General features: G+C 61.4%; 415 protein-coding genes, 13 tRNA genes, 1 other RNA gene and 2 pseudogenes (1 of these 431 only partly in view). 175 read left to right on the forward strand and 256 right to left on the reverse strand.

Annotated features, from left to right (window positions below):
• Nucleotides 1-198: 198 nt before the first annotated feature.
• From PQQ52_RS00005 to PQQ52_RS00020, 4 genes are all read right to left on the reverse strand, one after another.
• A complete protein-coding gene (locus PQQ52_RS00005) occupies nt 199-1,518 on the reverse strand; it encodes a dicarboxylate/amino acid:cation symporter (protein ID WP_408205700.1) in 1,320 nt (439 codons plus the stop codon).
• A gap of 102 nt (nt 1,519-1,620) precedes the next feature.
• Nucleotides 1,621-2,235: a 3-isopropylmalate dehydratase small subunit gene (leuD, locus tag PQQ52_RS00010; RefSeq protein ID WP_408206743.1), complete on the reverse strand. Its 615-nt coding sequence runs from the start codon at nt 2,233-2,235 to the stop codon at nt 1,621-1,623.
• The gene (gene leuC / locus PQQ52_RS00015) at nt 2,232-3,650 is read right to left on the reverse strand and encodes a 3-isopropylmalate dehydratase large subunit (protein ID WP_408205702.1); all 1,419 of its coding nucleotides are present in this window, start codon (nt 3,648-3,650) and stop codon (nt 2,232-2,234) included. The genes leuD and leuC overlap by 4 nt, the downstream gene beginning before the upstream one ends.
• Before the next feature lie 17 nt (nt 3,651-3,667).
• Complete coding sequence (locus PQQ52_RS00020) at nt 3,668-4,546, reverse strand: alpha/beta fold hydrolase (RefSeq protein ID WP_408205704.1); 879 nt, start codon at nt 4,544-4,546, stop codon at nt 3,668-3,670.
• Nucleotides 4,547-4,640: 94 nt separating this feature from the next.
• On the opposite strand from PQQ52_RS00020, the gene PQQ52_RS00025 reads away from it, so the two are divergent.
• Entirely contained in the window at nt 4,641-5,543 is a 903-nt protein-coding gene (locus tag PQQ52_RS00025) for a LysR family transcriptional regulator (protein WP_408205706.1), read from the forward strand.
• 67 nt (nt 5,544-5,610) lie between these two features.
• Here the strand turns inward: PQQ52_RS00025 and PQQ52_RS00030 are convergent, their stop codons facing one another.
• Together PQQ52_RS00030 and PQQ52_RS00035 are read right to left on the reverse strand one after the other, a co-directional pair.
• Nucleotides 5,611-5,799, reverse strand: a complete 189-nt coding sequence (locus tag PQQ52_RS00030) for a hypothetical protein (protein WP_408205708.1) — start codon at nt 5,797-5,799, stop codon at nt 5,611-5,613.
• Nucleotides 5,800-5,991: 192 nt separating this feature from the next.
• On the reverse strand, nt 5,992-6,900 hold the full coding sequence (locus PQQ52_RS00035) for a LysR family transcriptional regulator (protein WP_408205709.1): 909 nt from the start codon (nt 6,898-6,900) through the stop codon (nt 5,992-5,994).
• Between the two features lie 151 nt (nt 6,901-7,051).
• Here PQQ52_RS00035 and PQQ52_RS00040 point away from each other — a divergent pair, with 151 nt between their 5' ends.
• The 4 genes from PQQ52_RS00040 (at nt 7,052) to PQQ52_RS00055 (ending at nt 13,340) form a co-directional block, all read left to right on the forward strand.
• Nucleotides 7,052-9,172, forward strand: a complete 2,121-nt coding sequence (locus PQQ52_RS00040) for a 3-hydroxyacyl-CoA dehydrogenase NAD-binding domain-containing protein (protein ID WP_408205710.1) — start codon at nt 7,052-7,054, stop codon at nt 9,170-9,172.
• A 98-nt stretch (nt 9,173-9,270) separates the two neighbouring features.
• A complete protein-coding gene (locus PQQ52_RS00045) occupies nt 9,271-10,479 on the forward strand; it encodes an acyl-CoA dehydrogenase family protein (RefSeq protein WP_408205711.1) in 1,209 nt (402 codons plus the stop codon).
• Nucleotides 10,480-10,491: 12 nt separating this feature from the next.
• Nucleotides 10,492-11,622, forward strand: coding sequence for an acyl-CoA dehydrogenase family protein (locus tag PQQ52_RS00050; protein ID WP_408205713.1), 1,131 nt, complete (start codon nt 10,492-10,494; stop codon nt 11,620-11,622).
• Nucleotides 11,623-11,759: 137 nt separating this feature from the next.
• The gene (locus tag PQQ52_RS00055) at nt 11,760-13,340 is read left to right on the forward strand and encodes an aspartate:alanine exchanger family transporter (RefSeq protein ID WP_408205715.1); all 1,581 of its coding nucleotides are present in this window, start codon (nt 11,760-11,762) and stop codon (nt 13,338-13,340) included.
• Between the two features lie 102 nt (nt 13,341-13,442).
• Here the strand turns inward: PQQ52_RS00055 and PQQ52_RS00060 are convergent.
• The 15 genes from PQQ52_RS00060 to PQQ52_RS00130 all read right to left on the reverse strand — a co-directional run bounded on the left by PQQ52_RS00060 (nt 13,443) and on the right by PQQ52_RS00130 (nt 27,391).
• Nucleotides 13,443-13,519 (reverse strand) — tRNA-Pro (locus PQQ52_RS00060).
• A gap of 63 nt (nt 13,520-13,582) precedes the next feature.
• Nucleotides 13,583-13,990: a MerR family transcriptional regulator gene (locus PQQ52_RS00065; RefSeq protein WP_408205717.1), complete on the reverse strand. Its 408-nt coding sequence runs from the start codon at nt 13,988-13,990 to the stop codon at nt 13,583-13,585.
• Between the two features lie 46 nt (nt 13,991-14,036).
• Nucleotides 14,037-14,447, reverse strand: coding sequence for an integration host factor subunit alpha (locus tag PQQ52_RS00070; RefSeq protein ID WP_325044244.1), 411 nt, complete (start codon nt 14,445-14,447; stop codon nt 14,037-14,039).
• A gap of 69 nt (nt 14,448-14,516) precedes the next feature.
• Nucleotides 14,517-16,952: a phenylalanine--tRNA ligase subunit beta gene (gene pheT / locus PQQ52_RS00075; RefSeq protein ID WP_408205719.1), complete on the reverse strand. Its 2,436-nt coding sequence runs from the start codon at nt 16,950-16,952 to the stop codon at nt 14,517-14,519.
• A 142-nt stretch (nt 16,953-17,094) separates the two neighbouring features.
• Entirely contained in the window at nt 17,095-18,108 is a 1,014-nt protein-coding gene (gene pheS, locus PQQ52_RS00080; protein ID WP_074282769.1) for a phenylalanine--tRNA ligase subunit alpha, read from the reverse strand.
• Nucleotides 18,109-18,265: 157 nt separating this feature from the next.
• Nucleotides 18,266-18,625 carry a 50S ribosomal protein L20 gene (gene rplT, locus PQQ52_RS00085; RefSeq protein WP_006052502.1) on the reverse strand — a complete coding sequence of 120 codons (360 nt, stop codon included), beginning with the start codon at nt 18,623-18,625 and terminating at the stop codon, nt 18,266-18,268.
• Nucleotides 18,626-18,654: 29 nt separating this feature from the next.
• Nucleotides 18,655-18,852: a 50S ribosomal protein L35 gene (gene rpmI / locus PQQ52_RS00090; RefSeq protein WP_408205721.1), complete on the reverse strand. Its 198-nt coding sequence runs from the start codon at nt 18,850-18,852 to the stop codon at nt 18,655-18,657.
• A 248-nt stretch (nt 18,853-19,100) separates the two neighbouring features.
• A complete protein-coding gene (gene infC, locus PQQ52_RS00095) occupies nt 19,101-19,625 on the reverse strand; it encodes a translation initiation factor IF-3 (protein WP_325044246.1) in 525 nt (174 codons plus the stop codon).
• 49 nt (nt 19,626-19,674) lie between these two features.
• Nucleotides 19,675-21,582 (reverse strand): threonine--tRNA ligase, encoded by a 1,908-nt coding sequence (gene thrS / locus PQQ52_RS00100; RefSeq protein WP_408205723.1) that lies wholly within the window; start codon nt 21,580-21,582, stop codon nt 19,675-19,677.
• A gap of 251 nt (nt 21,583-21,833) precedes the next feature.
• Nucleotides 21,834-21,910: transfer RNA gene (locus PQQ52_RS00105), tRNA-Val, on the reverse strand.
• Nucleotides 21,911-22,040: 130 nt separating this feature from the next.
• Nucleotides 22,041-24,284: a RelA/SpoT family protein gene (locus PQQ52_RS00110; protein WP_408205725.1), complete on the reverse strand. Its 2,244-nt coding sequence runs from the start codon at nt 24,282-24,284 to the stop codon at nt 22,041-22,043.
• A 63-nt stretch (nt 24,285-24,347) separates the two neighbouring features.
• Entirely contained in the window at nt 24,348-24,701 is a 354-nt protein-coding gene (locus PQQ52_RS00115) for a RidA family protein (protein WP_325044240.1), read from the reverse strand.
• Nucleotides 24,702-24,795: 94 nt separating this feature from the next.
• Complete coding sequence (locus tag PQQ52_RS00120; RefSeq protein WP_408205727.1) at nt 24,796-25,707, reverse strand: alpha/beta fold hydrolase; 912 nt, start codon at nt 25,705-25,707, stop codon at nt 24,796-24,798.
• Between the two features lie 335 nt (nt 25,708-26,042).
• Nucleotides 26,043-26,684, reverse strand: coding sequence for a CoA transferase subunit B (locus PQQ52_RS00125; RefSeq protein ID WP_074282763.1), 642 nt, complete (start codon nt 26,682-26,684; stop codon nt 26,043-26,045).
• A gap of 2 nt (nt 26,685-26,686) precedes the next feature.
• The gene (locus tag PQQ52_RS00130) at nt 26,687-27,391 is read right to left on the reverse strand and encodes a CoA transferase subunit A (RefSeq protein WP_408205729.1); all 705 of its coding nucleotides are present in this window, start codon (nt 27,389-27,391) and stop codon (nt 26,687-26,689) included.
• Nucleotides 27,392-27,633: 242 nt separating this feature from the next.
• On the opposite strand from PQQ52_RS00130, the gene PQQ52_RS00135 reads away from it, so the two are divergent.
• Complete coding sequence (locus PQQ52_RS00135; protein ID WP_408205731.1) at nt 27,634-28,179, forward strand: LuxR C-terminal-related transcriptional regulator; 546 nt, start codon at nt 27,634-27,636, stop codon at nt 28,177-28,179.
• A gap of 128 nt (nt 28,180-28,307) precedes the next feature.
• Here PQQ52_RS00135 and PQQ52_RS00140 read toward each other — a convergent pair whose 3' ends face one another.
• Entirely contained in the window at nt 28,308-28,739 is a 432-nt protein-coding gene (locus tag PQQ52_RS00140; RefSeq protein WP_408205733.1) for an acyl-CoA thioesterase, read from the reverse strand.
• 240 nt (nt 28,740-28,979) lie between these two features.
• On the reverse strand, nt 28,980-29,756 hold the full coding sequence (locus PQQ52_RS00145) for an SDR family oxidoreductase (RefSeq protein ID WP_128591951.1): 777 nt from the start codon (nt 29,754-29,756) through the stop codon (nt 28,980-28,982).
• 188 nt (nt 29,757-29,944) lie between these two features.
• On the opposite strand from PQQ52_RS00145, the gene PQQ52_RS00150 reads away from it, so the two are divergent.
• Nucleotides 29,945-31,618, forward strand: coding sequence for an electron transfer flavoprotein-ubiquinone oxidoreductase (locus PQQ52_RS00150; RefSeq protein ID WP_408205734.1), 1,674 nt, complete (start codon nt 29,945-29,947; stop codon nt 31,616-31,618).
• 136 nt (nt 31,619-31,754) lie between these two features.
• Here PQQ52_RS00150 and PQQ52_RS00155 read toward each other — a convergent pair whose 3' ends face one another.
• The 4 genes from PQQ52_RS00155 to PQQ52_RS00170 form a co-directional block, all read right to left on the reverse strand.
• Nucleotides 31,755-33,230 carry a tetratricopeptide repeat protein gene (locus tag PQQ52_RS00155; protein ID WP_408205736.1) on the reverse strand — a complete coding sequence of 492 codons (1,476 nt, stop codon included), beginning with the start codon at nt 33,228-33,230 and terminating at the stop codon, nt 31,755-31,757.
• 47 nt (nt 33,231-33,277) lie between these two features.
• Nucleotides 33,278-34,378, reverse strand: a complete 1,101-nt coding sequence (gene aroC, locus PQQ52_RS00160; protein ID WP_408205738.1) for a chorismate synthase — start codon at nt 34,376-34,378, stop codon at nt 33,278-33,280.
• Nucleotides 34,379-34,599: 221 nt separating this feature from the next.
• A complete protein-coding gene (locus PQQ52_RS00165) occupies nt 34,600-36,537 on the reverse strand; it encodes an MFS transporter (protein ID WP_408205740.1) in 1,938 nt (645 codons plus the stop codon).
• A 141-nt stretch (nt 36,538-36,678) separates the two neighbouring features.
• Nucleotides 36,679-37,143: a CBS domain-containing protein gene (locus PQQ52_RS00170; protein WP_408205742.1), complete on the reverse strand. Its 465-nt coding sequence runs from the start codon at nt 37,141-37,143 to the stop codon at nt 36,679-36,681.
• Nucleotides 37,144-37,393: 250 nt separating this feature from the next.
• Here PQQ52_RS00170 and PQQ52_RS00175 point away from each other — a divergent pair, with 250 nt between their 5' ends.
• The 3 genes from PQQ52_RS00175 to PQQ52_RS00185 all read left to right on the forward strand — a co-directional run bounded on the left by PQQ52_RS00175 (nt 37,394) and on the right by PQQ52_RS00185 (nt 40,221).
• Entirely contained in the window at nt 37,394-38,860 is a 1,467-nt protein-coding gene (locus PQQ52_RS00175; RefSeq protein WP_408205744.1) for an O-acetylhomoserine aminocarboxypropyltransferase, read from the forward strand.
• Nucleotides 38,857-39,702 carry an alpha/beta fold hydrolase gene (locus PQQ52_RS00180; protein WP_408205746.1) on the forward strand — a complete coding sequence of 282 codons (846 nt, stop codon included), beginning with the start codon at nt 38,857-38,859 and terminating at the stop codon, nt 39,700-39,702. Before PQQ52_RS00175 ends, PQQ52_RS00180 begins: the two co-directional genes overlap by 4 nt.
• Nucleotides 39,703-39,900: 198 nt before the next feature.
• A complete protein-coding gene (locus tag PQQ52_RS00185) occupies nt 39,901-40,221 on the forward strand; it encodes an Mpo1-like protein (protein ID WP_408205748.1) in 321 nt (106 codons plus the stop codon).
• Nucleotides 40,222-40,383: 162 nt separating this feature from the next.
• Here PQQ52_RS00185 and PQQ52_RS00190 read toward each other — a convergent pair whose 3' ends face one another.
• Nucleotides 40,384-41,697 carry a YihY family inner membrane protein gene (locus tag PQQ52_RS00190; protein WP_408205750.1) on the reverse strand — a complete coding sequence of 438 codons (1,314 nt, stop codon included), beginning with the start codon at nt 41,695-41,697 and terminating at the stop codon, nt 40,384-40,386.
• A gap of 120 nt (nt 41,698-41,817) precedes the next feature.
• Here PQQ52_RS00190 and wrbA point away from each other — a divergent pair, with 120 nt between their 5' ends.
• From wrbA to PQQ52_RS00215, 5 genes are all read left to right on the forward strand, one after another.
• Nucleotides 41,818-42,420, forward strand: coding sequence for an NAD(P)H:quinone oxidoreductase (gene wrbA, locus PQQ52_RS00195; protein ID WP_408205752.1), 603 nt, complete (start codon nt 41,818-41,820; stop codon nt 42,418-42,420).
• Nucleotides 42,421-42,557: 137 nt separating this feature from the next.
• A complete protein-coding gene (locus tag PQQ52_RS00200; RefSeq protein ID WP_408206745.1) occupies nt 42,558-42,971 on the forward strand; it encodes a DUF2069 domain-containing protein in 414 nt (137 codons plus the stop codon).
• Nucleotides 42,972-43,022: 51 nt separating this feature from the next.
• Entirely contained in the window at nt 43,023-44,441 is a 1,419-nt protein-coding gene (locus PQQ52_RS00205) for an FAD-binding oxidoreductase (protein WP_408205754.1), read from the forward strand.
• A gap of 53 nt (nt 44,442-44,494) precedes the next feature.
• Nucleotides 44,495-45,301, forward strand: a complete 807-nt coding sequence (locus PQQ52_RS00210) for a metallophosphoesterase (protein ID WP_408205756.1) — start codon at nt 44,495-44,497, stop codon at nt 45,299-45,301.
• Nucleotides 45,302-45,511: 210 nt separating this feature from the next.
• On the forward strand, nt 45,512-46,231 hold the full coding sequence (locus PQQ52_RS00215) for an SOS response-associated peptidase (protein ID WP_408205758.1): 720 nt from the start codon (nt 45,512-45,514) through the stop codon (nt 46,229-46,231).
• Nucleotides 46,232-46,380: 149 nt separating this feature from the next.
• Here PQQ52_RS00215 and PQQ52_RS00220 read toward each other — a convergent pair whose 3' ends face one another.
• Together PQQ52_RS00220 and PQQ52_RS00225 are read right to left on the reverse strand one after the other, a co-directional pair.
• Nucleotides 46,381-46,539, reverse strand: a complete 159-nt coding sequence (locus tag PQQ52_RS00220) for a hypothetical protein (RefSeq protein WP_325043846.1) — start codon at nt 46,537-46,539, stop codon at nt 46,381-46,383.
• Between the two features lie 232 nt (nt 46,540-46,771).
• Nucleotides 46,772-47,710 (reverse strand): LysR family transcriptional regulator, encoded by a 939-nt coding sequence (locus tag PQQ52_RS00225; RefSeq protein ID WP_408205760.1) that lies wholly within the window; start codon nt 47,708-47,710, stop codon nt 46,772-46,774.
• Between the two features lie 155 nt (nt 47,711-47,865).
• Here PQQ52_RS00225 and PQQ52_RS00230 point away from each other — a divergent pair, with 155 nt between their 5' ends.
• From PQQ52_RS00230 to PQQ52_RS00245, 4 genes are read left to right on the forward strand one after another with little or no spacing between them, the layout of a single operon-like run.
• Nucleotides 47,866-49,506: an efflux transporter outer membrane subunit gene (locus tag PQQ52_RS00230; protein ID WP_408205762.1), complete on the forward strand. Its 1,641-nt coding sequence runs from the start codon at nt 47,866-47,868 to the stop codon at nt 49,504-49,506.
• Nucleotides 49,507-49,517: 11 nt separating this feature from the next.
• Entirely contained in the window at nt 49,518-51,728 is a 2,211-nt protein-coding gene (locus PQQ52_RS00235) for an FUSC family protein (protein ID WP_408205764.1), read from the forward strand.
• Nucleotides 51,718-51,918 carry a DUF1656 domain-containing protein gene (locus tag PQQ52_RS00240; protein WP_063496755.1) on the forward strand — a complete coding sequence of 67 codons (201 nt, stop codon included), beginning with the start codon at nt 51,718-51,720 and terminating at the stop codon, nt 51,916-51,918. Before PQQ52_RS00235 ends, PQQ52_RS00240 begins: the two co-directional genes overlap by 11 nt.
• 13 nt (nt 51,919-51,931) lie before the next feature.
• A complete protein-coding gene (locus tag PQQ52_RS00245) occupies nt 51,932-52,792 on the forward strand; it encodes an efflux RND transporter periplasmic adaptor subunit (RefSeq protein WP_408205766.1) in 861 nt (286 codons plus the stop codon).
• A 423-nt stretch (nt 52,793-53,215) separates the two neighbouring features.
• On the opposite strand, the gene PQQ52_RS00250 is transcribed toward PQQ52_RS00245, so the two are convergent.
• Nucleotides 53,216-54,895, reverse strand: coding sequence for a methyl-accepting chemotaxis protein (locus PQQ52_RS00250; RefSeq protein ID WP_408205768.1), 1,680 nt, complete (start codon nt 54,893-54,895; stop codon nt 53,216-53,218).
• A 517-nt stretch (nt 54,896-55,412) separates the two neighbouring features.
• Here PQQ52_RS00250 and PQQ52_RS00255 point away from each other — a divergent pair.
• Nucleotides 55,413-56,681, forward strand: a complete 1,269-nt coding sequence (locus tag PQQ52_RS00255) for an MFS transporter (protein ID WP_408205770.1) — start codon at nt 55,413-55,415, stop codon at nt 56,679-56,681.
• Nucleotides 56,682-57,036: 355 nt separating this feature from the next.
• On the forward strand, nt 57,037-58,941 hold the full coding sequence (locus PQQ52_RS00260) for a propionate--CoA ligase (RefSeq protein ID WP_408205772.1): 1,905 nt from the start codon (nt 57,037-57,039) through the stop codon (nt 58,939-58,941).
• Nucleotides 58,942-59,049: 108 nt separating this feature from the next.
• On the opposite strand, the gene PQQ52_RS00265 is transcribed toward PQQ52_RS00260, so the two are convergent.
• Together PQQ52_RS00265 and PQQ52_RS00270 are read right to left on the reverse strand one after the other, a co-directional pair.
• Nucleotides 59,050-59,955 carry a 5'-methylthioadenosine/adenosylhomocysteine nucleosidase gene (locus PQQ52_RS00265; RefSeq protein WP_408205774.1) on the reverse strand — a complete coding sequence of 302 codons (906 nt, stop codon included), beginning with the start codon at nt 59,953-59,955 and terminating at the stop codon, nt 59,050-59,052.
• Complete coding sequence (locus PQQ52_RS00270) at nt 59,952-62,303, reverse strand: UvrD-helicase domain-containing protein (protein ID WP_408206747.1); 2,352 nt, start codon at nt 62,301-62,303, stop codon at nt 59,952-59,954. Before PQQ52_RS00270 ends, PQQ52_RS00265 begins: the two co-directional genes overlap by 4 nt.
• Before the next feature lie 557 nt (nt 62,304-62,860).
• Here PQQ52_RS00270 and PQQ52_RS00275 point away from each other — a divergent pair.
• Both PQQ52_RS00275 and galU read left to right on the forward strand, forming a co-directional pair.
• Nucleotides 62,861-65,740, forward strand: a complete 2,880-nt coding sequence (locus tag PQQ52_RS00275) for a valine--tRNA ligase (RefSeq protein ID WP_408205776.1) — start codon at nt 62,861-62,863, stop codon at nt 65,738-65,740.
• A gap of 73 nt (nt 65,741-65,813) precedes the next feature.
• The gene (gene galU / locus PQQ52_RS00280; RefSeq protein WP_408205778.1) at nt 65,814-66,695 is read left to right on the forward strand and encodes a UTP--glucose-1-phosphate uridylyltransferase GalU; all 882 of its coding nucleotides are present in this window, start codon (nt 65,814-65,816) and stop codon (nt 66,693-66,695) included.
• Between the two features lie 274 nt (nt 66,696-66,969).
• On the opposite strand, the gene PQQ52_RS00285 is transcribed toward galU, so the two are convergent.
• From PQQ52_RS00285 to PQQ52_RS00300, 4 genes are all read right to left on the reverse strand, one after another.
• Nucleotides 66,970-67,197 carry a sulfurtransferase TusA family protein gene (locus tag PQQ52_RS00285; protein ID WP_025600552.1) on the reverse strand — a complete coding sequence of 76 codons (228 nt, stop codon included), beginning with the start codon at nt 67,195-67,197 and terminating at the stop codon, nt 66,970-66,972.
• A gap of 136 nt (nt 67,198-67,333) precedes the next feature.
• Entirely contained in the window at nt 67,334-68,374 is a 1,041-nt protein-coding gene (locus PQQ52_RS00290) for a Gfo/Idh/MocA family oxidoreductase (protein ID WP_408206749.1), read from the reverse strand.
• Complete coding sequence (gene iolG, locus PQQ52_RS00295) at nt 68,374-69,390, reverse strand: inositol 2-dehydrogenase (RefSeq protein ID WP_408205780.1); 1,017 nt, start codon at nt 69,388-69,390, stop codon at nt 68,374-68,376. Before iolG ends, PQQ52_RS00290 begins: the two co-directional genes overlap by 1 nt.
• Complete coding sequence (locus PQQ52_RS00300) at nt 69,383-70,264, reverse strand: MurR/RpiR family transcriptional regulator (RefSeq protein WP_408205782.1); 882 nt, start codon at nt 70,262-70,264, stop codon at nt 69,383-69,385. Before PQQ52_RS00300 ends, iolG begins: the two co-directional genes overlap by 8 nt.
• Before the next feature lie 277 nt (nt 70,265-70,541).
• Here PQQ52_RS00300 and PQQ52_RS00305 point away from each other — a divergent pair, with 277 nt between their 5' ends.
• From PQQ52_RS00305 to iolB, 7 genes are all read left to right on the forward strand, one after another.
• Nucleotides 70,542-71,588 carry a sugar ABC transporter substrate-binding protein gene (locus PQQ52_RS00305; protein ID WP_408205784.1) on the forward strand — a complete coding sequence of 349 codons (1,047 nt, stop codon included), beginning with the start codon at nt 70,542-70,544 and terminating at the stop codon, nt 71,586-71,588.
• 191 nt (nt 71,589-71,779) lie between these two features.
• A complete protein-coding gene (locus tag PQQ52_RS00310; protein ID WP_408205786.1) occupies nt 71,780-72,961 on the forward strand; it encodes an ABC transporter permease in 1,182 nt (393 codons plus the stop codon).
• Nucleotides 72,962-72,974: 13 nt separating this feature from the next.
• A complete protein-coding gene (locus tag PQQ52_RS00315) occupies nt 72,975-73,799 on the forward strand; it encodes an ATP-binding cassette domain-containing protein (RefSeq protein WP_408205788.1) in 825 nt (274 codons plus the stop codon).
• Between the two features lie 65 nt (nt 73,800-73,864).
• On the forward strand, nt 73,865-75,931 hold the full coding sequence (locus tag PQQ52_RS00320) for a bifunctional 5-dehydro-2-deoxygluconokinase/5-dehydro-2-deoxyphosphogluconate aldolase (RefSeq protein ID WP_408205790.1): 2,067 nt from the start codon (nt 73,865-73,867) through the stop codon (nt 75,929-75,931).
• On the forward strand, nt 75,928-77,901 hold the full coding sequence (gene iolD, locus PQQ52_RS00325; RefSeq protein WP_408205792.1) for a 3D-(3,5/4)-trihydroxycyclohexane-1,2-dione acylhydrolase (decyclizing): 1,974 nt from the start codon (nt 75,928-75,930) through the stop codon (nt 77,899-77,901). Before PQQ52_RS00320 ends, iolD begins: the two co-directional genes overlap by 4 nt.
• 10 nt (nt 77,902-77,911) lie before the next feature.
• A complete protein-coding gene (gene iolE / locus PQQ52_RS00330) occupies nt 77,912-78,841 on the forward strand; it encodes a myo-inosose-2 dehydratase (protein WP_408205794.1) in 930 nt (309 codons plus the stop codon).
• Nucleotides 78,838-79,638, forward strand: coding sequence for a 5-deoxy-glucuronate isomerase (gene iolB / locus PQQ52_RS00335; RefSeq protein WP_408205796.1), 801 nt, complete (start codon nt 78,838-78,840; stop codon nt 79,636-79,638). The genes iolE and iolB overlap by 4 nt, the downstream gene beginning before the upstream one ends.
• 922 nt (nt 79,639-80,560) lie before the next feature.
• Here the strand turns inward: iolB and PQQ52_RS00340 are convergent.
• The 9 genes from PQQ52_RS00340 to PQQ52_RS00380 all read right to left on the reverse strand — a co-directional run bounded on the left by PQQ52_RS00340 (nt 80,561) and on the right by PQQ52_RS00380 (nt 90,922).
• Nucleotides 80,561-82,870 (reverse strand): hypothetical protein, encoded by a 2,310-nt coding sequence (locus PQQ52_RS00340; protein WP_408206751.1) that lies wholly within the window; start codon nt 82,868-82,870, stop codon nt 80,561-80,563.
• Nucleotides 82,871-83,500: 630 nt separating this feature from the next.
• Entirely contained in the window at nt 83,501-84,220 is a 720-nt protein-coding gene (locus PQQ52_RS00345; RefSeq protein WP_408205798.1) for an ABC transporter ATP-binding protein, read from the reverse strand.
• Nucleotides 84,217-84,969, reverse strand: coding sequence for an ABC transporter ATP-binding protein (locus PQQ52_RS00350; protein ID WP_408205800.1), 753 nt, complete (start codon nt 84,967-84,969; stop codon nt 84,217-84,219). The genes PQQ52_RS00345 and PQQ52_RS00350 overlap by 4 nt, the downstream gene beginning before the upstream one ends.
• The gene (locus PQQ52_RS00355; protein ID WP_408205802.1) at nt 84,966-86,255 is read right to left on the reverse strand and encodes a branched-chain amino acid ABC transporter permease; all 1,290 of its coding nucleotides are present in this window, start codon (nt 86,253-86,255) and stop codon (nt 84,966-84,968) included. The genes PQQ52_RS00350 and PQQ52_RS00355 overlap by 4 nt, the downstream gene beginning before the upstream one ends.
• Nucleotides 86,248-87,186: a branched-chain amino acid ABC transporter permease gene (locus PQQ52_RS00360; RefSeq protein ID WP_408205804.1), complete on the reverse strand. Its 939-nt coding sequence runs from the start codon at nt 87,184-87,186 to the stop codon at nt 86,248-86,250. The genes PQQ52_RS00355 and PQQ52_RS00360 overlap by 8 nt, the downstream gene beginning before the upstream one ends.
• A 4-nt stretch (nt 87,187-87,190) precedes the next feature.
• Nucleotides 87,191-87,640 carry an acyl-CoA thioesterase gene (locus PQQ52_RS00365; protein ID WP_408205806.1) on the reverse strand — a complete coding sequence of 150 codons (450 nt, stop codon included), beginning with the start codon at nt 87,638-87,640 and terminating at the stop codon, nt 87,191-87,193.
• A 90-nt stretch (nt 87,641-87,730) separates the two neighbouring features.
• Complete coding sequence (locus PQQ52_RS00370) at nt 87,731-88,261, reverse strand: NUDIX domain-containing protein (protein ID WP_408205808.1); 531 nt, start codon at nt 88,259-88,261, stop codon at nt 87,731-87,733.
• Nucleotides 88,262-88,434: 173 nt separating this feature from the next.
• On the reverse strand, nt 88,435-89,466 hold the full coding sequence (locus PQQ52_RS00375; RefSeq protein ID WP_408205810.1) for a threonine aldolase family protein: 1,032 nt from the start codon (nt 89,464-89,466) through the stop codon (nt 88,435-88,437).
• A 160-nt stretch (nt 89,467-89,626) separates the two neighbouring features.
• Nucleotides 89,627-90,922 carry a YbfB/YjiJ family MFS transporter gene (locus PQQ52_RS00380; protein WP_408205812.1) on the reverse strand — a complete coding sequence of 432 codons (1,296 nt, stop codon included), beginning with the start codon at nt 90,920-90,922 and terminating at the stop codon, nt 89,627-89,629.
• Nucleotides 90,923-91,040: 118 nt separating this feature from the next.
• On the opposite strand from PQQ52_RS00380, the gene PQQ52_RS00385 reads away from it, so the two are divergent.
• Nucleotides 91,041-91,952 (forward strand): LysR family transcriptional regulator, encoded by a 912-nt coding sequence (locus PQQ52_RS00385; protein ID WP_408205814.1) that lies wholly within the window; start codon nt 91,041-91,043, stop codon nt 91,950-91,952.
• Between the two features lie 237 nt (nt 91,953-92,189).
• Here PQQ52_RS00385 and alaS read toward each other — a convergent pair whose 3' ends face one another.
• Nucleotides 92,190-94,814, reverse strand: a complete 2,625-nt coding sequence (gene alaS / locus PQQ52_RS00390) for an alanine--tRNA ligase (protein ID WP_408205816.1) — start codon at nt 94,812-94,814, stop codon at nt 92,190-92,192.
• A 316-nt stretch (nt 94,815-95,130) separates the two neighbouring features.
• Between alaS and PQQ52_RS00395 the strand changes: the two genes are divergently transcribed.
• Nucleotides 95,131-96,351 (forward strand): CaiB/BaiF CoA transferase family protein, encoded by a 1,221-nt coding sequence (locus PQQ52_RS00395; protein ID WP_408205818.1) that lies wholly within the window; start codon nt 95,131-95,133, stop codon nt 96,349-96,351.
• Nucleotides 96,352-96,432: 81 nt separating this feature from the next.
• Here the strand turns inward: PQQ52_RS00395 and PQQ52_RS00400 are convergent, their stop codons facing one another.
• Entirely contained in the window at nt 96,433-96,993 is a 561-nt protein-coding gene (locus tag PQQ52_RS00400; RefSeq protein ID WP_408205820.1) for an RBBP9/YdeN family alpha/beta hydrolase, read from the reverse strand.
• Nucleotides 96,994-97,130: 137 nt separating this feature from the next.
• The gene (ggt, locus tag PQQ52_RS00405) at nt 97,131-98,885 is read right to left on the reverse strand and encodes a gamma-glutamyltransferase (RefSeq protein ID WP_408205822.1); all 1,755 of its coding nucleotides are present in this window, start codon (nt 98,883-98,885) and stop codon (nt 97,131-97,133) included.
• Nucleotides 98,886-99,283: 398 nt separating this feature from the next.
• Between ggt and PQQ52_RS00410 the strand changes: the two genes are divergently transcribed.
• Together PQQ52_RS00410 and PQQ52_RS00415 are read left to right on the forward strand one after the other, a co-directional pair.
• Nucleotides 99,284-100,993, forward strand: a complete 1,710-nt coding sequence (locus tag PQQ52_RS00410) for a glutamine--tRNA ligase/YqeY domain fusion protein (RefSeq protein ID WP_408205824.1) — start codon at nt 99,284-99,286, stop codon at nt 100,991-100,993.
• A gap of 144 nt (nt 100,994-101,137) precedes the next feature.
• Complete coding sequence (locus PQQ52_RS00415) at nt 101,138-102,148, forward strand: transporter substrate-binding domain-containing protein (protein WP_408205826.1); 1,011 nt, start codon at nt 101,138-101,140, stop codon at nt 102,146-102,148.
• A 74-nt stretch (nt 102,149-102,222) separates the two neighbouring features.
• On the opposite strand, the gene PQQ52_RS00420 is transcribed toward PQQ52_RS00415, so the two are convergent.
• On the reverse strand, nt 102,223-102,672 hold the full coding sequence (locus PQQ52_RS00420; protein ID WP_408205828.1) for an NUDIX hydrolase: 450 nt from the start codon (nt 102,670-102,672) through the stop codon (nt 102,223-102,225).
• 82 nt (nt 102,673-102,754) lie between these two features.
• Nucleotides 102,755-103,144: an RT0821/Lpp0805 family surface protein gene (locus tag PQQ52_RS00425; RefSeq protein WP_408205830.1), complete on the reverse strand. Its 390-nt coding sequence runs from the start codon at nt 103,142-103,144 to the stop codon at nt 102,755-102,757.
• A 281-nt stretch (nt 103,145-103,425) separates the two neighbouring features.
• Here PQQ52_RS00425 and PQQ52_RS00430 point away from each other — a divergent pair, with 281 nt between their 5' ends.
• Entirely contained in the window at nt 103,426-103,665 is a 240-nt protein-coding gene (locus tag PQQ52_RS00430; RefSeq protein ID WP_408205832.1) for a hypothetical protein, read from the forward strand.
• 55 nt (nt 103,666-103,720) lie between these two features.
• Here the strand turns inward: PQQ52_RS00430 and PQQ52_RS00435 are convergent, their stop codons facing one another.
• The gene (locus PQQ52_RS00435) at nt 103,721-105,214 is read right to left on the reverse strand and encodes a cytochrome c peroxidase (protein WP_408205834.1); all 1,494 of its coding nucleotides are present in this window, start codon (nt 105,212-105,214) and stop codon (nt 103,721-103,723) included.
• 215 nt (nt 105,215-105,429) lie between these two features.
• Between PQQ52_RS00435 and PQQ52_RS00440 the strand changes: the two genes are divergently transcribed.
• Entirely contained in the window at nt 105,430-107,010 is a 1,581-nt protein-coding gene (locus PQQ52_RS00440) for an acid phosphatase (protein WP_408205836.1), read from the forward strand.
• A 343-nt stretch (nt 107,011-107,353) separates the two neighbouring features.
• Nucleotides 107,354-107,737 (forward strand): DUF427 domain-containing protein, encoded by a 384-nt coding sequence (locus tag PQQ52_RS00445; RefSeq protein WP_408205838.1) that lies wholly within the window; start codon nt 107,354-107,356, stop codon nt 107,735-107,737.
• 484 nt (nt 107,738-108,221) lie between these two features.
• Here PQQ52_RS00445 and PQQ52_RS00450 read toward each other — a convergent pair whose 3' ends face one another.
• From PQQ52_RS00450 to PQQ52_RS00460, 3 genes are all read right to left on the reverse strand, one after another.
• Entirely contained in the window at nt 108,222-108,689 is a 468-nt protein-coding gene (locus PQQ52_RS00450; protein ID WP_408205840.1) for a hypothetical protein, read from the reverse strand.
• A 1-nt stretch (nt 108,690) separates the two neighbouring features.
• Complete coding sequence (locus PQQ52_RS00455) at nt 108,691-109,284, reverse strand: recombinase family protein (protein WP_408205842.1); 594 nt, start codon at nt 109,282-109,284, stop codon at nt 108,691-108,693.
• A gap of 452 nt (nt 109,285-109,736) precedes the next feature.
• Entirely contained in the window at nt 109,737-110,684 is a 948-nt protein-coding gene (locus PQQ52_RS00460) for a LysR family transcriptional regulator (protein WP_408205844.1), read from the reverse strand.
• A 149-nt stretch (nt 110,685-110,833) separates the two neighbouring features.
• Here PQQ52_RS00460 and PQQ52_RS00465 point away from each other — a divergent pair, with 149 nt between their 5' ends.
• From PQQ52_RS00465 to PQQ52_RS00480, 4 genes are all read left to right on the forward strand, one after another.
• Nucleotides 110,834-111,628, forward strand: coding sequence for a gamma-glutamyl-gamma-aminobutyrate hydrolase family protein (locus PQQ52_RS00465; protein ID WP_408205846.1), 795 nt, complete (start codon nt 110,834-110,836; stop codon nt 111,626-111,628).
• Nucleotides 111,625-112,776 (forward strand): M14 family metallopeptidase, encoded by a 1,152-nt coding sequence (locus PQQ52_RS00470; RefSeq protein WP_408205848.1) that lies wholly within the window; start codon nt 111,625-111,627, stop codon nt 112,774-112,776. The genes PQQ52_RS00465 and PQQ52_RS00470 overlap by 4 nt, the downstream gene beginning before the upstream one ends.
• A 42-nt stretch (nt 112,777-112,818) precedes the next feature.
• Nucleotides 112,819-114,156, forward strand: a complete 1,338-nt coding sequence (locus tag PQQ52_RS00475) for an MFS transporter (RefSeq protein WP_408205850.1) — start codon at nt 112,819-112,821, stop codon at nt 114,154-114,156.
• Between the two features lie 122 nt (nt 114,157-114,278).
• Nucleotides 114,279-115,358: a porin gene (locus PQQ52_RS00480; protein WP_408205852.1), complete on the forward strand. Its 1,080-nt coding sequence runs from the start codon at nt 114,279-114,281 to the stop codon at nt 115,356-115,358.
• A gap of 454 nt (nt 115,359-115,812) precedes the next feature.
• On the opposite strand, the gene PQQ52_RS00485 is transcribed toward PQQ52_RS00480, so the two are convergent.
• On the reverse strand, nt 115,813-116,688 hold the full coding sequence (locus PQQ52_RS00485; protein ID WP_408205854.1) for a cupin domain-containing protein: 876 nt from the start codon (nt 116,686-116,688) through the stop codon (nt 115,813-115,815).
• A gap of 148 nt (nt 116,689-116,836) precedes the next feature.
• Here PQQ52_RS00485 and PQQ52_RS00490 point away from each other — a divergent pair, with 148 nt between their 5' ends.
• Nucleotides 116,837-117,322, forward strand: coding sequence for a MarR family winged helix-turn-helix transcriptional regulator (locus PQQ52_RS00490; protein ID WP_408205856.1), 486 nt, complete (start codon nt 116,837-116,839; stop codon nt 117,320-117,322).
• 27 nt (nt 117,323-117,349) lie between these two features.
• Here the strand turns inward: PQQ52_RS00490 and PQQ52_RS00495 are convergent, their stop codons facing one another.
• Nucleotides 117,350-118,138, reverse strand: a complete 789-nt coding sequence (locus tag PQQ52_RS00495; protein WP_408205858.1) for an SDR family NAD(P)-dependent oxidoreductase — start codon at nt 118,136-118,138, stop codon at nt 117,350-117,352.
• A gap of 151 nt (nt 118,139-118,289) precedes the next feature.
• Here PQQ52_RS00495 and PQQ52_RS00500 point away from each other — a divergent pair, with 151 nt between their 5' ends.
• Together PQQ52_RS00500 and PQQ52_RS00505 are read left to right on the forward strand one after the other, a co-directional pair.
• Nucleotides 118,290-119,633 carry an MFS transporter gene (locus PQQ52_RS00500; protein WP_408205860.1) on the forward strand — a complete coding sequence of 448 codons (1,344 nt, stop codon included), beginning with the start codon at nt 118,290-118,292 and terminating at the stop codon, nt 119,631-119,633.
• Complete coding sequence (locus PQQ52_RS00505; protein ID WP_408205862.1) at nt 119,630-120,427, forward strand: SDR family NAD(P)-dependent oxidoreductase; 798 nt, start codon at nt 119,630-119,632, stop codon at nt 120,425-120,427. The genes PQQ52_RS00500 and PQQ52_RS00505 overlap by 4 nt, the downstream gene beginning before the upstream one ends.
• A 202-nt stretch (nt 120,428-120,629) precedes the next feature.
• Here the strand turns inward: PQQ52_RS00505 and PQQ52_RS00510 are convergent, their stop codons facing one another.
• Complete coding sequence (locus PQQ52_RS00510; protein ID WP_408205864.1) at nt 120,630-121,412, reverse strand: hypothetical protein; 783 nt, start codon at nt 121,410-121,412, stop codon at nt 120,630-120,632.
• A 155-nt stretch (nt 121,413-121,567) separates the two neighbouring features.
• Here PQQ52_RS00510 and PQQ52_RS00515 point away from each other — a divergent pair, with 155 nt between their 5' ends.
• The gene (locus PQQ52_RS00515; protein WP_408205866.1) at nt 121,568-121,936 is read left to right on the forward strand and encodes a hypothetical protein; all 369 of its coding nucleotides are present in this window, start codon (nt 121,568-121,570) and stop codon (nt 121,934-121,936) included.
• Between the two features lie 66 nt (nt 121,937-122,002).
• Here PQQ52_RS00515 and PQQ52_RS00520 read toward each other — a convergent pair whose 3' ends face one another.
• The 3 genes from PQQ52_RS00520 to PQQ52_RS00530 are packed head-to-tail and all read right to left on the reverse strand — an operon-like array spanning nt 122,003 to nt 122,772.
• Complete coding sequence (locus tag PQQ52_RS00520; protein WP_408205868.1) at nt 122,003-122,269, reverse strand: hypothetical protein; 267 nt, start codon at nt 122,267-122,269, stop codon at nt 122,003-122,005.
• A gap of 42 nt (nt 122,270-122,311) precedes the next feature.
• Nucleotides 122,312-122,653, reverse strand: a complete 342-nt coding sequence (locus PQQ52_RS00525) for a hypothetical protein (RefSeq protein ID WP_408205870.1) — start codon at nt 122,651-122,653, stop codon at nt 122,312-122,314.
• Entirely contained in the window at nt 122,650-122,772 is a 123-nt protein-coding gene (locus PQQ52_RS00530; RefSeq protein ID WP_408206753.1) for a helix-turn-helix transcriptional regulator, read from the reverse strand. Before PQQ52_RS00530 ends, PQQ52_RS00525 begins: the two co-directional genes overlap by 4 nt.
• Between PQQ52_RS00530 and PQQ52_RS00535 the strand changes: the two genes are divergently transcribed.
• The gene (locus PQQ52_RS00535; RefSeq protein WP_408205872.1) at nt 122,720-123,268 is read left to right on the forward strand and encodes a hypothetical protein; all 549 of its coding nucleotides are present in this window, start codon (nt 122,720-122,722) and stop codon (nt 123,266-123,268) included. The two genes, PQQ52_RS00530 and PQQ52_RS00535, sit on opposite strands and share 53 nt — an antisense overlap.
• A gap of 44 nt (nt 123,269-123,312) precedes the next feature.
• Here PQQ52_RS00535 and PQQ52_RS00540 read toward each other — a convergent pair whose 3' ends face one another.
• Nucleotides 123,313-123,726, reverse strand: a complete 414-nt coding sequence (locus PQQ52_RS00540) for a GFA family protein (protein ID WP_408205874.1) — start codon at nt 123,724-123,726, stop codon at nt 123,313-123,315.
• 205 nt (nt 123,727-123,931) lie between these two features.
• Here PQQ52_RS00540 and PQQ52_RS00545 point away from each other — a divergent pair, with 205 nt between their 5' ends.
• The 3 genes from PQQ52_RS00545 (at nt 123,932) to PQQ52_RS00555 (ending at nt 124,916) form a co-directional block, all read left to right on the forward strand.
• Nucleotides 123,932-124,099 carry a hypothetical protein gene (locus PQQ52_RS00545; RefSeq protein WP_408205876.1) on the forward strand — a complete coding sequence of 56 codons (168 nt, stop codon included), beginning with the start codon at nt 123,932-123,934 and terminating at the stop codon, nt 124,097-124,099.
• Nucleotides 124,100-124,304: 205 nt separating this feature from the next.
• Entirely contained in the window at nt 124,305-124,511 is a 207-nt protein-coding gene (locus PQQ52_RS00550) for an SPOR domain-containing protein (protein ID WP_408205878.1), read from the forward strand.
• A gap of 30 nt (nt 124,512-124,541) precedes the next feature.
• Nucleotides 124,542-124,916, forward strand: a complete 375-nt coding sequence (locus tag PQQ52_RS00555; protein WP_408205880.1) for a hypothetical protein — start codon at nt 124,542-124,544, stop codon at nt 124,914-124,916.
• Nucleotides 124,917-125,069: 153 nt separating this feature from the next.
• Here PQQ52_RS00555 and PQQ52_RS00560 read toward each other — a convergent pair whose 3' ends face one another.
• The 4 genes from PQQ52_RS00560 to PQQ52_RS00575 form a co-directional block, all read right to left on the reverse strand.
• Entirely contained in the window at nt 125,070-125,249 is a 180-nt protein-coding gene (locus tag PQQ52_RS00560; protein ID WP_408206755.1) for a DUF29 family protein, read from the reverse strand.
• Nucleotides 125,250-125,303: 54 nt separating this feature from the next.
• On the reverse strand, nt 125,304-126,470 hold the full coding sequence (locus tag PQQ52_RS00565; protein ID WP_494478221.1) for a diguanylate cyclase: 1,167 nt from the start codon (nt 126,468-126,470) through the stop codon (nt 125,304-125,306).
• A 62-nt stretch (nt 126,471-126,532) separates the two neighbouring features.
• Nucleotides 126,533-126,609, reverse strand: a tRNA-Arg gene (locus PQQ52_RS00570).
• Nucleotides 126,610-126,917: 308 nt separating this feature from the next.
• Nucleotides 126,918-127,748, reverse strand: a complete 831-nt coding sequence (locus tag PQQ52_RS00575; RefSeq protein WP_408205884.1) for an undecaprenyl-diphosphate phosphatase — start codon at nt 127,746-127,748, stop codon at nt 126,918-126,920.
• A 678-nt stretch (nt 127,749-128,426) separates the two neighbouring features.
• Here PQQ52_RS00575 and PQQ52_RS00580 point away from each other — a divergent pair.
• The 3 genes from PQQ52_RS00580 to PQQ52_RS00590 all read left to right on the forward strand — a co-directional run bounded on the left by PQQ52_RS00580 (nt 128,427) and on the right by PQQ52_RS00590 (nt 130,743).
• On the forward strand, nt 128,427-129,335 hold the full coding sequence (locus PQQ52_RS00580; RefSeq protein WP_408205886.1) for an aldose epimerase family protein: 909 nt from the start codon (nt 128,427-128,429) through the stop codon (nt 129,333-129,335).
• Nucleotides 129,336-129,528: 193 nt separating this feature from the next.
• The gene (locus PQQ52_RS00585; protein ID WP_408205888.1) at nt 129,529-130,248 is read left to right on the forward strand and encodes a peptidoglycan DD-metalloendopeptidase family protein; all 720 of its coding nucleotides are present in this window, start codon (nt 129,529-129,531) and stop codon (nt 130,246-130,248) included.
• A gap of 168 nt (nt 130,249-130,416) precedes the next feature.
• Nucleotides 130,417-130,743, forward strand: a complete 327-nt coding sequence (locus PQQ52_RS00590; RefSeq protein WP_408205890.1) for a hypothetical protein — start codon at nt 130,417-130,419, stop codon at nt 130,741-130,743.
• 37 nt (nt 130,744-130,780) lie between these two features.
• On the opposite strand, the gene PQQ52_RS00595 is transcribed toward PQQ52_RS00590, so the two are convergent.
• On the reverse strand, nt 130,781-130,918 hold the full coding sequence (locus PQQ52_RS00595; RefSeq protein WP_408205892.1) for a hypothetical protein: 138 nt from the start codon (nt 130,916-130,918) through the stop codon (nt 130,781-130,783).
• Nucleotides 130,919-131,591: 673 nt separating this feature from the next.
• Complete coding sequence (locus tag PQQ52_RS00600) at nt 131,592-132,356, reverse strand: pentapeptide repeat-containing protein (RefSeq protein WP_408205894.1); 765 nt, start codon at nt 132,354-132,356, stop codon at nt 131,592-131,594.
• A gap of 108 nt (nt 132,357-132,464) precedes the next feature.
• Here PQQ52_RS00600 and PQQ52_RS00605 point away from each other — a divergent pair, with 108 nt between their 5' ends.
• A complete protein-coding gene (locus PQQ52_RS00605) occupies nt 132,465-132,773 on the forward strand; it encodes a DUF2288 domain-containing protein (protein WP_408205896.1) in 309 nt (102 codons plus the stop codon).
• Complete coding sequence (locus PQQ52_RS00610) at nt 132,746-134,158, forward strand: MATE family efflux transporter (protein ID WP_408205898.1); 1,413 nt, start codon at nt 132,746-132,748, stop codon at nt 134,156-134,158. Before PQQ52_RS00605 ends, PQQ52_RS00610 begins: the two co-directional genes overlap by 28 nt.
• 263 nt (nt 134,159-134,421) lie before the next feature.
• Here the strand turns inward: PQQ52_RS00610 and PQQ52_RS00615 are convergent, their stop codons facing one another.
• Nucleotides 134,422-134,583 (reverse strand): hypothetical protein, encoded by a 162-nt coding sequence (locus PQQ52_RS00615; protein WP_325045249.1) that lies wholly within the window; start codon nt 134,581-134,583, stop codon nt 134,422-134,424.
• A gap of 156 nt (nt 134,584-134,739) precedes the next feature.
• On the opposite strand from PQQ52_RS00615, the gene PQQ52_RS00620 reads away from it, so the two are divergent.
• From PQQ52_RS00620 to PQQ52_RS00635, 4 genes are all read left to right on the forward strand, one after another.
• Nucleotides 134,740-134,913: a hypothetical protein gene (locus PQQ52_RS00620; RefSeq protein ID WP_175051169.1), complete on the forward strand. Its 174-nt coding sequence runs from the start codon at nt 134,740-134,742 to the stop codon at nt 134,911-134,913.
• Nucleotides 134,914-135,072: 159 nt separating this feature from the next.
• Nucleotides 135,073-135,149: transfer RNA gene (locus tag PQQ52_RS00625), tRNA-Pro, on the forward strand.
• Between the two features lie 370 nt (nt 135,150-135,519).
• Nucleotides 135,520-135,978: a SixA phosphatase family protein gene (locus PQQ52_RS00630; RefSeq protein ID WP_408205900.1), complete on the forward strand. Its 459-nt coding sequence runs from the start codon at nt 135,520-135,522 to the stop codon at nt 135,976-135,978.
• 226 nt (nt 135,979-136,204) lie between these two features.
• Entirely contained in the window at nt 136,205-137,017 is an 813-nt protein-coding gene (locus PQQ52_RS00635) for a GNAT family N-acetyltransferase (protein WP_408205902.1), read from the forward strand.
• Between the two features lie 109 nt (nt 137,018-137,126).
• Here the strand turns inward: PQQ52_RS00635 and PQQ52_RS00640 are convergent, their stop codons facing one another.
• Nucleotides 137,127-138,752, reverse strand: a complete 1,626-nt coding sequence (locus PQQ52_RS00640) for a Ppx/GppA phosphatase family protein (RefSeq protein ID WP_408205904.1) — start codon at nt 138,750-138,752, stop codon at nt 137,127-137,129.
• Between the two features lie 202 nt (nt 138,753-138,954).
• On the opposite strand from PQQ52_RS00640, the gene ppk1 reads away from it, so the two are divergent.
• A complete protein-coding gene (gene ppk1 / locus PQQ52_RS00645) occupies nt 138,955-141,018 on the forward strand; it encodes a polyphosphate kinase 1 (protein ID WP_408205906.1) in 2,064 nt (687 codons plus the stop codon).
• 101 nt (nt 141,019-141,119) lie between these two features.
• Here ppk1 and phoR read toward each other — a convergent pair whose 3' ends face one another.
• The 11 genes from phoR to PQQ52_RS00700 all read right to left on the reverse strand — a co-directional run bounded on the left by phoR (nt 141,120) and on the right by PQQ52_RS00700 (nt 153,443).
• Nucleotides 141,120-142,433 carry a phosphate regulon sensor histidine kinase PhoR gene (phoR, locus tag PQQ52_RS00650; protein ID WP_408205908.1) on the reverse strand — a complete coding sequence of 438 codons (1,314 nt, stop codon included), beginning with the start codon at nt 142,431-142,433 and terminating at the stop codon, nt 141,120-141,122.
• 45 nt (nt 142,434-142,478) lie between these two features.
• Nucleotides 142,479-143,180: a phosphate regulon transcriptional regulator PhoB gene (gene phoB / locus PQQ52_RS00655; protein WP_028199153.1), complete on the reverse strand. Its 702-nt coding sequence runs from the start codon at nt 143,178-143,180 to the stop codon at nt 142,479-142,481.
• A gap of 26 nt (nt 143,181-143,206) precedes the next feature.
• Entirely contained in the window at nt 143,207-143,911 is a 705-nt protein-coding gene (gene phoU, locus PQQ52_RS00660) for a phosphate signaling complex protein PhoU (protein ID WP_408205910.1), read from the reverse strand.
• A gap of 28 nt (nt 143,912-143,939) precedes the next feature.
• Nucleotides 143,940-144,788, reverse strand: coding sequence for a phosphate ABC transporter ATP-binding protein PstB (pstB, locus tag PQQ52_RS00665; RefSeq protein WP_408205912.1), 849 nt, complete (start codon nt 144,786-144,788; stop codon nt 143,940-143,942).
• 17 nt (nt 144,789-144,805) lie between these two features.
• Nucleotides 144,806-145,702, reverse strand: a complete 897-nt coding sequence (pstA, locus tag PQQ52_RS00670) for a phosphate ABC transporter permease PstA (RefSeq protein ID WP_408205914.1) — start codon at nt 145,700-145,702, stop codon at nt 144,806-144,808.
• Nucleotides 145,699-146,700: a phosphate ABC transporter permease PstC gene (gene pstC / locus PQQ52_RS00675; RefSeq protein WP_408205916.1), complete on the reverse strand. Its 1,002-nt coding sequence runs from the start codon at nt 146,698-146,700 to the stop codon at nt 145,699-145,701. Before pstC ends, pstA begins: the two co-directional genes overlap by 4 nt.
• 141 nt (nt 146,701-146,841) lie before the next feature.
• A complete protein-coding gene (pstS, locus tag PQQ52_RS00680; RefSeq protein ID WP_408205918.1) occupies nt 146,842-147,873 on the reverse strand; it encodes a phosphate ABC transporter substrate-binding protein PstS in 1,032 nt (343 codons plus the stop codon).
• Between the two features lie 458 nt (nt 147,874-148,331).
• Complete coding sequence (gene glmM, locus PQQ52_RS00685) at nt 148,332-149,690, reverse strand: phosphoglucosamine mutase (RefSeq protein WP_408205920.1); 1,359 nt, start codon at nt 149,688-149,690, stop codon at nt 148,332-148,334.
• Between the two features lie 28 nt (nt 149,691-149,718).
• Nucleotides 149,719-150,618 carry a dihydropteroate synthase gene (gene folP, locus PQQ52_RS00690; RefSeq protein WP_459252550.1) on the reverse strand — a complete coding sequence of 300 codons (900 nt, stop codon included), beginning with the start codon at nt 150,616-150,618 and terminating at the stop codon, nt 149,719-149,721.
• Nucleotides 150,619-150,701: 83 nt separating this feature from the next.
• Complete coding sequence (gene ftsH, locus PQQ52_RS00695) at nt 150,702-152,591, reverse strand: ATP-dependent zinc metalloprotease FtsH (RefSeq protein ID WP_054036261.1); 1,890 nt, start codon at nt 152,589-152,591, stop codon at nt 150,702-150,704.
• A gap of 189 nt (nt 152,592-152,780) precedes the next feature.
• The gene (locus PQQ52_RS00700) at nt 152,781-153,443 is read right to left on the reverse strand and encodes an RlmE family RNA methyltransferase (protein ID WP_408205922.1); all 663 of its coding nucleotides are present in this window, start codon (nt 153,441-153,443) and stop codon (nt 152,781-152,783) included.
• A 183-nt stretch (nt 153,444-153,626) separates the two neighbouring features.
• Here PQQ52_RS00700 and PQQ52_RS00705 point away from each other — a divergent pair, with 183 nt between their 5' ends.
• The gene (locus PQQ52_RS00705; RefSeq protein WP_408205924.1) at nt 153,627-154,157 is read left to right on the forward strand and encodes a YhbY family RNA-binding protein; all 531 of its coding nucleotides are present in this window, start codon (nt 153,627-153,629) and stop codon (nt 154,155-154,157) included.
• A 136-nt stretch (nt 154,158-154,293) separates the two neighbouring features.
• Here PQQ52_RS00705 and PQQ52_RS00710 read toward each other — a convergent pair whose 3' ends face one another.
• From PQQ52_RS00710 to gloB, 7 genes are all read right to left on the reverse strand, one after another.
• The gene (locus tag PQQ52_RS00710; RefSeq protein ID WP_408205926.1) at nt 154,294-154,803 is read right to left on the reverse strand and encodes a DUF4149 domain-containing protein; all 510 of its coding nucleotides are present in this window, start codon (nt 154,801-154,803) and stop codon (nt 154,294-154,296) included.
• Between the two features lie 20 nt (nt 154,804-154,823).
• Nucleotides 154,824-155,300: a transcription elongation factor GreA gene (gene greA, locus PQQ52_RS00715; protein ID WP_097389983.1), complete on the reverse strand. Its 477-nt coding sequence runs from the start codon at nt 155,298-155,300 to the stop codon at nt 154,824-154,826.
• 151 nt (nt 155,301-155,451) lie between these two features.
• Nucleotides 155,452-158,706: a carbamoyl-phosphate synthase large subunit gene (gene carB, locus PQQ52_RS00720; protein WP_408205928.1), complete on the reverse strand. Its 3,255-nt coding sequence runs from the start codon at nt 158,704-158,706 to the stop codon at nt 155,452-155,454.
• Between the two features lie 155 nt (nt 158,707-158,861).
• Complete coding sequence (carA, locus tag PQQ52_RS00725) at nt 158,862-160,016, reverse strand: glutamine-hydrolyzing carbamoyl-phosphate synthase small subunit (RefSeq protein WP_408205930.1); 1,155 nt, start codon at nt 160,014-160,016, stop codon at nt 158,862-158,864.
• Nucleotides 160,017-160,440: 424 nt separating this feature from the next.
• Entirely contained in the window at nt 160,441-161,682 is a 1,242-nt protein-coding gene (locus PQQ52_RS00730; protein WP_408205932.1) for an MFS transporter, read from the reverse strand.
• Between the two features lie 200 nt (nt 161,683-161,882).
• Nucleotides 161,883-163,577 carry a transglycosylase SLT domain-containing protein gene (locus PQQ52_RS00735; RefSeq protein ID WP_408205934.1) on the reverse strand — a complete coding sequence of 565 codons (1,695 nt, stop codon included), beginning with the start codon at nt 163,575-163,577 and terminating at the stop codon, nt 161,883-161,885.
• 157 nt (nt 163,578-163,734) lie between these two features.
• A complete protein-coding gene (gloB, locus tag PQQ52_RS00740; protein WP_408205936.1) occupies nt 163,735-164,526 on the reverse strand; it encodes a hydroxyacylglutathione hydrolase in 792 nt (263 codons plus the stop codon).
• Nucleotides 164,527-164,545: 19 nt separating this feature from the next.
• On the opposite strand from gloB, the gene PQQ52_RS00745 reads away from it, so the two are divergent.
• The 5 genes from PQQ52_RS00745 (at nt 164,546) to PQQ52_RS00765 (ending at nt 169,164) form a co-directional block, all read left to right on the forward strand.
• The gene (locus PQQ52_RS00745; RefSeq protein WP_408205938.1) at nt 164,546-165,397 is read left to right on the forward strand and encodes a class I SAM-dependent methyltransferase; all 852 of its coding nucleotides are present in this window, start codon (nt 164,546-164,548) and stop codon (nt 165,395-165,397) included.
• On the forward strand, nt 165,394-165,840 hold the full coding sequence (rnhA, locus tag PQQ52_RS00750; protein WP_408205940.1) for a ribonuclease HI: 447 nt from the start codon (nt 165,394-165,396) through the stop codon (nt 165,838-165,840). Before PQQ52_RS00745 ends, rnhA begins: the two co-directional genes overlap by 4 nt.
• 80 nt (nt 165,841-165,920) lie before the next feature.
• Complete coding sequence (gene dnaQ, locus PQQ52_RS00755; RefSeq protein ID WP_408205942.1) at nt 165,921-166,655, forward strand: DNA polymerase III subunit epsilon; 735 nt, start codon at nt 165,921-165,923, stop codon at nt 166,653-166,655.
• Nucleotides 166,656-166,703: 48 nt separating this feature from the next.
• Nucleotides 166,704-166,778, forward strand: a tRNA-Val gene (locus PQQ52_RS00760).
• Between the two features lie 508 nt (nt 166,779-167,286).
• Entirely contained in the window at nt 167,287-169,164 is a 1,878-nt protein-coding gene (locus PQQ52_RS00765) for an ABC transporter ATP-binding protein (protein WP_408205944.1), read from the forward strand.
• Between the two features lie 194 nt (nt 169,165-169,358).
• Here the strand turns inward: PQQ52_RS00765 and PQQ52_RS00770 are convergent, their stop codons facing one another.
• The 3 genes from PQQ52_RS00770 to PQQ52_RS00780 all read right to left on the reverse strand — a co-directional run bounded on the left by PQQ52_RS00770 (nt 169,359) and on the right by PQQ52_RS00780 (nt 172,203).
• Nucleotides 169,359-169,823, reverse strand: a complete 465-nt coding sequence (locus PQQ52_RS00770; RefSeq protein ID WP_408205946.1) for a DUF2214 family protein — start codon at nt 169,821-169,823, stop codon at nt 169,359-169,361.
• Between the two features lie 172 nt (nt 169,824-169,995).
• A complete protein-coding gene (locus tag PQQ52_RS00775) occupies nt 169,996-170,850 on the reverse strand; it encodes a hypothetical protein (protein ID WP_408205948.1) in 855 nt (284 codons plus the stop codon).
• Between the two features lie 288 nt (nt 170,851-171,138).
• Nucleotides 171,139-172,203: a glycosyltransferase family 4 protein gene (locus PQQ52_RS00780; protein WP_408205950.1), complete on the reverse strand. Its 1,065-nt coding sequence runs from the start codon at nt 172,201-172,203 to the stop codon at nt 171,139-171,141.
• Nucleotides 172,204-172,895: 692 nt separating this feature from the next.
• On the opposite strand from PQQ52_RS00780, the gene PQQ52_RS00785 reads away from it, so the two are divergent.
• Nucleotides 172,896-174,731 carry an ABC transporter ATP-binding protein gene (locus PQQ52_RS00785; protein WP_408205952.1) on the forward strand — a complete coding sequence of 612 codons (1,836 nt, stop codon included), beginning with the start codon at nt 172,896-172,898 and terminating at the stop codon, nt 174,729-174,731.
• A 95-nt stretch (nt 174,732-174,826) separates the two neighbouring features.
• On the opposite strand, the gene otsA is transcribed toward PQQ52_RS00785, so the two are convergent.
• Together otsA and otsB are read right to left on the reverse strand one after the other, a co-directional pair.
• On the reverse strand, nt 174,827-176,287 hold the full coding sequence (gene otsA, locus PQQ52_RS00790) for an alpha,alpha-trehalose-phosphate synthase (UDP-forming) (protein ID WP_408205954.1): 1,461 nt from the start codon (nt 176,285-176,287) through the stop codon (nt 174,827-174,829).
• Between the two features lie 55 nt (nt 176,288-176,342).
• Nucleotides 176,343-177,092 (reverse strand): trehalose-phosphatase, encoded by a 750-nt coding sequence (otsB, locus tag PQQ52_RS00795; protein WP_408205956.1) that lies wholly within the window; start codon nt 177,090-177,092, stop codon nt 176,343-176,345.
• Between the two features lie 462 nt (nt 177,093-177,554).
• Here otsB and PQQ52_RS00800 point away from each other — a divergent pair, with 462 nt between their 5' ends.
• Genes PQQ52_RS00800 through PQQ52_RS00810 form a run of 3 tightly spaced genes read left to right on the forward strand, consistent with a single transcriptional unit; the run spans nt 177,555 to nt 179,516 of the window.
• Nucleotides 177,555-178,142, forward strand: a complete 588-nt coding sequence (locus tag PQQ52_RS00800; protein ID WP_408206758.1) for an SCO family protein — start codon at nt 177,555-177,557, stop codon at nt 178,140-178,142.
• Between the two features lie 18 nt (nt 178,143-178,160).
• Nucleotides 178,161-178,622 (forward strand): copper chaperone PCu(A)C, encoded by a 462-nt coding sequence (locus tag PQQ52_RS00805; protein WP_408205958.1) that lies wholly within the window; start codon nt 178,161-178,163, stop codon nt 178,620-178,622.
• Between the two features lie 9 nt (nt 178,623-178,631).
• Nucleotides 178,632-179,516, forward strand: a complete 885-nt coding sequence (locus PQQ52_RS00810) for a cytochrome c oxidase assembly protein (protein ID WP_408205960.1) — start codon at nt 178,632-178,634, stop codon at nt 179,514-179,516.
• 75 nt (nt 179,517-179,591) lie between these two features.
• Here PQQ52_RS00810 and PQQ52_RS00815 read toward each other — a convergent pair whose 3' ends face one another.
• From PQQ52_RS00815 to uvrC, 8 genes are all read right to left on the reverse strand, one after another.
• On the reverse strand, nt 179,592-180,098 hold the full coding sequence (locus tag PQQ52_RS00815; RefSeq protein WP_408205962.1) for a GNAT family N-acetyltransferase: 507 nt from the start codon (nt 180,096-180,098) through the stop codon (nt 179,592-179,594).
• A 74-nt stretch (nt 180,099-180,172) separates the two neighbouring features.
• Nucleotides 180,173-180,931, reverse strand: coding sequence for a TraB/GumN family protein (locus PQQ52_RS00820; RefSeq protein WP_408205964.1), 759 nt, complete (start codon nt 180,929-180,931; stop codon nt 180,173-180,175).
• Nucleotides 180,932-180,977: 46 nt separating this feature from the next.
• A complete protein-coding gene (locus tag PQQ52_RS00825; protein ID WP_408205966.1) occupies nt 180,978-181,382 on the reverse strand; it encodes a hypothetical protein in 405 nt (134 codons plus the stop codon).
• A 176-nt stretch (nt 181,383-181,558) separates the two neighbouring features.
• A tRNA-Cys gene (locus PQQ52_RS00830) sits at nt 181,559-181,632 on the reverse strand.
• A 104-nt stretch (nt 181,633-181,736) separates the two neighbouring features.
• Nucleotides 181,737-181,812, reverse strand: a tRNA-Gly gene (locus PQQ52_RS00835).
• Between the two features lie 62 nt (nt 181,813-181,874).
• Nucleotides 181,875-181,950, reverse strand: a tRNA-Gly gene (locus PQQ52_RS00840).
• A gap of 225 nt (nt 181,951-182,175) precedes the next feature.
• Nucleotides 182,176-182,769, reverse strand: coding sequence for a CDP-diacylglycerol--glycerol-3-phosphate 3-phosphatidyltransferase (gene pgsA / locus PQQ52_RS00845; protein ID WP_325046140.1), 594 nt, complete (start codon nt 182,767-182,769; stop codon nt 182,176-182,178).
• 186 nt (nt 182,770-182,955) lie between these two features.
• Nucleotides 182,956-185,178, reverse strand: a complete 2,223-nt coding sequence (gene uvrC, locus PQQ52_RS00850) for an excinuclease ABC subunit UvrC (RefSeq protein ID WP_408205968.1) — start codon at nt 185,176-185,178, stop codon at nt 182,956-182,958.
• A 258-nt stretch (nt 185,179-185,436) separates the two neighbouring features.
• On the opposite strand from uvrC, the gene earP reads away from it, so the two are divergent.
• The 4 genes from earP (at nt 185,437) to PQQ52_RS00870 (ending at nt 189,685) form a co-directional block, all read left to right on the forward strand.
• The gene (gene earP, locus PQQ52_RS00855; protein WP_408205970.1) at nt 185,437-186,630 is read left to right on the forward strand and encodes an elongation factor P maturation arginine rhamnosyltransferase EarP; all 1,194 of its coding nucleotides are present in this window, start codon (nt 185,437-185,439) and stop codon (nt 186,628-186,630) included.
• Between the two features lie 344 nt (nt 186,631-186,974).
• Complete coding sequence (efp, locus tag PQQ52_RS00860; protein WP_035547317.1) at nt 186,975-187,532, forward strand: elongation factor P; 558 nt, start codon at nt 186,975-186,977, stop codon at nt 187,530-187,532.
• A 284-nt stretch (nt 187,533-187,816) separates the two neighbouring features.
• The gene (locus tag PQQ52_RS00865) at nt 187,817-188,023 is read left to right on the forward strand and encodes a CsbD family protein (protein WP_408205972.1); all 207 of its coding nucleotides are present in this window, start codon (nt 187,817-187,819) and stop codon (nt 188,021-188,023) included.
• A gap of 279 nt (nt 188,024-188,302) precedes the next feature.
• Nucleotides 188,303-189,685, forward strand: a complete 1,383-nt coding sequence (locus PQQ52_RS00870) for a sigma-54-dependent transcriptional regulator (RefSeq protein ID WP_408205974.1) — start codon at nt 188,303-188,305, stop codon at nt 189,683-189,685.
• Between the two features lie 189 nt (nt 189,686-189,874).
• Here the strand turns inward: PQQ52_RS00870 and nagZ are convergent, their stop codons facing one another.
• The 22 genes from nagZ to PQQ52_RS00980 all read right to left on the reverse strand — a co-directional run bounded on the left by nagZ (nt 189,875) and on the right by PQQ52_RS00980 (nt 210,214).
• On the reverse strand, nt 189,875-190,903 hold the full coding sequence (nagZ, locus tag PQQ52_RS00875; RefSeq protein ID WP_408205976.1) for a beta-N-acetylhexosaminidase: 1,029 nt from the start codon (nt 190,901-190,903) through the stop codon (nt 189,875-189,877).
• Between the two features lie 70 nt (nt 190,904-190,973).
• Complete coding sequence (gene acpS / locus PQQ52_RS00880) at nt 190,974-191,417, reverse strand: holo-ACP synthase (RefSeq protein WP_408205978.1); 444 nt, start codon at nt 191,415-191,417, stop codon at nt 190,974-190,976.
• Nucleotides 191,418-191,433: 16 nt separating this feature from the next.
• Nucleotides 191,434-192,198: a pyridoxine 5'-phosphate synthase gene (pdxJ, locus tag PQQ52_RS00885; RefSeq protein ID WP_153134886.1), complete on the reverse strand. Its 765-nt coding sequence runs from the start codon at nt 192,196-192,198 to the stop codon at nt 191,434-191,436.
• Nucleotides 192,195-193,115 (reverse strand): DNA repair protein RecO, encoded by a 921-nt coding sequence (gene recO / locus PQQ52_RS00890; RefSeq protein ID WP_408205980.1) that lies wholly within the window; start codon nt 193,113-193,115, stop codon nt 192,195-192,197. The genes pdxJ and recO overlap by 4 nt, the downstream gene beginning before the upstream one ends.
• Nucleotides 193,102-194,001: a GTPase Era gene (gene era / locus PQQ52_RS00895; protein WP_408205982.1), complete on the reverse strand. Its 900-nt coding sequence runs from the start codon at nt 193,999-194,001 to the stop codon at nt 193,102-193,104. The genes recO and era overlap by 14 nt, the downstream gene beginning before the upstream one ends.
• A 55-nt stretch (nt 194,002-194,056) precedes the next feature.
• A complete protein-coding gene (gene rnc / locus PQQ52_RS00900; RefSeq protein ID WP_408205984.1) occupies nt 194,057-195,307 on the reverse strand; it encodes a ribonuclease III in 1,251 nt (416 codons plus the stop codon).
• A 175-nt stretch (nt 195,308-195,482) separates the two neighbouring features.
• Nucleotides 195,483-196,376, reverse strand: coding sequence for a signal peptidase I (lepB, locus tag PQQ52_RS00905; protein ID WP_408205986.1), 894 nt, complete (start codon nt 196,374-196,376; stop codon nt 195,483-195,485).
• A gap of 18 nt (nt 196,377-196,394) precedes the next feature.
• Complete coding sequence (gene lepA / locus PQQ52_RS00910) at nt 196,395-198,188, reverse strand: translation elongation factor 4 (protein WP_408205988.1); 1,794 nt, start codon at nt 198,186-198,188, stop codon at nt 196,395-196,397.
• Between the two features lie 192 nt (nt 198,189-198,380).
• Entirely contained in the window at nt 198,381-198,671 is a 291-nt protein-coding gene (locus PQQ52_RS00915; protein WP_408205990.1) for a glutaredoxin family protein, read from the reverse strand.
• A complete protein-coding gene (locus tag PQQ52_RS00920; RefSeq protein WP_408205992.1) occupies nt 198,668-200,191 on the reverse strand; it encodes a DegQ family serine endoprotease in 1,524 nt (507 codons plus the stop codon). Before PQQ52_RS00920 ends, PQQ52_RS00915 begins: the two co-directional genes overlap by 4 nt.
• A gap of 37 nt (nt 200,192-200,228) precedes the next feature.
• Nucleotides 200,229-201,272 carry a MucB/RseB C-terminal domain-containing protein gene (locus tag PQQ52_RS00925; RefSeq protein WP_408205994.1) on the reverse strand — a complete coding sequence of 348 codons (1,044 nt, stop codon included), beginning with the start codon at nt 201,270-201,272 and terminating at the stop codon, nt 200,229-200,231.
• A gap of 4 nt (nt 201,273-201,276) precedes the next feature.
• Nucleotides 201,277-201,903: a sigma-E factor negative regulatory protein gene (locus tag PQQ52_RS00930; RefSeq protein ID WP_408205996.1), complete on the reverse strand. Its 627-nt coding sequence runs from the start codon at nt 201,901-201,903 to the stop codon at nt 201,277-201,279.
• 82 nt (nt 201,904-201,985) lie between these two features.
• Entirely contained in the window at nt 201,986-202,585 is a 600-nt protein-coding gene (rpoE, locus tag PQQ52_RS00935) for an RNA polymerase sigma factor RpoE (RefSeq protein ID WP_408205998.1), read from the reverse strand.
• A 101-nt stretch (nt 202,586-202,686) separates the two neighbouring features.
• A complete protein-coding gene (locus PQQ52_RS00940) occupies nt 202,687-203,187 on the reverse strand; it encodes a hypothetical protein (RefSeq protein WP_408206000.1) in 501 nt (166 codons plus the stop codon).
• Complete coding sequence (gene fabF / locus PQQ52_RS00945; RefSeq protein ID WP_408206002.1) at nt 203,188-204,426, reverse strand: beta-ketoacyl-ACP synthase II; 1,239 nt, start codon at nt 204,424-204,426, stop codon at nt 203,188-203,190. It lies immediately after the preceding gene.
• A 326-nt stretch (nt 204,427-204,752) separates the two neighbouring features.
• Nucleotides 204,753-204,992, reverse strand: coding sequence for an acyl carrier protein (acpP, locus tag PQQ52_RS00950; RefSeq protein WP_004197638.1), 240 nt, complete (start codon nt 204,990-204,992; stop codon nt 204,753-204,755).
• A 151-nt stretch (nt 204,993-205,143) separates the two neighbouring features.
• The gene (gene fabG / locus PQQ52_RS00955) at nt 205,144-205,893 is read right to left on the reverse strand and encodes a 3-oxoacyl-ACP reductase FabG (protein WP_408206004.1); all 750 of its coding nucleotides are present in this window, start codon (nt 205,891-205,893) and stop codon (nt 205,144-205,146) included.
• 72 nt (nt 205,894-205,965) lie between these two features.
• Nucleotides 205,966-206,901 (reverse strand): ACP S-malonyltransferase, encoded by a 936-nt coding sequence (gene fabD / locus PQQ52_RS00960; protein ID WP_408206006.1) that lies wholly within the window; start codon nt 206,899-206,901, stop codon nt 205,966-205,968.
• A gap of 111 nt (nt 206,902-207,012) precedes the next feature.
• Nucleotides 207,013-208,002 carry a beta-ketoacyl-ACP synthase III gene (locus PQQ52_RS00965; RefSeq protein WP_408206008.1) on the reverse strand — a complete coding sequence of 330 codons (990 nt, stop codon included), beginning with the start codon at nt 208,000-208,002 and terminating at the stop codon, nt 207,013-207,015.
• Nucleotides 208,002-209,108, reverse strand: a complete 1,107-nt coding sequence (gene plsX / locus PQQ52_RS00970; RefSeq protein WP_408206010.1) for a phosphate acyltransferase PlsX — start codon at nt 209,106-209,108, stop codon at nt 208,002-208,004. The genes PQQ52_RS00965 and plsX overlap by 1 nt, the downstream gene beginning before the upstream one ends.
• Nucleotides 209,109-209,280: 172 nt before the next feature.
• Complete coding sequence (rpmF, locus tag PQQ52_RS00975) at nt 209,281-209,460, reverse strand: 50S ribosomal protein L32 (RefSeq protein ID WP_006051932.1); 180 nt, start codon at nt 209,458-209,460, stop codon at nt 209,281-209,283.
• Between the two features lie 109 nt (nt 209,461-209,569).
• On the reverse strand, nt 209,570-210,214 hold the full coding sequence (locus PQQ52_RS00980) for a YceD family protein (protein ID WP_408206012.1): 645 nt from the start codon (nt 210,212-210,214) through the stop codon (nt 209,570-209,572).
• A gap of 213 nt (nt 210,215-210,427) precedes the next feature.
• Between PQQ52_RS00980 and PQQ52_RS00985 the strand changes: the two genes are divergently transcribed.
• Entirely contained in the window at nt 210,428-211,045 is a 618-nt protein-coding gene (locus PQQ52_RS00985; protein WP_408206014.1) for a Maf-like protein, read from the forward strand.
• The gene (locus tag PQQ52_RS00990) at nt 211,042-211,761 is read left to right on the forward strand and encodes an SAM-dependent methyltransferase (RefSeq protein WP_408206016.1); all 720 of its coding nucleotides are present in this window, start codon (nt 211,042-211,044) and stop codon (nt 211,759-211,761) included. Before PQQ52_RS00985 ends, PQQ52_RS00990 begins: the two co-directional genes overlap by 4 nt.
• A 111-nt stretch (nt 211,762-211,872) precedes the next feature.
• Here the strand turns inward: PQQ52_RS00990 and PQQ52_RS00995 are convergent, their stop codons facing one another.
• Genes PQQ52_RS00995 through PQQ52_RS01010 form a run of 4 tightly spaced genes read right to left on the reverse strand, consistent with a single transcriptional unit; the run spans nt 211,873 to nt 214,999 of the window.
• On the reverse strand, nt 211,873-212,877 hold the full coding sequence (locus tag PQQ52_RS00995) for a S49 family peptidase (protein ID WP_408206018.1): 1,005 nt from the start codon (nt 212,875-212,877) through the stop codon (nt 211,873-211,875).
• Nucleotides 212,878-212,911: 34 nt separating this feature from the next.
• Nucleotides 212,912-213,316, reverse strand: a complete 405-nt coding sequence (locus PQQ52_RS01000) for a Rieske (2Fe-2S) protein (protein WP_408206019.1) — start codon at nt 213,314-213,316, stop codon at nt 212,912-212,914.
• On the reverse strand, nt 213,313-213,972 hold the full coding sequence (locus PQQ52_RS01005) for an HAD-IIIA family hydrolase (protein ID WP_408206021.1): 660 nt from the start codon (nt 213,970-213,972) through the stop codon (nt 213,313-213,315). The genes PQQ52_RS01000 and PQQ52_RS01005 overlap by 4 nt, the downstream gene beginning before the upstream one ends.
• Nucleotides 213,965-214,999, reverse strand: coding sequence for an RluA family pseudouridine synthase (locus PQQ52_RS01010; RefSeq protein WP_408206760.1), 1,035 nt, complete (start codon nt 214,997-214,999; stop codon nt 213,965-213,967). Before PQQ52_RS01010 ends, PQQ52_RS01005 begins: the two co-directional genes overlap by 8 nt.
• A gap of 732 nt (nt 215,000-215,731) precedes the next feature.
• Here PQQ52_RS01010 and PQQ52_RS01015 point away from each other — a divergent pair.
• From PQQ52_RS01015 to PQQ52_RS01040, 6 genes are all read left to right on the forward strand, one after another.
• On the forward strand, nt 215,732-219,013 hold the full coding sequence (locus PQQ52_RS01015; protein WP_408206023.1) for an Rne/Rng family ribonuclease: 3,282 nt from the start codon (nt 215,732-215,734) through the stop codon (nt 219,011-219,013).
• 232 nt (nt 219,014-219,245) lie between these two features.
• Nucleotides 219,246-220,355, forward strand: a complete 1,110-nt coding sequence (gene moaA, locus PQQ52_RS01020) for a GTP 3',8-cyclase MoaA (RefSeq protein WP_408206025.1) — start codon at nt 219,246-219,248, stop codon at nt 220,353-220,355.
• 12 nt (nt 220,356-220,367) lie between these two features.
• Nucleotides 220,368-220,982: a molybdenum cofactor guanylyltransferase MobA gene (gene mobA, locus PQQ52_RS01025; RefSeq protein WP_408206027.1), complete on the forward strand. Its 615-nt coding sequence runs from the start codon at nt 220,368-220,370 to the stop codon at nt 220,980-220,982.
• A 74-nt stretch (nt 220,983-221,056) separates the two neighbouring features.
• Nucleotides 221,057-222,358 (forward strand): molybdopterin molybdotransferase MoeA, encoded by a 1,302-nt coding sequence (gene moeA / locus PQQ52_RS01030; RefSeq protein ID WP_408206762.1) that lies wholly within the window; start codon nt 221,057-221,059, stop codon nt 222,356-222,358.
• A 65-nt stretch (nt 222,359-222,423) separates the two neighbouring features.
• Entirely contained in the window at nt 222,424-222,699 is a 276-nt protein-coding gene (locus tag PQQ52_RS01035) for a hypothetical protein (protein ID WP_064268466.1), read from the forward strand.
• Nucleotides 222,699-223,187: a GNAT family N-acetyltransferase gene (locus PQQ52_RS01040; RefSeq protein WP_408206029.1), complete on the forward strand. Its 489-nt coding sequence runs from the start codon at nt 222,699-222,701 to the stop codon at nt 223,185-223,187. The genes PQQ52_RS01035 and PQQ52_RS01040 overlap by 1 nt, the downstream gene beginning before the upstream one ends.
• A 25-nt stretch (nt 223,188-223,212) precedes the next feature.
• On the opposite strand, the gene PQQ52_RS01045 is transcribed toward PQQ52_RS01040, so the two are convergent.
• The 5 genes from PQQ52_RS01045 to pncB all read right to left on the reverse strand — a co-directional run bounded on the left by PQQ52_RS01045 (nt 223,213) and on the right by pncB (nt 229,237).
• Entirely contained in the window at nt 223,213-224,661 is a 1,449-nt protein-coding gene (locus PQQ52_RS01045) for a DNA recombination protein RmuC (protein ID WP_408206031.1), read from the reverse strand.
• Nucleotides 224,658-225,647, reverse strand: a complete 990-nt coding sequence (locus PQQ52_RS01050; protein ID WP_408206033.1) for a 2-hydroxyacid dehydrogenase — start codon at nt 225,645-225,647, stop codon at nt 224,658-224,660. The genes PQQ52_RS01045 and PQQ52_RS01050 overlap by 4 nt, the downstream gene beginning before the upstream one ends.
• Nucleotides 225,648-225,712: 65 nt before the next feature.
• Nucleotides 225,713-227,140 (reverse strand): sodium:proton antiporter, encoded by a 1,428-nt coding sequence (locus PQQ52_RS01055; RefSeq protein WP_408206034.1) that lies wholly within the window; start codon nt 227,138-227,140, stop codon nt 225,713-225,715.
• A gap of 67 nt (nt 227,141-227,207) precedes the next feature.
• A complete protein-coding gene (locus PQQ52_RS01060; RefSeq protein ID WP_408206036.1) occupies nt 227,208-227,870 on the reverse strand; it encodes a LutC/YkgG family protein in 663 nt (220 codons plus the stop codon).
• Between the two features lie 170 nt (nt 227,871-228,040).
• Entirely contained in the window at nt 228,041-229,237 is a 1,197-nt protein-coding gene (gene pncB / locus PQQ52_RS01065) for a nicotinate phosphoribosyltransferase (protein WP_408206038.1), read from the reverse strand.
• 281 nt (nt 229,238-229,518) lie between these two features.
• Between pncB and fdxA the strand changes: the two genes are divergently transcribed.
• The 8 genes from fdxA (at nt 229,519) to PQQ52_RS01105 (ending at nt 234,262) form a co-directional block, all read left to right on the forward strand.
• Nucleotides 229,519-229,842, forward strand: coding sequence for a ferredoxin FdxA (gene fdxA, locus PQQ52_RS01070; protein WP_325047648.1), 324 nt, complete (start codon nt 229,519-229,521; stop codon nt 229,840-229,842).
• 117 nt (nt 229,843-229,959) lie between these two features.
• Nucleotides 229,960-230,035: transfer RNA gene (locus tag PQQ52_RS01075), tRNA-Asn, on the forward strand.
• 62 nt (nt 230,036-230,097) lie between these two features.
• Nucleotides 230,098-230,173, forward strand: a tRNA-Asn gene (locus PQQ52_RS01080).
• Between the two features lie 256 nt (nt 230,174-230,429).
• Nucleotides 230,430-230,906 carry a CreA family protein gene (locus tag PQQ52_RS01085; protein WP_408206041.1) on the forward strand — a complete coding sequence of 159 codons (477 nt, stop codon included), beginning with the start codon at nt 230,430-230,432 and terminating at the stop codon, nt 230,904-230,906.
• 135 nt (nt 230,907-231,041) lie between these two features.
• Nucleotides 231,042-231,869: a helix-turn-helix transcriptional regulator gene (locus PQQ52_RS01090; RefSeq protein ID WP_408206043.1), complete on the forward strand. Its 828-nt coding sequence runs from the start codon at nt 231,042-231,044 to the stop codon at nt 231,867-231,869.
• A 167-nt stretch (nt 231,870-232,036) separates the two neighbouring features.
• Nucleotides 232,037-232,795 (forward strand): AzlC family ABC transporter permease, encoded by a 759-nt coding sequence (locus PQQ52_RS01095; RefSeq protein WP_408206764.1) that lies wholly within the window; start codon nt 232,037-232,039, stop codon nt 232,793-232,795.
• Nucleotides 232,792-233,115: an AzlD domain-containing protein gene (locus tag PQQ52_RS01100; protein ID WP_408206045.1), complete on the forward strand. Its 324-nt coding sequence runs from the start codon at nt 232,792-232,794 to the stop codon at nt 233,113-233,115. Before PQQ52_RS01095 ends, PQQ52_RS01100 begins: the two co-directional genes overlap by 4 nt.
• Nucleotides 233,116-233,479: 364 nt before the next feature.
• Nucleotides 233,480-234,262 carry a DUF4088 family protein gene (locus PQQ52_RS01105; RefSeq protein WP_408206047.1) on the forward strand — a complete coding sequence of 261 codons (783 nt, stop codon included), beginning with the start codon at nt 233,480-233,482 and terminating at the stop codon, nt 234,260-234,262.
• A gap of 10 nt (nt 234,263-234,272) precedes the next feature.
• On the opposite strand, the gene PQQ52_RS01110 is transcribed toward PQQ52_RS01105, so the two are convergent.
• The 3 genes from PQQ52_RS01110 to PQQ52_RS01120 all read right to left on the reverse strand — a co-directional run bounded on the left by PQQ52_RS01110 (nt 234,273) and on the right by PQQ52_RS01120 (nt 237,660).
• Nucleotides 234,273-236,480 carry an ATP-dependent helicase gene (locus PQQ52_RS01110; protein ID WP_408206049.1) on the reverse strand — a complete coding sequence of 736 codons (2,208 nt, stop codon included), beginning with the start codon at nt 236,478-236,480 and terminating at the stop codon, nt 234,273-234,275.
• A gap of 264 nt (nt 236,481-236,744) precedes the next feature.
• Nucleotides 236,745-237,008, reverse strand: a complete 264-nt coding sequence (locus PQQ52_RS01115; RefSeq protein WP_408206051.1) for a hypothetical protein — start codon at nt 237,006-237,008, stop codon at nt 236,745-236,747.
• 196 nt (nt 237,009-237,204) lie between these two features.
• Nucleotides 237,205-237,660 (reverse strand): hypothetical protein, encoded by a 456-nt coding sequence (locus PQQ52_RS01120; protein WP_408206053.1) that lies wholly within the window; start codon nt 237,658-237,660, stop codon nt 237,205-237,207.
• A gap of 296 nt (nt 237,661-237,956) precedes the next feature.
• On the opposite strand from PQQ52_RS01120, the gene PQQ52_RS01125 reads away from it, so the two are divergent.
• The 5 genes from PQQ52_RS01125 to fumC all read left to right on the forward strand — a co-directional run bounded on the left by PQQ52_RS01125 (nt 237,957) and on the right by fumC (nt 244,681).
• Nucleotides 237,957-238,175, forward strand: coding sequence for an RNA-binding S4 domain-containing protein (locus PQQ52_RS01125; RefSeq protein WP_408206055.1), 219 nt, complete (start codon nt 237,957-237,959; stop codon nt 238,173-238,175).
• A 238-nt stretch (nt 238,176-238,413) separates the two neighbouring features.
• Nucleotides 238,414-239,826: an MATE family efflux transporter gene (locus PQQ52_RS01130; protein ID WP_408206057.1), complete on the forward strand. Its 1,413-nt coding sequence runs from the start codon at nt 238,414-238,416 to the stop codon at nt 239,824-239,826.
• Between the two features lie 434 nt (nt 239,827-240,260).
• Nucleotides 240,261-241,220 (forward strand): ketopantoate/pantoate/pantothenate transporter PanS, encoded by a 960-nt coding sequence (gene panS / locus PQQ52_RS01135; RefSeq protein WP_408206059.1) that lies wholly within the window; start codon nt 240,261-240,263, stop codon nt 241,218-241,220.
• Between the two features lie 436 nt (nt 241,221-241,656).
• Nucleotides 241,657-243,264: a phospholipase D family protein gene (locus PQQ52_RS01140; protein ID WP_408206061.1), complete on the forward strand. Its 1,608-nt coding sequence runs from the start codon at nt 241,657-241,659 to the stop codon at nt 243,262-243,264.
• A gap of 16 nt (nt 243,265-243,280) precedes the next feature.
• Nucleotides 243,281-244,681: a class II fumarate hydratase gene (fumC, locus tag PQQ52_RS01145; RefSeq protein WP_408206063.1), complete on the forward strand. Its 1,401-nt coding sequence runs from the start codon at nt 243,281-243,283 to the stop codon at nt 244,679-244,681.
• A gap of 162 nt (nt 244,682-244,843) precedes the next feature.
• On the opposite strand, the gene PQQ52_RS01150 is transcribed toward fumC, so the two are convergent.
• From PQQ52_RS01150 to PQQ52_RS01165, 4 genes are all read right to left on the reverse strand, one after another.
• Nucleotides 244,844-245,350 carry an acyl-CoA thioesterase gene (locus tag PQQ52_RS01150; RefSeq protein WP_408206065.1) on the reverse strand — a complete coding sequence of 169 codons (507 nt, stop codon included), beginning with the start codon at nt 245,348-245,350 and terminating at the stop codon, nt 244,844-244,846.
• Nucleotides 245,351-245,487: 137 nt separating this feature from the next.
• Complete coding sequence (locus tag PQQ52_RS01155; protein ID WP_408206067.1) at nt 245,488-246,696, reverse strand: GlxA family transcriptional regulator; 1,209 nt, start codon at nt 246,694-246,696, stop codon at nt 245,488-245,490.
• Nucleotides 246,696-248,000: an MFS transporter gene (locus PQQ52_RS01160; RefSeq protein ID WP_408206068.1), complete on the reverse strand. Its 1,305-nt coding sequence runs from the start codon at nt 247,998-248,000 to the stop codon at nt 246,696-246,698. Before PQQ52_RS01160 ends, PQQ52_RS01155 begins: the two co-directional genes overlap by 1 nt.
• 134 nt (nt 248,001-248,134) lie before the next feature.
• The gene (locus tag PQQ52_RS01165; RefSeq protein ID WP_408206070.1) at nt 248,135-248,278 is read right to left on the reverse strand and encodes a putative periplasmic lipoprotein; all 144 of its coding nucleotides are present in this window, start codon (nt 248,276-248,278) and stop codon (nt 248,135-248,137) included.
• 247 nt (nt 248,279-248,525) lie between these two features.
• On the opposite strand from PQQ52_RS01165, the gene PQQ52_RS01170 reads away from it, so the two are divergent.
• Nucleotides 248,526-249,239, forward strand: a complete 714-nt coding sequence (locus PQQ52_RS01170) for an ArsR/SmtB family transcription factor (protein WP_408206072.1) — start codon at nt 248,526-248,528, stop codon at nt 249,237-249,239.
• 183 nt (nt 249,240-249,422) lie between these two features.
• Entirely contained in the window at nt 249,423-251,834 is a 2,412-nt protein-coding gene (locus PQQ52_RS01175) for a DUF6600 domain-containing protein (protein WP_408206074.1), read from the forward strand.
• A 125-nt stretch (nt 251,835-251,959) separates the two neighbouring features.
• On the opposite strand, the pseudogene PQQ52_RS01180 reads toward PQQ52_RS01175, so the two are convergent.
• Nucleotides 251,960-252,175, reverse strand: a pseudogene (locus PQQ52_RS01180) (thymidylate synthase); the annotation flags it as partial.
• A 388-nt stretch (nt 252,176-252,563) separates the two neighbouring features.
• On the opposite strand from PQQ52_RS01180, the gene PQQ52_RS01185 reads away from it, so the two are divergent.
• The 9 genes from PQQ52_RS01185 to PQQ52_RS01225 all read left to right on the forward strand — a co-directional run bounded on the left by PQQ52_RS01185 (nt 252,564) and on the right by PQQ52_RS01225 (nt 262,656).
• On the forward strand, nt 252,564-253,727 hold the full coding sequence (locus tag PQQ52_RS01185; RefSeq protein WP_408206076.1) for a tyrosine-type recombinase/integrase: 1,164 nt from the start codon (nt 252,564-252,566) through the stop codon (nt 253,725-253,727).
• Nucleotides 253,720-255,831, forward strand: coding sequence for a site-specific integrase (locus PQQ52_RS01190; RefSeq protein ID WP_408206077.1), 2,112 nt, complete (start codon nt 253,720-253,722; stop codon nt 255,829-255,831). The genes PQQ52_RS01185 and PQQ52_RS01190 overlap by 8 nt, the downstream gene beginning before the upstream one ends.
• A gap of 2 nt (nt 255,832-255,833) precedes the next feature.
• Nucleotides 255,834-257,723 carry a tyrosine-type recombinase/integrase gene (locus PQQ52_RS01195; RefSeq protein WP_408206079.1) on the forward strand — a complete coding sequence of 630 codons (1,890 nt, stop codon included), beginning with the start codon at nt 255,834-255,836 and terminating at the stop codon, nt 257,721-257,723.
• On the forward strand, nt 257,716-258,168 hold the full coding sequence (locus PQQ52_RS01200) for a hypothetical protein (RefSeq protein WP_408206080.1): 453 nt from the start codon (nt 257,716-257,718) through the stop codon (nt 258,166-258,168). Before PQQ52_RS01195 ends, PQQ52_RS01200 begins: the two co-directional genes overlap by 8 nt.
• A gap of 12 nt (nt 258,169-258,180) precedes the next feature.
• On the forward strand, nt 258,181-259,014 hold the full coding sequence (locus tag PQQ52_RS01205) for a thymidylate synthase (protein ID WP_408206082.1): 834 nt from the start codon (nt 258,181-258,183) through the stop codon (nt 259,012-259,014).
• 329 nt (nt 259,015-259,343) lie between these two features.
• A complete protein-coding gene (locus PQQ52_RS01210) occupies nt 259,344-260,030 on the forward strand; it encodes an ImmA/IrrE family metallo-endopeptidase (RefSeq protein WP_408206084.1) in 687 nt (228 codons plus the stop codon).
• A 112-nt stretch (nt 260,031-260,142) separates the two neighbouring features.
• On the forward strand, nt 260,143-261,138 hold the full coding sequence (locus PQQ52_RS01215) for a toll/interleukin-1 receptor domain-containing protein (protein WP_408206086.1): 996 nt from the start codon (nt 260,143-260,145) through the stop codon (nt 261,136-261,138).
• A 163-nt stretch (nt 261,139-261,301) separates the two neighbouring features.
• Nucleotides 261,302-262,150 (forward strand): hypothetical protein, encoded by an 849-nt coding sequence (locus tag PQQ52_RS01220; protein ID WP_408206088.1) that lies wholly within the window; start codon nt 261,302-261,304, stop codon nt 262,148-262,150.
• A 137-nt stretch (nt 262,151-262,287) separates the two neighbouring features.
• Entirely contained in the window at nt 262,288-262,656 is a 369-nt protein-coding gene (locus PQQ52_RS01225) for a helix-turn-helix domain-containing protein (RefSeq protein WP_408206090.1), read from the forward strand.
• A gap of 65 nt (nt 262,657-262,721) precedes the next feature.
• Here the strand turns inward: PQQ52_RS01225 and PQQ52_RS01230 are convergent, their stop codons facing one another.
• From PQQ52_RS01230 to PQQ52_RS01260, 7 genes are all read right to left on the reverse strand, one after another.
• Entirely contained in the window at nt 262,722-263,030 is a 309-nt protein-coding gene (locus PQQ52_RS01230; RefSeq protein WP_408206092.1) for a hypothetical protein, read from the reverse strand.
• Between the two features lie 324 nt (nt 263,031-263,354).
• The gene (locus tag PQQ52_RS01235) at nt 263,355-264,101 is read right to left on the reverse strand and encodes an HNH endonuclease (RefSeq protein ID WP_408206094.1); all 747 of its coding nucleotides are present in this window, start codon (nt 264,099-264,101) and stop codon (nt 263,355-263,357) included.
• A gap of 81 nt (nt 264,102-264,182) precedes the next feature.
• On the reverse strand, nt 264,183-264,752 hold the full coding sequence (locus PQQ52_RS01240) for a hypothetical protein (protein ID WP_408206096.1): 570 nt from the start codon (nt 264,750-264,752) through the stop codon (nt 264,183-264,185).
• A gap of 380 nt (nt 264,753-265,132) precedes the next feature.
• Nucleotides 265,133-266,575 (reverse strand): hypothetical protein, encoded by a 1,443-nt coding sequence (locus PQQ52_RS01245; protein WP_408206098.1) that lies wholly within the window; start codon nt 266,573-266,575, stop codon nt 265,133-265,135.
• A 167-nt stretch (nt 266,576-266,742) separates the two neighbouring features.
• Nucleotides 266,743-267,684: a hypothetical protein gene (locus PQQ52_RS01250; protein ID WP_408206100.1), complete on the reverse strand. Its 942-nt coding sequence runs from the start codon at nt 267,682-267,684 to the stop codon at nt 266,743-266,745.
• Nucleotides 267,685-267,693: 9 nt separating this feature from the next.
• The gene (locus tag PQQ52_RS01255) at nt 267,694-269,142 is read right to left on the reverse strand and encodes a hypothetical protein (protein WP_408206102.1); all 1,449 of its coding nucleotides are present in this window, start codon (nt 269,140-269,142) and stop codon (nt 267,694-267,696) included.
• Nucleotides 269,139-273,542 (reverse strand): ATP-binding protein, encoded by a 4,404-nt coding sequence (locus PQQ52_RS01260; protein WP_408206104.1) that lies wholly within the window; start codon nt 273,540-273,542, stop codon nt 269,139-269,141. Before PQQ52_RS01260 ends, PQQ52_RS01255 begins: the two co-directional genes overlap by 4 nt.
• Nucleotides 273,543-273,803: 261 nt before the next feature.
• On the opposite strand from PQQ52_RS01260, the gene PQQ52_RS01265 reads away from it, so the two are divergent.
• On the forward strand, nt 273,804-274,571 hold the full coding sequence (locus tag PQQ52_RS01265; RefSeq protein ID WP_408206106.1) for a hypothetical protein: 768 nt from the start codon (nt 273,804-273,806) through the stop codon (nt 274,569-274,571).
• Nucleotides 274,572-274,644: 73 nt separating this feature from the next.
• Here the strand turns inward: PQQ52_RS01265 and PQQ52_RS01270 are convergent, their stop codons facing one another.
• Genes PQQ52_RS01270 through imuA form a run of 4 tightly spaced genes read right to left on the reverse strand, consistent with a single transcriptional unit; the run spans nt 274,645 to nt 280,918 of the window.
• Nucleotides 274,645-275,607, reverse strand: a complete 963-nt coding sequence (locus tag PQQ52_RS01270) for an SOS response-associated peptidase family protein (protein WP_408206107.1) — start codon at nt 275,605-275,607, stop codon at nt 274,645-274,647.
• A gap of 48 nt (nt 275,608-275,655) precedes the next feature.
• A complete protein-coding gene (locus tag PQQ52_RS01275) occupies nt 275,656-278,805 on the reverse strand; it encodes an error-prone DNA polymerase (RefSeq protein WP_408206109.1) in 3,150 nt (1,049 codons plus the stop codon).
• 6 nt (nt 278,806-278,811) lie between these two features.
• Nucleotides 278,812-280,281 carry a Y-family DNA polymerase gene (locus PQQ52_RS01280; RefSeq protein WP_408206111.1) on the reverse strand — a complete coding sequence of 490 codons (1,470 nt, stop codon included), beginning with the start codon at nt 280,279-280,281 and terminating at the stop codon, nt 278,812-278,814.
• Entirely contained in the window at nt 280,211-280,918 is a 708-nt protein-coding gene (gene imuA, locus PQQ52_RS01285; protein WP_408206113.1) for a translesion DNA synthesis-associated protein ImuA, read from the reverse strand. The genes PQQ52_RS01280 and imuA overlap by 71 nt, the downstream gene beginning before the upstream one ends.
• Nucleotides 280,919-281,066: 148 nt before the next feature.
• Here imuA and PQQ52_RS01290 point away from each other — a divergent pair, with 148 nt between their 5' ends.
• The gene (locus tag PQQ52_RS01290; protein WP_408206115.1) at nt 281,067-281,276 is read left to right on the forward strand and encodes a hypothetical protein; all 210 of its coding nucleotides are present in this window, start codon (nt 281,067-281,069) and stop codon (nt 281,274-281,276) included.
• A 225-nt stretch (nt 281,277-281,501) separates the two neighbouring features.
• Here the strand turns inward: PQQ52_RS01290 and PQQ52_RS01295 are convergent, their stop codons facing one another.
• The 5 genes from PQQ52_RS01295 to PQQ52_RS01315 form a co-directional block, all read right to left on the reverse strand.
• Complete coding sequence (locus PQQ52_RS01295; RefSeq protein ID WP_408206117.1) at nt 281,502-282,842, reverse strand: MFS transporter; 1,341 nt, start codon at nt 282,840-282,842, stop codon at nt 281,502-281,504.
• A gap of 80 nt (nt 282,843-282,922) precedes the next feature.
• On the reverse strand, nt 282,923-284,437 hold the full coding sequence (locus PQQ52_RS01300) for an aldehyde dehydrogenase family protein (protein WP_408206119.1): 1,515 nt from the start codon (nt 284,435-284,437) through the stop codon (nt 282,923-282,925).
• Nucleotides 284,418-285,479, reverse strand: a complete 1,062-nt coding sequence (locus tag PQQ52_RS01305; protein WP_408206121.1) for an alcohol dehydrogenase — start codon at nt 285,477-285,479, stop codon at nt 284,418-284,420. Before PQQ52_RS01305 ends, PQQ52_RS01300 begins: the two co-directional genes overlap by 20 nt.
• A gap of 9 nt (nt 285,480-285,488) precedes the next feature.
• Complete coding sequence (locus PQQ52_RS01310; protein WP_408206123.1) at nt 285,489-286,541, reverse strand: Rieske 2Fe-2S domain-containing protein; 1,053 nt, start codon at nt 286,539-286,541, stop codon at nt 285,489-285,491.
• A gap of 141 nt (nt 286,542-286,682) precedes the next feature.
• A complete protein-coding gene (locus PQQ52_RS01315; protein WP_408206125.1) occupies nt 286,683-287,489 on the reverse strand; it encodes a helix-turn-helix transcriptional regulator in 807 nt (268 codons plus the stop codon).
• Between the two features lie 246 nt (nt 287,490-287,735).
• Between PQQ52_RS01315 and PQQ52_RS01320 the strand changes: the two genes are divergently transcribed.
• On the forward strand, nt 287,736-288,968 hold the full coding sequence (locus PQQ52_RS01320; protein WP_408206127.1) for a porin: 1,233 nt from the start codon (nt 287,736-287,738) through the stop codon (nt 288,966-288,968).
• A 23-nt stretch (nt 288,969-288,991) separates the two neighbouring features.
• Here the strand turns inward: PQQ52_RS01320 and PQQ52_RS01325 are convergent, their stop codons facing one another.
• The 6 genes from PQQ52_RS01325 to PQQ52_RS01350 form a co-directional block, all read right to left on the reverse strand.
• Complete coding sequence (locus PQQ52_RS01325) at nt 288,992-289,771, reverse strand: FadR/GntR family transcriptional regulator (RefSeq protein ID WP_408206129.1); 780 nt, start codon at nt 289,769-289,771, stop codon at nt 288,992-288,994.
• Nucleotides 289,772-289,843: 72 nt separating this feature from the next.
• On the reverse strand, nt 289,844-290,287 hold the full coding sequence (locus PQQ52_RS01330) for a Zn-ribbon domain-containing OB-fold protein (RefSeq protein WP_408206131.1): 444 nt from the start codon (nt 290,285-290,287) through the stop codon (nt 289,844-289,846).
• Complete coding sequence (locus tag PQQ52_RS01335; protein ID WP_408206133.1) at nt 290,284-291,468, reverse strand: thiolase C-terminal domain-containing protein; 1,185 nt, start codon at nt 291,466-291,468, stop codon at nt 290,284-290,286. The genes PQQ52_RS01330 and PQQ52_RS01335 overlap by 4 nt, the downstream gene beginning before the upstream one ends.
• Complete coding sequence (locus PQQ52_RS01340) at nt 291,465-292,775, reverse strand: CaiB/BaiF CoA transferase family protein (protein WP_408206135.1); 1,311 nt, start codon at nt 292,773-292,775, stop codon at nt 291,465-291,467. The genes PQQ52_RS01335 and PQQ52_RS01340 overlap by 4 nt, the downstream gene beginning before the upstream one ends.
• 59 nt (nt 292,776-292,834) lie before the next feature.
• On the reverse strand, nt 292,835-293,797 hold the full coding sequence (locus PQQ52_RS01345) for a PDR/VanB family oxidoreductase (protein WP_408206136.1): 963 nt from the start codon (nt 293,795-293,797) through the stop codon (nt 292,835-292,837).
• A 27-nt stretch (nt 293,798-293,824) separates the two neighbouring features.
• Entirely contained in the window at nt 293,825-295,147 is a 1,323-nt protein-coding gene (locus tag PQQ52_RS01350; protein ID WP_408206138.1) for a Rieske 2Fe-2S domain-containing protein, read from the reverse strand.
• Nucleotides 295,148-295,428: 281 nt separating this feature from the next.
• Here PQQ52_RS01350 and PQQ52_RS01355 point away from each other — a divergent pair, with 281 nt between their 5' ends.
• The 3 genes from PQQ52_RS01355 (at nt 295,429) to PQQ52_RS01365 (ending at nt 298,832) form a co-directional block, all read left to right on the forward strand.
• Entirely contained in the window at nt 295,429-296,784 is a 1,356-nt protein-coding gene (locus tag PQQ52_RS01355) for an MFS transporter (RefSeq protein ID WP_408206140.1), read from the forward strand.
• Nucleotides 296,781-297,863, forward strand: a complete 1,083-nt coding sequence (locus PQQ52_RS01360) for a CaiB/BaiF CoA transferase family protein (RefSeq protein ID WP_408206142.1) — start codon at nt 296,781-296,783, stop codon at nt 297,861-297,863. Before PQQ52_RS01355 ends, PQQ52_RS01360 begins: the two co-directional genes overlap by 4 nt.
• Before the next feature lie 594 nt (nt 297,864-298,457).
• Nucleotides 298,458-298,832 carry a hypothetical protein gene (locus PQQ52_RS01365; protein WP_408206144.1) on the forward strand — a complete coding sequence of 125 codons (375 nt, stop codon included), beginning with the start codon at nt 298,458-298,460 and terminating at the stop codon, nt 298,830-298,832.
• A 125-nt stretch (nt 298,833-298,957) separates the two neighbouring features.
• Here the strand turns inward: PQQ52_RS01365 and arsN2 are convergent, their stop codons facing one another.
• Genes arsN2 through PQQ52_RS01380 form a run of 3 tightly spaced genes read right to left on the reverse strand, consistent with a single transcriptional unit; the run spans nt 298,958 to nt 301,408 of the window.
• Nucleotides 298,958-299,407 carry an arsenic resistance N-acetyltransferase ArsN2 gene (gene arsN2 / locus PQQ52_RS01370; RefSeq protein ID WP_408206146.1) on the reverse strand — a complete coding sequence of 150 codons (450 nt, stop codon included), beginning with the start codon at nt 299,405-299,407 and terminating at the stop codon, nt 298,958-298,960.
• A 34-nt stretch (nt 299,408-299,441) separates the two neighbouring features.
• The gene (locus PQQ52_RS01375; protein WP_408206766.1) at nt 299,442-300,692 is read right to left on the reverse strand and encodes an MFS transporter; all 1,251 of its coding nucleotides are present in this window, start codon (nt 300,690-300,692) and stop codon (nt 299,442-299,444) included.
• Nucleotides 300,693-300,706: 14 nt separating this feature from the next.
• A complete protein-coding gene (locus PQQ52_RS01380) occupies nt 300,707-301,408 on the reverse strand; it encodes a hypothetical protein (protein WP_408206148.1) in 702 nt (233 codons plus the stop codon).
• A 246-nt stretch (nt 301,409-301,654) separates the two neighbouring features.
• Here PQQ52_RS01380 and arsH point away from each other — a divergent pair, with 246 nt between their 5' ends.
• The 3 genes from arsH to PQQ52_RS01395 are packed head-to-tail and all read left to right on the forward strand — an operon-like array spanning nt 301,655 to nt 303,163.
• Nucleotides 301,655-302,341 (forward strand): arsenical resistance protein ArsH, encoded by a 687-nt coding sequence (gene arsH, locus PQQ52_RS01385; RefSeq protein ID WP_408206768.1) that lies wholly within the window; start codon nt 301,655-301,657, stop codon nt 302,339-302,341.
• Between the two features lie 9 nt (nt 302,342-302,350).
• On the forward strand, nt 302,351-302,689 hold the full coding sequence (locus PQQ52_RS01390; protein ID WP_408206150.1) for an ArsR/SmtB family transcription factor: 339 nt from the start codon (nt 302,351-302,353) through the stop codon (nt 302,687-302,689).
• Nucleotides 302,690-303,163 carry an ArsI/CadI family heavy metal resistance metalloenzyme gene (locus PQQ52_RS01395; protein WP_408206152.1) on the forward strand — a complete coding sequence of 158 codons (474 nt, stop codon included), beginning with the start codon at nt 302,690-302,692 and terminating at the stop codon, nt 303,161-303,163.
• Between the two features lie 112 nt (nt 303,164-303,275).
• Here the strand turns inward: PQQ52_RS01395 and PQQ52_RS01400 are convergent, their stop codons facing one another.
• Nucleotides 303,276-303,617, reverse strand: coding sequence for an ArsR/SmtB family transcription factor (locus PQQ52_RS01400; RefSeq protein WP_408206154.1), 342 nt, complete (start codon nt 303,615-303,617; stop codon nt 303,276-303,278).
• A gap of 198 nt (nt 303,618-303,815) precedes the next feature.
• Between PQQ52_RS01400 and PQQ52_RS01405 the strand changes: the two genes are divergently transcribed.
• Nucleotides 303,816-304,331 carry an arsenate reductase ArsC gene (locus PQQ52_RS01405; RefSeq protein WP_408206156.1) on the forward strand — a complete coding sequence of 172 codons (516 nt, stop codon included), beginning with the start codon at nt 303,816-303,818 and terminating at the stop codon, nt 304,329-304,331.
• 2 nt (nt 304,332-304,333) lie between these two features.
• Nucleotides 304,334-305,407 (forward strand): ACR3 family arsenite efflux transporter, encoded by a 1,074-nt coding sequence (gene arsB / locus PQQ52_RS01410; RefSeq protein WP_408206158.1) that lies wholly within the window; start codon nt 304,334-304,336, stop codon nt 305,405-305,407.
• A gap of 84 nt (nt 305,408-305,491) precedes the next feature.
• Here the strand turns inward: arsB and PQQ52_RS01415 are convergent, their stop codons facing one another.
• A complete protein-coding gene (locus PQQ52_RS01415; RefSeq protein WP_408206160.1) occupies nt 305,492-305,800 on the reverse strand; it encodes an acylphosphatase in 309 nt (102 codons plus the stop codon).
• 277 nt (nt 305,801-306,077) lie between these two features.
• Nucleotides 306,078-307,838, reverse strand: a complete 1,761-nt coding sequence (locus tag PQQ52_RS01420; protein ID WP_408206162.1) for a hybrid sensor histidine kinase/response regulator — start codon at nt 307,836-307,838, stop codon at nt 306,078-306,080.
• Nucleotides 307,839-308,009: 171 nt separating this feature from the next.
• Between PQQ52_RS01420 and PQQ52_RS01425 the strand changes: the two genes are divergently transcribed.
• Entirely contained in the window at nt 308,010-308,411 is a 402-nt protein-coding gene (locus tag PQQ52_RS01425; RefSeq protein WP_408206164.1) for a response regulator, read from the forward strand.
• A gap of 222 nt (nt 308,412-308,633) precedes the next feature.
• Here PQQ52_RS01425 and PQQ52_RS01430 read toward each other — a convergent pair whose 3' ends face one another.
• Nucleotides 308,634-309,668: a flavodoxin family protein gene (locus tag PQQ52_RS01430; RefSeq protein ID WP_408206770.1), complete on the reverse strand. Its 1,035-nt coding sequence runs from the start codon at nt 309,666-309,668 to the stop codon at nt 308,634-308,636.
• A 252-nt stretch (nt 309,669-309,920) separates the two neighbouring features.
• On the opposite strand from PQQ52_RS01430, the gene PQQ52_RS01435 reads away from it, so the two are divergent.
• Nucleotides 309,921-311,057, forward strand: coding sequence for a glutathione-independent formaldehyde dehydrogenase (locus PQQ52_RS01435; protein ID WP_408206166.1), 1,137 nt, complete (start codon nt 309,921-309,923; stop codon nt 311,055-311,057).
• 133 nt (nt 311,058-311,190) lie between these two features.
• Here the strand turns inward: PQQ52_RS01435 and ligD are convergent, their stop codons facing one another.
• The 10 genes from ligD to PQQ52_RS01485 all read right to left on the reverse strand — a co-directional run bounded on the left by ligD (nt 311,191) and on the right by PQQ52_RS01485 (nt 319,036).
• Nucleotides 311,191-313,698, reverse strand: coding sequence for a DNA ligase D (gene ligD / locus PQQ52_RS01440; protein ID WP_408206168.1), 2,508 nt, complete (start codon nt 313,696-313,698; stop codon nt 311,191-311,193).
• Nucleotides 313,699-313,855: 157 nt separating this feature from the next.
• Nucleotides 313,856-314,077, reverse strand: coding sequence for a hypothetical protein (locus tag PQQ52_RS01445; RefSeq protein WP_408206170.1), 222 nt, complete (start codon nt 314,075-314,077; stop codon nt 313,856-313,858).
• Nucleotides 314,041-314,898, reverse strand: coding sequence for a LysR substrate-binding domain-containing protein (locus PQQ52_RS01450; RefSeq protein WP_408206172.1), 858 nt, complete (start codon nt 314,896-314,898; stop codon nt 314,041-314,043). Before PQQ52_RS01450 ends, PQQ52_RS01445 begins: the two co-directional genes overlap by 37 nt.
• Before the next feature lies 1 nt (nt 314,899).
• A complete protein-coding gene (locus PQQ52_RS01455) occupies nt 314,900-315,043 on the reverse strand; it encodes a hypothetical protein (protein ID WP_408206174.1) in 144 nt (47 codons plus the stop codon).
• 358 nt (nt 315,044-315,401) lie between these two features.
• Complete coding sequence (locus tag PQQ52_RS01460) at nt 315,402-316,226, reverse strand: SIR2 family NAD-dependent protein deacylase (RefSeq protein ID WP_408206176.1); 825 nt, start codon at nt 316,224-316,226, stop codon at nt 315,402-315,404.
• A 99-nt stretch (nt 316,227-316,325) separates the two neighbouring features.
• A complete protein-coding gene (locus tag PQQ52_RS01465; RefSeq protein WP_408206178.1) occupies nt 316,326-316,670 on the reverse strand; it encodes a putative phosphothreonine lyase domain-containing protein in 345 nt (114 codons plus the stop codon).
• Nucleotides 316,671-316,802: 132 nt separating this feature from the next.
• Nucleotides 316,803-317,429: an RNA 2'-phosphotransferase gene (locus PQQ52_RS01470; protein ID WP_408206180.1), complete on the reverse strand. Its 627-nt coding sequence runs from the start codon at nt 317,427-317,429 to the stop codon at nt 316,803-316,805.
• A gap of 55 nt (nt 317,430-317,484) precedes the next feature.
• Nucleotides 317,485-317,862, reverse strand: coding sequence for a hypothetical protein (locus PQQ52_RS01475; RefSeq protein ID WP_408206182.1), 378 nt, complete (start codon nt 317,860-317,862; stop codon nt 317,485-317,487).
• Between the two features lie 33 nt (nt 317,863-317,895).
• A complete protein-coding gene (locus PQQ52_RS01480) occupies nt 317,896-318,582 on the reverse strand; it encodes a hypothetical protein (RefSeq protein ID WP_408206184.1) in 687 nt (228 codons plus the stop codon).
• Nucleotides 318,583-318,658: 76 nt separating this feature from the next.
• Nucleotides 318,659-319,036 (reverse strand): hypothetical protein, encoded by a 378-nt coding sequence (locus PQQ52_RS01485; RefSeq protein WP_408206186.1) that lies wholly within the window; start codon nt 319,034-319,036, stop codon nt 318,659-318,661.
• Nucleotides 319,037-319,499: 463 nt separating this feature from the next.
• Here PQQ52_RS01485 and PQQ52_RS01490 point away from each other — a divergent pair, with 463 nt between their 5' ends.
• Complete coding sequence (locus PQQ52_RS01490; RefSeq protein ID WP_408206188.1) at nt 319,500-319,739, forward strand: helix-turn-helix domain-containing protein; 240 nt, start codon at nt 319,500-319,502, stop codon at nt 319,737-319,739.
• Between the two features lie 390 nt (nt 319,740-320,129).
• Here the strand turns inward: PQQ52_RS01490 and PQQ52_RS01495 are convergent.
• Both PQQ52_RS01495 and PQQ52_RS01500 read right to left on the reverse strand, forming a co-directional pair.
• Nucleotides 320,130-320,900, reverse strand: a pseudogene (locus tag PQQ52_RS01495) (thymidylate synthase); the annotation flags it as partial.
• 139 nt (nt 320,901-321,039) lie between these two features.
• Nucleotides 321,040-322,434, reverse strand: coding sequence for a sigma-54 dependent transcriptional regulator (locus PQQ52_RS01500; protein ID WP_408206190.1), 1,395 nt, complete (start codon nt 322,432-322,434; stop codon nt 321,040-321,042).
• A 536-nt stretch (nt 322,435-322,970) separates the two neighbouring features.
• Between PQQ52_RS01500 and PQQ52_RS01505 the strand changes: the two genes are divergently transcribed.
• The 9 genes from PQQ52_RS01505 to PQQ52_RS01545 all read left to right on the forward strand — a co-directional run bounded on the left by PQQ52_RS01505 (nt 322,971) and on the right by PQQ52_RS01545 (nt 331,658).
• Nucleotides 322,971-323,456 carry a hypothetical protein gene (locus PQQ52_RS01505; RefSeq protein ID WP_408206192.1) on the forward strand — a complete coding sequence of 162 codons (486 nt, stop codon included), beginning with the start codon at nt 322,971-322,973 and terminating at the stop codon, nt 323,454-323,456.
• 84 nt (nt 323,457-323,540) lie between these two features.
• Nucleotides 323,541-324,068, forward strand: a complete 528-nt coding sequence (locus PQQ52_RS01510; RefSeq protein ID WP_408206194.1) for a FapA family amyloid fibril periplasmic chaperone — start codon at nt 323,541-323,543, stop codon at nt 324,066-324,068.
• A 44-nt stretch (nt 324,069-324,112) separates the two neighbouring features.
• On the forward strand, nt 324,113-324,691 hold the full coding sequence (locus PQQ52_RS01515) for a FapB/FapC family functional amyloid domain-containing protein (RefSeq protein WP_408206772.1): 579 nt from the start codon (nt 324,113-324,115) through the stop codon (nt 324,689-324,691).
• A gap of 26 nt (nt 324,692-324,717) precedes the next feature.
• Nucleotides 324,718-326,109, forward strand: a complete 1,392-nt coding sequence (locus tag PQQ52_RS01520) for a FapB/FapC family functional amyloid domain-containing protein (RefSeq protein ID WP_408206195.1) — start codon at nt 324,718-324,720, stop codon at nt 326,107-326,109.
• Nucleotides 326,110-326,199: 90 nt separating this feature from the next.
• Entirely contained in the window at nt 326,200-326,910 is a 711-nt protein-coding gene (locus PQQ52_RS01525; protein ID WP_408206196.1) for a C39 family peptidase, read from the forward strand.
• A 7-nt stretch (nt 326,911-326,917) separates the two neighbouring features.
• Entirely contained in the window at nt 326,918-327,718 is an 801-nt protein-coding gene (locus tag PQQ52_RS01530) for a peptidase C39 (RefSeq protein ID WP_408206198.1), read from the forward strand.
• Between the two features lie 104 nt (nt 327,719-327,822).
• Nucleotides 327,823-329,259 (forward strand): hypothetical protein, encoded by a 1,437-nt coding sequence (locus PQQ52_RS01535; RefSeq protein WP_408206200.1) that lies wholly within the window; start codon nt 327,823-327,825, stop codon nt 329,257-329,259.
• Nucleotides 329,260-329,283: 24 nt separating this feature from the next.
• On the forward strand, nt 329,284-330,852 hold the full coding sequence (locus PQQ52_RS01540; RefSeq protein WP_408206202.1) for a sigma-54 dependent transcriptional regulator: 1,569 nt from the start codon (nt 329,284-329,286) through the stop codon (nt 330,850-330,852).
• A gap of 305 nt (nt 330,853-331,157) precedes the next feature.
• The gene (locus PQQ52_RS01545; RefSeq protein WP_408206204.1) at nt 331,158-331,658 is read left to right on the forward strand and encodes a dihydrofolate reductase; all 501 of its coding nucleotides are present in this window, start codon (nt 331,158-331,160) and stop codon (nt 331,656-331,658) included.
• 164 nt (nt 331,659-331,822) lie between these two features.
• Here PQQ52_RS01545 and pmbA read toward each other — a convergent pair whose 3' ends face one another.
• Nucleotides 331,823-333,193: a metalloprotease PmbA gene (pmbA, locus tag PQQ52_RS01550; protein ID WP_408206206.1), complete on the reverse strand. Its 1,371-nt coding sequence runs from the start codon at nt 333,191-333,193 to the stop codon at nt 331,823-331,825.
• Between the two features lie 319 nt (nt 333,194-333,512).
• Between pmbA and yjgA the strand changes: the two genes are divergently transcribed.
• Together yjgA and mog are read left to right on the forward strand one after the other, a co-directional pair.
• Nucleotides 333,513-334,124 (forward strand): ribosome biogenesis factor YjgA, encoded by a 612-nt coding sequence (gene yjgA, locus PQQ52_RS01555; RefSeq protein WP_408206774.1) that lies wholly within the window; start codon nt 333,513-333,515, stop codon nt 334,122-334,124.
• Nucleotides 334,105-334,749 carry a molybdopterin adenylyltransferase gene (gene mog / locus PQQ52_RS01560; RefSeq protein WP_408206208.1) on the forward strand — a complete coding sequence of 215 codons (645 nt, stop codon included), beginning with the start codon at nt 334,105-334,107 and terminating at the stop codon, nt 334,747-334,749. Before yjgA ends, mog begins: the two co-directional genes overlap by 20 nt.
• A gap of 56 nt (nt 334,750-334,805) precedes the next feature.
• Here the strand turns inward: mog and orn are convergent, their stop codons facing one another.
• A complete protein-coding gene (orn, locus tag PQQ52_RS01565; protein WP_408206210.1) occupies nt 334,806-335,414 on the reverse strand; it encodes an oligoribonuclease in 609 nt (202 codons plus the stop codon).
• A 168-nt stretch (nt 335,415-335,582) separates the two neighbouring features.
• On the opposite strand from orn, the gene PQQ52_RS01570 reads away from it, so the two are divergent.
• Genes PQQ52_RS01570 through PQQ52_RS01580 form a run of 3 tightly spaced genes read left to right on the forward strand, consistent with a single transcriptional unit; the run spans nt 335,583 to nt 338,140 of the window.
• Entirely contained in the window at nt 335,583-336,842 is a 1,260-nt protein-coding gene (locus PQQ52_RS01570; RefSeq protein ID WP_408206211.1) for a M48 family metallopeptidase, read from the forward strand.
• On the forward strand, nt 336,839-337,789 hold the full coding sequence (gene rsgA, locus PQQ52_RS01575; protein ID WP_408206213.1) for a ribosome small subunit-dependent GTPase A: 951 nt from the start codon (nt 336,839-336,841) through the stop codon (nt 337,787-337,789). The genes PQQ52_RS01570 and rsgA overlap by 4 nt, the downstream gene beginning before the upstream one ends.
• A 30-nt stretch (nt 337,790-337,819) precedes the next feature.
• On the forward strand, nt 337,820-338,140 hold the full coding sequence (locus PQQ52_RS01580) for a putative signal transducing protein (protein WP_408206215.1): 321 nt from the start codon (nt 337,820-337,822) through the stop codon (nt 338,138-338,140).
• 149 nt (nt 338,141-338,289) lie between these two features.
• Here the strand turns inward: PQQ52_RS01580 and PQQ52_RS01585 are convergent, their stop codons facing one another.
• The 6 genes from PQQ52_RS01585 to rpsP form a co-directional block, all read right to left on the reverse strand.
• Complete coding sequence (locus tag PQQ52_RS01585; RefSeq protein WP_408206217.1) at nt 338,290-339,228, reverse strand: CobD/CbiB family protein; 939 nt, start codon at nt 339,226-339,228, stop codon at nt 338,290-338,292.
• Between the two features lie 115 nt (nt 339,229-339,343).
• A complete protein-coding gene (locus PQQ52_RS01590) occupies nt 339,344-340,060 on the reverse strand; it encodes a CoA pyrophosphatase (RefSeq protein WP_408206219.1) in 717 nt (238 codons plus the stop codon).
• A gap of 93 nt (nt 340,061-340,153) precedes the next feature.
• Nucleotides 340,154-340,543 (reverse strand): 50S ribosomal protein L19, encoded by a 390-nt coding sequence (gene rplS / locus PQQ52_RS01595; RefSeq protein WP_012433948.1) that lies wholly within the window; start codon nt 340,541-340,543, stop codon nt 340,154-340,156.
• Between the two features lie 155 nt (nt 340,544-340,698).
• Nucleotides 340,699-341,466, reverse strand: a complete 768-nt coding sequence (gene trmD, locus PQQ52_RS01600) for a tRNA (guanosine(37)-N1)-methyltransferase TrmD (RefSeq protein ID WP_408206221.1) — start codon at nt 341,464-341,466, stop codon at nt 340,699-340,701.
• Nucleotides 341,467-341,490: 24 nt separating this feature from the next.
• Complete coding sequence (gene rimM / locus PQQ52_RS01605) at nt 341,491-342,225, reverse strand: ribosome maturation factor RimM (protein ID WP_408206222.1); 735 nt, start codon at nt 342,223-342,225, stop codon at nt 341,491-341,493.
• A 117-nt stretch (nt 342,226-342,342) separates the two neighbouring features.
• Complete coding sequence (gene rpsP, locus PQQ52_RS01610; protein ID WP_006050280.1) at nt 342,343-342,597, reverse strand: 30S ribosomal protein S16; 255 nt, start codon at nt 342,595-342,597, stop codon at nt 342,343-342,345.
• Nucleotides 342,598-342,769: 172 nt separating this feature from the next.
• On the opposite strand from rpsP, the gene PQQ52_RS01615 reads away from it, so the two are divergent.
• Together PQQ52_RS01615 and PQQ52_RS01620 are read left to right on the forward strand one after the other, a co-directional pair.
• A complete protein-coding gene (locus PQQ52_RS01615; protein WP_408206224.1) occupies nt 342,770-343,978 on the forward strand; it encodes a PQQ-dependent sugar dehydrogenase in 1,209 nt (402 codons plus the stop codon).
• 186 nt (nt 343,979-344,164) lie between these two features.
• A complete protein-coding gene (locus PQQ52_RS01620) occupies nt 344,165-344,632 on the forward strand; it encodes an NINE protein (protein WP_408206226.1) in 468 nt (155 codons plus the stop codon).
• Between the two features lie 16 nt (nt 344,633-344,648).
• Here PQQ52_RS01620 and PQQ52_RS01625 read toward each other — a convergent pair whose 3' ends face one another.
• Nucleotides 344,649-345,794, reverse strand: coding sequence for a PA0069 family radical SAM protein (locus PQQ52_RS01625; protein ID WP_408206228.1), 1,146 nt, complete (start codon nt 345,792-345,794; stop codon nt 344,649-344,651).
• Between the two features lie 97 nt (nt 345,795-345,891).
• Complete coding sequence (locus PQQ52_RS01630) at nt 345,892-346,380, reverse strand: Lrp/AsnC ligand binding domain-containing protein (RefSeq protein ID WP_035547518.1); 489 nt, start codon at nt 346,378-346,380, stop codon at nt 345,892-345,894.
• Nucleotides 346,381-346,549: 169 nt separating this feature from the next.
• Between PQQ52_RS01630 and PQQ52_RS01635 the strand changes: the two genes are divergently transcribed.
• A complete protein-coding gene (locus PQQ52_RS01635; RefSeq protein WP_408206230.1) occupies nt 346,550-347,836 on the forward strand; it encodes a D-amino acid dehydrogenase in 1,287 nt (428 codons plus the stop codon).
• Nucleotides 347,837-348,013: 177 nt separating this feature from the next.
• Here the strand turns inward: PQQ52_RS01635 and PQQ52_RS01640 are convergent, their stop codons facing one another.
• The 6 genes from PQQ52_RS01640 to PQQ52_RS01665 form a co-directional block, all read right to left on the reverse strand.
• On the reverse strand, nt 348,014-349,804 hold the full coding sequence (locus PQQ52_RS01640; RefSeq protein ID WP_408206232.1) for an acyl-CoA dehydrogenase: 1,791 nt from the start codon (nt 349,802-349,804) through the stop codon (nt 348,014-348,016).
• A 103-nt stretch (nt 349,805-349,907) separates the two neighbouring features.
• The gene (locus PQQ52_RS01645) at nt 349,908-350,843 is read right to left on the reverse strand and encodes an electron transfer flavoprotein subunit alpha/FixB family protein (RefSeq protein ID WP_408206234.1); all 936 of its coding nucleotides are present in this window, start codon (nt 350,841-350,843) and stop codon (nt 349,908-349,910) included.
• A gap of 13 nt (nt 350,844-350,856) precedes the next feature.
• The gene (locus tag PQQ52_RS01650; RefSeq protein ID WP_408206236.1) at nt 350,857-351,606 is read right to left on the reverse strand and encodes an electron transfer flavoprotein subunit beta/FixA family protein; all 750 of its coding nucleotides are present in this window, start codon (nt 351,604-351,606) and stop codon (nt 350,857-350,859) included.
• Nucleotides 351,607-351,868: 262 nt separating this feature from the next.
• Complete coding sequence (locus PQQ52_RS01655) at nt 351,869-352,669, reverse strand: MetQ/NlpA family ABC transporter substrate-binding protein (RefSeq protein ID WP_408206238.1); 801 nt, start codon at nt 352,667-352,669, stop codon at nt 351,869-351,871.
• A gap of 33 nt (nt 352,670-352,702) precedes the next feature.
• Nucleotides 352,703-353,356, reverse strand: coding sequence for a methionine ABC transporter permease (locus PQQ52_RS01660; protein WP_054037200.1), 654 nt, complete (start codon nt 353,354-353,356; stop codon nt 352,703-352,705).
• Nucleotides 353,346-354,380, reverse strand: coding sequence for a methionine ABC transporter ATP-binding protein (locus PQQ52_RS01665; protein WP_408206240.1), 1,035 nt, complete (start codon nt 354,378-354,380; stop codon nt 353,346-353,348). The genes PQQ52_RS01660 and PQQ52_RS01665 overlap by 11 nt, the downstream gene beginning before the upstream one ends.
• A 251-nt stretch (nt 354,381-354,631) precedes the next feature.
• On the opposite strand from PQQ52_RS01665, the gene PQQ52_RS01670 reads away from it, so the two are divergent.
• Nucleotides 354,632-355,534, forward strand: a complete 903-nt coding sequence (locus PQQ52_RS01670; protein ID WP_408206242.1) for an alpha/beta hydrolase — start codon at nt 354,632-354,634, stop codon at nt 355,532-355,534.
• Between the two features lie 161 nt (nt 355,535-355,695).
• On the opposite strand, the gene PQQ52_RS01675 is transcribed toward PQQ52_RS01670, so the two are convergent.
• Together PQQ52_RS01675 and PQQ52_RS01680 are read right to left on the reverse strand one after the other, a co-directional pair.
• Nucleotides 355,696-356,496 (reverse strand): enoyl-CoA hydratase, encoded by an 801-nt coding sequence (locus PQQ52_RS01675; protein ID WP_408206244.1) that lies wholly within the window; start codon nt 356,494-356,496, stop codon nt 355,696-355,698.
• Between the two features lie 78 nt (nt 356,497-356,574).
• Nucleotides 356,575-357,498, reverse strand: coding sequence for a histone deacetylase family protein (locus PQQ52_RS01680; protein ID WP_408206246.1), 924 nt, complete (start codon nt 357,496-357,498; stop codon nt 356,575-356,577).
• Between the two features lie 283 nt (nt 357,499-357,781).
• Between PQQ52_RS01680 and mltB the strand changes: the two genes are divergently transcribed.
• Nucleotides 357,782-358,930 carry a lytic murein transglycosylase B gene (mltB, locus tag PQQ52_RS01685; protein ID WP_408206776.1) on the forward strand — a complete coding sequence of 383 codons (1,149 nt, stop codon included), beginning with the start codon at nt 357,782-357,784 and terminating at the stop codon, nt 358,928-358,930.
• Nucleotides 358,931-359,062: 132 nt separating this feature from the next.
• Here the strand turns inward: mltB and cysM are convergent, their stop codons facing one another.
• From cysM to gyrA, 17 genes are all read right to left on the reverse strand, one after another.
• Nucleotides 359,063-359,965, reverse strand: coding sequence for a cysteine synthase CysM (gene cysM / locus PQQ52_RS01690; protein WP_408206248.1), 903 nt, complete (start codon nt 359,963-359,965; stop codon nt 359,063-359,065).
• Nucleotides 359,966-360,235: 270 nt separating this feature from the next.
• The gene (locus tag PQQ52_RS01695) at nt 360,236-360,637 is read right to left on the reverse strand and encodes a ComEA family DNA-binding protein (RefSeq protein WP_408206249.1); all 402 of its coding nucleotides are present in this window, start codon (nt 360,635-360,637) and stop codon (nt 360,236-360,238) included.
• Nucleotides 360,638-360,714: 77 nt separating this feature from the next.
• Complete coding sequence (gene rfaD, locus PQQ52_RS01700) at nt 360,715-361,707, reverse strand: ADP-glyceromanno-heptose 6-epimerase (protein ID WP_408206252.1); 993 nt, start codon at nt 361,705-361,707, stop codon at nt 360,715-360,717.
• A 104-nt stretch (nt 361,708-361,811) separates the two neighbouring features.
• A complete protein-coding gene (rfaE1, locus tag PQQ52_RS01705; RefSeq protein WP_408206254.1) occupies nt 361,812-362,819 on the reverse strand; it encodes a D-glycero-beta-D-manno-heptose-7-phosphate kinase in 1,008 nt (335 codons plus the stop codon).
• Nucleotides 362,773-364,188 carry a UDP-glucose dehydrogenase family protein gene (locus PQQ52_RS01710; RefSeq protein WP_408206256.1) on the reverse strand — a complete coding sequence of 472 codons (1,416 nt, stop codon included), beginning with the start codon at nt 364,186-364,188 and terminating at the stop codon, nt 362,773-362,775. Before PQQ52_RS01710 ends, rfaE1 begins: the two co-directional genes overlap by 47 nt.
• Before the next feature lie 126 nt (nt 364,189-364,314).
• Nucleotides 364,315-365,490, reverse strand: coding sequence for a lipopolysaccharide assembly protein LapB (lapB, locus tag PQQ52_RS01715; RefSeq protein ID WP_408206258.1), 1,176 nt, complete (start codon nt 365,488-365,490; stop codon nt 364,315-364,317).
• A 69-nt stretch (nt 365,491-365,559) separates the two neighbouring features.
• Nucleotides 365,560-365,853 carry a LapA family protein gene (locus PQQ52_RS01720; protein WP_074282569.1) on the reverse strand — a complete coding sequence of 98 codons (294 nt, stop codon included), beginning with the start codon at nt 365,851-365,853 and terminating at the stop codon, nt 365,560-365,562.
• A gap of 390 nt (nt 365,854-366,243) precedes the next feature.
• Nucleotides 366,244-366,570, reverse strand: a complete 327-nt coding sequence (locus PQQ52_RS01725) for an integration host factor subunit beta (RefSeq protein ID WP_028200079.1) — start codon at nt 366,568-366,570, stop codon at nt 366,244-366,246.
• 128 nt (nt 366,571-366,698) lie between these two features.
• Nucleotides 366,699-368,432 carry a 30S ribosomal protein S1 gene (gene rpsA, locus PQQ52_RS01730; protein WP_408206260.1) on the reverse strand — a complete coding sequence of 578 codons (1,734 nt, stop codon included), beginning with the start codon at nt 368,430-368,432 and terminating at the stop codon, nt 366,699-366,701.
• 163 nt (nt 368,433-368,595) lie between these two features.
• A complete protein-coding gene (gene cmk, locus PQQ52_RS01735) occupies nt 368,596-369,282 on the reverse strand; it encodes a (d)CMP kinase (protein ID WP_408206262.1) in 687 nt (228 codons plus the stop codon).
• A gap of 35 nt (nt 369,283-369,317) precedes the next feature.
• Nucleotides 369,318-370,622: a 3-phosphoshikimate 1-carboxyvinyltransferase gene (aroA, locus tag PQQ52_RS01740; RefSeq protein ID WP_408206264.1), complete on the reverse strand. Its 1,305-nt coding sequence runs from the start codon at nt 370,620-370,622 to the stop codon at nt 369,318-369,320.
• Nucleotides 370,623-370,640: 18 nt separating this feature from the next.
• Nucleotides 370,641-371,582: a prephenate dehydrogenase gene (locus PQQ52_RS01745; protein WP_408206266.1), complete on the reverse strand. Its 942-nt coding sequence runs from the start codon at nt 371,580-371,582 to the stop codon at nt 370,641-370,643.
• 51 nt (nt 371,583-371,633) lie between these two features.
• On the reverse strand, nt 371,634-372,746 hold the full coding sequence (hisC, locus tag PQQ52_RS01750) for a histidinol-phosphate transaminase (protein ID WP_408206268.1): 1,113 nt from the start codon (nt 372,744-372,746) through the stop codon (nt 371,634-371,636).
• A 79-nt stretch (nt 372,747-372,825) separates the two neighbouring features.
• Nucleotides 372,826-373,908: a prephenate dehydratase gene (gene pheA / locus PQQ52_RS01755; protein ID WP_074282563.1), complete on the reverse strand. Its 1,083-nt coding sequence runs from the start codon at nt 373,906-373,908 to the stop codon at nt 372,826-372,828.
• Between the two features lie 78 nt (nt 373,909-373,986).
• On the reverse strand, nt 373,987-375,069 hold the full coding sequence (gene serC, locus PQQ52_RS01760) for a 3-phosphoserine/phosphohydroxythreonine transaminase (protein WP_408206269.1): 1,083 nt from the start codon (nt 375,067-375,069) through the stop codon (nt 373,987-373,989).
• A 277-nt stretch (nt 375,070-375,346) separates the two neighbouring features.
• On the reverse strand, nt 375,347-375,949 hold the full coding sequence (locus PQQ52_RS01765) for a DUF2059 domain-containing protein (RefSeq protein WP_408206778.1): 603 nt from the start codon (nt 375,947-375,949) through the stop codon (nt 375,347-375,349).
• Between the two features lie 123 nt (nt 375,950-376,072).
• The gene (gene gyrA, locus PQQ52_RS01770; protein WP_459252551.1) at nt 376,073-378,709 is read right to left on the reverse strand and encodes a DNA gyrase subunit A; all 2,637 of its coding nucleotides are present in this window, start codon (nt 378,707-378,709) and stop codon (nt 376,073-376,075) included.
• A 476-nt stretch (nt 378,710-379,185) separates the two neighbouring features.
• Here gyrA and ompA point away from each other — a divergent pair, with 476 nt between their 5' ends.
• From ompA to PQQ52_RS01795, 5 genes are all read left to right on the forward strand, one after another.
• Nucleotides 379,186-379,833, forward strand: coding sequence for an outer membrane protein OmpA (gene ompA / locus PQQ52_RS01775; RefSeq protein ID WP_028200089.1), 648 nt, complete (start codon nt 379,186-379,188; stop codon nt 379,831-379,833).
• A gap of 222 nt (nt 379,834-380,055) precedes the next feature.
• Nucleotides 380,056-380,754 carry a bifunctional 2-polyprenyl-6-hydroxyphenol methylase/3-demethylubiquinol 3-O-methyltransferase UbiG gene (ubiG, locus tag PQQ52_RS01780; RefSeq protein WP_408206271.1) on the forward strand — a complete coding sequence of 233 codons (699 nt, stop codon included), beginning with the start codon at nt 380,056-380,058 and terminating at the stop codon, nt 380,752-380,754.
• A gap of 32 nt (nt 380,755-380,786) precedes the next feature.
• A complete protein-coding gene (locus PQQ52_RS01785; RefSeq protein ID WP_408206273.1) occupies nt 380,787-381,500 on the forward strand; it encodes an HAD-IA family hydrolase in 714 nt (237 codons plus the stop codon).
• A gap of 162 nt (nt 381,501-381,662) precedes the next feature.
• Nucleotides 381,663-382,032: a transfer-messenger RNA gene (gene ssrA / locus PQQ52_RS01790) on the forward strand.
• A 243-nt stretch (nt 382,033-382,275) separates the two neighbouring features.
• Nucleotides 382,276-382,644, forward strand: coding sequence for a COG4315 family predicted lipoprotein (locus PQQ52_RS01795; protein WP_408206275.1), 369 nt, complete (start codon nt 382,276-382,278; stop codon nt 382,642-382,644).
• A gap of 130 nt (nt 382,645-382,774) precedes the next feature.
• Here PQQ52_RS01795 and PQQ52_RS01800 read toward each other — a convergent pair whose 3' ends face one another.
• Both PQQ52_RS01800 and PQQ52_RS01805 read right to left on the reverse strand, forming a co-directional pair.
• Nucleotides 382,775-383,041: a hypothetical protein gene (locus PQQ52_RS01800; RefSeq protein ID WP_408206277.1), complete on the reverse strand. Its 267-nt coding sequence runs from the start codon at nt 383,039-383,041 to the stop codon at nt 382,775-382,777.
• Nucleotides 383,042-383,150: 109 nt separating this feature from the next.
• Nucleotides 383,151-384,230 (reverse strand): substrate-binding domain-containing protein, encoded by a 1,080-nt coding sequence (locus PQQ52_RS01805; protein WP_408206279.1) that lies wholly within the window; start codon nt 384,228-384,230, stop codon nt 383,151-383,153.
• 133 nt (nt 384,231-384,363) lie between these two features.
• On the opposite strand from PQQ52_RS01805, the gene PQQ52_RS01810 reads away from it, so the two are divergent.
• From PQQ52_RS01810 to PQQ52_RS01825, 4 genes are read left to right on the forward strand one after another with little or no spacing between them, the layout of a single operon-like run.
• Nucleotides 384,364-384,849, forward strand: a complete 486-nt coding sequence (locus tag PQQ52_RS01810; RefSeq protein ID WP_408206281.1) for an NAD(P)H-dependent oxidoreductase subunit E — start codon at nt 384,364-384,366, stop codon at nt 384,847-384,849.
• On the forward strand, nt 384,846-386,417 hold the full coding sequence (locus PQQ52_RS01815; RefSeq protein ID WP_408206283.1) for a formate dehydrogenase beta subunit: 1,572 nt from the start codon (nt 384,846-384,848) through the stop codon (nt 386,415-386,417). The genes PQQ52_RS01810 and PQQ52_RS01815 overlap by 4 nt, the downstream gene beginning before the upstream one ends.
• A 14-nt stretch (nt 386,418-386,431) precedes the next feature.
• Nucleotides 386,432-389,377 carry a formate dehydrogenase subunit alpha gene (gene fdhF / locus PQQ52_RS01820; RefSeq protein WP_408206285.1) on the forward strand — a complete coding sequence of 982 codons (2,946 nt, stop codon included), beginning with the start codon at nt 386,432-386,434 and terminating at the stop codon, nt 389,375-389,377.
• An 8-nt stretch (nt 389,378-389,385) separates the two neighbouring features.
• Nucleotides 389,386-389,637, forward strand: coding sequence for a formate dehydrogenase subunit delta (locus PQQ52_RS01825; protein WP_408206287.1), 252 nt, complete (start codon nt 389,386-389,388; stop codon nt 389,635-389,637).
• 156 nt (nt 389,638-389,793) lie between these two features.
• On the opposite strand, the gene PQQ52_RS01830 is transcribed toward PQQ52_RS01825, so the two are convergent.
• From PQQ52_RS01830 to PQQ52_RS01840, 3 genes are all read right to left on the reverse strand, one after another.
• The gene (locus tag PQQ52_RS01830) at nt 389,794-391,518 is read right to left on the reverse strand and encodes an FAD-dependent monooxygenase (RefSeq protein ID WP_408206289.1); all 1,725 of its coding nucleotides are present in this window, start codon (nt 391,516-391,518) and stop codon (nt 389,794-389,796) included.
• A gap of 68 nt (nt 391,519-391,586) precedes the next feature.
• On the reverse strand, nt 391,587-392,882 hold the full coding sequence (locus tag PQQ52_RS01835; RefSeq protein ID WP_408206291.1) for a cation diffusion facilitator family transporter: 1,296 nt from the start codon (nt 392,880-392,882) through the stop codon (nt 391,587-391,589).
• Nucleotides 392,879-393,226, reverse strand: coding sequence for an ArsR/SmtB family transcription factor (locus PQQ52_RS01840; protein ID WP_408206293.1), 348 nt, complete (start codon nt 393,224-393,226; stop codon nt 392,879-392,881). The genes PQQ52_RS01835 and PQQ52_RS01840 overlap by 4 nt, the downstream gene beginning before the upstream one ends.
• A gap of 139 nt (nt 393,227-393,365) precedes the next feature.
• On the opposite strand from PQQ52_RS01840, the gene PQQ52_RS01845 reads away from it, so the two are divergent.
• Nucleotides 393,366-395,213, forward strand: coding sequence for a tetratricopeptide repeat protein (locus tag PQQ52_RS01845; protein WP_408206295.1), 1,848 nt, complete (start codon nt 393,366-393,368; stop codon nt 395,211-395,213).
• 128 nt (nt 395,214-395,341) lie between these two features.
• Here PQQ52_RS01845 and PQQ52_RS01850 read toward each other — a convergent pair whose 3' ends face one another.
• Nucleotides 395,342-396,643, reverse strand: coding sequence for an MFS transporter (locus tag PQQ52_RS01850; RefSeq protein WP_408206297.1), 1,302 nt, complete (start codon nt 396,641-396,643; stop codon nt 395,342-395,344).
• Nucleotides 396,644-396,951: 308 nt separating this feature from the next.
• Here PQQ52_RS01850 and PQQ52_RS01855 point away from each other — a divergent pair, with 308 nt between their 5' ends.
• Together PQQ52_RS01855 and PQQ52_RS01860 are read left to right on the forward strand one after the other, a co-directional pair.
• On the forward strand, nt 396,952-397,476 hold the full coding sequence (locus PQQ52_RS01855; RefSeq protein ID WP_408206782.1) for a GNAT family N-acetyltransferase: 525 nt from the start codon (nt 396,952-396,954) through the stop codon (nt 397,474-397,476).
• Nucleotides 397,477-397,757: 281 nt separating this feature from the next.
• On the forward strand, nt 397,758-398,912 hold the full coding sequence (locus PQQ52_RS01860) for a hypothetical protein (RefSeq protein ID WP_408206299.1): 1,155 nt from the start codon (nt 397,758-397,760) through the stop codon (nt 398,910-398,912).
• A gap of 87 nt (nt 398,913-398,999) precedes the next feature.
• On the opposite strand, the gene PQQ52_RS01865 is transcribed toward PQQ52_RS01860, so the two are convergent.
• The 3 genes from PQQ52_RS01865 to PQQ52_RS01875 form a co-directional block, all read right to left on the reverse strand.
• Nucleotides 399,000-399,716 (reverse strand): DUF2968 domain-containing protein, encoded by a 717-nt coding sequence (locus PQQ52_RS01865; protein ID WP_408206301.1) that lies wholly within the window; start codon nt 399,714-399,716, stop codon nt 399,000-399,002.
• 383 nt (nt 399,717-400,099) lie between these two features.
• Nucleotides 400,100-401,620, reverse strand: coding sequence for a gamma-glutamyl-gamma-aminobutyrate hydrolase family protein (locus tag PQQ52_RS01870; protein ID WP_408206303.1), 1,521 nt, complete (start codon nt 401,618-401,620; stop codon nt 400,100-400,102).
• A 128-nt stretch (nt 401,621-401,748) separates the two neighbouring features.
• Complete coding sequence (locus PQQ52_RS01875) at nt 401,749-403,506, reverse strand: cation:proton antiporter (RefSeq protein WP_408206305.1); 1,758 nt, start codon at nt 403,504-403,506, stop codon at nt 401,749-401,751.
• Nucleotides 403,507-403,715: 209 nt separating this feature from the next.
• Between PQQ52_RS01875 and PQQ52_RS01880 the strand changes: the two genes are divergently transcribed.
• The 10 genes from PQQ52_RS01880 (at nt 403,716) to guaD (ending at nt 416,898) form a co-directional block, all read left to right on the forward strand.
• Complete coding sequence (locus tag PQQ52_RS01880) at nt 403,716-404,405, forward strand: DUF2848 domain-containing protein (RefSeq protein ID WP_408206307.1); 690 nt, start codon at nt 403,716-403,718, stop codon at nt 404,403-404,405.
• A 7-nt stretch (nt 404,406-404,412) separates the two neighbouring features.
• On the forward strand, nt 404,413-405,765 hold the full coding sequence (locus tag PQQ52_RS01885; protein WP_408206309.1) for an MFS transporter: 1,353 nt from the start codon (nt 404,413-404,415) through the stop codon (nt 405,763-405,765).
• Nucleotides 405,766-405,979: 214 nt separating this feature from the next.
• Entirely contained in the window at nt 405,980-406,660 is a 681-nt protein-coding gene (locus PQQ52_RS01890) for a GntR family transcriptional regulator (protein WP_408206311.1), read from the forward strand.
• Nucleotides 406,661-406,797: 137 nt separating this feature from the next.
• A complete protein-coding gene (locus PQQ52_RS01895) occupies nt 406,798-408,177 on the forward strand; it encodes an amidase (protein ID WP_408206784.1) in 1,380 nt (459 codons plus the stop codon).
• 132 nt (nt 408,178-408,309) lie between these two features.
• Complete coding sequence (locus PQQ52_RS01900; protein ID WP_408206313.1) at nt 408,310-408,819, forward strand: disulfide bond formation protein B; 510 nt, start codon at nt 408,310-408,312, stop codon at nt 408,817-408,819.
• Nucleotides 408,820-409,165: 346 nt separating this feature from the next.
• Nucleotides 409,166-410,713 carry a xanthine dehydrogenase small subunit gene (gene xdhA / locus PQQ52_RS01905; RefSeq protein ID WP_408206315.1) on the forward strand — a complete coding sequence of 516 codons (1,548 nt, stop codon included), beginning with the start codon at nt 409,166-409,168 and terminating at the stop codon, nt 410,711-410,713.
• On the forward strand, nt 410,713-413,160 hold the full coding sequence (gene xdhB, locus PQQ52_RS01910; protein ID WP_408206317.1) for a xanthine dehydrogenase molybdopterin binding subunit: 2,448 nt from the start codon (nt 410,713-410,715) through the stop codon (nt 413,158-413,160). The genes xdhA and xdhB overlap by 1 nt, the downstream gene beginning before the upstream one ends.
• 127 nt (nt 413,161-413,287) lie before the next feature.
• A complete protein-coding gene (xdhC, locus tag PQQ52_RS01915; protein WP_408206319.1) occupies nt 413,288-414,301 on the forward strand; it encodes a xanthine dehydrogenase accessory protein XdhC in 1,014 nt (337 codons plus the stop codon).
• A gap of 94 nt (nt 414,302-414,395) precedes the next feature.
• The gene (locus PQQ52_RS01920) at nt 414,396-415,448 is read left to right on the forward strand and encodes an adenosine deaminase (RefSeq protein ID WP_408206321.1); all 1,053 of its coding nucleotides are present in this window, start codon (nt 414,396-414,398) and stop codon (nt 415,446-415,448) included.
• A gap of 112 nt (nt 415,449-415,560) precedes the next feature.
• The gene (gene guaD / locus PQQ52_RS01925; protein WP_408206323.1) at nt 415,561-416,898 is read left to right on the forward strand and encodes a guanine deaminase; all 1,338 of its coding nucleotides are present in this window, start codon (nt 415,561-415,563) and stop codon (nt 416,896-416,898) included.
• Nucleotides 416,899-417,006: 108 nt separating this feature from the next.
• Here guaD and PQQ52_RS01930 read toward each other — a convergent pair whose 3' ends face one another.
• Nucleotides 417,007-418,260: an NAD(P)/FAD-dependent oxidoreductase gene (locus PQQ52_RS01930; RefSeq protein ID WP_408206325.1), complete on the reverse strand. Its 1,254-nt coding sequence runs from the start codon at nt 418,258-418,260 to the stop codon at nt 417,007-417,009.
• 106 nt (nt 418,261-418,366) lie between these two features.
• Here PQQ52_RS01930 and PQQ52_RS01935 point away from each other — a divergent pair, with 106 nt between their 5' ends.
• On the forward strand, nt 418,367-419,095 hold the full coding sequence (locus tag PQQ52_RS01935) for a class I SAM-dependent methyltransferase (protein ID WP_408206327.1): 729 nt from the start codon (nt 418,367-418,369) through the stop codon (nt 419,093-419,095).
• 63 nt (nt 419,096-419,158) lie between these two features.
• Here PQQ52_RS01935 and PQQ52_RS01940 read toward each other — a convergent pair whose 3' ends face one another.
• The 19 genes from PQQ52_RS01940 to PQQ52_RS02030 form a co-directional block, all read right to left on the reverse strand.
• Nucleotides 419,159-419,602 carry an excinuclease ABC subunit A gene (locus tag PQQ52_RS01940; protein ID WP_408206329.1) on the reverse strand — a complete coding sequence of 148 codons (444 nt, stop codon included), beginning with the start codon at nt 419,600-419,602 and terminating at the stop codon, nt 419,159-419,161.
• A gap of 53 nt (nt 419,603-419,655) precedes the next feature.
• Entirely contained in the window at nt 419,656-420,078 is a 423-nt protein-coding gene (locus PQQ52_RS01945) for a signal peptidase (protein ID WP_408206331.1), read from the reverse strand.
• Between the two features lie 37 nt (nt 420,079-420,115).
• Complete coding sequence (locus tag PQQ52_RS01950) at nt 420,116-421,345, reverse strand: beta-ketoacyl-[acyl-carrier-protein] synthase family protein (protein WP_408206333.1); 1,230 nt, start codon at nt 421,343-421,345, stop codon at nt 420,116-420,118.
• The gene (locus PQQ52_RS01955; protein ID WP_408206335.1) at nt 421,342-422,568 is read right to left on the reverse strand and encodes a beta-ketoacyl-ACP synthase; all 1,227 of its coding nucleotides are present in this window, start codon (nt 422,566-422,568) and stop codon (nt 421,342-421,344) included. Before PQQ52_RS01955 ends, PQQ52_RS01950 begins: the two co-directional genes overlap by 4 nt.
• The gene (locus PQQ52_RS01960; RefSeq protein ID WP_408206337.1) at nt 422,568-423,293 is read right to left on the reverse strand and encodes a 3-ketoacyl-ACP reductase FabG2; all 726 of its coding nucleotides are present in this window, start codon (nt 423,291-423,293) and stop codon (nt 422,568-422,570) included. Before PQQ52_RS01960 ends, PQQ52_RS01955 begins: the two co-directional genes overlap by 1 nt.
• Nucleotides 423,290-423,775, reverse strand: coding sequence for a hotdog family protein (locus PQQ52_RS01965; RefSeq protein ID WP_408206339.1), 486 nt, complete (start codon nt 423,773-423,775; stop codon nt 423,290-423,292). Before PQQ52_RS01965 ends, PQQ52_RS01960 begins: the two co-directional genes overlap by 4 nt.
• Nucleotides 423,776-423,783: 8 nt before the next feature.
• Nucleotides 423,784-424,968 carry a beta-ketoacyl-[acyl-carrier-protein] synthase family protein gene (locus PQQ52_RS01970; protein ID WP_408206341.1) on the reverse strand — a complete coding sequence of 395 codons (1,185 nt, stop codon included), beginning with the start codon at nt 424,966-424,968 and terminating at the stop codon, nt 423,784-423,786.
• Nucleotides 424,965-427,376 carry an MMPL family transporter gene (locus PQQ52_RS01975; protein WP_408206343.1) on the reverse strand — a complete coding sequence of 804 codons (2,412 nt, stop codon included), beginning with the start codon at nt 427,374-427,376 and terminating at the stop codon, nt 424,965-424,967. The genes PQQ52_RS01970 and PQQ52_RS01975 overlap by 4 nt, the downstream gene beginning before the upstream one ends.
• On the reverse strand, nt 427,376-428,077 hold the full coding sequence (locus PQQ52_RS01980) for an outer membrane lipoprotein carrier protein LolA (RefSeq protein WP_408206345.1): 702 nt from the start codon (nt 428,075-428,077) through the stop codon (nt 427,376-427,378). Before PQQ52_RS01980 ends, PQQ52_RS01975 begins: the two co-directional genes overlap by 1 nt.
• Entirely contained in the window at nt 428,065-428,496 is a 432-nt protein-coding gene (locus PQQ52_RS01985) for an acyl-CoA thioesterase (protein WP_408206347.1), read from the reverse strand. Before PQQ52_RS01985 ends, PQQ52_RS01980 begins: the two co-directional genes overlap by 13 nt.
• Nucleotides 428,493-430,100, reverse strand: a complete 1,608-nt coding sequence (locus PQQ52_RS01990; RefSeq protein WP_408206349.1) for an HAL/PAL/TAL family ammonia-lyase — start codon at nt 430,098-430,100, stop codon at nt 428,493-428,495. The genes PQQ52_RS01985 and PQQ52_RS01990 overlap by 4 nt, the downstream gene beginning before the upstream one ends.
• Nucleotides 430,087-431,883, reverse strand: coding sequence for a glycosyltransferase family 2 protein (locus PQQ52_RS01995; protein WP_408206351.1), 1,797 nt, complete (start codon nt 431,881-431,883; stop codon nt 430,087-430,089). Before PQQ52_RS01995 ends, PQQ52_RS01990 begins: the two co-directional genes overlap by 14 nt.
• Entirely contained in the window at nt 431,883-433,595 is a 1,713-nt protein-coding gene (locus tag PQQ52_RS02000; RefSeq protein ID WP_408206353.1) for an ApeI family dehydratase, read from the reverse strand. The genes PQQ52_RS01995 and PQQ52_RS02000 overlap by 1 nt, the downstream gene beginning before the upstream one ends.
• Nucleotides 433,592-434,254: a COG4648 family protein gene (locus tag PQQ52_RS02005; protein WP_408206354.1), complete on the reverse strand. Its 663-nt coding sequence runs from the start codon at nt 434,252-434,254 to the stop codon at nt 433,592-433,594. Before PQQ52_RS02005 ends, PQQ52_RS02000 begins: the two co-directional genes overlap by 4 nt.
• Nucleotides 434,254-434,505: an acyl carrier protein gene (locus PQQ52_RS02010; protein WP_020069032.1), complete on the reverse strand. Its 252-nt coding sequence runs from the start codon at nt 434,503-434,505 to the stop codon at nt 434,254-434,256. Before PQQ52_RS02010 ends, PQQ52_RS02005 begins: the two co-directional genes overlap by 1 nt.
• Nucleotides 434,506-434,507: 2 nt before the next feature.
• Entirely contained in the window at nt 434,508-434,807 is a 300-nt protein-coding gene (locus PQQ52_RS02015; RefSeq protein WP_408206356.1) for a phosphopantetheine-binding protein, read from the reverse strand.
• Nucleotides 434,782-435,576 (reverse strand): lysophospholipid acyltransferase family protein, encoded by a 795-nt coding sequence (locus tag PQQ52_RS02020; protein WP_408206358.1) that lies wholly within the window; start codon nt 435,574-435,576, stop codon nt 434,782-434,784. Before PQQ52_RS02020 ends, PQQ52_RS02015 begins: the two co-directional genes overlap by 26 nt.
• Nucleotides 435,560-436,303: a beta-ketoacyl synthase chain length factor gene (locus tag PQQ52_RS02025; protein WP_408206360.1), complete on the reverse strand. Its 744-nt coding sequence runs from the start codon at nt 436,301-436,303 to the stop codon at nt 435,560-435,562. The genes PQQ52_RS02020 and PQQ52_RS02025 overlap by 17 nt, the downstream gene beginning before the upstream one ends.
• A 652-nt stretch (nt 436,304-436,955) precedes the next feature.
• On the reverse strand, nt 436,956-437,654 hold the full coding sequence (locus PQQ52_RS02030) for a DUF4136 domain-containing protein (protein ID WP_408206362.1): 699 nt from the start codon (nt 437,652-437,654) through the stop codon (nt 436,956-436,958).
• Nucleotides 437,655-437,870: 216 nt separating this feature from the next.
• Between PQQ52_RS02030 and pepN the strand changes: the two genes are divergently transcribed.
• From pepN to PQQ52_RS02060, 6 genes are all read left to right on the forward strand, one after another.
• Complete coding sequence (pepN, locus tag PQQ52_RS02035) at nt 437,871-440,567, forward strand: aminopeptidase N (RefSeq protein ID WP_408206364.1); 2,697 nt, start codon at nt 437,871-437,873, stop codon at nt 440,565-440,567.
• A 206-nt stretch (nt 440,568-440,773) separates the two neighbouring features.
• Entirely contained in the window at nt 440,774-441,055 is a 282-nt protein-coding gene (locus PQQ52_RS02040; protein ID WP_408206366.1) for a type II toxin-antitoxin system RelE/ParE family toxin, read from the forward strand.
• Between the two features lie 16 nt (nt 441,056-441,071).
• Nucleotides 441,072-441,527, forward strand: coding sequence for a HigA family addiction module antitoxin (locus tag PQQ52_RS02045; protein WP_408206368.1), 456 nt, complete (start codon nt 441,072-441,074; stop codon nt 441,525-441,527).
• A 120-nt stretch (nt 441,528-441,647) separates the two neighbouring features.
• Nucleotides 441,648-442,664, forward strand: a complete 1,017-nt coding sequence (locus PQQ52_RS02050; protein WP_408206370.1) for a class 1 fructose-bisphosphatase — start codon at nt 441,648-441,650, stop codon at nt 442,662-442,664.
• Nucleotides 442,665-442,719: 55 nt separating this feature from the next.
• Nucleotides 442,720-442,795 (forward strand) — tRNA-Thr (locus PQQ52_RS02055).
• A gap of 118 nt (nt 442,796-442,913) precedes the next feature.
• On the forward strand, nt 442,914-444,296 hold the full coding sequence (locus tag PQQ52_RS02060; protein ID WP_408206372.1) for a DUF6538 domain-containing protein: 1,383 nt from the start codon (nt 442,914-442,916) through the stop codon (nt 444,294-444,296).
• On the opposite strand, the gene PQQ52_RS02065 is transcribed toward PQQ52_RS02060, so the two are convergent.
• From PQQ52_RS02065 to PQQ52_RS02080, 4 genes are all read right to left on the reverse strand, one after another.
• Nucleotides 444,271-444,465, reverse strand: coding sequence for a hypothetical protein (locus PQQ52_RS02065; RefSeq protein WP_408206374.1), 195 nt, complete (start codon nt 444,463-444,465; stop codon nt 444,271-444,273). The two genes, PQQ52_RS02060 and PQQ52_RS02065, sit on opposite strands and share 26 nt — an antisense overlap.
• A 250-nt stretch (nt 444,466-444,715) precedes the next feature.
• The gene (locus PQQ52_RS02070) at nt 444,716-445,237 is read right to left on the reverse strand and encodes an NYN domain-containing protein (RefSeq protein ID WP_408206376.1); all 522 of its coding nucleotides are present in this window, start codon (nt 445,235-445,237) and stop codon (nt 444,716-444,718) included.
• 349 nt (nt 445,238-445,586) lie between these two features.
• Nucleotides 445,587-446,264 carry a hypothetical protein gene (locus tag PQQ52_RS02075; RefSeq protein ID WP_408206378.1) on the reverse strand — a complete coding sequence of 226 codons (678 nt, stop codon included), beginning with the start codon at nt 446,262-446,264 and terminating at the stop codon, nt 445,587-445,589.
• A gap of 561 nt (nt 446,265-446,825) precedes the next feature.
• Nucleotides 446,826-447,431: a recombinase family protein gene (locus PQQ52_RS02080; protein ID WP_408206380.1), complete on the reverse strand. Its 606-nt coding sequence runs from the start codon at nt 447,429-447,431 to the stop codon at nt 446,826-446,828.
• A 327-nt stretch (nt 447,432-447,758) separates the two neighbouring features.
• Between PQQ52_RS02080 and PQQ52_RS02085 the strand changes: the two genes are divergently transcribed.
• Nucleotides 447,759-448,919: a DUF4062 domain-containing protein gene (locus PQQ52_RS02085; RefSeq protein ID WP_408206382.1), complete on the forward strand. Its 1,161-nt coding sequence runs from the start codon at nt 447,759-447,761 to the stop codon at nt 448,917-448,919.
• A 718-nt stretch (nt 448,920-449,637) separates the two neighbouring features.
• Here the strand turns inward: PQQ52_RS02085 and PQQ52_RS02090 are convergent.
• Nucleotides 449,638-449,838 carry a hypothetical protein gene (locus PQQ52_RS02090; protein WP_408206384.1) on the reverse strand — a complete coding sequence of 67 codons (201 nt, stop codon included), beginning with the start codon at nt 449,836-449,838 and terminating at the stop codon, nt 449,638-449,640.
• A gap of 309 nt (nt 449,839-450,147) precedes the next feature.
• The gene (locus tag PQQ52_RS02095) at nt 450,148-451,059 is read right to left on the reverse strand and encodes a LysR family transcriptional regulator (protein WP_408206386.1); all 912 of its coding nucleotides are present in this window, start codon (nt 451,057-451,059) and stop codon (nt 450,148-450,150) included.
• Between the two features lie 133 nt (nt 451,060-451,192).
• Between PQQ52_RS02095 and PQQ52_RS02100 the strand changes: the two genes are divergently transcribed.
• The 3 genes from PQQ52_RS02100 to PQQ52_RS02110 all read left to right on the forward strand — a co-directional run bounded on the left by PQQ52_RS02100 (nt 451,193) and on the right by PQQ52_RS02110 (nt 453,850).
• Nucleotides 451,193-452,302, forward strand: coding sequence for an aldo/keto reductase (locus tag PQQ52_RS02100; protein WP_408206388.1), 1,110 nt, complete (start codon nt 451,193-451,195; stop codon nt 452,300-452,302).
• A 509-nt stretch (nt 452,303-452,811) separates the two neighbouring features.
• Entirely contained in the window at nt 452,812-452,961 is a 150-nt protein-coding gene (locus PQQ52_RS02105; protein WP_028200145.1) for a hypothetical protein, read from the forward strand.
• Between the two features lie 286 nt (nt 452,962-453,247).
• The gene (locus PQQ52_RS02110; protein WP_408206390.1) at nt 453,248-453,850 is read left to right on the forward strand and encodes a chorismate mutase; all 603 of its coding nucleotides are present in this window, start codon (nt 453,248-453,250) and stop codon (nt 453,848-453,850) included.
• A gap of 115 nt (nt 453,851-453,965) precedes the next feature.
• On the opposite strand, the gene PQQ52_RS02115 is transcribed toward PQQ52_RS02110, so the two are convergent.
• Both PQQ52_RS02115 and PQQ52_RS02120 read right to left on the reverse strand, forming a co-directional pair.
• The gene (locus PQQ52_RS02115) at nt 453,966-455,120 is read right to left on the reverse strand and encodes an exonuclease domain-containing protein (RefSeq protein ID WP_408206392.1); all 1,155 of its coding nucleotides are present in this window, start codon (nt 455,118-455,120) and stop codon (nt 453,966-453,968) included.
• Between the two features lie 353 nt (nt 455,121-455,473).
• Nucleotides 455,474-455,677, reverse strand: coding sequence for a cold-shock protein (locus tag PQQ52_RS02120; RefSeq protein ID WP_408206394.1), 204 nt, complete (start codon nt 455,675-455,677; stop codon nt 455,474-455,476).
• 439 nt (nt 455,678-456,116) lie between these two features.
• Here PQQ52_RS02120 and PQQ52_RS02125 point away from each other — a divergent pair, with 439 nt between their 5' ends.
• Nucleotides 456,117-456,368, forward strand: coding sequence for a hypothetical protein (locus PQQ52_RS02125; RefSeq protein ID WP_408206396.1), 252 nt, complete (start codon nt 456,117-456,119; stop codon nt 456,366-456,368).
• 542 nt (nt 456,369-456,910) lie between these two features.
• Nucleotides 456,911-458,056 (forward strand): porin, encoded by a 1,146-nt coding sequence (locus PQQ52_RS02130; protein WP_325045696.1) that lies wholly within the window; start codon nt 456,911-456,913, stop codon nt 458,054-458,056.
• A gap of 266 nt (nt 458,057-458,322) precedes the next feature.
• Here the strand turns inward: PQQ52_RS02130 and greB are convergent, their stop codons facing one another.
• Nucleotides 458,323-458,892 carry a transcription elongation factor GreB gene (gene greB / locus PQQ52_RS02135; RefSeq protein ID WP_408206398.1) on the reverse strand — a complete coding sequence of 190 codons (570 nt, stop codon included), beginning with the start codon at nt 458,890-458,892 and terminating at the stop codon, nt 458,323-458,325.
• Nucleotides 458,893-459,012: 120 nt separating this feature from the next.
• Here greB and PQQ52_RS02140 point away from each other — a divergent pair.
• Nucleotides 459,013-459,089: transfer RNA gene (locus tag PQQ52_RS02140), tRNA-Arg, on the forward strand.
• Between the two features lie 91 nt (nt 459,090-459,180).
• A tRNA-Arg gene (locus PQQ52_RS02145) sits at nt 459,181-459,257 on the forward strand.
• Between the two features lie 109 nt (nt 459,258-459,366).
• Here PQQ52_RS02145 and PQQ52_RS02150 read toward each other — a convergent pair.
• Together PQQ52_RS02150 and PQQ52_RS02155 are read right to left on the reverse strand one after the other, a co-directional pair.
• Complete coding sequence (locus tag PQQ52_RS02150) at nt 459,367-459,855, reverse strand: phage protein NinX family protein (protein ID WP_408206400.1); 489 nt, start codon at nt 459,853-459,855, stop codon at nt 459,367-459,369.
• A 149-nt stretch (nt 459,856-460,004) separates the two neighbouring features.
• Nucleotides 460,005-461,373, reverse strand: partial view of a RelA/SpoT family protein gene (locus tag PQQ52_RS02155; protein WP_408206402.1) — the 3' portion only. It continues 986 nt past the right edge of the window; only the last 1,369 of its 2,355 coding nucleotides appear in the window; the start codon falls outside the window, past its right edge; the stop codon is at nt 460,005-460,007.

Genomic DNA, 461,373 nt, shown 5'->3' on the forward strand with positions numbered 1-461,373 from the left:
CCGTATTGGACCAAAGGTGTTGCAACGACCGGTTGAATCCGTCGCCGCTTTCTTTTGCCTATCTTTTCTTTGCGGCATGCAAAGAAAAGTAGGTGCCGCCCCGCACAGGGGCAACACTAATAAACCAACAACAAAACAAGGCAACGCCAACGCCGCAGGCAGACAGGCACAAGGCCCGACCCAACCATCCCAGCATAATCAGACAGAACGCCCCACACCATCCGCGCCCCCTTCCGCGACAACCGCACATGACACACCAACAGGCTTCGCCAACGCCAAATTGAGCTTATCGCGATCCAGCTCCTTTTCCCAGGCGGCAATCACAATCGACGCCACGCCATTACCCATCGTATTGGTCAGTGCGCGGCACTCAGACATGAAACGGTCGATGCCGAGAATCAGCACCATCGCCGTTACCGGCACAGTCGGCACGACCGAAAGACTTGCAGCCAACGTAATAAACCCTGCCCCCGTGACACCGGTCGACCCTTTCGAGGTCAGCATCGTCACCGCCAGCAACGTGATCTTCTGAGCGATCGTCAAATGAGTATTGGTGGCCTGGGCGAGAAATAACACCGCAAGCGTCATGTAGATATTGGTGCCGTCGAGATTGAACGAGTAGCCAGTCGGCACGACCAGCCCGACGATCCCGCGAGAGCAGCCGAGCCGTTCGAGCTTTTCCATCAACTGCGGCAAAGCCGCTTCGGATGTCGACGTGCCGAGCACGATCAACAGTTCATCCTTGATGTACACAACGAAGCGCCACAAGCTGAAACCGCATGCCCGCGCAATCAAGCCGAGGCCGCACGAAACGAACAGGAAAGCGGTGAGATAGAACGTGCCAATCAGTTTCATCATCGGCAGCAAGGAGACGATGCCATATTTGCCGATCGTGAACGCGATAGCGCCGAACGCGCCGATTGGCGCGAGGCTCGTAATCATGCGCACAATCCGGAAGAACGTTTTCGACAGCAGTTCGATCAGGCTGATGACTGGTCTGGCGGGTTCACCCATCACCGCGAGCGCCGTGCCGAACAACATGGCGATCAGCAGTACCGGCAGAATATCGCCCTGCGTGAACGCACCGACGAACGTTTCCGGGATGATGTGCATAAAGAAACCCGCAAGCCCGTCGCCATGCGCGGCTTGCGCGGCATAACTGGACACTGCGCCAGCGTCGAGTGTGGCGGGATCCACGTTAAAGCCCGCACCGGGCTTCAGCACGTGCGCGGCAAGCAAGCCGATGGCGAGCGCGAGCGTCGATACCACTTCGAAATACAACAGTGCTTTGCCACCTACGCGGCCCACCTTACGCATATCGTGCATGCTGGCGATGCCGGTCACGACGGTACAGAAAATCACCGGGCTGATGATCATGCGCACGAGTTTGATGAATGCATCGCCAAGCGATTTCATTGCCACCGCATCCGCAGGGAGGAAATGACCCACCAGCACGCCGATCACGATCGCCACGATCACTTGCACGTAAAGAACCTTATAGAGCGGTTTGCGCTTCATGTCTCCTCCGTTTTTTAAAGGCAAAGCGCGTCCCTTCCCTTCTGCCGGGGAATCCGTCACGCGCGTTTCAGTTGAATGGCAGCGCAGTTGCCGCCTGGGGATTTACAGCACGGCGGCCCAGCTATGCCGATCGAAATGGGCACGTTCGAACGCTTCAATGTCGCGCAATGAAGCGAGCGTCAGGTCGATGGTGTCCATGCCTTCGATCACCATCTGTTTGTGACGTGCGCCCAGTGGGAACGTGAACACGCGACCCTTGGCGGCCGTCACCGTTTGCTGTTCGATGTCGATATGCAGCCGCGCAGCCGGTTGTGTCCCGGCGTCATTCAATAAGACGTCGACGGCTTCGCGTTCCAGTTGCACTAGCAGCAAGCGGTTATTCATCGCATTCGAATAGAAAATCTCCGCAAAACTCGGCGCGATCACGGCGTCGAAACCGAATTGCCGAAGTCCCCATACGGCATGCTCGCGACTCGAGCCGCAGCCGAAATTCGAACCGCCGATCAGAATGCGGGCACCGCGATACACCGCCTGATTCAGCACACAATCTGAGCGCGGCTCGCCTTCTGCGTCGAAACGCAAGTCGTACAGCAGGCCCTCGCTCAGCCCAGCCTTGTCGATGATGCGAAGAAACTGCTTCGGCATGATCTGATCGGTGTCGAGGTTTTCAATCGGCAGTGGCGCGGCAATTCCATCGATTTCAGTGAGTCTCGTCAGCATGATTGCGTCTCCAGCGTGCGGACGTCGGTGATGCGCCCGGTGAGTGCGGCGGCCGCGGCCATCGCGGGGCTCATCAGATGCGTGCGGCCGCCGCGCCCCTGGCGTCCTTCGAAGTTACGGTTGGTCGTGGACGCACAGCGCTCGCCTACCGCGAGAAAATCGTCGTTCATCGCGAGACACATTGAACATCCCGGCTCACGCCACTCGAAACCCGCATCGCGCAGCGTCGTCGCGATACCCTCGGCCTTGGCCTGGCGACGCACGCTGCCTGAGCCCGGCACGACCATCGCGCGCACGCCTTGCGCGACGTGGCGTCCTCGTACGATCGCGGCGACTACGCGCAAATCTTCGATGCGTCCGTTGGTGCACGAGCCGATGAACACGCGATCGATCGGCGTGCCCGCAATCGGCTGGCCCGCGTCGAGCCCGATATAGTCGAGTGCGCGCCGCAGGGCAGTGGCGGCCTCCGGCGTCTTTTGCGTGGCGGCACCGGGAATGCGCTGATCGATTGCAATCGCCTGATCGGGGCTCGTGCCCCACGTGACGAACGGCGCGATATCGTGTGCGTCGAAATAATGTTCGACATCGAAGGCTGCGCCGGCGTCCGATTTCAGTTCGCGCCAGTCGTTCATTGCAGTGGCCCATGCGGCATCGTCGAGCGATGTTGCGTGGGCACGCACGTAGTCGAACGTGGTCGCGTCGGGTGCGATCAACGCAGCTCGCGCGCCGGCCTCGACGGTCATGTTGCATAACGTCATGCGTGCCTCCGCGGACAGCGATGCAATCGTCGAGCCGGTGAACTCCACCGCATATCCCCGCGCACCCTGTGCACCGATGCGGCTGATGATCCACAGGATCACATCCTTTGACGATGTGCCGTAGGGCAGCGCCCCGTCGATCGTAATGCGCATGGTTTGCGCGACGCGATAGACCAGCGTTTGCGTGGCGAGCACGTGCTCGACCTCCGATGTGCCGATGCCGAAACCCAATGCACCGAGCGCGCCATACGTGGTCGTGTGACTGTCGCCGCACAGCGCGACCATGCCCGGGCGAATCAGGCCACGTTCGGGCGCGACGATATGTTCGATGCCTTGTAGCGGATCGTTCGCGGCGTACAGTTCGATACCGGCCTGCTCGCAGTTGCGCGCGAGATTGTTCGCCTGCAACAGCGAAGCGGCGTCTCGAATCACGCGCGGCGATTCCGCATGCGTTGGAATGATGTGGCTGACCACCGCCAACTGTTGCCGCGGACGACGCACTGGCCGCGCTTTCGCTGCGAGCGCGCTGAACGCCTGCGGGCTGGTGTATTCGTTCATCAGATGCAGATCGACATACAGCAGCACGTTTTGCGCGTCGATGCGGGTGACGACGTGCGATGCGACGAGCTTTTCGTAAAGGCTGAGTTTGGACATGACAGTATCGACGACGGCTAGGAGTGCAAAAACGGCAGGACGCGTTCAAGCAGGCGCTCAGGCGCTTCTTCCGGAATGTAGTGACCGCAAGGCAGTGCTTCGCCGCTCACATGCGCCGACCATTGCCGCCACTCAGCGAGCGGCTCGAAACATTGCTCGATCACACCGTGTGCGCCCCACAACGCCAGGAAATCGCACTCGATCTTCTGTCCTTCAGCGAGCGAGGCGCGGTCGTGATCGAGATCGATCGTGATGCTCGCGCGGTAGTCTTCGCAAATACCGTGCGCCGTGGCAGGGTCTGACAGGCAGCGCAAATACTCGGCGTACGCGGCATCGGTGAACGGCGCCAGCCCGGCGCTGCGCGCGCCTATGGTCTGCTTCAGATAGAGATCGGCATCCGCACGGATCAGCGTTTCAGGAAACGGCGCGGGACGCACGAGGAAGAACCAGTGCCAGTAAGCGCGCGCGAACTCGAACGAAGTGTGTTCATACATGGCAAGTGTCGGCGCGACGTCCAGCGTGACCAGCTTCGTCACGGCTTGCTGATGATCGAGTGCCATGCGAGCGGCAACGCGTCCTCCGCGGTCGTGGCCGATGACGGCAAATTGCGTGAAACCCAGGGCGCGCATCAACGACACCTGATCCGCGGCCATGCGGCGTTTCGAATAGTTGCTGTGGTCGGGCGCGCCTTGCGGTTTGCCGCTGTCGCCGTAACCACGCAAGTCCGCTGCAATGACGGTGAAGTGCTGCGCCAGCGCGGGCGCGACCTTATGCCAGATCGCATGAGTCTGCGGATGACCGTGCAGCAGCAGTAACGCCGGGCCGCTGCCGCCGCGGATCGCGTGGATCCGGATGCCGTCGACCTGTGTCGACGCGTCGCTGAAACCTGTAAACATCGTTGCCTCCCGTATCTGAATGCAGTCTAATTGATGCCTTCAGCGATATGGTTTCCCTTAAGGCAATCTGGAATTAACTTTTAGGAATGAATCGATGGACGGTTTTTCCGACCTGAATCTGTTCGCGTTAGTGGCGCGCCACCGCAATCTGGCGGCCGCGGCGCGTGAGCTCGGCGTGACGCCGCCGTCGATCAGCAAGCGCCTCGCGCAACTCGAGCAGCGCCTGGGCGTGCGTCTCGTCAACCGGACCACGCGCCGCCTGAGTCTCACGGCGGAAGGTGAGATCTATCTGGCGAACGGCTCGCGCATCCTCGACGACCTCGCTGAACTGGAACAACTGGTCACCAGCAGCCGCGCCGAGCCGACTGGGCTATTGCGCGTGAATGCGTCGTTCGGTTTCGGCCGCGCGCATATTGCGCCGGCCGTCTCGCGGTTCAGCGAGCGTTTTCCGTCGATGAAGATCCAGTTGCATCTGACGGACCGGCCGGTCAGCTTGCAGGAAGACGGCTTCGACCTGGGCATTCGCTTCGGCGAGGTCCCAGACGCGCGAATCAACGCGCGTTTGCTGCTGAAGAACCAGCGGCTGGTGTGTGCGGCGCCGAGCTATGTGAAGCGGCATGGCGCACCGGCCATGCCTCACGACTTGACGCGCCATGCGTGCCTCGTCTTACGCGAAAACGAATCGGCGTACGGCACGTGGCATTTTGCGCGCGGCAAGAAATCGGAGACAGTGAAAGTGGACGGTCCGTTGAGCAGCAACGACGGCAGCGCTGTACTGAAGTGGGCACTCGATGGGCGCGGTATTGCCGTGCGCTCCGCATGGGAGACTTCCCGCCATCTGCAACGTGGCGAACTGGTGCCGTTGCTCACGGACTGGGCGCTGTCGAATGCGGACATCCACGCGATCTATCTGGAGCGGCACCGGCTGTCGGCGAAACTCAGGACGTTCGTCGATTTTCTAGGCAACGAGTTGCAGGCGAGCGTTCGATCGGCTTAGCGCGCGTGCGACGGACCTGATGCTGTATGGCCTTGGAGCCGACCGGGTGAATACCGTGCGCGCCAAGTCACCCGGTGCGTTTGTGTCGTTGGGCGCGATTTGAGCGCCAGCGAATCAGGAAGCCGGCCAGTGCGGCGAAGGCCGCCGTCGCCGCATAGCCGGCGAGGCGGATGGCCTCCTCGCTTGGGAGACGCGAGATCAGCACAATGACAATGGCGATTGCAAGCAGAGCGAGAAATGCGATTGCCCATTTCATCTCCGTCTCCCCTGAAGTTTGATGTGATGCCAGGCGCACGGCTATCTCGCCGTTTTGTTAAGCATACCCGTGAGTGAACCACCTGTGCGGGTGCTGCTTTTCTGCGAGGCGAAGCATGGAGTCCACCCTTGATCTGTTTGCCTGCCGCGCAGAGATCGTCAGCGTGCCGAAAAAAAACGGCCCCTTCGCCGCTCAAGCAATAACCCCTCTCCCACTTCCGCGCGCCTGCTCCAGGATGAACTCGATAAAACTCGCCGCCGCTCGCGTGTGATGCCGATTCGGCATATAGAGCATGTACATGTTCGTACCGAAGATGCTTAAACGCCATTCATCGAGCGCCGTCACTACATCCCCGCGACGCAGGTCGTCCTGCACCACGTAGTCCGGCACGAGACCCACACCCAGGCCGGCCAGCACCGCCTGGCGCAAGAACAGAAAGTTCTCGGAAATAATCGTCGGCTCCAGCAGCACTTCATGGCGTTCATCGCGCAGATAGGCCGCCACGCGCAATTGCCTGCCGACCACCGCCGCCGTAATCAACGGTGTCGTGCGCAGATCGTCAAGCCGCACTGGCATGCCTCGGCTTTCCGCAAAATCGGGCGATGCACAAGCCACATATCGCACCGGCCCCATGTCGCGCGCGACGAGATTCTGCGGCGGCTCCGACATGACGCGAACCGCGATGTCGACCTCGTCGCGCATCAGATCCTCGACGCGATTCTCGAACATCACATCCAGCACGATGCCCGGATAAAGACGCTTGAATGCGATCAGCCAATCCGACATCACCAGCTGACCATAGCCGCTTGGCACACTCAATCTCACGCGCCCCTGCAAGCTCTGCCCGAGCGTGGTGACCGATTCGCGCGCGGCCAGCAGCGCATTCTGGATCGTGCGGCCATGCTCGTATAACTGCAGACCGATTTCGGTCGCCTCGACCCGGCGCGTGGTGCGCCTGACCAGTTGCAGCCCGATCGAGCGTTCCAGCTGATTCAGGTGATAGCTCACGTTCGCGCGGCTCATTTTCAGCCGGCGCGCGGCCTCGCTCAGGTTGCCCGCGTCGAGGATATCAACCAGCAAGGTCAGCGAATTGACGTCCATGACGCAGCCTTTGTCAAAATAATTTTGACAGTCTGTCAACCGTCTATGTAATTGTCAATAAACCTTGACCAAACGACAATCGGACAGTTCGCCAGACCCGGCATGCCCGATCTGCCTCGATCTGGTCCGGTAACAATCAGGAGACGACACGATGACCCTCAACCCTTCCGCCGACGTGGTGACGCGCGAATTGCGCGGCAAAGTCCTGCTGGTCACGATCGACCACGCGCCGGTCAACGCCCTCTGCGCGGACGTGCGGCGCGGCCTGCTCGCCGCCATCGAAGCGGCGGACGCCGACAAAGCTGTCGAGGCCGTGCTGATCGTCGGCGCCGGGCGCAGCTTCATCGCGGGCGCGGACATTCGCGAGTTCGGCAAGCCGTCGGTACCGCCTTCGCTGCCCGACGTCTGCAACCGCATCGAAGCCTGTACGAAACCGGTGGTGGCCGCCATTCACGGCGCCGCGCTCGGCGGAGGCCTGGAAGTGGCGCTCGCGGCACACTACCGGCTCGCCGTGGATGGCGCGAAGCTTGGTTTGCCCGAAGTGCAGCTTGGCCTGCTGCCGGGCGCAGGCGGCACGCAGCGCACCCCACGCCTGATTGGCGCGCAGGCCGCCCTCGACCTGATCCTGAGCGGCCGCCACGCCGGCGCGAAAGAAGCACTGGCACTCGGCCTCATCGACCGGCTCGGCAGCAGTGACGACATCCTTGCTGAAGGCCTCGCCTACGTGCACGAGCTGCTGGCCGATCACGCCCCGGTCCGGCGCACACGCGATGCCGCTGCGCTAAGCGACCGCGCTGCGAGCCTCGCCGCCGTCGCCCTGGCCCGCTCGGAAACGGCGAAGAAATCGCGCGGTCTGTTTTCCCCGCTAAAAATTGTCGATGCCGTCGAGGCCGCCATCGAACAGCCTTTCGAAGATGGCCTGCAGCTCGAACGCAGACTGTTCCTGCAGTGCATCGACAGCCCGCAACGTGCCGGTTTGATTCACGCGTTCTTTGCCGAGCGTGAAGTGCTCAAAGCACCGGAAACACGCGATGCAAAACCCCGCGCGCTGAATAAGATCGGCGTGGTGGGCGGCGGCACGATGGGCGCGGGCATTGCCGTCGCGGTGCTCGATGCCGGCCTGCCGGTGACGATGATCGAACGCGACGACGCATCGCTCGCGCGCGGCCGCGCGCACATCGAAAAGGTCTATGACGGCCTGATCGCCAAAGGCCGCATGAGCGCGGAGAAGAAAGCCGACGTGATGACACGCTGGCATGGCAGCACCTCATACGACGCACTCGCCGAAGCCGATCTGGTGATCGAAGCCGTCTTCGAAGACCTGTCGGTGAAAAAAGCCGTGTTCGCCGAACTCGATCATGTCTGCAAAGCCGGTGCGGTGCTCGCCACCAATACGTCGTATCTCGACATCGACGCGATCGCGGCCAGCATCTCTCGCCCCGAGGATGTGCTCGGGCTGCACTTCTTCTCGCCTGCCAACATCATGAAGTTGTTGGAGGTAGTGGTGCCGAAGCAGGTCAGCGCGGATGTGGTCGCCACCGCGTTCGAACTCGCGAAGAAGCTGCGCAAGACGCCGGTGCGTGCCGGCGTGTGCGACGGTTTCATCGGCAATCGCGTTCTGGCGGTGTATCGCAGCGCGGCAGACGCGATGATGGAAGACGGCGCGTCACCCTATCAGATCGATGCGGCGGTACGTGCGTTCGGTTTCCCGATGGGTCCGTTCCAGGTGGTTGATCTGGCGGGCGGCGACATCGGTTGGGCCACGCGCAAACGGCGTGCCGCCACACGGAACCCCGATGCACGCTACGTGCAGATCGCCGACCGTCTTTGCGAACGCGGCTGGTTCGGCCAGAAGACCGGCCGTGGTTTTTATCTGTATCCCGAAGGTTCGCGCAGCGGCACGCCCGACCCCGAAGTCGAAGCGATCATCGAAGCCGAGCGTGAACGCGCCGGCGTCACGCCGCGCAGTTTCACCGACGAAGAGATCATGCGCCGCTACATGGCCGCCATGATCAACGAAGGCGCCAATGTCGTGCACGAAGGCATCGCGCTGCGGCCACTCGACGTCGACGTGACCTTCCTCTATGGCTACGGTTTTCCACGCTATCGCGGCGGTCCGATGAAATACGCCGATACGGTGGGCCTCGCCACCGTTCTCGCGGACATCCGCGAATTCGCCAAAGCAGATCCGCTGTTCTGGCAAGCGTCGCCGCTGCTGGTCGAACTGGTCGAGCGCGGCGCCGATTTCGCGAGCCTCAACCAGGCGGCTTGAGACGGCACATCATTTGGCGCATGCTTGACCGGTGGGCACCTGCGCGCCGCCGGCCCATCGCTCCGCCGGTCCGATAAATATCCAGGGAAGAACCCGTTATGGATCTGAAATTCACATCTGAAGAAGAAGCTTTTCGCACCGACGTGCAGCATTTTTTGCGCGACAAGCTCCCTCAGCGTCTCGCCGACAAGGTGCACGGCGGCCGCCGCCTCACGCGCGACGACATGGCTGAATGGCACGCGATTCTCAACGCGCAGGGCTGGCTCGCCAATCATTGGCCGAAAGAGTACGGCGGCCCGGGCTGGAATGCCGTGCAAAAGTTCATCTTCGAGAACGAATGCGCCTTGGCGGGAGCACCGCGTGTGGTTCCGTTCGGTGTCAACATGCTGGGCCCGGTGCTGATCAAATACGGTAACGAGGCGCAAAAGCGCCACTGGTTGCCACGCATTCTCGATGGCTCGGACTGGTGGTGCCAAGGCTACTCGGAACCGGGCGCGGGTTCGGATCTGGCATCAGTCAAGACCACCGCAGTACGCAGCAGCGATGCGCAAGGTGAGCACTACATCGTCAATGGTCAGAAAACGTGGACCACGCTCGGCCACTACGCGAACATGATCTTCTGCCTCGTGCGCAGCGCCACTGACGTGCGCAAGCAGGAAGGCATCAGCTTCCTGTTGATCGACATGAATACGCCGGGCGTCGAAGTGAGGCCGATCATCACGCTTGATGGCGAGCACGAAGTCAATGAAGTGTTTTTCACAGACGTGCGCGTGCCCGTCGAGAACCTCGTGGGCGAAGAGAACAAAGGCTGGACGTACGCCAAATACCTCCTTACGTATGAGCGCACCAATATCGCGGGCGTTGGCTTCTCGGTCGCTGCCTTCAACCGGCTACGCAAGATCGCGGTGAAGCAACAGCGCAACGGCCGACCGCTAGCAGATGATCCATCGTTTGCGACACGCATGGCACGCGTCGAAATCGATCTGGAAAACATGAAGACCACCAACCTGCGCGTGATCGCGGCGGTGACTGGCGGCGGCGTACCGGCCGCGGAGAGTTCGATGCTGAAGATTCGCGGCACGGAGATCCGTCAGGAAATCTCCTCGCTCACGCGTCGCGCGATGGGACCCTATGCGCAGCCGTTCGTGGAAGAAGCCTTACGCGATGGTTTCGAGGGCACACCGGTCGGCCCTGACGAAGCCGCGAGCGCTGCGTCGCTCTACTTCAACAACCGCAAGCTGTCGATCTTCGGCGGCTCCAACGAAATCCAGAAGAACATCATTTCCAAAATGATCCTGGGACTGTAAGGGGCAAACGCCATGAATTTCCAGCACACCGACGACCGCCGCATGCTGGCGGACACGCTCAACCGTTTTGTCACTGAGCAATACGGCTTCGAGACGCGCGACCGGATTGCAGGTTCGCCCGAGGGCTTTAGCGCCGACCTGTGGAATCGCTTCGCAGAACTCGGCATTATTGGCGCATTGTTCGCTGAAACGGATGGCGGCTTTGGCGGCGGCGGCTTCGATATCGCCGTCGTATTCGAGAGCCTGGGTCGTGGCCTCGTGGTCGAGCCGTTTCTCGATACGCTGATTGTCGGGCAGGCCATTGCACGTGACGGCAGCGAAGCGCAGAAAGCGATGCTGGCCGAACTGATCGACGGCTCACGTCTGGTTGCGCTCGCGCATGGCGAACCGGACGGCCACTACGAACTTTCGCGCGTCACAACACGTGCTCGGCGTGTTGGCGACGCATGGCAGCTGGACGGCGCGAAGGCGGTGGTTCAGCACGGCGAGAACGCTTCCCTTTTCCTGGTCTCCGCACGCACCGCAGGTGCCGAAGACGCCGAAGCCGGCATCACGCTCTTTCTCGTACCTCGCGATGCAGCGGGCGTCAGCGTTCGCGGCTATCGTAAGATCGACGGCGGCCGCGCGGCCGAAGTTACGTTCGACAAAGTCACGCTCGCCGATGATGCGCTGCTCGGCACCGCCGCAGAAAGTTTTGCGACGCTCGAGTACGCGATCAGTTGCGGCGTGCTTGCCTTGTGCTCCGAAGCAGTCGGCGCGATGGATGTCGCCAAGGACCACACGCTCGAGTACCTGCGCACACGCAAGCAGTTCGGCGTGCCTATCGGCAGTTTCCAGGCTTTGCAACATCGGATGGCGGACCTCCTGCTCGAGATCGAACAGGCCCGATCGGCGGTGATCAATGCCGCTGCGGCGCTTGGAGCTGAACGCACGGTGCGGGAGCGAGCGGTTTCGGCGGCTAAATACAGTATTGGCAGGATTGGGGCGATGGTTTCCGAGGAATGTATTCAGTTGCATGGCGGTATCGGCATGACATGGGAACTGCCGCTGGCTCACTATGCGAAGCGCCTTGTGATGATCGACCATCAGCTGGGGGATGAGGATCATCATCTCGAGCGGTACATCGCGCTCGGCAGAGATTGAGACCAGGCTCCCAGGCAATCTGTTAGATACTGGCAGGCATCCAGCCCGTGCGGCATCCTCCCTGACTCATTCAGCATAAGCACAACAACCGCAGGAAACCAGCAGAGCCCGAAGTCTCAAACCCTATCGGAGGAAACGTGGATTTCCTGAAGACGCTTCTTGAGCAGCAGCCCTTAATGACGCTGTTCCTCACCATCGCGGTGGGTTACTTCGTCGGCGAAATCAACATCAAAGGGTTCTCACTGGGCGTCGGTGCTGTGCTGTTCGTCGCACTCGCTGCCGGATGGTTCGCGCCGAAATCAGTACCCGCGCCGATGGTCGGCACGCTCGGCCTCTCGCTCTTTCTCTACACAGTCGGCGTGCAATACGGCAAGCAGTTTTTCCTCGGCTTGACCAGCGCGGCTGGCCGCCGCGCGAACATCCTCGCGCTAATCGGCGTGCTATGCGCGGGTGCAGCGAGTGTCGCGATTCAGAAAATCGTGCAGTTGAATCCGGGCTACGCACTTGGCCTCTTCTCAGGTTCGGGCACCAGCACAGCTGCATTGCAGGCCGCCATTGCCAAGCTCGGCAATGACGATGCAGCGGTGGGTTATTCGGTATCCTACCCATTTGGCGTGGCCGGCCCGATTCTGCTGCTCTATCTGGCGTTCATGATCCTCGCGCCGAAGATCAAAACGGCGTCTAACGCCGGGCTCGAAATCCTCGAAATCGCGCTGCGCAACCCGGCCTTCTGCGACAAGACCCTCGCCGAAATACTCACTGCCCTGCCCGCCAACGTGCAGATCGTCGCTGTGCGCAGCGCGCATCACAATGCGCCGGCCACGCCCGAACTCATGCTGGTGGAAAACGATGTGGTGCTTGCCGTCAGTCCGAATCAGGACGCGCTCGCCGAGGCCCGCAAAAGTCTCGGCGAAGCAGCGCCCGGGCGCGTGCTGCGTGACCGCGGCGATCTGGATTATTTACGCGTGTTTGCCTCGCGTGCGAACGTGGTGGGTCGCCCAATCGGCGAGCTCGATCTGCCGGATGGATCGATCGTGGCGCACGTGCGGCGCGGTGACGCGGACGTCATGCCAAGTCCCAACCTCATACTCGAATACGGCGATCGTGTCGGGCTGCTGACGCAGCGCGAAGCGTTTCCGGCATTGCGGAGTTTCTTCGGCGATTCGATCAAGGGCACGGCCGAGTTCAGCTACATTTCAGTCGGTCTGGGCATGGCGCTGGGGTTTCTGGTCGGCGCGATACAGATTCCACTGCCGGGTTTGGGCAAGCTCGCGCTTGGCTTGTGCGGGGTTCTGATCGTGGCGCTGGTACTCGGCAAGCTGCGCCGCACAGGTGGCATCAACTGGACGATGCCGCTACCCGCCAACCTCGTGTTACGCAATTTGGGGCTGACGATCTTTCTGGCTCAGGTGGGCATGGCGTCGGGTCCGAAATTCGCCGCGACGATCTCTCAGACCGGATTGTTGATGCTCGGACTCGGAGCAATCGTGTTGCTCGCGCTGGCCGGGCCGATTCTGATTCTGGGTCTGCTGGTGTTCCGGCTGCCGTACGACGAAGTGGCGGGTATCGTTGCCGGCGCATGCGGTAATCCGGCGATTCTTGCCTTTGCCAACAAGCTCACGCCGACCGATAAGCCGGACATCGGCTACGCCATGATCTTCCCGGCTATGACGATCGTGAAGATATTGTTTGTGGATGTCATGCCGGGGTTGTGGTGAGGGAGTCTGTGTGTGCCCGTGAGCGAGCGTACGCAAGCGATCGCGTAAGCCGGAAATAGAAAAAGGCCTTATGGACATGCATCCATAAGGCCTTGATTTCTTTGGTCGGGGCGAGAGGATTTGAACCTCCGACCACACGCCCCCCAGGCGTGTGCGCTACCAGGCTGCGCTACGCCCCGAACAGCAAATAATTATAACAGACAGTTCAAGCGATTAAAACCGCCCCGCGCGAACAAGGCAAACTAGTGACCCAACACGTCGATCACATGCAGCAATTCCTTGCGCAACTGCTCGACGTCCACCGCAGCCGTAGCGGCTGCCGGCGCCGCTGCGCCCTCGCCTTCCTCGACCAGATCACCCGGTGCGCCATGCGCACCACCGCCGTGTGAATCCAGCCGATTGCGCGCACCGTTGATCGTGAAACCCTGCTCATACAGCAGCTCACGAATCCGCCGGATCAGCAGCACCTCGTGATGCTGATAGTACCGGCGATTGCCACGCCGCTTGACCGGTCTCAACTGCGTGAACTCCTGTTCCCAATAGCGCAGCACATGCGGTTTCACACCGCATAGTTCGCTGACCTCACCAATCGTGAAGTAGCGCTTCGCCGGAATCGGAGGCAAGACGACTTTTTCGATCGTCGCTGTCATCGTCAGTTAGCCGTCGTGGTGGGTTGCGCAGGAACGCGCCAATCGATCAGCGCGCGAAGCTCGCTTCAGCGCCGTTTTCGACCAGCGCTTTCAGCTTTTGACTTGCATGGAACGTCACAACGCGGCGCGCGGCGATTGGAATCGCCTCGCCGGTCTTCGGGTTTCTGCCGGGACGCTGGGGTTTGTCGCGCAACTGAAAGTTGCCGAACCCCGACAGCTTCACGCTATCGCCACTCTCCAGCGCATCGCGGATCACCTCGAAGAACGCTTCGACCATGTCTTTCGCTTCCCGCTTGTTGAGTCCGACATTGTCGAACAGCAACTCGGCAAGTTCAGCCTTGGTAAGCGTCGGCGTTTCGGGGGAAACGGCCGCGGGTGATGTCGGAATATCGCGAATCATGGCGCTGCGTTGCGCCGTAAGAAGGGCTTCGAAATCACTCGAGTTCATTTCATTCATATCTATCAAATGGCGCGCCAAGCAGAAACGGAGGTTGCGAAAAAATGCCGTGCAAATGTTAAATGCGGGTTATCCACGCAACCGTGCGCCATATACTCGAGCCAGACGTTCCACCAGAGTTTGAATGGCCAGATCGACCGTTTCATCCTGAAGGGTCCCGCCAGTATCTTGCAAGGTCACACGGAACGCAAGGCTTTTCTCGTGAGCAGCCAGGCCACCGGAAGTGTTTGATTTTGGACGGAATTCGTCGAAAAGCACAACCTTCTGGACGGTCTTGCAGGCCGCTTCGGACTGAGCCTTCTGGAGCTCGTCCAGCAGCGCCTGCACCTCGATTTTCTGATCGACAACGACCGCGATATCGCGACGCACCGGCTGGAATTTAGACACTTCCGCCGGGGTCGGCAATACGCGCTGCATTAATGCTTCTGCTTCGATTTCAAACAGAATCGGCGCATGCGGCAAATCATATTTCTGCATCCAGCGCGGATGCAATTCGCCAATCCAACCCACTGCGCGGCCATTCAGTTCAATACGCGCGCTGCGGCCCGGATGCAATGCCGGATGCTCCGCTTTCACGAAACTCGCCACTGCCGGCGCGAGCACGGCTTCCAGATCGCCCTTCACGTCGAAATAATCGACCGCGCGGGTTTGCGCGCCCCACTGCTCTTCGAGCGCGGGGCCGTAGGCAAGACCGCCAATCATCTTCGGCTGCGCGAAACCCTCTACCGTCAGCTCGCCTGCCTTGATCGACGGATCGTGCAGGAACACGCGGCCGGCTTCGAACACGCGCACGCGATCGGCCGCGCGACGGTTCAAATTCGTGCGCAGAACGCTGATCAGGCTGCCGAAGAGCGTGGTGCGCATGACCGACAACTGGCTTGCAATCGGATTCAGCAGACGTACCGGCCCGTCGTTGCCGGCGAAATCCGACTCCCATTCGGCGTCCACGAAACTGAAGTTGACCGTTTCCGCGTAATCGCGCGCGGCGAGCGCGTGACGGATCACGTGGATCGAGCGCTGCGTTTCGTTGGTCGACAGCATTTCGCTGGTCGCAACCGGCGGACGGGCCGGGATCTTTTCGAAGCCGTAGATACGCGCCACTTCTTCGATCAGGTCTTCTTCGATTTCGATATCGAAGCGGTACGACGGCGGCATCACCGAGAACGTATCGCCCTCGCGCTCGAAGGTAAGGCCGAGGCGCGTGAAGATCTGCGCGATTTCGTCCGTATCGATCTTGATGCCGATAATGCGATTCGCACGCGAAACCCGCATCTTCACCGGCTCACGCTTCGGCACGTTGACGGTTTGATCGTCGACCGGGCCGGCTTCGCCGCCGCAGATATCGAGGATCAGTTGCGTGATGCGTTCGATATGGTCGACGGTGGTCGCGTAATCGACGCCGCGCTCGAAACGATGGCCTGCATCGGTCGAGAAGTTGTACTTGCGCGAGCGGCCGCGAATGCTATCCGGCCACCAGAACGCCGCCTCGAGGTAGATGTTGGTGGTGTCGAGCGTAACTGCCGTGCTGTCGCCGCCCATGATGCCGGCGAGACTTTCGATGTGCTGTTCATCGGCGATCACGCCGACGGTTTCATCGAGTTCGACGGTGTTGCCGTTCAGCAGCTTGAGCGTTTCGCCCTTGCGGCCCCAACGCACGTCCATGCCGCCGTGGATCTTGTCCAGATCGAACACGTGCGACGGACGGCCCAGTTCGAGCATCACGTAGTTCGAGATGTCGACGAGCGCGGAGATGCTGCGCTGACCCGAACGCTCCAGACGCTGCACCATCCATTGCGGTGACTTCGCGCGCGCATTCACGCCGCGAATCACGCGACCCGAAAAACGGCCGCACAGATCGGGCGCCGAGATTTTGACGGGCAACGTTTCGTTGAGCTTGACTTCGACTGGCTTGATCTCGAGCGGGCGCAGCGGCGCACCGGTGATGGCCGAGGTTTCGCGCGCCACGCCGAACACCGACAGGCAGTCCGCCTTGTTCGGCGTCAGTTTGATTTCGAAAACGGTATCGTCGAGATTGAGCGTTTCGCGGATGTCCTGGCCGATCGGCGTATCTTCCGGCAGGATCATCAGGCCGCTATGATCTTCCGAGAGCTTCAGTTCGCGTGCCGAGCACAGCATGCCCTGGCTTTCCACGCCGCGCAGCTTCGAGAGCTTGATCGCGAATGGCGTGCCGCCTTCTTCGGCGGGCGGCAGTTGCGCGCCAACTAACGCGACCGGCACCTTAATGCCCGGCGCGACATTCGGTGCACCGCACACGATGTTCAGCGTCGCGCCCGTGCCGGCGTCGACCTGACACACGTTGAGCTTATCCGCGTCCGGGTGCTTGACGACTTCCAGCACCTGGCCGACGACGATCTTCGAGGTCGGCGGCGCGGCCGGCCGCAGGTCTTCGACTTCGAGTCCCGCCATCGTCAACGCGTGCGACAGCTCATCGGTCGTCAGTTGCGGGTCGACAAAGGTTCTCAGCCAGGATTCCGGGAATTGCATGGTTCTGTGTACGTTCTGATCAGGTTAGGTCCACGTCCGGCAGGTGCTTCGATACTCGTCATTGACGAGCACTGCCGGGGACGCTGCTGCGGCACTGCGTGCAGTGCCGCGCTCTATGCTTGTCGCGTTCGTACGCGCCGGTTCAAGCGAATTGACGCAGGAAACGCAGGTCGTTTTCGAAGAACAGACGCAGGTCTTGCACGCCATAACGCAACATCGTGAGCCGCTCGAGGCCACTGCCGAAAGCAAAGCCGATGTAACGCTCGGGGTCGAGGCCCATGTTGCGGATCACCGTGGGGTGAACCTGGCCGGAACCCGAAATTTCGAGCCACTTGCCGGCGTTCTTGCCCGTTTCGAACAGCATGTCGATTTCTGCCGACGGTTCGGTGAACGGAAAGTACGACGGACGAAAGCGCACCTGAATATCGTCGCGCTCGAAGAATTTCTTGAGGAAGTCGGAGTAGACGCCCTTCAGGTCCGCGAAGCTGATGTTCTCGTCGATCCACAGGCCTTCAACCTGATTGAACATCGGCGAGTGCGTTGCATCGCTGTCCACACGATACGTGCGGCCCGGCACGATCACCTTGATCGGCGGCGTGTTGGTACGCGCGTAGCGCACCTGCATCGGGCTGGTGTGCGTGCGCAGCAGCAGTTGACGGCCGTCGGCATCTTTGCCGTCGACGTAGAAGGTGTCCTGCATTGAACGCGCCGGATGGTTTTCCGGGCTGTTCAGCGAGGTGAAGTTGTACCAGTCGGTTTCGATTTCGGGGCCGTCGGCCACGTCGAATCCGATCGACCGGAAAATCTGTTCGACGCGCTCCCATGTGCGCATGACCGGGTGCAGACTGCCTGCACCGGTGCCACGGCCGGGCAGCGTGACGTCGATGGCTTCAGCGGCGAGGCGCTGGTTCAGCAACGCGTCGGCCAGCGCCTGACGGCGGGCCGTCAACGCGGCTTCCACCTGTTGCTTGACGAGGTTGATCCGTGCGCCTTCGGTCTTGCGCGTTTCGGGATCGAGCTTGCCAAGGCCCTTCAATAGCTCGGTCAGCGCACCCGATTTGCCGAGAAAGCGTGCTTTCTCGTTCTCGAGGGTGGTGACGTCAGAGGCTTCTGCGAAGGCTTTTTGCGCGTCGGCGACAATCTGGTCCAGATCCATTGATCCCATCATTTCAACGTCAGTGTTCTATCGAAGCAAAACTGGCTCTACCAACAAAAACGGGGCTCGGTGAGGAGCCCCGTTTTTGCTGCAGCGTCACCGAGACTACCGGATGTTCGCTGCAACGAACCACGCAGTTTAATTGCCCAAAGCGCAATCAGGCTGCAACGGCGGCTTTCACCTGCTGAACGATCGCAGCAAAAGCAGCCTTGTCGAACACAGCCATGTCGGCCAGCACCTTGCGGTCGAGTTCGATCGAAGCCTTCTTCAGGCCGTTGATGAACACGCTGTACGTCATGTCGTGCTGACGCACCGCCGCGTTGATACGCGTGATCCACAATGCACGGAACACACGCTTCTTGTTGCGGCGATCGCGGTAGGCGTATTGGCCTGCGCGCATGACCGCCTGCTTGGCGATGCGATAGACGTTATTGCGACGGCCGCGGTAACCCTTGGCCAGCTTGATGATCTTCTTGTGACGGGCCCGTGCGGTAACCCCACGTTTTACTCGAGGCATGTTGCGCTCCTATGAGTTTCGGTTAAGGGTTAAGCGAACGGCAGCATTGCGCGCACGGAATTCATATCTGCATGATGAACTTCCGTGGAACCGCGCAAATGGCGTTTGACCTTGGTGGTCTTCTTCGTCAGGATGTGGCGCTTGAAGGCTTGACCGCGCTTGACGGTACCGCCCGGACGCACCACGAAGCGCTTTGCAGCACTCTTCTTGGTCTTCATCTTCGGCATGACAACTCCATTATTAGATGGATATGGGTGTGCGGTCGACCAGATGGCCATTACCCGCCCTTCGAAACCCATTCCACTTGGTATGCAGACCGCCGCTACTGCCGGCAGCCGCTTTTCAGGAAACGGCGCCCATTTACATAGACACCGATCCGAAACCTGCCGATACCGCGCCGGACACCCGGCACAGCATCGTTTCAATCTTTAACAACCGGAGCACGCACCCTACGGCGCGCCGCCGCTCCAGCCGCTTACTTCTTTTTCTTCGGAGCGATCACCATGATCATCTGGCGACCTTCCATTTTCGGCATCTGCTCGACCTGACCGACTTCGTCAAGGTCCGTGCGCAGGCGCTCAAGCACGCGCATGCCGATTTCCTGGTGAGCCATTTCGCGGCCACGGAAACGCAACGTGATTTTCGTCTTGTCGCCGTCGTCGAGGAAGCGGATGAGGTTGCGCAGCTTGACGTTGTAATCGCCGTCATCAGTGCCCGGGCGGAATTTAACTTCCTTGACCTGGACGACCTTCTGCTTGAGCTTGGCCTCGTGCTGCTTCTTCGCTTCCGAGTACTTGAACTTGCCGTAGTCCATCAAACGGCAGACCGGCGGGACCGCTTGCGGAGCGATTTCGACCAGATCCACGTCTTGCTGTTCCGACATCCGGAACGCATCAGCGAGTTTCACGATGCCGAGCGGTTCGTTCTCGACTCCGACCAGACGCACCTCGGGTGCTGTAATCTCACCGTTGATGCGGTGCGCAGACTTATCAGTAGCGATGTTACGTTTCCTCTAAAAATTAAAAAAACGAGCCGGGCTGCCAAGTGGCTCAGTTGAACGACTGCACGTCCTGGCGCAGACGCTCAATGAAGGTATCGAGAGGCATCACACCAAGATCGACACCACCACGGGCACGCACGGCTACCGTTTGGGCTTCACGCTCTTTGTCGCCGACCACAAGCAGGTACGGCACCTTTTCTAGCGTGTGCTCCCGTATTTTATAGCTAATCTTCTCGTTGCGCAAATCGGCCTCTACTCTAACCCCTTGTTTTTGCAACGATTGGGCTAGCGACTGTGCGTATTCGGCCTGATTTTCCGCGATATTCATCACCACAACCTGCATGGGCGCGAGCCACGACGGCATTGCACCGGCATGGTGCTCGATCAGAATACCGAGAAAGCGCTCCATTGATCCGACGATTGCCCGGTGCAGCATGATCGGGCGGCGACGGCCGTTGTCTTCGGCGACGTATTCGGCGCCCAGGCGCTCCGGCAGCACCATATCGAGCTGCAACGTACCACACTGCCACGAGCGGCCGAGGGCGTCCTTGATGTGATATTCGACTTTCGGGCCATAGAATGCGCCCTCGCCCGGCAATTCTTCCCACGTCACGCCGCAGGCCGTCAGCGCATCGCGCAGACCCTGCTCGGCACGATCCCATGTCTCATCGGTCCCGGCACGTGAATCCGGGCGCAGCGACAGCTTGATCTCGACGTTGTCGAAGCCGAAATCCTTGTAGACGCTCATCGCCAACGTGTTGAACGCGATCGATTCGCTGATGAACTGGTCTTCGGTACAGAAAATGTGTGCGTCGTCCTGGACGAAGCCACGCACGCGCATCAGGCCATGCAGCGCACCCGAGGACTCATTGCGGTGGCACGAACCGAATTCCGCGTAACGCAGCGGCAGGTCGCGATACGAGCGCAGACCATGGTTGAACACCTGCACGTGACCCGGGCAGTTCATCGGCTTGATCGCGTAGTCGCGCTTTTCCGATTCGGTCGTGAACATGTTTTCACGATAGTTCTGCCAGTGGCCCGACGCCTCCCAGAGCGAGCGGTCCATGATCATCGGCGTCTTGATCTCGAGGTAGCCGGCGTCGTTCACGCGGCGGCGCATGTACTGCTCGACCTGCTGCCACAGCGTCCAGCCACGCGGATGCCAGAACACCATGCCCGGCGACTCGTCTTGCATGTGGAAAAGATCGAGTTGCTTGCCGAGCTTGCGGTGGTCGCGCTTTTCCGCCTCTTCGAGCATGTGCAGATAGGCGTCCTGGTCTTCCTTCTTGGTCCAGGCCGTACCGTAGATGCGCTGCAACTGCTCGTTCTTCGAATCGCCGCGCCAATAGGCGCCTGCAAGCTTCATCAGCTTGAAGATCTTAAGCTTGCCAGTAGACGGCACGTGCGGACCACGGCACAGATCGGTGAAGCTGCCGTGCGAGTACAGCTTGATTTCGTCGCTGGCAGGAATCGATTCGATGATTTCAGCCTTGTACTTTTCGCCGATGCTCTTGAAGTAGTCCACGGCTTCGTCGCGCGACACCACGCGGCGCGAAACCGGCTCGTCTTTCTTCGCGAGCTCCTGCATGCGCTTTTCGATCTTCTCGAGATCTTCGGGCGTGAAAGGACGGCTGTATGCGAAGTCGTAGTAGAAGCCGTTGTCGATCACCGGACCGATCGTGACTTGCGCTTCCGGGAACAGATCCTTCACCGCGTACGCGAGCAAATGTGCCGTGGAGTGGCGAATGATGTCGAGACCGTCGGCGTCTTTCTCGGTGACGATGGCAAGTGCCACATCGTGATCGATCAGCGTGGACGTGTCGACCAGTTCACCGTCGATCTTGCCGCCGAGCGCGGCCTTCGCGAGGCCTGGGCCGATCGAGGCGGCCACTTCGGCGACGGTCACCGGATGCTCGTACTGTCGAACAGAACCGTCAGGCAGACGTATCGAAACCATTGCGTTCTCCGTGGTGCCGACCGGCGGCGGCACATACAACCTGGTCAAAAAACCAAAAAAAATGCGGCCCCGCTTTCGAGGGGCCGCATTCACATTTCCTGCAAACTACATTGGCGAAAGTGGTCCTCGACTAGCGTCGCTCCGAAGTAGTTTCGGTCAACGTTCGCGGTGTCATACCCTACTCGCCTTTTTGCGCCGAGGCGCTTACTGCAGTTTGCGAAACCCCGGCAAAACCGGAATTTCTCTTTCGTTGGTAGGCTCGATTGGACTCGAACCAACGACCCCCACCATGTCAAGGTGGTGCTCTAACCAGCTGAGCTACGAGCCTGAAGAAACGAGATTATATGGAGCACCACACCGCTTGGCAAGTACTTTTATGCATCGACTTTAAATTTCTACTCACCTGCTCGAGCGCGTCTAGCCGATACCTGCCGGCGTCCCGGCATCTCGCCCGGACTTCAATTCTTGCGTGAAGCGCGCACCACGCCCGTCACTTCACCAAGCAACGTACACGCACGCTGAATTTGCGCCGCGCTCGATACCTCGACAGTGAATTGCATGAATGCGGCATTACGACGCGACTGCGTTTTCACGCCGATCACATTCACTTTCTCGCGCGCGAAAACTTCGGAGATATCCCGCAGCAAACCTTGCCGATCCGTGGCCTCGATGCTGAGGTCGACGGGGTAGACCGATTGTCCGCGGCCGCTCATGACATCAGCCGACCACGCGGTTTGCAACACACGCTCCGGCGCGCGATCGGCCATGCGCAGGAAGGTCGGGCAATCGCTGCGGTGAATCGACATGCCCTTGCCGCGCGTGACAAACCCGCTGATGTCGTCAGGCGGTGCGGGCCGGCAGCAGCGCGCGAGCTGCGTGAGCAACGCGTCGACGCCAACCACCAGCACACCCGTGGAAGCCCCGCGTGCGACGCTCGCGCCACTACTGCGCTTCTCAAACTGTTCCGGCGCTTCGACTATCGGCTCAGGCGGCGGCGCATCGTGCAGCGCCTGCTCGACGAGCCGAAGACTGAACTCTTCCTTGCCGACCACCGAGAACAGGTCGTCGGTGGCCTTGAAACCGAGCTTGGTGGCGAGCTGATCGAGATTGACCGACGTCTTGCCTTCGCGCTGCAGGGTTTTTTCGACCATCGCTCGGCCACTCGCGATGTGCTCCTGTACTTCGACCGCATTGAACCACGCGCGCACTTTCTGCCGCGCCCGATGGCTCTGCAAATATCCGAGTTGTGGGTTGAGCCAGTCACGCGACGGACCGCCCTCCTTCACCGCGACGATCTCGACGGTCTGACCGTTCTGCAATTGTGTGTTGAGCGGCACCATTGCGCCATCGACACGCGCGCCACGGCAGCGGTGCCCCAGTTCGCTATGCAGGTGATAGGCGAAGTCCACCGGCGTCGCGCCGTGGGGTAACGGAATCACGCGCGCTTGCGGCGTGAGCACGTAGATGTGGTCGTCATCGAGCGTAGCCTGCCGCAGTTGCTCCCACGGCTGCGCCGCGCGCTTCTCGCCGTGCTCGCCTTCAGAGACTTCGTCTTTCCACGCGAGCAGTTGACGCAACCACGCGATCTTCTCGTCGTACTTCTCATTGGCGCTGAACTGGCCGCCGTAACCACGCGTGCCCGCTTCCTTATAACGCCAGTGCGCCGCCACGCCATATTCGGCGAACTGATGCATTTCCTGCGTGCGGATCTGCACTTCGAACGCACGACCGTCGTCGCCGATCACAACCGTGTGCAGCGACTTGTAGCCGTTCGGCTTCGGCCGCGAGATGTAGTCGTCGAACTCTTTCGGCACCGGCTGCCACAGGTTGTGCACGATGCCGAGCACGGTGTAGCAATCCTTGATGTCCGGCACGATCACGCGAAACGCGCGCACGTCGTACAGTTCGGCGAAATCCAGTTCCTTGCCGCGCATCTTGCGCCAGATGCTATAGATATGTTTAGGCCGGCCGCTGACTTCGGCCTGAACATTCGCCGCAGCCAATTCCTGCTGCAGCCGCTCGATCGCCTGCGCAACATAGCTCTCGCGCTCCACGCGTTTCTCGTCGAGCAGCTTGGCGATACGCTTGTAAGTGACCGGCTCTTCGAAGCGGAGCGCGAGATCCTCGAGCTCCCATTTCAGTTGCCAGATACCCAGACGGTTGGCGAGCGGCGCGTAAATATCGAGCGTCTCGCGCGCGACATCAGGCGACGGCGTGATTTTCGCCGCCGCGTAATAACGCAGCGATTGCAAGCGCGACGCGAGCCGTATCAGCACGACGCGAATATCTTGCGCGAACGCGAGCAGCATCTTGCGCAGCGCCTCGACCTGCGCGCGGCGTGCGGCCTGCGCATCTCGCCCCGCTTCAGGCATGGCATTCTGCGCGGCACGCAAACTCACCGTACCCAGGCGCAGCAACTTGCGCACGTCACCGACCAGTTGCGCGACTTCTTCACCGAAGTTATCGGCGATCACGCGCTCCGGGTCTTGCAGATGCGGCGTCAGAGCAAACAATGCCGCCGCCAGCACAGCCGGCGGATCGACGTTCAGCGTGCGCATGATCGACGCCGTACCCGCCGCATGATCCGCCAGCAATTCACCCGATGAGAGCCGCACCTCACCCGCATGCTCGCGCACGAACGCCATCGCTTCGTCGAAGGAAGGGATGGGTGCCAGGGTGCTCGTAACGATTTCGGTAGTCATGGTGCGACGGCCCACCGGGCCAGACGGATCAACGGAATTTCAGCAACAGTTGGGAGACGCAGCTTAAGCGCGCTGCGCCGCGACCACGACGACTTCGACGAGGCACTTCGGATTCGCGAGCTTCGCTTCCACGGTGGCGCGCGGCGGCGTATCGCCTTGTGCGACCCACTCGTCCCACACGGCGTTCATGCCCGCGAAGTGCACCATGTCCGAGATGTAGATCTGCACGGACAGCAACTGCGACTTGTCGCTATTGACTTCGCCCAGCAGACGGTCGATATGGCCCAGCACTTCGCGCGTCTGACCCGTGATGTCCTGATCATCGTCTTCGGCAATCTGGCCCGCGAGGTACACGGTACCGTTGTGCACGGCGATTTCCGAGAGGCGCTTGCCGACGTGGTGACGAATGACTGCCATGAAGAATCCTGAGGTTGGTTAAAAATTGATCGAAGGTGCGTTTCGCATTGCGCCCACTCGCTCAAGGCTTAAGGACGCCACGCTGAACTCTGTATTATGACGCGTTGGCGGCCGGACCGATAAAGAACCGCCTCGCGAGGTCGATCTGATCGGCCGACAGAAACGCCGGCGCATGCCCGACACCCGCGATCTCCGCACTCGATACAGCACGCCCGGTCTCGACCATCTTCGCGACGGTCTCACGCGAAAGCAGGTCAGATTGCTCGCCACGCACCACCAGCACAGGCCCCTGAAACGCAGCCAGCGAATGCCACAGCGCGGCCTCGCCGAGTTTGACCGCCTCTTCGGTCGTGGCGGCAAACGGCTGTGCGATCCGCGGATCGTACCGGAGCAACCACGCGCCGTCCTGCTCGTGCAAAAGCGGTGTATTGATCTCGCGCCACTCCTCTGGCGTGAGCGGACCGAAGGTTTGTGCAAGCAGCGCGGCGTAATCGATGCCCTGCTGCAGCGTTTCAAAACGCACGGGCTTGCCGAGGTAATCGCCGATGCGCTGCACGGCCGCCGGCTCCAGATGCGGACCAACGTCGTTCAATAGCATTTTGCGGATCGGTGTTTCGGGCAAGCCAGCAAGTGCGAGCCCGATCAGACCGCCCATCGAGGTGCCGAACCAGTCGACCGTTTCGACGTTCAGGCGCGCGATCAGCGTGACCATGTCGGCGACGTACTGCGGCACGCTATAGAAGTTGGGGTTCGCGAGCCAGGATGACAAGCCCCGCCCCGCCACATCCGGACACACCACGCGGTAAGTGCCGGCGAATTCCGCCGCAAGGCGGTCGAAATCGCGCCCCGAGCGCGTCAAACCGTGCACGCACAGCAGCACACGCGGGTTTGCCGGGTCGCCCCACTCGGTGTAGGCGATCCGATGCAAGCCACCGGCGCTCGCGCACTGCACATAACGTTGGCGCGGTGCGGACCGCACGGCGGTGGAAGTGGACGTTTCGGTCATCTGGGTTCCTTGCAAAAACGCTGCGGATTCGGCCTGGGCACAGCAGGGATCAATAAGCGTCCAATCTTCGAAAGATTGTAAACCGCTTTGCCGCGCGGCAAGGATCGGCCAAACGGCCCAGGACTGACCAGGATGCCGCAAGGTAAAGCCCCAAGCGCAGGCACCCCGCTGCGGGCCGCGCAAAACGGCACAAAAGACGGCACCAAACAAAACGGGCGAGACTCGCGCCTCGCCCGTTTACAACTCGCTTCGTACGCCGCCCACGACCACAAGGCAACTTGCATTGCTGCCGGCTGCCGATCACATGGACCGAGGCTGGCGGCTCATAAAGCCCTTCAGCTCACCGCGCTCACATCCAGCGGCGCGCCCGTCTTCGCCTTGATTTCCTCGACGCTGACGCCCGGCGCCAGTTCAGTCAGCTTCAGACCGTCTTCCGTCACTTCGATCACGCCGAGGTCAGTGATGATCTGATCGACCACGCCCACGCCCGTCAGCGGCAACGTGCACTCTTCGAGGATCTTGTGCTGGTCGCCCTTCGCGACATGTTCCATCAGCACGACCACGCGCTTGACGCCCGCGACCAGATCCATCGCGCCACCCATGCCCTTGATCATCTTGCCTGGGATCATCCAATTGGCCAGATCGCCCTTCTTGCTGATCTGCATCGCGCCGAGAATCGCCAGGTTGATGTGGCCGCCGCGAATCATCGCGAACGAATCCGCCGACGAGAAAATCGACGAACCGGGCAACGTGGTCACCGTCTGCTTGCCGGCGTTGATCAGATCGGCGTCCACTTCTTCTTCGGTCGGCGACGGGCCGATGCCGAGCAGGCCGTTCTCCGACTGCAGCCATACTTCGACGCCCGCCGGCACGTGGTTCGCCACCAGCGTCGGCAAGCCGATGCCCAGGTTCACGTAGAAACCGTCCTGCAATTCCTTCGCCGCGCGTGCGGCCATTTCGTCACGAGTCCATGCCATGATCAATCTCCTTTCGCGCGGACGATGCGTTGTTCAATGCGTTTTTCCGGATTCGCATTGAGCACAATGCGCTGCACGAAAATGCCCGGCGTGTGGATCGCATCCGGATCGAGTTCGCCCACTTCAACGATTTCCTCGACTTCCACCACGGTAATCTTGCCGGCCATCGCGCACATCGGGTTGAAGTTGCGCGCGGTGCGGCGATAGACGAGGTTGCCCGATTTGTCAGCCTTCCACGCCTTGACCAAGGCAACGTCAGCCGTCAGCGAATGTTCGAGGACGTAGTGGTTTTCGCCAAACTGACGGGTTTCTTTGCCCTCGGCAATCAGCGTGCCGTAGCCGGTATTGGTGAAGAAGGCCGGAATGCCCGAGCCGCCCGCGCGCAGTTTCTCGGCGAGCGTGCCTTGCGGCGTGAATTCGAGTTCGAGTTCGCCGGCCAGATACTGGCGCTCGAACTCCTTGTTTTCGCCCACGTACGACGAAATCATCTTCTTGACCTGGCGCGTTTCGAGCAACAGACCGAGGCCAAAACCGTCGACGCCCGCATTGTTGCTGATGCAGGTGATGCCCTGCACCTTCGAATCGCGCAGCGCCGCGATCAGCGCCTCGGGAATGCCGCACAGCCCGAAGCCGCCGACGGCAAACGTCTGCCCGTCCTTGACGATGTCTTTCAGCGCTTCAGCCGCGCCTGGATAGACCTTGTTCATCGTTTGTCCCTTCCTTTATGGAAACCCGAATCCGGTTCGTTGCGACTTCGATATGACGCTCAGCGGGCAAACGCCCGACACGTCATTCTAGTCATCCGCGGTCATCCCTGCGCTCGACTTGCCCTGCCTCGCGCCAATGCCTGCTGCGGACGCTTCGTCGCGTTGTCATGTGCCCGAAAGAGTACGCTGGCCGTGCCATGCGGCACAATACGCAAAAATACATAAGTACTTGCCGCCACCCCATGCCCGCACTGGATTACCAAACCGCGTTTCACCTCGCCCCGATCGGGCTCGTGCTGTCGCGCGAACGGATCATCGAAGACTGTAACGACGAGCTGGCGTCGATATTCGGCTGCGCGCGCGGGGCGCTGCTCGGCCAGTCGTTCCAGGTGCTGTACCCGTCGACGGACGAATTCGAGCGGATCGGCGCGCGAATTCCGCCGATCATGACCGCGCAAGGCAGCTACGCCGACGACCGGATCATGAAGCGGGCGAACGGGGAATTGTTCTGGTGCCACGTGACAGGCCGCGCGCAGCAACGCGCCGACCCGCATGCAGCCGGTGTATGGACGTTCGAGGATTTGAGCGCGACGCGGCGCGTAGCGGTCGAATTGACGCCGCGCGAGCGGGAAATCGCCGCGCAACTGGTGACGGGCAAAACCAGCAAGCAGATCGGACGGGCGCTGGATATCAGCCCGCGCACGGTCGATGTCTACCGCGCGCGGTTGATGCGCAAATACGACACGGGGAACGCGACCGAGCTTTTGCAGCGTTTGCTCGGGCACTGAGGACCCGGCACTGAGCGCCTCGGCTTTGGCGGCTCGGGCACAAAGCCCGGCGCTGGCAAATCGGCTCTGAGGCAGCTCGTAACGCGCGCGGCGCTAACTCGCGCAGCGGCTTTCACGCAAAGTTGCTACTACGCCGCCTTGACCAGCGCCGCGCGCTCGATGGTCGCGCGCAACATATCCGGAACCGGTACCGACTTGCCTGCGGCGTAGTCGATCCACACGCAGCGCGCGGCGCCACGGGCATAGACGGTGTCCGGCTCGTCGGCGCGCACGAGTTCGAACCCGGTGTCAAAGCTGCTGCGGCCGGGGGTGGCCACGGACATCCGGCCGATTACATCGCCGGGATAGTGCAACTGCTTGAGAAACTCCATCGATGCATTGACGATCACCGGCCCCTGCCCGTCGGCGTTGCTGCCGGCCAGACCCAGTTGCTCGAACCAGGAAATCCGCACCTGCTCCATGTAACGGAAATAGACCGTGTTGTTCACATGGCCGAATGCGTCCATGTCGCCCCAGCGGATCGGCATCGACATCTCAAAAACTGCGTGAAAATCGCTCATCGTACTTCTTTAACGGGTTGGAACCAGGTTGAAGCCGGCACGTGGGCCGGCGCAAAAATGACAAGCAAGATAACGCGAGCATTCTTTCGGCAGAAGGCCCGCGCGCGTATAACAGTTTCTTCGACAGCGGGATAATCCGAGGCGACGGCGGTCCGAAGCGGCACCGGCATGAAGCACTGCAAAGCCCCACGACAGCGGCGCACGCGTTGTATAGCGCCCCCCGGCGCCCCAAAGCCGCGTTCAGGCGAGCCCGAACCCATCGTCGGCGGCAATCACCGAGCCATTGATGAACTGCGATTCGTCGGCCGCCAGCAGCAGCAACAGGCCATCCAGGTCCTCCGGCTTGCCGACACGATGGCGCGGCAGCATCGACACCAGCTTCTGCCCCTGCTCGGTCGACCAGTGATGATGGTTGATCTCGGTATCGATATAGCCCGGGCAGATGGCATTCACGTTGATACCGTGCTTGCCCCACTCCAGCGCCATGGCTTTCGTCATATGGACAACGGCGGCCTTGCTCATCGAGTACAGGCCGATCTGCGGCAGCACCCGCAAGCCCGCCATCGACGCGATATTGATGATCCGGTATGACGGCTTCTGCGCACTATTGCCGCGCATGATCATGCGCTTGGCGACTTCCTGGGCAACGAAGAAAGCGCCGCGCGTGTTAGTGTCGAACACGTATTCGAAGTCGGCCGGCGTGACTTCCGAGAGCTTCTGCGTGGTCGACACGCCTGAATTGTTCACCAGAATGTCGATCGTGCCCGCTTCGGTTTCCGCGTGGGCAACGGCCGACTTGATACTCTGATAATCCGTGACGTCGAGCGAAACAACGTGGGCCGCGCCGCCGGAGGCTTCGATCTCGGCGCGCAATTCCTTCAGACGCTCGGTGCGGCGGCTTGCCAGGACGACCTTGGCGCCTGCCTGCGACAATACTTGAGCAAAGCGCTTCCCCAACCCGCTTGAGGCGCCGGTGATCAGCGCGACCTTGCCTTCCAGATTGATCGAACGGCCCATTGTCGTTCCCTTGTTCGGTTGTTGTTACAGACGCGGTTGACAGGTGCGGTAGGACCGTCACTGCGGGTCATACCGTATCATAGAAATAGAACGATCGTGCTAATCTATGCTCATCTGGTTGCAGTGGCGGAGACCATCGCCCACAATACGATCCCGAAAAAAGCATTCTAACGGTAAGAGGAGCATCAATGACCCCCGCAAGTCTCATTGAGCAGTACGGTCCGCGCGAGTCGATGGAATACGACGTGGTGATCGTCGGCGGCGGCCCGGCTGGCCTGTCCGCGGCGATCCGCCTGAAGCAGCTGGCGGCTGAAAAAGGCGTCGAGATTGGCGTGTGCGTACTGGAAAAAGGCTCGGAGATCGGGGCTCATATCCTGTCGGGCGCGGTGATGGATCCGCGCGCCATCACCGAACTGATTCCGGACTGGAAGGAAAAAGGCGCGCCGCTCACGGTGGACGTGACCGAAGACAAGTTCCTGTTCCTCACGGAAACCGGCTCGAAGAGCGTGCCGACCTGGGCGCTGCCGGACAACTTCAAGAACCACGGCAACTACGTGATCAGCCTCGCGAACGTCACACGCTGGCTGGGTCAGCAGGCTGAAACGGCGGGCGTCGAGATTTTCCCGGGCTTTCCGGCCGCTGAAATCCTCTATAACGACGACGGCTCCGTCAAAGGCGTCGCCACCGGCAATCTGGGCATTGGCAAGGATGGTCAGCCGACCGAGAACTTCCAGCTCGGCATGGAACTGCACGCGAAGTACACGCTGTTCTGCGAAGGCGCGCGCGGGCATCTGGGCCGTCAACTGAACGATAAGTTCAAGCTGCGCGAAGGCGTCGATCCGCAGGTCTACGGGATCGGCATCAAGGAACTGTGGGAAATCGATCCGGCGAAGCACAAGCCGGGTCTGGTGATGCATACGGCCGGCTGGCCGCTGGAAAACGACACGTACGGTGGTTCGTTCCTGTATCACATGGACAACAACCAGGTGGTGGTGGGTTTTGTGGTCGGTCTCGGCTACACGAACCCGTATCTGTCACCGTTCGAGGAATTCCAGCGCTACAAGACGCATCCGGCGATCCGCGCGGTGCTCGAAGGCGGCAAGCGCGTGTCGTACGGCGCGCGGGCGATCACCGCAGGTGGCCTGCTGTCGCTGCCGAAGCTGGTGTTCCCGGGTGGCGCGCTGGTCGGTGACGATGCCGGTTTCCTGAACGCGTCACGGATCAAGGGTTCGCACGCGGCCATCAAGACCGGCATGCTGGCCGCCGATGCGGCATTCGATGCCGTGCAGGCAGGCCGCACCAGCGATGAGCTGACGGCCTATCCGGAGTCGTTCAAGACCTCGTGGCTGCACACGGAACTGCATCGTGCGCGCAACTTCAAGCAGTGGATGAGCAAGGGCCTGTACCTCGGCACCCTGATGGTCGGCGTCGAGCAGAAGCTGCTGGGCGGCAACGTACCCTGGACGCTGCATCACCAGCACTCGGACCACGAAATGCTCAAACCCGCTTCGCAATGCAAGCAGATCGTGTATCCGAAGCCAGATGGGAAGCTGACGTTCGACCGGCTCTCTTCAGTGTTCATCTCGAACACCAATCACGAAGAGAACCAGCCGGCTCACCTGACGCTAAAAGATCCTTCGGTGCCGGTGAACGTGAACTGGCAGACCTATGCCGGCCCGGAAGCGCGCTATTGCCCGGCCGCTGTATACGAGTTCGTGAAGAACGACGACGGCAGCGAGCGTCTCGTGATCAATGCGCAGAACTGCGTGCATTGCAAAACCTGCGACATCAAGGACCCGACGCAGAACATCGTGTGGGTCACGCCTGAGGGCGGCGGTGGTCCTAACTATCCGAATATGTGATTCGGTGTTTGAGTGTCGTACGCGGAGCCTATTTGTTTGTCCGCGTGCGGCACGCAATCAAATCGCTCCGGGCGGGAAAAAGATAACGGGGCATTCGCTGCAGCCGCATCGCCAGCAATGCCGCAAAGCAAAAAGCTCAGACGCCCCGCGTCATTTCAATCCGCTCCCGCACTTTAGCCAGCACAGGCGCCCACGCGCCAATCTCAGGCTGTCGAAAGAGCTCAATGGAATCGTACCAGGCCGTGGTGCGCGATTCGTCGCCCCAAAACCATGCCGACACATGGTCGATCATTAAACACGTCGGCACACCGAGTGCTCCGGCCAGATGCGCCGGCCCGCTGTCAATCGTGACGACCAGATCCAGATTCGCCAGCAACGCAGCGACGTCGTCGAATCCCGACTGGAAATGGTGGGTCAAATCGACAACATCCAGATGCTTGGCCCGCCACTGCGCGACCGTCTCGCTGCGCCCCGGCGACAACGCAAACCAGGTCACGCCCGGCACACTCAATAGCGGCTCGAACTGCTCGACAGGCACCGAACGCCGCATGTCGCGGATATGCTCCGGATTGCCGTTCCACACCAAACCAACTTTTCGACTACCGGGCTGACCGGCCGTGTGCGCCTGAACCCGCTCGCGCCATGCCTGCACACGTGCGGGCTCGGCGCTCAGATACGGCGCACCCCACCCCGTTGCATCGAAAACGCCAAGCCGCAGGGGCAAGCTCATCAACCCGCAATGAAAATCAGGCCGCGTCTCAAGACTTGTTTCGAGCGGCAGGTCAGCAGGCAGCATCCGTTCGAACAGATGCCGCAACGGCCCATCGTGACCGAAAATCACCCGGCCGCCCTGGCGTCGCGCCCGCTCGGCCAGCAACGGCAGAAAGCGTATCGCCCAAAGGCAATCACCGTTGCCCTGCTCGCCGTACACGATCAGCGTTTTACCTTCCAGCGATTCGCCCTGCCAATGCGCGCTGATCGAAGCGAGCGCATGCTGCGCGTTATTCAAATCGTCGCCGAACGCGACGCGGGATTCGTAGTGCGCCCAGCCGTCAGTGAAACGTCCTGTGCGGATTTCGAGTTCCGACAGATCGAACTGCGCATGCGCGTTATTCGGCGACAACTCCAGCACTCGCCTGAGCAACGCTTCCGCTTCAGCAAACCGCGCCTGCTCCTTGATGCACAACGCGAGCTTGTGAAGCGCCACCGGATTGCCGGGCACGACACGCACCGCTTCACGCAGCAGCCGCTCAGCCGTGTCGAAATCGTTGTGCTGTTGGACGGCGGCGGCGCGCCAGATCAGCGCGTTGGCGTCTTCGTTGTTTCGTTCGAGAAGCAGCGCCGTGGCGGACTCGACGAGTGCCCAATCGCGCACGATGAACGCCGTCTGCGCAATCGTGTGAAGCAGTGTAGGTTCGCAAGAGGAATCGAGTTGATAGGCGCGCACCAGCGCTGCAAGTGCTTCACGCCGGCGTGCTTTGTCGCGGCCAGCATGTTGCAAGAGCGTTTGTCCGAATGCAAGACAGTCGGCCGCGCCGGCATGTGGCGCGGCAGCACGCGCACGCAGGTCCGCGAGATGCTTATCTGCCGGCTCGATGTTCGTATCGGTCATTGAGACGATGCTGCGCGCGCAGTACGAAGAAGCTCAGAGCGCGTCCTTTACGGCGCGCTCGCTGCAATCTTCGGCGTGCTCACGGCGACGTCGCCACATTGCGCACGATGGCGCAGCGCGTGGTCGATCAGCACCAGCGCAAGCATGGATTCGGCGATCGGTGTGGCACGGATGCCAACGCACGGGTCATGGCGCCCGAAGGTTTCGACGATAGCCGGTTGCCCCGCCTTGTCGATCGAGCGGCGCGGCGTGCGGATGCTCGAAGTCGGCTTGATCGCGATGGACACCGTGATGTCCTGCCCGGTCGAAATGCCACCGAGCACGCCGCCCGCGTGATTGCCGACGAAGCCCTCCGGCGTCAATTCGTCGCCGTGCACCGAGCCGCGTTGCGCGACGCTGGCGAAGCCCGCGCCAATCTCGACGCCCTTCACCGCATTGATGCCCATCATGGCGTGCGCGATGTCCGCATCGAGGCGGTCGAACAGCGGCTCGCCGAGCCCAACTGGCACGCCGGAAGCCACGACGTTGATGCGGGCGCCGATCGAGTCGCCGTCTTTACGCAGCGCATCCATGTACTCTTCGAGTTGCGGCACGATGTCTGCATTGGGCACGAAGAACGGGTTCTCACGCACATGCACCCAGTCGACAAACGGCACGTCGATCTCGCCGAGTGCCGCCATGTAGCCGCGGATCTCGGTACCAAATTTTTCGCGCAACCATTTCTTCGCCACGGCGCCGGCCGCGACCGTCGGTGCAGTCAGACGAGCCGACGAACGGCCACCGCCGCGATAGTCGCGAATGCCGTATTTCTGCCAGTAGGTGTAGTCGGCATGGCCAGGGCGGAAGGTGTCTGCGATGTTGCCATAGTCTTTGCTGCGCTGGTCCGTATTGCGAATCAGGAGCGCGATTGGCGCGCCGGTGGTCTGGCCTTCGAACACGCCCGACAGGATCTCGACCTTGTCTTCTTCCTGACGCTGCGTGACGTGGCGCGACGTGCCCGGCTTGCGACGGTCGAGTTCGAGTTGGATATCGGCTTCGCCGAGCGCCATGCCCGGCGGGCAGCCGTCGATCACGCAGCCGATAGCGGGACCATGCGATTCGCCGAAGGTCGTGACAGTGAAAAGCGTACCGAGCGTGTTACCGGACATGGGCGTCGTCCAAAGAAATGCGGGGAAGGCACTATTATGCCAGCCCTCAAGGGGCTAGGGCCGCCGTGCGCAACGGTCTATGCCTTCCGGACAAGTCTCCGGCGAGGAGATGGCCGCAGGTGGAGGCGCTGAAATTCCTGCCGTAACGGGACCCAACCGCGAATTCCGTCACGCGGCGGCCTGCGCTACGGACCCGATCGGCAGGCCGCTATCCGCCCGCGCTACTTCCGCGCCCCCCGCAACTCCGTGACAATCTGCTGCAATACCTCCGGCGTCGCCTGCGCTGGCTCGATCGGCTCACCCACCGCCAGCGTCAGCCGGCTCATCACGCCCTTCTGGATCGGTCGCGGCCAGCGCGCGTCGTTGGCGCGCGAAAACACACTGCCCCATAGTCCACGCAGCGCCATCGGTATCACCGGCGCCGGCGTGCGGCGGACAATCTCGGTCACGCCGTGGCGGAACGGATTCATCTCGCCGGTCTTCGTCAGCTTGCCTTCCGGGAAGATGCAGACCAGGTCGCCCTCGGCGAGCGCCTCTGCGCAGCGCTCATAGGCGCGCGTCAGCAGTTCCGGATCCTGATGGGCGGGTGCGATCGGAATCGCCTTCGCCTGCCGGAACACCCAGCCGGCGAACGGCGTCTTGAAAATCTGGTGGTCCATCACGAAACGGATCGGCCGCGGGCTCTCGGCCATGATGACGATCGCGTCGACGAAGCTGACGTGGTTACACACCAGCACGGCTGCGCCTTCTTCCGGAATCCGTTCGGCATGCACCAGCCGAATCCGGTAGAACGTATGCACCAGCACCCAGGCGATAAAACGCAGCAAAAACTCAGGCACGAGCGAATAAATGTACGTCGCGACGACAATGTTCAGCAGCGCGGTCACAAGGAAAATCGCGGGAATGCTGAAACCCGCCGCGGTCAGCCCCATCGCCATCAACGCCGAGACGATCATGAACAGCGAATTCAGAATATTATTCGCGGCGATGATGCGTGCGCGGTGGGTCGGTTGGCTGCGGCTCTGGATCAACGCATAGAGCGGCACGCTATAGAAGCCGCCGAACATGGCGAGCAGGAACAGATCGGCCAGCACGCGCCAATGGGCGGGCCGCACGAGGAATTCGCCGACGCTCAACAGATGCCCCGCTGCCGGCAGCGCATGGCTCGCGAAGAACAGGTCGATCGCAAACACGCTCATGCCGATCGAGCCGAGCGGCACGAGGCCGATTTCGACGCGTCGCTTCGAAAGTTTTTCGCACATCAACGAACCCAAACCGATGCCGATCGAGAACGTACCGAGCAGCACGGTCACGACATCCGGGTCGGCGGACAGCACATTTTTAGCGAAGCTGAAAAACGAGGAGAGAAAGGTCGCGCCGACAAACCACAGCCAGGAAATCCCCAGCAGGCTGAGAAACACCGTCCGGTTTTCGCGCGCGAGCTTCAGGTTGCGCCACGTCTCGCTGATCGGATTCCAGTTGATGCGCAGATCGGGCTGCGGCGCCGCTGTGACCGGTACAAGGTTCGACACGAGCCGCCCCACCAGCGCGATCCCGACACATGCGCAGGCCAGCACCGCGGCGCCATGCTCGACGAACCCCGCGCCCACGCCGCCGACGATCGTACCGATCAGGATTGCGACGAAGGTGCCCATCTCGACCATCCCGTTGCCGCCGACGAGCTCCGACTTCGACAGATGCTGCGGCAGGTATGAATACTTGACCGGTCCGAACACGGTCGAATGGACGCCCATCAGAAACGTGCACAGATACAGCAACGGCGCGCTATGCAGCCAGAAGCCCGCGCCGCCGATCAGCATGACGACGATTTCGAAGCTCTTGACGAAGCGCGTGAGCATCGCCTTGTCGTACTTGTCCGCGATCTGGCCGGAGGTGGCAGACAGCAGCACAAAAGGCAGAATGAAAATGGCCGAGATCAGGAACGCAGCCGTTTTTGGATCGACACCGGAAAAGCGCGCCGCCTGATACGTCACCAGCGACGTGAAGCCGATCTTGAAAACATTATCGTTCATCGCGCCGAGGAACTGGGTCCAGAAAAACGGCGCGAAGCGGCGCTGGCCGAGCAGGCGAAATTGGGACTCGTGCGCCTCGTGAGGACGGCCGGCACGGCGGGCAGCAGGTAACGGACGATCGCTCATGAAGTTCGGAGAACGGCCTGAAAGCGCAACAAACGGGAAAGGACCGGGCACAAAAAAAGCGCACGCTTTCGCGCGCGCCTTGACCGCATCTTCATACTCACGGCAACGGCGCGAGCGCCGCGGTGAGCCACCGCGCGTGATTTAGCGCGGCGCCGGTTGCTGTTCCGGCTGCTCTTCCGGCCAGTCGCGGATGTAGGCCTTGAGCATGCGGTTTTCGAAGCCCTGCTCTTCGACCACCGCCTTCGCAACGTCGTAGAACGAGATCACGCCCATCAGTGTGCGGCTTTCCAGTACCGGCAAATAACGCACGTGATGCTCGAGCATCATGCGACGAACCTCGTTGACATCCGTTTCGGGCGTGCAGGTCAACGGATGGTCGTCCATCAACTTGCGGATCGTGGAGGTGCCGAGGCTGCCGCCGTGCTTGCTCAAGGTCAGAATAATTTCACGAAATGTCAGCATGCCGACGAGGTCGCCGTATTCCATCACGACCAGAGAGCCGATATCGTGCTCGGCCATTGTATTGACTGCGTCGTGCAGCGTGGTATCCGGCGTGACCGTAAAAAGGGTGTTGCCTTTGACTTTAAGAATGTCGCTGACTCGCATGTTCTGTCTCCGTGATACCCGCTAAGCTGATATTGCCTGAATGACTTTCGATCCTAGCGGAAAGGTCCATAAAAGGAAAGCGGCCCGCCCACCAAGGCGCAACGGGCGTTTGCAAGGTCTATCCAACGCCGGTCAGACCGCGCGCATTGGCCAACCCGCGGGAAAACCGCGCTTGAAGCGATCCATGCCGGTGATAGGATGGCCGCCACTTTCACCTTTCGCGAGGCCGTCCGTGGCCTCGCCGCCCAGGATGTCCGCCAACCGCTTCGATACGCTTGCGCTGCACGCCGGCGCAGCGCCCGACCCGACCACCGGCGCGCGCGCCACGCCTATTTACCAGACTACCTCGTTTTCGTTCCGCGACTCGGACCACGCCGCGGCGCTCTTCAATATGGAACGCGCCGGCCACGTCTATTCGCGCATCTCGAATCCGACCGTGGCCGTGTTCGAGGAACGCGTTGCCGCGCTGGAAAACGGCGCGGGCGCGATCGGTACCGCCAGCGGCCAGGCCGCGCTCCATCTGGCGATCGCCACGTTGATGGGCGCAGGCGCCCATATCGTCGCCTCTAGCGCGCTGTACGGCGGCTCGCATAACCTGCTGCACTACACGCTGCGGCGCTTCGGCATCGAGACGACCTTCGTCAAACCGGGCGACCTCGACGCGTGGCGCGCCGCACTGCGCCCGAACACGCGCCTGCTGTTCGGCGAGACGCTCGGCAACCCGGGCCTCGACGTGCTCGATATCGCCGCGGTGGCGCAACTCGCGCACGAACACCGCGTGCCGCTGCTGGTCGATTCGACCTTCACCACGCCTTACCTGCTCAAGCCGTTCGAGCACGGCGCCGACTTCGTCTATCACTCGGCGACCAAGTTCCTCGGCGGCCACGGCACCACGATAGGCGGCGTACTCGTAGACGGCGGCACTTTCGACTTCAATGCATCCGGCCGCTTCCCCGAATTTACCGAGCCATACGAGGGCTTTCACGGCATGGTGTTCGCCGAGGAAAGCACGGTCGCGCCGTTCCTTCTGCGCGCGCGCCATGAGGGCTTGCGCGACTTCGGCGCGTGCCTGCATCCCCAGGCCGCATGGCAACTTCTGCAAGGCATCGAGACGCTGCCGCTACGCATGGAACGGCATGTCGCGAATACGCGCAAGGTGGTCGAATTTCTGTGCGCACACCCTGCCGTCGAAGCCGTCGCCTACCCGGAACTGCCATCGCATCCGGACCACGCGCTCGCGAAACGTCTGTTGCCGCGCGGCGTGGGCGCGGTGTTCAGCTTCAATCTGCGCGGCGACCGCGCCGCCGGGCGCAGCTTTATCGAAGCGCTTTCGCTGTTCTCACATCTCGCGAACGTCGGCGACGCGCGCTCGCTGGTCATCCATCCTGCATCGACCACGCATTTCCGCATGGACGCCGCCGCGCTCGCCGCAGCAGGCATCGCTGAAGGCACGATCCGTCTGTCCATCGGCCTTGAAGACCCCGACGATCTGATCGACGACCTCAAGCGGGCGCTGAAAGCCGCGCAGAAAGCGAGCGGGACGACTGGGCCTGCGAGTGGGCCATCCGGGCCGTCCGGCGCGACAAAACATAGCGCCTCCGGCTCGTCCGCGGCCTCGGCCCAAGGCAGTCCCTCGAACACATCCGCCCCTCTGGCCCAAAGCAACCCATCCGCCCCATCCGCTGATGCGGCCAAACCCCGCCCGGAGTCCGCATGATCCTTACCGTTCAAGGCAAATCCGCCTACGCGTACACCGGCGGCAAACCATTCGACCCGGGCCTGCCGACCGCCGTGTTCATCCACGGCGCCGAGCATGACCATAGCGTGTGGGCGTTGCAAACGCGTTACTTCGCGCATCACGGCTTCGGCGTGCTGGCGGTCGATCTGCCCGGACACTGCCGCAGCGACGGTCCGGCGCTCACGACCGTAACAGCAATGGCCGACTGGCTGGCCGCTCTGCTCGACGCCGCCGGCGTACAGCGCGCATTCGTGGCCGGCCACAGCATGGGCTCGCTCGTCGCACTTGACTTCGCAGGGCGCTATCCGGAGCGCGCAACGCACCTCGCGCTGCTCGCCACCGCCGCGCCGATGGCCGTCTCCGACGCCTTGCTCGACGCGGCCCTGCATCGCGAACCCGATGCAATCGGCATGGTCAATCAATGGTCGCATTCGACGCTCGCTGCCAAGCCGTCATGTCCCGGCCCCGGCTCCTGGCTGCACGGCATGAACCAGCGGCTGATGGAGCGTGTTTCGGCAAGCGGTGAGCCGAATCTGTTCCACACCGACTTCACCGCCTGCAATAGCTACGCGGATGGCCTTACACGCGCGGCCGAGGTGCGTTGCCCGACCCGATTGATCGTGGGCCGGCGCGATGCGATGACGCCGCCACGTGCGGCCAAAGCGCTCGCCGACACGCTCTCTCGAGCTGGCGTACCGGTCGACACCGTCATGCTCGAAGCCGGGCATGCCCTCATGACCGAGCAGCCCGATGCCACGCTCGACGCGCTGTTCAGCTTCGCCTCGAAAGCCGCAGGCGCCGTTCCAAACAGCGTTCGCTAGCCGCTGCGAGTTGTCACGATAACCGCACCGGCGCAGGCGCACCATCGGCCGAATGGCCAGGTTGCACGCATGGCCCGATAGCCGCACAATGGGTCAGCCTGTCCTGTTTCGAGCGCGCTCCGGGCATGCCGGCGCGCGGCGAAGCAACCTGGGAGCGACAGGCACGGAATCGAGTAGCGTCGACATTCGGAGGCCGTGATGGCTCAAACCGCGCACACCGATCACTTCGCGAGTTTTGCGGAGTTCTACCCGTATTACCTGAGCGAGCATCGCAACACGGTATCGCGGCGGCTGCATTTCGTGGGTTCGCTGGGCGTGATCGGCTGCCTCGCCATGGCGCTTGCCACCGGCAACTGGCTATGGCTGCCGGCTGCCGTAGTCTGCGGATACGGCTTTGCCTGGGTCGGGCATTTCTTCTTCGAGAAGAACCGGCCGGCTACCTTCCGGCATCCGCTCTATAGCCTGATGGGCGACTGGGTAATGTTCAAGGACATCTGCGTCGGGAAGATTTCACTGTAGGTTTGCCGTCGAATTGGCGTCGTGTGCCCGCCGCGATAGTTTCGCTGTGAATTCAGCCTACCCGATGCGACATTCGAGTTGCCACGGTTTCGCAGTCGGCCTGGTCCGCTTGTGATGCGGACTCCCGCTGCCACAGTTTCGCTGCGGCATCAGGAGGCCGCCTCAAGCCGCCTGATGTGGCATTGAAGAAGTGCCCTGCTCACTTTCCTGCGCGCGCGCCGCCCGCGCGGCAGCACGGGCCGCCAGCAACACCGCGAGCGTCACTTTCAGCTTGTCGTTTTCCAACGCCGCCAGAAGCGTCTGGCCATCTACGCGCGTGGAGTTCAGTTCAAGCTGATATTCGAGTTCCGCGCGATCGATGACAAACAGATCGTAAAGACGCTCGACGGTGATCTGCGCCGGATTCGCCAGCAGCAGGAAGTGCGGACGCATGCCATCCTCCTGCAAGCGCGCAATCCACTCGATCTCCTCGAGTTTTTGCAGCAGCTTGACCGTGGTATCCATCTCACGGCGAAGCATGCGCGAGAGCTCCTGCACCGTGTAGCCGCGCTTGCCGGCGTCGCGCGCTTCCGAGAGACGCGCGAGGAGTTCAAGCGAATCGAACAGATCGCTGCCCTCGAAAACCGGCCGGTGAAACTGGCCAATGCGGATTGCCGGCAACGCCGACGCGATCATCGCACCGGCCAGCGCGATAAACCAGCATAGGTACATCCACAGCAGGAAAAGCGGTATGGCGGCAAATGCCCCGTACACCGCCGTATAGGTGGGAATCCGGCGCACGTAATAGCCAAAGCCACGCTTGGCGAGTTCGAACGCGATCGCGGCAGTAATCCCGCCGATCACCGCGTCGCGCCATTCCACCCGGCAGTTCGGCAGAAACACGTAAAGCATCGTGAAGGCGAGCGCCGTCAACGGCAATGCGGCGCCGGTCAGCGCCCAGTCGATCACTGGCGGAATGTGCTGGGCCGCCGTGAATGCCATGGAGCGTGTGAACAGATAGGATGAAATCGACAGGCTCACGCCGATCAGGATCGGGCCGAGCGTGATGATCGCCCAGTACACCAGAATGCGCTGCGCGATCGGCCGTGCCTTGCGCACCCGCCAGATCACGTTGAAGGCGGATTCCACGGTCATCATCGTCATGACCGCGGTGACGAACAGAAAAATCATGCCGATGGTCGTAAGGCCCTTGGCTTTCGACGCGAACTGATTCAGATAATCGAAAATCTGACTGTTGAGCTGCGCAGGCATCAGATGGTCGGCAAGGAAAATCTGCAGCGACATCTGAAACGAACTGAAAATCGGGAACGCGGTGAACAGCGCAAACGCGACCGTGGCAAGCGGCACGAGCGCGAGCATGGTGGTGAACGTGAGGCTGCCGGCCACCTGCGGAATGCGGTCTTCGCTACTACGCTTCGCGGCAAACTGCGCGAGCCGTTTGAGCGTGTCGAGATCGAAACGCACCCTGGACAACAAACCCACCTCCTTGCTTCATAAAACGGTGTTTCAGGACAGTGCGCGAGGCCTGGCCGAATGGCTATGGATGGCCTGTGCAGCGGACCCAGCCCCTATAATACCCGTTCACCGATGAGGCCTATGAAAGACATTCTCGTGCTCTATTACAGCCGTCACGGCGCCACGCGCGAGCTTGCGCTGGCGATCGCGCACGGCGTCGACAGCGTCTCCGGCATGCAGGCGCGTGTGCGCACCGTGCCGCCGGTTTCCACCGTCTGCGAAGCGACCCAGCCGGATATTCCCGCAGAGGGGCCACCCTATGTCGAACTGCGTGATCTCGAGGAGTGCGCCGGCCTCGCGCTCGGTTCACCCACCCGCTTCGGCAATATGGCCGCGTCGCTGAAATATTTTCTCGACGGCACCACGCCGCAGTGGCTGTCAGGTGCGCTGTCCGGCAAACCGGCCTGCGTGTTCACGTCCACCGGCAGTTTGCACGGCGGCCAGGAATCCACGCTGCTGTCCATGATGTTGCCACTTCTGCACCACGGCATGCTGATCGTCGGCATTCCGTACACCGAGAGCGCGCTCTCCACCACGCAAACCGGCGGCACGCCCTACGGCGCGTCGCATTTCGCGCGCGCGGGCACAGCCGAACAAGGCATCTCGGCCGACGAAAAGACGCTTGCGATCGCCCTCGGCGCACGCGTTGCCCGCACGGCGGCGTCCATGAGCGAACGGCCGTGAGTGAGCCGACTGCACCCAAAGCCGCGAACGATGCGAATGCCGCGAATGACACGTTACCCGCGCGCGACCGCAACGCGCAACATGCCGGCTCGTTCCCGGCGGATTCCGCAACGAACGCCCCTGCACGCGCAACGGTCATGCCCGTGCAGCAAAAACGCGCCGCTGCTTTCGGCGCCACTGCAGCCCTGCTCGCGCTGATCGTGTTGTCCGTTGCGTGGGAATGGTGGCTCGCGCCGCTGCGCCCGGGCGGCTCGGCACTGGTGCTCAAAGGCGTACCGCTGCTGCTCGCCTTACCCGGCGTGTGGCGGCGCCGGCTTTACACGCTGCAATGGGCATCGATGCTGATCCTGCTGTATTTTGCCGAAGGCATCGTCCGCGGTTGGAGCGACCGCGGTCTGAGCGCCCGCCTCGGCTGGCTCGAAACCGCCCTTGCCGTGGTTTTTTTCGTCTGCACGCTGGCGTATGTCGCACCGTTCAAGCGCGCCGCAAAACGGGCCGCAAAGGAAAACGCAAAGCAGAACGCCGAGCATGCCGAGGGACCCGCACGGTGAAAACAGCGTTTTCCGCGTAACCTATCCGCCGATTATCCTGACCGACTAAACATGACCCAAGCCGCTTTCCTCACCGCTTGCCGCGACGCTATCGGCGCCGCCCAGGTGCTGACCGACCCGCACGACACCGCCCCCTACCTCACCGACTGGCGCCGCCGCTACACCGGTGCAGCCTGCGCGGTGCTCTGCCCGGCCACGCCTGACGAAGTCGCGTCGCTCGTCAAACTCGCGGTCGAGCATCGCATCGCGTTGGTGCCGCAGGGCGGCAACACCGGTCTGGCCGGCGGCGCCACGCCAGACGAAAGCGGCGCGCAGGCGGTCATCAGTCTGCGGCGCCTGAACCGGGTGCGCGACATCGATCCGCACAACAACACGATCACGGTCGAAGCCGGCGTCATTCTCGCCGAAGTACAAAAGCACGCCGAACAAGCCGGCCGCCTGTTCCCGCTGAGCCTCGCCGCCGAAGGCAGTTGCACGATCGGCGGCAATCTCGCCACCAACGCGGGCGGCACCGGCGTACTGCGCTACGGCAACACGCGCGAACTGTGTCTGGGCCTCGAAGTGGTCACGCCGCAGGGCGAACTGTGGGACGGCCTGCGCGGACTACGCAAGGACAACACTGGCTACGATCTGCGCGATCTGTTCATTGGCGCGGAGGGCACGCTTGGCATCATCACTGCCGCCGTGCTCAAGTTGCATCCAGAACCGGCCGCGCGCGTCACAGCGCTCGCCGCGCTCGCGTCGCCGCATGCGGCACTCGATTTCCTGTCGCTCACGCAACGCGTCGCCGGGCCACTTCTGACCGGTTTCGAATTGATGTCGGATTTCTGTTTGCGGCTGGTGGGGCGGCATTTCGAGCAGATGCGCTATCCGTTCTCCGAACCGCACGCGCAAGTCGTGCTATTGGAACTGTCGGACAGCGAGAGTGAGGCGCATGCGCGCGGACTGTTCGAGCGCCTGATGGAAATCGCGCTCGAGGAAGGCCTGGTCGAAGATGCGGTGGTCGCGGAAAATCTCACGCAGTCGCGGGCATTCTGGAATCTGCGCGAACACATCCCGCTCGCGCAGGCAGAGGAAGGCCTGAACATCAAGCACGATATCGCGGTGCCGATTTCGCGCATCGGCCATTTCATCGAGGAAACCGACGCGGCGATCGCTGAAGCGGTGCCGGGCGTGCGCATGGTCACGTTCGGCCATCTCGGCGACGGCAATCTGCACTACAACGTGCAGGCGCCCGAAGGCGTCGACGCGAAGGCGTTCCTCAAGACCTGGCAAAGCCCGATCAACCAGATCGTCTATGACAGCGTGCACCGGCATCGTGGCAGCATCAGCGCGGAACACGGCCTCGGTCAGTTGAAGATCGACGAGGCGATGCACTACAAGCAGGACGTCGAGGTGCAGTTGATGCGCGCCGTCAAACACGCGCTCGACCCATTGAACCTGATGAATCCGGGCAAGGTGCTACGCTAGGGTCTGAGAAGCCTTCGCCGTTGGGTGCGAGGCTCGTTGCAGGAGTCGTAGCCGTGAAGATTCGAGTGCTGTCCGATCTGCATCTGGAGAACGACGAGCCCGAGCTGATCCCGCATGCGCACGCGGACCTGATCGTGCTGGCCGGCGACATCCACAATCACGCGGCCGGCCCGCGCTGGGCCGCGCAAACCTTCGACGGCGCCGTACCGGTGGTCTACGTGCCCGGCAATCACGAGTACTACGACGGCGAATTCGGCGCGCTCGAAACGGCGCTCTACGACGCAGCGGCGCAAGTCGACAACGTGCACGTGCTGAACAATGCCACGCTGGTCGACCCGCAAGGCCGCTGGCGCGTGCTCGGCACCACCTTGTGGACCGACTTCGCGCTATATGGCGCGGACTCCGACTCGCTCGCCCAGTCTATCGAGGCATCGCGCCGGGTGATGCTCGACTTCCGCGGCCTGATCCAGATGAACTGGCCACACGACACCCAGGACTCGCCGCGCGACTTTACCCCTGACGATTCCCTCGCGCTGCATCGCCAGGCGCGCGCGTGGCTCGAAAGCGAGCTGGCGAAGCCGTTCGAGGGCAAGACGATTGTCGTCACGCATCACGCGCCGCATCGGCTGAGTCTGGCCGAGCGCTACGCGGAGGACCGCGTGTCGGCCGGTTTCGTCAATCATTTGCCGGAACTGGTGCGCTCGCCCGTCGCACTGTGGATTCACGGACATACGCATACGCCGTTCGACTACACCGTGAACGGCACGCGCGTGGTCTGCAATCCACGCGGCTATCTCGACCGGCGCACCGGTCAGCCGGAGAATCCGCAATTCGCGTGGGATAAAGTTGTAGAGATATAGCGTCGGCTTGGGGCCGATCTGGGTAGCGCAGCCCGGCGCCACGCACTACGCTGTTGTTGTCGTCGGGTTCGGGTCCTGCCGACGCGTGACCGGCACGTGGGGCGCGGGCACGTGGGCGTGCTGGCGTGCCGGCACATCAGCATCGCACCGGATCGCCGGATAGCGCGAATCGGTTAAACCCGCCAGGCCGGTCATCTCCGGAGGTCGCTCATGTGTGGACGAATCAGCCAGTACCGCGATCCGCATCTGTACACGCAGCAGCTTGGCCTCGCCGATCCGCTCCTGCTGTTCGACGCCGCAGACCGCCGCCCCGGCTACAACCTCGCGCCGGGCACCCACCCGCTCGCGATCTACCCGGACCAAACGCTGCACGCGATCCACTGGGGTTATTGCCCGGCGTGGGCACGCGAGCAGCATCTGCCGCAGACGATCAACGCACGTGCCGAAACCGCGCCGCATACACGCTACTTCAAAGATCTATGGAAAACCGGACGGGTGCTGGTGCCGGCAGACGGCTGGTTCGAATGGCGCATGGAAGCCCCGCCCGGAACATCAAACAGGGATAACACGGCCGGAGCCGACGCAACGGTTCGCCAGCCTTACTTCGTGCATCTGAAAAGCGATGTACCGATGTACCTCGCGGCCCTGTCGAGCGTGCACGGCACGGAACCGCAAACGGAGGGCATGGGATTGGTGATCGTGACGGCCACCGCCGACGCGGGCCTGATCGACGTGCACGGCCGGCGCCCACTGGTATTTGCGCCAGAGGCGGCACGCCGCTGGTTGGATCCGGCCCTGCAGTCCGACGAACTCGAGCAGCTCGCACGCAGCGCCTGCCTGCCCGCCGCGCGGTTTCGCTGGCACCGGGTGAGTCCGGATGTAGACCGCACGCTCACCGACGAGCCGGGTCTGATCGAAGCGCTGCACTGAGGCAGAAGGCGCTGAGCAGCGCGAAGCGGAACTGATCCGGAGCCTGAGCACATTTACACGGCAAGGCCCGGTAGCACAGAAAGCACCCCGAAAAACACAACAGCAAGCTCAATTGCACCGCGCACGGCAACCCGGCGCGCGGGCCTGGCTCAACGATCGCGCCGTTGTTCCTGCAAATCAGGGCGCTCAACCTTGATCGGCACCAGTTGCGGCTGCTGCTCGCGCAGACGGCGCAGCAGATCGCGCGACGCGGCGATTCCGATCAGTCCCAACATGACGGCCACGCCGATCATCAGATGCGTATCCATGAATTCCTCGTCCTTCGGTTGTTGCGGTTGTTGCGGTCGTTGCGATTTGCCGAACGGCGGCCAACTGAGTGCGCGCGTCCGGCTGAATGCGGCAGCGCATGAACGACACGTTAGCAAATCGACCGCGACGCAGAAGTAAGGAAATGTTGCGACGCGGCACTTGTGTAACAGCCTGTCACGCCGCACCGGTCTGGAACCGTCAACAATGGTCAACCGCCCACGTGGCGCTGCGTCAACCGCGAGCGAACTGGCGCAATTCTTCCTGATCGACGGCGAGCGTGCCGGGCAGCTCGTCGCGCAGGAATTCGACCCACGTGCGAATTTTCGCGTCCAGGTACTGCCGGGACGGATACAACGCATACAGATTCATTTCCTGCGACGTATATTCCGGCAATAACCACACGAGCTCACCGCTACGCAAACCGCTGATCGCCGAGTAGATCGGAATCAGTCCGACCCCCATGCCCTTGCACGCCGCGACCGCCATGGCTTCCGCGACATTCACCTGGAAGGTGGCCGGGCCGAGGACAATCGTTTCCTCGCCATTCGGGCCGTCAAACGTCCATTTGTCGTTGGGAAACACTGGCGTGACCAATTGCAGGCAGGTGTGGTGCACGAGGTCCGCGGGCGTTTGGGGCACGCCGCGCCGCTCCAGGTAAGCCGGCGACGCACAGGCGATGCTGAACGCGCTGCCCAGCCGCTGCGACACCAGTCCCGAATCCGGAAGGCCAGTGGCCAGTGTCAGCGAAACGTCGAAACCTTCGTCGAGCAGGTCAGGCATGCGCTGCGCGAGTGTCAGCTCGACATGCACGTCCGGATAGCGCTCCTGATAGCGCCCCACGGCCGGCACCACGTAGTGCTGGCCGAAGCTTGTCATGGCGTGAACCTTGAGTTTGCCGGACGGGCGCGCGTGAGCGTCGCTGGCCTCCGCTTCGGCCTGATCCACGTACGCCAGGATCTGCTCGCAGCGCTGCAGATAGCGCTCACCCGCCTCGGTCAGCGCGATACGGCGCGTGGTGCGGTTCAACAGACGCGTGCGCAGGTGTGCTTCCAGATCGGAAACCGCGCGCGACGCGTACGCCGTAGTCGTGTTCAGGTGCTGCGCGGCACCGGTAAAGCTGCCCGCTTCGACGACCCGGACAAATACGCGCATGTTTTGAAGCGTATCCATAATTTTCCTTACTGACCCGGAGCGATTGTTACACGATTCGCAAAGGCGATTATCTCATATCGCGTAAAAATGCCTTGCATCTTTACCGGTTATTCCCCAATCAATCAAAAAATATAATGACACACATGCTTCTATAGCCAATTTTGGAGGAAATCGTGCAGTCTCCGGTACAGAAAGGGATCGCCGCAGCCGCGGTTCTTACGATCCTATTAACAATCGCCGGCTGTGCCAGTACCGGAGGCATCGCGCCGCAAGACCGCGGAATCGAGCCCTCCTCGCTCGACGCAGGCAACGCCATCCGCGCCGCCAACGCGGACGCCCAATGGCCGGCCGTCGACTGGTGGCGCGCCTATAACGATCCGCAGCTCAATGAGTGGGTCGAAGCCGCGCAGGCAGGCAATCCGAGTTTCTCTGCCGCCCAGGCGCGTGTGCGCGAAGCCGTGTCGATGGCGGGCGTCGCCCGTTCGGCGCTATCGCCGCAAGTGAACGGCAGCCTGTCGATCCAACGTCAGAAATGGGCCGACAACCTCTATTACGGCCCCGGCCCGCTCGCGGGCGAGCAGTCGTGGAACAACACCGGCACGCTGGGCCTGTCGTACAACCTCGATCTCTGGGGCAAGGACAAGAACGCCGCCGAGCGCGCGCTCGACGCCGCCCATGCGAGCGCGGCAGATTTCCGCGCCGCGCAGCTCGAACTGGAAGGCAACGTGGTGCGCACGTACATCGAGCTGTCGATGAACTACGCGCTGCTGGATATCGCCAAATCCACGCTGCAGCAACAGCAGCAGATCGTCGACCTGGCGAACCGGCGTCTGAAAGGCGGCATCGGCACGCAACTCGAAGTGAGCCAGGCGGAAACGCCGATGCCGGAATACGAACGCCAGATCGATGCGATCGAGGAAAAGATCGCCCTCGGCCGCAATCAACTGGCCGCGCTGACCGGCAAGGGTCCGGGCGCGGGCGACGCAATCCAGCGTCCGACGCTCTCGCTCGACAGCGCACCCGCCGGTCTGCCGAGCGTCGTGCCCGCGGATCTGATCGGCCATCGGCCGGACGTGGTCGCGGCGCGCTGGACAGTGGCGGCGCAAGCGCGCGGCATCGACGTCGCCAAGGCCAGCTTCTATCCGGACATCAACCTGCTGGCGTCGATCGGCGGATACGCCGCCATGGGGCCGCTGTTCCAGTTCCTGAAGGACCCATCGCATAGCTGGAGCGCGGGTCCGGCGCTGTCGCTGCCAATCCTCGACGGCGGACGTCTGCGCTCGCAGCTCGGCGCGGCGTCGGCAGGGTACGACGAGGCGGTCGATCGCTATAACCAGTCGATCGTCGGCGCGCTGAAGGACATCTCCGATCAGGTGATCCGGATCCGTTCGCTCGCGACCCAGGCGCAAGACGCCGACCGTTCGGTCGCAGCGGCTCGCAAGAACTATGAATTGTCGCGCGAAGGGTATCGGCGCGGTTTGACCGACTATCTGAACGTGCTGGTAGCGCAAAGCCAGTTGTTGCGCGCGCAGGAAGGTGTCGCGAAGATTCAGGCCGAGCGGCTGGGCGCGCATGCGTCGCTGGTCACGGCCTTGGGGGGTGGACTCGACGAACCGGCCAATGGTCCGCAGACGAACGAGACATTGCCGGCGCATGGGAAGGGTAAAGCCGTGGCGACGGATTCGACTGCCGCGGGCAAGCCTTCGGGCGCGCCGACGCAGATCGGTTCGGCGAGCCACGCGGATAACAGCCCACCCGCTGCCGCCACGGCACACGCGCAAAGCCCGTCCGCCACCGCAGCAGCGGCTGAGTGAGGAAGCCGATCATGTCAGCCTCCCCCTCTCCCGCCTCACGCCCGGCATCGTTTGCCGCGCTCTACTCGGCCGCCGCCGACTGGGCGCGCACCGACGGCCTCACGTGGGTCTATCTGTTCAAAGCGCTCGCCGCCTGCTTTCTGGCGCTCGGCATCGCGATGAAACTCGATCTGCCCCAGCCGCGCACGGCGATGACCACCGTGTTCATTGTGATGCAGCCGCAAAGCGGCATGGTGTTCGCCAAGAGCTTCTACCGGATCTGCGGCACGCTGGTCGGCCTCGTCGTGATGCTTGCGTTGATCGGCCTGTTTGCCCAGCAGCCGGAACTGTTCATCGCCACGACCGCGATCTGGGTCGGCATCTGCACCGCGGGCGCCGCGCGTAATCGCAACTTCAAGTCGTACGGTTTCGTGCTGGCCGGCTATACCGCCGCGTTGATCGGCATCCCCGCTTCGCAGCACCCGGATGGCGCATTTCTGAGCGCGCTCACGCGGGTGGCTGAAGTGGTGGTCGGCATCGTTTGCGCGGGCGCGGTCAGTGGCCTCGTGTTTCCGCAGTTCGCCGGCCTGCAGATGCGCGGCACGGTGCGCGCGCGTTTCTCGGCATTCGTCGAGTATGTGTCGGCCTCGCTGGCCGGACACAACGACCGCGCGCAGATCGAAGCGACCAATGCGCGCTTTGTGGCCGATATCGTTGGTTTCGAAGCGGCGCGCAGTGTTGCCGTGTTCGAAGGCCCCGATTCGCGCATGCGTGGCGGCCGTCTGGCGCGTCTGAACAGCGAGTTCATGACCGCGTCGACGCGCTTTCACGCGCTGCATCAGTTGATGAACCGGCTGCGCGACGCGAATACGAGCGGCGCGACCGTCGCGATCGAAGCGCTGGAACCGTACTTCAAGGAAATCGCCCCATTGCTCGCGAAATCCGGTGAGCCGGTGTTGAGCGCCACGGATGCCGCCCAAGCCGCCGCGCAGCTCGACGCGTACAAAGCGGAGTTGCCCAAACGCGTCCGCGCGACACGCGCCGCACTGGAAACGCGGCCGGACGCACCACTGCTCGACTTCGACACCGGCGCTGAACTGCTGTACCGCTTCATCGACGATCTGCACGCGTACGCGGCCACCTATGCGTCACTTGCCGTCGACACACACGAACGCGAGCGTTGGATCGAGCGCTACGAACCGAAGACGAACGCCATCGCCGCGGGCGTGGCCGGCTTGCGCGCGGCCATTGTCATGATGGTGCTCGGCGCATTCTGGATCGCGACGGCGTGGCCGAGCGGCTCGACCTTGACGCTGGACGCCGCAGCGGTCTGTGCGCTGGCGTCGTCGTCGCCGAATCCGAAGCGCACGGCCTTCCAGATGGCGGCCGGCACGCTGGTCGCCTCGGTGATGGGGATGATCGCGGTGTACGGCGTGTATCCGCACATCGACGGCTTTCCGCTGTTGTGCGCAGCGCTCACGCCCTTCCTGCTGCTCGGCGTGTTCATGACGACGCGCCCGGCGCTCGCCGGCTACGGCGTCGGCTACTGCATCTTCTTCTGTTTCCTGGCCGGTCCGGACAACCTGATTCATTACGACCCGAGCGGGACCATTAACGACGCGATTGCGCTGGTGCTGTCGATGCTCGTGTGCGCGGTTGCCTTTGCCGTGCTGCTGCCGCCTTCGACGCCGTGGCTGCGCAACCGCCTGCTGGTGGACCTGCGCCGTCAGGTGGTGCTGGCGAGCCGCGCGGGCATGCGCCGGGTGCGTTCGCGTTTCGAGAGCGGCGCACGCGATCTGATGTTCCAGATCAACGCGCTCGCGCAGAACGAACCCGAACTCAAACGTGACACTTTGCGCTGGCTCTTCTCGGTGCTCGAAGTGGGTAACGCGCTGATCGACCTGCGCCGCGAAGTGGCGGCGCTGCCCCGCGACGCGCGCTACGCGCAGACGATGCCGTGGCGCGTCTCATTGCGCGCGATGCGCGACGCGGTGAGCACGCTATTCGAACGTCCGCGCGCGGACCGCTTCGACCGCGCGCTCGCCGCCACCACCGATGCCATTGCCGCCGTTCAACAGGTGCTGGCCACCTTCACGCCACCGCGGGAGGAGCGGCATCAGCTGCAACGCATTCTGAGTCAACTGCATTTCATTCGTACCGCGCTGCTCGATCCGCAATCGCCGCTTGAACCGTTGATGAGCGGACGTGCCGACGCGGCAGAAGGAGTTCGTCATGCCACGTGATATCGCCGTTTTCGACGCTTACGTGCCGGCCATCGTGCTGCTATTTATCGCGGGCGCCGCGCTTACCTGGGTGTTGGACCGCGTGATTGCCTATACGGGCTTGTATCGCGTGGTGTGGCATCCGTCCTTGTTCCGGGCCAGCTTGCTCGTGTGTGTGTGCGGCGTGCTGGGTCTCGCCGTTTATCGTTGATCAGAGTCGAAACATGACCATCCGAAATATTGTTGGCTTCGTCGCGACAGCCATTATTTTTATCGTCGCGATTTTGATTGGACGCGTGTTGTGGGTTCATTACATGGATGAACCGTGGACACGTGATGGGCGCGTGCGCGCTGAGATCGTCAATGTGGCGCCGGATGTTTCAGGCGCGGTGGTTGATTTGCCTGTTAAGGATAATCAACTGGTGAAGAAGGGGGATCTGTTGATGCAGATCGATCCTTCGCATTATCAGATCGCTGTTGAGCAGGCTCAGGCTGCTGTTGCTGCACGTAAGGCTGAGTTGCAAATGAAGCGGGATGATGCGCAGCGGCGTGCGGATATGGATGCTTTGGTTGTATCCAAGGAGAGTCGTGAGAATGCTACTCATACCGCGTCTGCTGCTGAGGCTTCTTATCAGCAGGCTTTGGCTGCGCTTGATGCTGCCAGGTTGAATCTTGAGCGGACTCGGGTGGTGTCGCCGGTTGACGGCTATGTCACTAACCTGAATGTGTTTCGTGGCGATTATGCGACTGCTGGATCTGCCAAGCTGGCCATTGTCGATAGCCACTCATTCTGGGTTTATGGATATTTTGAGGAGACCAAGCTGCCTCATGTTCGTATCGGCGATAAGGCTGAAGTTCGGTTGATGAGCGGGGGCACGCTTCAAGGGCATGTCGAGAGCATCTCTCGTGGGATCTATGATCGGGATAATCCCGAGAGCCGTGAGCTGCTGGCCGATGTGAATCCAACTTTTAATTGGGTTAGGTTGGCGCAGCGCGTGCCCGTGCGGGTGAGGATTGATTCTGTGCCTGATGGGGTTGTGTTGGCTGCTGGGATTACTTGTACTGTTGTTGTTAAGCCTAGCTAAGGTGTTTGCCTTCGCGGCGCTTTGTGGCCGTGCGCCAGCGGCGGTGGCCTTTCCTTGATTTGTTAGTGGTCTATTAGTGTCGCCCCTGTGCGGGGCGGCACTTACTTCTCTTTGCTGGCCGCAAAGAGAAGTAAGCAAGAGAAAGCGGCTCACACCGCTAATTCTTAAGCGGGTTCCCCGGCTTGGAGGGCGTAGTGGCTCCGTGGAATCCGAGGCCCCGCAACTTCCACCCGGAGTGACTAAGGGCTCATCAGCTTCCGCTCCGCACTGCGTGCGTCGCGGACGGGGCTGCCAGGGAAACCAAGGGCTTCGTTTACGGGCAGTGGGGGCCATCGGCTTCGCCTCGGCGGCATCGCACGCGCCGAGGTGGTACTTCAGTCGCGGGCTTCATTCCCAAGGCTTCGGGCACCGTGTTCCCCCGTTTTATAGCCTGAACTTTCCGACCATCTGCTTCAGGCCGCGGGCCTGGTCGTCCAATGAGCGGGCCGCCGCTGTTGCCTGCTCCACCAACGCGGCGTTCTGCTGTGTGCCCGAGTCCATCTGCGTCACCGCGAGATTGATCTCTTCAATCCCCGCGCTTTGCTCGGATGACGCCGCCGATATCTCGCCCATGATGTCCGTCACGCGCTTCACGGCCTTGACTACCTCGTCCATGGTCTGGCCGGCATTTTGTGCCAGCGTCGAGCCGTTGCTGACTCGCTCCACCGACGCACTGATCAAGCCCTTGATCTCCTTGGCGGCCGCAGCGCTGCGCTGCGCGAGATTGCGGACTTCGGCTGCGACCACCGAAAATCCGCGGCCTTCTTCGCCAGCCCGGGCGGCTTCCACCGCCGCGTTCAACGCCAGAATGTTGGTCTGGAATGCAATCCCCTCGATCACGCCGATGATGTCGCCAATGCTTCGCGCACTGTCGTTGATCTCGTTCATCGTCGCGACCACGCGGCTCACCACGTCGCCACCCTTCTCGGCAATCTCGGAGGCGTTGTTGGCCAGCGTGCTCGCCTGCTTCGCGTTGTCGGCGTTCTGTCTCACCGTGGAGGTCAGTTGCTCCATGCTGCTCGCGGTCCGCTCGAGCGCCATCGCCTGTTGCTCGGTGCGCTGGGACAAGTCGAGATTGCCCATCGAGATTTCGCCCGACGCCGTGGCAATCGCGTCCGCGCTGGAAGCGATGTCGGAGACCGTCGTCGCGAGGCCGCTTTGCATGTCGTGCAGCGCGTACAGCATGCTCGACCTGTCCTTGCGGCCCAACGCGATCTGATTCGACAGGTCGCCCGCCGCGATCCGGCTGGCAATTTCCTTCGCGTACGCCGGCTCGCCGCCGAGCTGGCCGGCAAGGCGCCGCACCACCCACTCGCTTATACCGAACGCCAACGCGATCAACGCGACCGTCATCGCCGCGATCATTACGAACGACGAATGGAAGATAAAACCCGACGCCTCGATGGTCGCCTTGGCCGCCGTGCCGCGCTGCGCGACGAGTCCGTCGACAAGTTTCTCGAGCTTGCCGGTCTCGACCAGCAGCGAGACATCCTGCATGCCGACCTGCCAGTTCATCTGCGAAAGATCGAGCGGCTGCGCTTTCACAAGCTTCACGAAGTCACGCAAATGACCGCTCCACACCGTGACGGCTGCGGCAAACTTCTTCTGCTGGTCGACCGCCCTCGCGTCGGATGTGTCGACGTACTGTTGCAAGGTGCCGAGTTCCGTACCGAGACCGCTCAGACCCTTGTCGATGTCGGCGCCGAGTTCGTCGCGCTCCTTGGCGGTGGTCGCGGTCAGCAGCATCTTTTGTGCGCGGCTCGCGCGCAGCATGTGGCCACGTGCCTCTTCGGCAGCGCGGCTCGCCACGTGGCCCTGATCGTAAATCGACTGCGCGGAGGCGTTCAGGCGGCTGATCTGGGTCAGCGAAAACACGCCGATCACCAGCGTGCCGATCAGCAGCACGGCAAACGCCAGTCGCAGCGTCGCCTTCACCGACAAGCCCTTGAGCCGCACGGCACGCGAGCGGCTGCCCTGTCCACGCGACGGCGACGGCTTGCCCGCCGCCTCCCCTTCCGGTACGAACCCCGCGCCCGTCTGGCCGCCCAGCGAAACTGCTTTCATATTCCTCGTCCCCACGTAATCGAACTGCCGGAAAGGTCGGTTCCGGCATTAATGCTTAACTCTCCGGGTCTACGGCATAAACGTCTGCGATCTTTAACGCCGCTCACGTCATGCCAACTGCGATGCCCGGTCCTCGACGCATCGCTTTGTAAGCTCCGCGCCCGCGACCGTTTTATACATGGCCAAAAATCTCCAAACCGCATTTATCAGACGGCTTGCCAGTCACGCGTGGTAATGGCAACACAGGGCAACACAGCCGCCGCAAGCACCGTCACGGTGCACCAGGCTTCACGTTTCAACGCACCCAAGCCGCCCAGACGAGCCACAAGTGTCCGATTCGCGACAAAACTTGTCCTTACAATTCGCGGGAGCCACATTAAACTTCGACAAATAGCTGACAACGCCGGGTGTCGCGTCGAAATGCCGCAGCAGTCGAACAGGCAAGCGACTCCACGAACGGCGACGCGCCGGCAGCCTGAAATGATCACCTTTCACTCTCTTCTCTCTCATCTAGCGTATGGAAACGAGCCTCGATAAAAGCGCCCTCGCCGGCGCCTCAGCCTCTCCCGCCAGTCCTGCCAATCCCGCTGCCCCGTCGCAGCCGGCCGCGCAAGTCCAGCGCACGGTTTACTCCGTGCTCGGTGCGATCAGCTTTTCGCACCTGCTCAATGACATGATCCAGTCGTTGATTCTGGCCATTTACCCGATGCTGAAAGACAACTTTTCGCTGTCGTTCGGGCAAATCGGCCTGATTACGCTGACCTACCAGATCACCGCGTCGCTGCTGCAACCGCTTATCGGCAGCTATACCGACAAGCATCCGAAGCCGTATTCGCTGCCCGTCGGTATGGGCTTCACGCTCGCCGGCCTGCTGTTGATGTCGGTCGCGCCGAGTTTTGGCGTGCTGCTGGTGGCAGCGGCGCTGGTCGGTTGCGGCTCGTCGGTGTTTCATCCGGAATCGTCGCGGGTGGCGCGCATGGCGTCGGGCGGCCGGCATGGTCTCGCGCAGTCGCTGTTCCAGGTGGGCGGCAATGCGGGTTCGTCGCTCGGACCGCTGCTCGCCGCGTTGATCGTGATTCCGCACGGCCAGCGCAGCATCGCGTGGTTCTCGGTGGCGGCGCTGGTTGCGATGGTCGTGCTCACGCAAATCGGCCGCTGGTACAAGCAGCATCCCGCTGTGAAGAAGGCGCGCGGCCAGACTGGTCACGCGACCCTGTCGCGCAAGCAGGTCATGTTCGCGATGAGCGTGCTGATGCTGCTCGTGTTCTCGAAGTACTTCTACCTCGCCAGCATCAACAGCTACTTCACGTTCTATCTGATCGACAAGTTCCATCTGCCGGTGCAGGCCGCGCAGATCCACCTGTTCGTGTTCCTCGCGGCGGTTGCGGCAGGCACGGTGATCGGTGGTCCGATCGGCGACCGGATCGGCCGCAAGTATGTGATCTGGGTCTCGATCCTCGGCGTCGCGCCGTTCACGCTTCTGCTGCCGTACGCCAACCTGTTCTGGACCGGCGTGCTGACGGTGATCATCGGTATCGTGCTGGCTTCGGCGTTCTCGGCGATCCTCGTCTATGCGCAGGAACTGGTCCCCGGCAAGGTGGGGATGATCGCGGGACTCTTCTTCGGTTTCGCATTCGGCATGGGTGGGATCGGCGCTGCCGTGCTCGGACAGTTGGCCGACGCCACCAGCATCACCTATGTGTATAAGGTCTGCTCGTTCCTGCCGCTGATCGGTCTGTTGACGATGTTTCTGCCGGATGTCGAAGGCAAGCGCGCGAAAGCGTGATGAGCTTCTCCGGAAGTGAATGAAGAAAAGGCGCTACGGCGCCTTTTTCTTTGGCGGCGGGTTTTCCCGGTTGCTTGTGGCTGCTTGTGGCTGCCCGTCGCCACAACCGTCCATCTGCAGCCACCTGTCCCGACGTTGCGCGGCGACAGCTTGCCGACTTTGGACTGTTCATCGCCCATTGCCTTCCCCTCAGCTGACCAGATCTGCAGGCCGCCCCCGCTCATGGTGAACCCGCGTTGTCCGCACAGCCACGCGTGCTCTATGCTTGTGCGGACGTACGCACTGCTCTCGCGCCACGCCCAACAGCCGTACGACTCGCCATCCGTTCACTCACGCAGCAGAAGGATCGCCGCCGATGACCAGCTATCGCGACTTCCACCGCCGTTCGATCGAGCAACCCGAGGAATTCTGGCGTGAACAGGCGCAGCGGATTCATTGGCAGACCCCGTTCGACACCGTACTCGACCGCTCGAATCCGCCGTTCGCGCGCTGGTTCGTCGGCGGCCGCACGAACCTGTGCCATAACGCGGTGGACCGGCATATGGTCGAACGCCCGCAGCAGAACGCGCTGGTCTACGTGTCGACGGAAACCGGTATCGAACGGCGCTACACCTACGCCGAGCTCTACGCGGAAATCAACCGCATGGCCGCGGTGATGCGCTCGCTAGGTGTCAAGCGCGGCGACGTCGTGCTGATCTACATGCCGATGATCCCCGAAGCGCTGTTCGCCATGCTCGCGTGCGCGCGGCTCGGTGCGATTCACTCGGTGGTGTTCGGCGGCTTCGCGGCCGTCAATCTGGCCGCCCGCATCGACGATGCGAAACCTGTGCTGATCGTGACCGCAGACGCTGGCGCGCGCGGCGGGAAAGTGATCGACTACACGCCGCTGGTGGACGAAGCGCTCGCTCGCGCGACCCACAAGACGCCGCACGTGCTGCTGATCGACCGGCAACTCGCACCCGAGCGGCTGAACGCAAGCTACCTCGTCGCTTACGAACCCTTGCGCGAACAGTTTTTCGATGCGCATGTGCCATGCGAATGGCTCGAATCGAATGAGCCTTCTTATGTGCTGTATACGTCGGGCACGACCGGCAAACCGAAGGGTGTGCAACGCGACGTCGGCGGCTATGCGGTGGCGCTGGCGGCATCGATGGAACACATCTTTCAGGGCAACGCCGGCGACACGATGTTCACCGCGTCGGACGTGGGCTGGGTGGTCGGCCACAGCTACATCGTCTATGCGCCGCTGATCGCGGGGCTCACTACCGTGATGTACGAAGGCACGCCGATTCGCCCGGACGGCGGCATCTGGTGGCGCCTCGTCGAACAGCACAAGATCAATCTGATGTTCACCGCGCCGACCGCATTGCGCGTGCTGAAAAAGCAGGACCCCGCGCTGCTGAAGAAATCCGATCTATCGAGCCTGCGCACGCTGTTCCTTGCCGGCGAACCGCTCGACGAACCGACCGCCGCATGGATCGCCGACGCACTCGGCAAGCCCGTGATCGACAACTACTGGCAGACCGAAACCGGCTGGCCGATGCTGGCCATTCCGCGCGGCGTCGAAGCCCTGCCCACCAAGCTCGGCTCGCCGGGCGTGCCGTCGGCCGGTTTCAATCTGACCTTGCGTAACGAACTGACGGGCGAACCCTGTCCGCCGGGCGAAAAAGGTGTGCTCACGCTGACATATCCGCTGCCGCCGGGCTGCATGTCGACGGTATGGGGCGACGACAAGCGCTTTGTCAGCACGTACTGGTCGAGCATTCCAAACCAGCAGGCCTACTCGACGTTCGACTGGGGCATTCAGGACGAAGACGGTTACGTGACGATCCTCGGCCGCACCGACGACGTGATCAACGTCGCCGGTCATCGGCTCGGCACGCGCGAGATCGAGGAAGCATTGTCGAGCCACGCGGCGGTCGCGGAAGTGGCGGTGGTCGGCGTGGCGGATGCGCTAAAGGGTCAGGCGGCCATGGCCTTTGTCGTGCTGCGCGACGCGCAGGCCTATGCGGACGACAAATCGCGGGCGAAGCTGGAAGCCGATCTCACGGCAACGGTCGACCGCCGGCTCGGCGCGATTGCGCGGCCGGCGCGGGTGGTCGTGGTATCGATGCTGCCGAAGACCCGCTCGGGCAAGCTGCTGCGCCGCGCGATTGCGGCGCTGGCCGAGGGACGCGAACCGGGTGATCTGCCGACGATCGAAGATCCGGCGGCTTTACAGCAGGTGCGCGAGGCGCTGGGGGATCCCGGGAAGGGATAGCTGACGATATATGTGCAAAGGGTGAACGTGTTGCACACATCATCGCACTGCTGGTTCGTGCCTGATGTTGCGATCGCGGCATTTCGCTGGCTCACCGTTCAGCGCGATTCAAGCCGCGCCACGTGCCGCTAAAAACCGCCGCAGAATCGCATTCGAATACGTCCCAGCGATCTCCGTGAGAAACGACACGAACGATTGCGGCGCGTGATCGTCGGCGGTGTCGGAGATGGTCCGCACCACCGCGCACGGCACGCCGTACTCGTAACAGACCTGCGCGATCGCAGCGCCCTCCATCTCCACCGCGAGCGCATCCGGCAGCGCATCGCGCAAGGCTTTGACGCCCGTTGCACTCGCGACGAACTGATCGCCGCTGATGATCAAGCCGCGATGTACGCGCGGTTCGCGCGTACCGAAGCGCGCGGCCGACGCCGCGCCCTCTTCAGCGACAAACCGCTCGCACGCCGCGGCGAGTTGATCGGCAAGCGCCGCATCGGTTGCGAAGCGCGACACGCCGAGCAACGGCACCTCGAAACGCGGAAATAACGGCGACGCATCGAGATCGTGCTGCATGAGCACATTGGCGACGACAATATCGCCGACCCGCACCTCAGTCCCCACGCCGCCTGCAACACCGGTAAACACGACCGCTTCGACATCGAACGCATGGATCAAGGCGCTGACCGTGGCCGCCGCCGCGACCTTGCCGACGCGCGCCAGAGTCACGACGCAGGGCGCGCCGTGCACGGTGCCAAGGTGATAGTCACGCTGGCCATGCGTGATGGTGCGCACGCCGGATTCGGCGCGCATCGCGTCGATCAGATCGCCGAGTTCCTGCGGCAAGGCCGCCAGAATGCCGAGCGGACGATGCGAGACCGGCGCGCCGCTGTGGTTTGGATCAATAGCGACCGTACCGGCAGCAACCGAGTCTGAACCTGTTGCACTGACGGCAGCCGAACCTGAACCTGTCGCGCCTGCGCCGTTCGCCCCCGCCCCGCTCATCCCGCCCGTGCTCATTCGACCGCCTGTAATTTGGCGACCGCCAGCGCCAGCCACTTCTCGCCGTGCCGCTTGAATTTGACCTGGGCCTTGGCGTCCGTGCCACCGCCTTCAAGCGCCGTGATCGTGCCCTCTCCAAACTTGGTGTGGAACACCTGCTGGCCGACGCGAAAGCCCGTTTCAGCCGCGCGCTGTTCGTTCGCGAAGGCCGGCAACGGCGCCGGCGTCGACGACGAAGCGCCCGTGTACCCCGGCCGCGCGAACCAGTCGCGCCCATAACCGGCGTTATCCGAGCGGCCACCCCAACGCGCACCCGCCTCGACCTTCGGCGTAAGCCACTTGAGGGTTTCCTGCGGCAATTCGTCGAAGAAGCGCGAGCGGATGTTGTAGCGCGTCTGGCCGTGCAGCATCCGGCTCTGCGCAAACGACAGATACAAACGCTCCTTGGCCCGCGTGATCGCCACATACATCAGACGCCGTTCCTCTTCCAGACCGTCCGATTCCTTCGCGCTGTTTTCATGCGGGAACAGCCCTTCTTCCAGACCGGTGATGAACACCGCCGTGAACTCGAGGCCCTTGGCCGCGTGCACCGTCATCAACTGCACCGCTTCCTGACCGGCTTGCGCCTGGTTGTCACCCGCTTCCAGCGAGGCATGCGACAGGAAACCGGCGAGCGGCGTCATCGTGTCCGGGTTTTGCGCCGGATCGTCGATGCCGGGCGCATCCAGCACGACGGTATTCGGATCATCCGTGGCGACGGCCAGTTCGGGCGCCGTGGTCGCGCCCGGGCGCAGCGGAATCGAGCGCGCCGGCGTATCCATGCCGTAGCCTTCTTCGCTGACAAAAGCAGCAGCCGCATTGACCAATTCCTGCAAGTTCTCCAGCCGGTCCTGGCCTTCGCGTTCGTTCTGATAGAACTCCGTGAGACCACTCGTGCGAACCACGCATTCGACCGTTTCCGGCAGGCTCATCTGCTGCGTTTCCGCGCGCATTCTGCCGATCAGATTCGCGAAGCTGGCGAGGCTCGACCCCGCCTTACCCGCGACATACGGAATCGCCGCAGCCATCGAGCAGTTGTACAGGCGTGCCGCATCGGCAAGTTGTTCGATCGAGCGCGCGCCGATGCCCCGTGTGGGGAAATTGACGACGCGGACGAACGCGGTGTCGTCGTTCGGATTGTCGATCAGACGCAGATAGGCGAGCGCGTGCTTGACTTCCTGGCGCTCGAAAAAGCGCAGACCGCCGTACACGCGATACGCGATGCCCGCATTGACCAGCGTGTGTTCGATCGTGCGCGACTGCGCGTTGCTGCGATAGAGGATCGCGACTTCGCTGCGCGACGTGCCAGTACTGATCAGCGCCTTGATTTCCTCGACGATCCAGCCGGCTTCCTGCGTGTCGGTGGCGGACTCGTAGACGCGCACCGGTTCGCCATGTCCCGCGTCGGTACGCAGATTTTTGCCCAGACGCCGCGAGTTATTGGCGATCAGCTGATTGGCCGCGTCGAGGATATGACCGTGCGAGCGGTAGTTCTGCTCCAGCTTGATCATGTGCCGGACGTTGAATTCGTGTTCGAAGTCGCGCATGTTGCCGACGTTCGCGCCCCGAAATGCATAGATCGACTGATCGTCGTCGCCGACCGCGAAAATCGAGTTGGTCTGCCCGGCCAGCATCTTCAGCCAGGCATATTGCAGCTTGTTGGTGTCCTGAAACTCGTCGACGAGAATGTGCTTGAAGCGTGCCTGATAGTGGGCGCGCAGCGGCGGATTGTGCGCGAGCAACTCAAAGCAGCGCAGCAGCAGTTCCGGGAAATCGACGACGCCTTCGCGCTGGCATTGCTGATCGTAGGCTTCGTAAAGTTCGACGAATTTGCGGTTGAAATTATCCGTGGCGTCGACGTCTTTCGGCCGCAGGCCTTGTTCTTTCGAATTGTTGATGAAGTACTGGAGATTTTTCGCTGGGTACTTTTCATCGTCGATGTTAAGGCCCTTCATCAGACGCTTGATCGCGGAGAGCTGGTCCGCGGTATCGAGGATCTGGAAGGTGGCGGGCAGGCCTGCGTCGCGATGGTGCGCGCGGAGCATGCGGTTGCACAGGCCGTGGAAGGTGCCGATCCACATGCCACGCGTGTCGATCGGCAAGAGTGCCGAAAGACGCGACATCATTTCGCGGGCGGCTTTATTGGTGAAGGTCACCGCCAGGATGGTGGCGGGCGACGCCAGACCGTGCTGGATGAGCCATGCGATGCGCGTGATGAGGACGCGGGTTTTGCCGCTGCCCGCGCCGGCAAGGATGAGCGCTGGCTCGTTGGGGAGCGTGACGGCGGCGTGTTGTTCGGGGTTTAGATTGGCTAGCAGATCGGGCATTTTTTGGGAGGACGGCAAGTGCGTCCGACATTATATGCCCCGCCGGGGTTGGGGTTTTTTTGGTGTTTTTGGGGGTCTTTTTGCCTGCGGTGCTTTCTGCTTGTCTGCCTGCGGTGACGGGCTTTGGCTGTTTTTTTTGCCTGCGCGGCGCTTTTTTCTGTGTGCCTACGGCGGTGGCCTTTTCTTGAATTCTTAGTGGTCTATTAGCGTTTGCCCCTGTGCGGGGCGGGAAGCATGACAGCCTTGTCACCAGGGTTGAATGCGCGAGGGAACAGATTCCAGATGCACCACTGCCCACTCCAAGCCTTGGGACCAGCTTATGAGCTAGCGGGGTGAGCCGCTTTCTTTGCTTATCTTTCTTTGCGGCGGCAAAGAAAGTAAGTGCCTGCCCCGCACAGGGGCGAACGCTAATAAACCAATAAGAACTCAAGGAAAGGCCAACGCCATAGGCAAACAGCCACACAGCGCCCCGCAGGCAAAAAACCCAAGCAAAGCCCCCCTCCCGCAGCGCCGCTTATAATCGAGCATTCTTTGCATCCACCAGCAGACGGACAGAAATGAGCGAGACCCCGAGCGACCCGACCTCCACGCTTGCCAAAAGCTTCGAGCCCCACACCATCGAAGCCCACTGGGGCCCCGAATGGGAAAAGCGCGCCTACGCGGCACCCTCCTTCGACGAGAACAAAAAAGACTTCTCGATCCAGTTGCCGCCCCCGAACGTCACGGGCACCCTGCACATGGGCCACGCCTTCAACCAGACGATCATGGACGGCCTCGCCCGCTATCACCGCATGCTCGGTGAAAACACCCTCTGGGTGCCGGGCACGGACCACGCGGGCATCGCCACGCAAATCGTCGTCGAACGGCAACTGGATGCCACAGGCGTCTCCCGTCACGACCTCGGCCGTAAGAAGTTCGTCGAACGCGTCTGGGAATGGAAGCAGGAATCCGGCTCGACCATCACGAATCAGGTGCGCCGCCTTGGCGCGTCGATCGACTGGTCGCGCGAATACTTCACGATGGACGACAAAATGTCGGCCGCCGTGCGCGACGTGTTCGTACGCCTGTATGAACAGGGTCTGATCTACCGCGGCAAACGCCTCGTGAACTGGGATCCGGTGCTGATGACGGCCGTGTCCGACCTCGAAGTGGTCAGCGAAGAAGAAAACGGCCACCTCTGGCACATCCAGTACCCGCTCACAGACGGCTCGGGCCATCTGACGGTCGCCACCACGCGCCCGGAAACCATGCTGGGCGACACCGCCGTGATGGTCCATCCGGAAGACGAGCGCTATGCGCACCTGATCGGCAAAACGGTCACGCTGCCGCTCTCCGGCCGCGAAGTCCCGATTATCGCGGACGACTACGTCGACCGCGAATTCGGCACCGGCGTGGTCAAGGTCACGCCCGCGCACGATTTCAACGACTATCAGGTCGGCTTGCGCCACAAGCTGCCGATGATCGAAATCCTCACGCTCGACGCGAAGATCAACGAGAACGCACCGGAAAAATATCGCGGTCAGGACCGTTTCGCAGCTCGCAAAGAGGTCGTGGCCGACCTCGAAGCCCTCGGCGCGCTCGAATCAGTCAAGCCGCACAAGCTGATGGTGCCGCGCGGCGACCGCACGGGCGTCGTGATCGAACCGATGCTGACGGACCAATGGTTCGTCGCCATGAGCAAGCCGGCGCCGGAAGGCACCTTCAATCCGGGCAAGTCGATCGCGGAAACGGCGTTGGACGTGGTTCGCAGCGGCGAAATCAAGTTCGTGCCGGAAAACTGGTCCACCACGTACTATCAGTGGCTCGAAAACATCCAGGACTGGTGTATCTCGCGCCAACTCTGGTGGGGCCACCAGATCCCGGCGTGGTACGGCGAAAACGGCGAAATCTTCGTCGCCAAGACCGAAGAAGGCGCGCGCGAGAAGGCCACCGAAGCCGGTTACACGGGCTCGCTCAAGCGCGACGAAGACGTGCTCGACACGTGGTTCTCGTCGGCGCTGGTGCCGTTCTCATCGCTCGGCTGGCCTGCCGAGACGCCGGAACTGAAGCACTTCATGCCCTCGTCGGTGCTGGTCACCGGCTTCGACATCATCTTCTTCTGGGTCGCGCGCATGGTCATGATGACCACGCACTTCACGGGCAAGGTGCCGTTCGACACGGTCTACGTGCACGGTCTCGTGCGCGACGCCGAAGGCCAGAAGATGTCGAAGAGCAAGGGCAATACGCTCGACCCGATCGATATCGTCGACGGCATCGAACTCGACGCGCTGGTGGCCAAGCGCACCACCGGCCTGATGAATCCGAAGCAGGCTGCGTCGATCGAAAAGAAAACCCGCAAGGAATTCCCGGACGGCATTCCGGCGTTCGGCACGGACGCGCTGCGCTTCACGATGGCGTCGATGGCCACGCTCGGCCGCAACGTCAACTTCGACCTGGCGCGCTGCGAAGGCTATCGCAACTTCTGCAACAAGCTGTGGAATGCCACGCGTTTTGTGCTGATGAATTGCGAAGGCCACGATTGTGGTTTCGGCAAGCCGGAGCAATGCGGTGAATGCGGCCCGGACGGACACCTGAACTTCTCGGCGGCCGACCGCTGGATCGTCTCGCGCCTGCAGCGTGTGGAAGCGGAAATCGCCAAGGGCTTCGCGGACTATCGTTTTGACAATGTGGCCAACGCCCTATACAAGTTCGTATGGGACGAATACTGTGACTGGTATCTCGAACTCGCCAAGGTTCAGATCCAGACGGGTCAGCCGAACCAGCAGCGCGCAACGCGCCGCACGCTGCTGCGCGTACTCGAGACAGTGTTGCGCCTCGCGCATCCGGTGATTCCGTTCATTACCGAAGCGCTGTGGCAAAAAGTTGCACCGTTGGCGGCCCGCTACCCCGAAGACAAAGCCGAGGGCGAAGCGTCCATCATGGTGCAGCCGTACCCGGTTGCAGAGCCGTCGAAGATCGACGAAGACGCGGAGCAATGGGCAGCTGACCTGAAAGCAGTGATCGATGCGTGCCGGAATCTGCGCGGCGAGATGAATCTGTCGCCGGCGGTCAAGGTGCCGTTGCTCGCTACCGGCAACGCGGAGCGCCTCTCCACTTTCGCTCCGTACGCTCAGGCATTGGCCCGTTTGTCGGAAGTGCAGATCATCGCCGACGAGGCAACCCTGGATGCGCAAGCAGATGGCGCGCCAATTGCTATCGTAGGGAATGACAAGCTCGTGCTGAAGGTGGAAATCGACGTGGCTGTCGAGCGTGAGCGTCTGTCGAAGGAGATTGCGCGGCTTAGCGCGGAAGTCACCAAGTGCAATGCCAAATTGCAGAATGAAAGCTTTGTTGCAAAGGCGCCGCCGGCAGTCGTTGAGCAGGAGCAGAAAAGGCTGGCAGAATTCGAAACCACGATTGGTAAGCTGAAAGCCCAGTTGGCGCGTTTGCCGGCCTGATCGACGCTCCGTGTCCGCCCCGTCGTGGGCGGGCAAGGACCAAAAGCAAAACCAGAGGATTCAGGGTAATCACATGCTAAAAGTTACAAAAGCGGTATTTCCGGTAGCAGGTCTTGGCACCCGGTTCCTCCCTGCCACGAAGGCCAGCCCGAAGGAGATGCTGCCGATCGTCGACAAGCCGCTGATTCAATACGCGGTGGAAGAAGCCATGGCGGCCGGCATCACCGAAATGATCTTCGTCACGGGCCGCAGCAAGCGCGCGATCGAGGACCATTTCGATAAGTCATACGAAATCGAGGCGGAACTCCTGGCGCGCGGCAAGGACAAGCTGCTGGAACTGGTGCGCAGCATCAAGCCGAGCCATGTCGACTGCTTCTACGTGCGTCAACCGGAAGCGCTAGGTCTGGGCCACGCGGTGATGTGCGCCGAAAAGCTGGTGGGCGACAACCCGTTCGCCGTCATCCTCGCAGACGACTTGCTGTACGGCACACCGCCCGTGATGACACAGATGATCGAAGTGTTCGACCACTATCACAGCTCGGTGATTGGCGTCGAAGAGATCCCTCACGCGGAGACGAAGTCGTACGGCATCGTCGACGGTAAAGAGTGGGAAGACTCGATCATCAAGATGTCGGGCATTGTCGAAAAGCCGGAGCCGAACGTCGCGCCGTCGAATCTCGGCGTGGTGGGCCGCTATGTGCTGAAGCCACGCATCTTCGAACATCTGCGCGCGCTGAAGCCGGGCGCAGGCGGCGAGTTGCAGCTGACGGACGCAATTCAATCGCTGCTGGCCGATGAACAGGTGCTGGCGTACAAGTACCACGGCACGCGTTTCGACTGCGGCAGCAAGCTCGGTTATCTGAAGGCGACGGTCGAGTTCGCGCTGCGTCACCCGGAAGTGGCAGCCGATTTCGAAGAATATCTGCGTACCCGTTCGCCGGTGCTGGAAGGCTGAGCAACGGGGCAGCCGCGCAGAATCTCTTTGCGCTGTTAGCCTCTCGATAGCATCAGTCAGACGTAAAAAAGGCGCTGTGCCCCGATTCGCGGGCACAGCGCCTTTTGTTTTTTGGGGCCGACTCAGGAAGGCCGCCTAGGGCGCCTGGCTTACGGAGTAGAGGCGTCTGGCTAAGGAACTGCTTGGCCTGTGAGGGCGCTTGGCCTAGGGCACGCGGCTCAGGGCACGCGGCTCAGGGCGCGAGAGTGAGCGCGCCTGCTCTGGGGCGCGCAGGTTAGCGGCGCTTCATCAGAAACGTGAAAACCTTGTCATGCGCCGAGCTTTCGACGATTTCGTTGCCGGTTTGTTTCGCGAACGCGGCGAAATCGCGCTGCGAGCCCGGATCGGTAGCCAGTACCTTGAGAATCTGGCCGCTTTCCATGTCGGCGAGCGCCTTCTTGGCGCGCAAAATGGGCAGCGGGCACATCAGCCCGCGCGCATCGACTTCCTTGTGAACCTGAATTTGCATCGACGATGACCTTCGGGATGAGGCGTCGTACGCGACGCCGGACAGAGGGTCAAATTCTACAGCAGGCGTCGTTCAGCCGCCGGACGTGACGCTGTCACGTCGATTATCGCAATCCGGCGGCATTCTGGCGCTACAACGTGACAGCTTCTCCGCTCTGTAGCGACTGCCGCAAGGCCATGCCGATCCGCGTCGCTTCGAGCGCATCGGCCAGCGTAGCGCCTGCTTGCGCATTCGATGCCGGCCCGCCCTGCACCGCTGCAACGAAGGCACGCGCCTCATGCAAAAACGCATCCTCGAACCGATCGAAGAAGGTCGGCGTGCATTCATTGCGAACGCCCGTCGCGTCGTAGATCTCGACGCGATTCGCACGCGGATTGTGACCAATCGCCAGCGCGCCGGCAGTGCCGATCACCTCGCTGTGCGTATCGTTACCGTGAGCCTGCGTGCGTGACGCGTAGAACATCGCGAGCTTGCCGTCCTCGAATTCGCAGATCGCCACGCCGTTATCGACGTCGCCGAACTCCCGCAGCCCCTCGTGCAATGCGACCGCGCCCGCCGCAAACACGCGTTTGGCGCGCGGCTTGCCGAGCAGCCAGCGCGCGACGTCGATGTCGTGCACCGTACAGTCCAGAAAGATGCCGCCTGAGGTCGCAGCAAAACGCACGAAGAAACCGTCGTTGTCGTTCTGATCGGTGGTTTGCGAGCGCACCAGAAACGGTCGGCCGATCTTGCCGGCTTCGATCTTGTCGAACGCATCCTTATAGCTCGGATCGAAACGCCGCATGAACCCGATAGTCGCCTGCAAATGCGGATAGCGCGCGGCCTCGGCCAATACGCGTTCGCATTCGGCGAGATCCAGCGATAGCGGCTTCTCGCAGAACACATGTTTGCCGGCACGCAATGCATCGATGATCTGCTGCGCGTGCAACGACGACGGCGTGACAAGCCACACCGCGTCCACGTCGCGATCGGCGAGCAGATCCGCATAGTCATCATAGAGACGCGGTTCGGGCAACGTCTCGCGCGCCCATGCCCGCTCATCTTCCAGTGGACTGCAAGCGGCCACGAGCGATGCACCCGGCACACGATACGCCAGATTTTCCGCGTGCCGCTTGCCCAAACGCCCCAAACCGACCACGCCCAAACGAAGCCGCCCCGTAGTCGCCTGCATCACGATGCCTCGCCGAGTTTCACCGCGCGCCCCTCGCGCCACGAGCGTGTCGCGGCGTCGGCGAGTTCGAGCGCTTTCAGGCCGTCTGCGACGGTGGTTCGCACCGGCTTGCCGTGTGTGACCGCGTCGAAGAAATGTGCGATTTCCAATGCGTACGCCGCGCGATAACGTTCGAGGAAAAACGCTTCGGGCACATCGCTCGACACCTCGGTTCTCGAATAGGCCGTAACCTCGGTGGGACGCACATTACCTGCCTGCAGCATGCCGGTGCTGCCGAGCACTTCGAAACGCTGGTCATACCCATAAGCCGCGCGCCGCGCGGTATTGATCTGGCACAGACGGCCGCGCTTCGTGCGAATCGTCACCGCGGTCGAATCGATATCACCCGCTTCGGCAATCGCCGGGTCTGAGAGACAACTGCCGGTGGCATGCAGCGTGTCGGCTTCGTCGTCGAGAATCCAGCGGAAGATGTCGAAGTCGTGAATCAACATGTCTTTGAAAATGCCGCCCGAATGCTTGATGTACTCGACCGGCGGTGCGCCCGGATCGCGGCTCGTCACCACCAGCATTTCCGGCGTGCCGATTTCTCCCGCATCGATGCGTGCTTTCAACGCGGAAAAGGTCGGGTCGAAGCGACGTTGAAAGCCAATCATGCAAACCACGCCCGCACGCTCCACGGCGGCGGCGCAGGCACGCGCGCGCTCCAATGTCAGGTCAACCGGCTTCTCACAGAACACATGTTTCTTCTGCGCGGCCGATTTCATGATCAGATCCGCGTGTGTGTCCGTGCTCGAACAGATCACCGTCGCGCCGATCGACGCATCGCCCATCGCGCCATCGATATCCGCAACCTGCGCGCCGTGCTCAGCGGCGAGCGCCGCAGCCGCCTCGCGGTTCACATCGACCACATACTTGAGCCGCACGCCCGGCTGCCGGGCCAGATTCGCCGCATGAATCTTGCCGATACGCCCCGCGCCGAAAACCGCTACGTCGATCGTCTTTACCGCCTCAGTCATCGTATCCTCCAGTCTCTTTGGATTCTTCCACGTTCAGTTCGAGCTTGTACGCGAGCGCGATGAACAACGCCTGGCACAAACAGATCGTGCTGGTCAGGGAGCGGAATGCGAACGCGCTGCCCTCTTTCACATACAGTTGAGTGGTGGCGTAACGCGCCAGCGGAGAAAGTTGGCTATCCGTAATAACCAGTGTCTTCGCCTGATGGTGATGTGCGACGCGCAGGCAATACTGCGTTTCCTTGCCATAGGGCGCGAAGCTGATCGCGATCACCACGTCGTTCTTCTTCACGCTGCGAATCTGCTCGCGATACATACCGCCGAAACCGGACACCAGGTGCACGCGCTTCGGCGTGTGCTGCAACGCGTAGACGATGTAACTCGCCACCGGAAACGAGCGCCGCACGCCGATCACGTAGATGTTGTCGGCCTGCTGCAGCATCTTCACGGCGGCGTCGAACTGCTGGTCGTCGAGGCCTGCTTCGAGTTCTTCGAGACCGCCGCGCGAGGCCGCGATGAATTCGCGCGCCACTGAGCCGCCAGACAACGCCCCGGGTTTCTCGTCGATCAGCTTGCGAATCCGCTGCTGATAACTCGGCGAGGACGTGCCCTGCCCCGTATACGCCTGACGAAACACCGCCTGCAGATCGGAGAAGCCGGAAAAACCGAAGCGCTGCGCGAAGCGCACCACGGCAGACGGATGCACACCGCAACTCGCCGCGATATCGCTGGTGCGATCCACCATCACGCTCGAGCGATGCTGCTCGATATACGTCGCGACATTCTTCAATTGACGCGGCAACGCTTCGTAGTTTTCCGCGATGCGCTGCATCAATTCTTCGACGCTCGGCAATTCTTCTGTGCTCTCTTCCGCCATGGCTCTCTCTTCGTTGCTTTATTGCAGTGCGGAAGGCGCTTGCAACGGCCGCCACACAGCATCCTGACGCTGCCGATTATAGGCAGGCACATCGTCAAATGGAACGTATTTTCTATTTTTATTTGTCATGAAATTTTCATTGCAACGCTTCGGAAGATGGCCTAATCTTGGTCGTGAGCGATGGTGCATCGGCTGACGCATGCCGCAACGCACGCAATTGAAAGGCTGCCCGCCAGACGCTCCCTTCAATAACGACAGACCGAGAAAGGTGGAGACAATGAGACTTTGCAAGGGCAAGGCTACGCTCAGGATTCTGGTGGCGGCATTGACGTTGGCGACGGGATTCGGTGCGGCGTCGGCCGCCCGCGCGGCTGACGCTCACTTCGTGCTGATCAGCCACGCGCCGGATTCGGATTCGTGGTGGAACACCATCAAGAACGCCATCAAACAGGCCGACGAAGATTTCAACGTCGAAACCGACTACCGTAATCCGCCGAACGGCGACATCGCTGATATGGCACGTCTGGTCGAGCAGGCGGCCGCGCGCAACTACGATGGCGTGATCGTCTCGATTGCCGACTTCGACGTACTCAAGAGTTCAATCGCCAAGGTCACCGAGAAACACATCCCGCTCGTCACGATCAACTCCGGTACCGAAGAGCAAAGCGCGCAGCTTGGCGCGATCATGCACGTCGGCCAGCCTGAATACACCGCGGGCAAGGCGGCCGGTGAAAAGGCGAAGGCAGCGGGCATCAAATCGTTCCTGTGCGTCAACCATTACGCGACCAACCCGGCTTCGTTCGAACGCTGCCGGGGCTTTGCCGAGGCAATCGGCGTCGACTTCAAGTCCTCCACGCTCGACGCTGGCCAGGACCCGACCGGCGTGCAATCGAAAGTGAGCGCGTACCTGCGCAATCACCCGAACACCCAGGCGGTGCTCACCCTCGGTCCGCTGTCGGCAGCGCCAACGATCAAGGCGGTTCAGCAGATGGGCCTCGCCGGCAGGATCTGGTTTGCGACATTCGATTTCGACAGTGACATTGCGAAGGGCATCCAGGACGGCACGATCCAGTTCGCGATCGACCAGCAACCCTACCTGCAAGGCTATATCCCGGTCGCTGTACTGGCCATCGTGAAGAAGGAACACACCACTGATCCGGCGAAGATCCGCAAGATCCTGGAGGCCAATCCGAAGTTCCAGCAACGCCTCGCCACCTACGGCCTGGCACCCGCCTATGGGCCGCGCAATATCGGCTCGGGCCCGGGCTTCATCACCAAGGCCAATATCGACAAGGTGGTCAAGTACGCCGGGCAGTATCGCTAACGCATTTCGCTGGAAGTACGGACACGGGAGAACCGTTCCGGCAGGTATGAAGTAAGTGGATGCGGCCGGCCGCAACTGGCCAGGCCGCCCCACGCCTGCGTTCACCACGCTTTACGTGCACTACGCGCCATGCGGTCCGATTGCAGTCCGCTTACGACTGCTTTTCGCCGGGCGCATCAAGGAGAGCTTCAATGGGCGTAGCCAAACCCTTCCATCCCCATCCCCGCAAGCAGCCCCCTTCCGGCAATGGGACGGCGTCTGCGTCGACGTCCAACGGTGCGCCCGCGGCGGCCGATGAGCGCGTGCGCCAGGAATCGTGGTTCCGGCACCTGCTGAACCGTCCGGAATTCGCCGCCCTCGCCGGCACCGTGATGGTGTTCCTCGTGTTTGGGATTGCCGCCGGCAACTCCGGCATGTTCAACCTCGACGGCGTGATGAACTGGTCGCAAGTGGCCGCGTATCTTGGCCTGATCGCGGTCGGTGCGTGCCTCCTGATGATTGCCGGCGAATTCGATCTGTCGATCGGATCGATGATCGGCTTCTCGGGCATGATGGTCGCGCTGCCCACCATGTACTTCCACTGGCCGATCGCATTGTCGATCCTGTTTGCGTTCGCCGGATCGATGCTGCTCGGCGCACTCAACGGCTATCTGGTGATGCGCACACGGCTGCCGTCATTCATCGTGACGCTGGCGTTTCTGTTCATTCTGCGGGGGCTCACGCTGGCCCTGTCGGTCATGTTCGCCGACCGCACGATCATCTCCGGCGTGGGCGACGTTGCCGCTCACGACTGGTTCGCCCATACCTTGTTCCAGGGCGTCGCATTCAAGGGCCTGTTCATCTGGCTCGGGCAGATAGGCGTCGTCAAGCTGCTCGATAACGGCAATCCGCTCGTGCCGGGCATTCCGAAAGTCCTGCTCTGGTGGTTCGCGCTTGCCGCCGTCTGCGCATTCACCCTCGCCAAGACCCGCTTTGGCAACTGGATTTTCGCGGTTGGTGGCGACGCCAACGCGGCGAAGAACGTCGGCGTGCCGGTGCGGCGCGTGAAGATCTCGCTGTTCGTGCTGACTGCCTTTTGCGCGTGCCTGTTCGCCGTGCTGCAAGTGTGCGACATCGGATCGGCCGCGGCCGACCGCGGGCTGCAGGCTGAATTTGAAGCCATCATCGCCGCGGTGATCGGCGGCACACTGTTGACCGGCGGCTACGGTTCGGTGATCGGCGCCTGCTTCGGTGCGCTGATCTTCGGCGTCGTGCAAATCGGCATCACCTACACGAATGTCGACTCCGACTGGTTCCGCGTATTCCTCGGCGTGATGCTGCTGATCGCCGTGCTGTTCAATCACTACGTGCGCCGCCGCGTCGCGCAGTCGTAACGAGGAGATGACCATGTCCGATACGAATACGGTGAACACCGCGGCTGAGCCGCAGGACGACGTGATCCTCGCACTCGAAGACGTCAGCAAGTACTTCGGCCAGGTGATCGCGCTGAGCGGCGTGACTTTGCGCCTGAAGCGCGGCGAAGTGCATTGCCTGCTCGGCGACAACGGCGCCGGCAAATCGACGTTGATCAAAACGTTGGCCGGTGTGCATCAACCCTCTTCCGGCCAGTATCTGGTCGACGGCAAACCCGTGCTGTTCGAGTCACCGAAAGACGCGCTCGATCTCGGCATCGCCACCGTCTATCAGGACCTGGCGTTGGTGCCCTTGCTCTCGGTCGCGCGCAATTTCTTCATGGGCCGCGAGCCGCAAAAGAAACTGTTCGGCTTTCTGAACGTGATGGACCTCGAAACCAGCGCTGCCACCGCACGCGACAAGCTCGCCGAAATGGGTATCAACGTGCGAGATCCGCATCAACCGATCGGCACGATGTCCGGTGGCGAGAAGCAATGTCTGGCGATTGCGCGGGCGATTCACTTCGGCGCGCGCGTGCTGATCCTCGACGAACCGACCGCCGCGCTCGGCGTCAAGCAGAGCTTCAATGTGCTGAAGCTGATCCACACGGCGCGTGCGAAAGGCATCTCGGTGATCTTCATCACACACAACGTGCATCACGCGTATCCGATCGGCGATTCGTTCACCCTGCTCAATCGCGGCAAATCGCTCGGCACGTTCACGAAGGACACCATCAGCAAGGATGAAGTGCTCGACATGATGGCCGGCGGCGCCGAGATGCAGAAGATGATCGGCGAACTTGAAGGCGCGACGATCTGATTCATTCGCGCGGGGTTTCGGCGCTCGCCGCGCCGTTCACCGCGTTCAGCTATTCAGGAATATTCATGAATCATTCCAGCACATCCAGCGGGACCGGGATCGTGAACGGTAATGGGCAGACACCTGCCTCAGCGGCAACGGCCAGCCGTTTCGCACCGGACCGCAGCCGCGACATCGTCTGTCTTGGCCGTCTTGCCGTTGATCTGTACGCACAGCAGGTCGGCGCGCGGCTCGAAGACGTATCGAGCTTCGCGAAGTATCTCGGCGGTTCGTCGGCGAATATCGCGTTCGGTTGCGCCCGGCTCGGGCTTCTATCAGCGATGCTGGCGCGTGTCGGTAACGATCATATGGGCCGGTTTCTCACCGAGACCCTGACGAAAGAGGGCTGCGACGTCAGTCATGTGCGCATCGATCAGGAAAGGCTGACCGCGCTCGTTCTGCTCGGTTTGAAAGACCGCGATACGTTTCCACTGATCTTCTATCGTGAGAACTGCGCGGATATGGCGGTGGATGAAGCGGATTTCGACGAGGCATACATCGCGTCGTCGAAAGCGCTGCTGATTACCGGCACCCACTTTTCGACAGAACAGGTGAACCGCACGAGCCTCCGCGCACTCGATTACGCGCGACGTAACAACGTGCGCACCGTGCTCGACATCGATTATCGACCGGTGTTGTGGGGGCTCACCGGCAAAGCGGATGGCGAAACCCGCTTCGTCGCGAGCGAAGGCGTGACCGCGCATCTGCAGCGCATTCTGCCTTTGTTCGATCTGGTGATCGGCACCGAGGAGGAGTTCCGCATCGCCGGCGGCAAAACCGAGCTCATCGATGCACTCGCGATGGTACGCGCCGTGACGCCGGCCACGCTGGTCCTGAAGCGCGGACCGATGGGCTGCCAGATCATCGACGGCAACGTGCCCGCCACGCTCGACGATTTACCAATTCATGGCGGAGTCGAGGTGGAAGTGTTGAACGTGCTCGGCGCGGGCGATGCGTTCGCCTCGGGTTTTCTCTCCGGATGGTTGCGCGATCAACCGCTCGAAGCGTGCGCGCGGGCGGCGAATGCCAGCGGCGCGCTTGTCGTCTCGCGTCACGGCTGTGCGCCCGCGATGCCGACACCGGCCGAACTCGACTACTTCCTGCGCGAAGCCAGGACCGATCCTCAACGCATGCGCCGCCCCGACCGCGACGCGACGCTCGCGCGGCTGCATCGCGTCTCCCCTGCCCGCAAACAATGGGACGAAGTCCTCGGTTTCGCGTTTGACCACCGCAATCAGTTTTTCGAACTCGCCCAGCAGACCGGCGCCGACGAAGCACGCATCGCGCAACTGAAGGGTTTGTTCGTCGACGCCGTTGCGCAGACGGAAGCCGCCTTGGGGTTGCAAGGCCGCATCGGCATATTGAGCGACGACCGCTACGGTCAGGACGCACTGAACGCCGCCACCGGCCGCGGCTGGTGGATAGGCCGCCCGGTTGAGTTACCGGGGTCCGTACCGCTCGTGTTCGATCACGGCCGTTCAATCGGCACGACACTGATTGCGTGGCCGCAGGAACACATCGCCAAGTGCCTCGTTCAATTCCATCCCGACGAACCGGTCGAGCAACGCCTCGAACAGGAAGCACAGCTGCGTGCGCTCTACGACGCGACGCAAGCAAGTGGCCACGAGCTATTGCTCGAAGTGATTCCGCCGAAACACGCGCATCTGCCGCAAGCACCGGACATCGTCTATCGCGCGTTGAAGCGGCTGTACAACATCGGCATCTATCCGGAATGGTGGAAGCTCGAACCGATGGACGCCGCCCAATGGCAAGCCGTCGACGCGCTGATCGCCGAACGCGATCCGTACTGCCGGGGCGTGGTGTTGCTCGGTTTGTCGGCCGGTGTCGAGCAATTGAACGAGGGCTTTCGCGCGGCGGCGCAATCGGCGACGTGCCGAGGCTTTACCGTGGGTCGCACGATCTTTCACGAACCGAGCCACGCATGGCTCGCCGGTGAGATCGACGACAACGAACTGATCGCACGGGTGCGCCGCACGTTCGAAACGCTGATCGCGTCGTGGCGTGCGACGCGCGGCGCGACAAGCGCGCAGCCCACCACGGCGAGCCACGCACATCAGGAGCAGGCGGCATGAACCAACGCGTGTTGCATCAATATGCGGCGTCCGCCAACGACGCCACCCAGGCACATGCGCCCTCGGGTGGTACCGTGCGCCTGACGACCGCCCAGGCACTGGTTCGTTATCTCGCCGCGCAACGCGTTGCGACCGAAGACGGCACCGGCACCGAACCACTCTTTGGCGGTGTGTTCGCGATCTTCGGGCACGGCAATGTAGCGGGAATGGGCGAAGCCCTGTACCAGCACCGCGACGTGTTGCCCACGCTGCGAGCTCATAACGAACAGGCGATGGCGCACAGTGCGATCGCCTATGCGAAGGCACATTTCCGCCGCCGTATGATGGCCGTCACGACGTCGATCGGACCTGGCGCGACCAATCTGATCACCGCGGCCGCGCTCGCGCATGTGAACCGTCTGCCTGTGCTGCTGTTACCCGGCGACGTGTTCGTCTCGCGCGCGCCCGATCCAGTATTACAGCAGGTTGAAGATTTCCATGATGGCGGCGTCTCCGCCAACGATGCATTCAAACCGGTGTCGCGCTACTTCGATCGCATCGTGCATCCGGCGCAGTTGCTCACTGCATTGCCGCGCGCCTTGCATGTACTCACCGACGCTGCGTTGTGCGGTCCCGTCACACTCGCGCTGCCACAGGACGTGCAAGCACAGGCATGGGATTTTCCTGTCGACTTCTTTGCGCCGCACGTCGTCAGGTTCCACTCCCCCGCGCCGCGCGCCGAGGATATCGACGCAATGGTTGCCCGTTTGCGCCGCGCAAAGCGTCCGCTGATTGTGGCGGGCGGCGGGGTGCTCTACGGACGCGCAACCGATGCACTACACCGCTTCGCCACCACGCATGGCATTCCGGTAGCGGAAACGCAAGCAGGCAAAGGGTCGCTCGCGTGGAACGATCCGTTGAACGCCGGCGCGTTGGGCGTGACCGGCTCGCCTGCCGCCAATGCGCTCGCCCACGATGCAGACTGCGTGCTCGCAATCGGCACACGCCTGCAGGACTTCACTACCGGTTCGAACACATTGTTCACGCAGGCCGACGTGATCGGCATCAACGCGAATCCATTCGACGGCCTCAAGCATCGCGCGCTGGTGGTCGAAACCGACGCGCGTCTTGCGCTGGATGCGCTCGCCGAACCCCTGCAAGGCTGGCACGCGGACCGCACATGGACCGCGCGCGCGCACAAACTCGCGGCAAGCTGGCGCGATACCGTGAGTACGCTCACGCATGCGCCGCAACGCGACACCGTCTTGCCGTATGAAGGCGACGTGATCGGCGCGGTGCAGCGTTCGAGCGCACGGTCCGCGACAGACGACATCGTCGTTTGCGCAGCGGGAACCTTGCCGGCCGAATTGCACAAGCTATGGCGTGCGGGAAAACCGGGCGCATATCACGTCGAATACGGCTACTCATGCATGGGCTACGAGATCGCCGGCGGCCTCGGCGTCAAGCTCGCGCGCCCCGCGCGTGAGGTAATCGTGATGCTCGGCGACGGCAGCTATCTGATGATGAACAGCGAGATCGCGACTTCGGTCATGATCGGCGCGAAGCTGATCGTGGTGGTACTCGACAATCGCGGCTACGGTTGCATCAACCGTTTGCAGCAGGCCTGCGGTGGCGCGCCGTTCAACAACCTGCTCGACGACTGCATGCAGGGGCCGCTCGGCGCACCCAAGATCGATTTCGCCGCCCATGCACGCTCGCTGGGCGCGCACGCCGAGCACGTCGCGAACATCGCTGAACTTGAGGACGCACTGCAACGTGCGCGTGCCGCCGATCGCACCTACGTGATCAGTATCGACACCGACCCCGCCCGTACCACGGCCGACGGCGGCTGGTGGTGGGAAGTCGCCGTGCCCGAAGTATCCGCGCGCGACACCGTGCGTGCCGCGCGTTCGCAATACGACGCGCAACTCGCCGCACGCGCTGCGCCCGCCGACCCAAGCGACCGCCCCGGCCACATCGACAACGAATGAGGACGCCCGCATGACTGCTTTCGACGTACGTATCGGCATCAATCCCTTATCGTGGATGAACGACGACTTACCTTCGCTGGGCGGCGAAACGCCGCTTGACGTCGCACTGACCGAAGGACGCCAGATCGGCTATCGGGGTTTCGAGCTCGGCAACAAATTTCCGCGTGAGCCGCAGGCATTGAAGACGCTGCTTGCCCAATACGATCTGGCCTTGGTATCCGGCTGGTACTCCGGACGACTCGCGCGACGCAGCGTGGAAGAGGAAATCGCCTCGGTCGGCCCGCATCTCGAACTGCTCGCGCAGAACGGCGCGACGGCCATGGTGTACGGCGAAGTCGCCGATTCGATTCAGGGCGCACCGCAACCGCTGTATCAACGCCCGCGTTTTTTCAGCGACGCGCAGTGGGCGGCGTATGCGGCGCGCGTCGATGAATTCGCGCGCTATACGCTAAGCCGCGGCGTGCTGCTTGCGTATCACCATCACATGGGTGCATACGTCGAAACGCCTGCTGACGTCGATCAGCTGATGTCCCGCACGAGCGACGCTGTCGGTCTTCTATTCGACGCCGGACACATCACGTTTGCCGGCGGCGATCCGCTGGTGGTACTCGACAAGTACATCGAACGCGTGTGTCACGTGCACTGCAAGGACGTTCGACCGGCGGTGATGAAACTGGCGCGCAATCGCAACTGGAGTTTTCTCGATGCCGTGATCAACGGTGCATTCACGGTACCGGGCGACGGTGCGGTGAACTTCCCGGCGATCATCGACCGATTGAAGCGCCATGGTTACCGCGGCTGGCTGGTGGTTGAAGCGGAACAGGATCCCATTGTGGCGCCATCGTACGCATACGCGCAGAAAGGATTTCAGACTTTGCGAGCACTGGTCGACGCACCGCTCGACGCGGGTGGCAAGACTGTGCAGGAGGAGGCGGCATGAGTTTATTGGTGAAGGCACAGCGCGAGGGCCAGACAATCGCGCGGGTGACGCCTGAGTCGGCGTGCTGGCGGTATGTGGGCTTTGCTGCTTACCGGTTGGGCGCGAATGAAGTCGTTCATGTGTTTGAACCGGCTCGGGAGGTTTGTATTGTGGTGCTCACGGGCGCGGTGGATATTGAAACCGCCGATGCCACATGGAGTTCACTGGGTTCGCGCGATAGCGTGTTCGAGGATTCCGCGCCGTATGCGGTGTATTTTCCGCCTGGCGTTCGCGTGACTGTTCGCGCTTGCCGCGATGCGGAGGTCGGCGTGGCGAGTGCGCCTGCCAAGGGTGCGCATCCGGCGAGGTTGATTGAGCCTTCGACGATGAAGCGCTCCACGCGTGGAAAAGGGCTCAATACGCGATACGTATGCGATATTCTTCCGCAGACTGAGCTTGCGGAGTCTTTACTTGTGGTTGAGGTTCGCACACCGGGTGGGCATGCTTCGAGCTATCCGCCGCATAAGCACGATACCGATAATGTGCCTCATGAGAGTTCGCTCGAAGAGACTTACTATCATCGGCTCGATCCGCCGCAGGGGTTTGCTTTTCAGCGCGTGTATACCGATATGCGCGATATCGATGAGTCGATGGCGGTTGAGAATCACGACATCGTGATGGTGCCGCGTGGGTATCATCCGGTGGTTGTGCCTTATGGGTATGATTCTTATTATTTGAATGTTATGGCTGGGGGGAAGAGGACCTGGCATTTTCGCAATGATCCAGCGCATGAGTGGATTATTGATAAAGATGGGTGAGGTTTTTTCCTGCGGAGCGGTTTTTGTTTTTTTGCCTGCGGTGGCGGGATTTTCTTAAATTGTTTGCCTGCGCGGCGCTTGTTGTTGTGTGCCTGCGGCGGTGGCCTTTCCTTGATCTTGCTTCTTTGGCCTTTTCTTGATCTTACTTCTTTGGCCTTTCCTTGAATTGTTATTGGTTTATTAGCGTCGCCCCTGTGCGGGGCGGGCACTTACTTCTCTTTGCCGGCCGCAAAGAGAAGTAAGCAAGAGAAAGCGGCTCAAACCGCTAATTCTTAAGCGGGTCCCCCGCACAGTTGCGGTAGTGGCGCATCTGGAATCCGTGCCCTCGCACATTCGGCGTTAGTGACAAAGTACTCATCAGCTCCCACTCCGCACTGCGTGCGTCGCGGATGGGGCCGCCAGGGAAACCAGGGGCTTCGTCTCGGCGTGGTGGGGGCCATCGGCTTCGCCTCGGCGACGGCGGCACTCCCTGGGAAACCAAGGGCTTCGTTTGAGCGGAGTGGGCACCGTCGGCTTCGCCTCGGCGGGGGCAGAATGGAGCGCGAGCGCGAAAACGCGGCGATCGGTTCTAAGGAGTGCGCGTCGGCGCGCGCAGCGCCGCCGGAAGTATGGCGCCCTTGTCAGGAACGTCGAATGTGCGAGGGCACAGATTCCAGATGTGCCACTACCGCGACTGTGCGGGGGACCCGCTTAAGAATTAGCGGTGTGAGCCGCTTTCTCTTGCTTACTTCTCTTTGCGGCCGGCCGGCAAAGAGAAGTAAGTGCCCGCCCCGCACAGGGGCGACACTAATAAACCAATAAGAAAACAAGGAAAGGCCAACGCCATAAAAACACAGACACCAAGCGCCGCGAAGGCAAACAAAACCAACAAACCCCACCGCCACAGGCAATCAAAACGCGCCGCGCAGGCAAAAACCCTCCGCTATTTCCTGGCGGCCAAATCAACATCCAATCCCCCATCTTCCCCCATCCTCACAGTCCCCCGGGCAACATCCCTCCGATACCCATAAAGGTCAAACTTCATCACCCCAGGATTAGAACTATCCTTAATAAAAGTCCGGGCATTCGTGACCAACGAATTAAACATCTTCACATCACCGGACTCGATCCAGACAAAACTCTTCCCAGCGCCGGCAGGCGGCCTCGCAGCAGCAACAGAACTATCGCGCTTGAACTTCAACACCAATCCTTCATCCGTCACGGTGGCACTAGCCAGTCGCCCCTGCAAAACCGGCGGCGGAAACACCGTATATTGATCGAACACCAACTCGTTACCCTTCAACGCAACACCCTTGCGCGTAAAAGGCGTCAACGACGCCAACGGAATATCCAGCGCCCGCAATAACCCCGCCTGCGGCACCCCCAACACCTTCACCGAAGTAGGTTCATACACAAGGTGCCGCTCATCCTTGGCCACGATCGTGCCGTTCATCGTCGTGGGCAGCCACACACCTGGAAAGTGATTCCACAACTTGATCCCGCCGGTCACCTCCAACTTCCCATCCACCGGCTTTAATTGCAAATCGTTCAGTGAACGCGGCTCGTAGTCGAGCAGATAATCGTTGAACAACGCCGCCATCGCCGGCCACGGCTCCACTACTTCGCCGCCGATGATGCGGATGTCGTACTGGTCCGGATCGTCGAGATCGACCGGTTGACCCGGCTTCTTCGGCACCATCTGCGCATCCAGCGAACGGACATGAAAGCCGATTCGGCCCGATACGTAGAAATCGACATTCTCGACGTGAATCAACGGCGCAGGCCCCGACGAGTGCCGCTCGTCGCTGATCGCGGAGCCCGGCGTCGCCATGCTCTGACCGGAAAACGCCGCGCGTGTGCCGACCGGGATCGCGCGTGCAACCGACGCCGTCCGCAAAGTCGGTGGCACGTGTTGCCACACAAGACGCGCCTGTGCGAGCGACGCCTGCTGCGCGCGAATGAAGCTGTCGTTAAAGCGCGCGCTCGCGCTACCCGTCTGCGTCGGCGCATCTTTCGCAGCGCTGGCTAGCGTCGGATATGACGGTAGATGCACGTCCAAAGCACCCGCTTCGTCGAAGGTAAAGTAGCCGGCCGCCATCTGGTCGCGATAGTGATACAGGTCCAGCACGAACGGCGCGTTCGTATCAAGCGGCGTTAGCGCCATGTCGATGTTCATCGGCATCGAACGCATGAACTTCACGTCGCCGCCCTGCACTAGCATGCCGCGCGGCGGCATCGTCGCGGGCCAGTCGATCTTCTGCACCGTATGGTCGTCGAGCGTAAAGCGCACGCCCGCAGCGCTGGTGTCGATATGGGTGATGGTCATGCGCAACGCGGGCGGCGGCGTGAGTTTGGCCACCTGCATCACAACGTCGTCACCGTCGAGACGCGCAATCGGCGTGTCCACTTTCAGCAGGTCAGCCATCTTCACGTGCGCGGCCTGCATCAGCTTGTCGGCGCCGACGCCGGCCACTTCGACATGATCGGCATGGAACACGAGATCGTCGGCGTTACGCATCGACAGCGCGCCGGCCAGCACGATCGGCACCCACGTGTCGCGATGCATCTCACCCGTGATGCGCAAGGTGCCGCCGTCTTGCGGCACGACACGCATATTGCGCAGCGGCGAGCCCTGGTACTGGAACAGATAGCGATTGAAAATCGCGGTGAGCTTGGCGCTGTCGAGCGTAACGTCGCCGCGGTGGACGTTGATCGTCACGCTGGTCGGATCGTCGAACACGATCGGCTGACCGGCATGCGCCGGGGTCAGCGTTGCCGCCATGTCGTGAATCATGAAGCCGATGTCGCCGGTCACGCGAAAGTCGACATCGCGCGCGAACATCAACGAACCGTCAATGCCGGAATCGCGCAGCGTCAACGAACGGCTGCGTTTCTCGGTCATGCCGCTCGCGGATGGCACACGTCCGGCGACGCTCTGTTCGGCAGCGAGCTGTTTGGCCTTGGCGAGTTCGAGTGCCGGGCGCGATGCGGAGGCGGGTTGAGCGGCGCTCGCGGTGGCGGCGGCAGCACCGTTCGTGCTGTTGGCGGTAAGCCCTGCATCCGGCTGCGATTTTGCGGTCGGCGAGCTGTCGTTGTTGGTCACCGCGTTCGTTTGTGTCGACGGTGCGGACGCCGCGTCGCTCGTCGTCGAACTGGCATCGGCGCATGCGGACATCAACAGCGCGGCCGTCACCAGCACGGCACCTGCACCTGCACGTGCGCGCCACGTTTCACCGAGCGACGATGGCGACATGGGAAGCGGCAGCATCCTGTGAAGCGGTCGTAGCGAGACCTCCGCCCGCACGCCGTCAGCCGATTTTTCGCGCAATGCGCCTGTCTGTTTCATGATGTCTCCTCCTGAAGCCGCAGCGCGTCTTGCGCGCGTCCGGCACGGCATGGTCTGTCGCACATACGTCGGCTTTAAACACCGTGCCGCCGTTGCGCGCCTTTGACCTGATTGTCTGTATTTGTCGGCGCGCTGCCGACAAGATTTCTGGAGGACGCTCACCAAACGATCAAGCGTTTGAATCACTACAACAAGTTACTGGAAAGCCCCATGCATCGGGCTTAGGCGGTCCAGGCGCAACGGAATTCAAACGGCATCTTGAGCGCAATTTCGGTGCGAAGCGAGGGGCGCGTACATCGCGCGCTGCCTGACAGCCCGTCAGGACAGCAAAATGGTCGCAAATTCGAATGCGGCGCCGCAATAAACGCGATGAAATCCCTGCCAGGGACACTGCTGTTCGGCTTTGGGAAACCGAGTTTGAGCACCGCAAGTACCCGGGCCTACCTGGCGCATACCTCAGTTAGACGTGTTGATTCCGGTGGTACCCACGGCGAAGTCGGTGAACTAGCGGTTGCGCGCGGCGTCACTACATTTCGACTAACCCACGCCGAGCCATTCCTGCATCACGTCCGGGCGCTTCAAAAACGACGCCAGCGCGCCGTCGAAGACAATTTCGCCATGTCCCATCACCGCAACCCTGCTGGCGATGTCTTGCGCAATCACGAGCCGCTGTTCGATCAGCAGCATCGCCACACCACGATCGCGCAGCATTCGCAGACAGTGCGCGACCTGCGCCATCACCTGGCTGGCCAGGCCCTCGCCGGGTTCGTCGATAACCAGCAGGTCGGGGTCGCCGAGCAATGCCCGGGCGAGCGTCAGCATCTGCTGTTCGCCACCCGATAACGCGCCGGCGCGCGTGCGCTTTCTTTCGCGCAGGACGGGGAACAGTTCGTACGCGTCGTCAAAGGCAAAGCGCGGTGTGCGCCCGCGAGCACGCGGCGCCACACCGAGTTGAAGATTCTCGTGGACGCTTAGCGTCGGAAAGACATCGCGATGTTCTGGCACGTAACCGATTCCCAGACGGGCGATCTCGAATGGACGAAGGCCGCCGATTGCATGACCGGCAAAACGCAACTCACCCTCGCTACGCACAAGGCCCATGATCGCGCGCGCCAGCGTTGAGCGCCCGGAGCCGTTGCGCCCGACCAGCGCGACGACTTCGCCCGCTCCGATCTGCAACGTGACGCCGTGCAGGGCCTGACTCGCGCCGTACCAGGCGCTCAGCTGTCGAATGTCGAGCAAGGCGGTCGTGCTCATGTGCGGAAGCTGTCGCCAAGATAAGCGGCACGCACTGCCGCATCCGCACGAATCGCCGCCGGCGTGCCGGTCGCGATGATGCGGCCTTGCACCAGCACTGAGATGCGGTCGGCGATCGCGAACACAGCGTCCATGTCGTGCTCGACCATCAGCAACGTGCGGCCCGCGGTGGTCGCGCGAATCAGCTCGATAGCGCGTGCGGCTTCGGCGCGGTTCATACCGGCTGTGGGCTCATCGAGCAGCAAGGTGTGCGCGCCACCCGCGAGCGCGAGGCCAAGGTCAAGCGCACGCTGCTCGGCGTAGCTCAGTGTGCCGGCCTGGACATGCCGGCGCGCATTCAGCCCGACTGCTTCGAGCACCTGCTCGGCGCGCGCATCGACCGTGCGTGAACCGCTGAAACGCTGCCACCAACGCGTACGGTCGCGCTCGGCCAGCATGGCCGCACAGCGCAGGTTGTCGAACACGCTGAGACGAGCGAACACACTGGTTGTCTGGAAGCTGCGCGCGAGGCCGCGGCGCGTGATCGCGGCCGGCGCGAGACGCGTAATCTCCGCGCCGAACAGATCGATGCGCCCGGCGTTCGGACGCGCGCCGCCGGCGATCAGATTGAAGAGCGTCGACTTGCCAGCGCCGTTCGGGCCGATCAATGCATGGCGCTCGCCAGGCTCGATGGCAAGATCGACGCCACGCAGAATCTGCGCGGCGCCAAAGCGTTTTTCGATACCGTAGACCGCGAGGGCTGGAATCATCGCGTATCTCCGGTGATCGGCGTGGCGCTGGCGCGCACGGCGAGACGTGCTTGCGCGCGCACCGCGTAGTGCGCTGCAAGTGCCCCAGGCACCGCCAGCATGAACACCACAACGCCGAGCCAAAGATGCGGCGAGACGGTCTCAAACGGCACGCCGATGAGCTTGAATGCCGCGCCATCGTCCGCGCCAAATTGCACTGCGTAAGCCCACTGCACCGCGAGCACGACGGCGAGCGTCCATAGCACCGCTGAGGCCGCGCCCCATAGATAAGCCTTGCCGCACACGCGCCAGCCGTAAGCGGCGACACGTGCCGTGTGCCGCTGTATGAAGCCCGCCAATCCATCCGGCGAGGCGACCACGACCACGATGAAGAACAGTCCCAGGTAGAACAGCCACGCCCGCGTGACGCTCGCCACCGCGACGCTGAAAAACGTCAGGACAATCGCCCCCGCAACCGGCCCAAAAAACGTCGCCGTGCCGCCAATCACCGTCGCGATCAGCACGGCGCCCGAGCGCATCATGCCGACGCTTTCCGTCGACACCAGTTCGACATTGATCAGCCCCAGCGTGCCAGCAATGCCCGCAAAAAACGCCGACATCACCACCACGGCATAGCGAATGCGGCGTGGGTAGCAGCCGATCGCCGCCGCGCGCGCCGGGTTGTCGCGCACGGCATTGGCGAGCCGCATGAACGGTGTACGCGACAACGCGAACATCGCCACGCTCGCCAGCACGCACCACAGCGCGATCAGCGCATAGGCTTCGCGCGCCGGGCCGAAACCCCAGCCCGCGAGCATCGGTCCACTCGCGCGATCGATCGGCACGCCGGCCTCGCCGCCGAACCAGTCGGGCAGCGTCCACGTGGCCGCCGCGACGAGTTCACCGATGCCGAGCGTGATCATCGCGAAAGCCGTCCCGGCGCGCCGCGTCGACACGAAACCGAACAGCACCCCGCACAGCGCGCCGCCGATGCCGCCAATCAACGGCAGCAGCACCAGCGGCACGCCGATGCGGTTGAACACTTGCGCGGCGATGAGCGCACCGAGGCCGGAATAAGCGGCATGACCGAAGGACAGCAAACCTGTTTCACCAAGCAGCAGGTTGTACGAGAGCGCAAACACGATCATCGTCGCGGTCTGCGCAAGATAGGCGAGCAGCCAGCTTTGCGACCAGACAAAGGGCGGCACGGCGAGGAACAGGACGAGCGCGAGCCACGGCGCGAACATTCGCAACATCGAGCGAATCGTGGCTGCAGGAACCGTGGACTTCTCGCGCGGCTCACGCATGATCGTCACGCCGTCCGAACAGTCCGCGCGGGCGCAGCGCCAGCATCGCGACGAGCAGCAGATAGGGAATCAGCGGCGCGAGTTGCGCAAGCGTGAGCGCGTCCCATTCGGCCGGCAACGCCCCGCCGAATACCGATGTGATATCGCCTAGTGACACGTCGCTCGCCACCGCGAAGGTCTGCACGCACCCGACGATCAGCGACGCCGCCAGCGCCCCGCTCAACGAACCCAAGCCGCCGATCACGACCACCACGAACACGATCGAGCCGAGCGATTCGGCCATTGCCGGTTCGATCACGAAAAGCGGCGCGCCGATCACGCCGGCCAGCGCGGCGAGCGCGGTGCCCGCCGCGAACACGCCGGTGAACACACGCGGTACGTTGTGGCCGAGCGCCTCGACAGCGCTCGCATGCGTAAGTGCGGCGCGTACGATCAATCCCGCCTTCGACACGCGCAGCACCGCGTAGAGCACCGCCAGCATCGCCAGCGACACGGCCATCATGAAAGCCCGATAACGTGCAAACGCCGCGCCATAGACCGTGAACAGCGGACCGTCGAGCACAGCAGGAACAGTTGCACCAAGCGGGCTCAAACCCCAGCCGAGCTTGACCAGCTCGCCAAGCAGATACGCCGCGCCGAAAGTCAGCAGCAACTCGGGGAGATGACCGTGTACACGCACGCGGCGCAGCAGCCAGCGCTCCAGCGCCGCGCCGATCGAGCCGACAATGAGTGGCGCGATCACCAGCGCACTCCAGAAACCCGCGTGCGCGGCCACCGAAAAACCGACATACGCGCCGAGCATATAGAAGCTCGCGTGCGCGAAATTCAGCACACCGAGCATGCTGAAAATCAGCGTCAAACCCGCCGACAGCATGAACAGCAGCAGGCCGTAACTGACACCGTTAAGCAGATTGATGACGAACGACTGCACGCGCCTATTCCGCCTGCACAGCGACAGTGAGCGGTTCAAGCGCCGCGCGCAAATCGGCGGGCAGCGTCACCGGACGACGCGTGGCGCGATCCACATACACGTGCACAAAATGGCCCTGAGCGGCGGGTTGATCCTCACCTTCCTTAAAGAGGCCCACCTCATAACGCACGCTCGATGTACCGAGCCGCACCACTCGCAAACCCGCTTCGATCCGCTCGGGAAACACTAGCGGCGCGAAGTAATTGCAATGCGTCTCAACCACGAGGCCGATCGTCGCGCCGTGCTCGAAGTCGAGTACGCCCGCGCGGATCAGATACTCGTTCACCACCGTGTCGAAGTAGCTGTAATAGACGACGTTGTTGACATGGCCGTAGACGTCGTTATCCATCCAGCGTGTGGTGATCGGCAGAAAATGCGGATAGGCGCTGCGCGTGGCGGGTGCGGGTTTGTTCATCGTGACGTGGCGTAGTGGTCAGATAGAAGATTCAAGCCATGCCGCGCTCGTCTCAGCGCGCAAGGTCATGGGCCAGTTCATTGGCCAAGCTTACTGCCCTGGCTTTTCGACAAACTCGAACGGCAAGCCGCGCCGCCGCATCCATTCGCCGAGCGCCTGGCCGGTGCCCGCACGCCATGGACGCAGTTTGGCCGGTTCAATCAGCCGGTATTCGAGCAATTCCGGCGACAGCGCGATCGTCCCGTACGCCTTCACGTGATACGCGATGATCAGTTCGTTTTTGCGGATGAATTCGTACACGCCGATCAACTCGACCGTCTCCGCGTGCAACGAGGTTTCTTCCAGCACTTCGCGGGCAATGCCCTCTTCCGGGGTCTCGCCGTTTTCCAGAAAACCGGTGATCAGCGCGAACATGCCTTCCGGCCATGCGGCGTTACGCGCGAGCAGGATCTTGCCTTCATACTCGACGATCGCGGCCACCACCGGCAGCGGATTGTTCCAATGGACGTAGCCGCATTCCGTATCGGGACAGGTCTGGCGGATCCGACCGCCTTCGTGTTCGGCATCCGGGCGCTCGATCAAAGGCGTGGCGCAGCGCGGGCAAAATTGGTATTCGGTCATGGCGAGTGGGTCGTCTCTTCTGTTTTGTGTGTGACTTTGCTCAGTGTTGAATGTCGTGCTGCGGCTGGCACAGCGCGTGGTGCGTAGTCTTGTTTGTGCGTCTTGTTCCAACGCCTGCTTTCAGCTTCAGGTTCACCGTTCAAGGCTGGTTCAGGCGCGCAGTCGATGCGATTTCAGGCCATGCATAAGTCGCGCACCTCTGCGGCGAAACGCTCGACGGTTTCCGGTTGTGTGTCCCAGGCGCACATCAGGCGGCAACCGCCCGCGCCGATGAACTCGTAGAACTTCCAGCCGCGTGCGCGCATTGCCTTGGCGGCTTGCGCGGGCAACTGCGCAAAGACCGCGTTCGATTCTCTCGGAAACATGATGCTCACGCCGGGAATTTCCTGCAACCGCGTTTGCAGCAATTCCGCCATCGCATTCGCGTGACGCCCATTGCGCAACCAGACGTCGTTATCCAGCAGACCGAGCCATGGCGCGGAGATGAAACGCATTTTCGAGGCGAGCTGGCCGGCCTGCTTCAGCCGGTAGGCGAAATCGTCGGCGAGCGCGCGGTCGAAGAACACCACGGCCTCACCGACCGGCAAGCCGTTCTTGGTGCCGCCGAAGCACAGCACGTCGACGCCCGCGCGCCACGTGATCTCGGACGGATGCACGTCGAGCGCCGCGACCGCGTTCGCGAAGCGCGCGCCGTCCATGTGCACTTTCAGATGACGCCGCTTGGCGATCGCCGCGATCGCGCGCACTTCCTCGACGGTGTAGACGGTGCCTACTTCTGTCGATTGGGTCAGCGTGACGACCTTCGGCTTTGGGTAGTGAATATCGGCGCGACGCGTGACGACCGCTTCGATCGCATCCGACGTGAGTTTGCCGCCGACGCCCGGCGCGGTCAGCAGCTTCGAGCCGCCGGAGAAGAATTCCGGGCCGCCGCATTCATCGGTTTCGATGTGCGCGAGTTCATGGCAGATCACCGAGTGATACGACTGGCACAGCGACGCCAGCGCCAGCGAATTGGCGGCCGTGCCGTTGAACACAAAAAACACTTCGCAATCGGTCTGGAACAGATCCCGCAGGCGGTCGCACACCTGGTTGGTCCATGAGTCGTCGCCGTAAGCGGGTTCGTGGCCGCTGCTGTTGGCGGTGATCAGCGCCGCGAGGGCTTCGGGACAGATGCCGGCGTAGTTGTCGGACGCGAAATGTTGCATGGCTGGCGGCGCGCCCGGCGACAGGCGCACTGAGATGACGGGAAAGCGGTCATTTTAGTGCGCCGGGGGGTTATTTGTTTTTCGGTTTGGTATTTGCCTCGCGGGTGGCGGGTGCCGGTCGTCGCAAATACGCGTCAGCGTGCGTCGCCCGGAAAGCCCGTTAATTGCAGCCGCAATCGGGCATGCGGCCGCGGCCACGCGGCATGCGTGCGACGATGACCAGACCGGCCGCGCCCAGCAGCAACGCCCCCGCTGCCAGCCACAAAGCCGGCGAAAAGGACCCGGTGTGTTCGGCGATCGGCGCGGCCACCAGTGGGCCGACGATCTGACCGACGCCGTACGCCGCGGTCGCATAGCCCATCAGGCCGGCCGCCTTGTCGCCCCGCAGATGCCGCGCCTCGCGCATCGCGAACAGGGTGATCGCGGTAAATGGCAGACCAATCAGGATGCTGCCGAGCGAGAAGCCGCCCGCCGTGGGCCAGACGATGCCGAGCGCAATACCCGCGGCTTGCAGCACGTAACAACCGGCAAGCAGCATGCGGTTGTCCCAATGCACCGGCAGACGCGCCGCGAGCAATGCCCCGACGATCAAGGCCGCGCCGAACATCGGCCAGAACAGATCGGGCCAGGACGAGCCCGGCAGCGCGTGACGCGCGATCACCGGCAGGAACGTCGCGGTGACGATGTAGCCGAAGCCCGGCACGCCGTAGAGCAGGATCAGCCAGAAGGCGTCGGCCCGGTGCGCGGGGCGGGTTGCGGGGGAAAGTTGGCCTGCGGATGAGCGCTGACTCGCATGAGCGGCGGTGGTTGCCCCGTCCGTGGCGGGCGCCGCGCCTCCCGGGGTGCGATCGGTCACGGTCCCGAACACAGACCAAACCATGATCGTAAGTGCCGCCGCAATGAGCCCGAAGCCAATCCAACCCACCGTCGCGCCGTAGCCGCCCGCAGCACTGACCAGCAACCCCGTCCCGACGATGCCCACGCCCGGGCCTGCATAGATGACGCCGCTCCAGCCGTGCGCGCCGAGTTCGGCAAGCCGCCGCAAGCCCCACTGCGAGACGAACACGAAGGTCCAGGCGCTAACCGCGCCGGCGACAAAGCGCACGACGGCCCACACCCAGAACTGACTGGTTACGCCCATTGCCAGCGTCAGCAGGACCGTTGCAACTAGCCCCGCGCGCACCATGCGCGCTGGCTCGACCCGCAGCGCCGCGCAGGTGACCGCACCAACGAAATAGCCCGCGTAGTTGAACGACGCAAGCCAGCCACCGTGCTGGATATCGATCTGCGGCTGACCGAAGCTGCTGCCGTGAAGCATCAGCGGCAAAAGCGGCGTGAATGCAAAACGTCCGATACCCAGCACCACGGCCAGGGTCACCATGCAGGCAAGCGCCGCCCGGCGGGCGGCATGACGTTCTGCAGGGGTTTCGTGCGTGCTGGAAGCGAGATCGTTCATGAGCAAACCGGAAATGGAATCGGGCCGACAGTCACCGGCATCTTGAATCCATATTAGCTTGACCTTTCGATCACGAAAAATGAATAATTAGAATACCAACCATCGCCAGGAGAGATCTATGGATCTGGCCGCCTTGACCATTTTTCGGGCTGTCGTGCGGGAAAACGGCGTGACGCGCGCCGCTGCCAAGCTCAATCGCGTGCAATCGAACGTGACGACGCGCATCAAGCAACTCGAGGAGCAACTCGGCACCGACCTGTTCATCCGCGACGGCCGGCGCCTCGTTTTGACGCCGGCTGGCGAAACGCTGCTGCCCTACGCGGAGCGTCTGCTCGCGCTCGCCGACGAGGCGCGTCATGCGGTGCGCGAGGATCGTCCGAGTGGGCGCCTGCGTTTGGGTACGATGGAAAGCGTCGCGGCGACGCGTCTGCCCGGATTGCTCGCGCGTTACCACCAGCAGTGGCCGGATGTCGCGCTGGAACTCGAAACCGGTACGACCGGCAAGCTGATCGAGCGGGTCCGCGAATTTGAAGTGGATGCGGCGTTGGTGGCGAGGCCACTGGATCCTGCCGCGCTCGGTGAATTGTTCGAGACGGTGCCGGTTTTCCGCGAAGAACTGGTGATGCTGTCGCCGCGAGGCCATCGGCCGATTCACGAAGTGCGGGATATTGCTTTATCGACGTTGATCGCGTTCGAGCGCGGGTGCGCTTACCGGACGTACATCGAGAAGTGGTATCTGGAGCATGGCGTGAGGCCGGCTCGCGTTCTGGAGCTCGGCTCGTACCATGCGATCGTGGCTTGTGTCGCTGCCGGCGCGGGCGTGGCCGTGGCACCGCGATCAGTGCTCGATCTGCAAACCGATACGCGCAATATCGCCGTTCATGAGCTTCCCGATATCGGCGTGATCGAGACGCTTCTCGTCTGGCGACGAGGGCATTTCTCGTCCGCGCTCAATGCGCTGCGGCAAACGCTTGTGGCGGGAGAGGATGCGGTGGAGTTACCTGCCGGTGAACCGGTAGGCGTGGCTTGACGTTTTGCCCGCGTGGCGGAGAACGCTAACACCGCTACCGCAATCGGCCTGCTTGCCGCGAATGCTGCCCTGGTCACCTACAACCGTTGCAGGGGAAGGCAGACATCGCAAAGGACAATCCGTTGCGCCGCCGCCCGGCCGGATTGATGCACGCCAAGACGCACCAGGACAAAAACAACTTGGGCCACGCGGGACGCAAAAACCACCAGCGCCCCGCATGGCCCAATCAGATCCGAATCAAAGCTGGGCTTCGACCCAACCCTTCACGCCTGCCAGCGCTGCCGGCAGATTCGCCGGTTCGGTACCGCCAGCTTGTGCCATGTCCGGCCGCCCGCCGCCCTTGCCGCCGACTTGCTGCGCAACGAAGTTGACCAGTTCGCCCGCCTTGACCTTCTTGCTGGCGTCCGCCGTCACGCCGGCGATCAAACTTATCTTGCCGCCCTCGACCGAGGCCAGCACGATCGCCGCGCTCTTCAGCTTGTCCTTCAGCTTGTCGACCGTCTCGCGCAGCGTTTTCACGTCCGCGCCCTCGAGGGTGGCAGCCAACACATGCACGCCTGCCACTTCGATCGCCTGTCCGGCAAGCTCGTCGCCCTGGCTCGAAGCCATCTTCGACTTCAGTGCGCCCAGTTCCTTCTCCAGCGATTTCACCTGATCCTGCACCTGCACGATCCGCTGGGTCAGCTCCGACGGCTGCGCCTTCAACGCGGCCGCAGCCGCATTGATCCGCGCATCGAGATCCTGGACGAAGCGCACGGCGTTATCGCCCGTGATTGCTTCCACGCGACGAATACCGGCAGCCACACCGCCTTCCATCACGATCTTGAAGAAACCGATGTCGCCCGTACGACGCACGTGCGTACCGCCGCATAACTCGCGTGAGAAGCCGAGGTCGAGCACGCGCACTTCGTCGCCGTATTTTTCGCCGAACAGCGCCATCGCGCCGCCCTTCACTGCTTCGTCGAACGGCATGACCTGCACGATGCCCGGCGCATTCGCCAGCACTTCCGCGTTGACGATCGCTTCGACCTGACGGATCTGCTCGTCGGTCATCGGCGCGTTGTGCGCGAAGTCGAAACGGGTCTTGTCCGCATCGACCAGCGAGCCCTTCTGCTGCACGTGCGAGCCGAGCACTTCGCGCAGCGCCTTGTGCATCAGGTGGGTGGCCGAGTGATTGCGCTCGGTGCGGGCACGACGCACCGCATCAATTTCCGCCTTCACGACGTCGCCGACCTTCAACGTGCCCTGCTCGAGCGTGCCGTGATGGCCGACCACGTCCGCCTGCACCTTCAGCGTATCGGCCACAGCAAAACGCACGCTCGCGTTAGCCAGCACGCCCTGGTCGCCGACCTGGCCGCCCGATTCCGCGTAGAACGGCGTGTGATCGAGCACGACGATCGCCTGCTGGCCGTTGCTCACTTCTTTGACTGACGCGCCGTCGACATACAGCGCGATCACTTTCGCGTCGTCGAAGACGATTTCTTCGTAGCCGTGGAACGTGGTCTTCGCACCCGAATACTCGAGGCCTTGCGCCATCTTGAACTTGCCCGCCGCGCGAGCCTGCTCGCGCTGACGCGCCATGGCTTCGTCGAAAGCGGCTTCGTCGACCGCCACTTCGCGCTCGCGGCACACGTCTGCCGTCAGGTCGAGCGGGAAACCGTAGGTGTCGTGGAGCTTGAATGCGAGTTCGCCGTCGAGCGTCTTGCCGCCCTTCGCTTCCAGATCGGCCAGCGCGCTTTCGAGAATCGACATGCCGTGCTCGATGGTCTCGAAGAAGCGTTCTTCTTCCTGACGCAGCACATCGGTCACGCGTTGCTCCGCGTCCTTCAGTTCCGGATAGGCGCCGCCCATTTGCGCGACAAGGTCCGGCACCATGCGGTGGAAGAACGAACCCTTCTTGCCCAGCTTGTAGCCGTGGCGGATCGCGCGGCGCACGATACGGCGCAGCACGTAGCCGCGGCCTTCGTTGCCCGGAATCACGCCGTCGACGATCAGGAACGAGCACGCGCGAATGTGATCGGCGATCACCTTAAGCGAGTTGTTCGTCAGATCGGTCACGCCGGTTTCGCGGCCCGCGGCCTTGATAAGCGCCTGAAACAGGTCGATCTCGTAGTTGCTGTGTACGTGCTGCAGAACCGCTGCGATACGCTCGAGACCCATGCCCGTGTCGACGCACTGCTTGGGCAGCGGCGTCATGTTGCCTTGGGCGTCGCGGCTGAATTGCATGAACACGAGATTCCAGATCTCGATGTAGCGGTCGCCGTCTTCCTCAGGCGATCCCGGCGGGCCGCCCCAGACCTCAGGGCCGTGGTCGTAGAAAATTTCCGAGCACGGGCCGCACGGCCCGACGTCGGCCATCTGCCAGAAGTTGTCCGACGCGTAGCGCGCGCCCTTGTTGTCGCCGATGCGGATGATCCGCTCGACCGGCACGCCCACTTCCTTCGCCCAGATGTCGTGCGCTTCGTCGTCTTCATGATAGACGGTGACCCACAGCTTGTCTTTCGGCAGCTGGTACACGCCCGTCAGCAACTCCCACGCGTAGTGGATCGCGTCGCGCTTGAAGTAGTCGCCGAACGAGAAATTGCCCAGCATTTCGAAGAACGTGTGGTGACGCGCGGTGTAGCCGACGTTTTCCAGATCGTTGTGCTTGCCGCCGGCGCGCACGCTGCGCTGCGCGGTCGTGGCGCGCGAATACGGACGCGATTCCGCGCCGAGGAACACATCTTTGAACTGCACCATTCCCGAATTGGTGAAGAGCAGTGTCGGGTCGTTGCCGGGCACAAGGCTCGACGAGCGAACGATCGTATGGCCCTTCGATTCGAAGAACTTGAGGAATTTCTCGCGGATTTCGGCGGCTTTCATAGCGTGCGGGGGACGGGTTTGCCAGTTCGCTGGCTGTTACCGGCGGCATCATGGGGATGCGCCAACTGTTTGTTTCTTAAACGACTGATTATACGGGATCGGCGCCCGTGCGCGGCGGCGGCCCTGCCCCGCTAGCCATTTGGCCAGGTTTGGCCGCGGTTGGCCGCGGTTGGCCCGTTAGCGAGCGACACGGCAAGGCGCGACGCGCGTCCTATGCCGTTCGGCTGACTGCGCCGGCGCGCGGGAATCGCTTAAGATTGCCCACATCCGCGGCGACATGCGCGCCGCTTTAGCGATAAAGGAGACATTGAAGAATATGGGCGCTCTCAGTCATATCCGCGTGCTGGATCTCACACGCGTGCTCGCCGGGCCTTGGTGCGCACAGACGCTCGCCGATTTCGGCGCCGACGTCATCAAGATTGAACGGCCTGAAGTGGGCGACGACACCCGCCACTGGGGCCCCCCGTACCTGAAAACACCGCAAGGCGCCGACACGCGCGAGGCCGCCTATTACCTCGCCGCGAATCGAAACAAGCGCTCAGTCACCGTCGACATCGCTTCGCCTGAAGGCCAGCGGATCATCCGTGAACTGGCCGCGCAAAGCGACGTGGTGCTGGAGAACTACAAGGTCGGGCAGTTGAAGAAGTACGGCCTCGACTACGCGTCGCTAAAGGAAGTGAAGCCCGATCTGATCTACTGCTCGGTGACCGGCTTCGGACAAACCGGGCCGTATGCGCAGCGCGCCGGGTATGACTTCATCGTACAAGGCATCGGCGGCTTCATGAGCATCACTGGCGAGCGCGACGGCCAGCCGGGCGGTGGCCCGCAAAAGGCCGGCGTCGCGATTGCCGACCTGATGACCGGCATGTATTCGACCATCGCCGTGCTCACGGCGCTCACGCATCGCGACCGCACGGGCGAAGGCCAATACATCGACATGGCGTTGCTCGATGTGCAGGTGGCCATGCTGGCCAACATGAACTCGAATTACCTGGCGAGCGGCCAGCCGCCGGTGCGCTGGGGCAATGCGCATCCGAACATCGTGCCCTACCAGACCTTCCAGACCAGCGACGGCTGGATCATCGTCGCGGTCGGCAACGACGGGCAGTTCCGCAAGTTCGTCGAGGCAGGCGGGCGCTCCGAACTCGCCAACGACGAGCGATTCGCGACCAATCCGGCGCGCGTGCGCCACCGCGACGTTCTCGTACCGATTCTTGCCGACATGGTGCGTCTGCAGGGCAAGCAACAATGGATTACCGCCCTGGAAGCGGCCGGTGTGCCGTGCGGGCCGATCAACGATCTGGGCGAAGTGTTCGAGAACGAGCAGGTGGTGGCGCGCGGCATGCGGGTCGATCTGCCGCATCCGTCGGGCGGCACGGTCAAACTGGTGCGCAATCCGATCAACATGACCGGCACGCCGCCCGAGGCGCTGTCCCATCCGCCCATGCTCGGCGAGCACACCGATAGCATCCTGCGCGACGTGCTGGGTTACGACGAGGCTCGGATTGCCACGCTGCGGGAACAGTCAGTGATTTGAGGCAGGCCCGGACTGCGCCGGTTTTCAGCGTGGCGAGGGTGCCAGCTCAATCACCGTGTGGCTGCGCGGGTGATGAAGAGTTCACCGCCGCTCGCCCAACGAGGCCAGCCAGCGCCGCCCCTCGTCCCAATCGCCGAGCCCACTGTCGGCATTGATGTGGCCACGCGGACCGATGTCGATCCAGCGGCTACCCCATGCGCTCGCACAGGTCTGCGAAAACGGCACGCTGCCGTACGGATCGTCGCTACTCGCAACCACGATGCTCGCAAACGGCAAGCGCGTAAGCGGCACCGGCGCGAAACCGCTGGCATCCTGCGGAAAATGTGCCTCGGATGGATCGGGCACGGCCACCAGCAGCGCGCCCGCCACCTTCGCGAGCTGGGCAGCGCTCGCGTACTGCGACGCCCAGAAGGCGGTCGTCAGGCAGCCAAGGCTGTGGGCGGCGAATACCACGGGCGAGTCGGCTGCGGCCACCGCGGCGTCGAGCGTGCGGCACCACACGTCGCGCGCCACAAGGTCCCAGTCCGGCATCTGCACGCGAATGAAAGCGGAATCGAGCGCCTCCCAGCGCGTCTGCCAATGCCCCGCTCCAGAATTCTGGTAGCCCGGCAGCACGAGTACGTTTAGTTTTTGTCCGCTCATCGCGTTCCCCGTCGCAGTTCGTTTTTCAGGTGCATTTTCTCAGTTCGCTTCAGCGGCATGTTTCGGCAGTCCGCTTCTGCATTTGCTTCTGCATTTACGTGCTTCGCCGGGCCGAAGAAACCGCGGCGTCAATGCAATCACGGCATGACGCGGCCCACGCCCACGCCACGTGGATCGGCCGCCGGCTCGGGCGTCGTGCCTTCGACGCGGATCATCTGCACGTCGCCATTGAACGACTGCCCTTCCAGCGTGTAGCCCTTGGCTTTCAACTGGTCGGCCAGCTCACCCGTGATCGGATGATACGGCTCAAAATAGATCGTCTTCGGCGGCAGCAACTGATGATGGAATCGCATCGCAGCCAAAGCGTCGGTGGGCGCCATATTGAAGTCGTACAGATTGGTCATCACCTGGAAAATCGACGTGAGGATTCGCGAGCCGCCAGGCGTGCCGATCACGAGCGACACCTTGTTGTCCTTCAGCAGGATGGTCGGTGTCATCGAGGAAAGCGGCCGACGTCCCGGCGCCACCGTGTTCAGGTCATCGGTCGCCGCGCCCGGCGCGCCAACGGCAACCGGCTTGGTGACGAAGTCGTCCATTGCATCGTTGAGCACGAAGCCGCCGCCGTCCACCACCACACCGGAACCGAACGGCCCGTTCAGCGTATAGGTATTCGACACGGCGTTGCCCCACTTGTCGACCACCGAAAAATGCGTGGTTTGCGCTTTTTCCGGCACCACGTCGCCGAGACCGCCTTTGACAGGCACGGCCCCCGGTACTTCGTCGGGTTTCACTTCGTCGGCGCGTTGCGCGAGGTAGGCGTCGTCGGTCAGTTTGTCGACCGGCACCTTGTACGAATCGGGGTCGCCGATGTACTGCTGGCGATCGGCGAACACGTGGTCTTCGATCTGCGCGATCAGATGGATATACGGCACCGAATTCAGTTCGAGGCCATCGAACGCCTGCTTCAGATCGGCTTTCATCTTCAGCATCTGGATCAGCCCGATACCGCCCGAACTCGGCGGCGGCGCGGTCACGATCTTGTAGCCGCTCCAATCGGCGGTGAGCGGCTGGCGCCAGACGGCCTTGTATTGAATCAGGTCCTGCTTCGTGACCAGACCGTGGCCGTACATCTGCTGGGCAATCAGATCCGCGGTGCGGCCCTCGTAGAACTCACGGCCTCCATCGCTGGCAATGCGCGAGAGGGTTTGCGCGAGTTCGGGCTGGCGGTACATCGTGCCCGCCTTCAGGTTCGAGAAGTAGGCATTGAAATTGGTCTTGCCGGCGAAATTCTTCGCCACCGCGTCGCGGCGCTGCTGCAACCACGGCTCGACCTGGAAGCCGTCAGTGGCGTAACGGATTGCGGGCGCCAGCACCTGTTTCCACTTCAACTTGCCGAAGCGCTGCTGCGCTTCCCACATGCCCTCGACAGTGCCCGGCACGCCCACCGCACGATGGCCGACGAGGCTCATACCCGGTACGAGGTTGCCTTTATCGTCGAGGTACATGTCGCGGGTCGCCTGTTGCGGCGCGCGCTCGCGGTAGTCGAGAAAGTACGGTTTGCCGTCCATGAACACCGTCATGAACCCTCCGCCGCCGATATTCCCCGCATCCGGACAGGTCACGGCCAACGTGAAAGCGATTGCCACGGCGGCGTCCACCGCGTTGCCGCCGGCGGCGAATATCTGTTGCGCGGTGTCGGCGCTGTAGCGATCCGGCACGGCCACCGCCGACGCGTCCAGTACGGCCTTGGGCGGCGGCGTTTTCGCGAGCGCCGGGGCCGGCGCGACCAGGCTCCCGGCGAGCGCGCCGAACATGGCCGCGGCCGTCACGATCCGGGCGAGAGACAAAGAGGCGAAAGGCGCGCGAGGCGCGTCAGGCGAGGGAACGGACATCCGAGAAACTCCGGGAACTAAGGACGTCATGTTGCACGAATGGCATAGGTTCGTGCAAAACGACAAGGGAAGCGCGTCCTGGCTGGACTGCGGCTGCGCGAGCACGCGCTGCGCGACAGGGCGTGGGCCGCGCTACCCCGGAAAAGATCGGGCGGCGCGCGGGTGGAGAGTGCGCCGCTCGCATCCTAAGTCGCCGGCGCATGCGCCAACAAACCGTTTTACCTCCTGTTACAGCACCTTAAATGCTGCTTGCAGGATTCCGCCCGTCCCCAAAAAACAGCCGAAACCGCTCAAACGTTGGCTGCGCGCCGCACTCGCCTGCCGCGAGCGGACTCGTCAGGTAGAATTGACGCATAAGTGGGCGCATTGCGCGCCCCGACCGACTTTCACCTTCTCGCATGAATACCGAACGCAACGACGCGCCAGCGGCATCCAATTTCATCCGCAATATCATTGACGAAGATAACCGCACCGGCAAGTGGGGCCAGCGCGTCGAAACGCGCTTTCCGCCTGAGCCGAACGGCTATCTGCACATTGGCCACGCCAAGAGCATCTGCCTGAACTTCGGCGTGGCGCGCAGCTACGGCGGCGTGTGCCATTTGCGCTTCGACGATACGAATCCGGAAAAGGAAAGCGTCGAGTATGTCGACTCGATTATCGACTCCGTGCGTTGGCTCGGTTTCGAGTGGGACAAAGACGGCAAGGAACAGCTCTACTTCGCTAGCGACTACTACGACAAGCTGTACGAATTCGCCGAACTGCTGATCGAACGCGGCAAAGCGTATGTGGACAGCCAGTCGGCCGAGGAAATGCGCGCGAACCGCGGCTCGGCCTCCGAGGTCGGCACGCCGTCGCGCTTCCGCGACCGTTCGGTGCAGGAAAACCTCGACCTGTTCCGCCGTATGAAAGCCGGCGAGTTCAAGGAAGGTGAGCATGTGCTGCGCGCGAAGATCGACATGTCGTCGCCGAACTTCAATATGCGCGACCCGGTGATCTACCGGATCCGCTTTGCGCACCACTACCGCACCGGCGACACGTGGTGCGTGTATCCGATGTACGACTACACGCACTGCATCTCGGACGCGTTGGAAAACATCACGCACTCACTGTGCACGCTCGAGTTCGAAGACCACCGCCCGCTGTACGACTGGATTCTGAACGAGCTGGCCGAAGCCGGAATCTTCACGCGCCCGCTGCCGCAACAGATCGAGTTTTCGCGCCTGAATCTGACCTATGCGATCACCAGCAAGCGCAAACTGCTGCAGTTGGTGACCGAAGGCCACGTCGCGGGCTGGGACGATCCGCGCATGCCGACCATCGTCGGTGTGCGCCGCCGCGGTTTCACGCCGGAAGCGATCCAGTTGTTCTGCGAGCGTATTGGCGTCACCAAGGTCGATTCGTGGATCGACATGAGCGTGTTCGAAGGCGCGCTGCGTGACGACCTGGACGATAAGGCGCCGCGCACCGCGGCCGTGCTCGATCCGATCAAGCTGATCATCGACAACTTCCCTGAAGGCGTGACAGAGCAGTGCAGCGCTCCGGTCCACCCGCATCATCCGGAACAGGGCGTCCGCGAGTTCCCGATCTCGCGCGAACTGTGGATCGAACGCGACGACTACAGCGAGACGCCGCCGAAAGGCTATTTCCGCCTGTTCCCGGGCAACAAGGTGCGCCTGCGCTACGGCTATGTGATCGAATGCATCGGCGCGGACAAGGACGAGAACGGCAACATCGTCGCGGTTCACTGCAATTACTTCCCGGACAGCAAATCGGGCACCGAAGGCGCGAACACCTATAAGGTCAAGGGCAACATTCACTGGGTCAGCGCGGCAACCGCGTGCCCGGCCGAAGTGCGCATCTACGACCGTCTGTTCAAGGAACCGCAACCGGACGCCGGTGGCCGCGACTTCCTCGAAGCGCTGAATCCGGATTCAAAGCGCGTGGTCAATGCCTACCTGGAACCGGGTGCGCGCGACGCGTTGCCGGAACAGCGCTATCAGTTCGAGCGCCACGGCTATTTTGTCGCCGACCGCGTCGATTCGAAACCGGGTAAGCCCGTGTTCAATCGCATCGTCAGTTTGCGCGACAGTTGGGGCAAGCCGGCGTAAGCTGGAGCGGCTACAGCGCGAAGCGCATCTGAAGTTGAATACGGCGTGCATTTCGTGAGCGGGATGCACGCCGTTTTTGTTGCATCATGTTCCATCGACATGTGGCAGCGCGGCATACGTGCACGCGCCAGTCCAGGAGACCCAATGAAAGTTGCAGCCCGCCGCGGGGCCAGTGCATGGGTCTCAGCACGAGGTGCGCGCCACGCGTGTACTGTTCCTGCTCCGTACATCACCTACGCCCCACGCGTCGCACGAAGCGTGCGTTGCGCACTCGTGGCGTTGGTCACGTTGGGGGGGGCGGCGGCGCTCGCCTGTCCCGCTTATGCGGAAGAACTCTCCGGCACGCTGAAGAAAATCCACGATGACGGGGTGGTCGTGCTCGGCGTGCGTGAAGCTTCGATTCCCTTCTCGTACTTCGACGGCAAGCACACGGTTGGCTACTCGCAGACCATCGCGCTGCAGATCGTCGACGAAATCAAGAAAACGCTCGGTCTGCCACAACTGAAAGTGCACGAAATCACCGTGACCTCGTCGAACCGCACGCCGATGTTGCTGAACAACCAGATCGACCTCGAATGCGGCTCGACCACGCATACGGTGGAACGCGAAAACGTGGCTGCCTTCTCGGACAGCTTCTTCCAGTATGCAGTGCGCATGCTCGCCCGCAAAAACAGCGGCATCACAGATTTTCCGGATCTGGCCGGCAAGACAGTCGTGACAACCGCAGGCACCTCCGACGAACGCCTGCTGCGCCGTCTGAACACAGAAAAACATCTGAACATGCGTATCACGAGCGCGCGCGACCATCCGGAAGCATTCGCCGCGCTCAAGGAAGACCGGGCGGTGGCCTTCGTGATGGACGAGCCGATTGTGTACGGTTTCAAATCGACCGACCCACGCCCCGAAGATTTCGTGGTGACCGGCACGCCGCTCGGCTACGAGGTTTACGCCTGCATGTTTCGCAAGGGCGACGAGCCGTTCCGAACGCTCGTGAACGGCGTGATCGCGCGTGGCCAGACTGCCGGTGACGCGGAACGTCTGTATAACCAGTGGTTCACGCAGCCGATTCCGCCGCAAGGCATCAATTTGAATTTTCCGCTGTCGGAGCAGAACCGCGCGCTATTCGCGCATCCGAACGATCGCGCGCTCGACTGAGCGCGTGATGTAACCGCGCGGGTTGCCCGCACCTGTCCCGCCAGCGCTTAACAGCGAAAACGGCAAATCCGCCGCTATAGCGTTCCATGCAGTTCCGCGAGCGAAAGCGTGGTCTGAAAGAGCCGGGTGAGACTACGGCTCGCGTAGCGCTCGACCTCGTCCGGCGCGGCCCAGCGGTATGCGTCCATTTCGGGAATCAGCGTACCGTCAGAGCGGCGCGGAAACAGCGACGTGCAGGTGCACACCGTCAGATCGAGTTCGTCGGCCATTGCGCGCGCCGCGAACAGGTGCAGATCTTTGTCGCGCCGGTAGACGAATAGTCCGAGATCCTTCAAACGCCCGGGCGCGATCACGATGCCGGTCTCCTCGACCATCTCGCGCAAAGCCGTGACGTGAGGCGCCTCGCCCTCTTCGCCGTGCCCTTTTGGAACATCCCAGTGCGATGTTTCTGTGGCATGCGCGAGCAATACTCGACCGTCCGGGTCGAGCAGTACGACACCGCACGAGACGACCCGCGTGCTCATCGCCGCATCGCGCCGCAAGGGCGCACGGCCTCGGTCTGCACAGACGGCAAGCCGGTGCCCGTTGTCATACAGGCCCGCATGCTCAGTGTTTTTTCTGCAATTGCCAGTTGCCGCTGCCCTGTTTGCAGAACTGCGGACGCAGGCTCATCGACTGGCCTTTCGCGTTCAGTACGACGCCGACGTCGCGGCAGGTGCGCTCGCCGTCCTTCGCGGTACTGGCGAGGGTAATCGTCGCGTCGATCTTGACGCTGTTGCCGGTACCTTCGTTGACCCAGCTCGCGCTTTCGCCGTCCTGCTTGTCATTCAAGGCGGTGAAGACAGCATTCTTGATCGAATCGACGTCGCGCTGTTTCATGTAGCTGATCGGCGTGTCGTTCAGAAAACCGAGGTTGGCCGCTTGCGCGCCGATGGCGCCGCCAAGCAGCAGGCCGCCGACGGTCAGATGAAACAGGGCACGGGTTTGCATCGACATGAAGGGTTCTCCTCGAAGAGTAGTTTGGCGGTCTCGAGTGCGCTCGCGACGGCTCGTGATCTGGACCCCAAAAGCATAGCATGTCGCCCCCGAAGTGACCGCCTTGATGCGGCCCCTCAGCGGCTCGTAGCAGCCTGCAGCGTTCGATTCTCGTCTGGCGGGAACGAACTGCCACGGCGGCTACACATCATTTTAGGACGCGTCTCATATCTACTGATGAAACGTCTTCTTAAGATAGGTCTCTTGCGCCGCAGCGCTGATCAAGCTTCCAACGCCTCCTTATGGACATCTCCTTCGCCCTCGAAACCTTTGCCGTCGCGCTCGCGATCTTTTGCGTCGCGCTCGTGCCGTTCGCCATCGGTCGCGATCCCGGTCTCGCGCGGCGCATCGTACAAATGGACAGCCTCCCGCGCGCACGCTGGCCGAATCTGCTGACACGCGTCGGCGCTGGATGCCTCCTGCTGTCGTTCGCACTGTTGCTGGTCGGCTGCTATTACATCCTTGCCGGCGCAGGCAGCTAACTACGCTCACGACGACATACACCGCCTCACCGGCGGCGCGGCCATCGCCTCGTGATCAATTCGCCGCCGCGCTTTTCACCGCTTTATCTCCCGCTTTATACCCATCCGTGAGCGTATTCAAAAACGCCACTACGTCCTTGATTTCAGCCTCGTCGAGTGCCGGCTTGTCACCCGGCTTGCGATCGAACGGCGGCTCGGTATTCAGATTTGCCCAGTAACGCTGCGGCAGGTCGTCGAACTTCTGCACTTTCCCCTTCGAGACCGGATAGAACTTTTCCGGATTCGTGTCGCGCTGCGCGTAAAAACGCACCGCCTGATCCAACGAATGATAAATGCCGTTGTGGAAGAAACTTTTCTTCAACGCGACGTTGCGCAGCGTCGGCGTGCGGAAGATGCCGCAAAACTCGGCACGGCCCTTCAGGTCGGTACGCTCCGGCCCGCATGCGCCAAGGTCATAGAAATGCGGATCGTGATTCACCGCCAGCGCGCGGTTACGCGGCAAGCCGATCGCGATCAGACCGAAGTCGCTGAACTGCGGCGGCGCGCCGTCCATGGTGCGCTGGCTGATGTGACAACTCGCGCAGTTGCCCTTCTTTTCGTCGTTGAAAACTTGCAGACCACGCAACTCTGCCGGGGTCAGTTGTGCTTTGCCCGCCAGATACGCGTCGTACTTGCTGGTGTACGGATAGAAAAGCTCGGGGGTCTGTTCGAAGGTTTCCAGAGCTTGCAGCACGGCTTTGAAGGTGGTGTCGTCGCTGTCGAAAATATGCTCGCCGAATGCCACGCGGAAAGCGTCGGCATACGGCGCGGCCTTCACCGCCGCCGTGACCTTCGCCGGCGTGCTGCCCATTTCGAACGACGACAGCAGCGGAATGCGCGCCTGGTCCGAACCGCGATCGACCCGGCCGTCCCACGTCAAACCGCCGGTCGGCCCGGCATCCACGCTTTCGTCGCCTTCGTCGTCCGACTCATGATAGTGCTCGGCAAACGCCGGCACCGATTGCAGATACTTGAGCGTCGGCGCGGCGCGCATGCCGGTGCGGTGCATGTCGTTGCCACCCAGTTGTACCGACAGCGAATTCGCCGGCGAAAAGCCGTGATCGGGACTGTGGCACGAGGCGCACGCCAGCTTGCCCGAGCCGGACAGCGACGCGTCAAAGAACAACTGCTTGCCGAGCGCCGTCATCTGCCGCACGGATTCGTAGACTTGCGCACGGGTCTGGCCGGTTTCATGGGCGGCCACCTTAACAGCCGAGGCCGCCAGAGGGCCGGATGCAGCCGGCGCATTCGCTTGAGACTCGACGCCCACGTCGCCACCGGCACTCATATCCGCTTTGGCATTCACCGACACCTGCCCGCTTGCACCTGCCTTGCCGCCCGCTTGTGCCGTGCTCCCCGCTGCCGGCGAGCCGGCATCGCACGCTGCCAGGACCATGGTGATTGCCGCGAGCGCAACTGGCAGCACCGCGCCAACGCCTGCCGAGCCGGCACGCCGCCGCACCTGCGGCCGAGCCGCCGTTTTCAGAATCCCCGTGAGACCAAGCCGCATATGAATGATGTGAGTTTGCGATATTGAAGTCCGCGAGCGTATTTCATTGACATGTCCGATAAATGACATACAGCCGACAGAAATAACAAAATCAAAGCAATTCGTAATTAATTACATCTTTCTGTCAAATTCCTTCTCCAAACTTTCGTTCGCGGCCATCCGTGTAATCAATGCACGCGGCCCATCCCCAACGCGAGAGAGAGAACCCATACCCAATGAACAAAAAACTGATCTGCGCGACGCCTATCGCGATCGCAGCAGCGTTGAGCCTGTACGCGTGCGGAGGCGACAATGTCACCCAGCAACCGGACATCACCTCGATCAAGACCGTCGTGGTGATCTACGCGGAGAATCGCAGCTTCGACAATCTGTACGGCAACTTCCCGGGCGCCAACGGTCTGCAGAATGTGACGGCGGCGAGTGCCACGCAGGTCGACCGCAACGGCACGGCGCTCGCAACACTGCCGCAGGTGTGGAACGGTCTGACGCAAACCGGCGTGACGCCGGTGGTAACGCAAGCCATGACGGCCAACCTGCCGAACGGCCCGTTCGCCATCGACGACCCGAAGGGTTTCAACACGCCGATCACAGCCACCACGCGCGACCTGTATCACCGCTTTTATGAAAACCAGATGCAGATCAATGGCGGCAAGAACGACAAGTTTGCCGCGTGGGCGGATTCCGGCGGCCTCGTCATGGGCCACTACACGCTCAATGCCGACAAGCTGCCGTTGTGGAAGATCGCCCAGCAATACACGCTTGCCGACAACTTCTTCATGGGCGCCTTCGGCGGCTCGTTCCTGAATCACCAGTGGCTGGTTTGCGCGTGCACGCCGACCTATCCGAATGCGGATAAGAGCGCGGCAGCGGCCTCGATTTCGTCGGTTGAAAGCGACGGCATCACGCTGAAGCTGGCCACCAACTCGCCGGCTTCGGCATTGAGCGGGCCACCGAAATACGTGCTCTCGGGCAACCTGACGCCTGACTTCTACGCGATCAACACGATGCAGCCGCCTTATCAGCCGAGCGGCAACAAGGCAGCTTCAGGCGGCGACGCGAATCTCGCCGATCCGACCCAGGCCACCACGCTGCCGGCCCAGACGCAACAGCACATCGGCGATCTGCTGAACAACGCGAAGGTGTCGTGGGCGTGGTACGGTGGCGCGTGGGGCGCGGCGGTGTCGGCAGCGCAAACTGGCACGTCGAACGTGATCTACGGCGCGAATCTGACGGCGCCGAACTTCCAGCCGCATCACCAGCCGTTCAATTACTTCGCCGATCTCGCACCAGGCTCCGCGAACCGTTCGCAGCATTTGCTCGACGGCGGTCTGGCAGGCTCCGAGTTCATCAAGGCAATCGATACCGGCACGCTGCCGCAAGTATCGTTTTACAAGCCGCAGGGCAACCTGAACGAGCACGCGGGTTACACCGATGTCGCTTCAGGCGACCAACACATTGCCGACGTGATCTCGCACCTGCAAAAAAGCCCGCAGTGGAACAACATGCTGGTGGTCGTGACGTACGACGAAAACGGCGGCTTCTGGGATCACGTGGCGCCGCCGAAGGCCGACCGTTGGGGTCCGGGCACGCGGATTCCCGCGTTGATCATCTCGCCGTACGCGAAGAAGGGTTTCGTCGATCACACGCAATACGACACGACCTCGATTCTGCGCTTCATCACGCACCGTTTCTCGCTGCCCACGTTGCCAGGCATCGCCACGCGTGATGCCGCGCTGGTCAGCAACGGCAGCAAGCCGATGGGCGACCTGACGGCTGCGCTGAACATCAAGCAGTAAGCGGTAGGTGTTGAGTTCAGCGATGAGCGGACGGTAACGAACGCTCAGCAAGTGACGCGCAACGCTACCCGGTCCGCGATCGATCTGCGAACCGGGAATGTCAGTAAGCAACAGTCCGCCTGATGGCGGGACCTTGACGGGCAGCTTCGGCTGCCCTTTTTCGTGTTCGTCGCACGCGCCAACCGACGATGCACGAAGCGCGTGAAAGACCCGAGCCGCGACACACTGCGTTTTCACGAGCGGCGTATGCTTCAACGCAGGGCGCGATCATTCCCGCCGATGGCGGCTCGAAACCCTTAGCGACGTGTTGCAGGCTTGCCCACTCATCCAGGAGTTCGACAGCATGACTGAAAAAATCATCAAGGTTCCCGGTCCCGATCATCCGATCACGGTCGAGCCGGACACCGCCCGTGTGGTGGTCACGGTCGCCGGCCGCGTGATCGCGGATACACGTAATGCGCTGGTGCTGCGTGAGGCTTCGTATCCGCCGGTGTATTACATTCCACGCAATGACGTCGAGATGACGCTGCTGGAACGCACCGATCACGCGACCTACTGCCCGTATAAGGGTGATTGCGCGTACTACAGCATTCCGATTGGCGGCGAGCGGACCGTGAATGCGGTGTGGACCTACGAGTCGCCGTATGCGGCCGTGAAAGAGATCGCCCAGCATCTGGCGTTCTATCCGAACCGGGTCGATTCCATCGACGTACAGCCGGCAGAGTAAACGGCCAGGCGCGCATCGCAGCGGTGAGGCTTCGATGCGCGGCACCAGACATTTGAAGTACGGCAGGAGGGACTCGCCCCCCCACCCTCGGCTTAGAAGGCCGAACAAAATACCATTTGTCGGCGTTGATCCAGTTATCGGTGGGATGCATGCCGATCTGCCACTGAAAATTCTGGTCCCCCGCGACGGGCGGTAACTGCCCCGTCCAGGGGCGGCTTGTCGACGTCCCCCCGCCGGAAATCCCATGAAAAATCAGAGATATCGTGCTTGTCGGCTGTCTGATTCATTTGTTGTCTATAACCCGATAATAATCACCATTCGTTGTCAACGAGGAAGAACCACTCCCTGAGGCACCGAGCCTGGGGAAAATGCGGGTCTGCGCCGCGTGGCGGGGGGATTGGGGGTGCTCAGAATTGAACATACCCCGCAGCGAGTGCCGTCCGCATGGGGCCAGTTGTCGAAAACGACGGACTTTTCGGGTGGATCAGAATTTACCTAGCTGCCGGAACGGCACCGCGTCAAGCCCGAGCAGCGCACTGCGCCAATTGGCGATCAGCGGTTCGATGACGGCACTGTCGAATTCGGCATCCGAATCGGCGACGTTCAGCAGCGCCGACGTGTACACCATGAAGGCATCGCGCACCGCAAGGCGCGTCTCACCTTCGACGCGCAACACCATCAGCACGTGTTCGCCTAAATGGGCGGGTGCATTCCACGGGCCGCGCTCATAATCGTCGCTCGGCGCGACATTCAGGAACAAGTTATTCATGCGCCGGCACGCAAAGTCGAGGCGTGCCATGAAGTCCGGTCCGCCGATCAGCCCGAGCGTCTCCATCGTGAAATCACGGATTAGCTGATCGACCACGGGCGCGGTGTTCAACCAGATGCGCCCGTTTTCCAGCTGGCCGGATTCCGGCGCCCCATCGCTCGGCAACACTGCTTTGTTTTCCATGTCATGCCGCATTTTCATCTGTTGCACGCTGCCGGGCGCGAATGATTGATTGGCGGGTCGTGCCGTAATCACGCGCAAGCTGCGCAATGGTGATGCCTGCGGCGAGCTTCTGAAGGGCTTCGCCCTGCTCGGCCGGCGTTAACGCAGGGCGACGACCCAACTTCTTCCCTTGGGTCCGCGCGCGGGCGAGACCCGCCTGGGTGCGTTCGATCAAAAGGTCACGCTCAAATTCTGCGACCGCCGCGATCACACCCATCGTTAGCCTGCCTGCCGCGCTGCAAAGGTCAACGCCGCCAAGTGCTAGGCAGTGCACTCGAATGCCGATTTTTGCGAGCCGCTCGACGGTCTGACGCACGTCCATTGCATTGCGCCCGAGCCGGTCGAGCTTGGTGACGATCAGCACATCGTCGCTCTCCAGCCGGTCGAGCAGCTTCGCGAACTGTGGGCGCTCGCTTGCTGCGACTGATCCCGAAATGGTTTCGGCAACGATCCGCATTTTGTCGACCGTGAAGCCCGCGGCGGCGATCTCCTGGACCTGATTTTCGGTGACCTGATCGGCGGTGCTGACCCGGCAATAGGCAAAGGTGCGGGACATGTTGGGTGGCCCCTCTGGATCGTGTGGGTGTTTATGGACCGTGCGTACGGAATTGATGTACGCAGCATAAACGGCGTACGAATTTAGTAAAGACTATTTTTCGTACATGCCTATGGCGAGGGTACTTAATCGTTCGGTTTCGTACGGGGCCGCAACCAAACATCGTTCGGGGCTTCACCACAGCGACATGCACGCGAGAGCCCGTGGCGGCGCAACAAACGCGGCCAATGCCCCACCAGCTTAAGGGTGCTCATGGTCAAGGGCGCGTCACCGGTTCGTCCCGGTAGGGGGCAACTTAGGAGAGGGCAATCTACGCACGTCAGGCGTCCGCGTCGTACGGGTCTGACTGTCGCTGATCGACCCCTTTCGGTCATTCGCAGATTCGCTATCCGGGCGGCAGCTTCTGCGAGAGCAACGGCCAGTGAATCCTTCGTTTGCTCCGTGCACACAACTCAGATCCGACGGGCTTGCAAAGCGCGCGCCGCGATCCTTGCCTCCACAGCGGCGAAGCAGTCGCGAACGATCTCGAACGCCCGCTGTGCTACAGGAGCGAGCGTGCGGTCGGCGTGATGCACGATACCCAGCGTCATGTCCATCACCAATGGTGGGTTCACATCGAGCGCCACTACCTCACCGCTTTCTGCTTTCGCGATCATTGAAAGGTCGGTAGCGGGGACTACTGCATCACTGCCTTCCAGAATCGAGTGAACGGTACCGACGTCATCCGTCGTAAAGGCGAAATGGTCAATCACCGGTACCGCCAATCCGTAGAGTTCACCGAAACGGCGCGCAAGCGAGGGCTCGTAATATCCCGCCGCCAGCAGTGGATAGGGACGAATATCGTCAATTGTCACTTGCCGCTGAGCAGCGAGCGGATGGCCACGCCGGACATACCACCCGAAGGTGCATGGATAGACCGCCTCCGCACTCAGATCGGCATGGTCCTGGGCCACACGGATATCGCCGACAAAAAAATCCAGGCGCTCAGCAAGCAGGGCTGCCACCAGGCGCTCAGAGGTTTCGATCACGCTGCGCAACTGCACGCGCGGCGCATTCTGCATCAGGTCCAGCGCGAGCGGGCTAAGCAGCACCGGCGCTAGCGACGATCCCATCCCGAGCGCCAGCGATCCGGCCTCGCCCGATTGCATCAGCGCCAGCAAGCGCGCGCCTTCTTTCTCGTCCAGCACCATCCGGCGTGCCCGCAGCTCGTAGGCGCGCGCATAAAGCGTTGGGCGCAGCCGGCGATCGTTTCTATCGAAGAGCGGCACCCCGAGCTCATCTTCCAATGCGCGAATGCTGCGCGACAGCGCCGGCTGGCTCAGGTGTACCACTTCAGCCGCAGCACTAAGCGAGCCGTTGTCGAGCATGGCGAGGAAGTGCCGGATCTGACGGATATTCATGTGGAGGCGTCCACTTGCGGGATGCGCATTATATCTAATCAACAAATGCAATTTACACAACTTATCGGTCTGCCTAGACTCTGTCGGCACCTCGCGATACGGCCGGGCGCAATCAGACCCGCGCAAAACTCAGACGAAACCGATACTTCATGCCTGTTTTTCAGACCAGATCACCGCGCCGTCCAGTTGTCGGCATCATTGCCGACTCCATCGAATTTCATGGGCATCGCGGCCATTCCGTACTCCACGGCTACGTGCGCGCTGTCAGCGAGATCGCACGGGCCATGCCGGTGATGCTTCCAGCCGCCGCCGAGGCACTCGATGGCGCTACGTTGCTCGGTACTTTGGACGGCATTGTGCTGACCGGCAGCCCCTCCAATGTCGCCGCCGAGCGCTACGGTGCTCCTCCGCTGCCTGCTTCCACGCGACAGGACACGTATCGTGACGCCGCTGTGCTCGGAATGCTACCCACGCTGATCCGGGGCGGTCTGCCCGTACTCGGTATCTGCCGCGGCTTACAGGAACTCAACGTGATCCACAAGGGCACGCTCGAAGCCGCCGTCCACGAACAACCGGGGCGTCTCGATCATCGCGAAGGCGATCACGACAGACCGATCGAGCGCTGGTACGACAACAGTCACCCGATCCAGGTTATCCCTGGTGGCGTGCTGGAAGGTCTCGCTAGCGAGGCTGTCATTCAGGTGAACTCATTGCATCACCAAGGCATCGACCGGCTTGGCGATGGTTTGCGTCCGGAAGCCACGGCGCCCGACGGCCTTGTCGAGGCATTTTCGATTGCCGACGCGCCTCAATTCACCCTCGCGGTCCAGTGGCATCCGGAAATGAGGATTGACGACTGCCGGCTATCTCGCGCGATTTTTACCGCCTTCGGCAATGCATGCCGTATGCGCCAGCGCGAACGCGAACAAGCCATCCGCCCATGATGCGCGGCCATCCGGCCGGCCAGCTAAAAGAATCCCATCACACCATGTTCATCAACGAAAGCCGCACTCTGTTCAGCCGCGACTATGCGGAAGCCCGTGAAAAGTTCTGTCGCGCCGCCACCCTGCGCGGGCTGGCGATCGATTCAACCATTTTGCCCCTCAGCGGTGCCTCTGGAGAAACACTCGCGACGGACGTCGTGTTCGATGGTCCGCGTGACGCCACTCGCCTGGTTATCCTGATCAGTGGTGTGCACGGGGTCGAAGGATATTGCGGGTCCGCGATCCAGACCGGCGTGCTGGGTCTGGGTCCGGTCACCGCACCCGATACCGCCGTATTGCATATCCACGCAATCAATCCGTATGGCTTCTCGCACTCGCGCCGTGCGACGCAGGAGAATATCGACCTGAACCGCAACTTCGTCGACTTCTCCGTACCGTTACCGGTTAATGACCGGTACGCCGACATCCACGACCTGCTGCTTCCTCCCGAGTGGCCGCCAACCGACGAAAACGAATCGACACTCGACATCCTGCGCCGGCAGTGGGGGATGCGTGGCTATCAACGAGCGGTCGGTCTTGGGCAGTACGCATTTGAGGATGGCATTCACTACGGTGGTCGTGAGCCAGCCTGGAGCAACCTCACGTTTCGCCAGATCCTGCGCAAATATGCTCAGCAGTGCAGGCGGATCGGCTCGATCGATGTGCATACCGGCCTTGGCCCGTATGCCTACGGCGAACGGATCTTCGCCTGTCCCGACGAGGCGCAGACGCTCGCACGCGCCAGGCGGTGGTGGGGTGACTGTGTCACGTCGGTCAATCTCGGTACGTCGACCAGCATCCCGATGACTGGGCCGATCCAGTTCGGTCAGTTCGAGGAATGCGGGCAGTCCGAGCAAACAAATATCTGCCTGGAGTTCGGCACGCACCCGCTTTCAGTCGTGCTGCCCGCCATGCGCGCCGAGCACTGGCTGCATCGCCACGGCAGCGCGGACACGCGCCAGGCAGCCGCGATTCGCCAGACGTTCAAGGACGCGTTCTACCCGCAGGACGACAACTGGCAGTCCGCGATTTGGGAACAAGGCCGCGACGTTTTTCTGCAGACCGTGGACGGCTTGCAGGACGACACCACCCGGGCCCGGACCGTCTGAGCGGCTACGACAGAACCGCAGAACGATAAACACGGAGACACTATGCGCACTACCATCATCGACCCCTCCAATGTGCGGCCGGGCGCCTGTGGCACAGGAGGGACCAACCCGGTCCGTGCCGCCCGCGCGGCCATCAGCCGCAAAGCCGTGGCTGCCGCCGTCGCTGGAAACGCGCTTGAATTCTACGACTTCGTCATCTATGCCTACTTTGCGGTCTATATCGGGCGCACTTTCTTCCCCGTTAGCGGCCAGTTCGGCAGCCTGCTGCTGTCGGCGGCGACCTTCGGCGTGGGGTTCTTCACCCGTCCTCTTGGCGCGGTACTGATTGGCGCTTTCGCGGATCGTGCAGGTCGCAAGCCCGCCATGATCCTGACGGTTGGACTGATCACGGTCGGTACGCTAGGTATGGCGGTGACACCGGCCTATGCCAGCATCGGCATCGCTGCTCCGGCCATCGTAGTGGCCTGTCGGCTAATACAGGGGCTGGCGCTAGGTGGTGAAGTCGGCCCTGCAACGGCGCTCCTGATCGAAGCCGCGCCGCCCAACCGGCGCGCGCTATACGCGAGCTGGCAACTGGCGAGCCAAGGCATCGCCGTAGCCGTGGGAGGAATGCTTGGTGTCGCGGTATCGATGTCACTGAGCGCCGACCAACTGGCTGCGTGGGGCTGGCGCATTCCGTTCCTGGTAAGCCTTGCGCTCGTGCCGGTTGCCCTCTATATCCGCCGCAGCCTGCCTGAGACCCTGGAGGGTAACGACGCGCGGACCACTTCCGAAATCGTTGGTGGCGTAGTTCGAAAACACCGGCGCTACCTGGTGCTGGGGGTGTTGATCACGTTGTCGGGCGCGGTTTCGTCCCAGATTGGTAACTACATGACGACCTATGCGATCCATACGCTGAAACTACCTCCGACGATCGCCCAGACAGCTCCTCTGGTCGGCGGCGTGTTGACATTCGCTTTTGCGTTGCTTGGCGGCTTGCTGTCCGACATGCGTGGCCGCAAGCTCGTGCTGGTTGTGCCGTGCGTGCTGCTGATGCTGTTGATCGTGCCGATGTTCCTTTGGCTGGACGCGGCGCCAGGCATAGGCCGTTTCTTGACGGTGATCGTCACCCTGGCCGGACTGACTGCGATGAGCGCCACGGCCGCGATGGTGGTTATACCGGAACTCCTCCCTACCGCCTTCCGCAGCACTGGCGTATCCCTCGTCTATGCGATTGGCACCACGCTGTTCGGTGGCACCACGCAGTTTGCCGTCACCGCACTCATCGCCTGGACTGGAAGCCCGATGGCTCCGGCCTGGTACCTGGCTGCTGCCAGCGCGCTCAGCCTCGCCGCGATGGCGATGGTTCCAGAAACACGCGACGTAGACGTATTGAAATAGGTCCGGCCGCTGGCGCCGCGTGCGCCGCCGAATTCCCAATCTACGCTCCTTGCATGCCGCACATGCGCCCGGCAGGGACGCGTGCGTACAAAAACATCGACCAAAAACAGACGGAGAGAGACATGAAACGTTTGACCATCGCCGGCCTCGTGCTGGCCAGCCTGACTACCGCTGCGTACGCGCAGTCGAGTGTGACTATGTTCGGCAGCCTCGACGCCGGCGTCACATTCGTGACGAACGTTCGCGGAAATTCGTCCGTCGCCATGGCCGACGGCATCAACAAGAACAACTCCTTAGGCTTTTCGGGCACTGAGGACCTTGGCGGCGGAATGCGCGCCATCTTCAAGCTCGAAAACGGCTACTCGGTGGACACCGGCATGGCGGGGCAAGGTGGACTGCTGTTCGGCAAGCAGGCTTATATCGGACTCAGCGACGCGACCATAGGGGATTTGACGCTCGGGCGCCAGTACGACTTCGGCATCACCATGCTCCGTTTCCTTCCGTGTTTGTCCTGTGGCATTTACAGCGTCGAGAACGCCGACCTCGACCGCGTTTCGGGTGAGCGCCTGAATAACACCGTGCAATTCATGACACGCAGCTTCGGCGGGCTGTCGGCTGGCATGCAGTACAGTTTCGCATCTAATACCGGTAACACCACGACCAACGCCGGTCGGGCGTTCAGTGCCACAGTGCAATATGCCAGAGAGGGCTTTTCCGCTGGCGCCTACTACACCGACATCAACGGCGCGCCTGTCTATGCGGGCTTAACGGGGGCGCCAGCCATGTTCGGGCGACCGATCGTTCCCTCCACCACCTTACTCGTTGATAACCAGCGTATCCTCGGCGCCGGTGCGGCGTACGCTTTTGGCTCGTGGCGCGCGTCGGCGCTCTATACCAATACCCATCTTAAACTTGGGAACAACACGGCACAGGACCAGGTACTCCACGTCGGCGGTGAATACCGTCCATTGCCGGACCTCGTGCTTGCTACAAAGCTTAGCTATGACAAGCTCGACGCGTCGCGTTGGGTGACGTGGTCAGGCGGCATTGACTATCTGTTGTCCAGGAGCACAGACATTTACCTTGACCTGCAAGCGCAGCGCGCCTTTGGTACCGGCACTGTGGCGTCGATCGCGCTGGCGGGGACATCGTCATCCAACGAGCAATTCCTGTCCCGGGTCGGTATCAAGCACCTGTTCTAACAACTCGTAGGGAGCGGTGCGCCCACTGTCATCGACGCGACGCAGATCCGGTCTGCTGCACCGATAGCTTGACCGCAGGCCCCCGTACCGCTCATGGGCCGTATGACAAACAGGCAAACTTCCGCGGCGGAATCCGGCATTGAGATATTGCGCGTCAGACCACCCCACGCAGCGGATATCGCCGCGAAGTCGGCGAATGGTGGTGGTCCGCAGTCGATGCGGACCGGTCTTTCGCGTGCCCTGACAGGCGCCAAGGCGAATGGCTGCTTTTGGCCGCACTCAGCCAGATGATGATCGGCCGCACGCGACCCACTTCGGCCCATCGCCCCGGTCTTTGCGAACGACAGCTATCGAATCCTCAACAGCCATCGGAGCACCCGACTGGGCGCGTTATAGCGCATCGTCAATGCAGACTCTGGAAACAACGCGCTAACGTGACCGACAAGTTTAAGACTCAGTTGCAGTTAAAGTCTGAAGGCGCGCGATTTCCAAACCGTAAAGGATCGCCGTGTGCAGACGTGAAGCCATAAAGTTCCGGACTGAGCGGGCCGTCCTCCCAGACGGACGGCCCGTCGGCCCATACGAGCAGGCTCGCGCCGTAACGCGACGAAAACGCCACCTGCGTGTCCGGTTCCATCACAACGAAGTCGCCCGCTTTCGCCGTCGACCCTACATCGCGCGCGACGAACGAAACATCGCCGGCAAGAACGAACATGTCGACTAGCCCGCCGAGCCGATGCGCCGGTACCTTGGTGCCCGGCAAAAGCATGAGTTGCGTCATCCGACGCATGAGACGCGTATGCGCATAGTCGTACACGAGTCGGCGCGTCAATCCGGCGACGCGCGTGCCGCTCACCTGCACCATATCGAGCCCGATACTCAAATCGGGCAAATGCTCGGGGAATTCGTTTTCGAAGCTCGTGTGGCGATTGCCCGCGTGCAGGGAGTGCGTCACGTCTGCGCCATACGCGACCGGCCCTTCCATGCGTCCGACGGTTAGCGTGGGCAGATACGCAATCGCATCGTGTGTCGAGCCCGCGAAGTTGACGCCGAGTTGTCCGGCGCACGCGGTGCCCTGATAGTCCGTCAGCGCGCCGGACAGAAAATAGCTGAACGCAGTGCCAAGATGCTGATGCACGCCTGTGCGCGCCAAGGTGTCGAACGACATGAAGCCGAACGAGTGGCCCGTTCGGTCGTCGCGGCGCACGATCTTTTGCGCTAGTCCGCTTTTGCCCACTCCCTGCCATGGGTTGTCGGAGACGTCAAAAACATAGACGCCTGCCTCCCGTTGACCCCGTGCGCCGCTACTCAATTCAACTGATGCATTCATTGCCGCCTCCATGTTATCCGGAATAGTCATCGACGATATTATCATTTGATATAATATAGATGTAGCTCGTGCCTGCCGTCAACGCTTCTTTCGGTCACACGGGCAACTCGCATAGAATCGTGCGCACAGCACTGTCATTGAAACCGCCATGCAATTCAAACAACTGCCTGCCTATCGGGTTCGCCGGGTCGCCGAATCCATTCTCGACATGGCCGAGGAACTGTTCGCGCGACATCTGGAGATTCGGGTGTTGGACTGGCGCGTACTCGTCAAACTGGCGGATGCACCCGGCAGCATCCCAACGGAAATCGGCCGCGACATGCTGCTCACGCCGGTGCAAACCGGGCGCAGCCTGCTGAAATTGCGCGACCTGAATCTCGTCGTTGCCGTGCCCGATCCGAACGATGGCCGCGCCACCCGTTACACGCTGACGAAACCCGGCCGTAGCGCGTACGAAGCCGGCATGAAGATCGTGCTCGAGGTACAAACCTTTGCGCTACGCGATTTGAGCGCGGTTGAAACGGTCGCGCTCAATGGCCTGCTCGACCGACTGATTACGAGCACCGCTTACTCGTCGGAGGACGTCGAGCGCCTCTCGCTCGCGTTGTTTGGCGGCAAGCGCAAAAGCGCGTGAAGGCGGCGCCACGCCATCCGCGTCGGACTACTGACGTGCGTTCCGGTACGATTCGAACGACGCGCCGGTCACGAGCGACAATCCGCCGTCTATATCCAGCGTCGTTCCGGTAATCATTCGCGCAGCAGAACTGCCGAGGAAAAGAATCGAAGCGGCCACGTCCTGCGGGCTGAGCCAATCGCCTAGCGGCACCATCTCGGCCACTTTGCGCTGTTCTTCCTCGGAGATGACGCGCTGCGTCATCGCGGTCAGCACCGGGCCAGGACACACCGCGTTCACGCGAATGCCCTCGTGGGCCAACTCGAATGCGGCGTGCCGCGTCAGGCCGAGCATGCCGGCCTTTGCCGCCGTATAGCTGACTCCGCCCGTGTAGGACACGCGTTTGGCCGCCAGCGACGCGACGTTCACCACCGCGCGGCCCGTCCCCGCTCTCAGCAGCGGCACCATTTGCTGCAGACAGAAGAAACTGCCCGACAGGTTGATCGAAAGCACGCGCTGCCACTCGTCGCCAGTCGTGGTTTCGAACATGCCGCGCGAGACGATTCCCGCGCTATTGACGAGCAGATCAACGCGCTCGACGGACGCCATGCCTTGCTCCACCGCGGCACGAATCGACGCTTCGGACCCGATGTCGACCTCCACCGGCGTGATCGTCCAACCCTTGCCCGCAAACTCCGCCTGCATGGTTTCCAGCGCGCCCGTATCGCGATCAAGCGCGACGATTCGCGCGCCCTGCTGCGCTGCAGCCTGCGCAGTTGCGTAGCCAATGCCGCTCGCGGCGCCTGTAATTGCCACTGTCTTGCCGTTGTAATCCACGTCGCCTCCTGAGAAATCGGTTCTGCGGGCCGGCCCAGCGTTAGGGATTATCCCGACACGATAAGCGTTTTCGTTGCCACGCTGAGCGGTATATATTATCAATTGATAACAATTTACGCCGACAGGATCGGGTGTGTCAATGGAGACGAAGATGAGTGGAACCCTCGAGACGACTTTCCCTGCGCCGGTGGACCGGGCGACCGACGCGAAGCTATTCTGGCGCCTGATTCCGGTGATCCTGATCAGCCTGATCGTCAATCAACTGGACAAAGTCAACGTCGCCTTCGCCAAGCTGCAGATGGCGCCGGACATCGGTCTGTCGAATACCGCGTACGGGCTGGGTGCGGGAATCTTCTTCATCGGCTATTGCATGTTCGAGGTGCCGAGCAACATGCTGCTGCATCGGCTCGGCGCGCGGGTATGGATCACACGAATTTTGCTGACATGGGGCGTCTTGTCCGCCTGCACGATGTTCGTGGTTGGGCCCAAGTCGTTCTACGTCGTGCGCTTTCTGCTGGGCGTTGCCGAAGCGGGTTTCTCTCCGGGCATCATGCTTTATGTCAGTCAATGGTTTCCGGCACGCACTCGCGGCCGGATCATCGCCATTTTCATGACCGCCTTGCCGATCTCCGGCGTGATCGGCAGCCCGCTTTCCGCCTGGCTGATGACCTCGGCACCGGACTTCGCCGCGCTGCGCGGCTGGCAATGGATGTTCCTGTGCGAGGGCCTGCCCGCCATCCTCTGCGGTATTGCATTCTGGTTCCTCGTGCCCGATCGCATCGACGACGCCACGTGGCTCGACGCGTCGGAGAAAGCGGCACTCAAGGCCGAGGTGGGCGGAGTGACCGCGCATCATTCGGGGAGCTTCGCACGCGGTTTGTCCGATGCCCGAGTCTGGTTGCTTTGCGTGATTTATTTTGCCTTCGTAGCCGCGCTGTATGGTGTCAGCTTCTGGCTGCCGACGCTCGTTAAGGCGCTGGGCTTCACCGGCATCCGCCAGATCGGCCTGATGACCGCGCTACCCTACGCAGCCGCCGTCGTGACGATGCTCGTGCTGGCCTGGAACTCGGATCGCACCGGCGAGCGCCGCAAGCATCTCGCGTTAGCCGGGCTGATCGGCGCAGTCTGCCTCGTTCTCAGCGTATTGCTGCGCGCCACGCCGATGTGGTCGTTCGTCGCGTTGATCGCTGCAATGGCAGGCATCGTAACGACCATTCCGTTGTTCTGGAATTTGCCCACGGCGTTTCTGAAAGGGGCAACGGCCGCGACGGGCTTCGCGCTGATCACGTCGATCGGCAATCTATCGGGCTTCGTTGCGCCGTATCTGGTTGGTGTAGTAACCGACTCGACCGGCAGCACGGCATCGGGCATGTACGCGCTTGCCATTGCCGCAGTAGTTGGCGTGCTGCTGGTGTTCGTGGTCCCGGCCGCGCTCGTCAACCGGACGAACTCGAAGACTCCGGCGAACACCCTTCCCGCAGGGAGCCAGCAATGAATGCATCCCACGCGTCTCAACGGAGTACAAGTGACGATTCGGCGCTACCCGTCGCCTTAGTCACGGGTGGCGCGACGGGCATTGGCGCCGCGATCGCCGGCGCACTTGCGGCGGATGGCTTCATGGTGGCCGTTGCCGACATCAACCTCGACGCGGCCCGCGCGCACGTGGCAGCTATTGATGCGGCAAAGGGCAGCGCGTATGTACTTTATCTCGACGTTGCCGATCCCTCGTCGGTCGACACGGCTTTTGCTGAAATCGAGCAGACATTCGGCCGGTGCGACGTGCTGATCAACAACGCGGGCATTGCGGGCGTGGCCTCGTTTCTCGATTGTCCCTTCGACGTCTGGTCACGCGTGCTCGCCACCAACGTCACCGGACCGATGCTGTGCGGGCAGCGCGCTGCCCGCCTGATGTCGATTCGCGGCTGGGGACGTATCGTCAATATCGCGTCCATTAGCGGCGTTCGGGCGAGCGCGGGGCGCACTGCGTACGGCACATCCAAGGCTGCCTTGATCGGGCTCACGAGACAAATGGCCGTCGAACTCGCCGAAGCGGGGATCACAGTCAACGCCATTGCGCCGGGGCCGATCGAAACGCCACTCACGCGCGACCATCACTCGACCGAAACACGCAAGGGCTATCACCGTACCGTGCCGATGCGGCGGTATGGCGAGCCCTCCGATATCGCCGGGACGGTGTCGTTCCTGTGTTCGGAGCGCGCGGGTTATATAACCGGTCACATGGTGGCGGTCGACGGTGGATTCCTGGCGGCTGGTATTCTCGACATCTAGTGGTGCCGCCTGCGAAGTTTCATATAAACGATTTGCGGGCGTCCGCTTTAGATTTTTCAAGAGGCGGCCGCGCGCTGTAGCCGGACGTCCGGAATTGTGGCCGAACTCCGCCCTTTTGCTCTGTACCGGGGTTGCGCAAGCCAGTTGTGTGACCAATTTCAACAGCAACAGGTTTTTGTGCACCATCGAAGATGGCATCATTTTAACGGGTGCAAGTTTCCGAATCTCGAGACACCCAAGGTAGGGCGTGAGGTCGACGTCGCGCCGCTGGCCTGAGCTTCAGGGCGAAGCGGGGGGCTGCCTCACGGCGATCGGCCTCACACTCTGGGTCCCGAAATTGTTCCCGACGGTGAGCGACACTGGCACCGAAGCAGTCGTGCTCGGGAAGGCGTAGCCGGAACCGATGACGAACAGCAGGTAGGTGTGTGGCGAAGGCGTGGTGCTGATGGACACGTACAGACTCACGCCATTCACAGTGCCGCGAAACATACGAAGTTATGCGAGGCTGCGTGTCGGCGACAAACGACCCTGCCGGCAGGTTGATGCTAAGGCCGCCGAAGACCAGCGTGACGGCTTGGGTCGGCGGACTGATGCCCGTGCTCGTGGCGCCCTGTGTGAAGGTTTCGATGGCCGCGAATGCGGAGAGCTTCGGTGCCACGTAAAGCGTGGTGCCGAATTTCGTGAACGGCACGCCAGCCTCAAACGTGAAAGTATCGATCGCAAAAGTAGAGCCACCGTCATGGATGGTCACACTAGTGATCGGGTTGCCTGACGACGTGACAGAGAGCAGCTGATTGGCTGCCGCAGCCGACAGAAGTGCTTGCCCGAGCAGATTGCCAGAGACGTCATAGGCATAGATGCCTGCGCCGGTGTTGCCCGAAAGATATACCGACACGGTTTGAACCGCACCTTCGAAGACAACCGTTTGAGTCGTTACCACAAGTGCCGCAGCCGGCGTCAAGGAAAAGTAGAACACCCAGTTCATCCTTAAACAAAGGCTTAAGCCAACCGTGTGTGCGGTTTACCGCATATCAATTTGAAAGGTTGTGCTTGCGCGAGGTGTCCGGCACCGCGTGCTCGACGACGGCGCGGCGCAACGGTTCGGTCGGGCGCCAGGGTGTGGCCATACGGACTGTTCTCATGCGCGCAGCCAAGCCGGAAACGCGCGGCGATCGCCGCGCACAACGTTACCTCGATGTGCCGGATTCTCGCGTCGAGTTCGGCCATGGTGACTTCCTCCTCCGCACGCGCGACGGCGTGCTCTGCATCCCGTACGGCCCGGGCGGCACGATCACGGACCTGCTCTGCTTCCTCGAGTCTCGGCTGAACCACTGCGATCAACGTGCGAAGATCTGCAGCGTCGGCGTCCGCCACGGTCATGCGGGCACCCGCTACGCTCTCGTCAAGCGTGTCAGCGCACAGGTCGGCCAGCGCGGCAGCGTGTCTCGCCTGCGCGCCCGCCAGTCGCGCCTCCAGTGCGTCAGCTTCGGCCCGAACCTTTGCCGCTGATGCCTCTGTGGTTTCGAGGGCTGCGCGGGCACTCGCGAGGCGAGTGTGCATGCTCCTTGATCGTCATCAGATATCCTTAATGTTCTCAATGTCGAATCGGGCGAACAGGGTTCGCCGCCGTTCATCGGCGTCGCCAACGATGCGCTCGGCCTCGGCACTGATTCGCGCGGCGGTGACATCGGCGGCGGCCTGGGCCGCACGCTCGTCGTCCACTGCGATGCGTGCGGCCTCGGCCTCGAACTGACGCAGTTCGGCGCGCAGCGTGGTCGTATCGGCACCGCTCGCCAGCGCCCGATGCAGTTGCTGCCGTGCCTTTTCCAGTCGGGTTCTCAATGGTTTCTCCGCGATCGCATTGCCAGCTCTCGAACCAGCCGGTCAAACGCCCCTTGATGTTTCTGGCTGCCGAAGTCGCCCGACGTCCTGACTGGTGCCGGATGGCTCGCGCGTGCGCCGACGGCACGCTGCCATTGGCCGCCCAGTGCTTTCGAGAGCGGCTCGCCACCGAAAATGCGCTGGCTGAAGAAGCTCCTTTTGTGGCGCGAGGCCCATGCTCAATGCGGCCTCCAACCTCGTGGCTTCCGTGCCTGTGATGTGCCCGGCGGACAGCGCCGACAGCGCTTTGGAAAGCACTTCCCGCTTCAGCTGCGTTGGCGTGAACGCCGAGATCTGCGGCTCGGGATTTTTCACGTACAACCGCGCTTTTGGGTGCTGGTTCATTCGGGTATCTCCTTCACGCGAGGGCGCGTTGCGATCCAGTGATCGACTTCCGAGTCACGAAATCCGATGCAATGCTGGGACAGGCGAACGGGTGAAGGAAACGCGCCAATTTTGATCAGCCGGCTGAGGCTGTTTTCCGACAGTCAGGATCTGATCGCGACCAGCAGGCCATCGCTTGCCGACCTCGAGGTCGTCGGCAGCTTGATGCGCGGCTTTCTGGCGAGCGTGGTCGATCGTGTGGCCGAGGTCGGCGCGGGGCGTGAGGACCGGGGCGTGGCGGCTATGGCCGATACACGCGCGTGCCTCGCGATGGCGACGATCTTTCTCGGCAGGGATCCGGATTACGCGCCGGTCGGGCAGTGGAACAGCGGCGGCATGGTCGACTGGATGTACCTGCAACTCGATCACATCTATCCGGAGCCGGAAGAGAACCGTGAGGCACTGGCGGCCGACGTGTTCGCATGGGCCGTGCGTTTTGCCTACGAGGCGGTCAGCGCGCATGCGGAGAAGGAGGAGCCGGACGACCTGCGGGAGGATCTGGCGAACCTCGCCGACGACCTCACCCGCTTCCTGCTCGGCACGCCCGGCTACTTCCAGGACAGGTTGTTTTTGTAGGGTTCAGGGTGCCGTCAGGACAAACCGATCACGGTGAAAAAAGCTCAGTCCGGCGGATTTCGCTCGAATGCGACCTGCGCTGGGTCGATGTAATGCCAGAGTTGCGCCGATGAGGTCCAGATGTGACCAGTCGGTGGGTAGAGGGCGGGCTCGTCTAGCGACCCGAGCTTGATCGCGATCGCGTCTGTATGCGCCGAGTTCCCTGCATAAAGAGGCGTGCCACACACTTCGCAAAACGAGCGGAACACCGGCGTACCTGAATTGGCCTCCGTCCAGTAGACACGTTCCTCGCCCTTAATGCGTTTAAGCGACGCGGCGGGTACGACAAGCGCATCGGCGGGTTCGCCACCCGAGAGGTATTGACAGTCCCGACAGTGACAGCGCAGTGACATCAGTGGTGTGCCATCAGACTCATAACGCACTGCGCCGCATAGGCAGCCGCCGGTGATCTTCGCCATTCTCGTGTCTCCTGTAGTGTTTTCGCTTTGTGAGCGGCGTCATTTATTCAGCGGCGCATGCCCCCGTTCTTTACGTCCAGGCATAGCTCCGCTCTAACCGCGTGATGTTCGGAGCGAGATGCATTTTAACCCGCGAGGTAATTCAGACCCATTAGGGCGTGGAGTACGAAAAAGTCCGGAGCTTGACGGCACCCTGGTAGCCGATGTGTTCGCGTGGCCGGTGCGCTTCGCCTACGCGGCGGGCCGCGCGCACGAAGACGACGCCGACGGGACGGATCTGCTGGACGACCTGTCGAATCCGAATCTGGCCGACGACTTGACGGCCTTCATGCTCGGCGTGCCCGGGCACTTCCCGGGCAGGTTGTTTCTGTAGGGTTCAGTCGGGTTCAGGTTTTCGCCGCCCCTGCCGTTATCGACGCAGTAAGCGACGCGATCTCCGTTGCTTGCGGCTTGTGAATGCCGCTGCATCTTAGGTGCGGCGGCAGCTTTTTCGCCGCCTGTTTGCCGGACCACGCGAGCAGGTCACTCGCTACCGTGTGGCGTCGACCGGCCGGTGAAGCGGTAAATGAAGGGGAACCATGAAAACCATAATCGCTATCGCGGTCATATGGGCTGCTGCGGCCCATGTCGCATACGCGGATACCGCCACCACTGCGGAGAGCAGTTCGGCGAGCGCGCCGGTGGGCAGCCGTTTCGCTGTGCAGCTCGGTGTCTTTGATGACGACCTGGTCGCGCTGGAATGGGTTTCGAAGCTCAAGACGGTGGGCGTGCCCGCGTATTTCTAACACAGGAAACAGGACGACGGATCTGACCAGGTGCTGCTACGTGCCGGTCCGTTCAAGGATCGCGCGGGCGCGGCGAAAGCCATAGCCAAGGTGCGCCAGGCAGGTTTCGGGAACCCGGAGCAAGGCTCCGCGACTGGCCATGTCGTCCATCAACTGGGTTACATGCTCGATCAGAGGCACGCTAATTGGCCGTGCGCTCCAATGGTGGCAACGCCGGAAATGTTCATCTCCACCTACTTCACGCTGGACCGCGGAGCCACGATCACGACGAGGCGCCACGAGAATCCGGACGGCATCGACTACGTGGTCTACGAAGATGGACCCGATGACGAAGCGCTATACAGGGTGACCGATACGCTTGCCGCCTGCGAACGCGTGCGTCAGGAGCTGCCTGGAAAGAGGTAGATATGGCTCGAAGTTGCTATGCTGATCGCGCGCACCAGCCCGGTGGCCCGGTCTTGCTGCAACCGGCCCGTGTGCTCGTGGCCGTGCACGCTCACGCCCTGCGCGGTCAGGTCATTGACGACCGTCACCGGTCCCTGTACCGTCGCTGTCCTTTCACAGGCGGATATCAAACGCCATCATCTGGTCGAGTGTCCACGGGCAGGTGTCGGGGAAGGTCGATTCCTCGATGTGCATGTCGTACGTGGCGTTCCGACGGGCGGACTCGTAGCTGTCCTGTAGTTCTTCCGGGACGAATTCCGCCAGGCTTGGGCTCTGCTCAAGCAGACCCCCGATCCACGTACACTCAGTGCTCGATTGCGATTGCGACCCGAGACGAGGTTGCGATACTCAAGACGGCTGGGATTGCGACACCCTGTTCCGGCCGGTCGCTTTCGCGTTATAGAGCGCCTCGTCGGCGGCTTTGATCGCCGCCGTCAGGTCGTCGTCTGTCAGCGGCACCCGGCTTACCACGCCGATGCTCGCAATCACGCGTCCGTACTCGCTGCCTGCGTGCTCGATGGCACACTCGCAGATGGCGTTGCGGATCCTTTCGGCGATCTCCGACGCGCCGGACGCGGCCGTGTCGGGCAGCACCACCACGAACTCCTCGCCGCCATAGCGCGCCGCGGTGTCCGCCGGACGCCGGATGCTCGCGCTGATACAGCGGGCCACCGCCGCGAGTGCGTCGTCACCGGCCTGGTGGCCGTAGGTGTCGTTATAGGCCTTGAAGCGGTCGATATCGACGAACAGCAGCGACATCGCGCTGCGTGTGCGCTTCGCGCGGCGCCACTCCTGGTCGAGGATCTCGCCGAGACTGCGGCGGTTGTTCAGCCCGGTCAGGCCGTCGGTGCGCGCCAGCAGTTGCAACTCGGACTCCGCCCGCATGCGGCGGCGCAGTTGCACGCCGAGCAGCACGGAGAGTCCGACGAAAGCGGCGCCAAACGCGAACATCAGCAAACCGATTGTCAACGCGCGGCGCCACCATGCCGCGTAGAAATCCTGCTCCGCGGCCGCGACCATGAGAATCAGCGGCGCGTGGGGAAAATTCTGGAACCAGTAAAGGCGGCGGATGCCGTCGATCGATGCCGTTTCGCTGAAACTCCCTTCCGGCGCAGACATGAAACGGCGAAACGTGCTGGCCCCGCTGATATTGCGCCCAATGATGCGGGGGTCATACGGTTGCCGCATGATCATGACACCGTCCCTGCCGATCAGCGACATCGAGCCGTGCGGGCCGAGCGACAGGCCGGCAAACAGGGTGTGGAAGTACTCGAGATTGACCGCCAGCAGCACAATGCCGGCGAACGAGCCGTCCGGATGAGATAGGCGCTTGGTGAGCGCGATGCTCGGCGACCCGTCACGCAGGCGCGATTCATACGGATCGCTGATATAGAGACCTGCATCCGGGTGATCGCGCTGCACGATGAAGTACGGTCGGTCGGCGAAATTGCCGTGCCGGGGTGTGTCGCTTCCCGAGTCAATGACGATATTGCCGGATTCGTCCAGCACCAGCATCGAGCCGAGATACTTGGCGCTCGCCGCACGGTCAAACAGGATCTCTAAGTGATTGATTTTATTGGTACGGCAGGAGGGACTCGAACCCCCCACCCTCGGCTTAGAAGGCCGATGCTCTATCCAGCTGAGCTACTGCCGTATTGACGTGAGGCGATGCTACACGAACGTGTACAACGTGCATCGCCCGCAATGAGAACCCGTATCGGGCATTGGAACCTGTGCAATATCGCTGCCACAGGGTTCGTGGGATACCGAAATTCTAACTGACCGGACCGGGGCTTGGAAATCTGATCCGCCACGCGGCAACGCCGATCGGCAGTCAATCCGCCCCACCACAAAACAAAACGGGCCCGACAGGTTGAGCCGGGCCCGGATTATAACCGATCACTTCTTGCCCGCCATCGCCCGTCAGCACTCAGCGGGCGGTAGCGGGCATATCGAACGCAATCAGACCGGCTGCGGATGCAGCATAAACCAGCCGAGGAACAAGATTCCCGCGATCACGCAGTACACGCCGAACGAAGCCAGACGTCCGCGGCCTTCGAAATAGCGCATCAGAAAGCGTACGCTGAGATAGGCGGCGATTGCGGTCAGCACGCCGCCGAGCAATGCATCGGCGAGTTGGCCCGGCGCATGGAACAGTTTCGGCAATTCGAGCACGCCAGCCGCGAAAATGATCGGCGTGCCGAGCAGGAACGAAAACTCCGCGGCCTTCTCAGTCGTGAGACCGGCTGCATTGCCGGCGATCATCGTCAGACCGCTACGCGAAAAACCCGGAATCAATGCGCCGATCTGCGCGAGGCCGACGAAAAAAGCCTGGCGAAAGGTCAGCTTCTCCGGCGGTTGATGCGCGCGCGAACGTTGCAGACGATCGCCGAACCACAGCAGCACGCCGTTCACGATCAACGCGATTGCGACGATGCGCAGATCGTGAAAAATTCGCTCAAGCCGCTTCTCGAGGATCAGCCCGACGAGGCCCGCCGGAATCGTACCGATGATGAGCGCCCACATCATGTGCGCATCGTCGTTGGGACGGCCGCCGAACGAAGCGAAGAAGCCGCGCACCAACGCGCACCAACGCTTGCGGAAGTACCACAGCAGCGCGAACGCCGTACCGAGGTGCAACGCGACGAGAAACGGCAGCAACTGCGGCGCATGCTTGTCGATGTGCATGCCGAACAACGCGGGCACGAGCAGCGTATGGCCAAGGCTGCTGACCGGGAACAATTCGGTGACGCCTTGCAGCACACTCAGGAAAATCAGAAACGACAGGTTCACGCGGCGGTCCTTGTAAGGAAAATGTCGGGGAACAGCGCGCCGCCATAGAAAACACACGGCGCGTCAAAAGCGCACCGATTATGCCTGGCTGCAAAGTCAGCGCCAAGCGTTTGAACCGCATTAGGGGAAATATTGATGCGCTGCGTCACAACTGGAAACCGTTGTTACGCCGCAGAAAAAGAAACAGAGCGCCTTCGGCGGCTGCCCTGCCATCCTGATTGAGGATTCGGTGCGCTGGAAGCGCGAGGCCCATGCCAGGTCCGCGTTGACGGCCGAGCAGACGGTGAAGCAGATGACTGGATTAACGCTCGAGCTTGTAGAAGAAGTAGACCGTGCTTACCCCGAACATGCCGAACAGCGCCACACCCATTGCCATTGCGAGATCCATAAAGCCTCCTGAGCCGATCTCGCCCGGTCTTTGAAGTGACCGGGCAGTCCGTGGATTATCGGTAAAGATAGTGCTTCTCCGACACCCGCAATTTCCCCAGAAGGGTTTCCCCGTAGCGCAAAGCAGCGCAAAATCGTCCTCTCGCGAGTTGCCGTGCGGCGCGCTCAACCGTTCTCAACCCGCGTTCGAGTCGCGCATCACCCACGCTTAGCCCGCATCTGAATCACACGCTCACGCTCGAAGTCACATTCAAATTCACATTCATTCCTTTACCAACCAGCCCATCGACCATGCCCCTCTCCCCGCAACAGGACATTCTCGAGATCGCCGAGGACTCCTCCGTGCTCCGTATCGCGCCACAAGCCGGTGGCCGTCTTCTGTCGTGGACCATCGACGGCGAAGAGGTGATTCATTGGCCCGAGAACGCCGACTGGAGCCAGCCCGCCAGGATCCGCGGCGGCAACCCGCTGCTGTTTCCGTTTCTCGGCCGGCATCGCGTCGACGGCAAAATCGGCTACTGGCGTGACGCACAGGGCACGGTGCGTGAACTGCCGATGCATGGTTTTGCGCGCGACCTGCCCTTCGACGCCCACGCCGATGTGCACGGCGCGGGTCTGCGCATGGCCCTCGCCGACAGCGACGCGACACGCGTCGGCTATCCGTTCGGCTTCCGTTTCGAAGCAGCGTACCGGCTCGTCGATACGCATACGCTGGAAGTCACGCTGAGCACCACCAACACGGGCGACACGCGGCTGCCTTACTACGCCGGTCATCACTTCTATTTCACGCTGCCGCACACACAGCGCGCCGAAACCTCGCTGGAACTGCCGCGCACCGAACGCTGCTATCAGCAGGACGACGGCTCGATCAGCGCAGCCGAGCCAGGCGCGGCGCGCTACACGCTCGACGAGGCGCGCATTCACGATCGCTTCCATTGTCTCGTCGGTGCGCCGGACCAACCCGTGCGCCTCGTCGCGCCCGGTCTTAACCGGCTCATCACGATCGATCTGCAACGGCCGGACTCGGTGCCCTGGTACGCGGTAACGACATGGACCGAGGCGGCGGACTCGGACTTCTACTGCGTCGAGCCGTGGCTGGGTCTGCCGGACGCGATTCATAACGGCATGGGACTGCGCTGGCTCGAACCGGGGCAAACCGAGACGGCCGCACTGCGTATCGGTGTCAGCAAGCTGCGCTAATTGCAGATTTTCCGCTCATCGCGACGTGCTGGGTTACGCGGAGTTTCGCGGCGTTTCGCCGCGTTCCCGCTGCGCGCGTCCTCCTCTGCGTCCGTTTTTCGGATGCTGCAGCGCAAAACCGTTAGAATCGGACGCTTTGCATCTACCTGCCGCGTGATCGGGATCGGCGCGTGGCAGCGCTTTGCGAGGTCCAATGCTCACAACAAGAATGATGAAACGGTTCGCCTGCGCGTCTTTGCTGGCGGTGCTCACCGCCTGCGGGTCCGCTCCGGTGGGACCAGGCTTTTACCGCGTCGAACGGGGCGATACGCTGTCGAAGATCGCGCGTAGCAACCGGCAGTCGGTGCAAAGCATCGTGCGCTGGAACAATCTGACCAACCCGGATAGCCTCGAGGTCGGGCAGGTGCTGCGCGTCGCGCCGCCGGGCGGGTCCACAAGTGGCGCCTCAGGCGGTGCAATACGCAGCAGCGGCGCAGGAAGCGCGAGCGCTTCGGCCGCGCCGCGCTCGGCTCCGGCCGATAGCGCGCCGACGTCCGCGCCGGCTTCGACGATCTCGCTGGTGTGGCCGGCTGACGGCACGGTGATCCGCCGCTTCGACGGCTCCAATTCGAAGGGCATCGATATTTCGGCGGCCGCGGGCACTCCGGTGATCGCCGCGGCACCCGGCACGGTGGTCTATGCGGGTAACGGCTTGCGCGGTTACGGTAACCTGCTGATCATCAAGCACAATGCCGATTACCTGACTGCCTACGCGCACAACCGCGCCCTGCTCGTGAAAGAAGGTCAGTCGGTCGGCCGTGGTGAAAAGATCGCCGAAATGGGCGACACCGACACCGATCGCGTCATGCTGCACTTTGAACTGCGCTATCAGGGCCGCTCAATCGACCCGTCGCGGGCGCTGCCGCCGCGCTAGCGGGACTGTCGAGCGTGCGAAGGCAGTTGCTTCTGCGTCCGTTCCCGGCGGTCAGGCACGCGCCCTGCAAGGGTAGTCGAGGGAACCGGGCGTGCTATAAAACGCTCAATCCTATGCATGACGTGGCCTCGCGCCACGTCTTCCCCCGTCATCTGTAAGGAATCTGCAATGAAGAGCGCAATTGCGTCCGTCGCGACGGCCGCGGCGATCGGCCTCGGCCTGCTTACGCTCGGCAGCCTCAGCGGCTGCTCGAGCACCACCACGATGACTTACCTGCCGAGCGGCGACACGGGCTTTGCCATCAATTGCAGCGGTAGTGACGCCAGCTCCAGTTGGGCCGAGTGCTACAAGCGCGCCGGCGAAGTCTGCGGCAACTATGGCTACGACGTCGTTTCGAAGGACGTCGACAACGGCGCCACCTCGGGCGGCTCGGTCGGTGGGATTTTCGGCGCGAATGTAAAGAACCGGTCGATGGTAGTTCGCTGCAAGCAGTGAAGGTGACCTAACGACGCAAGGCACAGCGCCGCTCGAGTTAGCGGCGGCGCCAGCGTCCGGAGCGCGGATCGACACGTGCGGCGAAGGCGAACAGCACGCGGAGCGCAATCGGCCAGATGCCGAGGAAAATGATCAACCAGGTCATGACCGGCGGTAAGAAAAAGTAACTTTTCATGATCCGCGCCGCGTGTGAAACCGCAATGAATCGCGATTGAATGGGCAATGACCGGGCAGAAAAAAAGCCCGGCACGAGGCCGGGCTAACGGGGGTTCGGCGCATATCGGCAAAGGACCGGTTCACCATGCGCCAGAACTGAATCTAACAACCCGCTTTTACAAGCGCAATCTATTAATTGTGCAGATAATGTGACGCGGCGCACGGAATCCGCATTATGTGAAGGTAAATACCGGAGATAAACGAGGTAATTACCTTATCTGCTCCGGACGACGCACGCTGGAAACAGCGCGCCCATAATCCCATGAGTCGCTCACAAGCCCTTATGAATCATACATCTACCGTCCGTCACTGAAAAAGACTGACAAAAGCCCGTTGGCCGATTTCCGCTAACCGCGCCTGGTATGATTTTGACGCTTTACGCATTGCGAACCTTTAGTGCGCCAACGCACCATATCGACGCATTGGCAGATAATGAGCGACGCGAATAGGCAACGCGCTCCTCGCAACAGATTCACGAATGGCGAATACATTAAAAATGTTCAAATCAACCGACGAATTGCGAAGTCGAAAATCGGCGGTTTTTTAATTAATCGATAAATCGGATGATAAGCAGATGCAGCCATTCGTTCAAGCTGGCCGAATGGCTAAAATCAGCCGGTTAAAAACCGCGATCACATGACTCGCAACCCGAGTTCGGTCACGAGCACCGCAGCCTGCTGATGCGAAATCGTCGCGCCTTTAAAAAGCGCCGCATCGACGAGCCGCACGCCGCTCAGATCAGCCTCGCGCAGGTCCGCGCCGTCAAAGCGCGCGCCTTTCAGATGGGCATCCTTCAGGCTGCCGCCATCGAAGATCGCCTCGCGGAAATCGACGCCGGCCAGATCGGCGTCAGAGAAATCGAGTTGCTGGAGCGTGGCCTTACGAAACGACAGGCCGCGCAAATGCGCGCCCACCAGCAAGGTTTCGACGAAGCTCAACCCGAGCGACGTGCATGCTTCGAAATTGGCGCCAGTCAGCTTGCAGCTGTGAAACGACGCCGAAGCAAGCTTGGCGCGGCGCCAACTGGTGTTGTTCAGATCGCTCGACTGAAACGCCGCGTCGACCAGATCAGCCGACGCGAAATCCGCCTCGCGACCGCGACAGCGGACCCAGCGGGTGTGCGACAGCGTCGCGCCGAAAAACGAGGTCTCGACGATCGTGCAACGATGAAATTCGGCGCCGCGCAGATCGAGTCGCGACAGATCGGCGCCTTCGAAATCGCAGTCGGTGAAGCACAGCGGCTCTTTATAGCGCGCCTTGTTTGCCGCCTCATCGGCGACCTTGTTTGCCACACCATTCGCCGCGAGGAGGCGCTCCACGTCGGTGCGCGTGAGCGTGGCTCCCGTTACCCCATGAGCTTGCGCGCCGGTAGCCGGCGCCGTTGAATCCAGTGACATGAAGGTTCAGAATGAATTTCGAAAGACCCTAAGCGTACCGGAACGCGCCCCGCCCTGGCGGTCCGCGCCAATGGTTTATAGTAACGGCCCCGTCAGAACCCGCTTACGATGACTTCCAACGACGCCACTCATAGCCCGCTGTACACCAAGCTGCTCGCCGAAACCGCCAAAATCGGCTGGACCGAACTCGAACGCTTTTTCGCTCGCGGTATTTTGCTGCGCGTCGCGCGCGACATCGATCTGGTGAGCGTCGCCGAAGCCATCGCCGGCGACGACACCACGCAGGTCACACAATGGCTGTCCTCCGGCCTCGTCGAACGCGTGCAGGCGGAAACCGCCGCCGATTTCGCCGAGCGCGATCCGGATCTGTGGGCGGTAGTCGTCTCCCCATGGGTGTGCGTGCAGGAACGCAATTGAGCGGCAGCGCGGACGCCCCGAAGGACGTCCCCTTAGGGGGCGGCACGGCCGCGACAGCGGTGGCCGCTCCTGTGCACTGGCACCGCCGGGTGCTCACGCTGGCGTTTCCAATCGTCCTCGCCAACCTCACACAGCCGATTCTCGGCGCAGTCGACACTGCGGTCGCCGGTCATCTGGACGGCGCGTCCTATCTCGGCGGCGTGGCGCTCGGCGGCCTGTTCTTCAATTTCGTGTTCTGGGGCTTCGGCTTCCTGCGCATGGGCACCACGGGCCTCGTCGCGCAAGCGCACGGCGCTGGGGATCACGCGGAGCTGCGCAACAACGTCGTACGCGCGCTATTGCTCGCGGCGGCGATCGGCGCAGCGGTGCTTCTGCTGCAAGTGCCGCTGATCGGCTACGCGTTATACGCGATCGGCGGCAGCGACGCGGTACAGCACAACGCGCAGATCTACTGCCACGCACGCATCTGGGCCGCGCCGCTCGCGCTCGGCAACTACGTGGTGCTCGGCTGGCTGCTCGGTACGCAGAAGGTGCGGCTCGCGCTGCTCTCACAAGTGTTCATCAACAGCGTGAACATCGCGGCGGTGCTGCTGTATGTGTACGTATTCGATTGGGGCGTGGCCGGCATCGGCGCGGCCACGGCAACGGCCGACGCACTCGGCTTCGTGCTCGGCGCCGCGTTGTTGTGGCACGGCAGGCCGCGCGGTTTGCCTGCGCTGAACCGCGCCGCCCTCTTCGACGCAACCGCGCTGAAGCGTCTGGTGGTGCTGAATCGCGATATCTTCGTGCGCACGCTCTGTCTGCTGTCGTCGTTCGGCTGGTTCGCGCATCTCGGCGCGAGGCAAGGTGACGCCACGCTTGCCGCCAACGCGCTGTTGCTCAATTTTCAGACCTTCATGGCTTACGGACTCGACGGTTTCGCGCACGCTGCCGAAGCGCTGGTGGGTGCCGCAATCGGCGCACGCGACCGGCACGCTTTCGCGCAGGCCATCAAAGTGACGTCACTGTGGTCCGCGCTCGGCGCGCTGGGCTTCTCGCTGGTCTACTGGGGTGCGGGCTCGTGGATCATCGAAGGCCTGACCAATCAGGCCGCAGTGCGCGCCACGGCCGAAACTTATCTGCCGTGGGCCGCGCTCTTGCCGGTGATATCCGTGTGGGGTTTTTTGCTCGACGGCGTGTTTATCGGCGCCACCCGCACGCATGAATTGATGACGTCGATGATGGTGTCGTTTGCGGTATTCATCGCGGCCTCGTGGGCCTTGCTGGCGCTGTACGGCAATCACGGTTTGTGGGCCGCGATGCTGATCTTCATGGCCGCTCGCGGCGTCACGCTCGCGCGCTTTTTGCCGGGCCTCGTGCGTGGCATGGCGGGCGCGGGCGCCTAGCCTTTGTTTCGGCACCTGGCGTGCATGTGCCGCGTGTTTTTGTCTTACGAACGTGCGCGCCCGCCAGGCCGCAAATGCACGACGCGCGATGCGCTCATCCCCGCAGCGCCGCATCCAGTTACGGCTTGAAACAAGCGCACACATATCACGCGTCTACATCGCCCTAGAATACGTGCAGCCCGCGCTTTCCGCGCAAACAGTCTGCGCGGGTCAGAAGCACCGGCGTGCCCGCGCCAGTGCTTCGCTTTCATTCCCGCAGGTGCTCAGAGCGTGGGCGCGATCACCGGCGGCCGGTCGTCGGTCGGTACGCCGTGATAGTCGACGGGATCTTTCGGCGGCGGACCGCCATGGTGCCCGGAAGGATCGTTGGCACAGCCGGCGAGTCCGGCAGCCAGCATCAACGCAATCAACAAAACGCGGTTCATAGACTCTCGAAACAGAATGACAATAACGGCAACGAAGCGCCGAGAGTCTACCTGCAATTTGTATTCGACGACGTTGCGCCACGCAGTCTCCCTCCTCCCATTTTTTTCCGCGTGACCTACTATAAAGGCATGGCTGCGTGTCATAGGAGGACTGCCATGGACGCTGAATCGATCGCAGGTCTGATCGGACTTGCTATAGGCCTGCTCGTGCTGCTTGCCCTGTCGATTTTCGAATCGAGAACCTACAGACGGGAACACGACGGCGAAGGCATGCTGCATCACTGGGTCACTCACCAGCACATGCCGCACTGGATGCGTCGCCGGCACTGAGGGGTAAAGCGGCTGCCCGTACGCTTGCGCATAGCCAGAACGAACGGACACTGCCGCGCGCTTTTTACTGCCCGCTGCCGACGTCCGAGACCTTTTTTCACTCCGACGCAATTCGTGATTGACTCTGGCACCCAATGCCACGTAGAATCTCGGATTCGTCGGAGCGTAGCGCAGCCTGGTAGCGCATCTGATTTGGGATCAGAGGGTCGAAGGTTCGAATCCTTTCGCTCCGACCACGAAAAAGCAATACGAAACCCGCGTCGCCTTCGGCTTCGCGGGTTTTTGCTTTTTGGGCGTCAGCCGCTCATCGGTCCCTGCGGACTGATGTAAACGCGGGCTTATGGCCCGATGGGTTCATACGGATCGCATGCTGGCTCAATGAAAAATCCGCGCAAGCTCCGTGAAAACCGCATGAAAATTGCGCGAGCGTTCACTACGCTTCGCCTCGACATATACGCGAATCTACATGCCGGCATGTTCCGGCATACGCCAATGCTTATACATTCCGTCTGCGCCGCCGCCTTGCGCCCTGACGAGCCCGCATGCGACAGTGATTGAAAAACCGGCGCTGCTGTCCACGCCGCAACCAGAGTCAAGGAGACACGCATGAATCTGATCCTCTGGCGTCACGCCGAAGCTGAAGATTTCGCCGCCAGCGATCTGGCCCGCGCACTCACCACGCGAGGCCGCAAACAGGCGCAAAACGTCGCCAAGTGGCTGCGCACCCGTCTGCCCGCCGACGCAGTGATCCTCGCAAGTCCCGCAGTGCGCACCATTCAGACCGCCGAAACCTTGAGCGACCAGTATCGCGTGGTGCGCGAACTCGCGCCCAACGCCAGCGCGGACGACGTGCTCAAGGCCGCCGGCTGGTCAGCAGGCATCGCACAGACCGTTGTGATCGTCGGCCATCAACCGACACTCGGCCACGTTGCGGCGCGTCTGCTCGGCAACAGCGAGGCGAGTTGGCCGCTGAAGAAAGCCGGCCTATGGTGGATTGAAAGCCGTGAACGCCATGGCGACGACCAGGCCGTGCTGCGCGCGGCAATGACCCCCGATCTGATCTGAACCGGTCGCGCTGCCTTCCCTGGCGTGCAACGCGATCGCCGGGCCCGCCAGTCGCACCGGTCGCGCAGAAACAACACACGGTCCGCGCAACCCACGACATGACAAGCCGCGCGCACGCAGCTTACGGGCCGTCATCCAATCGTCATGGCTTTGCCATGCGAGCGTCACCAGGCGTTACTACATTGGCGAAAAAAGAAATCTCCCTTTTTTTCGACCAGGACGCCACATGCGAGAACTGCCGACGCCCACCCTGCCCCTGGCTTCGATCTTCGAAACGCGTCGCCTGCCGCGCGCCGAAGAGACGGTCACCGCCCAGCATCGCCTGCAAGTTACGTGGGCACGCACTGACGAGGAACTGCGCGAGGCCCAGCGTCTGCGCTACCGTGTATTTGCCGATGAAATGGGCGCTCGTCTGACGGGCCCGGCCGGCCTCGACGTCGATTCGTTCGATTCATACTGCGATCACGTGCTGGTGCGCGATCTCGACACGCTGAAGGTGGTCGGCACCTATCGCGCGCTGCCGCCGCACCAGGCCGCCCGTATCGGACGCCTGTATGCCGAAAGCGAATTCGACGTGTCGCGCCTCACGCATCTGCGCGCGAAGATGGTCGAGGTGGGCCGCTCGTGCGTGCACCCGGACTATCGCAGCGGCTCGGTGATCATGTCGCTGTGGGCCGGACTCGCCGCATACATGAAGCACAACGGCTACGAGACGATGCTCGGCTGCGCGAGCGTCGCGATGGTCGACGGTGGCCACTACGCGGCGAATCTTTACTGCTCGCTGCGCGACAGCACGCTGACGATGCCGGAATATCGCGCGTTTCCGCACACGCCGCTGCCTGTCGAAGAATTGCAGACCGGCGCCGACGTCGCACCGCCGCCGCTGGTCAAGGGCTACCTGCGCCTCGGCGCGAAGATTTGCGGCGCGCCGGCCTGGGATCCTGACTTCAATACGGCGGACTTTCTGACGCTGTTGCGTCTGACGGATATCAACGCGCGTTACGCCCGGCACTTCCTCGGCGACGCATCGCCGCGCTAAGCGGCGCGGCTCGCGCACACAACACCCGGCTAGTTCAGTCGACGACTGATACGCATAAAAAAAGCCCGGCAATTCGCCGGGCTTTTTATTTACAACGCACGCATGACGCTCAATCGTCGGTGTAGACCACGCGATAAGGGATGCCAACCTTCTCCCACTCCGCAGCCTCCTGGATCAAGCTGTAATCGGTCAAGGGATTGTTGGCTACCCACTCGTTCGGTAAACGCACTTCATAACCGCCGTTGACCTGCGCGACCGCGATACCCGGCAGCCCGACATCCGTACGCCGACGGCACAATAGCGCCGCGAGCCGCAGACAGAACAACAACGGCCATTCCACTTCGCGCGTTTGCGACAGCTTGCCAAGCTTCCCCGCGTGGCCGAGCACCAGCGCGGCGAGCCGCGCCTGGTCGGTACGCGAAAACCCCGGCATGTCGGCGTTGCTGGCGATATAGGCCGAATGCTTGTGATAGGCGCTGTGGGAAATCGACAGCCCGATTTCATGCAAAGCCGCCGCCCAGCCGAGAAACATGTGGTTCTCGACGCGACGTTCCTCATCCGGCTCGGCAAACTGGTCGTAAAAGCGCACTGCGAGTTCGCCGATACGCCCCGCCTGCGCGCGATCCACGCCATAACGGCGCATGAAGCCTTCCACCGTCACCGTGCGCATGTCCTCGTGCTGCGAACGGCCCAGCAAGTCGTACAGCACGCCGAGGCGCAACGCGCCGTCTGTTGTATCGACATAATCGACGCCGAGCTCGTCGAACACCGCGATCATGATCGACAGCCCGCCGGCCAGCACCGGAATGCGATCGCCCTTCAACGCGACCAGCTTCAGACGATTGACGTTCTCCGCCTTGATCAGCGCGCGCTTGAGGCGTTCCAGCCCGCCGCGCGAGATGCCGTGCGTGATGCCCGGATCGTTGAAGCCGTTTGCCTCGACCAGTTCGGCGAGCGCCCGGGCGGTGCCGGACGAGCCGATGGCCTGTTCCCAACCGGTTTTCTTGTACTCGGCGGAAATGATCTGAATTTCACGGCCCGCGGCGAGTTCGGCCTGGCGCATCGTGTATTCGTCGACATTGCCCGCCGGGAAGAATGCACGGCTATGGCTCACGCAGCCGATGTACAGGCTCTCCATCTTGATCGGCGTGTAATGCGACCCGATGATGAATTCCGTCGAGCCGCCGCCGATATCCACGACGAGGCGCTTGCCCGCGCTCGCGGGCACGGAATGGGCAGCCCCTGCATAAATCAGACGCGCTTCTTCACGCCCGGCGATCACTTCGATCGGGAAGCCGAGCGCGGCTTGCGCCTCACCGAGGAACTCGCCCGCGTTCTTGGCAATACGCAGCGTGTTGGTGGCAACGGCGCGAACGTGGTCGGGATGAAAGTCGCGCAGCCGCTCGCCGAAGCGCTTGAGCGCGTCCCAGCCGCGCACCTGCGAGGCGCGGTCCAGCATCTTGTCGCGCGACAGACCCGCGGCAAGACGCACCGACTCGCGCAACGCGTCGACCTGATAGATCTGGCTGCCCGCGTCGGTTTCCTCGATCCGGCCCACGATCAGCCGGAAGCTGTTCGAGCCGAGGTCGACGGCAGCGAGGAGTTGTGGCGTATTGACCATCGGGTAAGCGGACTCCATGCGCGCATGCGCGGCGGCGTTGGACGCAGAAGGTGCCGGATGCCCACCGGATGCCTTGGGTGCCCTATGGCCGGCCGCGCTATTCAAAGACGCCATTCTAAGCGTACCGGACCTCACGATGTCGCCTCGCAGTGATGGGGGTGCCCTATGGTCCCATATGCACTGCGTCATAATTACGACACGCAACGAATACGGCGTAGAATTTATAACATTGAGAATGTCATAACAACGTCATCATACTGTGAGAATTTCCGAGCGTCTTTTCGTCTCCCTCCCTGAAATTCCATTCTCGCTGCCGATGTCCATCCGCTACCCCTTATTGAATCGCGAGCTGGGCATTCTGGGTTTCAACGAGCGTGTGTTGGCACAAGCTGCCGACCCGGCCGTCCCTTTGCTCGAACGCCTGCGTTTCATCTGTATCACCAGTAGCAATCTCGACGAATTCTTCGAAGTCCGCATGGCCGGACTACAGGAGCAGATGCGCGACAACCCGGGGGCGCTGTCTCCGGACGGTATGTCGCTCCAGCACGTGTACGACCTCGTCGTCGAGCGCGCGCAGCGGCTCGTGCATCGCCAGTACACCATGCTGCACGACACGGTGCTCACCGCGCTCGAAGCAGAGGGCATCTATTTTCACGGCACGGAAGCGTGGAACGAAGCGCAGACCGAATGGGCGCGCAACTACTTCTTCGACGAACTGCTGCCGGTGCTCACGCCGATCGGCCTCGATCCGGCTCACCCGTTCCCGCGTGTGCTCAACAAGAGCCTGAACTTCGTCGTCGAACTCGAAGGCAAGGATGCGTTCGGCCGTCAGGCAATGATGGGCATCGTGCAGGCGCCGCGCGCATTGCCCCGGCTCGTGCGCATGCCGCAAGAACTGTCCGGCTATCCACATGGTTTCGTGCTGCTGAGCTCGTTGCTGCAGCGCTTTGTGGGCGAGCTGTTCCCGAATCTGGTGGTGCGCACCTGCAATCAGTTCCGCATCACGCGCAATAGCGAACTGTTCGTCGACGAAGATGAAATCACCAATCTGCGTGTCGCATTGCAGGGCGAATTGCCGGCGCGGCATCTGGGCAATGCGGTGCGGCTCGAAGTGTCGGCGGATACGCCGGCGCACGTCGTGCGTCGCCTGCTGGACGAAAGCAACCTGACCACCAAGGATTGTTATTTCGCCGACGGCCCCGTCAATCTGGTGCGGCTGATGCAATTGCCGGAGATGGTAGACCGGCCCGACCTTAAATTCGTGCCGCATATTCCCGCGATTCCACAGCAAATCGCCAACAGCACCAGCATGTTCGACGTGATCGATCAGGGCGACGTGCTGCTGCATCATCCTTACGAGAGCTTTCAACCGGTGCTCGAATTGCTGCTGCAGGCGGCGAAAGACCCGAACGTGATGGCCATCAAACAGACCATCTATCGCACCGGCACCGACTCCCCGCTGATGGACGCGCTGATGCAGGCGGCCCGCAACGGCAAGGAAGTGACGGTGGTGGTTGAACTGCTCGCGCGCTTCGACGAGGAAACCAACATTAACTGGGCGTCACAGCTTGAAGCCGTGGGCGCGCACGTCGTGTACGGCGTGGTGGGCCACAAGTGCCATGCGAAGATGATGTTGATCGTGCGGCGCGTGTCGTCGGGCGGCAAGACCACGCTCAAGCGTTACGTGCACCTGGGCACCGGTAACTATCATCCGCGGACCGCACGGCTTTATACCGACTTCGGGCTGATGACCGCTGATCAGAAAATTTGCGAAGACGTGCATCACGTGTTCCAGCAACTGACCGGCATCGGCGGTGAACTGAGGCTGCATGAACTGTGGCAGTCGCCGTTCACGCTGCATCCGAAACTGGTCGATGCGATTCGCGCGGAAGCAGATCACGCGCGCGCCGGCAAGAAGGCGCGCATCGTCGCGAAGATGAACGCGTTGCTCGAACCCACCGTGATTGCCGAGTTGTACGAGGCGTCGCAGGCCGGCGTGAAGATCGATCTGATCGTGCGTGGCGTATGTTCGTTGCAACCGGGTGTGCCGGGTTTGTCCGAGAACATCACGGTACGTTCGATTGTTGGGCGATTCCTCGAACATCATCGTATCTTCTACTTCTACGACGGTGGCAAGGAACAGGTATATCTGTCGAGCGCCGACTGGATGGACCGCAACTTCTTCCGCCGTGTGGAAGTGGCGTTTCCGATCAACAACCGTCGCCTGAAGCGGCGCGTGATTGCCGAAGGTCTGTCGGCGTTTCTCGGCGACAACCAGTCCGCGTGGCTGATGCAAAGCGACGGTCACTATCGGCGCCGGCGACCGGGAAAATCCTCGCGCAATGCGCAGATGAGTCTGCTGGGGAAATTCTGTTCGTGAGATCGTGAGTTCGCGATTGTGTTTGCGCGCCGCTGAAGCGGCGGTCCGCATAAAAAAGCCTGCCTGTATTACAGGCGGCCTTTTTTTTCAGGCCGCTATGCCTAGACCGGCGCCGGTTGTCGACGCGCCGTGCGATACACCGGGAAGCGCACGGTGAACGTGCTGCCACGTCCCTCTTCGCTCTTCACGTCGAGCTGCGCGTCGTGCCGCTGCAGCACGTGCTTGACGATGGCGAGGCCGAGGCCCGTTCCGCCCGTATCGCGCGAGCGGCTGCGGTCGACGCGATAGAAGCGCTCGGTCAACCGCGGAATGTCCGCAGCCGGAATCCCCAGGCCGCTGTCCGTGACCGAAAAAATCGCACTGCCACCGTTGGCGTGCCAGGTCACCGCGATCGCGCCACCGTCCGGCGTGTAGCGGATCGCGTTGGTTACGAGGTTGCCAAGCGCGCTGAGCAGTTCCGTTTCCACGCCGGTGACAGTAAGCCCTTCGTCGGCATCGAACACGATCTTGTGATGGTCGCTCGACAGGCTTTGCGCGTCGTCTTTCAAGTGCCGCAACACCGCGCGCATGTCGATCATCTGATCGCTCGGCGGCTTGTTGTCGCCCTCGAGCTTCGCGAGCACCAGCAAGTCGTTGACGATATGACGCATGCGCGAGGCCTGCTGCTCCATCAGTTCGAGGTAGCGCGCACGCTCGGCTTCGCCCAGCGGCAGCTCGCGCATCGTCTCCAGGAAACCGGAGAGCACGGTGAGCGGCGTCTTCAGTTCATGCGACACGTTGGCGACGAAGTCGCGCCGCATCGCGTCGGTACGCTCCAGCTCGGTGATGTCTTGCGACAGCACCAGCTTGCGATTTTCGCCGTATGGAAACACCTGCACCGACAGCACGTTCTGGCGTTTCTCGCCCATGCCCCGCATGATCAGCATCTCTTCGTAGCGATGCGAATTCAGATAGCGCACGAAATCAGGCTGACGCACGAGGTGCGTGATGTGCTGGCGCAGATCGCGTTTCGCATCGAGCCCGAAATGGAGTTCGGAGATCGCGTTGCACCACTCGATCTGATCGTGATCGTCGAGCATCGCAACGCCGTTCGGCGAGGCCTGAATTGCCTGAATGAAACGCGAATGCTGCTGCTCGACCTGACGCACCTGCGCATGCCAGCGCTTTGCAAGCTTATGCAGACGGTAATAGATTTCGCCCCAGATGCCGGGGGCGCTCGGCACTTCGCCGTAGACCGGCGCGTCAAGCAGGCGCCACAGGCGCTGCTTGTGAAAGGTGCTGATGAAGCTCTGCACGAGCAGCATAACAATCGCGAGAACCAGCCCTGCCTTGACGTTCAGGAGTGCGCCGACCACCACGCACAGAACAGCCAGCAGCACGACCGACACGATGGAGCGCGCCCAGATGATGTTCATGTTCTAGCGAATCCAGCGATCGAAGATAAAAGTGCTACCGCAACGTCACGCGCTCTTCGCGAGCCGGTAGCCGCTGCCGCGTACCGTCTCGATCATAGCATCGCATCCTGCCGGCTTAAGCGCCGCGCGCAGACGCTTGATATGCACGTCCACCGTGCGCTCTTCGACGAACACGTGGTCGCCCCACACCTGATCGAGCAGTTGCGTGCGGCTGTGCACGCGCTCCGGGTGCGTCATGAAAAAGTGCAGCAGGCGGAATTCGGTCGGGCCGAGATCGAGCTTGATCTCGCTGCCTTCGGCGTGCGCGGCCACCCGATGAGTCGCCGGGTCGAGCTTGAGGCCGTTGATCGCAACCAGGTCTTCCGTCAACTGCGGCGCGCGGCGGCGCAACACCGCCTTGATACGCGCCATCAGTTCCTTCGGCGAGAACGGTTTGGTGACGTAGTCGTCGGCGCCGATTTCGAGGCCGAGCACCTTGTCCTGTTCATCGCCACGTGCGGTCAGCATGATGATCGGAATATGCTTGGTGCGTTCGTTGTTGCGCAGATCGCGGGCGAACGCGATGCCTGACTTGCCCGGCAACATCCAGTCGAGCAGCACGAGGTCGGGCAGTACGTCGCTGATCAGGTTCTGTGCCTGCTCCGCGTTGTACGCGCGAATCGGGCAGTGCCCGGCGTGTTGAAGATTGACCGAGATCAATTCGGAAATGGCGGGCTCATCTTCAATGACGAGAATGCTGCTGGGCATCGGCACCTCTGTTCCTTATATCTGGATTAACTGAGCGCTTCGCGTTCGAGCGCGTCGCGCGACTTGTGCCGCACGTCGGTGCCCTTGACGATGTAGATGATGAATTCTGCGATGTTCTTCGCGTGGTCGCCGATCCGCTCGATCGCCTTGGCGATGAACAGAAAATCGAGGCCCACCGAAATCGAACGCGGATCTTCGGTCATGTACGAAATCAGCTTGCGCACGAAAGCACGGAATTCCTCGTCGATCGCCTTGTCGTCACGCACGATCTGCGCGGCGGCAACCGTGTCGAGACGCGCAAATGCGTCCAGCGCGCGGCGCAGGATCGACACCGCCATTTCGCCCGACAATTTGATCTCGGCGATATTGATGGTGCGCGAGGCGCCGTCTTCCATCAGACGCTTGGTGCGCTTGGCGATTTTTTCGGCTTCGTCGCCGGCGCGCTCGAGATTCGTAATGGTCTTCGAAATCGCGATCAGGAGGCGCAAGTCGCGCGCAGCCGGTTGACGGCGCGCGATGATGTTGCTGCACTCTTCGTCGATCTCGACTTCCATCGTGTTCAGGCGCTCTTCGGCCGCGATCACCTGTTCACATACATCGAGGTCGAAGTTGTTCAGCGCGATCATCGCGTTGACGATCTGCGACTCGACCAGACCGCCCATTTCGAGGACCTTCGAAGAAACGAGGTTCAGGTCGGCGTCGAACTGGCTGGACAGATGCTTATCGGACATGTCGTACTCCGTTGTTTTGCGCGGCGGCTTAGCCGAAGCGGCCAGTGATGTAGTCCTCGGTTTCCTTGCGGACCGGCTTGATGAAGATCTTTTCGGTGTCGCCGAATTCGATCAATTCACCGAGGTACATATATGCAGTGTAGTCCGAACAGCGCGCGGCCTGTTGCATGTTGTGTGTGACGATCACCACCGTGTAATCGCTCTTCAATTCGGCGATCAATTCTTCGATGCGACCCGTGGAAATCGGGTCGAGCGCGGAGCACGGTTCGTCGAGCAGCAGCACTTCGGGACGGATCGCGATACCGCGCGCGATACACAGACGCTGCTGCTGGCCACCTGACAAACCGTAGCCGCTCTGGCCCAATTTGTCCTTCACTTCATTCCACAGCGCGGCCTTGGTCAGCGCCCATTCCACGCGATCGTCCATTTCCGAGCGCGGCAGCGTTTCGAACATCTTCACGCCGAAAGCAATGTTGTCGTAAATCGACATCGGAAACGGCGTCGGCTTCTGGAACACCATGCCGATCCGCGCACGCAGCAGCGAAATATCGCGCTTGGAGGTCAACAGGTTTTCGCCGTCCATCAGGATCTCGCCTTCGGCGCGTTGCTCCGGATAGAGCGCGTACATCTTGTTGAGCGTGCGCAGCAAGGTGGACTTGCCGCAACCTGACGGGCCGATGAACGCGGTCACCTTGCCTTCGGGAATCCGCAGATTGATGTTCTTCAGCGCGTGATACTTGCCGTAGAAGAAATTCAGGTCGTTGATTTCAATTTTCGGACGCGACGGCGCTTGCGCGTGGCCGCTTTGGGCGGGATCGAAACCGGCGGGCGCCGTCGGACGCACGGCCGGATTGAGTTGAGTTTCTGCCATATTCATCGGATTACACTCCGCCCTTACTTATTCGAAAAGATCGTGCGCGCGAGGATGTTCAATCCCAGCACCGCGAGCGTGATCAGGAAGACGCCGGCCCACGCGAGCGATTGCCATTGCGCAAACGGGCTCATCGCGAACTTGTAAATCGTGACCGGCAGGTTCGCGACCGGCTGGTTCATGTCCATCGAGAAGAATTGATTCGACAACGCCGTGAACAGGAGCGGCGCGGTTTCGCCGGCAATCCGCGCGACGCCGAGCAGGACGCCGGTGATAATGCCCGCGATCGACGCCTTCAGCGTGATCGACATCACCATCTTCCACTTCGGCGTGCCGAGTGCGAAGGCGGCTTCACGCAGCGCGTTCGGCACCAGCTTCAGCATGTTCTCGGTGGTACGGATCACGATCGGAATCTGCAACAGCGCGAGCGCGAACACACCCGCCCAACCGCTGAAGTGGCCCATCTTCGCGACAACCAGCGCGTACACGAACAGACCCACCACGATCGACGGCGCCGACAACAGGATGTCGTTGATGAAGCGCGTGAGACTCGCAAGCCAGCCCTTTTGACCGTACTCGGCGAGATAGACGCCCGCCAGAATGCCGATCGGCGTGCCGACGAAGGTTGCGAGCGCAACCAGCATCACGCTGCCGACAATCGCGTTGGCGAGACCGCCGCCATCGGTATTCGGCGGCGGCGTGGATTGCGTGAACAATTCGATCGACAAGCCGCCGATGCCGAGCCGCAGCGTCGTATAAAGAATCCACACCAGCCACAGCAGGCCGAAGGCCATGGCCGCAAGCGACATGGTTAGCGCAAGCGCATTCTTCGCGCGGCGGCGGCCTTGCAGACGCACGCGCATGGCTTCGAGCGCGTCGGCGTCGTTCGAACCCGGCATATTCAAGGTGGACTGGCTCATTTCGCGCCCTCCCCTTTTTCGAGGCGAAGCAGCATGAACTTCGAGATCGCCAGTACGACGAAAGTAATCGCAAACAGGATCAAGCCGAGCTCCATCAGCGCCGACGTATGCAGGCCCGGATCCGCTTCCGCGAATTCGTTGGCGAGCGCCGAGGTAATGCTGTTGCCTGGCGAAAACAGCGACACGTTATCGAGCAGATTGGTGTTGCCGATCACGAAAGTCACCGCCATCGTCTCGCCGAGCGCGCGGCCGAGGCCGAGCATCACGCCGCCGATCACGCCGCTCTTGGTGAAGGGCAGCACGATCTTCCACATCACTTCCCAGGTCGTGCAGCCAATGCCATATGCCGATTCCTTCAGAAGGACCGGTGTGACTTCGAACACGTCGCGCATCACCGAGGCGATGTACGGAATGATCATGATCGCGAGAATCACACCCGCGCACAGAATGCCGATGCCGATCGGCGCACCCTGAAACAGCGCGCCGACGAACGGGATGCCACCCAACACGGCGCCGAGGGGCTTTTCGAACCACGCCGCGAAAATCGGTGCGAACACCAGTAGACCCCACATGCCGTAGACGATCGACGGGATCGCGGCAAGCAGTTCGATGGCGATACCGAGCGGACGGCGCAGCCACGCGGGCGCGAGTTCGGTCAGGAAGAGCGCGATGCCGAAACTGACGGGCACCGCGATGATGAGTGCAATGAGCGAGGTCGCGATCGTGCCGTAAATGGGCACCAGTGCGCCGAATTGCTTGCTAGGTGGATCCCAGTCGGCGGTCCACAGAAACGCGAAGCCGAACTGTTTGATCGACGGCATGGAGGCGACGACCAGTGAAACGATGATGCCGCCGAGTAGCAACAGGGTGATGATGGCGGCGAGACGGGCAAGACCGCCAAAAATAACGTCGCCGGCGCGGCTGGGCGCTTTCTGCTGCGACGCGTTGCCGGGCGGTGTCGACCCCGCCGCGCCAGGCGCTAAATGGATATCGGACATGAGAGCCTGATGGACCTGTTTCCAGTTTGCCGTACGACACTTGTCGTGCAGCGGATGATGCTGGGCTAATGCCGGGGTAATGCCATTGGCCGTCCTCGACTGAGGACGGCCAATGTATTGCTGGATGCTTTACTGCAACGCTTAGTCAGCGATCGGCTTGCCGGCAGCGTCCTTCACCTGCGACTTCCACTTCGTACGGATTTCCGCCGTGACTGACTCCGGCAACGAGATGTAGTCCAGATCGTTTGCAGCCTGGGTGCCGTTCTTGAACGCCCAGTCGAAGAACTTCAGCGTTTCCGTGCCTTGCGCCGGCTTGTCCTGTGCCGTGTGCAGCAGCACGAAGGTTGCGCCGACGATCGGCCATGCGTCCTTGCCCGGCTCATTCGTCAGGATCTGGTAGAACGACTTCGACCAGTCAGCACCCGCAGCCGCTGCCTTGAAGGTTTCCGTCTTCGGCTCGACCACAGCGCCCGTCGAGTTCTTCAGGCCGACGTACGTCATGTGGTTCTGCTTCGCATACGCCCATTCCACGTAGCCGATCGCGCCCGGCAGACGTTGCACGAAGGCTGCGACGCCGTCGTTACCCTTGCCGCCCGTACCCGTCGGCCAGCTGACCGTTGCGCCCTCACCGACCTTCGACTTCCAGTCTGCGTTGACCTTCGACAGGTAGTTCGTCCAGATGAAGCTCGTGCCCGAACCGTCAGCGCGGCGAACCACGGCGATGTCGGTATCCGGCAGCTTGACCTTCGGGTTCAGTGCAACGATCGCCGGATCGTTCCACTTCTTGATCTTGCCCAGGTAGATGTCACCAAGCACTTCGCCCGACAGCGTCACGTCACCGGCCTTCACGCCTGGCACGTTGATAACCGGAACCACGCCGCCGACAACCGTCGGGAACTGGAACAGGCCTGCCTTCGTGAGTTCGTCGTCCTTCAGCGGAGCGTCCGAGCCTGCGAAATCGACAGTCTTCGCTTCGATCTGCTTGATACCGCCCGACGAACCGATACCTTGATAGTTAACCTTGCCGCCGCCCGACTTCTGGTAGGCATCAGCCCACTTCGTGTAAATCGGTGCTGCGAAGGTGCTGCCCGCGCCGGTGATGTCTGCGGCTTGCGCTGCGATCGCGAAAAGCGCGCCAGCGACGCCAGCGAACACGGTGTGCATCAATTTCATGAGACCTCCAATGGTGTGAGCGGTGTGAGCGAATAACACGAACACCGCGAAGCTTAGGGTCTCTTTGTGACAGTAACGTGACTAACCGTGAAACGGATGTGACAGTAGGATTACTAGGTGAAAGGCGTTTTGTGCGGACAAATTGCCGGTTTAGCGGAGTTGCGGACGCCGCTCTACAGATTAGGCGAAAAAGATGGGGCGCGAACGTTTGCGTGTGGGGAGAGGGGTGCAGCGGGAAGTTTTGATGGGTCGCTGGCAGTTTCGCCAGTTGGCGGGGCGAGGAGGGATTACGTCCCTTATCTGCGAGACGGTGGCGGGACAATCCGGACCGCTGGCCGTTGCCCGCCGTTGCCCGAGCTTGGGCGGGACGCGTTGCTTGCCGCCCGCCGCTGTCGTATTAGCGGCGGGGTGGCATTTTGACGCTGTCGTTTCTCGCCCTTCCCGGCCAGCTGTGTGGGTTAGGCCGTAGCTTGCCTGACCGCGTTGGCAATCGCATCAGAATGACGAATCGCGTCGTCGACATTTTCTGCTTCGACCATCACGCGTAGGACGGGCTCGGTGCCCGAGGCGCGAATGAGCACACGGCCGCGACCGTTCAGCGCTTCCTCGGCCTCGCTGATGGCGCTTCGGATCGCGTCGCTGCCCTTCCAGTCGGCGCCGGGCTGCATCCGCACGTTGATCAGCTTCTGCGGGAACAGCGTCACGCCATCGAGCAGTTCGGCGAGCGTCTTGTCGCTGCGCTTCATCGCGGCCAGCACCAGCAGGGCCGACACGATGCCGTCACCGGTCGAATGGCGGTCAAGGGAGAGAATATGGCCGGAGCCCTCTGCACCCAGTTGCCAGCCGTGCTCGCGCAACTGCTCGAGCACGTAGCGGTCGCCCACCGCCGCGCGGACGAACTTCACGCCGGCTCGCTGCAGCGCGACTTCGACCGCCATGTTGGTCATCAGGGTGCCGACCGCACCTTCCACTTTGCCGTCGGTCGCCATCCGGTCCTTGACGAGCACGTATAGCAGCTCGTCGCCGTTATACAGGCGGCCTGCCGCGTCCACGACCTGCAGCCGGTCCGCGTCGCCGTCGAGTGCGATGCCGAGATCCGCGTGATTCGCGCGCACCGCGCGCACCAGTGCGTCCGGCGCAGTCGCGCCCACGCCGTCATTGATGTTGAAACCGTTCGGTGCGACGCCGATCGGAATCACGTCGGCGCCGAGTTCGTGGAACACATGCGGCGCGACGTCGTACGCGGCACCGTGCGCACAGTCGACCACCAGCTTCAGGCCGCGCAAGTCGAACGCCGCCGGGAAGGTGCTCTTGCAAAATTCGATGTAGCGGCCGGCTGCGTCGTCGAGGCGCCGCGCCTTGCCGAGTTGCTCGGACGCCGCGCAGGCCAGCGGCAGATCGAGTTGTTCTTCGATCTGCAATTCCACTTCGTCGGGCAGCTTGTTGCCGTCGGCGGAGAAGAATTTGATGCCGTTGTCGTAGTACGGGTTATGGGATGCGCTAATCACCACGCCCGCGGCCAGCCGCAGTGCGCGCGTCAGATAGGCGATGCCCGGGGTCGGCATCGGGCCGGCCAGCATGACGTCGACGCCGGCCGCGGAAAAGCCCGCCTCGAGCGCGGCTTCGAGCATATAGCCCGACACCCGTGTGTCCTTACCGATCAGCACCGTGGGCCGTGCGCCCGTCCTCGCCCAGCGGTCCGCGCCGGCGAGCACCTTGCCGGCAGCGTAGCCGAGCCGCAATACGAACTCCGGCGTGATCGGCCCTTCGCCAACCTTGCCTCGAATCCCGTCCGTTCCGAAATAACGACGTGCCATGTTTTATCTTCCTCCTTGGCTTGTGGGCTCAGCCGCGCGCGCGGCGATGCTTCGCCGCGTCGCGCATGGCCGCCCATACTTTCAATGCATCCACTGTTTGCGCGACGTCGTGCACGCGCAGAATTGCCGCGCCACGTTCGGCGGCACACACCGCTGCGGCGATGCTACCCGCGATGCGCTCCGGCGCCGGGCGTCCGACTACCGCGCCGACCATCGACTTGCGCGACATGCCGGCGAGAATGGGGTACGGCGGATCGGCCTGCGGCGCCGTCTCCGGCAGATGCGCGAGTAACGCGTAATTATGTTCGACCACCGCCTTACCGAAGCCAAAGCCCGGATCCACGCTAATGCGCGCACGGGCGATGCCCGCCTGCTTCAGGGTGGCCACCCGCTCTTCGAGAAACCACCGAACCTCGCTTACCACATCGTCATAGGCGGGCTCACCGAGTTGCATGGTCTGCGGCTCGCCGAGCATGTGCATCACGCACAGACCGCATTCGCTGTCGCGAACGGCGTCGACCGCACCGGGCATCCGGAAGCCCCAGATATCGTTGATCAGGTCGGCGCCCGCAGCCAGCGCATGGCGCATCACTTCCGGCTTGTAGGTATCGATCGACAGCGGCACATTCGCACCATGCAACTGCTCGACCAGTGGAATCACCCGCTCCAGTTCTTCGTCGAGCGGCACCGGCGGTGCGCCCGGGCGGGTCGATTCGCCACCGATATCGATGATGTCCGCGCCATCGAGCAGCATGCGCTCGGCCTGGCGCAACGCATCGCCACGCATTGCGTATTGGCCGCCGTCGGAAAAAGAATCGGGCGTGACGTTCAGGATGCCCATAACCAACGGGCGTTCAAAGGTCAGCTTGAAGCGGCCGCATTGCAGCGGTTCGGGAATGGGAAGAAAAGGAAATTCGACTTTCGACACGTAGCGGTCAATCACGTAAAACGGACAAATGAAAAACGGGCCGGTGTGAAACACACCGGCCCGCACTTTCTACTGGTCGCCTATCAGGCCGGCGCAGTCGCGCTGCCTGGCTTGACCTCAGTGCCCGGGCTGCCGCCCGAAGAGGCGTCGCTTGCCGACGGCGGCGAGCTCTTCGGCGAACGCGGCGGACGGCCTGCCATGATGTCGTTGATCTGATCGGCGTCGATCGTTTCCCACTCCATCAGTGCGGCAGTCATCGCTTCAACCTTGTCGCGGTTCTCGTCGAGCAGGCGCTTGGCGAGGTTGTACTGCTCGTCCAGCACGCGGCGGATTTCCGCGTCGACCTTCTGCTGCGTCGCTTCCGAAATGGTGCGTGTGAAACCACGGCCAAACGGTGTCGCGTCGTTTTCGTCGTCGACGTAGACCATCGGTCCGAGTGCGTCCGTCATGCCGAAGCGAGCCACCATGGCACGCGCCGTAGCCGTTGCCTTGTTGAAGTCGTCCGACGCGCCGGTGCTGATCAGGTTCAGGAACAGCTCTTCCGCGACACGGCCACCGAACAGGATCGCGAGGCGGTCCAGCAGGTAGTCCTTCGAATACGTTTCGTTGTCATGTTCCGGCAACTGCCACGTGACGCCCAACGCTCGGCCGCGCGGGATGATCGTGACCTTGTGCACCGGATCGGCCTTCGGCAACAGCTTGGCGATGACCGCGTGACCCGACTCGTGATACGCCGTAGCACGCTTCGATTCTTCGCGAATCACGGCCGACTTGCGCTCCGGACCCATGAAGATCTTGTCTTTCGCGTCTTCGAAGTCGTTCATTTCGACGATGCGCTTGCCGCGGCGAGCCGCGAACAGCGCTGCTTCGTTGACCAGGTTCGCCAGATCGGCGCCTGAGAAGCCCGGCGTGCCGCGTGCGATCACCGCCGCGTCGACGTCGTTCGAAATCGGCACCTTGCGCAGGTGAACCTTCATGATGTGCTCGCGACCACGGATGTCCGGCAGACCGACGTACACCTGACGGTCGAAACGGCCCGGGCGCAGCAGCGCCTTGTCGAGCACGTCCGAACGGTTCGTGGCAGCGATCACGATCACGCCCGAGTTCGCTTCGAAACCGTCCATCTCGACCAGCATCTGGTTCAAGGTCTGTTCGCGTTCGTCATTGCCGCCGCCCATGCCGGCACCACGATGACGGCCGACCGCGTCGATTTCGTCGATGAACACGATACACGGCGCATGCTTCTTGGCCTGCTCGAACATATCGCGCACACGCGCCGCACCGACACCCACGAACATTTCGACGAAGTCCGAACCCGAGATACTGAAGAACGGCACCTTCGCTTCGCCGGCAATAGCGCGCGCCAGCAACGTCTTACCCGTTCCCGGTGGGCCGACCAGCAGCACGCCACGCGGGATGCGCCCGCCCAGCTTCTGGAATTTCTGCGGATCGCGCAGGAAGTCGACCAGTTCGGAGACTTCTTCCTTGGCTTCGTCGCAACCGGCGACGTCGGTGAAATTGATTGCGTTATTGTTTTCGTCGATCAGACGTGCACGGGATTTACCGAACGAGAACGCACCGCCTTTCCCGCCTCCCTGCATCTGTCGCATCATGTAGAACCAGAAGCCGATGATCAGGATCGTCGGTCCGAGGTAGTACAGCGCGGACACCAGCGCATTCGGTTCGTCATCAGCCTTGCCGCTCACCTGAACGCCATACTTCATCAGATCGCCGACCATCCAGATGTCGCCCGGCGACACGATCTGGTACTTCTGGCCGTCTGCTGGAGTGACCGTGAGGTTCCGCCCCTGGACAATGACGTTCTTGACTTTGCCGTTCTTCGCGTCGTCCATGAACTGCGAATAGGAAACGCCTTCCTGGACACGGGGCTTGTCGAACTGCTTGAACACCGTAAACAGCACCAGTGCGATAACCAGCCACACTGCTGCTTTCGAAAACATATTGTTGTTCAAAGCACCACTCCTTCACTTAGACGGGCGCCTACATTTGCCTTGCGGCACCACGAAAGCATTCTAATCCAGTCCGCAGACCCCTGCCATAACGTTTCGCTACCACATAAATAGCGCAGCGGGCCGTCAGAGCGCCAATTTCCGGCGCCTCGGGCACATTAACGGCAGATGCGGAACTGTCCCGCAGCGAACCTATGCGGGCCGCTTGAGATGCTTACCCAAAATAAACGTTTCTGACGATTTGTCCCGCGAGGCTTTCGGCTTGCGGGCCGCCACCACCTTGAACTGGCGCTTGAACTTTTCGACAATCTGGCTGTAACCGCTGCCATGAAAACATTTGACTAAAAGGGCGCCATCCGACTTCAGGTGGTTTTGCGAGAATTCCATCGCGATATCGCACAGATGCTCGATTCGCGCGGCATCCGCCACCGCCACTCCCGACAGGTTGGGCGCCATATCCGAAATTACAAGGTCAACCTGGCGTTCCCCGACTAATTCTTCGAGTTGTGCGAGAACCGAGTCCTCGCGAAAGTCGCCCTGGATGAAATGAACGTCGGCGATCGGCTCCATCGGCAGCATGTCCAGCGCGATGATGGTGCCGTCGATGCCGCCCGCGCGCTCGGCGTCGCGCTGCGAGCCCTTGGCAAGCTTGTTACGGGCGTACTGGCTCCAGCTGCCCGGCACCGAGCCGAGGTCGACGATCACTTGACCTGGCCGGATCAGTTTGTCCTGCTCGTCGATTTCCTTCAGCTTGTAGGCAGCGCGAGCGCGGTAACCCTCCCGCTGCGCCATTTTTACGTACGGGTCGTTGATGTGATCGTGCAGCCACGCGGTATTGAACTTGTTTTTTGCCATTAAAGGTAGAACTCTTGCTGCGTGATGTCGCGCTTTAGGGGATAATACGCGGTTAATTCGCGCGGCCACCGCCAAAACTGGCAGTCATCCGCGATTCTGTTGTTCTGACGCGCCGCCCTGCGCTATGGCCCGAATCTATCCGGGCTGCAGGTGCCGCCATTTTAGTCGAGTCTCCCACTTTCCATGCCAGCCCTTAAAGTCTCTTCCGACCAACGCGCCGAGTTGCGCTCCCAGGCACATGCGCTCAAACCGGTCGTGCTCGTCGGCGCCGAAGGCTTGACCGACGCTGTGCTGTCGGAAATCAAGGTCCACCTTGGCGCCCATCAACTGATCAAAATCCGCGTATTCGGCGACGAACGCGAAGAGCGCATCGCCATCTACGAACAGATCTGCGACAAGCTGAACGCCGCGCCGATCCAGCATATCGGCAAGCTGCTGGTGATCTGGAAGCCGGAAGCAGCAGCACAACCGGCCGTGAAGGCCAAGCGCGGCGCCCTGCCGAGCGCCCGCGAAGCGGCTGTCGAAGCCAAACCGGGTAAAGGCCGCGCCCCGCGCGTGGTCACCGTGGTGAAGCCCAGCGAAATCCCGATGCGCAAGCCGAAGGCAAAAGCAGTCGTGGTGCGTGGCAATGAACGCGTTACGCAAGGCGGCAACGTCAAGCGCGCCAAGAAGCGCCAGACCAGCGCGAAGCGCGCGCACCAGTCGTCGAAGTAAGCGAATGATGAAGGGTGCGGGCGGTGTCCGCACCTTGGTGTGAACTGCTCAGGCCGCCTGGGTGACACCGCTTGGGTAATGTCACCTGACTCACTCTACAGGCAAACCTCGCTTAAGCAAGCCGGAGCAGCACCATTTAACCGGTCACGTTCCCCGCGGCACTGCGAGCGCCCTGCTCCGCGGTCTGCACGCCGACGCTCGCCGGCAGCTTCCACACCAGCGCCACGCCCAGCAGACTTTCGATCAGGTAAAACAGGCTCGACACGCCGTGCAGAATGCCAAACCGCGTCGCATAGGCCGAATGTCCGACATCACTGCCCGCTTCCAGCGCGGCAATGCGCATTGCATTCATGAACGGCTGCAACGCAAAATAACCCACCAGCACGCACACCAGCATACCGGCGATCAGCCAGCGCAAACGACGATAAACGTCGCTGCCGCGGCGAACCAGTACGTTTGCCAGACCCAGCAGCAAAATGCTGCACACCCCGCCCAGCACACCCTCAATACGAAACAGCTGCGCCGCCACCGCGCCCGCCGACACCCGGTCGAGCGATGTGAACAACACCGGCGCGACGGCATAGCCGATAGTCAACAGACTACCGACCCACACCACCGTCAGCAGACGGAACAGTCGATGCGGCATCAAGGACACCGGGGCGGCCTTCAAACGTAGCTAACCGCGATGATTTCGTACTCGCGCACGCCGCCTGGCGCCTGCACCGATGCAACGTCGCCTTCCGACTTGCCGATCAATGCGCGCGCGATCGGCGAGCTGATCGAGATCAGACCGTGGTCGATGTCCGCTTCGTCGTCGCCGACGATCTGGTATTTGACCTTGGCACCCGAATCGAGGTCTTCGAGTTCGAGCGTCGCACCGAACACCACGCGGCCGTCTGCCTCCACCTTGGACGGGTCGATCACCTGCGCGCCGGCCAGCTTCGATTCGATTTCGGCAATACGGCCTTCGACGAAGCCCTGCTTTTCCTTCGCCGCGTCGTATTCCGCGTTTTCAGACAGATCGCCCTGGGCACGCGCTTCCGCGATCGAATTGATCACGGAGGGACGCTCAACCGATTTCAGGCGCTGCAATTCATCGCGCAACATTTCCGCGCCGCGCTTAGTCAATGGAACAGTGCTCATAAACAACTCTATGCAAAAAACAGCCGTAAAAAAAATCACCGCGGTTAAGTGCATCCCGCGGAGGCTGACGTTCCGGGCAAAACCCGGGCCACAGCACCTGCGGAACGCCGCTTAACCGCGGCACTTACATCTTGGACAGGTATTCGAAGCCTTAGTTTAGGCGAGCGTGGAGGCCTTGTAAATCATAGACTTCCAGGTTCTTCAAATAGCGCAAACCTTCAACTGCGGCGCGTGCGCCGGACATCGTCGTGTAGTACGTGACCTTGTTCGCCTGTGCGCTCATGCGGATCGAACGCGAGTCGGCGATCGCAGCACGGGTTTCGTCGACGGTGGTGAAGACCAGCGCGATTTCACCGTTCTTGATCATATCGACAATGTGCGGACGGCCGTCCTTCACCTTGTTGACGACCTTGACCGGCACGCCGGCCGCTTCGATCGCGGCAGCCGTGCCCTTGGTCGCGACGATCGGATAACCGAGTTCGTGCAGCATGCGCGCGACTTCGACGGCCTTCGGCTTATCGGCGTCCATCACGGTCAACAGCACCGTGCCCGACTCCGGCAGACGCGAACCCGCCGCGAGTTGCGACTTGAACAGCGCTTCGCCAAACGTCTGACCCACGCCCATCACTTCACCGGTCGAACGCATTTCCGGTCCAAGCACCGGATCGACTGCCGGGAACTTGACGAACGGGAACACGGCTTCCTTCACGCTGAAGTACGGTGGGTTGATTTCCTTCGTCACGCCCTGTTGTGCGAGCGTCTGGCCGACCATCGCGCGCGCCGCGATCTTTGCGAGCGGCAGGCTGGTCGCCTTCGACACGTACGGCACGGTACGCGATGCACGCGGATTCACTTCGAGCACGTAAATCACGTCCGCTTTCGAACCATCCGCCTGCGGCACTTGCTGGATCGCGAACTGCACATTCATCAGGCCGATCACGTTCAGCGCCTTCGCCATTGCGCCGGTCTGGCGCTTCAGCTCAGCAATGGTTTCCTGCGACAACGAGTACGGCGGCAGCGAGCAAGCCGAGTCGCCCGAGTGGACGCCCGCCTGTTCGATGTGCTCCATCACGCCGCCAATGAACACGGCTTCGCCATCGGAGATGCAATCCACGTCGCATTCGATCGCGTCGTTCAGGAAGCGGTCGAGCAGCACCGGCGAATCGTGCGACACCTTCACGGCCTCGCGCATATAGCGCTCGAGATCACGCGGCTCGTGGACGATTTCCATGGCGCGGCCGCCCAGCACGTACGAAGGACGCACCACCAACGGATAGCCGATTTCCTCGGCGAGCTTCAGCGCTTCGTCTTCAGCACGCGCGGTACGGTTCGGCGGTTGACGCAGGCCGAGGTCCTGCAGCAGCTTCTGGAAACGCTCGCGGTCTTCCGCGGCGTCGATCATGTCCGGCGACGTGCCGATGATCGGCACACCGTTCGCTTCGAGATCAAGCGCGAGCTTCAACGGCGTTTGACCGCCGTATTGCACGATCACGCCGACCGGCTTTTCCTTGTCGACGATTTCGAGCACGTCTTCGAGCGTTAGCGATTCGAAGTACAGACGATCGGACGTGTCGTAGTCGGTCGAAACGGTTTCAGGGTTGCAGTTGACCATGATCGTTTCGTAGCCGTCTTCGCGCATGGCCAGTGCGGCGTGCACGCAGCAGTAGTCGAACTCGATACCCTGGCCGATCCGGTTCGGACCGCCGCCCAGCACCATGATCTTTTTGTTGTTCGTCGGGTTCGCTTCGCACTCTTCCTCATAGGTCGAGTACATGTAGGCGGTTTTCGTGGCGAACTCGGCCGCGCACGTGTCGACGCGCTTGTAGACCGGGCGCACGTTCAACTCGATACGGCGCTGGCGCACTTCCGCTGGCTTCGCGCCGAGCAGCTTCGCCAAACGGCGATCCGAGAAGCCGCTTTGCTTCAGATATTTGAGTTCTTCCTTCGACAGGCTTGCCAACGTACGACCAGCCAGCGCCTTTTCCTTCAGGATGATCTGTTCGATCTGCGCGAGGAACCACGGGTCGATCGAGGTCTCTTCGAAAATCTCTTCGGCCGTCATGCCGACACGGAACGCGTCGCCGACATACCAGATGCGATCCGGACCGGCTTCGCCGATCTCGCGGATGATCTCGTCGCGGTTGTCGGTCTTTTCGTCCAGACCATCCACGCCTACTTCCAGACCGCGCAGCGCCTTCTGGAATGATTCCTGGAAGGTGCGGCCAATGGCCATCACTTCGCCGACCGACTTCATTTGCGTGGTCAGGCGGGAATCGGCTTCGCGGAATTTTTCGAACGCGAAACGCGGGATCTTGGTGACAACGTAGTCGATCGTCGGTTCGAACGACGCCGGGGTCTGACCGCCGGTGATTTCGTTCTTCAGTTCGTCGAGCGAGTAGCCGACCGCGAGCTTCGCCGCGATCTTGGCGATCGGGAAGCCCGTGGCTTTCGACGCCAATGCCGACGAACGCGACACGCGCGGATTCATTTCGATCACGACCATGCGGCCGTCTTTCGGATTGATCGAGAACTGCACGTTCGACCCGCCCGTGTCCACGCCGATTTCGCGCAGCACGGCGAGCGATGCGTTACGCAGGATCTGATATTCCTTGTCCGTGAGCGTTTGCGCCGGCGCGACGGTAATCGAGTCGCCGGTGTGGATGCCCATCGGGTCCAGATTTTCGATCGAGCAGACGATGATGCAGTTGTCCTTTTTATCGCGGACCACTTCCATCTCGTACTCTTTCCAGCCGAGCAGCGATTCTTCGATCAGCAGTTCGCGCGTGGGCGACAGATCGAGACCGCGCTTGCAGATCTCTTCGAATTCGTCGCGGTTGTACGCGATGCCGCCGCCCGAACCGCCCAACGTGAACGACGGACGAATCACGACCGGATAACCGCCGCTACCCGTTTGCACAGCGATGTCCGCCTGCACCTGCAACGCTTCTTCCATTGAATGCGCGGTGCCCGATTTGGCCGAACCGAGGCCGATCTTGGTCATCGCGTCCTTGAACTTCTGGCGGTCTTCCGCCTTGTCGATCGCTTCCGGCGAGGCGCCGATCAGCTCGACCTTGTACTTGTCCAGTACGCCGTGCGCGTGGAGATCCAGTGCGCAGTTCAGCGCGGTCTGGCCACCCATTGTCGGCAGGATCGCGTCGGGGCGCTCCTTGGCGATGATGCGCTCTACCACTTCCCACGTGATCGGCTCGATGTAGGTCACGTCGGCCGTGTTCGGGTCGGTCATGATCGTCGCCGGATTGCTGTTGACGAGAATGACCTTGTAGCCTTCCTCACGCAGCGCCTTGCATGCCTGCGCGCCCGAGTAGTCGAACTCGCACGCCTGGCCGATGATGATCGGACCCGCGCCGATGATGAGGATGCTTTTAATGTCTGTCCGCTTGGGCATAACGCTCTCGCTAATGTATTCCTGAATTCTTTCTGTCGGCGCGCGTCGTTTCACCGTTGCGCGCGCTCTGTTGTGTGCGGCTCGCCTTGCTCCGCGCCGGTTGCGCCGATCGCGTCGCGAGCCGCGCGCCGCCGGGGCGCTTTACACCTGGCTGCTTATGCCGCTGCGGACTTGCCGCCCTTCTTCGTGTCCATCAACGCCGTGAAGCGATCGAACAGATAGGCGATGTCGTGCGGACCGGGCGATGCTTCCGGGTGACCCTGGAAGCAGAACGCCGGCTTGTCGGTCAGCGCGAAACCTTGCAGCGTGCCGTCGAACAGCGAGATGTGCGTGACTCGGGCATTGGCCGGCAGCGTGTCGGCGTCGACCGCGAAGCCATGGTTCTGCGACGTGATGACCACGCGGCCATCTTCGAGATCCTTCACCGGATGATTCGCGCCGTGGTGGCCTGTCTTCATCTTGAGGGTCTTGGCGCCGAGCGCGAGACCCATGATCTGGTGGCCAAGGCAGATGCCAAAGGTCGGAATGCCGCGCTCGATCATCTCCTTGGTGGCGCGAATCGCGTAGTCGCACGGCTCCGGATCGCCGGGGCCGTTCGACAGGAAAACGCCGTCCGGATTGAGCGCGAGCGCATCAGCCGCGGACGCTTCTGCCGGCAGCACGGTGACGTGGCAGCCGCGTTCGGCCAGCATGCGCAGGATGTTGTACTTAACGCCATAATCGAACGCGACCACACGGTACTTCGGCGCGTTCTGCGTGCCGTAGCCGGAGCCCAGACGCCATTCGGTCTGGGCCCACTCGTAGCTTTCCTTCGTCGACACGACCTTCGCCAGGTCCATGCCCGACAAACCCGGGAACGAACGCGCGAGTTCGATTGCCTTGGCTTCGTCATCCGAGCCGGCGAGAATCGCGCCGTTCTGCGCACCCTTGTCGCGCAGCACGCGGGTCAGCATACGGGTGTCGAGACCGGCGATGGCGACCACGCCTTCGTCCTTCAGATATTGCGGGAGCGTGCGCTCCATGCGGAAGTTCGACGCAAGAACCGGCAGATCACGGATGATCAGACCGGCGGCATGGACTTTCGTAGCTTCGACGTCTTCGGCATTCACGCCCACGTTACCGATGTGCGGATACGTGAGGGTCACGATCTGGCGCGCGTAGCTCGGGTCGGTCAGGATTTCCTGATAGCCGGTGATAGCAGTGTTGAACACGACTTCGCCGATCGTATGCCCGGGGGCGCCGATCGAGTAACCACGAAAGACCGTGCCGTCGGCGAGTGCGAGCAAAGCGGGAGAAAATGACGGCAACACGGGAGACTCCTTGGGGAACACCCTGTTGCCGACCTGTCTATCCGACTGCGAGCCGCAGCGAAACGCATCGACAGGATGCGCGCGCAGACTCGCTCGCGTACTGCTGGTGACGTCGCAAGGGGCGCGATGGGTCCATTGTGTGGACAGATCGGCTGGGTGCGGGGCGTCAAAAGCGCGCGGCGGATGAACGGTATGGGAGAGGTAGGCGCTAGGGTGCGGGTTGATAAGCTCAAACCTTGGAATTATAGCGCGAAACTACCCTTCCCTCCAAATCCGAGATGGCGAGCCGGCGTAGCCGGGTACAGTCTGAAACGAGCCGAAGCCTTGCTGCGCTTGACTCTAAAGCCGATGGACAAAATTTACACGGTCGGAATCAGGATAAGACCGGTAAATATGACGCCACTCTGGAGCATGCGCGACGACCTTAAACCTGCTGTCTGGCAGACACGTGCGCCGGCTGAAGCCGGGCGCGGCCGGGCAACACATACCAGATCGCACTCAACACCTGCAACGCGACCAGAATGCCCCAGGCGGTCAGATGCGCGGCCGCCGGGTAATGACCGTCATGGGCCGGCCAGCGCGACAGCACAGCGCCCACGCCAATCTGGAAGCCGAAAATCAGCAGAAAGATGATCAGCGTCAGCGTGGTATTCACCCGGCCGATCATCTGCGCAGGAAAGTGCCGCGCCATTACCGCGTAACTCAGAATGCCAGTACCGCCGAAGACCCCGTATGCGGCCCACAGCAGGCTCGCAGGCAGCGGCGCGTTGAACATGATCAGCAGTTGGGTCAGCACGTAAAGCGCCATGCCGATGCCGCAAAACACATACAACGAGATCCCGCGCCGCTCCAGGCCGCGTGCCGCCGCGCCGAAGCCGACGCAACCGGCCATCATCGCAAAGCCGAGAATCGACACCAGCGACGCGGCTTCACGCGGCGCGAAACCCTGCACGTCGCGCAGCCAGGCGCCGACCCACAGCGACTGCATCGCGTAGAACACGCCTTGCGTGACGATAGAAAACGACCCAATCTTCCAGAACGCCCCGCTTCTCAAGATATGCAAGGTGCCTTTGAACTGAGCGCCGATGCCGGCCTGGCGGTGAGTTTCCCTGGCGTCGGGTGCGAGCGTCCACTGCGTCACCGCCACGACCACCGTCAGCAGGCCCAGACCGATACAGACCGCACGCCAACTGGCGAAGCCCAGCACCCACGTGAGCGGCGAGCCGACCATCACACCGCCGAAGCCGCCGATCGCCATCACCAACCCGTTCATCAGCGGCAGACGCCCCGGTTCGAAATGCTGCGCCAACGCCTTGAACGCAGCGCCAAGACATACCGAGACGCCGACGCCGATCAGCAACCGCCCAAACATCATCATGCCGACGCTGTGCGCCGCGCCGAACACCCAGATTCCGAGCGCCGCAAACATCATGGTGACCGCCGTCACGCGGCGTGCGCCGTAATGATCGAGCAGCACGCCAGCCGGAATCTGCGCGCCCGCAAAGCCGAGGAAATACAGACTGGTCAGCAAGCCAAGATCCGTGGCCGAGAGGCCGAGATCGTGCGTAATGAAAGGCGCAAAACCGAGATTGACGCCGCGAAACACGTACGAAACGAAGTAACCAGCGGAAAACAGCAGAAAAACGCGCAACTGGGTCGGCGACATAAGCTTTGAAATGAGCGGCTGAAAAAGCCAAAGCACGAAAGATAAATGAAAAGCGCGAAATTCGCCTGAATTGATCTGCAGAATGAAAAACGCCGTCACCACAGGTGACGGCGTTGGAATAACACGGTGCGTGATCGGAGCGCAATCCACGCGCTGCCCCCGCAACGCATGTGGTCACTACCGTGGAGCCGCTTTTTGGTCTACTTACCCTTCTTCGCGTTGGCCGCGGTCTTCTGGCGGCTATCTGCCGCGGCCTTCGACGCCTTGCTGGACGTTGAAGCCGACACTTTCGTCACTTTGCCCTTGCTGGCGCCGGACGTTGTCGGCTTACTGGCTTTACCCACCGGCTCAGACACCTTCACCACGGCGGAGCGGCCACGGCCCTTCTTCTTATCGTAGCGCGAATCGCCCCTCGTGTCTGCGACGCGGGTCCCGATCTTCTCGACACCGCCGCCTTGCACGTCGGTCGCGATGCGCTCCGGACCGGGTTCGCTCGGCATCGCCTTGCCGACCGGCACGTGCAGCACGATCACCTGCCCGCGCGAAACCTGATCGCGATGCGTACGATTCCACGCCTTCAGCTGACCGATCGACACACCGTAACGCACGGCGATCGCGGCCATTGACTGATTGCGGCGCACCCGGATCAGCATCTTGCGGGTATCGGGGACGTCGGGCTCCATTGCCAGCACCGCGCTTTCGGCGACGTCGGCGCTGATGTCTTCGTCGTCGTCCGAGCCACGCGGCACGACGATCGTCGAGCCTGGTTTCAAACGCATGCCGACGGGAATCTTGTTCACTTCCATCAGCGTGTCGGCGTCGACACCGATCTTCTGCGCGATCGCCGCCGGCGCAGCACGCTCCGTGACCGTGTACGTGGTCCACGACGACAGCGAACCGGAGTACGCCTTCAGATTGCGCTCGAACGCGCTCGCGTTGTCGAACGGCAGCAGGATCTGCGGCTGCGTGGCGCCGAGAATCACCGGCTTTCTGAAAGAGGGGTTCAACGAGCGGAATTCATCGGTGGAGAGATTCGCGAGTTTCGCCGCCATGTCCACGTCGATATCGTGCGAGGTCGTGACCGTCACGAAGTACGGGTGATTCGGAATCGACGGCAGCGTGAGCCCGTACATCTGCGGGTTCATCACGATGTTCTTCACCGCCTGCAGCTTGGGCACGTAGTTGCGCGTCTCGTTCGGCATGCGCAGACTGAGGTAGTCAGTCGGCAGCCCCGCCGCTTCATTGCGCGCGATCGCGCGCTGCACGTTGCCCTCGCCCCAGTTGTAGGCGGCGAGCGCCAGTTGCCAGTCGCCGAACATGTCATGCAGACGCGACAGATAGTCGAGCGCGGCGCTGGTCGAGGCCAGCACGTCGCGGCGCTCGTCCTGCCACATGTTCTGCTTGAGGTTGTAGGTGCGGCCCGTGCCCGGCATGAACTGCCACATGCCGGCGGCCTTCGCTACCGACAACGCCTGCGGGCTGTACGCGGATTCGATGAACGGCAGCAAGGCGAGCTCGGTCGGCATATGGCGCGCTTCGAGCTCTTCGACGATGTGGTACAGGTATTTCTGCGAGCGCTCGGTCATGCGCTGCACGTAGTCCGGGCGTTGCGCATACCAGTTGACCTGCATGTCGACGAGGTCGGTTTGCAGATCCGGCATTTGAAAACCACGGCGAATACGACCCCAAAGGTCGGCGTCCGCGCTCGTCAGTTGATCGACCGAGCCTTGGTCGACGTTAATCGTCTCTTTGGCGGTGGCTGTCTTGCGAAGGGCGTCGGCTACGGCTTGCTGACTGGCGGGGTTTGTGGCGGTGGTGGGGCTATTCGTCGCCGGTCCCTGACTCGCGCAAGCGGCGAGTGTCAAGACCAGCAACGCACTAAAGATAAATCTCATGAACGTCTCGGTTTCCACAAGGGCTGGAATTTGCAGCCGATAGTACGAAACGTCAACGTTTACGTCAATCGGAAAATTACGAAAAAAATCAAGGAAATCTAAGGCTTGGCGAATTTTTGCGATTCTTCGCGTGAGGAATACCCTGATGCCGAACGGGTCAACGGAAGCGGTTTTTCCATTCGCGCATCAGCGTAAATGCCGCTAAACGATCAGGCACTTTTTCGTGCAGCTGCTCTTGCAGGGTTGCTTGAATCGCTGGATTGCTCGCGCGCAAAAATGGATTCACCGCGCGCTCGTGGGCGATGGTGGTGGGCAGCGTCGGCACATGACGCGCCCGCAATTCGCTCGCCGCGTCACGCCAGGCTTGCAGTTCGACGTTGCCCGGCTCGCAGGCGAGCGCGAAGCGGATGTTCGACAACGTGTACTCGTGCGCGCAGTGAACCTCGGTCGCACCGGGCAGCGCGGCAAGCGAATCCAGCGACGCCAGCATCTGCGCGGGCGTGCCTTCGAACAGGCGGCCGCAGCCACACGCGAACAGCGTGTCGCCACAAAACACGTGCGGCGTACCGCGCGGGTCGGCCGCCTGAAAATAGGCGATATGACCGCTCGTGTGACCGGGCACGTCAAGCACATCAAATTCGAGTGCGGGCGCAGCAATCGTCACGTGATCGCCGTTTTTGAGACGATGCGTGAGGTGCTGGATCGCTTCACCGGCGGGGCCGTACACGGGAACGGCCTGGCCGTTCAGCAGATCGGCCACCCCACCGACATGGTCTTGATGATGGTGCGTGAGTAAAATAGCGCTCAGCCGCCAACCCCGTTTCGCCAGATAGGCGTGCACGGGAGCGGCTTCACCCGGATCGACGACCACCGCGTGATGCCCGTCGGAAACGACCCAGATGTAATTGTCTTCAAACGCCGGGACCGGTACGTACTCGAGCGCATTCATAGGCGACGCATTCTCTGATATGACTGACCGAGCGATTATAGACTGGCCTGCCTGGACCGATTCGCCACCCGGCCGCTACGTACTCGAGTGGGAACAGACCCAGCTCGACCGCGTGGTGTCGGACGTGTTCGGTTACCATGCGCTGCAACTCGGCCTGCCGCAGCTCGACGCCCTGCGCGAAAACCGCATGCCGTGCCGCGGACTCGTGCTCGACGCAGCGAGCGGCGCGAGCGCGCCCTACACTTTTCCGCGCGGCCTGGGGCGTGCCGGGCATGGCTGGGGCAACAGCGCCGTCCATGGTCGGCCCGCGGATTTGTCGGCGCCGGCCGGACGCAGCGCTGTCTGGTGCGACCTGCTCGACTTGCCGTTCGAAGCACAAAGTGTCGATCTCATCGTGATGCCGCATACGCTGGAATTCACGAGCGACCCGCACCGGCTGCTGCGCGAAGCCGAGCGTGTGCTGATGCCCGAAGGCCAACTGATCATTCTCGGCTTCAATTCACTGTCGCTCTGGGGCGCGCGCCAATCGGTCGGCAAGATGACCGGCCGGCCGTTCGTGCCCGCGGCAGTCGACCTGATCGCTTTCACGCGTCTGAAAGACTGGATCAAGCTGCTGGGTTTCGACCTTGAACGCGGGCGCTTCGGCTGCTATCGTCCGCCGCTTGGCAGCGATCAATGGCTGTCGCGCTATGGCTTCATGGAAGCCGCCGGCGACCGCTGGTGGCCGATTTTCGGCGCCACGTACATGATCAAGGCGATCAAGCGCGTGCCCGGCATGCGCCTCATCGGCCCGCTGAAAGTGAAGAAACCTGTCCTCGCCGCGGGCCTCGCGCCCGCCGCCACCCCGAATACACGCAACCACACTCAATGACTTCCGACATCATCGATATTTACACCGACGGCGCCTGCAAGGGCAATCCCGGCCCTGGCGGCTGGGGCGCGCTGCTGCGCTTCGGCGACCAGGAAAAAGAACTGTTCGGCGGTGAACCCAACACCACCAACAACCGCATGGAATTGATGGGCGTGATCGCCGCGCTCGAGGCGCTCAAGCGCCCCTGCAAGGCCGTCGTGCACACCGACTCGCAGTACGTGCAGAAAGGCATCAGCGAGTGGATTCACGGCTGGAAGAAAAAAGGCTGGATCACTGCGGCGAAGCAACCGGTGAAGAACGCCGATCTCTGGAAGCGGCTCGACGCGCTCGTCGCGCAGCATGAAATCGAATGGCGCTGGGTACGCGGTCACAACGGCCACCCGGAAAACGAACGCGCGGATCAACTGGCCAATCGCGGTGTCGCGTCACTCGCAGCAATATGATGCGTGCTGTGCTGCCCGCCGCGACACTAACGTGCGCGCCTTTCTTTTTTGCTGATTTTTTTAGAGCAGGTTAATCCGACATGCGTCAACTCATCCTCGATACCGAAACCACCGGCCTGAATGCACGAACCGGCGACCGGATCCTTGAACTCGGTTGCGTCGAAATGGTGAACCGCCGGCTCACGGGCAACAACCTGCACTTCTACATCAACCCGGAACGCGAGAGCGATCCGGGCGCACTGGCGGTCCACGGGCTGACCACCGAATTCCTGAGCGACAAGCCAAAGTTCGCCGAGATCGCCGATCAGATTCGCGACTTCATTCAGGACGCGGAACTGATCATTCACAACGCGCCGTTCGACATCGGCTTTCTCGATGCCGAATTTGCGCTGCTGGGTTTGCCGCCGGTGAAAACCTACTGCGGCGAGATCATCGATACGCTCGCGCGCGCCAAGCAGATGTTCCCTGGCAAGCGCAATTCACTCGACGCGCTGTGCGATCGCTTCGGCATCAGCAACGCGCACCGCACCCTGCACGGCGCGCTGCTCGACTCCGAATTGCTCGCCGAGGTTTATCTGGCGATGACACGCGGCCAGGAAAGTCTCGTCATTGACATGCTCGGTGATTCGCATGGTGGCGGCGATGCGCACGCGCCGCGCATCGCGATCGATTCGCTGAATCTGGTCGTGGTTGCCGCGAGCGACGACGAGGTCGCCGAACATCAGGCGGTGCTCGACGGCCTCGACAAAGCAGTCAAAGGCACAAGCGTGTGGCGCCTCGAACCCGCACCGGCCGCGGATGAGCAAATCGCTTAAAAAGTACTTTACGAGCTTAAAAAACCCTGACATAATTCGGTTCTCTTCGGGTGGTTAGCTCAGCGGTAGAGCACTGCCTTCACACGGCAGGGGTCACAGGTTCAATCCCTGTACCACCCACCAGATTCGCTGGTTCCCGAAGAACCGCAAGAGAAAGCCCTCGAACGTAAGTCGAGGGCTTTTTGTTTTTGCATTCATTTTGCATCCACGCAGGCATGCGCCGGATTGATCGCGCACGGGTGCACTGAAATGCGCTTGAGCCTGCCCCGCGTCGAAGTCAACACCGAACTTTCGTACGATTGCAGTCGCCAAATACTGCTGATATAGTCAGTTCTCGGGCACTCGCCCCGTCTACTTTCACCACCGCATTCGACTACAGGGAGGCGTCACATGTTCGCAGTGCATATCGTCGTCCCTGGGATGGTCTCTCGACCATTCTCGCGACTTTAAGTTCGTCGCGTCGTCGCTCACGCGGTTCTGCCTGAACAGGCGGTCCGCGCAAATTCCAGACAGTCCGTAGTCTCGTTGCCGGCATCGTTGTCGACGACACATCCCGACTTGCTTGGCTGTCTCTTCCTTTCGCTTTCTGACTGGAACCTCGGTGCGCTCGCGCGCCACCGGGTCGTGGCAAATGACTAGAAAAAAACTCGACTTTCGCGGACAAGCCTTCAGGGATGTCCTCGGCTTCACCTTCCGTCACTGGGCCAAACAGCCTCGGCGCATCTTCGCAATTGCCGCGCTGGCGCTGCTCTCGGCATTGGCGGACATATTCACGCCCATGTTCGCCGGACGGCTTGTCGACGCGATCGCATCCGGCTCGGCCGGCGACGCCGTCGCGTGGCACGCTGCGATTACTGCCTTCTGCGTGCTGGGCGCGCTTGGGCTCGGCGCCACGCTGCTTCTCCAGTGCGTGTTCTTCAACCTCATCAGGCTGACCCTCAAGATGATGAGCGACATCGCTGCGAATGCGTTTCATCGCGTGCAACGCTTTTCGACGGACTGGCACGCCAACAGCTTCGCCGGATCCACCGTGCGCAAGATCACGCGCGGCATGTGGGCGCTCGATCTGCTCAACGACACGCTGCTGGTCGCGCTGTTGCCGTCGCTGACCATGCTGGTCGGCGCAACGGTGCTGCTCGGCTGGCACTGGCCGATGATGGGCACGGTCGTCGGTATCGGCTCGGTGCTGTATATCGCGGTAACCGTGGCCATGTCGCTCGGCGTCGTTGCCCCCGCCGCTCGTCTCGCTAACGCGTGGGACACGCGCATGGGCGGCGCCCTCGCTGACGCCGTCAGCTGCAACGGCGTGGTGAAGGCGTTCGGCGCCGAAGAGCGCGAAGAAGTGCTGCTCGAGCGCGTGATCGGCAAATGGCGTCATCGCACGCGCCGCACGTGGACACGCGGCACGATCAACGGCGGCTTGCAAGGTGGCATGCTGGTGGCAATCCAGGCCTCCATTCTCAGTGTCGCGTTGCTGTTGTGGGTGCGCGGTGAAGCGAGCGTTGGCGACATCACGTTCGCGCTGACGATGTTCTTCATGCTGCAAGGTTATCTGCGCGATGTAGGTATGCACATCCGCAACCTGCAGCGTTCGGTCAACGACATGGAAGAACTGGTATCGCTGGAAAACCAGCCGTTAGGTATCGAGGACCGCCTCGGCGCGGGCCCGATCGCGATCGGCAAAGGCGAGATTCGCTTCGAGCACGTGACCTTCCACTACGGTACGAAAGCCGCGCCGCTCTATGACAACTTCTCCGTGCGTATCGCGCCGGGAGAACGCGTTGGGCTAGTCGGGCATTCGGGTTCTGGGAAGACCACTTTCATCAAACTGATCCAGCGGCTGTACGACATTTCCGAAGGCCGGATCACGATCGACGGGCAGGACATTTCCCGTGTGCGGCAGGCGTCGTTGCGCAGCCAGATCGCGATCGTTCAGCAGGAGCCGGTGCTGTTTCACCGCTCGCTGGCGGAGAACATCGCCTATGCACGTCCCGGCGCGAGCCGCGCTGAGATCGAACGCGCCGCACGGCTCGCCAGTGCGCACGACTTTATTGCGACACTGCCTCAAGGCTACGACACGCTGGTGGGTGAACGGGGCATCAAGCTCTCAGGTGGCGAACGTCAGCGCGTGGCTATCGCACGGGCGTTTCTCGCGGACGCGCCGATCCTGATTCTGGACGAAGCGACCTCGAGCCTCGACAGCGAAAGCGAAGTGCTGATCCAGCACGCCATGGAGCGACTGATGGTCGGCCGCACGACGTTGGTGGTGGCGCACCGTCTTTCCACCGTGCGAGCGCTGGACAGGCTGCTGGTGCTGGACAAAGGCAAAGTCATCGAGGAAGGCAGTCACGAGGCGTTGATCAGACTCGAGAACGGCCTGTACAGGCGGTTGTTCGAACGTCAGGCACTGGAGTTGATAAAGGGCTTGAGCGATTCGGAGGGTAAGCACAAGACCGACGGCGCGAAGGCGAATCGGCTCGATGATTCAAGCCTGGTGGTAGAGAAGTAAATTGCTGCAAGCGTGCGGAGCGTCACGCAGAAGCCGCCGGTAAGAGGCGTTTTCTGCTGGCGTTACGCACGCCCTCCTTCGTTCACCCACGACGTTCGTCGCGCAAGCCAATTGACGGTACTGCATGTGTTCGGCGCGTCGCCGTCCAATGCAACGACGAACGCAATCGAACCGCCCAGCGTTTCAACGCGCGACTAGACCACGCCCGCAGGCAGTCCGATACCGCGCGCCATACCGGTAGCCGCGAACACCATCAACACCAGCAGCACCGTCTGGATTACGCTGAGATGCGCATACAAACGCGCTTTTCGCAAATCGGGCGGGGCGCCTTTTCTGATTGAGGCGCGCCAACGCATCAGCGCGAGCATTGACGGAACTTCGAGGATGAGTATCAGCACGAGCAACGTCATCTTGACGTGAAAGAGCGGCTCATGCAGGTAATAGTCGGCGCCCTTTTCGAAACCGCCGAAGGCGCGCATCAGACCGGTGACGATCAGCACCAACGCCGAAATACCCCATCTCGTGTCGGCACGAAATACGGATCGCAACGCAGCGGGCACGCTGGCTCGCCGCAGCGCCCAGGTGCGCCGGAGAATCGACGCGAGGGCAAAGCCATAAGCTAGCAGATGAAGGGCGGCAAGCAACCAGCGAACCAGCATAGCGACTCCTGCAAACGACGCAATACGATCGACGTATGTTCCACTCGCCCACTGGAAACGCCGGGCGGCACTTCTTCTCATTATTATCGACTACAGCTCACTTTACGACGCCGGCTTCAACCCGACGCCGGCTTCAACCGCCACACGTGTCCGACTGAACAATGCGGCAGATTCAGACTTGCTGCAACGACGTGTCGAGCGCGCGCGCCGCGACCCGATCGCCCTCGGTAGTCAGTGCGGTGCGAAACACGGTCTGCCGATTGTGGCCTGCCGCAGCCGGCGAATCCCACAGCAATTCGATTTTCGGACGTCGGCCGAAACCACTGCGAGCCAGCGCAGGCGCGCCTGCCGAGCTGAGCGGCGCAGCGGGCCCACCCGGCTCACCGGCGACACCGAACGCCACCGTGGGAGCCGGTGTCGGCCTCGCGCTCCCGCCTTGACCCGCCGCCCATCGCACGGACAATTCGCGGGCATCGTACTGCCCCACCTTGCGACGCTCGGCCCAAACGATCACGGTACGTGTGGCCGGATCGAGCGCGACCGCATAGCGGCCAATCGCAAAGCGTCGCGCGGCGATATTGGTTCGCCACAGTGCGCGCGGCCGGCAAATCCACACAACTGCCGCGTACAACGCCGGTGCCGCCAACAGCCAGCCGTTGGTGGCCGCCACCGCCTGCGCGGCACGCCGCCAACCGGCGCTCGCCGCAAACGCGCCGACCGACCAGACCGCAAACAGGAATCCGAGGAAAGCAAACAGGCGCAGCGCTTGCCGCAGCCATTGCGGCAACGGATGCAACGGACGCTCGGCCACGGCACGCGCGCCCGGCAGGAAGATCAGCAGGAATAGGAACACCAGGTTGACGCACGCCCACGGCGAGGACGCCATCGCCGACAGCGACGAGCCCAGGTCCATCTGCGCCATCGAAAAAAGCCAGCGAGCGAGGAGCACGAGACCGATAGCGCGCAGCGCGAAAATCGTTCCGGCGCCGGGCGCCGCGGTCGCACGCGTCTCTTTCGTTCTCGCCAAGGCATCCTCCTGTCGTCGGCGGCGCCGCAGCCAATTTGCGGCACGGCCATTATAGGGATATTACGGAGACAGGCTCATGCTTGCCGGTCCCAAAACCGTTCTTTCTGCCGCTGACGCGCCAAAACGCGGCGCTCATGCAACAACGCCCCGTGAGCAACATGCACGCGGGGCGTTCCTGGGGCGCAGCCGGACCATCTGATCGCTGGGGGCGCCGAGCTGGGGGTGCCGAGCTGGAAGCGCCGAAAGCGCTCCAGCAAGGCTGACCCGACTGCCTTTACTTACCGCACATTAGCTGGCGTTGACTTCGCGCAGCACCGTGCGATGCTTCTGACGCAGCAGCTCTTCGTAGGTGGCGACGTAGTTTTGCGCCATGACCTTCGACGAGAAACGCGATTCAAACGCCGCACGCACCTTGGCACGCGGCAGCGTGTGCAGACGCTTCACAGCGGCAACCGCGCTGATTTCGTCTTCCACGACGAAACCCGACACGCCGTTTTCGATCACTTCCGGCACCGAACCGCGATTGAACGCGACGACCGGCGTACCGCACGCCATGGCTTCGATCATCACCAGACCGAAGGGCTCCGGCCAGTCGATCGGGAACACCAGTGCATGCGCGTTGCCGAGAAATTCACGCTTTTCGGCTTCGCCGATTTCGCCAATGTATTCGACGTGCGGGAGCGCCATCAGCGGCTTGATCACTTCTTCGTAATAGGCACGGTCGGCCTTGTCGATCTTGGCGGCGACCTTGAGCTTCATGCCTGCCTGGCCGGCGATGCGGATCGCGCGGTCGAGACCCTTCTCCGGCGAGACGCGGCCGAGGAATGCGAGGTAGCCCGGCTCGACGTCCTTGATCGGCGTGAGCACGTTTTCCGGCAGACCGTGATAAACGGTTTGCAGCCAGTTCGCCTGTTGCAGCGGGATGCGCTGGTTGTCCGAAATCGACACCACCGGCACGTCGCTGAACGTATTGAAGATCGGTTGCAGTTCCGGCAAATCGAGACGGCCGTGCAGCGTGGTCAGGAACGGCACCGGCTGGCGGGCGAACAGCGAGAACGGGTAGTAATCGATGTGGAAATGCAGCACGTCGAATTCGTCCGCGCGGCGGCGCACTTCTTCGAGCAGCAGCATGTGCGGTGCCATCACGTCGCGGATGGTCGGGTCGAGGCGCAGCGCCTGCGGCCAGAAGGCTTCGAGTTTCGCCGAGGTTTGCGAATCGCCGCTTGCGAAAAGCGTAACGTCATGGCCCTGCTCAACCAGCGCTTCGGTCAAGTTGGACACTACGCGTTCCGTACCACCGTAAAGCTTGGGAGGAACCGCCTCGTGCAAGGGAGCGATTTGAGCGATTCGCATAATGAAGAACTCCTCGTAAAAAATCAGGCAAAAATACTGCGTTTGGTAAAAGCGACTCGCTTGCTCGCCAGGGCAGTCTGGCCGGATATGCCGGCGCGGGCCTGATTCTTTCGAGAAATCCTGCGATGGATCGCTTGGGTAGTGAGCCCAGTTCAGCTGTTCGCTGTCTGCGCATGTGCCGGTAAACGCACACATGGCACCTACGTTGACAAACTGTCAGAAATTTCGGTGGGCCAACAAAGCATGCATTATCGGTGCCGGGCATCTCGCTGCACCACAACATTTCAAAGTCTTTACGTTGTTACAAAGGTGAAACACTTTACAAACCCTTGTTTTATAAGACAGTTCTACAGTAGCAACTGACTTGCAACGCTGACCCGAAGGCGGCAGCTGTAAGCTCCTGTGTCAACTTTGCCGGCAGGCATTGAAGAATTGCCGCACCGCAGTTGAATGCAATTTGTAATTATATCCCGAAATATTCCGCAACCTGCGTGAACCACCGCTTCATTGGCGGGTCGAGCAACAGTAGGTCGCGGTCGTCTATCGCGAAATCAGTCGCGCCATTGCCCGGATACACAGGGCGCAATCGCTTTTGCATGTTTACAATGCGAAGCATCGGCTTCGCGGCGAAAGCTTTTGCTGTGGCCCATGCCTTGCATGCACAACCTGAACACACCAAACCTCACGATCAATTGGAACACTTAACCATCGCCCAGCGTAATGCCGAGAACGCAAAGCTTGCGAGCTATGCGCATAGGCCACTTGCGTTTCTTTTCCGCTTTATCCGCCGCCATCCGCTCGCGCATGCGATCGTCCTATGCAGCGTGTTTGCGGCCGTGGGCTGTGCGCTCGCTTCGCAATACGCGATCAAGCATCTGATCGACGTGCTAGGCGAAGGCCGGCATCATCCCGGTCCGCTGTGGGGCGCGTTCGCCATCCTGGTCGGCCTGATCGCCGCCGACAACATGCTTTGGCGGGTCGGCGGCTGGGTTGCCGCGCATACGTTCGTCGCTGTCACGGGCGACTTGCGGCGCGACCTGTTCCAGTATTTGAGCGGCCACTCGCCGACTTACTATTCGGAGAAACAGCCGGGCATGCTGGCGAGCCGCATCACGGCAACGTCGAATGCGGTTTACACCGCCGAAAACACCACCGCCTGGAACGTGTTGCCGCCTTGTATCGCGGTGCTCGGCGCCATTGTCATGATCATCGCCGTGAATCCGCTGATGGCGGGCGGCCTGATGCTGTGCTCAGCCATTCTGTCGGTCGTGCTCTACAAACTCGCCGGGCGTGGCTCGGCGCGGCATCACCATTTCGCCACGAAAGCCGCGTCGGTGGACGGCGAGCTGGTCGACGTGATCAGCAACATGGGCCTCGTGCGCGCCTTCGGCATGACGTTTCGCGAACAGCAGCGTTTCGGCGCGACCGTCAAAGCGGAAATGGAAGCGCGCCAGCAGAGCCTGCTTTATCTGGAAAAGCTGCGCCTGCTGCATGCCGTGATTACCGCACTGCTGTCGGCGGGCTTGCTCGGCTGGGCGCTGTGGCTGTGGGATCAAGGCAAGGCGACCTCTGGCGACATCGTGCTGGTCAGCTCGCTCGGCTTCACGATTCTGCACGGCACGCGCGATCTGGCGGTGGCGCTGGTCGACGTCACGCAGCACGTCGCGCGGCTCGCGGAGGCCGTTCGCACCCTGCTCGAGCCGCACGGCATGCCGGACCGCGACGGCGCCACCGAACTCGTGCCGCAAGGCGGTCGGGTCGATTTTGAAGCGGTGACGTTTGCCTACCCACGCCGCCGGCCGATTCTCGATCACTTCGATCTGCATATCCAGCCGGGCCAGCGAGTCGGCCTGATCGGCAAGTCGGGCGCGGGCAAATCCACCGTGCTGGCGCTGCTGCAGCGTTTCTACGAGACGCAGGGCGGTGCAATCAAGATCGACGGCCAGGACATCGCCACGATCACCCAGGACAGCCTGCGCCATACAATTGCGCTGGTGCCCCAGGATATCTCGCTGTTCCATCGCACGGTGTACGAGAACATCGCTTATGGCCGCCCTGAAGCGAGCCGGGAAGAAGTGATCGCTGCCGCGCGCGAAGCCCGCTGCAGCGATTTCATCGAAGCCATGCCGGAAGGGTTCGACACGATCGTCGGCGACCGTGGGGTCAAGCTGTCCGGCGGACAGCGCCAGCGGATCGCGATTGCGCGCGCGATCCTGAAGAACGCGCCGATCCTGCTGCTCGACGAAGCCACTTCGGCGCTCGACAGCGCATCGGAAGAAGCGATCCAGAAGGCGCTCGACCGGCTGATGGTAGGCCGCACGGTGATTGCAATCGCGCACCGGTTGTCGACGCTGAATAACTTTGACCGGATCATCGTGATGAGCCAGGGCAAGGTGATCGACGACGGCAGTCCCGAAGAGTTGCGCCAGCGCCCAGGCCTGTATCGCGATCTGCTTTCGAAGCAGTACGGCAAAGGCACGACGTTGCATGTCGGCGGCAAGAAGGTGGACGAGCAGCACGTGGTCTAAGCAACGCCCTCCGCTACTTCAGCAACAAACAGAAAAGCCGCTTTTCAGCGGCTTTTCTGTTTTCCCGGGCACTTGTAATCGGCCTGAATCACCGCCTATCCGGCCAAAGTTTCGCGCGCAGTTTTCTTGCCCGATCCAGCACGCACCTTCACAGTTCTGGTGCTCCGCGCACCATCGACGCTCTGAAGATCGCGCATGAAGTTATCGCGCCACACCGACACATTGTTCTCGCGCAGTTGCACCATCATGTCGCGATGACGCGCCTGACGCTCCGCAAGCGGCATTTCCAGCGCGTTGGCAAGCGCCTCGGCCATACCGTCGATATCCACCGGATTCACGATCAATGCGCCATCCAGTTCCTGCGCGGCGCCGGCAAAGCGTGACAGCACGAGCACGCCCGGATTGTCCGGATCCTGCGCCGACACATACTCCTTGGCGACGAGGTTCATACCGTCGCGCAACGGCGTGACATAGCCGACATGCGCCGTACGAAACAGCGCGGCAAGCACCGAACGCTCGTACTGCTTGTGGATGTAGAGAATCGGCGTCCAATCCAACTCGGCGAAGCGGCCATTGATACGCCCCGACTCCCCTTCGAGTTGCAGGCGGATGTCCTGATAGGCGTGCATGTCGGCCCGCGTTGGTGGCGCGATTTGCAGGAACGACACCTTGTTGCGTTGCGCGGTGAAGTGTTCCAGCAACCGCTCGAATGCACGAAAACGCTCGACCAGCCCCTTCGAATAATCGAGGCGGTCCACGCTCATGATCAGCTTGCGCGAATGCAGCGCCGTCTTCATGGTGCGCACCGGCTTGCCGCGCTCGCCCGCTTTCGCGAGCTCGGCGATTTCGTCCGGATAAACGCCGATCGGATAAGCCGCCGCGCGCAAGGTGCGACCGAATGCATGGACGCTCAGCGGGCCGCGGGCCGACACGTCGACCGTGCCGTTGGCCTCGTTGACGATGTAATCGCAGAACGCCCGCAAATCCGGCGCGGTCTGAAAACCGAGCAGATCGAACGAACACAGCGCTTTAACCAGCTCACGATGCGGCGGCACCGCCAGCAACACCTGCGAAGCCGGAAACGGAATATGCAGAAAGAAGCCGATGCGATTCTTCACGCCGGCAGCGCGTAACGCCTCGGCGAATGGGATCAGGTGATAGTCGTGGACCCAGATCACGTCGTCTTCGCGTAGTAGCGGTACGAGTTGCTGGGCAAGCCACGCATTGACGCGGCAATAGCCTTCGAAGTCATGCCGGTCGTACTGCAGCAGATCGGCGCGATAGTGGAACGCGGGCCACAGTGTGGCGTTCGAGAAACCGCGGTAGTACTGGTCGTAGTCGCGGCGCATCAGCGCGATGGTCGCGAAGGTCACCGGCCCGCGCTCTTCGACCTTGATTTGCGGCTGACCCGAGCTGAGCACGTCGCCACTCCAGCCGAACCACATGCCGCCGGTTTCCTTCAGCGCGTCGTACACGCCAACCGCCAGACCGCCCGCGGCCGGACCGCCTTCCGAAATAGGTGCGACCCGGTTCGATACGATGATCAGTCGGCTCATGAAGCGCGGTTCCCGATGCAGTAAGTCATGTACGTTGAACGATACGGCCTGACCATCACGCGCCGCGCGCGGCCGCGACAATCGATTCCAACCAGTCGAGCAGCGCCGTTACCGAGTCGACCCGGGTATGCGCCATCGTATCGCCCGCACCCACCTTGATCGACAGGCCACCGCGCTCATTGACGATGGCAAAGCCTTTCTCGTCAGTCAGATCGTCACCCGCAAACACCGGCGTACGGCCGACAAACGGCGGCTCTTCCAGGAACGCGCGCATCGCGCGACCCTTGTCGACATCTTTCGGCTTGATTTCGTAGACCATCTTGCCCGGCTGCAACACATACGAGCCGGGGTAATCGGCAACCAGCCGCTCGGTCGCCTCGCGCGCCACCGGCTCGCGGTCGGGCGCGTTGCGATAGTGCAGCGCCAGCGCCGCGCCTTTGATCTCGAGCAGCATGCCGGGATGTTCGTTGACGACCTGCGCGAGCACTTGCTCCATGCGCAACAGGCGCTCGTCGTGAAACCCGATGCGCTGCGTGTCGCCGTTCGCGTCGCGCCGTTCGGCGCCGTGCAGACCGGCGATCGGCAGATCGGGCATGCCGAGAAAACCGTCGATGCTGTCAATGCCGCGACCCGACACGATCGCGACCGCACCGTTCGTGAGACTGCGCAACTCGCTCAGTAACGCGCTCACGCGCGGTTGCACCAGCACGCCGTCCGGCGTGGGCGCGAGTTCGACGAGCGTACCGTCGAAGTCGAAGAAAAATGCCGTCTCGCTCGGAGACAGAACAGCCGGAAGTGCTTGCATCGGTTAATTTTGCCTTTCAGCCTTCTGCGGCCGGAAAAGTGTGCGCATCTTACCGCGCATCCGTCAATTTTTCGAGAAAGTAAGCCAGGACACAAGCCTGGCCGGACAACCCGGCCGATGCCGCTCACGATTGCGTTCAAAAAGAGAACAATCCGGCTTCAGCCAGCTTTCAGCCGCCTGCGTCAAATTGCCTCGCAAACCGCGCGCCCGCGGGCGCTGCACGACGTCATCGGACATTTTGCGATACAGTCCAGTCGCAGCCACGCAGACCATTGCAGTGACGACCATATTTGCACACTATGACGGGCTGCGCGCTTTGCACGAACCACGCTGCGTCCATTCACGGGCAGCGTCACGCGCCGCTATTCAATCGAGTCATTGAACCCTGCTTTGTTCCCCGTCCTCTCGTCCCGCCATCAGCAGCTGAACCTCGTTACGCCACGACGCTCGTGGCCCGGGCGCCTGTTCGCGCTGACCGTCGTGGTGGGCGTGCTCGGGGCGCTGACCGGCTGCACGCATCGCGCCGAACCGTTCCAGTTGACCAACGTAACCGGTCACCTGCCGGACCTCGATTTCACGCTGACCGGCGACGACGGCCGCGCCGTCACCGGCGATTCGTTTAAAGGCCGCACCTCGCTCGTCTACTTTGGCTATACACATTGTCCGGATGTCTGCCCTGAAACGATGGGCCGTCTGATGCAGGTACTCGGCAAACTCGGCCCGGATGCGCAAAAAGTGCGCATCCTGTTCATCACCGTCGACCCTGCACGCGACACGCCCAAAGCCCTGCACGACTACGTCGGCGCCTTCGACTCGCAACACGCCGAAGGCCTGACCGGCACCAACTGGCAGATCGAGTCGCTCGCCAAGCGGTACCGGGTTGCCTATCAGATGGAAAAGCGCGACCCCAGCGGCAACTACGAAGTCACCCATAGCTCGGCCGTCTACGTGTTCGACCCGCAAGGCCATGCGCGCCTGCTCGCCACCGATCACGATACCCCCGATACGATCGCACAGGACCTGCGCCGTATCATTGATGACCGTTCCTGACCTTTCCTGAGTTCATCCATGTCGATCAAGATCAAAACTCTCGCCGCACTGAGCTGCACCGTCGCCCTCTCGTTCGGTTTTGCCCCGATCGCGAACGCCGCCGGCGCTCAGGCGATCAGCGTCAAGGACGCGTGGGTACGCTGGTTGCCGAACAACCTCCCCGCCGCCGGCTACGTGACGCTGGTGAACGCGAGCGACAAGCCGGTCGACCTCGTCGATATTTCCAGCAACGACTACGGCGACGCAATGCTGCATCAGACCGTATCGAACGGTTCGACGCAAAAGATGGTGATGGTCGACAAGCTGACGGTACCCGCGCACGGCCAGGTAGCGATTGCGCCAGGCGGCTATCACGTGATGCTCGAAGACGCGAAGCACAAGGTCGCACCGGGCGACACCGTGCATCTCACGCTGAAGTTCTCCGACGGCGAAACGCTCGATACGCCATTCGCCGTCAAGTCACCCGCCCAGACCAAGTAACGCCCTGCGATGAACCTGCTCTACTGGCTCGATCCCTGGGAGTTTTCGCCGACCGTCGTGATCGCCTTGCTGGTGCCGGCGATCCTTTTCGTGCGCGGCGCGCACAAGGCGAAGGTGTCGATTCCCCGACGCATTTCCTTCTGGTTCGGGCTGGTCGCGTTGTATGTCGCACTGCATACGCGGCTCGATTATTTCTTCGAGCATGAGTTCTTCATGCATCGCGCGCAGCATCTGGTGCTGCATCATCTTGGGCCGTTCTTTATCGCGCTCTCCTATCCGGGCGCCGCGTTGCGCGCGGGCATTCCCTTCAGCTGGCGGCAGCGCTTCGTCAGGCCTGCGCTGGAAACCCCGGTGATACGCAAGCTGCTCGACGTGGTGATGCATCCGGTGGTCGCCGTCACGTTGTTCGTCGGGCTGATCTACTTCTGGCTGATGTCGCCGATCCATTTCGTGGCGATGCTCGACTGGCGGCTTTATCGCGTGATGAACTGGAGCATGGTGATCGACGGCCTGCTGTTCTGGTGGCTCGTGCTCGATCCGCGGCCAGCGCCGCCGGCGCGTTTGTCGCCCGGCAAGCGCGTGCTGGTGGTGATCGCCGCGATTCCGCCGCAGATTATCCTTGGCGCGTTTATCTTCTTTACGCCGCATGAGCTGTATCCGATCTACTCGATCTGCGGCCGTGCCTTCACATGGCTGAGCCCGATGCGCGATCAGCAGATCGGTGGGCTGTTGCTATGGATTCCGGGCTCGATGATGAGCGTAATCGGTGCGCTGGTGGCATTGCGTCACTGGATGCGGCTGTCGGCACGCGGACGTCTGCGCAACGAGCGGCGCGCAAAGGCGACGCAAGGCGTGGCGCAAACCGCGTCAGCGCCTGCGAGCAGCCACCACTGAAAATCTCGAATCGATTGAAGTCGCTGCGTTTGAAGCCGGTCGGCGCGCACGCGCCGAGCCTGGTTGCAGCGTGGCTTAGGCCGAACGCATCCACACGTGCGGGATGCCGTCCTCTTCGTGTATCGCCGACACCGGCGTAAAGCCGAATGCGCCGTAGAAGCCTTGCAGATGCGCCTGCGCATGCAAACGAATCGGCGTACCGGGCCACTGCGAGCGGATATGCGCAAGCGAGCGCTCGAGCATCGCGTTGCCAAGGCCGATACCGCGGAATTCCACTGTTGTCAGTACGCGGCCGATGCGGATATCGGTGTCGTCAGCGTCGGGCAGCAGCACGCGCAGATAGCCCGCGAGCGGTGGGCGCCTGTTGCTGGATGCTTCGCCGGGACCAAAGGCGAACAGGTGCCAGGCATCTGAATCAAGCCCGTCGATATCGCCATACACGCAGTTCTGCTCGACGACGAACACCGCGCTGCGAGCCGCCAGCATTGCATAGACTTCGGCGGTCGTGAGGTCGTCGAACGCTTTCCAGCGCCATTCGAGTTGCGCCAGTCGCGTGGCGGCGGTTTGCTGCGGATCAGTCATGGAAAGTCTTCAAAAGAGGCGCGCCTTAAGGGGCGGCGGCAATGCGGGATTATGCCGCGCGTGGCGGCCTTAGGCTACGGCGCGTCAAATACCGGCTCGACAGGCTGTGCGAGACATTCGATCAGGTTACCGGGCCCGCACAAATGGAGCGCGCCGACCACCACCAATGTCCGTTCCGGTCGGCCGAGCAACGCCGTCAGGCGCGTCGCCCACGCCCGATTGCGGGCATCGAGAATGGCGTGGCGGATGCCGGGCAGGTTGAACATCGGCGATTCGACGGCGATCTGATGCACGGCCGGCAGATCACCATTTAGCCAGGCGGCGTGCATCCGCTCCAGCGTACGCTGCGGCTCGGCGAGATCGGACATCAGCATGCCGAGCGCGGTGCCGACCGCTTCGAGCGGAATCGACTCGAGCGATGCCGCCACGTCCTGCGCGGTCTCAAGATACTGGTACGGTTTCGCTTGCGTCAGCGCCGAGCGCAGCATGCGCGGCTCGACGCCTTCGACGACCTGCTGGAACAGGGTCGGCGCGACAATCAGCGCGGCCCACGGACGCAGATCGACGAGCGGCGCCAACGGACCCTCCGCGGGCCACGCAGCTTGCAGCTGGTTCCAGGCGTCGGCGGGGAGCAAGGGCTGCAACGCGTTGGCACCGCCCAGTGGGTGAGTCTTCAGAAACGGCAGGATCGTCGGCGGATCGGATTCGAAGACCAGCGATTCAGCCCAGTCGTACGCTTCGGCGATCCATGGCGGCGTTCTGCGGCTTGTCGCCGGAAACAGATGCATTGAGCCGAGCAGGCGGATGTTGGTGCCGGTGAGTTGTAGATACATGCAGCCTCGTGGGACGGACAATTGCGCAAAGAGGCAATCGGACTATTCAATCGACGGTGCGCAGCGCGGCGGACCGGCTCGCGGCACCTCGCCAGGCGGTCCGCACCGTGAACGCGGCGAACAGCAGGAAGACAATCTGCGAAAGATACAGGTCCAGGCGGATCGGATGATGCAGCGCGAACCATGAATTGTGCACCACGTCTGTCGCAATGACGGCGACGCAGAGGATCAGTCCTGCTCGCGGACGCAACAGCAGTAGCAGAGCGGTTAGCGGATCAATGAAGAGCAATGACGTCCAGTAGATGCGCGTCAGCGGCGCGGCGCCGCCGTAGTCCCACCACAGCCCGTGGACGAGAGCCACCTGCAGATGTGTCCAGGTGGCGCCGCAGAGGCAGAGCGCGTAAATCAGGCACAAGTAGAAGGAGCGGCGTTCGAGGTTTGGAATATGCATGCCCGGCCAGTTTCACAGTAAGCAGGTATTAGAAAAAAGCCCCGGCGTTAGGGGCTTTTTCTTACTCAGCAAAAGCTGACAGTTTAATCGCACGCATTCCGATCATTCCGTGCTTCACGACGACGCACAAAAAAGAAAAGCCCCGACAAGTCGGGGCTTTTCTTCACATCAACTACTGGAGGCGCGAGCCGGAGTCGAACCGGCCTAAACGGCTTTGCAGGCCGCTGCATAACCGCTTTGCTATCGCGCCGCAAGCGGACTGGAACCTAGCTGCAGATTCTCAGATTTGTCTGGCGGGCAACCGTAAGGACCGGCCCACCAAACAAAAAGGGAAGCGTTGCTTCCCCTTATGTATGGAGCGGGAGACGAGGCTCGAACTCGCGACCTCAACCTTGGCAAGGTTGCGCTCTACCAACTGAGCTACTCCCGCATTGCCCTACTTCACAACGCCTTGCACTTTTACTTCGCCAAACAACGCGTTGCTTCAAAATTTGGAGCGGGAGACGAGGCTCGAACTCGCGACCTCAACCTTGGCAAGGTTGCGCTCTACCAACTGAGCTACTCCCGCATTGTGCTGCTTTTGCCTGCTAACTACTGCCTTGTTACCGCAACTACACTCTTACTGCCACCGACGTCTCAAACTGCGTGCATCGGAGAAACGAGATTATGGAGAATCGACCGAAACGTGTCAACCCCTTTTGCGAATGTCTTTAACTGAAAAGATTTCACTCATGCTTCGGAAATGCTCTGACACGCTTCGGCCGTCCGGCGTTGTCCCTCGATCGTTTTCCAATCAGGCAACGCCGCCCCGCTCGCGGATCTGCGGCCACGCGAGTTTCATGTAATAGAGCATCGACCAGATCGTGAGGAACGCGGCCAGATAGATCAGCCACAGGCCCCAAACACGCGTATCGACATAGACACCGCCGCCGAACGGCAACGGCCCGTAGAACAGCAGCATCGGAATCGCGACCATCTGGCACACGGTCTTGAACTTGCCGAGCGAATTCACCGCGACGCTCTTCGATGCGCCGATCTGCGCCATCCATTCGCGCAGCGCCGAGATTGCAATCTCGCGTCCGACGATCACCAGCGCAATCGCCGAATCGATCCGCGCGAGTTGCACGAGCACCAGCAACGCAGCCGTCACCATCAGCTTGTCGGCAACCGGATCGAGAAACGCGCCGAACGCCGAGGTCTGATTCCATTTTCGGGCCAGAAAGCCGTCGAACCAGTCGGTGAGCGCGGCCAGAATGAAAATCGTCGCGGCCGCGAGATTACGGTGTGCCGGGCTCATCATCATGTCAGGCAAATAAAACACGCCGACGACGAGCGGAATCAGGACGATCCGCAGCCAGGTCAGGAAAATCGGGAAATTAAACGGCATGGGCAGGCGCAGCGTCTGGCAAGGGAGATGCAATTGTGCCGTGTCACAAGGCCTGCCACAAGCAAAGCGGCGCGCGGGGCCTGGCACACGCGCTGCCAAGCACCGCTTATGCGCCGCCTATCGGGCCCTCGCGGTCGCTTATCAGCCTCTCACCTGCCGCCCGTCAGGCAGCGTGACGTACCGCGATCAGTGCAACTGCCGGTAGATCTGCTCGGCAAGCGCCTGCGAAATCCCTTCGACGCTCGCCAGATCCTCGACACTTGCCGCGACCACCCCGCGCAGCCCGCCGAAGCGCGCCAACAGCCGCTGACGCCGCTTCGCGCCCACCCCTTCGAGCTCTTCGAGCCGCGAGGTCTGGCGTGTCTTGCCGCGCTTCGCGCGCATGCCGGTGATGGCGAAACGGTGTGCCTCGTCACGGATCTGCGCGACCAGCATCAGCGCCGCGCTTTCCTTGCCGAGTTCGAGCGCCGCGCGGCCGTCGGCGAAAATCAAGGTCTCGAGGCCGACCTTGCGTCCTTCGCCCTTCGCGACACCGACCAGCATGCCGGTATCGAGACCCAGTTCAGTGAACACCTGGCGTGCGACTTCGACCTGACCCTTGCCGCCGTCGATCAATACGATGGTCGGCAGAATGCCGCCCGCCGCCGCCGGCTCCGCGGCATCCGGTGCGAGTGACGGGTCCGCGGACGCGTCGGTTTGCAATTCCGCGGCTTCGTCCGCAGCGTTCGCAGCCGCTTGCGCGACCATCTTCTCGTAGCGGCGCGTGAGTACCTGGCGCATTGCCGCGTAGTCATCACCCGGCGTGATGCCGGTGATGTTGTAGCGGCGGTATTCGGACGACTGCATCTTGTGATGGTGATACACCACGCACGACGCCTGCGTCGCCTCGCCCATCGTGTGGCTGATGTCGAAGCACTCGATGCGCAGATGCGCGAGGTCGTCGCACTCCATGCCGAGCGTATCGGTGAGCGCGCGTGTGCGGGCCTGCTGCGAGCCCTGTTCCGAGAGCAGGCGTGCGAGCGCGAGCCGCGCGTTCTGCTCGGCCATGGCGAGCCATGCGCGCCGTTGGCCTTGCGGCTGGCGCAGCACCGTCACCTTGTGGCCGGCCTGCTCGATCAACACATCGACCAGCTCGCGTGTGGATGGCGCATGGCTGACCACCAGCACCGGCGGCACGCGATTGCCGATGTAGTGCTGCGCGATGAACGCTTCCAGCACTTCAGACTCAATGCCGCCGGCGATTGCACGGCCCTTGCGCGGCGCCGAGGGCTCGAGATCGGACTCGGACTCGGACTCGGCCGCATCATCCGCTTCGGTCTCGACAGCAGCGTCTGCCTCGTCATCGTCCTCTTCGACCGGCATCTCCCCAGCGATCGCGAGCGCGTCAGCACCATCGGACGATGCGTTCGCGCCGGTTACGGCTTCGGTTGCGGCTTCGTCAGATACCGAGCCTGGGCCGATCGCAGCATCGACCAGCAGGTCATCGCCGTCGCCCTCTTCAAGGCCGCCCTCGCCGACCGTCAACGCGCTTTCCACATGCGCAGGGAAATAAGCCTTGTCACCCAGATGCCGGCCACCGCGCACCATCGCGAGATTCACGCACACGCGCCCGCCGAGTGCGACGACCGCGAGAATATCCACGTCACTATCGCCGCCGACTTCGATCGCCTGCTGATGCAGCACGGTCGACAGCGAGCTCATCTGATTGCGCACCGCCGCGGCCTGCTCGAACTTCAGCTCGCTCGCAAATGCATGCATTTTCTGCTCGAGCTCCTTCATCACTTCGCCCTGCCGGCCGAGCAGAAAGCGCGACGCGTTGGCGACATCGCGTGCGTAATCCTCTTCGCTGATTGCCGCGACACACGGCGCCGTGCAGCGGCCGATCTGATGCAGCAGACACGGCCGCGTGCGGTTGTTGAACACCGAGTCTTCGCAGGTGCGCAACTGGAACACGCGCTGCAGGATCTGGATGCTCTCGCGCACCGCCCACGCACTCGGGAACGGACCGAAGTACTGATTCTTGCGATCCACCGAGCCGCGGTAATACGCCATGCGCGGAAACTTGTGACCGGTCAGCTTGAGATAGGGATACGACTTGTCGTCGCGAAACAGAATGTTGTAACGCGGCGCCAGCGCCTTGATCAGATTGTTTTCGAGCAGCAGCGCTTCAGCCTCCGAGCGCGTGACGGTGGTCTCGACGCGCGCGATGCGCGTCACCATCATCGCGATGCGCGGCGACAGTTGCGTCTTCGTGAAGTAGCTCGAGACGCGCTTCTTGAGATCGCGCGCCTTGCCCACGTAAAGCACCGCGCCCTGCGTATCGTAATAGCGATAGACGCCGGGCAGATGCGGCAATTGGGCGAGCAATTTTTTCGGCTCGAAAACGTCGGTTGCTTCGGGTTCGGTCATGCAGAATCGGTTGGCTGGGACAGTGTCGCGAAGCCTCTGCCCGCGTGCTGCGCGCTGAATGGCCACTTAGGCGCGGAACCGCGGACGAGTGCTTTAGAATCGCCAGTTTAGAGCATTCCGCGCGCGTTCGAACCCTGCTGCGTCGAGCGGCGTGATGCAGCGGTGCAAGGCGGCTCCTGCACCTGATGGCATCGCCCGCCAGCAAGGCCCTGCAGAACCCAAGCACGCCACCCGTTCCACTCTGCGACTCAGGCCACCATGTCCTCCGCTACGCCCCCTGCCGAACAACCCACCACCGCGCCCTCGGCAATCGCCTGCGATATCTTTTGCGCGGTAATCGACAATTTCGGCGACATCGGCGTGTGCTGGCGTCTCGCGCAGCAACTGGCAAGCGAGCATGGCTGGCAGGTGCGTGTGTTCGTCGACGACCTGCATGCGTTCCAGAAGTTGTGCCCGTCGCTGGCGTTGGATCGCGCGCGTCAGGCGGTTGGCGGCATCGTCATCGAACACTGGCACGAACCGGCCCACGCGGGCGATACGCTTGAGGTGGCTGATGTCGTGATCGAGGCATTCGCCTGCGAGTTGCCGCCGATCTACGTCGCCGCGATGGCGCGGCGCGAGCGCGCGCCGGTCTGGTTCAACCTCGAATATCTGAGCGCCGAAGACTGGGTCGCGGATTTCCACCTGCGGCCATCGCCGCATCCCCGCTATCCGCTGACGAAGACCTTCTTTTTCCCGGGACTCGGCCCCGGCACCGGCGGCGTACTGAAGGAACGGCATCTCGACGCCGCGCGCGCGGCTTTCGAGGCGTCGCCAGCGGCGCGCGAAGCGTGGTGGCTGGCGACCACCGGCTTCGCGCCGCCACCGGCCACAGCCACGGTCGTCTCGCTGTTCGCCTACGAAAACCCTGCCGTCGAAAGCCTGCTCGAGCAATGGCGCGACAGCGCCGAGCCGGTCGTTCTACTGGTGCCGGAAGGCCGCATTTCGGGCGCGGTGGCGCGCTTTTTCGACCTGCCTTCGTTTAACGCCGGTTCGCACGCCGAACGCGGCGGCCTCAGCGTCCACGCGCTCGCCTTTACGGAGCAACCCGGCTACGACACGCTGCTGTGGGCCAGCGACATCAATTTCGTGCGCGGCGAAGATTCGTTCGTGCGCGCCCAATGGGCCGCCAAACCCTTTGTCTGGCACATCTACCCCCAAGCCGACGATGCCCATCTGCCGAAGCTCGACGCAGCGCTCGCCCACTATGGCCGCACCCTGCCGGCCGACGCGCGGGACGCCCTCGCGCGTTTCTGGCACGCATGGAACGGCGCGGGCCAGCCGGACTGGGCGGAATTTCAGCGCCACCGGGCGACCTTGAAGCAACGCGCGGCCGAATGGGCCGGCGAACTGGCCAAGGTGGGCGACCTCGCTGGAAATCTGGCCTTGTTCGCAAAAACTCAGTTAAAATAAGCGGTTATCCAACGGCCGACGACGCAAGCGCGGCCCGATCGCAGCGAGTTGCCCTAGGGAATTCATTCGGCAAACGTCAAAAAAGGGACGCATCCTGTCGATCGGTGCCACTCGTGTACACGCCCGCACAGGGTAAAAAGCAGGTAACGGATTGCAGGGGTTGCAGGTTTGCAACTTCGCCGCGAGTCACCGCGGCAAGCCGGCCACGCGCCACGCACTGCTCCCGGCAGGCACCGCTCCCAAGGCGGCGCCGCGCCGTACGTAGTGCAAGGAGCAGCGAAGCCGCTTGCGCCGTATGCCGTTGAGCAAAAGTTGACGCTACTTATTTCGTACAGGACAGTTTTATGAAGACCGCACAGGAACTCCGCACCGGCAACGTAGTAATGATCGGCGCAGACGCGATGGTCGTGCAAAAGGCCGAATACAACAAATCGGGCCGCAACTCCGCCGTCGTCAAGATGAAGTTCAAGAACCTGCTGACCGGCGCAGGCATGGAAAGCGTGTACAAGGCAGACGACAAGTTCGACGTCGTCGTGCTGGAGCGCAAGGAAGTCACGTACTCGTACTTCGCTGACCCGATGTACGTGTTCATGGACGCCGACTACAACCAGTTCGAAGTCGAAGGCGAAATGATGGGCGACGCCCTCCATTACCTCGAAGACGGCATGGCTTGCGAAGTTGTGTTCTACAACGAGAAAGCCATCTCGGTCGAACTGCCGACCACGCTGGTCCGTGAAATCATCTACACGGAACCGGCAGTCAAGGGCGATACGTCGTCGGGCAAGGTGTTGAAGAACGCCAAGCTGACCACCGGTTTCGAACTGCAAGTGCCGCTCTTCTGCAGCATCGGCGACAAGATCGAGATCGACACGCGTACCCACGAGTACCGCAGCCGCGCCTAAAGCGCCTGCAGCCTGACTCCTGCACGGAAGCAAATCCGGCGCAGGGAAAAAATGGCAAAAGAAAAAGCGCCCACCTTGGGCGCTTTTTCTTTTTTGCGCCGCCGTGTATGGTTGAGGAAAACTTTACCGGTGGTTTTCTCAAAAATGCCTGCCCGCGTACCCTTTTCTTCCTGCCTTGCGTCGAACAAACCATTGATAAGCTTAAGTAATTAACTTTGGCACAGTCCATGCTTCTCTGAGATACGGGCCGTAAGGCTTGATTCCCTCAACTCCGGAGATGCGGCATGAATAACGACATCGCTGAAGGCAAGTGGAAGCAAATGATCGGTAAGGCCAAGACAGCATGGGGTGAATTGACGGACGACGAGCTGACCAAGGCAGAAGGCCGCGCCGACAAACTGACTGGGCTGATCCAGGAGCGATACGGTAAGACCCGCGACCAAGCGGAACTCGAGGTAAGACGTTTCTTCGACAGCAACCGGGATTTCTGACCGGTCGAATGAAGGAAATACAGGAGCCTCGCCCACGCGTCATATCGCGTCAGGGCGGGCATCCATTGAAAGTAAAGGACCAGAACTACTTGAGTCGAATCGCTCCCCGCGCCGCACCCATGCCTATTGGGTTGCGGCTATCCCGCCGCCGTGGCAAAGGGTGCCCGCGCGGTATGGCATTCGACCGGCAGTACCGGCCAGCCATCGCGCCCGTGTCGCGCGCCAGCGTATCGGCGCGGCGTACCAGGCATCCCGTCCATCTAAAAAATAGCGCTCGCCATGCCACACGCCCTGATTGTTGAAGACGATCCCAATAGCCTGTCAGGCCTGTCCGCCATCCTCGCTGCCGACGGCTTCTCCGTCGACACCGCGACCACCATCGCCGAGGCCCGGGCGGCATTGACGCGCTTCATTCCCGATGTCGTGCTGGTCGATTTGAATCTGCCGGACGGCAGCGGGCTCGATGTGTTGCAGCACCTGCCCGCGCATCCGCCAGGCGGCGCCCTGCCCGTGATTGTGATGACTGGCAACGCGACAGTGGAGAGCGCGATCGAGGGTCTGCGGCACGGCATCTGGGACTACCTGCTCAAACCGGTCAATATCCCGCGTTTGCGTAGTCTGCTCGCCCGGATTCCGCGTCCGTACGAGCTCACCGAAGAAGTCCAGACGCTGCGCGCGTCGCTGCGTCAACTCGGTCGTTTCGGCTCGTTACTGGGCCGCAGCGGTGCGATCCAGCATGTGTACGACACGATCGAACATATCGCGCCAACCGAAGCCGCCGTGCTGATTTCCGGCGAAGCCGGCACGGGCAAACAGCTAGCCGCGCGCACGCTGCACGACATGAGCCGGCGCCGCAAAGGGCCGTTTGTCACGTTCGACTGCCGGACGACGGGCAGCATCGCGGCACATCGCTCACTCGACAGCCTGCTGTTCGGCCACGAGCGTGGCGCGTTTGGTGGTGCCGAGCAACGCGAGTCCGGCCTGTTCGAGCAGGTGAGCGGCGGCACGCTGTTCATCGACGAAATCGCCGAGCTGCCGCGCGCCCAACAGGAAGCGCTACTGCGTGCGCTCGATTCGCAGACCTTCATGCGGGTCGGTGGCACGAATCAGGTAGTGACCGACTTCCGGCTGATCGCCTCGACGCGCAAAAATCCACGCGCGGCAGTCGCCGACGGCAGCCTGCACGAAGACCTCGCGCTGCGTCTCGAAGCCGCCGCCATCACCTTGCCGCCGTTGCGCGAGCGCGGCGAAGATCCGGCGCTGATTGCGCAAGCGGTCGTCGACGATTTGAATCAGGAAGCGATCGCGCGCGGCACCGCGGACGTCACCAAGCAGATCGGCCCGAATTTCCTGCGCGAGTGCCTTTCGTACGAGTGGCCGGGCAATGTGCGCGAGTTGCAGGACCGCGTACGCCGGGCGTATCACGCGTCGGGCGATGTGCTGGAATCGTTACGCGCCGATGAAGCGGGCTCGATGAACGGGCGCGATCTGAACGGCAGCCGCGTGCAGGTCACCGTCGGCACCCCCCTCGCGGACGTCGAGGAAATGCTGATCCGCGCAACGCTGGATGCAGTCGGCGGCACGCGCCATCGCGCGGCGTCGCTGCTGGGCATCAGTCCGAAGACGCTGTACAACAAGCTGCAACGGATGCGGTTGAACTGACCCGTGAGGCCGGCTTCGCGGCTGGCCAGGCTTGAATAGAAAACGGCGCCCGAAAAAGGCGCCGTTTTTTTGCTCGATACATACGATCTGGTTGCTGATCAGTTGCCTACAGCTTGCTCTTGCTCTTGCTCTTGCTCTTGCTCTTGCTCTTGCTCTTGCTCTTGCTCTTGCTCTTGCTCTTGCTCTTGCTCATGCAAACGCGCTGCGCAACAAGGCCTGCGCTTGCAGATACTGTGGCTCGGCTACAAGCTTGCTCCACTTCAGCGCCTTGCCGCGCGGCCGCATGCGTTTAAGCCGCTGCTGCGACTCCTTCGACGGCGTGAAACGCAGCGCGTCCAGCACCTTCTCCGCTTCGTCCGGCTGATTGCAGATCAGCACCATATCGCAACCGGCCTCCAGCGCGGCGCTCGCGCCTTCCGTCAGCGTGCCGCCCTGGCGCGCGGCTTCCATCGAAAGATCGTCGCTGAAGACGGCGCCTTCGAAGCGCAATTTCTTGCGCAGGATGTCCTGCAGCCAGACACGCGAAAACCCAGCCGGCTTCGAGTCGACCTGGGGATAAACCACATGCGCGGGCAATACGGCCCCGAGCGACACGCCAAGCCAGTCGTACGGCGTTACGTCCTCGCGCAGGATCTCGTCGAGCGAACGGTCGTCGACCGGCATCGCCACGTGGGAGTCCGCGTGCGCGTAGCCGTGCCCTGGGAAATGCTTGCCGCAATTGCTCATGCCGGCCAACGCGAGGCCGTGGTTGAGGCTCTTCGCCAGCAAGGTGACGACGCGCGGATCGCGATGAAATGAGCGATCGCCAATCACCTGCGACTGACCGTAATTCAGATCGAGCACCGGCGTAAAACTCATATCAATACCGCACGCGCGCAATTCAGCCGCGAGGATATAGCCGACCGCGGTCGTCACCTTGGTGGCGTGCAATACGTCGCTATCCCACAGCGCGCCGAGTTTGCCCATCGCCGGCAGCACCGTGAAACCGTCGGTGCGAAAACGCTGCACGCGGCCGCCTTCGTGATCGACGGCAATCAGCAGATCGTCGCGAATCGCGCGGATAGACTCGGTCAGCGCGATCAATTGCGCGCGGCTCTCGTAATGGCGTGCGAACAGAATCACGCCGCCGGTCATCGGATGGGCAAGGCGGCGTTTATCGTCGTCGTTCAGCGTTGTGCCGACCACGTCGAGCATGACCGGTCCGGGAGTGTTTTTCATCGAATTCCGCTAGAAAGAAGCCTGGAGCAAAGAGAGACGTCGGCCGACGTGCACCGCGTTCAAGATATTTTTATTCGTCGCTGGCGGGCGCGTGGGGAGCGTCCGATCCTCGTGCCCCATCCCCTGTTTCAGCGATCACGAACGACACGGCGTAGTCGTGTTCGTCGCTAATCGTCACGCGCGCCGTGATGCCGCGCGCGTCGAGCCATTCGGCCAGCTCACCCGAGGCCACCACCATCGGCTCGCCGCTCGGTTTATTGAGCGTTTGCAACGCACGCCAGGTCATCGGCCAGCGCATGCCGAGGCCGATCGCTTTCGAGAATGCTTCTTTGGCCGAGAACCGCGTGGCGAGAAATGCGAGTCCACGCACCGCCGAACGCGCGTGGCGCGCGTGATAAACACGCAGCTCGTCCGGACCGAGCACCTTCTCGGCGAAGCGGCCGTTGGTGCGTGTCATCACCGCGGCCACACGGCTGACCTGAACGATGTCCGTGCCAATGCCGTAGATCGTCATAGGCGCCGCCGCGGCCTTAAGCGCTTGCGCCGAGACGAGCGGCGACCATGATCGCCTTCATCTCGCGCACAGCGTTGTCCCAACCGGCGAAGATCGCGTGCGCGACAATCGCGTGGCCGATATTCAACTCGACAATGCCTTCGATCGCGGCGATCTGCTGAACATTGGTGTAGTGCAGGCCGTGACCTGCATTGACCTTGATGCCGAGCGTTGCACCGAACTCGACGGCACGCACCACGCGTTCATATTCGCGCTGCTGCTCGGCGGGATCGTGTGCTTCCGCATAGCGACCGGTGTGCAGCTCGATCACCGGTGCGCCCGCTTCGTGCGCCGCGCGGATCTGCGTTTCGTCCGGATCGATGAAGAGCGACACGCGCGAGTTCGCTGCGGCGAGTTGCTTGCATGCGGCGCGCACGGCTTCGAACTGGCCGGCGACGTCGAGGCCGCCTTCCGTCGTCAGTTCCTGACGCTTTTCCGGCACGAGGCAAACGTCGTGCGGCTGCACTTCACATGCGATATCGAGCATCTCCTGAGTGACCGCGCATTCCAGATTCATGCGTGTTTTCAAGAGCGGCCGCAGCTTGCGCACGTCGGCATCGACGATATGGCGGCGGTCTTCACGCAGATGCAGCGTAATCACATCGGCGCCGGCCTCTTCGGCCATCAACGCAGCGCGGATCGGATCGGGGTACGACGTGCCGCGCGCATTGCGCAGCGTGGCGACGTGATCGATGTTCACGCCCAGGTCAATCACATTCGGCGACGTAAGAAAGAAGCTCATAGGTTCTGCAAGTCGATCAGTATCTGGCGCGTCGCGAGCGGCGTGCCGCCAAGGTAAGTGTTGAGCAGATAACGCATCAGCGTTTTGCTTTGCGCCACCGTCTGCGCTCGATGGTAATCGTCCTTTTCCATATCGAGCAAGGTCTGTCCGGAGATTACCGGCCATTGCGCTGGCAGATCGTCGGATGCTTCGCGCACGCCGCGCTCCGGGTCGAACACGTAGCGGCCTTCAGCCTGCACCGCTTTGCGCGACACGGTCCGATCGAGCGCCATCGCATAACCGGTTTCGCGCAGCAGCACACGCTCGAACGAACGCAACACCTGCACGGGCGGCTCGTCATGCGCGAGGCGCGTCATCGTGACGACGTAGTGATGGAATAGTTGCGGATGCGGGTCTTCGCGTGCGCAGAATTTAACCAGCAGCTCGTTGACATAGAAACCGCAGAGGAGCGCGTCGCCCGCTAAAGGCAACATGCCGCCGACCCATTCGGCACCGGTCAGCGTGCGCACTTCCGATTTGCCGGACCACGACAACGCCAGCGGCTGGAAGGTCTGCAGCACGCCTCGCAAGGCGGAGTGCGGACGTTTCGCGCCCTTCGCGACGAGCGCGAGACGGCCGTGATCGCGCGACAGCACGTCAATGATCAGACTGGTTTCACGGTAGGGATAGCTGTGCAGGACGAAAGCGGGTTGCTCCGCGATCCGGTAATCGGAAGCGGACGTACGCGGCGCGCGGCGCGTCGGCGCTTTGCGCGGCTCGGCTTCGGCGCCCTGAGTAGCCTGAGCGCCTTTGGCACTCGATGAGGATTTTTTGGTACTGCGAGCGGGTTTGGATGGCTCGCGGGCCGGCGCTGCCGGCTCCGAGTTGTCCGGGTCAGCGTCGGAATTCAGCGTCATCCGCGCGTCATTCGTACCCATACGCGCGGAGTCCAGCTTCGTTGTCGGCCCAGCCGCTCTTCACCTTGATGAAGGTTTCCAGATACACCGGGCCGTCGAACAGTTTTTCCATATCGAGGCGCGCTTCAGTGCTGATCTGCTTCAGCTTGGCGCCCTTCTGGCCGATGATCATGGCTTTTTGCGTATCGCGCTCCACCATGATGGTCGCAAAAATGCGCCGCAGACGCCCTTCTGTCTCGAACTTGTCGATCAGCACGGTGCTCGTGTACGGCAGTTCGTCGCCGGTCCAGCGGAATACTTTTTCGCGCAGGATTTCGGCGGCAAGAAAACGCTCGCTGCGATCGGTCAGGTCGTCTTCACCGTAGATCGGTGCGCCTTCCGGCAGGAATGGCTTGATCGTTGCCAGCAAGCGCTTGATGTCGTCGGGATTCTTCGCCGACAGCGGCACGATCTCGTTGAACTGACGCAGCGCACTCACTTGCTGCATGAACGGATACAGCGAATCCTTATCCGACACGCGATCGAGCTTGTTCGCGATCAGCAGCGTGGGCACCGACGGCGGAATCAGGTCGAGCACCTTCTGGTCGTCCGGGCCGAAGCGGCCAGCTTCGATCACGAACAGAATCGCGTCGACCGAACTCAGCGTGGACGTGACCGCGCGGTTGAGCGAACGGTTCAGCGCGCCGCTGTGCTTGGTCTGGAAACCCGGTGTGTCGACGAAGATGTACTGTGCGTCTTCAAACGTATGAATGCCGGTGATGCGGTGGCGCGTGGTCTGCGCCTTGCGCGACGTGATACTGACTTTCTGGCCGACCAGCGCGTTCATCAGCGTGGACTTGCCGACGTTCGGGCGGCCGACGATCGCGACCATGCCGCAGCGAAAACCAGGGGGAGTGGGAGCGTTCATATTCGGGCTACGGCAAGTTCAGACCGACGCGCGGGGAATGGCGCGCCGATGGCAATCAATGGCCCGCGTCGGCGACGCGGGTTTGCACCGCGTCGACTACGCCGGGTTCGTCTTCGATAGGTGCCGGCACGCCAGGCGTGGGAACGGCTTCACGGCTGCGGTGTTTGTCGGCGCTACGGACGGCGGCAGCATCAGGCTTAGCTTCGGCGGTCTTAACGTCCGCAGGCTTGGCGCCTTCGGATCGGACTTCGGCTGATTTAGCATCCAGCTTTTCGGCTGGCTTCTCCGTCGCCGCTTTGTCGGCAGACTTGTCATTTGCATGGGAGGCTGCCTTATCGGCTCTTTCCGCCCTATCCGCGCGCTCTGACTTGTCCTGGCCGCTATATTCGACGTGCGCGGCGCGAATCACGGCCAGCGGCGCAGACGTCGCGGTCAGGGTCGACCGTTCGGCTGCGGACTCCGCTGCCGACGCCGTACGGGCCTCACCCCGCCCGGTTCCGCGATCACTTTTGCGATCCGGGCTGCGCAAATCGAGCGCGGCCTGCACACCGGTCACACCGGGCACAATCTCGGGCTCGGCATTCTTCGCCGCACGGGCGCCTTTCGAACGCTTGGGCTTGGCGACCACCGCGGGCGCGGCGGCCATCACTTCGTCGAGCGCCTTCTTGGCCGCAGCCTGCTCGGCAGCCCGACGGCTCGCGCCGGAGCCGGACACTTTGACCTCCAGCTTCGGCACCGTGCATTCGACTTCAAATTGTTGATTGTGCGCCGCACCATGCGTCGCGACGACCGTGTAGGTCGGCAACGCGATCTTGTGACCCTGCAGGTATTCCTGCAGCAGCGTCTTGGCGTCTTTGCCGAGCGTGCGCGGGTCGATGTGATCGAGAATCGGCACGTAAAGGCGCTTGACCACCGTCTGAGCGGCATCGAAACCACCGTCGAGGAACACCGCGCCCAGCACTGCTTCGAGCGTGTCAGCGAGGATCGACGGACGGCGGAAGCCACCGCTACGCAGTTCGCCCTCACCGAGACGCAGCCCTTCAGAAATATTCAGGGCCTGAGCGATTTCGTAAAGCGATTGCTGTTTGACCAGATTGGCGCGGACGCGCGACAGATCGCCTTCGTCCAGTTTGCCGAAACGTTGGAACAAAAGCGCAGCCACCGCGCAATTTAGAACGGAGTCGCCGAGGAACTCGAGCCGTTCGTTATGCGTGGCGCTATGACTGCGGTGCGTTAAAGCCTGGCGCAACAATTCCGCATTGCGAAATTCGTAGCGCAGACGGCTTTCCAACGGAGATAGGGGCATGGGCAGAGTATAACGCGGGCGCCTGCCCCGGCGAAAACGCGGGACGGCCAGCGGAAAAAGCGTAGTGAAGCGACGTTACCGCAGATTCTTAAAGTAGCGTGATAACACGCGGCGACGGAAATGACCTAGGTGTGGGCCACCGCCGCGGCGTGTTGTGCAATCAATGCATGCCCGCTCAGTGGAATGAGCCGATGCGTTTCAGATTGCTGAAGTTCATCCAGATGAAAAACGCGCGGCCGACGACATTCTTGTCCGGCGCAAAACCCCAGTAGCGGCTATCAGCGCTGTTATCGCGGTTGTCGCCCATCATGAAGTAATTGCCCGGCGGTACTTTGCAGATCACGCCGCGTGCGTTGTACGTGCAGTTATCGCGATACGGATAATCTTCCGCGCCGACGATGAACGGCGGCACAGCCGGGTTGTTCAGAATTGCGTTCTTGCTGCCATCGAGATCTTCTTCGAATTGCTTCGCGTAACCGAGGCGCTCTTCGTCGAGGTAGTCAGGCAGCGCCGTTTCCGGCACCGGCTTGCCGTTGATCGTGAGTTGCTTGTCCTGATAAGCAACGGTGTCGCCCGGCAGGCCAATCACGCGCTTGATGTAGTCGACGGATTCGTCTTTCGGGTAGCGAAACACCACGACGTCGCCGCGCTCGAGCGGACGGCCTTCGGTGAGCTTCGTGTTGGTGATCGGCAGACGGATGCCGTAGTCGAATTTATTGACGAGGATGAAGTCGCCTACCAGCAGCGTCGGCACCATCGAGCCTGAAGGAATCTTGAACGGCTCGACCACGAAGGAGCGCACCACAAACACCACCAGAATTACCGGGAAGAAGCTCGCCGAATACTCGAGCCACCACGGTTGGCGCAGCTTGTCGTCACGCAGACGGGCACGTGTTTGCGCCGCGTTTTCGTCGGCGAAACGCTCGCCGACGCGTGCCTGCTGGCGGTCGAACTCGGCGACCACCGCATCCGCCGCGCGCCGCCGCTGCGGCACGAAAATCAGTTTGTCTGCGACCCATGCGACGCCCGTCAAAATGACGAGCACAAAAAGAATCAGCGCAAAATTCATAGGGTTCCGTTGTTCGTCTTATTTGTCTTCGACACGCAGGATCGCGAGGAAAGCCTCTTGCGGAATCTCGACCGATCCCACCTGCTTCATTCGCTTCTTGCCTGCCTTTTGTTTCTCGAGCAGTTTCTTCTTACGGGAAATATCGCCGCCGTAGCATTTTGCCAGCACGTTCTTACGCAACGCTTTAATGTTTTCGCGCGCAATGATGTTCGCACCGATAGTGGCCTGAATCGCGACGTCGTACATCTGGCGCGGAATCAGTTCGCGCATCTTCGCCGCCACTTCGCGGCCGCGATACTGGCTTTGCGAACGGTGCACGATCACCGACAACGCATCCACCTTGTCGCCGTTGATCAGCATGTCGACCTTCACGACGTCTGCCGCGCGGTATTCCTTGAACTCGTAATCCATCGACGCGTAGCCGCGCGAGATCGATTTCAGACGATCGAAGAAATCGAGCACGACTTCGCCCATCGGGATTTCATAGGTCAACTGGACCTGGCGGCCGCGATACTGCATGTTGATCTGGTTGCCACGCTTGTTTGTACACAGCGTGATTACCGCGCCAACGTACTCTTGCGGCATGTACAGATTCACCGTGACGATCGGCTCACGTACTTCCTCGATCTTCGACGGCTCCGGCATCTTGGCCGGATTTTCGACCATGATGGTCGTGCCGTCGCGCTGCAGGACTTCGTACACTACGGTCGGCGCCGTGGTGATCAAGTCCATGTCGAACTCGCGCTCGAGACGCTCCTGCACGATCTCCATGTGCAACAGGCCGAGGAAGCCGCAACGGAAACCGAAGCCGAGCGCCTGCGACACTTCCGGCTCGTACTGCAGCGAGGCGTCGTTGAGCTTCAGCTTTTCCAGCGAATCACGCAGCGCGTCGTACTGGTTGGCTTCAACCGGATAGAGGCCGGCGAACACCTGCGGCTTCACTTCCTTGAAGCCCGGCAGCGGCTCGGCAGCCGGACGGTTCACCAGCGTGACGGTGTCGCCCACCTTCGCTGCGGCCAATTCCTTGATGCCGGCGATGATGAAACCCACCTGCCCTGCGGACAATGATTCGAGATTCTTCGACTTCGGCGTGAACACGCCGACGTGCTCAACCGGGTACTGCGCGCCGGTCGCCATCATGCGGATCTTGTCTTTCGGACGAAGCGTGCCGTTCATCAGACGCACCAGCATCACGACGCCGACGTAATTGTCGAACCATGAGTCGATGATCAGCGCCTGCAACGGCGCTTCCGGATCGCCCTTGGGCGGCGGCACTTTGGCGATCAGTGCTTCGATCACGTCCTCCACGCCAAGGCCGGTCTTCGCGCTGCAACGCGTAGCGTCGGTTGCGTCGATACCGATCACGTCTTCGATTTCTTCGATTGCGTTCTCAGGGTTCGCGGCCGGCAAGTCGATCTTGTTGAGCACCGGAATCACGTCGACGCCAAGCTCGATCGCCGTATAGCAGTTGGCGACGGTTTGCGCTTCCACGCCCTGGCTCGCGTCGACGACCAGCAACGCGCCTTCACACGCGGACAGCGAGCGGCTGACTTCGTACGAGAAATCGACGTGGCCCGGCGTGTCGATCATGTTCAGGTTGTAGATCTGCCCATCACGGGCCTTATAGGTCAGTGCGGCGGTTTGTGCCTTGATGGTGATGCCGCGCTCGCGCTCGAGATCCATCGAGTCGAGCACTTGAGATTCCATCTCGCGGTCGGACAAGCCACCGCAGATCTGGATGATGCGATCGGCGAGCGTCGACTTGCCATGGTCGATGTGCGCAATGATCGAAAAGTTACGAATATGATCCATTCAGTACCGATCAAGCGAAAAAGGCGCGCCCGGACAATAGCGGAGCACGCCTTGTAAGTAGGTGAAAAACCTATCTATTTTAGCCGAAAAGGCTATCGCCCGGCGCATCTTGCGAGGCTCGAGCGGAAAAGACGGCTCAGGAGAGACGTGAAACCGGGGGTCAACGACGCAGGTTTGCGCCTGGTTGGGCCCTTAATTGGACCCCGAATGTGTGGATCCCGAATGCGCCGCCACAAAGCGTGCGGCGAGCGCGGCGCGAACCCGCGCCGCGTCAAGGTGATAGTGACACAGTTCGACACCGTCGCAGAGCAGAACCGGCACTAGCTCGTTGTAACGGGCTTCCAGCAATGGATCGGTGTCAATGTCGATCACGACGACTTGCGCGCCGAATTCGGCCAGCAAAGGCTCGAGCGCGGCACGCATGTCGTCGCATAAGTGGCACCACGCGCGCCCATAGAGCGTGAGCGGTGCCACTTTCTTCATTTCTGCGCGCTGCGCGGACGAATCGGCACGAACTGTGTGTTCTCGCCGCGACGGACCAACAGCGCCACCATCTTCTGCGGGTCCAGGTGCGAGGTCAGGTCGTCGAACTGCTTCGCGCTCGTGATATCCGTATCGCCCACACGCAGGACGATGTCGCCCTTTTGCAGCCCGACGCGCACAGCCGGGCCATCTACTGCGTCGATCTGCACACCGTTGTGCAGTTTCAGCGCTTTCAGTTGATCAGACGGAATATCGCTAACGGCGAGACCCAGCACGTTGGTGGCGCGCTGCTTCGGCACTGGCGGCTTCTTCTGATCCGCCTTGGCTGTCTTGTCCGGCTGCATCTCGGCAATCGTGACCGGCAGATCACGCGTCTGGCCCTTGCGCCAGATCGTAACAGTCGACTTGGTGCCCGGCTTCGTATCGCCGACCATGCGTGGTAAGTCCGTTGCTGTGTCGACCGAATGGCCGTTGAACTTCAGGATGATGTCGCCCGGCTGCACGCCGGCCTTGTCCGCCGGGCCACCCGGTTCGACGCTGCTGACCAGCGCGCCCTGCGCCTTCGGCAGGCCGAGCGAATCGGCTACGTCCTTCGTCACTTCACCGATCGCCACCGCGATCCGGCCGCGCACAACCTTACCCGAGGTTTTCAGCTGGTCCGCTACGCGCATCGCCTCGTCGATCGGAATCGCGAACGAGATACCCATGAAGCCGCCAGTACGGCTATAGATCTGCGAATTGATGCCGATCACTTCGCCCTGCATGTTGATCAGCGGGCCGCCTGAATTGCCCGGATTGACGGCCACGTCGGTCTGGATGAACGGCAGATAATCGCCCGTGTCGCGCCCCTTGGCGCTGACAATACCGGCCGTTACCGTGTTCTCGAGACCGAACGGCGAACCGATCGCGACCACCCACTCGCCCACACGCACCTTGTTCGAGTCGCCAATCGTAATGGTCGGCAAGTTGGCAGCACTGATCTTCACGACGGCAACATCGGTCCGATCGTCCACACCGATCAGTTTGGCCTTGAACTCGCGCTTGTCGGTGAGGGTGACATAAATGGTGTCCGCGTCGTCCACGACGTGCGCATTGGTCATCACGTAGCCGTCTGCCGACAGAATGAAGCCTGAGCCGACGCCGCTGTTCTGTTCCGGATCGCTGTTATCCGGCGAGTCCTGGCTGCCGCCGCTACCGCTTCCGCCGTTATCGCCGCCGCGCGGCGTACCGGGCGAACCCGGTGATTGTGGCGACTGCGGCAACGGGATACCGAAGAAGCGGCGGAAAAACTCCGACATGTCGCCGTCGTCCATACCTGGCGGCAATCCGCCGCGGGCGCTGCTGTTCGACACACGTGTAGTCGTGCGAATGTTGACGACCGCCGGACCAACCTTGTCGACGAGGTCAGTAAAGTCGGGCAGATTGGCTGCGGGAGCCGCCGACGCCGTGTGCGGTACGAGCGGCAAACACGCCGCTACCACCGCGGCCGCGAGGAATTTGCGCACCGAGAAAGTCGTCATATCGTAGCAAGCCGAGGGATTCGAGTGATTCGGAGGATTACTTCGGAGCTTTATATTCTATGGCAGACGCAAATTGCTGCAATGTGGTCTGGGGCACTTCACCAAGCAGAGTAATCCAGAAGTCGCCGCGGCGCTTGACCAGAACGTGGGTGGCGCCACTGCTACCCGCGCCTTCCTTGCGAGTGTTGTTCTCGACCGGCTCGACAAACACCGAAATGGCCGCGAGGCCGTCGGAGAACACGGCCTGATCGACCGGAATGGTCGGCTGGCCCGCATCACGCGCGGCCATTGGGCGGCGCAGTTCGCGAATCTTGCGGAAGCCCGGCACTGTCGGCGTGATCTGCCACCCTTGCGCAGCCATATCGACCGGCTCGACCGGCGGACGCACGACTGTCCAACCTGCCAGATTACGAATTCCGTTGACGATCGCGGTCTTGTCGACCGGCACGCCGATGCGAATCTGCGAAAACGACAACTGCTCGAGCACCTGGCCATTCGGGTCAAGCGTCTGCGCACGCAGCAGCAGACCGGTCTTCTTGTCGGCCCACAGCTTGTAAGCAAAGCGGTATACGTCTTTCGGATCGAGCTCGATCACCTGACTGTCGATACCCGCGACGCGGTCGTCGCCGAGCAGCTTCGGCTCGTACACAGACAACACCTGCTCGCCGTTTACAGCGAGCAGAGCAGGAAACGAATCTTTGTTCTGGCGCTTCTCGACCACGCACAGATGCCGCTCGGGCACGAATGTGTAGAGATCTTCGTTATGGCGAAGCATTTTGCGCGGCTTGCCGTCGAGACTTTCGAGTTGCTCGAATTCGCCGTCCGTGCGGGTTGCGTAGTGCGCGATTTGCGACGTCTGAACGAAATTGCCGCGTTGATAGACGAACGCGCCCTCGTAGTTCTGCTGCTGGGCGGCCTGATGGATTCGATCGAGCAGCTCCGCGGCCGTGCGACGGGCGACGAGTGGATCGTCGGTTTGTGCAAAGACCCGCGGTGTAGCGGACAACAATACGGCTGCGCAGAACAGAAATGCCGGCAGCCGCCCCCAGATAGTCGTTTTATTCAACCGCGGAGTCTGCATCAAACTATTGGCCTTGCGTAGAAACTGCGGCAGCGCGAATCAGCGGCATCGAGCCCGGCATGACCGGTTGTTGCGCGAATTGCTGGTGAGCTTCCAGATACTGATCGAGACTTGCGTCACGAATGATGTTGGCGTCTTGCGCGACCGGCTGGACCGTAGCGGCAGGCACCGACGCCATGGACACGCGTTGCAGCGAATCGCCGTGTGACTGGATGGACGCGACTTGCGTCACGCCCGGGCCACCCGGTACACCTTGCAGTTGCGGCACGACGATCCACGTCAGCGTGGCAGCGGCAGCGGCGACAGCAAAGGCCGGCACAACCCGGCGACGCAGCGCCAGCAAGCGACGCGCAACCGGCATTGCGGCAGGCGCGAGCACGTGCGGCTCATTGTCGAGACGTGCGGCAAAACCGCTCAGGAACGCGTTGCTCGCCGCTGGGCTAACCGCCAGATCGTCGGAACGCAGAGCGTCGCCGATCAGGTGATAGCACGACCAGGCGGCACGATCTGCGCCATCCAGTCCGGAAACAAACGTGTTGAGATGCTCTTCGCCGAACAACTCACCGTCGACAAAAGCGGACAGACGCTCGCCGCGCGAGCTGGCTTGCGATTGCATCGAGACCGACCCCATGATGCTCCCCATCTTACAAATACCCCGTAGTGACACCACTAATCCAGATATTGCACCCGCGTCCCGTCCGGCGGACTGGTGTTTACCAGCGCTTGCCTTCAGGTGTGTCAAGCAACGGACGCAATTTTGCCGCAATGGCTTCGCGAGCGCGAAAAATTCGTGATCTGACTGTGCCAATTGGGCAGCCCATCATCTCAGCGATTTCCTCGTAGCTCAAACCTTCAATTTCACGAAGAGTAATGGCGGTGCGCAACTCTTCCGGTAAAACCGCCATTGCAGCATTGACCGTCTCAGCGATCTGCTTGCTCATCAACATCGACTCAGGCGTGTTGATATCCCTTAGTTGGTCGGCGTCCGAGAAAGTTTCAGCTTCTTCAGCATCTGCTTCGGTCGAAGTCGGTGCGCGCCGCCCTTGGGTCGCAAGGTAGTTCTTTGCCGTGTTGACTGCAATCCGGTACAACCACGTATAAAAGGCCGAATCTCCGCGAAACTGCGGCAACGCCCGGTACGCCTTGATAAAGGCGTCCTGGGCGACGTCTTCCACTTCAGCCGGGTCCCGCACGAGACGGGAGATCAGCCGGAGAATCTTACGGTGGTATTTGGAGACCAGAAGCTCGAACGCGGCCTTGTCGCCCTTCTGGACGCGCTCGACCAGCAACTGATCAATTTCTTTTTCGCTCACCTGATAAATCCGTTAACTATAGGGCGCATGGCGGGGGACCATTGTAGCGTCCCCATCATCGCGGCACGTTACTCAGGTAACAGCGGTTACAGTCGTTACAGTCAGGCTCCGGCGCCATGCCGGCCCAGCACGGCCAGCTCCCGGAAGACAGACGCCGGAAGCGCGTCAGCGGCAAAAAGTAGCGTGCGGGAGCGCCCATGGTCTGGCACCAGCGCCAGAACGAGCAAGCGACCACTCCATTGTGAGCAGCCAGCAATGCGGCCCTGCATGAGCAAACTGCCGGCCCGATCCCAGGCTGACAATCCGTCCGGGCCGATTTTCAGCGCAACAGGCTGCGCATGCTCATGTTTTACCGCACGGAGCGTCAGTAGCGCCAACACGGAAAGCGTCAACGAAACCGCCTGCCACGTGCCCAGATGCGACGCGAAGCAGGTATAGGCGGCCAACGTCGACATCAGGACGAACACCCCTAAAGCAACGCGTATGGCGACGGAGCGCCGCAACGTAATCCGTTGCGGCGCTCCGTCGGGCGTTGCCGATTCAAGGGAAACCGCCGGACAAGCCGGCGTTTTCGACTGGCGTGTCACCAAACGATCGGGCAATCAGGTGCGCTTGAAGACCAGCGTGCCGTTCGTGCCGCCGAACCCAAACGAGTTCTTCAGCGCGACGTCGATCTTCATCTCCCGCGCGGTGTTGGCGCAGTAATCGAGATCGCAGGCCGGATCCTGATTGAAGATGTTGATCGTCGGCGGCGACACCTGATGATGCACGGCCAGCACGGTGAACACAGATTCCAGACCGCCGGCGCCGCCCAACAGATGGCCCGTCATCGACTTGGTCGAATTCACGACCATGTCTTTGGCGTGGTCGCCAAAAGCACGCTTGATGCCGGTGGTTTCAGCCAGATCGCCGAGCGGCGTGGACGTGCCATGCGCGTTCAGGTAATTCACCTGATCCGAGTTGATACCCGCGTTCTTCAAGGCAGCCAGCATGCAGCGGCGCGCGCCGTCGCCATCTTCCAGCGGCGCAGTCATGTGATAGGCGTCGCCGCTCATCCCATAGCCGCTGACTTCGGCGTAAATCTTCGCACCGCGCGCCTTCGCGTGTTCGTACTCTTCGAGCACCATCACGCCAGCACCCTCGCCCAGCACGAAACCGTCGCGATCCTTGTCCCACGGACGGCTCGCCGTTGCCGGATCGTCATTGCGTTGCGACAGCGCACGCGCCGCCGCAAAGCCGCCGACACCGAGCGGCGACACAGTCGATTCGGCGCCGCCAGCGATCATCACGTCGGCGTCGCCGTATTCGATCAGGCGCGAAGCCTCACCGATACAGTGCAGACCCGTGGTACATGCCGTCACGATCGCCAGGTTCGGACCCTTGATGCCGAACTTGATCGACAGGTGGCCCGAGATCATGTTGATGATCGAGGCGGGCACGAAGAACGGCGAAATACGGCGCGGGCCGCGATTCAGCAATTCGGTCTGCGTGTTTTCAATCATCGGCAAGCCGCCGATCCCCGAACCGACCACCACGCCGATGCGCTCCGAATTCTCGTCGGTAACTTCGAGACCGCTGTCCTGCATCGCCTGGATGCCGGCTGCGACGCCGTAATGAATGAACGTATCCATGTGGCGCGCTTCCTTACCGGGGATGTAGTCCTCGATATTGAAGCCCTTCACCTCGCCGGCGAAACGAGTCGAAAAGTTCGACGCATCGAACTTCGTGATATTGGCAATACCCGACTTGCCGGCGACCAGATTGGCCCAGCCGTCGGCAACATTATTGCCAACAGGCGAAATCAGCCCCAGGCCTGTAACAACAACACGACGGCGGCTCACGGTAACCCCTTTTTCATAGATGACAAAAGCAAAAGCCACAGCGGCCACAGGAACCTGCCCTGTGTGCCCTGTGGCTGTTAAGCGCCCCCACACCCGATGTTTCACACCAGGTCCCCACGAAGGGGCAATCCCCCAAGGGGACTTCCTGCGGGGCGGAAAACGCGGGGCGGCCCGGCGTTTCCTTGAAAGTCGGCAATCGCGCGGAAACTTGCGCTGTCAACATCGCTGGCTCCTGCACGGCAAAAAGCGCCAGCCCTGCTGGTGTCGGAAACCGACACGGCAGGGCGTCATACGCCGCCAACGCAGAAACGCAGGCGCGAATGACTTTAGGCCTTGACGTTCGCGCGAGCGTAGTCGATCGCTTGCTGAACGGTGGTGATCTTCTCGGCTTCTTCATCCGGAATTTCCATGCCGAATTCGTCTTCGAGGGCCATCACGAGTTCAACGGTGTCGAGCGAGTCGGCGCCGAGGTCATTCACGAACGAAGCTTCGTTCTTGATTTCAGCTTCTGCAACGCCCAGTTGTTCTGCGACGATCTTCTTGACGCGCTGTTCGATATTGTCCATTACCCCTCCAAGGGAAAAGAAGTTCAAAAATACAGGTGCGCGCATTTTATCAGGTTTGACCCGGCAAAAAAGAGGCGCATCGGGTTCCTGTCAAGGCATGCGCCTTACGCTTTTGCAAACGCATCAAGGCGCGGATAGTAACCGAATTTTGTTACGACATGTACATTCCGCCGTTCACATGCAGCGTCGTGCCGGTGATATAGCCCGCTTGCGGCGACGCGAGGAACGCCACGGCATGCGCGATATCGTCCGGGCTACCAAGGCGGCCGAGCGGAATCTGCGTCTTCAGCGCGGTTTGCTGCTCTTCCGGCAGGGTCTTGGTCATGTCCGTATCGATGAAGCCCGGCGCGACGCAATTGACAGTGATACCACGGCTGCCGATCTCGCGTGCAAGCGCCCGGGTCATGCCCGCGACACCCGCTTTAGCGGCTGCATAGTTGACCTGCCCCGGGTTGCCGGCCGAGCCGACCACCGACGTAATGTTGATGATACGGCCGCCCTTCGCCTTCATCATCGGACGCAACACCGCGCGCGACAGACGGAAGACCGACTTGAGATTGGTGTCGATCACCGCGTCCCAGTCGTCGTCTTTCATGCGCATCGCGAGTTGGTCTTGCGTAATGCCGGCATTGTTCACCAGCACGTGCAGCGCGCCAAATTCCTTCACGGTGCCGTCGATCAGCGTTTCGGCTGCTGCAGCGTCGTTCACGTTCAGCACCGCTCCGCGGCCGTTCACGCCGGCTGCAACAAATGCTTCGGTAATCGCGGCGGCACCGCTTTCACTAGTCGCTGTGCCGATCACCGTCGCGCCCTGGCGCGCCAGCTCCATCGCGATTGCTCGGCCAATGCCGCGCGACGCACCCGTTACGATTGCGATTTGCTTGTCGAGAGTCTTTTCCATCTGTCAGTCCGAATGCCCTTTCGGAGGGCTGATTGATTCCTGATGTCGATCGTGGCGCTGATGACGCGGCGTTCAGCCCGCCGTCACGAGCTTGAGCGTTTCTTCGAGCGAAGCCGGATCGAACACCGAAGCGCCGACCAGATTGCCGTCGATGCGCTTCGTCAAACCCGCAAGGACCTTGCCAGGACCGCATTCGATCACATGTGTGACGCCTTGCGCCGCCATCGCCTGCACGCTTTCGACCCAACGCACCGGACCTGCAGCCTGACGCACCAGCGCGTCCTTGATCTTTGCCGGCTCGTTGACCACCGCGACGTCAACATTGTTGATCACCGGAATCGATGGCACCTGCACGTCGACGCTGGCGAGATACTCGCGCAATTGATCCGACGCGGGTTTGAGCAGCGACGAGTGGAACGGCGCCGATACCGGCAGCGGCAACGCCCGCTTTGCGCCCTTCGCCTTCGCGACTTCGCAGGCCTTTTCGACGGCAGCCTTGTGACCGGCGATCACGACTTGCGCGGGCGCATTAAAATTCACTGCTTCGACAACGCCCGCGACCGACGCTTCGGCGCAAACCGCGCGCACCGTGTCGTCATCGAGGCCGAGAATCGCGGCCATACCGCCAACCCCTACCGGTACGGCCGTTTGCATAGCTTGCGCGCGAAAACGCACGAGCGGCACGGCATCGCGAAACGCGATCGCGCCCGCCGCGACCAGCGCGGTGTATTCGCCGAGGCTATGACCGGCGACGATGGCCGGCTTCGGGCCGCCCGCCTGCTGCCACGCGCGATAAATCGCATATGCGGCGGTCAGCATGACCGGCTGGGTATTGGTGGTGAGGTTCAGATCTTCGACGGGGCCTTCGGCGATCAGCTTGCCGAGGTCCTGATTGAGCGCATCGGACGCTTCCTGAACCGTCTCGCGCACGACCGCGTGATCGGCAAATGCGTTGAGCATACCGACCGCCTGAGAACCTTGCCCAGGAAAAACGAATGCAAATTTCATATCGTCCCCAAAATCGATGTTGTCAGATGTGGGTGGCGCGCCCGGTTGATGGCGAGCGCGCTCAAGCGTAGTCGAGCGCCACGAAGAGCGCTCGCCATAACGTCGCCGCTATCAGTAGCGGATAACCGACGCGCCCCATGTGAAGCCGCCGCCGACGCCTTCGATCAGCACGTTCTGGCCGCGCTTGATGCGGCCATCGCGCACCGCGACGTCAAATGCGAGCGGAATGGACGCAGCCGACGTATTGCCGTGCTCGCCCACCGTGACGACCATGCGTTCCTGCGGCAAGCCGAGCTTGCGGCAGGTGCTTTGCATGATGCGGATATTGGCTTGATGCGGAATCAGCCAGTCGATCTGCTCGGCCGACAGATTCGCTTTTGCGAGTGCCTCGACCGCGACCTTTTCGAGCACATTGACCGCGAGCTTGAACACAGCCTGCCCGTCCATATGCAGGAACGCGCTACCCTCGATCACACCACCGTTCACATTGCCCGGCGTGCAGAGAATGTTCGAATGACTGCCGTCGGCATGCAAAGCGCTCGCCAACACGCCCGGTTCTTCGGACGCCTGCAGAATCACCGCGCCCGCACCGTCACCGAACAGCACGCAGGTGGTACGGTCCTTGAAGTCGAGAATGCGCGAGAAGGTTTCTGCGCCGATCACGAGCGCCGTACGATGCTGGCCGCCGCGAATCAGGCTGTCTGCCATCGCAACCGCATAGGCGAAGCCGGAACAGACGGCCTGCACGTCGAATGCCGCGCCGTGGTTCTTGATGCCGAGCTTGTTCTGCAACAGGCACGCGGTACTCGGAAACACAAAGTCAGGCGTGGAGGTTGCAACGATGATCAGATCGATGGATTGCGGATCGATATCAGCCGCTTCGATCGCGCGCTGCGAGGCGATCAGCGCGAGATCGCTGGTGGCGACATCGGGTTCGGCGAAGTGGCGCGCGTGGATGCCCGTGCGGGCAACGATCCATTCGTCGCTCGTCTCGACGCCCTGCCTGGCGAGACGTTCAGCCAGATCCTGATTGGTGACGCGCCCGGGCGGCAGGTAGCTGCCGGTGCCCAGCACGCGGGAATAAATTGTCGATTGAGCCATTATGCCTTCGAGGATTGCGCAGCGTAGGGCTCGGCCGGCTGGCCTGCGATCGGGCTTGCTTGACCCGCACCGCTCGCGTCGCGCGCCGCCTGTTCGAGAGAACTCGCATTCTCTTCCATTGCCCGCGCAAGGCGTTCCAGCACGCCGTTTTTGACGGCATCATACCCGCGTTTGATAGCCCACTCAAACCCATAGGCATCCGCCGAGCCGTGGCTTTTGATCACCAGCCCACGCAGGCCCAGCAATGCGGCCCCGTTATATTGCCGATGATCGACGCGTTTCTTGAAACGCATCAATACCGGCAATGCGAGCACCGCCATCACCTTGGTGAGCCACGAGCGACCGAACTCTTCCTTGATGATGTTGGAGAGCATCTGCGCGAGGCCTTCCGACGTTTTCAGCGCGACATTGCCGACAAAACCGTCGCAGACGATTACGTCGACCGTGCCCTTGAAGATGTCGTTGCCTTCAACGTTGCCGTGAAAGTTAAGTGTACTCGCGCGCAGCAGCTCGCCGGCACGCTTGATGGTGTCGTTACCCTTGATGACTTCTTCGCCGATGTTGAGCAGCCCAATGGTGGGCCGCTCGCGGCCTTCGAGCGCGGACACGAGCGCGTGCCCCATCTCCGCGAACTGCAGCAGATGCTGCGGCTCGCAATCGACGTTGGCGCCCAGGTCGAGCATCATCGTGTAGCCAGTGGGATTGGGTAGCGCGGACGCGATCGCCGGGCGTTCGATGCCCGGCAGCGTCTTCAGCACATAACGCGAGACCGCCATCAGCGCGCCGGTGTTGCCGGCGGAAATGCAGGCTTGCGCCTCGCATTCCTTGACGCGATTCAGCGCCACGCGCATGGATGAGTCTTTTTTCTTGCGCAGCGCGACTTCGACCGAATCGTCCATAGCGACGATTTCGGAAGCAGGCACAACGGTCAGCGCCGGCAGGTCCTGAGCCTTCAACTTCTTCAGCTGCGCACGAATCGCACCTTCAATGCCGACGAGCAACAGCTCAGCATCGGGATGCGAACGAACGAAGTTGACGGCAGCGGGAACGGTCACGGACGGGCCGTGGTCGCCTCCCATGCAATCTATCGTGAGCTTTACGGTCATGGAGTGCGACGAATTTCAGGCGCCCTGCATGGGATCGCAGTAAGCGCGAAAGCACCAACTGCGATCGACACAAAAAAGCGGCAGTTGAATGCCGCCTTTTTGCCGAGCCGGGAAAATGTCAAGCGAGCCGATCGCCACGCGAAACGCCAAGGGGCGCAACGCAATGGAACGATTAGTCGTTCTTCGTCTTGACGACTTTCTTGCCGCGATAGTAGCCGTTCGGGCTAACGTGGTGACGCAGATGCACTTCGCCCGTGCTCGGCTCCACGGCCAGCGGCGCTGCCGTCAGGAAATCGTGCGAACGGTGCATGCCGCGCTTCGACGGCGACTTCTTATTTTGTTGAACTGCCATGACTAACTCCTAAAATCCTAAAAATTTTCCGAATTCTAACACAGCCCGACCCGGTGTCCGCCATCGGCCGAATGGCCAATGCGCCCGCTTCGCGCTCCCATGCAACTGTTCAGTGCTTCTTGTCGCCCGGCTCACCGCGCTTGAGACTTTCGAGCACCGCAAACGGGTTGGGCCGTTCGGGCTCACCGCCCTCGCCAGCTTCGTCCGATGCAGCCTCATCGCCCTCGCCTTCTGCTCCAGCCACACCAGAGACGAGGCTCTCGTGTACTTCGGGACAAACCTCGTGCTTGGGCACGAGCGGCAAGGAAAGCAGCAACTCTTCTTCGATCAAGTCGATGAGATCGAACTGGCGCGAGCCCACGATCACTTCGACTTCATCCTCGTCGAGCGGAAACTCTTCGGCTTCCGCCTCAGTGTTGACGATCCGGTAAGTTGCATCGACATTGAACGCCTGCAGATACGGCGTCATGCACCGCTGGCATTCGAGCCATGCCGCACCATGGACCGCCAACCTCAAATAAGGCTGCGGACCTTCGGCGCCATTGTCCTGCAATTCCGGCTGCGTCGCCCCTTCGGCTTGCCAGGTGAACGCGGTATCGCGGTCTGGCGCTTCTACCGGGACTTCGTTTAACATGCGCGGCAGTTGCGAGACGCGCACGACACCCGCGGCCTGGCGCCCACTCCGCGCGAATTCGAACAGATCGAGATCATGCGGGTCGGGCAGACCAGCAGGGCTGCCAGGATGTTGAGTCATGTGCGCTCCTGCGTCGGCAAGGATTTCGCCGAGGGTAAATCGGTTTGCAAAGTAGTCCGCGAACTTCAGAAAAAGGCCCGCTTGCTCAATAGCATACCGATGAAAAGCCCGAAATCATATCCGTTTTGTCTTTTCGAGTCAAACACTTAAGCCCGTACATACGCAAATTCCGCGTAACCTCGTACGCCCCGCCTCTCTAGCTGTTGGTTGACCATGCCAGATTCCCTCAATCGCCCGCCACGCCTGATTCTGGCGTCGAGTTCGCCGTATCGTCGCGAACTGCTCGAGCGCCTGCACATTCCGTTCGAAGTCGTCGTGCCGGCGATCGACGAGACGCCGCTTGCCGGCGAAACGCCCGAAGTAACCTCCCTGCGCCTCGCCGAGGCGAAAGCCCGCGCGGTGGCAGGCAAACTCGGCGCTGGCGAAGCCGCACTCGTAATCGGCTCGGATCAGGTTGCCACCTACGACGGCCTGCAGATCGGCAAGCCCGGCACGCATGACAAGGCGCTCGCCCAGTTGCAGGCAATGCGCGGCCGCGAAGTACTGTTTCATAGTGCGCTGTGCCTGTTCGACAGTCGTTCCAGGGCGGCGCAAGCCGTCGACGTCATCACCCGCGTGCAATTCCGCGACTTGTCGGACGCCGCGCTGGATGCCTATCTGCGCGCTGAAACACCCTACGACGTCGCGGGCAGCGCCAAATCCGAAGGTCTCGGCATCGCATTGCTCGAAGCTATCCACTCGGACGACCCGACCGCACTGGTCGGCCTACCGTTGATCGCACTGTCGCGCATGCTGCTCGCAGTGAGTTACCCACTTCTGGGGGCGCAATGAGCGGCACCTTATATCTGATCCCGAACACACTCGGCGAAGGCGACGCCGACGCCCTCGATGCCGTCCTGCCCGCGCCGGTGCGCGCCCGTGCGGCGTCCTTGCACTATTACATCGGCGAAAACGCGAAAACCACTCGCGCTTTCCTGAAGAAGGTCGGCACCGAAAAGCCTATCCAGGAAATCGAGATTCGCGAATTGAATGTCAACACGCCGGCTGGCGAGATCGACAAACTGCTCGCGCCGCTGTTGGCCGGCACCGACGCGGGCCTGGTATCCGAAGCCGGCTGCCCGGCGGTCGCCGATCCGGGCGCGCTGCTGGTGCGCCGTGCGCACGAGCGCGGCGTGAAGGTCGTGCCGTTTGTCGGACCGAGCTCGATTCTGCTGGCGTTGATGGCTTCAGGCCTGAATGGTCAAAGCTTTGCGTTCCACGGCTATCTGCCGGTCGACGCCACTGAACGAGCCAAGCGCCTGCGCGACCTGGAACAGCAGTCGCGCAAAGCCAAACAAACGCAGATTTTTATCGAAACGCCGTATCGGAATCGCGCGCTGCTCGACACGTTGCTGGCGACGTGCGCGCCGTCCACACTAGTGTGCGTCGCCGTCGATCTGACCCTGGAGACAGAAACCATTGCCAGCCGCACCGTGGCCGAATGGAAGAAAAAACCAGCGCTCGATCTGCACAAGCGGCCGGCGATTTTCCTGATCCTCGCAGTCTGATCGCTGCGGCGCCTCAAATCGATCAGCTCGCCGATCGCCGTTTAACGGCAAAAAACAAAAAAAGCCCCGCGCGATCAACATTCAATCGCACGGGGCTTTTTCCGTATTGAATCACCGCAAGCTCATCTTCCCGCCGAGCGCCATCGCGTGAACGGCGCCACTGCCGACCGCCGCACCGAACTTGCGTGCTACGCGGTCCGTAATGCTCTCCTTGACCGTATAGTCGACGATATCCGGTGCCTTGAAGAGGTCGCGCGCAACGTAGTCCGCGTCGCCGAAACCGTCTGCAAGACCCAGTTCGACGCTCTTCTGCCCTGTCCAGAAGAGGCCCGAGAACATGTCCGGCGTTTCGTGCAGGCGCTTGCCGCGGCCCTCACGCACGGCGTCGATGAACTGCGCGTGGATCTGGTCAAGCATGTCCTGCGCATGTTCGTCCATCTTCGGCGTTTCCGGCGAGAACGGGTCGAAAAAGCCCTTGTTCTCACCCGAAGTGTGCAGGCGGCGCTGGATCCCCAGCTTGTCCATCAAGCCAGTGAAGCCGAAGCTGTCCATCAGCACGCCAATCGAACCGACGATGCTCGCCTTGTCCACGTAAATCTTATCGGCTGCCGCGGCTGCGTAATAGCCGCCCGACGCACACATATCGCCGACCACGACATACAAGGGGATCGACGGATACTTGGCGCGCAGACGGCGAATCTCGCTATAGATGATGCCCGCCTGCACCGGGCTGCCGCCCGGGCTGTTACAGCGCAGGATCACGCCTGCCGTACCCGCATCGTCGAATGCACTTTCCAGCGCAGTGTTGATATCTTCGGCGTTGGCATTCGTATCAGCGGAGATTTCGCCGTCAAGCGTCACCATTGCTGTATGCCGGCCCGTGGTCGACACCTTGTCGCCGGAGAAATCGAAGGCGCCCCATATCGCCACCAGCACGACGATCAGGAACACAAAGCGGAAAAAGATCTTCCAGCGCCGTGCCGCGCGCTGTTCATTGATTGCCGCAAGCGCAATGCGCTCGAGCGCGGCGCGCTCCCAGCCCGGCTCATCGGCAGGCGTGCGGGGGCGGCCTGTCAGGGACGGTTCCTTCGGTTCAGGAGTCAAATTGTCGGACATGCGGGTGCAGTGGAAAGGTCGAAGAGGAGAAAAATCAGGGGGTGGCCGGGCGCAGTTCGCCGTCGGGCAGCCAGAACACGGCGCGGCCTTCAGGCGTATCCCGCTCGTCAACCTGGACGGGACGCAAGCGACCGCCGCGGCACGGGCCGCCGACGCATTTGCCCGTATCAGGCGCGTAAATCGCACCATGTGTAGCGCACATCAAGTATAAACCGGACGATTCGAAGAACTGCCCTTCTGCCCAGTCGAGCTCCATTGGCACGTGGGCGCAGCGATTCAGATAGCCGTATGCATGGCCATCATAGCGAACAAAAAATACCACGACGTCGCCACCGCCGAGCCTGGCCGCGCGCCGCACGCCCGCACCGCCGTCGACCAGATCTTCGGATGCGCAAATGCGAACGGCCTGCTCCACGGCCTCGGTCGTACCCGCACTCATGCGTTCTCTCGCAGCCAGCCGGACAGGTCGCCGATGCTCGACGCAACGAATTTCGGCGACAAAGCCGTCAACGACCCGGCAGGATGCGCCCCGTATGTGACGCCGATGCCCGCAACGCCCGCATTGATCGCCATTTGCAGATCGTGCGTCGTATCGCCGACCATCACCGTGCGCGCTGGATCCTGCCCCAGTTCTCGCGTCAGCTCGTGCAGCATGGCCGGATGCGGCTTCGAGAAGGTTTCGTCCGCACAGCGGGTACCGTCGAACAGGCTTGTCAGCCGCGATTGATCGAGCGCGCGGTTCAGCCCGACGCGGCTCTTGCCGGTCGCCACTGCCAGCAAATACCCTTGATCGCGCAATTCCTGCAACATCTCGCGCACGCCGACAAACAGTTCGGTGGTCTGATCCTTCACCAAATAATGGAAGCGGTAGCGCTCCGCCAGACGCGGGTAATCAGACGGATCGAGCGTGGGCGCGGCGATTTGCAGCGCGTCGCGCAGGCCAAGGCCAATCACATAGCTGGCGGCCTCGTCGGCGGGAACCGGCAGACCGAGATCGCGGCACGCTGCCTGGATGCTGCGCGTGATGTGCGCGGTCGAATCCATCAGCGTCCCGTCCCAGTCGAAGACGATCAGATCAAATTGCTCTCTAGCCATGCGGTGTCGTCTCCGGGTTTGACCCATTTCGTGATTCTCGTAATTCATTGAGCTGCGCCACGAAGCTGCGGCATTCGGCCGGCAGCGGCGCCTCGAACTGCACAGGTGCGCCGGTTGCAGGATGCGTCAGCTTAAGACGGTATGCATGCAGGAACATGCGCTTCAGGCCTGGCTTCGCGTTGGCGCGAGCCAGCGCCTTATTCAGCGCAAAGTCGCCGTATTTGGCATCGCCGACGATCGGCAGCTCCAGATGCTGCAAGTGGACGCGAATCTGATGCGTGCGACCGGTCTTCAGTTCCGCCTCGAGCAGCGCGTATTCCGGCCAGCGGTCGATCAGATTGAAGACCGTATGCGACGCGAGGCCGTCGGCCTGGACGCGAACGCGCCGCTCGCCGTCCGCGGTCAAATACTTATGCAGCGGCTCCTTGACCGCCCGGCGGCGGCCCCAGTCGCTCGCCCAGTCGCCATGGACGCACGCATAGTAGCGCTTATCCATCCTGTTCTCGCGGATCTGCTCGTGCAGATTGACCAGCGCGGAGCGCTTCTTGGCGAGCATCAGGATGCCAGACGTCTCGCGGTCCAGCCGATGCACCAATTCCAGGAATTTCGCCTGCGGCCGCGCTTCGCGCATTTGTTCGATCACACCGAACGCGACGCCGCTGCCTCCGTGGACCGCGACGCCGGCCGGTTTGTCGATCACGAGCATGTGCTCGTCTTCAAAAATAATTTTGAAATCGGCGCTCGGCACCGGCGCCTGGGCGATCGCCTCGTTCGGTTGAGCGACGCGGATAGGTGGCACACGCACCAGATCCCCCAGCTCGAGGCGGTACCGCGCATCTATCCGACCCTTATTTACACGCACCTCCCCGCTACGCAGGATGCGGTAAATATGGCTTTTGGGCACGCCTTTGCAGACGCGCAAAAGGAAGTTGTCAATGCGCTGTCCGGCCGCACTGTCGTCGATCTCGATCATCGAGACCTGGTCGCTTGCGACCGATTTCTGGGATATTTTGCCTAACTCTTTCATTATGAATATAATTTGCCCAGCAGTCTGCGGCGGCCGGCGCAGTGTCCGGAATTCGGGCGGATTGCGCAGGCGCAAGCGATAAACCGTTATTTTACTTGCGCCGGGGTCTGGTTGCTCACCCTGAAAATGAGATGCAACATGTTGCACGCACGAAGTCAGTGCCCGGCAGGGACGGCGCCCACAGGCGCGTTCGGTCAAGGTCAGCTTCGACGGTAACGGAATTTTGGTAAAAAAGAATTTAACTTTCAGCTTTGGCATCGCGCGGTCTGAGGCCCTGCTATACGAAGCTGCGAGTTGCGAAAATACGGCGTGCGCCCGAGGCGTCTTGTAGAAAGTACAAGACATGGCGACGTCAAAATGAGGCGAGACACCCCCAGCGAGAAAAGACGCGCCGACTGCGCGAACTTCCCGTTGCGGCATGACCGCAGCCTTCGACCCTCCGGTCACGCGCCCAGTTGGCGCACCGGCGCGAGTGGACAAAAGGCTTATGAAGGTCTGCTGGCAGAACCCGCGGCGTGTCGGGTCATTATTTGAAGCCGTGTTCGCATGTGCCCTGCGGCACCGTGCCCATTTTTTAATGGGGCCGGGCCCTCTCAGGCAATTCTCCCGCCATTTTTCCCGCTCCAGCGTGCTTGTGAAAACACAATAAGGCGCGGCATGCCGCTGCCCTCCTGGCTCTCGCGACTGACAACCGCGCAGCTGAGGGCTAGCTAAGCCGCCTGGAGCCGTTCAATGAAACGAATGTTGTTTAACGCGACGCAGCAGGAAGAACTGCGCGTCGCCATCGTCGATGGGCAAAAACTCATCGATATCGACATCGAAACCGCCGGGCGCGAACAGCGCAAAGGCAATATTTACAAGGGCATCATTACCCGCATCGAGCCCTCGCTCGAAGCCTGTTTCGTCAACTACGGCGAAGACCGCCACGGCTTTTTGCCGTTCAAGGAAGTCGCCCGCCAGTATTTCCGTGACGGCGTCGACATGCGCTCCGCGCGCATCCAGGACGCCCTCCGTGAAGGCCAGGAACTGATCGTTCAGGTCGAAAAGGAAGAGCGCGGCAACAAGGGCGCAGCCCTGACCACCTTCATCTCGCTCGCCGGCCGGTATCTCGTTTTGATGCCGAACAACCCGCGCGGCGGTGGTGTGTCGCGCCGGATCGAAGGCGACGACCGCCAGGAACTGCGCGAAACCATGGCGCAACTGCAATTGCCGGAAGGCATGAGCATCATCGCGCGCACGGCCGGTATTGGCCGCAGCGCCGAAGAGCTGCAGTGGGACCTGAACTACCTGATGCAACTGTGGCGCGCCATCGAAGCCGCGTCGCAAAGCGGTTCGAGCGGTCAGCCGATGCTGATTTATCTCGAATCGAGCCTGGTGATCCGCGCGATTCGTGACTATTTCCAGCCGGATATCGGCGAAATCCTGATCGACACCACCGAAATCCATGACCAGGCCCGCGCCTTCATGGACATCGTGATGCCTGACAATGTCAGCAAGGTGAAGCGGTATCACGACGATGTGCCGCTGTTCTCGCGCTTCCAGATCGAACACCAGATCGAAACCGCGTACTCGCGCACGGTTCCGCTGCCCTCCGGCGGCGCCATCGTGATCGATCACACGGAAGCCCTGGTCGCGATCGACGTGAACTCGGCGCGTGCCACCAAGGGCGCCGACATCGAGGAAACGGCTGCACGCACCAACCTCGAAGCCGCCGACGAAGTGGCCCGCCAGTTGCGCCTGCGCGATCTGGGCGGCCTGATCGTGATCGACTTCATCGACATGGAATCGGCCAAGAGCCAGCGTGAAGTCGAGCAACGCCTGAAAGACGCTTTGAAGCACGACCGTGCGCGCGTCCAGATGGGCAAGATCTCGCGCTTCGGCCTGATGGAACTGTCGCGTCAACGTCTGCGTCCGGCTTTGTCGGAAGGCAGCCATGTGACGTGCCCGCGCTGTAACGGCACGGGCCACATCCGCGATACCGAATCGTCCGCACTGCAAGTGCTGCGGATCATTCAGGAAGAAGCGATGAAGGAAAACACCGCGGCGATCCATTGCCAGGTGCCGGTCGAAGTGACCGCCTTCCTGTTGAACGAAAAGCGCGCGGAAATCAACAAGATCGAATCGCGTTTCAAGGTCAACGTCGTTCTGATCCCGAACAAGCATCTCGACACGCCGCACTACAAGCTCGAGCGCCTGCGTCACGACGATGCGCGCCTCGACGAGCCGCGCGCCTCGTGGAAGATGGCCGAAGAAGCAGCCCGCGAACTGGAATCGGAAACCGGTTACAGCAAGCGCGCAGAAGAAGTGAAGCCGAAGCAGGAAGCCGCGGTCAAGGGCATCACGCCTGAGAAGCCGGCCCCGAGCGCGCCGGTCCGTCCGGCGGCAACCCCGGCTCCGGTGGCAGTCACACCGGCCGGCGGCGGCTTTATCGGCTGGTTGAAGAATCTGTTCGGCGTGCAGCCGGCCGCACCGGCGCCTGTCGCGCCGCCTACGACCGACAAGCAGACGCGTCCGCAACGCGGCGAACGCACGGAGCGCGGTGAGCGCACCGGCGAACGCGGCGGCGATCGCAACCGCAATCGCCGTGGCGGCGCTGGCGGCCGTGATGCAGCGGGCCGTGCCGAAGGCGCGACCGGCGGCCGTCAGGCTCAAGGTCAGCAGCCGTCGCAGCGTCGCGAGGAACGCGAACCGCGTGAGGGCCGTGAAGCACGCGAAGGTCGTGAAGCACGTGAATCGCGCGAGCCGCGTGGCACTCGTGAGCCGCGTGAGGCCCGCGAAGGCCGCGAACCGCGCGAGGCTCGTGAGCCGCGTGAAGGTCGCGAAAACCGTGACCGCGACAATCGTGGCAGCGACCGTGCCGAAACCGTCGAGGGCGCACCGCGCGCCGAACGTGGCGAACGCCGTGAACGTGGCGAGCGTACTGAACGCGGCGAACGCCGCAAGCAGCAGCCGGAAGCCGCAGATGCACTGACGCAAAACGACGCGCAAACCGCGGAAGAACTGGCGCAAAACCAGACTGCCTTGGGCGAAAACGGTGCACCGGTCGATCAGGAAGCGGTTGCGCGTGAAGGTGAAGAGCGCCGTCGCCGCCGTCGCGGCCGTCGTGGTGGCCGTCGTGAGCGTGAAGAAGACGTGAACGGCAATCTGGCTGCGGACGTCGCGGAAGCCGAAGGCGACAACGCCAATGTGACCGACGAAGCACCGGTGCGCACCGCGCATCAACCGGTTGAGCACAAGGCCGACGTCAACGAAGCGAACGACGTTAAGCCGGTAGAAGTGGTTGTCGCAGCTGTCGCGACGGAAACCGCGGTGGTCAGCGAACTGCATGCTGCAACTGAAACGCCGGCCCTGGCAGTCGAGAAGGCTGCGAAGACGGAAACGGTTGTGCCGGTCGCGGAAGCGCCGGTGGCATCGGTTACGATCGAACAGGCAGTGGAAGCGCCGGTGGCGCATGTCGCTGCCGTGCCGGTCGAAGCTGCGCCGGCGGCCAGCGAAACAGTTTCGCTGGTCGAACCGGCCGCGCACGCTGAAACCCCGGTCGAAGCTGCGGTTGAAGCCCCCGCTGAAGCGCGGGTCGAAACGCCGGCAGTTGCTCCGGTCGTTGAAGCACAAGCCGCACCGGCTTCGCTAGAAACCGCAGCCCCGGCGGCAGTGGTCGAAGCACCGGCTGCCCAACCGGCGCCGCAAGCCGAGATCGTCGAACCGCAACCCGTCGTTGCAGCAGCCGCTCCGGCAGTTGAGGCGGTAGTCGAGCCGGCAGCAGTCGAGCCGACGCCGGTTGCAGCTGCGCCGCAGGCACCGCGTAACGGCGGCGTGTCGGCGGAAGCCCTGAAGCCGGTGCTGGAACAAGCCGGTCTCGTCTGGGTGAACACGGACGCCGACAAGCTGCGGGCCGCACAGGAAGCTGCTGCACAAGCGGCCAAGCCGGCTCGTGTGGGTCGCGAGCGTAAGGCATTGCCGCCGGCCGAAGCCGCGCCGATGCAAATGGTGGAAACCGGTAAGCACGCGCAATAAGCGAACCGCCGCCTCGCAAAAAGCCCGCCCTCACCGGCGGGCTTTTTGTTTTATGGACGCCATCACGCCCGTTTGATCGCGTGCTTTATGCCACTCCCCGTATACCCCGACAGCGGCAGGGGCCGGCAGCCGGCAGATGCATTTCCGCTAGAATGAAGATATAGATTCCAATCGCGGCACTTAAGCAGCCCAAAACAAGCAGCCCAAAACGCAGCATCAAGCGAAGTAATTCATGTCCCGACGCATCATCCCTGTTGCCGATCTCAGCGCGGTGCCGGTCATTTCCGGCCCGGTGCAGGCGCCCAGTGGCGTGCTGCACGACACGCTGGCGCGCCCGCTGCGCGATCTGCGCATCTCGGTGACGGATCGCTGCAATTTTCGCTGCGTCTACTGCATGCCGCGCGCGGTATTCGACAAGGATTACGCGTTCTTGCCGCATAGCGCACTGCTCAGCTTCGAAGAAATCGAACGGCTCGCGCGGCTCTTCGTCGCACATGGCGTCGAAAAAATCCGTCTTACGGGTGGCGAGCCGCTGCTACGCAAAAATCTGGAATTCCTGATCGAACGGCTCGCGCAACTCACGACGCCGGAAGGCCGCCCACTCGATCTGACGCTGACCACCAACGGATCGTTGCTGGAGCGCAAAGCGCGCAGTCTGAAAGACGCCGGCCTGACCCGTGTGACGGTAAGTCTCGACGCGCTCGACGACACCATGTTTCGTCGCATGAACGACGCCGACTTCGCGGTCGCCGACGTCCTGGACGGAATCGCCGCGGCCCACGCGGCAGGGCTCGCGCCGGTGAAGGTCAATATGGTCGTCAAGCGCGGCACCAATGACAGCGAAATCGTGCCAATGGCGCGTCATTTCAAAGGCACGGGCGCCGTCCTGCGCTTTATCGAGTACATGGATGTGGGCACGTCGAACGGCTGGAACATGACCGAAGTGCTGCCCTCCGCCGACGTCGTAACGCGCATCGCCGAGCATTTCCCGCTCGTCCCGCTCGAAGCGCACAGCACAGCCGAAACCGCCCAGCGCTGGGGTTATGCGGATGGCAGCGGCGAGATCGGCGTGATTTCGAGCGTGACACGCGCGTTTTGCAGCAGTTGTACACGCGCGCGTCTGTCGACTGAGGGCAAGCTGTACCTGTGCCTGTTCGCGTCGTCCGGTCACGATCTGCGCGCCTTGCTGCGTAACGGTGCGAGCGACGCCGATATCGCCACCGCCGTCGCCGAAATCTGGCAAGACCGCAGCGACCGCTATTCGCAACTGCGCGGCAGCAATGCAGCCGCGCCGCGCGAGCAGGATGGCCGCCGTGTGGAAATGTCGTATATCGGCGGCTAGGCGGCCGAGCCCATGAACCCGACACGTGAACACATCACCGGTCTGGTCCTCGCGGGCGGACGCGGCATGCGGATGGGCGGCGTCGACAAAGGGCTACAGATACTGCATGGCGAGCCGCTCGCCTCCCACGTGCTGAAGCGGCTCGCGCCGCAAACTGGCGCCCTGCTGATCAGCGCCAATCGTCACCCTGACGTCTATACCGCACTCGGCACGCCGTTCGGCGCCAAGGTGCTTGCCGATACCCTGCCCGGCTTTCCCGGACCGCTGGCGGGCCTGCTCGCCGGGCTGCGCGCGGCCGGCACCGCGTACGTACTGAGCGCGCCCTGCGACACGCCCGGACTGTCCGTCGAACTCGCCGCCCGTCTCACGCAGGCGCTCGATTCGAATCAGGCCGACATCGCCACCGTTACAACCACCGACGCCGCAGGCAACGTCTCGCTCCATCCCGTCTTCGCGCTGCTGCGCACGAGTCTCGCAGACGACCTGGCCGCCTTTCTGGAAGCCGGTGAGCGCAAGGTCCGCGCGTGGTACGCGCGCCACAAGACGGTCGAAGTCGCCTTTACCGACGAGCGCGCGTTTTACAATATCAATTCGTTACAAGAACTCGCCGACCTCGAGCGTTGCTGAGGCCCCGGTTGAAATCCCGCTCCGGCCGCACGGCAGCAGCCGCGCCCGCCTCCGGTCGCGACGTCCAGCCCTTCATGACCACGCTTAACGAATTTTCCCGCTGCGTCGCGCAGTACGATCCTCACGCGCTACCTGTTTCGGCCGCCCAGGCGATCGTCCGTCAATGGGCAACGCCCGTCACGGCGGTCGAACGCGTGCCCTTGCGCGATGCGCTCGACCGCGTGCTGGCGGCCGACATCGTCTCGCCGATCGACGTCCCTTCGCACGACAACTCGGCGATGGACGGCTACGCATTCAACCGCGCGGCATTGGCCACGAATGCGTCTGCGGTCGATTTGACGATCGTCGGCAAAGCGCTGGCCGGTCATCCGTTCGCGGGCCGTGTGGATACGACGCAATGCGTACGCGTCATGACGGGCGCCTGCATGCCGCCGGACTGCGACACCGTCGTGCCCCAGGAGTTTGTCGAGAGCAGCGCCGATTCCCTGTCGATCCGCTTTGCGGCCAATGCCGTGCGGGCCGGCGCCAACCGGCGCCTGGCTGGCGAAGACCTTGCGCGCGGCCATGCTGCGCTCCGCGCCGGCCGCATCATGCGCGCGTCGGACCTCGGCTTGCTGGCTTCGCTCGGCATCGGCGAAGTCAACGTGCGGCGGCGTTTGCGCGTCGCATTTTTCTCTACTGGCGACGAATTGCGCTCGCTCGGCGAGCCGCTCGACCCGGGTTCGGTGTACGACAGCAATCGCTACACGCTGTTTGCAATGCTCCGGCGCCTGAACATGGATACGCTCGATCTCGGAGTGGTGCGCGACGAACCCGCCGCGCTCGAAGCCGCGTTGCGCAGCGCCGCAGCCAGTGCCGACGTGGTGTTGACGTCAGGCGGCGTCTCGGTCGGCGAGGCGGATTTCACCAAACAATTGCTGCAGACGTTCGGCGACGTGGCCTCCTGGAGTCTCGCCATGCGCCCGGGGCGGCCGCTCGCTTTTGGCCGGGTCTGGTCCGGCGACCATCCGGGTCTCGGGCTGCCCGCGCTATTCTTCGGCTTGCCGGGCAATCCCGTGGCCGTAATGGTGACGTTCTACCAGATCGTGCGCGAGGCGCTGTTGCTGATGTCCGGCGCAACACCGCAGGCTCTGCCGGTCTTTCGCGCCGCCAGCCGCCAGATCATCCGCAAACGCGCCGGCCGTACCGAGTACCAGCGCGGCGTCGCCGAGCAGGATGCGCATGGCCAATGGCATGTCACGCCGACTGGCTCGCAAGGCTCCGGCATACTGAGTTCGATGAGCGAAGCCAATTGCTTCATCGTTCTCGGGCACGATGAAGCCGATATTACCGAGGGCGAGCACGTCGATATCATGCTGTTCGACGGTCTCATTTGACGCCTGACTGGACGCCTCCGTTGCGGCTTTACCCATTACCACTACGACACACGGGTTTGACTTACATGAAAAAACAGATCTCGTTCATTGCACCGGGACAGACGGCCAAAGCGCTTATCCTCGTGTACCTGACGTTCTCGGTGCCGATCGTGCTGCTCGGCGTGCTGGTGGCGTTCATCCGCTACGGCTCGGTCGAACTGAGCACGGTGTTCAGCGCGCTGCTGCTGAACGCGATTCTCGGCTTCATCCTGCTGTGGATTGCATGCCACGCGTACAACTGGGTCGCGTCGCGCTTTGGCGGTATCGAAATCCACCTGACCGACGCGCCGGAAGAAGCGTAATGACCGCGACGATCCGCGCCGCGACGCCTGCGGATACGGGCGCAATCTTCGCGTTGACGTACGAGCTGGCCGAATTCGAAAGCCTCACGCACGTATTCGTCGCGACCGAAAACGGCTTGCATGACGCCCTGTTCGGCGCGCGGCCTTCGATCGAAGCGCTGGTGGCGGAAAGCGAAGGACGCATCGTCGGCTATGCGCTGTTCTTCCACAATTACTCGAGCTTCGTCGGCAAGCGCGGGTTATATCTCGAAGATGTCTATGTGCAACCGAGCCAACGCGGCAGCGGTCTGGGCACAGCGTTGATCGCCCGATTGGCGGCGCTGGCAGTCGATCGACAATGCGCACGCTTTGAATGGACCGTGCTCGACTGGAACAAGCAGGCCATTAATTTCTACGAAAAGATGGGCGCGACGGTGATGCCGGATTGGCGTGTCGTGCGCCTGACGGGCGAAGCGCTTGAACGATTGGCCGCGGGAGCCGCTTCCTGAGTTTAAGTCGGCTCAGAGTCCGGCTCTATTGCTCGTCGGGATCCACACCCGTTAGCGCGTCACCGAGCAATCCGCTCGCTTCTTCGCCTGGCAATGCCTCGACGTCACGCAGCTTGCGATTCATGACACGAGTGCGTGTTTCCGCGGCTTCGATCGAACGCGTCACGGTTTCAAGCTGCGCCTTCGTCTTTGCCAGCACGTCGCCGAATTTGCCGAACTCCGTTTTAACCGCGCCGAGCACTTGCCACACCTCGCTCGACCGCTTTTCGATCGCAAGCGTGCGGAATCCCATCTGCAAACTATTAAGCAACGCGGTCAGCGTGGTCGGGCCGGCAATGGTCACGCGATAATCGCGTTGCAGCATATCTGTCAGCCCCGGCCGACGCAGGACTTCCGCGTACAGACCTTCGGTAGGCAAGAACAACAGCGCGAAATCCGTCGTGTGCGGTGGCGACACATACTTCTCGGAAATCGTGCGCGCCTCGGCGCGTATCCGCGCTTCGAGCGCGCGCGACGCCTCCTCCACCGCAACGGGATCGGCGCGCTCCTGAGCCTCGATCAGCCGCTCGTAGTCTTCGCGCGGGAACTTGGCGTCAATCGGCAACCAGACCGGCGTGGCAGGACTACCCGTCTCCGCACGGCCTGGCAGCTTGATCGCGAATTCGACGCGATCTGCACTCTTCGGCACCGTCGCAACGTTCTTCGCGTATTGATCCGCGGTGAGAAGTTGTTCGAGCAACGCTTCGAGCTGCACTTCACCCCACGTGCCGCGCGTTTTGACGTTGGTCAGGACTTTCTTCAGATCGCCGACGCCCGCCGCCAGCGCCTGCATCTCACCGAGACCGCGATGCACCTGTTCCAGCCGGTCGGACACCAGCTTGAACGATTCGCCCAGGCGTTGTTCGAGCGTGGCGTGCAATTTTTCGTCGACGGTGCGGCGCATCTCTTCGAGCTTGGCCGAGTTGTTTGCCTCGATGTCTTTCAGTCGTTGCTCGATGGTCGCACGCACTTCAGCGAAGCGGCGATCGTTCGCCTCGGTGAGTTGGCCCAGTTGCAAAGTCAGCGTGTCGCCGAACTGCTTGAGCGTGCGCGCTTGCTCGTCGCGCGCCTGCTGCGCCTGCTGCTGCAGGCTGTGACGCACCGCGTCTAGTTGCTGCGCGAAGCCGTCGATCTTGCCGCCCTGCACCGTCGTCATACTGCTGAATTGCGATGCAAGCGTTTGCTGAAAGTGCGCGAATCCACTGCTCTGCTCGGTACGCGACACGCGCGCCGTTTCGGTGATGTCATTGCGCAGTTGCCGCTCAAGCCGCTCATAAGCATGCGACTGTGCATCTGCCGCCGCGTCGATACGCTCGCTGAGCATCTCGAACTGCCCGCTTTCGTCAGCGCGGCTATGGCCACGCATCAGCAAAGCCAACGCAATGACCAATGCGACCGCCAGCACTGCAACGGCCGCCACCAGAATCATTGTCATGAACGCGCCTTGCCGATGACCTCGGGGTTGATCGGATTCGGCGGCCGGCCGGCGCGTGGACCTTCACCCAGCGCCGCGATCAGATTGTCCGCAGCAAGGTTCGCCATGGCGCGGCGCGTTGCTTCAGTCGCGCTGGCGATGTGCGGCGTCAGTACGACATTCGGCACGGTCAACAGAGCCGGATTCAGATTCGGCTCGCCTTCGTAAACATCCAGCCCGGCAGCTGCGATCTGTTTCGAACGTAGCGCTTCAACCAGCGCGGCATCGTCGACGATGCCGCCGCGCGCAATGTTGGTGAGCGTTGCGGTCGGCTTCATTTGCGCGAGTTCGGCCGCGCCGATCGTGTGATGGTTTTCCTTCGTGTACGGCAAGACGAGGACCACGTGGTCGGCCCGTTGCAGCAGTTCCTGCTTCGACACGTATTGCGCGTTTAACTCCGCCTCGATTTCCGGCGCGACGCGCGAACGGTTGTGATAGATCATCTGCATGTTGAAACCCTTGGCGCGACGCGCGAGCGCTTGTCCGATCCGACCCATGCCGATCACGCCGAGCGTCGAGCCATACAGGTCCGTGCCGAGAAAACCGTCATAGGTCCACTTCTGCCATTTGCCCGCGCGTAGCCAGTGCTCCGATTCGGCAATGCGGCGTGCCGCGGCCATCATCAACGCCCAGCCGAAATCGGCGGTTGATTCGTTCAGCACGTCCGGCGTATTGGTACCAAGCACATTCGCCGCGTTGAACGCGGCCATGTCGAAGTTGTTGTAGCCCACCGCCATGTTCGAGACCACGCGCAGACGCGGCGCCGCTGCGAGCACGGCCGCGCCGACCGGATCGCCCGCGGTCAACGCGCCGTCTTTGTCCGCGAGACGGCGCGTCAATTCGGCGACGGGCAATACGTCACCCTGATGCCAGTCGACGTCGAAATACTGCTTGAGCCGTTCGATCACATCGGGAAAGATCGGACGGGCGACGAGGATCTTCTGCATTGCAATTCTCCGAATAGCGCGTCGAGTTCAATCGCCTCGGCGTCAAGAAAACATCAAGTCAGGCGTCAGAAAAACAGCCAGCCGGTGACGAGAAACAGCGGAATCAGCACAACAACCGACCAGCCGAAATACGCGAAAAAACCCGGCATGCGAATGCCCCGTGATTCCGCGATCGCTTTCACCATGAAGTTCGGCGCGTTGCCGATATACGTGTTGGCGCCCATGAACACCGCCCCGGCCGAGATCGCCGCGAGCGTGGTGGCGCCGGTGGTCATCAGCGTCTGCGCGTCGCCGCCGGCCAGGTTGAAGAACACCAGGTAGGTCGGCGCATTGTCGAGAAACGACGATAGCAGGCCGGTCGCCCAGAAGTACATCAGATCGTGCGGCTGGCCGGCCGGATTGACCAGATGGACGATGCCGGCGAATGCGCCCGCCTCGCCGGCACGCAGAATCGTGATGACCGGCGCGATCGTCACGAAGATGCCGGCGAACAGTTTGGCGACTTCTTCGATCGGCGCCCAGTTGAAGTCGTTACCGGCGCGTGCCGCACGCGGCGTCAACACCAGCGAGAGCAACGTGACGCCGATCAGCGCGACATCGCGCACCGCATTTTGCAACGCGACATGCGTACCGAACACGTCGAACACGACGTCCGACTTCCAGAGTCCGCTCATCAAAACCAGCGCAATCACGGCAGCGAGAAACACAAAGTTGATCTTGCCCTCGATGCCCAGCGGCGGCGAATCCGGCGTCGGATCGAGAAAGCGCGAGCGCTCTTCTTCACGCCGATGAAAATAATACGAGTCGAGTGCATAGAACGCGACCAGCAGGACGACGCAGACAAACAGCATCGGCAACGCCAGATGCGTGGTGGTCCAGAAAAAACTGACGCCCTGCAGAAACCCGAGAAAGAGCGGCGGGTCGCCGAGCGGCGATAACGAGCCACCCGCGTTCGCGACCAGAAAGATGAAGAACACCACCACATGAACGACGTGCTTGCGGTTGTCGTTGGCGCGCAGCAATGGGCGGATCAGCAGCATCGCCGCGCCGGTCGTACCCATGACACTGGCCAATAAGGTACCCAGCGCGAGAATCGCAGTATTCAGGCGCGGCGTGCCGTGCAGATTGCCGCGCACGCAGATGCCGCCCGCGACCGTATAGAGCGCCGTCAGCAGCACGATGAACGGAATGTATTCTTCGAGCACCGCATGTACCAGCGTACCGAATGCGACACCCGTGCCGAAGGTAAGCCCAAACGGCACCAGGAACAGCAGCGCCCACGCTGCCGCGATCTTGCCGAAATGGTGATGCCAGAATGCCGGCGCAACCAACGGAAACACGGCGATCGACAGCAACACGCCCGCAAACGGCAAGCCCCATAGCGCCGACAAAGTCGCGCCGTCGAGCGTAGCCGCCGATGCCAGCTGAGGCCACCCCGCCAGCATCAGTGCAACGGCAAGCACCACGCTTGACCCTACGGCATGTCGTTTCATATTTTTGAAGTCCTTGTTACCGCAGGCGAGCGGGCGCGCCGCGAAGAGACAACGGCGCGCGCAGCGCTCAGGCACCACGTACGACGATCACATGCACCCGATAAGGCCCATGTGCGCCAAGCACGATAGTCTGCTCGATATCCCCTGTGCGCGAGGGCCCGGAGACAAAATTGACCGCGCGCGGCAGTTCACCGCGTTCGCGGCGGATCAACCCGAACGCCTCTTCTTGCCCTGAGACGATGCGCGAAGCCGGCACGATCGCAATGTGCGTTTCCGGCAACAGAGCTGCCGATGCGTAGGTTTCCGGCCCGGACAGCAGAACGAGTGTGCCGGTCTCCGCAGTCGCGCAGAAGCAACCGGTGAGACCGACCACGTCGCCGTCTTCAGGCTTGCGGAATTCGACGTTGAGGCCGGCTTCGGCCCATTGCAGATCTTGCAGGGTTTGCCACGCGATCGCCTGCAGCGGCAAAGCGTGTTCAGTGAGGTAGCGATGCGCGGCGGAAGGCACTTCGCTCAGTGCTCCAACCGTATCGACAGTGGTCGCCATTTTCTGCGCTTCTTCGATGAAGCGCGTGATCAGATCGGCCGGCATCTCCGGACGCGGACCTTCAGGATGGCGCGCCAGATAATCCGCAGCCGCCTCGCGCTCGGAAGCGGACGGCTCAGGCTCGCGCCCCTGCGCCGCGCGGATACGCGCCAGGATGTTACGGCGGGCAATCGATGTGTCCATATGCGAAATCCTCGTGTCGACAGCCGTGCGATGTGACGAGGATTATACCGGCCAGCCTGGGCGCGAACACCCTGGCCGAACGGCCTATGGCTGCGTATCACCCACGCGGTGAGCGCGATTTCCGTGCGGTATCAGCACGTGGGTCGCATGCGAACCGCGCGTGTGCCGTATTACTTCGCAGCGCTTTCCTCTGGCTGCGCAATGCCGAACACCTGACGCAGATACGCGAGATAGGCCTTGTCTTCGCACATATTCTTGCCCGGCGAATCCGACAGCTTCGCCACCGGCTGACCGTTGCAGCGAACCATCTTGATGACGATCTGCAACGGGTTATAGCCGAGGTCGTTTGTCAGATTGGTTCCTACGCCGAATGCCAGCTTGCAGCGGCCGCGGAAACGCTCGTACAGTTGCAGCACCTTCGGAATGTCGAGCGCGTCGGAAAACACGAGGATCTTGGTACGCGGGTCGCAGCGGTTCGCCTCATAGTGCTTGAGCAGGCGCTCGCCCCAGTCGAACGGATCGCCGGAATCGTGGCGCGCGCCGTCGAACAGCTTGCAGAAGTACATGTCGAAGTCGCGCAGGAAAGCCTCCATGCCGTACACATCCGACAGTGCAATACCCAGGTCGCCGCGATACTCCTTCGCCCACATTTCGAAGCCGAAAATCTGTGAATCGCGCAGTCGCGGACCGAGGGCCTGACACGCCTGCAGGTATTCATGCGCCATCGTGCCGAGCGGCGTGAGGCTGTGCTTCATCGCGTAGAAGACGTTACTGGTGCCGGCGAATTGCTCGCCAAGACCGTCTTTCAGCTTGAGGATCACTTCTTCGTGCCATTGCTTCGAGAAGCGGCGGCGCGTGCCGTAGTCGGCGATCTTGCAGTCGGCGAATTCCGGGCGCGCGCCCAGCAGCTTGATCTTCTCGACGAGACGGCCGCGCCCTTCGCTGTAGTCCGGCTTTTGCTGGGTATTGCGGAAGTAGACCTCGTTGACGATCGCGAGCATCGGGATCTCGAACAGGATCGTATGCAGCCACGGCCCCTTGATCTCGATGTCGATTTCGCCGTTGCCCTTCGGTGACGGCAAAATCGAAATGTATTTCTCGCTCAGATGGAACAGCGCGAGAAACTCGATGAAGTCGCCCTTGATGAAGCGCATGCGCCGCAGGTAGTCAAGCTCGTCGTCGGTGAAGCGCAGATCACACAGCTTGCGCACTTCATCGCGAATTTCGCTGATGTACGGCACAAGGTCGACATTCGGCGTGCGGCAGCGAAACCGGTACTCGACATTCGCCGCGGGAAAGTGATGCAACACCACTTGCATCATCGTGAACTTGTACAGATCGGTGTCGAGCAGCGAAGTAATAATCATGATGGCGCGAACTGGACTGCAGGAAAAACGGAAGGCTTGGCTCGACCAAACGCGTCAACCCATGCGCTTGCGGCGCACCCCGTGCGCGCCGACCTGATGCATGTTACCCGAATGCGCCCGGATTCAGCGCACCGGCGGGCGGCTCTCGCCGGACGCCATAAACTAATCACGAAAACGTATAAAAGGCATTGCCCGATGGCGTATGCGCCTCTTGACGTTACGCTACAATACCGCTTTTGGCGTTTTCGCCTCCCCTGATTCCGCATGCAGGAGCTGCCTGAATGACTCACGTTGTGACCGAAAGCTGCATCAAGTGCCGCTATACCGACTGCGTCGATGTGTGCCCGGTGGACTGCTTTCGCGAAGGTCCCAACTTCCTCGCGATTGACCCCGACGAATGCATCGACTGCGCCGTGTGCGTGGCCGAGTGCCCGGTGAACGCCATTTATGCCGAAGAAGACGTGCCGGGCGACCAGCAGCACTTCACCGAGCTGAATGCCGATCTGGCAAAGAACTGGCCGAGCATCACCAAGACCAAGGCGCCGCTGCCGGAAGCCGACGAATTCAAGGACGTGAAGGAAAAGCTGGCCCTGCTCGCGCGCTGAGCGGCGCGGCCTGTCGCCCGCCTTGCCGAATCCGGCACAAATCGAGATGAACGCAGGGTATTGACAGGGGCTTAAGCTGCTTCTACAATTTCGCTTCTCTGCTGTTTGTTGTTCTGTTCCTCGATAGCTCAGTTGGTAGAGCGCCGGACTGTTAATCCGTAGGTCCCTGGTTCGAGCCCAGGTCGAGGAGCCAAGAATTTCAAAAGCCCGTTAACCAATACGGGCTTTTTTATGTAGATCAAGTTGTATTGCTGTTCCTCGATAGCTCAGTTGGTAGAGCGCCGGACTGTTAATCCGTAGGTCCCTGGTTCGAGCCCAGGTCGAGGAGCCAAAAAAATTTAGAAGGCCCGCATTCGTGCGGGCCTTTTTGTTTTTGGCCTTGCGTTTGGCCTGACCTTTTGACTTGGCCTGTTTCAACGCCGAATCAGGGAGCCCGAGCCGGGGGGCGGCCATTTGTTCCGGCCGGAACGTAGCGCATGACCCAGAGCATTTGCACTGCCCCTCTGGCGGACACGCCGTTATACGATGGTGTTTTATCGGCGCAACTCTTTGGCACGCCCAATCCAAACACTTTCCCCGGCCATCTCATGAACTCGACCTTGTTGCGCATCACGCTCGCCGTCACTACCGCCCTGCTGCCGCCCTCGGCACACAGCGAAGAAGTTGCCAGCGTGAATACCAACTTCCGCATCACGGGCTCTGACCGCGTGGTCGTCGAAGCCTATGACGATCCGTTGGTCCAGGGTGTGACCTGCTACGTGTCGCGGGCGCGCACCGGCGGCGTCAAGGGCACGCTCGGCATCGCCGAAGATCCGACTGAAGCGTCGATTGCCTGCCGTCAGGTCGGCGCGATTCATTTCACGGGGCCAGTGAAACAGCAGGCCGACGTGTTCTCCGTGAGCATGTCGCTTATCTTCAAATCGCTGCATGTGGTGCGAGTGGTCGACGCGAAGCGCAACACGCTGGTCTACATGACATACAGCGACAGGGTCGTCAGCGGCAGCGCGAAAAACAGCGTGAGCGCCGTGCCGATGCCGGCCGGCACGACGATCCCGGTCAAGTGATCGCCGTTCGATGGTAAACGCGCTGCGCAAGAAGCACCGGCCATGAGTAACGGCAGCGGCAGCCGCCGCGGCGCGCTACACTGACCGGTCACGCCTCGCCGGACCGCCGAAACGCCGAAACGCCAGACTTCCACCATGCCCGCCCATCGCTTCCAGGATTCCGCCCGCTACTGGCGCACGCCGCTTTTGCCCGGCGCGGACCTGCTCACGGCCGAATACCACGATCACGAGTTCACGCCGCATTGGCATGACGCGTACACGATCCCGGTGATCGTCGCGGGCGCTGAGGGTTATCGGTATCGCGGCTCGGACTATGTCGCCGAAGCGGGCAGTGTGCCGATCATCAATCCCGGTGAGTTGCACACGGGGTCCAAGGCTGTCGAAGCAGGCTGGCGATATCGCGTGATGTATGCGCCCGTTGCGTTCATCCACGAGCTTGCCGGCGAGATCGCCGGCAAGCCGCAAGCCTTGCCGTGGTTCGCGCCGGGAGTGATTCGCGATCCCGATCTGGCGCAGCGACTGGCGCGCGCGCACTGCCTGCTGGAGGCCGGCGACGATCCGCTTGCCGCCGAGGCCGCCATGCTCGACGCCTTGTCCACCTTGCTGGTCCGCTATTCGCAAACGCAGCCGGAACCGTCGCAGCTCGCCACCGACGACGCCCGCGTCGCAACAATGCAGGAACGCCTGACCGGTGATCTTGCCGAACCTGTCACGCTGGCCGAAGTCGCGCGGGCAGCGGGCCTGTCGCCCTTTCACGCCGCGCGCCTTTTCAACCAGGCTACCGGCCTGCCGCCACACGCGTGGCGCAACCAGGTGCGCCTGCAACGCTCGCTTGGACCGTTGCGTGCGGGTGCCTCCGTGACGGATGTCGCCGCAGCCAGTGGTTTCACAGACCAGAGTCATTTCACGCGCCATTTCCGTCGCATGTTCGGCGTGCCGCCAGGACGCTGGCAGGGCAGCTGAGGCAAGCTTCGCTGCCACCCACCGCAAGAACGTACAAGCCCCCGCTCAGCCTTGCCCGCTATCCTTTGTGCATCAAGGAGGCAAGATTGACCCATTCCAACCCCGCCCAGCACTCAAGCCCAGGCCACTTAAAAGAATTCGCCGCCGGCGCGCGCGACATCATCCCGATGATGGTCGGCGCGGCGCCCTTCGGCGTGATCTTCGGCACCCTGGTCGCGTCCGGCCCGCTGCATCTATGGCACGGGCAGCTGATGTCGCTTGTCGTGTTCGCCGGCTCCGCGCAATTCATCGCGCTCGGGCTGATCGCCGGCCACGCGAGCTTCGCGGTGATCTGGGCGACCACGCTCGTCGTCAACCTGCGTCACGTGCTGTACAGCGCGACGCTCGCGCCGCACGTCGCGCATCTGCCAGCACGCTGGCGCTGGGCGCTCGGCGCACTGCTCACCGACGAAGTCTTCGCAGTCGCGTGGGAACATTACCGGCATCGGGAGCCCGGTACGGTCGGCCCGCACTACTTTTTCGGCGCGGGTCTGGCCATGTACCTGAACTGGCAACTCTGGACCGTCGCCGGCCTGCTGTTCGGCGCAGCCTTTCCGGGCCTGCAGTCGCTCGGGCTCGATTTCGCGATGGTCGCGACCTTCATTGCGATCGTCGTGCCGCAGCTCGTCGCACTGCGCTATGTCGCGGCGGCCGTCACCGCGGGCACACTGGCCTTCTTCTGGCAGGCGTGGCCGTACAAGCTCGGCCTGCTCGGCGCCGTGTTCGCGGGCGTGGCAATCGGTGTCTTGCTGTCGTCGCCGCGATTTGGGCGAGGCGCGCGGGGAAATCACGAATCCTCGCGAGATGCTTCGCGCGAAACCTCGCCAGGACCCCTGCGGGAAGCCCCGCGGAAAACCTCGAAGGAAACTATGGAGGCATCGCGATGAACTACGTCGTTCTGATCCTCGGCATGGCAGCCATCACGTGGGTAATCCGCGCCGCCGTCTTCGTGCTCGGCGATCGGCTGGTGTTTCCGCCGCTCGTGCGCACCGCGCTCGGTTTCGTGCCGGTTACCGTGCTGACCGCGATCATCGTGCCGATGGCGGTTTCGCCGCATGGCACCCATGCCGAATTGACCTGGCGCAATCCGCAACTGGTCGGGGCGCTGGCGGCCATCGCCGTCAGCGCGCTGACGCGGCGGCCGCTTCTGACCATCGCGGTCGGCCTGATGGTCTTTTTTGTCTGGCAAGGCGTCGTGCTTAAATAAGCGAAACGGCCAGTATCGGCCCCGCGGGATGGCCGCATTTCTGGCGGCCGTCACTCCGGTACCGCCACGCCCTGCGCACTGCCGCCCCCTCGCGCTAGCGGCGCCGAGCGTGTTGCTTGCGCATCGCGCTCAACCAGGCGACGCCGACGCCGGCCTCCAAACCGGTCGTCAATCCGTCACCGCCCCTTAAGTTTCCCTCAATTCCGCCGATATGAAGTCGAGGTCCGCGAATCGGGATGCGTCCCGCTGATTACGTGGCAACAGGCAGGCATCATCCGCGCCGGCACTTGGCCTTGCGTCGCACAGGGTCCGGTGCGTCCGGATGACAGACGAGAGCGCGCGGCAGGATCAAACGGGATAACAGATGGGTCAAATCACCCTCACACTCAAAGACGAAACCATTGCGACGCTGCGCAAGGACTTCGACGCTTTTCTGCGGGTTTCGCTGAAGCTCGATCCGCAGTTCGCGACGCCATCGTTTGAGGATTTTCTGCGCGCCAAGCTGCTCGACAGCATGGTGCCGCTGACTGAACATGCGGTTCGGCGGATGTTGCAAGGTGGCCAGTACGCATGGGCGAAACGCACGCTGGACAAGGAATTCCCGGACGTGGTCGCGATTCTGATGCGGCAGGCAGGGGAATTCGGTTTCGGCTTTGCGGCCCGCTCGGAATGGACGCCGGAAGAGCTGTCCAAGCAGTGTCACGACTGGGCGGCGACCATCGTCAAGGAAGCGGAAGGCGACGCGGTGCTAGTCGATCCGCTCGCGGCGCAGATCAAGAGCGCGGTGCAGGACATTCAGGCGCTGGAAGAAATCATGCAGACGCCGGCCTGGCGGCTGGTGGAATCGCTGCGCCAGCGCGTCTACGAAGCCAAAGTGGCCTGCGAAACAGGCGTGGGCAGCACCGCGCGCGAAAAGCTCGGCGAACTGCGCGGGCTGTTGCGCCTGGGTATTTCGCACGGCTCGTTCCAGAAGCAGGAAGCGCAGCAGATCATGGAGTACCTGCGCTTGCTGAAGCCGGAGATTTTCATCGAAGAACCCTATGACGTGTTCTCACGGTGCGCCGCATGGTTGCGCAATTTCTTTGTGCCGCCGCGTCCGGCGCCGCAACAGCAACCGCAGCAACAGCCACAACGGCGGTCGCGCTAGAACCGCCGCTTCAATCCCACATCTTCCTGAGCCGGGCCCCAATCTCGATCTTCGCCTGTGCCGCGGCGGCCAGCCCCGCCGCTGTTGGGGTGCTCGGCACCGGCACGCGCGGCCAGGCGTAGGCGTCGAACAAGGGCATCAGATGCGCCGGAATGAATCGGGTGCGCGATGCCCACACGTGACGGTCGCCCATATGCGTCTGGTTGTGCACGTAAAAACGCTGCGGCACCACGATATGCAGGTCTTCCTTCGCGCGCGTCATCGCCACGTATAGCAGGCGCCGCTCCTCGTCGATTTCCTCCTCGCTGCCGGTGCCGAGATCGGACGGAATGCAACCGTCGACGCCATTCAGCACGAAGACGTTGCGCCACTCCTGCCCTTTCGCCGAATGAATCGTGGACAGAATCAGGTAGTCCTCGTCGATCATGGGCACGCCCGATTCGTCGCTGGTGGCGTCGGGCGGATCGAGCGTCAGCTCGGTCAGGAAGCGTTCGCGCGAGGCATAGGTGCCCGCGATGCTTTCCATCTGCAGCACGTCTGCATGACGGATTGCCGCGTCCTCATGATTGCGCTCGAGATGCGGCTCGTACCAGCGCCGCACCATTTCGAACTCGGCCGGCCACGGCGTCTGGCGCCCGTACACGCTCGACATCAGCTTGACGAACGGATGCCAGTCTTCCTGCGCGCGAGCGGGTGGCGCAAAGGCGGCCAGCGCACCACCGGCGCTATCGGTGAGATCGGCCGGATTGCCAGCGGCGGCCCGGGCCACAACGTCGTCCAGCACCTTCGCGGCGGTGGCGGGACCTACGCCTGGCAGCAATTGCACGACGCGAAAACCAGCGACACGGTCGCGTGGATTCTCCGCCCAGCGCAGCACGGCGAGCACATCCTTGACGTGCACCGAGTCGAGAAACTTCAGGCCGCCGAACTTTACGAACGGAATGTTGCGCCGGGCCAGTTCAATCTCGAGCGCGGCGCTGTGATGGGCTGCGCGAAACAGCACCGCCTGCGACTTGAGCGTCATGCCCTGCTCGCGCGCTTCGAGCACCTGTTCGACGATGTAGCGCGCCTGATCCGCCTCGTCGGCGACCGTCACCAGACGCGGGCGTTGCGCCGAAGCCTTGTCGGTCCACAGATTCTTCGTGTAGCGCTCGCTCGCAAGCTCGATGACCGCATTCGACGCCGCCAGAATCGACCCCGTGGAGCGGTAATTGCGCTCGAGCGTGACCTGTTTGGCTGGCGGGTTGAAGTGCGCCGGAAAATCGAGAATGTTGCGCACGGTCGCGCCGCGAAACGAATAGATCGACTGGGCGTCGTCGCCGACCACGGTCAGGCCGCGTCCGTCGGGTTTCAGCGCGAGCAGGATCGACGCCTGCAAGCGGTTGGTGTCCTGATATTCGTCGACCATGACGTGATCGAAACGCGCTGACAGATCGGCCGCGATCGCCGGCTCGGCAGCCATGTGCGACCAGTAGAGCAGCAGGTCGTCGTAGTCGAGCACGCTCTGCTTCTGCTTGGCTTCGACGTACGCGGCGAACAGCATGCGCAGATCGGCTTCCCACTCGCGGCACCAGGGGAACGCACTGTTGAGCACGTCGGCGAGCGACGCGCCGGTGTTCACCACGCGCGAGTAAATCGCAAAGCACGTGCTCTTGGCCGGAAAGCGCCGCTCTTTCGCCGACAGCCCCAGCTCGTGGCGCACGAGATTCATCAGGTCGGCGGAATCCTCACGGTCGTTGATCGTGAAGGCGGGCGCGAGGCCGATCAGGTCCGCATATTCACGCAGTAACCGCGCGCCCACGCTATGAAAGGTGCCCGACCACGTCAGCCCTTGCGCCAGCGCAGCCCGCGCACCGAGCGCCGCACCGGCGATGCGCGCGACGCGGCGGGTCATTTCGAGCGCGGCGCGGCGGGAAAAGGTCAGCAGCAGGATACGGCGCGGATCGGCGCCCTTCACCACCAGATTGGCAACCCGGTGCGCCAGGGTATTGGTCTTGCCGGAACCGGCACCCGCGATCACCAGCAACGCGCCCGGCGGCGCATGGGGACTGTCGGCGCCATATTCGACTGCTTCGCGTTGAGCGTCGTTGAGCTTTGCCAGCCAGGCAGCGGCGGTATCAGTACCGGAATCGGACGGTGGTGGAGATTCAGCGACGGAGAGCACAGTGGATTCGGGCCTGAGGTGGAGTTGACGCGGCGACGCATACTGTATATCCATACAACTATCTGAGACAAGCGACCCTTTTTTTCGTGCTCCGCTGTCGGCGTCGCGGTCCTGCAGAATCATCGGCGCAGCGCTTTGCCGAGCTCGTCGAGCGACACTGTCAGGCCCCTTCTTTCTGGCGTGGCCATCAGGCACCGGCACAGCCGTGGCGTAAAGCGAGCGCAAAAAAATGGCCCGGGCGCACGCGCGCGCCGGGCCATTTTCTTCGACGAGGCATAGCAAGGCGTCCGCGACGCCCTGCTCTCCCTTGACGCCTTCTTACTGCTTCTTCGCGTCCTTCACGTTGGCGTCGGCATTCGCCTTATCCGCATCGGCCTGGGCGTCAGTCTTCTTCTTGTCGGCCTTGGCTTGCGCCACCGACGCCTTCTTGTCGGCCTTCGACTGCTGCTTGGCCGCCTTCTTGTCAGCGTGAGTCGCTGGCGCGGCGGCCGGGTCGCTCGCCTGCGCGAATGCGACCGACGACAGGCAACCGGCAATGAGCGCGGCGTAAATCCGGTTCTTCATAGACGTGGTGATGGTCATGCGATACCTCCGTACAACGGCATGCGGATAAATCGGGCAGTCTGCACGACGCCCGGTTTACTGCACGGCAAAGTTGATTAAAGCGAGCCGGCTGAAGCCAGTCGCTGCGGGCGCAGCGCCTTTGCACGACACCCGGTTAGCGAGGGCGGGACTGCGGCCAACGCCACCGTCACGCCCGGCGCGTTAGAACTCAGGCTTAGTGCTTGACGTCAGCACCGTTGTCCTGGTCGGCCGCCTGGCCCTGCATGTTCATCTTCATTTCGTTGTTAGCAGTCTGCTTGTCAGCCTTCTGGTTGATCTTGGCATCGCGCACCTGCTCCTTGTACTGCGACTTGGCGGCCTTTTTCTGTTGCGCCAACTCCGCCTTGGATGCCTTCTTCGACGCCTTGTATTCGGCATTGGCTTGCGCGTTGGCGTCGCGTTTCTGAACCAGCGGATCGGTCGAGCCCGACGCCGTCAGACGCGTCGGTGCAGGCGTCACCGGCTGCACACCCTGCGCGGCCGGTGCGGCAGGCGCAAGATCGGCGCCTTGGGTCTGGACCTGTGCCTGGCCGTTCATACCAGCGGCCGGTTGCTCCGTCTGAGCGACAGCAGCAGTAGCGGCAAAAGCAGTCAGGGCGGTACCGATCAGAAGCGTACGAATCTGGGTCATGGCTAAATTCCTCTCTAGAGTTGTTGTGACGCGGGCGTCGTATCCAGCGCGGTGTATGTCATGCGCGCCTCGTCCGGTCTATTCACCGCCGAAAAATCCAGCAGGCTTTCCTACAGACCCGCACTTTACGAGTGAAGTTCTTGATAGACGACCAGTGTTACGGAACGTTTCACTTTCTGACAACTACATAACATCTGCTTGCAATCGACTGATCGCGGTCCGGCGCCACGGGGACTTTCGTTCGGGGCAAGCTTCTGGCTTATGATGCGAACCCTTTGCTTCAAGGTGCAAACGCCATGCCCAACCTCGATTTCACCCTGACCGGCGACTACGTCGAACTGCACAATCTCCTGAAGATAACGGGGCTTGCGGACAGCGGCGGGTCAGCAAAAATGATGGTCGCGGACGGCGCGGTGAGCGTCGACGGCCGGGTCGAAACGCGTAAAACCTGCAAAATTCGCGCGGGCCAGGTTGTGTTGCTCGGCGATACGCGGATTGCGGTGCACGAGGCTTGAGGCGCGGCCTCTTTGAGTCCGGAAACTCGGAGGACCGCACGCACCAAAATCGCGCTTCCTCCATCGACATCGCGGCGCCTAAGCAATAAGCTGTCAGTTTCGACAGACAAACAATCGGCTGACAGCCGCCCTACGCTTTCGGTGCGCCCGCATTCCGCCACCGGCAGCGCGCAAGCCTCGCGAGTCGTCCTGCTTGCGCCCGCCGCCACGCTGTCGCCCCTTCCGCTTCAAGCGCTCCATGACTCAATCCGGCTTCACCCGGGTGGCCGCCCGGCCGCCGACCCTTTCCCGCCACGCCGCCGACACCGCCCGGCTCGCCGCGCCGCTCGCCATCGCGCAACTTTCGCAAATGGCGATGGGCGTCACCGATACGATCCTGCTCGGCTCGCTGGGCCCTGACGCGCTTGCCGCCGGCGGGCTCGGCGCCAACCTGTTCTTCGTTGTGGTCACCCTGCTGCAAGGCGTGCTCACCTCCGTCAGCGTGAGCGTGTCGCACGCGCGCGGCGCGCAGGACGAAGGCCGGGTACCGCATATCTACTGGACCGGCCTGGTCTTGTCGGTGCTGCTGTCGGTGCCGGCTTTCTTCCTGCTGTCGTTCGCCACGCCAATCCTGCTGGCCTTCGGCGAACCCGCCCTGCTCGCGCACAACGTCGGTGAATACGCGGCGGTGTTGCGCTGGGGTTCGCTCGGCAGTCTGATCGGTGTCGGCCTGATGCGCTCGTTCCTGCCCGCCATCGGCGCCGCCAAGCGGCTCCTGTGGGTGTCGTTGATTAGCGTGTTCGTCAACGGGTTTCTCAACTACGGGCTGATTCACGGCGTCTACGGACTGCCCCGCCTCGGCTTTCTCGGTTCGGCGGCGGCCACCTCGTTCACTGTCTGGCTGAGCGCGCTCGTCCTGATGGCCTTGTTGCATCTGCGGCCACGCTATAAACATTTCGTCGTCGCAACGCGGCCGAACGTGCCGTTGATGAGCGAGTTGTTCGGCATCGGCTGGCCGGTCGCGATCACCTACGGCGTCGAATCGACCCTGTTCCTCGCCACCGGCCTGATGGTCGGCCTGCTCGGCGAATCGCAACTGGCCGCGCATCAGATCGCGTTGAACGTCGCCTCGGTGGCCTTCATGGTGCCGCTCGCGATCGGCCAGGCAGCCAATGTGCGGGTCGGCTACTGGTCCGGCGCCGGCCAGCCGCTCGCCGCGCGCCACGCGGGCTTCGTCGCGCTGGCGCTCGGTGTCGGCTTCATGACGCTGTCGGGCATCGTGCTGATCGCGGCGCCGCACTGGATCGTCGGCCTGTACCTGCATCTCGACGACCCGGCCAATACAGCGACGGTGACGTTGGCGAGTTCGCTGCTCGGCGTGGCCGCGATCTTCCAGATCGTCGACGGCATGCAGACCGTCGGCTCAGGCTGCCTGCGCGGTCTGAAAGACACGCGCGTGCCGATGATTGCCGCCACGTTCGGGTACTGGGTCATCGGCTTTCCGACCGGTTACGTGCTGGCATTTCATTTCGGGCTGGGCGCGCGCGGCCTGTGGTGGGGGCTCGCCGCCGGCCTCGCGAGCGTCGCGTTGCTAATGACGCTGCGCTTTCACAAACTGAGCTTGCGGCGCGTGCCGGTCACGCCCGGCGCGCCGCCTGCCCCATCGGCATGAGCTAAGCAAATCACAGATGACTGGTTGGCCGAGCACTGGCCACGCGCCAGGATTCAGTGTCTTCCAGACACTCCTCTGACAGGGTTCAACCCGCGCACTGCGCGGGTTTCTTTTTTGTGCGGCCGCTTTCGCGAGTACGGTTGAATGCAGCGGCCAGGTTCAACCTCGTCAGGCCATCTGGTTGCACGCGCAACCAACGTTCCCTTGCAAACGCGCCGTGAACGGTAAAATGCGCGCTTTGGCACAAATCGCGCGCACCCACGTGAGCCGACTCGCGCACCTCACAAAGGTCCGCGCCGCCCAACGGCCCGACACCCGTCGCCAGGGCCTGCCGCTCCTCGCGAGCGGCGCCCCGGGCATGCACCGCTGATCGCGGCATGCTGCTCGACCGACCTTCAATTCTCGCTATAAAACATAAACAAGGACCACCCGTCATGCTTGCCCGCGTCACCCGTTTATTTCCGCTCTGGGCCGTGCTCGTTTCGATTGCCGCGTACTTCTCGCCCGCCTCGTTCACCAGTATTGCCCCGCACGTCACCACGCTCCTGACGATCATCATGCTGGCGATGGGCGTCACGCTGTCGGTGGCCGACTTCCAGCGCGTCTTCACGCGGCCCGCGCCGGTGATCGCCGGCATCGTGTTGCATTACCTCGTGATGCCGCTGGCAGCGTGGGCCATCGCCAAAGCACTGCGCATGCCGCCGGATCTGACGGCCGGCATGGTGCTGGTGGGTAGCGTGGCAAGCGGCACGGCATCGAATGTCATGATCTATCTGGCGCGCGGCGACGTGGCGCTGTCGGTGACGATCAGCGCGTTGTCGACGCTCGTCGGCGTGTTCGCGACACCGCTGCTCACGCGTCTTTACGTGGATGCCTCCATCGCTGTCGACGTGCACGGCATGCTGATGAGCATCCTGCAGATCGTCGCATTGCCGATCGTGGTCGGCCTAATCGTCAATCAGTTGTTCAACAAGACGGTCCGCAAGGTCGAGCCGATTTTGCCGCTGATCTCGATGGTTGCGATTCTGCTGATCATCGGCGCGGTGGTGGGCGGCACGCAGAAGAGCATCGCGTCGGTGGGTCTCGTGGTGATGCTGGGTGTGGTGCTGCACAACGGCATCGGTTTGCTCGGCGGCTATTGGGGCGGCCGTTTGCTCGGCTTCGACGAAGCCGTTTGCCGCACGCTCGCGATCGAAGTGGGCATGCAGAACTCGGGACTCGCGGCGACGCTCGGCAAACTGTATTTCACGCCGATCGCGGCGTTGCCGGGTGCGTTGTTTTCAGTGTGGCATAACCTCTCCGGCTCGCTGCTCGCGGGGTATTGGGCGGGACGTCCTGCGAAAGGATCCACGCATCCGGATGGCGAGCGTGTATTGAACGCCGAACGCGGGTAATCATCATCGAGCAGTCATCAAGCGCCGCAGGTCGAACGCATCCTGCTTTGACTCGCGGCATCTGTCCGCACGCTTGAAGCGTGCGGACAGAAAGCGTCGTGCAGGCAATCAAACGACGCCAAAGTCCCTCGGCATTGTCATACGCGAGAACAAACGCTCACACGCCTGATTCCCCTTAGAATGCATTTCTCGACAGGGCGAACACGCCACACGCGCTGTCGCAATGAGAAGTCTGCAAACAGGGAGATACAGCGTGTCGTGGCATCAAAACCAAAATCAAAATCAGACCGCATTGCACAGCAAATCCGCGTTCAGCACGCTTCGGAGGACGTCACTCGCCCGGAAGAGAGTCGGCCGCCTTGAAGGACGTCCGCCGCGCCTGAGCAAGTCGGCCGCCTCGAAAAAAGTCCCCTCGAAGGACTGGTGGCCAGGACGATTGTGGGATTGGCGGACGACGAGACATTTCTTCCTGCTGTGCTGCGCAACGGCATTTTTGACCGCTTGCGCGAGCCGTCCTCCCGCCACCGCGTTCGACCGCCAGGTCACCCACGCACTGCCCGCCACTGAAATCACACCGCTTCACACGGCCCTCGCGCGGCCCGAAGCCGCCCATCCAGACGAGTCCGGCTTCCGGGTACTGTCGAGCGGCACCGACGCCTTGCAGATGCGCATTGCGCTTGCGCGTGCCGCGACGAAAACCCTCGACATGCAGTACTACATCGCCAACGAGGACACCACCGGCAAGCTGCTGCTCGGCGCCGCGCTCTACGCGGCCGACCACGGTGTGAGAGTGCGCATGCTGGTCGACGATCTGAACTTCAAGGACATCGACCAGGTGATGGCGGGGCTGAACTCGCACGAGAACATCGAGATCCGCGTCTTCAATCCGTTCGGCAGCGCGCAGGAAGGCGTGTTCGAGCGCACCACGAACGTGTTCACGCAGATCGGCCATTTCACGCGCCGCATGCACAACAAGTCGATGATCACCGACAACCAGTTAGCGATCGTCGGCGGCCGCAATCTCGGCGACGAATATTTCAGCGCCAGCGAAACACTGCAGTTCCGCGATCTCGACGTGCTGGCCGCCGGTCCGATAGTCGCCGATGTCTCCGCCAGTTTCGACGACTACTGGAACAGCAGCATCGCCTATCCGCTGCGGGTGCTGAACAAACAGAAGTTCGACGCGAAAGTGCTCGACCAGACGCGTGACGATTTACGCCAGCACTGGCGCACCAACGCCGACCCATACAACGCGAAACCGCTGAACGCTACACCGCTCGCCGTGCAGATTGCCGGGGATCAACTCGGCCTGACGTGGGCGCCGGCCGAATTCAAGGCAGACCTGCCGGAGAAAATCGTCCATCCGTCGCCGGACTACGTCAGTCCGCCGATGCAGCGATTGGCGGAGCTGATGCACGACGCGCAGAAAGATTTTCTGATCATTTCGCCCTACTTCGTACCGCACGAGTCGGGCGTCAAGGCAGCCGGCGAACTGACGCATCGCGGGGTACGCATCGCTGTGCTGACCAACTCCCTCGCCGCGACCGATGCAGTGGCCGTGCAAGCCGGCTACAGTCCGTTCCGCGTGCCGCTGCTGCAACAGGGTGTGGAGCTGTATGAATTCAAACCGCAGCAGAATACGCCACGCGTCGGTTTCACCGGCTCTCGCTCGCGAGCCAGCTTGCACGCGAAAACCTATGTCATCGACCGCAAGATTCTGGTGATCGGCTCGATGAATCTCGACCCGCGCTCGGCCAACCTGAACACCGAGCAGACCCTGGTCATTCATAGCCCACCACTCGCCGAACAGGTCGCGCAGATCTTCGAACGCGCTATCGCACCCGAAGCAAGCTACCGGGTCACGCTCGCCGATCCGGCGCAACTCGCGTATCTGCGCTCGATCGGCGCGCCCCTCTCGCCGCTCGTCTGGACCGACGTAGAAAACGGCGCGCGCCGCACCTATATCTTCGACCCGCAAGCGGGTTTTTACCGGAACGCGCTAACGGGTCTATTCTCCCTATTGCCTGTCAACGCAGAACTTTGAGAAGCGGAGTTGAACCATGACCGAAGACGTACGAATGGAGCGCGACACGTTCGGCGAGATCGCCGTGCCGAACGCTCGTTTATGGGGTGCGCAAACGCAGCGCTCGCTGCAGAATTTCCGTATTTCGTCTGAAAAACAATCGCCCGAACTGATCACCGCGCTGGCCGTCATCAAACGCGCCGCCGCCGAGGTCAACCAGGGTCTGGGCGTGCTCGACGAGAACAAGGCGAAGGCGATCATGCAGGCAGCCGACGAGATTATCGACGGTAAGCACCCCGAGGAATTTCCGCTCGCGGTCTGGCAAACCGGCTCCGGCACGCAGACCAATATGAACCTCAACGAGGTGATCGCGAATCGTGCGAGCGAGTTGCTCGGCGGCGAGCGTGGCGAGGCCCGCAAGGTGCATCCGAACGACGACGTGAATCGCGGCCAGTCGTCGAACGACGTGTTTCCGACAGCGATGCACGTCGCCGCCGCCTATGGGATCGTCAAGCATCTGCTGCCCGCGTTGAAGACGCTGCGCGATACGCTCGACGGCAAGGCCAAAGCCTTCGCCGACATCGTCAAGATCGGCCGTACGCATCTGCAGGACGCTACGCCGCTGACGCTTGGCCAGGAATTTTCAGGCTACGTCGCGCAACTCGATCACGGCATCCGTCATGTGGAATCGGCGCTGCCGCATCTATATGAACTCGCACAGGGTGGCACGGCGGTCGGCACCGGCTTGAATGCGCATCCGCAGTTCGCCGACAAGGTGGCCGCGGCGATCGGCAAACTAACCGGCTTGCCGTTCGTCTCGGCGCCCAACAAATTCGAAGTGATGGCCGCAGCCGATGCGCTGGTGTTCGCGCACGGTGCGTTGAAGACTGTGGCGGTGAGCCTGAACAAGATCGCCAACGACATTCGCTGGCTCGCGAGCGGCCCGCGTTGCGGGCTCGGCGAACTGTCGATTCCGGAGAACGAACCGGGCAGCTCGATCATGCCAGGCAAGGTCAATCCGACGCAGTCCGAAGCCTTAACGATGCTGTGTTCACAGGTGTTCGGCAACGACGTCGCGGTGAATATCGGCGGCGCGAGCGGCAACTTCGAGTTGAACGTGTTCCGGCCGATGATCGCGCACAACGTGCTGCAATCGATCCGTCTGCTCGCCGACGGCGCGCACAGTTTCAACGACAACTGCGCGGTGGGCATCGAGCCCAATAGCGAGCGCATCGATACGTTGCTCAACGAATCGCTGATGCTGGTGACGGCGCTCAATCCGCACATCGGCTACGACAAGGCCGCGCAGATTGCGAAGAAAGCGCACAAGGAAGGCACCACGCTGAAAGCGTCGGCGCTGGCGCTCGGCTATGTCACCGAGCAGCAGTTCGACGAATGGGTGCGGCCGAAGGATATGGTCGGGCATTCGGCGGGGTGATTGCCACTGGGACCGGCTAGCGCCTGGCCGGTCCGGCAGATTGGCTGACGTGATTGCAAATAGCAGGGCGCGCGGACGCAATGATCGCGTGCCCTGTTGCGCGTTGCCGCTGGCAAGCGGCGGCACGCCCCGCAAGGCGTACCGATGCCGCCGAGGCGTCGCTTAAACCTTCCCCTGCGCCACTTCGTCCGGCTTCAACTCAACGATCGCATCGAGCGCTTCCTTCACATCCATCGCGTACTTGGCGAGGCGCTTTTGCTCCTCCGTTTCCGGCACGAACGCGGGCACCGGCACCGGGTGGCCGTTCTCGTTGACGGCGACCATCACGACGAGGCAATCGGTGGTTTGCAGCAGCTCGCCGCCCTTCGGATCGCCCGCCTGCACCGACACGTGAATGTGCATGCTGGTGCGGCCGGTCGCCACGACCCGCGCGCGCAGTTCAACCAGGTTGCCGACCAGGATCGGCCGGCGGAAGCGGATATTGCCCACGCTGACCGTCACGCAATAGCGCCCGGACCACACCGCCGAGCACGCATACGCGGTCTCGTCGATCCACTTCATCAATGCGCCCCCATGCACCTTGCCGCCGAAGTTGACCGAGCTGGGCTCGGCGAGAAAGCGGAAGGTGGTTTCGGAACGGTCCAACGGCGCTAAGGCAGGGGTGCTCATCTTGACTCCGGTCAATCGGATGCATTTAAAGGAGGCGATTATACGAGCGCAATATCGACTCCGGTCGCGGGTCGGGCGGGTTATCTTGCCGAATGTCGGCCAGGGTGGCCGCTATGCTTTCGACGAGCTTTCGCTCATCAATTCGCGTCCGCAGACGCAGGGGCCGCCGCGTGCCGTGACGCGACCGCTGATTCAAAACGCTCCCGATACTCAAGCGGCAACACGCCGAAGCGACGCACAAAGGCGCGCCGCAAGTTCTGTTCGCTGCCGAAGCCGCAATCGAGCGCAATCCGCTTGAGCGGCCGGCGCGACTCCGCCAGCACGCGCGCGGCCGCCTCCAGACGGAATGCCGACACGGTTTTAGCGGGCGTGCGGCCGACTTCGTCGACGTAGCGTCGTGCGAAAGTCCGCGGGCTCATCTGCGCGCGCTCAGCCAGCCGTTCGACCGACAGGTCGTTGCCCAAATGGGTCGCCATCCAGCTATGCAGCGCCTCGAACGGTCCACCCGCCGAAGCCTGTGCTGCCAGCGCCGCGCTGAATTGCGACTGCCCGCCAGGCCGTTTCATGAAAACGACCAGGCGCCGCGCCGCCTGCATCGCGACCGCGTGGCCGACATCTTCTTCGATCAGCGCCAGCGCCAGATCGATGCCAGCCGTCACGCCCGCCGATGTCCAGACGGCGCTCGCCCCTTCACCGTGGCCGGCGTCGCGGATGAAGATCGGATCGGCGTCGACGCGAACGTCGGGGAACCGGCTTGCAAGATGCGGGGCTTCCCGCCAATGGGTGGTCACGCGGCGGCCGTCGAGCAGGCCCGCCGCCGCCAGATAGAACGCGCCCGTGCAGACCGAGCACACGCGCCGCGCCTGAGGCGCGCGCCGCCTGATCCACGCGACGAGTTCTGGTTGCAACGTGCAATGTTCGTCGATCGGGACGCCAGGGACGATCAGCGTGTCGATCGGCTGGTCGTCAAGCGAGTCGAGCCGTTCGGTAACGACGGGCAGACCCGGAAATGTTTGCAATACGCCGCCGTCGATGGACGCGACGGTCGTGCGGTAGGCGATCGGCTCTGGGACTTTTCTGTTTGAGCCAGTTTGTCCATCTGATCCGCCTGGTGCGTTTGATCCGCTTGGTGCGCTCGGTCCACGCGGTGCGCTCGACCCGCCCGCCCCTTCAACTCGACCGGCAACGGCCGATCCACTGCCACAATCAGAAGCAGCAGAACGGCCCGCTACGCCAGCCGCGGCCGCCATGGTCAATTCAGCGCGCCAGAACGCTTCGAGCGGTCCACACGCATCGAGCAGCACGAGGTCAGGCGCCACCGCGAAAACGATATGACGTACAGCCATCAGGAAATCACCTCCGCGGATTGCCGCTTACTTGACCACGCATACGCAAGCGTGGCCAACGCCGCCATCCCGAGCGGCGGAAAGATCGCGGCATTGATCGTCGCCCAGCCGAAGCGCGCCAGCAATTGTCCGGCGAACAGCGAGCCCAGCGCGGAAAACGCAAAGGTCGTGAATTCGCTGGTTGCCTGCGTCTTGGCCCGTTCGGACGGCCGATACGATTGCGCGAGCAGCGTCGATCCGCCGACGAACATGAAATTCCAGCCGACGCCCAGGCATGCGAGCGCCGCATAAAAGTGCGGCAGATCGGTTGAGCGCAACGCCAGCACACCGCACAACGCCGACAGCACGATCCCCGCGCCAATCACCGGCAGCACGCCGAAGCGCCTGATCAGCCGCGCGGAAAACAGCGACGGGGCGAACATGCCGACCAGGTGCCATTGAATGATCGCCGCGCCGTCGCCAATCGTATGGCCGCACGCGACCGCGGCGATGGGCGTCGCCGTCATCACGAACATCATCACGGCGTAGCCGAGCGCATTGTTAGCGAGCGCTGCGGCAAAGATCGGTTGCCGAACGATTTCGCCAAGCGGCCGGGCCGGTCCGTGAGCCGCGGCCGCGTGCACGGATGGCACCGCATCGCGATACAACAGCGCCAGCATGGCAATCGATACGAGTCCGAACCCGGTGACAAGCGCGTAGGAACCGGCAAACGCGACCGGCGCGAGCCAGTCCTTGCTCCACGCGGCGAGAAGCGGCCCGCAAACGGCTGCCACTACGCCGCCGGTGAGCACCGTCGAAATCGCGCGGCTTTTGCCCTCGATTCCGACGGCATCGGCGGCCGCCAGCCGGTAGTACTGCGCGAACGCCTGAAACACGCCGACCGTCGCCGTGCCGGCGCAAAACGCCCAGAAGCTGTGATGAAAGATCGCCCACACCGAGATGGCCCCGCCCAGCGCGCCGACGCCCGCGCCGAGCACGAAACCCGCGCGCCGGCCAATGCGCGCCATCAGGAACGACGCGAAGATGGTAGTCAGCGCAGCAGCGACGGTAATCAGCGAGAACGGCAGCGTCGCGAGCGCCTTGTCGTCGGCAAGCGTGTAGCCGACCAGACCGGTCAAGGTCAGATCGATCGAGACAGATGAAGTGTAGAGCGCCTGGCAGACCGCCAGCACGCGCGCGGCGCGGCGGCCATGCGGATCGGAATGATCGGAACCGGTTTGACCCGTGGCAAAAGACGACACAGCGGAGGAAGCCGCGGAAGTAGTTGTGGAGGCAGCGGCAGAGGTAGCGGTGGAAGGCGGCATCGGTAAGCCTCGGGCGGCGAAAGTGGCGATGCCCAGATCGTCACATGGCCGGTGATGGCAGGAATGCCAATGATGCATCAATTCCAGCCACTCACCACGCTTACCCGCCCGAAAAGCGGCCGCCTGATTCGTGCTTACTTGCGAACCGAAATGCCCTCGTCGATCGTGCCGTACATCGTGATGCTGCCCGTGCCCGCACCCGAGCTCGGAGCGGAACCGCTCTGCGCGCACGCACTGAACAGCAGAACCGCGGCAGCGGCGACAAGGAAAGATTTCATGAGAGCGTGTTCCCGCAAAGACAGGCTTCGATTCTAGCCTGGTGGCCCGGCGCGACGCCAAAGCGACACCGAAGCGCCGAGGCACTGGGCACACCAAAGCCCTAAAGCCCGCACTAGCCTGCCCTGCCCGCCGGGTTTTCGTAGCCGCTGCACTCGACAATTCACGCTAAGCTGAAACATCGAATACGGCAGCCAGATACAGTGGGCTGCATGGTGCCCTGCCCGCGCCACCAACCGGAGACGCCTGATGCCCGCCAACCTCGCAGACGAACACAACCATTTCCCAGGTCTGAGCCGTATCGGTGCGCTGCTCTCCGACCCCGGCCGCGCCGCGATGCTGTGGGCGCTCATGGACGGCAGCGCCCGTCCGGCCGGTGAGCTGACGATGATCGCCGGGCTCTCGCCGTCGGCAGCCAGCGCCCATCTGGCGCGGTTGACCGACGGCGGCCTGCTCGCGCTCGAAGTGCGCGGCCGGCATCGCTACTTCCGGATCGCCTCGCCGGATATCGCCGCTTCCATCGAAGCGCTCGCCAACGTCGCGCAGGTCAGCGCGCCGCAACGGACCGTGCCGCGTCCGGTGCGCACCGTGCCCGTCGACATGCGCTACGCCCGCACCTGTTACGACCATATGGCGGGCGAATTGTCGGTGCGGGTATTCGAGCGGTTGGTGGAGCGCGGTCTGCTGACGCTGCACGGCTCATCGCTCGAAGCGACCGCCGACGGCGCCGCCCGCTTCGCCGATTGGGGCATCGACATGTCCGCCCAGAAGAGCCGCCGGCGCCGCTTTGCCTGCACCTGTCCCGACTGGAGCGAACGGCGTCCGCATCTGGGCGGCGCGCTCGGCGCCGCGCTGCTCGATTCATGGTCGGCTCACGGTTGGGTCGAGCGCACTGAGCGTCCGCGAATCTTGCGGATCACACCGGCGGGCCACCGCCATTTCGACGCGCTTCTCGCCGCCTGAGCCACGTTTAACTGATTGACGCGATTACAGAATTTGCGCAATCAGCTTACGAAATGCCTTATCGAGACCTTTTGTTACACGCTCGTCAGAGGCCCTTACAAAAGTGGGGGCCTTGAAACAAACCGTGAGGGTAGAGTGGCTCTCACGGACGCGGCACAATGCCGCGTCCGTCGGAGATAAATCATGAGAACAGTGACCACACACCAACATTCGAAACGCCGGCTCACCGGCTACACGCTCATCGCCGCCGCGGCCTTCCTGTTCGCGGCGCAAGCCACCTTTGCGCAGGAAGCCGAACAGGCACCGCCGGGCGCTGCCTCACAGGCTAGCGATCCGCCGGGACGCGTTGCGCGTCTGAACTACACGGCCGGCGCCGTGACCACCGAACCGGCTGGCGCAACCGACTGGTCGTATGCACAAGTCAATCGCCCCCTCACCACCGGCGATCAGTTGTGGAACGATCAGAACGCGCGCTCCGAACTGCATATCGGCTCGACCGCAGTGCGCCTCGACCAGTCCACCAGCCTCGACATTCTCAATCTCGACGACAACAGCGCGCAGTTGAAAGTCGCGCGAGGTACGTTGTCGGCGCGAGTGCGCGAACTGGCGCCCGGCGCCTCCTATGAAATCGACACGCCGAATCTGGCGCTCGGCCTGAATGGCCCTGGCGACTATCGCGTCGACGTCGCCCCGGACGGCAGCAGCACCACCGTCACCGTGCGCAGCGGCAGCGCGACCGTGTATGGCGACAGCGGCCAGGTACCGGTCGCGGCCGGCCAGCAGATCCGCTTTGCCGGCACCAACCTGCAACAGGTCGCCGACAATGGCGCGCCCGGCCTCGACGGCTTCGATCAATGGGCGGCGAGCCGCGACGCTGGGGAAGACCGCTCGGTGTCGGCGCGCTACGTGTCACGCGACGTCCCCGGTTATCAGGATCTCGACGCCAACGGTACGTGGCGCAGCAGCCCGCAGTACGGCGAAGTGTGGGTGCCGCGTGCAACCCCGGTAGGCTGGGCGCCTTATCACGACGGTCACTGGGTGTGGCAAGCGCCGTGGGGCTGGACCTGGGTCGACGACCAGCCGTGGGGCTTCGCGCCCTACCACTACGGCCGCTGGGCTCAGGTCGACGACGCGTGGGCGTGGGTGCCGGGTCCGATCGTGGTCAGTGAACCGCCTGTCTACGCACCAGCACTGGTCGCCTTCGTGGGCGGCGGTGGCGGCGGCGGAATCAACTGGGGGGTGAGTCTGGCGATTGGCGGCGCGGTCGCGGCCGGCGTCGCGTGGTTCCCTCTCGGCCCGGGCGAGCCGTGGCATCCGCAATGGGGCGGTCACGATCACTGGAGCCCCGGTTACTACAACCGCATCAACAACACGACGGTCGTCAACAACTACAACCACAACGTGACGAATGTGACCAACATTCACAACACGTACATCAACTATCGCGTGCCGGGTGGCGTGACCGCGGTGCCGGCGACGGCCTTCGTGCACGGACAGTCAGTCGGCCGCTTCGCGCAGAAGGTCGATCCGCAGCAATGGCGCAATGCGCAGATCAATCCGGGCGGTCCGGGGATCGCGCCGGTCAAGGAAAGCTTCGGACCGGGCCTGCGTAACGCGAACTACCGTCCGCCGGCCGGCGTGATGACGCGCCCGGTTGTCGCCACGCGCACGCCGGCCGTGCCGGCCGCGTACCACGACACGCTCGCGCAAAATTTTGCACAGAGCGGCGGACGGGTACCGGGTGCGGGCGCGCCGATCGTGCGAACCTCGGTGCCGGCTCACATGGCGGGTGGTCCGGCGGCGATGCCGGCGCAGAACGTACGGGTCGTGCAATCGCATATGGCCGGGCGGACGCCGGGCGCGGCACCGGGTGCGCCTAATGGCATGCAACAAGCCGGTCAACGGCCGGGCGAAGCGCCGGGTCAGCCGCAGCGTGGCGGTGAGCCGCAAGCGCGGCCAGGCATGCCGCCGCAAGTAGCCAACGCGCACCAGCAACCCGTCGAGGCAGCTCATCCGTCCAATGGCGTGCCGCATCCGCCGCAAGCGAATGGCGCCAACCCGAACGCTTTCGCACAGCAGCACGGTGCACGGGGGCAAGCCGGTCAGCAAGCGGGCGCGGAAGGACGGCGCGAGCCTGCCTGGACGCAGCCGCATACGCCGATGGCCCAGCAAGCGCAGCAACATGGCGCCCCGCAGGAACAGGCACGCCAGCCGGAGGCTCGTCCTGAGCAGCCGCAACAGGCTCAGCGCCAACCGGAAGCGCAACCGCAACGCACGCCTGAAGCTCGCGCGCAACCGCAGGAGCCCCGCCCGCAACCGGTGCAGGAGACTCAGCAACCGCGTCAGGAATCTCGTCCGCAACAGGTGCAGCAGCCACGTCCTGAACCGCGTCCGCAGCAGGTGCAGCAGCCGCGCCCTGAACCGCGTCCGCAACAGGCGCAGCAGCCGCGCCCTGAACCGCGTCCGCAGCAGGCACAGCAGCCACGCCCCGAGCCGCGTCCGCAACAGGCTCAGCAGCCGCATCCCCAACCGCATCCGCAGCATGAAGAGCAGCATTCGAGCAGCGGTAACCGTGACGAGCATCACAAAGGCTAAGGCCCACGCGCGCAGCTAAGCGCGCTTAAACCTCGCTGGCTGGAAGGCGACAAGAAAAAACCCCCGCGACGTGAATCGCGGGGGTTTTTCTTTGCGCAGTCTGTGAGCAGACGCTCACATCATGTTCAGACCGCCATCGGCGCCGTCAGCGGCTCGTGATGCCGGTAGCCGACCAGCGAGAAGTCCGATGGCTCGATTTTCTCAAGCCATTCCGGCTCATACACACCAGTTTTCGCATAGTCCGGCACACGGTCCGAAATCGCGAAGGCGGGGCTTTCGTACGGCTCACGCGTGAGCTGTTGCTGCAGCATATCGAGCTGGTTCTCGTAGATATGTTTCTGGAACCTAAAAATAACAGCCAATCTATGAACGTATTGCCTGTTTTAAGGGGTTTTCGTGGCAGCGGCGGCAGTTTCCATAGGAACTAAAATTGTTGGCCTTTTCATCAATATATTTCGCCTCTCCTCTATCCGCTGGAGCCCGTCCGATGTTGGACCTTCAGCAGACTCGACCTGAAATAGTCTCAAAATAATGCGGATAAGTTTTTTTGACTTTTTCATCAATTCACTGTCTACTCTGGCTCGAAAGCGCGAACCGAACGGATGTACTTTTCAACTTTGAGTGACAGGAAGCGATGAAGTGACGGCAGCCGATGACCCCCTCAGTGCGCACTTTGCATACTCCAGTGCACGCTTTGTACACATTAAGGAACCCCCACGAGTCGTAACCGTGGCATCCAACGGCGAGACTCTCGAACTGTCCCGAACCGGGAGCAAGCCCGTTCTCAGCGTCATCGACAGTCGCGCCGCTGTCGTGACTACTGCTCATATGTGGTTGAGCAGCCTTGTTGCAGCCGCTGGCGTGTCTATCAGCATGAACACCGTGTTGGTGTATGGCCGCATCCTTTCTTATCTGGTCCGCTGGATTGAAACGAAAGGCCCGTTCCCGCGCCTGACCGTCGACGAGACCATCCTTCGGCTGAGCCGCGAGAACCTGACGTCGTGGCTGAGCGACATGAAAGAAAACCGGGGCTTGGCCCACTCGACCCTGCACGGGCGTGAGGCGTGCATTCGAACGTTTTTAGACTGGCTCACCACGAAAGAAGCGGGCAATCTCAGACACCCAGAGAACTCCCCATACGGTCGAGATGGCAATTTGCGCTATATCACGGCATCGCCCGTACCTCTGAGTCCAAAGTTCATTGCTACAGAGCATGTCATTGCTGTGCTAAGCGGTATGCACAACGAGTGCGAGAGGTGCATGTTCCATGCGCAGTTCGACATGGGTCTTCGAATCTCCGAGGTATCGGACATGGTTGTTAGCCAACTCCCCGACCCGGCGATGTACAACCCGGCGTTCGAATTCATTCCTCTTTCGGTCCGGCGCTCAAAGGGCCGAGGCGGCCAGACTCCAAAGCATTCAACTTTGATTTCGCGCGCAGTGCTCAATCGCATCAAGCGCTATCACAGCAGCCCTGAATATAAGCTCGCACCGGACTGGGACATTAGAGACCCGAAAAAACCCGTCTTTCTGACCGTCAACCAACTCAGATGGAGCCGGAGGAACGCGTCGAAGCAATTCAAAGAGGCGGTGCTCAGAAGCGGCATCAGCGAAGACATGTCGACGCATTGGTTACGACACGGCACAGCGTTTTCGGTCCTTCGCTCTGACATCGGGAAAACGTACGAAGAGAGGATGCTCATCGTTCAGCAGTTGCTCGGTCATGCTTCATTGACCACTACGGAAATCTACACTCACATTCCGCCTGCGTTGCTAATGAAGTTGACCAAGAAAGGCCAGCAGATGAACCGGCTGCATGAAGCCGAGGACATCCGCGAAAAGACATTCCTTGGACCATTGCAGCACCGTGAGAAGCGAGGCCACCATGGCTGAGAACGTGGCACGCCTCTACAACGCTCCGCAGCCGACAATGGCGGACCCGCACGCCCAAATAAAATGGATGTTCGGCCAGTTTGAATCCGAACACCAAGAACCTTACGCGGCAAAAATCCGGGGGGCCGCGAACAAGTACATGCGGTTCGTCATCGAAACCAATGCGTCATACCCTGAGCTTGAGAATGACAAGCGCTTCTTCCTGAGCCAGTATTGGGAGGCTGATGCATTAAACCGATACAGTGAGTGGTTGAACAAGCAGGAAATTTCGAGTAAGACCCGTTACAGCGACTACAAGCTTGTCAGGCAGGTAATGGGTATGGCGTACGCCCTCAGAATTATCGACGCCGTGGTGTATCACACCTCGATGCCGAAGGGAGTATCAGAGACGAAAGAGCGCTCCGCATACGCCGAAGATGAAGAAGAGGTCATCAATGAAAGTATTGCTCGCTGGGTTGGTCTAGCGAACAGCATGCTCACAGGCTATCGGCCTTCCGGGAAAGGTCTCCCATTCCGCCCCTCGAAATTTCACTTCCCTCCAATGGTCATTAACGACAAAACTTATACGGTGGAGGAAGCAGCTGAACAATTTGGGGTCGAGTACTGGCAGATTTCCGAGAGATTACGGATGGGAATGACTCCGGCTCAAGCAGTCGGGGTTGAACCCGCTCCTCGGCCTACGTTGAAGCCTTTTGAGGTTGAGGGGATGGTCTTCAGAAGCGTCTCGGCGGCAGCGAAGCATTACGGGGTCTCAGCATCAGCTGCCAACACTCGACTTCGTAAAGGGTATTCTCCGGAGCAGTGCGTTGGCTTGAGTCCCCTTTGGGTTAAACGCAGCGACGAACAGGCGTTGCTGTGGATGTTCGAAAATGAATTTGAGTGCGATGCAACGAAGATGTATGAACACATCTTTCGTAACGGATGGCACCTAGTCTCGCATTACGGTTGTCGGCTATATCGCATACGAAGCCTGTTCGTCCGATGGGGTGTCTGGCCGTACGTCGACGACCGAATCATCGTGCCATTGGCCGCCCAGCTCGGCATGCTTACGGGCCTGAACGTCGAAGCGCTTAAGAAACTTCGGCTGGACAGCTTTCAGAGGCAACATCGACTGACAGGCGAGCCGGTGCTCATTTACGAGAAGCGTCGAGCTGTGAGCGGCAAGAGAACGTTGGAACGGGAACTGCACGTACCCGTGCTTGACGAACTTAGCTTAGATGCAGATGTGGCGGATAAAATCGAGAAGCTGTTTGGCCTCACGATTGCCCTGACCGCAAGAATCCGTGCAGATGCTCCGGAGGCTATCTCCAACAGGCTCTTCATCTTCGAAGACGTAGACCTTTCATACGAGCAAGGAAAGCGAGCTGTCGTCGCGATTGACCCGAAGAAAAAACTCGCTACTTGGTATGAAAGGTTCTGCGTCGACGAGGGGTTCCCAGCAATTTTCGGTGATAAGTTTCGCTTTACCATTTCTCGATGCCGCCCCACGCTCGCGACGAATCTCGTCTTGGCAGGAGCCACCCTGTTTCAAGTACAGGTCGTGCTCGGCCACGCCAGCATCAAGACGACGGCCACATACCTGGACGAGCAGAAGCTGAAACCGGCGTTCAATAGTACGGTGTCGCAAGCCCTGTCGAAAATCGCGGAGCGCTCTCGAGAGGCCTCGCAAACAGCAGAAGAAGATGCTGAGTTGGACACGAAGCTTGGCCCCGAGGACGAGAAGGACATCTTTTACGAGACGCTCTCGGGCTGTGGATGCACAAATCCATTCAACCCCAGCGCTGACGTTCGCGCTGCGACCAAGTACGTGAAAGGCACGGTCTGCAAGTTCTGGAACATGTGCATTCGCTGCGACAGCGCAATCGTGACCGAGCGCTCGCTGCCGAAGCTGCTTGTCTACCGGCGGCGAGTTGGCGCGGCCCTAGAAACGCATTCGCCCGCAATCAGAAGTAGAAGGGAGCTATTCGAAGACACGGTCCAACTCATTGACGGAATCCTGGAGGAAGGTGTGGTGTTTGATGCTCCTACCATCCGCCAGGCAGAATATCAGGCAGCCACCATGGACGACATCCTTACGGACCATCTTATTTATCAGGGAATCTAGCCGTGAAAAATACGTTGACTATCCCGGACGAGACAGCCATCCAGAGCGGAAATGCAGTATTCAGGCCTGACATGCCAGTGTACGGCGCAGTTTTCGGCTCGGACGTTTGGCCTTTTGAAGACTCATCTTCAGAAGAGTACGCTGGCCCTACGAGCAGCAGCTTCGTTTGGCGGGATTACATGGAAGGACGCGGGACAACTTACCAACATCCCGCCTCTACACAAATGAGCAGGTTTGCACTTTGCCTGACTCCCCAAATTGTGCACGACCTTAAAATTTCGGCGTATATCCACGGCCATCATCCGAAAGTCGTAAAAAACTCTCGCGCATCAACGGCAAAACTGAAGCCGATAACGGTTCAAGCACGCACCGAGGAGCTGGCAAAGTTTTTCTCCCACGTGATAATCCTCGGTAAAGAGAAATATGACATATCAGTGAGAAACCTCAGCGATATTTCATTCTCCTTGCTCAAAGCTGCTATAGCTACCTTCAAAGGACGTTCGGCGTCATTGAAGCGAGCTCTCAATCTAATAACCGACCCAATTATTCAACGCAACCTTAGCGCCCCTTTACAATGGACCTTTCACGATTTGAAATCGAGGTCTGTCGCGTGGCGCGTTAGCCCTGACTACAAAGGCATCCCTACTCTTCGAGACGACCAGTTTCTGTTTCTCCTGGAAGAGTGCAAATTGGCAATTACGACATTCAAAGCCGCTACTGGCATGAAGATTCATGATTCCGAGTGTCGAGCGCTGGAGCAAACATCTGAATGGGTCGATAAGGAAATGGCCGCCTGTGCCATCGACGCATATTTTGAAGACAATCAGTTTCGAACGGGCGATTTCGAGAGACACTTTGGCTACTCGCTTAGCCAGATAGACAAAATCATTGACGATGGAAACGCGGCAGCGATGACAATAATACTACTGCTCAGCGGAATGCGACGTACTGAAGTGCGTTACGTTAAAAGAGAATGTCTCGTATTCGAGCACGGATACTGGTTTTTGAAATCAAAAGAGGTCAAAAGAAAACCCAAAGATATGCCCATCTCGGAGGGTTGGCTCGCAATCGACTTGACGAGAGATGCTTATGATATTTTGATGTACATCACCAAGAGAACGGGCAACAACTCCCTTTTCTCGACCCCTTTCCGCGGCTTCACGGTTCGCAGCAACAGGGCCTACAGCCCGTCGACCATCGGCAGACGAATCGCCAAATGGATTGAAAAAATTGATGCCATTGGATTTTTCGAAGACTGGATGTTTTCAATTCATCAATTACGAGAAACGCTTGCTGCCCAACTGGCGAATCAACAGGTCTCGCTGCCGTTCATCAGCATGCAACTCAAACACTTTCATAGCCAATTCAACTCTATGCCCAACGAAGTGACAGTAGGGTATGGACAGTACAGAAAACAGCTCATGACGAGCGTTGCTAATCGCATCGCTACGGCAAGAGAAGACGCTTTGAATGACATATTTGGTGAGGAAGCCCGGTTCGCCGGCGGCGGCGCCGAGGAGCACAAAGCTCGCATCGACTCGTTTTTTTCTGGGCTTGGCTTGTTCGGTGAGGCAAGGGCCAAGTACATCCGCGACATGGCACGCCGAGGAGTGAAACTGATGCCTACCAGTATCGGGCACTGTGCCAAAAACTTCCTTGAGCTAGCCGAGGACGAGCTTCCCCCCTGCTATGGCGACTATCATTGTGACCCGAACTGTTCGAGTCACGTCATCACGGAGCGGTCCGCAGACACTCTCAAGATGAGGCGCGAATACGCACTCAATGAAGCTGAGCTTGAGGCGAAACCTGCGTACAAAGTTATCTGGCTTGGCATGGCTCAGCAGCTCGACACCCATATCAAAAGCCTAGATTCGAGGAGGTCCCATGGCTGACGGTCGCCCCGCAGAGCTGGCACGGCATGTCGAAGCCGAGTCGGAGAAAAATGATAGACTCATTACCGATGCTTTAATCGAGCTCGAGGATATTTCGAAGGCAGGGAAGCGCAAAGCAATTGTGGCAACTGTCATGCAAATGACCGGCCTGTCTCGCAACACGATACGAAGCCGCGATTGGGCTCTGACTAAGCTGCGGGCCATCAAGGCCGCTCGCAAGAGCCATCAAGCCTCTGTGGCCGCGGCCCTGTCTGAGAAAGAGAGTGAACCTACGCCTCGGATGTTACGAGACCGTATTAGACTGATATTGGACCAGAATGCTCTGCTGTACGAGGAAATCCAAGCCCTCAAGGGCGTCATCTTGGACCAAAACATTGAGATTGAAGCGCTCAAAGCTCGAAGCAAAATATCACTCGCACAGCCTCCCGCGCGCGTGCCCAAATAGTTGGACGATGACATGAAGCAATACCTCGAACTCCTCGAAGACATCTTGGAGAACGGTGTTCAAAAAGGCGACCGGACAGGCACGGGGACGACATCCGTGTTCGGCCGCCAATTTCGGCACAACCTGGCGAAGGGCTTCCCGCTCCTCACGACGAAGAAGCTTCATTTCAAGAGCATCGCGAACGAGCTCATCTGGTTCCTGAGCGGCAACACGAACGTTAGCTGGCTCAAAGAGAATGGCGTCTCCATTTGGAACGAGTGGGCCACGGAGGACAACGAGCTCGGCCCCGTGTATGGCAAGCAATGGACCGCCTGGCCGACCAAGGATGGCGGGACCATCAACCAGATTGACTACGTCATTAAGACGCTTCGGGAGAAGCCGAACAGCCGGCGCATCTTGTTTCACGGCTGGAACCCCGAGTATCTCCCGAACGAGTCCATCAGCCCGCAAGAGAACGCGAAGCAAGGTCTCATGGCATTGCCGCCATGTCACCTGCTCTACCAGTTCTACGTCGCGGAAGGCAAGCTATCCGCTCTGCTGTACATCCGCAGTTCGGACAGCTTCCTTGGTCTCCCGTACAACATCGCTTCGCTGGCCCTTCTGACGCACATGGTCGCGCAACAGTGCGATTTGATTCCGCATGAAATCATCGTCAGCATCGGGGACCTACATGCGTACTCAAATCATATGGAGCAGATTCAGACACAGCTCACCCGAGACGTACGGGAGCTGCCTAAGCTGAATATCAAGCGCCGCCCCGATTCGATTTACGACTACAAGTTTGAGGACTTCGAAATCGTCGGTTACAACCCGCATCCAAGCATCGCGGCTCCCATCGCGGTCTGAGCTGTCTCACAGTTGAACCGCACGCGGCCCTCTTCGCTCCATGAGAGGGCCGCGGCAGCAGCTGCCAACCTTCATCCTCCGCCCCTCCTCTCCGCAGCTACTTCGCATCTCCCGGCTTCGCCAACCGAGCCACACACTCCCGCTTCAATCCATGATGAGCAACTCCAGCGTGAATGCGACCGGGCCGCGCACGCAAAAATCGAAGCTTAAATTTATTAAGGGTCCGACTCTAATTAAATTCGTGACAAGCACACTATTAGTTGTATATATTTTCATGTGAAGCACCACATCTGGTGCTATACAACGAAATGCGATTTCGGGGTTCCCACATGCACGACATCGACAAGCTTTCCATTGCGGCCGAGGTGCGACGCTTCCAGTTTGAAATCTGGCAGCGCGCGGGGACCACGCACAGCACGATTCCGCATCTGCTTCAGCTCTTCCGCCCTGACCACGCGGCCTCGGTGCATAACATTGAGTACGAAGTAACCGCGGGCTCGCTGGGCGCGCACGGGGTCGGTAACACCCAATACCAGGTAGCCGGGTTGGTCGACGTTCCGCGCTCAACGATTCGTATTGCCGGAAACCTGCCCTACGAGGTTCAGCGCTTCACAGGAGCGCACGAACTCGGCCATATTGTGTTGCATCCTGGGCTCTCGCTTCATCGCGACCGCCCCCTGCTCGGTGACGCGCCGGTCCTCGACCGCCGCGAGCGGGAGGCCAACTACTTTGCCGCGTGCTTCCTTGCGCCGGAGAAGCTATTGCGCCGCGCGTACAAGCAGCGATTTGGCACCGACATGCTCCACCTCGATGACAACGTAGCGTTCGCCATCGCCGGCAACGGCTCGCAGGACCTTCTCCGGTCAAAAACTGGCTCGCTTGAGTTTCCGCGCGCAGTAGCGACTGCGCGGAAATTTGGTATCGGCAACCACTTCAAGTCGCTCGCTGAGGAGTTCGGCATGTCGCCGACCGCTATGGCGATTCGCATCCACGAGCTCGACCTGGTCAGCTACTGATGGCGCGCGGCCTGACAACACGTAGGCCGTCCTGCTTCACGCGTTCGCTCAAGCCAAATCGCCACGTTATGGCGACGACGGCATAGCCGCCTACAACAACCACCTGATTCTCTTGCTGGACGACTGCATGGCATCGGTTTTCTTCTCGTACACGCACATCGACGAGTCGCTGCGCGACCAACTCGAAATCCACCTTTCGCTGATGAAGCGCGAGGGCCTGATTTCGGCATGGCACGACAGACGCATCGTCGCGGGCGACAACCTTGACGACAGTATCAATGAGCAGCTCGAGAAGGCCGACATCATTTTGCTGCTGGTCAGCGCGAATTTCATTGCGTCCGAATACTGCTTTTCAAACGAGATGACGCGTGCACTGGAGCGGCATAAGGCCGGCGAGGCGCGCGTCATCCCCGTCGTCCTGCGAGCATGTGACTGGCACAGTGCTCCGTTCGGCAAAATGAATGCGGTCCCGACAGACGGTCGGCCGGTGACGTCCTGGTCCAACCAGGACGAGGCGTTCGCCGACATTGCGAAGTCGATTCGTAAAGCCGTGGCCGCAACAGCCTCGTCGTCCGCACCCAAGCTGGACGCGGCATCGGCAGCGAGAAGCATGCCGCCTCGGCCCGCAGCCATCGAACCTTCCGCGGCCTCGCAACTGCCGCGGTCGAGCAACCTTCGCGTCAAGCATGAGTTCTCAGACCTCGACAAGGACACGTTCGTTTCTGAGACGTTCGACTTCATTGCACGCTTTTTCGAGGGTTCGCTACAGGAACTGGAGAAGCGACACGGCCAGTTCCAAGGACGCTTTTCGCGCATCGATGCGCGCCGGTTCACCGCGAGCATCTATAAGGACGGGAAGAGCGTGTCGCAGTGCACCGTTACGCACGGCGGAGCCTTCGGTGGACACAGCAATCGCGAGATAGCATATTCGAACCAGATTTCCTCGCACACGAACAGCTACAACGAAGCGCTCACGCTCACGGAAGATAGCCAGACGCTTTATCTGAAGCCGATGATGAGCATGGCGAGAGGCGTATCCGAGAAACTGTCTGACACTGGGGCAGCTGAGCATCTGTGGTCGATGCTTATCGAGCGGATACAACGGTGATTTCCGGTGGGCGACCGCGACAATAGCGCCCGATGACGTGCCGCGCGCGTGATAACAACAACGCTCCTGCAGGCCCGGAATTATTCTTTTACGTGCTCGGGCGGCCTATAGCACGCAGCTACAATATGCCTACCTCTTGCGTGAATCGCCCTTGCTATTACCCATGACCACTCTGACCACGAATTCGAATCTTGCCCTCATGTATGACCAGGCAGGCGCGTTTCTGAACCTCGACCAAACTGCTCGTGCACAGTCAGACTGGTTCAGAAGCTTTCGTGACGACAAGGACTTCCGCAGCTTCTTCAAAAAGAAAAAGGTGCTCGCGAAGGGCACGAGTTTGCAGGTCACGGTGATTTCCCAGATTGCCCGCGCGATTGTCGACTGCATCGAGGAAGGCGAACCGGACTTGGCACCTACCGGGTCTGAAGTCAACGACATCATGAAGAGCGCCACAGACCTGGCAACCAAGCTGACTGCGGCGCGCCCTTCCTGGCTTGCTCCGGGTGCCCGGACGCGCGGTTTCCAGGAGCCGCTGCGGACGCTCCAGACGATGCCGTCGATTGTGCCGCCCCGAACTGGAGGCCGCTTGCCGATGACGCAGCGTCGAACGCTGATTATCCGGCTCGCCCACGCCATCTGCGAGGCTTGTGACGAAATTCCCATCCGGGTCATTACGGCGGTCGTCGCACGCGCTTGGGAAGAAACCCTGGAACGCCAAGTCTACGATGTGCTGACCGCTGTCGAACGCGTAAGTATTCAAGCGCTCGTCGAAGCGAAGCGCAGGAACCAAGCCGACGTTGAGAACACAGCACATCTGGCACTGAGCCGCGCAAGTGTTCCGCGTAACCGTGCGGCGCCCACGGCGGACACGCGAACCGACGCTCAGCGGCTAGCTCAGGCTCTCGAAATCGTGGGCGGGTGCGCGGATGAGACTGCGGCAATCGTGCTTTACGACGCGCTCAGCGCCGCCGGCACCGAACTTGGGTTAGAGCTAGATTCAACCGAGCAGTGAAAAACTGCGGAAATTGGGCCCATTTTCCGGCCTATTTCCTCCGGATTTTTTGCGGTTGAATTGGCTTGATATTTCGGTAGCAGTGTTTCGAGCCGACAGGTGAACAATACGTCCTGTCACAACTCCCACTGCATCGAATGCAAAAACACATCAAACCGCAGAATTTCCAGTCCTTCGACCACATCATCGCCAACTGGCCGGACAACACCGCCAAGCATCAGCGTGCGCGCTTGCTCGATGCCATGCGGCTGTGCGCGGGGATTACGACACTGGAGGCAACGCGTTACCTCGACGTCATTGACCCTCGGGCGCGAGTGGTCGAACTGCGCAAAGAAGGTTATCGCATCGTCACCTCGTGGGTATGCCAGCCGTCAGAATGCGGTCGCCTCCACAGCGTCGGGCTGTACACGCTTGCCAGCGTTGCAACCGACATCATCATGGGCGCGAAAGTGCCCCCCCTGACCAAGTCGGGCAGTTCCCAGTTAGTGCTTGCTCTCTGGCACTGAAGGCGCACGCAGCGCGGGTTGAGTTTATTCACCGTTCATCGTTCACCAGCCCGCTAACGGCGACCTCAATGGAGATGCTCGGCCTCCTGCTTCACGGCCGGCCTGCCCTCCTGCAATATCCACACTGACTCTTCGACGTCTTCGTCACTTAGTTGGTAGTCGTCGATGGCAGTAATACCCATCGCAGCCAAGTCGGTTGCGGACGCCTCGTCGCTGGAGATTCTGTATCGCATCGCGTCGGCAATCACGCCGGGCTCGTCCTTCTCGCTATTCAAAATTTCCTCGGCTACCAGGCCAGCCATGCCATGGAGGAAGCTCCAGTTTGCCGGAAAGTCCGAAAAGGTAATTCCGGCCGTCACCGCGGCCCGGCGCATGGCCTCTGGACAGGTCCGAGGACGAAATTGCCCCAACCAGGCGCGTTCCTCCGGGTTCCCGCTATTGTTCTTCCAGACTACCGCGTCACCGGCACCGCCAAAGCGCTCGTAGACCGTCTTATGAGCCGCTTATTGGTATGCGGCGGTGCGGAGCTCGCGAGCAGCTATAAGTTCTTCGTTGAGTTCAATCATGTTCGTTGCGAGTGTTCGGTTTGGTCACCCCAGCGTATAGCTTGAAAATTGGCCAGTGACGAAGCACCGCACATTTGTGCTCGCAACCACCCGCGCCGCCCTCCCGTCAGACTCGCGGCCGACACTCGGGAATCAAATATCCGCGTAGTTGATTCCGTAGTGCCGCTCTCGATGACAGTTCGGACACAAAGCCATCGCATTCTCAACGGTATCTTCCCCACCGTCTGCCAAACGTCTGCGATGATGAACCTCAAGGTACGGTCTCCCGTCTGAGCGCTGAAACGGTGCCGATTGCCCGCATCCTCCGCACGTCCCATTCGCTCGCAACAGGACTTCCGCAATGACGTCCGGGTTTCGCTTGAATGCGCGGGTCAGCACGACGACCTGCTCCGGTCGCCTGTTTGCATTGGCGAGACGCTCTCGACGTTCATCCGCGGAAGACTTCAGGGACTTCTGAACGGCGGCATCAAGATTCTCGACGACCGTCTCGTGAACGGCCATCCGCTTCAGCGCCTCGACGAACTCATCGTGCACCTGATGCAGTGCGGCTTCCGGACCCTTCGTTTTGCTCTGGAGATAGACGATATGGGACAAGAACGTGTCCAGCGCGACCGAGAGCGGGCCGGCGCCGTCATGTGCAATATCCTCGAGGTAAAGCTTCCAAGCGTTGGCCGCGATTGTCGTCGCGAAGCTTTTCGCGCCGCGGCGCATTGCAACGTAACTTCCGATGTAGCCCTTTGCGGCACGAGGCGACATATCAGGATAGGAATCGCGCAATGCTCGTTCGGCCTGCGGTAGTTGCAAGCTGCCAGCGACAACCGCCCGCGCCAAGTCGAGCGCAAGCTGAAATGCTGTTGATGGAACCAGGTATCGAGGCATGTTCGGATTCTCGAAAGACTGCGAGGGTTAAGTTCATTCCACCGCGCCAGCCGCATTACGCTCCGCCTGGCTGCCGTAGTCTCACTTCAGCGCCGCCACCGCGCTCCGCAGGTAATCACGCGCCGCATCAATCTTGTCGGGATGTGTTTTCTCGTCTAGGTCGGCGCGGTCCTTCTCGCCCAGAAAATATGCCGTGCGGTTCGGTTCCTCTTTGCGTGGATGGGGGACGCCATGAAGCACGCGTTCCTTGTTCAAGAATCCTTCCTTGGTCAGCCACTCGACGCCTCTCGATGCGGCCGCTCCCACCGGGATGAATACCGCGTCTGGCATAGCTTTGGCCATCTTGCCGAAGTGGCTTCGCATTTGCAGGCGCAGCATCGGGTCTCTTTCGGGATGCCACCCGGCCCTGAAGTTCTCGCCGTTTTTGAACACGGGAAACTGAAGCACGGACGACAACTGCAACAAGTCGCCCGCGTCGCCGAACAGGTCTGCACTTGAGCTCAGACCCAACCACTGATGCACGCCAATATGGTCGAGGAGCGCAACGACGCATTGCCGCGTCACCCCGGCAAAGGCGGCCGCGAGACTGGCGCGACGTAGCACCTCGCCCATGGGAGCACCCTCAAACAGTGCACGGTTCGCCTCGGTCAATGCAATGTCGGCCTGCGCCTACCAAGGCGTGGCGTCCACGAGAACGAGCTTCGCCGTGGCGTTCACCCACCCGAACGGCGCGTAGTACACCTCCAGGTCGCCGTTGCCGTGCATGCGAAGGGATGCAGATTGCGGGTCGCCTTGTGGGCCTCGGAAGTCCCGGATTGCAGATTCGTACTTCTCGAGAAGCTCGAAATTCACTTGTGACTGGTCCGTGTACGTTGTGTCATGTAATGCGCCGATGCATCTTACATCAGCCTTCATCGGTGAGAGTCGACCCACTCGCGGCATGCCCGAACGCGAGCAGGGCATCGCGGTAACCGCCTTAGCCTGCGATATTCCCAAATGTGTCGTGCCTGCGGGCATCCTCGCTGCCAACTTCAGATGGCTGTCGCCATCTGATTCGGTCTCGCTCTCTCCATCAACCTCTCGTAGAACGGAGCGTAGACGTTGAAAAGGTGAGGCGGCAGTTTTGGGCTCCGGTAGGGGGCCTCGTTCAGCAGGTCGGACAGCAGCAAGAGACGCTTTTCCGGGATACTTCGACGTCGCGTGTAGTCTTCAAAGAACATCGCGAATCCGCATTTTTTCAGCCGGACAGCCTCGATAAGCCGGTCGACATGGTCGACGCTGAGAATGTAGACCGGGTTTCCCGACGCAAAGTGGTCTGCACTTGCTGTGAATAGCTGGTCCGTCTCTGCCGCAAAAAGGTCACCGTAGGTGATGACGACCTTGTGCACGGCCGCGTTTGGATAGGTCTTCTGGACGAAAGCTTCGACGTTCCTCAGTTGTTCATCCGCCTTTTTCACGGTTGCACTGAGCTTTGATGCGTAATCACGTGCTGTTCCTGCAGCAGGCAGTGTGTGAGTCAAGGCCTTGTTCTTGACTTCGAGCAACACCACATCAGCCCCATCTAAAACTGCGAAATCGCAGCACTTGCCGCCGACCGAAAAACGGGTCCGAACTTGCTCTTCGTTCAGAATCTCAAGGCCAGTCAAACTGAGGCTACGCCCGACGTACTCTTCGAACAGCTTTTCGAAGCTCTGTCGAATCCCGGGACTTTCGCTGCGGCCAACGATGTCACTCAACGCGTATCCGAGATTGCGGTCGAGGCAGCAGCGCCCCCAGAAATACCAAGTGTTGTTGTCCAGACGCGTGAAGGGTGACCGATACAGCAGGTTCGGCTGGAACCACTCGTCGGAGCTGACCTCGCCGAATTGCTCCGCAGTCACCGGTCGGGGGATGAGCATCGTTTGATAGAATTTTTCGACGGGTGCTCGTCCAAAAATTCCCTGCAAAGCCACTCTATATCTTGGAGCCATCACGGTCGAAATATCTTCGAGCGAGTGTTTGCGAAACAGGGTCGCGAGGCCGAGAAAGTCCATCGGCCGCATGCCCAAACTCTCTTCGAACAGACGATAGAGATTAGACTTCGATTGCAGTTGGTTAATGAGGTCAATCTGGCGCGCGAAGGGTCCCAGTTCCTGCTCTCGTTGATGCGGAATTTGCGGGAGAATCCACGACCTAAGCGCGAGGTGAAATGAGCGACCTGGGCCGAATCCGGTGAAGGCCAAGTCAGCGACCTTCCAAGCCAAGTCAATACAACGCCGCACCTCTTGTCGTGAGATTGCTTCAGAACCGTACATCCGCGGCTCATCCCGCAATACCCAGACCGCGACGCGCTCGGCGAGCCATGGTGCCCGCGGTTTCCCGTCATCTGCCGTCGACTCGGTCCCGATGAACTGGGACAGTTCGGCTAACACACTAACGTAGGAAAATTTTCGGAGCCGGTTGCGGATTGGACGAATCGCGTTAGCGTACGTCATGTGTTCTGCCGCATTTCTTTTGTAGTAAGGCTGTCGAAGTATCCAATGCGCTACAACTGAAGTGTCCGTCATTTTGCACCATCGTGTTTGAATAAGTATCGACCCCGGAAGACTTCATGGGAGCCGGTGTTATACAACACCGCTGCTCCGCAAAAATCGGCCACTACTCAATACTCGCTGATGAGCGACGGGGACACCTTGAACCGCGGCAGATATGGTCCATGACGTACATGGTTCATCAGGCTCCAGTACGCAGACCGGGCGAATGAATGATTGCAATCCTCCGGATATTTATAACGATACCGATGTTCCTCCCCAGGCTCTTGTGTGTACGATTCCAAGAATTCGTCAGCCAAATAGTCGTTGATTCCCCAAAGCAACTCGTTCAGCATTTGAGCTATATAGCTTGAGTGATATGTAAAGATATTCTCGTGGAACCATTCGTAGAAGCCAGGTAGCGCTTTGAATCCTTCTTCGGCACTAATCTCAACACCACTTCGCTTAAGTGTCTGGACAATTTTCTCTACGTTCGACTGCAGGCGCGAAAAGTTGTGCTTGGCAATATCCCCACAAATCTTGATGTATCGAATCCTTTCTATGCGAACGTCTACTTGGACATCTATATCGCCGAACCAGACGTCGGGAACGAGGCAGTCGGCCTCGAGCCACGTCGAGAGCGAGTCAAGCGGCTTCTGTATGCAGTCGCGATTCCTCGCAAGTTTTGGCGCTTCGCATATTTGTCGCAAGTAAAAAAGGAACGTGTAGTCGGTGGGACGACCGGACTTGGGCGGCTTCCTCAAATTAAGGAAGCTGTCGTTTGCACCGCGTTCGTTAGGCTGAGATAGAAAATCACCCAGTAAGATGTTGAACAATCTCTTATCGTTGGAGTTGTCGAACATCAAAAGGACGTCGTCGGTTCGCTTGAGTTTGTTGAAAAATGCATAATTAACCATGCCTCCAAGCATTTCCCAAGCCGCCAAAAGTACGATGGCCTCGTGTTCAATTTCGTTGAATTTATCTGAACGCATATTTTGTGTTGGCTCTCGGTAATTTCGAGCCGCGTCGTCCGCTGCATCGCCGTTAAAAGTGCCGTCCTTCCTGACAGCCACAGGAAGGCTTCATTCGGTGAAAAGTATGCCGCAGAAGCCTTGCTCAGATGCAAATGGCTCATACGCGGTAGCGCGGCATTTGCGAGTGACCCACCAAAGGTAGAAGTCTCGATGTGCCTTTTGGCAAGGGGCGAATGTTTCCAGGTCTAGTTCAGTAACGAGCGCGGTTCCGCACAGTCCGCTCATATCGGTGGGGTGAACGGGGTTCCATCCACTATTCCAATAGCTTAGTGTCGCGATTGGTCCGCTCGTGCATGAGATGCTAAGGCAGCCGTTGTTAGGCTCAATGGAAATGGGACCTTCCGCATCCGTGACGACCGGATAATGGAGCCGCGAAGGATACAAATCGCGTTGCAGGTAGCCGAGGCGACTGAAGCCATACGTCGAAGCTAACGGGGCAGCGTTAGACTCACCATCCAATACATCCCCGAGTGTCAAAACCGGTATGGAGGTAACGCATTGCAAACCGGACGTCTGGCATCCTTCATAGCCCCCGCCTCGTTGGATTTCGGAGAAGCGCTCAAGCAGACTTTGCGCATCTACTAAACTTTCGCCAAACTGTCGCCAACGAACTATGGACAGCTCGGTAACGCTAAGCGGGTCAACCTGTCCCGGAGTCGATAGCGAAAGTAACACACGCCCTTGTGCTACGGACAGCAACGACCGGGCCAAGCTTTGAATATACATCTCAACCGAAGCGGCGTCGCGGGTGATATGGCGGTCGAACGCCGGAAGCCACGACGGGCGAGACGGTCGCATGAACGCAAGTGTCGGGTCAAGAGGAAGGACATCCAGTGCTAGGCGGTTCACCAAGTCGGCGGGCATACGCCAAAACTTTCGTGCGACCGCAAGCGTCCGTTGATAGGCGGACGCCATACGAAGGAAATTTCGATTGGCGAAAGCTCCGGTAGTGTTAGGCCCAATGGGACGAACAAAATGTCCTACGTCGCCTTGGTAAGGGGCGCCTGGAAAAGAGTCTGCGGACAATGTCCATTCGTAATTGCACTGCCGAACAAACGGTAAGTTTGAACGTTGTTCCAGTCGCTGCATCGCGGTCAGGAAAAAGCGCGGCACGTCAGCGCCTTGCATCTCGAAGAACTTTGACGATTCTTGAAAATCCGGAGGAGCAACCTGCAAATGATGCTCGCAGTCGTCTTCCGAGGGAAGGCCACAATCGCGGATTAAGAGAGAGGATAGCGTGGAAGGCCGTTCGAGACTTGAACCCAGTTCTGGCGGCGGGATAAAACCTCTCTTTGTCGCCATCCAGAATATACATACGAGCTCGACAGTCTCCGCCTCCACTTTGCAGCCCTTCAACTCCTGAAGCAAGGAAGTTGTCACCTCCTCACGCATCTCAGGTGCGAGTAGGAGGGTGGCAAGCTCTTGCATCGCCCACCATCGAGTTGATGCGACAGGCCATCTAAAGCGCGCGATGAGCATCGCAAGGTCAGAGTTCAAGCTGAAGCTCCGTTCACCAAATGCCCGGCCCACGCAGGTCTCTCGAGTCGGAGAGTTCTCGTATCCTCCTGGACGCTGCGAACCATTGCCTCTGCGAACGCTACTGCTTCGCCGGTGCGGCCTAGTTGCCCTAGGAAAAATACCATGATGTCGGTTGGAATAACTCGGTCAGGTTTTGGCCCGAAAAGACCGAACGCAGACTTAAGGAAGAATTCATCGCCACGACTACGATACTTCGTTGCCGCGATGCGAAGTCGACTCTCGGTTTCTTTCCTGCTTTCAAAATACCTCGGCCCCAGCCACCCACCGTTCATGCGCTGCGCTTGAACGATATAGGGGAAAGCCGCTCTTGGCCCTTCAAGCCTGAGCTTTGTCGCAAACGCAGCGTCAAGAAGCCCCGCAAGGTCGTTATCGCGGCAGTCAGCAGACAGCAACATAGGCTCTAAGTTTTGGATAAGGTCCGAGCCTAGACCCTGCGATTCCCAATGAGCGTACCATTGCTTCAAAACTTCACGGCGAACACCATAGTGTTCAGCAAGGTCTGTCTGAAGTCTTTTCAGTTCGTTGACGGCGTATGTGCTTACGTCGCCTTCAAACGGAGGGAACTCAGTTGATGTGCCGCCTGATTCTGGCTTCGCTATCGTGCCGATGTCCCAACCCATATGCTCCTTAGCCAAGTCACGAAGCTGCGACGCGTTATTGTTCCCCAACTTGGCGGCATCTTCCAAATCGCGGACAGCTTCATCTTGCATACCCGTTCTCGCTACCGCGGCGAGCGTGCTGGATATGGCTTCTGCGGTTGTCATATAGGTCGCAAGACTTTTTTCTGCTTCATCCCATTGTCCAAGCTCGACGTGTTGTCTGTGTTTTTCAGCCAGTGCTTCTCGATTTAACCTTGCTAGAAGCTCATTGGCCTCAGCAACGATATGCCTGGTTCCCTTGCCATCCGTATAAACGGAGACGTTTTCAATCTGAGACGAAATCTCGTAGAGCAGTCGACGAGCGTCGTCGGGAGCAACGGACGTCAGGTAGCTGATGGCATCCATCACATCTGGGAGGGCGGGGTCTTTTCGTTGCCCGTAACCAAGCACGAGTTCCCACGTAACCCGGCAGAGTTCTCCCGCGAGGCTTGCGAGGCCGTGCCGGAGTGACATCTCACAGAGGTCCAAGAACGCGCGCATCCGGGCTCCAGTTTCCTCTTCGACCACGGCATTGCGGTCGTCTCGTTGCCGGAGAATAAAAAATTCTGCAGCGTCGTCGGTGAGCACCTTGACGAGTTCCGATACATAGGCTGAACGAAAATGGTCGGCGTCAAACCACGAAAGCCGCAATGCTTCATCTACCTCTTTGGAGGTGACCAAGATGTTGCCGCTTATCCGCGAATCTAGTAGGTGAAGGTCAACCGCAAGCGCATTTAGAGCTCGGCGAAAAATCGCCGCGCCTTCTCCACGCTGATAGTTGCTGTAATCCGGCACCGGGATAGATTCGAACGACCGATGGGCATAGAGGAACGAGACCGATTCCCCGGCTGACCAGCGCTTTGCTACGTCCGCCGCAACAGCCGTGAGGTTCTCGAGGTAGTCAGATACATTCTCACGGTCCTTGAACGTCGGTGTCTTGATAAAGCAAAAATCTTCACCAGCAACTGTCATGTGCAGGTGTACTGCGCCGAAGAACCAAAAGCGCGCAAGTTGCGTCAACGCTTCTTGTCTATCGTCGTACTGCGCTTGCGACCAATCGACCTCAGAGCCGCCGGGGAAGACCAGAATGTCTTTTCCCTTCATTGCGCCCATGCACGCAGCTAACAGGCCACAAGACAAGTCTTGAAAATTACTCCACGAGACGAGCTCGGCATCAGCTAAAGCCGCAGCTCGAACCGCGGCATCGCATACCATGGCTTTCTGCTCACCCTGCGGAAGTAGGCTCGCTATCTGAACAAGTCCGCTGACATTGTCAGCGTCGACGTAAGCACCGACGACTTTTTTCCCGATTTCAAGGGAGCTCGACATGACGATTTCGGCAGCTCGTTCGGGCGTACTTCCAGCCACTCCGAGGCCAACGAAGGTGCTCGCGAGGAAGAGTTCCTCTGCCCGCGATTCGTAGCCCCAACGTCGGCCTACGAAACGGCTTTCACCTCTGAATCGATGCAGGGCCTCCGTGGCGCTCTTTCGCGCGGTACCGTAGTCACCGCGCGTCGCAAGGGCGCGGCTTAGTGCTGCCACGTCGAGGGTAGATGTTTCGTGTCGTGATGCAACGGCTTCCTCCATAACGCTAGAGTCTCGCGCGAGCGTCCATGTGCAAGCTTTGAGGCGCACCGCATCGATTCCAGAAAGCTGGTAGGACAGGCTGTTCAGCGACCTCGTTTTTAGATGACGGAGGCGATAGGCATCTGCATAGCGCGCACGGCAAACAGCGTGTTCCTCTGCATCGGCCATAAGACTCTCGAATAGCTCAGTAGGGTATCCCTCGCATAGTCGGTCGATTATCCAATCCCTTTGTAGACCTTCAATGAGGTCCTCGGAATGGCCTTGTTTTGATTTCACAGACCACAACCAGTTGACGCGCAAGCTATTTGGCGCCTCATGGCTAAGCCAGCGCTCCACCGATGGTATCAACGCTTTGACTCGAGGCGCATAGTCATCGGTCTGCTTGATAAAGACGACCAAGCTTTCGTGAAATGGTTTGAGCCCCGCTGGAGAACTGTAGAGCAAATGCATTACTGCGGAAACCTCGGGTAGCGGCGCAGCGGCAATCCGAGCTATCTGAGCAAAACCAGATGTTGGCCAGAAAAACGGGAATTCGCAGACGAGCCTCAACACGTCCTTCTGGCTAGCCGGAAGAAGATTCCATAGTGAGGCATAGTATGTTTTTACATCCTTGCTCATATCTCCAAGGAGTTGTTCAACACTCCATTTCGAGAGTGGGCGGGCTGAGCGGATGAGTTCTTCTATTGCGTATATTACGTGCAGCGGGTGACCATTCGTACGCGCACGTACTTCAGCCGCAGCTGACTGGATTTCCTCTTCAGCGTACGGGCGCTTGTGTTCTATCTGTAGTCGACCCTGTTCGACCTGTTTCCGTACGTATTGAAGGACCGCGTCCGCCGACATGACCGGGAGCTCTCTCCAGGTACTGCGAGGCGTGCCGGCAAGCAACCGACTCGGCAGCTGTGCGTCTTCGACGGGTTGGGTTCCTACCACAACGACCAAATTGTCGAATAACGGCAGCACTTGATTGAAGATTTCATCTAGCGGGCGCTTATCTTGGCCTTGGTTGCGCCAGACATGGTCGAGACCATCAAGAAGGAGAACGAATGGCTTATTGCGTTTCTTGTAGTGAGCGGCGCATGCGGCGAGGGCGGAGCCTAAAGCTCGGTCGGGCACATGGACGTCGGGATGAAAATGCTGGATTTGAGCTAGTAGAGACTCTTCAACGACAAAGCTCGTATGGCGGTCGTGCGACCGGTCCGTTGACGAGAGATAGTAGTGATGCCGCACTAACGGTATGCCCTTCTTTTGCAATAGCTGGCATGCTTTGCTGAGGAAGGTACTCTTGCCGCGACCAGGCGGTCCAGTCAGCACAATCGGTTCAGTCGGAATAGCTTCAATGGCGTTAATGAACGAAAGAAAAAACGCAGTGTCAGGTACGCGGTATCCCGGTGGGATGGCAAAGTTCTCGGGTAGCGGTTCGGGAGCCTCTACAAGCAGGGTCGCGCGAAGCAGTTCGAGCGTAATCCAGCCGTCCGGGGCAGGCTGATTTTTTTGAATGGACCAATGGATGGCCCGGTTCTTGAGCGCCTCAACACCCTGAGGTGTTGAATGGCGTCTGAGCCTCGCCGTGACGTGGCTCTCGATACTTGCGAAACCCTTGTCGCTGTGACGAACGTCCAGCGCATCAAAAAGCTCCTTTGCGTTGGACGGGCCGCCCAGCTCCTCAATCACCTTAAGCTGGATTTCCGTTGGCGCCTTCGTATAATCAATGCGACTGCCTCCGCCAAGACATGCTTCCAGACTTGAATCGGGAATCCGGTTTGTCAGCAGGCGAACGTGGCCGACGCGGTTGCTCTCGATTTTCTTGAGCGCATCGAACCACTTCCTCAGATTTGACCGGGATTTTCCCCCTTTCTTTCCAGGTTTTTCCAGCAGCCACTCCCAATCCAACATATGCTTTTCTTCTGCGGGGGTGAATTTCACCTGCCACAGGTCGGCCTTCCCGTCAGGGCGCTCAGCAACCAGGTCATCGAGACCTTGTGGAGCAACCTCGTCAGCGTCACACTCGAAGCGAACTCGCGTATATCGAGTCGGGGCGTCGAGCCAGTCGCAGAGCACATTGACACCCTGCATCGTTTGATAAACGTATCCTGCAGCGGGAATAGCGGTGGTTTTGACGTTGGCAGCCATGGTCGACAGACGTTTGGTGATGCTGGATTATTAGCGTCAAATTATAATGATGGTTGCAGCGTCATTGAGAAAAATGCGCATAGCAACTTCTTCGATGGGACGATGATGGAAGATTACCCCAGGAGATAGCGACCACCGGGTATTGGTTGGAGGATGCAACTGAGGTGACCGTCGAATATACGGTGACTTTTTCGCGTGGCTTTGCCGGTATGCGACTTGTACTCTAGCTCAACATCACAGATAGCAGGCAAGCAAGAAATTATGGACATAGCATCGGTTGCAATCGCTTCCGCAACAGGAAAACTGCTGGTCGACAAAGCTAAGGATGTTGGTATTGACCTGCTGATTGATAGGTTCAAGGCGCACGTTATAGGTCGCTGGAGCAAACATCGAGCAGAGGTATTCTTGGCTCAGCTGGTCGACGAGGTGAGAAAGCAGGGAGACGAAAATTTTGAATCTGCGAATCTAAACGACCTGCTTAAAAAGCTGGCTGGTGGCGATGCCGAAACGTCGCTACTTTTCGATGCCTATCGGCGAATTGCTTTGTGCGCAAGTAAGGACATCGGTCCGATGGTCATCGGCGTGCTTACGGCTGTCATATTGCAACGAGACTCTAGGGCGACAGATGAAGAGGAACAGATGTTCATGGCTGCCGAGAGCTTGAACGACCGAGATTTCATCGAGTTCATTGAATGGTTCGACCGCGCTCATGCACTGACACACAAGCCGAAGCATCCGACCCTGCAACTACCTACGTTTCCAGGAGTTGTCGCTGTTGAGCACGTTACGGCGAAAGCAACAAGAAACTCCTTCACTGACGCCGATGTACCCGTCAATCTGTTTTCTGACGTCGGGCCGTTTGCTCCAAAGCTCGCAAACTTGGGAATCGTTGTGCAGTTTTCAAGGTCTGCTGATACTTCCAAAGGGCCAGCCAAGACGAAGCATTTTGTGGCAGCAACCCATGTGGCGTCTCGGCTGTACGCAGTCGCCAAACGTGTTGCGTCGGACATCACACCACTTACGAAGTGAATGCCAGAGCAGCGCCGACTCCTGAATTTGTCGAAGAGTCGCTCGCACGGCACGGAATCCGATAGACGTCGTCTCAAGCGGCAAGCTTGTGCTCGTAGTACGGCCGGTCCTTGTCATCGAGGATGGCGTACATCGCGTCCAGGTTCGATGCTTCCGGGTTCAGCCACGTTTCGATGTTCTCAGCCTTGATGGGAATGATGCACCGGTCATGGCCGGCCGCCGCGACCTCCTCTGGCGGCTCGTCCGTTATTGCCGCAAACGACAGCAAGTCCGGTTCGCCCGGTGCTGACCATCGCGACCATAGGCAGGCGACCAACATCAACTGCCGATTGCTTGGGCGAAATTCGAGGACGACGTTTTCGGCTCGGTCATGAGTCTCTGACAGGGTCCCCTCCATCTTGGCCTTGCTGACATTCTCATAGAAAACGTCGACAAGCATCACGCCATGGGTGTACCCAAAGCAAGGCTTCCAGAAACCCTCAAGATTGTCGCGACGGGCGTTATAGGTCCCTGGGTATTTCACGTCATAGCTTGCGGGCTTGCCAGCAATGCGACACTGATAACGCATAGGCTTGACAACGAGTTGACCATTTTCCATGACTAGGACGGGTGCGTAGTGTCCCGGGAATATGCGCGAATCGCGTGGTTTGGCTGTAGTGCGTTGAATGTCATCAAGCTTGCCAAGAGTCCAGGCAATTTTGTCCGTAGCGATTCGCTGGCTCTCGGTCGCCGCCTTGGTGATTTTTGTTTGAAGCGTGCGTTCGGCATCTGCCAGCCGCTTCCGCTGTTTGAACAGGTCCTGCTCAAGCTTCGCACTTTGAGCTGCATTGAATTGGTCGATGGAGGCTTTGATTTCGCGTTCTGCGTCGGTTTTCGGTTCCGCGAAGGCATCCTCCATCGCTTTGGGTATCTTCGCTCTGCTGACACCTTCGGCACGCTCGAAAAACAGGCGCGAGAATTCGCCTATGTCCATGATGGCGCCGAAGATTCGCACGAACTTGCGGTAGTCAGCCTGAATCTGAGCTGAGTAGCACATGGGTGCCTCCGTTCAATGCTTCGATAATACGCAACTTTTTTGCCGCGATTAGCAAAAGTCCCGACTCGCCGTGATTAAGCCGCCCAGCAGATGTGACATGTCAACCAAGCGCTGTGCCACAAGATGTCGCACTTCTCCTTGGCATTGCCAAGTCCCATACACGGCAAGCAAAGATGCGCCAAGCGCTTCCTTGCGCTGTTTCTCGAGAAGGCTTGGCCAGACGATAACGTTCACGTTGCCGGTCTCGTCCTCAAGCGTCACGAACATAACCCCCTTGGCTGTACCGGGGCGTTGCCGAACAGTCACAAGTCCGCAGCCACGCGCGAGCCGTCCGTCACGATAAGTACGTAGCGTCGACGCTGGCATTAGCCGATTTGCGAGCAGTTGCGGCCGAAGCAGTTCCAGCGGATGCCGCCCTAAGGTCAGTCCGACAGACCTGTAGTCTGCGACGATGTCGTTCGCTTCCGTTGGTGCGCCCAATTCGGGCGTCTTATCCTGCACCGCCGCTGCGGCAAGCATGTCCTTGTCAGGCACGGCGGCGACCGACTGCCAGAGGGCCTCGCGGCGATTGCCGGCAAGCGACTCGAGCGCGTTGGCGTCCGCAAGAACATGAAGGTCCTTTCGGTCCAACTGCGCTCTACGGGCCAGGTCAGCGACGGTCTCGAACGGACGTACAGCTCTGGCATTTTCAATGCGCTCCGCGGCGCCATCCTTCATGCCGCGCAGGAGCGACATGCCGAGGCGCACAGCTGGACGGTCATTGTCGCGCAATGGCACCAGGACAGAATCCCAGCCACTGACCGCAACGTCTACTGGCAGCACCTTTACGCCGTGACGTTGTGCATCCTGCACAAGCTGTGACGGCGAATAGAATCCCATAGGCTGACTGTTGAGCATCGCCGCAAGGAATGCCTCTGGCTCATGGCACTTGAGCCAGCTACTCGCGTACACCAGGAGCGCGAAACTGGCGGCATGGCTTTCCGGGAAGCCGTACTCACCGAAACCCTTGATTTGCTCGAAGATGCCTTCCGCGAAAACTTGGTCGTAACCGCGCTCCTGCATCCCGTTGACGATACGGTCGTAGTATTTCTCAAGACCACCTTTCCGCTTCCAGGCGGCCATCGCCCGTCTTAACTGGTCAGCCTCGCCAGCTGTAAAGCCGGCAGCCAGGATGGCCACCTGCATGACCTGCTCCTGAAAAATCGGGACCCCGAGCGTCCGCCCAAGCGCCGTCTTCAGCGCTTCACTTGGATACGTCACAGGTTCGAAGCCCTGACGACGTTGCAGGTAAGGATGGACCGCGCCACCCTGAATCGGTCCGGGCCTGACAATGGCAACCTCAATGACCAGGTCATAAAACGTGCGGGGCTTCATGCGAGGCAGCATGCTCATCTGCGCTCGCGATTCAATCTGAAACACACCGACAGTGTCTGCGGCGGAAATCATCTCGTATGTCTTGGAATCCTCCGGCGGAATGTCCTGCATTTCGAAACGCTCGCCGCGCTGCTCCGACACGATGTCCAGCGCTCGACGGATGGCAGACAGCATGCCGAGGGCGAGCACGTCAATTTTCAGGAGGCCGAGCGCCTCGAGGTCGTCCTTGTCCCACTCGATGACTGAGCGGTCGGCCATCGCCGCGTTCTCGACAGGGACAAGCCGCGTGAGCTTGCCGCGACTGATAACGAAGCCGCCCGAGTGCTGGGACAGGTGTCGCGGAAAGCCGAGGAGCTGGGAAGCGAGTCGGGCCCACGCCTGGATGAGTGGCTTCTCCGGGTCGAGCCCGGACTCGGCGAACCGCTTCAGAAGGTCCTGGCTCGTGTCGAACCAGTGATGACTCTTCGCGACCAGGTCGACAATCTGTGGGTCAACGCCAAGTGCTTTGCCCGTCTCACGCAACGCGCCTCGAGGCCGGTATGTTGAAACAGCGGCGGCGATTGCTGCGCGGTCGCGACCATACTTGCGATAGATGTACTGGATGACCTCTTCGCGTCGCTGGTGTTCGAAGTCGACATCGATGTCTGGAGGTTCACCGCGCTCCTTGCTGATGAACCGTTCGAACAGCATGTTGCCGCGCGCAGGGTCGACCTCGGTAATGCCGAGGCAGTAGCACACCGCAGAGTTAGCGGCGGAGCCGCGCCCCTGGCAAAGGATGTGCTGGCTGCGTGCAAAGCGAACGATGTCGTACACAGTGAGAAAGTACGGTTCGTATTCGAGGTCGGCTATGAGCTCAAGCTCGTGCTCAATCTGCCCCTGTATGTTGTGCGGGATGCCAGACGGGAAGCGTCGCTGCGCGCCAATGTATGTTTCCTGTCGAAGATAGGCTTTCGGGGAGATTCCTGCGGGGACGAGTTCGTCCGGATATTCATAGCGCAGCTCATCGAGCGAGAACGTACAGCGGCTCGCAATGTCGACGGTCGCTGCGAGTGCGTCGGCTGGATACAGGTTCGCGAGCCGCAGCCGCGAGCGCAGATGCTGCTCGGCGTTAGGCGCAAGGTCATAGCCGCACTCGTGCACCGGCCGACCCACGCGGATAGCCGTCATCGTGTCCTGCAGCGGCTTGCGCGAGCGGACGTGCATAACGACATGCCCCAGCGCCACCACGGGGACGTCCTGACTACGCGCGACGAATTCGACTGAGCCGCGGTGGATGTCGTCCATGGCGCGTTGATGAAGCACCAACCCTACCCAGGCGCGGCCAGTAAATGTATCGTCTAGCCACTCGACCTGTGCGGCAAGGACATCCTCGTTTGCCGGGAAATCCGGTACAAGAATGGCGAGACAGTCCGGCATCCCGCGAAGGTGCCAATATTCCTTCTCTGGTCGCGAGAGGTCCTGTGGCGTCAGGCGATATTCGCCCTTGGTTGCCCGGGTGCGCGCAAGCGTAATCAGTTCGGACAGGTTGCCGTACCCCTCGCGGTTCCTGGCGAGCAGAATGAGTCCGAATGCGGGCGAGCCGTCGGCATTGACCAATCGGAAGAACGAGCCGACGATAAACGGTAGCTTTGCTTCCTTCGCGGCGACGTGCGCACGCACAACTCCAGCTAGCGAACATTCGTCGGTGACAGCGAGCGCCAAATAGCCGAGCTGTGCCGCGCGCTCAGACAGCTCCTCGGCATGGGAAGCACCATGCAGGAAGCTGAAATTCGAGAGACAGAAAAGCTCGGCATACGCCAGCAGCACGTTGAAGGTGGTGTCCATGGCGCATCAGCCGAACAGTCCGTGAAGGAACCATCGCTGCTCCTCCTCCGCGTCGCGGCTGCTGACACGCTCGCGATATATCCAGTAGCAGCTCTGGTCTTCCGCCTGGGCCACGAAATAGTCGCGTGTCACCAGCCCACCATCAAACCAGCCGGCTTCGATACGCTCACCGGGCGACACCATCCGCAGCGGAGACCCGTAGAAGGGACGATGCTGACGCATCAACAATCTCACCGGGCTGTTCAGCATCCAGGTCGGTCTTGGAAGGCCGAGCGGAAGTGCTTCCTGCTTCGACTTAAATGTCACCGGCACCCAACGGTTTGCAACCTCAGGGCGATGGTCAGCAGTCGGCGCGGGGCGAAGAACGTTGTCCTCTCCGAGTCGCGCAACAAGTAACTCAAGAAGACGTGCATGGTCTTCCTTGGAACCTCCCGGGTCCGGGAACAGCGTGTCGGAGGCCGGTGCCGCAGGTTCCACTTTGGACGCATCGAGTCGCAGCGCGATGACCGGTGCAGCCAGCTCAATCCGGTGCAACCGCTCCTTCAGTAACCTGACTAGATGCTCCTCTTTCCAGGTCGGCTCGCCTAACGCGATGTCGATGTTTGTTGGCTCGATAGCGTCGCGCCCACGTTCATGTTCGAGCAGCAGCTTGATGGCCGTAACCGCCAGTTGCTTGGCGCAAAGCCAGCCACACAATTGCACGATGAGCCGATGCGCACCGAACACTGCGCCGTCAGCATGCTCGAGACGGTCCGGCATTTCTATACGTGCGGAGAAACTGGGCGGCAGCTCGAGCCAGTCAAAGAGTTCGGGTGCGGTGCCGAATGCGCGGTCGAGCGAGTCGAGCAGATGTTCACCACATCGACGCTGCAGGCCGGCGCGTGGCAGACGTCTAACGTCAGCAATGGTCTCGCAGCCAAGCCCGGAGAACCAGTCTCCGTACGGACGAACTTCGGGAACGGCCATCATCGGCAGAGCGGCCAGTCGTTGCTCGAGCGATGCGAGCTTGAGCACACGGCGGTTCCCAGACTTTGCGAGCAGCCATCCACCCTGGCCGGTGGGCGCAGCGCTGATTCGCGCAGTAAGCCCAAGCGTCCCGAGAACAGTCTTCGCTTCCCGACACAATGCGAGCAACCCGCCAAAGAGTCGAAGACTTGCACCAACCTCAACTACGACGGTCGCTTCGTCAAGCAAGGCGACCTGCGGTGAGAAGCGCATCAGGGCAACACCTACCTCGCGCTGTGCCGCTGCCTCCTTCGCGGCATCGCGTTCATGCATCTCCGTTTCCGGCGACAGTGTCAGCACTCCGCCGCGCTTCATACCGAGGCGCACGCCAGCTGCACGTGCCGTGCTGTCTGTAATGACCACTTTGTCTTTCTCCAGTACTGCACTTCCGTGCGCGGGCTCAGATGACCACTTCGGTCGGAACACCTCGAGCGGCAACTTCGGCAAGTGGACGGCGAGAAAGACGCGCATGTCGGGAAAGCAGTACAGGAGCGGGTTGAAGGGGAATCGACAGAGGCTCTGCGCGCGCTGGCCCTCGTCGTTTTACGATGTCGACGGTCAGACCGTCGGCTGATGGTCTTAACGCAAGCCGCAACAGGGCGGGCGATGAGTCCTGTGCCGCTGCCAGAGGCCGGACCATTACAAAAAGTGTTTCGGATGACTGCGCCGCTAGGTGCAGGCGCCTTAGCGATGAGGCCTGCGCGTATTGCGTCCAGAAGATGAGCGCACTGCAACTGCCTGCCCGCAGAATCTGCTCCGCCGACCAGAGCGCATCCGCAGTCTTTTGCGCTTTGACCCGCAAGACCTGGTCAATGGGAAGTCCGATGTAGCTGAGTCCAAGTCCGTCCGGCGTATGCGGGGGCTGCACAAGGGCGACCGGTCGATTGCCAGCGGCGCTGAGCGCCGGGCGCAGCAGCCGCAATTCGCCCACGCCGGCTTGCTGCACCATCAGGTCGACAAGGGCGCCGACCGGCCAGCCCCCGCCGGGAAGCTCCGCCGACAGCGCCGGATAGCCGGTCTCGACCACCCGGCCACGGCCACGCGCGAGCTGGGACGCACGCCACAGGGACGGATGTATCTCTTCGGCCGTGACAGTTGCGCTAGACATGTGGCATCGAAAAACCTGTATATTTATACAGTATCCTACACGCAAATTCGTAGGCGTGAACTGTCACTTTTATTCTAGGGAACGGGGCCGCGCGACATCCCCAGCTCGGCTTCATATCCTGCTCCCGTTGTCCAGAGGAGGTTCCATCATGCGAGCAGATGAATGGGTTCGGGAGGCCGAACGCGAATCAAAACTTGTCGACGCCCTGTACAAGGCGCGTCATCTTATTTCGATGCACAACGGCATGACCGTGCGATGCGACGGCGAGGAATGGGCGCTTGATTTCGGCCAGGAACTGCAGGTGATTGACGCTGCGTTGAACACCGCTGGAATAGACGCCCGGCGCCTGACGCAATAACTGCTGTGGGCCGCCCAAACTGCGGCATCGTTAATCGAGTCGGTGCGACAGACCTCTGGTCGTCGCCGCTCGAGAGATATGGGCAGGAAGCGCTGTACAGGCGTAGGGCTTCATCCTCGCAATGAGGAAGTTGAAAAAGGTGTGGTATTTGTTCCGACCTAACCGACCGTCGGTGTGCCGCGAAAGATGCTGCTCGCGTAGAGCCGGCGTCGGTCCGACGGAAATTCAAAGCTCAGGATTTTTTGTCCGATTGACGACAATTTTGCCAACCACCATCGTCATCAAAGCAGACACAACAAAGAGGACCGCCACGACGATAAGGCCGATGGCCAGGTTACCTGTCGAGGTCTGAATTCGACCAATTCCCATCGGTGCCAACAATCCACCCAGTAGCGCGCCAAACGAGGCAATAAAGGCGATGGCAGCTGGCTTCACTTGCTCGGGGAGGAAGGTTTGAGGAATGGACCAAAAGATGGCCAAAGAAGAAAAAACCCCAATCGTGGCCACGACAAAGCCCGCGGTCGCGGCCAATGCACTGCTGGAAAGCGCAACGGTCCCGTATCCGATTGCGGCGACCAGACATGCACAGGCACCATGCATCACGCGCTCGTCACGACGGTCCGAGGACCTGCAAACGAACGTCATGCCGATGACGCCTAGGAGCGGAGGAATAGCAGCCACCAATCCAATCCGATTCAGCGGGACACCATTCGCGTGAAGAATCTGAGGCTGCCATGCAGTGAGACAAGCATTACCGCAGAAGATGCCGACATAGACAAAGCACATGAGCCACAATGCCGGAGTGCGCAACACGGTTCCGAAGGTATGCAACGACGTCGATTCCGATTGGCTCCGCTCAGTGGCGAGCTCCGCTTCAAGCCAGTTCCGCTCGTGCGTTTCCAGCCATTTTGCTTGATGCGGGCGGTCCGTGAGATAGACAATGCCGAACAAGCCTAGCACGACCGCTGGTAGCCCCTCGAGGATAAACATCCACTTCCACCCTGGAAGCCCGAACGTACCGTCGAGCTTGAGGATGCTGCTCGATACGAGCGAGACAAGGATGTACGCCAGCGCAATGGAATACGTGAACATCGCGTTGTATCGCGCGCGGTGAGACCGAGGAATCCAGAAGCTTAGGAACAAGAACACGCCAGGCGTCAAGCCGGCCTCTGCGACGCCGAGCAGGCCGCGAACAACGTAGAAGCTGGTCGGTCCCTTGACGAAGGCCATGGCCGTCGTCACCAGGCCGAACGCTATCGCGATTCTGGTGAGCGTCACCCGCGCGCCGAACCTTGCGAGGATGAGGTTGCTCGGTACCTCGAACAGCGAGTAGCCCAAGAATAGGATGCCCAGGCCGATGCTGTACATCTGAGCGGTCAGCCCGAGTTCCCGATTCATGGAGAATGAAGCGAACCCGATGTTCGCGCGGTCAATCACGGATATGACATACAGCGCGATGAGGAACCACATGAGGCGGCGTCCGACCTTCCGCACAATCGCATTGCCGTCGAGTGGTTTTACGCCCGAGACATCCGAATCGTGCACCGAGCCAGTTACTGAGTTCATCTCCAAGTCTCCATTTTTGGTGTTCTCGCTTTTACGAAGCGTCGCGTCGCTTCTTGTGTGCGACTGTGACCCAAGAGGCACTACGCCCCCGGTGGGCAGTACAGGGCTCGCGTCTCCGTGAATGCCAGCAGTCCCTCTTTGCCGAACTGTCGGCCCAAGCCCGACTCTTTCATCCCGCCGAACGGAACCAGCGGGTCAACGCCAACGTGGCGGTTTATCCAGACCGTTCCTGCGACGAGACCTGATGCCACTTGCTGCGCCGCGGCGATGTTCGAACTCCAGACAGATGCACAGAGCCCATACTTGCCGGCGTTCGCTTGTGCGACTGCGTCGTCGTCGTCCTCGAAACGCATGACGGGCAAAACGGGGCCAAACGTCTCTTCGTCGACAAGACGCGCCCCCTGTGTAAGCCCGGTGACGATGGTCGGCTCGATGAAATATCCCGGCTTATCTACAGCGCTTCCGCCCACTACAAAGCGAGCCCTCGGGTCAGCCTTCGTTTCCTTGAGCACGGATAGAACCGAGTCGAACTGAGCCTGGTTTTGAACCGGGCCGAGCTTTACATTCGGGGTAAAGCCGCCGCCCATTGGTGTGTCACGGGCAATCGCGGCCATCCGCTCGACCAGTTCGTCGTGTATCGCGCTATGCACGTACATTCGCTTGATGGCCATGCAGACTTGGCCGCTGTTGACGAAAGCAGCGCCAAAGAGTGCAGGGGCAACATGCTCCAGATTCACGTCCTTACGGACGATGGCCGCATCGTTTCCACCTAGTTCGAGGGTAAGCCTCTTCAATGTGCTCGCTGAACTGGCGACGACTCGCTTCCCGGTCGCAATGGAACCGGTCAGCGTAATTTTCGCGACGTCAGCATGCGTGCTCATTTGCGCGCCCACGTCGTTGCCACCGTTGATGACATTGAAGACGCCTCGGGGGAATACATCCCTCGCCAGTTCCGCGAGCTTGAGCGTGGAGAGCGGTGTGTACGGCGACGGCTTCAGGACGATGGTGTTGCCGGTGTAGAGCGCATGCGTAATCTTAGGCACGGCGAGCCCAATGGGAACATTCCACGGTGCGATTGCGCCCACGACGCCGAGAGGCCGATGCTGAAGGACGACGCGACCGCCTTCGTCGTCTCGTAACACTTCGTCTTCGATGTCGATGGTCAGCATGGCTCTCAGCAACATCGCCGCACGCTCGATTTCGACGCGTGTCAGTGCGAGCGGGCGACCTTGCTCCAAGGTCAGAATCGCTGCGAGCTCAGCTACGTTCGATTCGAGCACTTCTGCAAAGGCACGAAGGCAGCGACGTCTTTCCTTTGTCGCTGTCGCAGCCCACGCGGGGAATGCAGCGTTGGCTGCAGAAATCGCCTGCTCGAGTTGCGTCGCTGTCGCGATGGGCGCAATTGCACATTCGGTCGCCGTGGCCGGGTCAATGACGGGCGCATATTGGCCACCCTCGACAAGCTCACCACCGATGAGCAAACGCAGAGGATTTGACTGCAAGTGGGTCATGACTGCGCTGGGACTGTCCAAAACCATGTCTATTTCCAGGTTGATTGCCCGAAGTTGAATATCGCTACGCTTCGTTGACTGCAACAACGCGACCGAGCACGTGTCCCGCTGAGAGCTCACCCAAGGCTTCGTTGATTGACGACATTGGGCGAGCATGCAGCCGGACAGGGAGGTGTTGCGGCGTGCTACGTTGCATAAGCTTGAGCAACGCTCCCATCTCTTCCAACGAACCGACGTAGGAGCCGCGCAACGTGACATTTCGCATCGGCAGCAGCGCCGTCGAAATGGAGAGCGCTCCTCCGAATAGCCCAACGACAATGACGGTTCCCCCGCGCGATACAGCCTTCAAGGACATCTCGACAGTCGTTCCGTTGCCGACGAAATCGACGACAGCGCGGATACCGTTGGGCGCGAGCTTACGCAACTCGGTGAGGGCATCAGGAGACCGCGTATTCAGGACTGCATCGGCACCTGCCTGCTTTGCCTCCTCAAGCTTCGCGTCTTCGATGTCCGCGACAATGATTTTTGTGTCGGTCAACATCCCCGCGATGGCTACCGCAGCCAGGCCGAGGCCGCCGGCGCCAACCAGTACAAGCGCGTCATCTTCGAGCAAGGGCGGAAGCTTCAGCAACGCGCTGAACGCAGTGAGCCCCGAGCATGCACACGTCGCGGCAAACAGAGGATTTAGCGTCCCGTAGTCCAGCAGGTATCGCCCGTGGGGCACCATCACGTAGTCTGAGTACCCGCCAGGCCTTCGAGTACCGAGTGCACGGCCGCTCTCGCAGTCGACTTCGCGGCCGTTGCGGCAATTGAAGCATTCGCCGCATCCGTGCCAGGGGTAGACAACGCACTTCGTTCCCACGGCGATGGTGGCGTCTTCACCGACCGCATCGACCACGCCGACGATTTCGTGTCCCATCGTGAACGGCAATTGGACGCCGACGCTTTCGAACGAGACCTTCTGTCCGTTGCCCAGGTCCAGCGCACCATGCTGAATATGCAGGTCACTGTGGCAAACGCCGCAGGCTTCAACCTTCACGCGAACTTGCGGTCCTACTGGCGTAAGCGTGTCGCGCCGAACGAGCTGGAGCGGCTTACCCCACTCAGTAATGTCGTAGCTTTGCATGTGCTTTTCTCAGTGTGCGACGTGGGCAGCCCTAGCCGACGGCCGCTCGTTCGCAATCAATGCGTCGAGCATTCGTCGAATCCTCAGGAGCGTGCCGTCTGCTGCGATGGCAATCATGGGTGCATCCGGCGCACCGACGATTACCTTCTGCTGGGCTTCAATGATTTGACGGTCTTCGTCAAAGGCGTTTTCGACCTGAGCCGTGAGTTTCCCGGTCAAATCGGCAACGCTTGTCTGGAAGTTGTTGTGGGCTGTTGCCCAGAAATAGTGGGCGGTGTTCTCCGTCTCGGGCGTAACCGCGATGAAGGTGTGCAGCTTGATGGTGGTGGGCGCACTGCTGTCGTAGCCCTCGCCAACGGGAGCAATTACGGAATCCTGGACGAACAGATTCCCTCGAATGCGCCAAACGTAATAATTGAACCGGTCGACGGTCTCCGGCAGGTCGCCGAGCTCGCGCGCAAATGATGGCGCACCGCAGTTCAACGTGGTGAATCGAACCTGCACTGCCTCGTCGGAGAACTCCGTCTCGGGCCGAATGCTGCCTTGCTTGCGGGTTCCTATGGACTTTCCGTGGACAAAGCCAAGATGGGAGAAATCGAGCAGGTTATCCGTGATGAGTTGAGCACTCGAGGCGTAGTGCATGTAGCGCCCTTCCTCGACGGACCATCCCTGCTTGCCCGCCCAGTGCAGCCGCTGAATCTCAGCAGCCCTGGCTGCTGAAGGCTCGCCCATCCAGACCCACGCGAGGTTGTCGCGTATCTCGACCGGATAAGCGCGAACGCGCATCTTGTCCGATACCCGCTCCTGCCCGGGAATTTCGATGCACCGCCCGTGGCAGTCGAAAAGCAGACCGTGGTACATGCATCGAACGGCGTCACCTTCCTGCTCGCCTTTCGACAATGGCGCCGCCCGATGACAGCATCGGTCTTCCAGGGCGGTGAGTGTCCCGTCGGCGCGACGATAGAACACTAGGTCCTCTCCCAACAGCTTACGAGCAGTCAAAACGCCAGGTTTGAATTCGTCATTCCAACCTGCGACATACCAGGTATTTCGTAGATACACAGCGCGTCTCCTGTTTCTGATGGGTGTGCAATCAGCGGCATGGGGCTGCCGCGAAACAAAGCACACGGGTTTTCAGGTCAAGACACTGTATCTGCCGAAATATTGGGCGTCTGCCACCCCTGCGGGGGACAAACACCCAACTTATGGCTCGGTAATTACCCTCCCTCTCTGGGGCCAGGCATGCCAGAGCCGAAGGTAGGCAACCATCAGCTCTCTTTGCGAGGTGATTTGCAACCGCTGGTAGGCGCGCTTTACGTAGCTGCGTGCCGTCTCAGCTCCAATTTCCAACTTCAGTGCCGATTCTCCAATCGTGTGCCCCATCAACAGGTGAGCGCACATCTCGCGTTCACGCTGTGGCATCGCCACGCATTCGCGCAGGCATCGCTGAATCAGGTCGATGGAGCCAAGGCAGTCCGCCACGGAAAACGTCGCAGCGCTTGTGGCGTAATGGCGGTCGATAAGCGCGAAAACAATGGGACACGCCGCTAGCAAGCTCTCAATCTGCTGTTGCTGAAACGGGGAGCTGACGTTCCACCGCAGTGCGCTGAGCGCGTAGGTGCCCGCGCTACCCTGTTGGCATAAAAGCATGCGGTCGACGAGCTGTGGATAGACCTCCGCAAGCAACTGCCCCTGCGGGAGGTCGGCCTTCTTCATTCTCGAATGCGCAAAGTTGCCCCGACGCAATTGCATAGTCGCCTGACGGAGCGCAGGGTCAGCCGTCCAAAGCGAGTGGCGGGTGTAGAGCGTGATTCGAGCAGCTGAACCAAACCGCGTGGGGTCACTTGACGTTATGGCTGTAACTGCATCATCCCGGACCCGATAACAGGCGAAGAAGTCGAGCCTGCAAACGCTCATCAAGTACCGCTCAAGGTGTGTTCCAAACGAATCGGTGCCAATCGCCGCGATAGCGTTGGCAGTCCATGCCTCCGATTGAATTTTTGCTGCCATCTCCATTGCACTCCTCCGTGGCGGTCGCCGGCCAGAAAGAAACGACTGAACAGCAGCGCCACCTTACAGCTAGATGTTACTTCTGAAAGGGTTGCGTCGTCGTCGCTGGCGCGCCAGGGTTCTCCTCAGTTTGACAACCAGTCTCCTCGCTTTTACGATTGGCCCACCAATTGTGGTGGGCCAATTTGGTTGGGCCAGTTTACATCCAATTAAAAATCGAGGTTCGTAAATCAAATGGAGGAGACGTTGAGGAAGCTCATGATTGCGGCGAGCGCGCTCGCCGGCATTGCTGCATTGCCTGCGCACGCGCAAACATCTGTTGTTCTATACGGATTGATTGACCAAGGGTTTGCATATACCAGCAACGTGCAGACTGGTCGGACAGGGGGTGCGCTCAAGGGGAAGCAGCAATACGCGCTCTCCGATGGCGCGGCAGGCATAGGTGGCAGCCGCTGGGGCTTGAAAGGGACTGAGGACTTAGGCGGCGGCTATCAAGCCATCTTCACGCTGGAAAATGGTTTTAACATCAATACTGGCGGACTCGCGCAAGGCGGGCTGATGTTCGGCCGACAAGCGTTTGTCGGCCTCGCGGCTCCGGTAGGTCGGCTCACCTTCGGTCGACAGTACAGCATCGTCGCCGACATGCTGGCGCCGTTTTCAGAGGCGGGAGAAATACCCACTCACATGGGCGCAAACCCAGGTGACTTCGACGACTTAGGTCACTCGTTTCGGCTCAACAATACAATCAAGTTCCGGTCGACCGATTTCCACGGCGTAACACTCGGTGGGATGTATTCGGTTGGAGGGTTAGCAGGAGCCCCAGGCCGAAATCAAATCTGGTCTCTAGCAGCAACATACGCGATGGGGCCGTTCTCAGCCGGCGTAGGTTACACAAATGCTCGAGACCCGAACCTGTCCTATTTCGGGACCAACGGAAACGCTGGTGGCAGTAATACGGACAACATGGGGACAATCGGGACGACGGCCACATCAGTACAGACGAATCCAATTTACTCAGGCTTCGCCTCTGCCAATACGCTGCAGCTTCTCATTGCAGGTACGAAATATCGGCTTGGCAGTTTAACGGTCGGTGGAACGTACACCCACGCGAGCTATGACGGTCTGGGAGATACGACGGCCGGACCGAACCCTGCAAGATATTCGGGCACGGCAATAATCAACAATGGCGAAGTCAACGTCAGCTACATCTTTACGCCTGCCTTTAGCGTTAACGCGTCCTACGGCTACACGCGTAAGGCCAGCGTTGGCTCTTTCGGCGAGGCGACATACAACCAGGGCACGCTGGCAGCATCATATTTGCTCTCGAAGCGGACCCAGCTCTATGCGTTCGCCATCTACCAGAAAGCGTCGGGAACCGACTCGTTGGGGCAGCCTGCGGTCGCCTCAATCACACAGTTGACCGCGTCGTCAAACAACAAGCAACTGCTCATCCGGGTGGGAATCGTTCATACCTTCTAAACGATGCAAAACGCTGCGGCAGGTCAGTCGGTTTGGCCTGCCGCACGCTTTGCTCGGGACTTGGTCGGCTTGGCAGAAGGCGCATCTTCGCCGCCGAGAATCTCGTTCCAGGCGTCGACCGCGCTGCCGAAGTGCCCTTCCATCAGGATAGTTGCCTTTTTGGTATCGCGCTTCTTTACGGCTTCGTAGAGCTTCGCATGATGCTCCGCCGAAACTTCGCCTCTTGCCGAATCGGAGAAGAGTGCAAAGCGGCGGCTTTCGGAAATCCGATAGAACGAATTCAGCAGCCGCACGAGGACTTCATTGTGTGCGCAGCGGGCCAACGCCATGTGGAACGCAGTATCCTGCACGGAGATGTTTCCCTTGTTGGCCAGCACGGCCTTCGTCGCGTCAATGATGGATACCAGGCCATCGAGGTCAGCTTCGGTTCGGCGCTCACAAGCGAGCTGCACAGCGCGAAGCTCCAATGCCCATCGAACTTCGAGCGTCTCCTTGACTTCTTTCATCGAGGGCTCGGCGCCCATCTCGGTCAGGAGCACAATCGTTTCGAAGCTGCTGTCGGTAGACATCCGACGCAGATAGATGCCAGAGTTCGGCCGCGATTCAATCACTCGAAGCGCACTCAACGTGGACAACGCCTCGCGCAGCGCATTTCGGCCCACGCCGAATCGCTCCGCTAGAGCCCGCTCAGATGGCAGACGCTCTCCGCTCTCAAAACCGCGCTCCTTGAAGAAGGCAAGCATCTTGCCGACGAGCTCGGCGCGCGGGGTGGCTTCACGCGTTGCGGCGGACGTAAGTTCCATATTGCTTACCGATGAAGGTGCCATGAATGTTTGGAAATTATACAGGCCGCCGCATCGTAGCTAGGCGGCTTATCAGGTTGTAAGCCTCCAGTTTAAAAGGGTGTATGGGGGCGCAGAGTCGTGATGGTGTTCGAATACACCCACAACTGGCGCACCTATCGAGACGGTCTGCGTCGGGTCACCTAGGAGATTCCCTAGCATCCGGACGTTGCCAGCCTGAGGAAACTCGACAAGCACCACCACATACGGCAGATTGTTCGCGAGAGAGGGATGTGACGGATGCCATACACGCTCCCAACTGAAGATGTTTCCTTGGGGAGCAATCTCCTCCCAAATGGGGTCGAACTTCCTGCAAGCGTGGCAAATCCACTCCGGTCCGAACTGCCACGTCTGACAATGTGTGCACCGCTGGACCCGGAGCTTTTCTTCGCGCAAGCCTTCCCAGTAAGGTGCCGAGACGCCGTCTGCTTCAGGAACTGGTGCCGGCAGGCCGGCCGGAAGATAAGAGTCGCTCATAGCGTAGCCTCGGAACCGAAAATCAGGCTGCTGGCGGGCGATACCATTGGGCCGCCAGTCACTAATGCGACATCACTATTCCGCGCCTGGCTGGTCGACTCTCCACGCACCTGCCTTGCTGCTTCGAGGACGAGTTCGAATCCCTGCAAGTAGACCTCGCCCAGGTTACCGCCGCTTGTATTCAATGGAAGCTTGCCAGCTGGAGCGCTAAGATTTTCGAGCGTCATAAAGTCGTTGATTTCGTCCGGCTTGAAAAATCCGTGCTCGCATAGTGACATCACGACGCCACCCGTGAAATTCTCATACGCCTGCACCGACCCGACTTCGGCTGGCCCAACCCGCGCCATCTCGTAGAGGTCGTCCGCGATTGAACTGTAGTTGGCGGATGCGTAGACGGGTGCGTTATGAGGAGCGGCGCCGGCGCGCCACTCTGCTCCACTGGCTGCACCGAGGAGATACACCGGCGGGCAGGCAAAATCTTGGGCCTTTTCTGCGGCGACCAGAATCAATGCTGCCGCTCCGTCGTTCTCCATGCAACAGTCGAAGAGACGGAAGGGCTCGACAATCCAGCGGGAGTCGTCGTACGCCTCGGCCGTTAACGGTTTGGCGTACATCACCGCACGAGGATTGGCTTGAGCGTGTAGGTTCGACGCCAGCGCCACGGCACGTAGCGCCTCGCGTTCGACCCTGTGCTCATGCAAGAAACGTTGGACACGAAGCGCAAACTTCTGAGGCGGAGCCATGACACCGTAGGGCATTTGATAAGCCATGTCACCGGAGACGGTCGTACGTGGCGCCGCCTGGCCAAAGCGACCAAACTGCCCCTGCGCGAGCCCGCGGTACACAACCACACATTGCGCCATTCCCGCGTTAATGGCGGCCGCACCGTTGGCAACGGCGGCGGCACAGCCCCCGCCGCCGCCGCCCCACTGCATGGTGGTTGAGCGCATGCGCTTTACGCCAAGCGCCGTGGCCAGGCGAACCGCATCGTTCCGGTCCTCCCCAAACGATGCGAAACCATCGATGTCCGATGGGTCGACGCCTGCGTCACGACAGGCAGCCAGAACTGCCTGCAGGACGAGCTTGAACTCAGGATGAGGCGACCGGCCAAACTTGAAGTATTCGCTTTCGCCGACCCCGACGACTGCGACCCTGCCACGAAGCGTTCGCTCATGGCTCATGTCTCAACCTCGGTACGTTTTGTCGGCGCAGTTATGTCCTTGCCAGCAAAGCTGTAGACCGCGCCCCGTTCAAGCAGCCCTGATGCCGCCTCGACGTCATATCCCAGCACCTCGGTCAATACATTGAAGCTATGCTCGCCGATTCGCGGGGCAGGCCTCGGGTCTTCGACAGGCGTTCCGCTGAAGCGGAACGGCAGCGCTACATTCGGCAACCAGCCAAGGTCAGGATGCTCCACTCGTGTCACCAGCTTGCGCTCCTGTGCCTCCGCCGACCGAATGGCTTCTCCGACCGACCGCACTTCCCCGCATGGAATCGAGGCGGCACGCATGCGCTGCTGCCAATGCGACCACGGGAACTTCGCAAAGGCCTCATCTAGCACCTTGAAAAGTTCAGCGCGCCGCGCGATTCGCCCGTTGCGGTCGGCAAGCACCGGGTCATTGGCAAGCTCCGGCATTTCCAGCACCTGATTTGCCAGGCGATGGAAAATCTTGTTGTTGCCGCAGTTGATGTAGAACGCCTTGTCGGACGCTTTGAATACGCCAGACGGACAGGTGTCGGGACTCGTGTTGCCGTGACGTTGCGGCTCTGCGCCAGTGAACACGTGCTGCAACGTTGCGTAGCCCGTCATCAGCACTGCGTTGTCGAACAACGAAACCTCTATTGCCTGTCCCTTTCCAGTGCGTTCGCGAGCGACGAGCGCTGCGAGCATCGCATTGCTCGCCATCATGGCCGTACTGATGTCCATGACAGGTGAGAGCGCCCGAACGCCAAGGCGGTCGGGATACCCGTTCATTGAGACGAACCCGCTTTCTGCCTGTGCGATGGGGTCGAAGCCGAGCCGGTCTGCGAAGGCACCCTCGCGGCCATAGGCCGAGACCGAGCAATAGATGACCTCGGGGTTAGTCTCGCGAATCGTCTTGTAATCCAAGCCCAGTCGTTCCATGACGCCGGTCGAGAAGTTCTCAGCGACCACGTCCGCCAAGGCAATCAACTCTTGAGCAATCCGACGTCCTTCTTCCGACTTCAAATCGAGCGCGATACTTCGCTTGTTTCGATTCGACCAGAGATACGGCGCGCCGATGCTTTCATCCTGAGGATGAGCCGGCGGGTAGTATCGAAACTCGTCACCACGAATGGGCGCTTCGATTTTGATAACGTCAGCGCCCATGTCCGCAAGCATCATTGTGGCGAACGGACCGGCGATGAAGTGTGTGAAGTCCACCACCCGAATTCCAGCCAACGCTCTGGGAGCATCTTTGGGCCGAGGTTCATGTTTGGGGAACTCTTCGGCAAACGTCGAGGACATGAAGTCTCCAATATTCCAGTTCGCGCTGCTTATAGCGCGCGGCTTCTCAGCCGTTTAATTTACAGGTCCAACACCAACGTCTTCGAGGACGCGCCAGAGCAGCACACCATGACCACCGTGTTGCTGGCCTTCTCTTCGTCGTTCAGGAAGTCGTCCCGATGGTCAGGAACACCATCAATGACACCGGTTCGACACGTTCCGCACACCCCGGCGCAGCAGGCGTATTGGACGTCCACTCCTCGGTCGAGCAATGCATCGAGGATGGTTTTTCCTGCTTGAACCGGGATACGCTGGCCGCTTTTCTTCAGCACAACGTCGAAGCCACCTTCAGTAGCGGACTCACTTGCGGCCGCGAACCGCTCGAAGTGAACCTGCTCTTGTGGTAGCGACGTACACGAGGCGATGAAGTCATCAACCATTCCGCGCGGGCCGCAGCAATAAAAATGGGTGCCACCGGGGGCTTCAGAGACGAGCCGTCGAATGTCTATGCGGGCGCCTTCGCTTTCAAGATGTAGCTTGACCCTGTTGTCTGCTTCGGGAACCAGCGCGAGCTCTTCTGCATATGCCGCCCGAGCGCGATGGCGAGCAGCGAAATGCAGCTGCCACCTCGCGCCCAGGCGCTCAAGCCGGCGAATCATCGACACCACCGGCGTGATGCCAATGCCGCCGCAAATCAACACGGAGTTCTCAGCTTGTTCGTTCAGAGGGAAGTTGTTGAGCGGCGCAGAGATGGTGAACCGGTCTCCTACTCGCGGCGTCATGTGCATCCACGCCGAGCCACCGCGTCCCGAAACCTCACGCTGTACCGCAATCACATAGCGATGTCGTTCATGTGGGTCATTGAGGAGTGAGTAGCTCCGCACCCGGTTTTCGGGAAGATAAAGGTCGATATGTGCGCCTGCTTCGAATGCCGGAAGCAAAGGAGCATCAATCGGGCGGAACTCATAGGATGCGACGTCATCCGCTTCAAGCCGAATTTGGGTAAGGCGGACGTCGATTCGGTCGGCGTTAGGCTGGGACATAGTGACCTGGCAATGAGCGTTCGACGATTAGGGCGTGTATCCGAAGTCGGTACCGAGCCGAGCCTTCATGAACTCCGCTCCATCTGCGGTCCAGGATGAACCAGCTGGCATCGTGAGGGAGACCGCGCGGACCATCCACAAGTCTGGGTTGTCCAATGGGACCGGAGATGTCCGCTCAGATGCGAGCTTGCGGATGTTCTCGAGCAGCATGCGGCGCGTCATTGCAATGCCGGTGTCGCTTATGCCGAGGTTTTCCTTGCGGCGGTCATAGATGGGCGATACGCCCGATTGGCAGGCGGCGTCCTGTACCCACAGGCCGGGCAACCCCGAGAACCAGGTCTTGGTCTGAGCGTCGTAATTAAACAAAAATCCCGACGCGAGATTGAACTTGGTCCAATACTTCGCGTACGGCTGGGATACCGGACGGGGCTCGAACGCGTCCTTGCTGGCGTGGCCGGTCTCACGACCACCGTAGCCTTCCTTGAACACCTTGCGGGACTTCTCGTACAGCGGCGTGGCCGGTGTGTAAGAGAACATCAAGCAGAGCGTGTTCTCGTCGTCGATGGGTACCCAGGCGTGGCCGCTGAGCTCGGGATACTTCGACTGCGGAGGCACCAGCGTGTAGAACGGGAATAGGAACTGGTTCACACGCCAGTAGTGGTTCTTCTCGTCGAGCGCACGACGAGACGCGATGCTGATGCCGAAATCGCGCCGTTGGCATTCGAACACCGGGCGCAAGTCTTTCTTGGCGGTCCAGTCGTTGATAGAACCTTGCGCGTCGATACGGCCATGAAGAATCGGGGCATGGGCTGAATCGATTTCGCCCTCGACAGCCTGCAGCCAGTTGCATTCCTGGACACGGAAGCTGAAGTGCACGTTCTCCATGGGAACCATGTTCCATTCGAGGTCCGGCAGTGGAGGCAGTGCATCACGCGGCGCTTCGCCCATGTATGCCCACACGATGCCGTTGCGCTCCTGACACGGATAGTTCTTGATGCGGACCTTCTCCTTCAGGCGGCTCTCTTCGGGCTCGGCCGGCGTATCCAGCACGCGACCGTCGACGCCGAACTGCCAGCCGTGATACACGCAGCGCAGACCGCACTTCTCATTGCGACCGAAGACTAGCGGCGCGCCGCGGTGAGGACAGACATGGTCAATGAGACCCACTCGCCCCTCGCTATCGCGAAACGCGAGCAAGTCTTCACCCAGCAGCCGCACACGTTGCGACTCGCCGTCGGCGACCAGGTCCGACGACGGCAAAAACGGCAGCCAGAAGAGGCGCATGAACTGACCGGTGGGGGTACCTGCGCCGACGCGAACCAGCGCTTCGTTGTCTTCGTGAGAAAGCATTGTGGGACTCCACATTTTCAAATTGGTGGGACCAATTTAAGTGAAGACGCAGGGTTGGTCAACTGCTCAAGGAGGGGAAAACTTGGCTTCTGAACGAATCAATGCATCGATGCCCATAGGCATAATTTGCCACAAATTATTGATTTATATACGTTTACTTCTCGCACGACACGGCTTCAATCCTCCTCGATAGGGATTTCCCGGACTTGGTAGGATTTCTGCGAAATCTTATATTTGCACCCACCAGATTGGCCCATCCACATATAAAACTTGGAGAACACGTGTCCCTGCCACAGAGAACGACCATCGAAGCGGCTCTCGACGACGGCCGCCCCGCAGCCGCGATTGGGATTGACGGCGCGCGCACGGTTTCCCGCATCGGCCAGCGGCTGATGTGGTACTTGATTGCCCTTTATGTCGTGTCGGTGCTCGACCGCGGCAATCTGAGCTTTGCCTCGTTTTCGATGAACAAGGAGCTCGGGCTTACTCCGCAGATGTACAGCATCGGGCTGGGCATCTTGTTTCTGGGCTACTCGTTGTTTGAGGTGCCGAGCAACCTTGCGCTGGCGCGATTCGGGGCGCGAATTACGTTGACACGTATTGCCATGCTGTTCGGATTGGTGACCATGTGTATGGCGTTCGTGACTGGCCCAATCAGCTTCTATACCGTGCGCGCGCTGCTTGGTATTGCCGAAGCGGGGCTGACCCCGGGTGTGTTCTTGTACTTGAGCTACTGGATTCCCGACGACTACCGCGCGCGATACAACGCAATCTTTACGTACTCGGTTCCGGCAGCGTACGTTCTCGCGTCGTTGGTGTCCGGCGCCATCCTGCAGCTTAATGGAACATTCGGGCTTCCCGGCTGGAAGTGGCTGTTTCTGCTGGAGGGTTTGCCAGCTGTAATGCTCGGGGTGTTCGGGATTTTCTACCTCACCGACCGACCGAATCAGGCGAAGTGGCTCTCGAGAGACGAGAAAGCCTGGTTGGCCAACGAACTCGAAATCTCGAATTTGAAGAAATCGCCGACTGCGGAACTGAATACCTTTGCAGCCCTCCGGCAGCCTGTGCTCTGGGTGCTCATTCTGGGATACGTTGGCATCTTCTGCGGCAACGCGACGGTTGGTGCTTGGTTGCCCCAAATCCTTCATCTTTACGGCGTGCCGTTAACCCACATTGGCCTGGTAGCAGCGATTCCGCCGCTTGCCGGCATGGTTGGAATGACAATGCTGTCCCGTCGCTCCGACCGCCTAAAGGAACGAATCGGGCATACAGTCGCGTGCACGCTCATCGCCGCCATTGGATACGCGACGGTTGCCATCTCCAGCAACCTTTCGACGGCGCTCATCGGCTTCATGCTCGCCAACATCGGGGTCTACGCATCGCTTGCTATCTTCTGGTCGATTCCGCAGACCTATCTCCCCCAACGGATTCGACCCGCTGTGATTGCAGTCATCAGCTCATTCGGGGCAATCGTAGGCGGCTGGCTCGCTCCGTTGCTAATCGGCCGCATACAGCAGCAAACCCATAGCCTATCCACTGGAATGGTCGTTGTCGCAGCGCTGTTCCTGCTCTCTTCCATCTGCGTGCTTTTCGCCGGCCGGAGACTCGCCACACAAGCTAAGAAGGATGCTCAATGAGCTACGTAGGACCTCTGAAGGGACTTAAGGTAGTCGAGTTTGGTGCTGTTGGCCCGGTACCTTTCTGCGCGATGCTTCTCGCGGATATGGGCGCAGATGTGATTCAAATCACTCGCCCTACGGCCACCGTCAGCCAGAGCGATTTCACCCAACGTGGGCGCCGCTTCGTTTCGCTCGACCTCAAGAGTCCGGAGAACAGAGACGAAGCGCTGCGCCTCATTTCGGTCGCCGATGTTGTCGTCGAGGGTAACCGCCCTGGCGTGATGGAGAAGCTAGGCCTCGGTCCGGACACTTGCATGGCACGTAATCCGCGACTCGTCTATGGTCGGATGACAGGATGGGGGCAACATGGCCCGCTTGCAACCAGTGCCGGACACGACATCAACTACATCGCCATCACTGGCGCGCTCGACGCTATAGGCACGCAGGGACGCCCGGTTGCTCCCCTGAACCTCGTGGGCGACTATGGCGGCGGCTCGATGTTCCTCGCCTTCGGCATTCTGGCGGCGGTGTTAGATGCCCGCGCTAACGGACAAGGCCAAGTGATTGACGCCGCCATGGTCGATGGTGCGAGCTACCTGATGTCGCTGTTCTACCGTCTTCGCGCGCAGGGGAAATGGCAGGGACCGCGCGCCACGAATGAACTCGACGGTGGCGCGCCGTGGTACGACACGTATCAAACGGCGGACAACAAGTGGGTCGCAGTAGGCGCAATTGAAGAACCGTTCTGGCAGCTGATGCTCACGAAGTTGGGATTTGCTCCCGAAAGTTTTCCGTCGAGAAAGGACAGGGGCAACTGGCCAACTATCCGAGAGAAGCTGGAGAATGCATTCGTCGGGAAGACGCGCGAAGAATGGAGCGCAATCTTCGATGGAACCGATGCATGCGTGAGCCCCGTCTTGTCCATGGACGAAGCGCACCAGAACGACCACCTGAAGGCAAGAGAAACATTCGTCGATGTCGGCGGCGTCGTACGGCCTGCGCCAGCTCCTCGGTTCAGCAACTCGAAGCCCGCTCATCAAAGGACTGACCCAGCCAAGGTCGAGATTGCGACCTTGATTGCGTATTGGAGCCACTAGGATAATCGTCGCCTTTAAGAGATTCGGGTACAAGGCGAGGCTGTCCTGTCGAAGAACCTTGGAGGCGGCGAGACGCACCTTCGCTTCGAATTTCGCGCATCCCAAGCGTCGCGTTTGGCTACTCGTCAAACGAAGGCGACGCGCCAATTAATGTACTTGCGACTGATATTTGAGGTGCGCACCACAGCGAAGACGATACATCGTGTATTCCAAAAAGACACCGGGATGTCTTTTGCCCAGTGGCGCCAACAGGCGAGGCTCTTTTCGCGCTTCGTCGGATAGCAGACGGAGAGCGAGTCATTGATGTTGCTTTAGACAGCGGGTACGCCAACTAAAGTGCGTTCGCGGTGTTGTTCAAGAAGCATTTTGGCGCGCCCCCTTGGGCCTTCTACAGCTGACCCGTCCGCGGTTCGTAGACACTTCACTCCGCGGCCGCGTCGAGCAACTTGAGTGTCGCGGCCGCCGCGCCCTCAAATCCAAGTCCATGTTGCGGACTCGTGTTTGGCTCCCGAAGATTAATCCGAATGAGCCTATGAGCTGCATTCCGCTCACTGAACCGCCGCCCCGTGGGCAGCAACTTAGTCGACAACGGTCTTGTCGCGATACTACCGTCGTATCGTCGACAGTGGCGGAGCCGCTGAAGGTGCGCGTTTGCATCTCGCATATCAGTTGGCTCTTTATCACCTCATTGAGATTCATGGTACCGAGGTGGTCAGTGCATTGATACTGGATACCCCGAACCAGCAGGACCAGGCGCAGATGAACTACGAGGTCATCCATAAGGCAATTATGAAGTATGTGCGGAACGATACTCAGTTGATTCTTTGCGCGACGCGGTCTCCCGCTCTCAAGGCGTATGAGATGGGCGCGCACGTAATCGAACTGAATAGCAAAAAGCTGCTCACAGAGAGAGCTTTCGGTGACGTGCAGGTGCACTTCGACGAGGCGCGTTCGGTGTGGAACGGATAGCTTAGGCCCCCGGAAAGTGCAAACAATCATACTAACGAAGAAGCGGGATTGGTTGGCGTTTCCGGCGTCGCGCATGGGGGGATAACCACGACACGTGCTTCGCCGTCCTGTCGACGACGTGGGTATTACGCGCGAGTGGATTTCAGCTTCTTTCTCATGCAGACGGCAGTACTTGGACAAAGCTGCGCGAACTGCGTGCTGGTCTGAATCCCCGCTGGCGCGCTCGGGCGGTCGTCGAATGCGTAGCCGGCCCGCCGAAAGAAGTCGGTCGCGGTCGTCGTGAGCAACCATAACTCCGATATGCCCGAAGCGAGCGCCGTCTCTTCTGCATGTGCGAGCAGCTTGCTTCCCAATCCAGCCCTGCGCTCAGGCCCTGCAACCGCCAATGACCGCAGTAGCGCGTCAGCTCCAAACCTCTCCAGGCCAACGCTGCCGACCACTGACCCGTGGGCATCTTCTGCGACGGCAAAATCGCGTAACAGGTTGGGTGTGACATCGGAAGCCGGCAACTCATTCATTGCGAGCAATGCCGCAATGGCGTCGAGGTCTTCGCTTCGCGCGGAACGTACCTTCATAGTCGGAGTTGTCTCTTACGATTTAGAAGCGAAATCAGGCGGCTCTAGTTGCCGTGTGACGGCTGACTCGAACAGCGACGAAGAACGCAATTGCTGACACTATCGAAACAAGGAACACGGTCCACTCGACAGCTAAATAACCGCGAGTGAAGCTCCAAATGCTGGCCGCGGCAATCGGCGCTATTCCCTTGGCGACGTTCGACGGGAACGAAAGCATGCCGCTAACTGCGCCGTAGCCTTCGGTCCACATCAGGTCCTGCACGATGGTGCCGCGGAGGATGGTCATCATGCCATTCGCAGCGCCGTAGCAAAGCGCGAATAACCAAAGCATTGCAGCCGAATGACCGGCACCTATCAGAATAACGGTCGAGAGCGGGAATAGCGTCACGATGATGATGCCCACGGTACTAACATGAACCGTGCGACCGAAGGTGAACCAGACGGCCCGTGCGGCTACCTGAGCGGGTCCGATGAGCGCCATGGTCGTTACCAGCACGGCGTTCGACACGCCGCGCTCGACCATGAGCGGCACCAGATGAAATGTGAGTGCCGCGAACGTCGCGTAGTAGGCAGTGAAGCAGACAGCGAGCGCCCAGAAAATTGGCGAACGAAGCGCGCGGCGGGTAGCCGCATCGTTCGCCAGTTTGACCTCACCACTGGTCGGCCGTACTCCCGCGTCAGCCTTCGACGAACGGATTGCCAGCACGTGGATAGGAAGGCAGACGAGGAGGTTCAGTGCAGCCAGGACAACAAGCGACGTGCGCCACCCGACTGAGCCAACGAGGAACTGGGTCAACGGAATAAAGACCGTACTGGCGAACCCGGCCACCAGCGTAATGAGCGTGATTTTGTTACGGAAGCTTCGTGGATACCGGTGCGTTACAACGGCGAAGACAGGGTCGTAGAAGGTGGCAGCCATCGAAATCCCGAGGCCTATCCATACAACGAAGAGGACCGTCAGCGAATGCGCGCCTGCCCAGAGCAGCAGCATGGCCGCGGCGACGACCGACCCGATAGCCATGATGCGACGCCCCAGTCCATGGTCAATCCAGCGCCCGATGGGATAGGCCGCGAACCCTGAAACCAGTAACCCTACGGAGAGCGCGGCGTTCATCGCCGTCCGACTCCAGCCCATGGTTTGCTCCATGGGAACGACCAGCAGGGAAAAAGAATAATAAACGGAACCCCAAGACACCAGCTGTGCCAGCGCCAAGGCCCACGTAACGAGCCGGTCTTGGATGCCTGCTGGCGCGGTACCACTCGCGTTCTCATCCCGACTTGACATCGTGCTCAATTTCTTCAGCCTCTCATCTGGTTCAGTGTGTTGACGGTGGCACCGCCGGTGCGGAATGCGTCGCAGCAAAAGAACGTAGTGGAAGCGAGTCTGTGGGCGATGATGGTGCCGACCCGCTCATGGAGGGGCCAACTATTGCGTGTCACAGCCATCGGCGGGGTTGTCTGTACGGCGCCGAGAAAGCCGATTCCTTCCCGTTCGCAATACCGCTGGACGCGTAGCGCGACGAACCGCTCTCTCAGGCGTGCAGATGCCCCAGTGACGCCTCCTTTCTCATGACGCGCGGTCAATGCGACAAAAAACTTCGAGCCCTCGTCGGCGAGACGATTGCGGACTCGCAGCAACGGCGTCTTCCAGTCACACGGCGGCCAGACACGGCTCAGGACTTCCGCATCCATGACGAGGACAGCCGCCGACGAGCCGTCTGCAGCCAGGAATCGCGCAAGCTCAAGTTTCTCGTCGACCGCTGCTGTTAATGCAATCGCTGATGTCGCGTATCCAGTCTCCAACTCAAACGCCTGTGCTACATCCGCCGGGAGCGACCCGCACCATGATTTTGTCGTAGCGCGCCCGCCAGCAGATTGTGTCGCTGCGTCAGCAGTTCGCCCGTGTGCCATCAGCATGAGGAATCCCCGCATGGAGCGGCAATGCCACCCTCCCGATACCGGTAGGAGCGAGTCAGTCAAAACCTGGTCGTCGTAGTCCATGGCAGCCTCAGAAGATTTCACATTTCCAGAATACCGGAAATGTCGTAGAATGCAAGTATCGGAGTGAGAACGTGGCCGTATTCGGCAGGGCCGCAAAGCAGTCTTGAATCGACGGAACGCCTCCATAAAATTGGAAATGTCAAATAGCAGGGTAATGAGATGACAGTTCACGCAATCAATGGCGACCGGACCTTCCCAGCCGCCAAGACAGATTTTTTCGACACCGATATTGCAGAGCGCCTCGGCATGGAGGGGCAGCCACCGGTCAGGATTCTGCTGCTCTACGGTTCGCTGCGTCAGCGCTCGTACTCGCGGTTGCTCGTCGAGGAAGCTGCTCGCCTGTTGCAGACGTTCGGTGCGGAAACGCGGATTTTCGACCCGCGCGGTCTGCCACACGCGGACGACATCGACGTGAAGAACCATCCCAAGGTCAAGGAGCTGCTCGAGCTGTCGCTGTGGTCAGAGGGGCACGTGTGGTGCAGCCCAGAGCGCCACGGCACTATCACCGGTCTGATAAAGACGCAGATTGACCATCTGCCGCTGGTGAGCGGCGGCATCCGTCCGACGCAGGGGCGCACGCTTGCCGTCATGCAAGTCAGTGGCGGCTCCCAGTCCTTCAACTCGGTTAATCAACTGCGTCAGCTCGGCAGGTGGATGCGGATGTTCACCATTCCCAACCAGAGTTCTGTCGCAAAGGCGTTCGAGGAGTTCGAAGAGGATGGCCGAATGAAGCCGTCCCCGTACTACGACCGCTTGGTGGACGTCATGGAGGAACTCGTCAAATTCACGCTGCTACTTCGCGGGCGTGCCGACTATCTTGTCGACCGGTACAGCGAACGTGTGAAGGAAGACCGTCCGCTCGACCCAGCGACCGACCTGGCCTCCCGGGCAATCGCTGATTCGCGCAAAGAAGTGCAGACGAGCAACCAATAAAGGCACGTCATGGCAACCCTGGATTCGAAGCTGGCAGTCAAGGCGCTTGCAGCGCTCGCACATGAAACCCGTCTCGCGGTCTTCCGTCTTCTGGTGACAGCTGGACGCTCGGGTATGAGTCCAGGAGCACTTGCCGAAAAGCTGGGGCTCCCGGCGCCCACGCTGTCATTTCACCTGAAGGAGCTCGCCCACGCGGAGCTCATTGAAGGCAAGAGTCAGGGCCGGTTCATCATCTACTGCGCCAGCTATGACCACATGCAGACGCTCATGGATTTCCTGATGGAAAACTGCTGCGCGGCGGAGCAAGCAGAGCAATGCGGCTGCGCGACCAACGAAACGGAGGCGTAAATGAAGCGATTTCACGTGCACGTTGTTGTCCAGACGCTTGACGAAAGCGTGCGTTTCTATAGCACCATGTTCGGCGCGGAACCGTCGGTACTCAAGGACGATTACGCGAAGTGGATGCTGGAGGACCCCCGCATGAACTTCGCCATTTCAGCGCGTGGCGGTGAGACTGGCGTCAATCACCTCGGCTTTCAGGTCGACAGTGACGAAGAGTTGGCTGCTCTTCGCGAACAGGTCGTAGCCGGTAGCGTCGCGGTACAGGACCAACCTGGCGCCCAGTGCTGCTACGCCAGCTCGAACAAGTACTGGACGCAGGACCCGGCTGGCGTCCCGTGGGAGACGTATCACACCCTCGGCGGCATCCCGATGTTCGGAGCGGACAGCCGGGAGTCGGCCGCTCCTGAAGCGGGCGGGGCCTGCTGTGCCCCGGTTACCTCGATTCCGGCTGTGATTGAGAAAAAAGTCGGCTGCTGCTGATTGGCGGCGACAAAAACAAACGGCCGCCCAAGGTTACGAGGCGGCCGTTGCAGTTGGATGATGCGCAGGATGGAAGTGTGTTTCTGCGCGACTTACCGCATTAAGCGTCTGTTCATGCGGTCACGGGCTTGCACTTCACTCTCTTGGCGGGCTTGCATGCAGCCGAGTCCACTCCCTGGCAGCAGTTCTCGGTCAGAAAGCCAACCAGGTCGTTCATGTGCTCGATTTCGGGCCCGTAGTATACGAAGCGCCCTTCCTGGCGAGACGTTACCAGGCCAGCATGCGTCAGCTCCTTGAGATGGAAGGAGAGCGTCGCGCTAGCCAGGTCAAGATGCTCCTGGATGACTCCGACGTTGAGACCCTCCGGCCCGGCTGTGACGAGCAGGCGAAAAATAGCCAGGCGCGTCGGCTGTGCGAGCGCGGCCAAAGCTTTGATGGCGTCTTTTTCCTTCATAAGGCTCTGTCTTCAAGGTTATGTGCCGATTCTAACGCGACGCCGCCGGCGTCGGGCGGAACTGCAGCCCCACGAATGTCACGGCTGCATGTGACGAACGCACATTGCGCCCGCGCTTGCTGCGTCACAACGTTTCCATTATATTGGAGATATAGAGTTAACCATTCCACCGCGACTAGGCGTCGTCAGGAGAAGTCTGTGACAGAACACCGAAAATACAATGTCTTATTCCTCTGTACCCACAACTCCGCACGCTCCATTCTGGCGGAAGCGGCATTGAATGAACTCGCGAGCGACCGCTTCGTGGGGTACAGCGCCGGCAGTCACCCTGGCACTGCTCCGAACCCTTTTGCGCTTGACCTGCTGCGTTCACAGGGGATTTCGACCGAAGGGCTACGCAGCAAGAGCTGGGACGAATTCGCTGAAGACGGCGCACCGCAAATCGATTTCATTTTTACTGTCTGCGACAACGCAGCCGGCGAGGTATGCCCGATTTGGCCCGGTCACCCTGCGAAAGCACACTGGGGCGTACCTGACCCCTCGACGGCCGAGGGCTCTGACGACGCCAAGCGCAAGGCATTTCTGCAGGCCTACGTGCAGATGAAGAAGCGCATCGAGCTCTTCGCGAATCTGCCGCTCGAAAAGCTGGACCGCGTTGCGGTCCAGCAGGAAATGCAGAACATCGGCACGTCGCTGCGTGAGAAGGGAGAGTAAGGATGGCAGGCAGTCAAACAGTCGCGAAGGCCGCTCGGCGGGCGCCGAGCGGCATCGGTTTTTTCGAGCGCTATCTGTCCGTGTGGGTCGCGCTATGCATTGTGGTCGGCATCGTTCTCGGCAAGATGTTGCCCGGCGCTGTCCACACCGTATCTACGCTGGAGTTCGCCCACGTCAACATCCCCGTCGGGATTCTGATTTGGGTCATGATTATTCCGATGCTGTTGCGCATTGACTTCGCATCGCTCGGCAAGGTTCGCACCCAGCTGAAAGGCATTGGCGTGACGCTGGTCATCAACTGGGCGGTCAAGCCGTTCACGATGGCGTTTCTGGCATGGGTCTTCGTGCGGCACGTATTCGCGTCGCTGCTGCCCGCTGACCAGCTCGACAGCTACGTGGCCGGCCTGATTCTTCTGGCTGCAGCGCCTTGCACAGCGATGGTCTTCGTCTGGAGTCAACTGACGAAAGGTGACCCGTACTTCACACTGTCTCAGGTCGCGTTGAACGACCTGATTATGGTGTTCGCGTTTGCCCCGGTCGTGGGTCTGCTGCTAGGCATCTCGAACATTGCGGTGCCTTGGGATACATTGCTGACCTCGGTGGTGCTCTACATCGTCATCCCCGTCATCATTGCGCAGCTTATTCGCAAGACTCTCCTACGTCAGGGCGAGCAGGCCTTCCAGAAAGCGCTCTCGAAGATTGGCCCGTTCTCCATCGCTGCGCTGCTGCTGACACTTGTGCTGCTCTTCGCGTTCCAGGGTGAGCAAATCATTGCTCAGCCTCTCGTCATCCTGCTTCTCGCGGTGCCTATCCTGATTCAGGTGATTATCAACTCGTCGCTCGCCTATGTGGCGAACCGGCAACTGGGCGTATCGCACGACGTTGCTGCACCGTCCTGCCTGATTGGCGCGTCCAACTTCTTTGAACTTGCTGTTGCAACGGCCATCAGCCTGTTCGGTCTGAAGTCCGGTGCTGCACTTGCAACGGTGGTCGGCGTGCTCATCGAAGTGCCGGTCATGCTGGTCGTAGTCAAGGTCGTCAACTCGTCTCGTAACTGGTATCAACGGTCGTCGTGACTGACTCAGCCGCTTTCAGTTGCGAAGACGGCACCGCGTGAATGCGGAAAGACGCCTTCTTTCATCGGAGCGGTTTGCTTGCCTTTACAGCGTGGGCAAACGCTCGAAGTTGTCAAAGCGGGCAAACGGTGGCGGCACCTCGGTTACCTCAAGCGCGTCGACAAGCGCTGCGGACATGCCCTCGCTGAGCCAGGCGCACATCTCCGCCAGTTGCTCTGGCGAGCCCTGCAGCATCGCCTCTACCGAACCATCCATTCGGTTGCGGACCCAGCCGGTGACGCCCAGTTCCCTCGCCCGACGTACGCAGGCCTCCCGATAGCCCACGCCTTGCACCTGGCCACGGACCTGAACCAGTCGGGTCTCAAGCGGTTCGTCCTTATCGTGAGATTCCATGCGCGTACTCCAGTTACAGGTCGATGCACCTGCGGGGACGGTCCATGAAGCGGCCCGGCCGCAATCGCATGCTTGCGCATCTTCTCCCACAGACGCTTCGTGGAAATGCCAATGGCAAGAGGTGGCCTCAGAAACGCGGCGCTGGTGCTGCAAAAGCGCGCCGTGATGGAACACGATTTCGCACGCTGTTTTGTGCCGTTCAGCGGAGCGCACATATCCATTGCGGCTGCCCTGTGAAACCCGTCTTCCCTCGTTTTTTCATCGGGGTTACTCAACCCTACGAAGCTCGTAGAACCTCTGCGAGGTCATCGAGCGACAGCGGCTTGGTCAGATGACCGTCAAATATCCGTTCGTCAGTCTGGAGCCTGCCGGCAGCGTTGGTGTAGCCAGTCAATGCCACCAGTTTCGTCAGGCAGCACTGCGCCCGCAGACGAAGCAGTTGCGCAAGCTCAAGGCCGTCCATGCCAGGCATTGTGATGTCAATCAGGGCAACATCCGGAGTAAATGACTCCACTATCGAGAGCGCGTCGGCCCCGCTCTGCGCGCGCTTCACTTCGTGCCCCTCCAGTTCCAGCAATGTGCCTACTGCCTCCGTCGCGTCTGCGCTGTCGTCTACAAGGAGGATGCGCATCGGCGCCATCGTGCGCCTCGCGAGTATGGTGACCTCGCCCGTGCTCTCGCAGACGATGGGGAGCTGCAGGCTGACTTCCGTCCCTTGGCCTTCGCCAGCGCTCGCAATTGTGACGGTGCCGTTGTGTGCCGTCACCAGATGCTTCACGACGGCCAGTCCAATTCCGAGTCCGCCTTCTACATGTCGGCGCGCCGAAGCCGACTGGGCAAACATGTCGAAGACGTGTGGCAGCAATGAAGATGAAATGCCAGCGCCGTTGTCCCTCACCGTGATGACCGCAGTGCGGGGCGATGAATCGTGTATCGACCCGGTGCTGAGGTCTGGTGCCTCTACCAATAGAGTGATGTCGCCGCCGGGGGGGGTGTATTTCACCGCGTTCGACAGCAGATTCGACACGACCTGCGTGAGACGGGCGGCGTCCGCGTGGACGGTCACCGGATACGGCGGAGCAATGATATGCAGTCGATGCTGACCGTTGTTGGCGTCAGCTTTCATCGCCGTCACCGCGTCTCCCACGATGTCCTGAAGTAACCCGTAGGATGGACGGACGGAAAGTTTGCCGTGCCGTATCCGGGACGCGTCGAGCAGGTCGCTCACGAGACGTTTCAATAGCCGAATCTGCCTGTCGGCGATACCCAAAGCCGACAACACGGCGGAATTGTCAGAAGCGAGCTTCCGCGCTGCAGTCAGGGCGCTGTCAATCGGGGCAATGGGATTGCGCAACTCATGGCTCAGGGTCGCAATGAAATCGTCCTTGCGTGCTTCAGCCAGAGCCAGTGCATTCCTCGCTGCCTCCGCTTCAGCCGCGCGGGCTTCAGCATCAGCCTTTGCCCGCATTATGGTGAGCGCAGCGCAGGTGAAGTTCGCGAGGCTGGTAAGGATTCTGAGGTCCTCGGAGTCAAACAGGCGCTCCCTGTCGTGAGACATCACCCAAACAGTGCCCCATGGCTCCGGTTCGCCAGGAATCGGTACGACCAATTCTTCGATAATCTCGGGGACAACGTGCTGCAGACACGCGAAGTGGTTTTGGGGAAACGAGAACAGTTGCCCCGTAGCTAAATCGAGCGCAATGCCGCTCGGGCTGTCTTCCACCGGAGGCGTAGTACCTACAGCGGCGACGCATTCGCCCGAAACCGCGGCCCAGCGGAAGACCGGGGGGCCGTCAGTGTCGCGTTCCAGCAACGCAATGCCCGCGCTACCCGCCTCACACAAATTAAGTGCCATGTCCGAGAGCGTCTGGAGCATAGCGCCATCCGACGAGGTCAGCGCCCGCGCCAGACGATGCATCGATTCGCTTTCAGCAGCGAAATCGGGCGGTCGATTGGGGCGCGTGCCAAGCGCTGTTGTGGCAAGGGTGCCCGCGCAGCGTGCGCGGTCCGCTGCGGAGGGGGCAGACGGTCCGGCCATATGGTCTCCAAGTTGTAACTTGCACCACCGAAGAGCGGAAAAGATTGCCGCGCTGGATGAATTGTAGTCGCTGCGCCACAAAGACCAATCGCGGTAGCACGGCCGTCCACAGCGGCGGCAGGGCAAGGAACGTTTATTGCGGCCTCAATACGTTAACCTGTCGATGCGAAAGTGGCCCGTAAGTTGGCGACGATACCTCTTGTTGACGATGCCCCAAACATTCTGCGCCCCCTTCGATGGCTGCTGGAACGGGAAGGATTTCGCGTGCTCACGGCGCTAGACGGGCAGGCGGCGCTCGCTGCCGCTGCTATCGAGAGCCCAAATCTCATTGTGACCGACTGGATGATGCCTCGCATTGAGGGCGTTGAATTGTGTCGACGATTGAAGGCCGACGTTGCGATGGCCGGCATTCCAGTGGTGATGTTGTCGGCCGCGTTGCCGCCTCATCCGAGTGAACAGCTATGGGATGCGCTTTGGTTGAAGCCAGCCCCCATAGGTCAGCTGATAAAGCTGATTCATAACCTTCTGGACGAACCGCACCCGGAAGTGCATGAATACACGTGCGAGCACTGAACATTCGATACCTGCTCCCGCGGCCCTAAACCGGACGAAGCCGTGAACGTGACTGCGCCTCTTCTGTCGCTATCTGATACGCGACGACACCAGCTTCGCAAGCCAGTGTCGGACTGCTTCTGTTGCAGGTTAGCGCCTCCGTGAGGGCGGTTCAATGCAATGGCTCGGCCTGGCTAAGCACAGCTATCTCGCTTGCCGAATCGGGTCCAACTGAACCGTGCTTTATTTTGACCGTGGCGCTTCCAGGTTCGCGTCGGGTTCTTCGAGCTTGCCCGCTCTGATGGCGGTGACGGCGTTCGCAATGGCAAGCGCGACATTCACCACTTCCTTTTGCATATCGTCGTCTGCATCCAGGGTGGCATGACTCGTTGCATAGGGTTCGTAATAGCCGATAAACCGGTCGAGACGAGATTTGCCTCCCGCTTCAACGAAGCCCATCCAGTCCAGCCAGTCAGTCAGCGCACGGCGAGAACCTTCGATGCCCGCGACGTCGCCGTGGACGACCAGTCCGTAGGCACGGCCTGCGAGGTGCTTCGGATAGTCCCACCCAGCAAGCTCCAGCTTTTTCGCCTCTTCCGCCTTTTTCCCGTGCGTGCTCGTCGGGTCGGGATTTCCACCATCAGCACATACAAGCCTATCCATCAGGAGCTTGAGCGGGCTGCTCACCTGATACCAATACACCGGTGTGATGAAGATAACGGCGTGGGCCGCCACAAAGCGCTCGTATATCTCGTTCATCCAGTCGTTCACCATCCCGAGCGAATGATTGGGATAGCAGCTACACGGCCAGTGACAAAGAGGCATAGCCGTTGAGACACAACCCTTGCAGGGGTGGATGTGTAAATCGCGGTCCGACGTGAGGCGAGACAGGTCCAGCAAGTCCACTTCGATGCTGTTCGATTCGAGCGTGGTCTGGACAAGCTTCGACATACGGAAGCTTTTCGACATCTCGCCCGGACATGAATAGTCGTTGCGAGATGACGCGTTCACAAGGAGAATGCGACTCGTCGATGATGGGTCGGCCTGCTTGCGCTGTGCAGCCTTGATTCGCTCACTGGCATCACGCCATTCGACAGATAAATCGTAGTCTGGGTCAGTGAATCCCGGTCCGGCCTTGGCCGTGATGGGGGACTTCCGTCCTTCCGCATACGCGTCCCATGCGATTTCTTCGAGCCGTCCAAGCGATGCGTCTTCGCCACGAAACGCAGGGTCATAAAATCTGGCCATGAATCGCTGCCTGAAGGCCTCGCGTGACATCTTCTCTGTTACCTGACCCTTTCGAACCTCAATCTTCTGTTCCGTGGTGCGCTTTTTTGGGTCCTCCCCATTGTTTGCCGACATCGTGTTCTCCTTGGCGCTTGAATATCCGGCGCGTGCTGATTTTGACCATTGAGCAATTGCTGGACCAGTCGACGGCCAACCATGCCGACACCTTGAGGCACGGGAGATGCTGACTTGTTGCCACGCTGTCCGAACGGCAGTGCCGCCAATTTCAATGGAGATAGGAAAATGAAAGCACTTGTTTATGAGGGGCCACGCAAAGTCGTCGTGAAGGAAATGCCCGACGCTAAAATTGAGAAGCCGACCGACGTCCTTGTGAAAATCACGACCACCAACATCTGCGGTTCAGACCTGCACATGTACGAAGGTCGCACGAACATGGAAACCGGACGCATCCTCGGCCACGAGAATCTTGGCGTTGTCGCCGAGGTCGGAAAAGGCGTCGAGCGCATCAAGGTGGGTGACCGGGTATGCCTTCCCTTCAATATTGGCTGCGGGTTTTGCAAGAACTGCGAGAGAGGACTGACCGGATTCTGTTTGACCGCAAACCCTGGGGTCGCGGGTGCGGCGTACGGGTTCGCGGGCATGGGTCCATATAGCGGAGGGCAGGCGGAATATCTCCGTGTTCCGTTCGGCGACTTTAATTGCCTCGTCTTGCCGCCAGATGCCGAAGAAAAAGAGAACGACTACGTAATGTTGTCGGATATTTTTCCCACCGGCTATCACGCCACAGTTCTAGCTGGTGTCGAGCCCGGCGACAGTGTAGTCATCTACGGTGCAGGGCCGGTCGGACTGATGGCCGCTCTTTCTGCGTCAATAAAAGGCGCAAGTAAGGTCATGGTGGTCGATACGCATGCGGACCGGCTGGCGCTCGCGGAAAAGCTCGGAGCCATTCCGATTGATGACAGCGATGGCTCATCGGCTGACCAGGTGATGGAGCTAACCGGTGGCGAAGGCGCAGACCGAGGCTGCGAATGCGTCGGATACCAGTGCAGTTGCAAAGGCCACGAAGTGCCCAACGCGACAATGAACAACCTCATCAAGGCGGTGCGGCCGACTGGAGGTATCGGCGTCGTCGGCGTTTTTGTCGCCGAGGACCCGAAAGCTGAAGACGCACTCGCCAAGAAGGGCCAGCTCGCGCTCGACTTCGGCCAGCTTTGGATGAAAGGCCAACATATCGCGACGGGCCAGGCGAACGTGAAGGCGTATAACCGGAAGCTGCGCGACCTCATAGCCGCAGGCAAAGCGAAGCCATCTGAAATCATCTCTCACCAGCTACCGCTCGAAAAGGCGGCGGAGGGTTACGCCCATTTCGACGCTAGAGATGAAGGATGGACGAAGGTCGTGCTGAAGACGGCGGCGTAGCCGTATTGAAGGTTTTGCCGGTAACGCATTTGCCGCTGGAGTACGAAAATAGCGTCGCACAGCATGAGCTGTGCCCGTTGCTGGCGGCCGCTCGTCGTGCTGTGCCGGGACGATGCTGCAGCCCGACAGACTCCTAGCGCAGGCGCTTCACGGCTGACGCTAACGATTGGCGCGTTGACCAATATGCCTCCCACGGGTCGAGCGCCTGGAAGCTAAGATACTCTCTCGCTGCTTGCACCGTCCAGTGCGCGCCGCTTTTCAAGTCGGACAGTTGTTCCCACGATACCGGCATTGACACACCCATTCCCGGCCGTGCACGCGCAGAAAATGCGGTGGCTGTCGTCTGCGCCTTCCCGTTGCGCAGGTAATCAACATAGATTTTGCCAATTCTGTTGGCTGCGCCCGACGTTGCCGAAAAGCGCTCGGGGATGGTTTTTGCCAGATGCCGGACGAACGCCTGCGAAAACGCCTTCACCGATTTGTAGTCCAGCTTGGGCGTCAGCGGCACGACAACATGCAGGCCCTTACCTCCACTTGTCTTTAGCCAGGCCTTCAGGTCCAGCTCTGTCAACAATGCATGCACAAGCACTGCCGCTTCCTGAATCTGCTTCCACTTGACCCCTTCGCCCGGGTCCAAGTCAAAGATGACCCGGTCAGGCTTGTCGATTTGCAGGACCGTTGAATTCCAGGTGTGAAACTCCACGACATTCATCTGGGCCGCCGACATCAATGCGTCAACGGTATCGATGGTCAACACCGGCGGGTGATTCAGCCACAAATCGCGGTCATGGGCTTTCAGCCCCGGCATCGAAGTCTTTTCGGCGTGCTTCTGGAAAAACAGCTCACCTGAAATGCCGGTGGGCGCGCGGACCATCGCCAGCGGGCGTTCCTTCAGGTGCGGAAGTATCCATTGGGCGACGCTTTCGTAATACCGAACCAGGTCCAGCTTTGTAACGCCGCTTGTCGGGTCGACGATACGCTCAGGGTGGGTGACTTTCACCTGAGAAGTGGGCGCTGGCGTCAGAGTCTCAGCGGCTTCCCGGACGACGAGGCGCGCGGGCTTGTCGACACGCAGACCCTTGAACGACGCCTGGCGCACGACACCTTCCGCAGTCCATTCGGCAAACTCGACCTCGGCAACGAGCTCAGGCCGAACCCAGCGCTCGCTGCCCGCTGCACGCCTCGACCAGCGGCCGGGCTTCGATACAACGATGTCAAAGGGAGCGGCCTCCAGCTCGAGCGACGTCAGGCGGACCCATAGGTCTCGGCCAGTGCGGGCGTTCCAACCGGTGCCGACGCTGCCGGCGTCATGAAGCTGGTTGCCGACGTAGTATCCAAGCAGGAGGCTGCCAACTTCGCCGTCCTTGCCGCCCCGAGCGGTGAAACCACAGACCACAAGCTCCTGCCGAAGCCGGCACTTTGCCTTCAGCCATGTCTGGGTCCTTCCTGACTCGTATGTCGCGTCGCGACGTTTCAACATCAAGCCTTCGAGACCTAAACCAGCAGCCGCCTCGAATATCTGGGCCACCGGAGCATCGAAGTCCTGACTGAACCGGATTCGGTCGCCTTCATCGCTGAGCATTTTTGAAAGCAGCGCGCGGCGCGCCCACAGCGGGACCTCCCTGAGGTCCATGCCATCGAAGTACGGGAGGTCGAACAGAAAATAGATGATTTCCTGATTCTTCGCGCCATCTATAGCATTTTGGAGAGCGCCGAAATCTGGCAGCCCGTTGCTCAGCACGACGATTTCACCGTCCAGCCATCCACTCGAGACAGGCAACTTCGCCACCTGCGTTGCCAGACTCGCGAGCTTCTTAGTCCAGTCGTGGCCGCCGCTTGTGAACAGCCGCACGCGACCTTTGTCGACGCGGGCGAGCATTCTGTAGCCATCAAGTTTGCTTTCCGTTATCCAATCACCGCTCGTTGGTAGCGACGAAGCCAGCGTCGCGCGCTGCGGTTCGAGTTTGGCGGGGAGCGGCGCGCTCGTGGCGGCAGACAGGTCTAGTTCCTGGTTGCTATTGCGCGCTGGCCGCGCGACTTTCGGCTCCCGCTCTTCGAGCAACCCCAGCGGCTTCGCGGTGACGCTGTCCGGAAGCGCCTTGATGACATCGTATTTGGCCAGCGGTTGTGCCCATTCATCGCGCTTTTTGAAAAGCATCCACTGGTCTTGTTTGTCGTCTTGCTTGGTTATGCGAACCAGTTCCCATAAGCCCGCCAGTTTCTCGCCATGGAGTTGAAACATCAGCTTGCCGGCAACCAATGCCTTTCTCGGGTCGCCAACCGGTTCCCACGTCCCGCGGTCCCACACGATTACGCTACCAGCGCCGTATTGTTTCGGAGGAATCGTTCCTTCGAACGTCGCGTACTCGAGGGGATGGTCCTCGACATGGATGGCGATTCTTTTTTCCTTTGGGTCGTAGCAGAGCCCTTTAGGCAAAGCCCAGGAAACCAGCACGCCATCCAGCTCAAGGCGGAAATCATAATGAAGGCGACTGGCCCAGTGCTTCTGAACGACGAAACCAAGGTCCGCTGACCCGCTTGTGGCGTTGGCTGATGGGGCAGGCTCAGGCGTTGCGCCGAAATCCCGCATCCTCTCGTAGCGGTTGAGAGAGGGAGATGCAACTCTGCGGCTCGTGACCATAGGTTTGGCCCGAAGAAAGCCCAACAGTAGGCAGGTTCACGCCGGCCATAAGCCGGTCACCCAAGTTGTGATGGCAATGCCAAACCTCCGATGGCTCAGAGGAAATCGGCGCACCGTCAAGGTACCACTTCGCGATGCGCCGCTTTCCGCACACGGTCTAGCTGCGGCCCTCAGCTCCCTTTAGTTCATCATGCTTGTGTGAATGCGTCGCTGCGTACTTCAGCTCGAAATGCACACCTTTGCCGCTATGTGTCGGCGGAAAGTGCTCGCCTTCGACGCAAGTGACCTCGAACGTGTCTTTCCCATCATCATGCACCACCGAATAGATACCCGAAACTTTTACTATTTCGCCCGGCTTGTATGAGCTGTCGCCTGCCATTGTCCTTCCCCTTTAAATGGTGGAGAACAACCACGTAGCAAGCGACGTTCCGAGACTGCGATGCCTCGAAGGGCCGCTCTCGCATACTCGCGGCCCACGAGGCGAGGATGCTTAACCCCGACATGTTGTTGAAGCTGAGAATGCGAGCTGCTTGACTCTTGGAATCCTGCATAACCGATATAGATTGATTGCATAACCGAGGCGGTTTCTCCTGCTGTAACTTGCTTCCTTATTGCCTCACGGGTGCAAAGGCCCCTCGCTACTTCGTCGCGGATTGCGATGGACGTGAGTATCGAATAACCGACGCCGGATTTGACGAGTTGTTTTGTGAGAGCAACGCTATCGACCTCGAGCTCCACTCTCAGCCTAATCCCGTGCTGGACCACGGCGTGCTCGATGACGCGGCGATTGCTGTGAGGCAAGCCTGGCAGAATCAACGGGAGAATGGCGAGGTCACGAATTTGGAAACCCTTTTGTGGCATCTTCGTCCCCGGGGGAGCTATCAGAATCATCGGCTCACTGTACAAAGGACGTACGTTGAAGGTGTCGAGCGGCGGCTGGTTGTAGACCACGGCCATATCGACCCGCCGGTCCATTACCCATTCCTGTAGGGAGCTGCTTTGTCCTTCACGGATATGCAGTGCGACGCGGGGAAACTTTGCTCGGAAATCGCGGATGAGTTCGGCACCTATCAGTGTGCCCATCGTCGGGGATAAGCCGGCGTTCGTACGAGTAGTGTCTGTTACTGATGGAGGCTTAGAGTGGGTGGGTCCGGTTCTTCGGGGCAGAATGCTGTGGCGGTTGTCAGAATGAGTGTTCACGCTAGTCGTCGTTCGCAGCGAGTAGCAACTGCTGCGTGCGCTTCATGACCCAAGCCACTTCTGCTTGCGAAAAGTCCCACGTACCCGAGTCGACCTTCAATCTCACGCCCTTCTCGACTCTCCTCAATGCCATATCACGGGACATGCCGGAGGTCGAAATCTTTTTTGTTGCATACTCGGAAAGCTGGACAGCGAGGTCCTCGCACGCGTCGTAGCGTACCCACAGTTGCTCGTCCGTGAGACCGCTTTGATAACGTCCATCGACTTCGCGAACGAGAAGTTTTGGTTGAACCCCGGTTACAGAACCTAGGTCCGGGTATCTCGGAAAATCATCAGGCACACGTGGGTCTGTCATCTCGTTCTCTATAGCTGTGGCAACTGCCGAGTCGGCGTGACCACCGGACACGCCTCGCATGTCGTCGCCCCGCGCGCGATTTCGCTCAGCGCAGCGCAAACACCTGGCTGCCAAGGTGTATCCGCAGTTGAGTGTGATTTGCGAAAGCTCATAACTGGGCGTCAAGCATTTTGAGCGTCGCATCGGCGGTGCCCTCTAAGCCAACTTGATGCGACGGTTTCGTGTCCGACTCCCGAAGGTTAATTCGAATGAGCCTCTGCGCCGAGAATCGTTCGCTGAAGCGTCGTACCGTCGGTAGGGCTTTCCCGGCGCCCACTTCCACAACAACAAGCTTCGACACGGAAGAAATGCAGGCTGCGAGTCGCTGCTGCTGTTTCTCATAGGGAAGGCCGACCCAAGCCCAGTCTCCGAACATGAGGATATTCGGACGCGCGAGAGCGCCACAACGAGGGCAACGGGGCATCGGGCTCTCCAACTCCGAAGTTGTTTCATTTACGAGCGGATGAAAACCTATCGCCGACCACGTATCGTCCGTACAGGTCCCCAGGCATTGGAGTGTGTGAATCGACCCATGGCATTCGTGCACACGGTGTTCCGGGAACCCGGCCTTTTGGAGCTGTCCATCGACGTTGCTCGTGAACACGAACGCGCGATGACTCATGCGGTCTGCCCACCTGCGCAATATCGCGAAGCCCTCGTGCGGTACGGTGTCACGGTAAAGCTTCAAGCGGTGTCCATAGAAGCCCCAAGCCAGTTTCGGATGCCCCGCGAACATCGCGGGGTTTGCCATATCTTCGAACGAAAGACCACGGTGTCGAAGCGCTGGGTAAGCGCGCCAGAAGCCATCTCGACCGCGAAAGTCAGGAAGGCCGGAGTCGACACCCATGCCGGCACCAGCAGTGATGAGAAGTCCGTCGGCGTCCCGCAGCCAGCCGGCTGCTTTCTCCAGCTTTCCATCTCGCAAATCAGTCATCTGTGTAAGCGTCATTGTGCAAGAGAGTGTGGCCCGATACAAAGTCGACGGTGCGCGCGGGGCCAGCAACGCCACGTCGCCACGCGAGTTCAACTGCTGCTACGCGCGTAGATACCATTCGTCAGGGCCGTAAATTCTCTTCAGGGTGTCGATGTCACGCTTGTACCCGAGCTCGCCGATAAAGCCCAGCGACCGTAACACTTCACGTACGTGCAAGAGGTCTTGTTTGTCTGTCCAATCTTGCGTGTACACGCAAATGACGTGACCATCACGACCCATGCTGCGCAGAGCCGTCGATACCTTCGCAAACAATAGGTTGTCGCCTTCAACGGCGCATTTGATTTTCGCCCATGCCTGGTCGACATCGGATGAAGGCGCGAAAATGCACCACTTGCCCGTTGTAGGTCCCGAGCGGATGATGCCGCAGCTAGGGGATTTCCTCATCTGCCAGCTCCGACTGAAGTCTTCCGAGGGGCGCTCGGACCTACTCAATAGCAGCTCTTCAAGACGCGATTGCTCGTTCATTTCAAGTCGGTTGCGAAGAATGTCTTGGGTCTCGCTGAGCACACACTTCCATCACTTCTGCCCGCGCTCACCGTGTTTTAATTGAGACAGGTATATAGTCTGGACTACCGAAGTAAGCCAAACGCCGTTATCCGAGCAAGAGAAGGTGTGCCCATCGACGTACATCTGCGAAGCGTCCACAACGAGAACCAATGGTGACCCGTGGCGAGCACCTACTCGAGTTGCCGTGTCGATGTCCGTGCTCAGATGGACGGCGTGCCTGGTTCGAGGTATCAATCCTTCAACAGTGATACTCGCCCAGTTGCTCCACGCGGTGCCGTGATACAGAATGGCCGGGGGCTCTATTGCGGCATAGCCTAGGTTCACCTCTATCGAGTGACCTTGCGCCGCGCGTATTCGCTCGCCGTCTGCGGATAGTGAGAAGCGCTGTTTGTCGCTCGTCGCGACGACCGCCAGAATGACGTCTCTCGTAACTGCTGGCATCGTTCTAAACCGCTTTGACGCACCCGCAGTACGCGCAGCGCGTTCGATTGCGCGTATCAGTTCGTCGACAGATACCCAGCCCTGACTGTCGAGCCGGATGCCAATCATCTCGGGTTCATGTCGCAAAATCTTCGAAAGAAGTCTGCTAACTGCGACGTGGTCTGTCGTCAGATGCTCGTCGGCGTTCATGTTCATGTAGATGTGCATCCGCGGGAGTGTCCCAAACTAGGACCAGAACCAAGCATCAGTTTCAATTCCTTTTCTGTCGCGTGGCGCGCAACTGTTCCAACTCTTTGCTGAGCGCGTCGATTTGCGCTTGCAGGCCAGCCGCTCGTTTGAGTAGCTGCCCGACTTTATACCAATAGGCATATCCCAAGTCCCCGTCCGCCAAGCCCAATTCATGGAACTTGCGAAGCGCAATCTCAAGGTCAATATCGCTACCCGAGTTCATTTCATTTCCCTCTTTTGATGCGCGGCGGTCGTGTTCCGAGGCCTTGCACCCGAACAAAATCCCCTCTTTCACGTATCTCCTTTTGATGTGCAGCATGACCAAGCTGAGTACGAACGCGACTGCCGGCACGACCAAAAGTGCGGAGCTATTGACGGCGAAGGTCAGCAGTTCTGTCATGACCGGCAGACGTTAGAACCTGAGGTTTCGTGCCTATGGGAAAAGCTGCACATATTGTTGCGCAAAGGTCGCGGCTTCTTTCACAACCGACTTAACATCTTCGACCGATAGTCGCTGCAGCGGCGTATCACCGTCCAGCGTATTGACCGGTGTCGTGAAGAAGTCGAACATTGTCCACGAGTCAATTTTGCCCAGACGACGTATGACTTTTCTGAAGTCATCGCGGAAAATCATGGGCGTGAGAAAAAACGCTGGGATATAAGCGTCCGGCCCAAAGTAGACGCGGAACATCCGATTCGAGGCGACATACTTATCCAGCATCTTTTCTGTGATGCCGGCCGCATCGCAGAAGTCGTGGGTTCGAAGTACTTTTCCTTGGTGCACAAGCGGGTAACGCTCAGCGTTCGCTTTGTTGGCTCCGGACAAAGGCTCATCTTCGGGTGTCGACTTCGACGCACGTCTGACCCGCTTGCGAAGATTCTCTTCGTCCTCTCGAAGGGCAGGAAGGTCAATTCCGTATATCGTAGCTATACCCATGGCTGCACAGAGATGATTCTTGAACATGCGGCCGAGCGCCGCATCTGGGATTTGCAGCAGGGTTTCAATGACTTTCGGGTCGCACAAGATGGCTGCGACGACGGCGCGACGTAGGATGTGTTGTATCCATTCTTCTTTGAGCGATGTGTCGTTCTTCGTCTCACGCGTAGACCGAGGCGGCATGGTCATTCCTTACTTAAGCGAATCTATAACCTTTTGCGCAGATTCGAATCGCTATGGCATCTCAGCCCCGTGCGTCTTATGACCTGCGCCGCGCGCCAGATATATGTGGACGCTGGGTATCGCCGTTACCCATAGCACTTCCGCGCATCTTGTCTGTCACATCTTTAACGGCCCCGCCCTGTCCGTGGGTGATGGTGTGAAACCAGCTGTCCCACGTTTCAATTACATCCCAAAAGTTTCCGGGCTCGCCAAGGAGTCGGTAGGTAAGGCCATCGCTTGATTGCACGTGCATCGTTTTAGGGTTGAACGTGACGAGAGCAGAACTCACGCGCCCAAGGTCAACGGAGTCGAAGCCGACAAGCCGCTGCAGACCGTCATCGGTTTCGAAGATTCTCCAACGCGAAAGATAGACATCGGGCTCGACCGTGGTCTGAGGAACGGGCTGACGGGCCATCAAAATCTCCTTGGTTGCTTACGCGCGCCACTTTGCTGGCGCCAAAACGGCTGCGGTGCGGTGCCATTCGTCCGTCATGCAAAGCTGGCTCGGGAGGTCGCCGATAAAAGTCACGACAACATCAACGTTGTGCCCACTCACGGGTGCACCAGTCGACGTCGCGGCGAGAGGCTATCCAGCGTGCAGGGCTGCTGAGCCGCTTGAGAAACACCACACACGACTACCAGCGCCTACGCGCCGTATCAACTTCGTATGCCATGAAATTCGAACTGAGCAGGCTGTCTTTGGCTTTGGCATTGCCCTATCGCTGTCGGAGCGCGCGTTTGAAGGTACGGCAAAGCATCGCTTGTCGACCTTTCGTTCATGATAAACACGTTCGAATGAGATGTATACACAGTAGATGTATAAACGGTAGACGTATAGCCGGTAGACGAAAAACTGGTGGTGGGCGAAATTCCCGTCCATGACTGACACTGAGCTGAACGAATTCGACCCGTACCTGCGCCGACGCGTTGCAGAAAACGTCTGGAAGCTGCGCACTGAACGAGGCCTGTCACAAGAAAAACTCAGCGATATGTGTGGCTTCCATCGGACGTACGTCAGTCAGGTCGAGCGGTCGGCAACCAACATCTCCCTCGACAACTTGCAAAAGTTGGCCTATGGCCTTGACGTCGACCCGGTCGCACTTCTCCGCTCGTCGTAATGGTCAATCTGTGGCCGCGGACATACCGCAAGCAGAGGCACCCAAGGCAGAAGCACTCCACGAAAATCTCAACTCGGGTAGTCAGTCATCGTCCTGATGTGGCGACGCATGAGGCTGCCCTGCGCAAACGTGGCCAGTACGGCCGCGCTCTCACGTCGACTCTTCACGGGTACTGTTGTTTGCACGCGACATTCGTCGCGGTAGCGAACGTAAGACGCGCGACGTCGCCATCGTCGAAGAGACGGGTCAATTTGGAAGGCGTTGAGATTCTGGCTTAGCGGCAATGCGCAGGGGGAAAGCTACAGCGTTGGTACTTTCTGAAGAAATACCAGAGGGAGAACCGGGTCTAAGCCTTTGTCAGTGGTAGGTTGATGCCTTTTTAGGTTCCACAAAAAGGTGCGCGTCGCCGATGAAGTAGGTAAACCAGCGCGGCGTATAACCCGTCAGGCGACCGACCAGATGCAGCAATGCCGCGCCTTCGGTCAGATTGAACGGCGTGCCGAGGCCGACATCGTTGCTGCGAATGTACAAACACAGCGAAATTTCACGGCGCGCGACGTTCGGCAGGAACTGATAAAGCAGGTGGCAAGCCGGCAGCGCGATCTGGTCCAGCACGGCGGGGTTCCAGGCATGAAACAAAATTCGCCGGTCGGCGGGGTTCTGCATGATCGTGTCGAGACATTGCCGCAACTGGTCGATCGCCTTGTACAGCAGTACCTTGGGGCTGCCGTCTTCCTCGAATTCCGTCACCACCTGGAAGCCACGGGCAGTGGCGTCGGCCAGTTGCGCGCTGGCGCTCGCGTCCAGCACCTTGTAGGCCGGCCACTGGCGCCACTGCACGCCATATACGTCGCCGAGATCGTCCGCGCCCTGGCGATACGGATTGGCAAGCCATTGCGGATTCTGGTTGGCATTCGCGTCCCACACCTTACAGCCCAGATCGCGAAAATCCGCGGCGCTGCGCGAGGCGCGTAGAAACCCGACCAGTTCACCCACGGCCGATTTGAACGCCAGTTTTTTCGTGGTAACCGCGGGAAAGCCCTGCTGGAGGTCGAAGCGCAACATGGCGCCAGGCATGCTGATGGTGCGGATGCCGGTGCGGTTCTCCTGCCACGTGCCGGTGTCGAGAATCGTGCGGACGAGGTCGAGGTATTGTTTCATGCGGGTTCCTTCGACGAAGCGCGCCCCTGATCAGGAACTGGCGCCACGGAGATTGAGCGGAAAACCCGATTTTAACAAGCGCAGCCGGACGGCGCCCGGTCGAGGCGCGCGACGGAGAAAATATCGGCAGGAAAGCGCGTCAGAGATGCGGCACGGAAGCCGGCAAGTCGCTGTGCGGTGCGCTCAGCGGTTCGCCTTCCATATGGCGCATGCCGTGCGAGCACAACAGGCGGTACAGCGTCACGCGCGAAATACCAAGTTCCTGCGCGGCGTCGCCGAGACGGCCGCGATGGCGCAGGAGGGCGAGCTCGATTGCCTGACGTTCGGCCGCCTCGCGCGCCTGCGCGAGCGACACCGGCACGATCTCGACATACTCGGCGAGCTCGAGGTCGCGCGCCGTAATCGCACGCCCTTCCGACATCACGATGGCGCGCCGCACGCGATTGATCAACTCGCGCACATTGCCCGGCCAGCCGTAGTTATGCAGCGCCGCGATGGCGTCGGGCGCGAAGCCGCGCAAGCGGCGGCTTGCATCTTTCTTGAAACGTTCCAGCATGTGCCGCGCAAGCAGTTCGATATCCTTACCACGTGCGCGCAACGGCGGTTCGTCGATTTGCAGCACGCACAGGCGGTGATACAGGTCGGAGCGGAAGCGCCCTTCGATCATCGCGGACGTCATATCCACGTGGGTTGCCGAGATAATGCGCACGTCGACGTCGATCGAACCGTGGCCGCCCAGCCGCTCCACTTTGCGTTCCTGCAGGAAGCGCAGCAGGCTCGCCTGGCTTTCGAGCGGCAGATCGCCGATTTCATCGAGAAACAGCGTGCCGCCGTTGGCCGCTTCCACGCGGCCGATTTTGCGCTGATTGGCGCCAGTGAACGCGCCGCGCTCATACCCAAATAGTTCGGATTGCAACAGATGCGGCGGAATCGCGCCGCAGTTGATCGGCACAAAAGGCGCATTGCGGCGCGCCGAGCGTTCGTGGATCGCGACCGCGGTCAACTCCTTGCCGGTGCCCGATTCGCCTGAAATAAACACCGGCGCGTCGGTCATCGCCACTTTGCGGATTGAACGGAACAGCGCGAGCATCGCGTCGCACGAACCGACCATTTCGCCTTCGGCGCCCTGCGATGCATCGTTCGATGCCGGCTCGCCAAGCGAGATCATGCCGTATGCATGACCAACCGAGTCGACGATCCTGTCGCCCGAGTAAGGCACCGTTACATAGTCGAAACAATAGTCACGCACGAGCCGGCGCAAGGCCGCGTCCTGCAATTGTCCGGGCGTGGTGGCTGCGACCCAGCCGACGTTCGGCATGGTCAGGCAGGACTCGAAGGCGGCAATTTCGTGTGGCTGAAAATCGCTAGACAGATCGAGCAAGCCGCCCGCCGCCATTCCGGCGCGAACAGCACGGCGCACGTCGCGCGCCGACCCCACGACTTCGACATGCCAGCCACGCTGATGGAAGCGGGTATTCAGCTCCGCGCTCGGATCGCGTGAAACGTAAATCAGTTGCCGCGTTGCGGGTTCCATTATTCAGATCCTCTCGTCAACGAACGTTAAGGATGACGCACGCACCTGAACCGGAGTTCAGACACGCTGACTCGTTCGGGATTCGCGAAATAGCAAAACCCGAACGGCCATTCCATTCCGTGCGGACAGCTGATCCCCAAGAAAGCGGCGTGTGTGTTTGAGACGGCCCGTTAGCGGGCTTTTTTAAATCTGAAGCTGTTTTCGAGAGCTTACTATACGCGCGTCACTTGGAAAACAATTATGCGAATTTAATCGGGGACCCGTTGCCCAGCAAGGCCAAGCGGCCGATCACTACTTATTCAGCTTATGAATAAAACCATTGTGGAAGCGCTTTTCCTAGCGTTCACCCCAAGGTAGTTCATACCTTCAGATTTAACGAATTACAGGTATTTTCTGCCTACCGTTTCAGCGCTGAAACGTTTTTGACCGATTTCCTAGTTGTTACTCCGAGGCATACAGGTCACATCCAGACGCACCAATGGATTGCGACTCATGGCACACGTTTCGCTAAATGCTGTGCACCAAGGAGACACATCATGCGACTCGCTTTCCGCATCGACCTGAACAGCATTGCACCTTGCAGCGCACTATGCGCTGCCGCAGTGGCCTTGACCGTGCTGTCCACTGGCGTCAATGCACAGGAATTCGCCCCGTCTCAATCAGTCACGATGGCCGAAACCGCCGATGCCGGTTCCGCCACCCTCACGAGCACGACGCTCGCAGTGGTGGCCTCACCGGACACGACGGCCCCTGATAGCCAGCTCGCCGGCGACGTACTGAGCATTCCGGCCGATGCTGCATCCGTGAACTACTTTTCGCTCGACGACCAGATGCTGTCGCGTCAACGCGGCGGCGCGGTCGGCATGTTGATGGTGGCCGCGACGCCGCAACTGATGGGCGGCAACGGCGGCGGCGGCAACGTCACGCTGTGGGATGAGATCGCCCCGCCCTCGCCGTTGCCGATTCCGATCGACGCCGCGCGCGCTGCACAAGGCAATGTCGTCAATTACCAAAGAAAGTAGCCCGAACAAATTAGCGATGCAAATCGGCGGCTGTGGCGTACCCAACACACCACGCGCTAACAGGACAAGAACAAGGACCGAGACATGACCACTTCAACCCGGACGCCGCGTGCACACAGGTCGCCGGCGGCATCGTCCACCCCGTTGCCGGCAGCGCTGGCAACCATCGTCGCCTTGCTCGCCACGTGTTTCGCCGTCGGCGCCGCCGCGCAACAGACCGTCAACCCGGGCGACATCATTGTCGAGCGCACGGTCACGCCACGCGATGCCTTCGTGTCGGTGCCGCGAGACCAGGACCCGGTCGCGGTGCGTGCCACCACGTTCCCGGCCAATAGCTTCAATCCGGCCATCGCCCAGCTTGTCGGCGATACCGACCTGACGAATGCGCACGGATCGAGCGGTGTCGCCGACGGCGGCGTGCTCGGTGGCACCGGCATGCAGGCGGTTACGCAAATCCTGAGCGGCAAGACGACCGGCAACAACATCGCGCTGAACGCCGGGGGCATCGGCATGCCGGGCCCGGGCATCGGCGGAACCATCACCTCGTCGGTGACGGGTGCGCTGGCGCCGCTGTCAAGCGCCCTCTCCGGCTCGCTCGGAGGTCTGAAATGAGCGCGCTCAAAGTCCGGCCACTGCATGTGGCGCTGTTTGTCTGCATGAGCGGCTCGGTCCTTGTGGCGAGCCATGCCCATGCGCAAGCAGTGCCCAAGGTCGGCGCCGACGCGACGATCGGCAACGGTGCCGGCGCTGGCGTCACCGGCGCGTTCACGGTCAATGAAACGGCCGGCATCAATAACGCGCAACTCAATCAGGTCACGGTTTCGAACGGCGGCGTAGTCGGCAACGACAACGCCAGCGTGCAAAGCGCGACGGCGGCCGCGAAGGTCACGAATGCGCGGGCCTCGATCGAAGCCAATGCTTTTTCGAATACATCCGGTGCGGTGCTGGTGAACCAGTCCGCCGGAGCAGGGAATCTGCAGCGCAACAGCACTCAGTTGGGTACTGCTGCACTCGGAGTCGAGACCGTCTCGGATGGGGAGCTATCCGCGACGGCCCCGAAAAATGGAGGTCTGGGTCAATCAATCGGGGTTCATAGCGTGCGTGAGGCAAACATATCCAGCGATGCCTTCAGGAACGTCAGCGGGATCGTGCAGATCAACCAGACAGCCGGCGCCGGTAATGCCACGGCAAACAGTTTTGTGCTCCGTCCCCCGGCGGGCACTTTTTTTAACTGACCACACTTAAAGTATCGGAGCGAATCATGAAGCGCACTCTTATTGCTGCAGCCGTTCTCGTCGCCGCATCCAGCAGCGCGTTCGCCGCACCGCAAAAGGCCTACCTGTTCAACGCCACGCTAGTCGGCGAAGCAGTAGGCGTCGAAGGTCTGGTGGGCCTGTATGGTTGCGTGCATGTGTCAAGCACGGCGGGCGCAGTCATCAACAACAATCAGTCGGTCACCGTGAATGCGACGCTCAATCCGCAAGCACAGAGCTACACGACCGGTCACGTGACGACTTCCGTCAACAACAACTCTTCGTCGATCAATGCTAGCGGTACGGCCTTCGCTGTGACATCGCAAAGCCACTCGTCGTCGTCGTCCGGCTCGCAAGGCTACCAGGCCTCGGCTGGTTATGCGTACGGCAATCAAAGCAGCTCGGTGGCGGGTGGTGGCTATCAAACCAGCCAGCAGGCATCCGGCATTGAAGGCGGCTTCACCCATACCAGTCAGAATTCCGGCGGCCATATCGCAGCCGGCGGTTCGATCGGCGGCAGTTACAACTATCAGGGCTTCAACACACCGTTCTTCGGCGAAGGCTCGGCCCATGCAAGCGGCGGCTTCCAGGCCGGATATAACGAATCGAGCTACGCCAACACCTCGGGCCTAGCGGGTGGTTTCGAAGCATCGCAAGCTTCCGGACAAGGCAGTGTCTGGGGCTACAAAGCCAATCAAGGTTCGGGCTTCGTGGCGGTCGGCGAGCAATCGTCCGGCTACTCGAACAGCAAGTCGTCCTCCACGGACGCTTATGGCGCAGCCTGGGGAATCGACGCGAGCCTTGCGACGACTGACGTGACGGTCAAGGGTTCGGTGACGCAGCACATCAACACGCAAGCGGCAGGAACGCTGACTGCAACGACGGGCGCCAATGCCGCTAACGGTGTGTCGGGCAACCTTGGCATCAACATCGCGGAAGGCATCAGCAATGCCCAAAGCAACGATGTCTCGCTCGCTTCGGTCGACATCGGCAACGTGTTCGGCAACGCGCAGATCTTCAACAACCAGTCCTCGGGTGGCTACGCCAAGATCAACAATTTCAATCTGAATGCGTCGATCGGGGACGGCTCGCTGTCGGGCGTGACGGGCAATGTCGGGGTGAACGTGGCCTCGGGTATCGGCAACGTGCAGAACAACAGCCTCGCCGGTGCAGTGACGACGACAACGCCGGGCAACGCGCAAACCACCGCGATGATCGCCACGGATGACAACTCGCAAACCGCCGGTATGACGGTCGTGGGTCAATTCCAGGGTACCGCGATGTTGGGTGCAGGCGCACTTGCCAATGCATCCGGCAACATCGGTGTGAATATCGCCGGTGGCGCGGGCAACCTCCAGCACAACGGTCTCGCGATCGCTGCGCTGAACAGCGGCAAGTAAGTGTCGGACAGGTAGAAGAAGCCTAAAAGAAGGGAGGCACGCGCCGACCGCCATGAGAGCGGTCGGCGCGTGTAAAAGCAGGAGACCAGCATGTCCGGGTTCAAGGGGTTCCCGGCGCTACAGTTCGTTGTAGCGCTGGCAGGGTGCACTTTGTGCGTCAGCAGCTATGCACAGGCGCGCATCGACACGTCCACCTTCGTGGGCGTTCCGTTGACCAAGACGGTTCGTTCGATGCGGGACATCCGCTACAACCACATCGTCAATCAGCAGTTCGATTACAGCTGCGGTGCGGCGGCGCTCGCCACCCTCCTCAAATACGGCTATGGCATCGACATTCCGGAGACCGAACTGATTCGCCGGATGATGGTTTTCTCGACGCCCGAAGTCGTTGTCAAAAATGGCTTCTCAATGCTCGACATGAAGAAGTTCGTCGAGACCGTCGGCCTGCGCGGCCGCGGCTTCCGCGTCAGCGCCGACGCGCTTGAGCACTTACAGATCCCCGTGATGGTTCTGATGAACATCGACGGGTATGAGCACTTCGTGATCGTCAAGCATGCACAGGAGGGCCGCATCTTCATTGCGGACCCCGCGCTCGGCAATCGCATCGTGCTCAAAGAAGACTTCGCCAAGACCTGGAACGGCCTCGTGTTCGCGGTTCTCGGCAAACCCTTCAGGGAGGATTCACCGCTATTGCAGGACAACGAGTCGCTCGCGCTCAAGCTTCGCGCCAACGCGCTGGCTAACGGCACTGCGGCGACTCCCTTTGTCGAGTACGGCTTGATCAAGGCAGACCTGTTCTGACCCAACCATGAAGCGCCACCTTTCACAGTTAGGCCTCGCAATCTGCACCACGATGTGCAGCCTGACCAGCAACGCCTTTGCATCAGAAGCCGCCGGCTCGCCACCGGTGCCCGAGTTTCTTGCTGCTCACGACATCGACTCCGCCGCCATCAAGGTGCAGATGGTGGACGACGATGTCCTCGCCAATCAGACCGGCAAATATGCCGGCGCCACGATGATTTCAGGCTTCGTTCTGAGTGTCCTTTCGCAATGGCAGTTGCCCAACGGCGTGACCGCCCTCGCCCAAGGCACGCTCTCCGCCGTGCAGAACGCAGCGGGTCAAGTGAGCACGGCCGTCAACACGCTTGCCAGCGTGACCGGCGGCGGATCCGGCAATTCCGGCGCCAATCCCAACGCGCAGGCAAACGGTGGGCAGAGCATTTCGGTCAACGGCGTTTCCCAAGTCACGCAAGTGGCGGGCGATCGAAATGCCGGCTCGAACTCCGCAATCATTGATTTCAATAATAGTGCCGTGACGCTGACGGGGACCGCCAATGCACCGTCAGCAGCGGCCAGTAATTCGACCGGCTCAATCAAAGCCGGCATTTCGTTCGGCAGCAACGGTATCAGCGTCGCGCTGCAGACTCCGGCCGGGTTCGCCACCCAGACCATCACGCCAGGCAACGGGCAAATCGCCCAGTTGCTGCAGATTGCAGGCAATAACCAGCAAGTCGCCAACGCATTGCAGTTGCATCTGCAGACGCAGCAGATGTCGGCCGCAATGATCCGTCAGCTAGGCGTACTACAAGCTCTGCAAAACAGGAGATGACCATGCGGGCCGCCACCCGCCTATAGCAGCACATGCAGTACTGATACGGCAGCGCGTCGCCAGGAGACAGGTGGCGCGCCGCCGGAACACCGGGGGAACACAAAATGAACAATTTTTCATCGACAAAGGTGCCGCGCATGGCACTGGCGGCTATTCCCGCCGCCGTGATGCTATTCGCACTTTCGCAAGGAGCGAGCGCGCAAGCGCTCGCCGGACAATCGATCGACGATCGTCTTAACACGTTGATGCGGGTGGTCGACGAGCAGCAGCGGCAGATCCACTCACTTGAGCAGCAGGTCACCAATCTGGAAATGGCGGAGCGCGGCCGCGGCGTGCCGGGCTACGGTGCGCCGGCAGGTAGCGAAGCCGTGGCCGAGCAGCCCGGCGCCGACGGCCTGCCGGTACCACTGCCGCCACTCGCGCAGCTCAACCCCGGCACGCCCGCGCCGGGCGGTAACACGGGCACGGCGACCGGCGTGCCGGTCAATCCGCCGCCGCCCGATGGCAGCAACGCAGGCGGTTTGCCTGCCGCCACCGACGGCAGCGGCGCGATCGGCACGACCCAGAGAGCCGCCGAACCGGTGCGTACGCAAGCCGAAGAAGCCGTCGTACAGCGCGAGCATGCGCCGCTCTTCGATCACAAGCTGACGCTGGACTGGGGCATCAGCGATACCTACTACGATCGCCGCCAGTTGCAGCTGTCGGGCTTCCTCGCGCTCGACGCGATTTTCCTCGGCAACATCAACCTGGGCGAGACCAAGTCGCACCAGGTGATGGCCGATCTCGATACGCGCTACGGCTTGACCGACCGCATGAGTATCGACGTCGACGTGCCGTACATCTACCGGCATAGCAACTTCATCGTCGGCGGCGCCGGCGGCGCGGCGAGTACGCTGTCCGATGCATCCGTGAACGGCAGCGATATCGGCGACGTCAATTTCGGGATCTACTACCAGTTCCTGAAAGAGACCAATAGTCTGCCGGACATCGTCGGCAGTCTGCGTATCAAAGCGCCGACCGGCTCGTCGCCGTTTGGCGAAAAACTGGTGCAGGTGGACAACGACAACACCAACCTGGTGGCGCCCAGCAAGCTGCCCACCGGCACGGGTTTCTGGAACATCACCGCCGGCGTTTCGCTGTTGAAGACGTATGACCCGGTGGTGCTGTTCGGCAGTCTTTCGTACACCTATAACATTGCGCGCTCGTTCGCGGACATCTCGTCGGTGCAAGGACAAACCGAGCCGGCGACGGTCAAGCTCGGTGACATCGTGCAGTTCGGCGGTGGCGTGGCGCTGGCGTTCTCCGATAAGGACTCCGCCAGCATCTCCTACACCATGGCGCTCGAACCCGAGTCGCAAACGCGTGCGCCGGGTGGCTCTTATTCCAAGGTGCCAGGCAGTGAAACTACGGCTGCGGCGCTGAATTTCGGCCTGAACCACGTCGTGAACAAACACCTGACCATCAACGGCTCGGTCTCCGTCGGCTTGACCCCGGATGCGCCGAACTTCGTGGTCGGCGTGCGGTTTCCCTACACCTTCTGACGTGTCAACAAAACGAGGTCGAACGTGCGTGAATCACCTCATCTAACCAGTGTTACTTCGGTGGCGGGCGCGGGATCGCATATGACGCTTGCGCTGCCGAAGGAGATCCCTGCGGGCCGCTCGCTCGAAGCCGTGACGAACCGTCCTGCAGTGGCGGCGGTGGCTTCGGTGGCTTCGATGGGTACGCCAGCCACCCATGCGCACGCCGAACGCACAGTGCTGTACGTGGCGCGTACGCCGGACGAGACGCTCGTCGCGCATCTGAAAAGCCGCGGCTGGACCGTCGCGGTGGCGCGCTCGGCGCATGAACTCGGCAAGCTCGTGAAGCCCGACGTGGCCTGCGCCGGCATTGTCGATCTAGCAAGCTTCCCGCCGCGCGATCTGGGCGGGCTCGAAGCGAGCTTGCGCCAGCAGCAGGTCGGCTGGATCGCGCTCGCCACCAACGAAAGGCTTGGCGATCCGCTGGTGCGTCGACTCGTGCGCCACTACTGCTTCGACTACGTGAAGATGCCGGTGGCAAACGCAACGGTCGACTATCTGGTCGGCCACGCCTTCGGCATGGTGACGCTGTGCGAACCAGAACTCGCCCCGCCTGTGAGCGACTCAGGTGACGAGGAAATGGTCGGCACCTGCGAGGCAATGCAGAACCTCTTTCGCACCATTCGCAAGGTGGCCAACACGGATGCGAGCGTGTTTATCTCCGGCGAGTCGGGCACCGGCAAGGAACTCACCGCGCTCGCGATTCACGAACGCTCGCCGCGCCGCAAGGCGCCGTTCATCGCGATCAATTGCGGCGCGATTCCGCATCATCTGTTGCAATCCGAACTATTCGGCTACGAGCGTGGCGCATTCACCGGTGCGAATCAGCGCAAGATTGGCCGTGTCGAAGCAGCCGATGGCGGCACGCTGCTGCTCGACGAAATCGGCGATCTGCCACTCGAAAGTCAGGCGAGCCTGCTGCGTTTTCTGCAGGAAGGCAAGATCGAACGCCTCGGCGGTCGCGAATCGATTCCGATTGACGTGCGAATTATTTCGGCTACCCACGTCGACCTCGAAAGTGCAATGCGCGAAGGGCAGTTCCGTGCCGACCTGTTTCACCGGCTGTGTGTGTTGCGAGTGGATGAACCGCCGTTGCGGGCGCGTGGCAAAGACATCGAAATCCTCGCGCATCACATCCTGCACAAGTTCAAGATCGATAGCGCCCGCAATATTCGCGGCTTCACGCCGTCGGCGATCGAGGCGCTGTACAACTACAACTGGCCCGGCAATGTCCGCGAGCTGATCAACCGGGTGCGCCGCGCAATCGTGATGGCCGAGAACAAGCTGATTTCCGCCGACGACCTCGACCTCGGGCAGTTCACCGAGCAGCAGACCATGAGCCTCTCACAAGCGCGCGAAGCCGCCGAGAAGCGCGCGATCGAAGCGGCGCTGCTGCGCCATCGTCACCGCCTGAACGAGGCGGCGGTGGACCTGAATATTTCGCGCGTGACGCTGTACAGGCTAATGGGCCAGCACGGACTGCGGGAGCTGAGTGCGGCCGACGAGAAGGCATCGTTGGAAACGTTCGCCGCCGATGAGCCTTCGCACGAATGACGGGACGTCAGGCACGGTATCCGGCACCGTGACGCGCGGCGCCGGCTGGGTTCGCTTGCGCGGCCCGCGTGCGTGACGGACCTGCCAGGTTGGGATACTGCTTGCCCGGCAGGCGCTTTTCAGCCTGCCTCGGTGGAAGCACTGACTGCCCGGCCAGTGCTTCAATGCCCCGCCATGGCGGAAGTCGTAAGCCGGTCAGGCTGGCGCCGGCGTAGGTGCCCGTCCGGGCTCCGAGCCGGCTTGCATCGTAGTGCCGGCTTGCGCCTCAGGTAGAATCAGCCTGGTTACGTTCCCCTTTCCATTCGATGACGACGCTCACCCTGATCGTCGCTCGCGCCAATAATGGCGTGATCGGCCGCAACAACCAGTTGCCCTGGCGACTTCCCGAAGACCTCGCGTTCTTCAAGCGCACCACGATGGGTGCGCCGATCATCATGGGCCGCAAGACGCATGAATCGATCGGCCGGCCGTTGCCGGGACGCCGCAACATTGTCGTGACACGGGATGCCGCGCGGCGCTTCCAGGGCTGCGACGCGGCCACCACCCTCGAGGAAGCGCTGAAGCTCGCCGCGCAGGACCAGGCGCCGGAAGCATTTCTGATCGGCGGCGCGCAGTTGTATGCAGAAGGTTTGCGTCAGGCGGACAAGCTGATCATCACCGAGATTTCCGCCGACTTCGAAGGCGACGCCACGTTCCCGGAACTCGATGAAAGCGAGTGGGAAGAAGTCGCGCACGAAACGCATCGCGCGGACGCGCCGAACGATTTCGACTATGCGTTCGTGACTTATAAGCGTAAGGGTGCTTGAGGATTTGCGTTGAACCTGGCAGATCGGGCTTCAGGCGTCGAGCATTTGCCACCAGCCTCAATGCGCGCATAAAAAAACGCCACGCAATGGCTTGCGTGGCGTTTTTTTTCGGCCTTCTTGTGCGACCGGACTGCGCCGGTCTGCAGCCGCGTTAATCGAACCGCTTACTGCCCGGCAATCGTCATCCGTTCGATCAGCACCGAGCCCGTTTCCTTGGTGCCGCGCGTGATCGTATCCGCGCCGATCGCGACGATATGGCGGAACATCTCCTGCAAGGTACTCGCCACCGTGATTTCCTCGACCGGATACTGGATCTTGCCGTTTTCGACCCAGAAACCCGACGCGCCGCGCGAATAATCGCCCGTCACATAGTTCACGCCCTGCCCCATCAATTCGGTCAGCAGCAGGCCCGTGCCGAGCTTCTTCAGCATTTCTTCGAAATCGTCTTCCGGACGCGTCTTCGAGCTGCGCAGCGACAGATTGTGCGAGCCGCCCGCGTTGCCGGTGGTCTGCATGCCGAGTTTGCGCGCCGAGTAAGTGGACAGGAAGTAGCCTTCCACCACGCCGTCCTTCACCACCGAGCGCTGTTTGGTTCGCACGCCCTCTTCGTCGAACGGCGCGCTGCCCATCGCACGCGCGACGTGCGGATCTTCGACCACCTGGACGTGCGGCGCGAACACCGGCTTGCCGAGGCTGTCGACGAGGAACGAGGTCTTGCGGTACAGCGCGCCGCCGCTCGTTGCCTGAACGAACGCGCCGAGAATGCCGGCGGCAAGCGGCGCTTCGAACAGCACCGGCACCTTGCGCGTATCAAGCCCGCGCGCGCCGATGCGCGACAGCGCCCGTTGCGCTGCGTAACGGCCCACCGCCTCCGGATCGGCAAGGTCGCCCGCGCTACGGGTCGACGTGTACCAGTCGTCACGCTGCATATTGCGCGCGCTGCCGGCAATCGGCGCGCACGCGATGTAGTGACGCGAGTACGGATAGCCGGCGAGGAAACCGCGCGAGGTCGCCAGCACGAATTGCGAGTGCTGTGCCGAGACGCTCGCGCCTTCCGAATTCTTGATCTGCGGATCGGTCGCGAACGCTGCGTCTTCCGAGCGCCGGGCGATTTCCACCGCCTCGTCGGCCGACAGATTCCACGGGTGATACAGATCGAGATCGCGCGGTGCGGTTTCGAGCAAGTCTGCTTCGGCGAGGCCCGCGCAGTCGTCTTCAGCGGTGAAGCGGGCGATGTTGTATGCCGCCGCGACCGTATCCTTCAAAGCCTGCGATGAAAAGTCCGAGGTGCTCGCGTTGCCGCGCTTGTTGCCGATGAACACCGTCACGCCGACCATCTTGTCGCGGTTATGTTCGATCGTCTCGACTTCGCCGCGCCGCACGGAGACGGACAGGCCGTCGCCTTCGGAAATCTCGGTCGCCGCGTCGGTACCGCCGAGCGACTTCGCGTGACGAAGGATGTCCGAGGCGATTTCCTTCAGTTCATCCTGGGTGTGCGGAAAAAAGCGCTGCTTGACGTCCATGTCTGCTGCCATTGTCGTTGCCGTCCTGTTCGGGGCCGCGCGGCCCTGTGTGTTCGCCCATGTCACGCACGTGCAGACACATTGGCGTGCGTATGTGCGTGCGTATGTACGTGGTTACGCATCCCGCGATCATAGCAAGGTCCGCGAAGCTGTACCTGGCATTCGCGGTGCGCATTCGCCAAATCCATTCGCCTCGCTCGTGCGCCAGAAACAGGCGCGCTTGCCCTCACCGCGGCTCGCCGGGTTGGCCATGCTCGCAAAAACCGGCGCGCAAGGCTTTGTGCGCAGCAGCACGGCAGGTTCGGAGGGCGCGGCACGCTACAATATCGGTATGACACGCAAAACCCGCATTCAACCCATCGAGTCCGCCGAGCCGGAAGTCGACGAGAACGGCTACGACCGTCCCAGCAAGTCCCAGCTCAAGCGCGACATGCATGAGCTGCAGGAGTTGGGCTCGGCGCTGATCGCGCTGCCCAAAGACGCGCTCAAGCGCATGCCAATGCCCGAAAAGCTCGACGACGCCGTGCGTGAAGCACGCCGCATCACCGATCACGAAGGCAAGCGCCGCCAGGTGCAGTACGTCGGGCGCGTGATGCGCTCGCTGCTGGACGAGGAAACCGCCGCGCTGCGCACCGCGCTCGATACCTATAACGGCGTCAACAAGGCGGAAACGGCCAAGCTGCACTGGATCGAGCGCACCCGCGAGAAACTGCTCGCCGACGACGCCGCGCTGACGGAATTCATCCGCCAGCACCCGAATGCCGACCCGCAGCAGGGCCGCACGCTGATCCGCAACGCCCGTAAGGAAGCGCAGCAAAGCAAGCCGCCACGCTACTTCCGCGAACTGTTCCAGTGGATCAAAAACGCCGACGGCCCGTCTGCAGAAGCAGATTCCGACGCGGAAGACGCTCTTGAAGACGACGATGACGACCGCGACGCCTAAGCCGACGCGTCAGCATCCCGACGAAATCGTGATCGGCCTTGTGTCGATCAGCGACCGCGCGTCCACCGGCGTGTATGAAGATAAAGGCATCCCGGCGCTGCAGGAATGGCTCGGGCTTGCCCTGAACTCGCCATTTCAGGTGATCACCCGCCTGATTCAGGACGAAGCGCCCATTATTTCCACCACGCTGATCGAACTGGTCGACGAACTCGGCTGCGATCTGGTGCTGACCACCGGCGGCACCGGCCCGTCGCGCCGCGATGTGACGCCGGAAGCGACTTTGGCGGTGGCCACGAAGGAAATGCCGGGTTTTGGCGAGCAGATGCGGCAGATCAGCCTGAATTTCGTGCCGACGGCGATTCTGTCGCGCCAGGTGGCGGTGATCCGCGAAACGGCCGGGCATGCCGCGCTGATCGTCAATCTGCCGGGTCAGCCGAAGTCGATCAAGGAAACGCTCGAGGGCCTGCGTGACGCCGAAGCAGGCGGCGCGGTCAAGGTGCCGGGGATTTTCGCCGCGGTGCCCTATTGCATCGACCTGATCGGCGGGCCGTATATGGAAACCAACGCCGACGTGGTGAAGGCGTTCCGGCCGAAGAACGCAGTGCGCGCGCCTCGGCAGGATTGAGGCCGAAGCCGCGACGGCATGTCTGCCCGGCCGGCGGCTCCGAACCGGTGGCTGTGTTACTCCGCAGCCGGCGATTCAGAAGCCCCCGGAATCAGGAAATGCTCGCGGTAGTACTTCAGCTCATCGATCGATTCATGGATGTCCGCCAGCGCCGTGTGCAAGGCGCGTTTCTGGAAACCCTTGTAAATCACCGGCTGCCAGCGGCGGCACAGCTCCTTCAGCGTGCTGACGTCGAGATTGCGGTAATGAAAGAAACGCTCCAGATCCGGCATCCAGCGCGCCATGAAGCGGCGGTCCTGGCAGATCGAGTTGCCGCACATCGGCGATTTGCCAGGCGGCACATAAGCGCCAAGAAAGTCGCGAATCTGCTCCGTGGCGTCAGCTTCGCTCACGGTCGACGCCTTCACGCGATCGATCAGACCCGAGCGGCCATGCGTGTTCTGGTTCCACTGATCCATTTTGGCGAGCGTTTCGTCGCTCTGATGAATCGCCAGCACCGGCCCTTCGACCAACCTGTCGAGCGTCGAATTCGTCACCACCACCGCGATTTCGATGATGCGGTCGGTGTCCGGCTCGAGCCCGGTCATTTCCATGTCCAGCCAGACGAGATTCATGTCGCTGCGCACGAGCGGCGGCTGTTCGGTGGATGAGAGGATGTCAGTCATGAAGGCAACCCTGATGGCCGGGCAGACGGCTTACTGGAAGCACGCTTGCCTCAGCAATTGTTCGTATGAGATTGGTTTGAGCCGGTTTGGGCCGGTTTGGACTTATCGCCCCCGCCGCCAGGCGGGAAGAAACATATAATTCTCGCATAGATACCACGGAATCCCCGGATGCCTACCCTGTACTTCACTGTTCTGTTCGTCGTCGCCGTGGTGGCGATGGTCGGCACCAAACTGTGGCTCGCGTCGCGGCAGATCCGCTTCGTGGCCGGCCATCGCGAGCAGGTGCCGAGCCAGTTTGCCGGCACCATCGCGCTCACCGCGCATCAGCGCGCCGCGGACTACACCGTCGAACGCACCCGGCTGACGATGATCGAAATCGTCGTCAGTGCGGCTGTGTTGATCGGGCTGACGCTGCTCGGCGGCGTCCAGGCACTCGATCGGGCGATTTCCGACTGGCTGGGCCGCGGCTACGCCGGCCAGATCGCGCTGGTCGCGGCGGTGATCGCGATCACCAGCGTGATCGACCTGCCGTTCGAGTACTACCGGCAATTCGTGGTCGAACAGCGCTTCGGCTTCAACCGGATGAGCAAGGGTATTTTCTTCCTCGACCGCCTCAAGGGCGTCCTGCTCGGCGCCGCGTTCGGCCTGCCGCTGCTGTTCGTCGTGCTGTGGCTGATGAACCAGGCGGGCAGCCTGTGGTGGCTGTGGACATGGATCGTGTGGGTCGCGTTCCAGATGCTCGTGCTCGTGCTGTATCCGTCGTTTATCGCGCCGCTCTTCAACAAGTTTGAGCCGCTCAAGGACGACGCGCTGAAAAGCCGCATCGAAGCGCTGATGCAGCGCTGCGGCTTCGCGGCCAAAGGCCTGTTCGTGATGGACGGCAGCCGCCGTTCGGCGCACGGCAATGCGTATTTCACCGGCTTCGGCGCCGCCAAGCGGATCGTGTTTTTCGATACGCTGCTCGCGCGCCTGTCGGGCAACGAGATCGAGGCGGTGCTCGCGCACGAACTCGGCCACTTCAAGCGCCGTCACGTGATCAAGCGGATGATCGTCACGTTCGCGATCAGCCTCGTGATGCTCGCCCTGCTCGGCTGGCTGACGCAATGCGTGTGGTTCTATGAAGGACTGGGGGTGCGGCCGTCGCTGATCGGCGGCAATAGCGGCCTCGCGCTGGTGTTGTTCTTCCTCGCGCTGCCGGTCTTCCTGTTCTTCGTCACGCCGCTCGGCAGCCTGAGCTCGCGCAAGCACGAGTTCGAAGCCGACGCCTTCGCCGCCACACAAACCGATGCGCAAGACCTCGTCAACGCGCTCGTCAAGCTGTATGAGGACAACGCGTCGACCTTGACACCCGATCCGCTCTACACCGCGTTCTATTACTCGCATCCACCAGCGTCGCAGCGGATCGACCGCCTGCTGCGGCACGCATGAGCGGCCGCTCCCCGAAAGCGCCGCGCGCGCCGTCCAGCACGCGCGTAGGCGGGCTCGTGATTGCGGCTCATGGGCGCCACTACATGGTCGCGCCGGAAGACGGCAGCCCGATGCTCCAGTGCTTCCCGCGCGGCAAGCGCAGCGAAGTGGCGGTCGGCGATCGCGTGATTTACGAACCCACTTCGGCGGATCAGGGCGTGATCGTCGAGATCGGCGAGCGGCGTAATCTGCTGTATCGCTCGGATCAGTACAAGTCGAAACTCTTTGCCGCGAACCTCGATCAGTTGCTGGTCGTGCTCGCGACCGAGCCGCACTTCAGCGAGGACCTGCTCGGGCGCGCGTTGGTTGCCGCAGAGGCACACGAGCTGAAGCCACTGATCGTGCTGAACAAGACCGACGTGACTGGCGCGCTGGAAGGCGCGCGCAAGCGGCTCGAATCGTATCGCGCACTCGGCTACACCGTGCTCGAAGTGTCGATCAAGACGCAGCCTGACGCCGCGCGTAGCGTTTTGATCGAGCATCTGCAAGGTCACTCGACGCTGCTGCTCGGCCAGTCGGGCATGGGCAAATCGACGTTGGTGAATCTGCTGATTCCGAATGCCGAAGTCGCCACACGTGAGATCTCGACCGCGCTGAACAGCGGGCGGCATACCACTACGTTCACGCGGCTCTACCCTTTGCCCGGTGGTGACGGTGGTGACGGTGGTGCGTTGATCGATTCGCCGGGCTTCCAGGAATTCGGTCTGCATCATCTGACCGAAGGCCGGCTCGAACGCGCGTTTCCCGAGTTCCGGCCGTTGCTGCCGAACTGCCGCTTCTACAACTGCCATCACTTGCAGGAGCCGGGCTGTGCGATTCTCGAAGCGGTTGCCGATGGTCACATCCGGCGCGAACGGCACGCTCTGTATGCGCAACTGGTGCACGAAGCCAGCCAGATCGTGCGCTGAGGCGCGTCGCTGTCAACCCATGGATCCACGATGAAACTGATGCGCGCGCCGAATCTGATCATCGGACAGCATTGGGTCAATGTGCTCGAGACGGCGGGCATTGCTTGCGAGTTGCACAACCGTTATCTGAACGGCGCGCTCGGCGATATTCCGGCGGATCAGTGCGCGCCGGAACTGTGGCTCGTCGATGAACGCGATGAGGCGATGGCGCGACGCCTGATCGACGTGGCTTCACATGGACCGGCTGCGGGCTCGCCGTCCTGGCGATGCCGGCAGTGCGGAGAAACGCTCGAAGCGCAGTTCACGGTGTGCTGGCAGTGCGGGACGGCGCGTGATCCGTTGGATGGGTGAAGCGGTTGGGTGTGGCCGATAGACGGAGAAGCGGCTCGGACTCAGGTACCACGCGGTAAAGTCACTGTGGCGTGAGCAATAAAAAAGCCGGGTGCTACCCGGCTTTTCTCTGCGTTGCGTGAGTCACGCGCTGAATCAAGCGAGCTGCATCACGCCAACCACACCGCGATCGTCAGCATTAGCAGCAAAATCATCCACAGCACCACCGCGCGCCACACCAGACCCACCGCCGATTGCAGCGTGCGCGGCGTGCAGTCGTCGCCGACCTGCATCGGTCCGCCGTCGCCGGTAGCCAGCGCGTCAAGGCTCGACTGCTCGGCGAGCGGCCCACTCAGACGCGCACCCAACGCCCCACTGCCCGCGGCCAGCAACACGCCGTCGTTCGCATCCGGCCACTGACGCGCGTGGTTTCGCCACGCATAAATCGCGTCTTCGAAATTACCGACGATCGCGAAGCCCAGCGACGTGAGCCGCGCCGGCACCCAGTCGATCACGAAGAAGGCACGCTGCGCAAAACTCGAAAACGCAGCGGTGCGATCGTCGACCGGCCGCGCCCACGTGCGCGCCAGATACTCGGCAATCCGATATAGCACCGCGCCGGCGGGCCCGACCGGAATCAGGAACCAGAAAAACACGCCAAACACGTGCCGGTGCGAAGCAACCACCGCGTGAATCAGCGTATGGCGCACGATCTCGCTAACGGGCATGTCGACCGTGTCGAGCCCGGTCCATTCATTCAGGATTTCACGCGCGCGCGGCACATCGTCGTTGTTCAACGCGAGGTGAATGTCGGTGAAGTAATGGCTGAACTGCCGGAAGCCGAGCGTGAAGTACAGCACCGCGACGTTCCACAGGAAGGCCAGCGTGAAGTGAATGTGATACAGCACGTAGTAGACGAGCGCGACGGCTAGCGTCCAGGGCACCACCACCACGAGCCACGCGAGCACGCCGTGTTTGGGCTTGCCGGCATCGAATCCGTGCGCCGCCGACTCCGCATGGTATTGAAGCAATGCCGCCACCGGATTGTTCAGCGACAGCGCGCGCACCTGTTCAATAATCAGAGCCAGTAATACGGAGAAAAAAGTCATGCGATGCGCCGTGCTTTTTGAGTTTTTACGATTGTTTTATAACGATAGCACAGGGTCGGATGCGACTGAGCCCAGACATTGACAAACACTCGACAACTGCACAGACCGACGTCGCTCACGCCGCGAGAAAGCGATAGAAGTTGCGCAGCATCGCCGCCGTCGCGCCCCAGATGAAATAGTGGCCGCCCACCTGGCGCTCGCGATCTTCAGCTTCCGCCGACGCGGCCCGCGGATAGGGCATGGCGAAGAAACGGCGCTCGCCGCCTTCGTAACGAAACACCCGCTCCTCGTGGTGCGCGGGATCCATTAAAAAGGCGAGCGGCACTTCGAAGACGTCGGCTACTTCGAGTGCATCGGCTTTCAACGTGAATGGCGGGTGCACGAGGCCGATCACAGGCGTCACACGAAACCCGGTGCCCGTCAGATAGTCGGGCAACGCGCCCAGAATTTCCACGCGCGACGGATCGAGGCCGACTTCTTCCTGCGCCTCGCGCAGGGCCGTGGCGGTCGCATCGGCGTCGAACGGTTCGTGGCGGCCGCCGGGAAAACTCACCTGGCCAGCGTGGTCGTTCAGATGGTCGGCACGCTGGGTCAGCAGCACGGCGAGGCCGTTATCGCGCACGACCAGAGGTACCAACACGGCGGCAACGCGCGGATCGACGTGCTGATTGCGCCAGGGCGCTTCGATAATCGGCTCGGGCGTCCAACTCAGACGCTGCTCGAAACGCGCACGCAGACCGTCGGGCGTCAGGCGCCCGGCAACCACCGGTGGCAGATCGGCACCCGTCGCTTCGACAGGTAGAGTTTCAGGCTCAAAGGCGGGGCGGATCAACGGGTCTCTCGGAATGAGCGGATAGGGGACATTCCGCTATTTTGACCTGGCAAACAAAAAAGCACCCGCGAGGGGTGCTTTTTCTTACAGCTTTTACGCTTCCGGAGCAGCGCGGTCTTTCTTTGCGACCAGCTTTTCCTTGATCCGAGCCGACTTGCCCGAACGGTCGCGCAGGTAGTACAGCTTCGCACGACGCACATCGCCACGACGCTTCACGACGATGCTTGCCAGCAGCGGCGAGTACGTCTGGAACGTACGCTCGACGCCTTCGCCCGACGAAATCTTGCGGACGATGAACGACGAATTCAGACCACGGTTACGCTTGGCGATCACGACGCCTTCGTAAGCCTGAACACGCTTACGCGTACCTTCAACCACGTTCACGCTAACGATCACCGTATCGCCGGGGGCGAATTCGGGGATGGTCTTCTCGCCGAGAGCGCGGCCGATTTCTTCCTGCTCGAGTATTGCAATCAGATTCATCACTGACTCCTAAGTCCATCTTGTCGGCGTTCGTACCTGCCTCGCGTAGGGTTTGCCTATTGCGCGCGGCTACGGCCCCGATAGAGGATGGGTTCACATCTGGCACCGTACACGCATGTGCGGCGCCGCCTATGTCCGCTCGAAAGCCCAAGGCTTTACGCCTTCGACACTTCCTTCGCGAGACTCGTAAGCCATGCCTCGTCGGCACGGCTCAACATCTTGTTCTTTCTGGCCTTCTGAATCAGATCGGGCCGTTTGTTCAACGTGTTGCGCAACGCTTCACGCCGACGCCATGCTTCGATTTCCGCATGATGGCCGCCAAGCAGTACATCAGGCACACGCACACCGTCGTATTCCTCCGGACGCGTGTAATGCGGACAATCCAGCAGCACGTCGACGAAACTGTCTTGCACCGCAGATTGCGAGTCGTTCAGCACGCCAGGCAACTGACGCACCATGGCATCCATCAACGCCATGGCCGGCAATTCACCGCCGGACAGCACGAAGTCGCCAAGACTGACTTCTTCGTCGACGACACGGTCGAGCAAACGCTGATCGATCGCTTCGTAGCGCCCGCACAACAGGATCAGGCCGGGCTCGGCAGCAAACTGCATGACACGGTCGTGATTCAGCGTAGCACCTTGCGGCGACATCATCACGACGCGCGACGCGCCGATGCCCTGCTCCGCCTGCGCCGCTTTCGCCGCGCCGATCGCGTCTTCCAGGGGCTTGGCCAGCATCACCATGCCGGGGCCGCCGCCGTACGGGCGATCGTCGATTGTGCGGTAGTTGTCGGTCGTGAAATCGCGTGGATTCCACGTGCGCAACCCGTAGCGCTCCTGCTTCGCCGCACGGCTGGTAATACCCCAGTCGGTCAGCGCACGAAACATGTCAGGAAAGAGCGTCACGACATCGAACTGCATCGCTCTCTCCATTCAGCGAGTTATTTAGTAATCGGCATCCCAGTCGACGATGATCTGCTTCGCCGCCTGATCCACCGTTTTGACAAAGACGCCGACGAACGGGATCAAACGTTCGCCGGTGACCGGCTTACCGCTTTTGTCGGTATCCGGGTATTCGATGCGCAACACCGAGTGCGCACCGTTGTCGATCATGTCCGCAACCTTGCCGAGGTTGACCCCGGCAACGTTCACCACATCCAGGCCGAGCAGGTCGACCCAGTAGAATTCATCGGCTTCGAGGGCCGGAAACTCACTGCGGCTGATATAAACGCGCGTGCCGCGCAGTGCCAGCGCCACATCGCGGTCAGTTACACCGCCCAGATGGGCAACGATACTGTCGCTATGCGTTTTTGCGTGTAATGACGGCGCCGACTTGCGCTCCTGGCCTTTCAGCAACCACCAGCGCTTCGCGCTTAGCAACGCGTCTCCGCCGTGCCCGGCGTCCGCATGCGCGGCCACCTTGACCCAGCCTTTGAGGCCGTAAGCGTCGACGATTGCACCGACCTCGACCGCATCGGCCGGCCAGCTTCCCACCGTTTCCGCTCGCATTTCTTCTGCGCTGGAACCGGTGCTTGCAACTTTGGCTTTCGCCTTGCCTTCGGCCCCTTCGACCGGCTTGCGGACGAATGCACCGAACGGCGCCTGACCAGACGTCTTCGCGCGCGGGGCCGCCGCTTTTGCCTTCACGCGACCTGAACTGCTGGAATCACGCACAGACATAAGAGACCCTCGCTGCCAACTTCGACGTCTGTTTCAGCAAAACTCGCGCATCGGACTGCTCACGCAAGCTGCGCGAGCCGCCGGCCGAACCGACGACGATACGCATGCTAGCTACCATTAAGCAGCCGGCTGCGCCTTTTGCGCTTCTTTCACGAGACGCTCGACGGTCGGCGACAGTTGTGCGCCAACGCCTTGCCAGTACGTCAGGCGGTCTTGAGCGATACGCAGCGATTCACCCTTCGTAGCGACCGGGTTGTAGAAACCAACGCGTTCGATGAAGCGGCCGTCACGACGGTTACGCGAATCGGTTGCGACGATGTTGTAGAACGGGCGCTTCTTGGAGCCGCCACGAGCCAAGCGGATGATGACCATACTAGAATCCTTGAAAACCGGGGTTCGGAACGACTGAAACACGCGATTATAGCGGGAAACCGACGCCATAACAAACACTTACCGGGATAAACTGAGCAACGGGGTTGCGCCGGCCATGCAGGCGGGTCCTCCGGATCACGCCGAAACGCCCGAATTACCTGATGGAACGCCCGTGAAACTCCTGCCTCCGCCTGCGTTTTTCTTCGCCTCGCTCGCCGTCTTTCGGCAAGTTGTCGGGTCTTCGCTGCTTGCCGGCTTTTCGCGCGCCGCCCGTGTTCAGGCGCGACGAACCGGCGCGGCGCTGTTGCTTGCCGCCACGGCCCTGCCGGCGCTAGCCGCGCTGCCGGTCGAGCGCATCAAACTGCCGCCGGGCTTCCATATTGAGGTGTTGTCGGACGCGGTGCCGAGCGCGCGGGCCATGGCGCTTTCGCCGAAGGGCATTCTTTATATAGGCAGCCTCGACGGCCACGTTTACGCACTCGAACTACAGAATGGGCGCGTGGCGGCCCGTCACGTGCTCGCTTCCGGACTGGAAACGCCGGCAGGCGTGGCGTGGCGGGATGGCGCACTGTATGTGTCCGCGGTGTCGAGAATTCTACGCTTCGACGCGATCGACGCCCATCTGAACGACCCGCCCAAGCCCGTCGTTGTCACCGACAACCTGCCGACAGAAACGCATCATGGCTGGAAATTCATCGCCTTCGGGCCGGACGGCAAACTATACATACCACAAGGCGCGCCCTGCAACGTCTGCCTGAAAGATCGCGACCGCTTTGGGCTGTTGGCCCGCATGGATCCGGACGGCAGCCATTATGAAGTCGTGGCGCGCGGCATTCGTAACACGGTCGGCTTCGCGTGGCATCCAGTGACGCACGAGCTATGGTTCACCGACAACGGCCGCGACCTGATGGGCGACGACGTACCCGACGACAAGCTCAACCGCGCGCCGCGGGCCGGCATGGACTTCGGATTTCCGTACTGCCATGGCGGCGATACGCCCGACCCCGAATTCGGCAAAGACCATCCGTGCAGCGCTTTCACGCCGCCGGTTGTCAAACTCGGTGCGCATGTCGCTTCGCTCGGCATGCGCTTTTACAGCGGTTCGATGTTTCCAGCCGCGTATCGAGACACTATTTTTATCGCCGAACATGGCTCGTGGAATCGCAGCAAGAAGGTCGGCTACCGGGTCGTGCGGGTGATCACCAACCCGGACGGCAGCAACGCGCATCAGCAAGTCTTTGCCGAAGGCTGGCTCCAGCAGGGCGAAGCGGTGTGGGGCCGCCCAGCCGACGTCCAACCGATGCCGGACGGTTCGCTCCTGATCAGCGACGACTATGCTGGCGCGGTCTACCGCGTGACCTACTCGGCGCCTTCGCTGTAACCATTGAGCAGTCGCGCGCTCCGCCGGCCACCCCACCAAACTCGCGGCGCCCTCAGTCACTCGCGCTGCCAAGCGCGATCGCACGCCGCTCGGCCGGCGCCACGCGGCGTGGCGTAGAATGCGCGTCGGTCCGCGCCCACCGGCGCCCCGCTCCTTTCGACCGCCTGTCACTCAGCTCTGGCCTACATGTCCACTCTTGCTTCGACTTCCTCGCATTTCAGATCCAAGACGATTACCGCCGCGCTGGCGTTCTTCTTCGGCAGCCTTGGCGCACACCGCTTCTATCTGCACGGCATGCGCGACATTTACGGCTGGGCTCATCTGCTCGGCACGCTGATCGGGATTCCGGGCGTCATGCTGGTAGTGGCAAGCGAGCGGGCTTCGATGCTCGGCTGGGCGCTCGCTTTTTTCGGCGCCGTTTCGCTGCTCTCCGCTTTTCTGGCCGCGATCGTCTACGGCCTGCGTCCCGATGAAAAATGGGATGCGCAGTTCAACGCACAAACCCAGCGCAAAAGCCGCTCCGGCTGGACCGTCATTTTCATCGTGATCTTTTCGTTGTTGATCGGCGCGTTCCTGCTGATGACGGGGCTCGCGATCTCATTCCAGACTTACTTCGAAGGCCAGGTGCAAGCCGCCAAAGCGCTGTCGCAATAACCGCCTGCGCTTTACGCTAAAAGAGGTTCATTTGAGGATTGTCGCGCGCCGGCGCTTCGGCACGCGAGGGCTCGCCGCGGCGAAAGTGCGACATATCCAGAATCCCGCGATCACGCCGGTTCAGCCCCAAACGGCGCGTGGCTTTCTGGAATCGCTGCTTTAGCAGATCCGCCCACAAGCCTTCCCCCTTCATTCGAGTGGAGAAGTTCGAGTCGTAGTCCTTCCCGCCTCGCATATCGCGTACGCGGCTCATCACCCGGTCAGCACGATCAGGAAAATGCGCCGCGAGCCAATCCTTGAATAGCGGCGCAACTTCCCACGGCAAGCGCAGCACGATATAGCTCGCATTACATGCGCCGGCCTCCGCACAGGCCTCCAGCACGCGCTCCATGTCCGGCTCGGTAACGAACGGAATCACCGGCGCAATGCTGACACCAACAGGAATGCCCGCCTCGCTCAACGTACGGATCGTGCGCAGTCGACGCGACGGCGTAGCCGCGCGCGGCTCGAGCGTGCGCGCGATATCCGCATCCAGCGTGGTGATGGTGATGGCCGCCATGAACTGCCCGCGCGCCGCCATGGGCGCGAGCAGATCGAGATCGCGCTCGATCAGCGACGATTTCGTGATTGCCGCGAACGGATGGCCCCGCTCGCTGAGCACTTCGATTATCCGCCGCGTAAGCCGCAAATCACGCTCAACAGGTTGCCAGGCGTCCGTATTGACGCCCAGCGCGATCGGCTCGGGCACATAGGACTTCTTCGACAACTCGCGCTCGAGCAATTCCGGCGCATTGATCTTCGCGTAGATGCGGCTTTCGAAGTCGAGCCCCGGCGACAACCCCAGATAACTATGTGTAGGCCGCGCGAAGCAGTAGATACAACCATGTTCGCAGCCCCGATACGGGTTCAGCGATACGCCAAACGGAATATCTGGCGACGCATTGCGCGTGAGAATGGTTTTGGCCCGTTCTTCGAAAACCTGCGTGCGTAGCACCTTCGGCTCGCCGTCTTCCTCCGGCGACGAAAGCCAGCCGTCGTCCACCACTTCGCGCTGGTCGACTTCATAGCGGCCTTGCAGGTTCGTCACCGCACCGCGCCCCTTGCGAGGCGCCGGCGGAGCGATCGGAAATTCGTTGACGGAGTGGGAGTCGGAATCGGTCACGGCTGGATCACACAAAACAAAAACGGCGTAAAACACCTGTATAAATATACAGTGTTTACGCCGTTTGTCGAGTCCTGCTGCGCAGCTACCGCACGAGCTAATCGCCAACCGCGATCGTCAGCGTTTCCTTGATCTCTTCCATCACCACGTAGCTCTTCGACTGCACCGCACCGGGCAGTTGCAGCAGGATGTCCCCCAGCAGCTTGCGATAGTCGGCCATTTCGCCGATACGCGCCTTGATCAGATAGTCGAAGTCGCCCGAAACGAGATGGCACTCCAGCACTTCGGGGATCTTCTGCACCTCGCGGCGGAACTGGTCGAACATGTTGCCGCTTTTGTGATCGAGCGTGATCTCGACAAACACCAGGAGCGCCGCGCCCAGCTCAGCCGGGTTCACACGTGCGTGATAGCCGGTGATCACGCCGTCGCGCTCCATCCGCTTGACGCGCTCGATACAAGGCGTGACCGACAGCCCAACCTGTTCGGCGAGGTCTTTCATCGCCATTCGGCCGTCCTGTTGCAGGAGCCGCAGGATCTTGTGATCGAGCTTGTCGAGGGATCGAACCGGCTGGCGCTGTGTACGCATAGGGTTTTTACTGAAAATCTTGAAAATACAATAACAAAACCTACCTGACTGTTAATAGTATAGCGGTTAACACTGGGCGATCCTCGTTACACCTCGTTAATCGGACGAATTCAAACGAACCGACGAGCATACCGCCCTCAGAACTCTTATTGGATATCCTGGAGCAGCTATGCGAGTCGTCGTTTTGGGCAGTGGCGTTGTCGGAGTGACGAGTGCTTATTACCTGGCGCGCGCCGGTCATGAAGTGACCGTCATCGATCGCGAGGCCGGCCCAGCGCTCGAAACCAGCTTTGCCAATGCCGGTCAGATCTCACCGGGCTACGCGTCGCCGTGGGCAGCACCGGGTGTACCGCTAAAGGCTGTCAAGTGGATGTTCCAGAAGCATGCGCCGCTGGCGATCCGCCTCGACGGCACGCAATTCCAGCTGCAATGGATGTGGCAGATGCTGCAAAACTGCACTTCGTCGCGTTATGCGGTGAACAAGGGGCGCATGGTCCGCCTCGCCGAATACAGCCGCGATTGCCTGCAAGCGCTGCGCGCCGAAACCGGCATCCAGTACGAAGGCCGCACCGGCGGCACGCTGCAGGTATTCCGCACGCAACAGCAGTTCGACGGCGCCGCGAAAGACATCGCCGTGCTGCAGGAAGCCAACGTGCCGTATGAACTGCTGTCGCCGACAGAACTCGCGCAAGCCGAACCGGCGCTCGCCGCGGTCTCGCACAAGCTGACGGGCGGTCTGCGCCTGCCGGGCGACGAAACCGGCGATTGCCAGATGTTCACCACGCGCCTCGCTGCGCTGGCCGAACAACTGGGCGTCAAGTTCCGCTACAACACCCCGATCGACGCACTCGCCATGGCGGGCGACCGCATCGCCGGCGTGCAATGCGGCGATGAACTGGTGCGCGCGGATTCATTCGTCGTGGCACTCGGCTCATACTCGACCAAATTCCTGTCCGGTCTCGTGAAGATTCCGGTCTACCCGCTCAAGGGTTATTCGATCACCGCGCCGATCGTCAACAAAGCGTCCGCACCAATTTCGACTGTGCTCGACGAGACGTACAAGATCGCGATCACGCGTTTCAACGACCGGATTCGCGTCGGCGGCATGGCCGAGATCGTCGGCTTCGACAAATCGCTGCGCCAGGCGCGCCGCGAAACGCTGGAACTGTGCGTGAACGATCTGTTCCCGGGCGGCGGCGATACGTCGAAGGCTACGTTCTGGACCGGTCTGCGTCCGATGACGCCGGACGGCACGCCGATCGTCGGCCGCACCCCGGTGCCGAACCTGTTCCTGAACACGGGTCACGGCACGTTGGGGTGGACGATGTCGTGCGGCTCGGGCCAATTGCTGGCCGACGTGATGTCGGGCAAGCAGCCGGTGATCAAGGCGGACGATCTGTCGGTGCATCGCTATCTCGGCGAGACTGGCGGCGCGCATCGTCCGGCTTATGCCTGAGGCTTAGGGACCAAGATTGAGGGATCAGGGTTTAAACGATTAACGCTTCGCGAGCGGTTGAGCCAGTTTTTTGATCGCTGAGAAACCGGCCTGACAAAAGCAAACGGCGCCCAAAACAGGGCGCCGTTTGTTTTTATCTACGAGCTTTCCGCTACTTAGCTCGAGAGAAGCGCGGCATCAGAACTGATCGTCCGACAACGCCAGCACACTCTCCCCACCCTTCGCGCTAATGATCGACGCTTCCAGCGCCGACGCCAACGGCAACACATGCTCCGCGTAGAACTGCGCCGTCGCGATTTTCGCGCCGTAGAACGACGGATCTTCGTCGCGCTTTTCTGCCGCCACGAGCAACGCACGCGCCATCTGCCAGCCACCCAGGACAATGCCGGCCAGCTTCAGATACGGCACGCTGCCCGCAAACACTGCGTTCGGATCGCTCCTCGTGTTGGCGACAACGAAATCGACCGCCGAACTCAGCGAGCGATGACCCTGCGCCAGATACTTCTTCATCGAGTCGAACGCGGCGCCCTGTTGCGCGCCGAGCGCGTCGATCGTTTCCGTCACTTCAGCGAGTAGCGACTTCGCCACCTTGCCGCCATCACGCACGGTCTTGCGGCCGATCAGGTCGTTGGCCTGGATCGCGGTCGTCCCTTCGTAAATCGGCAGGATGCGCGCGTCGCGGTAATACTGCGCGGCGCCGGTTTCTTCGATGAAGCCCATACCGCCGTGCACCTGCACGCCGAGGCTCGTCACGTCGATCGACAGCTCCGTGCTCCAGCCCTTCACGATCGGCACGAGGTATTCGTAGATCGCCTGATGCTCAGCGCGTTTGGCTTCATCAGCATGACGATGGGCGATATCGCAGTGAGCCGCGGCGACATAGGCCAATGCGCGCGAGGCTTCGGTAAGGCCACGCATCGTCGCGAGCATGCGGCGCACATCAGGATGCTGAATGATCGCCACCGACTGCTTCGCGGAACCATCCACAGGCCGGCTTTGCACGCGATCCTTCGCATACGCCACAGCCTTCTGATACGCGCGATCCGACACGCCGACGCCCTGCATCCCCACCGCGAAACGCGCCGCGTTCATCATGATGAACATGTACTCGAGGCCGCGATTTTCTTCGCCGATCAGGTGACCGATCGCGCCGCCGTGGTCGCCGAATTGCAGCACCGCGGTTGGGCTCGCCTTGATGCCGAGCTTGTGCTCGATCGACACGCAATGCACGTCGTTACGTGCACCGAGCGAGCCGTCTTCGTTGACGAGAAACTTCGGCACGATGAAGAGCGAAATGCCCTTCACGCCTTCAGGTGCATCTGGCGTGCGCGCCAGCACGAGATGGGCGATGTTTTTCGCCATGTCGTGCTCACCCCACGTGATGAAAATCTTGGTGCCGAACAGCTTGAACGAACCATCGCCCTCCGGCACGGCGCGCGTGCGCACCAGCGCGAGATCGGAGCCGGCCTGCGGCTCGGTCAGGTTCATCGTGCCAGTCCACTCGCCGGAAATCAGCTTGGGCACGTAGGTTTGCTTCTGCTCTTCGCTACCCGCCGTGAGCAACGCCTCGATGGCGCCATCCGTGAGAAGCGGGCAAAGCGCGAACGACAGGTTCGACGCGTTCAGCATCTCGATACAGGCTGTGGCGATCAGCTTGGGCAGGCCTTGGCCTTCGTAGTCGACCGGATGTTGCACGCCTTGCCAGCCGCCTTCGCCGAACTGGCGAAATGCGTCCTTGAAACCGGGCGTTGCGGTGACCACGCCATCCTTCCAGCTACTCGGATTGCGATCACCTTCCACATTCAAAGGCGCCAGCACTTCGCCGCACAGTTTCGCCGACTCTTCGAGCACCGCCTGTGCTGTCTCGAGATTCGCGTCTTCGAAGCCCGGCAGCGTCGCGATGTGTTCGAGGCCGGCCAGTTCTTTCATCACGAACAGCATGTCCTTGATGGGCGCCGTATAGCTCATTTTGGTTCTCCTCCTGTCTTTCGATATAAAAAGGGCGCCGGACTTGATAGGTCGCGCGCCCTTTCGTGTGCTGCCAGACGCCTTTTAACCGGCGCTGCGGCGCTTAGCCAAGCTCGCTAACGAGTTCCGGCACGAGCGTGAACAGGTCGCCCACCAGACCATAATCGGCGACGCTGAAAATCGGCGCTTCCGGGTCCTTGTTGATCGCGACGATGACCTTCGAGTCCTTCATGCCGGCCAGATGCTGGATCGCACCCGAGATGCCGACGGCCACATACAGTTGCGGCGCGACGATCTTGCCGGTCTGGCCGACCTGATAATCGTTCGGCACGAAGCCCGCATCGACCGCTGCACGCGATGCGCCGAGCGCTGCGTTCAGCTTGTCGGCCAGCGGCTCGAGAACCTTCGTGTAGTTCTCGCCGTTGCCGAGACCCCGCCCACCCGAGACGATGATCTTCGCCGAGGTCAGTTCCGGACGGTCCAGCTTCGTCACTTCACGGCTGACGAACTGCAACAGGCCGCTGTCGGCTGCCGCTTCGATCTTCTCGACCGTTGCGCTGCCGCCTTCGGCCGCCACCGGGTCGAAGCCGGTCGTGCGGACCGTGATGACCTTGATCGGATCTTGGGATTGAACCGTTGCAATAGCGTTGCCTGCGTAGATCGGACGCTCGAACGTGTCGGCGCTGTCTACAGCGGTGATGTCGCTGATCTGTGCAACGTCGAGCTTCGCAGCGATACGCGGCGCGATGTTCTTGCCGTAAGCGGTCGCCGGCGTGAGGATGTGCGAATAGTCCTTCGCGATGTTCAGCACCGTCGCTTCGACGTTTTCGGCCAGGCCTGCTTCGAGTTGCGGCGCGTCGGCCAGCAACACCTTCGAAACACCCGCGATCTTCGCTGCGGCATCGGCCGCGGCTTGCGCGTTGTGACCTGCCACCAGCACGTGAATATCGCCACCGATCTTCTGCGCCGCTGCAATCGTATTCAGCGTCGCGGCCTTGATCGACGCGTTATCGTGTTCTGCAATTACCAGATTCGTCATTTCGTCCGTCTCCTCACAGCACCTTGGCTTCGGTCTTCAGCTTCTCGACCAGCGTCTTCACATCCGGCACCTTCACACCGGCAGAGCGCTTCGGCGGCTCGACAACCTTCAGCGTCTTCAGGCGCGGCGTCACGTCGACACCCAGGTCTTCCGGCTTGACGATTTCCAGCGGCTTCTTCTTCGCCTTCATGATGTTCGGCAGCGTCACGTAGCGCGGCTCGTTCAGGCGCAGATCGGTCGTGATCACAGCCGGCAAGCTCAGCGACAGCGTTTCAGCACCACCGTCCACTTCACGCGAAACCGTAGCCTTACCGTCGGCCACAACCACCTTCGAGGCGAACGTGGCTTGCGGCAGATTCGCCAGCGCAGCCAGCATCTGGCCGGTCTGGTTCGAATCGTCGTCGATGGCCTGCTTGCCCAGGATGACCAGCCCAGGCTGTTCCTTGTCGACCAGCGCCTTCAACAGCTTGGCAACCGCCAGAGGCTGCAGCTCTTCGTTCGACTCGATCAGGATCGCGCGGTCCGCACCGATCGCGAGCGCCGTACGCAGCGTTTCCTGCGCTTGCGTTACGCCTGCCGACACGGCGATCACTTCGGTCGCCACGCCCGCTTCACGCAGACGAACGGCTTCTTCAACTGCGATTTCGTCGAACGGATTCATCGACATCTTCACGTTCGCGATGTCGACGCCCGTGCCGTCCGATTTGACTCGAACTTTCACGTTGTAATCGACCACTCTCTTGACTGGCACCAGGATTTTCATGCACACGCTCCAAAGTTACGAATACGTCAACCCAACGAACATTATAACGACTGCCCTGTCGCAGCAGCCGTGTCGCGGGCGCTCTAGCAGGAGGATATCGCTCCTCAGCGGCGTGACGGCAATATCGAACGATCGTACTATTTTAATCTCGAAAAAACCCGGGCGACAACCCCGGGTTAAGACTTACGACTCTAATTTGCATTGCCGTCGTATCTTGTGGTGCCAACAATCGGGAAAACCGGTCGAAAAACCGGCCGTCAAATCACCAGGCGGTGGTCACCGCCCCACCGAACTTGCCCTCGACGAACTGCTTCACTTCTGGCGAATGATAAGCCGCGACCAGCTTGGCGACCCACGGCTTGTTCCTGTCAGCTTCGCGAATTGCGATGATATTCACGTATGGACCTTTCGGGTCTTCGATGGCGATCGCGTCCTGCTTCGGCTTCAGACCGGCTTCCATCGCGAAGTTCGTATTGATCGCGGCGGCGTCCACGTCATTCAGCGAGCGCGGAATTTGCGCCGCGTCGAGTTCGACGATCTTCAGCTTCCTCGGGTTGTCGACGATGTCGAGCGGCGTTGCCTTGAGGCCGGCGTCCGCGCGCAGCTTCAGCAGACCCTGCTTTTGCAGCAACAGGAGTGCCCGGCCGCCATTGGTCGGATCGTTCGGTACCGCGATCTTCGCGCCCGGCTGCAATTCAGCCAGCGTCTTCACTTTCTTCGAATAGATGCCCATCGGGTACGTGACGGTATCGGCGATCCGGATCAGTTTGTAGCCGCGGTCCTTCACTTGCGCCTGCAAGTACGGATCATGCTGGTAGCTGTTCGCGTCCAGGTCGCCGCCGGCGAGTGCCGCGTTCGGCTGCACGTAGTCGGAGAATTCGACGATCTTGATGTTCAGACCGTTCTTTGCCGCGACCGTCTTCACGACTTCCATGATCTGCGCGTGCGGACCGCCGGTGACGCCGACCTTGATCGTGTCTTCAGCGTGAGCCGCCGTGGCGGCAGCGAACAGCGACGCGGCGCCGAGCGTGGCGGCCAGCTTGAGAATGAAACGACGTTGCATGATGACCTTTTCCGAATCTATTTATTCTGTTGTTTACTTATGGCTCAAACGACGCACGAGCCAATCCCCGAACGACTGCACCAGTTGCACGAAGACGATCAGAATCACCACGACCGTCACCATCACTTCCGGCAGGAAACGCTGATACCCATAACGAATGCCCAGATCCCCGAGCCCGCCGCCGCCGATGGCACCGGCCATCGCCGAATAGCCGACCAGCGACACGAAGGTAATCGTCAACCCGGCGACCACGCCCGGCAGCGACTCCGGCAACAGCACCTTGAAGACGATCTGGCTGGTGGTCGCGCCCATCGCCTGCGCCGCTTCGATCAGACCGCGATCGACTTCACGCAAAGCCGTCTCAACCAGGCGCGCGATAAACGGCGCTGCGGCGATCGTGAGTGGCACCACGGCCGCAGCCGTGCCAATCGACGAACCCACCACGAGGCGCGTAAACGGAATCACCGCGACCAGCAAAATGATGAACGGCGTCGAGCGCACTGCGTTGACGATCACGCCCATCACGCGATTCACGGCGATGTTCTGCAAGACGCCCTGACGGTCCGTCAGATACAGCAGCACGCCGAGCGGCAGACCAACTGCAGCGCCGACCAGTCCGGAGATGCCCACCATCACGAGCGTTTCCCAGAAAGACTGGACGAACATATCGAACATTTCACTCAACATACGACAGCTCCTCTACCACCACACCCTGTTCGCGCAGATACGTCAGCGCCTGTGCGACCTTCGCCGGTTCGCCGCCCGCGAGCACCGCGAGCGAGCCGAACGCCTGCCCCTGGATCTCGTCGATCTGGCCGTGCAGGATGTTGAAGTCGAGTTCGTAGCGGCGAATCGTTTCCGACAGGATCGGCTGATCGACACCCGAGCCGGTGAACGCGAGCCGCAGCAGGTGCCCGCTGCCGGTCTTCAGACGTTCGGCCACCCGCGCCTTCATCGCGGGCGGCAGTTCTTGAGCAATCACGTCGCCGATCAGCGCACGCGTCACTTCATGATGCGGCTGCAGGAACACATCGATGACCTTGCCCTCTTCGACCACACGGCCCGCATCCAGCACCGCGACGCGGTCGCAGACCTGCTTGATCACGTCCATCTGGTGCGTGATCAGCACGATCGTCAGGTTCAGTTCTCGATTGATGCGCTTGAGGAGGTCGAGAATCGAGCGCGTAGTTTCGGGATCGAGCGCAGAAGTCGCTTCGTCGGAGAGCAGCACCTTCGGCTTGCTCGCCAGCGCACGCGCGATGCCAACGCGTTGCTTCTGCCCACCGCTGATCTGCGCCGGATAACGGTCCTTCTGCGCCGACAGCCCGACCAGTTCGAGTAGCGGCAGCACGTTCGCCTCGATCTCATCGCGCTTCATGCCGGCGAGTTCGAGCGGCAACGCCACGTTCTCGTACACGGTGCGCGACGACAGCAGGTTGAAGTGCTGGAAAATCATGCCGATTTCGCGACGCGCCTCGCGCAATTGCGCGGCGGGCAGCGTCGTCAGATCGCGGCCGTTGACGACGATGTTGCCTTCGCTTGGGCGCGTCAGCAGGTTGATGGTGCGCACGAGCGTACTCTTGCCCGCGCCGCTTCGGCCGATGATGCCGAACACCTCACCTGCCGGGATCGACAGATTGACGTTGTGCAGCGCCTCGACCCAGCCCCGGGGTCCTGCAAAGCGCTGGGAGATATTGCTTATTTCGATCATGGAAAAACGAAACGGCGGAGTTTGCCAACGAGCGCTGTGCGCTCCCGACAAGCGGCCGCCGTTACTTTTATTGGGATTTGAGCCCGCAATTCTACCGCAGCGTCGTCATTCGCTTTAATAATCAATTACGATCTTTTCATAACCATAAGGCATTAGAGGTGCGCCCGGCACGAGAGGCTCACGCCTGCGCGCCTGCTGCGACTATGATCGGGCGAACCAGAATCAGGACACGCTCAGGATAAATGGCCGCTATGGAAACAATTCGACCCGGCAATGTGCGCCCCGCTGCGGGTGCGCCAAAAGGCGGCGCCGCGTGGCGCTCGACGGTTACGACAAGCGACGGCATCGAACTGCCGTTGTATCGCTGGCCCGCCACGGCACCATTGCGCGGTACGGTCGCGCTGGTGCACGGGCTCGCGGAGCACGCCGGGCGTTACGCGGCGCTGGCGGATCGGCTGAACCCGGCCGGCTTTGAACTCATCGCCATCGATTTGCGCGGACACGGGCATGCGCCCGGCAAACGCGTGTGGGTGAACCGCTTCGACGACTATTTGCTCGACGCCCAAGCCTTGCTCGATGAAGCGGCAACCAGCTGCGCACCGTTATTTCTGATGGGCCACAGCATGGGCGGCGCGGTCGCGGCGCTCTACGCAATCGAGCGGCTGGAGGCAAGCGGTCGCCGGCTGAGCGGCCTGATCCTGTCGAGCCCTGCGCTTGCGCCGGGCCGCGATGTGCCGCGCTGGATGCTCAAGGTGAGTCAGGTGATCAGCCGTATCTGGCCGACCTTTCCGGCGATGAAGATCGACGCAGCCTTGCTGTCGCGGCTTCAGCCCGTGGTGAACGCCAATCGCAACGATCCGCTGGTTCATCACGGCGCGATTCCGGCGCGGACGGGCGCGGAGTTGTTGCTGGCGATGGCGCGCATCGAACGCGGTCGTGCGGCTTTACGTGTGCCGCTGCTGGTGTATCACGGCACGGCCGACAAGCTCACCGAACCCAATGGCAGCCGCGATTTCGGCGCACACGCGGGCTCGCCGGACAAGACGCTCACAATGCACGAAGACAGTTATCACGAGACGATGAACGACCTCGACCGCGATCGGGTGATCGCCGCGCTGATTGAATGGATCGAGGCGCACTTGCCCAAAGCCTGAGCGCCGGACAGCGTTTCGACATAAGCACGGAGTTGAATGCACGGAGTTGAGTGAGTTGATGCGCGGACGCCCCACGGTTCAGCATCGGAGGGCATTCAGAAGTTCAGGCGTCCGGACAAGTCGGTGCGGGAGTAGGCCCCGACAAGAACGGTTCAGTCCGGCTAGTGCTTCCAGTCGGGCGGGCGTTTGTCGATGAAGGCCTGCACGCCTTCGAGCGCGGAGTCGTCCATCATGTTGCAGGCCATGGTCTGGCCGGCGAGCTGATACGCCGCTTCGATGCCCATTTCGAGCTGACGATAGAAAAGACCTTTGCCGGCGCTCACCGCTTCGACGGGCTTCGCACAGATGCTTTTCGCGAGCCGCGCGACCTCTGCGTCAAGCGCGTCTGCCGGAGCGATGCGATTCACGAGGCCTTGCTGCCGCGCTTGCACGGCGTCGATAAAATCGCCGGTCAGCAGCATTTCGAGCGCAGCCTTACGCGATAGATTGCGCGACAGCGGCACCGCAGGCGTCGCGCAGAAGAGGCCCAGGTTGACGCCCGAAACGGCAAAACGCGCGGTGTCGGCAGCGACCGCCAGATCGCACATCGCGACCAGCTGACAGCCGGCCGCCGTGGCGATGCCTTGCACGCGCGCGATCACCGGCTGCGGCAAACGCTGGATCGTCAACATCAGTTTCGTGCAGCGCGCGAACAACGCCTGGTAGTAAGCCAGCGACGGCGCCGCGCGCATTTCCTTCAGATCGTGCCCCGCACAGAACGCGCGGCCGGCGCCCGCGATGACCACCACCCGCGCATCGGACGCCGCCAGCGTCGTCAGCGCCGACTGCAACTCGTCGAGCAGGGCTTCGGAGAGCGCGTTGAAGGCATCGGGTCGATTCATCGTCAATCGGACGACGCCGGGCACGTCATAGGCGTCGTGTTCGATCTCGACCAGTGAAGCGCTGCGCACATCGGCATTCATGGCTCGGTCCTCGTAGATTTCATGCGGTTCGCAGCGTTCGCGCATGCGACGTCCGCGCAATTCTTGCGGCGTGGCAGCTCAGATCCCGGCCAGCGCGCGCACATGCGCGACCACGCTGCGCCCAAGCGCCGACAGGTTGTACCCGCCTTCGAGACAGCTGACGATCCGCCCGCGCGCATAACGCGTCGCAATCTCGCCTACCTGGTCGGTGATCCATGCGTAGTCATCTTCGACGAGACCCATGTTGCCGAGATCGTCCTCGCGATGCGCGTCGAAGCCGGCCGAGATGAAGATCATCTCCGGCTTGAATTCATGCAATCGCGGCAGCCACAGCATATCGACCACCTCGCGCACCGCCATGCCTTTCGAGCGTGCCGGCATTGGCACATTGCACATGTTGGGCGCCTGGTTGTCGGCGCCGGTAAACGGATAGAACGGGTGCTGGAAGATGCTGCACATCAGCACACGCGAATCGCCCGAAAAAGCCGCTTCCGTGCCGTTGCCGTGATGAACGTCGAAGTCGATGATCGCCACGCGCTGCATGCCGTGCGCGTCGAGCGCATGGCGCGCGGCGATCGCGACGTTATTGAAGAAGCAGAAGCCCATCGCACGCGCCGGCTCCGCGTGGTGGCCTGGCGGGCGCACGCTGCAGAACGCGTTGTCGTAGCGGCCCTCGATCACGGCGTCGGTCGCGGCCACCGCGGCGCCGGCCGCGCGCAACGCGGCCTGCAAGGTATGCGGGTTCATCGACGTGTCGGGGTCAATTTCGGCGAGGCCCTGCGCGGGCGAACGGCTGCGGATGTAATCGACGTGGGCTTGCGTATGCACGCGCAATAGCGCGGCGTCATCGGCGAGCGGCGGCGACTCGCGCTCGATCAGCGAGTCGATGCGGCTCGCGATCAATTGATCTTCGATTGCCTGCAGGCGCGCCGGGCATTCGGGATGCCACTGCCCCATATCGTGCAGCAAACAATCAGCGTGGGAATAAAAGCCTGTTGCCATGATTCTCGTCTGCGGCGCGGCGCTTTCAAAGCGCGCGCGGCGTGTCTCCGTCCAGGGGCGCGCGCACTGGGCGCGCCAACATTTGCCAAGTTACCACACGATGCGGCTGTGACGTCGCAGGCACAGTTTTGCAGAAAGCGTCGGGTATACTGCCCCGATCGGTTTTCCCCCTGTCTCTTTCGCACTGCGCCCCTAGCTCACTATGACCGTCAAGCTTGCTCTGTCTGCACGAAACCGGCTACGCATGAAGACCGTGGCCACCGCACTGTCCGTCGCATCGTGCATGTTCATGGCAACCCGCCCGGCGATGGCGCAAAGCGCCGGGAAGCAGCCACCGCTGCTGCTCGCGCAAAGCCAACCGCAAGCGGCGGTGCCGCAAGGGCAAACCTTCGAAGAAGAGATCATTCCGCAACGCTACGCGAATAACCCGAATGTCGACGCGTTCATCAACGACATGTCGGCGCGCTACGACTTCGACGAAGCCGCACTGCACGCCCTGTTCGCACGCGTGAGCTATTCGGCCACGGCGGTCAAGCTCGTCACGCCGTCGCCCTCGCCGTCGATCAAGAACTGGCGCGTGTATCAGTCGCGCTTTCTCGACCAGGTGCGCATCAACGCCGGTGTGCGCTTCTGGCGCGCCAACCAGGACACGCTGCAACGCGCCTACGAAGAGTTCGGCGTGCCGCCGGAAGTGATCGTCGGCATCATTGGCGTGGAGACGATTTACGGGCGCTTCATGGGCAACTTCCGCGTACTTGACGCGCTGACCACGCTCAGTTTCGACTATCCGAATACCGCCAATCGCGGGGATCGCCAGGCGACCTTCCGCAAGAATCTCGAAGACTACCTGGTGTGGACGCGCGATTCGCAAATCGATCCGACCACCGTGCTGGGCTCCTACACCGGTGCGATCGGGATTCCGCAGTTCCTGCCGAGCAGCATCGTGCAATACGCGGTGAGCTATGACGGCAACAAGCAGATCGATCTGCGCACGAGTCAGGCGGATGCAATCGGCAGCGTGGCGAATTATCTGCGCCAGAACGGCTGGGAAAATGGCCGGCCGGTGGTGTGGAAGATCGGCACGGACGCTGGCAGCCTGGGCGTAGCGCAAGCGGCCGCCGACGGGAAGCCGGAGCCGCATTGGCCGCTGGACCAATTGCTCCGTGCCGGACTGCTGCTGAACGAGCCGGGAATCGATATCGCTTCGGAAGCCGGCACGCCGGTGACCGTGGTCGATCTGCCGTCGCCGGGGCGTGGTACCGAGTACATGCTCGGCTTGAAGAACTTCTACGTGCTGACGCGCTATAACCGCAGTTTCTTCTACGCACTCGCGGTTTATCAATTGGGCCAGCGGGTCAAAGCGCAGATGGAAGCAAGCGACGCGGCGAATGCCAGCAGCAATCCGGCGGCGCCGAGCGCTGCCTCGCAATAGGCTAAGCGGCGGCTGTCAGGCACTCGCCGCGTCACGAACGGGTAGCACGCGACACAAAAAAAGCGCCGGCTAAACCGGCGCTTTTTTATTGGCTAACTCAGATCGAGCGCCGCTCAATACGCCGCGGCGCAATCAAGCCGGGAACACACCCGTAGACAGATACCGGTCACCCCGATCGCAGACGATAAACACAATCGTCGCATTCTCGACCTGGCGCGCGACGCGCAGCGCCACTTCACAGGCCCCGCCCGACGAGATGCCGGCGAAGATCCCTTCAACCGAGGCCATGCGCCGCGCCATGGCTTCGGCTGCGGCCTGGCTCACGTTCTCGACACGGTCCACGCGGCTGCGATCGAAAATCTTCGGCAGATAAGCTTCCGGCCATTTGCGGATGCCGGGAATGCGCGAACCTTCTTCCGGCTGCGCGCCGATGATCTCGATCGCCTGATTCTGCTCCTTCAGATAGGCGGACACGCCCATGATTGTGCCGGTCGTGCCCATTGACGAGACGAAGTGCGTGATGCGCCCTTCGGTATCGCGCCAGATTTCCGGGCCAGTCGTCTCGACGTGCGCGGCCGGATTGTCCGGATTCGCAAACTGGTCGAGGATGATGCCCTTGCCTTCGCGCTGCATCTGTTCGGCCAGATCGCGCGCGTATTCCATGCCGCCCGTCACCGGTGTCAGCACGATCTGCGCGCCATAGGCTGCCATGCTCTGACGACGTTCCACCGACAGATCCTCCGGCATGATCAGCACCATCTTGTAGCCGCGGATCGCCGCCGCCATCGCCAACGCGATGCCGGTGTTGCCGCTGGTCGATTCGATCAGCGTATCGCCCGGCTTGATGCGCCCGCGCGCTTCCGCTTTCTTGATCATCGACAGCGCCGGGCGGTCCTTCACCGAACCCGCAGGATTGTTGCCCTCGAGCTTCGCAAGGATCACGTTATTGCGACTGCGGATCTCGTCATCAGGGAGCCGCACAAGTTGCACGAGCGGCGTATTGCCGATCGTGTCTTCAATCGTTTTGTAAGCCATATCGGTTCTGGAGCTGTCGATGCGCGGAGTCTTTAATCCGTCGATTCTAAACCACCGTGCGCGCGGCTGCCGTGCGGCCCTTCTGCCCGCATGGATGCAGGCACGCATTACCGCGACTCAACGCAAAAAGCCCGCGGCCGAGAACCGCGGGAGCCAGTCATCTGCATGACAGCTGAAGGAGTGTTCTTACCCACTCCGACCATGAAGGGGAAACGGCAACGGACCGGACGCGCAGAGGTGACCCGCCTCGCGCGCACGGCCCGCGTCAGGCTATTTCTTCACCGCCACTGTGGCGTTGCTCTTTTGGGTCGCTGCAGCACTGGATGAGTTGGCCGCATTGGTGCCATTGCCCGCAGCGGGCGCGCCCTTGCTCTGTGCAGACGCCGCAGTCTGCGTGTTAGCAGCCGCGCCAGCCGGACCGACAGCGAGACCCTCCGCCTGCAGGCGCTCGACGGTATGCCCGCCCATGCCTTTGACGCGCTTGCCGAGATCGGACGGGTCCTTGAACGGACCATGCGCTGTACGCTCTTCGAGAATGGCTTTCGCTTTGGCAGGACCGATGCCCTTGATGCCACGCAGCGCATCTTCGTTAGCCGTGTTGACGTCGACCGCCGCATACGCGTGACCGAAAGCGGCGAGCATAGCCGCGGTAACCAGAATTTTTCGAAACATATGGAATCTCCCTCGTACAACCGGTTGGCGACCATCACCAACCGGGAGATTCCAGTTTAAAGAGGTATCCGAAAGATTTACACCTGGCCGAATAGCCAACGTACGTAGCGATCGACACCTTCCTGAACGCTCAGGAACGGCGCGTCGTAGCCGGCAGCACGCAGCTTCGACTGATCCGCTTGCGTGAAGCACTGGTACTTGCCACGCAACGCGTCAGGGAACGGAATGTATTCAATCAGCCCGCGCTGCACCTGCTCGGCAAGCGAAAGCGGTGGTTCATTGTTCAGCGCGCGCAACGTGTTGACCACGGTGGTCGCAATGTCGTTGAACGGCTGTGCACGGCCGCTGCCGAGATTGAAGATGCCCGATTTCTCGGGATGATCGAAGAAGTGCAGATTGACCTTCGTCACGTCTTCGACCGAAACGAAATCGCGCGTCTGCTCGCCGGCTGCATAGCCGTTGTATTCGCCGAACAGCTTGACCTTGCCTTCTGCCCGGAACTGGTTGAAGTTGTGAAACGCCACCGACGCCATGCGCGCCTTGTGCGTCTCGCGCGGCCCATATACGTTGAAATAACGGAAACCGGCAATCTGGCTTTTCGCGGTGGGCAGCACGCGGCGAACCACCTGGTCGAACAGGAATTTCGAATAGCCGTACACGTTCAGCGGCTGCTCAACCTCACGCTCTTCCACGAAGCGGCTCGAGCCACCATAGGTTGCCGCCGAAGATGCGTACAGAAACTGGATGTTCTGCGCGAGGCAGACATCGAGCACGTCGCGGCTATAACGGAAGTTGTTCTCCATCATGTAGCGGCCGTCGGTTTCCATCGTGTCCGAACAGGCGCCTTCGTGGAAAATCGCACGTACTTTGCCGAAGTCACCGCGCTTGAAGCGCTCGACAAATTCGGTCTTGTCGAGATAGTCGTCGATCTCGCAGTCGACGAGATTCTTGAACTTGTCCGCGCGCGTGAGATTGTCGACCGCGATGATACGTTGTTCACCGCGCTCGTTGAGCGCCTTCACGAGATTGCTGCCGATAAAACCGGCCGCGCCGGTCACGATGAGGGTCATGATGATCCTGCGGTAATGAGTTCAGTTGATGCGCTGCGTTTCCCGGCGGTTTCCGCTGCCTCGCGCCGCCGAAGGGCGCAAAACAGGAGGTCCGGCAGCCCGCATCAATGAAAGAGTTCGTCGTAGTTGACGGTGGCAGTGCCGAGCTTGCCGACCACGATGCCGGCCGCGCGATTCGCGAGCCCGACCGCCTCGACCAGCGTAAGACCCGCGCCGAGCATGGCGGCGAGCGTGGCGATCACGGTGTCGCCTGCGCCCGACACATCATACACTTCACGCGCAACGGCCGAAGCGTACAGGATGCCGTCGTCGGAGAAGAGCGTCATGCCCTCTTCCGAACGCGTCAGCAGCAACGCCTTGAACTCGAGATCGGCGCGAAGTTTGGTCACGCGCGCGATCAGATCTTCTTCGGATTTCCACTGACCGACCACCTCGCGCAACTCCGCGCGATTCGGCGTGATCAGCGTGGCGCCGCGATAGCGCTCCCAGTCGTCGCCCTTCGGATCGACCAGCACCGGTTTGCCCGCCGCATGCGCCTTTGCGATCATCTGCGTGACGTGCGTGAGACCACCCTTCGCGTAATCCGACATCAGGATCACGTCGTGCGACGGCAACAGGTCGTCGAAACGCGCGAGACCCGCGAGTAGCACTTCGTGGGCCGGCGAGTTTTCGAAATCGACGCGCAGCAACTGCTGCTGACGCGACAGCACGCGTAGTTTGATGGTGGTAAGCAAATCCGGATCGCGTTCCAGATGCGGCACCACACCGCTTTCGCCGAGCAGTTGCACGATGCGCTCGCCAGGCTCGTCATGACCGACCACGCACAACAACCCCGCTTGCGCGCCGAGCGCAACCGCATTGCGCGCGACGTTCGCGGCGCCGCCGAGACGGTCTTCCTGTCGCTGCACATGCACGACCGGCACCGGCGCTTCCGGCGAAATCCGGTTCACGTCACCGAACCAGTAGCGATCGAGCATCACGTCGCCGACCACCAGCACGCGCGCCGCGCCGAGGCGTTCGCGCGGCACCACGGTAAGGGCCGCCACGGGCGTGGACTGAGCAGCGTCAGGCATTGCGGGAGCCACCGGCCTGAAATTCAGAGGACTGGGCATAAGGTCGTCCGATCGAGTGATAGTCGATGCCGAGCTCGGTCATCGCGTCCGGCTCGTACAGATTACGGCCGTCGAAAATCAGCGGTGATTTCAGCACTGATTTCAGGTGCACGAAATCCGGGCTCTTGAATTCCTTCCATTCGGTAACGACCACCAGCGCGTCGGCGCCGGTAAGCGTTTCGTCCTGGGTGCTCGTGAACGTGAGACGCGCCTGCTGCTCCGGCGCATCGTGCAGATCCATGGCGAACACGCGGCGCGCTTCGGCCACCGCGACCGGATCGTACGCACGAACCTGAGCGCCACGCGCCAGCAATTCAGCGATCACGCGACGGCTCGGCGCCTCGCGCATGTCGTCGGTATTCGGCTTGAACGCGAGGCCCCACACGGCGAACGTGCGGCCGCTCAGGTCTTCACCGAGCTTGCCCGTGATTTTTTGCACCAGCACGTCTTTCTGCTTGTCATTCACTTCCTCGACCGCTTCGAGAATGCGCAGATTGTGGCCGCTTTCGCTGGCGGTGCGGATCAGCGCCTGCACGTCCTTCGGGAAGCACGAGCCGCCGTAGCCGCAACCGGCATACAGGAAGTGATAGCCGATGCGTGGGTCCGAGCCGATACCGCGGCGCACCGCTTCGATATCCGCGCCGACCCGATCCGCCAGATTCGACATCTCGTTCATGAACGAGATGCGCGTGGCGAGCATCGCATTGGCTGCGTATTTTGTGAATTCAGCCGAGCGCACGTCCATGTATAGCGTGCGGTCGTGATTGCGGTTGAACGGCGCGTACAGACGCTTCATCAGTTCGCGCGCGCGCATGCCGGCTTCGTCTTCGTCGCTGCCGAGCACGATGCGGTCGGGGCGCATAAAGTCGTCGACCGCCGCGCCTTCCTTCAGAAACTCCGGGTTGGACACCACCGAGAAACGGTGCTGCTCACTATTGGCGAGCCCGCGCTTGGCCAGCTCCTCTTCGACCACGGCGCGCACGCGTTGCGCGGTGCCGACCGGCACCGTCGATTTGTCGACGATCACCTTGAAGCCATTCATCGTGCGGCCGATGTTGCGCGCCGCCTCGAGCACATATTGCAGATCGGCCGAGCCGTCTTCATCTGGCGGCGTACCGACGGCGATGAACTGCACCTCGCCGTGCGCCACGCTCGCTTCGATATCCGTCGAAAACGTGATGCGGCGCGCCTTGCGCGTGCGGGCGATGATTTCCAGCAAGCCCGGCTCGTGGATCGGCACGCCGCCGTTGTTGAGGATTTCGATCTTGCGCGGATCGACGTCGAGACAGAAGACGTCGTGGCCGATTTCGGCGAGGCACGCGCCGGTGACGAGGCCAACATAACCCGTGCCGATAATGGTGATTTTCATACGCTTTCCGGTAGAGGGTTCCGGTGAGGGTTTCTCGTAGTGAACAAGGCCGTCATGATCCCGCCCGGCTTAATCCGCCCGACGGACCGCCGTCGTTGCGGCGCGGCTACACGATTGCATTCGCGATCAGTTCGACGCCGTAATCGGTTCGACGCGACGCGGCGCATAGGTTTCCCAACCGCTGCAACCCGGACACTGCCAGTAAAACAGCCGCGCCCTGAAACCACAATTCTGGCACGTATACCGTGGCAGATTTTTGGTGCGCTGACGAATCAGCGTACGCATCAGTTCAAGCTCGCTCTTCCGCGGCTCTTCCGCAACGGCTTCCTGGGCTTCCAGAAGACGCGTCATGCCCGCCAGATTCGGCGATTTCTGCATCTGCGAGCGCGCCAGCGCATGCGCGGCATCGGGCCCACGTACCGCCGCAATGTGCTGATAAGTCACGTCGAGCAGATCGTTCGACGGATAGCGGTCCACCCACGTGATGAGCAGATCGGCGCCATCCTGCGGACGGCCGAGCGCCTCATAGGCCTTCATCAGCTTTTCCGCGACGAGCGGCAGATAGGCGGGATTCTGTTCCTCGACGCGCCGCCATTGGACGATGGCCGCCTCCTGCTCACCGGCAGTCGCATCAACGTCGCCGAACAGGATCGTGGCGCGTACGTTGGTCGGGTTCGCCTTCAATGCAAAACCTAGCTGACGGCGCGCCTCATCCGCATTTTTCTGCTGAAGCGCTTCCTGGGCAAGCTCGCAATGGAACTGCGCAATTTCCTTGTCGAGCGACTCGGCGCCCATTGTTTCCAGGTGACGCGCGGTGTCGATCGATTTAACCCAGTCTTTCTCAATCTGGTAGATGGTCAGCAGCGCACGCTGCGCACCCAGCGCGTAATTGCCGGTTTCGAGCGAGCGGAAGGTCTCTTCGGCGCGATCGAGCAAACCGGCCTTCAGGAAATCCTGGCCCAGTTCGTACAGCGCGTGATCGCGCTCGGTAACGGGCAGATCGGTGCGGCTCAGCAGGTTCTGATGCACGCGAATCGCGCGGTCGGTCTCTCCGCGACGGCGGAACAGATTCCCCAGTGCGAAGTGCAACTCGATCGTTTCCGGGTCGAGTTTGACGACTTCGATAAACGCATCGATCGCCTGGTCCGGCTGCTCGTTGAGCAGGAAATTCAGGCCGCGGAAGTACGACCGCGGCAGGTTGGCGCTTTCGGACAGCAGCGTCTTGAGGTCGTAACGCGCGGCCATCCAGCCGAACGCAAACGCGACGGGTATGACAAGCAGCCACCAGAAGTCTAGATCCATGCGATTAATGCAAATGTGCGGAACAGCGGAAACGGAAGGCCGCGCTTCGGAAGCGCGGCAGAAGACAACTTAGATCAGCGGCGGCATGGGCGGTTGTTCGACCACCACCGGGGCTTCACGCGCCACACGCAGCTCGCGCTTGAGCCGGCCATTCTCCATGCGCAAGCGCACCATGGCCGGCATCGACGACACCAGTCCGGCCAGCAGCCCCACCACGAAGAACGCGAGGCCGATCAGAATCAAAGGCGCCGACCACGCATAGCCAGCGAGGAAATTCAGCGTAGCGGGTTGTGTATTGGAAAGCGCGAGCACCAGCAGGAGCACGAACACCAGCACACGGATCAGCCAGACGATAAATTTCATGAATAGGTCTCTTGACGGCAGTTGCGGGGTGACGCCGGCTTGATGACGCGTCGCGCCACGGTGTTGCCCGCGCCGAAGTGACCCGTATTGTAATTGAAGCCCTCGCGGCTGGGCAGGAACTGGCTGATAGAGGACTTACGTGAGGTTTATCTTGCCGCAAGAGGATGTGTGGGCAAGGTATGTTGAATTTTGGGGATGCGCCGGTCGTATAACCACGCTGCCGCCTCGTGCCCGCGGTGAAAAACCCGTGACAACGACTATAAACGAAGATTACAGACGAGGACTGCAGACGAAAAAAAAGCGCCCGAAGGCGCTTTTTCTGGTCTTTTGCCGTCTGGCTCTGGCCGCTGACGCTACCAATGCCATGCCGCGAACAGCACAGCGAAGCATTTACAGGTCGTCGTCATCCGGCTCATCGGCCTTGAGCGGCTCGCCCGAACGTCGATCTACCCGCTCGCGCAATTCCTTGCCCGGCTTGAAATGCGGTACGTACTTCTCAGGTACCAGCACCTTCTCGCCCGACTTCGGATTACGCCCTACGCGGGACGGACGACGATTAAGGCCGAAGCTGCCGAAGCCACGAATTTCGATGCGATGGCCGTTGGCAAGCGCCTCCGACATCGCATCAAGCATCGTCTTCACCGCGAAATCCGCATCTTTAAGTACGAGCTGCGGAAATCGCGTAGCCAGCTGGGCGACCAATTCCGATTTGGTCATACTGCAGCAGACCTCTCAAGAAAACGCCGGGCCGCCCCCATATTTTGCGCCCCGAAGGAATTTCCCTCGGGGGATTCCCCCTTGCGGGGGGCCGGACGCGAAGCGCCAGGTTTGGGGGCGTTCCTCAATTACTGGTTCTGACCGTCGAGCTTGGCCTTCAGCAACGCGCCGAGGTTCGTCGTGCCGGTAGCAGCCGAGTTCGAATCCGACGAAGCCAGGCCGCGGATCGCTTCCTGTTGCTCAGCCGAATCCTTGGCCTTGATCGACAGGTTGATACCACGCGACTTGCGATCGATGTTGATGATCATCACGTTGACCTTGTCGCCGTCCTTCAGCACGTTGCGGGCATCTTCCACGCGGTCTTGCGACAGCTCCGAAGCACGCAGGTAGCCTTCGACTTCCGCCGACAACTGAACCACTGCACCCTTCGCATCTACCGTCTTGACCACGCCGTCGACGATCGAACCCTTGTCGTTCATTGCAACGAAGTTGCTGAACGGGTCGCCTTCGAGCTGCTTGATGCCCAGCGAAATGCGTTCCTTCTCGACGTCGATGCCGAGAACAATCGCTTCCACTTCGTCGCCCTTCTTGTACTTGCGAACTGCTTCTTCGCCCGTTTCGCTCCACGACAGGTCCGACAGGTGAACCAGACCGTCGATGCCGCCCGGCAGACCGATGAAGACGCCGAAGTCGGTGATCGACTTGATTGCGCCTTGCAGCTTGTCGCCCTTCTTGAAGTTGCGGCTGAAGTCGTCCCACGGGTTCGGCTTGCATTGCTTCATGCCGAGGCTGATACGGCGGCGGTCTTCGTCGATTTCGAGAACCATGACTTCGACTTCGTCGCCCAGCTGAACAACCTTCGACGGTGCCACGTTCTTGTTCGTCCAGTCCATTTCCGACACGTGAACCAGGCCTTCGATGCCCGATTCCACCTCGACGAATGCGCCGTAGTCGGTGATGTTGGTGACCTTACCGAACAGGCGCGTGCCCGACGGGTAACGGCGCGAAATGCCTTCCCACGGATCGTCGCCCAGTTGCTTGATACCCAGCGAAACGCGGTTCTTCTCTTGATCGAACTTGAGGATCTTCGCGGTCACTTCCTGGCCAACCGACAGAACTTCGCTCGGGTGACGCACACGACGCCATGCGATGTCGGTGATGTGCAGCAGGCCGTCGATACCGCCGAGGTCCACGAACGCGCCGTAATCCGTGATGTTCTTCACCACGCCTTCCACGATCGCGCCTTCCTTCAGCGTTTCGAGCAGCTTTGCGCGCTCTTCGCCTTGAGTCGCTTCGATCACAGCACGGCGCGACAGCACGACGTTGTTACGCTTGCGGTCGAGCTTGATGACGCGGAATTCCAGCGTCTTGCCTTCGTACGGGGTCGTGTCCTTGACCGGACGCGTGTCAACCAGCGAACCCGGCAGGAATGCGCGGATGCCGTTGACCATGACGGTCATGCCGCCCTTGACCTTACCCGTGATCGTGCCGGTCACGAGTTCGTTGTTGTCGAGAGCCTTTTCCAGCGACAGCCACGAAGCCAGACGCTTCGCCTTGTCGCGCGACAGGATCGTGTCGCCATAGCCGTTTTCCAGCGCGTCGATCGCGACGGAAACGAAGTCGCCCGCCTGCACTTCTACCTCGCCCGCGTCGTTCAGGAACTCTTCGAGCGGGATGTAGGCTTCGGACTTGAGACCAGCGTTGACGACCACGAAATTGTGGTCAACACGCACGACTTCGGCGGAGATCACCTCGCCAGCGCGCATGTCTTGCTTGGTCAGCGACTCTTCGAACAGAGCCGCAAAAGATTCGGTATTCGGGTTGGAAGTTTGCAGGTCGGACATAAAAATCAAAATTTGCATGGTTCTCGCGGTGCCCGGCTGGCCGGGACGGTCAGCAATTTCGGCTAGTTGCGAATGCCACGCGGGGTTAAGGGGTTAATACACGCTCCACGACACACGCGGAGCACCTACTGACAACGGTACTTCTCTCTACTGCGCCCGCTACTCAAACACTGCCCGGACATCAGGCATGCGGGACCCATGCTTCAAACCACTGCACCACCTGTTCGACCGCCTGGTCGATGGACAATGCGGAGGTATCAAGCAGCTTTGCATCCGCCGCGGGCTTGAGCGGCGCGGCCGCGCGCTGACTGTCACGCTCGTCGCGCTCACGCAAATCCCGGAGCAAGTCATCTATATTAGCAGAAAATCCTTTTTGGATCAATTGCTTATGCCGGCGCGCCGCACGGGCCTCGACGCTGGCGGTCATGAACACCTTCAGCACGGCATCCTGGAAGATTACGGTGCCCATGTCGCGACCATCGGCGACCAGCCCCGGTTCCTTGCGGAAAGCCCGCTGACGGGCCACCAGCGCGGTTCGCACCGGCACGTGCACGGCGATCGCCGAGGCGCGGCTACCGACTTCCTCCGCGCGAATGTCGGCCGATACGTCGGCGCCGTCGAGCTGCGCCAGTCCCTCGCGAAAGGTGATGTGCAGATCGTCGATCAGTTTTACAAGCGCGTCCGCATCATCCGCGGCGACCTTATAGCGAATGCTGGCCAGCGCGGCGAGCCGGTACAGCGCGCCGCTATCCAGCAGGTGAAAGCCGAGGCTCGCGGCGACCAGCGCGGCCACGGTGCCTTTGCCGGAGGCGCTCGGGCCGTCGATCGTAATGACGGGCGTCTGGTGAAAGGGACGGGTCGGTTTCATCGAAAAAGTCGCACGTCAGTCGATTCGGGGCCGAATCAGGGTTGAGCGAGCGCAGTGAAGCGCTCGAAATAATCAGGGAATGTCTTGCCGACGCACTTCGGGTCGTTGATCCGCACCGGCACGCCGCCCAGGCTCACGAGCGAGAAGCACATCGCCATGCGGTGATCGTCGTAAGTGTCGATCGAGGCGTTCGGAATCAGTTTTTCAGGCGGCGTGACGACGAGAAAATCCTCGCCCTCCTGCACCTTCGCACCGACCTTGCGCAGCTCGGTCGCCATTGCCGCGATCCGGTCGGTTTCCTTCACGCGCCAGCTGGCGATGTTGCGCAGCGTGGTCGTGCCGTCCGCGAACAGCGCGGCGATGGCGATCGTCATCGCGGCGTCGGGAATCAGGTTGAAGTCCATGTCGATCGGATCGAGCTTGCCGTTGTCGTTGCCGACGCCGCGCACTTCGATCCAGTCCTCGCCCATCTGCAGATTTGCGCCCATCTTGATGAGCGCATCGGCAAAACCGATGTCGCCCTGGATGCTGGACCGGCCCACGCCTTCCACCCGCAATGGCCCACCGCCAAGCGCACCGGCCGCGAGGAAATACGACGCCGACGACGCGTCGCCTTCCACCATGATGATGCCCGGCGATTGATAGCGCTGCCCCGCCGGCACAATGAACCGGTGCCATTCATGGCGCTCGACCTTGATGCCGAAGCGCTCCATCAGCTTGATCGTGATCTCAATGTAGGGCTTCGAGATCAGCTCGCCGTCCACCTGGACGGTCGTCACGCCGCTTTGCGTGCGCAACAGCGGCAGCGTCATCAGCAGCGAGGTCAGGAACTGGCTCGACACGTCGCCACGCACGCGAATCGGTGCGTCGGCCAGAATCTGCGCCGGGCGAATCCGCAGGGGCGGATAGCCGTCATTCTCTTCGTAGTCGATCTTCGCGCCGATCTGCCGCAAGCCGTCGACCAGATCGCCGATCGGCCGCTCGTGCATGCGCGGCACGCCGTGAATGCGATAGTCGCCGCCATTCACCGCGAGCGCCGCAGTCAGCGGGCGCACCGCCGTGCCGGCATTACCGAGGAACAGATCGGCTTTGCGCGCAGTAAACGCGCCGCGCGTACCGGTCACGACACAGGTGTCGCCCTCGCGCTTCAGACGCACGCCGAGCTTTTCGAGCGCGTCGAGCATTACGCGGGTGTCGTCGGAGTCGAGCAGGTTCGTGATTGTCGTTTCGCCTTCGGCGAGCGCCGCGAGCAGCAGCACACGATTCGAAATGCTTTTCGAACCCGGCAAGCGAACCGTGCCGGACGCACGAGAAAATGGTCCGAGATCGAGGAATTCCATGATTGAGTCCAGTTCCGGTTATTTCGAGGCGTCGCCGAGGGCGGCCCCCGCTGTACGCTGTTCCTGCCATTCGCTACGCGCGACGCGCGAGCGCGCGAACACGGCTTCGAGCGCGGCGCCGTCGGCGGCTTCAATCGCCGCGCGCAGGCGTGCGAGCACCGCGGTGTATGCATCGATCTCCTCAAGCAATGCGACGCGATTCGCCACGCACACGTCGCGCCACATCTCCGGGCTCGACGCGGCGATCCGCGTGAAGTCGCGGAAACCGCCGGCAGCGAATGAGAATTTCAGCGCGGCGTCGGGCGAATTGAGAATCTGCTCGACCAGCGCGAAAGACAAAACGTGCGGCAAATGGCTGACCGACGCAAGCACGCGGTCATGCTGCTCGGGTGTCATGTCTCGCACGCAAGCGCCAGTGGCGAGCCACATCGCGGCAACACGCTCGATCGCTTCCGGCGCGTTCTCCGGCAGCGGGCACAACACGACATTGCGATTCACATACAGATCGGGCAACGCCGCATCCGGGCCGCTCGCCTCACGCCCGGCAATTGGATGCCCCGGCACGAACTGGGCGATGCGCGCACCGAGCGCTGCGCGTGCTGCTGCAACCACGTCGGACTTGGTGCTGCCGGCATCGGTGACGATCGTGCTTGCGTCGAGAAACGGCGCAATGCGTTCGAGCAGCGGTTGCGTCTGCGCGACGGGGGTTGCGAGCAGCACGAAATCGGCGCCGGACAACGCGTCACGCAATGCGACGTCGTCGTTCAACGCCACGGCTGCGTCGATCACGCCCAATTCCAACGCGCGCGCCGTCGACGCGGACGAACGCCCGACACCAATCACCGTTCGCGCGCCCGCCGCCTCGCCCCGCTCGCGCAATGCGCGCGCGAGCGATCCGCCGATCAGGCCGACACCGAAAATCACCAGCTTATTAAAAGAGAACGCAGCCACGTCGGTCACAAAAAAAGCACGCCATTCATGAAGTGAGGCGCACGGGTCAAGGTCAACCGCTTACGCGGTGGCGAGCGTCTTTTCGAGCGCCGCGAGGAACGCTTCATTTTCTTCCGGCAGACCGATCGTGATGCGCAGCCATTGCGGCAAACCGTAGTTGCCAACCGGGCGAACGATCACGCCCTGCTTCAGCAACGCGAGGTTGACGCGGTTACCGGCTGCGTCGTCGTTGCCGACGCGCACCAGCACGAAGTTGCCATCCGACGGCACATACTCGAGGCCGAGTTTGTCGAACGTTTCGGTCAAAAGGCGATAGCCTTGCGCGTTCAACGCGGCGCTCTTTTCCAGAAACGCCGTGTCGTTCAGCGCCGCGATCGCCGCAGCTTGCGCCAACGTGTTCACGTTGAACGGTTGACGCAGACGGTTCAACAGATCGGTCAACTCGGGCTGGGCGATTGCAAAGCCGACCCGCAAACCAGCGAGTCCAAACGCCTTCGAGAACGTGCGCGACACCAGCAGATTCGGATAACGGCGCACCCACGCGATCGAGTCGTAACGCTTTTCTTCCGGCAGATATTCCGTGTACGCCTCGTCAAGTACGACGACCACGTTGCGCGGCACCTTGTCGAGAAACGCCTCGATCTTCGCGCCTTCGATAAAGGTACCGGTCGGGTTGTTCGGGTTCGCAACGAAGATCAGCCGCGTGTCGTCCGTGATCGCGGCCAGCATCGCGTCGAGATCGTGCCCGTACTTGACGGCGGGCACGACGATCGCACGCGCACCCACGCCTTGCGTGGCGAGCGCGTAGACCGCGAACGAGTATTGGGCGTAGACGATCGATTGACCCCTTTCGACCAACGCGTGCGCGGCGATTTCGAGAATGTCGTTACTGCCGTTGCCAAGCGTCACCCAGTCGGCCGGCACGCCGTAACGCTCGCTCAGCGCCGCCTTCAGTTCGAATGCGTTTGCGTCCGGATAGCGGCCAAGTTCGCTGGCCGCTTGCGCCATGGCGCGTTGCGCCGATTCCGGCATGCCGAGCGGATTTTCGTTCGACGCGAGCTTCACGATCGTCGCTTCGTCGAGGCCAAACTCGCGGGCCACTTCCGAAATCGGCTTGCCGGCGATGTAAGGCGCAATCGCGCGCACGTAGGAAGGACCGAAGGACGTTGTCATGAAAATCTCCGAACGACTAATTAGTAGTAGGTGAACATGCAGCAGACGCGCGCAAGCGATGCGGGCGCCTTAGCCGACATCAACGGGCGCGCGGATACGAGCCAAGTATCTTCAGGAACGCGGCCTTCTGGCCGAGTTCGGTGAGTGCGGCGGCGACCGCCGGCTCGTCGCGATGGCCTTCGACGTCGATGTAGAAGTAGTACTCCCACGTACCGACGCGCGCCGGGCGCGATTCGAAACGGGTCATCGACACGCTGTGGCGCGCCAAAGGCTCCAGCAACTTGAACACAGCGCCCGGCTCGTTCGCCACCGACACGATCAACGACGTCTGGTCGTGCCCGCTGACGCCGGTGCGCTCCTTGCCGATCATCACGAAACGCGTACGATTGTGCGGATCGTCCTGGATCAGGGCGTAGGCGACTTGCAGACCGTAATGGGTCGCGGCACGATCGCCAGCGATCGCTGCGACAGTCGGATCTTCTGCCGCCATACGCGCGGCTTCGGCATTGCTCGACACCGCCTGACGCTCGAGATGCGGCGCGTTCGTCGCGAGCCAGCGCTGGCACTGGGCGAGCGCCTGCGCGTGCGCACACACCCGCGTCACGCCGGTGAGGCCGCCGTTCAGCGTCAGGAGATTGTGGTGAATCGGCAAGGCCAGTTCGCCGCCGATCGTCAGCTGGGTTTGCAGCAGCAGATCGAGCGTGCGCGACACCGCGCCTTCGGTCGAATTCTCGACCGGCACAACGCCGAATTCGGCTGCGCCTGCTTCGACCGAGCGAAATACTTCGTCGATCGACGGGCACGGCAGACCTTCGATCGACTGACCGAAGTACTCGTGCATAGCCTGTTCGCTATACGTGCCGACCGGGCCGAGATATGCGGCCTTGATGGTCTTTTCGAGCGCGCGGCTCGCGGCCATGATCTCGCGCCAGATTGCGCTGATATGCTCGCTGGCCAATGGGCCATCGCTCATATCCTGCAAGCGCGCGATCACCTGCTGCTCGCGCTCCGGGCGGAACACCGGCGCGTTGAAATGCTTCTTGACCTCACCCACTTCGAGCGCCACTGCGGCACGCTGATTGAGGAGCGCGATGAGTTGCGCGTCGAGCGCGTCGATGCGTTCGCGAAGGGGTTTGAGTCGGGTATTGAGTTCGTCGTCCATGCGTGAAAACGGCCCTGCCGGTAGCTGCTGCACAAATGCGTGCTGGAAAGGATGCGCGCGCCTGAATATCTAAGACGATCAGGCGCTGCGCTGTTCGAATTCCTTCATGTATTCGACAAGCGCTTTGACGCCTTCGAGCGGGACGGCGTTATAAATCGACGCCCGCATGCCGCCGACGGACTTGTGGCCCTTTAGCTGCACCATTCCCCGCGCTTTCGCGCCGGCCAGGAAATCATCGTTGCGCGACTCGTCAGCGAGGAAAAACGGTACGTTCATCCGCGAACGCGAGCCACGCTCGACCTTGTTCAGATAGAAGCTGCTCGAATCGATCGCGTCGTACAACAGCTTCGATTTTTCGAGGTTACGCGCTTCCATCGCGGTAAGGCCGCCCTGCTTCTTCAACCACTTGAACACCAGCCCGGCGACGTAAATCGCGTACGTGGGCGGCGTGTTGTACATCGAATTGTTCTCGGCAACGGTTTTCCATTCGAATGCCGACGGGCAGATCGCTTGCGCGCGACCCAGCATGTCTTCACGCACGATCACAACCGTCACGCCCGCCATACCAATGTTCTTCTGCGCGCCGCCGAACAGCACGCTGTATTTGGCGATGTCCATCGGGCGCGACAGGATGTGCGACGAAGCGTCCACCACTAGCGGAATATCACCGAGGTCGGGAATCTCGAATGTCTCGACGCCGTGAATGGTCTCGTTGGTGCACAGATGCACGTAAGCCGGATCGTCCGACAGTTGCCATTCAGAGCGCGCCGGCGCACGGGTGAAACCCTCTGCCGTCTGGCCGCTCGCCGCCAGGTGCACGGCACCGTATTTTTGCGCTTCCTTGAGCGACTTTTGCGACCACGAACCCGTCACGACGAAATCCGCGCGCGGTTTCGCGCCCATCAGATTCATCGGCACGATTGCGTTTTCGCCCAGGCCACCGCCTTGCAGAAACAGGATGCGATGGCTGGCAGGCACCTGGAGCAATTCGCGCAGATCGACGAGCGCTTCCTCGTGGATCGACATGAATTCTTTGCCGCGATGGCTCATTTCCATCACGCTCATGCCACTGCCCTGCCAATCGAGCATCTCGTCGGCTGCCTGACGCAGCACTTCTTCGGGCATGGCAGCTGGGCCGGCGGAGAAATTAAAAACGCGCATCGTGAAATCCTGGAAGCTGGCGCGAAAAACGAACAGATCGCGCAAAAATCGGCGAAGTTGGCAGCCGCAGCAACGGCAGCCGCTACAAAGTTAACGACGCGCGTTTGACAACAATTTCGCGCCCAAAAAAGAAAATGGCCGTCTGCGCGTGTGCGCAAACGGCCATTATCGCATTGTCGCCGCCAACCCGCCAAACCAGGCACGCCGTATAGCTTGCCGAGCGGCGGCTAGCGCGATGTCAGCGCAGCCTTTCGACCTTTTGGCTTAACTAGCTGGCTTACTTAGCCGGCTTGACCGAAGCGACTTCCTTGTCAGCCTGGTCACGCGTTGCCTTGATCGATTGCGGCATGTACTTTTGCATCAAGCCGTTCACAACGTCGCGGCCAACCTGGTCCTGGACCTGGATGAACTTGCGGCCGGTCGGGCTCTTGTAGAACGCGGTCAAATCCTTGATTTCCGACGTGCTGTAGTACTTCGCGTAAGCGTCGTACTGAGCTTGCATGGCGTCTTGACGGAAGGAATCCGTTGCAAACACCTGGCCTGCGCCGTCAACCAGCTTCGGCACTGCGTTCTTTTGCAGCGTCGGGACGGAAGCCTGCTTCTGCTTGTCCGTCATCGTCTTGTTTTCGCTCAGGGCGTCCGACAGGATAGCCGGGACCAGTTGCTTGGCTTGCATCTGGGCGCTGTTGCCGATTGCGCCGACGAGCTTCTGTGCATCGATTGCGTCCAGCAGGTCCTTGATTGCAGCCTGCTTGGCCGGATCAACCGGTGCAGCGGCAGCAGCCGGAGCCGCCGGGGCCTGGCTCTGAAGCGCTTGAGCCATAGCGAAGGTCGGCACGAGAGCAGCCAGCAACATCAGTTGTTTGAATCGTTTTTGCATCATTACTCCCTAAGAGAAATTAACTTGAACTGCGAGCTGCGCGGGATGCGTATCGGCCCGACACGCCATTGTTCCCTGCGCAGCTTCCAACCAATAACTGAGACTGAAAGCTGCCGACGCGAATCAGGCCGCACCACCGTCTTCACCGCCGTTGTCGCCTTCGGCAGGACCTTCGGTGTCGCCTTCCACATCTACATCCGCTTCCGCCTCAGCAACCTGTTGCAGACCTGAAAGCTTGGTCCCTTCGTCAAGGCTGATGAGTGTAACACCTTGGGTTGCGCGTCCCATTTCTCGAATTTCCGATACGCGCGTACGAATCAGCACGCCTGTATTGGTGATCAGCATGATCTGCGCTTCCTGATCCACCAGCGTGGCGGCGACGACCTTGCCGTTCCGCTCCGACGTCTGGATCGCGATCATCCCCTTCGTACCGCGCCCGTGGCGCGTGTACTCGGTGATCGGCGTGCGCTTGCCGTAGCCGTTTTCGGTCGCGGTCAGCACTGACTGCTGTTCGTCGCCAGCCACCAGCAAGGCGATCACACTCTGACCGTCTTCAAGTTGCATGCCGCGCACACCACGCGCCTCACGACCCATCGGACGGACGTCGTTTTCGTCGAAACGCACTGCCTTGCCAGAATCCGAGAACAGCATCACGTCGTGCTGGCCGTCCGTGATGGCCGCGCCGATCAGGTAGTCGCCTTCGTCAAGACCGACCGCAATAATACCTTTGCGCAACACGCGGCCAAAGGCTTCCAACGGCGTCTTTTTTACGGTCCCTAACGCGGTGCCCATAAAGACGAATTTGTCAGCCGAGAATTCCTTTACCGGCAAGACAACCGTAATCTTCTCGCCGTCCTGAAGTGGGAAGATATTGACGATCGGACGGCCGCGCGAGTTCCGCGAACCTTGCGGCACTTCGTAGACCTTCACGCTGTAGACACGACCACGATTCGAGAAGCACAGAATGTGATCGTGCGTGTTCGCGATGAACAGCGTGTCGATCCAGTCGTCTTCTTTCATCGCCGTGGCCTGCTTGCCGCGACCACCCCGCTTCTGCGCACTATATTCGGACAACGGCTGCGATTTCACGTAGCCGGCGTGCGACATGGTCACGACCATCTCTTGCGGCGTGATCAGGTCTTCAGTGTTCAGCTCGGTTGCGTTCAGCTCGATCTTCGAGCGACGCGCGTCGCCGAATTCGGCCTTGATCGATGTCAGTTCGTCGACGATGATCGCCGTAATGCGTTCCGGGCGAGCGAGAATGTCCAGCAGATCGGCGATTTGCGCCATCACTTCACGGTACTCGCCGATGATCTTGTCCTGCTCCAGACCCGTCAGGCGTTGCAGACGCATCTGCAAGATTTCTTGAGCCTGGGTGTCGGATAAGCGGTAGAGACCGTCGGACTGCATGCCGAAGGACGGATTCAAACCCTCCGGACGATAAGCCTCACGGCCGCCGGCCGATGCGTTTTCCGCCTCTGCGCGCGACAACATTTCGCGCACCAGCGACGAATCCCACGGACGCGCCATCAACTCCTGCTTGGCGATCGGCGGCGTAGGCGCGGCCTTGATGATCGCGATGAAATCGTCGATGTTGGCGAGCGCGACGGCCAGGCCTTCGAGCACGTGACCGCGTTCGCGCGCCTTGCGCAGTTCGTACACCGTGCGCCGCGTCAGGACTTCCCGGCGATGCGACAGGAAGCACGACAGCATTTCCTTCAGGTTCAGCAGCTTCGGCTGGCCGTCGACCAGCGCGACCATGTTCATGCCGAAGGTGTCCTGAAGCTGGGTCGCCTTGTACAGATTGTTGAGCACCACTTCCGGCACTTCGCCGCGCTTCAGTTCGATCACGACGCGCATGCCGCTCTTGTCGGATTCATCGCGGATGTCGGAGATGCCTTCGAGCTTCTTCTCGTTGACCAGTTCGGCGATGCGCTCCAGAAGTGAACGCTTGTTCACCTGGTACGGCAATTCGTCGACGATGATCGACATGCGCTGACCGCGGTCGATTTCCTCAAAGTGCGTCAGCGCGCGCATCAACACGCGGCCGCGACCGGTGCGATAGCCGTCGCGCACGCCGGCCACGCCGTAGATGATGCCGGCGGTGGGGAAATCAGGTGCCGGGATGATCTCGATCAACTCGTCGATCGTGGCTTCCGGGTTTTTCAGCAAGTGCTGACATGCGTCGACAACCTCATTGAGGTTGTGCGGCGGGATATTGGTGGCCATGCCGACCGCAATACCGGACGAGCCATTGATCAGCAGATTGGGAATACGCGCCGGCAAGATGGCCGGCTCGTTTTCGCTGCCGTCGTAGTTCGGCGTGAAGTCGACCGTTTCCTTGTCGATGTCGGCCAGCAGTTCGTGGCCGATCTTTGCCATGCGGATTTCGGTGTACCGCATCGCCGCGGCGTTGTCGCCGTCGACCGAACCGAAGTTGCCCTGACCATCCACCAGCATGTAGCGCAGTGAGAAATTCTGCGCCATCCGGACGATGGTGTCGTAGACAGCCGTGTCGCCGTGCGGGTGATATTTACCGATGACATCGCCGACAATACGCGCCGACTTCTTGTAAGCCCGGTTCCAGTCGTTGTTCAGTTCGTGCATCGCGTACAGCACGCGCCGGTGAACCGGCTTCAGGCCATCGCGAACATCGGGAAGCGCACGCCCCACGATCACGCTCATCGCGTAATCGAGATACGAACGGCGCATTTCCTCCTCTAGGGAGATTGGCAGAGTCTCTTTGGCGAATTGATCCATTTATCCGTATCTTTTACGTGCCAAGGCGACGGGAACACCACGCCTTCGCGTAAGCATTGCAGGCGCAACGCATCACGCGATTCTAACATGCCGCGCATCCGCCCCGGCCGGGGTACGTATACCTATTAGCAGGCGAGCGGGAACGGCGCCTGAGTGCCCCATTGCCGAACCGGGGCAGGCTCGATTTGTGCGTGGGGCAATCCGCCGCTCAGCCATGACTGGCGGTGCCTACAGCGGATTGCTTCTGTTGCGCATGCACCACAATTGGCGGGCGATTTGATCGGGGGCAGATTTTTTTATCGTTGGAAGGGAACGATATGGCAAAATGCCAACGCACAAAGAGTTAGACACGGCTCGAAGTCTACACAGCACGTTTTTTGTTCTACACCGATGTTATACTTCGAGCAATGTATGACTTGTCTTCGTCAACAGGCTCGCAGTAAACCTGCGGTAATCTCAATTTCGAGAGGAGAAATATGAATAAACTTTCAAAGCTCGCGTTCATTGCAGCTACCGCAGTTATGGCTGCATCCGCCATGGCGCAATCGGTGCCGGCGTCGCGACAAGCCACGAACGACAACTGGGTGAATGGTACCGGCGAGTACGTGTGGATGAACGGCACGAACGAGCTTTGCTGGCGCGATGCATTCTGGACGCCGGCAACGGCCAACGCTAAGTGCGATGGCGCCCTGGTTGCCCAGGCTCCGACCCCGCCGGCTCCGGTCGCACCTGCACCGGCTATCACGAGCCAAAAGATTACGTATCAAGCTGACGCTCTGTTTGACTTCGACAAGGCTATCCTGAAGCCGGCTGGCAAGGAAAAGCTGGACGATCTGGCATCGAAGATCGGCGCGCTGAACCTGGAAGTCGTCGTCGCAACGGGTTATACGGACCGTATCGGTTCGGACAAGTACAACGACCGTCTGTCGCTGCGTCGTGCTCAAGCTGTGAAGGCATACCTGGTCAGCAAGGGCATCGAATCCAACCGTATCTATACGGAAGGCAAGGGCAAGCGCAACCCGGTCACGACCGGTTGCAACCAGAAGAACCACAAGCAACTCATCGCCTGCCTCGCACCGGATCGTCGCGTGGAAGTCGAAGTTGTCGGTACTTCGAAGCAGTAAGCTACAAGTTACGGCAGTATCAAAGCCCCGCTTCGGCGGGGCTTTTTTTATGTCAACGCGGCGGATGCCGCTCGCCCTCTCCTCCGGGCAATCATCCGCGCGCCTGACAGAACAGGATTAGCCAGCCGTTGTGCGGCATTTTGCCGCCCTGTCTCTCGGCCTATATACTCAGGGTTTATCCTCGAGCGCCCGCTCAACGCTCTCATCGAGGCAGCTTCCGCTATGACCAACGCCGATCCCCACGAACTGCAGAAATTTAGCGACCTCGCGCATCGTTGGTGGGACCCGAACGCCGAATTCAAACCGCTGCATGAACTCAACCCGATTCGCCTGAACTGGATCGACGCGCACGTGCATCTTGCCGGCAAAACCGTACTGGACATCGGCTGCGGCGGCGGCATTCTGTCGGAGTCAATGGCAGGATTGGGCGCGCACGTGAAGGGCATCGACCTGTCGAGCCAGGCGCTCGGCGTGGCGGATCTTCACAGCCTTGAAAGCGGTGTAACCGTTAATTACGAAGAAATCGCCGCTGAAGCGCTCGCCGCCCGCGAGCCGGGTACTTACGACGTCGTCACCTGCATGGAAATGCTCGAGCACGTGCCCGAACCGGCCGCCATCGTCGCGGCCTGCAAGACACTGGTGAAACCGGGCGGCTGGGTGTTTTTCTCCACACTCAACCGCAACGTGAAGTCGTACTTGTTCGCAGTGATCGGCGCGGAATATATCGCGCGGATGCTGCCCAAGGGTACGCACGACTACGCACGCTTCATCCGTCCGTCGGAATTGGCGGGCTTCGTGCGCGCCGCCGAACTGCACACGGTCGACATCAAAGGCATCGTTTATAACCCGCTCAGCAAGCATTTCGCGCTGTCCGCCGACACGAGCGTGAACTACATGCTCGCCTGCCGCCGCGACGTCTGATCTGACCCGACCTGCCCGGACCCATTCAATCAATGAGCGATCCCACGCCCCTGCCGCAGCGCGAAGACAATGACGATGCACTCGGTCTTTGCCAGGCTGTCCTGTTCGACCTCGACGGCACGCTGGCTGACACCGCGCCCGACCTGGCGGCCGCCGTCAACAAAATGCGCCATGATCGAAGCCTCGATATGGTGCCGCTCGAAGACCTGCGGCCGCTCGCGTCCGCGGGCGCGCGCGGCCTGATCGGCGGGGCTTTCGGCATTGGCCCCGACCATCACGAGTTTGCGTCGATGCGCGAGGAGTTTCTCGCCAACTACGAAGCAGATTTGTGCATCGAGACCACGCTGTTTCCCGGCATTGCCGAATTGCTCGACGATCTCGACGCACGGGGCGTGCGCTGGGGCATCGTGACGAACAAGGTGGCAAGGCTCACCGAGCCTCTGGTCACACAACTCGGCCTTGAAGAGCGCGCGGGCTGCGTGGTGAGCGGCGACACGACTCCGCATTCAAAGCCGCATCCCGCACCCTTGTTACATGCCGCGCGCGAGCTGGACCTGTTGCCGGAGCGTATCGTCTACGTCGGCGATGACCTGCGCGACGTGCAGGCGGGTTTCGCGGCCGGCATGAAGACCATAGCGGCCGCCTACGGCTACTGTGGCAACGACATTCCACCGGCGCAATGGCACGCGCAGCATGTCGTGCAGTCGCCCGCTGAATTGCAGAGGCTGCTGCGCGATATCGGCTGAACACATACAGCGAACACGGCAAATACGGCGCAAGCAACATATGCCGCTGCCCGGCGCTCCACCGCGACCGCGCAGCAAGACGGCAAGGCAATCAGCCAGGACGTGGCCGTCAAACTATTGTAAAATCTCAGTCTGGCCCAGATATTTTGGGCAACGAACCGCGGGGGCGACCTGGTTTCGACAGGGGTTGCGAAGCGGCTAGGGCATACCGAGGACCCGTCACCTCGTTAATCAATGGGAAAAACGTAACTGCAAACGACGAAACGTTCGCACTGGCAGCCTAAGGGCCGCCGTCCTCTGCCTAGTTCACTGACGGGCTAGAGTCGCAAGACCGGTAGCAATACCGACAGAGGTCATATACGTCAGTTAAGCCTTGGCGGCGTCACGACGCCCGGGTCGAAAAACTAGTGAATCGCCGTCATGCAGCGTGTTCGTCCGCGTCGTGGTGGTTAAATCAAATGACAGAACTAAGTATGTAGAACTAGTCGTAGAGTGCTTCTGGACGCGGGTTCGATTCCCGCCGCCTCCACCAGAACACCGTTTCAAGTTGCACCATCAAGACTCACAAAAAACCCGTAAGCGGCCTGCCGCTTGCGGGTTTTTTGTTGGCTACTACTAAACAGAGGGCCCGCTCATCGAGCGGGCCTTTTTGCTGGCGGGCACCAAAGCCGCGAAGACACGGGGAATAAACGCACCCGTTTAAGCGTTCATTCACCACGCGCGCCCACATGCCGCATTCCGCGCGAGACCAACACCAAAATCCGGAGCCGACATCATGCGCAAGATTCTCTTCTGCCTCTCCACGCTGACTGTCCTCGCACTACAACAGACCGCATTTGCCGAAACCCCGAAGATCGTCGACGGCCGCTTCGTCGCCGCGGACGGCATGACGCTCTATACCTTCGACAAAGACACCACGCCCGGCGTGAGCGCCTGCACCGGCGGTTGCATGAGCAACTGGCCGGCGGCCATGGCGAACTCATCGGACAAGCCGTCAGGCGACTGGACGCTGATCCCCTCCGCGGACGGCAAACAACAATGGGCATACAAAGGCCATCCGCTGTATCGCTACGCAGCAGACAAACAAGCGGGAGAAATGAAGGGAGACGGCTTCAAGGACATGTGGCACACGGCGAAGCCATAACCGATTGCCGCTGAACGACGGGGCCAAAGCCGACAGGCGCGATAAGAAGCACAAGCAAAGGCACAAACAAAAGCACCAAACAAAAACGCCGGCAACATGCCGGCGTCCAACGAACAAAAACGAAAAGCGCTTATTCGTCTTTCGGACACTGCAGGTTACAACCGTTCGGATCGCCGTTGTCGCCGCGCTTGCGCATGGCTGACTTCTTGTTGGACTGGAATTTGTCCGAGGGCGCCGACGCCGCAAACGGCATCTGGGGATGTTCGGCAAGACGGAACTGATCTTGCAGGATACCGCCCGGCACACCCGGTGAATTCTGCGCGAAGGCAACCGAGACAGTGGCGAGAAGTACACCGGCCGTTGCTGCCGCAGCACATGCGTGAAGAAGAGCTTTCATATCGATCCAGCGCGGCACAGCGCGCGGTTAAGGCGTAAGCGGAAGGTTAGAGATTATCCCAAACAAACGCCCCATGCAGCGGCGAAGGCAGCATTTTGTTTACAGTCGCTTACACGGTCATTGAGCCAAGCCCCACATCAAGATCGAGCAGCTTGCCGCAGTCGCGCGGATCGTAACCTTCGAGCTGATCGACGTTGTGCCGGAACGCAGCGCCGCGCAGCAAGCCGATCACCATTGCAAGCGGCGCGCGCTCCAGCCGGGCGCGGTCGCAGGCGAAGTAATAGTCTTCCTCGACGATCGGAATGAAGTCGAGCCCGAAGTGATGCGCCGCGGGCTCCACGCCGAAACCCACATCCGCCATGCCGCTCGCCACGAACGCCGCAATCGCCGAATGCGTGAGTTCCGTCGACGCATAACCGTTGACCCGGTCCGGATCGACCCCGACTTTCCGTAGCGCGAGATCGAGCAGCATGCGCGTGCCGGAACCGGGCTGGCGATTGACGAAGCGAATGTCGTCGCGCGCGAGGTCACTCAAGCCGCCGATTCCTTTTGGATTGCCCTTGCCAAGAAAAAGGCCCTGCTTGCGTCGGGTCAGATGCACGAGCACGTGACGCTGCGGATCGAGCCAGCGCCGATATGTATCGGCGCACGCCGCGCGAAACTCGCCTAGCGGCAAGTGGAAACCGGCGAGATCACATTCGCCACGGGCGAGCGCGCTAACGGCGTCCGCACTGTCACGGTATTTGATGTCGACCGGCTGATCGTTCGCGACCAGCGCCGTCACCAACGCCGCCACGGCGTACCCGTGCGATGCGTAGATCCGCACGTCGTCGGCGGGTGGAGCGAGCCAGCGGTTCAGATCGCTTGCGACTTCGCTCGCGAGCGCCTGCATATTGCCGTCGAGCCGCTCACCGCACAAACGCTGCGCGCGCAACACGGCTTGACCAAGTTCGGATAGCACCGAGCCGCGCCCACGCTCTTTCGCGATCAGCGGGCCGCCCAAACGCTCCTCAATGCTGCGCAACAGACCCCACGCATGACGGTAGGACAAACCCTTAAGCGTCGCCGCCTGCGCGATGCTGCCGGATTCGTCCACCAGCGCGAGCAGCGGCACCACGTCCGACAGGCTTGCCTCGCGGCCATCCGGGCCCTTCACGACCAGCTCCGCCTGGCACTCGATTCTGATCATATATGCTCAACTCTTTCCTATTGCACGAGGCGTATCACCCGCCTATTGTTCGGCTATCCCATATCGAATATACGAAGCATAGGTGCACGCATTATGAATAACAAGTGCATATATGACTTTGGAGGAGCCCCACTTGGACGATTTCATCGCCATCGCACCGGATCAGCTCGTGCAGCGTCACGCGCAACCGGGCATGTCGCTGCTAGCGGTACTGCATGCCATTCAGGACGAGCTCGGCTATGTGCCGCCTGAGACGGTTGCGCCTCTCGCGCGTGCCATGAACCTGTCGCGCGCGGAAGTGCACGGCGTCATCACCTATTACCACCACTTCCGCACGCAGCCCGCGGCGCCTGTCACGGTGCAACTGTGCCGCGCCGAGGCATGCCGGAGCATGGGCACCGAGACGCTCGCGCAGCATATCGAGACGCACACCGGCTGCCGTTTCGATGCGGAGCATCGGCACGGCGCGACGGTCGAACTGGAATCGGTGTATTGCCTCGGCCAATGCGCCCTGTCACCGGCGATGATGGTCAACGGCACCTTGCACGCCAAAGTCACGCCGCAAAAGTTCGACGCGTTGTTCGCGGCAGCCCGCAAATGCGTGGAGGTCGCGGCATGACGCGCATCTACGTTCCCTGCGATTCGTCAGCATTGGCGCTTGGCGCGAATGCACTGGCTCAAGCGATCGAAGCTGAGGCTGCACGCCGCGGCATTGAAATCGAACTGGTCCGCAACGGTTCACGCGGTTTGCTTTGGCTAGAACCGCTCGTCGAAGTAGCAACGGCCGAAGGCCGCATCGGCTATGCGAACGTCGAAGAGAGCGACGTTGCGGCGCTGTTCGACGCCGGCTTTATCGCAGGCGGTGAGCACGCGCACCGTGTCGGTGTGGTCGATGAAATACCGTATCTGAAGAAGCAGCAGCGCCTGACCTTCGCACGCATCGGCATTACCGATCCGCTTTCCATCGACGATTACATTGCCCACGGCGGTCTCGACGGTCTCAAGCAGGCGTTGCAAACAGACGGCGACGCTGCCTGTGAAGCGCTGATCGAATCCGGCCTGCGCGGCCGCGGTGGTGCAGCCTTCCCCGCCGGCATCAAATGGCGCACGGTACGCGGCGCCAAAGCAGCGCAGAAGTACATCGTCTGCAATGCGGACGAAGGCGACTCCGGCACCTTCTCCGACCGCCTCGTGATGGAAAGCGACCCGTACGTGCTGATCGAAGGGATGATCATCGCGGGCATCGTGACCGGCGCGACGGTCGGCTATATCTACGTGCGCAGCGAATATCCACACTCGATCGCGACGCTCGAAGCCGCGATCGCCAAAGCACGCGCCGCCGGTTGGCTCGGCGACAGCGTGCTCGGCTCGGCGGCGCATCGCTTCGACCTGTTCGTGGCGAAAGGCGCAGGCGCTTATGTCTGCGGCGAGGAAACCGCGCTGCTCGAATCGCTCGAAGGCAAACGCGGCATCGTGCGTGCAAAGCCGCCCGTGCCGGCGCTAGTCGGCCTCCACGGTCAGCCGACTGTGATCAACAACGTCATCACGCTCGCCACGGTGCCCATCATCTTCGCGCGCGGTGCTGCTTTCTACAAAGACTTCGGCATGGGCCGTTCGCGCGGCACGCTGCCGTTCCAGCTCGCCGGCAATGTGAAGCAAGGCGGCCTGGTCGAGCTGGCATTCGGCGTCACGTTGCGTGAACTGCTTTACGACTACGGCGGCGGTACGGCAAGCGGACGCCCGGCGCGCGCAGTGCAGGTCGGCGGCCCGCTCGGCACCTATCTGCCGGAAAGCCAGTGGGACATCCCGATGGACTACGAAGCGTACGCAGCCGTCGGCGCGGTGGTGGGCCACGGCGGCATCGTCGTGCATGACGACACCTCGAATCTCGCCGAACTCGCGCAGTACGCGATGCACTTCTGCGCGCTCGAATCGTGCGGCAAATGCACGCCATGCCGGATCGGCTCGACGCGCGGCGTCGAAGTGATCGGACGGATCCGCAACGGCGACACGTCCACGCGGCAAGTGCAGTTGCTGCGCGATCTGTGCGACACGATGGTGTCCGGCTCGCTCTGCGCGATGGGCGGCATGACACCGTTCCCGGTGCTGTCCGCGCTCGACCATTTTCCCGAAGACTTCGGTCTCGCTAACGTGCACGACCACGCGCCCAAAGCGGCAGCGGCCTGACCCAGGAGCCTCACATGTCCGACATGCTCAACTCCCCTGCCGGTGGCTGCGGCTCCGGCAACTGCGCGTGCAAATCGCAAGCGCAACAACGCGCCGCACGCTCACCCTTTGACGATACCGACTACGGCACGCCGCTGCGCCATGCCGACGTCGACGTTACGCTGGAAATCGACGGCCAGGCGGTGACGGTTCCGGCCGGCACTTCCGTGATGCGCGCCGCTGCCGAAGCCGGCGTCAATGTGCCGAAGCTCTGCGCGACCGATTCGCTCGAACCGTTCGGCTCATGCCGCTTGTGCCTGGTCGAGATCGAAGGCAAGCGGGGCTACCCCGCCTCGTGCACGACGCCCGTCGAAGCCGGCATGAAAGTCCGCACGCAAACGGATCGTCTGCAATCGCTGCGCCGTAACGTGATGGAGCTGTACATCTCCGATCACCCGCTCGACTGTCTGACCTGCCCCGCCAACGGCGACTGCGAATTGCAGGACATGGCGGGCGTCACTGGCCTGCGCGAAGTGCGCTACGGATTCGACGGTGCAAACCACCTGAAAGACAAGAAGGATGAATCGAATCCGTACTTCACGTACGACCCGTCGAAGTGCATCGTCTGCAATCGCTGCGTGCGCGCATGCGAAGAAACCCAGGGCACGTTTGCGCTGACGATCACCGGACGCGGTTTCGAATCGCGCGTCGCCGCGAGCGAAAACCAGCCGTTCATGGAATCGGAATGCGTGTCGTGCGGCGCGTGCGTCGCCGCCTGCCCGACCGCAACCTTGCAGGAGAAGACCGTCGTCATGCTCGGCCAGGCCGAGCATTCGGTCGTGACCACGTGCGCCTATTGCGGCGTGGGCTGCTCGTTCAAGGCCGAGATGAAGGGCAATCAGGTCGTGCGAATGGTGCCGCACAAGAACGGCCAGGCCAACGAGGGCCACGCGTGCGTGAAGGGCCGCTTCGCCTGGGGCTACGCGACACACAAGGACCGCATCACCAAGCCGATGATCCGCGCGAAAATTACCGATCCGTGGCGCGAAGTCAGCTGGGAAGAAGCAATCAGTTACGCGGCGTCGGAATTCCGCCGCATTCAGGCGAAGCACGGCCGCGATTCGATCGGCGGCATTACGTCGTCGCGCTGCACGAACGAAGAAACGTATCTCGTACAGAAGCTCGTGCGTGCCGCGTTCGGCAACAACAATGTCGACACCTGCGCGCGCGTGTGCCACTCGCCGACCGGCTATGGCCTGAAGACCACACTCGGCGAATCGGCCGGCACGCAGACCTTCGCATCGGTCGATAAGGCCGACGTGATCATGGTGATCGGCGCGAATCCGACCGATGGCCACCCGGTGTTCGGCTCACGCATGAAACGCCGTATCCGCGAAGGGGCGAAGCTGATCGTCGTCGATCCGCGCCGCATCGATATCGTCGATACGCCGCACGTGAAGGCGTCGCATCATTTGCAATTGCGTCCGGGCACCAACGTCGCGGTGGTCAATGCGCTCGCGCACGTGATCGTGACCGAAGGGCTGCTGAACGAAGCGTTCATCGCCGAGCGCTGCGAAACGCGCGCGTTCGAACAATGGCGTGCGTTCGTCGCCCTGCCCGAGAATGCGCCGGAAGCGACCGAGGAACTCACCGGCGTACCCGCCGTGTCCATCCGCGAAGCCGCCCGCATCTATGCCACCGGCGGCAACGCCGCGATCTACTACGGCCTCGGCGTCACCGAACACGCACAAGGTTCGACAATGGTGATGGGCATCGCGAATCTGGCGATGGCGACCGGCAACATCGGCCGCGAAGGGGTCGGCGTGAACCCGCTGCGCGGTCAGAACAACGTGCAGGGTTCGTGCGACATGGGTTCATTCCCGCACGAGCTGCCGGGCTATCGTCATATCAGCGATTCGATCACGCGCGCGTTGTTTGAAGAAGCATGGAACGTCACGTTGCAGCCCGAGCCGGGGCTGCGCATTCCGAACATGTTCGACGCCGCTGTACACGGCACCTTCATGGGCCTTTACTGCCAGGGTGAAGACATCGTGCAGTCCGATCCCAACACGCACCATGTGGCGGCGGCGCTGTCGGCGATGGAATGTATCGTCGTACAGGACATTTTCCTGAACGAGACGGCAAAGTACGCACACGTGTTGTTGCCGGGCTCAACGTTCCTCGAAAAGGACGGCACCTTCACGAACGCCGAGCGCCGCATCTCGCGCGTGCGCAAAGTGATGCCCCCGCTCGCCGGCTATGCCGACTGGGAAGCCACGATCCTGCTCTCTCGCGCGCTTGGCTATGAGATGGACTACACGCATCCGTCGCAGATCATGGACGAGATCGCGCGCCTCACGCCGACTTTTCACGGCGTTTCGTATAAGAAGATCGACGAGCTCGGCAGCATCCAGTGGCCTTGCAACGAGAACGCGCCCGACGGCACGCCGACCATGCACATCGACACCTTCGTGCGCGGCAAGGGCAAATTCGTGATTACAAAGTTCATCGCGACGCCTGAAAAAGTCACGCGCAAATTCCCGCTCCTGCTCACGACTGGCCGCATTCTGTCGCAATACAACGTCGGCGCGCAAACGCGCCGCACCGAGAATTCGCGCTGGCATGATGAAGACCGGCTGGAACTGCATCCGCATGATGCGGAAGAACGCGGCATCAAGACCGATGATTGGGTCGGCATCGAATCGCGCGCGGGACAAACCGTGTTGCGGGCGAAAGTGACCGAGCGGATGCAACCGGGCGTCGTCTATACGACATTCCACTTCCCCGAATCGGGCGCGAACGTGATCACCACCGATAGCTCGGACTGGGCTACCAACTGTCCTGAGTACAAGGTGACCGCGGTGCAGGTGATGCCGGTCGAACAACCGTCGCAATGGCAGCAGGACTATTCGCGTTTCAACACGGAGCAACTCGATCTGCTGAAGCAGCGCGAGCTGGCCAGCGCAACCTCGGGTAAGTGAGGCGAACCATGGACAATCAGAATCTGATCGACATGGCGAACCGGATCGGCGACTTTTTCGATTCGATGCCGGACCGCGAAGAAGCGCTCGCCGGCATCGCCGATCATATCCGCCGCTTCTGGGAGCCGCGTATGCGGCGCGCTTTGCTGGCGGCGCTCGATGAGCCGGATGCGAGCGGCATCGAAATGTCGGGCATCGTCAAGGAAGCGCTCGTCAAGCATCGTGACGGGCTGACGCCGGCTGCGCTTTCTACAGCGTAGAGGGTGCGGTTCTTCCTGCGCCGGACATGCAAGAGGCGGCTCATATCGCGGACCGCCTCGCACGGTCGCCTCACGGGTTCACCAGCCGGCCATTCCCATCGGCAAACTCGCGGGCGCCCGGACAGGCCACGCTACACACAATTTCTCAGACTCACCTCACAGCGCCGCCTGCTCCGGTATCACCCCACCCACCGCGAACCACGCTTCGCAATGCCGCAGCAAGCCATGCAGATCGGACCCCGTGCGCCCGCGCGCGCTGATGTAGCCGTCCGGCCGCACCAGATAGAACGACGGCCGTGTGCGTCCGTACGATTCGGACAGCGCCGGGGCACCCTCGCCGCTCGTATCGGTCACGCGCCAGACGCGCACCGCGCCCGGCAGCAACTTCTCGACTTCCGCAGCCAGGCGCTCCAGTTCCGGGTCCGGGGGCAGCGCGTGCTTCGCGGCAGGATCGAGCGGCGTTTCGTCGGCGGGCAGCGGCTGGACTAGCAGGAACAACGAAAAGAACGCCGGATCGTGCAGGTCGAAAATACAACCGACGCCCGGCGCGCGGCCGAGCGGCCCATCCACCACATGCACCAGCGCATCCGGCGCCCGCTCGCCGGCACGCGGGCCGCCGTCGAGAACGCGCTCGAGCGTCAGCGGACTGCGTCGATACTGGATCGACAACTCGCTGATAGTCATACGCGCCGCATCGCGCAATGGACCGAGCGCGGCCAGCACCGGCATCACGCGCTCGCGCAGCAGCTTCAGCGGCCCATGATTGGCCTCGGCCATGTGCGTGATGAAACCGGTTTGCCGCAATACGTCGCGCTCGATCGGATGCCGTTCCTGATGGTACGTATCGAGCAGGCGGTCAGGCGCGGCGCCGTTCAAAACGCGGGCGAGCTTCCAGCCGAGATTGAATGCTTCCTGAATTCCCGTGTTCATCCCTTGCGCGCCGGCAGGACTGTGGACGTGAGCGGCATCGCCCGCGAGGAAGATGCGGCCGACGCGCAGCCTCTCCACCATTCTGCTGTTCAGATGAAAATACGACGACCATGCCAGGTCCGATACCTCAACGCGTTCCCGCACGCGCTGTGCAATCAGCGCCTTGCATTCAGCCAGCGACGGCGGCGAAACCTGGTTGAGCGACGGCTCACCGAGCACGGCCGGCGTGGCCGCCTCCGGAACCGTGGTCGGTGCAACTGGATGATCCGCGATCAGACGATGACGGCCATGGCCCATCGGAAACAGCGCGACGAGACCCTCGCCTGAAGCAAAGATATGGAATTCGTCTTCGGGCCAATCGGTTTCGGCATGCAGATCGGCAAGCAGGAACGTCTGCTCGAAGGTGTTGCCCACAAAGCTCAGGCCGAGCCGGTGACGGATCGTGCTATGGGCACCGTCGGCGGCAATCATGTACGACGGGCGCAGCGTCTCGATATGGCCATCCGCGCGACGCAACGTTGCCTGAATGCTCGCGGAGCCTTGCGAGAACATCGCCAGTTCAACACCGCGTTCGACCGTCACGCCGAGCGTCGCGAGATGCTCCGTCAGCAAACGTTCGGTCACGGATTGATCGAGAAACAGCAGATACGGATAGCGCGTATGCAGCGGATCGAAATCGAGGCGCGCGAGACGCATGCCATTGGAAAAAAGATTGGCGATGCGCGCGCGATGACCGAGTTCGAGAAACGGCTCGATCAGCCGGTGCTGTTCAAACAGTTCGAGTGTGCGTGCCTGAATGCCGATGGCCCGCGAATACGGGTTCGGTTGCAGCGCTTTGTCGATCAGACGCACGGGGATGTGGGCACGCGCCAGACTCATTGCCGCGGCGAGTCCGGTCGGACCCGCCCCAACGATCAGCACCGGCGACGCATCGTGTGCGGCAGCGTCCATGCGGAACTCCGGAGACCACAGTACGTTCTAGTGTACGCTGCCGATAGTCCGCTCAACGGTGCGCCGCATCAATCGTGCAGATGATCCATCGCGCATTGATGCACCGTGGTGCCAAGGTCGACTTGCAGCGTGGCGTGCTGCATCGAAAAACGTTCGCGCAGTGTGATGACGATGCTGTCGATCGACTCGTCGCCAGGATGGCCTGCCGGCATCACCAGATGCGCGCTGAGCGCATTGCCGGTGGTCGACAATGCCCAGACGTGCAGGTCGTGCACGTCGGTGACGCCGGGCTGTCCGGCGAGATAGTTGCGGATATGCTGCAGGTCGACGCCAGGCGGCACGGCGTCGAGCGCCATGCGCACCGAATCGCGCAGCAGGCCCCACGTGCCAACCACCACCACCGCGACCACGAGCAGGCTCATTACCGGGTCGAGCCACGTCCAGTTGGTATAGAGAATCACGAGGCCGCTGATCGCGACCGCGGCCGAAATACCGGCGTCCGCGGCCATATGCAGGAATGCGCCGCGTATGTTCAGGTCTTCCTTCTGGCCGCGCATGAAGAGCCACGCCGAGAAACCGTTCACGACCACGCCGACCGTCGCGACGACGAACACCACGAGTCCCGCGACCGGCGCCGGGTTCATCAAACGTCCGATTGCCTCGGCGACGATCACGCCGCACGCGAAGAGCAACAGCCCCGCGTTGGCAAGCGACGCCAGGATCGACGAACTGCCGTAACCGAATGTATAGCGTGCCGACGGACGGCGCGTGGCGAGCCAGGTTGCGCCCCAGGCGAGCAGCAAGCCGAGCACGTCGGAGAGATTGTGGCCCGCGTCGGCGAGCAGCGCGGTGGAATGCGCGATCACGCCGTAGACGGCTTGAACCAGCACGATCGCTGCGTTCAGTGCGACGGCGAGTGCGAAAGCGCGGCCGTGGCCTGCAGCGGGTGCGTGCGCGTGGTGATGGCCGGCGTGGCCGGCGTGGCTATGGGTGCTGTGGGTGTGGCCGGTGCGGCTATCGGCGTTGTGGCTTTCGTGGTCGTGGTCGTGGTCGTGGTCGTGGTCGTGGTCGTCGTGGCGATCGTGGTCGTGATCGTGGTCATGGTCGTGACCATGGCCCGCATCGCCCTCGTGTGAACCGCGCCCGCCCGCGCCATGGTCCTGCGCACCGCTCTCATACGCATCACCAGAATCGGGACGAGCTACCTCGTGGCGATGCCCGTCTTGACCGTCAGCCCCGCGCGCGCTCCCTTCGACCTGCGCATCTTCGCCATCGATCCCGGCGAATTCCCCATCGAGCCAGACTGGCGCGTGGTCGTCCTCGCGTTCTTCGGCGGGCCGGTTTGGCATGGTGGGTTTCTTCATGACGGGTCCAGAGGAAATTCGCCGGCCGGCTCGGCCACATGCTCGAGCATGCCAGCCAGCATCGCGCTGATGTGGCGGTCGGCGGCAAGATAGAACACCTGCTTGCCTTGCCGCTCCGCGCGCACGATCCGCGCCGCGCGCAACAGCCGCAGATGGTGGCTCACCAGTGACGACGACAAGCCCAGCCCCTGGGCAATCGCGCCGACCGCGTGCCGCTCGTCGACGCACGCGAGCACGATGCGCAAGCGCGTCGGATCGCCGAGCAGGCGAAACAGGTCGGCCAGCGGGACGATCGTCTCCACCGGGCGGTCCTCAAAACTGACAGGCGATGGCGTGGAATCCATGGCAAGCGGTATCATTGGCATACATGTGAACAGATATTCACATGTTATAGATATCGAAACAACAGGTCAAATCTGAGGACGACCCGGCGAGTGTGGGAAAATGCGGCGTCCGCCCCACCCGAAATGCCTTCCCTCCGTCATGCAACAAGTATTTGACCGCGCTTTCGCGGCGCATCGTGACGGCCGCCTCGACGACGCCGAACGCGGCTACCGCGCGACGCTCGACGGCAATCCCGTGCACGTCGATGCGTTGCACCTGCTGGGCGTCCTGCGCCACCAGCAGGGCCAGCACGCCGAAGCCGCCGAACTTGTGCGGCGCGCGGTGAACCTGCGCCCGGAAGACGCCGCCCTGCAACTGAACCTCGGCAACGCGCTGAAGGCACTGGGCAAGATCGACGACGCCATCGAACAGTTCCGCAATGCGCTTACGCTTGCGCCGTCCTTCCCGATGGCGCACTACAACCTGGGCAATGCGTACGCGTCGGTGGGCCGCCACGAAGACGCCGCCGACGCCTTCGAGAGATCGTTGCGCCTGCAACCGAACGACGCCTCGTCGCACAACAATCTCGGCAACGCATTGCACGCGCTCGGCCGTCATACAGATGCGATCGCGTCGTTCCAGCGCGCACTCGAATTGCGCCCCGGGCATGCGGGCGCGCTCAACAACATGGGCATGTCGCTGAACGCGCTTGACCGCGCGGACGAGGCGATCCCGTGCTTTCAGGCGGCGCTGGCAGCTGAACCACGTTTCGTCGCCGCGCACTTCAACCTCGCCAACACGCTCGACGCCACTGGCCATCACGAAGAAGCGGTCGCCTCGTTCCAGGCTGCGTTTGCCTTGCAGCCGAACCTGCCGCCAACCATTTTTGGGCTCGGCAACGCGCTCGCGGCGATGGGACGCCATGCGCAAGCGCTGCCGTATCTCGAGCGCGCGGTCGGCCTCGATCCGCAATTCGCGCTCGCCTGGCTGAGTCTCGGCACGGCACACCAGGCACTGAACGCGCACGCCGCCGCTGTGCGGGCATTCGATCAGGCGTTGCGCTTGCGCCCCGATCTCGCGTCCGCGCATTTGAACCGCGCGCTTGCATGGCTTGCGTTGCGCGATTTCGCGCGTGGGCTGCCGGAATACGAATGGCGGATGCAGATCACCGCGCAGCCGGTCATCCAGACATTGCCGCGCTGGCACGGCGAACCCATCGAACAACGCACCCTGCTCGTCCATGCCGAGCAGGGTTTCGGCGACACGTTGCAATTCGTGCGCTTCGTGCCACTGGCCGCGCAGCGTGCGGCGCGCGTGGTACTTGAAGTGCAGCCGCAACTGCTGCCGCTGCTTGCACCGGCCGCGCAGGCCTGGCGCGTGACGCTGATCGCCCAGGGCGCCCCGCGTCCGGCGGCGGATCTGCAATGCCCGCTGCTAAGCTTGCCGCTCGCGCTCGGCACAACCTACGACACGATTCCCGCCCGCACGCCCTACCTCAGCGCGCCGCCGGCTTACGGCCGCAAATGGCGCGGTTCGCTCGGCGGTCACGCGAAGCGCAAGATCGGCATTGCGTGGTCAGGACGTATCCAGCAGAACGAAACCCGTTCGATGCCGCTCGCTGCGCTCGCTCCGCTGTTCGCACTTGAAGGGATCGACTGGATCGTGTTGCAGCCTGAACTGAGCGCCGAGGAACACGCGGCGCTCGACGCGCATCCGCGCGCGGCGTCGATTCATCGCATGGGTAAGCGGATCGGCGATTTTGCGGATACCGCAGCGATCATCGAGCGGCTCGACGCGGTTGTGTCGATCGACACGTCGATCGCCCACCTCGCCGGCGCACTGAAAAAACCGCTGTGGTTGATGCTGCCGTTCGCCGCGGATTGGCGCTGGTTTGTCGGTGAGACGCGCAGTCCGTGGTATCCGGGCGTAACCTTGCTGCGCCAGCCGCAACCCGGCGCGTGGGGCGATGTGGTGGAGGCGGTGGCGAACGAATTGCGCCGCGGCTAACTGGGCCAGACCCAGCGAAATCCGTTGCCGATGCAACACCCAACAAAAAACCCCACGCTCGTGAGAACGCGGGGTTTTCATTTGCCCGGATGGTTTATCCGGATGAACGGTGAACCTTAACTTTACCCTTAAGCCGTTCGATACTGATCGCGCGCCTCCGGCGTGCGATACAACACCAGCGTCGCGATCAACCCGCAGATCGCCGCCACGCCCAGGAACAGGCCAGGCGCGGCCTTGTTGCCCGTGGTGTGAATCAGCAGCGTCGAGATGGCCGGCGTGAAGCCGCCGATCGTCGTAGCAAGGCTGTAGGCCAGCGAGAAACCCGCGGTCCGCACTTCGACCGGCATCACTTCGGTCAGCGCCACCACCATCGCACCGTTGTAGCTGCCGTACAGGAATGACAACCACAGTTCGACCGCCAGAAGGCGAATGAACGACGGCTCGGCGACCAGCCATTGCAGCGCCGGGTACGCGGTGATGATCGTCAGGATCGTAAAGACCAGCAGCACCGGACGACGACCGATGCGATCCGACAACGCGCCCGCGAGCGGCAGCCAGACCAGGTTCGACAAACCGATACAGACGGTGACGACGAGCGTATCGATCGACGACAGCTTCAGTACTTCCTTGCCGAAGGTCGGCGTGTAGGCCGTGATCATGTAGAACGACACAGTGGTCATGATGACCATGCCCATACCGCCCAGCACGATGCCCCAGTTCGCGGCCATCGTCTTCATGATCTCGCCCATGCTCGGACGATGCTTGCGCGCCTTGAATTCTTCGGTTTCCTGCAACGACCGGCGGATCATGAACAGGAACGGGACGATCAGGCAGCCGATCAGGAACGGCACGCGCCAACCCCAGGCCGTCATCTGGTCAGCCGGCAACACCTTGTTCAGGAACACGCCGATCAGCGCGGCGAACACCACCGCAACCTGCTGGCTGCCCGACTGCCACGCGCAATAGAAGCCCTTGTTGCCCTTGGTGGCGATCTCCGACAGATAGACCGACACGCCGCCCAGTTCGACCCCTGCGGAGAAGCCTTGCAGCAGCCGGCCGAACAGCACGAGCGCCGGGGCAAGCACACCGATGGTCGCGTAGCCTGGAATCGCGGCGACCGTGAGCGTGCCGAGCGCCATCAGGCCGAGGGTGAGGATCAGGCCTTTGCGCCGGCCGTGATGGTCGATGTAGGCACCCAGCACGATTGCGCCAAGCGGCCGCATCAGGAAGCCCGCGCCGAATACCGACAGAGACAGCATCAGCGACGCAAATTCGTTGCCACTTGGGAAATAGGTCTTGGCAATCGCGGACGCGTAATAGCCGTAGACCATGAAGTCGTACATCTCAAGAAAGTTGCCGCTGACGACGCGAAAAACTGTCTTGACCTTGGATTCCTGGGATGAGGAAGTGGCGTGTGACGCAGTAGACATGACATTCTCTGTAAGCCCGTCGCCACGTAGACAGGCGGCGCTCAGGCAGTTGAAACGATCCACTGTGTTTGGCAAGCGGATGCCACAGGCAGCTTAATTTGGAACGCGCCGGGGGCGCTGCATTTTCATGCTGAACACATTCATGCGGTATCAGGGTAAACGTTGTGAAACACCCGTAAGCCACAACACGTAATGTTACCGTTCACGGCACTGTCGTGCATTCCATACAGTTTCATTACAGACAACGCCCGCGCACCCTTGCGGTAAACTTTTTTGCAGACAGGCAATTCCCGTTGAACACCATCCCGATGCAAACCTCCCGCGTACTTTCGCTGCGCCCTGCGGCCCTCGCGGACGCAGCGCTGATCGCCTCGATCCATAGCACCAGCTGGCAGGCCACCTATCGTGGCCTGTTGCCCGACGCGTTCCTCGACGGCGAAGTGACGCGGGAGCGCGCCGCCTATTGGGAAGCGCGCCTGCGCGCACCGGGTGGCGAGCGCCGCATCATTCTGATCGCCGAACTCGCGGGCGAGCCCGTCGGTTTCGTCTGCGTCGAACGGCAACCGGAGTCCGCATGGGGTGTGCTGCTCGACAACCTGCATGCGCTGCCCGCGCACCAGGGCATTGGCGCAGGCAAGCTGTTGATGCGGGCAGCCGAAGACTGGGCTCGCGCCCAAGGAGAGACGCAGCTGTATCTCTACGTGCTCGAAGGCAACACACCGGCGATCGGTTTTTATGAAAAGCAGGGCTGGCAGTTCGTCGGCGCCGAACCGGATCATATGGGCGGCGTGGATATTACTGCATTGCGTTATGTGTACCGGCTGGATCGATGAAACAGGCGTGCCCGGTTTGATCGCCGTCCAAAGCGGATCCGGCTCAGGACCGAACGGCGCCTGTTTTTCGGAACAATCCGATCGTTAGTTCAGCCACATCCAGGCATCATCTTCCGCACCCCCGATGGCTTCACAGTGACCGCTCATGCGGCGGCGTGCTCGACCTGAGTAAGCCGTTTTCACATGGCGTTGTGTCCCGCGTTTCATGCGCATCGCTCAGAAGCCAGAGCCCCCTGAGCCGCCAGTCCGCGGCACCTTTACGAGGCGCTGCGAAGAACCCGATGTCGACCACGATTCCCCTCACCCTGATCGAAGGCGCCATGGCACTGCCGAGCCTGTCGCCGCGCCATCGTCTGCTGCCCGCGCCATTCGGCCGCGATTGGGCGCTGCTGCCGCCTCGGCCTAGTTTGCGGGCGGAACTCAAGGCGCTCTATGCGGCCGTGTTGCGTACCTTCTGTCTGGATGAGGAAGCCATCCGCGCGCTGTGCCAGTGGGAATCGTCGAGCAAGCCGCCGGCTGCGTCCTCGGGTTTCATCCCGCCTGCCACCTCGCCAACCACGTTCGACGCACCGGTCGACGAACCTTTGCAAGCGTCCGCCGAAACCGCGCGTTTCTCGCCGGTGAGCATCCCGGCCGCGCCGGCATCGCCGCGCGGCGGCTCGATGCATTGGGGCGCGCTGGCGGGCGGCGCCTGTGCACTCGGCGGCGCCGCGCTGCTTGCCTGGATTGCGCTTGGTCATCTGGCGCAGCGTCACACGATTACCGATGTCAAACCAGCGGGCAAGATCCCGCTTCGCCAGGAGGCGCAGTTGGCGGATCGCCTCTCGCCTGATGCCGCTGTTCATCCGCACGCAACCGCTAACAGTCTGGCAGCAGGGGTGGCGCCGAGCGCCGCGTCGTCGTCGGTGCACGTGGCAGGCGCGTCTGGATTCGCACGCAAATCTGTACCCGCATCGTCTGAGATTTCCCCGAACGCGCTTGCCGCGGTTCCGTTACACGATTTCACGGCGAGTGCCGCCACGGAAATCGCCGCACCTGTCAAGGCAACGTCAGCGCTCACTACAGCCGGCAAGAACGTATCGCGCCGTCGGGACAAGCAACGCAAAGACGCCGCGAGCCTGCACAAAAAAAGTGGCCGCCGTTCGCAGACCGTCATCGCGACGCGGTTGCCACACATGTCGCCAATGAACCACGAGGCACAGCAAACGTCACCGAAACCATCGTCGGCGGGGTCTTATTCGCCACGCGCGTCATTGCAGCTCGGCACCGACGAATACGCGTCGACGACCATGTCTGCCGGCACACACCTGCGCAATATTGCGCAGCCATCGCGCCCCGCTTCGTCGCTTAATCTGCCTGGAAGCGGCGGCACAGAATGGATCGATCACATGTCGCAACGTCGCGTGACCGACGTTCCCAATCAGTTCGCGAAGTAAGCACCTCGTTTTCGCAAATCAGGGCGAAAAACTCGGGGCGCAAAAAAGCCCGGCCATAAATGGCCGGGCTTTTTTGCGCTCATACACTTACTTCTGCGTTGGCAATCCGAACTCGGTTTGCCGCTGCAACTGCATCACTTCGCCCTGCACCTGACGCAACTGTGCCTGCGCCTTTTCCTTCTCCGCGTGCAGCGCTACCGCCTCGCCTTGCGTCTGCCGCTGGTAATCGTTGACCTTGGCCTGCTGCGTACGCGCAACGTCGAGATCGGCCTGCAACCGCTTCGCGCGATCTTCCGACAACGCGATGATGTCTTCGATATACGCCTTCTGCGCCTGCAACTGCGTGCGGCGAATCTCGACGTCCGCCAGTTGCGCAGTCTGCTGGACAAAGCCGGCATAGACCGCTTCAGCCCGGCCTACGTCCTCCGACTTGATCACGCGCCAGAAATGCTTGTCCTGAAAGAGCGCGACGTAGTACGTCATCTCCTGCGGATAAAAGAACAGACTCGCACCGTAACTGCCGTTATACGTAGTGCGCAATTCGCTCAGCTTTGCGTCGTGAATCATCTGCATCAGTTCGGCGACGTTACCTTGCGCGTCGCCGGTGGTAACCGGCGTGCTTGATGCCGCACTGCGCAGCGCGGCGGCGACCGGTTGCGGCGTTAGGGTGTTCAGGGCCGGCCGCGTGCCGACCAGCGGTGCGGCCTCGTCGCCTTGTGCTGCCAGCACGAAACCACCATGCTGCAACAGCGCACACGAGGCCGCGAGCAGCATGGCGCGCCGTACAATTAAGGGGTACTTCATACGTGCATGCTCCATGCAAATCCAAAACAGCCGCAGATTATCGCGCGGATTAGCCGTTAAGCGAAGCATTCAGGTGTCGCACTGACGGACTTTAAATCGAGATAAATCGATAACGAATGATTTGGCCAGACGGACGCACCAGTCGCGAATAAAAGATTTCAGATAAGACAAAAACGCAACAATTTGACTCATGCGGACGTTTCCCAATCTGCATGGCGTTCACGAGAATCCAACATCAGGTAGAGCGGCAAAATGGAGATAGGCAGATAGATAGATCGCTCAACCTGCCCCGTTAGCCATCTCGCTGCAGCTCAATGACGTGGGGACTGCGTCAGGTACATGGAAAATATCGCCCGGCGAATGCCCGGGCGACTTGCGCGGCCTCAGAACCGCGTTTCGCGCGCCACCCGCAGGAAGGTGTCGAGCAACGGTGTGCAATCAAGCAACTCCGGCCCCCCCGCGCGATGAAACTCCGGATGCCACTGCACCCCCACCACGAACGGCGCACGCCGATAGCGGACGGCCTCAATGATGCCGTCCGACGCCGACACCGCCTCGATATTCAGATCGCGGCCGAGCGTCTTGACCGCCTGATGATGAATCGAGTTGACGATCGCTTCGCGACGGCCCGGGAACATATTGGCCAGCGTCGAACCGTCCGGGAAATGAATGCTGTGCCGATGCTGATCGTAGTTCTCGTTGACGTGCGCACCGGCAGTCGGCACGTCGGTGGCGATGTCCTGGTACAAGGTGCCGCCGAACGCCACGTTGATCAGTTGGCAACCACGGCACACGCCGAGCACCGGTTTGCCCGATTCGATGAACTCATGCAGCAGTTCAAGTTCGTACATGTCGCGCACGCGGTCGCCCGGCCACTCTGGACTCGTCGCCTGTTCCGCGTACGACTGCGGCGAGACGTCCGCGCCGCCCTGCAGCAGCAGACCGTCGAGATGCTTCGCGTAATCGCGCAAACGGATATTGCTCGGGTGCAGCATGCCCTGATGGCCGACGGTCGGAATCATGAATACCAGCACGTCGCGCGACATCACCCAGTGCGCAATCGATTCCTCGAGGTATTGCAGCGTCTTGCCCCGTAGCCCCTTCGCGCCCGGCTCCGGATGGAAGATGCGCGCCGACACGCCGATGCGCAATGTGCGCTGCGTGATCCGCTGGCCGGCGCGATCGAACAGCTGACGCGCGCGCGCCGCGATGATGCGGCCGAACACGGTCCATGCCGAATCGCTTTGTTTCAGATAGCGCGGCGGCGACGGCGGCAGCGCATTCGGCGGCGGCGGGTTCGATGCAGTGAAGTCCGGCGCGGCGCCAAAACCCGGCGGCGGCGAGCCGGCCGGGCGAGCTGCTGCGGCCGCTTCTGCCGGCTTTTCCGCTTGTTCCGTTAGCGCCGCTTCGTCAGCCGATGTGCTCAATTCGCCGGCAAGCGGTTCGCTGCTTTCGAGCGTAGCCGGACGTGAAGCTGGACTCTTGCCGGCAGATCCCGCCTTGCGTGCCGCGTGCTCGCGGACTGCGGCCTCCTGCTGCGCGGTCGACGCAGCCGCCGAACTGCGTGCTTCGGCCGCATCGCGTTGACGCGCCGTTTGCGGATCGGCGGGAGTGACGGTAGACGCGCTCTCTGGGTTGTCGGTCGACGACCTCACGGCAGCCTCCTCGGCAGCCGGCGAGGCTGTCGAAGCCGCAGCCGGCGTCGCCGTCTCCTTGATCGGGGACTGGACGGAATCTTCGTGGGACTGCGGCAGCGAGGCCGCTGGCTCAGGCGGCGTGATGTCGGGCTTCGACGCGCCAGGCGTTGCGCTTGACGTCGTTGAGGGCGTTGAAGACGTTGGCGTCGCCGAAGGCGACGATGGGCTGCCGGGCCGACCGGCGTTTTCAGGTTTGTTTTCGCTCATAACTGTCAGACAGGCGCCTTCCACGCGAACGAATGAATATGCCCTGATTATCCGCTAGCGCGGCAAGCCCCGCAAACCCGCACACAATTGCTCACATTGTTGCGGGTCAAGGCGCAGGGCCATTTAACTTATGGATCCGGCTGTTCCTCGAAAGTTTCGCGTAAGGCGATCTGCATCGCCGCGTGGATTTTCACGCACCAGCGCCAGACCAGCGCGAGCAGCAACGCGGCGCAAACCAGCACCACGGTCAGGAGCCCCGTCGGCGGCAAAATGCTGCTGGAAAGCGCCGCGACCAGCAAAAACACGCCGACCATCGAGACCACCGGCACCAGGTCGGAGATCGCATAACGAATCGCGCTGGTGAAGCGCCCGGCCGTCGCCGGCTGCACACTCACCTCGGCGAGCAGCAGCGCGAGCGACTTGGTCTTGCGATAAACCGCTACGAGGAACGGCATCGACAGCACCAGCGCGATGCTCCACAGCACCACGCGCTGCATCGGCTCGGAATTCATCCAGTGTGCGAGCAAAGTGCTGGTGTAAGGCGCGCTATACGAGACGATCAGGAAGATCGCCGCGACCAGGGCAAGATTGACAGCGATCTGCAAAATGATCCGCCGCGTCATGCTGAACAGCGTCGGCTCGCCAGTTCCGGTGTTCAAACTACGCAGCCACTGCCCGTACATGCTGAACACGTTGGCCAGCGTGCGCGGCATCGCGTGGCCGAGGCGTTGTGTCAGCGGATCGGCGGCGCGAATCAGATAAGGCGTGAAAAGCGTGGTCAAGGCGGAGACAGCGACCGCGATCGGATACAGAAACGCGCTCGTGACCTTCAAGGTCAAACCGAGCGACGCGATGATGAACGAGAACTCACCGATCTGCGAGACGGTCATGCCGACTCGCATCGCCGTGCGCCCATCCTTGCCGGCGAGAAAGGTACCCAGCCCGCACGAAACGATCTTCCCGATGATCACGGCCACCGTAATTACCGCGATCGGCCATGCGTAGTCGACCAGCACGGCCGGGTTCAGCATCAGGCCGATAGTGACGAAGAAGATCGCGGAGAAGGCGTCGCGCAGCGGCGCGATCAGGTGCTCGATCCGATGCAGATGACGCGATTCGGCCATGATCGCGCCGATCAGGAACGCGCCGAGCGCAATGCTGTAATCGAGCTTCACCACCAGCAGACAGAAGCCGAAACAGAAGCCCAGCACCGACACCAGCAGCATCTCGTCGCTTTTCGCACGTGCTACGTAATTCAACGCGCGCGGCACAACCAGAATGCCGACCACCAGCGACACCGTCATGAAAAGCAGCAGCTTGCCGAGCGTCACAACGGCGATACCCGCGCTCAACTGCCCCGTCTGCGCAATGCCAGAAAGCAACACCAGCATCGCAATGGCGAGAATGTCCTCGACGATCAAAATTCCGAACACCAGTTGCGCGAAGCTCTCGCGCTTCAGACCCAATTCGGAAAGCGCCTTGACGATGATGGTGGTCGACGAGATCGCCAGAATCGCGCCGAGAAACAAAGAGTCCATCGAACTCCAGCCAAACGCACTGCCGATCTCGTAACCAATCCACAGCATCAGCACGATTTCGGAAAGCGCTGCGACGATCGCCGTCGCGCCGACCTTGAAGAGCTTGCGCAGGCTGAATTCGAGCCCGAGCGAAAACATCAGGAACACCACGCCGAGTTCGCCGAGCGTCTGGATGGTCTGTTCGTCGTGGATTAGCTGGAACGGCGGCGTGTACGGTCCGATGATCACGCCCGCAGCGATGTAACCCAGCACCACCGGCTGTTTCAGGCGATGGAACAGCACGGTGACGACGCCGGCGAGCGCCATCACGACCGCCAGATCCTGAATGAAGCCGATGCCATGATGCATAGATGCGTCCCTTACAAAAAGTAATGTCTCAAAAACGCAGTGTAACGCACCCGGGTGACGCGCCGAATCGCGCAAACGTCGAAAGGGCTTGGGATTGGCCGGGCCACAAGGCGCGAAGCAGGCCGCTCCAGCCGAAACTTTTTTGACACACTGGACGCCAGTGAAATATCACAATAATATTTGCCGCATATTTCCTTGGGAGTCGAGTGATGCAGCAGGTGTCCTTCAATGTGGTAGATCGTTCCGGCGACAGTCGCGCCGATATCGTCGAAGTGAATCGTCTGACGATCGCCGGCTGGGCCGGGCGCGATCAGGCGGCGATCGAGCATCACATCGCCGAACTGGCCGAACTCGGCGTGAAGCGGCCGTCCACCACGCCCTGCTTCTACCGCCTCGGCGCCGAGTTGCTGACGCAGGCTGGCCAGATCGACGTGGTCGGCGTGAAGTCCAGCGGTGAAGCCGAGTGCGTGCTGGTGCGCTCGAAGGCAGGCTTGCTCGTCACCGTCGGCTCCGACCATACCGACCGCGAAGTCGAGGCCTACGGCGTCACCGTATCGAAACAGATCTGCCCAAAACCGGTCGCACGCGACGCCTGGCGTTTCGACGACGTGGCCGGCCACTGGGACCAGCTTGAACTGCGCGCTTTCGCGGTGACAAACAACGGCGAGCGGCGCGTCTATCAGCAAGGCAGCGTTGCCTCACTGCTGCCGGCCGCCGATCTGCTGGAACGCGCGCCCGTGGCAGAAGGTGCCGCGATGTTCTGCGGCACGCTGGCCGTGCAAGGCGGCATCGTCGGGATGGCCGATGGTGACGCGCTGGAACTCGAACTGCATGACCCCATCCTGAACCGCACGCTGCGCCACGCCTACCGCGTGCACGCGCTACCTATCGTCGAATGAGGCACCCATGAGCTCCCCTCCGCTATCCGCCAACGCCGACGCGTCTTCCGACGCGTGGCTCGAAGCCGCCGCCCTGCGCAAGATCACCTGGCGCATCATGCCGTTCCTGTTTCTCGTCTACGTGTTGTCGTACCTGGATCGCGTCAACATCGGCTACGCGAAGCTGCAGTTCACCGGCGACCTCGGCCTTTCGAACGCGGCGTACGGACTCGGCGCGGGGATCTTTTTCTTCGGCTATTTCGTGTTCGAAGTGCCGAGCAATCTGCTGCTGAAGAAATTCGGCGCGCGCGCCACCATCGCCCGCATCACGATGCTGTGGGGGCTGCTGTCGTGTCTGATGATGTTCGTGCACTCGGAAACGATGTTCTACGTGCTGCGCTTTTTTCTCGGCGTCGCCGAGGCCGGTCTGGTGCCGGGCGTGGTGTTGTATCTGACCTTCTGGTTTCCGTCCGATCGGCGCGCACGGATGGTCGCCGTGTTCATGGCGGCGATTCCCGTGGCGGGCATCATCGGCGCACCGTTGTCGGGCTTTTTGATGTCGGCGCTGCATGAAGCGCACGGCTTGCGCGGCTGGCAGTGGATGTTCCTGATCGAAGGCATTCCGTCGATCCTCGCCGGCTTCTGGGCGCTTGCCGTGCTGCGCAACACGCCCGCCGAAGCCGCCTGGCTCACCGACGACGAAAAGCGCGTGATTCTCGGCCGTCTCTCGCGCGAAAACACCGCTGCCGCAGCAGCCGGCGCCGAACAGAGCCTGGCCGTTGCCTTGCGCTCGGGCCGCTTCTGGCTGCTGACGCTGATCTACTTTTGCCTCGTCACCGGCAATGCGGGTTTCTCGTTCTGGTTGCCGCAGATCGTCAAGGACCTCGGCGTGACCAACCTCGTCACGAACGGCTTCGTCACCGCGATTCCTTATCTCGCGGCGGGCATCGGCATGATCCTGATCGGCCGCTCGTCGGATATCACGGGCGAACGACGCTGGCACTACGCCGTGTGCTGCTTCATCGGCGCGGCCGGCCTGCTCGGCAGCGCCTCGGTGACCAATTCGATTCCGCTCGCCGTCACCGGTCTGTCGATCGCCTATATCGGCATTCTGGCGGGCTTCGGCATCTTCTGGTCGATGTCCACCACGTTCCTGCAAGGCACCGCGGCCGTGGCCGGCATCGCCGTGATCAACTCGATTGCGAATCTGGCCGGCTATGTCAGCCCGTACGTGCTCGGCATCGTCAAGGACGCGACGCGTAGCGTGACCTTCGGGCTGGTGCTGATCGCGGGGGCGTTGATCGTCGGCGGGTTGGTCACGTTGATGATGCCGCGTGTCAAGGTGCAGCACGCCGCGGCGGTGACCCCGCGGAGCGCCTGATAGGCTGTCATTGCGGCGATTGCCGTGCTTGCCGTGCTTGCCGTGCTTGCGAAGATTCCGGCAATCGCTGCAATCCCGGCGCTTTCTGTTATTGCCGTGACGCACGGCCGGCGCGCCATGCGCGGACAGCGCCGGTGAGCATCCGCCCACCAGGCGCCGTCCTCGCAAAACCTTGCTCTACAATGCGGACGACATCGCCCGCCTCCCTCTTCACATGACGCTTTTGCAGACTGCCCGCCGTTCCAGTGCCCCTCGCGAGACCGCGACAGCAAGTCTCGCCGAGCAGGCCTATGCCTTCGTCAAACGCGAGATCATCACGATGCGCTTGCGGCCGAGCGAGGTGCTCAACGAAGCGGAATTGATGGTGCTGACCGGCATCGGCAGAACACCGGTTCATCAGGCGCTGCACCGGCTGGTGCACGAAGGCATGCTCACCATCATGCCGAGAAAGGGCATCATGGTCCGCCCGGTTTCGCTCGACGATGTGCTGGCGATCATCGACGTGCGGCTCGTTAATGAAAGCTACTGCGTCGAACTGGCCGCGCGCCACGCGCAGCAACACGATTTCGACGCGATGCAAGCCTTGCTCGAGCGCTCGGAGATTTGCGTCGCCGCACACGATATCGAAGGCATGATGGATATCGACCGCGAGTTTCATCTGGCGATTTCGGCGGCATCGCGCAATCCGGTGCTGGCCGACATTCTGCGCGGGCTGCATGAACGCTCGCTGCGCTTCTGGTTCATTTCGCTGTCCGAGCCACATCATCTCGAAGACGTCCATGAAGAGCATCTGGAACTGTTTCGCCTGCTGCGCGAACGCGATGCCGAAGGTGCCCGGCAATCGGTGCAAAAACATATCGAAGCGTTCCGCGCGACGCTCTTCAACCGCATCTGACCGAAGCCTGATCGGATGCCGTTAATTGAACGCATGCATTGACCGTATTAACTGAACGTATTAATCGATCGCACTAATCCACCTCAACCGCGACCTCAACCGGCTTCACTCGGTTCAACCGGATGCTTCCCGACACCATGGCCACTGAATTCACGCCCTTCCCGCCGCTAGCCCAGCTTGCCGCCGACCTCGCCGCCGGCCGCACCAGCAGCCGCGCGCTCGTTGAAACCGCGCTCGAACGGATCGCCGATCCGGCCGGTCAGGGCGCCGTCGCCTTCATGCACGTCGACGCCGACAGCGCCCGCGCCGCCGCCGACGCACACGACCGCCTGCGCGCCGCCGGCACCGTCCTCTCGCCGCTCGCCGGGATTCCGGTGTCGGTCAAAGATCTGTTCGATATCGAAGGCCAGCCGACTCGCGCCGGTTCCGTGGTGCTGGCCGATGCGCCTGCCGCCAAGGCGGACGCCGTTGCGGTCGCGCGCCTGAAACGGGCCGGCGCGGTGATTGTCGGACGCACCAACATGAGCGAGTTCGCGTTTTCCGGACTCGGCTTGAACCCACACTACGGGCATCCGCTATCGCCATATCGGCGCGGCGTGAAGGGCGACGAGCGGATTTCAGGCGGCTCGTCCTCGGGGGCGGCCGCGTCGGTCGCGGACGGCATGGCGGCCGTCGCGCTCGGCACCGACACGGGCGGTTCGATCCGCATTCCGGCTGCGCTATGCGGTCTGACGGGCTTCAAGCCGACCGCTGATCGCATTCCGAAGCAAGGCGGCGTGCCGCTCTCGTCGACGCTCGATTCGTTCGGGCCGATCGGCGTCTCGGTGGCGTGCTGCGCGCTGGTCGACCGGATGCTGGCCGGACTCGAGCCGCGCATCCCGGCGGCCCGGCCGCTCGAAGGCGTACGCCTCGGCGTATTGACCAATTTCGTGACGGACGGCGTCGAACCGGCGGTCGCCGCCGCGATCGACACGGCGCTCAAGCATCTGGAAGCAGCCGGCGCGATCGTCAGCGAAGTGCGCTTTGCGCCGCTCGACCGTCTGCCCGAGATCAACCGCTTCGGCTTTTCGCCGATCGAAGCGTACGCATGGCATCGTCCGCTGCTGGAAAAGCACCGCGATCAATATGATCCGCGCGTGCTGGTGCGCATCCTGAAAGGCCAGCCGGCCAGCGCCGTCGACTATCTGGACCTGCTCGCCGAGCGCCAGGCCATGCTCGACGAAGCCGCGCGCACACTGTGGCAGCGTTTCGACGCTGTCGTCGCTCCGACCGTGCCGGTGGTGCCGCCGCGCGTGGCCGATCTGATCAACGACGATGAAGCATTTGGCCGCACCAACGCGCTGATTCTGCGCAACCCGAGCGTGTTCAACTTCCTCCATGCCTGCGCGCTGTCGCTGCCCTGCCATCTGCGTGGCGACGCGCCGGTCGGCCTGATGCTGGCGGCCGCGCCGCACGCTGACGACGCCTTGCTGGCAATCGGCCGCGGCGCCGAAGCGGTGCTCAACGCGATCCGCTGACCGGAACCGGGGTGGACACCGAGTGGACACTAAGCGGGATTGCGACTTAAAAGCGCGATAAGCGCCAGGGCGGGGGTTCGCGCTAGAATCGCGGGCACCCGCCCTTTCCGTTTCCAGACAGCCACACGATCCATGAATAACGACAATGCGATGCTGCGCCGTGAGCGCTCCCTGCTGGTTCTGCTTGGCCTGATCTGCGTCGGCCTCGTCGCCGGCGCGCTATATCTGCAATACGGGCTGCACGAAGACCCGTGCCCACTGTGCATCATTCAGCGCTATTTCTTCCTGCTGATCGCGATTTTTGCGTTCCTCGGCGCGCGCTTCAATAGTTGGCGCGGCGTGCGGCTGCTGGAAGTGCTGGCGGCCCTGTCGGCACTGGGCGGCATCGTGACCGCCGCACGGCACGTGTATGTCCAGGCCAATCCGGGCTTCAGTTGTGGTTTCGACGCGCTGCAGCCGGTAGTCGACAGCTTGCCGCCCGCGCAGTGGCTGCCGGGCGTCTTCAAGGTCGCCGGCCTCTGCGAAACGGCCTATCCGCCGATTCTGGGCCTATCGCTGCCCACCTGGTCGCTGGTTGCTTTCGTGGTGGCTTTCGTCCCCCTGGCGCTGAGCCTCGCCAAGAATCGCCGCCGGTTCGCCTGATCTGGCGCGGCCGGTCAATCTAACTGAATCGACGCCGGCCTTTGATCCGTCTTCTCTGACGGGTCGAAGGCCGGCGTTTTCACGTCCGCTCCGCCCCCTTTTCTCGCTGCGCCCCGTCCCTCAAGGCTTTGCGCCGCTCATCCAGCCCCACGCAACTTCCCGCCGTGGCGCGAATCGTACTTATCTCATGACCGCTTCCGAATAAGCTTCATGCGGGTTGGGAAATATTTTCGAGACGAGGGAGTGCTAACCTCGGACCTGGATGGCGATCTACGTGCGCGAGGCCGGCTTTGGCGCGACCCCATGCGTAACGCGCGCCCGGTCCGCACTGTCTTTCGGATTCGCCATGACAACGCAAACCATCCGCTTTTATCACCAGGGGTCCGTCCGTGAGGTCGCGGGCATCCCGGCGTCGCGCACCGTGCTTCAGCACCTGCGCGAGGATCTGCATTGCACGGGCACCAAGGAAGGCTGCGCGGAAGGCGACTGCGGCGCCTGCACCGTGGTCATCGGCGAACTGGATGTGCACGGCGGCGTCGCGCTGAAAGCGGTCAACGCCTGTATCCAGTTCCTGCCGACGCTGGACGGCAAAGCTCTTTTCACCGTCGAAGACCTGCGCGCCGCCGACGGCGCCCTGCACCCCGTACAACAGGCCATGGTCGATTGCCACGGTTCACAGTGCGGTTTCTGCACGCCCGGCTTTGTGATGTCGATGTGGGCGTTGTACGAAAACCAGCCGGCCGCCGCCGGCCTGCCCACCCGCGATGAAATCAACGCCGCGCTGTCCGGCAATCTGTGCCGCTGCACCGGCTACCGGCCGATCGTCGACGCATCGCAGAAGATGTTCGACTACCCGCAATACCCGCGTGTGACGCTGGACCGCAAGGCGGTCGCCGGCATATTGCGCGAGATCCAACGCCGCGACACCTTCGAATACAGCGCGCCCGATACCCGCGGCGGCGCGTTTGGCACGCCCACCTTCCGTGCGCCGGTCAAGCTCGATGCGTTCGCCAAACTGCGCGCGGAGCATCCGCAGGCACGCCTGCTGGCCGGCAGCACCGACGTCGGCCTGTGGGTTACCAAGCAGTTCCGCGACCTCGGCGACATCCTGTACATCGGTAACGTGGCCGAATTGAAGACGATCGAGCGCGACGCGCAGACGCTGACGATCGGCGCCGCCGTCACGCTCGAAGACGCCTACGCGGCACTCGCCGCCGACTACCCCGAACTGGCCGAACTGTGGACGCGCTTCGCGTCGCTGCCGATCCGCAATGCCGGCACGCTCGGCGGCAACGTCGCGAACGGCTCGCCGATTGGCGATTCGATGCCGGCGCTGCTCGCACTTGGCGCCGAAGTCGTGCTGCGCCAAGGCGCCAAAACCCGCACTCTGACGCTCGATGCCTTCTACCTCGGCTATCAGAAGACCGCGCTCGCGCCCGGCGAATTCGTCGCCGCGCTGCGCGTGCCGCGTCCGGCGCGCGATCTACGGTTTCGCACCTACAAGGTATCGAAGCGCTACGATCAGGACATCTCCGCGGTATGCGCCGCGTTCGCGCTGCATATCGGCGAAAACGGCGCGATCAGGGAGGCCCGCATCGCGTTCGGCGGCATGGCCGCGACGCCTAAACGCGCCGCACAAACCGAAGCCGCGCTAAATGGCGCAATATGGGACGAAAGCACCGCGCGGCAAGCCATGAACGCGCTCGTCGCCGATTACCAGCCGCTCACCGACATGCGCGCCTCGAGCGCTTATCGGCTGAAGGTGGCGCGCAACCTGCTGTGGCGCTTCCACCTCGAAACGCGTAATGACGCGCCGCTCGCCCTTTTCGACGTGAATGCGTTCGCGTACGAAGCCGACGCGCCGGACGAAGTCGTTGTGAAGGAGTCGTCGTGATGAACCGGATCGATGCTTTCGTCGAACATGCTGAAAAGCACCCCGCCGTTCAGGAGAGCGAGACGGCGATCGGCGTCTCCTTGCCGCATGAATCGGCCGCACTGCATGTGAGCGGTGAAGCCACCTACACCGACGACGTTCCCGAATTGCATGGCACGCTGCATGCGGCTCTTGGGCTCTCGCGGCATGCCCACGCGCGGATCGTGTCGCTCGATCTGGACGCAGTGAGGAAAGCGCCTGGCGTGATCGCCGTATTGACCGCTGAAGACATCCCCGGCGAGAACAATTGCGGCCCGGTGCTGCACGACGACCCGATTCTCGCCGTAGACGAAGTGCTGTATCTCGGCCAACCGGTGTTCGCGGTAATCGCCGAAACTCATGAACTCGCGCGCCGCGCCGCAGCGCTGGCAAAGAGCGATGACGTCGTGCGATATGAACCACTCGAGGTCATCCTCACGCCCGCTGAAGCGAAAGCCAAGAAGCAGTTCGTCCTGCCGCCGCTGCATCTGAAACGCGGCGAGCCCGACGCGAAGATCGCCGCCGCACCGCATAGAATCACCGGTACGTTCGAAGTGGGCGGCCAGGAACAGTTTTATCTCGAAGGCCAGATCGCGTACGCCGTGCCGAAGGAAATGGACGGCATGCTCGTCTACAGTTCGACACAGCATCCGAGCGAAATGCAGCAGGTCGTCGCGCATATGCTCGGCTGGCCGGCGCACAACGTCGTGTGCGAATGCCGGCGCATGGGTGGCGGCTTCGGCGGCAAGGAATCGCAATCGGCGGTGTTCGCGTGCGTGGCGGCGCTGGCGGCGAAACTGCTGCGCCGCCCGGTCAAACTGCGCGCCGATCGTGACGATGATTTCATGATCACCGGCAAGCGCCACGACGCGGTCTATGCGTACGAAGCGGGCTTCGACGATAGCGGCCGCATTCTCGGCGCGCGGGTGGAAATTGCCTTGCGAGCGGGCTATTCCGCGGACCTGTCGGGCGCGGTTGCGACACGCGCCGTCTGTCACTTCGACAACGCGTACTACCTGTCCGACGTCGACATCGTCGCGCTGTGCTGCAAGACGAATACTCAGTCGAACACCGCGTTTCGCGGCTTCGGCGGCCCGCAAGGCGCGCTGGTGATGGAAGTGATGCTCGACAGCATCGCGCGCCAATTGAAGTGCGACCCGCTCGATGTGCGGCTCGCCAACTACTACGGTATCGGCGAGCGCGACACGACGCCGTACGGACAACGCGTCGAAGACAACATCATCGCGCCGCTGACCGACGAATTGCTTGAAACCAGCGACTACCGCGCACGCCGCGAAGCAATCGCCGCCTTCAATGCAAAAAGCCCGGTGCTCAAGCGCGGCCTCGCATTCTCGCCGGTGAAGTTCGGCATTTCGTTCAACGTGCCGTTTCTGAATCAGGCCGGCGCGCTGGTGCACGTGTACAAAGACGGTTCGGTACTCGTCAATCACGGCGGCACCGAAATGGGCCAAGGACTCAATACGAAGGTCGCGCAAGTCGTCGCGAACCAGCTCGGCTTGCCGCTTTCGCGCGTGCGCGTAACGGCGACCGATACGTCGAAGATCGCCAACACCTCGGCGACCGCCGCCTCCACCGGCAGCGACCTGAACGGCAAAGCCGCCGAAACCGCCGCCCGGACCATCCGCACAAGGCTCGCCGAGCTCGCCGCGAAACAGCTCGGCGGCACCGCCGACGCGGTGGAATTCGCCAACGGTGAAGTGTCGGTGAACGGCGGTGCGATGCCGTTCGAGCAACTGGTCGGCGCCGCGTATCTGGCGCGCGTGCAGTTGTGGTCGGACGGCTTTTATACGACGCCGAAAGTGCACTGGGATGCGAAAACGCTGACCGGTCACCCGTTTTATTACTTCGCGTACGGTGCGGCGGTGTCGGAAGTCGTGATCGACACGCTGACCGGCGAATGGAAACTGGTGCGCGCGGACGTGTTGCACGACGCCGGCCAGTCGATCAATCCTGCAATCGATATCGGCCAGGTGGAAGGCGGCTTTATCCAGGGCATGGGCTGGCTCACCACGGAAGAATTGTGGTGGAACCGCGACGGCCGTCTGATGACGCACGCGCCGTCGACGTACAAGATTCCCGCCGTCAGCGATACGCCCGCGGCGTTCAACGTGCAGCTTTATCAGAATCAGAACGCCGAGCCGACCGTATTTCATTCGAAGGCAGTGGGCGAGCCGCCTCTGCTGCTGCCGTTTTCGGTGTTCCTCGCGATTCGCGACGCGATCGCGGCTGCAGTGCCGGGCGCGGAAAATGCGCCACAGTTGCGCGCGCCGGCGACACCCGAAGCGATTCTCGATGCGCTGGACGCGTTGCAATCGCCCGGAACGACGACGGAACCCACGACAGGACAACCGGCGGAACAGGCAACGGCAGCGGCGGCCGTAGCCACAACCGCCACCACGCCGGTTTAGCAACTTGATGAATCGTTGAACGACCTTAAGCAACTTAAAGCCCGGGCCCGACGCGACACGAACGCGTCCCGCCACGCTCAACCGGTCGCACGGATACCCCGCGCGGCCACGTATGGAGAACCGCCGGATGCAAGCCTGGCTACCTGACCTGCAACAACTGCTCGCGCACGGCGACGCCGCCGTGCTGGTGACGGTCGCGCGCGTCGAAGGTTCGGCGCCGCGTGAGGCCGGCACCAAGATGATCGTCACGCGTGATTCGGCCAAGCACACGATTGGTGGCGGACACCTCGAATGGAAAGCCATCGAGACCGCGCGCCAGGTGCTGCGCGACGGCATGCGCTCGCCGCATATGCGCCGCCTCGAACGCTTCGCGCTTGGCCCCAGTCTCGGCCAATGCTGCGGCGGCGCCGTGATTCTCGCCTTTGAGCGCCTCGATATCGGCGACCTCGGCTGGATCACCTCGCTCGCGAAGCGCGTGGCCGCCGGCCATTCGACGGTGCGTAGCGTATCATTCGGCCCCGCACCGGATGCGGTGATGCTGTCCGACCCCGAGCCGGGTGTCGACGCCTCCGACTGCCTGCTGTGGGACGGCGCCGGTTTCGACGACAGCGGCGCGCTGCTCACCGAAACCATCGCACCAGGCGACTTCCAGGTCGTGCTGTTCGGCGCTGGTCACGTGGGCGCCGCGCTGGTTCGCGTGTTCGCCACGCTGCCTTGTACAGTGCGCTGGGTCGACGAGCGCGACGCGCAGTTTCCGCCCGCGGAAACCTTGCATGCGCCGAACGTGAAGATCGATCCGAACGACGCGCCTGATGAAGCCATCGACCAGGCCGCGCCGCACACGTACTTCATCGTGATGACGCACAACCATGCGCTCGATCTCGAGTTGGCCGAGCGCATTCTGCGACGCGGCGATTTCGCGTTCTTCGGCATGATCGGCTCGCACAGCAAGCGCAAGCAGTTCGAACATCGGCTGGCCGCCCGTGGCATCGATCCGTCGCAGATTGCGCGGATGAAGTGCCCACTCGGCGTTGACGGTATCGTCGACAAGTCGCCGGAGATCATTGCGATCTCGGCGGCCGCCCAGGTGTTGCAGGCAGTGGAGGCGAATGCGGGCGCGCGCGCGGCGCAGACGGTCTGATTTGCCGCACAATCGACCTGCCGCCCCACCGCGCGCATCCTGTCCTGCATCACGCATCCGGCGCGAACCGACTCCAACGAACTCCTGACCGACCATGAATACAACGACCGTTAGCCCTACATCAATTGTCGAGAAAACCGCTCGCGCGCCGAAGGCCGAGCTGCATATCCACATCGAAGGCTCGCTCGAACCCGAGCTGATCTTCGCGCTTGCCGAACGCAACGGCGTGAAGCTCGCGTACGACTCGATCGAAGCCTTACGCGCCGCGTATGCGTTCACCGATCTGCAATCGTTCCTCGACATCTATTACGCAGGCGCGAGCGTGCTGCTGCACGAGCAGGACTTCTACGACATGACGACGGCATACGTCGAACGCTGCCTCGCCGATAACGTGATTCATAGCGAAATCTTCTTCGATCCGCAGACGCACACGGAACGTGGCGTGCCAATCGCAACTGTCGTCGCCGGCATTGATCGCGCGTTGGCCGATGCAGAAAAGCGCGGCATGTCGAGCAAACTGATTCTGTGTTTCCTGCGCCATCTTTCTGAAGAAGATGCGCTCGCCACGTTTGAAGAGGCACGGCCGCTGTTCGAGCAGTACAAGCATCGCCTGATCGGCGTGGGTCTCGATTCGTCCGAGCGCGGCCATCCGCCGTCGAAGTTCGAGCGCGTATTCGCCAAGGCACGCGCACTCGGTCTGAAGCTGGTCGCGCATGCGGGCGAAGAAGGCCCGCCGTCGTATATCTACGAAGCTCTCGACCTGCTGAAAGTGGATCGCGTCGACCACGGCGTGCGCAGCATCGAAGATCCCGCGCTCGTTACGCGCCTCGCCGATTCGCGCGTCGCGCTGACCGTGTGCCCGCTGTCGAACCTCAAGCTCTGCGTGTTCGACGACATGACCAAACACACGCTGAAGGACCTGCTCGACCGCGGCGTCGCCGTCACGGTGAATTCCGACGATCCGGCCTATTTCGGCGGCTACGTGAACGCCAACTATTTCGCCACCATCGACGCGTTGAAGTTGAGCGATGCCGAGGTCTACACGATCATCCGCAACAGCTTCGAAGCGTCGTTCGTCACGCTCGAGCAACGCAGCGAACTGATCGCGAAGCTCGACGCGTACTGGCACCCAAGCGGCCCGCATTGACGGGCCAATGAAAAGCAGCCGGCGGCGGCACAGGTTCCTTGCCGTACCCGAACCAGAATCAAGCCGCCGTCTGCGCTGTTTAGCTCCTCACAATACGGAGACAGTTTTTCCCATGACTCAATCGGCTTACCGCGCACAACTGCTGACCTTCAACGGCGATCCCGCGCAATCGTCCAACGCGGCGGTCTTCAACGAGGACGGCTTGCTGATCGTCGAAGACGGCCATGTCGTCGCAGCGGGCGCATATGCAGCGCTCGCGTCGCAACTCGCGCCGGGCACCCAGGTGCAGGAGATGCGCGACAAGCTGATCGTGCCGGGTTTCATCGATACGCACATTCACTATCCGCAGACCGATATGATCGCCTCGCCGGCGCCGGGTTTGTTGCCGTGGCTCAACGAGTACACGTTCCCGACCGAGCGCCGCTTCGCCGATCCGGCGTATGCGCGCGACACCGCAAGCTTCTTCGTCGAGGAACTGCTGGCTTGCGGCACGACCACCGCGCTCGTGTATTGCACGGTCCACAAGGAATCGGCCAACGCCCTCTTCACGGAGAGCGAGGCGCGCAATCTGCGCATGGTAGCCGGCAAGGTGCTGATGGACCGCAACTGCCCCGAGTTTCTGCGCGACACCGCGCAATCGGGCTATGACGACAGCGCCGAGCTGATCGGCCGCTGGCACAACCGTGGCCGCCAGATGTACGCGCTCACGCCACGTTTCGCGCCGACTTCGACCGAAGCGCAACTCGAAGCCTGCGGCGTGCTGGCGGGCAAGCATCCGGACATCTTCATCCAGAGCCACGTCGCCGAGAATACCGACGAAGTGAAATGGGTTGCCGAGCTGTTCCCGGGCCACCGCAGCTATCTGGACATTTACGATCACTACGGCCTGCTGCGCCGCCGCGCCGTGTACGGCCATTGCATCTACCTCGACGAGGAAGACCGCAAGCGCATGGCGCAAACCGGCACGGTCGCCTCGCACTGCCCGACCTCGAACCTGTTCCTCGGCAGCGGCCTGTTCGACTTCGACAAGGCCGACGAAGCTGGCATGCCGATCGCACTGGCGACGGACGTCGGCGGCGGCACCTCGTTCTCGATGCTGCAAACGATGAACGAAGCACACAAGGTCGCGCGTCTGACGGGCCATCATCTGACGGCCACGCGGATGTTCTATCTCGCCACGGCGGGTGCGGCCGAGGCCCTCGATCTGGCCGACAAGGTCGGCACATTGAAGCCGAAGTCGGAAGCCGACTTCGTCGTGCTCGATCCGCAAGCCACGCCGCTGCTCGCGCGCCGTACCGCACGCACTGAATCACTCGAAGAACTGCTGTTCGCGTTCGCGCTGCTGGGCGACGACCGCGCGATCTACGAAACGTATGCGGCCGGCAAGCGCGTGCATCGTCGCGACGACGTGCGTCAACACGCGCCACGTGCGGCAAAAATCGCGGCCTGACGGGATTTCTGAGCTGAGTCCTGATCTGATTCAGGCGGTTGAATGGAGAACGGCGCTTCTTGAAGGAAGCGCCGTTTTTGTTGGCCCGTACCCTATCGTGCAGCCCGATCAGGGCTGCGTGCACACATCGTGCAGCGCATTCAAACGCCGCACTGGATCCGCGACATAGGGATTCGACTCATCCCACGCATAACCCGCCAGCACCGCGCTGATCATGCGACGGATCGACGGCGTCTGGTCCGGATAGAAAATGATGTCCTGCAGTTCGCCCGTGTACCAGCGCTCAACAAACGCGCGGAACGTGTCGATCCCCTTGCGCAACGGCACGTCGTAAGCGGCCGACCAGTCGACCTGCTCGCCATCCAGTTGCCGGTTCAACGTCTGCACCGCAAGATGCGCGGAACGCAGTGCAATCGTCACGCCGGACGAGAACACCGGATCGAGAAATTCGCCCGCATTGCCGAGCAACGCATAGCCCGGCCCATGCAAACGCTCGACGTTCGCCGCGTAGCCGCCGATGTGACGCACCGGCATCAGGAACGGCGCGTTGCCGATCAGCGGCCCGAGTGTCGATTCCTGCCGGATCAGCGCACGCAGTTTCGCGTCGCGCCCGGCCTCCGGCACATCGAGGAAACTGGCCTCGGCGACGCAACCCACCGAGGAGCGGCCGCCCGCCAGCGGAATCATCCAGAACCACACGTCGCGGCGCTCCGGGTGCGTCGCCACGCAGATCTTGTTGCGGTCGGTCACGCCGGCCGGAATGCCGTCCTGCACATGCGTGAAGATCGCGGCACGGGTCGGCATGCGCGTAGGCGCTTCCAGATTCAGCAAGCGCGGCAGCACGCGGCCGAAGCCGCTTGCGTCGAACACGAAGCGCGCTTCGACTTCATACGCGTTGTTCGTTTCGTCGATGACGTCGAGCACCGGCTTGTTGCCATTTTCAGTGGTTTGCAGCGCGCGGACCGTATGGCCGAAACGCACGTCTGCGCCCTGCTCTGCCGCGCAGCGAATCAGAATATCGTCGAACACCGCGCGTTCGACCTGGTACGTCGTGCCCCACCCCGGCGAATGTTTGTCGCGGAAGTCGAATGCCGACGACTGGCCACGGTAAACGAAATGCGCGCCGTTCTTGTACTGGAAACCGGCTTCCACCACCGCCTGCAGCATGCCGGCCTCTTCAAGGTACGCCATGCTTTGCGGCAGCAGACTTTCGCCAATCGAGAAGCGCGGAAAATGCTGGCGCTCCAGCACGAGCACCGAGCGGCCCGCCCGGCGCAATAGCGCCGCCGCGACCGCGCCCGCCGGACCCGCGCCGATGATCGCTACGTCGACATTTATGCGCTTTGACGATTCTGTACTCAAGGTTGCCTCGATCGTTTGCTTGCTCTGAACAGCATTACGCTGCATCCTTACTTTTCGTTACAATTGCCCGTCACGGCAAGAACAATATTTCGTCTGGGAGCCCAGCGTGTCGCCATCCGAAACATCCAGTGTGCCTTTCGTGCCGGAAACGGCCTTCGGGATCTGGTTCCTGCGTACCTATACGTGGGAACATCATGTTTTGCGGGTCGCGATCAACGACCTCAAACGCCTGATCGACGCGCCCTTGCCCACCGCGCCGGTGATCGTCGACGTCGGTTGCGGGCAAGGCATTTCGTTTCGCCTGCTCGCCGACGCGTTCAAGCCGCGCCGCATTGTCGGCATCGATTTTCACGAGCCGTCGCTGGCGCTCGCCGCCAATTCGGCCAACACCTGCCACGACACGCTCGCCGATATCGAACTGCTGCACGGCGACTGCGCGCAATTGCCGTTGCCCGATGCCGGCGCCGACATCGTGTTCTGCCATCAAACCTTCCATCATCTCGTCGAGCAGGACCGCGCGCTTGCCGAATTCCGCCGCGTGCTCAAACCAGGCGGCATCCTCCTGTTCGCCGAATCCACCGACGCGTACATCAAATCGTGGCTGATCCGCTTGCTGTTCCGCCATCCAATGCATGTGCAGAAAAGCGCCGACGGCTACCTCGACATGATCCGCCGCGGCGGCTTCCGCTTCGAGCCGCGCAACGTCTCGCTGCCGTATCTGTGGTGGAGCCGCGCGAAAGACTTCGGCCTGCTCGAGCGTCTCGGCCTCTACCATCCGCAACCTGGCAAGCGTCGTGAAACGCTGGTCAATGTCGCGGCGGTCAAGACAGATTGAAACTCGTAAAAACGGTGGCATGCCACCGCCTTTACGCACATCACCGCGCGCTCATTTGTATGACTACTTGCGCAGCGTCACCACATCACCCTTCAGCGCCACGCCCGCAATCACCGCACCCGCACCACACGTGAACTCCGTCGCGCTCTCGCGTACTTCGTTCTTGTAGTTGCTCTTGATGTTAATCACCGCATTGCCGCCTTCCTTGCGCGCACGCTCCTGCAATTCGATCACGGCCGAAAGAAACACGTGCTGGCACGCGTCCAGATCGCTCTTGCCGAAGGCGTTGGTCTTCTTGTTAGTCGCGAATTCACCCACCGTCTTCGTGACAGGCGGATGCGGCTGACCCGCGAAATACAGCGCGATGTCGTCACCGACCTTGCCCGGTTCGCTCTGCAGCGCCGGCGCGACCGGATAGTTGGCGACCGTGTCGCGGGCGAAAGCCCGAGTAGCGCTCAACGTGGCGAGCGAAGCGAACAGCGCGGCAAACAGCACATTGCGTTTCATTGAGACTCCTTGGTGGTTTTTGTTGCTCTAGTGAGTTCTATATTCGGTTCGACCTAGTTCGCGTCCAGCACAACAAGCTGGCCGCTCACCGCAATGGCGGCAGCGCTGGGGCTCACGCCGCACGTGAAGTCGGTCGACGAATTGGTCTCGGTGCTATGAAAGCGCGTCGACACATCGATCACGGCGTTGGCATTGCGCTCGCGGGCTGCCGCGCGCAGCTTCTCCACGGCTTCGGCAAGCGCCTCATGACATGCTTCGTCGGGGCTCAACACCTTGCGCGCGATCCGCACGGAATAGGACACGCCGCCCAACTGACTCTTCACCGCAGGATGGTTCTGCTGGCCGAAATACACCGGCACGCCGCCACGCGACTGGCCGCCGGCGGCGGAGAGCGGCAGCGACTTCACGTCCGTGGCACATCCAGCCTGCGTCAGCACGACTACTGCCAGCGCGCCTACTACAAAACGTTTTTTCATTTTTATCGCCCTCGTTTCGTTAACAATCGCGGCCGGTTCAACCGCCCTGCCACCCTTCAAACATCAGGCTTGCGCAACTGCCGCCGAACCCGAATGAAATCGACATCGCCGTGCCGATGCGTGCGTCGCGCGTTGCACGCACGAGCGGCATGTCGTCGACGCCCGGTTCCGGCGTCTCGATGCCCATCGTCCCCGCGATGAAACCGTCGCGCATCATCAGCAACATGTAGATCGCCTCGTGCGCGCCGCATGCGCCGAGCGGATGCCCGGTCATACCTTTAGTCGACGAGAACGCGGGTACTTCGCTGCCGAATACGTCGCTCAATGCGCGCAATTCTTCGACATCGCCAAGCGGTGTCGACGGTGCGTGCGTGTTGATATAGTCCGGACGCTTGCCCGCGTCGCCTAGCGCGCCGCGCATCGCTCGCGCGATGCCGGCCGCGTGCGGCGAGACCATGCCCGCGCTATCCGTGCAGTCGCCGAAGCCGGTCAGTTCCGCGTAAATGCGGGCGCCGCGCGCCAACGCGTGATCGAGCGATTCAAGCACCAGCACACCGCTGCCGGAAGCAATCACGAAGCCATCGCGCGCCGTATCGTAAGGACGCGAAGCGTGCTGCGGCGTGTCGTTAAAGTTGCGCGACAACGCCCCCATCGAGTCGAACATCATCGTCATGTTGTCGTGCAGCGACTCGCTGCCGCCGGCCAGCACGATCTGCTGGCGGCCGGTCTGGATCAGCTGCATCGCCTGACCGATGGCGAGCGCCGACGTCGTGCACGCCGACGACGGCGAATAGCTCACGCCTTCAAGTCCGAACACCTGCGCAACGTTGGCCGACGCGGTACTGCTCATTGCTTGCGGAACCGCGTAGGGCGGCACTTTGTCGACGCCGCGGGCATTCGCGATCGACACGGCCAAGTCGTAACTCGACAGCGCGCCGACACCCGAGCCGATCACAGCACCCACGCGTGGCGAGCGCAACGCGGCGGGGTCGAGCCCGGCGTCGTCGATGGCTTTGCGCGCGGCGTGGCACGCAAAGCGCGCGGTATCGCCCATGAATCGCTCGAGCTTGCGCTCGAACGGCAGCTCCTGCGCGACCGACGCGACGCCGGCTACCTGCGAACTGAAACCACGCTCACGCCACGCGTCAATCCGCTCGATACGCGAGCGGCCCGTGCGCAGCGCGGCCGACACGTCGTCGAGCGTATTGCCGAGGCACGACACGATCCCCATGCCGGTGACGACCACGCGTTGCAGCGCCGCGCTCATCGAACGCGCCTGAAAATCAGCGACGTGTTGATGCCGCCGAATGCAAAGTTGTTGCTCATCACATGTTCAGCGTCGATCTCACGACCGTTGCCGACGATGTAATCGAGTGGCGCGCAGGCCGGATCGACGTTCTCCAGGTTCAAGGTCGGCGCATACCAGTTGCGCTTCATCATCTCGATGGTCCACCACGCTTCCAGCGCACCGCACGCGCCGAGCGTGTGGCCGACATAGCTCTTGAGCGAACTGATCGGCATGCGCGCGCCGAAGGTCTGCGCGGTCGCATGGCTTTCGGCGATGTCGCCACGGTCCGTCGACGTGCCGTGCGCGTTCACGTAGGCGATCGCTTCAGGCAGCAGTTGCGCATCCTGCAGCGCGAGCTGCATGGCAAACGCCATCGTTTCGGCGGTCGGCTGCGTCATGTGCGCGCCGTCCGAGTTACAACCGAACCCGACGATCTCCGCATGGATTCGCGCACCGCGCGCCACTGCGTGTTCATACTCTTCGAGCACCAGCGTGGCCGCGCCTTCGCCGACCACGAGGCCGTCGCGCGCGGCATCGAACGGACGTGGCGTCAGATGCGGCTCGTCGTTACGCGTGCTGGTCGCGTACAGCGTGTCGAACACGGCGACCGCGGGACCCGACATTTCTTCCGCGCCGCCCGCCAGCATCAGCGTCTGCTTGCCGGCCTGGATCGCTTCATACGCGTAGCCGATCGCCTGACTGCCAGATGCGCACGCACACGAGGTCGGAATGATCCGTCCTTTCAGATCCCAGAACAGACTGACATTGACGGCCGTGGTGTGCGGCATCATCTGCACGTAGCTGTTCGACGTGACGTCGCTCATCGAGCCGGTTTCGAGCATCGTGCCGAATGCACGAATCGGTTGTACCGAGCCCGACGACGAACCGTAGGCGACGCCCATGCGGCCGTCCTTGATGGTTACGTCGTCGGTGAGGCCCGCGTCGGCGAGCGCCAGTTCGCTTGCCCGTACCGAATACATCGACACCGGCCCCATCGAACGGGTTTTCTTGCGCGGATAATGCGCGGGCATCGTAAAGCCCGGCAACGGACAGGCGAGCCGCGTATGCAGCGATTCGAAGTAATCCCACTCGGGCATCCGGCGCACCGCGTTCACGCCGCTCTTCAGGCGCGTTTCGATGATGTCCCAGCTATCGCCGAACGCCGTGACGCCCCCCATGCCGGTAATGACGACGCGTTTCATCACACCATCCCACCATTGACGCCAATCACCTGACGCGTGACATACGAAGCCGCATCCGACATCAGGAAGCTGACCACGGACGCCACTTCGGCAGGCTGGCCGACGCGGTTCATCGGCACCGTCTTCAATATCTGCTCGAGCGGCATGTCGTCGAGCATGCCGGTTTCGATCAAACCCGGCGCCACGCAATTGACGGTGATATTGCGCGTCGCCAGTTCGACGGCGAGCGCCTTGGTCGCGCCGATCAGGCCCGCCTTCGCCGCGCTGTAGTTGACCTGGCCGCGATTGCCGATCACGCCGGAGACCGACGCGATCGTGACGATGCGCCCGCCCTTGCGCGCGCGCACCATCGGCATGGTCAACGGATGGACGACGTTGTAGAACGAGTCGAGACCGGTTTCGATCACGATGTCCCAGTCTTCTTCGGTGAGCGCGGGGAACGCGGCGTCGCGGGTCACGCCCGCACTGCACACAATGCCGTAGTACGGGCCGTTCGCGGCAACGTCCGCTTCGAGCACCTCGCGGCACACGGCGCGCTCACGCACGTCGAATTGCAGCACGCGCGCCGTGCCGCCTTGCGCGGCGATGCCCGTTGCGACTGCTTCGGCTTCGGCGCGGCCCGTGCGGCAATGCACGGACACCGCGAAACCGTCGGCGGCCAACTTGTACGCAATCGCACGGCCGATGCCGCGGCTTGCGCCGGTAACGAGAACACGCCGGCTCATGAACTGAAACTCCCTTCGATGAATGACTGAAAATCGCGCGGCTGAAAGACCTTGATGACCGCCTCTGCGCAACATACGTCGCCGTGGTGGATCGTACATTCGTAGGCGCCGTGGCCTTCTTCGCTGCGCAGTAATTCCGTTGCATGGATCAGCAACTGGGCGCCGCTTGCGAACGACGGATGCAAAGCTTTGTAGCTGCGCGAGCCGAGCAGCACGCCGGGGCGCGCTCTTCCGCCGCCGCGCATGGCCAGCAGCGCGACATGCGCGGCGATGGCCTGTGCCATCAACTCGATGCCGATCCATGCGGGCATCGCGCCGTCGGCGTCGGCATACCATGCGTCCGCGTGCACGGTTGCTCGCGCGCTCAGTGCGTCTTCGCTAAAGGTGTTCACGGCATCGATCAGCAGCATCGTGCCACGATGCGGGATGATCGCTTCGATCGGTTGCAGGACGAGTTCCTGGATGGAGGGCGTCTGGGTCATCACGCGCGTCACCGTCCGAGGATCAGGCTGACATTGCTGCCGCCGAATGCAAACGAATTACTCATCACGTACTGCGGCCCCGCGCCGCGCCGCAGAAAACGTTCACTTTCGACCAGATCCAGCACCGGCAACGCGGGATCGGCCTCGCCGTCCCACAGATGACGCGGCAGCGGCATGTTTTCGCGCGCCAGCGTCAGCCAGGCGAAGGCGAGTTCGGTGGCGCCCGCCGCGCCGAGCTGATGCCCGGTCAGCGGTTTGGTGCCGCTCGTCGCCACGCCGTCGGGGAACACGCGCGCCATCAGCTTCGCTTCCATGTCGTCGTTCTTGCGCGTGGCGGTGGCGTGCAGATTCACATAGCCGATCGCCGCCGATGCGATGCCCGCATCGGCCAACGCCGCTTCCAGGGCGAGTTCGCCGCCGACACCGAGCGGGTCGGGCGAGGAAATATGATGCGCATCGCTCGATTCACCGACACCCGCGAGTCTCACCGCCGCTTCATCGCGGCTCATCAGGAACACGGCTGCGCCTTCGCCGACGTTGATCCCGCAGCGATTGCGGCTCATGGGATTGGTGCGCACGCCACTGGTCGATTCGAGCGAGGCGAAACCCTGCACCGTCAACTCGCACAGCGAATCGACGCCACCCACCACCACCGCATCGCACAATCGCAATTGCAGCAGCCGGCGCGCCGAAGCAAAAGCCTTGGCACTCGAGGTGCAAGCCGTCGAGATCGTGAACGCCGGGCCCTGCACGCCGAGCGCGGCGGCGGCAAACGGCGCGACGGTACCGATCTCCATCTGCCGGTAATTGAAGCTGGCGGGCAAGTCGCCCGCTTGCGCCTGGTAGACGAACGCGGCTTCGGCCGCTTCGATTCCCGACGTGCTGGTGCCGAGCACCACGCCGATCCGATGCGCGCCGTAACGCTCACGCGCCGCTTCAACCGCTGGCGCGATCTGCGCCAGCGCGGCCAGCAGCAAGCGGTTGTTGCGGCAGTCGTAACGCGCGAGCGCGGCGGCCGGCGCCAGATCCAGCGGCGCGAGCACACTGCCCACAAACGCCTCGCCAATGCCGGTATGCGCGTTTGCCATACCGGGTGCGTGACCGGCGGCAAGCGCCGGGACGATTGCATCGAGGTCGCCGCCGAGCGCATTGATCATGCCGAGCGCGTGCAAATAAACTGATGGCGCCTTCATGCGGCCCTCCTTGATTCCGATGGCATGCCGATCGGCGCGAGCAGCACCGAAACCGCAATGCCGAGTGCGAGCGTGGCGCCGAAACTCTTCAGCGCAGGCATTGCACTCATGCCGAGCATGCCGAACGACAGCAGCGTGGTGGCCGCCGACAGCAGCACGCCGGTCCACACCGCGCCGAGATCGGCGTCCGCGCGCAAGCAGCCTTCGCGCAGAAATACCGCATAGTTTGCGCCAACGCCGAGCACCAGCATCAGCGCGAGCCAGTTGAAAAGATTGAGGGGTACGTGAACGTAGCCGAACACGGCAAGCGTGACGCCGACCGCGAGCAGCACCGGCAGCGTCACGGCGATGCCGCCGCGCACGCGGTAGCGCAGCATCAGCAGCACGAGCACGAGCGCCAGCGCACCGCCGAGCCACCAGCCGCTATCTACGCGATACGCACCGAACAGCTTCGAGACGCTCGCCGCCTTGTCGACGAAGACGACGCCGGGCAGCGCCCGCGCGGTGGCGATCAGCGCGAGTTCGTTCTGCGACGTCACGCCCTGCGGAATCACCACTGCTGCGTAGGCTTTGGCCGTCGAATCGACAACACCCAGCCACAGATGTTTGTACGGCTGCGACCACGGCGCGGCGAGCCAGGTGTCGACCGTAAGCGGCGGCTGCGGTTTCGCGTACGCGGCAAGCCAGGCGTCGGCGACTTCGTCCTTAAAGCCCGCCTGCAGCAGGGTGGCGCGCAATGCCGAGGGATCGTTGAACACGTGCTGTGCCAGCAATGCACGATCTTCGTTCTGCTGTTTTGCGGACGGCACGAATTGCGCCACCGATTGATAGCTGCCGACCTTGTTCGCCGTCCCGTTCAACCCATCCAGTTTCACGCCCAATGCTTCAGCGCGTTGCAAGACGATCTCCGGCGTCTCGCCACGCACCACAAAAAACTGCGTGCTGTTATCCACGCCGACAGCCGCGCGCACCTTGTCTTCCTGCGCGACCAGCGAAGGATCACGCTGGATCAGCAGATGGATATCGTCGTCGCTCGTCAGACGCAACCAACCGGGAATCGCCACGATCAGCAACAGCGCCGCGACCAACCATGCGCGCTTGCCGCCGATCGTGCGATGCCAGACCGTCAGCACACGCGCCGCCCCGGCGAATACGCGTTGCGGGCTGCGCTTCGGTGCGCGCGTGAGCAATGCGGGCAACAACCACAGCACGGAGGCAAACGCCGTCGTAATGCCGGCAATCGCGAAGCACGCAATCTGTTTGAGCGCTGGGAACGGCACCCATGTGAGGATCGCGTAGCCGAGCAGGCTGGTGGCAAGCGCAACCGTCAAGGCAGGACGTACCGCGCGCGCACCACGACGCGAGTCCCAATCGCGACCCGCGCCGAGATACACCACGAAATACTGGATCGAATAATCGACTGCTTCGCCGATCAGACTGGCGCCGAACACCAGCGTCAATAGATGCAATTGGCCGAACACCAGCATGGTCACCGCGAGCGCGCAGACGATGCCGAGCGCCGTCGAAACGAAACCGAGCAGCAAAAGACGCGGCGAGCGAAACACCCACATCATCAACAACGCGATCCCGCACAGCGACGCGACGCCAATCAGATGCACCTCGTGTTCCGATGCGCTGCGCGCCGACTCCGCGTAGAACACCGCGCCGGTTCTCGCCACCGACACGTCGGGGAACGCCTGCTTCAACGCGCTTTCGCCTTGTGCGAGCGCGGCGAGCACGGCCTGCTGCGTCTTCGATTCGTAGGCCGAGCCCGGCAGCGTGGCGACGATCAGCACGCTAGTCGCGGTACCGCGATGCGACACCAGCATGTTGTCTTCGAGTTCGAGATTCGACGTGGCGAGCGGCAAACCGCCAAGCCAGTGTTCGAGCCAACCGAACGGATCGTCGGCGAGCGGCGTGCTTAGGCCGCCGCGCAATGGGCTGTAGATGCGCTGCGCGAGCGCGTCATGCAAGGTCGCGCCTGAAGCATCGCGCTGCGCGAGCGTCGCACGGTCAGCAGGCGCCAGCAAACCGAAGCGATAGGGCATGTACAGCGCCGCGATCTGCGACAGATCGAACGGCGGCAATTCCGCCGTCACCGAGCCGAAAGCACCACTCTTCTGCAATGACGCGCCGAGTTGTTTCGCCGCCGCCTTGGCGTGCGCATCATCGTTGCTGGTGACGAGAAAAACGGTGCGGTCGCCCAGCGCGCTCGCCAGCGTATCGACCGCCTTTTCGGCGACCGGATCCGCTTCGGTCGCGGGGAGCAACGCCAGCAGATTGGTTTGCAGCGGCGACGGTCCCGCGAAACGCCAGCCGCAATACAGCGCCGCAGCGAGCGCGAGCAGCAGCCACGCGGCGCGCATGCCCCACGCCTGTTTCGCGGACCGCTGTTGCAGCACCTGCATTACGGCGCTCCGAGCAGGCTGCGCTCAGCCGGCGTCGGTTCGGTCACGGCCGCGCTCTTCGCGAAGTCGAGCTTCGTGATGTCGCCGTTCGCGAGCGTGATGCGCAAGCTTTGCAGATAGTCGCCGCCATTCATCTGCAAACCTTTGATCGACTGCGCGATCTGCGGCTGGTTCGGCGTGAGTTGCATGCGCCACTGCGCGGCGCTGCCTTCGGCCTCGACGTCGAATTGCGAGTACAGCGCCGACAGATCGCCGCTGAGCATCGCGCGCATCATCTTCGAGACCTGCGCGACGCCGCGCGTGCCCTGGGCACTGTGAGCCGTCACGCGCTGGCCGTTGGCGTTGACTTCGGTGACGCCCGCGTCGGTGATGACGTAGGTGGCTTTGTACGGCGTGTCGATCTGCCAGATCACGCCACGATCGCGGAAGAACAGCAGCGAACCCGTGCTGACGAGCGGCTGCTTCATCGCGGCGAGCGTTTGCGTTTGCGTGAACTGCGCGCGGACGCCCCTGGCTTGTGCGAGGTGCGAGGCGATCTGCGAGACCAGTGCCGGATTTCCGGCAGACTGCGCGGCTTCTGCCGCAGACGCTGTCATCGGCCACGCTGCCACGCCTGAAACGCTCAAGGCGCTTATTACGCTTACCGTACCTAGCGCGAACAACGCGCGCGCTGACATACCGCGCAAGTTCATTGTCCCCATACACGCTCCAGCTTTTCGAATACGACCGGCGGCGACACGAACTGCAGTTCCTGGGTCGCGGCATCGATGGCGACCTGGATCGTGTAGCCCTTCGTCAGCCGCGTGCCAGTTGCGCAATCGACGATCTCATAGCCTATTTTCAGGCGGTTTTCATGTTCGAGCAGTTGCGCGCGGACTTCGAGCGCCTGACCGTAGGTGGCCGCACGCACATACTTCAGATGCGCCTCGACAATCGGCCACAGGTAACCCGAGGCCTGCATCTCGCGGTAGTCGTAATCGAAGGTGCGCAGGAGCGCCGCGCGGCCGATCTCGAAGTACTTCAGGTAGTTGCCATGCCAGCACACGTTCATCGCGTCGACGTCGTGAAACGGCACTTCGACCGTCGCGCTGGCCGTCAGCACTTTAGGGGAGCCGGTCATGCGTTCAAGCCTCCGCGATAGTCGTCCAGCAAATTGCACGCGGCGATGCGCGCGGTCAGCGCACGCAGGTCGCTTTCCAGCGCACGGTCTTCGTCGACCAACGGCGACTGCGCGCTCACACTGTCGATGAAGGCTTGCAGCGGCGCGGGAACCGGCGTGGCGCTGTCGATCTTCAAGCGTAAATGCGCGGCTTGCACCGTCGCCAGCGTATGCGCGGCGGCAACCTGCTCGGTCAACTCCAACACGCGCAAACAGTCGCGCGCGGCGATCGTGCCCATGCTGACCTTGTCCTGATTGTGCGCCTCGGTCGAACGCGAGAAAACGCTGGCCGGCATCGTGTTCTTCAACGCTTCCGCTGTCCATGCAGACGATGAAATCTGCACGGCCTTGAAGCCGTGATTGATCGCGGCACGCGCGGGGGCGGCGCCCGACAGATTGCGCGGCAAACCATTGTTGAAATTCACGTCGACCAGCAGCGCGAGCTGCCGGTCCATCAGATCGGCGAGATTGGCGACCGCGACCTTCAGCGAGTCCATTGCGAACGCAATATGCCCGCCGTAGAAGTTGCCGCCGTGCAGCACGCGCTCGTTGTCGGGATCGATCAACGGGTTGTCGTTCGCGCTGTTCAGTTCGTTCTCGACATCGCGGCGCACCCACGACAAGGCATCGCGCGCAACGCCGATGACATGTGGCGCACAGCGAATCGAATAGCGATCCTGCAGTCGATGCCCCGGCGTATCCTCGCGCCCGCTCAGATCGTCGCGAATCCACGCTGCTGCTTCTGCCTGGCCTGCGTGCGGTTTCACTTCGAATAGCATCGCGTCGAAGTGCGCGGCGCGGCCGTCGAGTGCCACGGTAGAAAGCGCCGTGAGGCGTGCGGTGAGGCGCGTGAGATGATCGGCACGCGCAAACGCGAGACAGGCGAGGCCCGTCATCACCGCGGTGCCGTTCATCAGCGCGAGGCCTTCTTTCGGTGCCAGCGTCAATGGCGCGTGACCGAGTTCGGTCCAGACCTCACGGACGTTGCGCAGGGCGCCGCCGAACATCACATCGCGTTCGCCGGCAAGCGCGGCGGCCACGTATGAGAGCGGCGTCAGATCGCCGCTCGCGCCAACCGAGCCTTCCGACGGAATGCGCGGCAACACGCGATGATTGATCAGGTCGGCAAGACGTTCGAGCAGCACGGGGCGCACACCGGAAAAACCATAGGCCAGCGAGTTGAGTCGCGCGGCGATCACGGCGAGTGTTTGTGCGTCGTCGAGATGCTGGCCCATGCCGCAGCCGTGGTAACGCGTCAGTTGCAATGGCAAGGCTTCGACGAGTTCCATCGGCACGTCGACCACGCACGCGTCGCCATAGCCGGTGTTGACGCCGTACACAGTCGCGCCCGACGCCAGGTGCCGGCGCAGAAAATCCGCGCCGCGCTGGATGCGCGCGCGCCACGCTGGATCGGCGCTCAACGCAACCGGCACGCGATGATGCGCGATCGCGACGACCTCTTCAATCGTCAGCTTGCGCCCGCCGATCGTCACCGCCGCCGCGCTTGCGCTGGTGTTGTCTTTCACGCTGACGTTCGGCGTGTCGATCAGATCATGTTCGGCCATTTGCGCCTCGCTTGGGGCTGGCCCAGAAATCGAAGAAATTGAACCATTGATAAGGGGCCTTGCGGCAATAGTGTTCGAGCCGCGCCGCGTAACGCTGCGCCCACGCGGCAAGATGCTGCGCTCGCTCGCGGCGCGGCAACTCGATGCGATCGGCAAAGGGCTCGAAATACAGACGATACCCATCGTGCTCTTTCAGACAGAAGAACAGATAGACCGGGCAGCCCAACGCATGAGCCAGCACGTAAGGGCCTTGTGCGAATGGCGCTGTCGAACCGAGAAATTGGGCTTCGGTCGTACGGCCTGCTTCGTGTGCCGGCACGCGGTCACCGACGATCACCAGCAGCTCGCCCGCATCGACGCGCTCCTGCATCATCATCGCGGTCTCGGGTCCAAAGTCGCTGACTTCGAGCAGATGCCGCGCGAACTGGCTATTGGCCGACGCCAGCACGCTATTGAAGCGCCGTGCGTGTTCGGTGTAGACCACGGCAGTGACTTTCGCGTAAGCGCCTTGCGCGGCAAGCGCGCGGGTCATTTCCAGATTGCCGAGATGCGCGCCGATCACGAGCGCACCTTTGCCGCTCGCCACCAACGCCTGGAATGCCGAAGGATCTTCGAATTTGACGTCGGCGTTATTGACGCGACCGGACCATGCCGCGAGCTTATCGAAGCCCGATTGTGCGAACGCCAGCATGTGACGATAGGCGGACAGCCAACCCGGACGCGGCGTATCGCCGTGCGGCGCGGCTTCACCGAGATGCGTGAAGTAGTTGCTCGACGCCTCGCGCGCGGTGCGGCCCGTCAGCAGAAAATACGCGACGATCGGATGCAGCCAGAGCGCGGTGAAACGGCGGCCGAACAGCTTGCAACTGAGCGCGAGCAAAGACATGCCCAGATGGCTGCCGCGTTCGGCGATCCGCCACCAGTCCTGCGGGCTTTGGATGCTTCGTTCCGCCTGCTTGCCCGGTTCGTTCGGCTTGCCCGGTTCGTCCTGTTCGTCTCGCGTCGGCTGCTTGTTCAGTGCGCTTGCGGGAGCCGAGCGGCGCGGCAACACCTTATGCGCGAGCAGCATCGGCAGCCGCCACAACATGCCGAACACGAGCCGGGTATGACTGCGGCTAATGCGCACGTTGTCCCACAGCACGTCGAAATGCGACACGCCATCCGCTGCATAAGTGACGCGCGTCGGAATCGAACGGAACGCCGCGCGCCGCCAGTGCAGACGCACGAGAATTTCGATATCGAAGTCCATACGTGTCGGCAGTTGCACGCTATCGATCAGCTCGCACGCCAGCGCAAGCGGATAAAGACGGAAGCCGCACATCGAATCGCGAATCGTCAGCGAGAGCGTTTCGATCCATACCCACACATGCGTCAGATAACGGCCATAGAGGCGCGATTTCGGCACGCTCTCGTCGTAGACCGGGCGGCCGAGGATCACCGCGCCCGGTTCGGCTCGCGCCGCTTCGATGAAACGCGGCACGTCCGTCGTGTCGTGCTGGCCGTCCGCGTCGATCTGCAATGCGTGCGTGTAACCCGCAGCGCGCGCGGCGCGCAGCCCTGCCATCACGGCCGCGCCTTTGCCACCGTTGACCGGCAAACGCAGCAGCTCGAGTTGAGCGGCGTACTGTTGCGCCAGCGCGGCGAGCACCTGCTGGGTCGCCTCATCGCTGCCGTCGTCGACAACAAAGATCGGCAAGCCGTGCACCGCGAGATGGGCGACGGTCGCGCCGATCGCGTCCTTGTGGTTGTAAATCGGAATGAGGATGCACGGGACGAAGCTCATCACGCGGGCTCCCGATACACGATCACGCCGGATGCGCATTCCCGCCCGCTCAGCCGGTACGCGAACTGCACTCGCCCACGCGCGGCGTCATGCGCGAGCGTGAGATTCAGCACTGCACCTGGCGATACCGGCGCCATGAACTTGAGCCGGTCGACCGATGCCAGCGCGCGCACGGCTGGCACGTGTTCGGCGGCCAGACGCATTGCCCAGTGCACCTGAATGACGCCCGGCAGAATCGGCAACCCGGGAAAGTGGCCGGCGAAATGCACAAGCGTCGGCGGAACGCGCAGTTCGTAGTGCAGCGTATCGGCGTTGCGCGCTTCGGCGAGCACTTCCACGCCGTCCGCGCGCGGCTCGAAAGCCGCCGCCACGGCGGCCACCGGCAGTTTGCCGCGCGCGTCGAACGGCAACGTAAGGCGGAAACGCCAATGACGCGGTAGCACCACTACGTCGAAATACGCAGCGAGATGACGGCGCAGGGTTTGTGCGAGTCGCACGCGGCCTTCCTCACGCAATGCCTCGCTGCCCACTTCGGTCAGCGCGACCACAGCGCCGACGCGGTCGCGCGACGCACCTTCCAGCGGCACGATCGCCGCTTGCGCGACATACGGATGCAACGCGAGACGCGTTTCGAGTTCCGGCAGCGACACGCGCTTGCCGTCCAGCTTGAGCACGCGATCGAGGCGGCCTTGCAAGCGGAAGCGGCCGTCGGCGTCGAAGGCGATTTTGTCGTCGGTGCGATGCCAGCCGGTGTGGTCGAGATGCGGCGAGCGCACGTTCAGTGCGCCCTCTTCGTCGCGGCGGACTTCGATGCCGCCCACCGGTTGCCACGCATCGGTCTGGTCCTGGCGCCGCCACGCGATGCCGCCGGTTTCCGTGCTGCCGTAAATTTCGAGCGGCGCGGCGCCATAAGCAGCGGCGTATTCCCGCGCGGCTTCCAGGGCAAGCGGACCGCCTGAAGAAAAGAATGCGCGCGGCGCCGGCTGCAGCGCGGCGAATCCAGGCAACGCGGGCCAACGCGACAATTGCGCGGGCGTCGAGACGACCACCGTCGCGCCGCATTGCTCGATTTGCGTTTGCAGATGCAAAGGTTCGATGCTGATCGCGCGGTCGAACGCGCGGCCTGCGGCGAGCGGCCACAACACGCGAAACAGCAGACCGTAGATGTGATGATGCGGCACGCTCGCCAGCATCGTCGCATCACCGACCAGCGCGCCCCATTGCTTTTCGAGCGTGTGCACTTCGGCGTTGAATTGCGCGAGGCTCTTGCGGATCGGCTTCGGGGTGCCGCTGCTGCCCGAGGTGTAGAGCGTCAACTGGGCTTGCGGATCGATCGCGTATGAAGCGCCCGACGCGTCTGCGACATCGATATCGGCATCGGCATCTCGCACAACCTGCGGCAGGTCGGCGTCGGTCAGCACGGCGTCGTACGCGTCGGCAAGATCGGCGAGATAACCCGGTGTCGCATTGGCCGGAATCACCGGTTCCTTGCCGCACGCGAACAACGCAAACAGCGCGCAGGCGAAATCGAAGGGATCGTCGATACATAATGCGTAGCGGTGCGCGGCTTGCGGTTGCATCAGTGAGACCAGTGTCGAAACACGCGCGCGAAACGCAGCGCGATCGAGCACCGTCGCGCCGTCGCGGCATACCGGCGCATTCACGACAGCAGCCTCATGGCCCGCCGACAGCAGATCATGCAACGCGATCATGCCGCCTCCGAACGCGCGGCTCGCGGCAGCACCACCAGGTAACGCCAGATGACCTCGGCCACCAGCAGCACGCCGATCAACCCATAGGCGATCGCGCCGTTATAGAGCGACCAGCTTGCGCGGCTCCAGTACAGCGCCGTATAAGCGGAGAACGCGCCGTTCAGCGCGAAGAATACGCACCACACCTGGGTCACGCGCCACGTATGGCGCACGGCGCCGGGCGGCAGATTCGGATTGCCCAGCCGGGCGAATTTTTCGATCATCGACGGGCCGCGCACGAGCGTCGCGCCGAATGCGATCAACAGGCCCAGATTGACGAGTGACGGATAGAGGCGCAACAGCAGCTCGCTGTTGGTGAACACGATCGCGGCCGAGGCGCAGCTCAGCAGGCCGACCACAGTCCAATCGATCGAGGAAAGCCGGCGCAGCGAGGTCGCGACCGGACCGCTGCCGGCCCAGCGTTGCAGCCACAGAATCGCAAACAGCATGCAACCGACGTAGCGCGGCGTGTCCCAACGCCAGGCACATAGAATCAACGCGGGATACGCGAGTTTCAGCAGAACCTGCACCACCGTTTTGGCCCAATGGCGCTCAACGCCGGACGATGCCCCGGCGGGCGAGCTCGCCGCCGCTTGCATTCGCGAGCGCACGGATGGCATCAGCCTTGTGCCGCCAGCAGGGATTCGACCGCACCGATCACATCGCCGACCGTGCGCACCGACTTGAATTCTTCCGGCTTGATGCGGCGGCCGGTCATTTCCTGCAATTTGATCGCGAGGTCGACGGCGTCGATGCTGTCGAGATCGAGGTCTTCGAAGAGATGCGCGTCGGGCGTCACGCGCTCCGGCTCAATCGCGAAGTTCTCTTTGAAGATGGCGCGAATGCGTTCAAGAATCTCTGCCTCGGACACGATTAATCCCCTTTTTTTGTGGTTTCGTTCACAGCATGCGCCGTTTCGCGTTGACTCGCGACCAGTGCGGCCAGCGTGCTGATCGAGCGGAAATGTTCGCGGGTACGTTCGTCGTTCGCTGCGATGGTCAGTTGGTATTGTTTGCGCAGCACGATGCCGATCTCGAGCGCGTCGATCGAGTCGAGACCGATGCCGTCGGTCTCGAACAACGGTGCGTCGTCGTCGATATCGGCGGGACTCAGGTCTTCCAGATCGAGGGCTTCGATCAGAAGCTGTTTAATTTCCAGTTTTAAAGAATCCATAATCGAACAGGTGCTGAGTAATGTGTGCTTCGATGGCGCTAGTCACGCTGCGCGCCGCGAGAGACGGTGTAATCGCGTGGTCCGCGAGTTGCTCGACGCCAAGCGGCTCGAGTACGTTCACGCGTATCCGGAAAGCGCGCGCCGGCACGTCGTACCAGCGCATCTGCTTGGTGAACGCCGGCGGATCGCAATCCATCAATACCGGCACGATCGGCGCGCCGACCTTCAATGCCATGTGGGCGAAGCCGCGCGAAAAGGCGTGCAGCCGGTTCGGCGCAGGGCTGCGCGTGCCTTCGGGGAAAATAATCATTGTGTAGCCTGCTGCGAGCTGCCGCGCGCCGGCTTCGACGAGCGCCGAGGGATCGGCATTACTCACGTATTCCGCCGAGCGCACGATTCCCCAGAAACACGGGTTGCTCCAGTGCGCGTTTTTCACCACGCAACAGGCACGCGGCGTGAGCGACAACAGCACCATCACGTCCAGGTACGTCGGGTGATTGGCGACCACGATCGCCGGGCCGCCAGCGCGCAATGCCTGCGCGCCTGACACTTCGAGCTCCATCACGCCGATGCGCTGCAACACCGCGACCAGCGCGCGGAAAAACCAGTGAATCACAGTCGTCACCACGCGCTGGCGCGATGCCGGATGCGGCCACAGCCAGGCAAACGGGAACACCAGCACCGAAAACAGCACGCCGCAAATGCCGAACACCACGAAGGCCATGCCCGTCGCGCAGAATCGCCAGAGGTAATTAAATCGCGCGTTCATGCAGCCTCCAATGCCAGGCGGCGCCAGCGCTTTGCCAGGCGGCGGGCTGGCCCGTTTCCAGACAGTGCAGCAATGCCTGGCTCTGGCTCGCAAAACTTTCCTCCGTGCCTGACTCGTTGTCCTCGCCTGTGTGGCTTGCGCCCTGCGCTGCCTCTGCAGTCTCCGGCTCACCTGCGCGTGACAACGTGCAAACCAATTGCCCCGCGTTCGCTTCGCCGTTTAGCAGGATCGCGATCGCGCCGCCCTGCACTTCGTCTTCAATCGTGCCATACGCCGGTTCGGCCGGTTCATCAGCGTATACCAGCAACACCGGCGAGCCGGGCTGCGCGGCGTATTGCGCGTACGCTTCCAGGAGCGCGTAACCGAGCGTCTCAGCACCGGCCGAGATCGCGCTGGCAGCGGAACGGTCGCCACGCGCGATGCCGAACACGCCGGTCATTGCGTTCAGTACCGACAGGCTGAAGGCGGTCGGTGAGACCGGCTCGCCCGCGCTGATGGTGCGCAAGATGTCTGTAGTGCGCCGCAATTCGCCGTGGCGTGAAGCGAACACGACCCGAACCTCGTCTTGCGCCACGCAATCATGCGCGACCTTCAGGGCCACTCTCGACAAAGTGCTCAGGCGACGCCGCACGATCGGCTCGATGAAGCCGATATCGGGTGCGGCAGTTGCCGCGGCAGGCCAGCTCGACCAGCGAGCGACCGGAATGGTCCAGTGCAGATCGGGCATATCGGTGTTCGCGCGTAGAAGCGAGGAGAGGCTGAGAGCGCCTGACGGAATACGTTGCTGTCACAGCATACGCGCCGCGCGGAACGGCAATCTCCAGCCGGGGGGTCAATCCAATCTTCTTATATGGGTTCAGCGATTTAACGGCACTTGGCCCCGATTATTTAGGCGCCTTTGCCAAATGGTCTGATGGATTGTCTCAGGCGCCCTGTGGACGCCGGAATCATACTGAATATTGTGGATTAAATCAGCCACAAAAGACGTATCCATCTGTATCCGTATCGCTCGCACGACGGCTGACTGGACAACACCGGAAAGCAGGCCCAGCGGCCCTTGCGTAGCGCGTGACCGGCCCGCAAAGCTACTTGTGGCGAGCTTCGCAGCCCGGCTGGACGTGCAGGGCTTCCCTCAATACGCACCGATACTTTCATTTAACTTTCGAAGAAAGTGTTTCGTTTCGGAACACTTCAATACGCCAGACGCTATTTGCCGAGTGATTCGCCGCGCGTCGCTCAAATCTCACGCACAACTTACGGGCACTTACAACAGCGCGACTTTTGACCTCATGCTCGCGGATGAAAACGGCCCGGCAGGAATATCCTGCCGGGCCGCTTTTTGTTGCGCCGCAACGGATGCCGTTGAACGCACCGCTCGCTTACTGCACGGCCTTCGCGCTCGACGCTGATGCCGGCGCTGCCGCAGGGGCGGCGCCCGACGTGGCAACTTCGTTCGACGCTCCGCCGTTCTTGTCGACGGGGATCTTCACGGTATGGACCACGCCGTTGCCGAGCGGAAAATCGGCCAGCGCGCTGCGCGCCAGATACGGCATAGCCCTGACCAACGACGACTCGCCGCCCGAGTTGCGCGCCGTCACGTTGTAGACCTCTTTGCCACTAGCACGCTCGGTAATCCGCACGCCGAGCAGGTGCGTGAAAATCGGGTAGCTCTGATTCACGTACGTGGTCGGATACGGACCCCATGGCCCCCACGGATCGAACGACCGGCCCCAGTACGGCGCCGGCCAGGGGTTGTAATACACAGGCTGCGCGACCGTCACCATGTCCGAGCGAATCCCGTACGACAGCCCGACCAGATAACGCGCCTGGGAAGCGTCGACCGGACGGAACGCGTGCGTGGCTAGTTCGTTGCCGACCAGCCGCTCGTAGGTGGTGAGTTCAAGATTGTTCTGCTGATCCGCTGCCCGCGTGAAAGCATAGGTACGGGTGGCATCATTGCCGCTCCAGTCGGAGAACGCCGTGACCTGAGTGGTCACGTACGTCGTGCAGCCTGACAGCAGCGCTGTCAGCGTGGCCAGCAGCAGCGTGGCGCGGCGGGTCCATCGATCGAATTTCATGGTCTACCTCGTGTTGCCTGTTATCGCCAGTCTTGACCGGGTTGGTTTGCACGCATGCTCTGCTGCGCGCGGCGCGCCCGATAATACGCTGACCAGGCAATTCGGTAAAAAGTTCGCTCCGCACGATCCGTCGAGCCTTTGTACAATGGCTCGACAAGCCCGGCTCGCGCGCCATAAGCACGCGTGACGGCTCGAGTCCCATCACTACAGAACGCCATGGCCGATACCGCAACGCCCAATGTGATCCGCCGCGCCGATTACGCGCCGCCCGCCTTCCTGATCGACACCGTCGCACTGGAGTTCGATCTGGTCCCCGACCGCACCGTCGTCAGGAACACGATGCGTGTGCGCCGCAATCCGGACGCCTCCCGAGCTTCGAATTTCGAACTGATGGGCGAGCAACTCGAGTTCGTCAGCGCCACGATCGACGGCGCGCCCTTCACTAACGCGCATGCGCACGAACACGGCCTCACGCTCGACAACGTGCCGGACAACTTCGAGCTCACGCTTACCAGTATCTGCAATCCGGCGGAAAACACCACGCTATCCGGACTGTATGTGTCGGGCGGCAACTTCTTCACGCAGTGCGAGGCCGAGGGCTTCCGCCGAATCACCTATTTCCTCGACCGCCCCGACGTGATGGCGACCTTCACGGTCACGCTGCGCGCTAACAAGGCCGATTACCCGGTGCTTCTGTCGAACGGCAACCTGCTCGAAGAAGGCGATCTGCCCGATGGCCGCCATTTCGCCCGCTGGGAAGATCCGTTCAGGAAGCCGAGCTATCTGTTCGCGCTGGTCGCGGGCAAGCTCGTGGCACTCGAAGAGCGCGTGAAGAGCGGTTCGGGCAAGGAAAAGCTGCTGCAGGTATGGGTCGAACCACACGATCTCGACAAGACGCAGCATGCGATGGATTCGCTGAAGCATTCGATCCGCTGGGACGAGGAACGCTTCGGGCTGGAACTGGATCTGGACCGCTTCATGATCGTCGCGGTGAGCGACTTCAACATGGGCGCGATGGAGAACAAAGGGCTCAACATCTTCAACACGAAGTACGTGCTGGCGAACCCCGAAACGGCAACGGACACCGACTTCGCGAACATCGAGGCGGTGGTCGGTCACGAGTACTTCCACAACTGGACCGGCAATCGCGTCACGTGCCGCGACTGGTTCCAGTTGAGCCTGAAAGAAGGCCTGACAGTGTTCCGCGACCAGGAGTTCTCGGCCGACATGGCAGGCGGCGCAACTGACGAAGCCGCGCGCGCCACCAAGCGGATCGAAGACGTGCGCGTGCTGCGCCAGATGCAGTTCGCGGAAGACGCGGGGCCGATGGCGCATCCTGTACGCCCGGAAAGCTACGTCGAGATCAACAATTTCTACACGATGACCGTCTACGAGAAAGGCTCGGAAGTCGTGCGGATGTATCAAACGCTGTTCGGCCGCGACGGCTTCCGCAAGGGCATGGACCTGTACTTCAAGCGGCATGATGGTCAGGCCGTGACCTGCGACGATTTCCGTCACGCGCTGGCTGATGCGAACGGCCGCGACCTCGCGCAATTCGAGCGCTGGTACAGCCAGGCCGGCACGCCGCGCGTCTCGGTACGCACGAAGTACGACGCCGCGCAGCAACGCTACAGCGTGACGCTCACGCAGGGTTATGGCGAAGGCGCACCAGCCGCGCGCGAAACGCAAAAGGGCCCGTTGCTGATTCCGTTCGCGATCGGTCTGATCGGCAAGGATGGCCGCGATCTGCCGCTGCAACTGGAAGGCGAAACCAGGGCTTCGGACTCCACCACGCGCGTGCTGGAATTCACGCAGACCGAACAGACCTTCACGTTCGTCAACGTCGCGCAGGAACCGCTGCCCTCGCTGCTGCGCAATTTCTCCGCGCCGGTGATCGTCGAATACGACTACCCAGTCGAACAGCTCGCGTTCCTGCTCGCGCACGACAGCGACCCGTTCAACCGCTGGGAAGCCGGCCAGCGGCTCGCCACGCGCGAGCTGCTGACGCTCGCCGGGCGCGCCGCCACGGGCGTGCCGCTGCAGCTCGACGACTCAGTGGTCGCCGCGTTCGCCCGCGTGCTGACCGACGAAACGCTCTCGCCCGCGTTCCGCGAGCTGGCGTTGATGCTGCCGTCGGAAGCGTATCTAGCTGAACAGATGGTCGAATCGAATCCCGCTGCTGTACATACCGCACGGCAGTTCGTGCGCAAGCGCCTCGCGAACGCGCTCAGGAAAGACTGGCTCGCCGTGTACGAAAAGCACCGCACGCCGGGTGCCTATGAGGCGACGCCGGAGGCATCCGGTCATCGCGCGTTGAAGAACCTCGCGTTGTCGTACCTCGCGGAACTGGACGATCCGGCTGAAGCCGTGCGCCTCGCGTCCGCGCAATACGACTCTGCCAACAACATGACCGACCGCTCGGCAGCACTCTCGGCGTTGCTCAATGCGTCCGCGGCGAATGGCGGCAGTGCCGAGGCGCAGCAGGCGCTGGACGACTTCTATCGGCGCTTCGACAAGGAACCGCTCGTCATCGACAAGTGGTTTGCCTTGCAAGCCACGCAACGCGGCAGCGCGCAGCGTCCAGTGATTGAGATCGTGCGCAAGCTGATGGCGCACCCGGCGTTCAATCTGAAGAATCCGAACCGCGCACGCTCGCTGATCTTCAGTTTCTGTGCGGCGAACCCCGCGCAGTTCCATGCTGAAGATGGCTCGGGCTACGCGTTCTGGGCTGACCAGGTGATCGCGCTCGACGCCATCAATCCGCAAGTGGCCGCCCGCCTCGCCCGCTCGCTGGAATTGTGGCGCCGCTTTACGCCGACGCTGCGCGAGGGTATGCGCGCGGCGCTGGAGAAAGTGGCGTCGCAGGTGAAATCGCGCGACGTGCGCGAGATCGTGGAGAAGGCGTTGGCGTGATGCTCATCTGAAAGCGCTTCGCATCGAAAAGCCGGCACGTGTTGCCGGCTTTTTTTCGTCCTGAATTCCGCCATCAGTTTCGCCATGAGGCGACGTGCTGACGTCAACGTTAGCCGACTGGACGACTGTTCGTATCGGCTCGACAGGATGAAAGTAAACGTACTCATTTAACGGTTTACGTTTAACGCGACGCGTTATATCATTCCATGATCACGACATTCGGCGACAAGGCTACAGCGGCAATCTTTCAGGGCAAGTTCGTGCATTCACTGCCGCTTCGCGTGCAGGCGCTCGCCCGCCGCAAGCTGTTCATGATCGATGCCGCTGGATCCATCCGCAACTTGCATGCACCGCCGGGCAACCGGCTCGAAGCCTTGCAAGGTCAGCGCAGCGGGCAGTGGAGCATTCGAATCAACGCCCAGTGGCGCATCTGTTTTCATTTTGTCGACGGAGAAGCGCTGAATGTCGAAATTGTCGACTATCACTGATTATTGGGAGACCGACATGGTCATCAAACGCTCCGATCTGGACAGCATCGATTTCACCGACATCGACACGGGCGAAAGCATCCCGGAGATCCATCCGGGAGAGATTCTGCGATACGAGTTCCTCGAGCCGCTCGGCATGTCCGTCAATGCGCTCGCACTTGCGCTGCGCGTGCCGGCGCCACGCATCAACGACATCGTGCGTGGCAAGCGCGCCATCTCGGCTGACACCGCGCTGCGGCTCGCACGCTACTTTGGCGCGAGCGCGCCGTTCTGGCTGAATCTGCAGATCGCCTACGACCTGCGCGTCGCCACCGCGGCCGCCGGCGAACAGATCGAACGCGAGATCGAGCCGATGCCCAAGGCGAACCGGCCGAAAATGCCGAAAGTCCCAGCCGAACACGCCCGCGCCGCAGCGCTTGCCGCCCGCCTCACCGGCAATGTCACGGCCATCAAGGCTCGCCGCAAAGCCTGAATTTCACGGGCCTTTACAGCGCTCAGCAACACGAACGCACGCCCTTCCATCTCAAAAGCGCGGAACCGACACAGCGAGCGGTTAAAATCGAGATATTCCTCAAGCCCCCGGAGTACAGCAATGGCTTTGCAACGTCGTACCACTCTCACGAAGTACCTGATCGAGCAGCAGCGCGAAACCAACAACCTGCCGGCCGACCTGCGCCTTTTGATCGAAGTTGTCGCGCGCGCGTGCAAGGCGATCAGCTACCACGTCAGCAAGGGCGCGCTGGGCGACGCGCTCGGCACGGCGGGCAGCGAGAATGTCCAGGGCGAAGTGCAGAAGAAGCTCGACATCCTGTCGAACGAAATCCTGCTCGAAGCAAATGAATGGGGTGGCAACCTGGCGGGCATGGCGTCCGAGGAAATGGAGCAGTTCTTCCCGATCCCGGCCAACTACCCGAAGGGCGAATACCTGCTGGTATTCGATCCGCTCGACGGCTCGTCGAACATCGACGTCAATGTGTCGATCGGTACGATCTTCTCGGTGCTGCGCTGCCCGGACGGCCAGCAGCCCACCGAACAATCGTTCCTGCAACCCGGCACGCAGCAGGTCGCGGCAGGTTACGCGGTGTACGGTCCGCAAACCGTGCTGGTGCTGACCACCGGCAACGGCGTGAACTGCTTCACGCTCGACCGCGAACTGGGTTCCTGGGTGCTCACGCAAAGCGATATGCGCATTCCAGTCGAAACGCGTGAATACGCGATCAACGCTTCGAACGAGCGGCACTGGTATCCGCCGGTCGAGAAATACATCGGCGAGCTGAAGGCCGGCAAGGACGGTTCGCGCCAGAGCGACTTCAACATGCGCTGGATCGCGTCGATGGTGGCCGACGTGCACCGCATTTTGAACCGCGGCGGCGTCTTCATGTATCCGGCCGACAAGCGCACGCCGGACAAGCCGGGCAAGCTCCGTCTGATGTACGAGGCGAACCCGATGGCGTTCATCGTTGAGCAGGCAGGCGGCGCCGCGACCAATGGCGAGAAGCGTATTCTGGACATCCAGCCGAAGAGCCTGCACGAGCGTGTGGCAGTATTCCTCGGTTCGAAGAACGAAGTTGACCGCGTCACCCGCTACCATCTCGAAACAAAAAAGTAATTGCAGGGGCTTGCCAAGTTCCTAAAAAAGTCCCTATAATCTCGTTTCTCCTGATGCCGGAATAGCTCAGACGGTAGAGCAGCGCATTCGTAATGCGAAGGTCGGGGGTTCGATTCCTCTTTCCGGCACCACAGAACATCTGTCAAAGCCTTCTCTGGCTTGACTGGCAAGGGTTCCAGGGCGCGTGTGGTTACCATAATCGGTAACATTCAGCGGTAACACATGCCCCTCCTCCGCCTATCTCCAATCATGTCGATCAAGCTCAAGCACGTATGGCAAAAGCCGGGTAGCTCGCTGCTCTACTTCCGCCGTCGAGTCCCTGACGACATACGCCCCCTGCTCGTTGCCGCTCGGTCTCCCCATGCCGGGAAATCTCACATTGTCGTATCGCTTCAGACCTCGGACCCGCGCATTGCCGCGCCCCTGATTTCCAAGCTCGTAAAGCAGACCTCGGAGGAGTGGGAACAGTTGCGCAATCCGACTCGGGGGGATGTACGGACACAGGCCCGCCAGCTACTGCTCCAGCATGGTGTGGATCCCTCGGACCCCAAGGGGACCCCGGAGGCCCTGGATTACTTTCACGACTACCTTGACGACCAGTTACCGCAATCGGTCAGAGAAGACGAGAACATTCGGCACGGTCACCAGCTTGACCGGCACCTGTCACCAGCCCACCGCGCCGCGCTGCAGTTGACCCAGGACCGCCGGGAGTTCACGCTGGCGGATTGCCTCGACCAGTACATAGCAGCGCGTCCCAATGGTGAGAAGACCGCGCGGATAGCCTTCGGGTATCTCACAGGGTTCCTGGGGGCCGACAGGGACATTCGCAAGGTGCGCCGGTCTGACGTCAATGGCTTCGTGTCTTGGCTCCTCACCGGTGGTCATAACGCGGAGGGGCAAGCAATCGCCACCACCACCGTCTCCCGCTACCTCAACGCGCTCAAGGCTGCTTTCGGTCGAGCCATACGGGAGAACGAGCTAGGCATTGAAAGCGTGTTCGCCAGGGTCGAGATACCAGAGGCCGGTAAGGACGCCAAGGAACGGCTCCCGTTCACGGCTGACCAGTTGCTGGCGCTGCACCGTGGTGTGGATGCCTGGGTCGCTACCAAGGGATGGGACCCGCTGCGCTGTATCGTCGTGGTGTTGGCTGAGACCGGCTGTCGCCTCGCGGAGGTCGCGGGCCTCGCCGCTGCTGACATCCACCTACATGCTGGTGTCCCGCACATTGACGTCAAGCCGCACCCCTGGCGCTCCCTGAAGACCTCGGCCAGCACTCGCAAGGTGCCACTGACCCCTCGGGCCATGGTGGCGCTCAAGGAGGCCCACAAGCTCGCCAACGGGTCACCGCTCGCATTCCCCGGATACACCACACTGGAGGCCTGTGCGGCTGGCGCGGTCTCTGCGGCCTTGAACAAGTGGATAGGTGGTAGGGAGGGGCTCAAGGCTTCGGGACTGACGAACCACTGCCTGCGGCATACGATAAAAGACCTGTTGCGGGCCGTACAGTGTCCCTCGGAAATCTCGGACCAGATACTCGGTCACGTCACGCCGGGGGTGGGTGCAGGCTATGGGCAGGGCTACCCGCTCGACATGCGGGCTGAGTGGCTCACGCGAGCGCTGCCGCTGCCCTAAGCTCGCCCACGCTACCCGCGTACAGTGAGGCATCGAACAGGAAATTAGCGATGGTCGCTCGGGTCTGCACGTCCTGCATGTGCCGCGCTACCGTTGCCGCCTGCGCTCGTACCGCCTCGACCGCGCCGCCGGTCTCCTGCTGCCATTCCTCGCGGGCAATGACGTGCATCTACGCGCCACCGTGCCGTATCTAGACATTCGGGAACATCCGTGGTGGTCGATCGAAACGGACACTTCTACGCGAAAGGTCCCGCTGACACCCAAGGCACAGGAGGCGGTACAGGCAGCGCTGCGGCTCGCTGACGGCTATTTGCCCGTTTTTCCCTGCTACACCTGCGACGCTTGGGGGGCGCAGCCAGTTACAGCAAGGCTATCGGCTCGAGATGCTGGCGGCACCCTAAGGAGAACTGCTAGCAACCTCAAAAAAATATAGGATCGAGGTCGATGAACTCATCACACTGAGTGCGCAACCGGCTGTCCAGTCCCGAGCTAAAAGCGCCTACGTGCACCCGCACTCCCTTGCGCATAACCTCACGGACGGTCGGCAAATAGTCGCCATCCCCGCTGAGAATACACACCTCGTCGACCGATCCGTTGTATGCGTGTCGCAAGAGATCGGTAACCAAATTGATATCAACGCTTTTTGTTTTATCTCCGCGCTTCTGCTTTTTGAATACGTGCGGATTGATAAATCCGGATCCGCCGTGGTAATGGTATTGGATTTTCTTCAATTGCTCCTCGATAGAGCGAAGCTTGGGATCATCACCAAAAACACTTGTGTAGTAGGACACCCTCATCAAATACCAAGAGCTGTACATAGCAATGTCGTTTGCCCAAACATACGTGTCGGTTTCATGCCCGACGCCTGGCCTTGGGCTGCCACCAGCCGCCACCATGGCTTGGAAACGCAGGGTTAAATTCTCGCCGTCTACGAAAAACATACATTTCGACTGGAGCATACCGTGCCCACCTATGGTTTTACTCGCGGTTAAGGTTTTTCAGCGTGCCTCTCAAGAATCGACCGCCGTCAAACGACCAATAATCATAATTATGGTGCGGTTTTCGCTCAGCACACCGCCTCCCCGTGGCCCATGACCGGCAGGTAACGCGGGTCGTGTATCCGCTCGATCAGTGCTCTTTCGCCGATGAAAGCCACGAGCACGACAAGCATCATCATAGACAACCGTTGAAGGAGTGCCAGACGTCGAATCTCTGAAATCTGACGCTGATGCCCGGCAAGCTACGGGACCCCGCCAGTCCACTATTTGCCAGACTTTCTCCTACTAAATGCTAAGCTCCGCTGGCGCTCAGCAGTACGAGGTGCGGCGTCAGGGTATTCGACCGTGCTTCCATCGGCTCCAGGTTGTATGGGACGTGGAGTCCAGAAACCACCCATTCCTTGGTGCCCGGGAGAAACCCCCTGAGCGGGATTGCGTGGTCCACCTCCGCATCAGCAGGGAAATGCTTCACGAGCTCGGCGCATTCCCTTAGGGTCTCCTTGCTCGGCATAGCGGTCTCCGGGCGCGGCGGCTCTAGCTCGCGCATACGTCGGATCGCATTGGCATTGACGGCCTTGGCCCGCATGTGTGCTGCATACGAAGGATCCAGAGCCTTTCGGCTTTCGTCGTATCTGCGGTGGTACGCGTTGATCGCTTCACGTACTTCGGGGATGCTTCTGCGTTCTTGCTGGTAATCGTTGCGAGCCTTCCGGCCTTCCGGAGTCGCCACGCGTTGCGCATGCGCTCGCCTGTTCCTGTCCGAACAACACTTCACGCATGCCCCTTGCTTACTGTAGTGATCGGCCTCGCCGTGGCGCTCGCAAGTCCAGTTGAAACGGCTCTCGCCGCGCTCTATAGCTTCGCGGGCCGAGTCCGATTTGCTTTTCTGTTCGTTGGGCTTCCCTGTCGATGCCCCGCCAAATCCCCTGGTTGTCCTTAACGGTTTCTTTGCTTTTGTATCGATGGTCATGGTCTGATTACTTTCTAAAAAAACAAGGGGTTGCGGATAGCGCCGCCGTCCCGCCAAGACTGAACGATACGTTGCGAACCACTGTAGAGGAATAGAAAACGGCGGGTTATTTTTCTGTGGACTGCTGTTGCAGTAGGGGTGAGGTTGTGCGTCCAGGGTAATCCGGTGTTCCCTTTTGGGTCCCGCGCCATTGATTCGTAACCGGTCGCATTAGAGGTTTTATCTAGTGCGGCAACCTGGCGACCCCTGGGATAAGTCAAGGAAAGCCTGTCTCCTCGTCGAAAAGTGTTGCGCAGAAACGACGGCTACTATTTGTTCCCAACAGTTCGGCCACATGGGGCAGCGGATTGCCGCCCCTCCCTGCCTACGCCCTAGCCCGTCATCTGATCACGTAGGCGACACCGTCTCCCCACTCCGCCTCGTTGCCGCTGTCGATCACGTATGCGAGGTCTTCCGTCTGCTCGTTGTCTTCGATCACGTAAATCAGGTCTTGCATTGCTGCCTACTCCGTTTCGTTGGTGTTGCGTGGTGGTGATGAGCGGCTTGCGCCGCCCCTTGGGTTTACTTGGCTGCGCAGTAGCGCTTGACCGTGGCCGGGGAAATCTCAAAGTGTTCTGCAGTCACTGCGATGCTTGCGCCGTGCTCGGCACGCCATGCGACCACTACGGATGCGTCAGCGGCCTTAGGGCGTCCCATGTGTTCACCAGCGGCCTTAGCGGCCTCGATGCCTCGCTTCTGCATCTCACGACGATTGAGGTAGTCCGCTTCGCCTTGAGCGGCCATGAACGCCAGCACAGCGTCTCGGGTGGCCTTGGAGATTGCATCCGTAGCCGTGCCATCGAACACCATGCCGTTGAGGGTGCAGACCACCTTCACGCCCATGTCCATCAATTGGCGCATGGTCCGGTGCAGTTCGTCATACTGGCGGCTGATTCGGTCGAGCCAGCGCACATGCAGCACGCCACCTTCACTCAGTTTGTCCATCACCCTTTTCCACTCTTTGCGGTCCATCGGCGCTACGTGGTAGCCGCTCACGCCTTCATCAATGTGGACGTGCTTGGCGCTTACGCCTTGCTTGGCTGCGTCGTCATACTGGCTGGCTGACGTCTGACCATCGGTGGTGGAGATACGACCGTAGTACAGCGCGATGGTCTTGGTTGCGTTCATGGTGTCGGTCCTTGCCTGGCTCAAAACTTTAATAGCTCAATAGTACGCATAGCTCAAAACACAGTCAACCTTTTGAGCTAATGCATTTCGCTATGAATGGGCTAGCTCTATTGGTATACCTTGTGAGCCGCATGTGCTGCATGCACCGCCCCTTCGTTCCTGCTCGGGACGCCTTACTGCGGTAGGCCCGGTGTATCATCGAACCCTTATACAAGCAGGCATGCCTGTAAGGCACGAGCCCCCGCGGCAGCAAGGCACTCCCGGGTTTCATGCGACGGTGGGTTCCGGTTAGAGGCCACTGGTACAAAACTGAGATTCAAGGAGTCAATGTTGAAGCGAAAGCTACAAATTTTTATCTCGAGCACGTTCACGGACCTTGTCCCAGATAGACAGGCAGCCGTAGGCGCGGTGCTCAAGGCCGGGCACATTCCTGCAGGGATGGAACTGTTCACGGCAGGTGATCGTTCTCAGATGGTGACTATCCGGCAGTGGATCGACGAGTCAGACGTCTACATGCTCATTCTCGGCGGCAGATATGGTTCTGTTGAAAAGACGTCTGGCTTGAGCTACACCGAGCTTGAGTACGACTACGCGGTACAGCAAGGGAAACCGATCTTCGCGGTCGTCATTAAGGAGTCAGCTCTTGAGGCGAGGGTACGAGAGGGCGGCACAGCGTTTATAGAGCGAGAGCACCCAAAGGAACTCGAGCTATTTAGGGAGAAGGTTCTCAGTAACATCTCTTCGTTCTTCGAAGACCCCAAAGACATAAAACTTTGTGTTCATGAAAGCCTCGCAGACTTTGCGGCTAGTCGCGACCTCAAAGGATGGGTCTCGGCTGATGAAGTTACCGATACGAGAACATTGGTTGAGGAAATCAAGAGGCTTTCCGACGAGAATCGCTCACTGAAAGAGGCGCTCGCGCGACTCGAGAAGAAAACTGCGGCTCAGGGGGCAGTGGATGCGAAAGCGGCGGAGTTCGAGCAACTGGCGAAGATATTACGTGCAATCGAAATTACTGTTCCGGCAAAGGCCTCCGGAAAAGAAGATTTCAAGATAACCCTTGTCGATCTGTTCCATAGCAACAAGGAAACGTTCGTTAATGGTGTAACTAACGCCGCGCAGGTCTCGGACGCTGAGTCGTGGCTTTATCATTCGATTTGTCCAAAGCTTCAGGTCCACGGCCTAATGGTGAATGAAAAGGTCGCTGGCGTCCGTTACCGTCGCAGCAGCGTGTCAAGTCGCGGGCAAGAGTTCCTTGCATTCATGGAGCGAACGCTATTGCTCGCCAAAGAGCCTGAGCAAGTCGCGAGGTCACACGACACCCCACAAAGTGAAAGCGAGTCTGCCAGCGCTTCGCCGCATTCCAGTGGGCCACAGGGGGTGCCAAGCGCCTCGATTGCCAGCAAGCCCAAGGGACGACAGACAACCCCCTCGAAGTCGAAGGGGACGACAACGAGGAAGGCAGGAGGAGTATCCGAGGCGCTGTAATTCGGTTTCCAGTGCCTTTTATCCTCCGACCGGATTTGCCGGAGGTCTTGGCGGCTAGTTGCGCATTCGCGTTTTCGGTTTTTCATTTCGGTTTTGCAAATCGCGCGGGGAAATAGACCAGGTACTTGTTTGCAAAACTTCTCTTCAAAGATTCCGTTAAAGCTCGACCGCCGTTGTTGTTGTTGAGCCTTGTGAGTGGGAGACCGCTGCTGGAAATTTTCAGAGGGGCCGCGCAAGGTAGCGATAAGTACACCCTAGCCCCCGGGGGGGTCCTCAGGAAGCAGGGGGGCTATGTTGCCAAAAAGGTCGCCCCGGGAGGGGCGCGGCCTATCTGGGGAAGTTGCTCATGCCCTATTAACAGTTACCACAGGACCCCGCCCCTGAGTTACCACACGGCCTCTTGGACTCGGGGGGACTCGAGACCGCGCTACCCCTTGCCATCGGGCGCTAACCCTTGGTACGCTTGGGACTCAGGCCCACACGCGCCGCCACTGGTAGAGGGGAGAGTTCGATGGTCGACACTTCTTTCCGGCACCACAAGATTCAAGCAAAAAGCCCAGTCCTCGGACTGGGCTTTTTGCTTTCTACGCTACCTGCTTCTGCTAGTCCCCGCACCTGCTTTCTGAAATCCGCGGAGGTCCAACTTACCTCCGTCCCGGTCACCGCGACTGCCGTTACTTAAACGTCGGCTGCCGACACTGACCACGGCGGCTCTATCTCAATCGCCGAAATCCAATCGATCGGATCGCGCGGTCACGCTCAGGTTGCGAACAACCACAGTATCTTCAACGATCACGTTCTCAGCCGGCTTCATCCCATACGCCAATACCGCTTCCTGCGGCGCAGACGCAAACCACAGGATCCTGCCGGCACACTCGATTCCGACCTGGCGTCCTTTCCAATAGACAGCGTTTTCCATGGCGAACTCTCAGAAGGGCTAAGACAGCCATCTTCCGCGGCAGACCTGGCGCGTCCGTTATCCACCGCACCGTGCGCCGCAGATAGCTTCTTCAATGATAGGCGGCGGCTCGCACGTTGACCGGCCTGGCATCAGGTGACGATGTTTTGGCGTGAGCAGATGAGTACGGTTCGACGACATGGACGCCTTCCGCACTCGCTCTGCTCTGGTGTGCGGTCCGCCGGCTGAAGTTGCGCGCACCAACCAGCGCCGCGCAACGACCTATCTGAAGCAATAGCTTGCAGCATGAAGCCGATGCAACGCGTGGGCCTACTGGCTCCCACGCTTCTCCTTCAGGAAATCGATTAACGCGCGCAACTTGAACGGCATCTGTGCGCGGCTCGTCGTGTACAGATAAAAACCCGGAAAGCTCGGGCACCACGCGTCCAGCACACGCACCAATCGGCCGTCTTCGAGTTGTTCGTTCACGTAATCGTCGATTACGTGCAGCAGACCCACGCCCTGCTCCGCCGCCCGTACCATCGTGCGCAAATCGTTGGTGACGAGACTCCCGCGTGTCTCGACTTCGAACACGCGCGACGGATCGTCGGGTGGTGCGAACTCCCATCGATAGATCCCACCGCTAGTTGAGAAACGGTAGCGCAGGCAGTCGTGAGCAGCGAGATCGGCCGGCGTCGCCGGTGCTGGATAGCGTTCGAAATATGCCGGAGAGCCGGCTACGACAATGCGGATCTCCCCACCCAGCGGCACCGCGACCATATCTTGCGCTACCCGCTCGACGAGCCGGATGCCCGCGTCGAAACCTTCACCGACCACATCGGCGAAACCATCGTCGAGTGTCAGGTCGAGACGAATCTGCGGATAGCGGCGTGTGAACTCGGCCAGATGCGGCAGCACCAGCAACTCGCTCGCGACCCTCGGTAAATTGATGCGCAGCGTGCCGGCGGGCTGGTCGCGGGTTTCATCGAGTGCCTCGAAGGCCGCCTCCAGATCACCCAGCGCAGGCAGCACGCGTGCGAGAAACTGCGCGCCAGCCTCCGTCAGGGCAACACGACGGGTGGTCCTGTTGAACAAACGCACGTTCAGTTGCGTCTCGAGCGAGCGAATGCTTTGCGAGAGCGCCGATGCAGTCACGCCGTTTTCAGCGGCCGCGTGTGTGAAGCTGCCGTGGCGCGCCACGGATGCGAACGCCATCAACGCCGGCAACTGGGCTGGGTCCATTGCGATCCCCATTATTAAGCTTCACTTCATAATCCTTGCAGACAAATCGCATTTTTCCAAGTAAAAAATCGGCGCACGATAACTCCATCGATTCAATTCTTCCTGCCTGACATTCAAGGAGACTGATATGGCGATGGACCGCTACACTCTGCTCGGCCGCTCAGGCCTTCGCGTGAGCCCGATCGCACTCGGCACGATGACCTTCGGCACCGAATGGGGCTGGGGTGCCGACGAACAATCGGCGCAGCGTCTGTTCGATCTGTACGTGGATGCCGGCGGCAACTTTATCGATACCGCCGATCTGTACACAGAAGGCACCAGCGAAAAATGGCTCGGCAAATTCGTTGCGGCGCGCGGTCTGCGCGACCGGATCGTGATCGCCACCAAGTACGGTTACAACGCCGAGACGGGCAACCCGAACGCGGGCGGCAACCATCGCAAGAATTTGCTGCGTGCGCTCGACGGCTCGCTCAAACGTCTGGGCACCGACTACATCGACCTGTATTACCTGCACACGTGGGATCGCGTCACGCCGGTGGACGAGGTGATGCGCGCGATGGACGACGCGGTGCGCGCGGGCAAGATCCGCTACGTCGGCCTGTCGGATACGCCCGCGTGGTTCGCGGGCCGCGCACAGACACTTGCCGACTGGCGCGGCTTCGAACCGGTCGCGGCGATGCAACTCGAATACTCGATGATCGAGCGCAACGCCGAGAACGAGTTCGCCGACCTCGCCGCCAATCTGGGCATGGGCCTCGTGCCCTGGAGTCCGCTGGGCATGGGGGTGTTGTCGGGCAAATACCGCCCTTCGCAAGGCGGAGCGGCGGGCCCTATTTCCGGCGACGGGCGCCTCGCGAGCGTGGCCAGTGCCCCGCCGCCGGGATTCGACAAGCTGACCGAGCGCAACTTTCGGATCGTCGCGGAACTGGAAGCTGTTGCAAATCTGGCAGGGCGGCCGATGGCGCAAGTCGCGCTGAACTGGTTGCATCAGAAGCGCGGCGTGTCGAGCATCATTGTCGGCGCAACCCGGCCGGAGCAGTTACAGGAGTCGCTCGGCTCGCTCGATTTCACGCTCGCGCCGGAGTTGATCGCACGACTCGACGCCGCCTCGGAACCTGCCCGCCCGTTCCCGTACTACATGTTTGCCGATGGTCATCAGGCGCGGATTCACGGGCAAGTGGACGTCGCCGACAAACCCGCGGCCTATTCCGCGCCCGTGAGAATTCCGGCGCCGAACGCGTAAAAATCGTCGCCTGAAAGCGCCGCGATTCGTCCAGAGCGCGGCGTGTTTTTATCTGCGAAAAATATCCAGAAAAATATTCTCGTTCGTCAACGAAGTGGGGCAATCGTTCGTTTACAAATAATTGAGGGGCCGAATGAACGCACTGAACCAATCGGTAATTAACGAACGTTCGGTCTAACGCTGAGAAAATCCTGCCGATGCGGCAGTGCACAAAATATCGCAATGATTTGTTCATATCAGCACCAATGAGCAGGCGGTACTGCGATGCAACGGAGATAATCGGCAGAGGTATGCGGGGCAAGGCTGGGAAGGGAACGACGGGGATATGGGACTGTTTTGATTGGCTGCGACGCATTCAATTGTGCACAGTCAACCGACAAATTCTATTCAAACATTCTGTTCCAATGTCGGCCTGTACCGTTAAAGCAACAAACAACATGTGAGCCGCATCAGACACTGGTGTAAAACGGGGACCGAGGCAGATAATCGGTTTGTAAAGGAGAGAGATCATGGATGCCAAACCACCGAAGATTCCGACCCCGGATAAAGTTTTTAGCCCGGATCCGGAACCCGCTGGCGTCGAGTTTCTGGGTGCCGAACTGCCTGAGCATGTTCGCGCATTTTTCGACGAACAACGCAAGTCGTGCGACTCGAAGTAATTGTGCAGTGGCGCGATGCAGCATCGGCGTCCGCGCGTCCGGCGCGCGGCGCATGTTTTCTCTCGCCCCTACGATTGTCTTTTGCCGATTTCGGGGCGCGGGTTACGCCTGCCTGATCGCAGCGCACGGGTCATATGGCCCCGCGCATTGATGGCGCACGTCTCTGACAGACGTCTAAATATCCCCCAGTAGTTTGTTTTCCGATCGGTCAACGCGCCCGCTTGATCCGCACATCGTCTATTCTTCTGGTTTTTCTTCCACGGCCAACCGACCACTTCCGTCCCCCATGAATCGCTCGTATCGCTTTGGAGCGTCATGCGCGCTCGCGTTGTTCACCGCGCTTGCGCTTGCGCTCGCGCCCACCGCTGCCATCGCGGACGGCGACGACACCGCTCTGACCAATCTGATAGCACTGGCCTCGCAGCGCCTCGCCCTGGCGGAGCCCGTTGCACGCTGGAAGTGGGCAAACCACCAGGCGATTACGGATACGCCGCGCGAGAACGCATTGCTCGCCGATGTCGAAAAGCGCGCCGTCGCCGCGAACGTCGATCCGGCGTTTGCGCACGCCTTCTTCCAGGATCAGATCGACGCCAGCAAGGATGTGCAAAACGCGCTGTTTGCCGCCTGGCGCAGCACGCGTCCGCCCGAGGGCCCTGCGCCCGACCTGGCCACCAGCACGAGGCCGCAGTTGGACCGGCTGACGCAGTCGCTTGTGGCCGCACTTGCGCGCGTGCAACCGCTGCGCACGGCGCAGGATTGTCCGTCGCGTGTGGCGCAATCGCTTGCTAACTGGAAATCGCTGACGCGCTACGACTCGACCCGCTCGAGCGCGTTGACACGCGCCCTCGGCCACGTGTGCGAAGCGGGTGGAGTCGGTGCAACGGGTTGATTGGTCTGGGCGGTCTCGGCGGTCGAGTCGCCGGCCCTGAGCGCCCCTCGGCCCGCCGCGCTCAGGTGTGGATTGAACCCACACGAGCAGCCGGCCGCTGGCTGCGTAGAACCTGTTAAGCCAGGCTCGGCACCGGCGTGCCGCTTGAGACGCTTAATGGCATCACGCGCAAGCCGCGCGCAAGATGGCTCTGCAGAAGCCGATACGTCGACAGCTCGAATGGCCCGGCCGCGCTCGAAACATGCAGCGCCGCTGCCTGCGCGAGCGAAGGCGCGTGCCCGAGGTAACGCCACCGGTCGACGACATGAAAAGCGCGCGCGTGCGACGCTTCTTCGCGCTCCTCAAATACGATCGGACCGTCGAACGGCCAGGGCGCATCCACGGGATCGCTCTTCGTGACGCGCGGCACCCGGTTATGGCCGGGGCGCAGCGTCGCGATCCACTGTGCCTCCGCGAGCATAGCGCCCAGCTCGCCACCGGTCGCACGCCACTCGACACGCCGCACTTGCTGCGCGAGCCGCATATCCTTCGACGAACGCCGCTCCCCAGTCAAATGGGAACGCAAGCGCTGACGCACACGCACGCTTCGTCCGACATACAGCGGCAAATCGTCTTCTCCGTAAAAAGCATAGACGCCGCATCCGGCTGGCGCGGTGTCGAGCAGATCCTCGGTGATGTCGCCGGCAAGCCGGTAGCGCCGGGTGGTGCGCTCAATCTGCGCCTGCAACACGTCCAGCGGCACGAGACCGCCATGCAGACGTTGCCAGAACTGCCAGATCAGATCAGCGTCGGCGAGCGCGCGGTGACGATCGGACGGGACAAGACCATGACGTTCGACCAACGCGTCGAGCCCATGGCGCTTTTCCGCCGGAAACAACGCGCGTGACAGGCGCACGGTGCACAGCACGTCCGGATCGAACGCAATCCCGGCCCGGCGAAACTCCCCGCGCAAAAAGCCACGATCGAAACTGGCGTTGTGGGCCACGAACAGTTTGCCGTTCAGACGCTCGAACAAGGCCGGCGCGATCGCATCGAACGTCGGCGCGCCTCGCACCATCGCGTTCGTGATGCCGGTGAGCTGCTGGATGAATGAAGGAATCGATTGCTGAGGGTCGACCAGGCTGCTCCAACGTGACACGCCGGCCGGTCCTATTTCAACCACACCGACTTCGGTGATGCGATGCTCACTGGTCGAGCCGCCGGTGGTTTCAAGGTCGACGAAGACGATCGGCACATCTAGGGCCGGTTCCGGCAGAAACTGTTCAGACATGGAAAGGGATACTTTGGACGCGTGGCTTTGCGGCAAGTATGCACCAGTTAGCCGCTGCGCACCCAGCCAGCATCGCTTTGCGTTTGTCGACCGGCGACGCAAAGAGTGAATTCCCGCACGCCCCATGAGTCGCTCGCAAAACCGCGAATTATTATATTTTTTACGACACCGATTTGAAATTCCAACTGCGTCGTTTTGCCGTCCACCCTTTCCATGAATTAATCCGAACCAGGTAGTTAATAACGTCAGGCACAGCGTTAATAACAAATGGCAATAAAAAAGCCTTCGCATCTGGCGAAGGCTTTGTGACGCTCAGATTACCCAGCGACACGCGCAGAGCAGCGCCGTGCGACTTACAGCGGCTGAATATTCGCCGCCTGCTTGCCCTTCGGGCCGGCCTTGACCTCGAAGGAGACGCGTTGGGTTTCCTTCAGCGACTTGAACCCTTCGGTGCGAATCTCCGAAAAGTGCGCGAACAGGTCTTCGCCACCCGAATCGGATGTAATGAAGCCAAAGCCCTTAGCATCGTTGAACCATTTGACGATACCAGTTTCCATATTCCAGTTTCCTCGATGATTTATCAAAAGCGGGCATGGCCCTCATGCTGTATTTCATGACCATTTCTCTCGCGATCGAGCATTTTCTAAATGCCCTGCGCATCAGACCCAGCGTTTGAAATTCAGCCTTGTCGTTATACGGGGAACGAAGAATCGACGTCAAGCGAATTTTTCATATTCGCTTAGTATGCGGCGCGATAAGCCGATGCCAAATGAATCGAAGCCATAACGTCATATTTCAGTGAAAACTGAATAAGTCTTGACGTCAATATTACTGATTAAAATTAAGGCGCGATCAATATCGGGAAAAATTTCAGCATGTCGCCGGAATATGTAACAAAAGATGTTTTTAGTAAGTGTTTGTCCGAGTTGTTGCGCCGCATCCACCGCAGCATGATGGAAATCAGTAGAGAAAAGTAATACGCGTCAGGAGATTGCCATGCTGTTCAATGAATTCCGCCGCCTTGTGATTTGGCTCACCCAGTCTCACGTAAAAAAGACGGTTCCCGCTCAATCCGCACCGGTCGACGTGTCACCTTCGGCCTTCGAATTCGATCCTATGTGGCACGGAGACCACTGGCAAAATCTGCTCTCGTCGCCCATGGACGCGCGCCGCTACGTGATGGAGGACTGGAGCGTCTCGGTGGCGACCGATTGGAGCGAAGTGGACGGTGTTGCGTCAGCGCACTAACTGACCACTAATTGACGTTCGCGAATCCGCAATCGTCAGGCAAAAAAAAGCGCGACTGGAGAGTCGCGCCGACAAAGGTTTGGAGATCTTTTTCGTCAACGAAAAAGTCCGCTTCGGAAAGCAGAGATTTCAGTATAACTGTTTAGACGATATTGATTATTTGCACAATCGACAATCATCTATTTCCGTTACAACAACAATCCTTTTTTACGATTTGCCGCATTGTTTTTTCGCCTCGATTACTGTAGCAAATGAGCAACGCGATTCGGTTGACTCACCTCTCTCGCTCCCTCGCAAAAACGCCGCAAGCCTTTATCAGCAAGGCTTAGACGGCATTCGCCTATCGTTTCACATCCAGTAATACTTTATTGCGCAATTCGGAACATCCGCTTTGCGAGCGCCTCTCTACACTCTGCGTAATCGGAAACCAGCGTGCCTGGAGTACAGCGCGCTTCTCATGCGGATTTCGCCTCTCGCAGCGCCCGCGTGAAGGTCTCCTTAAGCCTGGGTTCAATACCCACTCTCGCTCTCGGAGTTACAAAATGAAAAAGACTCTCATGGTCGCGGCCCTCACGGGCGTTTTTGCAACGGCAGCACATGCCCAGAGCAGCGTCACGCTGTATGGCTTGATCGACGCCGGCATCACCTATACAAACAACCAGCACGGCCACAGCAACTGGCAAGAAACGAGCGGTTCGGTGAACGGCAGCCGTTGGGGCTTGCGTGGTTCTGAGGACCTCGGTGGCGGCCTTAAGGCTATCTTTACGTTGGAAAACGGCTTCGGTATCAATGACGGCACGCTGAAGCAAGGTGGCCGTGAATTCGGCCGTCAGGCGTTCGTCGGTCTGACGAGCGACCAGTTCGGCGCCGTGACCCTCGGCCGTCAATACGACAGCGTGGTCGACTACGTGGGTCCGCTGGCACTCACCGGCACGCAATACGGCGGCACGCAGTTCGCGCACCCGTTCGATAACGACAATCTGAACAACTCGTTCCGCGTCAACAACTCGGTCAAGTATCAGAGCGTGAACTACGGCGGCTTCAAGTTCGGCGGCATGTACGGCTTCTCGAACCAGGCTGACGGCTTCGCCAACAACCGTGCTTACAGCGCGGGCGCATCGTACAACTGGGGCGGCCTGAACCTCGGCGCGGGCTACCTGCAACTGAACAGCAACGGCGCAACTGGCGCGGCTGCGGCGTTCAATTCGGGCGGCGCGGTGTCGAGCGACAACACGTTCTTTGCTGCTCGCCAGCAAACGTGGGGCGCAGGTGCTAACTATGCGTTCGGCCCGGCTACCGTCGGCCTCGTGTACACGCAAACAAATCTGTCAGGTCTGGCTGGCATCGGCGCGGGCGCGTCGGGTCAAACGGGCGGTATCGCATTCGGCGGCGGCAGCGCTCACTTCCAGAATATTGAAGCTAACGCTCGCTACGCTCTGACGCCGGCAGTGAGCATCGCCGGTTCGTACACGTACACTCGCGCAAGCTTGGCCGGTACGCGTCCGCACTGGAACCAGTTCAACTTGCAAACGGCGTACGCGCTGTCCAAGCGTACGGATGTGTATCTGCAAGGCGAATATCAGCAAGTCAACGAAAACGCTATCGTCGATGCCGACATCAACGGTCTGGGCGCTTCGAACAACAACAAGCAAATCGCTGTGACCGCAGGTCTGCGTCACCGCTTCTAAAGCAGTTGGCAATACCCGCAGTGTCGAAGGCGCCGCTCGCGGCGCCTTTTTTATGCCGCACCGAAAACACGTTTTGCAAGGGAGAACGAGATGGACCGATTGTCGGACGCCGAATGGGAGCGAATCGGACACTTGTTTTCGAACACAGGCATCAAAAAGATCACTTCCCGCCAGACGCACCTGTTCGATCGAGGCGCCGGCGATTGTGTCGAAACGGCCTGAACGTGCACCCTCGTCCGCCGCATCCGACACGCCAATGTATTGGCCTAGCCGCCTGTATCAGGCAGCGGATATTTGACGTCCAGTATATCGATCGACTGCGGGCCGGCCGGTGTGTACAACGTCACCGTATCGCCGATTTTCGCTTTGAGCAGCGCCCGCGCGATCGGCGAGATCCAGCTGACGTGACCGACATCCAGATCGACCTCATCGACACCGACAATCGTCACGATATGCACCTCGCCGTCTTCCGTTGCGTATTCGACGGCGGCGCCGAAGAAAACCTGATCGACGTTTTCCTGTTTGCTGCTGTCGACCACTTCGGCGATGTCGAGGCGCTTGGTCAGAAAGCGGATCCGCCTGTCGATTTCTCGCAGACGGCGTTTGCCGTAGATGTAATCGCCGTTTTCCGAGCGGTCGCCGTTCGAGGCTGCCCATGACACCAGTCTGACGACCTCCGGCCGATCGACATCGATCAGATGCAGCAGTTCATCGCGCATACGCCGGTAACCGGCGGGCGTGATGTAGTTTTTCGTACCCGGGGGGATTTCGGGCTGAGCGACGTCGAGATCGTCGTCATTCTCTTCACTCGACTCTTTGACAAAGGCCTTGTTCATGATGGTCCGGTAACTGCAGCAATCGACTGCCTATCAAGGGTACACGATCACGGCAATGAGACAAATCGCAGTTACACGCTTCCCTTTTTTGAAACCTTTGCTATAATCTCGTTTCTGCGTGCGGCTGTAGCTCAGTTGGATAGAGTACTTGGCTACGAACCAAGGGGTCGTGGGTTCGAATCCTGCCAGCCGCACCACTTATTCAAGTGGCCTCCCTCCGGGGAGGCCTTATGTTTTACCCCGGGTTTTACCCCAGTTTCATTGAATTTAGCGTCACAAGTTTAGCGTGCGGCTGTAGCTCAGTTGGATAGAGTACTTGGCTACGAACCAAGGGGTCGTGGGTTCGAATCCTGCCAGCCGCACCATCTATAGAGGGCCTTCCGATCGGAAGGCCCTTTGTTTTTGCGTCGCCGTTTTGCTTCAGCGCGGCCGCCTCTCCGAACCAGGCTCTCGGCCCGGCGAACGTCACCGTACCTATCGCGGTGCCGACTGAATATCACCGATTTGCCCGTCGGGACTCGGCACATCCTCGAACGAACCTTCCACCGAATCTTCGCCGATCGGCTTCGCGTGCTCGCCAGTCACCGCCTGCGCCTCACGCAACACATCGCCCACGCTATCGCCGAAGCGACTTTCGACGAACGCCCGCAGCAGTGCGATCCGCAACGAGTCCCCTCGCCCTTCCACGGTTTGATGGCCGCCTTCGAACTCCGCGACGCAATGTGCCGCACCGCGCTCGGTCCGCTCACGCACCTCCAGCCGTTGCGCCCGCTCTAATACCGCGGCTGCCGCGTCCCAGGACGTGGACGGCGTAAAACGGCCATCCCACGGGCGACCACGGTCGCTGCCGCGGATCGAGACTGTTTCGCCGCTGTCGGTAAAGTGGATTTCGCGCACGAAGTCGTGCAGGCTGCGGGCGACCCAATAGTCGAGCGCCACGCCGGTGAGATCAGCTACGTTCATAAGCGTTCTCCCTGAAGTTCAGGTGGGACTCGCTGGCGGCGGGTGCGTTCAGATTTCCAACGAGGGCTGCCTGAAGACCACCCTGAAGACCACCTACGGGGACCAGACATCCTCGCCGAGGGCCCACAAGCCAAGGCGCCCCGTCAGGATCAGTAGTCCGCCCGCTCGCGGTCGATCCGCATCCCGCCGTCGTGACGGTGATGCCCTTCCTCGCTCGGCCGCTCACGCGCAATGCGCATGACGTCCGGATTCGTGCGCACGCGGCGCATGACATTGGCGAGATGGACACGATCACTCACCTGGATCACGAAGCGCAGCACCGTGGATTCCTGTGACAGGTCTTCGTCCATCGCAATGTGGACGATGTTCGCATCCGCCGACGTGATGTCGGCGGCCACGCGGGCGAATACACCCTTGGTGTTCTTGACCAGCACCTTCACCGCGACGTCGAACAGACGCCCCGGCTGGGGCGCCCAGGCAACATCGATCCAGCGGCCCGGATCGCGACGGTGGATACGCTGTGCGACGCGGCAATCCGTGGTGTGGATTGCCATGCCAAGGCCGATGCCGATGTAGCCCATGATGTCGTCGCCCGGAATCGGACGGCAGCAGGCGGACAACTGCACCGACATCCCTTCGGTGCCGGTGATGACGACCGGCGGCGCATGCGACGTTGTGCCGTCACGCGAGCCGTCGTCGTCGGCATCGCGCCCACTCATCAACACTTCAATACGCTTGGCCATGACCGCGGCAACACGCCGGCCCAGACCGATATCCGCGAAGATTTCCTGACGGTTCTTGTTGCCCGTCCATTGCACGAGCTTTTCCCACGCTTCCGGCGTCACGTCGGACAGCGCCAGCCCATAGCCCTTCAGCGCCTGGTCGACAAGGCGCTCGCCGAGCTGAACAGACTCGTTCAAACGCATCGTCTTCAGATAGTGGCGGATCGCCGAACGTGCCTTGCCGGTACGCACGAAACCGAGCCAGGCCGGATTCGGCTTCGAATACGGCGCCGTGATCACTTCGACGATATCGCCGCTCTTCAGCTCGGTACGCAGCGGCAGCAGCTCGTTGTTGATCTTCACCGCGACACACTGGTTGCCCAGGTCGCTGTGGATCGAATAGGCGAAGTCGAGTGCAGTGGCGCCGCGCGGCAACGCCATGATTTTCGACTTCGGCGTAAACACGTAGACCGCATCCGGGAACAGATCGATCTTGACGTGCTCAAGGAATTCGCTCGAATCGCCCGCTTCGCTCTGAATGTCGAGCAGCGACTTCAGCCATTGATGGGCGCGCTTCTGCACGTCGTTCAGATCGGCGCCGCCGTTCTTGTACAGCCAGTGCGCGGCCACGCCCGCTTCAGCGATCTCGTGCATCTTGCGCGTGCGCACCTGGAACTCGATCGGCGCACCGAACGGGCCGACCAGCGTGGTGTGCAGCGACTGATAGCCGTTGACCTTCGGGATCGCGATGTAATCCTTGAACTTGCCTGGCACCGGCTTGTAGAGCGCGTGCAGC

This window comes from Paraburkholderia sediminicola (assembly GCF_046030555.1).
In the GTDB taxonomy this organism is placed as follows: Bacteria; Pseudomonadota; Gammaproteobacteria; order Burkholderiales; family Burkholderiaceae; genus Paraburkholderia; species Paraburkholderia sediminicola_E.

Coding starts and splice junctions, on each gene's coding strand:
- PQQ52_RS02150 (WP_408206400.1), bottom strand. CDS start 459,855: ATGAACGTAGCTGATCTCACCGGCGTGGCGCTCGACTATTGGGTCGCC.
- PQQ52_RS00290 (WP_408206749.1), bottom strand. CDS start 68,374: ATGCAGGCGACTACGGGGCGGCTTCGTTTGGGCGTGGTCGGTTTGGGG.
- PQQ52_RS00600 (WP_408205894.1), bottom strand. CDS start 132,356: ATGTCACTGGATTCAACGGCGCCGGCTACCGGCGCGCAAGCTCATGGG.
- PQQ52_RS02080 (WP_408206380.1), bottom strand. CDS start 447,431: ATGAACGCAACCAAGACCATCGCGCTGTACTACGGTCGTATCTCCACC.
- PQQ52_RS01035 (WP_064268466.1), top strand. CDS start 222,424: ATGAAAAAACAGATCTCGTTCATTGCACCGGGACAGACGGCCAAAGCG.
- PQQ52_RS00045 (WP_408205711.1), top strand. CDS start 9,271: ATGGATCTGAAATTCACATCTGAAGAAGAAGCTTTTCGCACCGACGTG.
- PQQ52_RS01000 (WP_408206019.1), bottom strand. CDS start 213,316: ATGAGTGCGGGTACGACCGAGGCCGTGGAGCAGGCCGTTCGCATTTGC.
- PQQ52_RS01040 (WP_408206029.1), top strand. CDS start 222,699: ATGACCGCGACGATCCGCGCCGCGACGCCTGCGGATACGGGCGCAATC.
- PQQ52_RS00765 (WP_408205944.1), top strand. CDS start 167,287: ATGACTAGAAAAAAACTCGACTTTCGCGGACAAGCCTTCAGGGATGTC.
- PQQ52_RS00245 (WP_408205766.1), top strand. CDS start 51,932: ATGACCATCCGAAATATTGTTGGCTTCGTCGCGACAGCCATTATTTTT.
- rpmF (WP_006051932.1), bottom strand. CDS start 209,460: ATGGCAGTTCAACAAAATAAGAAGTCGCCGTCGAAGCGCGGCATGCAC.
- PQQ52_RS01940 (WP_408206329.1), bottom strand. CDS start 419,602: ATGAAACGCAATGTGCTGTTTGCCGCGCTGTTCGCTTCGCTCGCCACG.
- pheS (WP_074282769.1), bottom strand. CDS start 18,108: ATGGATCTGGACCAGATTGTCGCCGACGCGCAAAAAGCCTTCGCAGAA.
- PQQ52_RS00165 (WP_408205740.1), bottom strand. CDS start 36,537: ATGAGCGATCGTCCGTTACCTGCTGCCCGCCGTGCCGGCCGTCCTCAC.
- PQQ52_RS00965 (WP_408206008.1), bottom strand. CDS start 208,002: ATGGCTCAATCGACAATTTATTCCCGCGTGCTGGGCACCGGCAGCTAC.
- PQQ52_RS02060 (WP_408206372.1), top strand. CDS start 442,914: ATGTCGATCAAGCTCAAGCACGTATGGCAAAAGCCGGGTAGCTCGCTG.
- nagZ (WP_408205976.1), bottom strand. CDS start 190,903: ATGAAAAACACTCCCGGACCGGTCATGCTCGACGTGGTCGGCACAACG.
- PQQ52_RS00635 (WP_408205902.1), top strand. CDS start 136,205: ATGCGAGAACTGCCGACGCCCACCCTGCCCCTGGCTTCGATCTTCGAA.
- PQQ52_RS01505 (WP_408206192.1), top strand. CDS start 322,971: ATGCGACTCGCTTTCCGCATCGACCTGAACAGCATTGCACCTTGCAGC.
- fabD (WP_408206006.1), bottom strand. CDS start 206,901: ATGAAATTTGCATTCGTTTTTCCTGGGCAAGGTTCTCAGGCGGTCGGT.
- PQQ52_RS01660 (WP_054037200.1), bottom strand. CDS start 353,356: ATGTTGAGTGAAATGTTCGATATGTTCGTCCAGTCTTTCTGGGAAACG.
- lapB (WP_408206258.1), bottom strand. CDS start 365,490: ATGGATCTAGACTTCTGGTGGCTGCTTGTCATACCCGTCGCGTTTGCG.
- PQQ52_RS00980 (WP_408206012.1), bottom strand. CDS start 210,214: ATGACTCAACATCCTGGCAGCCCTGCTGGTCTGCCCGACCCGCATGAT.
- PQQ52_RS00630 (WP_408205900.1), top strand. CDS start 135,520: ATGAATCTGATCCTCTGGCGTCACGCCGAAGCTGAAGATTTCGCCGCC.
- PQQ52_RS01420 (WP_408206162.1), bottom strand. CDS start 307,838: ATGGCCGGACCGTCTGCCCCCTCCGCAGCGGACCGCGCACGCTGCGCG.
- rnc (WP_408205984.1), bottom strand. CDS start 195,307: ATGCCCCTATCTCCGTTGGAAAGCCGTCTGCGCTACGAATTTCGCAAT.
- PQQ52_RS00435 (WP_408205834.1), bottom strand. CDS start 105,214: ATGCGGCTTGGTCTCACGGGGATTCTGAAAACGGCGGCTCGGCCGCAG.
- PQQ52_RS01800 (WP_408206277.1), bottom strand. CDS start 383,041: ATGAAAGCTCTTCTTCACGCATGTGCTGCGGCAGCAACGGCCGGTGTA.
- arsH (WP_408206768.1), top strand. CDS start 301,655: ATGGAGGGGCAGCCACCGGTCAGGATTCTGCTGCTCTACGGTTCGCTG.
- PQQ52_RS00265 (WP_408205774.1), bottom strand. CDS start 59,955: ATGAGCACGGGCGGGATGAGCGGGGCGGGGGCGAACGGCGCAGGCGCG.
- fumC (WP_408206063.1), top strand. CDS start 243,281: ATGACCGAAGACGTACGAATGGAGCGCGACACGTTCGGCGAGATCGCC.
- PQQ52_RS00415 (WP_408205826.1), top strand. CDS start 101,138: ATGAAAGTTGCAGCCCGCCGCGGGGCCAGTGCATGGGTCTCAGCACGA.
- PQQ52_RS01465 (WP_408206178.1), bottom strand. CDS start 316,670: ATGAGGAAATCCCCTAGCTGCGGCATCATCCGCTCGGGACCTACAACG.
- PQQ52_RS01825 (WP_408206287.1), top strand. CDS start 389,386: ATGGACAATCAGAATCTGATCGACATGGCGAACCGGATCGGCGACTTT.
- rfaD (WP_408206252.1), bottom strand. CDS start 361,707: ATGACCCTCATCGTGACCGGCGCGGCCGGTTTTATCGGCAGCAATCTC.
- PQQ52_RS01535 (WP_408206200.1), top strand. CDS start 327,823: ATGAACAATTTTTCATCGACAAAGGTGCCGCGCATGGCACTGGCGGCT.
- PQQ52_RS01670 (WP_408206242.1), top strand. CDS start 354,632: ATGGAAACAATTCGACCCGGCAATGTGCGCCCCGCTGCGGGTGCGCCA.
- efp (WP_035547317.1), top strand. CDS start 186,975: ATGAAGACCGCACAGGAACTCCGCACCGGCAACGTAGTAATGATCGGC.
- mobA (WP_408206027.1), top strand. CDS start 220,368: ATGAACCCGACACGTGAACACATCACCGGTCTGGTCCTCGCGGGCGGA.
- PQQ52_RS02115 (WP_408206392.1), bottom strand. CDS start 455,120: ATGTCTGAACAGTTTCTGCCGGAACCGGCCCTAGATGTGCCGATCGTC.
- PQQ52_RS01725 (WP_028200079.1), bottom strand. CDS start 366,570: ATGACCAAATCGGAATTGGTCGCCCAGCTGGCTACGCGATTTCCGCAG.
- PQQ52_RS00035 (WP_408205709.1), bottom strand. CDS start 6,900: ATGGACGTCAATTCGCTGACCTTGCTGGTTGATATCCTCGACGCGGGC.
- PQQ52_RS00025 (WP_408205706.1), top strand. CDS start 4,641: ATGGACGGTTTTTCCGACCTGAATCTGTTCGCGTTAGTGGCGCGCCAC.
- PQQ52_RS01340 (WP_408206135.1), bottom strand. CDS start 292,775: ATGTCCTCGACGTTTGCCGAAGAGTTCCCCAAACATGAACCTCGGCCC.
- PQQ52_RS01675 (WP_408206244.1), bottom strand. CDS start 356,496: ATGAATGCCGATGTGCGCAGCGCTTCACTGGTCGAGATCGAACACGAC.
- ligD (WP_408206168.1), bottom strand. CDS start 313,698: ATGGTCACGAGCCGCAGAGTTGCATCTCCCTCTCTCAACCGCTACGAG.
- PQQ52_RS00275 (WP_408205776.1), top strand. CDS start 62,861: ATGAGCGAGACCCCGAGCGACCCGACCTCCACGCTTGCCAAAAGCTTC.
- PQQ52_RS00420 (WP_408205828.1), bottom strand. CDS start 102,672: ATGAGCACGCGGGTCGTCTCGTGCGGTGTCGTACTGCTCGACCCGGAC.
- PQQ52_RS01485 (WP_408206186.1), bottom strand. CDS start 319,036: ATGGCCCGTCAGCCCGTTCCTCAGACCACGGTCGAGCCCGATGTCTAT.
- lepA (WP_408205988.1), bottom strand. CDS start 198,188: ATGGATCATATTCGTAACTTTTCGATCATTGCGCACATCGACCATGGC.
- otsB (WP_408205956.1), bottom strand. CDS start 177,092: ATGCAAGCACTTCCGGCTGTTCTGTCTCCGAGCGAGACGGCATTTTTC.
- cysM (WP_408206248.1), bottom strand. CDS start 359,965: ATGGCTTACAAAACGATTGAAGACACGATCGGCAATACGCCGCTCGTG.
- PQQ52_RS01990 (WP_408206349.1), bottom strand. CDS start 430,100: ATGGCCGAACATGATCTGATCGACACGCCGAACGTCAGCGTGAAAGAC.
- PQQ52_RS01455 (WP_408206174.1), bottom strand. CDS start 315,043: ATGTCCCGTGATATGGCATTGAGGAGAGTCGAGAAGGGCGTGAGATTG.
- PQQ52_RS00125 (WP_074282763.1), bottom strand. CDS start 26,684: ATGGCATGGACTCGTGACGAAATGGCCGCACGCGCGGCGAAGGAATTG.
- PQQ52_RS00580 (WP_408205886.1), top strand. CDS start 128,427: ATGCCCCTCTCCCCGCAACAGGACATTCTCGAGATCGCCGAGGACTCC.
- PQQ52_RS01165 (WP_408206070.1), bottom strand. CDS start 248,278: ATGAAATCTTTCCTTGTCGCCGCTGCCGCGGTTCTGCTGTTCAGTGCG.
- PQQ52_RS00525 (WP_408205870.1), bottom strand. CDS start 122,653: ATGAACCAGCACCCAAAAGCGCGGTTGTACGTGAAAAATCCCGAGCCG.
- PQQ52_RS00350 (WP_408205800.1), bottom strand. CDS start 84,969: ATGATTCCAGCCCTCGCGGTCTACGGTATCGAAAAACGCTTTGGCGCC.
- PQQ52_RS01415 (WP_408206160.1), bottom strand. CDS start 305,800: ATGGAATCTCACGATAAGGACGAACCGCTTGAGACCCGACTGGTTCAG.
- carB (WP_408205928.1), bottom strand. CDS start 158,706: ATGCCCAAGCGGACAGACATTAAAAGCATCCTCATCATCGGCGCGGGT.
- PQQ52_RS01350 (WP_408206138.1), bottom strand. CDS start 295,147: ATGCTTTCTCACGAAGACAACGAAGCGCTGGTTCGCGTCGGCGCAGGT.
- PQQ52_RS01710 (WP_408206256.1), bottom strand. CDS start 364,188: ATGAAAATCACCATTATCGGCACGGGTTATGTTGGCCTCGTCACCGGC.
- PQQ52_RS00430 (WP_408205832.1), top strand. CDS start 103,426: ATGGACATCTCCTTCGCCCTCGAAACCTTTGCCGTCGCGCTCGCGATC.
- PQQ52_RS00345 (WP_408205798.1), bottom strand. CDS start 84,220: ATGAGCACGACCGCCTTGCTCGACATTCGACAGCTGAGCGCCTGGTAC.
- pstC (WP_408205916.1), bottom strand. CDS start 146,700: ATGTCCGATATCCATTTAGCGCCTGGCGCGGCGGGGTCGACACCGCCC.
- PQQ52_RS00440 (WP_408205836.1), top strand. CDS start 105,430: ATGAACAAAAAACTGATCTGCGCGACGCCTATCGCGATCGCAGCAGCG.
- PQQ52_RS00610 (WP_408205898.1), top strand. CDS start 132,746: ATGGGTGTGCGTGCAGGAACGCAATTGAGCGGCAGCGCGGACGCCCCG.
- PQQ52_RS01640 (WP_408206232.1), bottom strand. CDS start 349,804: ATGAGCTATACGGCGCCCATCAAGGACATGCTGTTCGTGATGAAAGAA.
- rsgA (WP_408206213.1), top strand. CDS start 336,839: ATGAGCGGCCGCTCCCCGAAAGCGCCGCGCGCGCCGTCCAGCACGCGC.
- PQQ52_RS00930 (WP_408205996.1), bottom strand. CDS start 201,903: ATGGGGTCGGTCTCGATGCAATCGCAAGCCAGCTCGCGCGGCGAGCGT.
- PQQ52_RS00780 (WP_408205950.1), bottom strand. CDS start 172,203: ATGCGAATCGCTCAAATCGCTCCCTTGCACGAGGCGGTTCCTCCCAAG.
- PQQ52_RS02095 (WP_408206386.1), bottom strand. CDS start 451,059: ATGGACCCAGCCCAGTTGCCGGCGTTGATGGCGTTCGCATCCGTGGCG.
- PQQ52_RS01585 (WP_408206217.1), bottom strand. CDS start 339,228: ATGACTTTTTTCTCCGTATTACTGGCTCTGATTATTGAACAGGTGCGC.
- PQQ52_RS01885 (WP_408206309.1), top strand. CDS start 404,413: ATGAGCTCCCCTCCGCTATCCGCCAACGCCGACGCGTCTTCCGACGCG.
- PQQ52_RS01110 (WP_408206049.1), bottom strand. CDS start 236,480: ATGGATATACAGTATGCGTCGCCGCGTCAACTCCACCTCAGGCCCGAA.
- PQQ52_RS00735 (WP_408205934.1), bottom strand. CDS start 163,577: ATGAGATTTATCTTTAGTGCGTTGCTGGTCTTGACACTCGCCGCTTGC.
- PQQ52_RS01010 (WP_408206760.1), bottom strand. CDS start 214,999: ATGAAAGAGTTAGGCAAAATATCCCAGAAATCGGTCGCAAGCGACCAG.
- ubiG (WP_408206271.1), top strand. CDS start 380,056: ATGACCAACGCCGATCCCCACGAACTGCAGAAATTTAGCGACCTCGCG.
- PQQ52_RS00050 (WP_408205713.1), top strand. CDS start 10,492: ATGAATTTCCAGCACACCGACGACCGCCGCATGCTGGCGGACACGCTC.
- rpsP (WP_006050280.1), bottom strand. CDS start 342,597: ATGGTCATCATCCGCTTGGCTCGTGGCGGCTCCAAGAAGCGCCCGTTC.
- PQQ52_RS01665 (WP_408206240.1), bottom strand. CDS start 354,380: ATGATCGAAATAAGCAATATCTCCCAGCGCTTTGCAGGACCCCGGGGC.
- PQQ52_RS02005 (WP_408206354.1), bottom strand. CDS start 434,254: ATGCCATCCGTGCGCTCGCGAATGCAAGCGGCGGCGAGCTCGCCCGCC.
- guaD (WP_408206323.1), top strand. CDS start 415,561: ATGACTCAATCGGCTTACCGCGCACAACTGCTGACCTTCAACGGCGAT.
- PQQ52_RS01120 (WP_408206053.1), bottom strand. CDS start 237,660: ATGACCCAGATTCGTACGCTTCTGATCGGTACCGCCCTGACTGCTTTT.
- serC (WP_408206269.1), bottom strand. CDS start 375,069: ATGCGCGTTTTTAATTTCTCCGCCGGCCCAGCTGCCATGCCCGAAGAA.
- PQQ52_RS01920 (WP_408206321.1), top strand. CDS start 414,396: ATGAATACAACGACCGTTAGCCCTACATCAATTGTCGAGAAAACCGCT.
- PQQ52_RS00445 (WP_408205838.1), top strand. CDS start 107,354: ATGACTGAAAAAATCATCAAGGTTCCCGGTCCCGATCATCCGATCACG.
- PQQ52_RS01275 (WP_408206109.1), bottom strand. CDS start 278,805: ATGGACACCACCTTCAACGTGCTGCTGGCGTATGCCGAGCTTTTCTGT.
- acpP (WP_004197638.1), bottom strand. CDS start 204,992: ATGGACAATATCGAACAGCGCGTCAAGAAGATCGTCGCAGAACAACTG.
- PQQ52_RS01500 (WP_408206190.1), bottom strand. CDS start 322,434: ATGGAACCCGCAACGCGGCAACTGATTTACGTTTCACGCGATCCGAGC.
- pstB (WP_408205912.1), bottom strand. CDS start 144,788: ATGAATATGGCAGAAACTCAACTCAATCCGGCCGTGCGTCCGACGGCG.
- PQQ52_RS01125 (WP_408206055.1), top strand. CDS start 237,957: ATGCCCAACCTCGATTTCACCCTGACCGGCGACTACGTCGAACTGCAC.
- PQQ52_RS02090 (WP_408206384.1), bottom strand. CDS start 449,838: ATGGAAAACGCTGTCTATTGGAAAGGACGCCAGGTCGGAATCGAGTGT.
- PQQ52_RS01835 (WP_408206291.1), bottom strand. CDS start 392,882: ATGAAGAAACCCACCATGCCAAACCGGCCCGCCGAAGAACGCGAGGAC.
- PQQ52_RS02020 (WP_408206358.1), bottom strand. CDS start 435,576: ATGAACGCGCGATTTAATTACCTCTGGCGATTCTGCGCGACGGGCATG.
- PQQ52_RS00220 (WP_325043846.1), bottom strand. CDS start 46,539: ATGGATACGCATCTGATGATCGGCGTGGCCGTCATGTTGGGACTGATC.
- PQQ52_RS01290 (WP_408206115.1), top strand. CDS start 281,067: ATGCGAGCAGATGAATGGGTTCGGGAGGCCGAACGCGAATCAAAACTT.
- PQQ52_RS00985 (WP_408206014.1), top strand. CDS start 210,428: ATGCCAGATTCCCTCAATCGCCCGCCACGCCTGATTCTGGCGTCGAGT.
- phoB (WP_028199153.1), bottom strand. CDS start 143,180: ATGCCCAGCAGCATTCTCGTCATTGAAGATGAGCCCGCCATTTCCGAA.
- PQQ52_RS02070 (WP_408206376.1), bottom strand. CDS start 445,237: ATGTTTTTCGTAGACGGCGAGAATTTAACCCTGCGTTTCCAAGCCATG.
- plsX (WP_408206010.1), bottom strand. CDS start 209,108: ATGACCGTAAAGCTCACGATAGATTGCATGGGAGGCGACCACGGCCCG.
- PQQ52_RS01190 (WP_408206077.1), top strand. CDS start 253,720: ATGGCTGAGAACGTGGCACGCCTCTACAACGCTCCGCAGCCGACAATG.
- mltB (WP_408206776.1), top strand. CDS start 357,782: ATGTTCATGGCAACCCGCCCGGCGATGGCGCAAAGCGCCGGGAAGCAG.
- PQQ52_RS00535 (WP_408205872.1), top strand. CDS start 122,720: ATGCAATGCTGGGACAGGCGAACGGGTGAAGGAAACGCGCCAATTTTG.
- PQQ52_RS00705 (WP_408205924.1), top strand. CDS start 153,627: ATGCCAGCCCTTAAAGTCTCTTCCGACCAACGCGCCGAGTTGCGCTCC.
- PQQ52_RS00005 (WP_408205700.1), bottom strand. CDS start 1,518: ATGAAGCGCAAACCGCTCTATAAGGTTCTTTACGTGCAAGTGATCGTG.
- PQQ52_RS01205 (WP_408206082.1), top strand. CDS start 258,181: ATGAAGCAATACCTCGAACTCCTCGAAGACATCTTGGAGAACGGTGTT.
- PQQ52_RS00175 (WP_408205744.1), top strand. CDS start 37,394: ATGTCCGCCAACCGCTTCGATACGCTTGCGCTGCACGCCGGCGCAGCG.
- PQQ52_RS00590 (WP_408205890.1), top strand. CDS start 130,417: ATGAAGAGCGCAATTGCGTCCGTCGCGACGGCCGCGGCGATCGGCCTC.
- PQQ52_RS01570 (WP_408206211.1), top strand. CDS start 335,583: ATGCCTACCCTGTACTTCACTGTTCTGTTCGTCGTCGCCGTGGTGGCG.
- PQQ52_RS01045 (WP_408206031.1), bottom strand. CDS start 224,661: ATGACAATGATTCTGGTGGCGGCCGTTGCAGTGCTGGCGGTCGCATTG.
- PQQ52_RS01200 (WP_408206080.1), top strand. CDS start 257,716: ATGGCTGACGGTCGCCCCGCAGAGCTGGCACGGCATGTCGAAGCCGAG.
- PQQ52_RS00815 (WP_408205962.1), bottom strand. CDS start 180,098: ATGACTGATCCGCAGCAAACCGCCGCCACGCGACTGGCGCAACTCGAA.
- PQQ52_RS00915 (WP_408205990.1), bottom strand. CDS start 198,671: ATGAAGAAAGTGGCACCGCTCACGCTCTATGGGCGCGCGTGGTGCCAC.
- PQQ52_RS01015 (WP_408206023.1), top strand. CDS start 215,732: ATGAAACGAATGTTGTTTAACGCGACGCAGCAGGAAGAACTGCGCGTC.
- galU (WP_408205778.1), top strand. CDS start 65,814: ATGCTAAAAGTTACAAAAGCGGTATTTCCGGTAGCAGGTCTTGGCACC.
- pncB (WP_408206038.1), bottom strand. CDS start 229,237: ATGATTATTACTTCGCTGCTCGACACCGATCTGTACAAGTTCACGATG.
- PQQ52_RS01955 (WP_408206335.1), bottom strand. CDS start 422,568: ATGAAACGCGTCGTCATTACCGGCATGGGGGGCGTCACGGCGTTCGGC.
- PQQ52_RS00395 (WP_408205818.1), top strand. CDS start 95,131: ATGGGCGCTCTCAGTCATATCCGCGTGCTGGATCTCACACGCGTGCTC.
- uvrC (WP_408205968.1), bottom strand. CDS start 185,178: ATGACCGAACCCGAAGCAACCGACGTTTTCGAGCCGAAAAAATTGCTC.
- PQQ52_RS00730 (WP_408205932.1), bottom strand. CDS start 161,682: ATGTCGCCGACCCAGTTGCGCGTTTTTCTGCTGTTTTCCGCTGGTTAC.
- PQQ52_RS01060 (WP_408206036.1), bottom strand. CDS start 227,870: ATGGACACATCGATTGCCCGCCGTAACATCCTGGCGCGTATCCGCGCG.
- PQQ52_RS01965 (WP_408206339.1), bottom strand. CDS start 423,775: ATGACCCAGACGCCCTCCATCCAGGAACTCGTCCTGCAACCGATCGAA.
- pgsA (WP_325046140.1), bottom strand. CDS start 182,769: ATGCCGTTTAATTTCCCGATTTTCCTGACCTGGCTGCGGATCGTCCTG.
- PQQ52_RS00425 (WP_408205830.1), bottom strand. CDS start 103,144: ATGTCGATGCAAACCCGTGCCCTGTTTCATCTGACCGTCGGCGGCCTG.
- xdhB (WP_408206317.1), top strand. CDS start 410,713: ATGAACCGGATCGATGCTTTCGTCGAACATGCTGAAAAGCACCCCGCC.
- PQQ52_RS01795 (WP_408206275.1), top strand. CDS start 382,276: ATGCGCAAGATTCTCTTCTGCCTCTCCACGCTGACTGTCCTCGCACTA.
- otsA (WP_408205954.1), bottom strand. CDS start 176,287: ATGAGCCGACTGATCATCGTATCGAACCGGGTCGCACCTATTTCGGAA.
- rpmI (WP_408205721.1), bottom strand. CDS start 18,852: ATGCCGAAGATGAAGACCAAGAAGAGTGCTGCAAAGCGCTTCGTGGTG.
- PQQ52_RS00185 (WP_408205748.1), top strand. CDS start 39,901: ATGGCTCAAACCGCGCACACCGATCACTTCGCGAGTTTTGCGGAGTTC.
- greA (WP_097389983.1), bottom strand. CDS start 155,300: ATGAGCACTGTTCCATTGACTAAGCGCGGCGCGGAAATGTTGCGCGAT.
- PQQ52_RS00490 (WP_408205856.1), top strand. CDS start 116,837: ATGCAATTCAAACAACTGCCTGCCTATCGGGTTCGCCGGGTCGCCGAA.
- PQQ52_RS01435 (WP_408206166.1), top strand. CDS start 309,921: ATGAAAGCACTTGTTTATGAGGGGCCACGCAAAGTCGTCGTGAAGGAA.
- PQQ52_RS01805 (WP_408206279.1), bottom strand. CDS start 384,230: ATGATCAGAATCGAGTGCCAGGCGGAGCTGGTCGTGAAGGGCCCGGAT.
- PQQ52_RS01695 (WP_408206249.1), bottom strand. CDS start 360,637: ATGTTTCGAAAAATTCTGGTTACCGCGGCTATGCTCGCCGCTTTCGGT.
- fdhF (WP_408206285.1), top strand. CDS start 386,432: ATGTCCGACATGCTCAACTCCCCTGCCGGTGGCTGCGGCTCCGGCAAC.
- PQQ52_RS00200 (WP_408206745.1), top strand. CDS start 42,558: ATGCCCGTGCAGCAAAAACGCGCCGCTGCTTTCGGCGCCACTGCAGCC.
- PQQ52_RS02030 (WP_408206362.1), bottom strand. CDS start 437,654: ATGAAATTCGATCGATGGACCCGCCGCGCCACGCTGCTGCTGGCCACG.
- PQQ52_RS00155 (WP_408205736.1), bottom strand. CDS start 33,230: ATGACCGATACGAACATCGAGCCGGCAGATAAGCATCTCGCGGACCTG.
- PQQ52_RS01345 (WP_408206136.1), bottom strand. CDS start 293,797: ATGTCCCAGCCTAACGCCGACCGAATCGACGTCCGCCTTACCCAAATT.
- PQQ52_RS01100 (WP_408206045.1), top strand. CDS start 232,792: ATGAACTACGTCGTTCTGATCCTCGGCATGGCAGCCATCACGTGGGTA.
- PQQ52_RS00410 (WP_408205824.1), top strand. CDS start 99,284: ATGAATACCGAACGCAACGACGCGCCAGCGGCATCCAATTTCATCCGC.
- PQQ52_RS01945 (WP_408206331.1), bottom strand. CDS start 420,078: ATGAAAAAACGTTTTGTAGTAGGCGCGCTGGCAGTAGTCGTGCTGACG.
- PQQ52_RS01295 (WP_408206117.1), bottom strand. CDS start 282,842: ATGAACTCAGTAACTGGCTCGGTGCACGATTCGGATGTCTCGGGCGTA.
- PQQ52_RS02100 (WP_408206388.1), top strand. CDS start 451,193: ATGGACCGCTACACTCTGCTCGGCCGCTCAGGCCTTCGCGTGAGCCCG.
- rplT (WP_006052502.1), bottom strand. CDS start 18,625: ATGCCTCGAGTAAAACGTGGGGTTACCGCACGGGCCCGTCACAAGAAG.
- PQQ52_RS00995 (WP_408206018.1), bottom strand. CDS start 212,877: ATGTCCGACAATTTGACTCCTGAACCGAAGGAACCGTCCCTGACAGGC.
- PQQ52_RS00605 (WP_408205896.1), top strand. CDS start 132,465: ATGACTTCCAACGACGCCACTCATAGCCCGCTGTACACCAAGCTGCTC.
- pstA (WP_408205914.1), bottom strand. CDS start 145,702: ATGAGCCAGTCCACCTTGAATATGCCGGGTTCGAACGACGCCGACGCG.
- PQQ52_RS02000 (WP_408206353.1), bottom strand. CDS start 433,595: ATGATCGCGTTGCATGATCTGCTGTCGGCGGGCCATGAGGCTGCTGTC.
- PQQ52_RS01970 (WP_408206341.1), bottom strand. CDS start 424,968: ATGAAGGCGCCATCAGTTTATTTGCACGCGCTCGGCATGATCAATGCG.
- mog (WP_408206208.1), top strand. CDS start 334,105: ATGACGACCGCGACGCCTAAGCCGACGCGTCAGCATCCCGACGAAATC.
- PQQ52_RS00180 (WP_408205746.1), top strand. CDS start 38,857: ATGATCCTTACCGTTCAAGGCAAATCCGCCTACGCGTACACCGGCGGC.
- PQQ52_RS00510 (WP_408205864.1), bottom strand. CDS start 121,412: ATGAACTGGGTGTTCTACTTTTCCTTGACGCCGGCTGCGGCACTTGTG.
- PQQ52_RS00065 (WP_408205717.1), bottom strand. CDS start 13,990: ATGACAGCGACGATCGAAAAAGTCGTCTTGCCTCCGATTCCGGCGAAG.
- earP (WP_408205970.1), top strand. CDS start 185,437: ATGTCCTCCGCTACGCCCCCTGCCGAACAACCCACCACCGCGCCCTCG.
- fdxA (WP_325047648.1), top strand. CDS start 229,519: ATGACTCACGTTGTGACCGAAAGCTGCATCAAGTGCCGCTATACCGAC.
- PQQ52_RS02085 (WP_408206382.1), top strand. CDS start 447,759: ATGTTGAAGCGAAAGCTACAAATTTTTATCTCGAGCACGTTCACGGAC.
- iolG (WP_408205780.1), bottom strand. CDS start 69,390: ATGACTGAGGCGGTAAAGACGATCGACGTAGCGGTTTTCGGCGCGGGG.
- acpS (WP_408205978.1), bottom strand. CDS start 191,417: ATGACGATCTACGGCATTGGCACGGACATCGTTCAGGTCAGCCGTGTG.
- PQQ52_RS01150 (WP_408206065.1), bottom strand. CDS start 245,350: ATGAGCACCCCTGCCTTAGCGCCGTTGGACCGTTCCGAAACCACCTTC.
- orn (WP_408206210.1), bottom strand. CDS start 335,414: ATGACTGACATCCTCTCATCCACCGAACAGCCGCCGCTCGTGCGCAGC.
- PQQ52_RS01680 (WP_408206246.1), bottom strand. CDS start 357,498: ATGGCAACAGGCTTTTATTCCCACGCTGATTGTTTGCTGCACGATATG.
- PQQ52_RS01840 (WP_408206293.1), bottom strand. CDS start 393,226: ATGGATTCCACGCCATCGCCTGTCAGTTTTGAGGACCGCCCGGTGGAG.
- PQQ52_RS00615 (WP_325045249.1), bottom strand. CDS start 134,583: ATGAACCGCGTTTTGTTGATTGCGTTGATGCTGGCTGCCGGACTCGCC.
- PQQ52_RS01720 (WP_074282569.1), bottom strand. CDS start 365,853: ATGAAATTTATCGTCTGGCTGATCCGTGTGCTGGTGTTCGTGCTCCTG.
- glmM (WP_408205920.1), bottom strand. CDS start 149,690: ATGGCACGTCGTTATTTCGGAACGGACGGGATTCGAGGCAAGGTTGGC.
- PQQ52_RS01430 (WP_408206770.1), bottom strand. CDS start 309,668: ATGTCACGCGAGGCCTTCAGGCAGCGATTCATGGCCAGATTTTATGAC.
- PQQ52_RS00640 (WP_408205904.1), bottom strand. CDS start 138,752: ATGGCGTCTTTGAATAGCGCGGCCGGCCATAGGGCACCCAAGGCATCC.
- PQQ52_RS02015 (WP_408206356.1), bottom strand. CDS start 434,807: ATGGATTCTTTAAAACTGGAAATTAAACAGCTTCTGATCGAAGCCCTC.
- PQQ52_RS00475 (WP_408205850.1), top strand. CDS start 112,819: ATGCGCACTACCATCATCGACCCCTCCAATGTGCGGCCGGGCGCCTGT.
- PQQ52_RS02045 (WP_408206368.1), top strand. CDS start 441,072: ATGGTCATCAAACGCTCCGATCTGGACAGCATCGATTTCACCGACATC.
- PQQ52_RS01360 (WP_408206142.1), top strand. CDS start 296,781: ATGAGCTACGTAGGACCTCTGAAGGGACTTAAGGTAGTCGAGTTTGGT.
- PQQ52_RS00020 (WP_408205704.1), bottom strand. CDS start 4,546: ATGTTTACAGGTTTCAGCGACGCGTCGACACAGGTCGACGGCATCCGG.
- PQQ52_RS00110 (WP_408205725.1), bottom strand. CDS start 24,284: ATGACTACCGAAATCGTTACGAGCACCCTGGCACCCATCCCTTCCTTC.
- PQQ52_RS00745 (WP_408205938.1), top strand. CDS start 164,546: ATGACTGACCGAGCGATTATAGACTGGCCTGCCTGGACCGATTCGCCA.
- leuC (WP_408205702.1), bottom strand. CDS start 3,650: ATGTCCAAACTCAGCCTTTACGAAAAGCTCGTCGCATCGCACGTCGTC.
- PQQ52_RS00240 (WP_063496755.1), top strand. CDS start 51,718: ATGCCACGTGATATCGCCGTTTTCGACGCTTACGTGCCGGCCATCGTG.
- trmD (WP_408206221.1), bottom strand. CDS start 341,466: ATGCAGTTCGATGTCGTGACGCTCTTTCCTGACATGTTTCGTGCGCTG.
- PQQ52_RS01280 (WP_408206111.1), bottom strand. CDS start 280,281: ATGCGCGTCTTTCTCGCCGTCCACTTGCCGAAGTTGCCGCTCGAGGTG.
- PQQ52_RS00310 (WP_408205786.1), top strand. CDS start 71,780: ATGGGCGTAGCCAAACCCTTCCATCCCCATCCCCGCAAGCAGCCCCCT.
- PQQ52_RS01785 (WP_408206273.1), top strand. CDS start 380,787: ATGAGCGATCCCACGCCCCTGCCGCAGCGCGAAGACAATGACGATGCA.
- pstS (WP_408205918.1), bottom strand. CDS start 147,873: ATGAAATTGATGCACACCGTGTTCGCTGGCGTCGCTGGCGCGCTTTTC.
- PQQ52_RS01235 (WP_408206094.1), bottom strand. CDS start 264,101: ATGCCTCGATACCTGGTTCCATCAACAGCATTTCAGCTTGCGCTCGAC.
- PQQ52_RS01130 (WP_408206057.1), top strand. CDS start 238,414: ATGACTCAATCCGGCTTCACCCGGGTGGCCGCCCGGCCGCCGACCCTT.
- PQQ52_RS00070 (WP_325044244.1), bottom strand. CDS start 14,447: ATGAATGAAATGAACTCGAGTGATTTCGAAGCCCTTCTTACGGCGCAA.
- PQQ52_RS02120 (WP_408206394.1), bottom strand. CDS start 455,677: ATGGAAACTGGTATCGTCAAATGGTTCAACGATGCTAAGGGCTTTGGC.
- PQQ52_RS01085 (WP_408206041.1), top strand. CDS start 230,430: ATGAACTCGACCTTGTTGCGCATCACGCTCGCCGTCACTACCGCCCTG.
- PQQ52_RS00315 (WP_408205788.1), top strand. CDS start 72,975: ATGTCCGATACGAATACGGTGAACACCGCGGCTGAGCCGCAGGACGAC.
- PQQ52_RS00865 (WP_408205972.1), top strand. CDS start 187,817: ATGAATAACGACATCGCTGAAGGCAAGTGGAAGCAAATGATCGGTAAG.
- PQQ52_RS01470 (WP_408206180.1), bottom strand. CDS start 317,429: ATGAACATGAACGCCGACGAGCATCTGACGACAGACCACGTCGCAGTT.
- PQQ52_RS01095 (WP_408206764.1), top strand. CDS start 232,037: ATGATGGTCGGCGCGGCGCCCTTCGGCGTGATCTTCGGCACCCTGGTC.
- PQQ52_RS01975 (WP_408206343.1), bottom strand. CDS start 427,376: ATGCAGGTGCTGCAACAGCGGTCCGCGAAACAGGCGTGGGGCATGCGC.
- PQQ52_RS01220 (WP_408206088.1), top strand. CDS start 261,302: ATGACCACTCTGACCACGAATTCGAATCTTGCCCTCATGTATGACCAG.
- PQQ52_RS00040 (WP_408205710.1), top strand. CDS start 7,052: ATGACCCTCAACCCTTCCGCCGACGTGGTGACGCGCGAATTGCGCGGC.
- PQQ52_RS01765 (WP_408206778.1), bottom strand. CDS start 375,949: ATGCAAAAACGATTCAAACAACTGATGTTGCTGGCTGCTCTCGTGCCG.
- lepB (WP_408205986.1), bottom strand. CDS start 196,376: ATGAATTTTGCGCTGATTCTTTTTGTGCTCGTCATTTTGACGGGCGTC.
- PQQ52_RS02040 (WP_408206366.1), top strand. CDS start 440,774: ATGATCACGACATTCGGCGACAAGGCTACAGCGGCAATCTTTCAGGGC.
- PQQ52_RS00135 (WP_408205731.1), top strand. CDS start 27,634: ATGCCCGCACTGGATTACCAAACCGCGTTTCACCTCGCCCCGATCGGG.
- PQQ52_RS01520 (WP_408206195.1), top strand. CDS start 324,718: ATGAAGCGCACTCTTATTGCTGCAGCCGTTCTCGTCGCCGCATCCAGC.
- cmk (WP_408206262.1), bottom strand. CDS start 369,282: ATGAAACCGACCCGTCCCTTTCACCAGACGCCCGTCATTACGATCGAC.
- PQQ52_RS01325 (WP_408206129.1), bottom strand. CDS start 289,771: ATGGAACTTACGTCCGCCGCAACGCGTGAAGCCACCCCGCGCGCCGAG.
- PQQ52_RS00370 (WP_408205808.1), bottom strand. CDS start 88,261: ATGACCGAATACCAATTTTGCCCGCGCTGCGCCACGCCTTTGATCGAG.
- PQQ52_RS00450 (WP_408205840.1), bottom strand. CDS start 108,689: ATGGAAAACAAAGCAGTGTTGCCGAGCGATGGGGCGCCGGAATCCGGC.
- PQQ52_RS00810 (WP_408205960.1), top strand. CDS start 178,632: ATGAACCTGCTCTACTGGCTCGATCCCTGGGAGTTTTCGCCGACCGTC.
- PQQ52_RS01855 (WP_408206782.1), top strand. CDS start 396,952: ATGCAAACCTCCCGCGTACTTTCGCTGCGCCCTGCGGCCCTCGCGGAC.
- pmbA (WP_408206206.1), bottom strand. CDS start 333,193: ATGGCAGCAGACATGGACGTCAAGCAGCGCTTTTTTCCGCACACCCAG.
- PQQ52_RS01170 (WP_408206072.1), top strand. CDS start 248,526: ATGCCCGCCAACCTCGCAGACGAACACAACCATTTCCCAGGTCTGAGC.
- PQQ52_RS01620 (WP_408206226.1), top strand. CDS start 344,165: ATGTCCACTCTTGCTTCGACTTCCTCGCATTTCAGATCCAAGACGATT.
- PQQ52_RS02130 (WP_325045696.1), top strand. CDS start 456,911: ATGAAAAAGACTCTCATGGTCGCGGCCCTCACGGGCGTTTTTGCAACG.
- xdhC (WP_408206319.1), top strand. CDS start 413,288: ATGCAAGCCTGGCTACCTGACCTGCAACAACTGCTCGCGCACGGCGAC.
- rplS (WP_012433948.1), bottom strand. CDS start 340,543: ATGAATCTGATTGCAATACTCGAGCAGGAAGAAATCGGCCGCGCTCTC.
- PQQ52_RS00385 (WP_408205814.1), top strand. CDS start 91,041: ATGGATCTGGCCGCCTTGACCATTTTTCGGGCTGTCGTGCGGGAAAAC.
- PQQ52_RS01260 (WP_408206104.1), bottom strand. CDS start 273,542: ATGGCTGCCAACGTCAAAACCACCGCTATTCCCGCTGCAGGATACGTT.
- ppk1 (WP_408205906.1), top strand. CDS start 138,955: ATGTCCATCCGCTACCCCTTATTGAATCGCGAGCTGGGCATTCTGGGT.
- PQQ52_RS00710 (WP_408205926.1), bottom strand. CDS start 154,803: ATGCCGCATCGACTGTTCCGTCTGCTGACGGTGGTGTGGGTCGGTAGT.
- PQQ52_RS00585 (WP_408205888.1), top strand. CDS start 129,529: ATGCTCACAACAAGAATGATGAAACGGTTCGCCTGCGCGTCTTTGCTG.
- PQQ52_RS00115 (WP_325044240.1), bottom strand. CDS start 24,701: ATGGCAGTCATTCGTCACCACGTCGGCAAGCGCCTCTCGGAAATCGCC.
- PQQ52_RS00305 (WP_408205784.1), top strand. CDS start 70,542: ATGAGACTTTGCAAGGGCAAGGCTACGCTCAGGATTCTGGTGGCGGCA.
- PQQ52_RS02105 (WP_028200145.1), top strand. CDS start 452,812: ATGGATGCCAAACCACCGAAGATTCCGACCCCGGATAAAGTTTTTAGC.
- PQQ52_RS01545 (WP_408206204.1), top strand. CDS start 331,158: ATGACGACGCTCACCCTGATCGTCGCTCGCGCCAATAATGGCGTGATC.
- PQQ52_RS00355 (WP_408205802.1), bottom strand. CDS start 86,255: ATGCGTGAGCCGCGCGAGAAGTCCACGGTTCCTGCAGCCACGATTCGC.
- PQQ52_RS01335 (WP_408206133.1), bottom strand. CDS start 291,468: ATGAGCCATGAGCGAACGCTTCGTGGCAGGGTCGCAGTCGTCGGGGTC.
- aroA (WP_408206264.1), bottom strand. CDS start 370,622: ATGGAATTCCTCGATCTCGGACCATTTTCTCGTGCGTCCGGCACGGTT.
- PQQ52_RS01815 (WP_408206283.1), top strand. CDS start 384,846: ATGACGCGCATCTACGTTCCCTGCGATTCGTCAGCATTGGCGCTTGGC.
- PQQ52_RS01630 (WP_035547518.1), bottom strand. CDS start 346,380: ATGCGTACACAGCGCCAGCCGGTTCGATCCCTCGACAAGCTCGATCAC.
- PQQ52_RS00255 (WP_408205770.1), top strand. CDS start 55,413: ATGGAAACGAGCCTCGATAAAAGCGCCCTCGCCGGCGCCTCAGCCTCT.
- phoR (WP_408205908.1), bottom strand. CDS start 142,433: ATGAACATCATCTGGGCGCGCTCCATCGTGTCGGTCGTGCTGCTGGCT.
- yjgA (WP_408206774.1), top strand. CDS start 333,513: ATGACACGCAAAACCCGCATTCAACCCATCGAGTCCGCCGAGCCGGAA.
- PQQ52_RS00500 (WP_408205860.1), top strand. CDS start 118,290: ATGAGTGGAACCCTCGAGACGACTTTCCCTGCGCCGGTGGACCGGGCG.
- PQQ52_RS01225 (WP_408206090.1), top strand. CDS start 262,288: ATGCAAAAACACATCAAACCGCAGAATTTCCAGTCCTTCGACCACATC.
- PQQ52_RS01475 (WP_408206182.1), bottom strand. CDS start 317,862: ATGACAGAACTGCTGACCTTCGCCGTCAATAGCTCCGCACTTTTGGTC.
- PQQ52_RS00030 (WP_408205708.1), bottom strand. CDS start 5,799: ATGAAATGGGCAATCGCATTTCTCGCTCTGCTTGCAATCGCCATTGTC.
- pheA (WP_074282563.1), bottom strand. CDS start 373,908: ATGGACGACGAACTCAATACCCGACTCAAACCCCTTCGCGAACGCATC.
- PQQ52_RS01515 (WP_408206772.1), top strand. CDS start 324,113: ATGAGCGGCTCGGTCCTTGTGGCGAGCCATGCCCATGCGCAAGCAGTG.
- iolB (WP_408205796.1), top strand. CDS start 78,838: ATGAGTTTATTGGTGAAGGCACAGCGCGAGGGCCAGACAATCGCGCGG.
- moeA (WP_408206762.1), top strand. CDS start 221,057: ATGACCACGCTTAACGAATTTTCCCGCTGCGTCGCGCAGTACGATCCT.
- rimM (WP_408206222.1), bottom strand. CDS start 342,225: ATGTCTGTGCGTGATTCCAGCAGTTCAGGTCGCGTGAAGGCAAAAGCG.
- PQQ52_RS01645 (WP_408206234.1), bottom strand. CDS start 350,843: ATGACGAATCTGGTAATTGCAGAACACGATAACGCGTCGATCAAGGCC.
- PQQ52_RS00170 (WP_408205742.1), bottom strand. CDS start 37,143: ATGCGAGTCAGCGACATTCTTAAAGTCAAAGGCAACACCCTTTTTACG.
- PQQ52_RS01865 (WP_408206301.1), bottom strand. CDS start 399,716: ATGAAGTACCCCTTAATTGTACGGCGCGCCATGCTGCTCGCGGCCTCG.
- PQQ52_RS01050 (WP_408206033.1), bottom strand. CDS start 225,647: ATGCAGAAGATCCTCGTCGCCCGTCCGATCTTTCCCGATGTGATCGAA.
- PQQ52_RS01960 (WP_408206337.1), bottom strand. CDS start 423,293: ATGAGCCGGCGTGTTCTCGTTACCGGCGCAAGCCGCGGCATCGGCCGT.
- aroC (WP_408205738.1), bottom strand. CDS start 34,378: ATGTCCGGTAACACGCTCGGTACGCTTTTCACTGTCACGACCTTCGGC.
- PQQ52_RS00870 (WP_408205974.1), top strand. CDS start 188,303: ATGCCACACGCCCTGATTGTTGAAGACGATCCCAATAGCCTGTCAGGC.
- PQQ52_RS00925 (WP_408205994.1), bottom strand. CDS start 201,272: ATGCAGACTCCGCGGTTGAATAAAACGACTATCTGGGGGCGGCTGCCG.
- phoU (WP_408205910.1), bottom strand. CDS start 143,911: ATGTCCGATAAGCATCTGTCCAGCCAGTTCGACGCCGACCTGAACCTC.
- alaS (WP_408205816.1), bottom strand. CDS start 94,814: ATGAAAGCCGCCGAAATCCGCGAGAAATTCCTCAAGTTCTTCGAATCG.
- wrbA (WP_408205752.1), top strand. CDS start 41,818: ATGAAAGACATTCTCGTGCTCTATTACAGCCGTCACGGCGCCACGCGC.
- PQQ52_RS01850 (WP_408206297.1), bottom strand. CDS start 396,643: ATGTCTACTGCGTCACACGCCACTTCCTCATCCCAGGAATCCAAGGTC.
- imuA (WP_408206113.1), bottom strand. CDS start 280,918: ATGTCTAGCGCAACTGTCACGGCCGAAGAGATACATCCGTCCCTGTGG.
- PQQ52_RS01395 (WP_408206152.1), top strand. CDS start 302,690: ATGAAGCGATTTCACGTGCACGTTGTTGTCCAGACGCTTGACGAAAGC.
- PQQ52_RS01875 (WP_408206305.1), bottom strand. CDS start 403,506: ATGCATCATGGCATCGGCTTCATTCAGGATCTGGCGGTCGTGATGGCG.
- PQQ52_RS01895 (WP_408206784.1), top strand. CDS start 406,798: ATGGCCACTGAATTCACGCCCTTCCCGCCGCTAGCCCAGCTTGCCGCC.
- PQQ52_RS00140 (WP_408205733.1), bottom strand. CDS start 28,739: ATGAGCGATTTTCACGCAGTTTTTGAGATGTCGATGCCGATCCGCTGG.
- PQQ52_RS01245 (WP_408206098.1), bottom strand. CDS start 266,575: ATGACGTACGCTAACGCGATTCGTCCAATCCGCAACCGGCTCCGAAAA.
- PQQ52_RS00340 (WP_408206751.1), bottom strand. CDS start 82,870: ATGTCGCCATCGTCGCTCGGTGAAACGTGGCGCGCACGTGCAGGTGCA.
- PQQ52_RS02065 (WP_408206374.1), bottom strand. CDS start 444,465: ATGCACGTCATTGCCCGCGAGGAATGGCAGCAGGAGACCGGCGGCGCG.
- PQQ52_RS01160 (WP_408206068.1), bottom strand. CDS start 248,000: ATGCCGCCTTCCACCGCTACCTCTGCCGCTGCCTCCACAACTACTTCC.
- PQQ52_RS00480 (WP_408205852.1), top strand. CDS start 114,279: ATGAAACGTTTGACCATCGCCGGCCTCGTGCTGGCCAGCCTGACTACC.
- pheT (WP_408205719.1), bottom strand. CDS start 16,952: ATGCAATTCCCGGAATCCTGGCTGAGAACCTTTGTCGACCCGCAACTG.
- PQQ52_RS00700 (WP_408205922.1), bottom strand. CDS start 153,443: ATGGCAAAAAACAAGTTCAATACCGCGTGGCTGCACGATCACATCAAC.
- PQQ52_RS01480 (WP_408206184.1), bottom strand. CDS start 318,582: ATGCCGCCTCGGTCTACGCGTGAGACGAAGAACGACACATCGCTCAAA.
- PQQ52_RS00400 (WP_408205820.1), bottom strand. CDS start 96,993: ATGAGCGGACAAAAACTAAACGTACTCGTGCTGCCGGGCTACCAGAAT.
- PQQ52_RS02075 (WP_408206378.1), bottom strand. CDS start 446,264: ATGACCATCGATACAAAAGCAAAGAAACCGTTAAGGACAACCAGGGGA.
- PQQ52_RS00920 (WP_408205992.1), bottom strand. CDS start 200,191: ATGACGACTTTCTCGGTGCGCAAATTCCTCGCGGCCGCGGTGGTAGCG.
- PQQ52_RS01270 (WP_408206107.1), bottom strand. CDS start 275,607: ATGTGCTACTCAGCTCAGATTCAGGCTGACTACCGCAAGTTCGTGCGA.
- PQQ52_RS01650 (WP_408206236.1), bottom strand. CDS start 351,606: ATGAAAATCCTGGTGCCAGTCAAGAGAGTGGTCGATTACAACGTGAAA.
- PQQ52_RS01525 (WP_408206196.1), top strand. CDS start 326,200: ATGTCCGGGTTCAAGGGGTTCCCGGCGCTACAGTTCGTTGTAGCGCTG.
- rnhA (WP_408205940.1), top strand. CDS start 165,394: ATGACTTCCGACATCATCGATATTTACACCGACGGCGCCTGCAAGGGC.
- arsB (WP_408206158.1), top strand. CDS start 304,334: ATGGCAGGCAGTCAAACAGTCGCGAAGGCCGCTCGGCGGGCGCCGAGC.
- PQQ52_RS01995 (WP_408206351.1), bottom strand. CDS start 431,883: ATGAGCTTCGTCCCGTGCATCCTCATTCCGATTTACAACCACAAGGAC.
- iolD (WP_408205792.1), top strand. CDS start 75,928: ATGAACCAACGCGTGTTGCATCAATATGCGGCGTCCGCCAACGACGCC.
- PQQ52_RS01090 (WP_408206043.1), top strand. CDS start 231,042: ATGCCCGCCCATCGCTTCCAGGATTCCGCCCGCTACTGGCGCACGCCG.
- PQQ52_RS02110 (WP_408206390.1), top strand. CDS start 453,248: ATGAATCGCTCGTATCGCTTTGGAGCGTCATGCGCGCTCGCGTTGTTC.
- PQQ52_RS01900 (WP_408206313.1), top strand. CDS start 408,310: ATGAATAACGACAATGCGATGCTGCGCCGTGAGCGCTCCCTGCTGGTT.
- PQQ52_RS00460 (WP_408205844.1), bottom strand. CDS start 110,684: ATGAATATCCGTCAGATCCGGCACTTCCTCGCCATGCTCGACAACGGC.
- recO (WP_408205980.1), bottom strand. CDS start 193,115: ATGGGTACGAATGACGCGCGGATGACGCTGAATTCCGACGCTGACCCG.
- PQQ52_RS00215 (WP_408205758.1), top strand. CDS start 45,512: ATGTGTGGACGAATCAGCCAGTACCGCGATCCGCATCTGTACACGCAG.
- PQQ52_RS01330 (WP_408206131.1), bottom strand. CDS start 290,287: ATGAGCGACTCTTATCTTCCGGCCGGCCTGCCGGCACCAGTTCCTGAA.
- PQQ52_RS01105 (WP_408206047.1), top strand. CDS start 233,480: ATGGGTCAAATCACCCTCACACTCAAAGACGAAACCATTGCGACGCTG.
- PQQ52_RS00270 (WP_408206747.1), bottom strand. CDS start 62,303: ATGCCCGATCTGCTAGCCAATCTAAACCCCGAACAACACGCCGCCGTC.
- PQQ52_RS00235 (WP_408205764.1), top strand. CDS start 49,518: ATGTCAGCCTCCCCCTCTCCCGCCTCACGCCCGGCATCGTTTGCCGCG.
- PQQ52_RS00375 (WP_408205810.1), bottom strand. CDS start 89,466: ATGCAACATTTCGCGTCCGACAACTACGCCGGCATCTGTCCCGAAGCC.
- PQQ52_RS00465 (WP_408205846.1), top strand. CDS start 110,834: ATGCCTGTTTTTCAGACCAGATCACCGCGCCGTCCAGTTGTCGGCATC.
- PQQ52_RS01230 (WP_408206092.1), bottom strand. CDS start 263,030: ATGCGCCGGGCCGCGGTGACGGCCGGAATTACCTTTTCGGACTTTCCG.
- PQQ52_RS00485 (WP_408205854.1), bottom strand. CDS start 116,688: ATGAATGCATCAGTTGAATTGAGTAGCGGCGCACGGGGTCAACGGGAG.
- fabG (WP_408206004.1), bottom strand. CDS start 205,893: ATGGAAAAGACTCTCGACAAGCAAATCGCAATCGTAACGGGTGCGTCG.
- xdhA (WP_408206315.1), top strand. CDS start 409,166: ATGACAACGCAAACCATCCGCTTTTATCACCAGGGGTCCGTCCGTGAG.
- PQQ52_RS01860 (WP_408206299.1), top strand. CDS start 397,758: ATGTCGACCACGATTCCCCTCACCCTGATCGAAGGCGCCATGGCACTG.
- PQQ52_RS01055 (WP_408206034.1), bottom strand. CDS start 227,140: ATGAAACGACATGCCGTAGGGTCAAGCGTGGTGCTTGCCGTTGCACTG.
- PQQ52_RS01445 (WP_408206170.1), bottom strand. CDS start 314,077: ATGGCAGGCGACAGCTCATACAAGCCGGGCGAAATAGTAAAAGTTTCG.
- PQQ52_RS02125 (WP_408206396.1), top strand. CDS start 456,117: ATGCTGTTCAATGAATTCCGCCGCCTTGTGATTTGGCTCACCCAGTCT.
- PQQ52_RS00595 (WP_408205892.1), bottom strand. CDS start 130,918: ATGAAAAGTTACTTTTTCTTACCGCCGGTCATGACCTGGTTGATCATT.
- PQQ52_RS00260 (WP_408205772.1), top strand. CDS start 57,037: ATGACCAGCTATCGCGACTTCCACCGCCGTTCGATCGAGCAACCCGAG.
- dnaQ (WP_408205942.1), top strand. CDS start 165,921: ATGCGTCAACTCATCCTCGATACCGAAACCACCGGCCTGAATGCACGA.
- PQQ52_RS00820 (WP_408205964.1), bottom strand. CDS start 180,931: ATGTATCTACAACTCACCGGCACCAACATCCGCCTGCTCGGCTCAATG.
- PQQ52_RS00250 (WP_408205768.1), bottom strand. CDS start 54,895: ATGAAAGCAGTTTCGCTGGGCGGCCAGACGGGCGCGGGGTTCGTACCG.
- rfaE1 (WP_408206254.1), bottom strand. CDS start 362,819: ATGCCCAGTCCTCTGAATTTCAGGCCGGTGGCTCCCGCAATGCCTGAC.
- gyrA (WP_459252551.1), bottom strand. CDS start 378,709: ATGGATCAATTCGCCAAAGAGACTCTGCCAATCTCCCTAGAGGAGGAA.
- greB (WP_408206398.1), bottom strand. CDS start 458,892: ATGAACAAGGCCTTTGTCAAAGAGTCGAGTGAAGAGAATGACGACGAT.
- PQQ52_RS00130 (WP_408205729.1), bottom strand. CDS start 27,391: ATGAACAAGGTCTATCCAGGCGCGGCTGAAGCGCTGAAAGACATCGTC.
- PQQ52_RS01985 (WP_408206347.1), bottom strand. CDS start 428,496: ATGACCGGCTCCCCTAAAGTGCTGACGGCCAGCGCGACGGTCGAAGTG.
- PQQ52_RS00120 (WP_408205727.1), bottom strand. CDS start 25,707: ATGACCGAAACGTCCACTTCCACCGCCGTGCGGTCCGCACCGCGCCAA.
- panS (WP_408206059.1), top strand. CDS start 240,261: ATGCTTGCCCGCGTCACCCGTTTATTTCCGCTCTGGGCCGTGCTCGTT.
- PQQ52_RS01305 (WP_408206121.1), bottom strand. CDS start 285,479: ATGCAAAGCTACGACATTACTGAGTGGGGTAAGCCGCTCCAGCTCGTT.
- ompA (WP_028200089.1), top strand. CDS start 379,186: ATGAATAAACTTTCAAAGCTCGCGTTCATTGCAGCTACCGCAGTTATG.
- PQQ52_RS01580 (WP_408206215.1), top strand. CDS start 337,820: ATGAAACTGATGCGCGCGCCGAATCTGATCATCGGACAGCATTGGGTC.
- PQQ52_RS00505 (WP_408205862.1), top strand. CDS start 119,630: ATGAATGCATCCCACGCGTCTCAACGGAGTACAAGTGACGATTCGGCG.
- PQQ52_RS00540 (WP_408205874.1), bottom strand. CDS start 123,726: ATGGCGAAGATCACCGGCGGCTGCCTATGCGGCGCAGTGCGTTATGAG.
- PQQ52_RS01005 (WP_408206021.1), bottom strand. CDS start 213,972: ATGGCTAGAGAGCAATTTGATCTGATCGTCTTCGACTGGGACGGGACG.
- PQQ52_RS01980 (WP_408206345.1), bottom strand. CDS start 428,077: ATGGGGACAATGAACTTGCGCGGTATGTCAGCGCGCGCGTTGTTCGCG.
- PQQ52_RS00150 (WP_408205734.1), top strand. CDS start 29,945: ATGACCCCCGCAAGTCTCATTGAGCAGTACGGTCCGCGCGAGTCGATG.
- PQQ52_RS00455 (WP_408205842.1), bottom strand. CDS start 109,284: ATGTCCCGCACCTTTGCCTATTGCCGGGTCAGCACCGCCGATCAGGTC.
- PQQ52_RS01490 (WP_408206188.1), top strand. CDS start 319,500: ATGACTGACACTGAGCTGAACGAATTCGACCCGTACCTGCGCCGACGC.
- iolE (WP_408205794.1), top strand. CDS start 77,912: ATGACTGCTTTCGACGTACGTATCGGCATCAATCCCTTATCGTGGATG.
- PQQ52_RS00990 (WP_408206016.1), top strand. CDS start 211,042: ATGAGCGGCACCTTATATCTGATCCCGAACACACTCGGCGAAGGCGAC.
- arsN2 (WP_408206146.1), bottom strand. CDS start 299,407: ATGAAGGTACGTTCCGCGCGAAGCGAAGACCTCGACGCCATTGCGGCA.
- PQQ52_RS01390 (WP_408206150.1), top strand. CDS start 302,351: ATGGCAACCCTGGATTCGAAGCTGGCAGTCAAGGCGCTTGCAGCGCTC.
- PQQ52_RS00565 (WP_494478221.1), bottom strand. CDS start 126,470: ATGCTGGTGCTGGACGAATCCGGCAATATCGTCATTGACTCGGGAAGC.
- PQQ52_RS01375 (WP_408206766.1), bottom strand. CDS start 300,692: ATGTCAAGTCGGGATGAGAACGCGAGTGGTACCGCGCCAGCAGGCATC.
- PQQ52_RS01115 (WP_408206051.1), bottom strand. CDS start 237,008: ATGACCATCACCACGTCTATGAAGAACCGGATTTACGCCGCGCTCATT.
- PQQ52_RS00380 (WP_408205812.1), bottom strand. CDS start 90,922: ATGAACGATCTCGCTTCCAGCACGCACGAAACCCCTGCAGAACGTCAT.
- PQQ52_RS00770 (WP_408205946.1), bottom strand. CDS start 169,823: ATGCTGGTTCGCTGGTTGCTTGCCGCCCTTCATCTGCTAGCTTATGGC.
- PQQ52_RS01880 (WP_408206307.1), top strand. CDS start 403,716: ATGCAGCAGGTGTCCTTCAATGTGGTAGATCGTTCCGGCGACAGTCGC.
- PQQ52_RS01380 (WP_408206148.1), bottom strand. CDS start 301,408: ATGGACTACGACGACCAGGTTTTGACTGACTCGCTCCTACCGGTATCG.
- PQQ52_RS00205 (WP_408205754.1), top strand. CDS start 43,023: ATGACCCAAGCCGCTTTCCTCACCGCTTGCCGCGACGCTATCGGCGCC.
- PQQ52_RS01950 (WP_408206333.1), bottom strand. CDS start 421,345: ATGAGCGCGGCGCTGCAACGCGTGGTCGTCACCGGCATGGGGATCGTG.
- rpsA (WP_408206260.1), bottom strand. CDS start 368,432: ATGCAAATTTTGATTTTTATGTCCGACCTGCAAACTTCCAACCCGAAT.
- ggt (WP_408205822.1), bottom strand. CDS start 98,885: ATGTCCGTTCCCTCGCCTGACGCGCCTCGCGCGCCTTTCGCCTCTTTG.
- PQQ52_RS01155 (WP_408206067.1), bottom strand. CDS start 246,696: ATGGCTGTACGTCATATCGTTTTCGCGGTGGCGCCTGACCTCGTGCTG.
- era (WP_408205982.1), bottom strand. CDS start 194,001: ATGAACGCTCCCACTCCCCCTGGTTTTCGCTGCGGCATGGTCGCGATC.
- PQQ52_RS01400 (WP_408206154.1), bottom strand. CDS start 303,617: ATGAAGGAAAAAGACGCCATCAAAGCTTTGGCCGCGCTCGCACAGCCG.
- PQQ52_RS00300 (WP_408205782.1), bottom strand. CDS start 70,264: ATGGCGGAAGAGAGCACAGAAGAATTGCCGAGCGTCGAAGAATTGATG.
- PQQ52_RS01870 (WP_408206303.1), bottom strand. CDS start 401,620: ATGAGCGAAAACAAACCTGAAAACGCCGGTCGGCCCGGCAGCCCATCG.
- PQQ52_RS00550 (WP_408205878.1), top strand. CDS start 124,305: ATGAAAACCATAATCGCTATCGCGGTCATATGGGCTGCTGCGGCCCAT.
- PQQ52_RS00145 (WP_128591951.1), bottom strand. CDS start 29,756: ATGGGCCGTTCGATCAATCTGGAAGGCAAGGTCGCGCTGATCACCGGC.
- PQQ52_RS00470 (WP_408205848.1), top strand. CDS start 111,625: ATGATGCGCGGCCATCCGGCCGGCCAGCTAAAAGAATCCCATCACACC.
- pepN (WP_408206364.1), top strand. CDS start 437,871: ATGGCCGATACCGCAACGCCCAATGTGATCCGCCGCGCCGATTACGCG.
- PQQ52_RS01845 (WP_408206295.1), top strand. CDS start 393,366: ATGCAACAAGTATTTGACCGCGCTTTCGCGGCGCATCGTGACGGCCGC.
- PQQ52_RS00515 (WP_408205866.1), top strand. CDS start 121,568: ATGCGCGCAGCCAAGCCGGAAACGCGCGGCGATCGCCGCGCACAACGT.
- PQQ52_RS01635 (WP_408206230.1), top strand. CDS start 346,550: ATGCGAGTCGTCGTTTTGGGCAGTGGCGTTGTCGGAGTGACGAGTGCT.
- PQQ52_RS00620 (WP_175051169.1), top strand. CDS start 134,740: ATGGACGCTGAATCGATCGCAGGTCTGATCGGACTTGCTATAGGCCTG.
- PQQ52_RS01530 (WP_408206198.1), top strand. CDS start 326,918: ATGAAGCGCCACCTTTCACAGTTAGGCCTCGCAATCTGCACCACGATG.
- PQQ52_RS01265 (WP_408206106.1), top strand. CDS start 273,804: ATGGACATAGCATCGGTTGCAATCGCTTCCGCAACAGGAAAACTGCTG.
- moaA (WP_408206025.1), top strand. CDS start 219,246: ATGTCCCGACGCATCATCCCTGTTGCCGATCTCAGCGCGGTGCCGGTC.
- PQQ52_RS01175 (WP_408206074.1), top strand. CDS start 249,423: ATGAGAACAGTGACCACACACCAACATTCGAAACGCCGGCTCACCGGC.
- PQQ52_RS00320 (WP_408205790.1), top strand. CDS start 73,865: ATGAATCATTCCAGCACATCCAGCGGGACCGGGATCGTGAACGGTAAT.
- PQQ52_RS01655 (WP_408206238.1), bottom strand. CDS start 352,669: ATGCAACGTCGTTTCATTCTCAAGCTGGCCGCCACGCTCGGCGCCGCG.
- PQQ52_RS00225 (WP_408205760.1), bottom strand. CDS start 47,710: ATGGATACGCTTCAAAACATGCGCGTATTTGTCCGGGTCGTCGAAGCG.
- PQQ52_RS01830 (WP_408206289.1), bottom strand. CDS start 391,518: ATGGACGCTGCCGCACACGATGCGTCGCCGGTGCTGATCGTTGGGGCG.
- PQQ52_RS00825 (WP_408205966.1), bottom strand. CDS start 181,382: ATGCATATTCCAAACCTCGAACGCCGCTCCTTCTACTTGTGCCTGATT.
- PQQ52_RS01315 (WP_408206125.1), bottom strand. CDS start 287,489: ATGGCAGCAAAAATTCAATCGGAGGCATGGACTGCCAACGCTATCGCG.
- PQQ52_RS01460 (WP_408206176.1), bottom strand. CDS start 316,226: ATGACTGATTTGCGAGATGGAAAGCTGGAGAAAGCAGCCGGCTGGCTG.
- PQQ52_RS01890 (WP_408206311.1), top strand. CDS start 405,980: ATGACGCTTTTGCAGACTGCCCGCCGTTCCAGTGCCCCTCGCGAGACC.
- PQQ52_RS02025 (WP_408206360.1), bottom strand. CDS start 436,303: ATGCCCGATCTGCACTGGACCATTCCGGTCGCTCGCTGGTCGAGCTGG.
- PQQ52_RS00365 (WP_408205806.1), bottom strand. CDS start 87,640: ATGAACAAACCCGCACCCGCCACGCGCAGCGCCTATCCGCATTTTCTG.
- pdxJ (WP_153134886.1), bottom strand. CDS start 192,198: ATGAGCTTCTTTCTTACGTCGCCGAATGTGATTGACCTGGGCGTGAAC.
- PQQ52_RS02050 (WP_408206370.1), top strand. CDS start 441,648: ATGGCTTTGCAACGTCGTACCACTCTCACGAAGTACCTGATCGAGCAG.
- PQQ52_RS00805 (WP_408205958.1), top strand. CDS start 178,161: ATGTCGATCAAGATCAAAACTCTCGCCGCACTGAGCTGCACCGTCGCC.
- PQQ52_RS01210 (WP_408206084.1), top strand. CDS start 259,344: ATGCACGACATCGACAAGCTTTCCATTGCGGCCGAGGTGCGACGCTTC.
- hisC (WP_408206268.1), bottom strand. CDS start 372,746: ATGACAACGTCCTTCGGTCCTTCCTACGTGCGCGCGATTGCGCCTTAC.
- PQQ52_RS01510 (WP_408206194.1), top strand. CDS start 323,541: ATGACCACTTCAACCCGGACGCCGCGTGCACACAGGTCGCCGGCGGCA.
- gloB (WP_408205936.1), bottom strand. CDS start 164,526: ATGAATGCGCTCGAGTACGTACCGGTCCCGGCGTTTGAAGACAATTAC.
- thrS (WP_408205723.1), bottom strand. CDS start 21,582: ATGGTTTCGATACGTCTGCCTGACGGTTCTGTTCGACAGTACGAGCAT.